378 protein-coding genes, 2 pseudogenes and 2 riboswitches (2 of these 382 cut by a window edge) are annotated in these 461,373 nt (G+C 62.1%); of the genes and pseudogenes, 184 read left to right on the top strand and 196 right to left on the bottom strand.

Annotated elements, in window-relative coordinates:
* On the bottom strand, window positions 1-513 hold the 5' portion of the coding sequence (locus C4J94_RS13000) for an ABC transporter ATP-binding protein (protein ID WP_124388972.1). Its footprint begins 1,296 nt before the window's first position; 513 of the gene's 1,809 nt are visible here — the first part of the coding sequence; it begins with the start codon at window positions 511-513; its stop codon lies beyond the left edge, outside the window.
* 268 nt (window positions 514-781) lie between these two features.
* Between C4J94_RS13000 and C4J94_RS12995 the strand changes: the two genes are divergently transcribed.
* Genes C4J94_RS12995 through C4J94_RS12975 form a run of 5 tightly spaced genes read left to right on the top strand, consistent with a single transcriptional unit; the run spans window position 782 to window position 8,306 of the window.
* Window positions 782-3,202 carry a TonB-dependent siderophore receptor gene (locus C4J94_RS12995; RefSeq protein ID WP_124386535.1) on the top strand — a complete coding sequence of 807 codons (2,421 nt, stop codon included), beginning with the start codon at window positions 782-784 and terminating at the stop codon, window positions 3,200-3,202.
* A 45-nt stretch (window positions 3,203-3,247) separates the two neighbouring features.
* The gene (locus C4J94_RS12990; protein WP_124388971.1) at window positions 3,248-4,861 is read left to right on the top strand and encodes an ABC transporter substrate-binding protein; all 1,614 of its coding nucleotides are present in this window, start codon (window positions 3,248-3,250) and stop codon (window positions 4,859-4,861) included.
* Window positions 4,858-5,808 (top strand): ABC transporter permease, encoded by a 951-nt coding sequence (locus C4J94_RS12985; RefSeq protein ID WP_124386534.1) that lies wholly within the window; start codon window positions 4,858-4,860, stop codon window positions 5,806-5,808. Before C4J94_RS12990 ends, C4J94_RS12985 begins: the two co-directional genes overlap by 4 nt.
* Before the next feature lie 3 nt (window positions 5,809-5,811).
* Entirely contained in the window at window positions 5,812-6,696 is an 885-nt protein-coding gene (locus tag C4J94_RS12980) for an ABC transporter permease (RefSeq protein ID WP_124386533.1), read from the top strand.
* Window positions 6,693-8,306 carry an ABC transporter ATP-binding protein gene (locus C4J94_RS12975; RefSeq protein WP_124386532.1) on the top strand — a complete coding sequence of 538 codons (1,614 nt, stop codon included), beginning with the start codon at window positions 6,693-6,695 and terminating at the stop codon, window positions 8,304-8,306. Before C4J94_RS12980 ends, C4J94_RS12975 begins: the two co-directional genes overlap by 4 nt.
* A gap of 63 nt (window positions 8,307-8,369) precedes the next feature.
* Here the strand turns inward: C4J94_RS12975 and C4J94_RS12970 are convergent, their stop codons facing one another.
* The 6 genes from C4J94_RS12970 to C4J94_RS12945 all read right to left on the bottom strand — a co-directional run bounded on the left by C4J94_RS12970 (window position 8,370) and on the right by C4J94_RS12945 (window position 14,088).
* Window positions 8,370-8,933 carry a TetR/AcrR family transcriptional regulator gene (locus tag C4J94_RS12970; RefSeq protein ID WP_124386531.1) on the bottom strand — a complete coding sequence of 188 codons (564 nt, stop codon included), beginning with the start codon at window positions 8,931-8,933 and terminating at the stop codon, window positions 8,370-8,372.
* Window positions 8,934-9,094: 161 nt separating this feature from the next.
* Window positions 9,095-9,796 (bottom strand): glutathione S-transferase family protein, encoded by a 702-nt coding sequence (locus tag C4J94_RS12965; protein ID WP_124386530.1) that lies wholly within the window; start codon window positions 9,794-9,796, stop codon window positions 9,095-9,097.
* Between the two features lie 222 nt (window positions 9,797-10,018).
* A complete protein-coding gene (locus C4J94_RS12960; RefSeq protein ID WP_124386529.1) occupies window positions 10,019-10,918 on the bottom strand; it encodes a LysR family transcriptional regulator in 900 nt (299 codons plus the stop codon).
* Window positions 10,919-11,046: 128 nt separating this feature from the next.
* Complete coding sequence (locus C4J94_RS12955) at window positions 11,047-12,189, bottom strand: FAD binding domain-containing protein (RefSeq protein ID WP_124386528.1); 1,143 nt, start codon at window positions 12,187-12,189, stop codon at window positions 11,047-11,049.
* A 51-nt stretch (window positions 12,190-12,240) separates the two neighbouring features.
* Window positions 12,241-13,353 carry an alkene reductase gene (locus tag C4J94_RS12950; protein WP_124386527.1) on the bottom strand — a complete coding sequence of 371 codons (1,113 nt, stop codon included), beginning with the start codon at window positions 13,351-13,353 and terminating at the stop codon, window positions 12,241-12,243.
* A gap of 36 nt (window positions 13,354-13,389) precedes the next feature.
* A complete protein-coding gene (locus C4J94_RS12945) occupies window positions 13,390-14,088 on the bottom strand; it encodes a DsbA family oxidoreductase (RefSeq protein ID WP_256657696.1) in 699 nt (232 codons plus the stop codon).
* 226 nt (window positions 14,089-14,314) lie between these two features.
* Here C4J94_RS12945 and C4J94_RS12940 point away from each other — a divergent pair, with 226 nt between their 5' ends.
* From C4J94_RS12940 to C4J94_RS12925, 4 genes and pseudogenes are all read left to right on the top strand, one after another.
* Window positions 14,315-15,589 (top strand): cytochrome c, encoded by a 1,275-nt coding sequence (locus tag C4J94_RS12940; RefSeq protein ID WP_124386526.1) that lies wholly within the window; start codon window positions 14,315-14,317, stop codon window positions 15,587-15,589.
* A complete protein-coding gene (locus C4J94_RS12935; RefSeq protein WP_177413452.1) occupies window positions 15,532-16,050 on the top strand; it encodes a (2Fe-2S)-binding protein in 519 nt (172 codons plus the stop codon). The genes C4J94_RS12940 and C4J94_RS12935 overlap by 58 nt, the downstream gene beginning before the upstream one ends.
* Window positions 16,047-18,302 (top strand): molybdopterin cofactor-binding domain-containing protein, encoded by a 2,256-nt coding sequence (locus tag C4J94_RS12930; RefSeq protein WP_124386524.1) that lies wholly within the window; start codon window positions 16,047-16,049, stop codon window positions 18,300-18,302. Before C4J94_RS12935 ends, C4J94_RS12930 begins: the two co-directional genes overlap by 4 nt.
* Window positions 18,303-18,461: 159 nt before the next feature.
* A pseudogene (locus tag C4J94_RS12925) lies at window positions 18,462-18,885 on the top strand (cupin domain-containing protein); the annotation flags it as partial.
* A 42-nt stretch (window positions 18,886-18,927) separates the two neighbouring features.
* On the opposite strand, the gene C4J94_RS12920 reads toward C4J94_RS12925, so the two are convergent.
* The 3 genes from C4J94_RS12920 to C4J94_RS27615 form a co-directional block, all read right to left on the bottom strand.
* A complete protein-coding gene (locus tag C4J94_RS12920) occupies window positions 18,928-19,755 on the bottom strand; it encodes a DMT family transporter (RefSeq protein ID WP_124386523.1) in 828 nt (275 codons plus the stop codon).
* A 74-nt stretch (window positions 19,756-19,829) separates the two neighbouring features.
* Complete coding sequence (gene gcvA / locus C4J94_RS12915; RefSeq protein WP_124386522.1) at window positions 19,830-20,735, bottom strand: transcriptional regulator GcvA; 906 nt, start codon at window positions 20,733-20,735, stop codon at window positions 19,830-19,832.
* 50 nt (window positions 20,736-20,785) lie between these two features.
* A complete protein-coding gene (locus C4J94_RS27615) occupies window positions 20,786-20,947 on the bottom strand; it encodes a hypothetical protein (protein ID WP_164485575.1) in 162 nt (53 codons plus the stop codon).
* A 21-nt stretch (window positions 20,948-20,968) separates the two neighbouring features.
* On the opposite strand from C4J94_RS27615, the gene C4J94_RS12910 reads away from it, so the two are divergent.
* Window positions 20,969-21,604: a LysE family translocator gene (locus C4J94_RS12910; protein ID WP_124386521.1), complete on the top strand. Its 636-nt coding sequence runs from the start codon at window positions 20,969-20,971 to the stop codon at window positions 21,602-21,604.
* A 171-nt stretch (window positions 21,605-21,775) separates the two neighbouring features.
* Here C4J94_RS12910 and C4J94_RS12905 read toward each other — a convergent pair whose 3' ends face one another.
* Complete coding sequence (locus tag C4J94_RS12905) at window positions 21,776-22,318, bottom strand: DUF2867 domain-containing protein (protein ID WP_124386520.1); 543 nt, start codon at window positions 22,316-22,318, stop codon at window positions 21,776-21,778.
* A 105-nt stretch (window positions 22,319-22,423) separates the two neighbouring features.
* Window positions 22,424-23,029, bottom strand: a complete 606-nt coding sequence (locus C4J94_RS12900) for a DJ-1/PfpI family protein (protein WP_124386519.1) — start codon at window positions 23,027-23,029, stop codon at window positions 22,424-22,426.
* Window positions 23,030-23,154: 125 nt separating this feature from the next.
* Here C4J94_RS12900 and C4J94_RS12895 point away from each other — a divergent pair, with 125 nt between their 5' ends.
* Window positions 23,155-23,715, top strand: coding sequence for a TetR/AcrR family transcriptional regulator (locus tag C4J94_RS12895; RefSeq protein WP_124386518.1), 561 nt, complete (start codon window positions 23,155-23,157; stop codon window positions 23,713-23,715).
* A gap of 44 nt (window positions 23,716-23,759) precedes the next feature.
* Here C4J94_RS12895 and C4J94_RS12890 read toward each other — a convergent pair whose 3' ends face one another.
* The gene (locus tag C4J94_RS12890; protein ID WP_124386517.1) at window positions 23,760-24,299 is read right to left on the bottom strand and encodes a hypothetical protein; all 540 of its coding nucleotides are present in this window, start codon (window positions 24,297-24,299) and stop codon (window positions 23,760-23,762) included.
* Window positions 24,300-24,998: 699 nt separating this feature from the next.
* Here C4J94_RS12890 and C4J94_RS12880 point away from each other — a divergent pair.
* The 4 genes from C4J94_RS12880 to C4J94_RS12865 all read left to right on the top strand — a co-directional run bounded on the left by C4J94_RS12880 (window position 24,999) and on the right by C4J94_RS12865 (window position 32,377).
* Window positions 24,999-26,318 (top strand): SDR family oxidoreductase, encoded by a 1,320-nt coding sequence (locus C4J94_RS12880; protein WP_124386515.1) that lies wholly within the window; start codon window positions 24,999-25,001, stop codon window positions 26,316-26,318.
* A gap of 213 nt (window positions 26,319-26,531) precedes the next feature.
* Window positions 26,532-27,770, top strand: a complete 1,239-nt coding sequence (gene mexE / locus C4J94_RS12875) for a multidrug efflux RND transporter periplasmic adaptor subunit MexE (RefSeq protein ID WP_124386514.1) — start codon at window positions 26,532-26,534, stop codon at window positions 27,768-27,770.
* Between the two features lie 15 nt (window positions 27,771-27,785).
* A complete protein-coding gene (locus tag C4J94_RS12870; protein ID WP_124386513.1) occupies window positions 27,786-30,965 on the top strand; it encodes an efflux RND transporter permease subunit in 3,180 nt (1,059 codons plus the stop codon).
* Window positions 30,962-32,377: an efflux transporter outer membrane subunit gene (locus C4J94_RS12865; RefSeq protein ID WP_124386512.1), complete on the top strand. Its 1,416-nt coding sequence runs from the start codon at window positions 30,962-30,964 to the stop codon at window positions 32,375-32,377. The genes C4J94_RS12870 and C4J94_RS12865 overlap by 4 nt, the downstream gene beginning before the upstream one ends.
* Before the next feature lie 93 nt (window positions 32,378-32,470).
* Here C4J94_RS12865 and C4J94_RS12860 read toward each other — a convergent pair whose 3' ends face one another.
* Window positions 32,471-33,496: an AraC family transcriptional regulator gene (locus tag C4J94_RS12860; RefSeq protein WP_124386511.1), complete on the bottom strand. Its 1,026-nt coding sequence runs from the start codon at window positions 33,494-33,496 to the stop codon at window positions 32,471-32,473.
* A gap of 166 nt (window positions 33,497-33,662) precedes the next feature.
* On the opposite strand from C4J94_RS12860, the gene efeU reads away from it, so the two are divergent.
* The 4 genes from efeU to efeO (C4J94_RS12840) are packed head-to-tail and all read left to right on the top strand — an operon-like array spanning window position 33,663 to window position 37,884.
* Entirely contained in the window at window positions 33,663-34,508 is an 846-nt protein-coding gene (efeU, locus tag C4J94_RS12855) for an iron uptake transporter permease EfeU (RefSeq protein ID WP_124386510.1), read from the top strand.
* A gap of 10 nt (window positions 34,509-34,518) precedes the next feature.
* Window positions 34,519-35,721: an iron uptake system protein EfeO gene (gene efeO, locus C4J94_RS12850; protein WP_124386509.1), complete on the top strand. Its 1,203-nt coding sequence runs from the start codon at window positions 34,519-34,521 to the stop codon at window positions 35,719-35,721.
* 13 nt (window positions 35,722-35,734) lie between these two features.
* Complete coding sequence (efeB, locus tag C4J94_RS12845) at window positions 35,735-37,039, top strand: iron uptake transporter deferrochelatase/peroxidase subunit (protein WP_124386508.1); 1,305 nt, start codon at window positions 35,735-35,737, stop codon at window positions 37,037-37,039.
* A 26-nt stretch (window positions 37,040-37,065) separates the two neighbouring features.
* The gene (gene efeO / locus C4J94_RS12840; protein ID WP_124386507.1) at window positions 37,066-37,884 is read left to right on the top strand and encodes an iron uptake system protein EfeO; all 819 of its coding nucleotides are present in this window, start codon (window positions 37,066-37,068) and stop codon (window positions 37,882-37,884) included.
* Window positions 37,885-38,068: 184 nt separating this feature from the next.
* Here the strand turns inward: efeO (C4J94_RS12840) and pssA are convergent, their stop codons facing one another.
* Window positions 38,069-39,412, bottom strand: coding sequence for a CDP-diacylglycerol--serine O-phosphatidyltransferase (gene pssA, locus C4J94_RS12835; protein ID WP_124386506.1), 1,344 nt, complete (start codon window positions 39,410-39,412; stop codon window positions 38,069-38,071).
* 125 nt (window positions 39,413-39,537) lie between these two features.
* On the opposite strand from pssA, the gene C4J94_RS12830 reads away from it, so the two are divergent.
* Window positions 39,538-40,101 (top strand): TetR/AcrR family transcriptional regulator, encoded by a 564-nt coding sequence (locus C4J94_RS12830; protein WP_124386505.1) that lies wholly within the window; start codon window positions 39,538-39,540, stop codon window positions 40,099-40,101.
* Window positions 40,102-40,143: 42 nt separating this feature from the next.
* Window positions 40,144-40,623, top strand: a complete 480-nt coding sequence (locus C4J94_RS12825) for a nuclear transport factor 2 family protein (RefSeq protein WP_124386504.1) — start codon at window positions 40,144-40,146, stop codon at window positions 40,621-40,623.
* A gap of 43 nt (window positions 40,624-40,666) precedes the next feature.
* Here C4J94_RS12825 and C4J94_RS12820 read toward each other — a convergent pair whose 3' ends face one another.
* Window positions 40,667-41,824, bottom strand: coding sequence for a PQQ-dependent sugar dehydrogenase (locus C4J94_RS12820; RefSeq protein ID WP_124386503.1), 1,158 nt, complete (start codon window positions 41,822-41,824; stop codon window positions 40,667-40,669).
* Window positions 41,825-41,835: 11 nt separating this feature from the next.
* Entirely contained in the window at window positions 41,836-42,150 is a 315-nt protein-coding gene (locus tag C4J94_RS12815; protein ID WP_124386502.1) for a hypothetical protein, read from the bottom strand.
* Between the two features lie 184 nt (window positions 42,151-42,334).
* On the opposite strand from C4J94_RS12815, the gene C4J94_RS12810 reads away from it, so the two are divergent.
* Both C4J94_RS12810 and ligD read left to right on the top strand, forming a co-directional pair.
* Window positions 42,335-43,174 carry a Ku protein gene (locus tag C4J94_RS12810; RefSeq protein ID WP_124386501.1) on the top strand — a complete coding sequence of 280 codons (840 nt, stop codon included), beginning with the start codon at window positions 42,335-42,337 and terminating at the stop codon, window positions 43,172-43,174.
* Window positions 43,175-43,198: 24 nt separating this feature from the next.
* A complete protein-coding gene (ligD, locus tag C4J94_RS12805) occupies window positions 43,199-45,724 on the top strand; it encodes a DNA ligase D (protein ID WP_124386500.1) in 2,526 nt (841 codons plus the stop codon).
* A gap of 19 nt (window positions 45,725-45,743) precedes the next feature.
* On the opposite strand, the gene lpxO is transcribed toward ligD, so the two are convergent.
* Both lpxO and C4J94_RS12795 read right to left on the bottom strand, forming a co-directional pair.
* Window positions 45,744-46,643, bottom strand: coding sequence for a lipid A hydroxylase LpxO (gene lpxO, locus C4J94_RS12800; protein WP_124386499.1), 900 nt, complete (start codon window positions 46,641-46,643; stop codon window positions 45,744-45,746).
* Window positions 46,644-46,908: 265 nt separating this feature from the next.
* A complete protein-coding gene (locus C4J94_RS12795) occupies window positions 46,909-48,246 on the bottom strand; it encodes a Wzz/FepE/Etk N-terminal domain-containing protein (RefSeq protein WP_124386498.1) in 1,338 nt (445 codons plus the stop codon).
* Window positions 48,247-48,583: 337 nt separating this feature from the next.
* Here C4J94_RS12795 and C4J94_RS12790 point away from each other — a divergent pair, with 337 nt between their 5' ends.
* The 4 genes from C4J94_RS12790 to C4J94_RS12775 all read left to right on the top strand — a co-directional run bounded on the left by C4J94_RS12790 (window position 48,584) and on the right by C4J94_RS12775 (window position 53,509).
* On the top strand, window positions 48,584-48,970 hold the full coding sequence (locus tag C4J94_RS12790; protein ID WP_124386497.1) for a TIGR03067 domain-containing protein: 387 nt from the start codon (window positions 48,584-48,586) through the stop codon (window positions 48,968-48,970).
* A gap of 233 nt (window positions 48,971-49,203) precedes the next feature.
* Complete coding sequence (locus C4J94_RS12785) at window positions 49,204-50,442, top strand: MFS transporter (protein ID WP_124386496.1); 1,239 nt, start codon at window positions 49,204-49,206, stop codon at window positions 50,440-50,442.
* Window positions 50,443-50,583: 141 nt separating this feature from the next.
* The gene (locus C4J94_RS12780) at window positions 50,584-52,170 is read left to right on the top strand and encodes an ABC-F family ATPase (RefSeq protein ID WP_124386495.1); all 1,587 of its coding nucleotides are present in this window, start codon (window positions 50,584-50,586) and stop codon (window positions 52,168-52,170) included.
* Between the two features lie 166 nt (window positions 52,171-52,336).
* A complete protein-coding gene (locus C4J94_RS12775; RefSeq protein WP_124386494.1) occupies window positions 52,337-53,509 on the top strand; it encodes an MFS transporter in 1,173 nt (390 codons plus the stop codon).
* Here C4J94_RS12775 and C4J94_RS12770 read toward each other — a convergent pair.
* A complete protein-coding gene (locus tag C4J94_RS12770) occupies window positions 53,503-54,540 on the bottom strand; it encodes a dienelactone hydrolase (protein WP_124386493.1) in 1,038 nt (345 codons plus the stop codon). The genes C4J94_RS12775 and C4J94_RS12770 overlap by 7 nt on opposite strands.
* Before the next feature lie 192 nt (window positions 54,541-54,732).
* Window positions 54,733-55,344 carry an FMN-dependent NADH-azoreductase gene (locus C4J94_RS12765; RefSeq protein WP_124386492.1) on the bottom strand — a complete coding sequence of 204 codons (612 nt, stop codon included), beginning with the start codon at window positions 55,342-55,344 and terminating at the stop codon, window positions 54,733-54,735.
* Between the two features lie 125 nt (window positions 55,345-55,469).
* Between C4J94_RS12765 and C4J94_RS12760 the strand changes: the two genes are divergently transcribed.
* Complete coding sequence (locus C4J94_RS12760; RefSeq protein ID WP_124386491.1) at window positions 55,470-56,378, top strand: LysR substrate-binding domain-containing protein; 909 nt, start codon at window positions 55,470-55,472, stop codon at window positions 56,376-56,378.
* The gene (locus tag C4J94_RS12755; protein WP_124386490.1) at window positions 56,375-56,731 is read left to right on the top strand and encodes an MmcQ/YjbR family DNA-binding protein; all 357 of its coding nucleotides are present in this window, start codon (window positions 56,375-56,377) and stop codon (window positions 56,729-56,731) included. Before C4J94_RS12760 ends, C4J94_RS12755 begins: the two co-directional genes overlap by 4 nt.
* Here the strand turns inward: C4J94_RS12755 and C4J94_RS12750 are convergent.
* Window positions 56,720-57,103, bottom strand: coding sequence for a DUF1294 domain-containing protein (locus C4J94_RS12750; RefSeq protein WP_124386489.1), 384 nt, complete (start codon window positions 57,101-57,103; stop codon window positions 56,720-56,722). The genes C4J94_RS12755 and C4J94_RS12750 overlap by 12 nt on opposite strands.
* On the bottom strand, window positions 57,100-57,930 hold the full coding sequence (locus C4J94_RS12745) for an undecaprenyl-diphosphate phosphatase (RefSeq protein WP_124386488.1): 831 nt from the start codon (window positions 57,928-57,930) through the stop codon (window positions 57,100-57,102). The genes C4J94_RS12750 and C4J94_RS12745 overlap by 4 nt, the downstream gene beginning before the upstream one ends.
* Before the next feature lie 228 nt (window positions 57,931-58,158).
* On the opposite strand from C4J94_RS12745, the gene C4J94_RS12740 reads away from it, so the two are divergent.
* From C4J94_RS12740 to C4J94_RS12730, 3 genes are all read left to right on the top strand, one after another.
* Window positions 58,159-59,793 (top strand): methyl-accepting chemotaxis protein, encoded by a 1,635-nt coding sequence (locus C4J94_RS12740; RefSeq protein ID WP_124386487.1) that lies wholly within the window; start codon window positions 58,159-58,161, stop codon window positions 59,791-59,793.
* A gap of 283 nt (window positions 59,794-60,076) precedes the next feature.
* Complete coding sequence (pnuC, locus tag C4J94_RS12735) at window positions 60,077-60,640, top strand: nicotinamide riboside transporter PnuC (protein ID WP_124386486.1); 564 nt, start codon at window positions 60,077-60,079, stop codon at window positions 60,638-60,640.
* Complete coding sequence (locus tag C4J94_RS12730; RefSeq protein ID WP_124388969.1) at window positions 60,637-61,173, top strand: AAA family ATPase; 537 nt, start codon at window positions 60,637-60,639, stop codon at window positions 61,171-61,173. The genes pnuC and C4J94_RS12730 overlap by 4 nt, the downstream gene beginning before the upstream one ends.
* Here C4J94_RS12730 and xth read toward each other — a convergent pair.
* From xth to uvsE, 4 genes are all read right to left on the bottom strand, one after another.
* Window positions 61,170-61,964: an exodeoxyribonuclease III gene (gene xth, locus C4J94_RS12725; protein WP_124386485.1), complete on the bottom strand. Its 795-nt coding sequence runs from the start codon at window positions 61,962-61,964 to the stop codon at window positions 61,170-61,172. The two genes, C4J94_RS12730 and xth, sit on opposite strands and share 4 nt — an antisense overlap.
* Window positions 61,965-62,190: 226 nt before the next feature.
* The gene (locus C4J94_RS12720) at window positions 62,191-62,967 is read right to left on the bottom strand and encodes a nucleotidyltransferase domain-containing protein (protein ID WP_124386484.1); all 777 of its coding nucleotides are present in this window, start codon (window positions 62,965-62,967) and stop codon (window positions 62,191-62,193) included.
* The gene (locus C4J94_RS12715) at window positions 62,964-63,443 is read right to left on the bottom strand and encodes an ATP-binding protein (protein ID WP_124386483.1); all 480 of its coding nucleotides are present in this window, start codon (window positions 63,441-63,443) and stop codon (window positions 62,964-62,966) included. Before C4J94_RS12715 ends, C4J94_RS12720 begins: the two co-directional genes overlap by 4 nt.
* Window positions 63,444-63,482: 39 nt before the next feature.
* Window positions 63,483-64,511, bottom strand: coding sequence for a UV DNA damage repair endonuclease UvsE (gene uvsE / locus C4J94_RS12710; protein ID WP_124386482.1), 1,029 nt, complete (start codon window positions 64,509-64,511; stop codon window positions 63,483-63,485).
* 212 nt (window positions 64,512-64,723) lie between these two features.
* On the opposite strand from uvsE, the gene C4J94_RS12705 reads away from it, so the two are divergent.
* Both C4J94_RS12705 and C4J94_RS12700 read left to right on the top strand, forming a co-directional pair.
* Entirely contained in the window at window positions 64,724-65,146 is a 423-nt protein-coding gene (locus tag C4J94_RS12705) for a DUF2231 domain-containing protein (RefSeq protein WP_124386481.1), read from the top strand.
* A complete protein-coding gene (locus C4J94_RS12700; RefSeq protein ID WP_124386480.1) occupies window positions 65,143-66,435 on the top strand; it encodes a sorbosone dehydrogenase family protein in 1,293 nt (430 codons plus the stop codon). Before C4J94_RS12705 ends, C4J94_RS12700 begins: the two co-directional genes overlap by 4 nt.
* Before the next feature lie 42 nt (window positions 66,436-66,477).
* Here the strand turns inward: C4J94_RS12700 and C4J94_RS12695 are convergent, their stop codons facing one another.
* Both C4J94_RS12695 and C4J94_RS12690 read right to left on the bottom strand, forming a co-directional pair.
* Window positions 66,478-67,881 (bottom strand): MFS transporter, encoded by a 1,404-nt coding sequence (locus tag C4J94_RS12695; protein ID WP_124386479.1) that lies wholly within the window; start codon window positions 67,879-67,881, stop codon window positions 66,478-66,480.
* Between the two features lie 142 nt (window positions 67,882-68,023).
* Window positions 68,024-68,554: a GNAT family N-acetyltransferase gene (locus C4J94_RS12690; RefSeq protein WP_124386478.1), complete on the bottom strand. Its 531-nt coding sequence runs from the start codon at window positions 68,552-68,554 to the stop codon at window positions 68,024-68,026.
* 301 nt (window positions 68,555-68,855) lie between these two features.
* Here C4J94_RS12690 and proP point away from each other — a divergent pair, with 301 nt between their 5' ends.
* Together proP and C4J94_RS12680 are read left to right on the top strand one after the other, a co-directional pair.
* The gene (gene proP, locus C4J94_RS12685) at window positions 68,856-70,358 is read left to right on the top strand and encodes a glycine betaine/L-proline transporter ProP (protein ID WP_124386477.1); all 1,503 of its coding nucleotides are present in this window, start codon (window positions 68,856-68,858) and stop codon (window positions 70,356-70,358) included.
* A gap of 50 nt (window positions 70,359-70,408) precedes the next feature.
* Window positions 70,409-70,915, top strand: coding sequence for a GAF domain-containing protein (locus C4J94_RS12680; protein ID WP_124386476.1), 507 nt, complete (start codon window positions 70,409-70,411; stop codon window positions 70,913-70,915).
* 126 nt (window positions 70,916-71,041) lie between these two features.
* Here the strand turns inward: C4J94_RS12680 and C4J94_RS12675 are convergent, their stop codons facing one another.
* The gene (locus tag C4J94_RS12675) at window positions 71,042-71,938 is read right to left on the bottom strand and encodes an AraC family transcriptional regulator (RefSeq protein ID WP_124386475.1); all 897 of its coding nucleotides are present in this window, start codon (window positions 71,936-71,938) and stop codon (window positions 71,042-71,044) included.
* 178 nt (window positions 71,939-72,116) lie between these two features.
* Between C4J94_RS12675 and C4J94_RS12670 the strand changes: the two genes are divergently transcribed.
* Together C4J94_RS12670 and C4J94_RS12665 are read left to right on the top strand one after the other, a co-directional pair.
* Window positions 72,117-73,139, top strand: coding sequence for an alpha/beta hydrolase (locus C4J94_RS12670; protein WP_124386474.1), 1,023 nt, complete (start codon window positions 72,117-72,119; stop codon window positions 73,137-73,139).
* Window positions 73,139-74,326, top strand: a complete 1,188-nt coding sequence (locus tag C4J94_RS12665) for an MFS transporter (protein WP_124386473.1) — start codon at window positions 73,139-73,141, stop codon at window positions 74,324-74,326. Before C4J94_RS12670 ends, C4J94_RS12665 begins: the two co-directional genes overlap by 1 nt.
* Here the strand turns inward: C4J94_RS12665 and C4J94_RS12660 are convergent.
* Entirely contained in the window at window positions 74,319-75,140 is an 822-nt protein-coding gene (locus C4J94_RS12660) for a helix-turn-helix domain-containing protein (RefSeq protein WP_124386472.1), read from the bottom strand. The genes C4J94_RS12665 and C4J94_RS12660 overlap by 8 nt on opposite strands.
* A 97-nt stretch (window positions 75,141-75,237) precedes the next feature.
* Here C4J94_RS12660 and C4J94_RS12655 point away from each other — a divergent pair, with 97 nt between their 5' ends.
* A complete protein-coding gene (locus C4J94_RS12655) occupies window positions 75,238-76,449 on the top strand; it encodes an MFS transporter (RefSeq protein ID WP_124386471.1) in 1,212 nt (403 codons plus the stop codon).
* Between the two features lie 43 nt (window positions 76,450-76,492).
* On the opposite strand, the gene iolG is transcribed toward C4J94_RS12655, so the two are convergent.
* Entirely contained in the window at window positions 76,493-77,497 is a 1,005-nt protein-coding gene (gene iolG, locus C4J94_RS12650; protein ID WP_124386470.1) for an inositol 2-dehydrogenase, read from the bottom strand.
* A gap of 31 nt (window positions 77,498-77,528) precedes the next feature.
* Window positions 77,529-78,554, bottom strand: coding sequence for a LacI family DNA-binding transcriptional regulator (locus C4J94_RS12645; RefSeq protein ID WP_124386469.1), 1,026 nt, complete (start codon window positions 78,552-78,554; stop codon window positions 77,529-77,531).
* 123 nt (window positions 78,555-78,677) lie between these two features.
* Between C4J94_RS12645 and C4J94_RS12640 the strand changes: the two genes are divergently transcribed.
* From C4J94_RS12640 to C4J94_RS12630, 3 genes are read left to right on the top strand one after another with little or no spacing between them, the layout of a single operon-like run.
* Window positions 78,678-79,523 (top strand): SDR family oxidoreductase, encoded by an 846-nt coding sequence (locus C4J94_RS12640; RefSeq protein WP_124386468.1) that lies wholly within the window; start codon window positions 78,678-78,680, stop codon window positions 79,521-79,523.
* Entirely contained in the window at window positions 79,523-80,647 is a 1,125-nt protein-coding gene (locus C4J94_RS12635) for a phytanoyl-CoA dioxygenase family protein (RefSeq protein WP_124386467.1), read from the top strand. Before C4J94_RS12640 ends, C4J94_RS12635 begins: the two co-directional genes overlap by 1 nt.
* Window positions 80,648-80,684: 37 nt before the next feature.
* Window positions 80,685-81,608: a sugar ABC transporter substrate-binding protein gene (locus tag C4J94_RS12630; protein WP_124386466.1), complete on the top strand. Its 924-nt coding sequence runs from the start codon at window positions 80,685-80,687 to the stop codon at window positions 81,606-81,608.
* A gap of 59 nt (window positions 81,609-81,667) precedes the next feature.
* On the opposite strand, the gene C4J94_RS12625 is transcribed toward C4J94_RS12630, so the two are convergent.
* Window positions 81,668-81,988: a DUF2834 domain-containing protein gene (locus C4J94_RS12625; RefSeq protein ID WP_124386465.1), complete on the bottom strand. Its 321-nt coding sequence runs from the start codon at window positions 81,986-81,988 to the stop codon at window positions 81,668-81,670.
* A 121-nt stretch (window positions 81,989-82,109) separates the two neighbouring features.
* Between C4J94_RS12625 and C4J94_RS12620 the strand changes: the two genes are divergently transcribed.
* On the top strand, window positions 82,110-83,819 hold the full coding sequence (locus C4J94_RS12620) for an amidase (protein WP_124386464.1): 1,710 nt from the start codon (window positions 82,110-82,112) through the stop codon (window positions 83,817-83,819).
* Between the two features lie 264 nt (window positions 83,820-84,083).
* The gene (locus C4J94_RS12615; protein ID WP_124386463.1) at window positions 84,084-84,515 is read left to right on the top strand and encodes a nuclear transport factor 2 family protein; all 432 of its coding nucleotides are present in this window, start codon (window positions 84,084-84,086) and stop codon (window positions 84,513-84,515) included.
* Between the two features lie 28 nt (window positions 84,516-84,543).
* Here C4J94_RS12615 and C4J94_RS12610 read toward each other — a convergent pair whose 3' ends face one another.
* On the bottom strand, window positions 84,544-85,869 hold the full coding sequence (locus C4J94_RS12610) for a PLP-dependent aminotransferase family protein (protein ID WP_124388968.1): 1,326 nt from the start codon (window positions 85,867-85,869) through the stop codon (window positions 84,544-84,546).
* Window positions 85,870-85,958: 89 nt separating this feature from the next.
* Between C4J94_RS12610 and C4J94_RS12605 the strand changes: the two genes are divergently transcribed.
* From C4J94_RS12605 to yghX, 3 genes are read left to right on the top strand one after another with little or no spacing between them, the layout of a single operon-like run.
* Complete coding sequence (locus C4J94_RS12605) at window positions 85,959-86,849, top strand: DMT family transporter (RefSeq protein ID WP_124386462.1); 891 nt, start codon at window positions 85,959-85,961, stop codon at window positions 86,847-86,849.
* Window positions 86,850-86,908: 59 nt separating this feature from the next.
* Window positions 86,909-87,403, top strand: coding sequence for a PaaI family thioesterase (locus C4J94_RS12600; RefSeq protein ID WP_124386461.1), 495 nt, complete (start codon window positions 86,909-86,911; stop codon window positions 87,401-87,403).
* Window positions 87,404-87,446: 43 nt separating this feature from the next.
* The gene (gene yghX, locus C4J94_RS12595; protein WP_124386460.1) at window positions 87,447-88,334 is read left to right on the top strand and encodes a YghX family hydrolase; all 888 of its coding nucleotides are present in this window, start codon (window positions 87,447-87,449) and stop codon (window positions 88,332-88,334) included.
* Between the two features lie 193 nt (window positions 88,335-88,527).
* On the opposite strand, the gene C4J94_RS12590 is transcribed toward yghX, so the two are convergent.
* The gene (locus C4J94_RS12590; RefSeq protein WP_124386459.1) at window positions 88,528-89,394 is read right to left on the bottom strand and encodes a LysR family transcriptional regulator; all 867 of its coding nucleotides are present in this window, start codon (window positions 89,392-89,394) and stop codon (window positions 88,528-88,530) included.
* A 132-nt stretch (window positions 89,395-89,526) separates the two neighbouring features.
* Between C4J94_RS12590 and ampC the strand changes: the two genes are divergently transcribed.
* From ampC to C4J94_RS12575, 3 genes are all read left to right on the top strand, one after another.
* Window positions 89,527-90,681 (top strand): class C beta-lactamase, encoded by a 1,155-nt coding sequence (gene ampC, locus C4J94_RS12585; RefSeq protein ID WP_124386458.1) that lies wholly within the window; start codon window positions 89,527-89,529, stop codon window positions 90,679-90,681.
* A gap of 130 nt (window positions 90,682-90,811) precedes the next feature.
* Complete coding sequence (locus tag C4J94_RS12580; RefSeq protein WP_124386457.1) at window positions 90,812-92,635, top strand: serine hydrolase; 1,824 nt, start codon at window positions 90,812-90,814, stop codon at window positions 92,633-92,635.
* A gap of 17 nt (window positions 92,636-92,652) precedes the next feature.
* Window positions 92,653-93,444: a MipA/OmpV family protein gene (locus C4J94_RS12575; RefSeq protein WP_124386456.1), complete on the top strand. Its 792-nt coding sequence runs from the start codon at window positions 92,653-92,655 to the stop codon at window positions 93,442-93,444.
* Between the two features lie 157 nt (window positions 93,445-93,601).
* Here C4J94_RS12575 and C4J94_RS12565 read toward each other — a convergent pair whose 3' ends face one another.
* Together C4J94_RS12565 and C4J94_RS12560 are read right to left on the bottom strand one after the other, a co-directional pair.
* Window positions 93,602-94,879, bottom strand: a complete 1,278-nt coding sequence (locus C4J94_RS12565) for an ATP-binding protein (protein ID WP_124386455.1) — start codon at window positions 94,877-94,879, stop codon at window positions 93,602-93,604.
* Window positions 94,880-95,587, bottom strand: coding sequence for a response regulator (locus C4J94_RS12560; protein WP_124386454.1), 708 nt, complete (start codon window positions 95,585-95,587; stop codon window positions 94,880-94,882).
* A 157-nt stretch (window positions 95,588-95,744) separates the two neighbouring features.
* Between C4J94_RS12560 and C4J94_RS12555 the strand changes: the two genes are divergently transcribed.
* A complete protein-coding gene (locus C4J94_RS12555; protein ID WP_124386453.1) occupies window positions 95,745-96,947 on the top strand; it encodes an MFS transporter in 1,203 nt (400 codons plus the stop codon).
* On the opposite strand, the gene C4J94_RS12550 is transcribed toward C4J94_RS12555, so the two are convergent.
* On the bottom strand, window positions 96,903-97,505 hold the full coding sequence (locus C4J94_RS12550; RefSeq protein ID WP_124386452.1) for a tRNA-(ms[2]io[6]A)-hydroxylase: 603 nt from the start codon (window positions 97,503-97,505) through the stop codon (window positions 96,903-96,905). The two genes, C4J94_RS12555 and C4J94_RS12550, sit on opposite strands and share 45 nt — an antisense overlap.
* Before the next feature lie 147 nt (window positions 97,506-97,652).
* Here C4J94_RS12550 and C4J94_RS12545 point away from each other — a divergent pair, with 147 nt between their 5' ends.
* Window positions 97,653-98,516 (top strand): universal stress protein, encoded by an 864-nt coding sequence (locus C4J94_RS12545; RefSeq protein WP_124386451.1) that lies wholly within the window; start codon window positions 97,653-97,655, stop codon window positions 98,514-98,516.
* Between the two features lie 159 nt (window positions 98,517-98,675).
* Here C4J94_RS12545 and C4J94_RS12540 read toward each other — a convergent pair whose 3' ends face one another.
* The gene (locus C4J94_RS12540; RefSeq protein ID WP_124386450.1) at window positions 98,676-99,146 is read right to left on the bottom strand and encodes a DUF1289 domain-containing protein; all 471 of its coding nucleotides are present in this window, start codon (window positions 99,144-99,146) and stop codon (window positions 98,676-98,678) included.
* A 396-nt stretch (window positions 99,147-99,542) separates the two neighbouring features.
* Here C4J94_RS12540 and acnB point away from each other — a divergent pair, with 396 nt between their 5' ends.
* On the top strand, window positions 99,543-102,152 hold the full coding sequence (gene acnB, locus C4J94_RS12535; protein ID WP_124388967.1) for a bifunctional aconitate hydratase 2/2-methylisocitrate dehydratase: 2,610 nt from the start codon (window positions 99,543-99,545) through the stop codon (window positions 102,150-102,152).
* Between the two features lie 422 nt (window positions 102,153-102,574).
* Here the strand turns inward: acnB and C4J94_RS12530 are convergent, their stop codons facing one another.
* The gene (locus tag C4J94_RS12530; protein WP_124386449.1) at window positions 102,575-103,852 is read right to left on the bottom strand and encodes a serine/threonine transporter; all 1,278 of its coding nucleotides are present in this window, start codon (window positions 103,850-103,852) and stop codon (window positions 102,575-102,577) included.
* A 269-nt stretch (window positions 103,853-104,121) separates the two neighbouring features.
* Between C4J94_RS12530 and C4J94_RS12525 the strand changes: the two genes are divergently transcribed.
* From C4J94_RS12525 to C4J94_RS12500, 6 genes are all read left to right on the top strand, one after another.
* A complete protein-coding gene (locus C4J94_RS12525; RefSeq protein ID WP_124386448.1) occupies window positions 104,122-105,075 on the top strand; it encodes a 2-hydroxyacid dehydrogenase in 954 nt (317 codons plus the stop codon).
* 85 nt (window positions 105,076-105,160) lie between these two features.
* Window positions 105,161-107,017, top strand: coding sequence for a pilus assembly protein TadG-related protein (locus tag C4J94_RS12520; protein ID WP_124386447.1), 1,857 nt, complete (start codon window positions 105,161-105,163; stop codon window positions 107,015-107,017).
* Between the two features lie 130 nt (window positions 107,018-107,147).
* Window positions 107,148-108,215, top strand: a complete 1,068-nt coding sequence (locus C4J94_RS12515; RefSeq protein WP_124386446.1) for a phosphotransferase family protein — start codon at window positions 107,148-107,150, stop codon at window positions 108,213-108,215.
* Between the two features lie 22 nt (window positions 108,216-108,237).
* On the top strand, window positions 108,238-109,005 hold the full coding sequence (locus C4J94_RS12510) for an SDR family oxidoreductase (RefSeq protein WP_124386445.1): 768 nt from the start codon (window positions 108,238-108,240) through the stop codon (window positions 109,003-109,005).
* Window positions 109,006-109,074: 69 nt separating this feature from the next.
* Window positions 109,075-110,508: a PLP-dependent aminotransferase family protein gene (locus C4J94_RS12505; RefSeq protein ID WP_124386444.1), complete on the top strand. Its 1,434-nt coding sequence runs from the start codon at window positions 109,075-109,077 to the stop codon at window positions 110,506-110,508.
* 83 nt (window positions 110,509-110,591) lie between these two features.
* Window positions 110,592-110,993 carry a cupin domain-containing protein gene (locus tag C4J94_RS12500; protein WP_124386443.1) on the top strand — a complete coding sequence of 134 codons (402 nt, stop codon included), beginning with the start codon at window positions 110,592-110,594 and terminating at the stop codon, window positions 110,991-110,993.
* Window positions 110,994-111,128: 135 nt separating this feature from the next.
* Here the strand turns inward: C4J94_RS12500 and pepN are convergent, their stop codons facing one another.
* From pepN to C4J94_RS12470, 6 genes are read right to left on the bottom strand one after another with little or no spacing between them, the layout of a single operon-like run.
* A complete protein-coding gene (pepN, locus tag C4J94_RS12495; protein WP_124386442.1) occupies window positions 111,129-113,786 on the bottom strand; it encodes an aminopeptidase N in 2,658 nt (885 codons plus the stop codon).
* A 13-nt stretch (window positions 113,787-113,799) separates the two neighbouring features.
* Window positions 113,800-114,630 (bottom strand): DUF2797 domain-containing protein, encoded by an 831-nt coding sequence (locus C4J94_RS12490; protein WP_164485574.1) that lies wholly within the window; start codon window positions 114,628-114,630, stop codon window positions 113,800-113,802.
* Window positions 114,627-114,887 carry a YeaC family protein gene (locus C4J94_RS12485; protein ID WP_016972751.1) on the bottom strand — a complete coding sequence of 87 codons (261 nt, stop codon included), beginning with the start codon at window positions 114,885-114,887 and terminating at the stop codon, window positions 114,627-114,629. Before C4J94_RS12485 ends, C4J94_RS12490 begins: the two co-directional genes overlap by 4 nt.
* 14 nt (window positions 114,888-114,901) lie before the next feature.
* Window positions 114,902-115,771: a rhomboid family intramembrane serine protease gene (locus C4J94_RS12480; protein WP_124386440.1), complete on the bottom strand. Its 870-nt coding sequence runs from the start codon at window positions 115,769-115,771 to the stop codon at window positions 114,902-114,904.
* Window positions 115,768-116,739: a metallophosphoesterase gene (locus C4J94_RS12475; RefSeq protein WP_124386439.1), complete on the bottom strand. Its 972-nt coding sequence runs from the start codon at window positions 116,737-116,739 to the stop codon at window positions 115,768-115,770. The genes C4J94_RS12480 and C4J94_RS12475 overlap by 4 nt, the downstream gene beginning before the upstream one ends.
* Complete coding sequence (locus C4J94_RS12470) at window positions 116,739-117,629, bottom strand: NAD(+) kinase (protein ID WP_057725186.1); 891 nt, start codon at window positions 117,627-117,629, stop codon at window positions 116,739-116,741. Before C4J94_RS12470 ends, C4J94_RS12475 begins: the two co-directional genes overlap by 1 nt.
* Before the next feature lie 156 nt (window positions 117,630-117,785).
* On the opposite strand from C4J94_RS12470, the gene C4J94_RS12465 reads away from it, so the two are divergent.
* Window positions 117,786-118,733, top strand: coding sequence for a DUF1853 family protein (locus C4J94_RS12465; RefSeq protein WP_124386438.1), 948 nt, complete (start codon window positions 117,786-117,788; stop codon window positions 118,731-118,733).
* A gap of 80 nt (window positions 118,734-118,813) precedes the next feature.
* Here the strand turns inward: C4J94_RS12465 and C4J94_RS12460 are convergent, their stop codons facing one another.
* The 6 genes from C4J94_RS12460 to C4J94_RS12435 form a co-directional block, all read right to left on the bottom strand.
* Complete coding sequence (locus tag C4J94_RS12460) at window positions 118,814-119,962, bottom strand: integrase core domain-containing protein (protein ID WP_124384542.1); 1,149 nt, start codon at window positions 119,960-119,962, stop codon at window positions 118,814-118,816.
* Window positions 119,963-120,121: 159 nt separating this feature from the next.
* A complete protein-coding gene (locus C4J94_RS12455; RefSeq protein ID WP_124386437.1) occupies window positions 120,122-120,724 on the bottom strand; it encodes a VWA domain-containing protein in 603 nt (200 codons plus the stop codon).
* A gap of 53 nt (window positions 120,725-120,777) precedes the next feature.
* A complete protein-coding gene (locus tag C4J94_RS12450; RefSeq protein WP_124386436.1) occupies window positions 120,778-121,776 on the bottom strand; it encodes an ATP-binding protein in 999 nt (332 codons plus the stop codon).
* Window positions 121,776-125,537 (bottom strand): cobaltochelatase subunit CobN, encoded by a 3,762-nt coding sequence (cobN, locus tag C4J94_RS12445; protein ID WP_124386435.1) that lies wholly within the window; start codon window positions 125,535-125,537, stop codon window positions 121,776-121,778. The genes C4J94_RS12450 and cobN overlap by 1 nt, the downstream gene beginning before the upstream one ends.
* Window positions 125,538-125,540: 3 nt before the next feature.
* Entirely contained in the window at window positions 125,541-126,602 is a 1,062-nt protein-coding gene (gene cobW / locus C4J94_RS12440; RefSeq protein ID WP_124386434.1) for a cobalamin biosynthesis protein CobW, read from the bottom strand.
* Window positions 126,603-126,694: 92 nt separating this feature from the next.
* Window positions 126,695-126,895: riboswitch (cobalamin riboswitch) on the bottom strand.
* Between the two features lie 46 nt (window positions 126,896-126,941).
* Window positions 126,942-128,369 carry a M10 family metallopeptidase C-terminal domain-containing protein gene (locus C4J94_RS12435; protein ID WP_164485573.1) on the bottom strand — a complete coding sequence of 476 codons (1,428 nt, stop codon included), beginning with the start codon at window positions 128,367-128,369 and terminating at the stop codon, window positions 126,942-126,944.
* 184 nt (window positions 128,370-128,553) lie between these two features.
* Window positions 128,554-128,769, top strand: a riboswitch (cobalamin riboswitch).
* Between the two features lie 97 nt (window positions 128,770-128,866).
* On the opposite strand from C4J94_RS12435, the gene C4J94_RS12430 reads away from it, so the two are divergent.
* The 6 genes from C4J94_RS12430 to C4J94_RS12405 all read left to right on the top strand — a co-directional run bounded on the left by C4J94_RS12430 (window position 128,867) and on the right by C4J94_RS12405 (window position 135,056).
* Entirely contained in the window at window positions 128,867-129,055 is a 189-nt protein-coding gene (locus C4J94_RS12430) for a CbtB-domain containing protein (protein ID WP_124386433.1), read from the top strand.
* An 11-nt stretch (window positions 129,056-129,066) separates the two neighbouring features.
* The gene (locus C4J94_RS12425) at window positions 129,067-129,771 is read left to right on the top strand and encodes a CbtA family protein (protein WP_124386432.1); all 705 of its coding nucleotides are present in this window, start codon (window positions 129,067-129,069) and stop codon (window positions 129,769-129,771) included.
* Window positions 129,768-130,160, top strand: a complete 393-nt coding sequence (locus C4J94_RS12420; RefSeq protein ID WP_124386431.1) for a cobalamin biosynthesis protein — start codon at window positions 129,768-129,770, stop codon at window positions 130,158-130,160. The genes C4J94_RS12425 and C4J94_RS12420 overlap by 4 nt, the downstream gene beginning before the upstream one ends.
* 68 nt (window positions 130,161-130,228) lie before the next feature.
* A complete protein-coding gene (gene cobM, locus C4J94_RS12415) occupies window positions 130,229-130,975 on the top strand; it encodes a precorrin-4 C(11)-methyltransferase (RefSeq protein ID WP_124386430.1) in 747 nt (248 codons plus the stop codon).
* A 92-nt stretch (window positions 130,976-131,067) separates the two neighbouring features.
* The gene (locus tag C4J94_RS12410; protein ID WP_124386429.1) at window positions 131,068-134,358 is read left to right on the top strand and encodes a dermonecrotic toxin domain-containing protein; all 3,291 of its coding nucleotides are present in this window, start codon (window positions 131,068-131,070) and stop codon (window positions 134,356-134,358) included.
* 26 nt (window positions 134,359-134,384) lie between these two features.
* Window positions 134,385-135,056: a hypothetical protein gene (locus tag C4J94_RS12405; protein ID WP_124386428.1), complete on the top strand. Its 672-nt coding sequence runs from the start codon at window positions 134,385-134,387 to the stop codon at window positions 135,054-135,056.
* A 109-nt stretch (window positions 135,057-135,165) separates the two neighbouring features.
* Here the strand turns inward: C4J94_RS12405 and nfuA are convergent, their stop codons facing one another.
* Both nfuA and C4J94_RS12395 read right to left on the bottom strand, forming a co-directional pair.
* On the bottom strand, window positions 135,166-135,750 hold the full coding sequence (gene nfuA / locus C4J94_RS12400; protein WP_003173594.1) for a Fe-S biogenesis protein NfuA: 585 nt from the start codon (window positions 135,748-135,750) through the stop codon (window positions 135,166-135,168).
* 94 nt (window positions 135,751-135,844) lie between these two features.
* Window positions 135,845-138,151 (bottom strand): fatty acid cis/trans isomerase, encoded by a 2,307-nt coding sequence (locus C4J94_RS12395; RefSeq protein ID WP_124386427.1) that lies wholly within the window; start codon window positions 138,149-138,151, stop codon window positions 135,845-135,847.
* Window positions 138,152-138,316: 165 nt separating this feature from the next.
* Between C4J94_RS12395 and metH the strand changes: the two genes are divergently transcribed.
* The 4 genes from metH to C4J94_RS12375 all read left to right on the top strand — a co-directional run bounded on the left by metH (window position 138,317) and on the right by C4J94_RS12375 (window position 144,901).
* Window positions 138,317-142,027, top strand: coding sequence for a methionine synthase (metH, locus tag C4J94_RS12390; RefSeq protein WP_124386426.1), 3,711 nt, complete (start codon window positions 138,317-138,319; stop codon window positions 142,025-142,027).
* A gap of 133 nt (window positions 142,028-142,160) precedes the next feature.
* Window positions 142,161-142,376 carry a DUF2970 domain-containing protein gene (locus C4J94_RS12385; protein WP_124386425.1) on the top strand — a complete coding sequence of 72 codons (216 nt, stop codon included), beginning with the start codon at window positions 142,161-142,163 and terminating at the stop codon, window positions 142,374-142,376.
* Between the two features lie 388 nt (window positions 142,377-142,764).
* Entirely contained in the window at window positions 142,765-144,423 is a 1,659-nt protein-coding gene (locus C4J94_RS12380; protein ID WP_124386424.1) for a nitrite/sulfite reductase, read from the top strand.
* A complete protein-coding gene (locus tag C4J94_RS12375) occupies window positions 144,407-144,901 on the top strand; it encodes a DUF934 domain-containing protein (RefSeq protein ID WP_124386423.1) in 495 nt (164 codons plus the stop codon). Before C4J94_RS12380 ends, C4J94_RS12375 begins: the two co-directional genes overlap by 17 nt.
* 113 nt (window positions 144,902-145,014) lie before the next feature.
* Here C4J94_RS12375 and C4J94_RS12370 read toward each other — a convergent pair whose 3' ends face one another.
* Window positions 145,015-145,419, bottom strand: coding sequence for a MerR family transcriptional regulator (locus C4J94_RS12370; RefSeq protein WP_124386422.1), 405 nt, complete (start codon window positions 145,417-145,419; stop codon window positions 145,015-145,017).
* Window positions 145,420-145,490: 71 nt separating this feature from the next.
* On the opposite strand from C4J94_RS12370, the gene C4J94_RS12365 reads away from it, so the two are divergent.
* On the top strand, window positions 145,491-146,723 hold the full coding sequence (locus C4J94_RS12365; protein WP_124386421.1) for an NADH:flavin oxidoreductase/NADH oxidase family protein: 1,233 nt from the start codon (window positions 145,491-145,493) through the stop codon (window positions 146,721-146,723).
* A gap of 76 nt (window positions 146,724-146,799) precedes the next feature.
* Entirely contained in the window at window positions 146,800-148,524 is a 1,725-nt protein-coding gene (poxB, locus tag C4J94_RS12360; RefSeq protein ID WP_124386420.1) for a ubiquinone-dependent pyruvate dehydrogenase, read from the top strand.
* A 50-nt stretch (window positions 148,525-148,574) separates the two neighbouring features.
* On the opposite strand, the gene C4J94_RS12355 is transcribed toward poxB, so the two are convergent.
* The gene (locus C4J94_RS12355; protein ID WP_124386419.1) at window positions 148,575-149,132 is read right to left on the bottom strand and encodes an NADPH-dependent FMN reductase; all 558 of its coding nucleotides are present in this window, start codon (window positions 149,130-149,132) and stop codon (window positions 148,575-148,577) included.
* A gap of 215 nt (window positions 149,133-149,347) precedes the next feature.
* Between C4J94_RS12355 and C4J94_RS12350 the strand changes: the two genes are divergently transcribed.
* The gene (locus C4J94_RS12350; protein ID WP_124386418.1) at window positions 149,348-149,584 is read left to right on the top strand and encodes a hypothetical protein; all 237 of its coding nucleotides are present in this window, start codon (window positions 149,348-149,350) and stop codon (window positions 149,582-149,584) included.
* A gap of 49 nt (window positions 149,585-149,633) precedes the next feature.
* Here the strand turns inward: C4J94_RS12350 and C4J94_RS12345 are convergent, their stop codons facing one another.
* The gene (locus C4J94_RS12345) at window positions 149,634-149,969 is read right to left on the bottom strand and encodes a hypothetical protein (RefSeq protein WP_124386417.1); all 336 of its coding nucleotides are present in this window, start codon (window positions 149,967-149,969) and stop codon (window positions 149,634-149,636) included.
* Between the two features lie 182 nt (window positions 149,970-150,151).
* On the opposite strand from C4J94_RS12345, the gene C4J94_RS12340 reads away from it, so the two are divergent.
* Window positions 150,152-151,060: a LysR substrate-binding domain-containing protein gene (locus tag C4J94_RS12340; RefSeq protein ID WP_124386416.1), complete on the top strand. Its 909-nt coding sequence runs from the start codon at window positions 150,152-150,154 to the stop codon at window positions 151,058-151,060.
* 79 nt (window positions 151,061-151,139) lie between these two features.
* Here the strand turns inward: C4J94_RS12340 and C4J94_RS12335 are convergent, their stop codons facing one another.
* The 5 genes from C4J94_RS12335 to C4J94_RS12315 form a co-directional block, all read right to left on the bottom strand.
* A complete protein-coding gene (locus C4J94_RS12335; RefSeq protein ID WP_124386415.1) occupies window positions 151,140-151,721 on the bottom strand; it encodes a GNAT family N-acetyltransferase in 582 nt (193 codons plus the stop codon).
* Window positions 151,722-151,729: 8 nt separating this feature from the next.
* Complete coding sequence (locus C4J94_RS12330; protein WP_124386414.1) at window positions 151,730-153,985, bottom strand: Orn/Lys/Arg decarboxylase N-terminal domain-containing protein; 2,256 nt, start codon at window positions 153,983-153,985, stop codon at window positions 151,730-151,732.
* A gap of 201 nt (window positions 153,986-154,186) precedes the next feature.
* Window positions 154,187-154,927, bottom strand: coding sequence for a DNA polymerase III subunit epsilon (gene dnaQ / locus C4J94_RS12325; protein ID WP_164485614.1), 741 nt, complete (start codon window positions 154,925-154,927; stop codon window positions 154,187-154,189).
* Between the two features lie 82 nt (window positions 154,928-155,009).
* Window positions 155,010-155,462: a ribonuclease HI gene (gene rnhA, locus C4J94_RS12320; RefSeq protein WP_057725161.1), complete on the bottom strand. Its 453-nt coding sequence runs from the start codon at window positions 155,460-155,462 to the stop codon at window positions 155,010-155,012.
* Window positions 155,463-155,491: 29 nt separating this feature from the next.
* On the bottom strand, window positions 155,492-156,250 hold the full coding sequence (locus C4J94_RS12315) for a class I SAM-dependent methyltransferase (RefSeq protein ID WP_124386412.1): 759 nt from the start codon (window positions 156,248-156,250) through the stop codon (window positions 155,492-155,494).
* 65 nt (window positions 156,251-156,315) lie between these two features.
* Between C4J94_RS12315 and gloB the strand changes: the two genes are divergently transcribed.
* From gloB to C4J94_RS12275, 8 genes are all read left to right on the top strand, one after another.
* Window positions 156,316-157,083 (top strand): hydroxyacylglutathione hydrolase, encoded by a 768-nt coding sequence (gloB, locus tag C4J94_RS12310; protein ID WP_124386411.1) that lies wholly within the window; start codon window positions 156,316-156,318, stop codon window positions 157,081-157,083.
* A gap of 98 nt (window positions 157,084-157,181) precedes the next feature.
* On the top strand, window positions 157,182-158,579 hold the full coding sequence (locus C4J94_RS12305) for a transglycosylase SLT domain-containing protein (RefSeq protein WP_124386410.1): 1,398 nt from the start codon (window positions 157,182-157,184) through the stop codon (window positions 158,577-158,579).
* Window positions 158,580-158,790: 211 nt separating this feature from the next.
* Window positions 158,791-160,620: an extracellular solute-binding protein gene (locus C4J94_RS12300; protein WP_124386409.1), complete on the top strand. Its 1,830-nt coding sequence runs from the start codon at window positions 158,791-158,793 to the stop codon at window positions 160,618-160,620.
* Window positions 160,617-162,455 (top strand): extracellular solute-binding protein, encoded by a 1,839-nt coding sequence (locus C4J94_RS12295; RefSeq protein ID WP_124386408.1) that lies wholly within the window; start codon window positions 160,617-160,619, stop codon window positions 162,453-162,455. Before C4J94_RS12300 ends, C4J94_RS12295 begins: the two co-directional genes overlap by 4 nt.
* Complete coding sequence (locus C4J94_RS12290) at window positions 162,456-163,529, top strand: microcin C ABC transporter permease YejB (RefSeq protein WP_124386407.1); 1,074 nt, start codon at window positions 162,456-162,458, stop codon at window positions 163,527-163,529. It abuts the gene before it with no gap.
* A 1-nt stretch (window position 163,530) separates the two neighbouring features.
* Window positions 163,531-164,550: an ABC transporter permease gene (locus tag C4J94_RS12285; RefSeq protein ID WP_017738565.1), complete on the top strand. Its 1,020-nt coding sequence runs from the start codon at window positions 163,531-163,533 to the stop codon at window positions 164,548-164,550.
* A gap of 1 nt (window position 164,551) precedes the next feature.
* The gene (locus C4J94_RS12280) at window positions 164,552-166,153 is read left to right on the top strand and encodes an ABC transporter ATP-binding protein (RefSeq protein ID WP_124386406.1); all 1,602 of its coding nucleotides are present in this window, start codon (window positions 164,552-164,554) and stop codon (window positions 166,151-166,153) included.
* A 17-nt stretch (window positions 166,154-166,170) separates the two neighbouring features.
* The gene (locus C4J94_RS12275; protein ID WP_124386405.1) at window positions 166,171-167,064 is read left to right on the top strand and encodes an AraC family transcriptional regulator; all 894 of its coding nucleotides are present in this window, start codon (window positions 166,171-166,173) and stop codon (window positions 167,062-167,064) included.
* On the opposite strand, the gene C4J94_RS12270 is transcribed toward C4J94_RS12275, so the two are convergent.
* The 3 genes from C4J94_RS12270 to C4J94_RS12260 all read right to left on the bottom strand — a co-directional run bounded on the left by C4J94_RS12270 (window position 167,006) and on the right by C4J94_RS12260 (window position 169,344).
* Window positions 167,006-167,593, bottom strand: coding sequence for a LysE family translocator (locus tag C4J94_RS12270; protein ID WP_124386404.1), 588 nt, complete (start codon window positions 167,591-167,593; stop codon window positions 167,006-167,008). The genes C4J94_RS12275 and C4J94_RS12270 overlap by 59 nt on opposite strands.
* A gap of 97 nt (window positions 167,594-167,690) precedes the next feature.
* Complete coding sequence (locus C4J94_RS12265; protein WP_124386403.1) at window positions 167,691-168,320, bottom strand: ribonuclease T2; 630 nt, start codon at window positions 168,318-168,320, stop codon at window positions 167,691-167,693.
* A gap of 46 nt (window positions 168,321-168,366) precedes the next feature.
* Complete coding sequence (locus C4J94_RS12260) at window positions 168,367-169,344, bottom strand: Gfo/Idh/MocA family protein (RefSeq protein WP_124386402.1); 978 nt, start codon at window positions 169,342-169,344, stop codon at window positions 168,367-168,369.
* Window positions 169,345-169,469: 125 nt separating this feature from the next.
* On the opposite strand from C4J94_RS12260, the gene C4J94_RS12255 reads away from it, so the two are divergent.
* Complete coding sequence (locus tag C4J94_RS12255; protein ID WP_124386401.1) at window positions 169,470-169,832, top strand: NUDIX hydrolase; 363 nt, start codon at window positions 169,470-169,472, stop codon at window positions 169,830-169,832.
* A 17-nt stretch (window positions 169,833-169,849) separates the two neighbouring features.
* Here C4J94_RS12255 and C4J94_RS12250 read toward each other — a convergent pair whose 3' ends face one another.
* The 4 genes from C4J94_RS12250 to C4J94_RS12235 all read right to left on the bottom strand — a co-directional run bounded on the left by C4J94_RS12250 (window position 169,850) and on the right by C4J94_RS12235 (window position 171,846).
* The gene (locus C4J94_RS12250) at window positions 169,850-170,095 is read right to left on the bottom strand and encodes a DUF1652 domain-containing protein (protein ID WP_124386400.1); all 246 of its coding nucleotides are present in this window, start codon (window positions 170,093-170,095) and stop codon (window positions 169,850-169,852) included.
* 434 nt (window positions 170,096-170,529) lie between these two features.
* On the bottom strand, window positions 170,530-170,790 hold the full coding sequence (locus C4J94_RS12245) for a hypothetical protein (protein ID WP_124386399.1): 261 nt from the start codon (window positions 170,788-170,790) through the stop codon (window positions 170,530-170,532).
* Between the two features lie 205 nt (window positions 170,791-170,995).
* Window positions 170,996-171,325: a hypothetical protein gene (locus C4J94_RS12240; RefSeq protein WP_124386398.1), complete on the bottom strand. Its 330-nt coding sequence runs from the start codon at window positions 171,323-171,325 to the stop codon at window positions 170,996-170,998.
* An 83-nt stretch (window positions 171,326-171,408) separates the two neighbouring features.
* On the bottom strand, window positions 171,409-171,846 hold the full coding sequence (locus tag C4J94_RS12235) for a DUF3995 domain-containing protein (RefSeq protein WP_124386397.1): 438 nt from the start codon (window positions 171,844-171,846) through the stop codon (window positions 171,409-171,411).
* A 93-nt stretch (window positions 171,847-171,939) separates the two neighbouring features.
* On the opposite strand from C4J94_RS12235, the gene C4J94_RS12230 reads away from it, so the two are divergent.
* Both C4J94_RS12230 and C4J94_RS12225 read left to right on the top strand, forming a co-directional pair.
* Complete coding sequence (locus C4J94_RS12230; RefSeq protein WP_124386396.1) at window positions 171,940-172,329, top strand: DUF2946 domain-containing protein; 390 nt, start codon at window positions 171,940-171,942, stop codon at window positions 172,327-172,329.
* 94 nt (window positions 172,330-172,423) lie between these two features.
* On the top strand, window positions 172,424-174,550 hold the full coding sequence (locus C4J94_RS12225; protein ID WP_124386395.1) for a TonB-dependent siderophore receptor: 2,127 nt from the start codon (window positions 172,424-172,426) through the stop codon (window positions 174,548-174,550).
* Window positions 174,551-174,621: 71 nt separating this feature from the next.
* On the opposite strand, the gene C4J94_RS12220 is transcribed toward C4J94_RS12225, so the two are convergent.
* Both C4J94_RS12220 and C4J94_RS12215 read right to left on the bottom strand, forming a co-directional pair.
* On the bottom strand, window positions 174,622-175,638 hold the full coding sequence (locus C4J94_RS12220; RefSeq protein ID WP_124386394.1) for an ABC transporter substrate-binding protein: 1,017 nt from the start codon (window positions 175,636-175,638) through the stop codon (window positions 174,622-174,624).
* A gap of 125 nt (window positions 175,639-175,763) precedes the next feature.
* A complete protein-coding gene (locus tag C4J94_RS12215; RefSeq protein WP_124386393.1) occupies window positions 175,764-176,240 on the bottom strand; it encodes a hypothetical protein in 477 nt (158 codons plus the stop codon).
* Window positions 176,241-176,618: 378 nt separating this feature from the next.
* Between C4J94_RS12215 and C4J94_RS12210 the strand changes: the two genes are divergently transcribed.
* From C4J94_RS12210 to C4J94_RS12200, 3 genes are all read left to right on the top strand, one after another.
* A complete protein-coding gene (locus C4J94_RS12210) occupies window positions 176,619-176,894 on the top strand; it encodes a hypothetical protein (RefSeq protein ID WP_124386392.1) in 276 nt (91 codons plus the stop codon).
* Between the two features lie 110 nt (window positions 176,895-177,004).
* Window positions 177,005-177,235 (top strand): hypothetical protein, encoded by a 231-nt coding sequence (locus tag C4J94_RS12205; protein ID WP_124386391.1) that lies wholly within the window; start codon window positions 177,005-177,007, stop codon window positions 177,233-177,235.
* 71 nt (window positions 177,236-177,306) lie between these two features.
* On the top strand, window positions 177,307-177,549 hold the full coding sequence (locus C4J94_RS12200) for a DUF2789 domain-containing protein (RefSeq protein ID WP_124386390.1): 243 nt from the start codon (window positions 177,307-177,309) through the stop codon (window positions 177,547-177,549).
* On the opposite strand, the gene C4J94_RS12195 is transcribed toward C4J94_RS12200, so the two are convergent.
* The 14 genes from C4J94_RS12195 to iolC form a co-directional block, all read right to left on the bottom strand.
* Entirely contained in the window at window positions 177,550-177,753 is a 204-nt protein-coding gene (locus C4J94_RS12195; protein WP_124386389.1) for a hypothetical protein, read from the bottom strand.
* Window positions 177,754-177,868: 115 nt separating this feature from the next.
* Window positions 177,869-179,101, bottom strand: a complete 1,233-nt coding sequence (locus C4J94_RS12190; protein WP_372240896.1) for a methyl-accepting chemotaxis protein — start codon at window positions 179,099-179,101, stop codon at window positions 177,869-177,871.
* A 544-nt stretch (window positions 179,102-179,645) separates the two neighbouring features.
* Entirely contained in the window at window positions 179,646-180,050 is a 405-nt protein-coding gene (locus C4J94_RS12185; RefSeq protein ID WP_003191666.1) for a TraR/DksA C4-type zinc finger protein, read from the bottom strand.
* A 423-nt stretch (window positions 180,051-180,473) separates the two neighbouring features.
* A complete protein-coding gene (locus C4J94_RS12180) occupies window positions 180,474-181,496 on the bottom strand; it encodes an ABC transporter permease (RefSeq protein ID WP_124386388.1) in 1,023 nt (340 codons plus the stop codon).
* A 25-nt stretch (window positions 181,497-181,521) separates the two neighbouring features.
* On the bottom strand, window positions 181,522-183,075 hold the full coding sequence (locus tag C4J94_RS12175) for a sugar ABC transporter ATP-binding protein (RefSeq protein ID WP_124386387.1): 1,554 nt from the start codon (window positions 183,073-183,075) through the stop codon (window positions 181,522-181,524).
* A gap of 65 nt (window positions 183,076-183,140) precedes the next feature.
* Window positions 183,141-184,076, bottom strand: a complete 936-nt coding sequence (locus C4J94_RS12170) for a sugar ABC transporter substrate-binding protein (protein WP_124362704.1) — start codon at window positions 184,074-184,076, stop codon at window positions 183,141-183,143.
* Between the two features lie 48 nt (window positions 184,077-184,124).
* Entirely contained in the window at window positions 184,125-184,301 is a 177-nt protein-coding gene (locus C4J94_RS27610; RefSeq protein WP_164485572.1) for a hypothetical protein, read from the bottom strand.
* A gap of 127 nt (window positions 184,302-184,428) precedes the next feature.
* Window positions 184,429-185,457 carry a Gfo/Idh/MocA family oxidoreductase gene (locus tag C4J94_RS12165; RefSeq protein ID WP_124386386.1) on the bottom strand — a complete coding sequence of 343 codons (1,029 nt, stop codon included), beginning with the start codon at window positions 185,455-185,457 and terminating at the stop codon, window positions 184,429-184,431.
* 136 nt (window positions 185,458-185,593) lie between these two features.
* Window positions 185,594-186,604, bottom strand: a complete 1,011-nt coding sequence (locus tag C4J94_RS12160) for a Gfo/Idh/MocA family protein (protein ID WP_124386385.1) — start codon at window positions 186,602-186,604, stop codon at window positions 185,594-185,596.
* A 19-nt stretch (window positions 186,605-186,623) separates the two neighbouring features.
* Window positions 186,624-188,555 (bottom strand): 3D-(3,5/4)-trihydroxycyclohexane-1,2-dione acylhydrolase (decyclizing), encoded by a 1,932-nt coding sequence (gene iolD, locus C4J94_RS12155; RefSeq protein ID WP_124386384.1) that lies wholly within the window; start codon window positions 188,553-188,555, stop codon window positions 186,624-186,626.
* A gap of 10 nt (window positions 188,556-188,565) precedes the next feature.
* Window positions 188,566-189,381 carry a TIM barrel protein gene (locus C4J94_RS12150; protein WP_124386383.1) on the bottom strand — a complete coding sequence of 272 codons (816 nt, stop codon included), beginning with the start codon at window positions 189,379-189,381 and terminating at the stop codon, window positions 188,566-188,568.
* 27 nt (window positions 189,382-189,408) lie between these two features.
* Entirely contained in the window at window positions 189,409-190,197 is a 789-nt protein-coding gene (iolB, locus tag C4J94_RS12145) for a 5-deoxy-glucuronate isomerase (protein ID WP_124386382.1), read from the bottom strand.
* A 2-nt stretch (window positions 190,198-190,199) separates the two neighbouring features.
* Window positions 190,200-191,087, bottom strand: a complete 888-nt coding sequence (iolE, locus tag C4J94_RS12140) for a myo-inosose-2 dehydratase (RefSeq protein ID WP_124386381.1) — start codon at window positions 191,085-191,087, stop codon at window positions 190,200-190,202.
* A gap of 83 nt (window positions 191,088-191,170) precedes the next feature.
* Window positions 191,171-193,108: a 5-dehydro-2-deoxygluconokinase gene (gene iolC / locus C4J94_RS12135; RefSeq protein WP_124386380.1), complete on the bottom strand. Its 1,938-nt coding sequence runs from the start codon at window positions 193,106-193,108 to the stop codon at window positions 191,171-191,173.
* On the opposite strand from iolC, the gene C4J94_RS12130 reads away from it, so the two are divergent.
* On the top strand, window positions 193,107-193,310 hold the full coding sequence (locus tag C4J94_RS12130) for a hypothetical protein (RefSeq protein ID WP_124386379.1): 204 nt from the start codon (window positions 193,107-193,109) through the stop codon (window positions 193,308-193,310). The two genes, iolC and C4J94_RS12130, sit on opposite strands and share 2 nt — an antisense overlap.
* Window positions 193,311-193,392: 82 nt before the next feature.
* Window positions 193,393-194,301 carry a MurR/RpiR family transcriptional regulator gene (locus tag C4J94_RS12125; RefSeq protein ID WP_124386378.1) on the top strand — a complete coding sequence of 303 codons (909 nt, stop codon included), beginning with the start codon at window positions 193,393-193,395 and terminating at the stop codon, window positions 194,299-194,301.
* A 145-nt stretch (window positions 194,302-194,446) separates the two neighbouring features.
* On the opposite strand, the gene C4J94_RS12120 is transcribed toward C4J94_RS12125, so the two are convergent.
* On the bottom strand, window positions 194,447-195,352 hold the full coding sequence (locus C4J94_RS12120; RefSeq protein ID WP_124386377.1) for a hypothetical protein: 906 nt from the start codon (window positions 195,350-195,352) through the stop codon (window positions 194,447-194,449).
* Between the two features lie 390 nt (window positions 195,353-195,742).
* On the opposite strand from C4J94_RS12120, the gene C4J94_RS12115 reads away from it, so the two are divergent.
* Together C4J94_RS12115 and C4J94_RS12110 are read left to right on the top strand one after the other, a co-directional pair.
* Window positions 195,743-196,426, top strand: a complete 684-nt coding sequence (locus tag C4J94_RS12115; RefSeq protein ID WP_003219726.1) for a response regulator transcription factor — start codon at window positions 195,743-195,745, stop codon at window positions 196,424-196,426.
* The gene (locus C4J94_RS12110; RefSeq protein ID WP_124386376.1) at window positions 196,404-197,795 is read left to right on the top strand and encodes a HAMP domain-containing sensor histidine kinase; all 1,392 of its coding nucleotides are present in this window, start codon (window positions 196,404-196,406) and stop codon (window positions 197,793-197,795) included. Before C4J94_RS12115 ends, C4J94_RS12110 begins: the two co-directional genes overlap by 23 nt.
* 308 nt (window positions 197,796-198,103) lie before the next feature.
* Here the strand turns inward: C4J94_RS12110 and C4J94_RS12105 are convergent, their stop codons facing one another.
* A complete protein-coding gene (locus C4J94_RS12105) occupies window positions 198,104-199,705 on the bottom strand; it encodes a murein L,D-transpeptidase (RefSeq protein WP_124386375.1) in 1,602 nt (533 codons plus the stop codon).
* Window positions 199,706-199,744: 39 nt separating this feature from the next.
* On the opposite strand from C4J94_RS12105, the gene C4J94_RS12100 reads away from it, so the two are divergent.
* Together C4J94_RS12100 and C4J94_RS12095 are read left to right on the top strand one after the other, a co-directional pair.
* Window positions 199,745-200,473 (top strand): murein L,D-transpeptidase catalytic domain family protein, encoded by a 729-nt coding sequence (locus C4J94_RS12100; RefSeq protein WP_124386374.1) that lies wholly within the window; start codon window positions 199,745-199,747, stop codon window positions 200,471-200,473.
* Window positions 200,474-200,503: 30 nt separating this feature from the next.
* Window positions 200,504-201,250 (top strand): creatininase family protein, encoded by a 747-nt coding sequence (locus C4J94_RS12095; RefSeq protein WP_124386373.1) that lies wholly within the window; start codon window positions 200,504-200,506, stop codon window positions 201,248-201,250.
* Window positions 201,251-201,378: 128 nt separating this feature from the next.
* Here C4J94_RS12095 and C4J94_RS12090 read toward each other — a convergent pair whose 3' ends face one another.
* A complete protein-coding gene (locus C4J94_RS12090) occupies window positions 201,379-201,720 on the bottom strand; it encodes a hypothetical protein (protein ID WP_124386372.1) in 342 nt (113 codons plus the stop codon).
* A gap of 44 nt (window positions 201,721-201,764) precedes the next feature.
* Window positions 201,765-202,409: an ATPase gene (locus C4J94_RS12085; RefSeq protein ID WP_124386371.1), complete on the bottom strand. Its 645-nt coding sequence runs from the start codon at window positions 202,407-202,409 to the stop codon at window positions 201,765-201,767.
* Window positions 202,410-202,551: 142 nt separating this feature from the next.
* On the opposite strand from C4J94_RS12085, the gene C4J94_RS12080 reads away from it, so the two are divergent.
* The gene (locus C4J94_RS12080) at window positions 202,552-202,824 is read left to right on the top strand and encodes a hypothetical protein (RefSeq protein ID WP_124386370.1); all 273 of its coding nucleotides are present in this window, start codon (window positions 202,552-202,554) and stop codon (window positions 202,822-202,824) included.
* On the opposite strand, the gene yfcF is transcribed toward C4J94_RS12080, so the two are convergent.
* Both yfcF and C4J94_RS12070 read right to left on the bottom strand, forming a co-directional pair.
* Entirely contained in the window at window positions 202,799-203,431 is a 633-nt protein-coding gene (gene yfcF / locus C4J94_RS12075; protein ID WP_124386369.1) for a glutathione transferase, read from the bottom strand. The genes C4J94_RS12080 and yfcF overlap by 26 nt on opposite strands.
* A gap of 99 nt (window positions 203,432-203,530) precedes the next feature.
* A complete protein-coding gene (locus C4J94_RS12070) occupies window positions 203,531-204,082 on the bottom strand; it encodes a DUF924 family protein (protein WP_124386368.1) in 552 nt (183 codons plus the stop codon).
* A 97-nt stretch (window positions 204,083-204,179) separates the two neighbouring features.
* Between C4J94_RS12070 and C4J94_RS12065 the strand changes: the two genes are divergently transcribed.
* Window positions 204,180-205,334 (top strand): DUF1624 domain-containing protein, encoded by a 1,155-nt coding sequence (locus C4J94_RS12065; RefSeq protein WP_124386367.1) that lies wholly within the window; start codon window positions 204,180-204,182, stop codon window positions 205,332-205,334.
* A 23-nt stretch (window positions 205,335-205,357) separates the two neighbouring features.
* Here the strand turns inward: C4J94_RS12065 and C4J94_RS12060 are convergent, their stop codons facing one another.
* The gene (locus tag C4J94_RS12060) at window positions 205,358-205,987 is read right to left on the bottom strand and encodes a DNA-3-methyladenine glycosylase I (protein ID WP_124386366.1); all 630 of its coding nucleotides are present in this window, start codon (window positions 205,985-205,987) and stop codon (window positions 205,358-205,360) included.
* A gap of 233 nt (window positions 205,988-206,220) precedes the next feature.
* On the opposite strand from C4J94_RS12060, the gene C4J94_RS12055 reads away from it, so the two are divergent.
* The 3 genes from C4J94_RS12055 (at window position 206,221) to C4J94_RS12045 (ending at window position 209,112) form a co-directional block, all read left to right on the top strand.
* Window positions 206,221-207,531 (top strand): C4-dicarboxylate transporter DctA, encoded by a 1,311-nt coding sequence (locus C4J94_RS12055; protein WP_124386365.1) that lies wholly within the window; start codon window positions 206,221-206,223, stop codon window positions 207,529-207,531.
* A gap of 159 nt (window positions 207,532-207,690) precedes the next feature.
* Window positions 207,691-208,392, top strand: a complete 702-nt coding sequence (locus tag C4J94_RS12050; RefSeq protein ID WP_124386364.1) for a FadR/GntR family transcriptional regulator — start codon at window positions 207,691-207,693, stop codon at window positions 208,390-208,392.
* Window positions 208,393-208,410: 18 nt separating this feature from the next.
* Complete coding sequence (locus C4J94_RS12045; RefSeq protein WP_124386363.1) at window positions 208,411-209,112, top strand: GntR family transcriptional regulator; 702 nt, start codon at window positions 208,411-208,413, stop codon at window positions 209,110-209,112.
* A gap of 115 nt (window positions 209,113-209,227) precedes the next feature.
* Here the strand turns inward: C4J94_RS12045 and C4J94_RS12040 are convergent, their stop codons facing one another.
* The gene (locus C4J94_RS12040; protein ID WP_124386362.1) at window positions 209,228-214,096 is read right to left on the bottom strand and encodes an NAD-glutamate dehydrogenase; all 4,869 of its coding nucleotides are present in this window, start codon (window positions 214,094-214,096) and stop codon (window positions 209,228-209,230) included.
* Window positions 214,097-214,590: 494 nt separating this feature from the next.
* Here C4J94_RS12040 and C4J94_RS12035 point away from each other — a divergent pair, with 494 nt between their 5' ends.
* The 10 genes from C4J94_RS12035 to C4J94_RS11990 all read left to right on the top strand — a co-directional run bounded on the left by C4J94_RS12035 (window position 214,591) and on the right by C4J94_RS11990 (window position 227,820).
* A complete protein-coding gene (locus C4J94_RS12035) occupies window positions 214,591-214,944 on the top strand; it encodes a hypothetical protein (protein ID WP_124386361.1) in 354 nt (117 codons plus the stop codon).
* A gap of 293 nt (window positions 214,945-215,237) precedes the next feature.
* Complete coding sequence (locus tag C4J94_RS12030; protein WP_020301524.1) at window positions 215,238-216,197, top strand: MoxR family ATPase; 960 nt, start codon at window positions 215,238-215,240, stop codon at window positions 216,195-216,197.
* Window positions 216,198-216,202: 5 nt separating this feature from the next.
* On the top strand, window positions 216,203-217,135 hold the full coding sequence (locus C4J94_RS12025; protein WP_124386360.1) for a DUF58 domain-containing protein: 933 nt from the start codon (window positions 216,203-216,205) through the stop codon (window positions 217,133-217,135).
* The gene (locus C4J94_RS12020; protein ID WP_124386359.1) at window positions 217,132-217,626 is read left to right on the top strand and encodes a DUF4381 domain-containing protein; all 495 of its coding nucleotides are present in this window, start codon (window positions 217,132-217,134) and stop codon (window positions 217,624-217,626) included. The genes C4J94_RS12025 and C4J94_RS12020 overlap by 4 nt, the downstream gene beginning before the upstream one ends.
* On the top strand, window positions 217,619-218,707 hold the full coding sequence (locus C4J94_RS12015; RefSeq protein WP_124386358.1) for a VWA domain-containing protein: 1,089 nt from the start codon (window positions 217,619-217,621) through the stop codon (window positions 218,705-218,707). The genes C4J94_RS12020 and C4J94_RS12015 overlap by 8 nt, the downstream gene beginning before the upstream one ends.
* Complete coding sequence (locus C4J94_RS12010) at window positions 218,704-220,443, top strand: VWA domain-containing protein (protein ID WP_124386357.1); 1,740 nt, start codon at window positions 218,704-218,706, stop codon at window positions 220,441-220,443. Before C4J94_RS12015 ends, C4J94_RS12010 begins: the two co-directional genes overlap by 4 nt.
* Window positions 220,440-222,080, top strand: coding sequence for a BatD family protein (locus C4J94_RS12005; RefSeq protein WP_124386356.1), 1,641 nt, complete (start codon window positions 220,440-220,442; stop codon window positions 222,078-222,080). The genes C4J94_RS12010 and C4J94_RS12005 overlap by 4 nt, the downstream gene beginning before the upstream one ends.
* A gap of 273 nt (window positions 222,081-222,353) precedes the next feature.
* Window positions 222,354-223,595 carry an exonuclease SbcCD subunit D C-terminal domain-containing protein gene (locus C4J94_RS12000; protein WP_124386355.1) on the top strand — a complete coding sequence of 414 codons (1,242 nt, stop codon included), beginning with the start codon at window positions 222,354-222,356 and terminating at the stop codon, window positions 223,593-223,595.
* Entirely contained in the window at window positions 223,592-227,230 is a 3,639-nt protein-coding gene (locus C4J94_RS11995) for an AAA family ATPase (RefSeq protein ID WP_124386354.1), read from the top strand. Before C4J94_RS12000 ends, C4J94_RS11995 begins: the two co-directional genes overlap by 4 nt.
* Window positions 227,227-227,820, top strand: coding sequence for a glutathione S-transferase (locus tag C4J94_RS11990; RefSeq protein WP_124386353.1), 594 nt, complete (start codon window positions 227,227-227,229; stop codon window positions 227,818-227,820). Before C4J94_RS11995 ends, C4J94_RS11990 begins: the two co-directional genes overlap by 4 nt.
* Window positions 227,821-227,948: 128 nt before the next feature.
* Here the strand turns inward: C4J94_RS11990 and C4J94_RS11985 are convergent, their stop codons facing one another.
* The 3 genes from C4J94_RS11985 to C4J94_RS11975 form a co-directional block, all read right to left on the bottom strand.
* Entirely contained in the window at window positions 227,949-228,128 is a 180-nt protein-coding gene (locus tag C4J94_RS11985) for a hypothetical protein (RefSeq protein WP_124386352.1), read from the bottom strand.
* 156 nt (window positions 228,129-228,284) lie between these two features.
* Window positions 228,285-229,460: a lactonase family protein gene (locus C4J94_RS11980; protein WP_124386351.1), complete on the bottom strand. Its 1,176-nt coding sequence runs from the start codon at window positions 229,458-229,460 to the stop codon at window positions 228,285-228,287.
* Window positions 229,447-229,734, bottom strand: coding sequence for a DUF5629 family protein (locus C4J94_RS11975; RefSeq protein WP_124386350.1), 288 nt, complete (start codon window positions 229,732-229,734; stop codon window positions 229,447-229,449). Before C4J94_RS11975 ends, C4J94_RS11980 begins: the two co-directional genes overlap by 14 nt.
* A 157-nt stretch (window positions 229,735-229,891) precedes the next feature.
* Between C4J94_RS11975 and C4J94_RS11970 the strand changes: the two genes are divergently transcribed.
* The gene (locus C4J94_RS11970; protein WP_124386349.1) at window positions 229,892-234,805 is read left to right on the top strand and encodes a dermonecrotic toxin domain-containing protein; all 4,914 of its coding nucleotides are present in this window, start codon (window positions 229,892-229,894) and stop codon (window positions 234,803-234,805) included.
* A gap of 64 nt (window positions 234,806-234,869) precedes the next feature.
* On the opposite strand, the gene C4J94_RS11965 is transcribed toward C4J94_RS11970, so the two are convergent.
* Together C4J94_RS11965 and C4J94_RS11960 are read right to left on the bottom strand one after the other, a co-directional pair.
* The gene (locus tag C4J94_RS11965; RefSeq protein ID WP_124386348.1) at window positions 234,870-237,245 is read right to left on the bottom strand and encodes an RND family transporter; all 2,376 of its coding nucleotides are present in this window, start codon (window positions 237,243-237,245) and stop codon (window positions 234,870-234,872) included.
* Window positions 237,246-237,260: 15 nt separating this feature from the next.
* The gene (locus C4J94_RS11960; protein WP_124388964.1) at window positions 237,261-238,301 is read right to left on the bottom strand and encodes a YCF48-related protein; all 1,041 of its coding nucleotides are present in this window, start codon (window positions 238,299-238,301) and stop codon (window positions 237,261-237,263) included.
* Between the two features lie 375 nt (window positions 238,302-238,676).
* On the opposite strand from C4J94_RS11960, the gene C4J94_RS11955 reads away from it, so the two are divergent.
* Window positions 238,677-239,792 carry a Gfo/Idh/MocA family protein gene (locus C4J94_RS11955; RefSeq protein ID WP_124386347.1) on the top strand — a complete coding sequence of 372 codons (1,116 nt, stop codon included), beginning with the start codon at window positions 238,677-238,679 and terminating at the stop codon, window positions 239,790-239,792.
* Between the two features lie 114 nt (window positions 239,793-239,906).
* Here the strand turns inward: C4J94_RS11955 and C4J94_RS11950 are convergent, their stop codons facing one another.
* From C4J94_RS11950 to C4J94_RS11905, 10 genes are all read right to left on the bottom strand, one after another.
* The gene (locus C4J94_RS11950; protein WP_124386346.1) at window positions 239,907-241,610 is read right to left on the bottom strand and encodes an AMP-binding protein; all 1,704 of its coding nucleotides are present in this window, start codon (window positions 241,608-241,610) and stop codon (window positions 239,907-239,909) included.
* A 31-nt stretch (window positions 241,611-241,641) separates the two neighbouring features.
* Complete coding sequence (locus C4J94_RS11945) at window positions 241,642-242,940, bottom strand: acetyl-CoA C-acetyltransferase (RefSeq protein WP_124386345.1); 1,299 nt, start codon at window positions 242,938-242,940, stop codon at window positions 241,642-241,644.
* Entirely contained in the window at window positions 242,933-243,841 is a 909-nt protein-coding gene (locus C4J94_RS11940) for a MaoC/PaaZ C-terminal domain-containing protein (protein ID WP_124386344.1), read from the bottom strand. The genes C4J94_RS11945 and C4J94_RS11940 overlap by 8 nt, the downstream gene beginning before the upstream one ends.
* Before the next feature lie 3 nt (window positions 243,842-243,844).
* The gene (locus C4J94_RS11935) at window positions 243,845-245,188 is read right to left on the bottom strand and encodes a 3-oxoacyl-ACP reductase (protein ID WP_124386343.1); all 1,344 of its coding nucleotides are present in this window, start codon (window positions 245,186-245,188) and stop codon (window positions 243,845-243,847) included.
* A 137-nt stretch (window positions 245,189-245,325) separates the two neighbouring features.
* On the bottom strand, window positions 245,326-247,851 hold the full coding sequence (locus tag C4J94_RS11930; protein ID WP_124386342.1) for an acyl-CoA dehydrogenase: 2,526 nt from the start codon (window positions 247,849-247,851) through the stop codon (window positions 245,326-245,328).
* Window positions 247,852-248,127: 276 nt separating this feature from the next.
* Complete coding sequence (locus tag C4J94_RS11925) at window positions 248,128-249,573, bottom strand: outer membrane protein transport protein (protein ID WP_124386341.1); 1,446 nt, start codon at window positions 249,571-249,573, stop codon at window positions 248,128-248,130.
* Window positions 249,574-249,760: 187 nt separating this feature from the next.
* Window positions 249,761-250,246 (bottom strand): alkane oxidation protein activator PraB, encoded by a 486-nt coding sequence (gene praB / locus C4J94_RS11920; protein ID WP_124386340.1) that lies wholly within the window; start codon window positions 250,244-250,246, stop codon window positions 249,761-249,763.
* 123 nt (window positions 250,247-250,369) lie between these two features.
* Window positions 250,370-250,864, bottom strand: a complete 495-nt coding sequence (gene praA, locus C4J94_RS11915) for an alkane oxidation protein activator PraA (RefSeq protein WP_124386339.1) — start codon at window positions 250,862-250,864, stop codon at window positions 250,370-250,372.
* Window positions 250,865-250,987: 123 nt separating this feature from the next.
* A complete protein-coding gene (locus C4J94_RS11910) occupies window positions 250,988-252,268 on the bottom strand; it encodes an alkane 1-monooxygenase (RefSeq protein ID WP_124386338.1) in 1,281 nt (426 codons plus the stop codon).
* A 300-nt stretch (window positions 252,269-252,568) separates the two neighbouring features.
* Window positions 252,569-253,567, bottom strand: a complete 999-nt coding sequence (locus C4J94_RS11905) for an alpha/beta fold hydrolase (RefSeq protein ID WP_124386337.1) — start codon at window positions 253,565-253,567, stop codon at window positions 252,569-252,571.
* Between the two features lie 267 nt (window positions 253,568-253,834).
* Here C4J94_RS11905 and C4J94_RS11900 point away from each other — a divergent pair, with 267 nt between their 5' ends.
* From C4J94_RS11900 to C4J94_RS11890, 3 genes are read left to right on the top strand one after another with little or no spacing between them, the layout of a single operon-like run.
* Window positions 253,835-255,373: an NAD(P)/FAD-dependent oxidoreductase gene (locus C4J94_RS11900; RefSeq protein ID WP_124386336.1), complete on the top strand. Its 1,539-nt coding sequence runs from the start codon at window positions 253,835-253,837 to the stop codon at window positions 255,371-255,373.
* A complete protein-coding gene (locus C4J94_RS11895) occupies window positions 255,370-256,260 on the top strand; it encodes an SDR family oxidoreductase (protein WP_124386335.1) in 891 nt (296 codons plus the stop codon). The genes C4J94_RS11900 and C4J94_RS11895 overlap by 4 nt, the downstream gene beginning before the upstream one ends.
* 15 nt (window positions 256,261-256,275) lie before the next feature.
* On the top strand, window positions 256,276-257,118 hold the full coding sequence (locus C4J94_RS11890; protein ID WP_124386334.1) for a metal-dependent hydrolase: 843 nt from the start codon (window positions 256,276-256,278) through the stop codon (window positions 257,116-257,118).
* Window positions 257,119-257,182: 64 nt separating this feature from the next.
* Here C4J94_RS11890 and C4J94_RS11885 read toward each other — a convergent pair whose 3' ends face one another.
* Entirely contained in the window at window positions 257,183-259,252 is a 2,070-nt protein-coding gene (locus C4J94_RS11885) for a PTS sugar transporter subunit IIC/EAL domain-containing protein (protein WP_124386333.1), read from the bottom strand.
* Window positions 259,253-259,571: 319 nt separating this feature from the next.
* On the opposite strand from C4J94_RS11885, the gene C4J94_RS11880 reads away from it, so the two are divergent.
* Together C4J94_RS11880 and C4J94_RS11875 are read left to right on the top strand one after the other, a co-directional pair.
* A complete protein-coding gene (locus C4J94_RS11880; protein ID WP_124386332.1) occupies window positions 259,572-259,850 on the top strand; it encodes a hypothetical protein in 279 nt (92 codons plus the stop codon).
* Window positions 259,851-259,861: 11 nt separating this feature from the next.
* Window positions 259,862-260,191, top strand: a complete 330-nt coding sequence (locus C4J94_RS11875; RefSeq protein WP_124386331.1) for a DUF6388 family protein — start codon at window positions 259,862-259,864, stop codon at window positions 260,189-260,191.
* An 8-nt stretch (window positions 260,192-260,199) separates the two neighbouring features.
* On the opposite strand, the gene C4J94_RS11870 is transcribed toward C4J94_RS11875, so the two are convergent.
* The 16 genes from C4J94_RS11870 to tssA all read right to left on the bottom strand — a co-directional run bounded on the left by C4J94_RS11870 (window position 260,200) and on the right by tssA (window position 279,575).
* On the bottom strand, window positions 260,200-261,042 hold the full coding sequence (locus C4J94_RS11870; protein WP_124386330.1) for a serine/threonine-protein kinase: 843 nt from the start codon (window positions 261,040-261,042) through the stop codon (window positions 260,200-260,202).
* Window positions 261,039-261,761 carry a PP2C family serine/threonine-protein phosphatase gene (locus C4J94_RS11865; protein WP_124388963.1) on the bottom strand — a complete coding sequence of 241 codons (723 nt, stop codon included), beginning with the start codon at window positions 261,759-261,761 and terminating at the stop codon, window positions 261,039-261,041. The genes C4J94_RS11870 and C4J94_RS11865 overlap by 4 nt, the downstream gene beginning before the upstream one ends.
* Window positions 261,762-261,766: 5 nt before the next feature.
* Complete coding sequence (gene tssM, locus C4J94_RS11860) at window positions 261,767-265,123, bottom strand: type VI secretion system membrane subunit TssM (RefSeq protein ID WP_124386329.1); 3,357 nt, start codon at window positions 265,121-265,123, stop codon at window positions 261,767-261,769.
* A 16-nt stretch (window positions 265,124-265,139) separates the two neighbouring features.
* A complete protein-coding gene (gene icmH, locus C4J94_RS11855; RefSeq protein WP_124386328.1) occupies window positions 265,140-266,000 on the bottom strand; it encodes a type IVB secretion system protein IcmH/DotU in 861 nt (286 codons plus the stop codon).
* A gap of 5 nt (window positions 266,001-266,005) precedes the next feature.
* The gene (gene tssK / locus C4J94_RS11850; protein ID WP_124386327.1) at window positions 266,006-267,334 is read right to left on the bottom strand and encodes a type VI secretion system baseplate subunit TssK; all 1,329 of its coding nucleotides are present in this window, start codon (window positions 267,332-267,334) and stop codon (window positions 266,006-266,008) included.
* Window position 267,335: 1 nt separating this feature from the next.
* Window positions 267,336-267,821, bottom strand: a complete 486-nt coding sequence (gene tssJ, locus C4J94_RS11845) for a type VI secretion system lipoprotein TssJ (protein ID WP_124386326.1) — start codon at window positions 267,819-267,821, stop codon at window positions 267,336-267,338.
* A 5-nt stretch (window positions 267,822-267,826) separates the two neighbouring features.
* Entirely contained in the window at window positions 267,827-268,615 is a 789-nt protein-coding gene (gene tagH / locus C4J94_RS11840; RefSeq protein WP_124386325.1) for a type VI secretion system-associated FHA domain protein TagH, read from the bottom strand.
* A gap of 18 nt (window positions 268,616-268,633) precedes the next feature.
* Window positions 268,634-268,765: a type VI secretion protein gene (locus tag C4J94_RS11835; RefSeq protein ID WP_124386324.1), complete on the bottom strand. Its 132-nt coding sequence runs from the start codon at window positions 268,763-268,765 to the stop codon at window positions 268,634-268,636.
* 81 nt (window positions 268,766-268,846) lie between these two features.
* The gene (locus C4J94_RS11830; RefSeq protein ID WP_124386323.1) at window positions 268,847-270,379 is read right to left on the bottom strand and encodes a sigma-54-dependent Fis family transcriptional regulator; all 1,533 of its coding nucleotides are present in this window, start codon (window positions 270,377-270,379) and stop codon (window positions 268,847-268,849) included.
* Window positions 270,376-272,820 carry an AAA family ATPase gene (locus tag C4J94_RS11825; RefSeq protein WP_256657689.1) on the bottom strand — a complete coding sequence of 815 codons (2,445 nt, stop codon included), beginning with the start codon at window positions 272,818-272,820 and terminating at the stop codon, window positions 270,376-270,378. The genes C4J94_RS11830 and C4J94_RS11825 overlap by 4 nt, the downstream gene beginning before the upstream one ends.
* 6 nt (window positions 272,821-272,826) lie before the next feature.
* On the bottom strand, window positions 272,827-273,834 hold the full coding sequence (tssG, locus tag C4J94_RS11820; RefSeq protein WP_124386322.1) for a type VI secretion system baseplate subunit TssG: 1,008 nt from the start codon (window positions 273,832-273,834) through the stop codon (window positions 272,827-272,829).
* Window positions 273,798-275,585, bottom strand: coding sequence for a type VI secretion system baseplate subunit TssF (tssF, locus tag C4J94_RS11815; RefSeq protein WP_124386321.1), 1,788 nt, complete (start codon window positions 275,583-275,585; stop codon window positions 273,798-273,800). The genes tssG and tssF overlap by 37 nt, the downstream gene beginning before the upstream one ends.
* Window positions 275,575-275,976, bottom strand: coding sequence for a type VI secretion system baseplate subunit TssE (tssE, locus tag C4J94_RS11810; protein ID WP_124386320.1), 402 nt, complete (start codon window positions 275,974-275,976; stop codon window positions 275,575-275,577). The genes tssF and tssE overlap by 11 nt, the downstream gene beginning before the upstream one ends.
* A gap of 14 nt (window positions 275,977-275,990) precedes the next feature.
* Window positions 275,991-277,472, bottom strand: coding sequence for a type VI secretion system contractile sheath large subunit (gene tssC / locus C4J94_RS11805; RefSeq protein ID WP_124386319.1), 1,482 nt, complete (start codon window positions 277,470-277,472; stop codon window positions 275,991-275,993).
* 15 nt (window positions 277,473-277,487) lie between these two features.
* Complete coding sequence (gene tssB / locus C4J94_RS11800; RefSeq protein ID WP_124386318.1) at window positions 277,488-277,997, bottom strand: type VI secretion system contractile sheath small subunit; 510 nt, start codon at window positions 277,995-277,997, stop codon at window positions 277,488-277,490.
* Window positions 277,998-278,021: 24 nt separating this feature from the next.
* The gene (tssA, locus tag C4J94_RS11795) at window positions 278,022-279,575 is read right to left on the bottom strand and encodes a type VI secretion system protein TssA (RefSeq protein WP_124386317.1); all 1,554 of its coding nucleotides are present in this window, start codon (window positions 279,573-279,575) and stop codon (window positions 278,022-278,024) included.
* A 478-nt stretch (window positions 279,576-280,053) separates the two neighbouring features.
* Here tssA and C4J94_RS11790 point away from each other — a divergent pair, with 478 nt between their 5' ends.
* Window positions 280,054-280,569, top strand: coding sequence for an Hcp family type VI secretion system effector (locus tag C4J94_RS11790; RefSeq protein WP_124386316.1), 516 nt, complete (start codon window positions 280,054-280,056; stop codon window positions 280,567-280,569).
* A gap of 49 nt (window positions 280,570-280,618) precedes the next feature.
* On the opposite strand, the gene C4J94_RS11785 is transcribed toward C4J94_RS11790, so the two are convergent.
* Entirely contained in the window at window positions 280,619-281,440 is an 822-nt protein-coding gene (locus tag C4J94_RS11785; protein ID WP_124386315.1) for an aldo/keto reductase, read from the bottom strand.
* A gap of 106 nt (window positions 281,441-281,546) precedes the next feature.
* Between C4J94_RS11785 and C4J94_RS11780 the strand changes: the two genes are divergently transcribed.
* From C4J94_RS11780 to C4J94_RS11725, 12 genes are all read left to right on the top strand, one after another.
* Window positions 281,547-282,041, top strand: coding sequence for a DUF1543 domain-containing protein (locus C4J94_RS11780; protein ID WP_124386314.1), 495 nt, complete (start codon window positions 281,547-281,549; stop codon window positions 282,039-282,041).
* Window positions 282,042-282,155: 114 nt separating this feature from the next.
* Window positions 282,156-282,437 (top strand): peptidylprolyl isomerase, encoded by a 282-nt coding sequence (locus C4J94_RS11775; RefSeq protein ID WP_005788801.1) that lies wholly within the window; start codon window positions 282,156-282,158, stop codon window positions 282,435-282,437.
* Window positions 282,438-282,566: 129 nt separating this feature from the next.
* The gene (locus C4J94_RS11770) at window positions 282,567-284,426 is read left to right on the top strand and encodes an extracellular solute-binding protein (protein WP_124386313.1); all 1,860 of its coding nucleotides are present in this window, start codon (window positions 282,567-282,569) and stop codon (window positions 284,424-284,426) included.
* Window positions 284,426-285,484, top strand: a complete 1,059-nt coding sequence (locus C4J94_RS11765; protein ID WP_124386312.1) for a microcin C ABC transporter permease YejB — start codon at window positions 284,426-284,428, stop codon at window positions 285,482-285,484. Before C4J94_RS11770 ends, C4J94_RS11765 begins: the two co-directional genes overlap by 1 nt.
* A complete protein-coding gene (locus C4J94_RS11760; protein ID WP_164485570.1) occupies window positions 285,484-286,506 on the top strand; it encodes an ABC transporter permease in 1,023 nt (340 codons plus the stop codon). The genes C4J94_RS11765 and C4J94_RS11760 overlap by 1 nt, the downstream gene beginning before the upstream one ends.
* A 10-nt stretch (window positions 286,507-286,516) precedes the next feature.
* On the top strand, window positions 286,517-288,088 hold the full coding sequence (locus tag C4J94_RS11755; RefSeq protein ID WP_124386311.1) for an ABC transporter ATP-binding protein: 1,572 nt from the start codon (window positions 286,517-286,519) through the stop codon (window positions 288,086-288,088).
* A 124-nt stretch (window positions 288,089-288,212) separates the two neighbouring features.
* On the top strand, window positions 288,213-289,604 hold the full coding sequence (locus tag C4J94_RS11750) for a sigma-54-dependent Fis family transcriptional regulator (protein WP_124386310.1): 1,392 nt from the start codon (window positions 288,213-288,215) through the stop codon (window positions 289,602-289,604).
* Between the two features lie 293 nt (window positions 289,605-289,897).
* Window positions 289,898-291,289: a GntP family permease gene (locus C4J94_RS11745; protein ID WP_124386309.1), complete on the top strand. Its 1,392-nt coding sequence runs from the start codon at window positions 289,898-289,900 to the stop codon at window positions 291,287-291,289.
* 7 nt (window positions 291,290-291,296) lie between these two features.
* The gene (locus tag C4J94_RS11740; RefSeq protein ID WP_124386308.1) at window positions 291,297-292,070 is read left to right on the top strand and encodes a 3-hydroxybutyrate dehydrogenase; all 774 of its coding nucleotides are present in this window, start codon (window positions 291,297-291,299) and stop codon (window positions 292,068-292,070) included.
* Between the two features lie 164 nt (window positions 292,071-292,234).
* Window positions 292,235-294,187, top strand: a complete 1,953-nt coding sequence (locus C4J94_RS11735; RefSeq protein ID WP_124386307.1) for an acetoacetate--CoA ligase — start codon at window positions 292,235-292,237, stop codon at window positions 294,185-294,187.
* Window positions 294,188-294,329: 142 nt separating this feature from the next.
* Entirely contained in the window at window positions 294,330-296,867 is a 2,538-nt protein-coding gene (locus C4J94_RS11730) for a PAS domain-containing sensor histidine kinase (protein WP_124386306.1), read from the top strand.
* Between the two features lie 43 nt (window positions 296,868-296,910).
* Entirely contained in the window at window positions 296,911-297,186 is a 276-nt protein-coding gene (locus C4J94_RS11725; protein WP_106580121.1) for a peptidylprolyl isomerase, read from the top strand.
* A 120-nt stretch (window positions 297,187-297,306) separates the two neighbouring features.
* Here C4J94_RS11725 and C4J94_RS11720 read toward each other — a convergent pair whose 3' ends face one another.
* The 8 genes from C4J94_RS11720 to C4J94_RS11685 form a co-directional block, all read right to left on the bottom strand.
* On the bottom strand, window positions 297,307-298,215 hold the full coding sequence (locus C4J94_RS11720; RefSeq protein ID WP_124386305.1) for a sugar kinase: 909 nt from the start codon (window positions 298,213-298,215) through the stop codon (window positions 297,307-297,309).
* A 106-nt stretch (window positions 298,216-298,321) separates the two neighbouring features.
* Window positions 298,322-299,530: an amino acid deaminase gene (locus C4J94_RS11715; protein WP_124386304.1), complete on the bottom strand. Its 1,209-nt coding sequence runs from the start codon at window positions 299,528-299,530 to the stop codon at window positions 298,322-298,324.
* Between the two features lie 9 nt (window positions 299,531-299,539).
* The gene (locus C4J94_RS11710; RefSeq protein WP_124386303.1) at window positions 299,540-300,304 is read right to left on the bottom strand and encodes an IclR family transcriptional regulator; all 765 of its coding nucleotides are present in this window, start codon (window positions 300,302-300,304) and stop codon (window positions 299,540-299,542) included.
* A 169-nt stretch (window positions 300,305-300,473) separates the two neighbouring features.
* A complete protein-coding gene (locus tag C4J94_RS11705) occupies window positions 300,474-300,863 on the bottom strand; it encodes a RidA family protein (RefSeq protein WP_122541444.1) in 390 nt (129 codons plus the stop codon).
* A gap of 15 nt (window positions 300,864-300,878) precedes the next feature.
* The gene (locus C4J94_RS11700; protein ID WP_124386302.1) at window positions 300,879-301,661 is read right to left on the bottom strand and encodes an amino acid ABC transporter ATP-binding protein; all 783 of its coding nucleotides are present in this window, start codon (window positions 301,659-301,661) and stop codon (window positions 300,879-300,881) included.
* Entirely contained in the window at window positions 301,658-302,320 is a 663-nt protein-coding gene (locus C4J94_RS11695; RefSeq protein WP_124386301.1) for an amino acid ABC transporter permease, read from the bottom strand. The genes C4J94_RS11700 and C4J94_RS11695 overlap by 4 nt, the downstream gene beginning before the upstream one ends.
* Before the next feature lie 12 nt (window positions 302,321-302,332).
* The gene (locus C4J94_RS11690; RefSeq protein ID WP_124386300.1) at window positions 302,333-302,995 is read right to left on the bottom strand and encodes an amino acid ABC transporter permease; all 663 of its coding nucleotides are present in this window, start codon (window positions 302,993-302,995) and stop codon (window positions 302,333-302,335) included.
* Between the two features lie 52 nt (window positions 302,996-303,047).
* A complete protein-coding gene (locus C4J94_RS11685) occupies window positions 303,048-303,896 on the bottom strand; it encodes a transporter substrate-binding domain-containing protein (protein ID WP_124386299.1) in 849 nt (282 codons plus the stop codon).
* A 385-nt stretch (window positions 303,897-304,281) separates the two neighbouring features.
* Between C4J94_RS11685 and C4J94_RS11680 the strand changes: the two genes are divergently transcribed.
* Window positions 304,282-304,530, top strand: a complete 249-nt coding sequence (locus C4J94_RS11680) for a hypothetical protein (protein WP_124386298.1) — start codon at window positions 304,282-304,284, stop codon at window positions 304,528-304,530.
* Window positions 304,531-304,599: 69 nt separating this feature from the next.
* Window positions 304,600-304,869: pseudogene (locus tag C4J94_RS28140) on the top strand (thioredoxin family protein); the annotation flags it as partial.
* A 40-nt stretch (window positions 304,870-304,909) separates the two neighbouring features.
* Here the strand turns inward: C4J94_RS28140 and C4J94_RS11670 are convergent.
* The 3 genes from C4J94_RS11670 to rpiB all read right to left on the bottom strand — a co-directional run bounded on the left by C4J94_RS11670 (window position 304,910) and on the right by rpiB (window position 308,353).
* A complete protein-coding gene (locus C4J94_RS11670; protein WP_124386296.1) occupies window positions 304,910-306,478 on the bottom strand; it encodes a TerC family protein in 1,569 nt (522 codons plus the stop codon).
* Window positions 306,479-306,847: 369 nt separating this feature from the next.
* Window positions 306,848-307,828, bottom strand: a complete 981-nt coding sequence (locus tag C4J94_RS11665) for a sugar-binding transcriptional regulator (RefSeq protein ID WP_124386295.1) — start codon at window positions 307,826-307,828, stop codon at window positions 306,848-306,850.
* Between the two features lie 63 nt (window positions 307,829-307,891).
* Window positions 307,892-308,353, bottom strand: a complete 462-nt coding sequence (gene rpiB / locus C4J94_RS11660) for a ribose 5-phosphate isomerase B (protein WP_124386294.1) — start codon at window positions 308,351-308,353, stop codon at window positions 307,892-307,894.
* Between the two features lie 283 nt (window positions 308,354-308,636).
* On the opposite strand from rpiB, the gene C4J94_RS11655 reads away from it, so the two are divergent.
* The 7 genes from C4J94_RS11655 to dhaL all read left to right on the top strand — a co-directional run bounded on the left by C4J94_RS11655 (window position 308,637) and on the right by dhaL (window position 315,921).
* The gene (locus C4J94_RS11655) at window positions 308,637-310,124 is read left to right on the top strand and encodes a sugar ABC transporter ATP-binding protein (protein WP_124386293.1); all 1,488 of its coding nucleotides are present in this window, start codon (window positions 308,637-308,639) and stop codon (window positions 310,122-310,124) included.
* Entirely contained in the window at window positions 310,121-311,098 is a 978-nt protein-coding gene (locus C4J94_RS11650) for an ABC transporter permease (protein ID WP_124386292.1), read from the top strand. Before C4J94_RS11655 ends, C4J94_RS11650 begins: the two co-directional genes overlap by 4 nt.
* Window positions 311,099-311,132: 34 nt before the next feature.
* Window positions 311,133-312,140: a substrate-binding domain-containing protein gene (locus C4J94_RS11645; protein WP_124386291.1), complete on the top strand. Its 1,008-nt coding sequence runs from the start codon at window positions 311,133-311,135 to the stop codon at window positions 312,138-312,140.
* Between the two features lie 87 nt (window positions 312,141-312,227).
* Window positions 312,228-312,983 carry an SDR family oxidoreductase gene (locus C4J94_RS11640; protein ID WP_124386290.1) on the top strand — a complete coding sequence of 252 codons (756 nt, stop codon included), beginning with the start codon at window positions 312,228-312,230 and terminating at the stop codon, window positions 312,981-312,983.
* A 27-nt stretch (window positions 312,984-313,010) separates the two neighbouring features.
* Window positions 313,011-314,126 carry an alcohol dehydrogenase catalytic domain-containing protein gene (locus tag C4J94_RS11635; RefSeq protein ID WP_124386289.1) on the top strand — a complete coding sequence of 372 codons (1,116 nt, stop codon included), beginning with the start codon at window positions 313,011-313,013 and terminating at the stop codon, window positions 314,124-314,126.
* Between the two features lie 145 nt (window positions 314,127-314,271).
* Window positions 314,272-315,273 carry a dihydroxyacetone kinase subunit DhaK gene (locus tag C4J94_RS11630; RefSeq protein WP_124386288.1) on the top strand — a complete coding sequence of 334 codons (1,002 nt, stop codon included), beginning with the start codon at window positions 314,272-314,274 and terminating at the stop codon, window positions 315,271-315,273.
* Between the two features lie 3 nt (window positions 315,274-315,276).
* On the top strand, window positions 315,277-315,921 hold the full coding sequence (dhaL, locus tag C4J94_RS11625; protein ID WP_124386287.1) for a dihydroxyacetone kinase subunit DhaL: 645 nt from the start codon (window positions 315,277-315,279) through the stop codon (window positions 315,919-315,921).
* A 106-nt stretch (window positions 315,922-316,027) separates the two neighbouring features.
* Here dhaL and sohB read toward each other — a convergent pair whose 3' ends face one another.
* Entirely contained in the window at window positions 316,028-317,053 is a 1,026-nt protein-coding gene (gene sohB / locus C4J94_RS11620; protein ID WP_124386286.1) for a protease SohB, read from the bottom strand.
* A gap of 192 nt (window positions 317,054-317,245) precedes the next feature.
* On the opposite strand from sohB, the gene C4J94_RS11615 reads away from it, so the two are divergent.
* Together C4J94_RS11615 and C4J94_RS11610 are read left to right on the top strand one after the other, a co-directional pair.
* Entirely contained in the window at window positions 317,246-317,956 is a 711-nt protein-coding gene (locus C4J94_RS11615; RefSeq protein WP_124386285.1) for a histidine phosphatase family protein, read from the top strand.
* A gap of 56 nt (window positions 317,957-318,012) precedes the next feature.
* Complete coding sequence (locus C4J94_RS11610; RefSeq protein ID WP_005788868.1) at window positions 318,013-318,327, top strand: SCP2 sterol-binding domain-containing protein; 315 nt, start codon at window positions 318,013-318,015, stop codon at window positions 318,325-318,327.
* A gap of 124 nt (window positions 318,328-318,451) precedes the next feature.
* Here the strand turns inward: C4J94_RS11610 and C4J94_RS11605 are convergent, their stop codons facing one another.
* Both C4J94_RS11605 and C4J94_RS11600 read right to left on the bottom strand, forming a co-directional pair.
* Window positions 318,452-321,088 carry a glucosidase gene (locus C4J94_RS11605; protein WP_124386284.1) on the bottom strand — a complete coding sequence of 879 codons (2,637 nt, stop codon included), beginning with the start codon at window positions 321,086-321,088 and terminating at the stop codon, window positions 318,452-318,454.
* Window positions 321,089-321,157: 69 nt separating this feature from the next.
* Window positions 321,158-322,567: an OprD family outer membrane porin gene (locus C4J94_RS11600; protein ID WP_124386283.1), complete on the bottom strand. Its 1,410-nt coding sequence runs from the start codon at window positions 322,565-322,567 to the stop codon at window positions 321,158-321,160.
* 288 nt (window positions 322,568-322,855) lie between these two features.
* On the opposite strand from C4J94_RS11600, the gene C4J94_RS11595 reads away from it, so the two are divergent.
* Window positions 322,856-324,232 carry a VOC family protein gene (locus C4J94_RS11595; protein WP_124386282.1) on the top strand — a complete coding sequence of 459 codons (1,377 nt, stop codon included), beginning with the start codon at window positions 322,856-322,858 and terminating at the stop codon, window positions 324,230-324,232.
* Window positions 324,233-324,492: 260 nt separating this feature from the next.
* Here the strand turns inward: C4J94_RS11595 and C4J94_RS11590 are convergent, their stop codons facing one another.
* Window positions 324,493-324,717: a YdcH family protein gene (locus C4J94_RS11590; RefSeq protein ID WP_124386281.1), complete on the bottom strand. Its 225-nt coding sequence runs from the start codon at window positions 324,715-324,717 to the stop codon at window positions 324,493-324,495.
* Between the two features lie 174 nt (window positions 324,718-324,891).
* Here C4J94_RS11590 and tkt point away from each other — a divergent pair, with 174 nt between their 5' ends.
* Window positions 324,892-326,949: a transketolase gene (gene tkt, locus C4J94_RS11585; protein ID WP_124386280.1), complete on the top strand. Its 2,058-nt coding sequence runs from the start codon at window positions 324,892-324,894 to the stop codon at window positions 326,947-326,949.
* Between the two features lie 54 nt (window positions 326,950-327,003).
* On the opposite strand, the gene C4J94_RS11580 is transcribed toward tkt, so the two are convergent.
* Together C4J94_RS11580 and C4J94_RS11575 are read right to left on the bottom strand one after the other, a co-directional pair.
* Entirely contained in the window at window positions 327,004-327,798 is a 795-nt protein-coding gene (locus C4J94_RS11580) for a class II aldolase/adducin family protein (protein WP_124386279.1), read from the bottom strand.
* Window positions 327,799-328,108: 310 nt separating this feature from the next.
* A complete protein-coding gene (locus C4J94_RS11575) occupies window positions 328,109-329,014 on the bottom strand; it encodes a LysR family transcriptional regulator (RefSeq protein ID WP_124386278.1) in 906 nt (301 codons plus the stop codon).
* Window positions 329,015-329,226: 212 nt separating this feature from the next.
* Between C4J94_RS11575 and C4J94_RS11570 the strand changes: the two genes are divergently transcribed.
* The 6 genes from C4J94_RS11570 to C4J94_RS11545 all read left to right on the top strand — a co-directional run bounded on the left by C4J94_RS11570 (window position 329,227) and on the right by C4J94_RS11545 (window position 336,075).
* Window positions 329,227-329,838 carry a cysteine dioxygenase gene (locus C4J94_RS11570; RefSeq protein ID WP_124386277.1) on the top strand — a complete coding sequence of 204 codons (612 nt, stop codon included), beginning with the start codon at window positions 329,227-329,229 and terminating at the stop codon, window positions 329,836-329,838.
* Window positions 329,835-331,418: a rhodanese homology domain-containing protein gene (locus C4J94_RS11565; RefSeq protein WP_124386276.1), complete on the top strand. Its 1,584-nt coding sequence runs from the start codon at window positions 329,835-329,837 to the stop codon at window positions 331,416-331,418. The genes C4J94_RS11570 and C4J94_RS11565 overlap by 4 nt, the downstream gene beginning before the upstream one ends.
* 83 nt (window positions 331,419-331,501) lie before the next feature.
* Window positions 331,502-332,476: an ABC transporter substrate-binding protein gene (locus tag C4J94_RS11560; RefSeq protein ID WP_124386275.1), complete on the top strand. Its 975-nt coding sequence runs from the start codon at window positions 331,502-331,504 to the stop codon at window positions 332,474-332,476.
* A 10-nt stretch (window positions 332,477-332,486) separates the two neighbouring features.
* Window positions 332,487-333,827: an LLM class flavin-dependent oxidoreductase gene (locus C4J94_RS11555; protein WP_124386274.1), complete on the top strand. Its 1,341-nt coding sequence runs from the start codon at window positions 332,487-332,489 to the stop codon at window positions 333,825-333,827.
* 137 nt (window positions 333,828-333,964) lie between these two features.
* Window positions 333,965-335,134 carry an acyl-CoA dehydrogenase family protein gene (locus C4J94_RS11550; RefSeq protein ID WP_124386273.1) on the top strand — a complete coding sequence of 390 codons (1,170 nt, stop codon included), beginning with the start codon at window positions 333,965-333,967 and terminating at the stop codon, window positions 335,132-335,134.
* Window positions 335,131-336,075, top strand: coding sequence for a D-isomer specific 2-hydroxyacid dehydrogenase family protein (locus tag C4J94_RS11545; protein WP_124386272.1), 945 nt, complete (start codon window positions 335,131-335,133; stop codon window positions 336,073-336,075). The genes C4J94_RS11550 and C4J94_RS11545 overlap by 4 nt, the downstream gene beginning before the upstream one ends.
* A gap of 118 nt (window positions 336,076-336,193) precedes the next feature.
* Here the strand turns inward: C4J94_RS11545 and C4J94_RS11540 are convergent, their stop codons facing one another.
* From C4J94_RS11540 to C4J94_RS11520, 5 genes are all read right to left on the bottom strand, one after another.
* Window positions 336,194-336,943, bottom strand: a complete 750-nt coding sequence (locus C4J94_RS11540; protein ID WP_124386271.1) for an energy transducer TonB — start codon at window positions 336,941-336,943, stop codon at window positions 336,194-336,196.
* Window positions 336,940-337,386, bottom strand: coding sequence for a protein TolR (tolR, locus tag C4J94_RS11535; protein ID WP_124386270.1), 447 nt, complete (start codon window positions 337,384-337,386; stop codon window positions 336,940-336,942). The genes C4J94_RS11540 and tolR overlap by 4 nt, the downstream gene beginning before the upstream one ends.
* 15 nt (window positions 337,387-337,401) lie before the next feature.
* Window positions 337,402-338,094, bottom strand: coding sequence for a protein TolQ (gene tolQ, locus C4J94_RS11530; protein WP_124386269.1), 693 nt, complete (start codon window positions 338,092-338,094; stop codon window positions 337,402-337,404).
* Between the two features lie 47 nt (window positions 338,095-338,141).
* The gene (locus C4J94_RS11525) at window positions 338,142-340,001 is read right to left on the bottom strand and encodes a phytase (protein ID WP_124386268.1); all 1,860 of its coding nucleotides are present in this window, start codon (window positions 339,999-340,001) and stop codon (window positions 338,142-338,144) included.
* 142 nt (window positions 340,002-340,143) lie between these two features.
* Entirely contained in the window at window positions 340,144-342,657 is a 2,514-nt protein-coding gene (locus tag C4J94_RS11520) for a TonB-dependent receptor (protein WP_124386267.1), read from the bottom strand.
* A gap of 380 nt (window positions 342,658-343,037) precedes the next feature.
* On the opposite strand from C4J94_RS11520, the gene C4J94_RS11515 reads away from it, so the two are divergent.
* Window positions 343,038-343,952 carry a GGDEF domain-containing protein gene (locus C4J94_RS11515; protein WP_124386266.1) on the top strand — a complete coding sequence of 305 codons (915 nt, stop codon included), beginning with the start codon at window positions 343,038-343,040 and terminating at the stop codon, window positions 343,950-343,952.
* Window position 343,953: 1 nt separating this feature from the next.
* A complete protein-coding gene (locus C4J94_RS11510) occupies window positions 343,954-344,991 on the top strand; it encodes an AraC family transcriptional regulator (protein ID WP_124386265.1) in 1,038 nt (345 codons plus the stop codon).
* On the opposite strand, the gene C4J94_RS11505 is transcribed toward C4J94_RS11510, so the two are convergent.
* The 5 genes from C4J94_RS11505 to C4J94_RS11485 all read right to left on the bottom strand — a co-directional run bounded on the left by C4J94_RS11505 (window position 344,978) and on the right by C4J94_RS11485 (window position 350,236).
* Window positions 344,978-345,859: a LysR family transcriptional regulator gene (locus C4J94_RS11505; RefSeq protein ID WP_124386264.1), complete on the bottom strand. Its 882-nt coding sequence runs from the start codon at window positions 345,857-345,859 to the stop codon at window positions 344,978-344,980. The genes C4J94_RS11510 and C4J94_RS11505 overlap by 14 nt on opposite strands.
* 186 nt (window positions 345,860-346,045) lie before the next feature.
* Window positions 346,046-346,663, bottom strand: a complete 618-nt coding sequence (ycaC, locus tag C4J94_RS11500) for an isochorismate family cysteine hydrolase YcaC (RefSeq protein WP_124386263.1) — start codon at window positions 346,661-346,663, stop codon at window positions 346,046-346,048.
* Between the two features lie 26 nt (window positions 346,664-346,689).
* On the bottom strand, window positions 346,690-348,528 hold the full coding sequence (locus tag C4J94_RS11495) for an amidohydrolase (RefSeq protein ID WP_124386262.1): 1,839 nt from the start codon (window positions 348,526-348,528) through the stop codon (window positions 346,690-346,692).
* The gene (locus C4J94_RS11490) at window positions 348,525-349,115 is read right to left on the bottom strand and encodes an antibiotic biosynthesis monooxygenase (protein ID WP_124386261.1); all 591 of its coding nucleotides are present in this window, start codon (window positions 349,113-349,115) and stop codon (window positions 348,525-348,527) included. Before C4J94_RS11490 ends, C4J94_RS11495 begins: the two co-directional genes overlap by 4 nt.
* 212 nt (window positions 349,116-349,327) lie before the next feature.
* Window positions 349,328-350,236 (bottom strand): LysR family transcriptional regulator, encoded by a 909-nt coding sequence (locus C4J94_RS11485; protein WP_124386260.1) that lies wholly within the window; start codon window positions 350,234-350,236, stop codon window positions 349,328-349,330.
* A gap of 204 nt (window positions 350,237-350,440) precedes the next feature.
* Between C4J94_RS11485 and C4J94_RS11480 the strand changes: the two genes are divergently transcribed.
* Window positions 350,441-350,839, top strand: a complete 399-nt coding sequence (locus C4J94_RS11480; protein ID WP_124386259.1) for a helix-turn-helix domain-containing protein — start codon at window positions 350,441-350,443, stop codon at window positions 350,837-350,839.
* A 58-nt stretch (window positions 350,840-350,897) separates the two neighbouring features.
* The gene (locus tag C4J94_RS11475; protein WP_124386258.1) at window positions 350,898-353,669 is read left to right on the top strand and encodes a winged helix-turn-helix domain-containing protein; all 2,772 of its coding nucleotides are present in this window, start codon (window positions 350,898-350,900) and stop codon (window positions 353,667-353,669) included.
* On the opposite strand, the gene C4J94_RS11470 is transcribed toward C4J94_RS11475, so the two are convergent.
* Both C4J94_RS11470 and C4J94_RS11465 read right to left on the bottom strand, forming a co-directional pair.
* Entirely contained in the window at window positions 353,616-355,067 is a 1,452-nt protein-coding gene (locus C4J94_RS11470; RefSeq protein WP_124386257.1) for a winged helix-turn-helix domain-containing protein, read from the bottom strand. The genes C4J94_RS11475 and C4J94_RS11470 overlap by 54 nt on opposite strands.
* A 148-nt stretch (window positions 355,068-355,215) precedes the next feature.
* Entirely contained in the window at window positions 355,216-356,166 is a 951-nt protein-coding gene (locus C4J94_RS11465; RefSeq protein WP_124388960.1) for a GlxA family transcriptional regulator, read from the bottom strand.
* A 181-nt stretch (window positions 356,167-356,347) separates the two neighbouring features.
* Here C4J94_RS11465 and C4J94_RS11460 point away from each other — a divergent pair, with 181 nt between their 5' ends.
* Both C4J94_RS11460 and C4J94_RS11455 read left to right on the top strand, forming a co-directional pair.
* Complete coding sequence (locus C4J94_RS11460) at window positions 356,348-357,070, top strand: pirin family protein (protein ID WP_124386256.1); 723 nt, start codon at window positions 356,348-356,350, stop codon at window positions 357,068-357,070.
* 142 nt (window positions 357,071-357,212) lie between these two features.
* The gene (locus tag C4J94_RS11455; RefSeq protein WP_124386255.1) at window positions 357,213-357,521 is read left to right on the top strand and encodes a hypothetical protein; all 309 of its coding nucleotides are present in this window, start codon (window positions 357,213-357,215) and stop codon (window positions 357,519-357,521) included.
* Between the two features lie 71 nt (window positions 357,522-357,592).
* Here the strand turns inward: C4J94_RS11455 and C4J94_RS11450 are convergent, their stop codons facing one another.
* The gene (locus tag C4J94_RS11450) at window positions 357,593-358,552 is read right to left on the bottom strand and encodes a GlxA family transcriptional regulator (RefSeq protein ID WP_124386254.1); all 960 of its coding nucleotides are present in this window, start codon (window positions 358,550-358,552) and stop codon (window positions 357,593-357,595) included.
* Between the two features lie 108 nt (window positions 358,553-358,660).
* Between C4J94_RS11450 and C4J94_RS11445 the strand changes: the two genes are divergently transcribed.
* On the top strand, window positions 358,661-359,203 hold the full coding sequence (locus tag C4J94_RS11445) for a thioesterase family protein (protein ID WP_124386253.1): 543 nt from the start codon (window positions 358,661-358,663) through the stop codon (window positions 359,201-359,203).
* Between the two features lie 138 nt (window positions 359,204-359,341).
* On the opposite strand, the gene C4J94_RS11440 is transcribed toward C4J94_RS11445, so the two are convergent.
* On the bottom strand, window positions 359,342-360,970 hold the full coding sequence (locus C4J94_RS11440) for a PvdJ/PvdD/PvdP-like protein (protein ID WP_124386252.1): 1,629 nt from the start codon (window positions 360,968-360,970) through the stop codon (window positions 359,342-359,344).
* 142 nt (window positions 360,971-361,112) lie between these two features.
* On the opposite strand from C4J94_RS11440, the gene pvdM reads away from it, so the two are divergent.
* The 3 genes from pvdM to C4J94_RS11425 are packed head-to-tail and all read left to right on the top strand — an operon-like array spanning window position 361,113 to window position 364,641.
* A complete protein-coding gene (gene pvdM / locus C4J94_RS11435) occupies window positions 361,113-362,474 on the top strand; it encodes a pyoverdine-tailoring dipeptidase-like protein PvdM (protein WP_124386251.1) in 1,362 nt (453 codons plus the stop codon).
* Complete coding sequence (locus tag C4J94_RS11430; protein WP_124386250.1) at window positions 362,471-363,739, top strand: aminotransferase class V-fold PLP-dependent enzyme; 1,269 nt, start codon at window positions 362,471-362,473, stop codon at window positions 363,737-363,739. The genes pvdM and C4J94_RS11430 overlap by 4 nt, the downstream gene beginning before the upstream one ends.
* A gap of 29 nt (window positions 363,740-363,768) precedes the next feature.
* Entirely contained in the window at window positions 363,769-364,641 is an 873-nt protein-coding gene (locus C4J94_RS11425) for a formylglycine-generating enzyme family protein (protein ID WP_124386249.1), read from the top strand.
* Between the two features lie 119 nt (window positions 364,642-364,760).
* Here C4J94_RS11425 and C4J94_RS11420 read toward each other — a convergent pair whose 3' ends face one another.
* Window positions 364,761-365,588: a N(5)-hydroxyornithine transformylase PvdF gene (locus C4J94_RS11420; RefSeq protein WP_124386248.1), complete on the bottom strand. Its 828-nt coding sequence runs from the start codon at window positions 365,586-365,588 to the stop codon at window positions 364,761-364,763.
* 198 nt (window positions 365,589-365,786) lie between these two features.
* On the opposite strand from C4J94_RS11420, the gene C4J94_RS11415 reads away from it, so the two are divergent.
* Window positions 365,787-367,439 (top strand): cyclic peptide export ABC transporter, encoded by a 1,653-nt coding sequence (locus tag C4J94_RS11415; RefSeq protein WP_124386247.1) that lies wholly within the window; start codon window positions 365,787-365,789, stop codon window positions 367,437-367,439.
* 154 nt (window positions 367,440-367,593) lie between these two features.
* Complete coding sequence (locus C4J94_RS11410) at window positions 367,594-369,981, top strand: TonB-dependent siderophore receptor (RefSeq protein ID WP_124388959.1); 2,388 nt, start codon at window positions 367,594-367,596, stop codon at window positions 369,979-369,981.
* A gap of 170 nt (window positions 369,982-370,151) precedes the next feature.
* Here C4J94_RS11410 and C4J94_RS11405 read toward each other — a convergent pair whose 3' ends face one another.
* Window positions 370,152-380,639: an amino acid adenylation domain-containing protein gene (locus C4J94_RS11405; protein WP_124386246.1), complete on the bottom strand. Its 10,488-nt coding sequence runs from the start codon at window positions 380,637-380,639 to the stop codon at window positions 370,152-370,154.
* Between the two features lie 3 nt (window positions 380,640-380,642).
* Window positions 380,643-394,676 (bottom strand): non-ribosomal peptide synthase/polyketide synthase, encoded by a 14,034-nt coding sequence (locus tag C4J94_RS11400; protein ID WP_124386245.1) that lies wholly within the window; start codon window positions 394,674-394,676, stop codon window positions 380,643-380,645.
* Between the two features lie 209 nt (window positions 394,677-394,885).
* On the opposite strand from C4J94_RS11400, the gene C4J94_RS11395 reads away from it, so the two are divergent.
* A complete protein-coding gene (locus tag C4J94_RS11395) occupies window positions 394,886-395,137 on the top strand; it encodes a type II toxin-antitoxin system HicA family toxin (protein WP_116665433.1) in 252 nt (83 codons plus the stop codon).
* On the top strand, window positions 395,134-395,499 hold the full coding sequence (locus C4J94_RS11390) for a type II toxin-antitoxin system HicB family antitoxin (RefSeq protein WP_124386244.1): 366 nt from the start codon (window positions 395,134-395,136) through the stop codon (window positions 395,497-395,499). The genes C4J94_RS11395 and C4J94_RS11390 overlap by 4 nt, the downstream gene beginning before the upstream one ends.
* Here C4J94_RS11390 and C4J94_RS11385 read toward each other — a convergent pair whose 3' ends face one another.
* The 4 genes from C4J94_RS11385 to C4J94_RS11370 form a co-directional block, all read right to left on the bottom strand.
* Window positions 395,500-396,672, bottom strand: a complete 1,173-nt coding sequence (locus C4J94_RS11385; protein WP_124386243.1) for an MFS transporter — start codon at window positions 396,670-396,672, stop codon at window positions 395,500-395,502.
* 39 nt (window positions 396,673-396,711) lie between these two features.
* The gene (locus C4J94_RS11380) at window positions 396,712-398,067 is read right to left on the bottom strand and encodes an MATE family efflux transporter (protein WP_124386242.1); all 1,356 of its coding nucleotides are present in this window, start codon (window positions 398,065-398,067) and stop codon (window positions 396,712-396,714) included.
* A 162-nt stretch (window positions 398,068-398,229) separates the two neighbouring features.
* Window positions 398,230-399,516 (bottom strand): hypothetical protein, encoded by a 1,287-nt coding sequence (locus tag C4J94_RS27685; RefSeq protein ID WP_177413450.1) that lies wholly within the window; start codon window positions 399,514-399,516, stop codon window positions 398,230-398,232.
* Between the two features lie 203 nt (window positions 399,517-399,719).
* A complete protein-coding gene (locus C4J94_RS11370) occupies window positions 399,720-400,553 on the bottom strand; it encodes an IclR family transcriptional regulator (RefSeq protein WP_177413449.1) in 834 nt (277 codons plus the stop codon).
* A gap of 239 nt (window positions 400,554-400,792) precedes the next feature.
* Here C4J94_RS11370 and C4J94_RS11365 point away from each other — a divergent pair, with 239 nt between their 5' ends.
* The 7 genes from C4J94_RS11365 to C4J94_RS11335 are packed head-to-tail and all read left to right on the top strand — an operon-like array spanning window position 400,793 to window position 407,231.
* Window positions 400,793-401,821, top strand: coding sequence for an ABC transporter ATP-binding protein (locus C4J94_RS11365; RefSeq protein WP_124386241.1), 1,029 nt, complete (start codon window positions 400,793-400,795; stop codon window positions 401,819-401,821).
* Window positions 401,818-402,663 (top strand): ABC transporter permease, encoded by an 846-nt coding sequence (locus tag C4J94_RS11360; protein ID WP_124386240.1) that lies wholly within the window; start codon window positions 401,818-401,820, stop codon window positions 402,661-402,663. Before C4J94_RS11365 ends, C4J94_RS11360 begins: the two co-directional genes overlap by 4 nt.
* A gap of 4 nt (window positions 402,664-402,667) precedes the next feature.
* Complete coding sequence (locus tag C4J94_RS11355; RefSeq protein WP_124386239.1) at window positions 402,668-403,462, top strand: ABC transporter permease; 795 nt, start codon at window positions 402,668-402,670, stop codon at window positions 403,460-403,462.
* Complete coding sequence (locus tag C4J94_RS11350; protein ID WP_124386238.1) at window positions 403,462-403,752, top strand: (2Fe-2S)-binding protein; 291 nt, start codon at window positions 403,462-403,464, stop codon at window positions 403,750-403,752. The genes C4J94_RS11355 and C4J94_RS11350 overlap by 1 nt, the downstream gene beginning before the upstream one ends.
* Entirely contained in the window at window positions 403,749-405,092 is a 1,344-nt protein-coding gene (locus C4J94_RS11345) for an NAD(P)/FAD-dependent oxidoreductase (protein WP_124386237.1), read from the top strand. Before C4J94_RS11350 ends, C4J94_RS11345 begins: the two co-directional genes overlap by 4 nt.
* A complete protein-coding gene (locus C4J94_RS11340; protein WP_124386236.1) occupies window positions 405,089-406,186 on the top strand; it encodes an FAD-binding oxidoreductase in 1,098 nt (365 codons plus the stop codon). The genes C4J94_RS11345 and C4J94_RS11340 overlap by 4 nt, the downstream gene beginning before the upstream one ends.
* Window positions 406,187-406,199: 13 nt before the next feature.
* A complete protein-coding gene (locus C4J94_RS11335; protein WP_124386235.1) occupies window positions 406,200-407,231 on the top strand; it encodes an ABC transporter substrate-binding protein in 1,032 nt (343 codons plus the stop codon).
* Here the strand turns inward: C4J94_RS11335 and nadE are convergent, their stop codons facing one another.
* Genes nadE through C4J94_RS11320 form a run of 3 tightly spaced genes read right to left on the bottom strand, consistent with a single transcriptional unit; the run spans window position 407,232 to window position 409,925 of the window.
* On the bottom strand, window positions 407,232-408,047 hold the full coding sequence (nadE, locus tag C4J94_RS11330; protein WP_124386234.1) for an ammonia-dependent NAD(+) synthetase: 816 nt from the start codon (window positions 408,045-408,047) through the stop codon (window positions 407,232-407,234). It abuts the gene before it with no gap.
* A gap of 1 nt (window position 408,048) precedes the next feature.
* Window positions 408,049-409,266 carry a nicotinate phosphoribosyltransferase gene (gene pncB, locus C4J94_RS11325; protein ID WP_124386233.1) on the bottom strand — a complete coding sequence of 406 codons (1,218 nt, stop codon included), beginning with the start codon at window positions 409,264-409,266 and terminating at the stop codon, window positions 408,049-408,051.
* 11 nt (window positions 409,267-409,277) lie between these two features.
* The gene (locus C4J94_RS11320; protein ID WP_124386232.1) at window positions 409,278-409,925 is read right to left on the bottom strand and encodes a nicotinamidase; all 648 of its coding nucleotides are present in this window, start codon (window positions 409,923-409,925) and stop codon (window positions 409,278-409,280) included.
* A 144-nt stretch (window positions 409,926-410,069) separates the two neighbouring features.
* On the opposite strand from C4J94_RS11320, the gene C4J94_RS11315 reads away from it, so the two are divergent.
* On the top strand, window positions 410,070-410,762 hold the full coding sequence (locus tag C4J94_RS11315) for an NUDIX hydrolase (protein WP_124386231.1): 693 nt from the start codon (window positions 410,070-410,072) through the stop codon (window positions 410,760-410,762).
* Between the two features lie 113 nt (window positions 410,763-410,875).
* Here C4J94_RS11315 and C4J94_RS11310 read toward each other — a convergent pair whose 3' ends face one another.
* A complete protein-coding gene (locus C4J94_RS11310) occupies window positions 410,876-411,649 on the bottom strand; it encodes an L-iditol 2-dehydrogenase (RefSeq protein ID WP_124386230.1) in 774 nt (257 codons plus the stop codon).
* Window positions 411,650-411,666: 17 nt separating this feature from the next.
* Window positions 411,667-412,989, bottom strand: coding sequence for a sugar ABC transporter substrate-binding protein (locus C4J94_RS11305; protein WP_124386229.1), 1,323 nt, complete (start codon window positions 412,987-412,989; stop codon window positions 411,667-411,669).
* Window positions 412,990-413,198: 209 nt separating this feature from the next.
* On the opposite strand from C4J94_RS11305, the gene C4J94_RS11300 reads away from it, so the two are divergent.
* The 3 genes from C4J94_RS11300 to C4J94_RS11290 all read left to right on the top strand — a co-directional run bounded on the left by C4J94_RS11300 (window position 413,199) and on the right by C4J94_RS11290 (window position 416,270).
* Window positions 413,199-414,122, top strand: a complete 924-nt coding sequence (locus C4J94_RS11300) for an AraC family transcriptional regulator (RefSeq protein ID WP_124386228.1) — start codon at window positions 413,199-413,201, stop codon at window positions 414,120-414,122.
* Between the two features lie 154 nt (window positions 414,123-414,276).
* The gene (locus tag C4J94_RS11295) at window positions 414,277-415,227 is read left to right on the top strand and encodes a nucleoside-specific channel-forming protein Tsx (protein WP_124386227.1); all 951 of its coding nucleotides are present in this window, start codon (window positions 414,277-414,279) and stop codon (window positions 415,225-415,227) included.
* Between the two features lie 14 nt (window positions 415,228-415,241).
* Complete coding sequence (locus tag C4J94_RS11290; protein ID WP_124386226.1) at window positions 415,242-416,270, top strand: purine nucleoside permease; 1,029 nt, start codon at window positions 415,242-415,244, stop codon at window positions 416,268-416,270.
* Between the two features lie 520 nt (window positions 416,271-416,790).
* On the opposite strand, the gene C4J94_RS11280 is transcribed toward C4J94_RS11290, so the two are convergent.
* From C4J94_RS11280 to C4J94_RS11270, 3 genes are all read right to left on the bottom strand, one after another.
* On the bottom strand, window positions 416,791-416,967 hold the full coding sequence (locus C4J94_RS11280) for a metallothionein (RefSeq protein ID WP_124386225.1): 177 nt from the start codon (window positions 416,965-416,967) through the stop codon (window positions 416,791-416,793).
* 89 nt (window positions 416,968-417,056) lie between these two features.
* Complete coding sequence (locus C4J94_RS11275; protein ID WP_124386224.1) at window positions 417,057-417,512, bottom strand: DMT family transporter; 456 nt, start codon at window positions 417,510-417,512, stop codon at window positions 417,057-417,059.
* A gap of 4 nt (window positions 417,513-417,516) precedes the next feature.
* Window positions 417,517-418,005 carry a DMT family transporter gene (locus tag C4J94_RS11270; RefSeq protein WP_124386223.1) on the bottom strand — a complete coding sequence of 163 codons (489 nt, stop codon included), beginning with the start codon at window positions 418,003-418,005 and terminating at the stop codon, window positions 417,517-417,519.
* A gap of 115 nt (window positions 418,006-418,120) precedes the next feature.
* Here C4J94_RS11270 and C4J94_RS11265 point away from each other — a divergent pair, with 115 nt between their 5' ends.
* Window positions 418,121-419,053, top strand: a complete 933-nt coding sequence (locus C4J94_RS11265; RefSeq protein WP_124386222.1) for a LysR family transcriptional regulator — start codon at window positions 418,121-418,123, stop codon at window positions 419,051-419,053.
* Window position 419,054: 1 nt separating this feature from the next.
* Here C4J94_RS11265 and C4J94_RS11260 read toward each other — a convergent pair whose 3' ends face one another.
* The 3 genes from C4J94_RS11260 to C4J94_RS11250 form a co-directional block, all read right to left on the bottom strand.
* Window positions 419,055-420,374, bottom strand: a complete 1,320-nt coding sequence (locus C4J94_RS11260) for an Nramp family divalent metal transporter (RefSeq protein WP_124386221.1) — start codon at window positions 420,372-420,374, stop codon at window positions 419,055-419,057.
* Between the two features lie 38 nt (window positions 420,375-420,412).
* Window positions 420,413-421,969, bottom strand: a complete 1,557-nt coding sequence (locus tag C4J94_RS11255) for a DUF726 domain-containing protein (RefSeq protein ID WP_124386220.1) — start codon at window positions 421,967-421,969, stop codon at window positions 420,413-420,415.
* Between the two features lie 203 nt (window positions 421,970-422,172).
* Window positions 422,173-432,690, bottom strand: coding sequence for an autotransporter-associated beta strand repeat-containing protein (locus C4J94_RS11250; protein WP_372240873.1), 10,518 nt, complete (start codon window positions 432,688-432,690; stop codon window positions 422,173-422,175).
* Between the two features lie 443 nt (window positions 432,691-433,133).
* Here C4J94_RS11250 and C4J94_RS11240 point away from each other — a divergent pair, with 443 nt between their 5' ends.
* Window positions 433,134-434,942, top strand: coding sequence for a monovalent cation:proton antiporter-2 (CPA2) family protein (locus tag C4J94_RS11240; RefSeq protein WP_124386218.1), 1,809 nt, complete (start codon window positions 433,134-433,136; stop codon window positions 434,940-434,942).
* 72 nt (window positions 434,943-435,014) lie between these two features.
* Window positions 435,015-435,569 (top strand): hypothetical protein, encoded by a 555-nt coding sequence (locus C4J94_RS11235; RefSeq protein WP_124386217.1) that lies wholly within the window; start codon window positions 435,015-435,017, stop codon window positions 435,567-435,569.
* Between the two features lie 131 nt (window positions 435,570-435,700).
* On the opposite strand, the gene C4J94_RS11230 is transcribed toward C4J94_RS11235, so the two are convergent.
* The 6 genes from C4J94_RS11230 to C4J94_RS11205 all read right to left on the bottom strand — a co-directional run bounded on the left by C4J94_RS11230 (window position 435,701) and on the right by C4J94_RS11205 (window position 441,923).
* Window positions 435,701-436,420, bottom strand: a complete 720-nt coding sequence (locus tag C4J94_RS11230; protein WP_124386216.1) for an alpha/beta hydrolase — start codon at window positions 436,418-436,420, stop codon at window positions 435,701-435,703.
* 12 nt (window positions 436,421-436,432) lie between these two features.
* Window positions 436,433-437,188: a precorrin-6A synthase (deacetylating) gene (cobF, locus tag C4J94_RS11225; protein WP_124386215.1), complete on the bottom strand. Its 756-nt coding sequence runs from the start codon at window positions 437,186-437,188 to the stop codon at window positions 436,433-436,435.
* 9 nt (window positions 437,189-437,197) lie between these two features.
* Window positions 437,198-437,788 (bottom strand): histidine phosphatase family protein, encoded by a 591-nt coding sequence (locus tag C4J94_RS11220; RefSeq protein ID WP_124386214.1) that lies wholly within the window; start codon window positions 437,786-437,788, stop codon window positions 437,198-437,200.
* A gap of 70 nt (window positions 437,789-437,858) precedes the next feature.
* The gene (locus tag C4J94_RS11215; protein ID WP_124386213.1) at window positions 437,859-439,178 is read right to left on the bottom strand and encodes an MFS transporter; all 1,320 of its coding nucleotides are present in this window, start codon (window positions 439,176-439,178) and stop codon (window positions 437,859-437,861) included.
* 33 nt (window positions 439,179-439,211) lie between these two features.
* Window positions 439,212-440,741 (bottom strand): class I adenylate-forming enzyme family protein, encoded by a 1,530-nt coding sequence (locus C4J94_RS11210; protein ID WP_124386212.1) that lies wholly within the window; start codon window positions 440,739-440,741, stop codon window positions 439,212-439,214.
* A 3-nt stretch (window positions 440,742-440,744) separates the two neighbouring features.
* Window positions 440,745-441,923, bottom strand: a complete 1,179-nt coding sequence (locus C4J94_RS11205) for an acetyl-CoA acetyltransferase (protein ID WP_124386211.1) — start codon at window positions 441,921-441,923, stop codon at window positions 440,745-440,747.
* Between the two features lie 130 nt (window positions 441,924-442,053).
* Here C4J94_RS11205 and C4J94_RS11200 point away from each other — a divergent pair, with 130 nt between their 5' ends.
* Entirely contained in the window at window positions 442,054-442,626 is a 573-nt protein-coding gene (locus C4J94_RS11200; RefSeq protein ID WP_124386210.1) for a LuxR C-terminal-related transcriptional regulator, read from the top strand.
* Window positions 442,627-443,448: 822 nt separating this feature from the next.
* Here C4J94_RS11200 and C4J94_RS11185 read toward each other — a convergent pair.
* Complete coding sequence (locus C4J94_RS11185) at window positions 443,449-444,516, bottom strand: NAD(P)-dependent alcohol dehydrogenase (RefSeq protein ID WP_124386209.1); 1,068 nt, start codon at window positions 444,514-444,516, stop codon at window positions 443,449-443,451.
* Window positions 444,517-444,663: 147 nt separating this feature from the next.
* Here C4J94_RS11185 and C4J94_RS11180 point away from each other — a divergent pair, with 147 nt between their 5' ends.
* The 3 genes from C4J94_RS11180 (at window position 444,664) to C4J94_RS11170 (ending at window position 447,882) form a co-directional block, all read left to right on the top strand.
* Entirely contained in the window at window positions 444,664-445,560 is an 897-nt protein-coding gene (locus C4J94_RS11180) for a VOC family protein (protein ID WP_124386208.1), read from the top strand.
* Window positions 445,557-446,948 carry an alginate export family protein gene (locus tag C4J94_RS11175; RefSeq protein WP_124386207.1) on the top strand — a complete coding sequence of 464 codons (1,392 nt, stop codon included), beginning with the start codon at window positions 445,557-445,559 and terminating at the stop codon, window positions 446,946-446,948. Before C4J94_RS11180 ends, C4J94_RS11175 begins: the two co-directional genes overlap by 4 nt.
* A gap of 115 nt (window positions 446,949-447,063) precedes the next feature.
* Window positions 447,064-447,882 carry an alpha/beta fold hydrolase gene (locus C4J94_RS11170; RefSeq protein WP_124386206.1) on the top strand — a complete coding sequence of 273 codons (819 nt, stop codon included), beginning with the start codon at window positions 447,064-447,066 and terminating at the stop codon, window positions 447,880-447,882.
* A gap of 129 nt (window positions 447,883-448,011) precedes the next feature.
* Here C4J94_RS11170 and C4J94_RS11165 read toward each other — a convergent pair whose 3' ends face one another.
* Complete coding sequence (locus C4J94_RS11165; RefSeq protein ID WP_124386205.1) at window positions 448,012-448,398, bottom strand: DoxX family protein; 387 nt, start codon at window positions 448,396-448,398, stop codon at window positions 448,012-448,014.
* A 76-nt stretch (window positions 448,399-448,474) separates the two neighbouring features.
* Window positions 448,475-449,350: a LysR family transcriptional regulator gene (locus tag C4J94_RS11160; RefSeq protein WP_124386204.1), complete on the bottom strand. Its 876-nt coding sequence runs from the start codon at window positions 449,348-449,350 to the stop codon at window positions 448,475-448,477.
* Between the two features lie 108 nt (window positions 449,351-449,458).
* On the opposite strand from C4J94_RS11160, the gene C4J94_RS11155 reads away from it, so the two are divergent.
* The gene (locus C4J94_RS11155) at window positions 449,459-450,688 is read left to right on the top strand and encodes a YbfB/YjiJ family MFS transporter (protein WP_124386203.1); all 1,230 of its coding nucleotides are present in this window, start codon (window positions 449,459-449,461) and stop codon (window positions 450,686-450,688) included.
* Complete coding sequence (locus C4J94_RS11150) at window positions 450,685-451,683, top strand: NAD(P)H-quinone oxidoreductase (RefSeq protein ID WP_124386202.1); 999 nt, start codon at window positions 450,685-450,687, stop codon at window positions 451,681-451,683. Before C4J94_RS11155 ends, C4J94_RS11150 begins: the two co-directional genes overlap by 4 nt.
* A gap of 4 nt (window positions 451,684-451,687) precedes the next feature.
* Here C4J94_RS11150 and C4J94_RS11145 read toward each other — a convergent pair whose 3' ends face one another.
* The 5 genes from C4J94_RS11145 to C4J94_RS11125 all read right to left on the bottom strand — a co-directional run bounded on the left by C4J94_RS11145 (window position 451,688) and on the right by C4J94_RS11125 (window position 454,852).
* The gene (locus tag C4J94_RS11145) at window positions 451,688-451,942 is read right to left on the bottom strand and encodes a type II toxin-antitoxin system RelE/ParE family toxin (RefSeq protein WP_256657722.1); all 255 of its coding nucleotides are present in this window, start codon (window positions 451,940-451,942) and stop codon (window positions 451,688-451,690) included.
* Between the two features lie 26 nt (window positions 451,943-451,968).
* Window positions 451,969-452,241, bottom strand: coding sequence for a CopG family ribbon-helix-helix protein (locus C4J94_RS11140; RefSeq protein WP_124386200.1), 273 nt, complete (start codon window positions 452,239-452,241; stop codon window positions 451,969-451,971).
* Between the two features lie 104 nt (window positions 452,242-452,345).
* Complete coding sequence (locus tag C4J94_RS11135; protein ID WP_124386199.1) at window positions 452,346-453,470, bottom strand: alkene reductase; 1,125 nt, start codon at window positions 453,468-453,470, stop codon at window positions 452,346-452,348.
* Window positions 453,471-453,548: 78 nt separating this feature from the next.
* Window positions 453,549-454,226 carry a type 1 glutamine amidotransferase domain-containing protein gene (locus C4J94_RS11130; protein WP_124386198.1) on the bottom strand — a complete coding sequence of 226 codons (678 nt, stop codon included), beginning with the start codon at window positions 454,224-454,226 and terminating at the stop codon, window positions 453,549-453,551.
* The gene (locus C4J94_RS11125) at window positions 454,223-454,852 is read right to left on the bottom strand and encodes a TetR/AcrR family transcriptional regulator (RefSeq protein ID WP_124386197.1); all 630 of its coding nucleotides are present in this window, start codon (window positions 454,850-454,852) and stop codon (window positions 454,223-454,225) included. The genes C4J94_RS11130 and C4J94_RS11125 overlap by 4 nt, the downstream gene beginning before the upstream one ends.
* Before the next feature lie 173 nt (window positions 454,853-455,025).
* Between C4J94_RS11125 and C4J94_RS11120 the strand changes: the two genes are divergently transcribed.
* On the top strand, window positions 455,026-455,985 hold the full coding sequence (locus C4J94_RS11120) for a GlxA family transcriptional regulator (protein ID WP_124386196.1): 960 nt from the start codon (window positions 455,026-455,028) through the stop codon (window positions 455,983-455,985).
* Here the strand turns inward: C4J94_RS11120 and C4J94_RS11115 are convergent.
* Complete coding sequence (locus tag C4J94_RS11115) at window positions 455,974-456,480, bottom strand: GNAT family N-acetyltransferase (protein ID WP_124386195.1); 507 nt, start codon at window positions 456,478-456,480, stop codon at window positions 455,974-455,976. The genes C4J94_RS11120 and C4J94_RS11115 overlap by 12 nt on opposite strands.
* A gap of 178 nt (window positions 456,481-456,658) precedes the next feature.
* Between C4J94_RS11115 and C4J94_RS11110 the strand changes: the two genes are divergently transcribed.
* Window positions 456,659-457,531, top strand: a complete 873-nt coding sequence (locus C4J94_RS11110) for an undecaprenyl-diphosphate phosphatase (RefSeq protein ID WP_124386194.1) — start codon at window positions 456,659-456,661, stop codon at window positions 457,529-457,531.
* A 12-nt stretch (window positions 457,532-457,543) separates the two neighbouring features.
* Here the strand turns inward: C4J94_RS11110 and C4J94_RS11105 are convergent, their stop codons facing one another.
* From C4J94_RS11105 to C4J94_RS11085, 5 genes are all read right to left on the bottom strand, one after another.
* Complete coding sequence (locus C4J94_RS11105) at window positions 457,544-458,497, bottom strand: Dyp-type peroxidase (RefSeq protein WP_124386193.1); 954 nt, start codon at window positions 458,495-458,497, stop codon at window positions 457,544-457,546.
* 50 nt (window positions 458,498-458,547) lie between these two features.
* On the bottom strand, window positions 458,548-459,366 hold the full coding sequence (locus C4J94_RS11100) for a sugar phosphate isomerase/epimerase (RefSeq protein ID WP_124386192.1): 819 nt from the start codon (window positions 459,364-459,366) through the stop codon (window positions 458,548-458,550).
* A gap of 1 nt (window position 459,367) precedes the next feature.
* Window positions 459,368-460,567 carry an NAD(P)/FAD-dependent oxidoreductase gene (locus tag C4J94_RS11095; RefSeq protein ID WP_124386191.1) on the bottom strand — a complete coding sequence of 400 codons (1,200 nt, stop codon included), beginning with the start codon at window positions 460,565-460,567 and terminating at the stop codon, window positions 459,368-459,370.
* A gap of 2 nt (window positions 460,568-460,569) precedes the next feature.
* A complete protein-coding gene (locus tag C4J94_RS11090) occupies window positions 460,570-460,890 on the bottom strand; it encodes a MocE family 2Fe-2S type ferredoxin (protein ID WP_124386190.1) in 321 nt (106 codons plus the stop codon).
* A 111-nt stretch (window positions 460,891-461,001) separates the two neighbouring features.
* Window positions 461,002-461,373, bottom strand: the 3' end of a protein-coding gene (locus tag C4J94_RS11085; RefSeq protein WP_124386189.1) for a fatty acid desaturase family protein. The gene runs 714 nt beyond the window's last position; the window shows 372 of its 1,086 coding nt (coding positions 715-1,086); its start codon lies off the right edge, out of view; the stop codon is at window positions 461,002-461,004.

Below are 461,373 nucleotides of genomic sequence, written 5' to 3'. Positions count from 1 at the left end.
TAACAGCACGGCAAAGCTGATCAGCGAGATCAGGTTCTGCACCAGCCCCAGGCCCTTGGTGATCAGGCTCAGCGGCCGCGTCGACGCGCCCTGGCGCACGCGCACCAGCTTGTCGTGAAACTCGGCGTCTTCAAATTGCAGGAGCGAAAGGGTCTGGGCTTTCTCCAGAATCATCAGGTTGACCTTCACCCCCAACTGCACCCGCAGCAACGATTGCTGCATGGACAACGCGCGCTGGGCGGCGGCCAGCAGCGCCAACACGCCCGCCTCGGCCAGCACGTACTGCATCACTGGCCACACGGGCGCCTGGCTGCCGGCGGCATGAATCTGCATCGCGTGCACCACGCCATCGACAATGCGCTGGCCGATCCAAGCCGCCAGAGCGGGCAACAGACCGGCAACGATGGTGGCCAGCAGCAGGCCTATGAATAAGGGACGCGACGTCCCCCAAACCAGCTTCAGTGCCCTGCGCGCCTGGATGGAAAACGCGCTCAATCGATTCAACAGCACCATGAATGGCATGGACTCCGTGTGGGGGCTGGGGTGAGACGGGGGGATTATGACAGGCGATGACGTTGTGCACATCCGACGGCGAGGCGCCACGCCGCATCCGCCAGATAATAAAAATAGATGATCTTATTAATCTGAAAGATGATTTTATCTAATAATTAGCTTATTCCAAAAAAGACTTTCCCCGCAATTTTTTATAGAGATATCTTCACTTCACAGACCGACCCCATGCCTGGCGGAGGACGTACTCCCGACATGGATCTCTCTTGATATGCCAGATATTTCTTTCCCCGCCCCGCTGAGAAAATTCCACCTGTCGCTGTTGACCAGCTCGCTGCTGCTGGCGGCGGTGCCCGCCTGCGCCGAGGACGCCAAGCTCGGCACGGTAACGGTGATTTCCACCGGTTTGCGCGGCCAGGAGCGCACCGTCGCCGACAGCCCGGCCCCCATTGATGTGATCAACAGCGAGCAGTTGCTCAAGACCGGCCGCGCCGAGTTGTCCGAGGCGATTGCCAAGCTGCTGCCCTCCTTCAACTTCGGCACCAATATCGCTGGCTACAACTCGGTAACCCGCCCGCTGAGCAACCGCAGCCTCGGCCCGGCCTACACCCTGGTGCTGGTCAACGGCAAACGGCGCCACAACGGCGCCACCGGCCAGCGCGGCTCGATCGACAACAGCGGCGCGAATGCCGTGGACATCGACCTGATCCCGGTCAGCTCGGTCGACCATATCGAAGTACTCAAGGACAGCGCCGCCGCCCAGTATGGCTCGGATGCGGTGGCTGGGGTGATCAATATCATCCTCAAGTCCGCCAACAACGGCGGGCACCTGGAGACCAGCTATGGCCAGTTGTATTCCGGCCAGGGCGAAACCATCAAGGTCGCCGGCGACCAGGGGTTCAAGCTTGGCGATGGCGGCTTCTTCCACTTCTCGGCCGATGCGCGCAAACGCGGCGAAGCCTCCTGGAACGACAAGGCCGACAGCAGCGTACGCGCCTTCAACGATCCGGCCAAGGAAGCGGCCTGGGACCGGGTGGCCATCAAGAACGGCGACCCCGACCTCAAGGCCTTCAACCTGGCCTACAACGCCGAGCTGCCGCTGGAAGACCTGACCCTTTATTCGTTCTCCACCTACGGCGAGCGCGACGCCGAAGCGGCCAACTATTTCCGTCTGCCCACCGGCCGCGCGGCGGTGCCCGAGGTGTTCCCCGACGGCTACTACCCGCTGAACAACATCAAGGACCGCGACTACCAGTTGCTGTTTGGCGGCAAGGGCCAAGTGGCCGAGTGGAACTGGGACCTGAGCACCACCTACGGGCGCAACAATGTTCACCACTCAAGCGACCTGAATATCAACCCGTCGCTGGGCACCGCCTCGCCGACCCATTTCGACAACCTGGCGACCTTCCGCTTCGAGCAATGGGTCAACAACCTCGACTTCACCCGCCGTTACGAGAGCCTGTTCAACCTCACGTCGCCGGTGCAGGTGTCGGCCGGCCTGGAGCATCGCTGGGAGCATTTCAGCACCTTCGCCGGCGACCCCGAGGCCTACCTCACCGGCACCTACCCGGCGGCATCGGGCGCACAGGCGGCAGTGACCATTCGCCCCGAAGATGAGGTCAGCCTGATCCGCAACAACTACGCCGGCTACCTGGACCTGGGCTTTGACCTCACCGAGCGCTGGTTCCTCGACGTGGCCGGGCGGGTCGAGCATTACGACGATGACTCGGGCAACACCTTCGGCCTCAAGGTGAACTCGCGCTACGAGCTGACCGACAGCGTGGCGGTGCGCGGCACCGTCGGCACTGGTTTCCGTGCGCCGTCGCTGACCCAGATCGGCTACACCGTGGCGGACAACCGCGTGGCCACCGACGTCAACGGCAACGTTGTTCCGGCCGTCACCCGCCTGACCCCGTCGGGCAGCAACCTGGCCAAGGCGCTGGGTGGCGATGACCTGAAACCGGAGAAGTCGCGCAACCTCGGCCTGGGCCTCACCTGGCAACCGGCGCCGCGCACCAGCATCACCGCCGACGCCTACCTGATCGACATCGACGACCGCATCGCCCTGACCAGCAATATCTATGACCAGGGCAATGGCGCAGTCAACGCGATCCTCGCCGCCCAAGGCGTGCCCACCGGCACCTGGGTCAACTATTACACCAACGCCTTCGACACCCGCACCCGTGGCCTGGATGTGGTCGCCGACCACACCACGCCGCTGGATGCCTGGGGCGACGTGCGCTGGAGCCTGGGGTTCAACTGGAACAAAACCACTATCGAAGGCACCCGCGGCACCCCGGCCGCACTGAACGGTTCCGGCGTGACCCTGGTGGGCCGCGACCGCGAGGGTGACCTCACGCAGGCGTCGCCCAAGACCAAGTGGATCCTCGGCGCGAACTGGAAGGTCCGGGACCTTGCAGTCAACCTGCAAACCGCCCGCTACGGCGCGGTCAAGACCCTGGCGGTCAACCCCACCGGGGATCGCAGCTTCGGCGCCAAATGGATCACCGACCTCGACGTCAGCTACACCTTCGTCGACAGCATCACCGTCAGCATCGGCGGCACCAACATCTTCGACGTGCGCCCCGACCGGCACGCCGTCTACAGCAACCTGGGCCTGGCGCCTTACGGCAACCCGCCGTTCTATCCGGGCGGCGGCTACTGGTACACCAAGCTGGCCTACGACTTCTGATTCACATCGCCAAACGAGGGCACCCCATTGAACACCTCCAACTTGATGAGCCGTCTGCTGGCCCCCTGCGCCCTGGCAATCAGCCTGGCCGCCTGCTCCCCTTCGGGTGACCAGGCGCAAGCGAACAAAACCCTGAACATTGCATTTTTTGGCGACAACACCACCCTCGTCAGCGTCGACCCGTTCCAGGTCTACTGGCTGGAACACCGCGTGCTGCTGCGCAATGTCGCCGAGTCGCTCACCGACCAGGACCCGGCCACCGGCAAGATCATCCCCTGGCTGGCCAAGCGCTGGGAGATCAGTGACGACGCGCTGACCTACACCTTTCACCTGCGCGACAACGTGACGTTCAGCAACGGCGAGCGCTTCGACGCGAAAGCGGTGAAAACCGCGTTCGACAGCGACAAGGCCCTGGCCACCGAGCTGCCGGCGACCTTCGGCGCCACCTACCTGGCCGGTTATGACCACGCCGAAGTGGTCGACGACTTCACCGTCAAGCTGGTACTGGCCAAACCCAACGCGGGCTTTTTACAAGCCACCTCGACCACCAACCTGGCAATCCTCGCGCCCGCGTCCTATGCACTCACGGTCAAGGAGCGCTCTCTGGGCAAGATCATCGGCACCGGGCCGTTCGTGCTGGCCAGCTATACCCCGGAAGTCGGCGCGCACCTGACCAAACGCAAGGGTTACGCGTGGCCCTCGGCGAATATGAAGAACCCGGGTGAGGCACACCTGGACGCCGTCGACATCAGCTACATCCCCGAAGAGAGCGTGCGCAACGGCCTGTTCCTGCAGGGCAAGGCCGACATCCTGTGGCCCCGCAACCCGTTTTCGGAAGTCGACCTGAAGCTGTTCCAGTCCAAGGGCGCGACCATCCAGAGCCGCTCGCTGCCGGGCCCGGCGCTGAACCTGTACCCCAACACCCGTGGCGAACGCATCCTCGCCGATCAAAAAGTGCGCCTGGCCGTGCAGAAGTCCATCGACCGCAAGAGCTACGCCAGCACCGTGTATAACGCCGAGTTCCCGGTGGTGGACGGCATCTTCGACGTGACCACGCCGTACTTCAAAAGCCAGGGCGGCAAGCTCGGCTACGACCCGGCAGCTGCCGAAACACTGTTGGATCAAGCCGGCTGGGCCAAGGGCGCGGACGGTTACCGCAGCAAAAACGGCAAGCGCCTGAGCCTGAGCTACAACATCAGCCCGGCTGAAACCGCGGGTGACGTGCTGATCCAGGACCAACTGCGCAAGGTCGGCATCGAGTTGAAACTCAGCGTGGTGACCCGCGCCGAATGGGTGGCCAACAACTCCGCCGGCAACTACGACCTGACCATCAACTACATGACCCGCGCCGACCCGATCATCCTGCAAACCATCCTCGACCCGCGCAGCGCCAACAGCTCCACCGTGGCCACCAATACCTACGAACCGGCCACCCTGGAAAAAGCCAAGGGCTTGTTCGATGCCGGCATTACGGCCACCCAAGGCGCACAACGTGCCGCCGCCTATGGCGACCTGCAGGACCTGCTGATCGACGAAAGCTCGGCGTTCCCGGTGTACGAGCGCGTGTGGCAGGCGGCAACGTCGCCCAAGGTGAAGAACTTTCGCTGGACCGCCGAGGGCTTCGCGCTGCTGGGCGATATCGAGATCGGCACACCATGAGCCGCTACCTGATCGGCCGCATCGGCCAGGCCCTGTTGGTGCTGTGGGGGGCCTATAGCATCACCTACTTCATCCTCTATCTGCTGCCGGGCGACACGCTGTCGATCATGCTCAGCGCCTCGGGCATGGAGGCCGATTCATTGTCGGTGGCCGACCTGGCCAAGGCGCGGGCCTATTACGGCCTGGACAAGGGTCTCTTCGAGCAATATGTCGACCTGTTGCTGGGCGCCTTGCACGGCGACTTCGGCCAGTCGCTGTCGCTGAATCGCCCGGTCGCCGAGCTGCTCGCCGAGCGCCTGCCGCAAACCCTGTCCCTGGCCGGCCTGGCGATTGTGTTGTCGCTGGTCGGTGGTGTCGGCCTGGCCTACCTGACCGCTTATATCCGCTGGCAACCGCTGAAAAAAGCCCTGGCGCGCCTGCCTTCCCTGGGGTTTTCGGTGCCTGTGTTCTGGATGGGCCTGTTGCTGATCCAGGTGTTTGCCTTCGGCCTCGGCTGGTTTCCCGCCACCGGCAGCCGGGGCTTTGAAAGCCTGGTATTGCCGGCGATCACCCTGGCGATTCCCAGTGCGGCGGTGTATGCCCAAGTGCTGCAGCGCAGCTTCCAGGGCGTGTGGCAGGAGTCGTATATCGTCACCGCCTACGCCAAGGGCTTGAGCCGCGCCCAGGTGCAGGCGCGCCATGGGTTTCGCAACGCGGCGCTGCCGATTCTCACGTTGATCGGCCTGCAGGTGGGCAACACGGTGTCCGGTGCGGTGCTGGTGGAAACCATCTTCGCCCGCTCCGGCATCGGCCGCCTGGCCCAGGAGGCCGTGCTGCGCCAGGACATCCCGGTGGTGCTGGCGATTGTCGCGGTGTCGGCTGCAGCCTTTGTGCTGGTCAACCTGCTGGTGGACTTGCTGTACCCGTGGCTCGACCCGCGCATCTCCCACACGCCAAAGGTGTCCTAGACCATGACTATCCTTGAGCAAAACCTCGGCCTTACGACCCCACTCTGGCAACGCCGCACCCGCCGACAACGTGCCACGGCAGCGGTCATGCCCTTGCTGCGGCGACCGGGCTTCAGCCTGGCGGTGTTGATCGTGTTGTTTTCATTGCTGGCCGCCGTGGCGCCGCCGTGGTTGACCAGCTTCGACCCCTATGCCACCGCACCTGCGGTCAAGCTCACGGCGCCGAACCTGACCCACTGGTTCGGCACCGACGAGCTGGGCCGCGACCTGTACACCCGGGTGGTCTACGGCTCCAGGCTGTCGGTGCTGGCGGCCTTTCTGGCGGTGGGGATCGCGTTGTTGGGCGGGCTCGGGCTGGGCATTCTGTCCGGCTTTGCCGGTGGGCGTATCGATGCGGTGATCATGCGGTTTGTCGACGTGTTGCTCGCCCTGCCCGGCTTGCTGCTGGCCCTGGCGATTGTCACCGCCATCGGCTTCGGCACGGTGCCGGTAGCGATCGCCGTGGGCGTCGGGATCATCCCCGGATTCGCCCGCACCACCCGCGCCGAAGTGCTGCGGGTCAAGACCCTGCCGTACGTGGAAGCCGCACGCCTGGGTGGCGCCAGCTGGGGCCGCACCTTGCTGCGGCACATCCTGCCCAACGCCTGGGGCCCGGTTGCGGTACTGGCGACCCTGGATTTCGGTGCAGCCATCCTCGCCACCGCCGGCCTGAGTTTTCTCGGTTTCGGCGCCGCGCCTCCGGCCGCCGAATGGGGCACGTTGATCGCCAACGGCCGGCACTTTCTGATCACCGCCCCCTGGGTGTCGTTGTTGCCCGGCCTGTTCCTGGTCGCGGTGGTGTTCAGCCTCAACCACATTGCCCGCACGTTCGAGGAGGTTCAGCGATGAATGCTTTAGTGGATGTTCGCCAGCTGAGTGTCAGCTACCGGCACTGCAACCTGGCGGTAAACCAGCTGTCACTGACCATCGCCCAAGGCGAGACGCTGGCGATTGTCGGCGAGTCCGGCTCGGGTAAATCCACCCTGGCCAACGCGATTCTCGGCCTGTTGCCGGACAGCGCAACCATCAGCGCCGGCGAGCTGTGGGTGGACGGCAACAACCTTACCCACGCCGGCGAACGCCAGAGACGCGGCCTGCGCGGGCGCACCATCGGCCTGGTGCCCCAGGACCCGATGGTCAGCCTCAACCCGACCCTGCGCATTGGCCAGCAGATTGCCGAGGCGCTGATCCTGGCCAAGGGCAAGCGCTACCCCGGCGTCGATGCGGATATCGTCGAGCTGCTGCAACAGGTCGGTATCGACAAGCCGGTACTGCGCGCGCGCCAGTACCCGCATGAACTCTCCGGGGGCATGCGCCAGCGCGTGCTGATCGCCATCGCCCTGGCCGGCAACCCACGCTTGATCATCGCCGACGAGCCGACCAGCGCCCTCGACGTCACCGTGCAGCGCAAGATCCTCGACCACCTGCAACGGCTGGTCAGTGAGCGCGGGATTTCGTTGCTGATCATCACCCACGACCTTGGCGTGGCGCTGGATCGCGCCGACCGCGTCCTGGTGATGCAACAGGGGCAAGTGGTGGAGCAAGGGGCACCCCGGCAGATTCTCGGCGCGCCGCAGCATGACTACACCCGCGCCTTGATCGCCGCCGCGCCGGCGTTCGCCAAGCCCCGCCAGCCACTGGCCCGACCGGACCCGACGCAGCCGCCGATCCTGCAACTGCAAAACGTTGGCAAGACGTTCGCGCTGCCCAAGGTCAAGGGCGAAGACGCGACCTTTGTGGCGCTGGAGGACCTGAGCTTGCAGGTCTACCCCGGGCAGACCCTGGCGATTGTCGGCGAGTCCGGCTCAGGCAAAAGCACCGCGCTGCGCATCGCCCTCGGCCTGGAAAAACCCAGCCGCGGGCGGGTGTGGTTCGAGCAACGGGACGTCACCGACCTCAGCTGGCGCGACTTCCGCCCGCTGCGCCAGCGCTTGCAACTGGTGCAACAAAACCCGTTTGCGGCGCTGGACCCACGCTTCACCGTGTTCGACAGCATCGTCGAACCGCTGGTGTCGTTCGGCTTGCTCAAGGGCGCGGCCCTGGAACAGGCCGCGCGCGAGCTGATCAGTCGCGTGCATTTGCCGGTGAGTTTCCTCGATCGCCTGCCGCGCGAGCTTTCCGGCGGCCAGTGCCAACGGGTCGCCATCGCCCGCGCCCTGGCGCTGAAACCGGATCTATTGCTACTGGATGAACCGGTCAGCGCCCTCGACGTGTCCGTGCAGGCGCACATCCTTGAACTGCTGCAAGAGCTGCAACGGGACATGGGCATCGCCTACGTGCTGGTGTCCCACGACTTGTCGGTGGTCGCCAACTTCGCCCATGAGGTGCTGGTGTTGCGCAATGGCCGGGTGATCGAACAGGGCTCGGTGGAGCGCATCTTCAACCGCCCGACCAGCGATTACACCCGTGAGCTGATTGGCGCCATCCCTGGCCAGCACGCTACCGCGAGCGCCGCCTGAGCGGCGCTTTTATTCGGCAGATGTCCTTCTGCTGGGCATACGACCTGGGCAGCGGACAAGCCCTTAGGCAATCAGGGGCCCGGACACGCGGTAGGCGTCTATCAAGGTATCGAAAAGCGCGATGTCCGACCGGCTTCTGGCGATGAGTTGAGCGCCGGCGACGGCTGCAAAAATGGCGCGTGCCCGCGCTTGAGCGTCTTGCGGTTTGCACACCTCGGCGGCCGTAAGAAGCTTGGTTATCCAGGCGATGTTCACGTCAGCGAACGTCTGGATTTCCGTGGTCATTTCGCTTGGCAGGTTGTCAGTTTCGGCGCCCACGAAGCTGGCCAGGCAAAGGCGATTATCGGCTTCAAGGGATCGACGAAAAATCTCGGGAAAGCGGCGCAGGGCGTCTAGCGGGTTCGGGTCTTCTTCGCAGATCGTTTCGAGCGCGGCCGCGCCATCTTGCCAATAGCGCTTGGCGACCGCCACACCCAGATCGGCTTTGCTGGGGAAGTGATAGTAGATGCTCGCTGCTTTGATCCCGACAGCCTGGGCAAGGTCGCGAAAATTCAGGCCATTGTAGCCCTGTGACTGGGCAATTTTGGTGGCAGCCAACAGGATGGCTTCTCGGGCATTGGTGTTCATTGTGATGCCTTTCGCCCTGAGGACGATGTCTCGGAAAATGTGCCGCCATGCTATCTCAAAAGCCTACCTTTGGTTAGGTAGATATCAACGTTTAACGGGGTGTCCGTCAGGAGCGCCATGTGGCAGCGACCCCGACGGTTGCCCAACAACCCACCCAACCGTTATTCGGCCGGCGAATCCAGTTCAGGAATGCCACTGTTGCGATCGGCGTAGGCAGCCTGGAAGCTAGGGCGTTTCTGCCAGCGCTTCCAATAGGCGTCCAGAAACTCGAAACGCTCGTCCAGCGGGGTGGCGTTGACCGGGAACTTGGAAAACGCGATGGCGGTGGCCAGGGTTATGTCGGAAAAGGTCGGAGCATCCCCGCCCAGCAGCCATTCGCGGCCGTCAGACAGATGACGGTTGACCAGCGCCGCATGGGCCAAGGCTTCCTTGCGGCAGTGCTCGCCCCAGGCCTCGTTCTTGGTCAGTTCGAGCTTGAACCCGAGCCCGGTGTGCAGCACGTGAAACGCGGTGACGATGCGGTACAGGATGTGCACCCAGACCCGGTTGTCCCACATGTTATCGAGCCCTTGCTCCAGGGCGCTCTCGCCCATGATCTTGCGACCGGGGTAGGTTTGGTCGAGATAGCGAACGATGGCGGCCGTCTCGGAAATGAAGCTTCCATCCTCAAGTTGCAGCGTGGGCGTCTCGCCCCACGGATTCATATTCAGGTGACGCCAACCACGCTGCTCGCCGCCCGGGGTCATGTCATAAACGGTCTCGTCGAACAGATTAGCGATGCCCTTTTCGTGCATGAACAGGCGCAGGCGCTGTGGGTTAGGGAAGGCCGAAGGAGAAGTGAAGAGCTGGAGTTTAGTGGTCATGGTCGATCCTGAGTGGGGCTGGCTGAATACCTAACTAACGTTAGGTAACCGAACAATAGCGAGCGGACTGGCTCGCGTCAAGCCCCTGCCTAACATTTGTTAGGCTTCTTAATTGACAGGGTTTCCATTGAAGCGCTGAGGCTTTCTCGCTAGTGCTTGATGCGCTGCGCAATCGCGCAGCAGCACTGGGCGGGCTCACCTGGCCACGCAAGACCCATCGATTCAAGACGCAAGTATTTCCTGAAGAAACGCGATAAATACATTGATCCGACTGGAGCCACGGTGGTTGGGCAGGTACAACGCATTGATGCAGGTGCTTGCACTGCCAGGATTGACCTCGTAGTGCTCCAACATCCGCGTCAACCGACCTGCGCTGACATCCTCTCGCACCAGCCAATCGGCCAATAGCGTCACGCCGCCCCCGGCCAAGGCGGCCTCGCGCAGGATATCGGCATTGTTGCTTTGCAGCCGTCCCTGCACATTCAGGCGGATAACCTCCTCATCGCCCTGGAATGTCCAGTTCTGGTGTCCCGTGCGGTAATCAAAACGCAAGCATTGATGCTCCAGCAGCTCGCGAGGGTGTCGAGGTAAACCGGCGCGTGCCAGATAGTCGGGACTCGCCACGACCCAGCGCTGGAAGTCACCCAGACGCTTGCTCACGATGTCATCATTGACGACCGACGAACCGAGCCGCACTGACACATCGATTTGCTCGCTGAGCAGGTCACAGACTTCGTCGCTCAGCGCGAGGCTGATTTCCAGGCCAGGGTGGCGCTCAAGCAGGCGCCCCAAGTGCGGAGCGATAATACGCCGGCCGAACTCCACCGGCACGCTGACCCGCAAACGCCCCTGGGCCTCGCTGCCACGGTCGGCAACGACGGCATCGGCTTCATCGATGGCCTCAAGGATCGTTACGGCTTTATCGAAATAGTGCTGCCCCGCCACCGTGACGCTCGTATGACGCGTGGTGCGGTTAAGCAGGCTGGCGCCCAACTCACTTTCCAGCCCCGCTACCTGGCGCGTCACTGACGACGTGGAAATGCCAAGCTTGCGCGCCGCAGACGAGTACCCCCCACAGCGCACCGTTTCGACAAACATTTTCAGGGCCAGCAACTTATCCATGAACAGGTTCCGGGACGAGGGGAAAAGTAAAGACTTTGCACGAGCAGACAGGGGGAATCTTGCATGGCTGTGCTCAATGGACTGGTTGATTCCAATCCCGCCTGGCAAACAACCAAGCCCGGTTCAGTTCAGTCTGGGGCAATGCCCATGATCCGATTGCCCATGGGCATTCCCCAATCTCCCATGCGCTTGCCCTCTGCAAGTTGTTGCTGCTGCCAGGCCAGCAGGGCTTTCTCCAGGTCGCCGATGTCGTCGATTGCCTGTGCCAGGGACAGTGCATTGCGGGCTGCCTTGGCGGTGCTGCCGGCGGTATGAGGGCGCGGCACAAAAGCGGCGTCGCCAGTCAACAGCACACGACCAAACACCATCTGCGGCACTTCGAGATCGAGGATCGCCTGCACGAAAATATCCCTGGTCTGGCGGATCAACTCTCGAAAAGCCGGGTTTGCCTGGCGCTCGCCCATTTCCCGTATGTAAGCCTGCGGCCCGGTGGCCAGGGCTCCGGGTGGAATCGAGTGGCTACGCCGATGGCCATCGCTGTCAGTGAGTACTGCATCGAGTTCCGGCCCTTGTGCAGCTTTCAGGTACCACAGCCAATTGAACCGACGCTCGCCAGGATCAACGGAGCCACTCGCGCTTGGCACCATGTATTCCAGCATCAGCGATTCAGGGTCTTGTTGAAAAACGAAGTGCTCATAAAGCTGTGTTTTGGCGAAGTCTGGAAGTTGCGCTTCATCAACAAGCCCACGCCACACCACATAGCCCGAATAGCTAGGTGCCACCCCAGGCAACACCACGCTTCGCACGGTTGAGCCCGCGCCATCAGCGCCAATCAGCAAATCGGCCTCGGCAGTGCTGCCATCGGCAAAAATCGCAGTCACTCGCTGCTCATTCTGCGTCAGGCCCACCAGCGTCTTGCCACGGTGATAATGCTCGGCAGGGAATGCAGAAAATAATGAGCTGTACAGTGTGTTCCAGGACGTCTGGGTTTGCGGCATCGGCTCTTTATGCACGACGCTGCCGGCTCGATCCAGATAGAGCCGATCATGGGAGCGAACGCCGAGCGCACCTGCCGGGTGAATACCCGCATAGCGGAAATGGTGCAGGACATCCGCCTGCAGCACGATGCCACCGCCACGGCTGTCCATTGCCGCGGGGGATCGCTCGAAAATATCCACCTGCCAACCAATCGCGCGTAACGCCGTGGCGGCGAACAGCCCTCCCAGGGAGCCACCAATGACCAACGCCTTCGGAACGTCTGAACGCTTCATGACCTTTCTCCTCGTTGCAGAGTGCTTTGCACACTGCGGTTTAGCCCTGCGCTATGCCAACACCGGATAGTCGATGTAGCCCTCGGCGCCGCCGCCAAAAAAGCTGTCGCCGTGCGCCACGTTGAGTTCGTTGCGGCCGCGCAGGCGAGCCGGTAAGTCGGGGTTGGCAATGAACGGGCGACCAAAAGCGATGAGGTCCGCGCGGCCCTGCGCAATGGCCTGTTCGGCTGTTTCGCGGCAGTAGCCACCCGCCAACATCAGAACACCGCGGAAGTCAGTACGCAGTTGCGCGATGATCGCGTCCCAACGTGGATCGTTGCCTTCATCGAGCACTGTGCCGACCATCATCGGCTCTACCAGGTGCAGGTAAGCGAGATTCCAATGATTGAGCCGGGATGCAATGTAGCCAAAGGTTTGCTCCGGGGTGTCATCGCCCATCCCCATGAAGCGTCCCATGGGTGTCAGGCGAACAGCAACGCGTTCGGCACCTACTTCTGCGGTCACGGCCTGCACGATTTCAAGCAGTAAGCGCGCACGGTTCTCGATACTCCCACCGTAGCGATCATGGCGTCGATTGCTGGCGCTGTTGATGAACTGGTCGAGCAGGTAGCCATTGCCCGCGTGAATTTCCACACCGTCCATGCCGGCCAGCATCGCGTTGCGAGCAGCCTGGCGGAAGTCGGCTATGATCGCTTCGATCCCTGGAATATCCAGCGCTTGAGGCACAGGTACATCACCCCAGACGCCCTCGCCCGCCTCATTCAGGATGAACGTCTTGCCTGGCACCGGCTGCGCGGTCGGAGCCACCGGCAAGCCGCCGTTGGGCTGGAACACCGGGTGCGACACACGCCCCACATGCCAGAGCTGCAGGAAGATGCGCCCGCCTTCGGCGTGCACGGCCTCGCTGACCGCCTTCCAGCCCTGAATCTGCTCGTCGCTATGGATACCGGGCGTCCAGGCGTAGCCCTGGCCCTGCTGCGAAATCTGCGTCGCCTCGGTAATGATCAAGGCGGCACTGGCACGCTGACGGTAGTACTCGACGTTCAGCGATGTCGGTACGTTGCCCGGCTGCCCTGCCCGAGAGCGCGTCAGAGGCGCCATGGCGACGCGGTGCTTGAGGGTCAGTTGGCCGAGTTTGATCGGGCTGAAAAGATGCTCAGTCATGATGATTTCCTGGGTGAATAGGGTTGAAAAAGCGCCTCAGGCGGCTTGGCTTCTTGTCAATATCTCAATCATTATTTCGATGGGCTGGGCGCCACTGATCACGTCGTCCGCGATCTGAATACTCGGCACTGAGCGCACACCGCACGCCCTGGTTCGGGCTTCGAGCGTCAAGACTTCGGCCGTGCCTTCGTCGGCCTTGAGAAAGTTCACAACGGCCTCTCGGTCCTGCCCGGTCTGGACGGCGATGTCGGCCAATACCCTGAGGTCGCCGATATCGCGCCCCTCGCCGAAGTACGCTTTGAAAATGGCCTTGACCAACTGAGATGCGTCTTTACCCGCCTGTTGCTCGCGCCATACCAGGCGGTGCGCGGCCATCGTGTTGGGGGTTTTTTCGACTCGGTCATAATCGAACTCAAGGCCGACCGCCTTCCCGGCCTGGGTGACCTGCGCGTCCATGGCCTGGCTACGCGCCCAGCTGCCGAACTTGGCACAGCGATAAGCTTTGCGATCCATGCCTCGAACGGGCATGTCCGGGTTCAACTGATAAGGCAGGAAACGAATGGGAGGGTCCGCTGAGAAGCCCGAAGCGGCCAGCGCGCGTTCAAGATTTTCCCCTGCGATCCAGCACCATGGGCAGATGAAGTCGTAAGTCACTTGAATGATGGATGAGTGCATTTTCATGACGATCTCCGTGGTGAATGTTTTCACATCCCCAAGGTAGGCGTCCGGGCTCAATCAGAGAATCCATCGACTGCACAACAGTGCTTTTCGCAAGACGCAAAGATGAGCCGGTTGTTGACGCCCGCCGCCGTTGCGCCTGGCGCAACGTAGCGTTGCGCCTTGTCAGGGTACTCAATCACAACCGCCCTCTCTAAGCTCACGCCATGGAATTTCGCCGTACGCCAATCGCTCGCGGCGGCTTGAACACATCTGTCGTTCATTCGGCTCGAGAGGTAAGGCGATGAAGCGAAAGACGATCATCGGTGCCGTTCTGGCGGCCGGCATCGTGGGGCTGGGGTTTGCGTTCTGGATGATGTGGAGGCCGCAGATCGCCCCGGTCAGCCCACCTCCGACTGCGGGTCGCGAAACCCTGGACAGAGGCCGCCGCGTCGTTGAAGCGGGAGACTGCGCGGTCTGCCACACACGGCCAGGCGGCGCCTACATGGCCGGGGGGTTGCCTCTGGTAACGCCCTTCGGAACCCTCTTCACCACCAACATCACCCCTGACCCGGCATCCGGTATCGGCCAGTGGTCACTGCAAGCCTTTGAGCGAGCCATGCGCGAAGGCATTGCGCGGGACGGCCATTTTCTCTATCCGGCGTTCCCCTACGTGCATTACCGGAAGATGAGCGACGCCGATATTGCCGACGCCTATGCCTTCCTGATGAGCGTGGACCCGGTCAAATACACCGCGCCGCAAAACCAGATGATCTTCCCAATGAATTTCCGTGCGCTGGTGTCCTTCTGGAACCTGCTGTTCCTGCATGGGGATCCGCTGGAACCACTTCCCGACCGGTCAGCACAATGGAACCGCGGGCGCTACTTGGTCGAGGGCGCGGGACACTGCTCATCCTGCCATTCGCCCCTGAATCTGATAGGCGGGGAGAAAGGCAGCGAACTGTTCAACGGTGGTGTCGTCGACGGCTGGACAGCCCCTGCCCTGCGCGCAATGAGCGAGGCGCAACACCCCTGGAATGAGGCCCAATTGGTCGACTATCTGACGGGCAAGGTCGCCGAGGGGCACGGTGCAGCGGCGGGCCCGATGTTGCCGGTCAGCCTGAGCATCGCGCAATTGCCGACACAAGACGCCCATGCCATCGCGCAGTACATTCTCGATCTCAAGAAAACCTCATCGGATGTCCCGTCGCCGCCTTGCACGTCTGGAGCCAAGCCCAGCGCCCGGGCACTTATGGGCGCTGCGTTGTTCGACGGGGCCTGCGCGAGTTGCCACGGCGACGCGGCACCGATGCGCACGATTGAATCGCGCCCGGCGCTGGCAAACACCTCGGCGGTGACGGCGGACTCACCACGCAATTTGATCCAGACCATCCTGCAGGGCATCCCGATGTCCAGCGCCGCTTCCAGCCACTACATGCCGGCCTTCGCCAATAGCCTGGACGACACCCATGTGGCTGCACTTGCCGAATTCCTGCGCAACCAAAGCTGTGGAAACCGGCCATGGACAGATCTCGACAAGACGCTCAACCACATTCGGGCTCAGGAGCAGCAACCGTGATCACACTCGACATCAACGGCCGGACTCACGAACTGGACATCGCGCCCGACATGCCCCTGCTGTATGCCTTGCGCAACCAGGTAGGGCTCAATGGCGCCAAATACGGCTGCGGCCTGGGCCAGTGCGGCGCCTGTACGGTGTTAGTGAACGACAAACCGGTGTTTTCATGCCTTATGCCATGCGGCGCACTGGCAGGCAAATCGGTGCGCACCGTGGAGAGCCTGGGCAGCGAAGACCAGCCGGGGCCGTTGCAGAAAGCCTTTATCGACGAACAGGCCGCCCAGTGTGGCTATTGCATCGCGGGCATGATCGTAAGGGCGCAGGCCCTGTTGGAGGCCAACCCGCATCCGGACGATGAAACGATCCGCCGCCATATGGCGCCCAACTTGTGCCGCTGCGGCACCCACGTGCGAATCCTCGCGGCAATCAAATCGGTTGTCGCCCAAGGAGGCAAGGTATGAGAAGTCCCGCGCAAAACGTCAACCTGAGCCGCCGCACCTTTATGATAAACGGAGCCCTGGTGATGGGGTTCGCGATGCTTCCGGGCATTCCCCGCGCCTTCGCCGATACCGAAGTGGACACCTTGGGTACGGTCATCCTGGCGCCTGATCTGCCCGGCAGCCTGCGGGCCACGCCCTATCTGGACGCCTGGATCCGCATCGATGCGAAAGATGGTATCAGCGTCTATACCGGCAAAGTGGAACTGGGTACTGGCGTCAAAACCGCGCTGCTGCAGATCGCCGCCGAACGCCTGGAAGTGTCACCTGGGCTCATCCGCTTCCTGACTGCCGACACCGCGCTCACACCCAATGAGGGCTATACCGCCGGCAGCCATACCATCGTCGACAGCGGCACTGCGCTGTTCAACGCCGCGGCCCAGGTGCGTCAGTTGCTACTCGAGTCCGCGGCACGCCAATGGCAGCACGGCATCGAGAGCCTGACCACGCGAGACGCGGTGATCTACGATGCACAAGGCCGCAGCATGACCTACGCACAAGCGGTAGTTGGGGTTCAACTGCATCGCTTCGCCTCGACAAGCTCCCCGTTCAAGCCAGCCAGCAGCTTTACCCTGATCGGCAAATCACTGCCTCGGCTGGACATCCCGGCCAAAGTCAGCGGCGGCGCGGCCTATGTGCAGGACATGCGCCTGCCCGATATGCTGCACGCCCGTGTGATACGCCCTCCCCGGCGCGGCAGTCAGCTCTTGGAGATTGACGAGGCCGCCCTCAAGAACCTCCCTGGTGACGTCAAACTGATCCGCAACGGCAGCTACCTCGCTGTGGTCGCCACCGATGAATGGCTGGCCATCAAAGCGATGCGCGAGGGCTACGCCACGGCCCGCTGGACCGCAGGCAATGCACTGCCGGACTCGACACACATCCATCAACTGCTCACCCAATTGCCGTCGCGGCACTATCCGGTGGCGGCCAAGGGAGCCCCCCCACAACCGGGGCCGCCCGCGTATAAGGCCCGAGTGACCAAGCAATACCTGATGCACGGCTCCATCGGCCCTTCCTGCGCAGTGGCCTGGTTCAAGGATGGAACACTGACGGTCTGGACCCATACCCAAGGTGTCTACCCGCTGCGCATGGGTATCGCCGAAATGGTCGGCCTGCCGGTCGCTCAGGTGCGTTGCATCCACGCCGAGGGCTCCGGTTGCTATGGCCACAACGGCGCCGATGACGCCGCCGCCGATGCCGCACTGATTGCCATGGCCATTCCCGGCAAGCCGATACGGGTGCAATGGATGCGCGAACAGGAAAATCTCTGGGAGCCCTACAGTTCGGCCATGCTAGCCGAAGTGGAAGCGGGACTGGACGACAGCGGACGTCTTCGCGACTGGAAATACGAACTCTGGAGTACGCCGCACAACGAGCGCATCGTCAATGCCGGACGCCTGTTGCCGGCGTGGCTGTTGGCCAAGCCCTTCACGCCCGCACCGTCAGTCCCGATTGCCCAACCCGAAGGTGACGGCGACCGTAACGCTGTGCCGTTGTATGAGATCCCCAACCTGAAAGTCGATCTGAACTTTGTGCTGACCATGCCATTCAGGACCTCGGCCATGCGTTCGCTCGGTGCCCATATCAACGTGTTCGCCATCGAGAGCAGCGTCGATGAACTGGCGGCCAGGGGCACCATCGACCCGGTGCAATTTCGCCTGAATCACTTGAGCGATCCGCGAGCACGGGCGGTGGTTGAGCGCGTCGCCGCTGAGTTCCGCTGGCCGCACAAAGCAACGGGGCCCGGCAGCGGCATCGGCTTCGCTTTTGCCCGCTATAAAAACATCATGGGTTACTGCGCAATCGCCGTGCAGTTGCATGTGCAGCGCCAGACCGGGCAAGTAACGATTGATCGCGTAGTCGCCGCCGTCGACGTGGGGCAAATTGTCAGCCCCGACGGGCTGCTCAATCAGATTCAGGGCGGCATCGTACAGTCCGCCAGTTGGACGCTTTACGAACGAATCCTCTATGACGCCAATGGCATGTACAGTTTCGACTGGAGCGGCTATCCGATCATGCGCTTTGTGGATGTGCCGCAACAGGTCGAAGTCCACATGATTGATCAGCCGGATCAGCCGTTTCTCGGGGCTGCGGAAATCGTGCAGGGCCCCATGGCCGCGGCACTGGGCAACGCCATCAACGATGCCACCGGCAAGCGCTTGCTCGATCTGCCACTGGCGCGACGTGGCTGGCAGGATGCGTTAGGGGCATGATCGCATGCAGTGTCCTGATAGGCGCAATCAGACGGCGAACATACGAGCATGACGCAACGTCGTGTTGCGTGTTGCGCAAGGCGCCAAGGCCGTCGGCGTTTGCGAACACGCCCCTGAAACCGAGGACTGCCGACTCGCGCGTCCAGTCGCGCGGATGCAGAGGACGGCACCACCTGCGCGCTGTCTGCCGGCAACGCCGTGTTTATCGCACGTGGCGCGGCCCATCAGCTGTTTTCCCACGCCGGCATGCCGGTTCAAGACATCGACCATCTAGAGAGCGCCCCCCCCTCGGTGACAGCGTCAGCGCGGTGGATACCGGAGCCAAAGCCTCCCCACGCCGAACACTATTTTGTTCAGTGGCGGCATGGAATTTGAACTGGGCAGTATCCACGGCCCTGGTCGGCTGATGCCGGGCATGATTCTGATTGATGCGGGCGGCCAGCGTTACCCCGGACTGGTGCCGATCCTGACCAGCATGGAACGCGAGGTCAGCGCTGCTCGTGTCGGCTTTGCCGGTATCCTCGCGCGGTTGGCCGACGTGGTGGCCGCCATGGTCGTTCGCGGCTGTGTGGAGTGCGCCTGCGAGACGTTGACCGTTGACATAGCTCCTGAATCGTCGGCTGTATCAGCCGATGATGAAGGTACCGCTGGCGATCACTACGCATGCGAGTATCCGGCGGGCGGTGAGTGTCTCGCCGAGGAACACATAACCGATCAACGCCGCAAACAGCACGCTGGTTTCGCGCAAAGCCGATACCGCGCCCAGGGGCGCCTGGTTCATGGCGTAGATGACCATTGCATACGCGAGCAAAGAGACCAGCCCGCCAATCAAGGCAGTCACTGTTCCGGGCCGGAGGGAGACCAGGCTGCGGGTGTCGCGTAGGCTGATGTAGAGCACAGGCATCAGCATGCCCCACAGGGCACACATCCAAACCGTGTAGGCAAGCGGCGCATTGGATAACCTGGCGCCGATGCCATCGACCACGCTATAGGCCGCGATAAAACAGCCCGTCCCCAGCGCATAGGGCAGGCCTGGAACTGACAAACTGCGCCCTTTGAAGGCCAGCGAAATGATCCCGCCTGACACCAGCACAATACCGAGCAACGTACCCGGCGTGATGCTTTCCCCGGCAAACACAGCGGCGCCCAGGGTAATCAGCACAGGCGACGATCCGCGTGAAATTGGATAGATCTGCCCCAGGTCTGCGACCCGGTAACTGCGCACCAGAAACAGGTTGTAGCCCACATGCAGCAACCCCGACAGCACTGCGTAGCCCCAACTTTCAATCGCCGGGGGCACCATGAACGCTGCGGCGACGACACAGGTGATGGCGATTGCAATGCTCATCACTGTCATGGACCACAGCCGATCGGCACCGCTGCGCAGCAACGCATTCCAGCTGGCATGCAGGAGCGCGGCGAAAAGCACGAGGAGGATGAGATGAATAGGCATGCGCCACTTTAGGCACTGCGAAGCCCTGACTGAAGCAAATTCTCCTCATTGCAGCATGAGTGAATGCTCAAGCATCACTGTTCTACTCGTTGTACCTTGCTCGCCTCACTGGCTAACCATTGACGAAAACTGACGATATGCGGCTGCGATTCGATGCCCTTTGGGCACACGAAGTAGTAGGCAAGTGGCGATGGAAGCGGCACGTCGAACAGCCGAACCAAACGGCCATCGCTGATTTCGTTCTCCACATGCCCGCTGCGCACCAGCGCGACGCCTTGACCGAGTAAAGCCGCCTCGACTGTCATATTGGTATCGCCAAATCTGAAGCTTTCCCTGAGTGGTAAATAGACCAGCCCGACGGCTTGAAACCACACCTCCCACTTTGGCACCAACTCGGCACCGTCCCGAATCAGCAGAGGGAAATGCAACAATTCGGCAGGGCTCTGCGGTGTCCCGACGCGCCGCAGCAATTCGGGGCTGGCCACAGGAAATACTTGCTCCCCAAACAAGAACTCCGAATGCAGGCCTGGGTAATTGCCCTTCCCGAGCCTGATCGCAACATCAGCCTGGGCGTGAGAGAAGTGGATTAGGCTATCCGTGGTGTCCAGCGAGACCAGCAGCTCGGGGTGCTGACGGGATAGACTCGGCAAGCGCGGCAGCAGCCATTTGAGGGCGAAGGAATAGGTGGTGCTGACGGTGAGTCGAACCCTGTCTTTTTGCTCGCGCAAATCACCCAACGTCGCCTCCAGGCTGATAAAAAACTCCCGCACGATGGGCGCCAGCGCAGCCCCCGCTGCCGTGAGGCGCAGCGCCTTGCCACGTTCAAACAACTGCACTCCCCACAGCGCCTCAAGGTGCTTGAGCTGGTGGCTGACCGCGCTTTGAGTAACGTGCAGCTCCTGTGCGGCCGACGTAAAGGTCAGGTGCCGGGTGGCAACTTCAAATGCGCGCAAGGTCGCGGTGGGCGGCAGGTCTCTCATAAGGGCAGTATCCAGCGAGTTATCAGGAAAGTGCATGCATGAACGCTAGCTCATGATAGAGCTAAACTCAGCGTCTTTGTTCTGACCTCATCGTGACGCTCGATGTGCACCGAACAAAAACCACGGCGAAAAAAACCGAGTGAAAATGACTCACTTTTGACGACTGCCAGAATGACTTGAACCGTGGAACCACTTAAGCTGCTGGCTGCCATGCATTCTTCCAGGGACTGAAAATGTCATTTGATCTGCACCACCTGCTGCTGGTATTCACAGCCTATAGTGTAGGAGCGGCCAGCCCAGGGCCCAGCAATATGCGGATCATGGGCGTTGCAATGCACCAAGGTAGAAAACCTGCGCTGATGCTGGCAGCAGGCGTTATCAGCGGGTCTTTTTTCTGGGGGGCAATGGCCGCTACCGGTGTATCAGCCATTCTGCTCCAATTCGCACAGGCACTCTTGCTACTCAAGCTAGTCGGAGGGGCATACTTGCTGTTCCTAGCGCTGAAAGCGGGACGTTCTGCTCTGACATCTGACGAGAAAAACGAGAAAGCGCTGGCCGCAGCACCAACCGTCTCGGGCGTTGCTCTCTATCGGCGGGGCTTGCTTATGCACCTTACCAACCCAAAGGCTTTACTCGGCTGGATCGCAACGATGACACTCGGGCTGGGGCCACAAGCCACGCCTGAAACGGTTGTGACCATATTGGCTGGCTGTGCCGTGTTGAGCGTTTCCATTTTCTGCGGCTATGCGATTGCTTTCTCCACGGCGCCGATGATTCTGGGCTATCGCAGGGCGCGCCGATGGATTGAAGGCACCCTTGCGTTGGTCTTTGGCGCCGCAGGTTTTAAGCTTCTATGCTCCCGCAGCTGATTCAACGCCTCCCCTTGCCTAAATGATCTGAGTTCAAAAGCCATCCACCAACTGCTTGGAGTCGTGTGGCTTGTCGTTCAAATCGCGGCATCGAGTGCCAACAGGTGGGTCTGTTCGGATGGGTACCGTAACTTTTGTGTAGCCTTCAACCGTGTCCGTGACGGAGATGCATCACTGGATAGCCGGCGGACGGGTAGCCAGAGGCCAACCGACGCGAGCCGCACGAACGAGGCTCGCCTTGACGACCAAGCGGTGAAACGGGGCGATGACGAAGATGTAGGCCCTTCCCAAGCGATTGTGGCAGTGGACCACGGTTGAAAACACCAGTTGGCGACTGCCTTCTGGCTCTGCCTCATCAGCACAGAGAATCGATATCCGGAAATCAAGGTGCTTGTCATCCTCTCCCAATACGATTTCGGTCCGGTTTGTGCTGTAGACCCTGAAGATTCCAACCCGATGAGCCAGTGATGCCAAATATCGGGCTGTCTTGAGGCCAAAGCAGGCAGCGATAGTGTCTCGGACTTGCATGAGCCATCCGATCCAGGAGGGCTGGTGAGAAAGGATGAATCGAGCCAGCACATCTGGATCGCGGGATGCGCCCGCAGGCAGCCGAATCGCAAAAGCGTCCGCCAGGTGCATCGATTTATAAAGATGGGTGATGCCGGACCTTGAGGGCACTGGCACGGGCATGACGAGTTCGAATTCTCGGGGCATCGGGGAGTCTCTTCTGAGTTCTGCTGCTAATTAGACGATCTTGGCGATGCCATCCGGATAACGCCCGGGGCCTCGCTGATTGAGCATGGATTAACTGGAGGGTGTTCAGCCACCCAGGTCTCCCTGGCGGATACTCAGCCCGATCACGGCATCATAGAGCTGCTGCTGCCCTGCTGGCAGAACGGGAAGCAACGTTGCGCGGCGCTTGTCGACATCGAACCAGGACTCAACCAGCCATCCCACCAGATAAAGCGCAGCAAGGCATCCGCCAGCGGTTGCAACATTCCCCTGGAATACGAGAGGCCGGTCAATGGGCTCGATTCCCAATGCTTGCAGGTTCGATCGTGCATCCGGGTGTGTCGTTGCCACGCCGTTGAGCAGCCCAAGCCGTTCGAGAATGAACGCGCCGGCGCAGATGGAGCCGATTCGCTGGCGCCTGGGGTCAAGTTCAAACGAGGACAGGAAGTCCGGGGCGGCAAGTGCAGCGGGTATCCCCTGCTTACCGCTGACGAACAATACCGCGTCAGCGCTATTGGCCTCGCAAAGAGGGCCATGCACCGAAACAGGCAGGCCGTGCGCTGAACGCACGATCGCGCTGGAGCCTACTATTCGGACGTGCCAGTCTTCAGTATTGCGGCCTAGAATGTCCCACATCAGGAACAGGTCGATATCGGTGAATTGGTCGAACGTAACCAGAACGATTTTCTTCAAGATGAACTCCATGAAAGTGCTGGCATGCGCAACGCAATGGCCGTCTTTGCTGGTGTTCGCAGCGTATCAATCGGTTGCGCGCCATACACAGTCTGTATGGCGCTAAACAGGGAGCGAAATAAGCGGTGAGCAAACTAACGCGTAACCATTGGATCGCTGCAGGTTTCGAGGCGCTCGACCAAATCGGGCATATTGGTGTTTCCGCCGAGAGTTTATCGCGACGATTGAACGTGACCCGTGGATCGTTCTACCACCACTTTCGCAATCGCGAAGACTATGTCCGCACCCTGCTGGCCGCGTGGGAGGAAGACTACACGCAGCGCATGCTCGCTTATGCGGCGCAGGGTCGTAGCGCGGGCGAAACCTTGAAACGCTACTTGAGCATTGCCGCTGAAAAACACCCTGGGCGGGAAGTGTCCATCCGGGCCTGGGCGTTGCACGATCCGTTGGTTGGCGAGTTTCAGCAGCGGGTTGATACAACAAGACTGGAGTTCGCGATACGGACATGCCGCAGCGTGGTGCGTTTGCCAGGCGAAGCAGAAGTGATCGGGCAGATGGCCCATCTGTGCCTGATTGGTGGTCAACAGGCCGGGCTGCGGCGCGATGCCGCGCGCTTCAACCGTTTCCTGCACCGAGCTGTTTCACTTTTCGAAGGGGCTCTTTCGCCCTGGAGGCCGAAGTCATGAGCTGAACTTCCTCCAGCCAGGTGGTCACGATCCGGGCTTTGCTCTCACCCGCATGATGACCACCCAAGCCTGGTAATGATCTCTTTTCGGTAAAGCGTATCGATCTGCGCGGGCACGTTTTTAACGTAGTCGCGGGCATGGTTGAGCGCCTCTCCCCTCAAGCCCGCCAAGTACGCAACCGCATCGTCGGCAGACGGCACCAGGCCCTCAACATCGTTGATCCTTGGCGGCAGAGCAGTCCAAATCACGGCATCCAGTTGGCGAGCCACTACCCACTCGGCCAGCACTCCCACCGCAGAAGTGCTGCGCATAAAAACACCTATGCCATCCTGCCGGTGTTCAGCGATCTGCTCTCGCCTACGCAACGCCTGACACGCCTCATCGAGCGACTGCGTTCGCAGCACGGCCCAAAGGACCTGGCAGGGAGGCGCGTTGGCGCAAAGCACCGTAGCCAGTTCTGCCCCGTCACTGACTCGAGCGAATTCAATAGGAAGACTGGGCCCGTCCTGAAACCATTGCGTAGCCAACGGCAATGTGTCCGGTTTCCAGATCAACGATCCCCATCCCAGGCATGCTATTTCCATGATTTTATCCTAAGGGTTTGCTGCGCTGTCTCGGCGTTGGAAGACTGCCATTCGTCGAAGCTTTGGCAGATGTTTAAAACTTAAATTCCCGGCGTGGCCTCCCATTTTGTATGGCACGACACATTCGATATCCAGGCAAACGCTCCATTGTGTCGCGCCTAAAGCACCCATAGACCACGTTCAACACACTTTACAGGCGAGGAAGTCTCCATGAAATCTCCACTGGTAAAAGCGTTGATGATAGCCGGCATGCTGTGCGCGTCCGGCACACCGGCATTCGCCGCCAACTCCGGCAGCACCACCGGAACCGGCGGCACGTCGTCCTCTTCCGGCGCAAGCGATGCTGGCTCTGCCCTACCTCCTGGAACTGGCCCGACTGCGCCTCAGGGCGGCAGTGGCACAGGCGCCAGCGGCAATGACACCGCGCCCGACAGTGGAAGCGGTGGCGGGAGCAGCAGCAGCGGCGGTAGCGATGGCGGGAACAGCGGCGGTAGCGGGAGTGCCGGCTCGGGCTCAAGCTCAGGTGGCTCAGGTGGCTCAGGCGGCTCAGGCGGATAAAACAGTCTTCAAGCGCGACGCCCAAGCAGCGCATGGGGGCTCTCAAGGACCCATGCGCTGCACGTTTCTCTCGGCCATTTGGACTGAACAATCCTATGCGCCGACGCTTTTATCGCAAAACACATGACGGAGGATGTGGTGATGATCGACTCAGCAACCGGAATGAAGCCCGGCGAACGCTATGCCGTGCACAACTTGGAGCGAACGCACAATTTTGGCGGTTTTTTCCTCGACGGAAAATACTACCTGAGCCCGGAATTGATGACGGCGGTCGGGTGGCTGGACGGCCAGACATTTTTCTACGACGAACTCGATGCCGCGGGCGAGCCGGTTTTTCCAGAGCGGGTTGCCGGCATCGTCGATGATCTGACCCTGGTATTGAACGATGGCGCGCGCCTGAAGCTGTACGAGCAGCCCGTGCAGGTTCAGGCGGCAGATGACCGGCCCGAGGCCCCGCCTGCGAAGAGCAACGTCAGCGGTCAGTTGCACGGCAAAACGGTAGTGATCACCGGTGCCTCCAGCGGAATTGGTCGCGCCGCCGCGCATGCCTTCGCCAAACAGGGCACACGCCTGGTCCTGGCAGCCCGAGACGAGCACGCCCTGGCCGACGTCGTCGAAGAATGCGCTGTGCGCGGTGCCGAGGCGATTGCCGTCAAGACCGATGTCACTCAGGGCGACCAGATGAGGGCTCTGGCGGCTGAAGCGGTAGCGTTTGGCCACGGCCGCATCGACATCTGGATCAACAACGCCGGCGTGGGTGCCGTGGGCAGATTCGAAGACACCCCGCTGGAAGCCCACGAGCAAGTGCTGCAGACTGACTTGTTGGGTTATTTGCGCGGCGCGTACGTGGTATGGCCGTATTTCAAGGCAAAAAAGGCCGGCATCCTGATCAACACGCTGTCGCTTGGCAGCTGGGTTGCCCAGCCCTATGCCGTCGCTTATTCCGCGAGCAAATATGGCCTGCGCGGCTTCAGCGAAGCGTTGCGCGCGGAGTTGACCGGGCTGCCGGATATTCACGTGTGCGACATCTACCCGGCCGTGATGGACACACCCGGCTTTCGGGACGGCGGCAACTTCACCGGCCACGCGCTGAAGCCACCGCCACCGGTCTATGACCCTCATCTTGTGGCTGAAGCGATGGTTGCCTGTGCGCTACAGCCGCGCAAAAGCACCACGGTGGGCCGTGCCGCGACCGCCGCACGGGTTGCGCACTCGCTGCTGCCAGGCTTTGCACAGCTGTCCGGTTGGCTGACCCGCTTCGCGCTCGGTCGCAGCCCCCAGGCGGACACCTCGCCAGGCAACCTGTTTACCCCTTCGACGGGGCAGCGCAGCGTCGAAGGCGGATGGCGCCAGAACAAACCACCCGCTCGCTATCTGCTCGTCGCAGTCGGTGCTGCGCTCCTGTTGGCTGGCGTTGCAGTTGCCCGCAACTATCAACCGTCCAACAAACGTCAACACTAACTGGGCCCGTAGGGGAGTCGTTCGAAACGCTCCCCTGTCCCAACGCCAACATTACTCAAATTGATAGCACCCTAACTAAACCCCCCATCTCGCAGGGCTTTGCGCCCGCTTATATCATTCCGAATGATAGTTACCTTTGCTTCATTCGATTCGTGACATACCGCCTCCCCGCGCATGATCCGCCCATCTCAAATACATTGGCGGATGCACCTCATGGAACAGTCACTCAAACATTTGCGCTTCCCCCTGGCGATCCTTGCCGTGGTGGTGATGAGCGCATGCGGCAAGACCCCGGACCAAGCGGCCGCCATGCCTGCTGCCAAAGTCAGCGTGGCCAAGGTGCTCGAGCAACCGGTCAACGAGTGGGATGAATTCACCGGGCGTCTGGAAGCGCCGGAAACCGTACAGATTCGTCCACGCGTGTCGGGCCAGATTGACCAGGTCGCTTTCACCGAAGGCGCTTTGGTCAAGAAAGGCGACCTGCTGTTCCAGATCGACCCACGCCCGTTCCAGGCCGAAGTTCGCCGCCTCGAAGCCCAGCTGGCTCAAACCAAAGCCGCCGCCACCCGCAGCGATAACGAAGCGCAACGCGGCGACCGCCTGCGCCAGAGCAATGCGATCTCTGCCGAGCTGGCCGACTCGCGCACCACCGCTGCCCAGGAAGCCCGCGCCGCGGTCGCCGGGATTCAGGCGCAGTTGGACCTGGCCAAGTTGAACCTGAGCTTTACCCGCGTCACGTCGCCCATCAGCGGCCGCGTCAGCCGTGCCGAGATCACCGCCGGCAACCTGGTGACCGCCGACACCACCGCGCTGACCAGCGTGGTCTCCACCGACAAGGTCTACGCCTACTTCGACGCCGATGAGCGCGTGTTCCTCAAGTACACCGAGCTGGCCCGCCAAGGTCGTCGCGGTGCGACCACCCCGGTGTACCTGGGCCTGTCGAATGAAACCGGCAACCCGCACCTGGGCCAGATGAACTTCGTCGACAACCAGGTCAACCCGGCCACCGGCACCATTCGCGGCCGCGCCGTGTTCGATAACAGCAAGGGCGAATACACCCCTGGCCTGTACGCACGCCTGAAGCTGGTGGGCAGCGGCACCTACTCCGCCGTGCTGATCAACGATGAAGCCGTGGGCACCGACCTTGGCAAGAAGTTCGTGCTGGTGATGGAAGGCGACAAGCCGGCCTATCGCGCCGTGGAACTGGGCCCGAAAATCGAAGGTTTGCGCATCGTGCGTAGCGGCCTGAACAAGGACGACACCATTATCGTCAAGGGCCTGCAGCGTGTGCGCCCTGGCTCGCCGGTCGCGCCGGAAACCATTCCGATGGCCAGCCAGGAAACCCTCGCCGCCTTGGCCCAACAACGACAAGCGCTTGAAGCCAGCAACCTGGAGCAAGTAGCGCCGGAAAAACCCGCGCCCAAGCTCGCCAGCGCGACTCCACGCGGTTAAGGGATACGACTCAAGATGAATTTTTCCAAGTTCTTCATTTCGCGGCCGATCTTCGCAGCGGTGCTGTCGCTGCTGATCCTGATCGCCGGTGCGATCTCGCTGTTCCAGCTGCCCATCAGCGAATACCCGGAAGTGGTACCGCCGACCGTGGTGGTACGCGCCAACTTCCCCGGCGCCAACCCTAAAGTCATCGGCGAAACCGTGGCGGCGCCGCTGGAGCAAGCCATCACCGGCGTCGAAAACATGTTGTACATGTCTTCGCAGTCGACCGCCGACGGCAAGCTCACCCTGACCATCACCTTCGCCCTGGGCACCGACCTGGACAACGCGCAGGTGCAGGTGCAAAACCGCGTGACACGCACTCAGCCAAAACTGCCTGAGGAAGTGACGCGCATCGGTATCACCGTGGACAAGGCCTCTCCCGACCTGACCATGGTGGTGCACTTGACCTCCCCGGATCAGCGTTACGACATGCTGTATCTGTCCAACTACGCGATCCTCAACATCAAGGACGAACTGGCCCGCCTGGGCGGGGTCGGCGACGTGCAGTTGTTCGGCATGGGCGACTACTCGCTGCGCGTCTGGCTGGATCCGAACAAGACCGCTTCGCGCAACCTGACCGCCACCGATGTGGTCACGGCGATTCGTGAGCAGAACCGTCAGGTGGCCGCCGGTGCCCTGGGCGCACAGCCTGCGCCAAGTGACACCAGCTTCCAGTTGTCGGTCAATACCCAAGGGCGCCTGGTCACCGAGGAAGAGTTCGAGAACATTGTGATTCGCGCCGGTGCCAATGGTGAAATCACGCGCCTCAAGGACATTGCCCGGGTCGAGCTGGGGTCCAGCCAATACGCGCTGCGCTCGTTGATCGATAACCAGCCCGCCGTTGCGATCCCGATTTTCCAGCGTCCAGGCTCCAACGCCATCGACATCTCCAACGATGTACGCGCCAAGATGGCCGAGCTGAAAAAGAGCTTCCCGGCGGGCATGGATTACCGCATCGCCTATGACCCGACCATCTTCGTTCGCGGCTCCATCGAAGCGGTGGTGCACACCCTGTTCGAAGCACTGATCCTCGTGGTGCTGGTGGTGATTCTGTTCCTGCAGACCTGGCGCGCCTCGATCATCCCATTGGTGGCGGTGCCGGTATCGCTGATCGGTACGTTTGCGGTGATGCACCTGTTCGGGTTCTCACTCAATGCCTTGTCTTTGTTCGGTTTGGTACTGGCCATCGGCATCGTGGTCGACGACGCCATCGTGGTGGTGGAGAACGTCGAACGGAACATCGAGCTGGGCCTGGAGCCGTTCCCGGCCACTGAAAAAGCCATGCGTGAAGTCACCGGCCCGATTGTCGCCACGGCGCTGGTGCTGTGTGCGGTGTTCATTCCGGCCGCCTTTATCAGTGGCTTGACCGGGCAGTTCTACAAACAGTTCGCCTTGACCATTGCCATATCGACGGTGATCTCGGCATTCAACTCACTGACGCTGTCCCCTGCCCTGGCCGCCGTGTTGCTGCGCGCCCACGACGCACCGAAGGATCGTTTCTCCCGGTTCCTCGACAAGATCTTCGGCGGCTGGCTGTTCCGTCCCTTCAACCGCTTTTTCGAAAAGGCCAGCCATGGCTATGTCGGTACCGTACGCCGAGTGATTCGCGGCACGGGTATCGCGCTGTTCGTGTACGCCGGCCTGATGGTGCTGACGTTCTTCGGGTTTGCCCACACGCCGACCGGTTTCGTACCGGCCCAGGACAAGCAATACCTGGTGGCCTTCGCCCAACTGCCCGACGCCGCGAGCCTGGACCGCACCGAAAGCGTGATGAAGCGCATGTCGGAGATTGCCCTGAAGCAACCCGGCGTGGAAGCCGCGATTGCCTTCCCTGGCCTGTCGATCAACGGGTTCACCAACAGCCCGAACAGCGGCATCGTGTTCGTGACCTTGAAGCCCTTTGACGAGCGCAAAGACCCGAGCATGTCCGCCGGGGCGATTGCCGGCGCACTGAACGGCCAATACAGCAACATCGAAGAAGCCTACATGGCGATCTTCCCGCCGCCGCCGGTACAGGGTCTGGGCACCATCGGCGGGTTCCGCCTGCAGATCGAAGACCGTGGCAACCTCGGCTATGACGAGCTGTATAAAGAAGTGCAGAACGTCATTGCCAAGAGCCACAACGTGCCTGAGCTGTTCGGCCTGTTCACCAGCTACACAGTCAACGTGCCACAAGTCGACGCTGCCATTGACCGTGAAAAGGCCAAGACCCACGGCGTGGCGATCAGCGACATCTTCGACACCCTGCAGGTCTACCTGGGTTCGTTGTATGCCAACGACTTCAACCGCTTCGGCCGTACTTATCAGGTCAACGTGCAGGCCGAACAACAGTTCCGCCAGGACTCCGATCAGATCGGCCAGTTGAAAGTGCGCAACAACAAAGGCGAGATGATCCCGCTGGCGACCTTTATCAAGGTCAGCGACACCTCGGGCCCGGACCGCGTGATGCACTACAACGGCTTCATCACCGCTGAAATCAACGGCAACGCCGCACCGGGCTACAGTTCCGGCCAGGCCCAGGCCGCGATTGAAAAGCTGCTCAAGGACGAACTGCCCAACGGCATGACCTACGAGTGGACCGACCTGACCTATCAGCAGATCCTCTCGGGCAACACCGCGCTGTTCGTGTTCCCGCTCTGCGTACTGCTGGCGTTCCTGGTACTGGCCGCCCAATACGAAAGCTGGAGCCTGCCATTGGCAGTGATTCTGATCGTACCGATGACGCTGCTGTCAGCCATCACCGGGGTGATCATCTCCGGCGGCGACAACAACATCTTTACCCAGATCGGCCTGATCGTACTGGTGGGCCTGGCGTGCAAGAACGCGATTCTGATCGTCGAGTTCGCCAAGGATAAACAGCAGGAAGGCCTCGATCCGCTCGCCGCAGTACTGGAAGCCTGCCGCTTGCGTCTGCGGCCGATCCTGATGACCTCGTTCGCGTTCATCATGGGCGTGGTGCCTTTGGTGCTGTCGAGCGGTGCCGGTGCCGAGATGCGTCATGCCATGGGCGTGGCGGTGTTCTCCGGGATGATCGGGGTGACCTTCTTCGGTCTGTTGCTGACACCGGTGTTCTACGTACTGATCCGTCGCTATGTGGAGCGCAGCGAAGCACGCAAAGCGGCCAAGGCCTTGAAGCTGGAGACACAGCAATGAGCGTGAAAGTATTCCTGCCGAGCTTGCTGGTACTGGCGCTGAGCGCCTGTGCCGTAGGCCCGGACTACAAAACCCAGACGCCAGAGGCGGCCAATATCACGGCCGCTGCCGATGCCAAAAAATATGACCATGCCAAGTTCGAAGGCATCTGGTGGCAGCAGTTCGACGACCCGACCCTCAACCAGTTGGTCACCCAGTCGTTGCAGGGTAACCGTGATCTGCGCGTCGCCTTTGCCCGTCTGCGGGCAGCACGAGCGATCCGTGATGACGCCAGCAACGACGCCATGCCGACGATTACCAGCAGGGTCAGCAGTGATCAGGGCAAAGGCCAGATTCCGGGCCAGACCACTAGCCGGGTCAAGACCGAGCGTTACGACCTTGGCCTGGACATGGCCTGGGAACTGGACCTGTTCGGTCGCATCCAGCGCAATCTGGAAGCTACCGACGCCGACCAGCAGGCCGCCGAGGCTGACTTGTACCAGCTGCAAGTCACCATGATCGCCGAACTGGTGGACGCCTACGGTCAACTGCGTGGTGCGCAGCTGCGTGAACGCATCGCCCTGGACAACCTGAAGAACCAGCAGGAATCGCGCGCCATCACCGTCAGCCTGCGCGACGCCGGCGTGGGTGACCAGCTCGATGTGGAACGGGCCGACGCACGCCTGGCGTCGGTGGAAGCCAGCGTGCCGCAACTGCAGGCCGAACAAGTGCGCGAGCGTAACCGCATCGCCACCCTCCTCGGCCAGCGTCCCGACAAACTCAGCGTGGACCTGAGCCCGAAAGACCTGCCGGCGATTGCCAAGGCGCTGCCGATTGGCGACCCTGGGCAACTGTTGCAACGGCGCCCGGACATCCTCAGCGCCGAACGCAAACTGGCCGCCGCCACCGCACGCATCGGCGTGGCCAAGGCCGATCTGTTCCCACGGGTCAGCCTCAGTGGCTTCCTCGGCTTCACCGCCGGGCGTGGCTCGCAGATCGGCTCGTCCGCCGCCAACGCCTGGGCCCTTGGCCCGAGCATTACCTGGGCCGCCTTCGACCTGGGCAGCGTGCGCGCCCGTTTGCGCGGCGCGGATGCCGAGGCCGACGGTGCCCTGGCGAGCTACGAGCAGCAAGTGCTACTGGCCCTGGAAGAATCCGAAAACGCCTTCAGCGACTACGGCAAGCGTCAGCAACGCCTGGTCTCGCTGATCCGCCAAAGCGAATCCAGCCGCGCCGCCGCCGACCTGGCCGCGATCCGCTACCGCGAAGGCACCGTGGACTTCCTGGTCCTGCTCGATGCCCAGCGTGAGCGTTTGGCCGCCGAAGATTCCCAAGCCCAGGCGGAAGTGGACCTTTATCGCGGGATAGTCGCGATCTACAAAGCGCTGGGCGGTGGCTGGCAGCCGGATACGGTGGTCGCTAGCGCCAAGTGATGTGAAGAGCTCCTTTGGTTGGTCGCATCCAGCCAATTTTTAGCCCCGCGGGTCATCGGCTCGCGGGGCTTTTTTTTGTCGATCACATCTGCGCTACGCGTCGGGGGTTAGCTCGTTCAAAATCAAACTCCGATAATGCCCCGGATTCGACCCGCTCCACTTGCGAAACGCCTTATAAAACGAACTCGTATCGGCAAACCCCAACCGCTCGGCAATCTGGGCAAAGCTGATCTGCGGCTCGGCCAGCCACACAACCGCCAGTTCCTTGCGCACGCTGTCTTTGAGGCCCTGATAAGTCTGACCCTCTTCCGCCAAACGGCGGCGCAAGGTGGATGCCGAGATACACAGCGTGGTCGCAAGGCCTTCGGTCTCCGGCCATGTGTGCGCAGGCATTTGGCGCAGGTCATGTTTGATACGGCTGGCAAGGCTTTGCGGGTCGCGGTATTTGACCAGGATATTGGCCGGCGCCTGGCTGAGAAACCGCTGCAGCTCCTGCGCGGTTCGCTTGATTGGCTGGTCCAGGCATTCGGCGGAAAAGATCATGCGGGTGCGTGGCCGATCGAAGCGCAGGTTGTCTGAAAACATCACTTGGTAATCATCACAAAAGTCCGGCCGTGCGCAGCGCATTTCGATGGCCAGGATGGGGATGCGCCGCCCCGCGAGCCAACAGGCAACGCCGTGGACGATCATCCAATAGGTGAAATAGGTGAACGCGCGCTTGGGCTCGGGCTCCGATTCGAGCAGTACGATTTCTGCCAGGCTTTGCTGGCGCACCAACTGGGCCGGCATGCGCTCGAGCATCAGCGACAGGAAATCCAGGCCGGTTTCCAGGCCGGCCACCAGGCTGGGTTGTGCCATGGAGGCACGACACAGGAACGCCAGGCTGCCGGATTTGAGCTTGCGTGGGTCCATGCCGAAGAACTCATCGTCCCGACGTCGCGCCAGCAAACGCCACAACCGTGCATAAGCGGTGGCCGGTACGCGCGCAGACGGCTGCTCCAGCAGGGCCGGATCAATCCCGACCTTATTCAACGCTTCAGCCGTTGCCTCCCCAGGAGCGCAGCTCTGCAACAGGGCTTCGCGCACGAGGTGAATGGAGATGGTGTCTTTTTCCGACATGGGGCGTGGCTCGATCCGACTGCGGTTTATGGCCTGCATGATAAGGGCGGTTGCCCTTCGCCACCACCGTTCAGCCTAGGTTCAGCAAAGGTCAATGTTTCTTGTTTAGCAATGAGTATCATTATGTTACAACTTAGCTTCCTATCTAGTTACGCCCTGGTGCCCGATGCTTGTTCCTTTCTTAATCATGCTGCGCGAAGGCATTGAAGCGGCGTTGATCGTCGGCATCATCGCCAGCTACCTGCAACAGACCGGGCGCGGCCAGTGGATGCCTGCGGTGTGGATCGGCGTGTTTCTCGCCGCTGCCCTGGCCCTGCTAGTGGGCGGTGGCCTGGAACTGGTCAGCGCCGAGTTCCCACAAAAGCAGCAGGAATTGTTCGAAGGCATTGTCGGACTGGTCGCAGTGGGCATCCTCAGTTCCATGGTGTTCTGGATGCGCAAGGTGGCGCGGTCGATCAAGCACTCCCTGCATCAATCCCTCGACCACGCACTGGCCGGTTCCAGGCATCAGGTCACCGCGCTGATCCTCATGGTGTTTTTCGCCGTGGCCCGTGAAGGCCTGGAAACCGTATTCTTCCTGCTAGCGGTGTTCCAGCAGAGCGAAGGCGCGGGCGCACCGATTGGCGCCCTGCTCGGCCTGATTCTGGCGATCATCGTCGGCTTCCTCATTTACACCGGCAGCATGCGCCTGAACCTCGCCGCGTTTTTCCGCTGGACTGGCCTGTTTATCCTGGTGGTGGCCGCCGGCATCCTCGCCAACTCGGTGCAAGCTCTGCACGAAGCGGGCGTGTGGAATCACCTGCAAACCGTGCTGTTCGACTTCAGCGCCGCGCTGCCCATGGACAGCCCGCTGGGCTCGGTACTCGCCGGCATGTTCGGCTATCAGGAAGCGCCCACCATCAGCACCCTCGGCGCCTACCTGATCTACCTGGTGGTGGCCTTGGTGTTGTTCTTTCTGCCTGCCGCGCCATCCAGGCCGGCCGCCTCACCTTCTTCCGTTTCCAGCCAGTAAGGACCGTACCTTGTCCAACCCTACCCCTCAACCGGCTTCGCCACCCCGCGCCCTGCGCTGGGCCGTGGCGGGCTCGGTGGTCGTGATGATCGCCGCCGGTGGCCTGTTCTATTACGCCTCGCAACTGGCGGCCAGCAAGCGCCAGACCAATCACGATGAAATCGCGGTGACCATTCATGGCCACGCCTGTGAACCGAACGAACTGACGGTACCCGCCGGCCGTGCAAGCTTTCGCATCATCAACCGCTCCGACCGCGCGGTGGAATGGGAAATCCTCGACGGCGTTCTGGTCGTCGAAGAGCGCGAAAATATCGCGCCGGGCCTGAGCCAGGTGATCGACGCCAATCTGCTGCCCGGCGACTATGCGATCACCTGCGGACTGCTGAGCAACCCACGTGGCACCTTGCATGTAACGCCCACTGCGCAGTCCGACGCCCAGGCCAAGGCCAAGCCGTCGATGGTGGCGTTTATCGGCCCGCTGTCGGAGTTCCGGGTTTACCTGAGCAGCCAAGGCAGTGCACTGGTCAAGGCAGTCACCGCGCTGCAACAGGCAATCGATGCCGACGACCTCACCCAGGCCCAGGCTCTGTATGTGCCGGCTCGAGAGGCCTACCAGCGCCTGGCGCCGGCAGCGCAACGCCTGGCCGAGCTGGACAACGCGATCAATGCGCGCGCCGACTACTTCGAAAAGCGCGAGCAGGACCCGGCCTTCAGCGGCTTCCACCGCCTTGAATACAGCCTGTTCCAGCAACGCAGCCTCGACGGCCTGGCGCCGATTGCCCAGCGCTTGCTGAGCGACGTCACCATCCTCAAGCAACAATTGCTCGCCCAATCCCTGCCACCGGAGCAACTGGTGAGCATCGTGGTGCGCAACCTCAACAGCCTGGCGGATGGTCGCGCCGTTAGCGGTGAAGAGGAACGCTACAGCCACATCGACCTTAACGGTTTCGCCGCCAACCTGGAGGTTGCACACAAGGTCGTCGAGCTGATGCGGCCGCTGATGACCAAGTCCGCTGCCGACCTGCTGCCTAAAGTCGACAGCGCCCTCGCCGCCTTCGATGCCGACCTCAAGGGTTTGAAGGCCGACCAGGGCTACGCCACCTATGACAGCGTGACCGCCGATCAGCGCAAGCAGATCAGCGACAAGGCCAAGGCACTGGCCGCCGCACTCGATGGAATCGACCCCGCCCTTGGCCTTTCCGGCCTGCAGTGAGACGAACGCATACATGAGTGATTCAGCACAATTTGACCTCCAACGCCGTCGTGTCCTGCTGGGCATGGCCGCCACCGGTGCCGCGATTGCCGGCAGCACCCTGACCTGCCCGGCCATGGCGGCCGCCGCGGAACAAGTCACCACCGCGCCGCGCAGTGACAAGACCCAGGACCACCAGGCATTCTTCGGCCAACACCAAAGCGGCATCGTCACACCGCGTCCGGCCTGCGGCATGCTCGTGGCCTTCGATGTGCTGGCCAGCGACCGTGACGACCTGGAACGCCTGTTTCGCACCTTGAACGAACGCATCGCGTTCCTGATGACCGGCGGCACCGTGCCGCAAGTCGACCCGAAACTGCCGCCCACCGACTCCGGCATCCTCGGCCCGGTGGTCACACCGGATAACCTGACCATCACCGTCTCCGTGGGTGAGTCACTGTTCGATGAGCGCTTCGGCCTCGGCGCAGCCAAACCCAAGCGGTTGATCCGCATGGTCGGCTTCCCCAACGATGCGCTGGAACCGGCGCAGTGCCACGGTGACCTGAGCCTGCAATTCAGCTCCAACACCCCGGACACCAATATCCACGCCCTGCGCGACATCGTGAAGAACCTGCCCGACCTGCTGCTGGTGCGCTGGAAACAGGAAGGCAGCGTTCCGCCCCAGGCGCCGGCCAAACCCGGTGAACCGGCGCAAAGTGCGCGCAACTTCCTGGGTTTTCGCGACGGGTCGGCCAACCCCGATTCCAACGACGCCACGGCCATGGACCGGATCGTGTGGGTCCAGACCGGCAGCGACGAACCCGCCTGGGCCGCCCATGGTAGCTACCAGGCGGTGCGCATCATCCGCAACTTTGTCGAGCGTTGGGACCGTACCCCGCTGCAAGAACAGGAAAGCATCATTGGCCGCGTCAAACCCACCGGCGCGCCGATGGATGGCACCAAGGAATCCCAGGTCCCGGACTACAGCAAGGACCCGGAAGGCAAGTTGACCAAGCTCGATGCCCATATCCGCCTGGCCAACCCACGCACCCCGCAGACCCAGGCCAACCTGATCCTGCGGCGGCCGTTCAACTACTCCAACGGCGTCAACAAGAACGGTCAGCTGGACATGGGGCTGTTGTTCATCTGCTATCAGGCTGACCTGGAGAAAGGCTTTATCAGCGTGCAGACCCGGCTCAACGGCGAGCCCCTGGAGGAATACCTCAAGCCCGTCGGCGGTGGCTATTTCTTCACCTTGCCAGGGGTCACGGGGCCCGACGACTTCCTCGGGCGCACGCTGCTTGCGGCAACGCACCCCCACACCACTGCCCATACCTAAAACAAACTCAGAGCGGATACCGTCCCATGAAAAAGTCGACCCTCGCGTTGTCGTTGCTGATGACCCTTTCGCCGCTGGCCGCCTTTGCTGCCACGGCCCCCCTGGACCTGGTAGGCCCGGTGTCGGACTACAAGATCTATGTCACCGAAGAGATTGGTGAATTGGTCACCCAGACCCAGGCCTTCACCGCCGCGGTGAAAAAAGGCGACCTGGCCACCGCCAAGAAGCTCTACGCGCCGACCCGTGTGCACTATGAGTCCATCGAGCCGATCGCCGAGCTGTTCAGCGACCTCGACGCCTCCATCGATTCGCGCGTCGACGATCACGAAAAAGGCGTGAAGGCCGAAGACTTCACCGGCTTTCACCGCATCGAGTACAGCCTGTTCGCGGAAAACACCACCCAGGGCCTGGATGCCCTCGCCGACAAGCTCAACAGCGACGTGCTGGATTTGAAAACCCGGGTGGACGGCCTGACCTTCCCACCGGAAAAAGTCGTGGGCGGTGCCGCAGCGCTGCTTGAAGAAGTTGCCGCGACCAAGATTTCCGGCGAAGAGGACCGCTACAGCCACACCGACTTGTATGACTTCCAGGGCAACATCGACGGCGCGAAGAAAATCGTCGATCTGTTCCGTGGGCAGATCGGTCAGCAAGACAAAGGGTTCCTGGCCAAGGTCGACAAGAACTTTGCCACCGTGAACAAGATCCTGGCCAAGTACAAGACCGCGGACGGAGGCTTTGAGACCTACGACAAGGTCAAGGATAACGACCGCAAGGCCCTGGTGGGCCCGGTCAATACCCTGGCTGAAGACCTGTCGATGCTGCGCGGCAAGCTGGGCCTGAACTAGGCCCGAACACCCAGGCCCTAATGCCAGTCAGTTAATGCCTTTTGTAGGAGCGAGCTTGCTCGCGAAGAACTCAGGCCCCCGCGCTTATCCAGAATGAACGCGTTGCCTGGGTGTTTTTCGCGAGCAAGCTCGCTCCTACAATGAATCCCTTTCGGCGCTTGGGTGTTTTTTTGGCCAGGTGGTTTTACAAAATCCGGTACAGCAACCGTTCGATGCGGACCCGGCTGACCCTGCGCAGGAATTTGCCCACCGCCGCCGGGTAATCCGCCAGGGTCTGCAAGTGCTGATAGCCGGCGATGCGCGTGGTGTGCTGGAAAATATGCGCAAGCTCTTGCGCACGCGGCGCCAACCATTCGCCCTTGGGGTCATCGATCAGCAAGGCGTTTTCCAGGTCGAGGCGGAACGCCCTGGGGTTGAGGTTGTTGCCGGTCAGCAAGGTGTAGCGCTCGTCGACCCACATGCCTTTAAGGTGATAGCTGTTGTCGCCGTCATGCCACAGGTGCAGGTTCAACTGGCCACTGTCGATCATCGGCTGATGGCGCTTGGCAAACCGGCGCAGGCTGATTTCGTACAGATACGGCAACGCGGCGATCACCTTGAAGGGTTCGCTGGGCGGAATGTAGAAATCGTTGGCGGTCTTGTCGCCGACGATGATGTCGATCTTCACCCCCCGTGCCAGAGCCCGGTTGATCTCCCGAGTCACCGGCAGCGGCAGGTTGAAGTACGGCGTACAGATGGTCAGTTGCTGCTGGGCGCTGGCGATCAGTTCCAGAATGACCCGGCTGAGCGGGTTGTTCTTGCCCACACCGAGCAGCGGGCTGACCTGCAAGTGCCCATTGGGCAATTGCCCGGCGCTGGTGTCATACGCCGCATGCTTGAGGCGGCTGCGCAGGTCGCCGATGTCGTTGCGCAGGCTGCGGGTGGTGGGCGGGTTGGGCAGGTCAAGGCGATGTACTGCCTTGGACGCTATCAGGCCATGCTCCACCAGGTGCTGCATGGAGTCGGCCAGCGCCTGGCTGTGGATCAGGTGATAACGGTCGAAGCGGTATTTGTCGAATTTGTGCAGGTATACGTTGTTCAGGCTGGCGCCGCTGTACACCACCGTGTCGTCGATCACAAAACCCTTGAGGTGCAACACGCCGAACAGCTCGCGGGTTTGCACCGGTACGCCATACACCGGCACTTCACTGGCGTGGCTCTGGGTCATGGCCTGGTACCAGGCGCTGTTGCCCGGCTGTTTGCCGGCACCGATCAACCCACGCTGGGCGCGCAACCAGTCGACCATCACCACGATCTCCAACGCCGGCCGCGCGGCCTTGGCGGCGTGCAGCGCGTCGTAAATCTCCTGCCCCGCTTCGTCCTGCTGCAAATACAACGCAACGATGTAGATGCGCCGCGTGGCCTGAGAAATTTTCTCCAGCAGGCAGCGGCGATAGGCATCGGCGCTGGGCAATACCTCGATGGCATCGGCAGACAGTGGGAAACCGCGCAATTTGGGCAACAGGGAGCGTTTGAAGAACGACGGCATAAGGCTCGCAATGGGTCGAATCCGAAGAGGCCCAGAGCTTACACCATGGGGGCACTCAGGTCTCGTCACCGTGTATGGAAAATTCCCTATTGACCAAGAAGAATGATCGTTCTACTGTGCTGACCATGAACGATATGACAAATAACGAAACCCGTGACATTATCCTCGACGTGACCGAGAAGCTGATTTATCGGCACGGTATCGCTGCCACCGGCATGGACTTGCTGGTGAAAACCGCAGGTGTCTCGCGCAAAAGCATCTATCGGTATTTCACCAACAAGGATGAGCTGGTGATCGCCGCCCTGCAGCGCCGCGACGAACGCTGGATGCGCTGGCTGCGTACGGAAGTGGAGCGCAGTGAAGGCAGTGGCGAGCGCCTGCTGGCGCTGTTCAGCGCCCTGAAAAGCTGGTTCGGCTCGGCGGATTTTCGTGGCTGCGCCTTTATCAATACCAGCGGCGAAACCGGCGATGCGCACTCCCCGGTACGCCTGCTAGCCAAGGCGCACAAACAGAAACTGTTCGAGTACGCACTCGAACTGTGTCACGCACATGGCACCCCCGACCCGCAGCGGCAGGCCGCGCAACTGCTGATCCTGATTGATGGCGCCATTACCGTTGCCTTGGTGATGGGCGATTCAACGGCCGCCGATAATGCGCAAACGATGGCGCGAACGCTATTGGGGATTTGAACTACTTTCGATCCACTTACATGGTTTTCAAGGAGCTGCTCAATGTCTTCTAACGCAGAACTACGCCCGCCACTGCCGCCCTTTACTCGTGAGTCGGCCATTGAAAAAGTGCGTCTGGCCGAAGACGGCTGGAATTCCCGCGACCCACATCGGGTTTCACTGGCCTATACGCTGGACACGCAATGGCGCAATCGCGCCGAGTTTGCCCATAACCGCGAAGAAGCCAAGGGCTTCCTCACACGTAAATGGGCCAAAGAACTGGACTATCGGCTGATCAAGGAATTGTGGGCCTTCACCGGCAACCGCATTGCCGTGCGCTATGCCTACGAATGGCACGATGACTCCGGCAACTGGTTTCGTTCGTACGGTAATGAAAACTGGGAATTCGATGAGAACGGTTTGATGGCCAACCGTTTTGCATGCATCAACGACCTGCCGATCAAGGACAGTGAACGCAAGTTCCACTGGCCGCTGGGGCGGCGCCCGGATGATCATCCGGGGTTGTCCGAGCTAGGGCTTTAGTCGCAAGCCGCAAGCCTGAAGCTTCAGGCTTGCGGCTGACCGCTCAGTCCTGATTCAACCCGACTCGATACAGCACCCCATCATCCTCATCCGTCAGCACATACAGATAGCCATCAGGCCCCTGCCGCACATCACGAATTCGCGCTTTCAAGTCACCCAGCAAGCGCTCTTCATGGACGACTTTGTCGCCATCGAACTGCAACCGAATCAGCTCCTTGCTGGCCAGCGCGCCGATAAACAGGTTGTGCTGCCAGGCCTTGAAACGGTCGGCGTCGTAGAACGCCATGCCGCTGATCGCCGGTGACTTTTCCCACACATGGTGCGGCGCCACTGTGCCTTCGGCGGTCTTGCCCTTGGCCTCGGGAATCGGCGTGAGGGAATAGTTGATGCCATGGGTCGCCAGTGGCCAGCCGTAGTTCTTGCCGCGTTCGATGATGTTGATTTCATCACCGCCACGTGGCCCATGCTCGTTTTCCCAGATCGTGCCGCTCCACGGGTTCAGCGCCAGCCCCTGCGGGTTACGTTGGCCGTAGGACCAGATTTCGGGGCGTACCCCTGGCTGGCCGACAAAGGGGTTGTCGTCGGGCACGCGGCCATCCGGATAAATACGCACGACTTTACCCTGCAGTTTGTCCAGGTCCTGAGCGGTGGGCCGCACATTGTTTTCGCCCAGGGTCACGAACAGGTAGCCGTCACGGTCAAACGCCAGGCGCGAGCCGAAGTGATTGCCGGTGGACAGCTTGGGTTCCTGGCGCAGGATGACCTTGAAGTCCTTCAGGCCGCTCAAGTCATCAGCCAAGCGCCCTCGCCCAACGGCGGTTCCGGCCTTGCCGTCCTCGCCGCCGCCTTCGGCGTACGACAGGTACACCATGCGGTCCTGCTTGAAGTCGGGTGACAGCACCACGTCAAGCAAACCGCCCTGCCCCTTGGCCCACACCTGCGGCACGCCCGTCAAAGGCGCGGAGAGCTTGCCTTCAGGGCTGACAAAGCGCAGCTGGCCGGGCAATTCGGTCACCAGAAAGCCTTGCCTGTCCGGCAGGAACGCTACCGCCCAGGGGTGATTCAAGCCCTTGGCAATCGGCGTGGCCGTGATGCTGCCTTGCTCACTGGGAAACTGTCGGGCATCGGCGGCGTGAACCGCCGCCAATGGCAGCAGCGTGGTTGCACAAATAGCGGCTAGCAGGGTTTTGCGTAGAAACATAAGACGGATCCTTACCGGCGATTGCCGTTGGCATCATAGGTGGGAGCTTTGGTTTCGGTGTTCGGGCGGCTGGGCGCGGCGTCGCGCTTGGGATAGCTGTTGCCGATGCCGCGGTTTTCCACGGTAGGCCGGGGGTTGGTCGGCGCGGTCTGAATACCGCGAACGGCCGGCGCATTCGGCTGGGTGCCCTGCATGCTGTTGGGGTTGGCTCGGTGAATAGGGCTGTTATTGGTGTCGTAACGCCCCGGCAGGTTTTGCGCCTGGGCCAGGGGAACCAGGGTCAGGCCCAATGCCAGCGCTGCAAGATGACGCACATAACGGTTCATGACGATGCCTCTCGTTGCGAGTACACGTGCTTTCGATAACACGCTACCCCAGGGGTTCGTATGGCGACATTAAATACTTTCTCACCAGGTGTAACACGATCTGTCCGAGCATCCGTTCGCCGAAACTTTTGCCCAGGCCCGCGAGTCACCAGAACACAGGCTAATTTTTGCAGGAGAGGTACTTATGCCCCGGGCAATCTGGAAAGGCGCCATCAGTTTCGGCTTGGTTCACATCCCGGTGTCGCTGGTGTCGGCGACGTCTTCCCAAGGCGTTGATTTTGACTGGCTGGACAAACGCAGCATGGACCCGGTGGGCTACAAGCGCATCAACAAGACCACGGGCAAGGAAATCACCAAGGAAAATATCGTCAAGGGCGTCGCCTTTGAAAAAGGCCGCTACGTGGTGCTCAGCGAGGACGAAATCCGTTCAGCTCACCCCAAATCGACCCAGACTGTCGAAATCATCGCCTTCGTCGATAGCGACCAGATCCCCCTGCAAAACATCGACACGCCCTACTTCCTGGCGCCCGATAAACGCGGCGGCAAAGTCTATGCGCTACTGCGCGAGGCCCTGAAAAAAACCGGCAAGGTCGCCCTGGCCAATGTGGTGCTGCACACCAAGCAGCACCTCGCCGCACTGATGCCGCTGGAGTCGGCGCTGGTGCTGGTCATGCTGCGCTGGCCCGCCGAGGTGCGCAGCCTGGATGAACTGGAGCTGGGTGCGGATGTGGTCAAACCCACCCTCGCCAAGGGTGAGCTGGACATGGCCAAGCGTCTGGTGGAAGACATGAGCGCCGACTGGCAACCCGAGGAATACCGCGACACCTTCCAGGAAAAGATCATGGCGCTGGTGGAGAAAAAGGCCAAGGAAGGCAAGATCGAAGACGTGGAATCGGTCGAAGGCAGCGAAGAGCGCAAGTCCGCCGATGTGATCGACCTGACGGAACTGCTCAAGCGCAGCCTGGCGGGCAAACCGGCGGCCAAGAAACCCGCCGCGAAAAAATCCAACAAAAAGGCTTCTTGAGTCTGCCATTGGCTGGAGAACGACATGGCAAAGCCCCTGAGCGAGTACAACCGCAAACGCGACTTCGGCATCACCGCCGAGCCCGCCGGCGACTCACCGGCGTCCAAACGCAAAGCCTCGGCCTTGAGCTTTGTGATCCAGAAACACGATGCGCGCAACCTGCACTACGACTTCCGCCTGGAACTGGACGGTGTGCTGTTGAGCTGGGCAGTGCCCAAGGGCCCGAGCCTGGACCCGAGCCAGAAGCGCCTGGCGGTTCACGTTGAAGACCATCCCCTGAGTTACGGTGGCTTCGAGGGCAGTATCCCCGCCGGCCAATACGGCGCGGGGGATGTCATCGTGTGGGACCGTGGCATCTGGCAACCCCATGATGACCCGCATAAGGCCTATGCAGCCGGCAAGCTCAAGTTCAGCCTGGTCGGTGAAAAACTCTCCGGCGACTGGACCCTGGTGCGCACCCGGCTCAGGGGCAGCGGCGACAAGGAGCAATGGCTGTTGATCAAGGAAAAGGACCAGCAGGCGCGGCCCAGCGCTGAATACGATATTGTCCAGGCCGAACCCGCCAGCGTGCTCAGCGACGCCGTGGTCGGCAAACCCAAGGCCAAGGCTAAAACGCCAGCGAAAACCAAAGCGAAACCCAAGGTGGCCCCGCGCAAGCAGGCAACCGCCGTGCCCGAGCAGTTTGCCCCGCAACTGGCGACCCTGGTCGACCGGGCACCCGAAGGTGACTGGCACTACGAGATCAAGTTTGACGGCTATCGCATTCTGGCGCGCATTCGCGACGGTGAGGTGCGTCTGTTCACTCGCAACGGCCATGACTGGACCGAGCGCCTGCCGCGCCAGGCCAAAGCCTTGGAAGCGCTCAAGCTCAAGGACAGCTGGCTGGACGGCGAAGTGGTCAGCCTCAACGGCGATGGGTTGCCGGATTTCCAGGCATTGCAGAATGCCTTCGACATCGGGCGCAGCCTAGACATCGTGTACTACCTGTTCGACGCGCCCTTCCTGAATGGCCGCGATCAGCGCGAAGACCCGGTCGAAGATCGTCGCGCCGCGCTTAAATCCGCGCTGTCCGCCAGCAAGAGCAAGCTGCTGCGTTTCTCCGAAGCGTTTGCAGCCAACCACCACGATATCTTCGAAAGCGCCTGCGACCTGGCCCTGGAAGGCGTGATCGGCAAGCGCGCCGGCAGCCCCTACGTGACCCGTCGCAGCGCCGATTGGATCAAGCTCAAATGCCGCTTGCGCCAGGAGTTCGTGATTGTCGGCTATACCCACCCCCAAGGTTCGCGTAGCGGGTTTGGCGCGCTGCTACTGGCGGTCAACGATGATGCCGGGCTGGTATATGCCGGGCGCGTGGGAACCGGCTTCGACCAGGCCTCGCTCAAAGCTATCTATGCCAAGCTCACTGTGCTCGAGCGCAAAGACTCGCCCCTGCAAAAACCGTTGACCAGCGCCCAGGCCCGTGGCGTGCACTGGGTCGAGCCGAGCCTGGTGGGTGAAGTGCAATTTGCCGAGTGGACCCGCGAAGGCGTGGTGCGCCAGGCTGCATTTGTGGGCATGCGCACCGACAAGCCGGCGGCACAGATCATTCATGAACAGCCGCGCACAGCCAAATCGGTCAAGGCGCCAACGGCGAAAAAAACCGAGAAGGACGTTAAAACCGTGAAGGACCTGAAAATTACCCACCCCGATCGTGTTATCGACAAGCAGAGCGGCACGCAAAAGCAGCAATTGGCGCAGTTCTACGCCGACATCAGCGACTGGATCCTGCCCTTTCTGCGCAACCGGCCCGTCTCGCTGCTCAGGGCGCCGGAAGGCGTCGAAGGCGAACAGTTCTTCCAGAAGCACGTCGAGCGCATGACGATTCCCCACATCAAGCAATTGGACCAGGCGCTGGACCCCAGTCATGCCCGCCTGATGGAAATCGATACCGTGGACGCCCTGGTCGGCGCCGTGCAAATGGGCACGGTCGAGTTGCACACCTGGGGCGCCACCACCGACAAGATCGAAACCCCCGATCTGTTCGTGCTCGACCTCGACCCGGACCCGGCCCTACCGTGGAAATCCATGCTGGAAGCCGCGCAACTGACCCTGTCGGTGCTGGACGAGTTGGGCTTGCAAGCCTTCGTCAAAACCAGCGGTGGCAAAGGCCTGCACCTGGTCGTACCGCTGGCGCGGCGAGATAACTGGGACAGCGTGAAAGCCTTCGCCAAGGCCATCGCCGAATTCATGACCCGCCAGCTGCCCGAGCGCTTTACCGCCACCAGCGGCCCGAAAAACCGCGTGGGTAAAATCTTCATCGACTACCTGCGCAACAGCCGGGGTGCCAGTACGGTTGCCGCCTACTCCGTACGCGCGCGACCAGGCCTGCCGGTTTCGGTACCGGTCAGTCGGGACGAATTGAGCGGCTTGCGCGGCGCCCAGCAATGGACCGTGGCCAACCTGCACGAACGTTTGCAGGATCTAAAGGACGACCCCTGGGCCGGTTACGCCAATCGGCAAAAGATCAGCAAGCGGATGTGGGACAAGCTGGGCGCGAAGCCACCGAAGTGATTCGCGCCCTGGGCGGGGTTCAGATGAGGATGAAAATCAACGCCAAGCCAGCGAAGATCGCCCACTTTTCCAGGTAATAGCGCGTGCGATTGCGTTTTTTGAGCTCCTTGCCGCGCAGCCTGATCTTGTACAAGCGGGTAAAGGCGCGGTTGAGGCCGCCGGTCTTGTCGCCCTCATCATTGGGCGAGCCTGCGGCGGCCATTACATTGCGGCTGAACCAGCGGTTGAAGGCGGCTGCCCAGCGGTATTTCATCGGCCGCTCGATGTCGCAGAACAGAATGATGCGGTTGTGGGGCGTGGTGTTTTCCGCGTAATGAATGTAGGTCTCGTCGAACATCACCGGTTCGCCGTCGCGCCAGTAGTAGCTCTCGCCGTCCACATTGATATAGCAACCCGGATCGTTAGGGGTATCCAGCCCCAAATGATAACGGTAGGAGCCCGCGTACGGGTCACGGTGACGCACCAGTTTGGAACCCGGTGGCAGCTCGGCAAACATTGCGGCCTTGATCGAGCCGATGCTTTGCACCAGCTCGGTGGTGCGTGGGCACAGCTTCATCGCCGAGGGGTGACTGTCGCCGTACCACTTCAGATAGAAGCGTTTCCAGCCGGATTTGAAAAACGAGTTGAAACCCACGTCGTTGTACTGCTCCGAACGCTTGATCTCCCCGGCGCGCATCAGGTTCTGGCCTTCCTGGCGAATCTCTTGCCAGTGCTCCTGCAACGGACTCAGGTCCGGAAAGTCGCTGGGTGACAGGAAAGGACGGCTCGGTTGTTTGGAGAACAGGTAAAGGAAGCAGTTGATCGGCGCAAGGAACGTCGAGTGATCGCTAAGCTGGCGGCCCAGCTTGTGTCGCACCCGGCCACGCAAATGTACATACGCGATGGAGGCAACGTAGAGAGCAACAATGATGAGTTTCAAGGGATTCGTCACACGTCAGGGAGAGAACAGGCTGCTCCTGCGTGCCCACAACGGCCGAGGATGGATAAGCAGCACCTGAAATCACAATTCACATACAGACCACACGAGCGGCTGGAAGCCAGTGATGTGTGACCATTGGCCGTTATTTAGCCATACTTTGTAACCAAAGGTTAACTAAGAATTGTGAAAAGCTGTCTACTGAGTGTGTTGGAGGGGATGAGCAGGCGGGCCCCAAGACCCGCCTGCCAGAGGGCATTGCCAGGGCTTAGAGCTGATCGTCCTTGCGCTCACGCCGGGAAAAACTGCCGTCTTCCAAGGCTGAATAAGGTACGGCACGACGCTGGGTAAGCACCAAATGGCGGATCAGCGCGATCATCAGTCCGAGCAGCAATCCACCCACCAGGCTCAACGCAATGACCAGGGATTTTTTTGGTTTAATCGGCGACAAAGGCTCTTGGGCGCGGCGGTCAATCGTCACCAGTTTCAGGTTGCTCATGTCGATATTCAAACCGCGCAACCGGGCGACTTCGGCGCGAAGCGGCTCAACGTCCTGCAGGAAGATGTCTTCATTACCGCGCTTGCGCAGTACTTCAACTTCGCGGTTGGCGTCCAACAGCTGGAGTTCCTTGCCAATTTCGGCAATACGCGGGTTGGTGAAGTCATCGCTGGTGCGCTTTTGCAGCGCAGCGCGCTCGGCCTCCAGCGCCTCGGTACCCAGGAAGTACAGCGGAATCTTCTGATTGTTGACCTCGGTGCGCATTACCTGGCTGGAGCCGGTTCGCGCGGAGTCAGCCATGGAGGATGGCGTGGTCGGCGTCTTGATCCCCATGGACTGAGCGATGCTGATGGCTTCGGCCAATTCTGCCAGGCGGTTGGTGCGCTCCATTTTCATCTGCAACCGCAGGGCGCTGAGCTCATCCTGCAATTGGGCGCGCTTGAGCCGGTCCGCCTCAAGCAGTTTGGCGATCTTCGATTCCTTGTCGGTGTCGTAGTTGGCGCGGGCGGCGTCGATCTTGCCCTTGAGTTCGGCCAGGCGGTTATTCACGATCACCTTGAGGTCGGCGCCGACCTGCTGACGCTCTGCGGCAATGGCGTAGTCGACAAACCCGTTGAGAATCTTCACCCCGTCAACATCGGTCGGGTACTGCAATTCCAGGCGAATATAGTTGCTCAAGGAGTCGGACTTCTTCGGGTCCGGCAGGATCAGATTCACCGAGTTGCGGTTAAAGGCTTCAAAGCTCTGCTCCAGAGTTTGCCCAGGCTTCTGAAACGCCTTGAACAATTCCTCGTGATCCTTGAAGAAGCCCAGGCGCGCCTCGTAGGAGTCCAACTGCGCACCCACTTTAAGCAACGCATCGGCGGGCGGCAATTTATACACTTCGGAACGGTTCAACGCGTCCAGTTCGTTGATCGCCGCAGGCCGCAGCACGCTGCTGACCTCGTAGGTCTTGGGTGCCAGAAAGGCATAGCCCGCGCCCAGAACTCCGGCCAGAACCGTACAACCCACGATCAGCTTTTTTTGCCGCCAGATGGCATTAAACAATTCAAACAGATCAATTTCATCAGACGCGGCAGCAGGCGCAGGCGGGGAAGTTCGATTCAAAATAGAAACACCTTAAATTAATATTAAAAGGCCATCACTTAGAAGAAGCCAAACGGCTTCAAAACCAGGGACAACGCCCTGAGCACGGCTGAACAATGGCAATCTGACCACTCAGTCTGACGAAAAATCCCACCAATTAAAGGATTATTTCTGATTTATGTCGACGCGTAGTCTCAAAGACATCTTGTTGTGGGACTAATCACGCTTCAAGCGTAGTCAATACAACATGAAAAAGCTGTCAAATAGCTGTCTTTTAAAGAAAAAAATCCCTCCCTCGTAAGCACCGTTACAGTGCAGGTACAATCGCCCGCCTCGTCCCTCAGCAAAAGGAAATTGCATGCCCTCGCCTTCAGTCACCGATTACCAAGCCCTGCAAGGCGCCTGGGAACAAACCGCCCTCGAGGACAGTGGCGTCTTCAACCCGGCCGATGCACATAGCGCGCCAGGTGCGATTACCACGATCAGCGGGGATACGTTTGAAGTGGTCACAGTCGAGGGTGAGCTTTTGCTGGCTGGGCGTTTTGTCTTGGATGCCACCACCACGCCCAAGAGCATTATCTGGGTAGACGCCATCGGCGAAGACGCCGGCAAGTCGTTACCGGCCAGCTACCGGCTCGAAGGCGATCATTTTGTATTTATCGCGGCCGATGAAGGCATGCCTCGGCCAACCGTATTCAGCACAGGCCCGGGGCAAACCATGCGCACCTTCGTGCGTCGGGCATGAATGCTTCCCTTATCCGCTTTGATCACCGCATTTTCACAAGGCCTTCACGTTGCGACCTATAGGGTGAGCCTACCTACTCCAGTGAATTCCCTTGGCCCGCGATGACTCGCGGGCTTTTTTTGCGTGCAAAACCCGGCAGCAAACCTTAAGCAACCGCGAACTTATCGCGAGAAGCGCCGGTCACTAACCCAACGCGTGTTCAGCCCCTGGACTGCGCTTTCGAAGGTTGCCACGTGGCCCATCACTCAAACCTGCGCACTGCACTGTCCCTGGACGGCCTGAATTTCTTTCTTGCGGATGTGCGCGACGGGCTGGGCCCGTACCTGGCGATCTATTTGCTGGCGGTCCACCAATGGGACCCGGCCAGTATTGGCGTGGTCATGACCCTGGCGGGCATTTGCGGGCTGGTCACCCAAGGGCCGGCGGGGGCGCTTATCGACCGTACCCGCAGCAAACGCACGGTGATCGCGCTTGCGGCGCTGCTGGTCACGCTCAGTTGCCTGATGCTGCCCTTCGTCAGTTCGTTTGGCTGGGTGGCGCTGACCCAGGCCGCCAGCGCCATCGCCGCGTCGGTGTTTGCCCCGGCAATTTCCGCGATTTCCCTGGGAATCACCGGGCCGCGCGCATTTACCCGACGTACCGGGCGCAACGAAACCTTCAATCATGCCGGCAACGCCGTGGCGGCACTGCTGGCCGGAGGCCTGGCGTATCTGTTCGGGCCGGTGGTGGTGTTTTACCTGATGGCATTCATGGCTGTGGCCAGTGTCATCGCAGTCGGTTGCGTACCCGCCAAGGCGATCGACCATGAGGTGGCCCGCGGCTTCGACCCGGCGCATCAGACTGACCATGAACAGCCCTCGGGCCTGACGGTGTTGCTGGCCAACCGCCCGTTGCTGCTGTTCGCCATTTGCTGCGCGCTGTTTCACCTGGCCAATGCGGCGATGCTGCCGCTGGTCAGCCAGAAGCTGTCGCAGATCAACCTGCAGATGGCCACACCGTTGACGTCGGCCTGCATCGTCGCCGCGCAACTGGTAATGGTGCCGACGGCGATGCTCGTGGGGGCCAAGGCTGACGTGTGGGGGCGCAAGCCGCTGCTAGTGGCCGGCTTCATGATTCTGCCGCTGCGCGGCGTGCTCTATACCTTGTCCAGCGACCCGTACTGGCTGGTTGCCGTGCAGATGCTCGATGGCATTGGCGCAGGCATTTTTGGCGCGCTGTTCCCCGTGATCGTCAAGGACCTGACCCAAGGCAGCGGTCGCTTTAATGTCAGCCTCGGCGTGCTGTCCACCGTATTTGGCCTGGGCGCGGCACTGAGCAGCAGCCTGGCCGGTTTCGTGGTGCAACTGGCCGGCTACAACGCCGCCTTCCTGACCCTCGCCGGGGTCGCAGCCATGGCGTTGCTGCTGGTTTTGCTGGCCATGCCGGAGACATTGGCAAAACCATCCTTCGCTCGCCATACAACTGTCGCCTGACATATGCGACAATGCGCGCCAAATTCCAACACACATCCCAATTTTGTGCTCAGCGACCGGGTTTCGCGCCTTGATGTCGCTGTTGACGCATGCCTGAAGGCGTCTGCCGTCACGCTCGCAACCCATTGATAGGTAAAGTAATTGATCTCCACAGCTAACATCACCATGCAGTTCGGCGCCAAGCCGCTCTTCGAGAACGTCTCGGTCAAGTTCGGCGCCGGCAACCGCTATGGTTTGATCGGTGCCAACGGTTGCGGCAAGTCGACCTTCATGAAAATCCTGGGTGGCGACCTCGACCCGTCCGGCGGCCAGGTCATGCTGGAACCGAACGTGCGTCTGGGCAAGCTGCGCCAGGACCAGTTCGCCTACGAAGAATTCACCGTGCTCGACACCGTGATCATGGGCCACGAAGAGCTGTGGAAGGTCAAGGCCGAGCGCGACCGCATCTATTCGCTGCCGGAAATGAGCGAAGAAGACGGCATGGCCGTGGCCGAGCTGGAAACCGAGTTCGCCGAGATGGACGGCTATACCGCCGAATCTCGCGCTGGCGAGCTGTTGCTGGGCCTGGGTATCGGCATCGAGCAACACTTCGGCCCGATGAGCGAAGTTTCGCCAGGCTGGAAACTGCGCGTGTTGCTGGCGCAGGCACTGTTCTCCGATCCGGAAGTGCTGTTGCTCGACGAACCGACCAACCACCTGGACATCAACACCATCCGCTGGCTGGAAAACATCCTGACCCAGCGTAACAGCCTGATGATCATCATCTCTCACGACCGTCACTTTCTGAACAGCGTGTGCACCCACATGGCTGACCTGGACTACGGCGAGCTGCGCCTGTTCCCGGGCAACTACGACGAGTACATGACCGTGGCGACCCAGTCCCGCGAGCAGCTGCTGTCGGACAACGCCAAGAAGAAGGCGCAGATCTCGGAACTGCAATCGTTTGTCAGCCGCTTCTCGGCCAACGCCTCGAAAGCCAAGCAGGCCACGTCCCGCGCCAAGGCGATCGACAAGATCCAGCTGGCCGAGGTCAAGCCTTCGAGCCGTGTGAGCCCGTTCATCCGTTTCGATCAGAACAAGAAGCTGCACCGTCAGGCTGTCATGGTCGAAAAAATGGCCAAAGGTTTCGACGGCAAGCCGTTGTTCAAGGATTTCAGCTTTCAGGTTGAAGCCGGCGAACGCGTGGCGATCATCGGCCCGAACGGTATTGGCAAGACCACCCTGCTGCGCACCCTGGTCAACGAACTGACGCCGGATGCCGGTAGCATCAAGTGGACCGACGCCGCAGAACTGGGCTACTACGCTCAGGACCACGCCCATGACTTCGAAGACGACGTCACCCTGTTCGACTGGATGGGCCAGTGGACCCAGGGCGAGCAAATGATCCGTGGCACCCTGGGCCGCATGCTGTTTTCCAACGACGAAATCCAGAAGTCGGTGAAGGTGATCTCCGGTGGTGAACAAGGTCGCATGCTGTTCGGCAAGCTGATCCTGCAAAAGCCGAACGTGCTGATCATGGACGAACCGACCAACCACTTGGACATGGAATCCATCGAAGCGCTGAACCTGGCGCTGGAGAACTACCCAGGCACGCTGATTTTCGTCAGCCATGACCGTGAGTTCGTATCGTCCCTGGCCACCCGCATCATCGAATTGAGCGCAGACGGCGTAATCGACTTCAGCGGCACCTACGACGACTACCTGCGCAGCCAGGGTGTGGTGTTTTAAGCACTGCTATTAGCGGTTAACTGTGGGAGGGGGCTTGCCCCCGATGGCAGTGCCTCAGTCAATACATCCATTGACTGACACTCCGCTATCGGGAGCAAGCCCCCTCCCACATTTGCTACCGGGGTATGCCATCATGGCCATACCGCCCGCCAGCGAATGAGTTCACATGCCTGCCGCCCCCTCCTCCCTGTCGATCACCCTGCAGATCGTCTCCATCGTCTTCTACACGTTCATCGCCTTTATCTGCATCGGCCTGCCGATTGCGGTGATTCCAGGCTATGTGCACGAACATCTTGGCTACAGCGCCGTGGTGGCCGGCGTCACCATCGGTTCGCAGTATCTGGCTACCTTGCTCAGTCGGCCGATGGCCGGGCGCATGTCGGATAACGTCGGCACCAAGCGCGCGATTGTGCTGGGCCTGGCCGGAATCCTGATCAGTGGCGTGCTGACGTTTATCGCGGTGCTCCTTGAGGGCATACCGACGGTGAGCCTGGCGGTGCTGATCGTCGGCCGGTTGCTGCTGGGCGTGGCCCAGAGCCTGATTGGCGTGGGCACCATCAGTTGGTGCATGGGTGCGGTCGGCACCGAGCACACCGCCCGTTCGATCTCCTGGAATGGCATCGCCTCCTACGGCGCTATCGCCATCGGCGCGCCGCTGGGGGTGGTGATGGTGGCCGACTATGGCTTTGCCAGCCTGGGCCTGGCGCTGACCGGGCTGGCCGCATTGGGCCTGGTGCTGATCCGCAACAAACCCTCGGTGCCGGTGGTGCGCGGCGAGCGCCTGCCGTTCTGGGCGGTGTTTGGACGTATCGCCCCGTTCGGCGCCAGCCTGTGCCTGGCCTCGATCGGCTACGGCACGCTGACTACTTTCATCACTTTGTACTACCTCAACCGCGGCTGGACTGGCGCGGCGTATTGCCTGACGGTGTTTGGCGTGTGTTTTATCGCGTCGCGCCTGCTGTTCATTTCGGCCATCAGCCGCGTGGGCGGTTTCACCGCCGCCATCGCCTGCATGCTCATCGAGACCCTGGGCCTTACACTGCTGTGGCTGGCGCCGTCGACCGGCGTGGCGCTGATCGGCGCGGGATTGACCGGTTTCGGCTTGTCACTGGTCTACCCGGCGCTCGGGGTGGAGGCCATCAAGCGCGTGCCGGACAGCAGCCGTGGCGCCGGGCTGAGTGCGTACGCGGTATTTTTCGACCTGGCCCTGGCGATTGCCGGACCGTTGATGGGCGCGGTGGCACTGAACCTCGGCTACGGCTGGATCTTCTTCTGCGCGGCGCTGCTGTCCGTCACCGCACTGACGTTGACCGTGCTGCTCAAGCGTCGCGCTTACTGATCAGCCGTTTGTAACCCGGCGCGGGTGGCCTCGCCGAGGGTGTGACTGAAAAAACGCCCCGCCTCGGAAATCAGATCGCGATGGATACCTTCGCGGTCCACACCGTCGGCGTCGGTGCAGATGGCCGGCATGGTTGCCAATTGGTCACTGTCGCACGGCGCCATGAACACGAAGTGCCCTGCCCCGGCCAGCAGTTTGAAGTCCGGCGGCTCCGGCAGCTTGCGCGCCAGGGCGGCGGCATTCTTGTCCACAGCCACCAATTTGTCACCGTCGCCGCTGTAGAGCAGCACCGGTACGTGCACGTCAGCCAGAGTATGGCGACCAAACATCAGGCTCAGCGGCGCCATCAGCATCAGCGCGTGGATGCGCGGGTCGGCTTGGGGCTGCAGGTCGTCACGGTCGACCACCAGTTCACCTTTGGTGGTACAGGCGTCACGGTCCTCCGGGCGCTGCTGGCAATAGCGGCGCAGGCGTTCGAAGTCAGGCTTGGCACCCGCCAGGATCAACGCGGTTTCGCCGCCGGCCGAATAGCCGATGACTCCCACTTGGTCGATGTCGACGAAGGGCGACAGCATCGGATCATCCAGGGTCGCGGTGATCGCCTGGGAAATCTGAATCGGTCGGCCATACAAATTGCTCACCGTGCCCAGGCGGCTGTGATCCTTGTAGTTGTCGCCGGGGTGCAGCACCGCCACCACCACAAAGCCCTTGCGCGCCAGCGAAGTGGCCAGGTCATGCAGGGCCAGCGGTGTACCGGTATTGCCGTGGGACAACATCAGCATCGGGAAACGGCCGATAGCGACTTTGGCATCTTCGCCGGCCGCCACATGATAGGCGCCCAATACCGTAGTGTGCTCGGCGTCGGTGGAGGGATAAAACGCAATGGCCTTCATCGGCTGCGCATCCAGCGGGTCGAGCACGCTCATGCGATGAAAGCCCACGCTCCAATGCGGGTGCGGCGCAGGCGCGGCGTGCACTGAAAGCAGGCCGCCGCAGAGGGTAAGAACCAGAACAGCACAGAGTCGCATCATGGGATGTCCACCTTTGCTGCATGAGAGCCGGTAGGTCGTATAAAAATTCCGGGGTAATGAACCCAAGCCTGCATAACCTGGGCCATAAAACAAAAAAACTCCGTACTCCGCTCGCGCTCAGGCGACCAGAATACAGAGTTTAGGCGCCCGGCTTCAGATTGAAACCGGGCGAGGCGCAAATTTACATAAGCCTTACGCAGCGGCGAACAATTGTTCGTTAATAAGCACGTTGGCGTCGCTCAACGCTTTGCTGCGCACTTCGTCGCCGTAGGCCAGGCCTTCAGCGCGCACGATTTCGATATCGGTGATGCCGAGGAAACCGAACAGCAACTTCAGGTAACCTTCATGGGCGGCGCCCGACGCCTGGCCGGAGTGCAGGCCACCGGCGGTAGAGACAATGATGACCTTCTTGTTGCCGCACAGGCCTTCAGGGCCGGCTTCGGTGTAGCGGAAGGTCTGGCCGGCGACGGCGATGCGGTCGATCCAGGCCTTGAGCTGGGTCGGGATGGTGAAGTTGTACATCGGTGCACCCACCACCACGGCATCGGCGGCGAGGAATTCAGCCAGCGACGACGCGCTCAGTTCGGCTTCATGCTTTTGCGCGGCATCGCGTAGTTCGGCGGCGGTGCCCAAGGCACCCAGGGTGGCGCCGGAGAAATGGTTGATCCCTTCGCTGGCCAGGTCACGGTAAGTCACTTCAACGCCCGCTTCGGCGGCCTGCCAGGCCTTGACCACACCGGCGCTGAGCTGACGGGAAGCCGAGTTGTCGCCGAGGATGCTGGAATCGATATGCAACAGTTTCATGGTGAGTCTCCGAGGTGGGATCGTCAGGGGCGATCAGATGGTGTTGATGCTACGCACCCAACCAATGGTCGATAAGCCACCTGCAATGCGATAGATTGTCCTACTGACGGGACAATAGGCTGACCATGCAAGACCTCAATGACCTCTACTATTTTGCCAAAGTCGTCGAAGCCGGCGGATTCGCCGCTGCCGGCCGCCTGTTGGGGATCCCCAAATCGCGACTGTCGCGGCGCATTGCCGAGCTCGAAGAACGCCTTGGCGCACGCCTGCTGCAACGCACCACCCGGCAACTGACCCTGACCGCCGTCGGCGAACGCTACCTGCGCCATTGCCAGGCGATGCTGCTGGAAGCGGAGATGGCCGATGAGGCGGTGGCCAGCATGTCCAGCGAGCCCCGTGGGCGTCTGCGGGTCACGTGCCCGGTAGGCCTGGCCCAACAGATCCTGCCGGAATTGGTTGCAGGATTCCTCGCTGCACACCCGCTGGTGCAACTGGACATGACCTTGGTCAACCGGCGCGTCGACCTGGTGGCCGAAGGCATCGACGTCGCGCTGCGCGTGCGCGAACTGGGCGACGAAGACCCGTTGCTGGTCACTAAGCGCTTGCGCCAGGCGCACACCGTGCTGGTGGCCAGCCCGGCGTTCATGCGTGATCGGCGGGTCGAAACACTGGAAGACCTCAAGCAGTTGCCGATAATGGGCGCGCTTGAGGCAGACCGCATGGTGCACCAACGCATCATCGACCCACAGGGTAACGCCCACGAGCTGGTCATGGAGGCTCGCCTGGGAATCGAAGATTTCATCGTACGCAAGACCAGCGCCCTCATGGGCGTGGGCTTCACGGTGCTACCGATGATGTATTGCGAGGAGGAATTGGCCAGCGGCCGGCTGGTGCAACTGCTGCCGCAATGGTCGCTGCCCGGCGGCTGGTTGCAGGCGGTGTACCCGCACCGGCGCGGCGTGCAGCCGGCTATCCGCGCCTGGATCGATTACCTGGAAGAAGGCTTCAAGGGCTGTGGAGATCGCCTGTTATGAGCATGACCGAAGCACAAGTCGCGCAATTCTGCCTGAGCCTGCCGGGCGCGCGTGAAGACTACAAATGGGGCGGCGTGCGGGTGTTCTCGATCGCCGGCAACAAGATGTTCGCGCTGCAGAACCTGCGCGGCGACTCACTGGCGTTCAAGGTCGACAAGGAACTGTTCCTCGGCCATGTCGACCGCCCGGGCATCCACCCGGCGCCCTACCTGGCACGCGCGCAGTGGATCATCATGAACACGCCCTACCCGCTGGGGCCCGAGGAACTGCGTGGCTTGTTGCAGCGCTCCCACCAGTTGGTGGTGAGCAAGCTGCCCAAGCGCACACAGGTCGGGTTGCTGCTAGAGGATTGAAAGCAGCGTACCGCCGAGAAACAGCTGGTCCAGCCAGAACACCTGATGCAGCAGCACGATCACCCAGAACAGCACCTGGTAGGACACTTTGCGCGTCTTGTGCCGGAACACCTGCTGTGCGATCAGCGCACCCGGCCAACCGCCCGCCAGCTCGACCGCGTGCAGGATGTTTTCCGGGATGCGCCGGGCCTCGGTCTGCGCCTTGCGCTTGTCGCTCCAGTACAGAAAGAACGCCATCACGCTGACCACGCCGTAAGCCGCCAGCGGGATGACAGTGTCGCCACGATGCCAAAGCAGCGCCGAACCCAGCAGTGGCGCGGCGCACAGCAGTACAAAGATCACTGCTTTCAGGCGCGGATGCTGCATATTCATGGCTTGACCGCTGTCCAGTCGATCCAGCCGAATTGCCAGGTCGCCAGGATCACCAGACCGAACGCGATGCGGTACCAGGCAAAGGCTGCGTAGCTGTGGTTGGCGATAAACTTGAGCAGGCCCTTGACCGCGATCATCGCGAAGATGAACGAGGTGACAAAACCAATGGCGAACACCGGCAGGTCCGCCGGCTGGAACAGGTCGCGGTATTTGTAGCCCGAGTACAGCGCAGCACCGACCATGGTCGGCATGGCCAGGAAGAACGAAAACTCGGTGGCGGTCTTGCGCGACAGGCCGAACAACAGGCCGCCGATAATCGTGGCCCCGGAGCGCGAAGTACCGGGGATCATGGCCAGGCACTGGGCCACGCCGACCTTGAGCGCGTCTTTCCAGGTGATCTCGTCGACGGTTTCGGCATGAACGGCATGTTGACGACGTTCCGCCCACAACATGATCACGCCACCCACCACCAGTGCCGTGGCCACGGTGATTGGGTTGAACAGGTAATGCTTGATCAGGTCAGCGAAAATCACCCCCAGGACCACTGCCGGCAATACGGCGATGATCAGGTTTACGGTAAACCGCTGGGCATTGCGCTGGGTAGGCAAGCCGACGACCACATCGAGGATCTTGCGGCGAAACTCCCAGACCACTGCGAGGATCGCGCCCAGCTGGATAATGATATTGAAGGCCTCGAAACGCTCGCCGCCGAAGTTGATCAGGTCAGCGACAATGATCTGGTGGCCGGTGCTGGAGATCGGCAGGAACTCTGTCAGCCCCTCGACTACGCCAAGAATCAATGCCTGTATGGCGGTCCAAAAATCCATGCTTTCTCCAAAGGTCACGCGCCTGGCGTGCCTCTCAGTATTTTTTAAAGTTCACTGACAACGAGCACGCAGCAGCGCCCGGCGTTGATTCTCAATGCCGGACTGCAAAAATTGCGTGAAAAATCAGGCAGTACTCAGGTTTTTCGATTACGGGCCGAAAGCCTATCAGACAAGCCGTAAAAGTCGATGCAACACCCACAATTATAAAAGGCACGGAGTGACAGGACGATGAACAGTTTGCGCAATATGTCGATCAGCCGACGCCTCTGGCTGATCCTGGTAGTCGCCGTGCTGATGCTGTTGACCTTGGGCGCGTTGATGCTCAAACAGATCCATGACGACCTTTACCAGGCCAAGCGCCTGCAGACCCAGCACGTGGTGCAAACCGCCAGCGGTGTGTTGAGCTATTACCAGAACCTGGAGAAAACCGGGGTGCTCACCCGCGAAGTGGCGCAACAGCAAGCCCTGAGCGCGGTGCGTGGCCTGCGTTACGACCACGACGATTACTTCTGGATCAACGACCTCACCCCCGTGATGATCATGCACGCGGCCAACCCCAAGCTGGACGGCCAGAACCTCTCGGCGATCCGCGACCCGGACGGGTTTGCCGTGTTCAATGAATTCGTGATCCTGGCCAAGGCCAAGGGTGCCGGCGTCATCAATTACCGCTGGCCCAAGCCGGGAGCCGATGCGCCGGTGCAGAAAACCTCCTATATCCAACTGTTTGAACCCTGGGGCTGGATCATCGGCTCGGGCGTCTACGTGGACGACGTACAGGCCGAATTCACCGGCCAGGTATGGAAAGCCTCGGCGATCGGCGTGGGCATCGCGCTGATCATGACCCTGCTGGTGCTGTTGATCGCGCGCAGCATCGTGCAGCCGTTGCAGGCCGCGGTGAACGCCATGGGCAATATCGCCAGCGGCGAAAGTGACCTGACCCGTAGCCTGGATACTCACGGGCGCGACGAGGTCACCCTGCTGTCCCAGCACTTCAACACCTTCACCGCCAAGCTGCGCCAGGTGGTCGGCCAATTGCAGGTGTGCGCCAACGCCCTGGGAGAGTCGTCGACCGAGCTGGGCCACAACGCCAGCCAGGCCCACGACCGCAGCCAGCAGCAGTCGCAGCAGATGGAACTGGTGGCCACCGCCGTCAACGAAGTCACCTACGGCGTGCAGGACGTGGCCAAGAACGCAGAGCACGCCGCCAGCGAAATGCGCGATGCCCAGGCTCAGGCGCAACAAGGCCAGGTCAACATCGACAGCAGTCTGCAGCAGATCGACCAGCTTTCCAGCACCATCAGCCAGGCCGTTGAGGTGATCCGTACCCTGTCCAGTGAAAGCACACAGATCGGCGGCGTACTGGAAGTGATTCGTTCCATTGCCGACCAGACCAACTTGCTTGCCCTCAACGCGGCCATCGAGGCCGCCCGCGCCGGCGAGCAGGGGCGTGGCTTTGCCGTGGTGGCCGACGAAGTGCGCTTGCTGGCCCAGCGCACGCAGAAGTCCACCGCTGAAATCCAGACGATGATCGAGCGCCTGCAGGGCCATTCGGAAGCGGCGGTGAAGGTGATCAGCGACAGCCACAGCGCTTCGCAACTGACCATCGAACAAGCCGGCCTGGCCGGCGCCAGCCTCAATGCCATCGGCCAGGCGCTGCAAAACCTCAACGGCCTGAACGCCTCGATTGCCAGTGCCACCCTGCAACAGGCCCATGTGGTGGAAGACATCAACCAGAACGTCACCCAGGCGGCGGGTTTGTCCCACAGCACCGCGCTGGCGGCCGAGCAGTCGAGTGTGGCGAGCGCACAATTGCGCGGCTTGAGTGAGCAGCTTGATGGGCTACTGCGCCAATTCAAAGTCTGACGTTGGGATGGACTTGCGATAGCGGTGGGTCAGTAGAGATTGCAGATGACTGAACCACCGCCATCGGGGGCAAGCCCCCTCCCACATGTTGATTCGGTTTCGTGTGCAAGCAGCCACTTCATGAACAATGAAGATCCCCTGTGGGAGGGGGCTTGCCCCCGATAGCAATGGGTCAATCACCGCCGATAGCGACTGATCCCCAGCCTTCGGGAACGCTGCTGTTTGAGGATGGATGACCTGTAGGTACAATCAGCGCCCTCTTCCACTCTCCCAAGGAACCGCCATGTCCGGGCTTGAATTGTTCGCCGCCGCCTTGGGGGTGATCGCTGTCTGGCTGACGGTCAAGCAAAACCCCTGGTGCTGGCCCATCGGCCTGGTGATGGTGTTGCTCTACACCTGGGTGTTCTACGACGTGAAACTCTATTCCGACATGCTGCTGCAGGTGGTCTACGCCGTGCTGCAACTCTACGGCTGGTGGCAATGGACCCGCGCCGGCGCGGTCAAGCAAGGCCGCCAGGTCAGCAGCCTGGGCTGGCCGGCAATCATGATCGGCCTGGCCATCGGCGCGGTATTCAGCCTGTTGCTCGGCGCCGCCATGGCCCACTGGACCGACGCCGCCCAGCCCTGGCTCGATGCAGCCCTCACCGGCTTCAGCCTGGTGGCGCAGGTGTGGATGGCGCAAAAACGCGTGCAGTGCTGGCCGTTGTGGATCGTGGTGGATGTGATTTTCGTCGGGCTGTTCCTCTACAAGGGCCTCTACCTCACCGCCGCGCTCTATGGGCTGTTCACCGTGATTGCCGTACAAGGCTGGCGTGAATGGCGCGCCGACCCGGCGTTGCGCGCATGAAGGTGGTGGTACTGGCAGGCCCTGAATCCAGCGGCAAAAGCTGGCTGGCGGCCGAACTTCACGCACACTTCGGCGGGTTGATGGTGGGTGAATACGTGCGCTATTTCATCGACCATCATCAGCGCGACACCTGCCTGGCGGACATCCCGGCCATCGCCCAGGGCCAGTTGGCCTGGGAAGACGCCGCTCGCGCCGCGCAGCCTGAATTGCTGATCCTCGACACGCACCTGCTGACCAACCAGCTCTGGAGCCAGACCCTGTTTGGCGACTGCCCCGGCTGGCTCGACCGCGAACTGCTGGCGCGTCACTACGACCTGCACCTGCTGCTGTCGCCGGAAGACGTGGAATGGAGCGCCGACGGCCAGCGCTGCCAACCGCAACTGGCGGATCGCCGCGCATTCTTCCAGGCCAGCCTGGACTGGATGCATGCGCATCGCCAGCCTGTGGTGGTGATCCGGGGCGACTGGCAGGCGCGCCGGGATGCCGCGTTTGCGGCCGTCGAGCGCCTGCTCGCGACTACGCCGGCCAGTTAACGCTTCTTGCGCGTACCGAGCTGAATCCACGTCGGCGCATGGTCGCTGGCATGCGCCTCGTTGCGCACCCAGGCGTCGACGCCCGCGTCCTTCAGATACGGCTTGAGCGCAGGGTTGAGCAACAAGTGATCGATGCGCAGGCCGGAATTCTTCTGCCAGTGCTGACGGAAATAATCCCAGAACGTATACACCCGCTCTTCGGGGTACAGATGGCGCACTGAGTCGGTCCAGCCCTGTTCGAGCAGGCGCTGATAGCAGGCGCGGCTTTCGGGTTGCAGCAACGCATCCTTGAGCCAGGAGCGCGGGTTATAGATGTCCAGGTCGGTGGGCACCACATTGAAATCCCCCGCCAGCACTATCGGATGATCACTGGCTTGCAACGCCTGGGCATAGTCGATCAGGCGTTCGAACCAGGCCAGTTTGTAGTCGAATTTCGGCCCCGGTTGCGGGTTGCCATTGGGCAGGTACAGGCAGCCGACCAACACGCCATGCACGGCCGCTTCGATATAACGGCTTTGCTCGTCGCTGTCATCACCGGGCAAGCCGCGCCGGCTTTCCAGCGGTTGCGCATCTTTGGCGAGAATCGCCACGCCGTTCCACGAGGCCTGGCCCAGGCAGATCGCGCCGTAGCCGGCCGCTTCGAAATCAGCAAAGGGAAACAGGCTTTCCGGCGCCTTGAGTTCTTGCAGGCAGACGATATCCGGCTGCTCGCGCGCCAGCCAATGCAGCAGGTTGGGCAGCCGGGCACGCAGGCCGTTGATGTTGAAGGTAGCGATTTTCAGCGCTTTCATGGGATGGGGTCCTTTCGGGGCTCTTGGGGTAGAGCCTGAAAGGCGTGCAGATGTTCCATCCAGACACAGGCCGCGGCCCTGATAACCGTCAGCCAAGGCGTACACCGTACCTGTGGCGAGGGAGCTTGCTCCCGCGGGACTGCGCAGCAGGCCCATTCTTTAGAGCTAAGAGCGGGGCCGCTTCGCGCCCCAGCGGGAGCAAGCTCCCTCGCCACAGGTTGTGGGTTTATTGCGGTTGTGACGTCATCCAGTCAATGAATGCATCAAGACGCAGCAGGAACGCCTCGCGCTCGGCGCTGGGATTTCTGGCTTCGAACAGGAAGTATGCGATTTGGGTGATCATTGTCGGGTAATGCTGCCGGAACATTGCCACATGCTCTTCCAGCGTTTGCGGCCACATCGATGCCTCTGGTGAGCGCAGCGTATGAGTGGAGCGAATCAATTTGCGTGCGGCTTCGCGCTGTAAGCGCAGACGCTGCTCCACTGCCTCGGCTTGAACAATAGCTGCACGATAACTGCCCAGCGCCTCGGCAAAATCACCATTAAGCGCCAGGGCGATGTCACGGGAGGGCCTGAATGGCTCGAACCGCACCGCGAGGTCATCGCCCCACAGGCATCGGCAATGATGCTTGAGCCAAAACCCCCAACGGTTGTGGTTCTCCGGCGCCAATGCCTGTTCGTGGTGACCCATATCGAAATCGACCTTGGTTACACAGGTATGCCGCTGCTCCAGCGCCAGCCGCGCCAGCTCAAGCTGCTCGAGCATGCGCGCGTCGGGGGCATCACGCAGGATCAGGGTGAGATCAAGGTCGGACGCTTCGGCATTGGCATCACCCCGGGCGACACTGCCATAAAGGTAAATGCCATCCATTCCGAATGCGGGCTGTGAAAGCGTCGCCACCACATCCGCCAGCAAGGGCTCGAACTCAGGCTGCACGGGCACCGCACCAACGGTGACAACATAGCCGTTGGCGTCAATACCGATAGGTCGTTCAGCACTCACGGTCGATGCACCTCGATCACCAACCCCTCCTCTTCACTGGGCACACAAAAGTGGCGGGTGATCAGGTCGAATTCGGCGTCGGTGGCGGCGAAATCATGCTCGCCGCTGGCGTTGCGTGCGTGCAGTCGAGCACGGCAGGCGGCGTCGTCCAGTTCCAGGTAATGCAGGCAATGCGTTACCTGGGCGGCCTGCGCCAGGCCAAGCAGCCATTCGCGATTGGCCAGGGTATTGGCCGGAAAATCCAGCACCACATTGGCGCCCGACTTGAGCAGCTCGATCACCAGCGGCTCCACCACACCGCGGATCTGCCGGGCACAGGCCAGGTAATCGGCGATGGTCTTGATCTGCCCGGGATACAGCGTGGCCAGCCAGTGGTCTTCGCTGAGCAGGATGGCAGCGTGATCAGTGGCCAGGCTGCTGGCGAGGGTAGACTTGCCGGATGCGATCTTGCCGCAGAGCAGGTGCAGGGTAGCCATGGAACGCTTCCTTTGTCGGGCGGTAAAGCATGCCATGTTTCAAGCCGCGCGTTGCTGCCAATACCGGTAGAACGCCAGGGCGGCCACGTTCTTGTCCTTGGCTTCGAGCATGATGTCGAAGCGGTCGAGAAACTGCAGCGCATAGTCGTTGGTCCAGCGGTTCCACATTTGCGCGCTGTGGGCGTAGAGGTCGCGCTTGGACACCACGTTCAACAAGGCTGCCATTTCCAGCTTGTGCTCGGCGTCAAACCCCAGCGCCTGCAGGCTTTCCTGGGGCTGGGAGTAATGCATGGTGGGCCGGACGCCACGCCAGCTGTCGATCACCTGGGCGACACGTGGCGAGTCGGGGTCGATGTAGTGGTCTTCGTTGATCCAGCAATGGTGAATGTCCAGCACCACCGGCGCCAGGTCGGCGACTTGCAGGCAATGGTCCAGGCCGTAGGTCTTTTCGTCATTCTCAAAGGTGATGCAGTTGCGCGCCACTTCGGACAGGCGCGACCACACCGCCCGCGTGCCCTCCACGCCCAGGCGCCCGGCGATGTGCACGTTGCACTTGAGGTCCTGGAAGCGGCGGCCGTAGCCCATCATGCGGATCATGTCGGCGTGGTATTCGAACTCGGCCAGGCTGTTCTCCACCACGCCGGGGTTTTCCGAGCCCAGCACACAGTACTGGCCAGGATGGAACGACAGGCGGATATCCGATGCCCGCGCCAGCTCACCGATGGCGGCAAAGCCTTCCTGCAATTGGCGCGCGATGGCTGGGTCCTGATACACGGCGGCCACTTTCGGGTGGCTGTAGAACGGCAGCAGATCACTGCTCAGGCGCAGCATACGCAAGGTCGGCGGCAGTTCGGCGACATAGGCCAGCAGGCGCAATTGCGCGGCCAGGTTGTGGGTGACCACCTCGACCAGTTTATCCCGCGCCACCTGCGGCTCGACGCTGTCCATCCAGCGCAGTGTGGTGGTGCGCGGGTTGAACGGGCCTTCGATCAGCTTCAGGGCGCTGGCGGACGGTAGCCGCTCGGGATGCTTGTACTGGCATGCAAAGCCGATGCGAGGATGGGTCATGGGAACGCCTGTCATAAGCAATCAGGGAAAGGGTTACAGGCTTAGGTGAGTCCTGTGGCCAAGGGTTCGAAAAACATCCCGATACGAACCCTGGGTGAACTTTCTCACAAATAGCGCGCTCCTTTCCTATGCAAAGTCTCTATGCAAAGTCTCTATGCAAAGTCATCGCACGTCTAACCAGGCGTGCCGAACGATAAGGAGCTGCCCCACTCATGACTACCCTCACCGCCTATCGCCGCACGCCGGGCCCGCTGCATGCGACCTTGCTCGCTGGCAGCGTGCCGCTGTTCCTGGGCGCCCTGCTCAGCGACATTGCCTACGGCCAGACCTACCAAATTCAATGGGCCAACTTCGCCTCCTGGCTGATCGCCGGCGCGCTGGTGTTCAGTGGGTTCGCCCTGTTGTTCGCCCTGGTCAATCTGGTGCGCGCCGAACGCAAGGCCGGGCGCCCTGCCGCCTACTTCCTGTTGTTGCTGGCCGCCTGGGTGTTGGGGCTGATCAACGCTTTCCAACATGCCAAGGATGCCTACGCCATGATGCCGACCGGGCTGGTGCTGTCGGTGGTCGTCACGCTGCTGGCGGTGGTGGCCACGTGGATCGGCCTGACTAACCTGCGTTCGGGAGCTACCCAATGAAAACCCTCCCCGCATTGACCCTGCTGAGCACAGCGCTGTTACTCACCGCGTGTGGCGGCGAAGGCGACAAGACCCAAGTCCATGGCCCCGACCCCAAGTTGCCAGCTCAACAAAGCAGCCTGCTGCCGAGCATGAAGATCGCCGAACCCGCAGCCTGGGGCGACCAGAAACCCAAGGTGCCGGAAGGCTATAGCATCACCGCCATCGCCACCGACCTGGCGATCCCGCGCCAAACCCTGGTGCTGCCCAACGGCGACATCCTCGTCGCTGAAGGCCGTGGCGGCAGTGCGGCCAAGCTCAAGCCCAAGGACGTGATCGCCAGCCTGATCAAGGCCGAGGGCAACACCAAGGTCAAAAGTGGTAACCGCATCACCCTGCTGCGTGACGCCGACGGTGACGGCACTTACGAACTGAAGACCGTGTTCGCCGAAAACCTCAACGCGCCCTATGGCCTGGCTTACGCCGACGGCAAAATCTACGTGGCCAACCAGGACGCGCTGGTGCGCTTGGACTACACCGACGGCCAGACCAAAGCCAGCGGCGCCCCGAGCAAACTCACTGACCTGCCGGCGCAGATCAATCACCACTGGACCAAGTCCTTGGCGGTGAGCGAGGACGGACGCCAGTTGTATGTAGGCATCGGCTCCAACAGCAACATCACCGAGCGCGGCATGGAAGTGGAAATCGACCGGGCGATGGTCTGGCAGATCGACGCCGCGACCGGCGCGCACAAGCCTTACGCCACCGGCCTGCGCAACCCCACCGCGCTGAGCATCCAGCCGGGCACGGGGCAATTGTGGACCGTGGTCAACGAGCGCGATGAACTGGGCCCGGACCTGGTGCCGGACTACCTCAGTTCGGTGCGCGAAGGCGCCTTCTACGGCTGGCCCTACAGCTACTGGGGCCAGAACGTCGACCCACGCGCGCAGCCGCAAAACCCGGCCAAGGTGGCCGCAGCGATCAAGCCCGATTACAGCCTGGGCTCGCACGTAGCGGCACTCGGTGTGGATTTTTCCATCCCGGCCATGGGCGAAAAATTCGCCGACGGCGTATTCATTGGCGAACACGGCAGTTGGAACCGCGACAACCCGGTGGGCTACAAGGTGATCTTCGTGCCGTTCAGCAACGGCAAGCCGGCCGGTGAGCCGGTGGACTTCGCCACGGGCTTTCGCGGCGAGGATGGCAAGACCCGTGGTCGTCCGGTGGGTGTGACGGTGGACCCCAAAGGCGCGCTGATCATCGCCGACGACCTGGCCAACACGGTCTGGCGGGTCACGCGCAATCAGTAAACCGACACGGCCGGAGCGGCTTGCCCGCTCCGGCACAGTGACTCAGAGGTCAGTAATTTCCTTGTGGCGCGGCACCAGCGTCTTCATCACGCTCCACGCTACCAAGTACGCCACGGCACAGATCGCAAACATGATCATGTAGCCGGTGTGGATGTCATTGATGGACTTGTAGTAATCGAATACCCAACCGCCAATCTTGGTCATCACCACTCCGCCCAAGCCCCCGGCCATGCCGCCGATACCCACCACCGAGGCGACGGTTTTCTGCGGGAACATGTCGGACACCGTGGTGAAGATATTGCACGACCACGCCTGGTGCGCCGAGGCGCCCACGCCGATCAGCAATACCGGCACCCAGAAGCTGATGTAGCCCAGCGGCTGCGCCAGCAACACCACCAGCGGGAACAGCGCGATCACCAGCATGGCTTTCATACGGCCATCATAGGGCGCATCGCCCCGTGCCATGAAGTAGCTGGGAAACCAGCCGCCACCGATACTGCCGACCATGGTCATGCTGTACAGCACGGCCAGCGGCATCACGATATCGGCGCCCTTCATGCCGTACTGCGCCGACAGGTAAGTGGGCAGCCAGAACAGAAAGAACCACCACACGCCGTCTGTCATGAACTTGCCGAAGGCAAAGGCCCAGGTCTGGCGATAGGTCAGCAACTTGAACCACGAGACTTTTTTCGCGGGGGCGTCCGCAGTGGTTGGGGTGAACGGCTGCACCGTCTGGTCACTGCGAATGTAGGCCAGCTCCTCGGCCGACAGGCGCTTTTGCTGCTCCGGCTTTTCGTACACCGCAGCCCACACCGCCACCCAGATGAAGCCCAGCATGCCGATAACCATGAAGGCTGCTTCCCAGCCCCACATGCCGGCGATCAACGGCACACAGATGGGCGCCAGGATCGCGCCGACGTTGGCGCCCGAGTTGAAGATCCCGGTGGCAAAGGAGCGTTCTTTCTTGGGGAAGTACTCGGCCGTGGCTTTGATCGCGATGGGAAAGTTGCCCGCCTCGCCAATCGCCAGCACCGCGCGTGACAACATGAAACCGGCAATCGACACCGGAATCACCGCCAGGCCGATGGCACTGCTGACCGCCGCGATGCCCTCACCCATCTGCACCGAGAACGCATGCATGATCGCGCCGGTAGACCAGATGCCGATGGCCACCACGTAGGCTGCCTTGGTGCCGATCTTGTCGACGAACCGCCCGGCAAACAGCATGGAAATCGCATAGACGAACTGGAAAACCGCCGCAATGTTGGCGTAATCGGTGTTGCTCCAGCCAAATTGCGTGGAGAGTTGCGGGGCCAACAGGCTGAGCACCTGGCGGTCGAGGTAGTTGACGGTGGTGGCGAAAAACAGCATCGCGCAGATCGTCCAGCGATAGCTGCCGACCGCCTGGCCAACACGATGGGCACTGATGGGCTCGTTCAGATTCATGGCATCACTTTTTATTTTTGTTAGGTAGGACATATGTAACGTCATATGTCGTCGTACAACTGTGGCTTTTATATCGAGGTGTTTGAACAGTGTCAATCTGAAAGATTGCTGTCAGCGAGGATTTGCGAGGGTGTAGAAAGTGTCAGGCCGAAGCAGTTGTAGGATGACAAGCGCGCATCACCAGGCTTGGCGCTTTACCGGGCACATCATCCAGCACCCCGAATGGCTGCATGCCGATCTTCTCCAGTACTCGGATAGAGGCGGCATGGTCCGGTCGAACCAGCCCGAAGACCTCCGGCAAACCCAGTGTGTCAAACGCCAGCACCAAGGCGTCGCGCCCCACCTCGGTGGCATAGCCCTGCCCCCAGGCCTCGACCGCGAAGCGATAACCGAGGTTGATGCGCGGCACTGTCAGGTAGTTGAGCGGTGCAATGCCGCCAAAACCGATGATGTGCTCGGGCGCCTCGCGCCGCGCAATCGCCCACCATCCATAGCCCAAGGCAGACCATTGATCCAGCCAACGCTCCAGCAGGCGCTGGGCGTCATCGATACTGACCATAGGGCCGGAAGGATTGAATAGATTGGTCTGCGGGTCGCCGAAGATGGCGAATAAGCGCCCGACGTCAGCAGGCTGTGGTTGGCGGTAGATGAGGCGTGAGTGGTTGTTTGGCATCAGATGACCTCCCTATTGGCCGCATAAGTCTAACCAGTAAGTCCCCGCCTCTGCAGGCACACAGCTGGACAATGTGGGAGGGGGCTTGCCCCCGATAGTGGTGGGTCAGCTTCAAATAGGCTGACTGGTACACCGCCATCGGGGGCAAGCCCCCTCCCACATTTGAATTAAGGACATTTTGGTTAATTCGAGAAAAAATAGCCCAGTGGGTGAATTATTTCGTGTCCGCTTGTATCTGAAGTGACAGAGCGGTGCCATCGCGGCGATGGCACCTCCCCGTTCAGCTTCTAGAGTGGCCCGCATGAAATTACGTAAGAAACGCGTCAAACCCATCGGTTTGAACGACATCACCATTGTCGACGACAACAAGATGCGCAAGGCGATCACCGCCGCCGCATTGGGCAATGCCATGGAATGGTTCGACTTTGGCGTCTATGGGTTTGTCGCCTATGTGCTGGGCAAGGTGTTCTTCCCCGACGCGTCCCCCAGCGTACAAATGATCGCTGCACTGGCCACCTTTTCCGTACCCTTCCTGATTCGTCCACTGGGCGGCCTGTTCTTCGGCGCACTGGGTGACAAGTACGGGCGGCAGAAAGTCCTGGCCGCCACTATCGTGATCATGTCCCTGAGCACCTTCGCCATCGGCCTGATTCCCGGCTATGCATCCATCGGCATCTGGGCACCGATCCTGTTGCTGCTGTGCAAAATGGCCCAGGGTTTCTCGGTGGGCGGCGAGTACACCGGCGCGTCGATTTTCGTCGCCGAATACGCTCCGGACCGCAAGCGCGGCTTCCTCGGCAGTTGGCTGGACTTCGGCTCGATTGCCGGCTTCGTCCTGGGTGCCGGCGTGGTGGTGTTGATTTCCACCGTGCTCGGCGAGGCGGACTTCGAAGCCTGGGGCTGGCGCCTGCCGTTTTTCCTGGCACTGCCGTTGGGCATGATCGGGCTGTACCTGCGCCATGCGCTGGAAGAGACCCCGGCATTCCAGCAACACGTGGACAAGCTCGAACAGGGCGACCGCGAAGGTCTGAGCCATGGCCCCAAGGTGTCATTCAAAGAGATCGCCACCAAGCACTGGCGCAGCCTGCTGACCTGCATTGGTATCGTCGCGGCCACCAACGTGACCTACTACATGCTGCTCACGTATATGCCCAGCTACCTGTCGCACAACCTGCACTACGCCGAAAACAGCGGTGTGCTGATCATCATCGCGATCATGGTCGGCATGCTGTTCGTGCAGCCGTTCATTGGTTTTGTCAGCGATAAGGTTGGCCGCAAACCCTTCATCATCGCCGGCAGCATCGGCCTGCTGTTCCTGTCCATCCCGGCGTTCATGCTGATTACCAGCGGCAAGACCGGGCTGATCTTCAGCGGCCTGCTTATCCTGGCGATTGTGCTTAACTTCTTTATCGGCGTGATGGCCTCCACGCTGCCGGCGATGTTCCCGACTCACCTGCGCTACAGCGCCCTGGCCAGCGCCTTCAACGTCTCGGTGCTGATTGCCGGTATCACCCCAACCGCAGTGGCCTGGCTGGTGGAAAGCACCAACGACCTGTACATGCCCGCTTACTACCTGATGGTGTTCGCCGTGGTTGGCCTGGTCACTGGCCTGACCATGAAGGAAACTGCGAACAAACCGCTGCGCGGCGCGGCTCCGGCGGCTTCCGACATGGAGGAAGCCAAGGAACTGCTGCAAGAGCACCACGACAATATCGAGCAGAAGATCGAAGACATCGACGCCGAAATTGCCGCGCTCCAGGCCAAGCGCGAGAACCTGGTGCAACAGCACCCACGGATTAACTAAGCCTGACTGTGCGTGGTCGCTGCCTGCGGCCACGCCATTGGAGTGTTCACATGGTTTCAAGCGTCACCCCTGCCCAATCGTTACTGAGCGCCGAAGAACGCGCCGCCATCGCAGAAATCGAAGCAACCACCAACATCCTTAAACTGGTCACCCGCCTGACCGGGATGCGTTTTGCCGGCATCGCCAAATTCACCGACCTGGAATGGGTGGTCTGCTCCGCCTACGACCCGATGCAAATGGGTATCCACGTCGATGACGTACTCGACCTGGAAACCACCTTGTGCAGTGAGTTCTGCATCGACCCGCAAGCCTTGTTCGTGCCGCAGATCAGCCATGACGGCCGCTTTGCCTCACGCCCGGTGGTCAAGCAGTACGCCATCGAGAGTTATGCCGGCGCGCCGATCTTCCTGCCCGACGGGCGCCTGTTCGGTGCGCTGTGCGCGCTGGATTCGCGTGCGATGCTGTTCGACGACCCCAACCTGCCGGAAACCCTGAGCCTGTTCGCGCGGCTGATCGGCTGCATCTTCTACGCTAACCTGGCCCCGGCAGACCACTGACACCCGCCCAGTCATGTAGGAGCGAGCTTGCTCGCGAAAAACGTCCAGGCAACGCGTTCATTCTGAATAAAAGCGGGAGGGCTGAGTTCTTCGCGAGCACGCTCGCTCCTACAAAAAACCTTGGTATTACACCCTGCCCCGCAGCGCGGCCATGTCGCGCTTGGGTGGCACGCCAAACAGCCGACTGTACTCGCGGCTGAACTGCGACGGGCTTTCATAGCCGACCTTGAACGCAGCACTGGACACGTCCTGGTGCTCGTTCAACATCAAGCGTCGTGCCTCGTTCAAGCGCAGCCACTTCTGATATTGCAACGGGCTCATCGAGGTCAGTTGCCGGAAGTGATGATGAAAGGTTGCCGCGCTCATCTGCACGCGTGCGGCCAGTTCTTCCACGCGCAGTGCGCTATCGAAATTCAATTTCAGCCAATCGATGGCCTTGGCGATCCGGTAGCCCTGCCCGTCCACCGAGCAGATCTGGCGCAGCCGGCCGGCCTGGTCGCTCTTCAACAAGCGGTAATGAATTTCACGCTGGATCAACGGCGCCAGCACCGGTATCGCTTCAGGCTCATCGAGCAGCGCCACCAGGCGGGCGAACGCCGCCAGCATGCCGTCGGTCACCGTGCCGATGCCCACCCCCTTCATCATGGCGCGCTCGCGGGTCGGCGGCAGGTCGCCCTGGGCGATCAGCTCGGCGAGCATGCGCAGGTCCAGCTTGAACATCAGCCCCAGGCACGGTTGCTCGGGGCTGGCGACCAGCACTTCGGAGTTGGCCGGGATATCCAGCGAAGTCACCAAAAATCGCGACGTGTCATAGGTATAGCCCTCGCCGCCCACCCACAACTGCTTCTCGCCCTGTACCACCAGTACGATGCTCGGCTCGACCATGCACACCACCGGTGCGGCCGGCTGTTCGCGGCGATAGAAGCCGAGGCCGGGAATCGGCATCGGGAAGTCGCCGGGCGACGGGACGCGAGCAGCGATGCACTGGGTCAGCGCGTTCAGCGGCGTTTGATGGGTCGTCATAGCGGGCCCTTCCGTTTTTTCACTCAACTGTTCTTGAGCAGACTTTACCCGCGCCAGCTCCACGCGTCGTCACCCATCCCTGAAACTCAGAGGATCAGGCAAGTAATCCGGTCAAATGTCCTACAGAAGCACCGTCGCCACCGGGAAAATGCTCGAACACTTCGCAAGGAACATCCCTATGAAACGCCTCCTGCTCGCGCTGGGTTTGCTGGTGACTTCCCTTTACTCATTAGGAGCCGATATGTCCAACGGTGCCGATAACTTCTACAAAAGCGACAAGGTGACGGCCGAGAACGTCACCTTCAACAACCAATACGGCCTGCAGGTTGCAGGCACGTTGTTCACGCCTAAAAATCTCGCCACCGGCTCGAAGAACGCCGCCATTGTGGTCGGCCATCCGATGGGTGCCGTACGCCAACAAAGCGCCAACCTCTACGCCACCAAAATGGCCGAACAGGGCTTCGTCACGCTGTCCCTGGACTTGTCCTTCTGGGGCGAAAGCGCCGGCACGCCGCGCAACGCTGTGCTCCCAGACATGTACACCGAAGACTTCAGCGCCGCCGTCGACTTCCTCGGCACCCGCCCGCTGGTCGACCGTGAACGCATCGGCGCCATCGGCGTGTGTGGCAGCGGCAGCTTCGTGATCAGCGCGGCGAAGATCGACCCGCGCATCAAGGCCATCGCCACCGTCAGCATGTATGACATGGGCGCGGCCAACCGCAACGGCCTCAAGCACGGCGTGACCCTGCAACAGCGCCAGCAGATCCTGCGCGAGGCGGCCAACCAACGTTACGTCGAGTTCCAGGGCGGCGACACCGTCTACACCGGCGGCACGCCGCAGACCCTCACCGGCAACGCCGTGGGCGATGAGTTCTACGACTTCTACCGCACCCCGCGTGGCGAAGTCACCCCGGCGGGCGCTTCGAAGCTGAGCACCACCCGGCCGACGCTGACCAGCAACGTGAAGTTCATGAACTTCTACCCGTTCAACGACATCGAGACGATTTCACCGCGCCCACTGCTGCTGATTGCCGGGGCTGACGCACACTCCCGCGAATTCAGCGAAGACGCCTACCAGCGCGCCGCCGAGCCCAAGCAATTGCTGATCATCCCGAACGCGGGGCATGTCGATCTCTACGACCGGGTCGGCCTGATCCCGTTCGCCAAGCTCACCACCTTCTTCCAGAGCCATTTGAAGTAATGTCCAAGACTCCTCAAACCCCACACTGGGGCGCCGTGCTGGCCATGTCGCTGGCGGCCTTCGCCCTGGTCGCCTCCGAGTTCATGCCGGTGAGCCTGCTGACGCCGCTGGCCGCCGACCTGCACATCACCGAAGGCCAGGCCGGCCAAGGCATCTCGGTGTCCGGGGTATTTGCCCTGCTCACCAGCCTGGTGATCGCCGCGGTTGCCGCGCGGGTGGACCGCAAACGCCTGTTGATGGCGCTGACGCTGCTGATGATTGTTTCAGGCAGCGTGGTGGCGTTCGCGCCCAACTACCTGGTGTTCATGCTCGGGCGTGCGTTGATCGGCGTGGCGATTGGCGGCTTCTGGTCGCTGTCGGCGGCCACGGCGATGCGCCTGGTGCCAGAAGCCCAGGTGCCGCGTGCGTTGGCCATCGTCAACGGCGGCAACGCCCTGGCGACGGTGATTGCGGCGCCGCTGGGCAGTTTTCTCGGTGGGATCATCGGCTGGCGCGGGGCGTTTTTCTGCGTGGTGCCGGTGGCCGTGATCGCACTGGTATGGCTGCTGGTGAGCCTGCCTGCGCTGAAGAACCGCGCCGAGGCCAAATCCGCCAACGTGCTGCGCTTGATGAAAAACCCGGCGGTGGCCCTGGGGATGGTGGCCGTGAGCGTGTTCTTCATGGGCCAGTTCATGCTGTTCACCTACCTGCGGCCGTTCCTGGAAAGCGTCACGCGGGTCGACGTGACCACGCTGTCGTTGATACTGCTGGTGCTTGGCCTGGCCGGCCTGGCGGGTACCGTCCTGATTGAGCGTTTCCTCAAGCACACCCTGTACCCGACGCTGATAGCCATCCCGCTGATCATGGCGGGCATCGCGCTGGCGCTGGTGGAGTTCGGCGGTTCGACAGTCATGACCACCGTGTTGCTGGGCAGCTGGGGCCTGGTGGCCACCGCCGCGCCGGTGGGCTGGTGGACCTGGTTGTCGCGCACCTTGCCGGACGACGCCGAGGCCGGCGGTGGGCTGATGGTCGCCATCATCCAATTGGCGATTGCCGCAGGCGCCACGGTCGGCGGCGTGGCCTTCGACCTGCGCGGCTACCAGGCGACGTTCGAGCTGAGTGCGGCATTGCTGGTGGTCGCCACCTTGCTGGCGTACCTGGCGTCACGCCGCCCCCAGCGTGCCGGTGTGACCCGCGGCGCTACTTGAAAAAATGACTCGGCGTCTTGCCAAACTGTTTCTTGAACATGCTGGTAAAGGCGCTGGGGCTTTCATAGCCCAACTCGAGCGCCACATCGATAATCTTCTCGCCCACCGCGATGCGCTCCAACGCCAACAACAAGCGTGCCTGCTGGCGCCACTGGCCGAAGGTCATGCCGGTTTCGCGGCGGAACAGGCGCTGGATGGTTTTTTGATCGAGGTCCAGGCGCTCACTCCAATCCGCCACGGTTGAAGCGTCGCCGGGGTCTTGCTGCAGGGTCAGGCAGATCTGGTGGATACGCGGGTCGGCGGGCTGCGGAAGGGATAAGGGCAGCGCCGGCAGGATGGCCAGCTCATCCAGGATCAGGCGCATGATCCTGGCGTCACGCGAATCCTCGGCGTAAGGCGGCTTCAAGCTGACGGAAGCCTTGATCAGTTCACTCAGCAGCGGTGAAACCGTCACCGTCTTCGGCTCGGTCGGCAGGTTCGGAAAGCTGTCCGGGCGCACGAATACGCTACGCATTTTCAAGGTGCCCACGCAGCGCAGCGCATGCACCTGCCCGCAGGGCATCCAGAAGCCACGGTTGGGCGGCACCGTCCACTGGTTCAGCGCCGAGTACACCACCATCACACCGCCGATGGCGTAGAGCAGTTGATGCTTGTTGTGGCTGTGCTCGGGAATCACCCAGTTTTCCGGGTAATCGGTGGCCGAGCTGATGACGGCCCAATCGCCTTCATCGATCTCATGCAGGAATTGGTCGAGGGATTTGATGATTTCGCCCTTTTTGCAATGGTTTGCGCCCGAATTTCGCGAGACAGGCATTTTCGACGAATCTAGCATAGCTCCCGAAACAATTAGAAATGGGCTGACCGCTCACGTAGTGTCTAGCCCTGTTCGCTGCCTTGTATGGAATGCCTGCATGTCGACCCTCACCGCGACACCCACCGCTGCAACCACTGCGCCCCAGATAAGCCCGCTGGTCATGCGTGTGCTTGGCGCCTGCGCCCTGGCGCACCTGATCAACGACTTGATCCAGGCCGTGCTGCCATCGATCTACCCGATGCTCAAGGCCAACTATGGCCTGACATTCACCCAGGTCGGCCTGATCACCCTGACTTTCCAACTGACCGCATCGCTGCTGCAACCCTGGATCGGTTACCACACCGATCGTCATCCCAAGCCCTGGCTGTTGCCCGCCGGCATGGTGTGTACCTTGATCGGCATTCTGATGCTGGCGTTTGTCGGCAGCTTCCCGGCCATTCTGCTGGCGGCGGGTCTGGTGGGGGTCGGCTCGTCGACGTTTCACCCGGAAACCTCCCGCGTGGCACGCCTGGCCTCGGGCGGGCGCTACGGCCTGGCGCAATCGACGTTCCAGGTCGGCGGCAACACCGGCAGTGCGTTCGGCCCGTTGCTGGCGGCGGCGATCATCATTCCCTACGGCCAGTCTCATATCGCCTGGTTCGGCCTGTTTGCGGTGTTCGCGATCCTGGTGCTGTACGGCTTGAGTCGCTGGTACCGCCACCACCTCAACCTGTTCAAGCTCAAGCAAGGCAGCAAGCCGACCCACGGGTTGTCCAAGGGACGCGTGACCTTTGCCCTGGTGGTGCTGGCACTGCTGGTGTTCTCCAAATACTGGTACATGACCAGCCTGACCAGCTACTTCACGTTCTACCTGATCGAAAAATTCCAGCTGTCGGTCGCCAGTTCCCAGATGTACCTGTTCCTGTTCCTCGGCGCAGTGGCCGTGGGCACCTTCGCCGGCGGGCCGATTGGCGACCGGATCGGCCGCAAGACAGTCATCTGGTTCTCGATCCTCGGCGCCGCACCGTTCACCCTTGTCCTGCCCTACGTCGACCTGTTCTGGACCGCCGTGCTCAGCGTGGTCATCGGTTTCATCATCGCCTCGGCGTTTTCGGCCATCGTGGTGTTCGCCCAGGAACTGGTGCCGGGCAATGTCGGCATGATCGCCGGGATATTCTTCGGCCTGATGTTCGGTTTCAGCGGGATCGGTGCGGCACTGCTGGGTTTGCTCGCGGATAACCACGGCATCGAATACGTGTACAAGATCTGCTCGTTCCTGCCGTTGGCGGGCATTTTGACGATATTCCTGCCATCGACCAAAGGCATCTGATCGGTTGGGGGGCGGGCCAACCCGCCCCCCAACGCGTTCCGTGCTAAAGGCCGTAATTGACCGCCACACTCCTCCCCGTCCTCACCGACTCCAACGCGCAATCCGCCAGATGTAACGCATACAACCCGTCACGCACGCCGGTAGGCAGCTCACTGCCGTTGTTCAGCGCGTCGATAAACTGCGTCAGTTCATTGCGATAGGCATCCGCATAGCGCTCCAGGAAAAAGTGCTGCAGCGGCTCCAGCGCCTCTGTGTGGTCGGCGCTCCAATGGCGAAGGGTGCTTGGGCGATGATTGTCGGTGAGCAACACGCCGTTGGCACCCGAAACCTCCACACGCTGGTCATAGCCGTACACCGCCTCACGGCAACAGTTGATGTGGCATTGCTTGCCCGAGGCGGTGCGCAGCAACACCATCACGCTGTCGTAGTCGTCGATCTGCTCCAGGCTGGGGTCCACCAAGCGGCTAGCGAAGGCGCTGACCTGCACCGGTTCCTCGCCGAGTAAATGCCGGGCGGTGTCCAAGTCGTGGATGGTCATATCCCGCAGAATGCCGCCGGAATGCTTCAGGTAGTCACGGGGCGCCAGGCCGGGGTCGCGGCTGGTGATGATCACCTGACGCACGGCGCCGATCCGCCCGTTATCCAGGGCCTCGCGCAGGCGCAGCATGTCGGGGTCGAAGCGCCGATTGAAACCGAGCATAACCCTGCCGCCCTGGCGCTCAACCGTTTGGGCGGCGCTGCGGGCCTTGGCGATGTCGAGGTCGATGGGTTTTTCGCAGAGCACCGCCTTTCCCTCGGCGACGGCGGCCAGCAGCAGGTCGATATGGGTATCGGTGGGTGTGCCAATCACTACGGCATCGATGTCTGTGCGAGTCAGTACGGCGGCGCAGTCGTACGCCGCCTCGCAACCCAGTTGCGTGCTGAGCGCATTGACGCCTTCGCGCCAGGGATCGGCCACCAGCACCAGCGTGGCGTTGGGATGGGCGGCGACATTGGCCGCGTGGATCTTGGCGATGCGCCCGGCACCTAAAACAGCGATACGTAGCATGGTCGAACTCCTGATGTTGTTGTGGGCGTACTTAGTCCGGCAGGTTGAACGGTGTCACGATCTGTACCTGTGACGGCGCAATCGGCCCGGCCTTCCAGAGCCGGTGGTATTGCAGGATGTGCAGGAATACATGACGCGCATCGATCTGCAGGTTGTGATCGATGATCGCGGCGACTTTTTCCTCAAGCAGCAATTGGCGGTTCTCCTGGTCCAGGTCGTGGCCGATGAACACTTCCAATGGGCGGCCGAGCGCGGCGAACGCGTCGACAATCGCACGGTTGCCACCGCCGACGCTGTAGACCGCCCTGAGCTCGGGATGCTGTTTCAGCGCAAGAGTGACGCGCTCGAAGGTGCGGTCATACACGCCATAGCCGCCGCTGATATCCAGCACTCGCAAGTGCGCGGCACGCCCGCGCAGCCAGGCGCGAAAGCCCATCTCGCGCTCTTCCTCGCCACGAAACAATTGGCTGCCAATGACCACCGCCACCTCCTGGGGCTGCGCCGACAGCCAGCGCGACATCAGGTACGCGGCGGTCTGGCCGGCGGTGCGGTTGTCCATGCCGACATAACCAATGCGCTCGCTTTGCGGCAGGTCCGTGACCAGCGTCACCACCGGAATCCCCGCTGCAATCAGTTGCTTGACCGCCTGGTTCACCGCCGGCTCATCGGCGGCCTTGAGCACGACTCCCTGGCTACCGGTGCTGAGGCAGCGCAGCAATTGATCGTGCATGGCCTGCGGTTCGATCTCTTCGAAGAGGTGAAAACGCGGCGCGATGCGAAACGGCGCCAGGCTGGCCAACTGAGCGGTGATTGCCGCCTGCACCGCTGCGCTGAACCGTTGCGGGGTGTGCATGATCACGTCGACATGGAAGGTACGCCCCACCGCCAGGCCGTTCTTCTCCTGCGACTCCAATTCATCCAGCGCCTGTTCGATGCGCCGCGTGGTTTGCGCATGCACGCTGCCGCGTTGGTGCAATACACGGTCGACCGTGGCCTTGCTGACGCCGGCCTGGGTCGCCAGTTGCTTGAGGGAGAAATGTTTGGCGCGTTCAAGCATGCGGGTTACCTGAGGTTTTTTTGAGGTGTTTTTTAGGCGTTACTGAGGTTTTGCAATGCTAGTCTCAGTTTTGCCCGGCGTCGAGCCGGGCGATGAATAACAACAAAACATCAGGAGTTCCCCATGCCTTACACCGATCTCGCCACCTCGTTCAGCGGCCAGTTCTTTGTTGTCACCGGCAGCACCCAAGGCCTCGGCGCGGCGGTGGCCCACACCCTGGCACGCCGGGGTGCGGCCGGGCTGATCATCTGCGGGCGTCGTCGCTCCCAGGGCGAAGAACAGGTGCGGCAGTTGGCGCAGCTCGATTGCCGGGCTTTTTTTGTCGAAGCCGATCTGGAGAACGTCGAGGATTGCCGCGCGATCATCGACGCGGCGCGCATGCAGTTCGGCACCTTGCATGGCCTGGTCAATTGCGCCGGAATGTCGGATCGCGGCACCATTCTCGACACTTCGCCGCAACTGTTTGAGCGTTTGTTCGCGGTGAACGTGCGCGCACCGTTTTTTTTGATGCAGGAAGCGCTGAAACTGATGATCAGCCAGGGCGTGGAAGGCGCCGTGGTGAATATCCAGAGCATCACCGGGCATGGCGGCCAGTCGTTCCTGAGCGCCTACGCCGCGTCCAAGGGCGCGTTGGCGATCTTGACCAAGAACGTCGCGTTCAGCGCCTTACGCAACCGCATTCGCGTGAATGGCTTGAACATCGGCTGGATGGATACGCCGCACGAGGATGAAATCCAGCGCCGGTATCACGGCGCACAAGAGGGTTGGTTGGCGCAGGCAGAAGCCACGCAACCGTTTGGACGGCTGCTCAAACCGGAGGAGGTGGCGCAGAGCGTGGCATTTTTACTGTCCCGCGAGTCGGGAATGATGACCGGCTCGGTGATCGACCTGGAGCAAGGCGTGGTCGGTTGCACCGACAGCAGCACTCCACAACCGCATCAGGCCCTGAGCCTGCCGGGAGGTGCCTGATGCCTGCCTTCGCACGCGGCGACGCCGTGAGCCTGGCGGATTTCAACCGGGTTTGCGCACAGCGGGCTAGCGCTGATCAATATCCGCTGTGCACCGAAGTCGTGCACAACGTGCCCATTTATCAAGCCCAGACCTTGCGCAACAGCGACCGGCTCGGCGTGATGAATGAACTGCACCGGGTATTTGGCGAGGGGCCTGGGGTGATGGTCGTCCGTGGGGGCTACGAGGATTTGGAGGTGGTGGACCGTCACAGCCAGGTATTCGCGGCGATATTCGCCAACGAGGCCGCGCAAGGCGTAGCGGCGGATCACTTCGCCAAGGCCGGCAGCAATGGGCGTATCTGGAATGCCTTGCAGAAAGCCGCGTTGCAGTCCCCCGAATCGTTTGCCGAGTACTACGCCAACCCCTTGCTCGGATTGATTGCCGAATCCTGGTTGGGTCCGGGCTTCCAGGTGACCGCCCAGGTCAACGTGGTGCACCCGGGTGGCCAGGCGCAGCAGCCGCACCGCGATTACCACCTGGGTTTTCAGATAGACGATGAGGTCGAGCGTTTTCCATTGCCGCTGCATGTGCTGTCCCAGCACCTGACCCTGCAAGGCGCCATTGCCCATTCGGACATGCCGCTGGAGACCGGCCCTACCCAGCTGCTGCCGTTCTCCCAGCACTATGCACTGGGTTACCTGGCCTGGCGCCGCGCTGATTTTATCGATTACTTCCAGCAGCATGCCGTGCAGTTGCCGTTGAATAAGGGTGACCTGTTGTTTTTCAACCCGGCGCTGTTTCATGCCGCCGGCACCAACCGTACGCCAGACCGTCAGCGTATGGCCAATCTGCTGCAGATTTCCTCGGCGTTCGGCAAACCGATGGAAGCCATCGATCGCGACCGCATGATGCTGGCGGTCTACCCGGTGCTGCTGGCCAACCCATCCCTGGATGCCCAGGTCGTGATCGGCTGTACCGCCGACGGCTACTCCTTCCCCACCAACCTCGACACCGACCCACCCTTGCACGGCCTGGCCCCACAAACAGGGCAACAACTGATGCTGCAAGCCCTCGACGAACGCTGGTCGTACTCCGACTTTGCCGCCGCCGTGGCGCAGATGCGGGCCAAGCGCCAGGCATGAATCGCTTTAACAACAACAAAAACAGCGGAGCAACATCATGAGAAAACAACTTTTCGCGGCATTCTTTACCCTCGTAATGACGCCTTGGGCCTTCGCCGATGTGCGTATCGGCGTGAGCATCGCTCAGGTCGACGACGTTTTCCTGGCACAGATGCGCGACTACATGGCGGCCCACGCCAAGGAACTCCCCGGCGTCACGCTGCAATTCGAAGACGCCCAAGGCGACGTGGTGCGCCAGCTCAATCAAGTACAGAACTTCACCGCCCAGGGCATGGACGCAATCATCGTCAACGCGGTGGACACGGCGGCGACGCAAAAAATGACGCTCAACGCCCAGCAAGCCAAGATCCCGCTGGTGTACGTCAACCGCCGCCCCGAGTTCAAGGAGGTGCCGCCGGGAGTGGGGTATGTCGGCTCGGATGAGATCAGGGCCGGCGAAATCCAGATGCGTTATCTGGCGGAGAAAATGGGCGGCAAAGGCAATTTGGCAATCATGCTGGGTCTGTTGTCCAACAACGCCACCCACAACCGCACTCTGGGCGTGAAGACCGTGCTCAAGGACTACCCCGACATCAAGATCGTTGAGGAGCAAAGCGCTGAGTGGCAACGGAGCAAGGCGATTGACCTGATGAATAACTGGATTGTGTCCGGGCGCAGGATCGACGCGGTGGCCGCTAACGCCGATGAGATGGCCATCGGCGCGGCCATGGCGATCAGCCAGGCGGGCATGCAACCGGGCAAGGACATTCTGGTAGCAGGCAGCGACGGCGGTGCGGCAGGGCTGGATGCAGTGAAAAAGGGCCAACTGCTGGTCACGGTGTATCAAGACAACAAGGGCCAGGCGGTAGGCTCCATCGACCTGGCGCTGAAGATGGTCAGGCAGGAGCCGTACACGGCTGAGCTGACGATTCCTTATCAGCAGATCACCAAAGACAACTACCAGGCATTCCTCAATCCTTGATCATGCCGCCGCCGCTGTGGCGAGTGAGCCTGCTCATTCGCTCGCCACAGGAGCACGCGTCAACCCTGGTTCGGTGGGGGGCGGGAAAAACCTTTGACGACGATATACAGCAGCGGCCCCACCGACACGAACACCGCCGTCAGCACGAAATAGGGAATCAACGACGCCACGGAGCGCCCCCGCGCACGCGCATCCCGGTACATCCACATACACGCCAGTATTGCCATCAGGTACAGGTCGATCACCACCTGCGCGGTGTCCGGCCGCGACATCAGCTCCTGCCCAAACGCGATCAGCGATTGCTCGGCCGTCAACATCGTGGCGGCGGTGTACAACGAAAACCCGAGCAATCCGGCCAGGGCGATATAGGGTCTGGGCATGTTCTCCTCCTTGGAGCGCAATAGGGATGATCAAACCGCTTACCTTAGCAGTAAGCTGGCACTCGCAAATATCTGTACGTAGACTGCCGCCATACCCCCACCTGAAGGCGGCGAAAAAAAAGTGATGCACGTTACCGAAGTCTCCATTGCCCAATTGCGCGCTGCGCTTGAAACCGGCCAGACCACTGCCGTTGAACTGGTCCAGGCTTACCTCGCGCGGATCGAGGCCTATGACGGCCCGCACACCGCCACCGCGTTGAATGCCGTGGTGGTACGCAATCCCGACGCGTTGAAGGAAGCCGAAGCGTCCGATGCACGCCGGGCAAACGGCCAGACGTTGGGGCCACTGGATGGCATTCCCTACACCGCCAAGGACAGTTACCTGGTCAAGGGCCTCACCGCAGCGTCGGGTAGCCCGGCGTTCGCCAAGCTGATCGCCTATCGTGATGCCTTCACCATCGAGCGCTTGCGGGCCGGCGGCGCCATCTGCCTGGGCAAGACCAATATGCCGCCCATGGCCAACGGCGGCATGCAACGTGGCGTGTATGGCCGCGCCGAAAGCCCCTACAACGCTAACTACCTTACCGCGCCGTTCGCCTCCGGCTCGTCCAACGGCGCCGGCACGGCGACTGCGGCCAGCTTCGCCGCGTTTGGCCTGGCCGAAGAAACCTGGTCGAGCGGTCGCGGCCCGGCCTCCAATAACGGTTTGTGTGCGTACACGCCTTCCCGTGGGGTGATTTCGGTACGCGGCAACTGGCCGCTGACCCCGACCATGGACGTGGTGGTGCCCTTTGCGCGCACCATGGCCGACCTGCTGGAAGTGCTCGAGGTGGTGGTGGCCGAAGACCCGGATACCCGTGGCGACCTGTGGCGCCTGCAGCCCTGGGTGCCGATCCCCAGCGTCAGCTCGGTACGCCCGGCGTCTTACGCCGAACTGGCCGCAGGCAGCGCGGCTCTGGCCGGCAAACGCTTCGGCGTACCGCGCATGTACATCAACGCCGACCCCGAGGCCGGCACCAGTGAACACCCCGGCATCGGCGGGCCGACCGGGCAGAAAATCCACACCCGTGCCTCCGTGATCGAGCTGTGGCAAGCCGCGCGCAAGGCGCTGGAAGCCGCCGGAGCCGAAGTCATCGAAGTGGACTTCCCCTTGGTGTCCAATTGCGAGGGCGACCGCCCCGGCGTGCCCACGGTGTTCAACCGTGGCCTGGTGTCCAAGCAGTTCCTGCACGATGAGCTGTGGGAACTGTCGGCCTGGGCGTTCGATGACTTCCTGCGCGCCAACGGCGACCCGGCGTTGAACCGCCTGGCGGATGTCGACGGCCCGAAAATCTTCCCCCACGACCCCGGCACCCTGCCCAACCGCGAAGACGACCTGGCCGCCGGCATGGACGAATACGTGCGCATGGCCCAGCGCGGTATCACGCCGTGGAACGAGATCAGCACCCTGCCCGACGGCTTGCGCGGCCTTGAGCAAACCCGCCGACTGGACCTGGAAGACTGGATGAACGAGCTGGGGCTCGACGCGGTGCTGTTCCCGACCGTGGCCGATGTCGGTCCGGCCGATGCCGACGTCAACGAAGCCAGCGCCGATATCGCCTGGAGCAACGGCGTTTGGGTGGCCAACGGCAACCTTGCCATTCGCCACCTCGGCGTGCCCACCGTCACCGTGCCGATGGGCGTTATGGCGGATATCGGCATGCCGGTCGGGCTGACGTTTGCCGGGCGGGCCTACGACGATTCGGCGCTGCTGCGCTTCGCTTCGGCGTTTGAAGCCACCGGCAGCAAACGCCTGATCCCACCGCGCACGCCGCCGTTGTCAGCCAGCTGATCACGATCCCATGTAGGAGCGGGCTTGCCCGCGAAAGCGGTGGACCAGCCAACAGATGTTTAGCTGATCCACCGCATTCGGGGGCAAGCCCCCTCCCACAGGTTTGACCGAACTCCCATTCGATAAGCGCATGCTCACTGTTCTCACAGACGAGTAATTTCAGAATATTTCCAGCTCCCCCTTTTCTTTGCCTGCTTATTTAATGCATGGTTGTACGACGACAGACCTCATCATGTCGTTCCCCACAACAATAAGGAATTACCCATGCAAAACGTCAAAGCGCTGATCGGTTTTCTGTGCCTGTTCTCCGGCTACGTCGTAGCCGCTCCGGCCCCCGCCGAAAAGGAGGTGGCCCAGGCGGTCGACCAACTGACCCAGGCCATGCTGCACCTGGACCTCAAGCAACTGCACGCGCTGACTGCGGACACCCTCACCTACGGCCACTCCAGCGGCAAGGTGCAGAACAAGGCGCAGTTCATCGAAGACCTGGAAACCCACAAGAGCGCGTTCAAGACGCTGGAAATGCAGAACCAGAGCATCACCCTGAACGGCGATACCGCACTGGTGCGCAACCACTTTCACGCCCTGGCGGTGAACAGTGGCGTCGAAGTGCCAACCGATATCGATAACTTCCAGGTCTGGCAGAAGCAGCAAGGCACATGGCTGCTGATCGGCCGCCAGGCTTACAAATACTGATCCTGCCGGAGAGCCGTTCGGCGAAGGCTCACCATTGCACCACCTTGCGCACCTTGATCAACGCCTCGCGCAACGCCGTCATCGACACTGACCCCAACGCCAGTCGCAACGCATGGGGCACATGGGCCGAGACAGCAAAGGGTTCGGCGGTGGATACGCAAACGCCTTCGCGCTGCAGGGCCATGGCGACCTGATCGGCGCGGGCGTCTTCCCCCAGCGGCAGCCACAAAAAATACGACGAAGGATGGCTGATATAGCTCAGCCCGGTCAGTACCTGCGCAGCCAAAGCCTGCCGCGCCTGGGCATCTTCGCGCTTTTGCACCTCCAGCTGCGCGACGGTGCCATCTTCGAGCCAAGCCACGGCCAGCGCACTCATCACCCCCGCCACGTTCCAGGTGGTGGCCATGACGGTGCGCTCCAACCCCTTGACCCAAGCCCGTGGCGCCGCGATAAAGCCCACGCGCAAACCCGTGGCGACACTCTTGGAAAACCCACCGACGTACACCGTGCGCTCCGGCGCCAGCGTCGCCAACGGCGGCGGTGCCTGTTCGGCGAGAAAGGCATAGGCGGCGTCCTCGATGATCATCAGTTGATGCTGCCGGGCAATTGTCACCAGTTGCTCGCGCTGCGCCAGGCTCATCACCCAGCCCAGCGGGTTGTGCAGGGTCGGCATGCAGTACACCGCACGCACCGGGCGCCTGCGGCACAAGGCCTGCAAGTGATCCAGGTCCGGGCCGGTAGCGCTGGCCGGGATGGCGACAATTTCCAGGTGCAGGGTCTCGGCCAGCACCTTGAAGCCCGAATAGGTCAACGCGTCGACGGCAATTATGTCGCCGGGTTTGAGCCGCGCCATCAGGGTTACCGCCAGGCCATGCTGGGCACCGCTGGTCAACAAGACCTGCTCAGCCTGCACCGCCAGCCCGCGATGCAACAGGTGCCGCGCCACCGCCGCGCGCTCGTGCGGGCGGCCGGCATGGGGCTGGTAGCGCAGCAGCGCCTCCAGGTCCCCAGACAACGCCAATTGGCGCAGCGCGCTACGCAAAAGCTCTGCCTGGCCGGGGAGTGACGGGTAGTTGAAGTTCAGGTCGAGCAGGCCCGCCGCAACCGGCATCTGCCCACCGCCCTGCCCCGGTGGCAAGGCGATTTCGCGCACAAAGGTGCCACGTCCGGTTTCACCACTGACCAGCCCCATCGCTTCCAGCTCGGTGTACACGCGGCTTGCCGTGACCAGCGCCAGGCCATGCTCGGCGGCGAGTTGGCGGTGCGTGGGCAGGCGTGTGCCGGGCGCAAGCTTGCCCGAGCGGATGTCCTCGGCGAAGGTATCGACCAGCGACTTGTAGCGGGCGCGCGGCATCGTGGATGTATCCATGACAATTTTTTGATTGTCACAATCTTCAACCCTAGGATGGCCTTCACGCAACTTCCCTTTTTCGGACGCCCCCCATGGAACGCTCCTCCCCGCTCGGCACCTTGGACAGCAGCACCCAGGGCTGGATCAACGGCTTTATCGGCGTGCTCATTTTCAGCGGTTCGTTGCCGGCCACGCGCGTGGCGGTGATGGAGTTCGACCCGGTATTTCTCACCATGCTTCGCGCCACGCTGGCGGCCATCCTGGGCCTGTGCCTGTTGCGATTGTTCAAGGAAAAACGCCCCACCCGCCCGCAATGGGCGCCTTTGGTCATCGTTGCACTCGGCGTGGTGATCGGCTTTCCGTTGCTGACTGCGCTGGCGCTGCAATACGTGACCTCCGCGCACTCCATTGTGTTTATCGGCCTGCTGCCGCTGGCGACGGCAATCTTCGGTGTGCTGCGCGGCGGCGAGCGCCCGCGTGCGGTGTTCTGGTTGTTCTCGCTGGCGGGCAGTGCCCTGGTGATGGGTTACGCCTTCGCCCAGGGCCTGAGCGCCGCGCCCGCCGGCGACGTGCTGATGCTGTTGGCAGTGCTGGTGTGCGGCCTGGGCTATGCCGAAGGCGCCAAGCTGTCACGCAGCCTGGGCGGCTGGCAGGTGATTTGCTGGGCCTTGGTGGTGTCGCTGCCGATCGTCGCGCCGTTGAGCCTGCTGCTGGCGCCCACGTCGTTCAGTGGCATCAGCCTGCCGGCCTGGCTGAGCCTGGGCTATGTCGCGCTGTTCAGCATGTTGATCGGCTTTGTGTTCTGGTATCGCGGCCTGGCCCAGGGTGGCATCGCCGCGGTCGGCCAGTTGCAGTTGCTGCAACCGTTCTTCGGGCTGGCACTGGCAGCGGGCCTGCTGCATGAGCAGGTCAGCCTCGGCATGCTGCTGGTCACGGTGGCGGTGATCGGCTGCGTGGCCGGTGCGAAGCGGTTCGCGCGCTAGCGTCACAGCCCAAGGCCTGCTAAACAGAAATGTCGCCCCTGCTCCCACAAGGACTTTGCATGCACAGCGCTTCGCTTCAGGAAATCACCGCACCCGAAGGCATCTGTTACGGCTGCGGCGCCAGCAACCCCGACGGCCTGCATATCCACAGCCGCTGGCACGACGATGGCGTGCACGTCGTCGCCGAACATCTGCCGCAGTCCAAATACAGCGGCTGGCCGGACCTGGTCTACGGCGGCCTGATCGCCATGCTGGTGGACTGCCATTCCAACTGGACAGCCATGGCCTACCACTACCGTGCCGCACAGCGTGAACCCGGCAGCCTGCCGCGCATCGACTGCGTGACCGGTAATCTGGGCATCAAGTTCATCAAGCCGACCCCCATGGGCGTCACGCTGACCCTGCGCGCCCGGGTCGAGGGCGAGGTGGCGCGCAAGACGCGGGTGATCTGCGAGGTCTATGCCGGCGAGGTGCTCACGGCTGTCGGCGACTCGGTGTTCGTGCGGGTCGACACCGGCCAACTGGCCGCCGCCGCCCATGGCCGCACGGACTGACCCTTAACTCCATTGACGCAACCGCTGATCGAGGACTGCACCGATGACTCGTCTCACCGCCAAAGACTTTGCCCCCGAACTGCTGGAACTCTACGACGGCTACGCCCACGGCAAGCTCAACCGCCGCGAATTTCTCGACCGCGCTGCGCTATTCACCTTCGGCGGCCTGACCGCCTCGGCGCTGCTCGCCGCCCTGAGCCCCAACTACGCGCTCGCCGAACAGGTGAAATTCACCGATCCCGATATCGTCGCCGACTACATCACCTACCCGTCGCCCAAGGGCAACGGCACGGTGCGCGGCTACCTGGTGCGTCCGGCCAAGGCCGCCGGCAAATTACCCGCGGTGATGGTGGTGCACGAAAACCGTGGCCTCAACCCGTATATCGAAGACGTTGCGCGGCGCCTGGCCAAGGCTGGCTTTATTGCCCTGGCACCGGACGGCCTGACCTCGGTGGGCGGCTACCCCGGCAACGATGAAAAAGGCGTGGCCCTGCAACAGACCGTCGACCCGACCAAGCTGATGAACGACTTCTTCGCCGCCATCGAGTGGCTGATGCACCACGACAGCAGCACCGGCAAAGTCGGCATCACCGGTTTCTGCTATGGCGGCGGCGTGACCAATGCGGCGGCAGTGGCCTACCCCGAATTGGGCGCGGCCGTGTCGTTCTATGGGCGCCAGCCCGAGGCCAAGGATGTGCCGCGTATCAAGGCGCCGATCATGCTGCATTACGGTGAACTGGACACGCGCATCAATGAAGGCTGGCCGGCGTATGAGCAGGCGCTGAAGGCTGCGGGTACGACCTACGAGGCGTTTATCTACAAGGGTGCCAACCACGGCTTTCACAACGATTCAACGCCACGCTACGACGAAGCGGCGGCGAACCTGGCCTGGGAGCGAACCCTGGGATGGTTTCGCAAGTACCTCGCCTAGACACAATCAAACGGTGGAGGGGGCATGCCCCGATGCCAGTCAGTCAAGGCGAACATCGTACCCGTGGCGAGGGAGCTTGCTCCCGCTGGGCCGCGAAGCGGCCCCAAACAATGGGACTGCTGCGCAGTCAAGCGGGAGCACGCTCCCTCGCCACAGGTTACCTCTGCTGCTTCTTAGCTAGGCTTGCCCCACATCAACTGGCTTGCAACCACGCCTTGAACGCCAGCATCGCCGGCGTCTCGGCCCGTGACTGCAAGCGCGTCAGCCAGTAGCTGCCGGTGGTAATCCCCACCTCGAACGGCTGGCGGATCACATCACTCTCCAGTTGCCGCGAAAACATCATCGCCGGCGCCAGCGCCACGCCGATGCCTTGCAGCGCCGCTTCCATCATCGCCAACGACGAATCGAACACAATGCTGCGCGGCACCAGGGTGTCTGCCGGCAGCCCAGCGGCCTGGAACCACAGGCTCCATTCATCGGCGCGGTAAGAGCGCAGCAACGTGTGTTTCAACAGATCGGCCGGCGTGTGCAACTGCGCGGCAAGGTGCGGCACGCAGAGCACGCTGAGCGGTGCTTCCAGCAATTGGCAGGCCTCGGTGCCATGCCAGGCGCCGGCACCAAAGCGGATTGCGTAATCCAGGCCTTCGGCGGCGACATCGACGCGGTTGTTATGAGTGGACAGGCGCAGGTCGATAAACGGGTAGCGGTTCTGGAAGTCCGCCAGGCGCGGCAGCAGCCAGCCCACGGCAAAGGTACCGACAACGCCGACCGCCAGCACTTCGCGGTAGTGCCCGGCCTCGAACTGGCCCAGGGTATGCGCTATGCGGTCGAACGATTCGCGCAGCACCGGCAACAGGGTTTCGCCTTCACGGGTGAGCATCAACCCGCGTGGCAGACGTTTGAAAAGTGTGACATTGAGTTGCGCCTCCAGGCTTTTGACCTGATGACTGACCGCCGCCTGGGTCACACATAACTCAATGGCAGCCCGGGTGAAGCTCAGGTGCCGGGCGGAGGCCTCGAAGGCGCGCAGGGCATTGAGAGGCAGATGGGAGCGCAACATGCTTGACCCTAGCTTTTCTAATGGCTCGCGCAAGATATCATCGTTTGTACCTCTCCCGGTTAACGCTTAGATTGGCGGCGCCCGCGCAGGCTCTCAGTCTCAGTCAACCCGTTAGATGGAAGCGAAAATAATATGCAGGAAGAATCCTATCCAAACCTAAGAAACGTCCTGATTGGCGCCTTATTACTGGTTTCGGGCCCGTGCCTGGCCGCCGCCGACCTGCACAAGATCGTCGACGGCCGCGTCGGACCTCTGATGCAGCAACAGGGCATCGCGGGGCTGTCGGTGGCCGTGGTCAAGAACGGACAGGCGCAATACTTTAACTACGGCATCGCGTCCAAAGAGAGCAAACAGCCCGTCACTGAAGACACCCTGTTCGAAGTCGGCTCAGTGACCAAGACCTTCACCTCGACGCTCGGCGGCTATGCCTTGGCCAGCGGCAAGCTGAAGCTGTCGGACAGTGCCAGCCAGCACTGGCCCGAACTGGGCGGTAGCGCATTCGATCACATCAGCCTGTTGCAACTGGCGACCTACACCCCGGGCGGTCTGCCGCTGCAATTTCCCGAAGCGGCCGACAGCCCCGCGACCATGCTCGATTACTACAAGCACTGGCAACCCACCGATGCCCCCGGCACGCGACGCCTCTACTCCAACCCGAGCATCGGCCTGTTCGGCTACCTCGCGGCCAAAAGCCTGGGCCAGCCGTTCAACTTCGCCATGGAGCAAACCCTGCTACCGGCGCTGGGCTTGAAGGACACCCACCTCAACGTACCCACAGGCAAGCTCAGCCGCTATGCACAGGGCTACGACAAGCAGGAAAAACCCGTGCGCGTGGGCGCAGGCGCACTCGACAGCGAAGCCTATGGCATCAAGACCAGCACCCAGGACCTGGCGCGCTACGTGATGCTGAACATGCACCCCGAAACCCTGAGCCAACCGCTGCAGCAGGCGATCGCCACCACCCACACCGGCTACTACACCGTTGACGGCATGACCCAGGGCCTGGGCTGGGAACGCTACCCCTACCCCATCTCCCTGCAAGCGTTGCTCGACGGCAACTCAACGCCGATGGCGATGGAGCCGCACACGGTCAGCTGGCTGAAACCGGCCCAGGCGCAGCCGGCCAATGTGCTTTATAACAAGACCGGTTCCACCACGGGTTTCGGCGCCTACGTGGCGTATGTACCGAGCAGGGACATCGGCGTGGTGATCCTGGCCAACAAGAACTACCCGAACGCCGAACGGGTGAAGCTCGCCCACGCGATCCTCAGTGCCATGGATAAATAACGACGATTGCCTGGCACCCGCACTCGCCAGCGTTAACAGTCTTTGACAGTTTCCCGACAAAGCACTCAAAGATTGTGCGCCGCCACGGCCTTAGCATTCGAGCCTCCAAGCCACCCTCCGAGTGCTCGTCATGTTTCGCACGCTACGCGGTATACCGCTGCTGGGTTGCCTGTTGGGCACGATCGGTTGCCAGGGGCAATCGCCCGCCCCGCCATCGATCGAGAAAGGCGATTACGCCGCGATCGTCCGCTACCTGCAAAGCCGTATTCCGCGTGAAATGGCCCGCGATGAGGTGGCGGGCTTGTCGATTGCCCTGGTCAATGGTCAGGAGCTGATCTGGGCCAGTGGCTTCGGCCTGGCTGACAAGGCGCGGGGCGTGCCGGTGACGCCCAACACGGCCTTCCGCGCCGGCGGCATCTCCACGCTGCTCACCGCCACGGCGACATTGCAACTGGTGGAGCAACAGCGCCTGGCCCTGGATGCGCCGCTTCAGCACACCTTGCGCGAGTTCCATGTGCGTTCGCGGTTTCATCGCGACCAGGACGAGGCAGATCGGGCGATTACCTTGCGCCGTTTGCTCAGCCATCAATCCGGCTTGCCCAGCGAGCATTTGCGTGACCTGCACAGCACTTACGCCATGGGCCAGATGCCGCAGCGCGTCTCGGGCGTGTGGCTGAGCAGCCCGCCGGGTTCCCAGGTGGCGTACTCCAATCTGGGCTACGCCCTGGTGGGGGCAGCCATCGAGCGCAGCAGCGGCAAAAGCTTCGAGGCACACCTGCAGAGCAGCCTGCTCAAGCCGCTGGAAATGAACCAGTCGAGCTTCGTCGGCACCGGTGCGCAAATGAACTACCGCGCCCGGGGCTACGAAGCGGGCAAGGCCAGCAACGACGCGCAGGTACGTGACCTCGCCGCCGGGAGCCTTTGGGCCAGCCCCAAAGACCTCAGCCACTACGTACGCATGCTGTTCGCCAACGGCGTCTACAAAGGCAACCGGGTAATGGACAGCGCTTCGATCGAGCAAATGTTCACCCAGCAGAACACCGGCAATGCGCTGGATTTCGACTGCCAGATGGGCTTGGGCTGGTTTCTGGCGCCGTGCGGTGATGAGCCGGTGGGTCCGGGCATACGTGCCTATCAGCACAGCGGTGGCGGTGATGACTTCGCCGCGCAGTTGAGCGTCCTGCCGGATGAGCAACTGGCCGTGATCATCATGGCCAACGACAGCAATGCCGAAGACATGGTGGTGACGTTGTCCACCGACGTCCTGCGCCTGATGCTCCAGGCGCAGACCGGCAAGTCGGCCTGTGGCGGCGATTGCCAGGCGCCGAGCCACGGCCTCAAGCTGCGCCAGGTGCCAGCCGCCGTCGACCGCAAGCGCCTGGCCGGATTTTACGCAACCTCCTGGGGCGTGTTCCGGATCAAGGATGATCACGGGCGCCTGTCCGGCGAACTGGCCGGGTGCGACTTCGAATTGCTGCGCGACGATCAAGGCTGGCTGCGCGCGCAAAAGAGAATGCTCGGCTTCTGGTTCAAAGACCTTGGCGAACTGGGTCGCGTGCAACTGGACGTGGTCAGGGTTCAGGGCCGCCAGATACTCACCGCCCGCAGCCACGGCCAACGCCTTGCCGTTGGCGAACGCATCGAGCCGCCGCCTTTGCCACTGGCGTGGGCGGACACCGTCGGCACTTACCAGATGGTCAACACCCCTGATCCCGGTGCGCCGCTGAGCGGCATCAGCGTGCGCGTGGAGGAAGGCTTCCTGGTGGTGCGCGGCCACTTGCACGATGAACCGCTGACCGACTACATCCTGCTGCCCGTCGATAACGCCCATGCGGTCGTAGCCGGCAGCGGCTATGGCCTGGGCGACACCGTCAGCCGCCAGATCAATGGCCTGAGCGCTTCGGGCTACGCCTTCAAACGTATGCAATCGCCCCTCAACCGCTTGAATTTCTAAACTGGAAGAACCGCCTGATGCGCTCAAAAAACCTGTGCCTGTCACTCACCTCCCTGTGCCTGCTCGCCGCCGCCGACACGGCCATCGCCGAAGACTGGCAATACAGCGTCAAGGCCGGCGTGGGCAACGCGCCGCGCTACAGCGGCAGCGACGAACGCATGACCGCGCCGGTGGTGGGCGGCAAGGTCATCAGCCCCTGGGGCATTTTTCTCGACACTGACACCGGCCTGGGCTGGGGCTATGAAGGCAACGCCTTGAGCTTCAGCACGTATGTGGGCGCAAGCGACTCACGCAAGGATAAAAACCAGAGCATGGGCGCCGGTTCCAAACGCCTCAAAGGCATGGGCGAGATCAAAACACGCCCGCAAGTGGGCATAAGTGCCGCCTACACCCTGGGCGGCGTGATTGTCGGCGCCACTCTGGAGCACGCACTTGAGGAAGATGAACACAAGGACACCGGCAAAGCCTATACCCACCTGGAACTGAGCCTGGGCACCCACCTGTATGAAGGCCGCTACGGCAGCGTCGATGCCGCCCTCAGCAGCCACTTCGGCGACCGTGATTACCTGCAAACCTGGTACGGCGTCACCGCCGGCCAGGCCACCCGAAGCCGCTTCAAGGCATACAACGCCGCCGGCGGCAATGTCAGCAATGGCATGAGCCTGGCGTGGAGCGTGCCGATCAACGAAAACACGCGCTTTTCGACGTTACTGGATGTGCAGTATCTGGCGGACAAGGCAGGCAAGAGCCCGATTGTGGAGCAGCGGTTGCAGGCGTCGGTGATGGGTGCGCTGGAGTATTCGTTCTAGCTAGGAAGCAGCAAAAGCGAGAACTAACCTGTGGCGAGGGAGCAAGCTCGCGCTGGACTGCGCAGCAGGCCTATTGTTTGGGGCCGCTGCGCGGCCCAGCGGGAGCAAGCTCCCTCGCCACAGGTAGGGTGTTCGCATTGGGCTTGCCCCTCCCACATTACTCGGCGTACGCCCAGGTCATCCGAAACGACGCCCCGCCCCACTCCGAATCCAGCACTTGCACTTGCCCGCCATGCCACTGGCTGACGCGCTGGACCAACGCCAGGCCCAGGCCGAAGCCTCCGGTACGGCGGTCGCGGCTGGCATCCAGACGCATGAAGGGCTCGAAGATCTTGCCGCGGCCTTCCAATGGAATGCCAGGGCCATCATCGTTAACCCGCAGTTCATAACCGCTGCCAAACTTGATCAACGACACTTCAACCCGACGCTCGGCATAACGAATGGCATTGCGCAGCAGGTTGATCACCGCGCGCGCCATGAAGCGCGGCTCGATGCGGATGATATCGACCTCACAGGTGCGCAACGACAACTGCACCCCCGCAGCCTCGGCCTCCAGCGCCACGCTGCCGATCACACTGTCCAGCCAACTGTGGGCCTCGATACTTTCACGGGTGACCTGGGTCGCGCCGCGTTCCAGGCTGGCGTAGGTCAGCAGTTCGGAGACCATTTCCTCCAGCTCGCCAAGGTCAGCGTACATATCAGCGATCAGTGCGCGGCTTTCACGCGGGTCGGCCTGCTGCTTGAGTTGGTCAAGCTCGAAGGACAAGCGCGCAATGGGCGTGCGCAGTTCGTGGGACACCGCGTTGGTCAGTTCGCGCTGGTTGGCGATCAGGCTTTCGATGCGCTCGGCCATCTGGTTGAAATGCCCGGCCAGCGCACGCACGGTGGAGCGACGCGGCAACAGGATGCGCGAGCCGAGGTCGTTGTCGCCAAAGCGCTGCGCCGCCAGGCGGATGTGCTCCAGGTCGCGCCAGTGTGGGCGCACCCAAAAATACAGCACGATGGCCAGGCTCACGCCGAGGAAGCCATAGGCCCACAGGTACAGCCATTTCGGCTCTTCCGGCAATTGGATCTGGAGCAATTGCGGGCCATCGTCGATGGGCGCGAGGAACTTCATGAAGTCCTCGCGCACCACCACTTGGCCGCTTGCCAGGAGTGCCTGTTCGCGCTCGCTCAAGTGCTGGCTGTCGCGCTGCACCAACTGCAAGCGCAGCCCGTAATGCGGTTGCAGCTCATCCAGGCGCGCCTGGCGCGCCTCTCCCTGCACCGGCCGCAATTGCTCCACCAACGCCCACGCCGGGCCACGCAGGGCCTCGCGGTTATAGGTTTCGTTGGACTCGGGCATATACGCGTCCAGGCCATAGTTGACCAGCCAGATCGCACCGGCCAGGCCAAGCGCGAGGATCAGATACAAGCGCAGATACAGTCGCAGCATTCAGACCTCCCACGCGAACGGATTGAACAGGTAGCCCTTGCCCCAGATCGTCTTGATGCACACCGGTTCGCGCGGGTTGTCATTGAGCTTGCCGCGCAGTTTGCTGATGTACACATCGACGCTGCGGTTCAAGCCATCGAAAGCAATGCCGCGCATGCGGTTGAGGATGTCGTCGCGCGAAAGAATGGTGCCCGAGCTGCTCGCCAGCAGCCACAGCAGCTCGAACTCCATGGTGGTGAGGTCGATCTTCTCATCGCCCAGGCGAACCACCCGGCAACTGCGATCGATCGACAACCGGCCGAACTCCAGGTAATCGCGCACCGTCGGCTCAGGTACCTGCCGCCGCTGCAGCGCACGCAGGCGCGCCAGCAACACCGGCGGCTTGATGGGCTTGATCACATAATCATCGGCACCGGACTCAAGGCCCAGGATATGGTCCAGGTCATCTTCCTTGGCGGTGAGGATCACGATGGGTGTGTCGGACACCGTGCGAATCTCGCGACACACATGCAAGCCGCTCTGGCCCGGCAGCATCAAGTCGAGCACGACCATTTTCGGCTTGAATTCCAGAAAGGCCGCCAGGGCAAGATCGCCCCGGTGCACCACCCGCACCTCGAAACCATGCTGCGACAGGAAATGCGCGATCAGCCCTGCCAGCTTTTCATCGTCCTCGACGATCAGCACCTTGCCCAGACCCAGGTTTTCCATAAGTTCTCAGTGTAGAAATGCAGATTGAAAGGCCGGCATTATAGGTGGCAAGCTGGCCGACCGGAGCAGCGGCCGCGTGCGGTGCCGGGAAGCTTCATGCTTTTAAGAGTTTTTAACAAATAGCCTGCACTCTTTTACGCCATTGACAGGGAGCTTCATGCGCAAGGATTACCTGGCGTTCTTCATTTCACTGTTCCTGTCACGGCTGGCGGACCAGATCCTGCTGTTCATCGTGCCGCTGATCGTGTTCCAGACCACTGGCAGCGTGTCTTGGGCTGGCCTGGCGTTCTTCGTCGAATCACTGCCGCGCTACCTGGCATTCCCCGTGTGCGGGGCGTTGTGCGACAGGTTTTCGCCCGTACGCATCCTGCATGTCAGCCAAGTGTATCGGGCCCTGGCCTGCGTGGTGGCGGTGGCACTGCACGGGTTGTTCGACGGTATCCATTGGCTGGTGATCCTGTCCGCGCTGTGCGGGGTGCTGACCACCCAGGGCATCATGGCGCGGGAAGTGCTGATGCCGCATATCTTCCAGCACTACACCTATGCCAAGACCTTGTCCTATTCCCAGATCGCCGACCAGAGCGGCCTGGTACTCGGGCCGTTGGTGGCCGCTTTGATGCTGCAGGTTTGGGCATGGCCCTGGGTAGTGCTGGGGGTCGCCGCGCTGTTTGTGCTGGCTGACCTGGCGATGCGGGTCTGGCAGCGCACCACCACGGTCAACCTGCAGCCCCATGCGCAGCAGCACACGGGGGTCTGGTTCCAACCCCTTCGCATCGCCTTCGGTCACATCGGCAACCTGGTGGAGTTGAAGCGCATCATCACCTTGGCCATCGGTGTGAACCTGATCATCGGCGTAACGCTGGCCACGTCGGCGGCTATGGTCACCGGACTCTATGCAGGGGACAACAACGCCTACGCCCTGCTGCAAGCAGCGGGCGCGCTGGTCACCGTGGTGATTCTGTTCTACCTGGCACGTTCGACCCTGGCGCTGAAGGTGCTCGGCGGCCTGTCGTATTCGATGATTGCCGTCGGCGCGTTGATTACCGCCATCAGCCCCGGCGTGTGGGCGTACGCGGTGGGCTTTTTGCTGGTGAGCGGCTTCGACAAGATGTTCAACGTCTACATGCGCAGCATCCGTCAGCAGGTGATTCCGGTGCAGGATTTCGGCAAGACGGTGGGAGTGATCACCTTGCTCAACAACCTCGCCCAACCCTTGGCGGGCTTGATGATCGCCGTGCTGGCTGCACCGTTTGGCACACAGACGGTGATCCTGTTGCTGACCGCAATCACCGTCCTGATCGGCGTGGCCGTGGCCTCAGGCTGGCACGCCACTGTGAAAGCGGAACTCGACGTCGGCTGACTCGATCAAGTCCTGCTCGGCCGCCCTCACCCGCTCGATCACCTGGGCGATGTCCTTGGCGTCTCCATACTGGTACGCCAATTTCAAGTAACCCTGGAAGTGCCGCGCTTCGCTTTTGAGCAAACCGAAGTAGAACTTGCCGAGTTCTTCGTCCAAATGCGGCACCAACGCTTCGAAACGCTCGCAACTGCGCGCTTCGATAAAGGCCCCGACCACCAGGGTGTCCACCAGTTTGACCGGTTCATGGTTGCGCACGACCTTGCGCAAGCCCGAGGCGTAACGCCCGGCGGACAGTTGCCGCAGTTCAACCTTGCGCTTTTTCATCAGCCGCATCACCTGCTCGTGGTGCACCAGTTCTTCACGAGCCAGGCGCGACATCATGTTGATCAGGTCGACGTGGCCGTGGTACTTGGCGATCAGGCTCAGGGCGGTGCTGGCGGCCTTGAATTCGCAGTTTTTGTGGTCGATCAGCAGGGTGTCCTGATCGGCCAGCGCGGCCTGGACCCAGGCGTCGGGGGTGCGGCAGCCGAGGAATTCGTGGATTTCGGGCAGGATCATCGGGCTCACGGGCAAAGGGTGACGAAAAGGCCGCCGATTATACCGACCCCGCCGCAGACCACCAGCCATGGCCCTTGATGTGCATCAACATGACGCCGTGCGTGCAGCAACTATAGTTGTTGCAGGCCCCTTCCTGGAGAACCGACCATGCAAGCCATCCGCAGCATCCTGGTGGTCATCGAGCCCGAGCATTCCGAAAGCCTGGCCCTCAAGCGCGCCAAACTGATCGCCGGGGTGACCGACGCGCACCTGCATTTGCTGGTGTGTGACAAGAAGCACGAGCATTCGGCGCTGCTGAGCGTGCTCAAGACCGGCCTGCAGGAGGACGGGTATAGCGTCACCACCGAACAAGCGTGGAACGACAGCCTGCACGAGACCATCGTCGATGTGCAGCAGGCCGAGGGCTGCGGCCTGGTGATCAAGCAGCACTTTCCCGACAGCCCGCTGAAAAAAGCCCTGCTGACCCCGGCCGACTGGAAACTGTTGCGCTATTGCCCCACGCCCGTGCTGCTGGTCAAGACCGCTACGCCCTGGGCCGGCGGGGTAATTCTGGCGGCCATCGACGTGGGCAATACCGACAGCGAACACCGCTCGCTGCATCACTCCATCATTGACCACGGCTTTGATATCGCCAGCCTGGCCAAGGCGCAGTTGCACGTGATCAGCGCACACCCGTCGCCGATGCTGTCGGCGGCAGACCCGACGTTTCAACTCAGCGAGACCATCGAGGCGCGTTATCGCGAGCAGTGCCGGGCCTTCCAGGCCGAGTTCGACGTGGATGATGCACACCTGCACATCAAGGAAGGTCCGGCGGATGTGCTGATTCCCCATGTCGCCCAGCAGTTGCAGGCGGCACTGACCATTATCGGCACCGTGGCCCGCACCGGGATTTCCGGGGCGTTGATCGGCAATACGGCGGAGGTGGTGCTGGATGCGGTGCAAAGCGATGTGCTGGTGCTCAAGCCGCAGTCGCTGATGGACCATCTGGAAGAACTGGCCACCCAACCCTGAACCAATGAAGATCAAATGTGGGAGGGGGCTTGCCTCAAGGCTTTTCTGTAGGAGCGAGCTTGCTCGCGAAGAACTCAGCCCCCCGCGTTTATTCAGAATGAACGCGCTGCCTGGGCGTTTTTCGCGAGCAAGCTCGCTCCTACAGGGGCCCCTGTACCGTCAGGTAGAGAGGGCATCGTTCAGAAATCCCGGAGCGATATAGCGCTGGTAATGCGCCTCGGACAAGATAAAGAACTCTCGGTCAATCGCATCGCGCAGGTCCGGCAGGGGCCAGTCGCGAAACTCCGGCAGCAGCACCATGCCGTAGGCCTCCAGGTTATTGATCACCCGCGCGCCACGCGCAATCAGTTGATAGGCCCAGCAATATTCCGATTGGTGCGGCACGAAGCGAATCTTGCGTTGCTCCAACTGCCCGCGCAGGGTCTTGGGGTCGAAAACCTGTACCTTGCCGGCCATCACCTGCACCAGCAATTGCTCGAGCCTGAGCCAGACCGCGCGTTTTTCTTCTTCGTTATAGCCATTCCACAGGATCACTTCGTGGTGAAAGCGCTTGCAGCCACGGCACACGAGATCGCCGTAGACCGTGGAGCACAGGCCGACGCAGGGGGTCTTGATGGTTTGGTTGGGCATGGGCGAAACACACAGATCAGCGAAACAGTGCGCCATGTTAGCCCTTTGTCTAAGGTTGATCACCCTGCAAACTTGGTGACGCAACTTACCTTTAGATTTTTTTTGCCGTAGAATCACCCGGCCTTGTAAGGCGCCAATAATCCGCTGGAAGCTGTTTTCAAAGCGTCACGAGCACAGTCGTTCCTTCAGAACGGTGTTGGCGATGGTGAATGACTCGGTAGGTCAACGCCCTCGCCAACCCTCATCAGCTCCGTTCTGCAGGCGTAAAACTTTGAAAGCAGCTTCTGTAAGGAATGCCGGCAGCGCTGGCTTTGCGGCCCAAAAAGCCCCCGAGCGCATGCGTGCCGGCCGTTCCTGGATGAGCGTCCCGTGGGACCACTGATGAGGGTAATAACTGTGCTTGAAGCCTACCGCAAACATATCGAAGAGCGTGCAGCCCTGGGTATCGTTCCCCAGCCGCTTAACGCCGAACAAACCGCAGGCCTGGTCGAGCTGCTGAAAAATCCCCCGGCTGGCGAAGAAGAATTCCTCGTTGACCTGATCACCAACCGCATTCCACCGGGCGTTGACGAAGCTGCCTACGTCAAGGCCGGCTTCCTGTCCGCCCTGGCCAAGGGCGAAGCCACTTCCCCCTTGATCGACAAGAAACGCGCCGTTGAACTGCTGGGCACCATGCAAGGCGGCTACAACATCGTGACCCTGGTCGAGCTGCTGGACGACGCCACGCTTGCGCCTGTCGCGGCTGCCCAGCTCAAGCACACCCTGCTGATGTTCGATGCGTTCCACGACGTGGCGGAAAAAGCCCGCAACGGTAACGAACATGCCAAAGGCGTGATCCAGTCCTGGGCTGACGGCGAATGGTTCCGCAACCGTCCGACCCTGGCCGACAAGATCAGCCTGCGCGTGTTCAAGGTCACCGGCGAAACCAACACCGACGACCTGTCCCCTGCCCCGGACGCCTGGTCCCGCCCTGACATCCCGCTGCACGCCCTGGCCATGCTGAAAATGGCCCGCGAAGGCATCGTACCGGACGAGCAAGGCAAGACCGGCCCGATGAAGCAGATCGAAGAAATGCGCGGCCAAGGTTTCCCGATCGCCTACGTCGGTGATGTGGTCGGTACCGGTTCGTCGCGTAAATCGGCGACCAACTCCGTGCTGTGGTTCTTCGGCGACGACGTTCCCTTTGTACCGAACAAGCGCGCCGGCGGCTTCTGCTTTGGCAGCAAGATCGCTCCGATCTTCTACAACACCATGGAAGATGCGGGCGCACTGCCGATCGAATTCGACGTTACCAACATGAACATGGGCGACGTGATCGACCTGTACCCGCATGCTGGCAAAGTCTGCAAACATGGCACCGACGAAGTCATCACCACCTTCGAAATGAAGACCCCGGTGCTGTTGGACGAGGTCCGCGCAGGCGGCCGTATCCCGCTGATCATCGGTCGCGGCCTGACCGACAAGGCGCGTGCCGAACTGGGCCTGGGCCCTACCGACCTGTTCAAGCTGCCTGAAGCGCCTGTCGACACCGGCAAGGGCTTCACCCTGGCACAGAAAATGGTCGGCAAGGCGTGCGGCCTGCCAGAAGGCAAAGGCGTTCGCCCTGGCACCTACTGCGAGCCGAAGATGACCACCGTGGGGTCCCAGGACACCACCGGTCCGATGACTCGCGACGAACTCAAGGACCTGGCATGCCTGGGCTTCTCGACCGATCTGGTGATGCAGTCCTTCTGCCACACCGCGGCCTATCCAAAGCCGATCGACGTGACCACCCACCACACCCTGCCTGACTTCATCATGACCCGTGGCGGTGTATCGCTGCGTCCAGGCGACGGCATTATCCACAGCTGGCTGAACCGCATGCTGCTGCCGGACACCGTCGGTACCGGTGGTGACTCCCACACCCGTTTCCCGATGGGCATCTCGTTCCCGGCCGGCTCCGGCCTGGTCGCGTTCGCCGCAGCCACCGGCGTGATGCCGCTGGACATGCCGGAATCGATCCTGGTGCGCTTCAAAGGCAAGATGAAGCCTGGCATCACCCTGCGTGACCTGGTGCACGCCATTCCTTACTACGCGATCCAGGCTGGCCTGCTGACCGTAGAGAAGAAAGGCAAGAAGAACGCCTTCTCCGGCCGCATCCTGGAAATCGAAGGCCTGAACGACCTGACCCTGGAACAGGCGTTCGAGCTGTCCGACGCCTCGGCTGAACGTTCGGCTGCCGGTTGCACCATCAAGCTGTCCAAAGACTCCGTCACCGAGTACCTGAACTCCAACATCACCCTGCTGCGCTGGATGATCGGCGAAGGCTACGGCGATGCACGCACCCTGGAACGTCGCGCCCAAGCGATGGAAGCCTGGGTTGCCAACCCGGAGTTGATGGAAGCCGATGCCGACGCCGAATACGCCGAAATCATCGAGATCGACCTGTCGCAAATCAACGAGCCGATCCTCTGCGCACCGAACGACCCGGACGACGCCCGTCTGTTGTCCAGCGTTGCCGGTGAGAAGATCGACGAAGTGTTCATCGGTTCGTGCATGACCAACATCGGTCACTTCCGCGCGGCCGGTAAGCTGCTGGAGCAGGTCAAGGGCCAGCTGCCGACCCGTCTGTGGCTGTCGCCGCCGACCAAGATGGACGCTCACCAGCTGACCGAAGAAGGCTACTACGGCATCTACGGCAAGGCTGGCGCGCGCATGGAAATGCCGGGCTGCTCGCTGTGCATGGGTAACCAGGCACGTGTAGAGCCGAATTCGACCGTTGTGTCGACCTCGACCCGTAACTTCCCGAACCGTCTGGGCGATGGCGCCAACGTCTACCTGGCCTCGGCCGAGCTGGCGGCAGTGGCCTCGACCCTGGGTCGCCTGCCGACCGTTGAAGAGTACATGGGCTACGCAGCGAAACTGGACACCATGGCCAGTGACGTCTACCGCTACCTGAACTTCGACCAGATCGCCGAGTTCCGCAAGATCGCGGCAAGCGCCAACATCCCGGTGATTCAAGCCTAACGGTGTGTTGATGTGAAAAACGCCGCGTATCGCAAGGTACGCGGCGTTTTTTTATGCTTGGAATACAAACAAATGTGGGAGGGGGCTTGCCCCCGATAGCAGTGGTCCAGTCAATTCATAGTTGACTGATACACCGCCATCGGGGGCAAGCCCCCTCCCACGTTTGGATCTCCGTAGTCGCTGGAGGCTGTGTCAGGCCTTAAGCAATCAGACCAAGCCCGCCGCAGCGAACCGCAAGCTGGAGATACGCGGCGTTCTATCCCTGGAATACAGCCTCAGCAGCACCACCAAACAAATGTGGGAGGGGGCTTGCCCCCGATAGCAGTGGTCCAGTCAATTCATAGTTGACTGATACGCCGCCATCGGGGGCAAGCCCCCTCCCACGTTTGGATCTCTGTAGTCGCTGGAGGCTGTGTCAGGCCTTAAGCAATCAGCGAGTAAACCAGCGCCGTAATCGCCACCAACCCCACCGCGGTGACAAACACATTCGACGCCTGCCCACGGTACTTGGCCATGGCCGGCACCTTGCGGATGGCGTACATCGGCATCAGGAACAGGATCGAGGCAATCACCGGCCCGCCCAGCGTCTCGATCATGCCGAGGATGCTCGGGTTAAGCGTGGCGACGACCCAGCACACCACCAGCATGAAAGCGGCGGTCATGCGGTCCAGCGTCTTGGCTGCCGGACGGCGACCGGTCTTCAGTACCAGCCCCTTGAGGCCCTCGCTGGCGCCGATGTAGTGGCCCAGGAACGACTTGGCAATTGCCACGAACGCAATCAACGGCGCGGCGAAGGCGATGGTCGGGTTGTCGAAGTGGTTGGCCAGGTACGACAGGATCGACAGGTTCTGCGCTTTCGCCTCGGCCAATTGCGCCGGCGACAGGGTCAGCACGCAACTGAACACGAAGAACAGCACCATGACCACCATCAACAGGTGCGCGCGGGACAGGATCTGCGAGCTGCGCTCGTCGGCGTGCGCGCCATACTGGCGCTTCTGGTCCACGGCGAAGGCCGAAATGATCGGTGAATGGTTGAACGAGAACACCATCACCGGGATCGCCAGCCATAGGGTGTTGAGCAAGGCCGACGGTGCCGGAACCTCACTGGCAGTGCTGAGAATCCCGCCCGTCCAGTGCGGCACCAGGTACACGGCAAGGAACAATAACGCGACAATGAACGGGTACACCATCAGGCTCATGGCCTTGACGATCACCTGTTCACCGCAACGCACCACTGCCAGCAGGCCCAGGATCAACACAAACGCCAGGATGGCCCGAGGCGGCGGCATGATGTGCAGTTGGTGTTCCATGAAACTGCTGACAGTGTTGGTCAGCGCCACGCTGTAGATCAGCAGGATCGGGAAGATCGCAAAGAAGTACAGCAAGGTGATCAGCGCGCCGGCCTTGAGGCCGAAATGCTCTTCGACCACGTCAGTGATGTCGGAGCCTTCACGGCCGGACAGTACGAAACGGGTCAGCCCACGGTGGGCAAAGAACGTCATCGGGAAGGCCAACAGCGCCAGGACCACCAGCGGCCAGAAGCCCCCCAGGCCCGCGTTGATCGGCAAGAACAAGGTACCGGCGCCGATGGCGGTGCCGAACAGCCCAAGCATCCAGGTGGTGTCCTGGCGGCTCCAGCTTGTGAGCGTTGCAGGTGTCGTTGCATAGCGTTGGTCGACGCTATTGGCCTGATCATTCATCCGGTCGGATCTCCGCATTCACACGGCCGGGACGAGTCAGAAAAACCTGACAGGCAGCGCCCCGACCTCAACAGGGGCGCGATTGTCCGGGATTCTCTCGAATAAGCAAAGACTTAGCTGAGCAACGGTTAGGCGGTGCAGCCGGCTGCACGCTAGTACGCGGCGCTATCAACTTCGTTCGAGAGCTAGCTCGCCCCTGCAGCAACCTACGATCCTTCTTACAAATCCCGCATACTCATGCACTCAAGCATTTCAGGAAGAACCTTGCGATGACTACCACTGTTCTGGTCCTGGTTGAGACCATCAATGAATACCTGCAGATCATCGAGAGCAATGATTTCCATGTGATCCTGGCGCCCACGCCTGCCGAGCGCGCCCAGGCGATCAAGGCTCACGGGGGCCAGATCAAGGCCGTGCTCACCCGTGGCCCGCTGGGGCTGTATGCCGATGAAATCGCCGCGCTGCCGCTGCTGGAAATCATCTGTGTGATCGGTGCCGGCTACGAACATGTCGACCTGCAGGCAGCCGCCAACCGTGGGATCGTGGTGACGAACGGCGCCGGGGTGAATGCGCCGTCGGTGGCCGACCATGCCATGGCGCTGCTGCTGTCGCTGGTGCGTGGCATTCCCCAGACTGACACCGCCGTGCGCCGTGGCGAATGGCCGAAGGTGATGCGCCCTTCCCTGGGCGGCAAGCAATTGGGGATTCTCGGCCTGGGCGCCGTAGGCCTGGAGATCGCCAGGCGCGCGTCCCTGGGGTTTGGCATGGAGGTGAGCTACCACAACCGCCAACCTCGCGATGATGTGGATTACACCTACTGTTCAACCGCCGTGGAACTGGCGCGCGCCTCGGATTTCCTGATCCTGGCCACGCCCGGAGGCGCCAGCACGCGCCACCTGATCGATCGTCACGCGCTCGACGCCCTGGGGCCCAATGGCTATCTGGTCAACATCGGCCGGGGCAGCGTGGTGGTGACCGCCGACCTGGTGGCTGCGCTGGAACAGCGGCGTATCGGCGGCGCCGCGCTCGACGTATTCGACGACGAGCCCAAGGTGCCTGATGCGCTCAAGCGCCTGAGCAATACCGTGCTGACGTCCCATGTGGCTGGCCTGTCGCCGGAAGCGACCCACGATACCGTGCAACGGGTCGCCGACAACCTGATGGAATACTTTGCCGGTCGACCCGTACTGACACCCGTGGCATTGCCGTCGCGCAACCAATAGCGAATAGCCAGCACCCAGGTAAAACCTGACTACACTGCTTGCAGGATGTTCAGGACGCCGGTGTATGACCGCGAAGGAACGCACAATGTTTGGCCAAGGATACGGCCCGGCCCGCCAACGCGGCGCCATCGGCCTGGTGGGTGCATTGACCCTCGGGATCGCGTTGCTGTTTCTGTTATTGGTGGTCGATAGCGGCCGCTTGTACCTGGAAAAGCGCAAGCTGCAACGTGTCGCCGACACGGCTGCGCTGGAAGCGGTGAGCCGCGGCGGCAAATGCTCAGCCCCCAATAACAACGCCGCGCAATTGGCCACGCAAAGTGCGCTGCGCAATAACTTCAGCGTCGACGCCAATCGCATCCTGGTCGTGGCCTGCGGCACCTTGAGCACCGGCGCTGACTTCATGCGTGTATTCAACGCCGACCCGGCCAAGGCCGACGCCATTCAGGTGGTGGCCACCCATCGGGTGGCCACCAGCATTGCCCATGCCCTGCTGAGCCTGTTCTCGGCGCAACCCATCAACCTGACCACCCTGCTGAGCGCCACCGCCGTCGCCGCCGCTCCGGCGCCGCCCGTGGCCAGCCTGACGGTGCGCAGCACCTTGCTGACGGTGGACAGCACCCAGTCGGCAGCGCTCAACGGCCTGATCGGCGGGCTGCTCGGCGGCAAGTTGCAAATCGATGCCCTGGGCTGGAAAGGCCTGCTTAACACCGATATCAGCTTGCTCAGTTACCTGGATGCACTGGCCGTGCGCCTCAACGTCAGCGCCGGCAACTACGAGCAGTTGCTCAAGACCGACGCTACCGTGGGCCAGTTGATCCAGGCCGCGATCGATGTGCTCAAGCTCGGCGGCGACGCGGTCAAGGTGGTGATCAATAATTTGGAAAGCATCAAGCTGATTGCACCGGGTACGCAAATCCTGCACCTGGGTGACTTGATCAAGGTTCAAAATGGCACGGACAAGAGCGCACTGGACGTGAACCTGCAGCTGTTCAACCTGATCCAGGGCTTCGTGCAGCTGTCGAACAAGGCCAGTGCTGTCGCAGTGGAATTGCCGGTGGACGTGCTCGGCCTGCTGAACATTACGGTCAAGACCCGGGTCATCGAGCCCGCGCAGATTTCTGCCATCGGTAACCCGCAGTTGATCGATACCCAGCCGATTTCGGTCAGGACGGCCCAGGTCAGGACCTGGATTTCCGTGAAGCTGCCGGTCATCGACGGGCTCAACAAAGTCATCGATGTGGTCACCGGCCTGGTTGGCTTGCTCCTGGGCAGTTCCCTGGACCCGAATGTCGGCACCCACATCGATATCGCCCTCGAAGCGGCCAGCGGCAGCAGTTACGTGACCGGCTTTCGCTGCAACGGCCCCGCTGACAAATCCCTGAGCGTCTCCGGCACCACCTCGGCGGTGCGGCTGATGGTCGGCCAGATTGACCCGTCGAATCTGTTTTCTTCCACCCAGGCACTGAAAGTCGACGATTTCCCCCTGCTCGACCTTGGCGTGAAAGCCTGCAGCAAAGGCGTGTGCGATCCACGCCAGCCCTATGCGGTCGGTGGCCTGAGCCTGAGGGTCGACAGCAGCGTCGCCAAGACCACGCGCGCGCATGTGTATGTGGCGCCGCCCGAGGTGAAGCAAGCGCCGAGCTACTTCAGTTTCAGTGCCAATAACGTGGTCGGCAGCCTGAGCGACACCCTCAAGGGCATTCAACTGGTCAGCCATACGCCGACCCTCAGCGGGCTGCTGGGGTTGGTGCTGGGCCTGGTGGTGGATGTATTGACCGGCGTGTTGAACCTGCTCAGCGACGTGATTTCCGGCCTGCTGAGCCCGCTGCTCGACCCGCTGGTCAATAATCTGCTCGCGGGGTTGGGAATCGACCTGGCAAAAGTCGAGATCGGTGCCAACCTGTCCTGCAACCCAGGGGGACGCGCCGCGCTGGTGATTTGAGTGGATCAAGCCAACTGATCATTCCCCAACACGCTAACCTATTAAGCCGCCCCGACCTTGTCGCTGGGCGGCGGCGCGCATTAGATTAGCCAATAGTCCAAGGCCTTTAAAATAAGCAGAAGGGATAAGCATGGCGCTTAACGACCAATCGACCCAGATTCGCCCCGGCGAAGAACTTGATGCCAGCCTGATCGATCCCTACCTCAAGGCCCATATTCCCGGCCTGCACGGCGCGGTCAAGATCAGTCAGTTCCCCGGCGGCGCCTCCAACCTGACGTATCTGCTGGAATACCCGGACCAGGAGTTCGTGTTGCGTCGCCCACCGTTCGGCCACAAGGCCAAGTCCGCCCACGACATGGGCCGTGAATACCGCATCCTCAACCAGCTCAAGGATGGCTTCCCGTACTGCCCAAAGGCCTATGTGCACTGCACCGATGAAGCGGTGATCGGTGCCGAATTCTATGTGATGGAGCGGGTCAACGGCATCATCCTGCGCTCCGACCTGCCGGCTGACCTGGGCCTGGACGCGAGCCGCACCCAAGCCTTGTGCAAAAGCTTTATCGACAAGTTCGTCGAGCTGCATCAGCTCGACTACAGCGCCTGCGGCCTGGCCGACCTGGGCAAGCCCCAGGGCTATGTGGAACGCCAGATCCGTGGCTGGAGCGAGCGCTACGAAAAAGCCCTGACCCCCGATGCGCCGCGCTGGGAAGCCGTGCGCGCCTGGCTCAACGACAAGATGCCGGCCGACCACCCGACCTCCAGCATCGTGCACAACGACTATCGCTTCGACAATGTCATCCTCGACCCGCACAACCCGATGCAGATCATCGGCGTGCTGGACTGGGAACTGACTACCCTGGGCGACCCGCTGATGGACCTGGGCAACACCCTCGCCTACTGGATCGAAGCCGCCGATCCCGCGCCCGTGCAACTGATGCGTCGCCAGCCAAGCAATGCGCCCGGCATGCTCACCCGCCGCCAGTTCGTCGACTACTACGCCGAACGCTCGGGCATCCAGATCGACAATTTCGACTTCTACTACACCTACGGTCTGTTCCGCCTGGCCGGCATTGTGCAGCAGATCTATTACCGCTTCTTCCACGGCCAGACCCAGGACAAACGCTTTGCCCAGTTCATCCACATGAACAAGCTGCTGGAGCAGATGAGCCTGACGGTCATTGGCAAATCCGACCTCTGATAACACTCACAAGGAACCCCTCATGTCCAAGACCCACCTGTTCGACCTCGACGGCAAGATTGCTTTCGTTTCCGGCGCCAGCCGTGGCATCGGCGAGGCCATCGCCAAGTTGCTGGCCCAGCAAGGCGCCCACGTGATTGTCTCCAGCCGCAAACTGGAAGGCTGCCAGCACGTCGCCGACGCGATCATCGCCAACGGCGGAAAAGCCACCGCGATTGCCTGCCATATCGGTGAAATGGAGCAGATCACCCAGGTGTTCGCCAGCATTCGTGAACAGTTCGGCCGCCTGGACATCCTGGTCAACAACGCCGCGACCAACCCACAGTTCTGCAACGTGCTGGACACCGACCTCGGTGCGTTCCAGAAGACCGTCGACGTGAACATACGCGGCTACTTCTTCATGTCGGTGGAAGCCGGCAAGCTGATGCGCGACAACGGCGGTGGCAGCATCATCAACGTCGCCTCGATCAACGGCATTTCCCCGGGGGTATTCCAGGGCATCTATTCGGTGACCAAGGCCGCCGTGATCAACATGACCAAGGTGTTCGCCAAGGAATGCGCCGCGTTCGGTATCCGCTGCAACGCGCTGCTGCCAGGGTTGACCGACACCAAGTTCGCCTCGGCGCTGGTCAAGAACGACGCGATCCTGAAGATGGCGCTGGCGCAGATCCCGCTCAAACGCGTGGCCGACCCCAGCGAAATGGCCGGTGCAGTGCTGTTCCTGGCCAGCGATGCGTCGAGCTACACCACCGGTGTGTCGTTGAACGTGGACGGTGGTTTCCTGTCCTGATAGCGCCTGGTTTCTTCGGATCGATTTGCGCGTAACCTTGGCGCAGATCGATCTGTCCCAGGATGAAACATGGAACTGCACCTCGTCATCAACGGCCGCAAGGACCTCGCCGCCCAGCTTTACCAGCAACTGCGCGAAGCCATCGCCACCGGGCGCCTGTCAGCTGGCGCGCAGTTGCCGCCCAGCCGATTGCTCGCCGAGCAATTGGGCGTATCGCGCAAAACGGTATCGGACACCTACGCCACCTTGACGTACGAGGGCCTGCTGGTCGGCCGAATTGGCCGGGGCACCTTCGTCAACGCGTGGGCGCCGCAGCCCGACCATGTACAGACCGCCACCGACCTGGCCTGCGCCGCCAACCTGGGCAAATGGGCGGCGCTGCCCTCGCCCATGCACCACCCCGCGCGCGACGACGTGCTGCGCTACGAATTCATCGGTGGGGCGACCACGCGCAATCAGTTCCCCCAGGAAGAATGGCGGCGCTGCACCCAGGATGCGCTGCGCCGTATCGCCCAGAACAGTGGGTTCTACAGCCAACCGGAAGGCTTGCCCGCACTGCGCGAGGCCATCGCCGGGCATGTCGCGTTTTCGCGCGGGGTGAAATGCCGCGCCGCTGACATCGTCGTGACCAATGGCGCGCAGCAGGCGCTGGACCTGATCGCCCGCGTGGTACTGGAACCCGGCAGCATCGTCGCCATGGAAGACCCTGGCTACAGCCCGGCGCGCCAGTTGTTCGTGGCGATGGGGGCCAGGGTCGCGAGCGTTCCGGTGGATGCACAAGGCATTCAGGTCGACCAGATCCCCAATGGCACTCGACTGGTGTACGTGACGCCGTCCCACCAATTTCCCCTCGGCATGCCCATGAGTTTGGCGCGGCGAAAGGCCCTGCTGGACCGTGCTATCGAACTTGGCGCGATCATCATCGAGGACGACTACGACAGTGAGTTCCGCTATCTGGGCCGCCCCACCGATTCCCTGCAAAGCATGGACACCCGAGGCGTAGTGACGTACGTCGGCACCTTTTCCAAGACCCTGCTGCCCGAGCTGCGCCTGGGCTACGCAGTGCTGCCGCCAGCGATCTATGGCGCCGTGCTCAAGGCCAAGCAATTGACCGACCAGCACAGCTCTACCCTGCCGCAATGGGCGCTGGCCAAGTTTATCAGCGAAGGTTACCTGCTCAAACATATCCGCCGTTGCCACAGCGTGTATGCGGGGCGCCGCGAACGGATTCTGCAGCGCCTGGCGGGCGACTTGTCACCCTGGTTCGAGGCGGTGCCGACGGTGGCCGGGTTCCATCTGGCGGCACTGTGCAAGGTGCCGGTGGATATACCGTTGCTGATGGAGTTGGCGCGCAAGGTGGAGGTGGGCCTGTATCCCCTGGATGTTTTTTTTCACGACACGCCGGTGCGCTCGGGGCTGATTCTCGGCTTCGGGGCCATCGAGACCCTCGATATCGACCCGGCACTGGACAGGGTGCGCGAGATTCTGCAGCAGATTGGCTAGCGGGTTTTCCGGGGGATTGGTCATTGGTCGGCAACGCCGGTGGGCGTAGGGTGAACAGGTCTCGAACTACGTGGAATTCCAACATGAAACGACTGCTCGCCGCCGCTGCGATACTCACTTCGCTCAGTGCCTACGCCCACGAACCGGTGTACCACCAGGAGACCCTTAAGGTGCTGCAAGAGCACGCCTTGACCAATGTCCCCGGCAAGAAAACCATCATGCTCACCGTCGACTATGCCCCCGGCCAGGCCACTGTGCCCCACAGCCATACCGGCACTGCCGTGGCTTATGTGCTGCAAGGCGAAATCATCTCACGAGTCAACGATGGCAAAGCCATCACCTACAAGGTCGGCGATTCATTCTACGAGCCCGCAGGTTCGCGGCACTTTGAGTCGAGCAACGCCAGCCAGACCCAGCCCGCCAAGTTGCTGGTGGTGATGGTGCTGGACGAAAAGGCCGAGGTGCTGACGCCGCTTGCCCGATAAGCTGCACCGGATAAAAAAATGTGGGAGGGGGCTTGCCCCCCGATGGCAGCGTGTCAGTCGCTGAATAAGCCAACTGATGCACCGCTATCGGGGGGGCAAGCCCCCTCCCACATTTTGAATGGTGAGATTTGCGTGTCAGGCAAGGCTCTTGCTGACCACCTCAAACACATCGCTGGACAGCTCGCCCGAGCCAAGAATGCGCTCCAGCTCAGCCTTCATCAGCGCTTGCCGCGCCGCGTCGTATTTACGCCAGCGCGTCAGGGGTGCCAATTGGCGCGAAGCAATCTGCGGGTTCAGCGTATTGAGCTGGATCACCAGGTCCGCCAGGAAGCGGTAGCCGGAGCCATCCGCGGCATGGAAGTTGATCAGGTTCTGCCCGGCAAACGCGCCAATGAGTGCGCGCACTTTGTTCGGGTTCTTGATGGTGAACGCCGGGTGCTCCATCAATGCCTTGACCCGCGCCAGCCCGCCCGGCAGGGTGCTGCCGGCCTGTACGCTGAACCACTGGTCCATGACCAGCGGGTTGTCCTTGAAGTTCTCGGCGAACACCGCCAGCGCCTGGGCTTTTTCCGTTTCGAACGGCGAGTTCACCAGCACGGCCAGGGCCGTCAGGCGCTCGGTCATGTTGTCGCTGGTGTCGAACTGGTCCAGCGTCGCCGCCAGCACTTCAGGCTTGGCGCTGAGCATCAGGTAAGACAGCGCAATGTTCTGCAGGGCGCGGCGGGCGAAGTGCTCGGCCTCGGCCACGTACGGCGTCTGGCGGGACAGGTCACGGTTGGCCTGATAGCGCAGCCACAGCCCTTCGAACAGGTGGTCGGCCAGCTGCTTGCGGGCAAATTCGCGGGCGGCGTGGATGGCATCGACGTCGGCCACCTCGCTGATCTCGGTCAGGTAGGCTTCGCTCGGCAACGAGAGCATTTCGGCGACCATGGCCTGGTCGAGGGTCTCGTCGCTTAAGACCGTGCGCAATGCATCGATCAGACGTTGATCCAGCTTCAGCGGTTGGCCTGCCTGATGTTGGCCGATCAGTTCCTGCAACACCTGAACCGACAGCTGCTGGCCGGCGTCCCAACGGTTGAAACCATCGCTGTCGTGCTGCATCAGGAACATCAGTTGGTCGCGGTTGTACGGGAAGCTCAGCTTCACCGGTGCCGAGAAGCCGCGCAGCAACGAAGGCAGCGGCTTTTGCGCGACGTCAACGAAGGTGAAGGTCTGCTCGGCTTCGGTCACCGAGATCACGCGGGAGGTACCGCCGGCCGTCGCTTCGCCGGCCAGGCGCAAGGCAATGCCGGCACCCTCGCCGTCCAGTAGGCCCAGCTCGACCGGGATCACGAAGGGCAGCTTTTCCACTTTATCCGGGGTCGGCGGGCAGCTCTGACGGAACGTCAGGCTGTAGGTCTTGGCCGCGGCGTCATAGGACTCGCTCACCGCCAGACGCGGCGTACCAGCCTGGCTGTACCAGCGCTTGAACTGGCTGAGGTCGACGCCGTTGGCGTCTTCCATGGCCTTGATGAAATCGTCGCAGGTCACGGCCTGGCCGTCGTGGCGCTCGAAATACAGGTCGCTGCCTTTGCGGAAACCTTCGGCGCCGAGCAAGGTGTGGATCATGCCGACCACTTCCGAGCCCTTTTCGTACACGGTCAGGGTGTAGAAGTTAGAGATTTCGATAAAGCTGTCCGGGCGTACCGCGTGGGCCATGGGGCCGGCGTCTTCGGCGAACTGGTGGGTGCGCAGGTACGCCACGTCCTGGATGCGCTTAACCGTGGCCGAGTTCATGTCGGCGGAGAAACCCGAGTCGCGGAACACGGTGAAGCCTTCCTTGAGCGACAGCTGGAACCAGTCGCGGCAGGTCACGCGGTTGCCCGACCAGTTGTGGAAGTACTCATGGGCGACGATGGCTTCGACGCGCTGGTGCGCGGCATCGGTAGCGGTTTCAGCGCGGGCCAGCACGGCGCTGGAGTTGAAGATATTGAGACCCTTATTCTCCATGGCGCCCATGTTGAAGTCGTTGACCGCCACGATCATGAAGATATCGAGGTCGTACTCACGGCCGTAGGTTTCTTCATCCCAGCGCATGGATTTTTTCAGGCTGGTCATGGCGTGCTGGCACTTGTCGATATTTTCCGGCTCGACGTAGATGCGCAGCGCCACTTCGCGCTGGGTCATGGTGGTGAAGCTGTCTTCGACGCACCACAGGTCACCGGCCACCAGGGCAAACAGGTAGGCTGGCTTCTTGAACGGGTCCTCCCAGGTTGCCCAGTGCCGCCCGTCTTCGCCGGGGCCGCTGGCAATCGGGTTGCCGTTGGACAGCAGCACCGGGTAGCGATGCTGCTCGGCGATCACCGTGGTGGTGAACACGCTCATAACGTCCGGACGGTCGAGGTAATAAGTGATCTTGCGGAAACCTTCGGCCTCGCACTGGGTGCAGAACATGCCGCTGGATTTGTACAGGCCTTCCAGGGCCGTGTTGGTTTCCGGGTGAATCTTGACCGTGGTGTCCAAGGTAAAGGTTTCACTGTTGGGCTGCAGCGTCAGGTGGCTGTCGGTCAACTGGTAATCGGCGGCCGTCAGCGCCTGGTCGGCAAGGTTGACGCTCAAAAGCTCCAGTTGCTGGCCATCGAGCACCAACGGTGGCAGCCCGGCGCCGCGCTCGGGGTTGCGGCGCATCACCAGCTGCGCGTGGACCAGGCTGTGGTCCTCGAACAACTCGAAGGTCAGGTGCGTCTCGTCGATCAGGTAGTCCGGCGCCTGATAGTCCTTCAGGTAAATCATCTTCGGTTGTTCGGTGCGCATGGGTGGCATCCTTCTACTGATGCACGGCGAGCTGGTAGGCCGTGTATTTACGAATATTGATCACGCCGGTGTCGAAGATCAGGTACTGGCCCTTGATCCCCAGCAGCGTGCCTTCGGCAATCGGATTCTTGTCCAGGTTGAAGCTGACGATCTTGGCCGGGTACTGCTGCACCGGGTAACGGATCTCGATCGGCTCAATGTCGGCAATGGTTTGGATGGCCTGCAAACCAAAGCGTTCCTGCAAACCGAGCAGGCCTTCGGCACAGGAGGCGAACAACGCATCGCGTACCTGCTTGAGGTCCACCGACTGTGCATCGCCCTTGAGCAGCGCGCGCCAGTTGGTTTTGTCGGCCACCTGGCTGCGAAACAGATCCTCGACAAAGCCCGATTGCTGGCGGGTGGCCACACGCATGATCGGCAGCGCCTGGCTGGCACCCTGGTCGAGCCAGCGGGTCGGCAACTGGGTGGCACGGGTGATGCCGACCTTGATCCCCGACGAATTGGCCAGGTAGACCACGTGGTCGGTCATGCAGAAGGTTTCACCCCAGCCCGGATCGCGGCAGGTGCCGGCGTCGTAATGGCAACGTTCGGGGCTCATGATGCACAAGTCACACTGGGCCAGCTTGGTCATGCATGGGTAGCAATAGCCCTGGCTGAAGCTGGTCTTGGTCTTGCGACCGCAATGGCTGCAGTGAATGGCACCAAGGAACTCCAGGCGAATATGCGTGCCGATCAACGGATTGACCGGTACCTCGGTATCGCCCAGACGAAACGCGTATTGAACGGTCGGCTCACCGAGTTGCGCCGACATTTTGCTGACTGCACCGCGACCAATTTCAATCAATGGATCGCATCCGACTTGAACAGAATGTTCGGCACCGGTGCCGATTTCGACGCGCATTCCTGCGGGCCCATGTAGCCGGTGCGCTGGTCTTCGGGCAGGTTCTGGATTTCCCAGGCAATCACCGCCTGCAGTGACAGCTCGCGCTGCTCGGCGGTGAGCTTGCGCCCATCGGACCACTTGCCGATTTCCACGGCGAGCTTGAGGCTCTCGTAGATGTCGGGGGTGATGTTTTCGATCATTTCAGCAAAAGAGGACATAAGGCTCTTCCTTATCAAATAGACGATTTGCGGCGGTTGTACAGCCCGCCCAGCAAACCGGTCAGGCAACCGATAACCAAGCCACCCACGTGGGCCGCGTTGGCGATTTCGCCGAAGCCGATCATCGAGACCAGCCCCGACAGGCAGAGCACCAGCCACACCAGCATCATCACCAGCACCCCACGGGGCAAGCGATACGCCGGGTTGGGCGAGAGTAATTGAAAAATCCAGCAGTGCCCGAGCAGGCCATACAGCACGCCGGACAAACCGCCGAACAGGCCCGGGCCGCCATAGGCATACTGCGCGTAATTGGACACCAGGCTGAACAACAGGGTCAGGCCCAGCAAGTTGATGCCGCCCTGGCGCGCTTCGATGCGGCGGCCCAGCTCCCAGTACCACATGCCGTTCATGGCCAGGTGCAGGATGCCGAAGTGAATCAGCATCGGCGTGACCAGGCGCCACCACTGCCCGGAGGCCAGGCTGTCGGCCAGTGGGGTGAACTGGATGTATTCGCCCAGCACCCGAAACGGCAGGAAGGTCAGCCAGGCCATGGTTTGCAGGTTTTCGCCGAGCAGGGTCACCGCACCCACGATCAGGCTGGCCAGCAGCACCAGCGCCGTGACCGGGCTGTGGCGTACCTGCTGGACAAACCCTGGCCGCGCAACGGGCGCCTGTTCGGGAATATCCAGTTGCTGGTCCGGATCACCGGCGGGAAAACGCTGGTACAACACACGCACGTCGTCGCTGATGGTCTCGGGCACCCACAGCACTTGTTCGCCCGCCTCTTCGCTGACGCGATGGGGCACCTGCATGCGTTGCAGCAACTTGACGAAACCGCCCAGGTCCACGTTCAGGGGCAGGCGCAATACAGCCACGGTACTCATTGGATAACCTCGGGTCGCTCAACGTCGACCCACACGAATTTACTTGGGTCCAGTTGGGTTTCCTGGTCCAGGCGATACGCCACCAACTTGCCGTACAGCACCGCGCTGTAGTCCAGGCAGGCCAGGTTCGGGCGGATCGGTGCCGGTTTGCCGCTGCGCCAGTAATGGCCGACGAACAACAGCGGCTGGTCGGTGCCATAGCGCAGCAGGCTGTTCTTTTCAGTGGACGACAACGGCGTGCGCGCCACCGGCTCGGGCAAGGCGTCGGGCTGGAATACGATGTCGCCGTAGGTTTTCGGGTCGTCTTCCCAGAATTTGGTGCGAAAGAACGAGCGCGTCAGGCCATCGCCACCGGTCAGGGTGAGGCCGTGCGGCAGGCGCATGTCGGTGCCGCGCAGCAGGCGATCGAACGCGTTGCAGGCAAAGCTGCCCGGCACGGCAGCGGCCTGCAGGAAATGTGGGTCGATGCAGCCATCCGGGAACGTGGCGCGCAGCGGCTGGATGAAGCTTTCGTCCCAGCAGGCATGCACCACGCGGAAACGTCCGGCGTCGACGAACAACGGCATGTCGTAGAACCAGCCGAGGAAGGCCTGCCAGTCGGCCGGGTGCTGTTCGAACTGGGTCAGGGTTTCCTGGATCAGCCGCCCATGGCGCGGGGTGTGCTCGCGCACGAATTGCTTGCCGCTGCCCGGCGGGGCCGGTGTGGTCCAGCCGAGTGCATTGAACTCATGGTTGCCCATGATGCACAGCGCCTGGCCGGCCTCGGCCATGTCGTGGACGATATGCAGCGCTTCGCGGATGCGGGGGCCACGGTCGATGATATCGCCGAGGAACACCGCCATGCGCGACGGGTGGCGCCAGGTGCCGCCCTGCTTGTGGTAACCCATCTGGTCGAGCAGGTGCTCCAGGGTATGGGCGCAACCATGCACGTCACCAATCAGGTCGTAGCTACGCGCGGGATCGAGCATCAGTCGCCTCCACCCCCCAAGCGGCTGCCCCAGCCCAGCTTGGTGCGGCACACTTCGTAGTAGTTGTGGTCCAGCGGGTGGATCAACCGCAACTTCTGTGCCTTCTTGCTCACGGTGATGGTGTCACCGGGGGCGCAGGTGAAATGGTTCTGCCCGTCGCAGGAAACTTGTGGGTAGATTTGCATATCCTTGGACACCACGATTTTCAGCTCACTGTTGCCATCGACCACAATCGGCCGACTCGACAACATATGGGGATACATCGGCACGATCACAATGGCATCCAGCTTGGGATGCATGATCGGGCCACCGGCCGACAGCGCATAGGCAGTGGAGCCGGTCGGCGTGGCGACGATCAGGCCGTCGGCTTTCTGGCTGCAGACGAACTGGCCGTCGATATACAACTCGAACTCGATCATGCGCGTGGATTTGCCGGGGTGCAGCACCACGTCATTGAGGGCATCACCCTGGCCGATGGCCTCGCCGTGGCGACGCACTTCGGCTTGCAGCAGGAAGCGGTTCTCCACCAGGTAATGGCCGTCGAGCACCTTGGCCACTTCGACTTCCAGCTCATCGGGCCGGATATCGGTCAGAAACCCCAGGCTGCCACGGTTGATCCCCAGCACCGGCACATTGTGCCGCGCCAGCGCCCGCGCCGCGCCGAGCAGGCTGCCATCGCCGCCGACCACAATGACCATGTCGCACACTTCGCCAAGCATTTTGCGCGAGGAAGTCTGCAGGCCGTGGCCCGGCAGGATTTCGCCGATGGTGTCTTCGAGGATCACATGCAGGTGGCGTTCCAGCAGGAATTTTTTCAGCCGGCGGACGGTGTCCAACACCTGGGTACTGCCCAGGCGACCGATAATGCCGATATTGCGAAATTGCTCCATGGGGCTCCTGCGGGCGTAGGGGTGTGGCAAAAAGAAACGATTATGGGCGAAAGGCCGCGTCAGGCAAAATCCTTTGTCGCCGCTGGACCTCGATGACAATGGTTCTCAGGGGTTTCTCAGACACCTGCACGCGATTTAAGAGGCTATGCTCGCACCATGACTCTGTTCCCTGACTTGCACGCCCTGCCCCGCCAACTGCGCCACCCCGAAGTGCGCGACCTGGCGTGGGTGATGCTGGCGCCACCCATGCTCGCACACACGCCCTGGCCGCAGCGCCATCCGCTGGCGGGCAGTGACTGGGTACGGGCGCCGCAGTTGCTCGAAGCCTGGCTACGCGCCCTCGATCAGGACAGCCGCGCGCTGCAACACTGGCTGAGCCTGGCGCGCACCCGGCGCCTGGGTCTCTATTATGAACGGCTGTGGCAGTTCGCCGTGCAGCATGCGCCGGGCGTGGAGTTGCTGGCGGCCAACCTGCCAATTCGCCGCGCCGGCCACACCCTGGGCGAGCTGGACATGCTGCTGCGCGACCGCGATGGCGTGCATCACCTGGAACTGGCAATCAAGCTCTATCTCGGGCCTCAAACGGGGAACGGCGAGGACACCGCGCAGTGGCTGGGCCCGGGTTGCCATGATCGGCTCGACCGCAAACTGGCGCACCTGGCCCAGCATCAATTGCCGATTTCGGCGCGCGCGGAAAGCCGTGAAGCCCTGGCGGCGCTGGATATCCAGCAGTTCGACGCGCACCTGTGGCTGGGCGGGTACCTGCTTTACCCGTGGCCGGGCCAGGCCGTCTCGCCCCTCGGCGCTCATCCGCAGCATTTGCGTGGGCGGTGGTTGCATCAGCGTGATTGGCCGGACTTTGTCAGCGCCAGCGCGGCAGGCCGCTGGCAACCCCTGCCCCGACATGCCTGGCTGGCGCCGGCGCATTACCTGACAAGCGAGGTGTGGAGCGAAGAACAGATGCAGGGCTGGCTGGCAGACCTGGACCCGATGGCGCCGGCGCAGTTATTGGTGCGGCTGGTGCGCAACGGTGAGGATTGGGAGGAAGCCGAGCGACTGTTTCTGGTTGCCGATCTTTGGCCGAATGTGCCGGGGGCTGGCTGATAGAGGTGTGTGTGTGAGTGAGTGCCTCATCGGGGTGTAGAACCGTAGACATCGTTTACATCTGAAACCGGGGACATCGTTTACACATTTGAGGCCTGGACGCGGGTCATACCTCGCCCAAGCCTCCCCAGGGGATAATCACACAGGTACAAATCCCAAACATCATCTTCAACTTCTTTGAGTCCTATCCTTTCCCCAGATAGTGCCTCGCTGACAAATAACAACTTGCCGTTCCATTTGATCGATCCGTCCTGTCTGACGCTGCGAACCCTCATTTCTGCGGGATACTCCACATCGGGCAAACAGCCTGGGTAAAGTCGGGTAGACGGCACATATAGGTCTCCCGGACGTTTCATGCCGAGGGCTTCATGAGGGCGTACGTAATTGAACTCATGCCTGAAATGCTCCAGCAAAAGCTGCTGCTCGACTAAGTTTTTCCCTATGGGCAGCTCAAGTTTCAAACTACGGTGCATTCGCTCATGGCGACCATTCTGGGCGGGTCTTCCTGGCATGGTGCGCTCCGGATAGATGCCCAGACGAATCCACCAAACTGCCAATGTGGACATTCTTGCCAGACCCGGAGAGGCGAACGGAACCCCGTTGTCCGAACGGATAACTTCCGGCATGCCGTACTCCTGAAAAAGCCTTTCAAATGCTTGTTTTACTGGCTGGGTCTTGATCTGGGGATGGGCCCTGCACGCCAGAATCATCCGGGACGCGTGGTCTGTAACGGTCAAAGGGAAGCACATCTGCGCGTCAAGCATCTTGAATTGCCCTTTGTAATCAGCGCACCAAGTCTTGTTAGGTTCGTTGGCCTCTCGCATTTCTGCCTGGGAAATACTGTGCCGGCGCTTGAAACGTCGTTTGTTGACGAGCCCAAGTCGTTCAAGCCACTGGCCCGCTGTACTTGGAGAAGGCCAGGCGACGGAAGGATCTTCAAGCCGTAATAGTTCGAGAAGCTTCTTAGGCCCCCATTTATCGTGGGCCTCCTTCATCGCCACCACACGAGCCAAGATCTCGTCGTCGGTTTTATTTGGGCTGTTGTGAGGTCGTCGGGACAGCTCGGATAAGGACTTTAAATCGCCGTTGTGCCGGGCAATCCATTTGTCGACCGTAGGCCGACTAACGTCAAAGCGACGTGCCAACTGGCTTTTGGTGTAGTTGCCAGAAAGCCAGTCGGCAACCAGTCTGATTCGTTGATTCATCGGAGACTCTTGGTTCCAGGGCATGATCAGTTACCTCCTGATCATGCGTATTAACCTGTAAACCATGTCCCCGGTTAGAAATGTAAACGATGTCCCCGGTTTGTACCGGGGCAAGCCCCTCCCACAGGGGAATGCATTCCAAATGTGGGAGGGGGCTTGCCCCCGATAGCGGCGGGACTGGCACTACACCTTATCGATATGCCGATAATCCAGCTGCAACCCCCTCGCCAGCGCTTGCGCCCGCCCCAGCCTGATCGGCCCGCGCTCGATGTCCACCAGCAACCCCGGACACGCCAGCAGCGGCAACCCTTCGATCACCTTGAGCCGCCCATCGGTGATTACCAGCAACCGCTGCTGCTCCGCCGGATAACGCTTACGCCGCGCCACCAGCCAATCGGCCGCCTCGGTCAAGGCTGCCAGCAACGGCGTACCGCCACCGGCGCCCAGTTGTTCCAGCCAACCCGTCAGGCCTTTGGCCGCTTTCAAGCCCTGTACCTGCCACCTCGGCGACTGCCCGCTTGCGGTCAACAACGCCATGCGCGCCCGCTGCCGATACGCGTCATCAAACAACTGCGCCAGCAGGCCCTTGGCATCGCTCAACGCCTGGTGCTTCCGAGTGGAAGCCGAGGCGTCGACGATCACCAGCCACAGTTCATGGGCCGACCGGCTGCGCAGGTGCCACAGCAAATCCTCACGGCGCTGCGGCCTGCCACCGAGCAAGGTGCCCGGCCAGTTGATCTGGCCCGATTGCGCACTGCGCGCCTTGCCTTGCCTGCCGCTGTCCAAGCGCCCCGCCTGGGGCCGAGCATCCGCCCCCGCGTCAGGTCGGGGGCGAATGCCTAGGGCTTTTTTGGCCAGGCAGGCACATCGCGACGAGCACCGGTGGGCAGCGCCGGTGCCGGCATATCGCCCCATTGGCCCTGGCCGGGCGAGGTATCCGAGGGTTTGGGCGCCTGCCCCTGATCGGGCGCGCTGGTCGCAGGGGGCTGCTCCTGGCGGCGGTGACGCAGGGCAAATTCGGCGACCGCGTCGATATCTTCCTCGGCGATGGCGCTGGCACCGCGCCAGGCCGCATGGGCCCTGGCGCCGCGCAGCCACACCAGGTCGGCGCGCATGCCGTCCACGCCTGCGGCAAAGCAACGCTGGGTGATCTGCGCCAAGGCGGCGTCATCCAACTCGATACTGCCCAGCCGCGCACGGGCCTGGGTGCAGCGTTCGCGCAACGCCGCTTGGGGCTCGGCCCACTGCTGGCAAAAAGCGGCGGGGTTTGTGTCGAAGTCCAGGCGACGGCGGATGATCTGCCCGCGCTCGGTCGGCAACGTCTGCCCGCTCAGCGCCACGTTGAACCCAAAGCGGTCGAGCAACTGCGGACGCAACTCACCCTCCTCCGGGTTCATCGTGCCGATCAGCACAAACCGCGCCGAATGCCGATGGGAGATGCCGTCACGCTCGATCAGGTTGGTGCCGCTGGCGGCCACGTCCAGCAACAAATCGACCAGATGGTCGGGCAGCAGATTGACTTCATCAACATACAACACGCCGCCATCGGCCTTGGCCAGCACGCCAGGGGAAAACTGCGCGCGGCCCTCGCCGAGCGCGGCGTCCAGGTCCAGGGTGCCGACCAATCGCTCCTCGGTAGCGCCCAGGGGCAAGGTGACGAACTGCCCACTGGCGAGCAGGTCCGCCAGGCCACGGGCCAGGGTCGACTTGGCCATGCCACGCGGCCCTTCGATCAATACGCCGCCGATTCTGGGATCGATTGCGGTCAGGCACAGCGCCAGTTTCAGCTCGTCGGCACCGACCACAGCGGCCAGCGGGAAATGAGGAATATCGGTCATCAGCTGTCTTCTTCTATATCCAGCAACAGGTTTTCCAACGCTTCGCGGTAGGCACCCGGCTCTTGCCACATGCCGCGCTGCTGGGCTTCGAGCATGCGCTCGGTCATGTCGCGCAGGGCATCGGGGTTGTGCTGCTGCACAAAGGCGCGGGTGTCCGGGTCGAGCAGGTAGGCGTCGGCGAGCAAAGCGTACTGGTGATCATCGATCAGCGCGGTGGTGGCATCGAAAGCGAACAGGTTGTCCACGGTCGCGGCCATCTCAAACGCGCCTTTGTAGCCGTGACGCTTCACGCCTTCGATCCACTTCGGGTTGGCCGCACGGGAACGGATCACCCGATTGAGCTCTTCCTTCAAGGTGCGGATTTTCGGCAGGTCCGGCTGGCTGTGATCGCCATGGTAACTGGCGGCCTTGGCGCCGCTCAGGGTTTCCACGGCGGCGAGCATGCCGCCCTGGAATTGGTAGTAATCATTGGAGTCGAGCACATCGTGTTCGCGGTTGTCCTGGTTCTGCAGCACCGCCTGCACCTGGCTCAGCCGCTGGGCGAACTGCTCGCGGGCAGCGGTGCCTTCATCAGCGCCGCCATAGGCGTAGCCGCCCCAGTTCAGATAGACCTCGGCCAGGTCCTCGCGGCTTTGCCACAGGCGACCGTCAATCGCACCCTGCACGCCCGCGCCATAGGCTCCCGGCTTGGCCCCGAAAATACGCCAACCGGCTTGTTTCGCCGCGGCCTCTTCGTCCAGGCCCGATGCGCACAACGCTTCGCGCTCACTGCGCACCTTGGCGGCCAGCGGGTTCATGTCATCCGGCTCGTCCAACGCCGCCACTGCCTGCACCGCCGCATCGAACAGGCGGATCAGGTTGGCGAACGCATCGCGGAAGAAGCCGGACACGCGCAAGGTTACGTCTACGCGTGGACGATCCAGCAGGCTGATCGGCAGAATCTCGAAGTCATCCACGCGCTGGCTGCCCGTGGCCCACACCGGGCGCACGCCCATCAGCGCCATGGCCTGGGCGATATCGTCGCCCCCGGTGCGCATGGTGGCCGTGCCCCACACCGATAGGCCCAACTGGCGCAAGTGGTCGCCGTGGTCCTGCAGATGCCGCTCAAGTATCAGGTTGGCCGACTGGAAACCGATGCGCCAGGCGGTGGTGGTGGGCAGGTTACGCACGTCCACCGTGAAAAAGTTGCGCCCCGTGGGCAGCACATCCAGGCGACCGCGACTCGGCGCACCGCTGGGGCCGGCCGGCACAAAGCGCCCGCTCAAGGCATCCAGCAGGCCGTGCATTTCGGCCGGGCCGCAGGCATCCAGACGCGGCGCCACGACCATGCGCAGGCTTTCGACCACGGCCTTCACGTCCTCCCAGCCGGGTTCTTCCAACTGTTCCAGCGGCCCTTCCAGGGCCTGCTCGATCAAACGCGCCGCGTAGAGCTCCAGGCGCTCGCGGGTGTCCCCGGCGGTGCGCCACGACTGCGCATCGAGGTTGCGCAACACTTCGGGCCGACGCCCGGTCCACGGTTCGGCGAGCGCGCAGTCCAGGGGGTCGAAACCCAGCTCGAACGCCTTGGCCAATACCCGCAACAGGCTCGATTGCGCGCCACGGCCATCGCCACGGGGGATGCGCAGCAAGGCCAGCAAGGTGTCGATACGCAAGCGCCCCGCCGGCGACTCGCCAAAAATGTGCAGGCCGTCGCGGATTTGGGATTCCTTCAGGTCACACAGGTAAGTGTCCAGGCGCGGCAACCAGATGTCGGCATCGGCATCGCCGTCCAGCTCAAGCTCCTGGTCGATCTGCGTTTCGCGCACCAGTTTGAGAATGTCTTTCTGCAGTTCGAGCGCGCGGCGCGGGTCGAGCAATTGCGCTTCGTAGTATTCGTCGGCCAGCAGCTCCAGGTTGCGCAGCGGGCCATAGGTTTCGGCGCGGGTCAGGGGCGGCATCAAGTGGTCGATGATCACCGCCTGGGTGCGACGCTTGGCCTGGGCGCCCTCGCCCGGGTCGTTGACGATAAAGGGGTAGATATTCGGCAGCGGCCCGAGCAGCGCATCCGGCCAGCAGTTTTCCGACAGGCCCACGCCCTTGCCCGGCAGCCATTCGAGGTTGCCGTGCTTGCCCACGTGGATCAGCGCATGGGCGCCGTAGGTATGCCGCAGCCAGAAGTAGAACGCCAGATAGCCATGGGGCGGCACCAGGTCGGGGTCGTGATACACCGCACTCGGGTCGACCTGATAGCCGCGCGCAGGCTGGATACCGATGAAGGTCTCGCCCAGGCGCAGGCCGGCGATCATCAGGCGGCCGTCGCGGCACATGGGGTCCTGCTGCGGCGTGCCCCAACGCTCGAGCACCGCCTGGCGATTGGTTTCAGGCAGGCGCTGGAAGATGGCGTGATAGTCGTCCAGGCCCAGGCTCTGATGGCAGGGGCGCTGGTCGAGGCTGTCCAGGTCATTGGTGACGCCGCCCAGCAATGCGTGGATCAAGGCCGTGCCGCTGTCCGGCAAGGTGGCGGGCACGGGATACCCTTCAGCCTGCAACGCGCGCAGGATATTCAGCGCCGCCGCCGGCGTGTCCAGGCCCACGCCATTGCCGATACGGCCATCGCGGGTGGGGTAATTGGCCAGGATCAAGCCAACGCGTTTGTGCGCATTCGGCACCCGCGCCAGCTCGACCCAGCGGCGCGCCAGTTCGGCGACAAAATCCATGCGCTCGGGCACGGCGCGGTAGCACACTACGTCCGACTGGCTGCGCTCACTGCGCCAGGCCAGGTCCTTGAAGCTGATCGGCCGGCTGATGATGCGCCCGTCCAGTTCCGGCAAGGCAATGTGCATCGCCAGGTCGCGGGGGCCCAGGCCTTGTGCGCTGGCCTCCCAGCCGGGCTGGTTGTCTTGGGCGCAGATCGCCTGGATCACCGGGATGTTGCGGCGAAACGGGCGCAGATGCGGCGCTTCGGGGCTGGACTGGGCAAAGCCGGTGGTGTTGAGGATCACCGCTGCCTGCACTTGATCCAACAGGTCCTCGACCACCGTCAGGCAGCCTGGCTCCTTCAAACTGGCCACCGCTATCGGCAACGGGTTGAGGCCGGCCGCCTGCAAGCGCTGGCAGAATACGTCGATAAACCCGGTATTGGCCGCCTGCAAATGCGAGCGGTAGAACAGCACTGCCGCCACCGGGCAATCGGCGCGCCAATCGGCCTGCCAATCTGCAAGATGGGCGTTGGCGGTATGCGGGTGATAGATCGAGGTGCGCGGCAGACTTTGCGGCTCAGCCCAGGCATAGTCGCGCCCCAGATAGCCGCTGGCCAGGCAGCGATAGAAATCCAGCGCATTACCCAGGCCACCTTGGCGCAGGAACTGCCACAGCCGGTCACGCTCGGGCGCCGCCACGGTGCTCAAGCCGCTGAGTTCCGGGTCCGGGCGATCATCCCCAGGCACGAGGATGAGCGTCACGCCACGCTCGGCCAATGCCTGCAGGCGCTCGATGCCGTAGCGCCAGTAGCCGATGCCGCCATGCAGCGAAATCAGGATTACCTTGGCATGGCGCAGCACCTCGTCGACGTACAGGTCGACTGAAGCATGGTTCTGCACTTGCATCGGGTTGGCCAGGCGAAAACTGGGGTAATCCTCGGGCAACTGCCGCGCGGCCTCGGCAAGCAGCGCCAGGCTGGAGTCACCGCTGCACAGGACCACCAGCTCGGCCGGGGTTTGTCCAAGGTCGGCGATGTTGTCGTCCGCGACGAAGCCGCCGGGCTGGGTCCTGAGCAGGTGCATGAATCAGGCGCTGAGGGCGGCGCGCAGCTGCGCTTCAAGGCCTGCCGCGTCAAGCGCCTGGCCGATCAGCACCAGGCGCGTGGTGCGAGCCTCATCGGCGCCCCAGGCGCGGTCGAAATGCTTGTCGAAACGCGTGCCCACGCCCTGGATCAGCAGGCGCATCGGTTTGCCCGCAATGGCGGCGAAGCCTTTGATACGCAGGATGCCGTGCTGCACCACCAGTTGCGTCAGGGCGTCGAGCAGCAGGGCTTCGTCGGCTTGAGGCAGGTCGATGGAGATGGAGTCGAACGCGTCGTGGTCGTGATCGTCCTCCCCGTCGTGGTGGTGATCGTGATGGCTGTGGCGGGCGTCGATATGCTCCTCGGAGCCGGCGCCCAAACCGATCAGCACATCCAGTGGCACACGGCCGCTGCTGGCTTCGATGACTTTCACCGCGGGCGGCAACTCCTCGGCCACTTCCAGGCGCACGCGGGCCAGGTCTTCGGCGCTGATCAGGTCCGCCTTGTTGAGGATCACCAGGTCGGCGCTGGCCAGTTGGTCGGCGAACAGCTCGTGCAGCGGCGATTCATGGTCCAGGTTCGGGTCGAGCTTGCGCTGGGCGTCGACCTGGTCCGGGAACGCGGCGAAGGTGCCGGCGGCCACGGCCGGGCTGTCGACCACGGTAATCACCGCGTCGACGGTGCAAGCATTGCGGATTTCCGGCCATTGAAAGGCCTGGACCAGCGGCTTGGGCAGGGCCAGGCCCGAGGTTTCGATGAGGATGTGGTCAAGGTCGCCACGGCGGGCCACCAGTTCGCGCATCACCGGGAAAAACTCTTCCTGCACGGTGCAGCACAGGCAGCCGTTGGCCAACTCATACACGCGACCATTGGCTTCTTCTTCGGTACAGCCGATGGAGCACTGCTTGAGGATTTCACCGTCGATGCCCAGCTCGCCGAATTCATTGACGATCACCGCAATGCGACGGCCCTGGGCGTTGTCGAGCATATGGCGCAGCAACGTGGTTTTGCCCGAGCCGAGGAAACCGGTAACGATGGTGACAGGGAGTTTGGCCAGTGTTTTCATCGGATGCCCTTTGGGGCGGGCATACGGGACGATAGGCCCTGCGACGGCGCGCAGCAGCAGGTTTCGTCACCGGATCACCCCGCCCGGTTGAATTGAAAAAACGTTTGCGAGGCAGGTCTCCTGGCTTGGGGCTTGCGGGTCTTGCGACCGGCGCTGGCTGCGCCTTCCCGCCGTATCGGCAGTGGCGTGGCAGTCAGTTGAACCCTTCACAGTTGCGGGGGCAGCCGCGGCTTGAACCGCGTTCCCTTCTTAGCTTCGACCTGGGCCGAAGAACCTCGAGCGAGCAAGGCTACGCAGTGCATGGCCGGCGGTCAATGTCCCATCCCTGGGATGAAGGCGTCACGTGAAGTGATAGCTGACAGGCACATCGCCAATTATGTCGCCAAAGCCTATCGGCCCGCGGCTTTCGAGGAAAAAATCAATCTCGCCATTGCCGGTCAGGTCGAGTACTACCCATGACTCGTCCTTTTGCGGGTCGTAGCCCACGCCCACCTCGCCTGCGCGCCCAGTGAACTGGTTGATGAATATCAGCGAGCGGATGTCATGTTTGCGCAGCAACGGGGAAATATCGATTTTGTCCTGGCCACTGACAAAATCCATCAGTTGGTCCGGGGCGTATAACGTCGCGTCAGCGGCATCGTCATATACGAACGTATCGCTGCCCGCGCCACCTCGCATGTGGTCCGCACCGGCGCCGCCTTTGAGGCGGTTGTCGGCGTCATTTCCGATCAGTACGTCATGGCCTGAACCACCGATGGCATTTTCCAGGGTGACGCCGTTGGCGATGGAAACGTTGCCCTTCAGCCCTCCGACGTCGGAAAAGGATCCGGCGCGCAGGTTGATCACCTGGTTTTGATGATATCCGGAGAAGTCCAACGTATCGTTGCCGCCACCATCCCAGACGCAGAATACGGCGCCGTCGCGAGACGAATTCAAGGACAGATCGTCTCGCTGGGTATTGGAATTGAACCCGTAGGTGGTGTCGGTGTTACGGGTCTGGTGGTTGGCGCCATAGACCCGCTGAGACCAGGCGATATCGGCCATCAATGGCGAGGAGGCATATTGCCCCTTGAAGTCCTGATGAGTATGGCTCTCGTCAAAATAGCTCATGACCGAATAAGCCCGACTGTCTTGTGCATAAGTGGCATGCTCGGGGTAGGTGACAGGCCCACGAGTCGTATCATAATCACCTGTATGTGCGGCCCCCAGGGTGTGCCCGATCTCGTGAGTGAGCGTGTGCCGACCGAAGCCGTTGACCGTCGGCACGCGGTTATCCGCATAGCTAGGGTTTACACGTACCCGCCCTTGACGATGTGAGAACAGCCCATCCGCGACTGCCGGCGTCTTGTCATTGACAAACCGTAACCGGCCTTCGGACTCAACGGCCTCCTCTTCGAAAGTGACCCTCGCAACATCCGCCCAAGCCTGCATTGAGCGGCGTGCCTGGTCTTTTTGTGTTTCATTGAACTTGCTTTCATTTCTTGCGATTTCATTAAACGTATAAGAGAGCCGCACCTTGTGATCGCCATTATGGTCCTCCAACCGGCGCCCCCGACGATCAATCTGGCGAGCCATATCGGCCAGCGACCAAGAGGGCTTGTGAAAGCTTGCGCGGGCATGGGGATCGTCGACACGCAGGGTTTCGTCCAAATGTGCCGGGGCGTTGACGCCTGGCGATTGTTGCTGGGAACCGGACACTGTTTGCAATTGATTAACAGGGTCATAAACATGACTCGAATTAAAAGCGGCGCGAGATACATTGGCCATTAACAAACCCTTATAAACTGAATGACACTTCAATGTTCAAGAGCCCAGCTTCCAACACCAAACCATTAAAATAAAGCGCGGCAGCTGCACAAACCAATTGAAGATATTACCCACTGACTGCTCATGCCCAATCAACTCAACATGCGCCCCCGGCTTAATTGACGCCCGGTCTCGCCCGTGTTTTCCTATGCATCTTGTTTCGGGTGCCCTTCACAGGGTGAAACGGGAAACCGGTGACGCATGCCTTGGTTGATCAAGGGCATGCACAGTCCGGTGCTGCCCCCGCAACGGTAAGCGAGCGAAGCGTCAAATCCACTGTGCCAGTGCATGGGAAGGAGACGCTTGACAGGCCAGGCGCCCCTCGCGAGCCCGGAGACCGGCCCGAAAAATTCAGATAACAAACCCGCGGTGGGCGGGCGCTGTTTAGAACCCTGCGGGCTTGGCTCGCGGGGTTTTCATGCGCTCGTTCCACGCAAGACACCTGAAAGGGACGCGCCATGTCGATCATCAGCAGCACCTCGCCCGCAACCAGCAGCACCGCCACCCTGAGCCAACGCCTGACCGCCGCCATCGGCGCGTCGATCCTGGGCGCGTGCCTGGTATATTTCGCCGGGTTTTCGCATATCGAGGCCGTGCACAACGCCGCCCACGATACGCGCCACAGCGCCGCGTTCCCGTGCCACTGAGGGCTGGCGAGATGATCAAGCGTATTGCGCAAACTGCGGGTTTCACCGGCTTGCTGGCCGCCCTGCTGCTGACCCTGTTGCAAAGTTTTTGGGTCGCCCCGCTGATCCTGCAGGCGGAAACCTTTGAAAGCGCCCCGGCTGCGGCCGAAGTGGCCCATGAGCACGGCGCCGGGGCCGGCGCCCATACCCATGACGCCGAGGCCTGGCAGCCGGCGGACGGTTGGCAGCGCGTGCTGTCGACCACTGGCGGCAACCTGGTGGTTGCCGTCGGCTTTGCCTTGATGCTGGCCGGCCTCTACACCCTGCGCGCGCCGACTCGCACGGCCCAGGGCCTGCTTTGGGGATTGGCGGGCTACGCGACATTCGTGCTGGCGCCGACCCTGGGCCTGCCACCGGAACTGCCCGGCACCGCCGCTGCCGATCTGGCACAGCGCCAAGTCTGGTGGATCGGTACTGCGGCCTCCACCGCCGCAGGGATCGCACTGCTGGTATTTGGTCGCAGCGGGCTGCTCAAGGTACTCGGCGTGGCGATCCTGGCCGTGCCTCATGTTATCGGTGCGCCACAACCGCACGTGCATTCGATGCTGGCCCCGCAAGCCCTGGACGCGCAATTCAAGGTTGCATCGCAATTGACCAATGCCGCCTTCTGGCTGGCCCTTGGCCTGATCAGCGCCTGGCTGTTCCGTCGCCATCATGACGATCAAGCCCCGGCATGATTCTGGTGGTCGGCCTGGGTTGTCGGCGTGGGTGCGATGTTCAAGCGCTGCTGGCGCTGTTCGACAGCGCCCTGGCCGAAGGTGGCCTCGAGCGCGAACGGGTTGACGCCCTGGCCAGTATCGACCTGAAGCAGGCCGAACCGGGCCTGCTCGCCCTGGCCCAGTTGCTGAACCTGCCGTTGCAGTGTCTCAGCGCTCAACAGCTGGCAGTGTACGAGGACCGGCTCAGTCACAAGTCAGCACTCGCCTTCGCCCATACTGGCTGCCAAGGTGTCGCCGAAAGTGCCGCCCTGGCCCTGGCTGAACACCTGGCCCACGCCCCTGCCCGCCTGCTGATCACCCGCAAACAATCCGCCCAGGCCACCTTTGCGCTGGCCTGCGCCGGCTGAACTTCCGATAATCGGCCCTTTCGATCATGAATGCGGTTCATGCTCGCCCGTTTTGAACAGGAACTCCCATGACCGTCTACTTCATCGGCGCAGGCCCCGGCGACCCGGAATTGATTACCGTCAAAGGCCAGCGGCTGATCCGCAGCTGTCCGGTGATCATCTACGCCGGCTCATTGGTGCCGGAAGCGGTGCTGGAAGGCCATCAGGCGCACCAGGTGGTCAACAGCGCCGAGTTGCATCTGGGAGAGATCATCGACCTGATCCAGGTCGCCCATGCCAACGGCCAGGACGTGGCGCGCGTGCACTCCGGCGACCCGAGCTTGTATGGCGCGATTGGCGAGCAGATCCGCCACCTGCGCGAGCACGGCATCCCGTTCCAGATCATCCCCGGCGTCACCGCGGTGGCCGCCTGCGCGGCGCTGCTGGAGACCGAGCTGACCCTGCCGGACATCGCCCAAAGCGTAATCCTGACCCGCTATGCCGATAAAACCAGCATGCCTCCGGGCGAGGCCTTCGACAGCCTGGCACGTCACGGCACCACCATGGCGATTCATCTGGGGGTCAACCACTTGGAGAAAATCGTCGCCGAGCTGCTGCCCCACTACGGCGCGGACTGCCCAATTGCGGTGGTGCACCGTGCGACCTGGCCGGACCAGGACTGGGCGCTGGGCACGCTGACGGACATTGCGGCGAAGGTGGCGGCAAAGGGGTTTCGGCGTACGGCATTGATCATCGTCGGCCGCGTGCTGGCCAGTGACAGCTTCAGCGAGTCCTCGCTGTACCGCGCGGGGCATACCCATCTCTATCGCCCCTGAGCTTCGGACGAGCGCATAACTAACTACAACCTCATGATTCTGGGGGGCCTTAAGGTCGTGGCATCGTTTATCGCTGCCATTTGAGACCTCCCATGCAAGACACCCGTCAAGCCTTTTACCTGGAACAAATCGCCAACACCCAGCAACAGATGCAGGCGCTGCTTGAACAACAGCCGGGCGCAGCCAGCCTCAAGGCATTGCTGATTGCCAAAGGCCAGGATGCTTTCACCGCACACCAGCCTCCCGTCGCCGAACGGGACATCCACTACGAAAAAAACCTGTGGATGATGACGGTGCCGCTGCGCAGGGTGTTCGCGCCCTCTGGGCCGAGTTTCAGCGGCTTCAGCCGGTTATTTGCGCAAAAGCCCTGGGCCGCGGGCACGCTGGACGAGCCCGACGTTTTTTATCGGGCCCGCCTCGATGCGACCTACTCCAGCGCATCCTATGAATCGCTGATCGCCTCGATGATTCACACCCCCGACCGCCTCTATGCGCAACAACTCGAGGCTTTTTGGCAGGGTCCTTATTCAGCGTCCAACGCTATCCAGCGCTGGCGCTGGATGGCTGATGCATTGCGTACGCTCCTCATTTATCAGGCCGCCTTGCGCTTTCAGGACGAAACGCTGGAGGCGGTGTTCATGACCCTGTTCAACCGGCTCGACCGCGACCCGAGCCCGAGGCAGTTTCAACAGCAGCCTGATGAGCCCTCACCCGCCACCCTCAAGCTCAGCGTACACGGCACCCACGCCGACTCTGCGAGCGAGCTGGCGAATGTGTTTATCCTCACCAGCAAAACGCCGGTTTCGCCGGTACAACCCTCTACCGACTGCGGCCCCGTCGCCCTGTGCTCCAACCTTGAAGGCATCGAAACCTTTACCTCGCTTCAACAGCTGCACCAGGCACTGAAAACCCGGATGGCAACGCCCTTGGGGCGCGAATCGCTGCTGCGCTGCGTTCCCTGGCAAGACCATGCCGCCCTTGAACGCCCGACCGAACATGGCTTGAGCTACACAGTGGTCAGCGGGAATGTTTTTGAACATTCGATCAAGGCCCTGCTGGATCAACAGAAGAAAGACCTGCTGTGGTGCTGGAAAACCCTACCCAAAGCCGACACGGACTTTGCCCGACTTGAGGATGCCTTCGACCGTGCGGCCGATATCGGCCCCCTCCTGGACCCGGAAAACGCGCTGCAACATCGTGCCCGGCTGTTGATGCAGAAAAACCTCCCCGCCTGGTACGCCAGCGCGAGTGCAGATCAGCAGCAGGAGCTCAAACTGTTATTCGACGACGAGCTCAAGCACAACCAGGCCCTGGCCCAGCTGTTTGCGCGCAAAAAGATACCGTCCTTGCAGGCTTTTGCACGGCAACGGGTGCAAAACCACCTGACGCCGGGGTTTACCGACCTCGACCCGGACAAGGTTACGGTGCGCATCGTCACGACATCGAGTTCGATCAATATCAGCGGCAGCTCAACCCCGACCATCGGCGGCCCTGATGCCAATTTACCGAAAAAAGCCGACGTCCAGCACCTTACCCTGACCCAGTTCGTACTCAGAAATATCAACCCGTGGGATTTCACCTACATGGGGCTGCTGACACGCACCCATACCGAACTTCTTGCGTACCACACCCATCAGGAGCCGTCCGACGTGCTGTTCAGCGAGGCCCAGTTGCGCGAGCTGGCCACGGCGCTGGACGTAGGAGCTGAATACGACCAATTACTGCAACGGGAGCTGATAGACCAAGGTATGGAACTGAAGGCCGCCTGGCAGCAAGCCAGTTTGTCTACCCTCAAGACCCATGCACTCATCGCCCATCTGGATGCGCAAAGCTTTTTACCCGACCGTTTGAACCGCGGCTACGAATGGGTCAAGGCATTGATCGACTATCCTTTGCCGGCATTGCGCAAGGTGGAGAATCACGCAATTGTGGCCAACTGCCTGTTGATTGGCAGTACGTCAGGCGCCCGCAACGGCTATGAGGTGAACAATGTGTTGGTGATCAGCGCCAACAGCCCTTTGCCGCTGCCGAATCTGGTGCTCTATACCCCTGGCGCGCCTGATGAACAGGCCTTCAAGGAGTTCGTCGACAAAGCCGCGTTGCAGTGTTTTCTAAAGGAAAAATGGGCCTCCTCCGAGCCTTGGAAACAATATTTCCAACAACGGCTCTCCACCGAAGGCAAGCGCACGCTGGAGGAGAAGAAGCTTGCGCAAGGCGCGCTTACGGTGTTTTTCAGCGCGGCAATACGGCGCGCCAGCAATCCTTTCGATATCGTGCACCTGACCCCCATCGACGGGCCGCTACACCAAGCGTTGTACGAGCAGTTCGTGCACACCTGGCGCAACAGCGCCAACAGCGAATCGACAACCAACGCTGAAGTGCGCAAACAGTCGCTGCTCAACAAAATCATGTTCGGTGTCGAGCTCACCCTGGAAGTCGCCGGCTTTCTGCCCATCTCCTCCCTGTTCAACCAGACCCGGCATGTCGGCCGAATATTTCTGTTACTCGCACAGTTGAGAAAATCCCGGTCCGCCAGTTTGATGATCTGGACCCTGACGGGCGGGGGGCGGATCATTACGGTCACCCCGGCAGCGAAGACTCCACGTGCGCTGAGCAGCCTTTCCCTGGTACCGCCTGCCCCCTTGGTTCCTCATCCGACGCCGGATCGGGTGTGGGTATCTGGAAACCTTTTTAGAAACCGTTCCGGCTCGGAGTATTTTCTGAAAACGGGTGATCATTACCACCCCTCGCTTGAGATCCAGGGGCGACGCTACCTTTATGACCCCGCGAGCCCGGCCATTCGTTACCCGGTAGAGCGCAATGAGCTGACCGACATCTGGTCCCCGGTGCCCCGGGAACGGCAATTGCATCTGGCGGGAGGCGCGCACGACGCCCCCGGGCCCACCCTGCGTGATCCAAAGCAAACGGCGTTGAGCAGCTATCAATTGAGTTCCGCCCAGCATAAGGCGCTGGTGTCCTTCGCCACGGAGCGCTTTGGCATCCTCAACCTGGCCGACCCGCAACTGTACACGTCCGCCCACCGCCCTGTGCATACCTCCATCCGCGAGATACGTGAGTTGCTGGATCATGACGCCCTGCGCTATTTCAGCGGGTTTCGCGCCCTCGCCAGCCCGCAGCCGCTATTGTCCTACCACGCGCAACCCAGCGCCTGGATGACGCAGATCCTTGGGCAATCCAAAGGCATGGTGATCGGAGAATGGCACCATCGCTCGATCACTCGCCAACTGCTGATCGAAAACATGGCTCATTTGAAACAGCAAGGTGTGCAGACGCTTTACCTGGAAAGTTTTCTGGCCGATATCCATCAGGCTGATCTGGATCTTTTTTTGCCTCGTCTACCGGTGAGAAATCTTCCGCATTGAAAACTGCGCTGCAGCAGTTGGATTTCATGACGAACGCCAATGACACCTTCACTTTTGGCAAACTGATCGATGCCGCACACGCTCAACGCATACGCCCGCGGGCCCTCGACTGCCTGGGTTCCACCAGCGGCCAGGTTGTCAACCCGGTCAATTTGAACAGCGTCCAGACACGTCTGCGCAGCATGAATTTCCACGCAGCTCGGCTGATACAGGCCGACCAGGGAACCGGTCGCTGGGTCGCGCTGGTCGGCGAAAGCCACGTCAGCCAGTGCCTCGGCGTTCCAGGTCTTGCCGAGGCAACCGGGGCGGTCGGAGTGCGTATCAACACCCTCGATACCGCGCTGTCGCCCCACGCCATCCGCGACCCTGGGGTTGGTATGTATATCCAGACAGCCGCATACGCGCCAAGAATCCAGTGTGACTGGCTGATCAACCTACCCGGCACGCCGGATACTCTTGCGCCAGCGCTCAAGCTACACGGCAAAGGCATGTTCACCCTCGAACGCAATGTCGACGGTACACCCACTCTGCGCTACCGCAATAACAGCGATCAATTGGCAACGTCGCCGATAACCCGGGATTCCTCGCAGTATATGGTCGATATCGCAGACTTCCCCACTGTGCGCCAGCAGCGTTTCAACACGCTGCAGAGTCTGTGCGATACGCTGGTGCAACAACACCAGATGATTCATGTGTAAAACCCCAAAACCAAAACACCCTGCGAAGAGCTAGCCCTCGCAGGGTGTTGGGGTGAACGTCAACAGCGCTCACGGGGCGCCGTTATCTGTTCGCAGTGAACGACTTACATCAGTAGTAGGCGTTTTCTTTCTGCGTGTGGTCGGTCACGTCACGCACACCTTTAAGCTCCGGAATGCGCTCGAGCAGGGTGCGCTCGATGCCTTCGCGCAAGGTCACGTCCGCCTGGCCGCAGCCCTGGCAGCCGCCACCGAACTTAAGCACGGCGATACCGTCTTCAACCACATCGATCAGGCTGACCTGGCCGCCGTGGCTGGCCAGCCCCGGGTTGATCTCGGTTTGCAGGTAGTAGTTGATGCGCTCGTTGACCGGGCTGTCGGCGTTGACGTTCGGCACCTTGGCGTTTGGCGCCTTGATGGTCAACTGACCGCCCATGCGGTCGGTGGCATAGTCGACCACGGCGTCGTCAAGGAAGGCTTCGCTGAAGGCATCGATGTACGCGGTGAAGCTTTTCAGCCCCAGGGCGGTGTCTTCAGGCTTCTCTTCCCCAGGCTTGCAGTAGGCAATGCAAGTCTCGGCGTACTGGGTGCCGGGCTGGGTGATAAAGACGCGGATGCCGATACCTGGGGTGTTCTGCTTGGACAGCAGGTCAGCCAGGTAATCGTGGGCGGCGTCGGTAATGGTTATGGCAGTCATGGAAACTCCTCACAGGCTTGTCCGCAGTTTACGCCAAATTATTACGCAGGTACAAAGTCCTAGTGTTTTTGTCGGAAAAGCCCAACTGACGCTGTCAGAGGTTTTCATAACGGTTCATATCCAGCACACCCTCTTCTACCGGCGTCGTTTCGTGGATGTAACGCGAAAGGTCGTGAAAGTACTGCCAGAACAGCAGATGGCTGCGGCGCACCCCCCAACGATCCACGATGTTCTCGAAACCCTTGGCATCCTTGGTCTCTTCCATTGCTGCCACAAACGCCGGCACTTGCTGCGCGGGAATATTGAAGATGAAATTCGGGTAGCTGCTGAGCACCCCCGGATAGATCGTCAACGTATCCAGCCCCGGCTGATAGCGATACGCCTCACCTAGCAGGAACGCCACGTTACTGTGGGCGCGGTTGCGCAACAGGCTGTAGACCACCCGCTTGCCACCGCTGGTCTCGATGCGCAGCATGGTGGCTTCGGGTAATTGGTCGATCACTTTGAGCCCTGCTGCCGGGCGCGAAGTCAGTCGGCTCAGCGCTTGCTCGGCGTCTTGCAGTGCCGGGTCGATGCCGTCACGGGAGCAGAACGCGCCGGTGCAGCGGTTGATCGGGTCGGGGCTGGCATTCAGATGGCCGTAGCGGGTCAGCAATTGGTTGGCGAAGTCGCGCTTGGGGTCCTTCTCGCTCAGGTGCAGGCCGCTGGGCTTGTTGTCGTCAATCGCCTCGTAATCCAGCCACAGTTTGAGCTTGCCGCTGTTCTGGTACCAGTCGTCCATGAAGTCTTCGCGGGTGTCGGCGGGCATCAGGCGCAGGAAATTCTGCTCGGCACCGTTACGGATCAAGTCGAAATACAAACGGGTCTGGGCCTGGTGGGACACATTGCCGAACACGTCGAAGTTCACCGCCAACTGGTAATAGGTGCGCTCCAAGAGGGGATAGTCGAACAGCCACATCGTCTGCGGGACTTCACCGATCAAGCCCTTGTTCACCGAGGCGCTGTCGAAATGCCGGAAGATGCTCAGCAAGGCGTTGTCGTTACCCGCCCACAGCGTGGACCAACTCGGTGGCGGCAGGTCGGCATAATTGTCACGGCGCAGCGCTTCGTACTGGTTGCGCTTGTCCCGATACGCCAGCCACAGGTTCAGCACGCTGCCCACGTCGTCATTCTGCCCGGGCATCGCCAGCAACGGCGTGGCCTGGCCGCGATACCGCGCATCGGTGATGTACAGGTCGTGGTCAGGGTCCTGGAACAAGGTCCAGAAATTATCGCGAATCACATCCGTAGCAATCTGCCCACGGCACACCGGCCCGCGGATAAAGGTGCGCACGAAGTACTCGGCGTTATCCAGCATGAACTGGTAACGCGCCTTGGCCGGAATGGCTTCGAAGGTGGCGAACGGGTTGGCACGACTGCCGGGGCCGTAGCCCGGCAAGGCGGTCACTTGCCAGTCACCGGTGTAGAACAGCGCCTTGATGCGTGCCATTTTCTCGGCGCTGAACGGATAAGTGATATGAGTTTTATGCACGATCACGCCCTGCACCGGCCACAATCGGTAGTACACCTGGGTGCCGGGGTCGTCGTTGGGGCGGCGCGTGGCGATCAGGTCGATGGGCTGTCCGCTCGGCGTGCGCGAGCGAACCCACTGGAAGTAATGCCCCGGTTCACCGTTCTCGAAATAGATGTGGGCGAGGAACAGATGTTCGAACAGCCAGCGCGCCACCAGGCTTTCGCGAGCGCCCGGCTGATTCAACAGGGTTTCCCACTGCTGTACCTGCAGGGCTTCGTTGGCGCTGGGTGCCAGGCTCTGTTCGTCGAGCGGCGCACCGGAGGCCAGCCAACGTTGCAGCGTCTGGTATTGCGGGTCGGTCAGGCCGGTGACGGCCAGCGGCATGCCCTCCTTGGGGTGGCTGCCCGCGTAAGCATTGAATTCGCCAGGGGCCGCGCACAGGTTGGCGCGGTTCAAGCCCAGCACGATCTCGTCGGGCAGCTTGGCATTGGGTTGCAATGGCGCGTTATGGCCCAGTTCCAGCATGCGTGCCATCAAGGCCGCCTGCCTGCCCTGGGCATCCAGCACTGAATAGAAGCCCTTCTGCTGCCAGGCCTGCTTGCCGAACGCGTCGTAAAACAAACGGGTGGTGGGCGTGGCCTTGCTGCGCTCGCCGTCATACACCGGCATTTTGCTTGCACCCCGCGCGGCGCCCTCGGCGCTGCCCAGGTTGAGCTGGCAGGCCGAGTCGTAGCAGGCGTGGCAGGCTACGCACTTCTCGGTGAAGATCGGCTGAATGTCGCGTGTATAGGAAATCGCCGAAGCGGGATGGTTTACCGGCAGGACATCCGCCTGCGCAGTACTGGCTATCAAGGCCAGGACGGCGCTGACGATCAAACGAAGTGACATGTATCCGGTCCCGATTCAAGGTATGCGGTGCTGAAAGTGGCGGTGATTCTACCGGGCCATGACGGCCGGCAACATGAGCGATATTCATGCAGAATGCCGCATGCTCAAAATCGGCACAGGTTTGTTATGATTCATGCCTCCGTAATGCCTGACCAGAGTAGTCCCATGTCCGATCGTAGCGTTCGTCTGCAAGCCCTCCACCACGCCCTCAAGGAACGTATCCTGATCCTCGACGGCGGCATGGGCACGATGATCCAGAGCTATAAGCTCGAGGAACAGGACTACCGTGGCAAACGCTTCGCCGACTGGCCAAGTGACGTCAAGGGCAACAACGACCTGCTGGTGCTCACCCGCCCTGACGTGATCGGCGGCATCGAAAAGGCTTACCTGGATGCCGGTGCCGACATCCTGGAAACCAATACCTTCAACGCCACGCGCATCTCCATGGCCGACTACGGCATGGAAGAGTTGGCCTACGAACTGAACGTCGAAGGCGCGCGCCTGGCGCGTAAGGTGGCCGACGCCAAGACCCTCGAAAATCCGGCCAAGCCGCGCTTCGTCGCGGGCGTGCTCGGCCCCACCAGCCGTACCTGCTCGCTGTCACCGGACGTGAACAACCCCGGCTACCGCAACGTGACCTTCGATGAACTGGTGGAAAACTACACCGAGGCCACGAAGGGCCTGATCGAAGGCGGCGCCGACCTGATCCTGATCGAGACGATCTTCGACACCCTTAACGCCAAGGCCGCGATCTTCGCGGTGCAAGGCGTGTTCGAGGCGCTGAACATCGAACTGCCGATCATGATTTCCGGCACGATTACCGATGCCTCCGGGCGCACCTTGTCCGGCCAGACCACCGAAGCCTTCTGGAACTCCGTGGCCCACGCCAAGCCTATCTCGGTCGGTTTGAACTGCGCCCTCGGCGCCAGCGAACTGCGCCCTTACCTGGAAGAGCTGTCGAACAAGGCCAACACCCACGTTTCCGCGCACCCCAACGCCGGCCTGCCCAACGAATTCGGCGAATACGACGAACTGCCCGCGGAAACGGCCAAGGTCATCGAAGAGTTCGCCCAGAGCGGCTTCCTGAATATCGTCGGCGGCTGCTGCGGCACCACGCCCGGCCATATCGAAGCCATCGCCAAGGCCGTGGCCGGTTACGCACCGCGCGCCATCCCGGACATTCCCAAGGCCTGCCGCCTGTCTGGCCTGGAGCCGTTCACGATTGACCGCAGCTCGTTGTTCGTCAACGTCGGCGAGCGCACCAACATCACCGGTTCCGCCAAGTTCGCCCGCCTGATCCGTGAAGACAACTACACCGAAGCCCTGGAAGTCGCCCTGCAGCAGGTGGAAGCCGGCGCCCAGGTGATCGATATCAACATGGACGAGGGCATGCTCGATTCGAAGAAGGCCATGGTGACCTTCCTCAATCTGATTGCCGGCGAGCCGGACATTTCCCGCGTGCCGATCATGATCGACTCCTCCAAGTGGGAAGTGATCGAAGCCGGCCTCAAGTGCATCCAGGGCAAGGGCATCGTCAACTCCATCAGCATGAAGGAAGGCGTGGAGCAGTTCATTCACCATGCCAGGCTGTGCAAGCGCTACGGCGCGGCGGTGGTGGTGATGGCGTTCGACGAAGCCGGCCAGGCCGACACCGAGGCGCGCAAGAAGGAAATCTGCAAACGCTCCTACGACATCCTGGTCAATGAAGTGGGCTTCCCGCCGGAAGACATCATCTTCGACCCGAACATCTTCGCGGTGGCCACCGGCATCGAAGAGCACAACAACTATGCCGTCGACTTCATCAACGCCTGTGCCTATATCCGCGACGAGCTGCCCTACGCGCTGACCTCCGGTGGCGTGTCCAACGTGTCGTTTTCGTTCCGTGGCAACAACCCGGTGCGCGAGGCGATCCACTCGGTGTTCCTGCTGCATGCGATCCGCGCGGGCCTGACCATGGGTATCGTCAACGCCGGCCAGCTGGAGATCTACGACCAGATCCCGGCCGAGCTGCGCGATGCGGTGGAAGATGTGGTGCTCAACCGCACCCCGGAAGGCACCGACGCCCTGCTCGCCATCGCCGACAAGTACAAGGGCGACGGCAGCGTCAAGGAAGCCGAGACCGAAGAGTGGCGCGGCTGGCCGGTGAACAAGCGCCTGGAACACGCGCTGGTCAAGGGCATCACCACGCATATCGTCGAAGACACTGAAGAGTCGCGGCTGTCGTTCGCGCGCCCGATCGAGGTGATCGAAGGCCCCTTGATGTCCGGTATGAACATCGTTGGCGACCTGTTCGGCGCCGGCAAGATGTTCCTGCCCCAGGTGGTCAAGTCTGCCCGCGTGATGAAACAGGCCGTGGCTCACCTGATTCCGTTCATCGAGCTGGAAAAAGGCGACAAGCCGGAGGCCAAGGGCAAGATCCTGATGGCCACGGTCAAAGGCGACGTGCACGACATCGGCAAGAATATCGTCGGCGTGGTGCTCGGCTGCAACGGCTATGACATCGTCGATCTGGGCGTGATGGTCCCGGCGGAGAAGATCCTGCAGGTGGCCAAGGAGCAGAAGTGCGACATCATCGGTTTGTCCGGCCTGATCACCCCGTCCCTGGATGAAATGGTGCACGTGGCCCGCGAGATGCAGCGCCAGGATTTCCACCTGCCCCTGATGATCGGCGGTGCGACCACCTCCAAGGCACACACGGCGGTGAAGATCGAGCCCAAGTACAGCAATGACGCGGTGATCTACGTCACCGACGCCTCCCGTGCGGTGGGCGTGGCCACGCAGTTACTGTCCAAGGAACTGAAAGCCGGTTTCGTCGAGAAGACCCGCCTGGAATACATCGATGTGCGTGAGCGCACCGCCAACCGCAGCGCCCGCACCGAGCGCCTGAGCTACCCGGCAGCGATTGCCAAGAAGCCACAGTTCGACTGGAGCAGCTATACCCCGGTCAAACCGACCTTCACCGGCGCCAAGGTGCTGGACAATATCGACCTCAACGTTCTGGCCGAGTACATCGACTGGACGCCGTTCTTCATTTCCTGGGACTTGGCCGGCAAATTCCCGCGCATCCTCAGCGATGAAGTCGTCGGAGAAGCGGCGACCGCGCTGTACGCTGATGCCCAGGAAATGCTCAGGAAGCTGATCGACGAAAAACTCATCAGCGCCCGTGCGGTGTTCGGCTTCTGGCCAGCCAACCAGGTGCAGGACGATGACCTGGAAGTCTACGGTGACGATGGCCAACCGATTGCCAAGCTGCATCACCTGCGCCAGCAGATCATCAAGACCGACGGCAAGCCGAACTTCTCCCTGGCCGACTTCGTCGCGCCCAAGGACAGCGGCGTGACCGACTACATCGGCGGTTTCATCACCACCGCCGGCATCGGCGCCGAGGAAGTCGCCAAGGCCTATCAGGACGCGGGCGACGACTACAATTCGATCATGGTCAAGGCCCTCGCCGACCGCCTGGCCGAAGCCTGCGCCGAGTGGCTGCACCAGCAGGTGCGCAAGGAACACTGGGGCTACGCCAAGGATGAACAGCTGGATAACGAAGCACTGATCAAGGAGCAATACAGCGGCATCCGCCCTGCCCCGGGCTACCCGGCGTGCCCGGATCACACCGAGAAAGCCCAGCTGTTCCAACTGCTCGACCCCCAGGCGCGTGAAATGCAGGCGGGCCGCAGCGGCGTGTTCCTCACCGAACACTATGCGATGTTCCCGGCGGCCGCAGTCAGCGGCTGGTACTTCGCCCACCCGCAGGCGCAATACTTTGCCGTGGGCAAGGTCGACAAGGACCAGGTGCTGAGCTACACCGCGCGCAAGGGCCAGGACCTGAGCATCACCGAGCGCTGGCTGGCGCCGAACCTGGGTTACGACAGCTGATAACCTGCCCGCCATGCCGGGGGTCGCCTGACCCCTGCATGGTCGGCCCGTTAGCTATTTCGACCGCCGCAGCGCCGGGGCTCGGCTATGCTTTGTCCTACCTCACTCGGTTGCACCTCATGGCGAGGATTCCATGGACGACCCACAGAACAAGCCCCCCAGCTTCTGGCAAATGCTCCATAGCGTCATGGCCGCGGCCTTTGGCGTGCAAAGCGGCAAGAACCGCGCCCGCGACTTCACCCACGGCAAGCCCAGCCATTTCGTGGTCATGGGTATTGTGTTCACGGCGGTGTTTGCCCTGACGCTGTTTGGCATCGTCAAGCTGGTGCTGCACCTGGCCGGTGTTTGAAGCCGGCCAAGGTGGCAAGATCCACAAGCTGAAGGGATTATCTACTGGTGGCTGACCCAGAACACGGCGGTGCCCACCACCAGGATGATCAGGAACAGAATCGCCCAGGCATCCACGGTGCTGTCGGGTTTACGCATTTTTGTCGAATTGCTCATCGCATCGCCTCTTGTCGGTTTTATAGGTGATTGCACTAAGACTCGACACCAGTAAAGACCACACTTGCCCCTATGACAAATGTGGATATGGCGATAACTCTTCTCATTAGTCATTTTGGTTATTTGCATATACTCAAACATCACTTTTGCGCATAAACGCAAACTGGTATCGTGCGCCGGCTCCGTTGGGAGTGCGCGGCCGTGCGCGCAGATTTGCCGAGAACAGGACCTATATGTACGTATACGACGAATACGATCAGCGCATCATCGAGGACCGCGTCAAGCAGTTCCGTGATCAGACCCGACGCTACTTAGCAGGTGAACTGAGCGAAGAAGAGTTCCGCCCTCTGCGCCTGCAAAATGGCCTTTATGTTCAGCGCTTTGCGCCGATGCTGCGGGTGGCTGTGCCCTATGGCCAGCTGACGTCGCGCCAGACGCGGATGATGGCCAAGATCGCCCGCGACTTCGACAAAGGCTACGCCCACATCAGTACCCGCCAGAACGTGCAGTTCAACTGGCCGGCCCTGGAGGACGTGCCGGACATCCTGGCGGAACTGGCGACCGTGCAGATGCACGCCATTCAGACCAGCGGTAACTGCCTGCGCAACGTGACCACCGACCAATTTGCCGGCGTCGCTGCCGACGAGCTGATCGACCCGCGGCCCTGGTGCGAAATCGTGCGCCAGTGGACCACCTTCCACCCTGAATTCGCCTACCTGCCGCGTAAGTTCAAGATCGCCATCAATGGCTCGACCTCGGACCGTGCGGCCATCGAAGTGCACGATATCGGCCTGGAGCCGGTGCACAACGCCGCCGGCGAGCTGGGTTTCCGCGTGCTGGTGGGTGGCGGCCTGGGCCGTACGCCGGTGGTCGGGGCGTTCATCAACGAATTCCTGCCGTGGCAGGACTTGTTGAGCTACCTCGATGCCATCCTGCGGGTCTATAACCGCTACGGCCGTCGTGACAACAAGTACAAGGCCCGGATCAAGATCCTGGTCAAGGCGCTGACCCCCGAGGTGTTCGCGCAGAAAGTCGACGCCGAGATGAAACACCTGCGCGGCGGCCAGACCACCCTGACCGAAGCCGAAGTGCACCGCGTCGCCAAACATTTCGTCGACCCAGAGTACAAGACCCTGAGCAATCAGGACGCTGAATTGGCAGCCTTGGACCAACAACACCCTGGCTTCGCCCGCTGGCGTACGCGCAACACCCTGGCGCACAAACAGCCGGGTTATGTGGCGGTGACCCTGTCGCTCAAACCCACCGGTGTTGCACCGGGTGATATCACCGACAAGCAACTGGACGCCGTCGCCGACCTGGCCGAGCGCTACAGCTTCGGCCAACTGCGCACCTCCCATGAACAGAACATCATTCTCGCGGATGTCGAGCAGAGCCAGCTGTTCACCCTGTGGGGCGAGCTGCGCGAAGGCGGTTTCGCCACGCCGAACATCGGCCTGTTGACCGATATCATCTGCTGCCCGGGCGGTGACTTCTGCTCCCTGGCCAACGCCAAGTCGATTCCGATCGCCGAATCGATCCAGCGCCGTTTCGACGACCTGGATTACCTGTTCGACATCGGCGAGCTGGACCTGAACATTTCCGGGTGCATGAACGCCTGTGGCCACCACCACGTCGGCCATATCGGCATCCTGGGCGTGGACAAGAAAGGCGAAGAATTCTACCAAGTGTCCCTGGGTGGCAGCGCCAGCCGCGATGCGAGCCTGGGCAAGATCCTCGGCCCGTCCTTCGCCCAGGAAGCCATGCCTGATGTGATCGGCAAGTTGATCGACGTGTACATCGAACAGCGCACCGAAGATGAGCGTTTCATCGACACCTACCAGCGCATTGGCATCGACCTGTTCAAGGAGCGCGTCTATGCAGCGAATCATTAAGAACAACGAAGTCGTCGACGAAACCTGGCACCTGCTGCCCAAGGACGCGAGCTTCGACGGCATCTCCAACTGCGACGACCTGATCGTCCCGCTGGTACTGTGGCGCGAGCATGGCCACGCCCTCAAGGCCCGCGACGGCGGCCTGGGCGTGTGGCTGGACGCCGATGAAGAAGCCGAAGAGATTGGTGATGATGTGCAGCACTTCCAGGTCATCGCCCTGAACTTCCCGGCCTTCACCGACGGGCGCAACTACTCCAACGCCCGCCTGCTGCGTGACCGTTATGGTTACAAAGGCGAGCTGCGGGCGATTGGCGACGTGCTGCGCGACCAGTTGTTCTACCTGCGCCGCTGCGGCTTCGATGCCTTCGCCTTGCGCGCCGACAAAGACCCGTATGAAGCGCTGGAAAGCCTCAAGGACTTTTCGGTGACGTATCAGGCTGCAACGGACGAGCCACTACCGCTCTTCCGCCGCCGCTGAGTAAACAATGTGGGAGGGGGCTTGCTCCCGATTGCGGTGGGTCAGTCATATGAATGTTGACTGACACTCCGTCATCGGGGGCAAGCCCCTTCCCACACTGATATTCAGCGCCTTCAAGGTTGCCGATTAATCGACGCCAGCACCTGCTCCTGCCCCATGCTGCACGGCACGCCTTCCGGCTGCGCTCGCACCGTATTGATCACGCCCAACAACTGCGCCTTGCTGTGAGCCAACTGCGCCTGCATCACCTCGATTTGTGCCACCTTGCGCTCCAACGCCTCGATCAACTCATCGCGCTTGTGCTCCCCCGGCGCGGGCATCAACGCCTTGAGTTCCTGCAGGGTAAACCCGGCCTGTTGCGCGCTCTGGATCAGTTGCAGCGTCTGCAGCGCCTCTGGCGCATAGCGCCGATAGCCATTGGCCTGGCGCCCGACCTGGCTGATCAAGCCTTCAGCTTCGTAAAACCGGATGCGCGAGGCCGCCAACCCGCTCTGTTTTGCCAGCTCACCAATATTCATCGAAACGCCCGCTTGACATTAAAGTTAACTTTAAGCTTAGCCTGAGGCCTCCCCCGCTCAGGAGTCAACCCATGTCACCCTTTGAAGCCTTGCAACTGCCCAACGGCCAAGTCATTCCCAACCGCATCGCCAAGGCGGCGATGGAAGAAAATATGGCCGACCTCGATCAGGCGCCCTCCCGCGAGTTGAAGCAGTTGTACAAGACCTGGGCCGAAGGTGAGCCCGGCCTGCTGCTCACCGGCAACGTGATGATCGACCGCCGTGCCATGACCGGCCCCGGTGGCGTGGCACTGGAAAACGAGCAGCACCTGGACAGCTTCCGTGAATGGGCCGATGTGGCCCGGGCCAAGGGCGTGCATTTCTGGGTGCAGCTCAGCCATCCAGGGCGTCAGACCATGGCCAACCTGGGCCAGCAGGCATTGGCGCCGTCTGCCATCGCCCTTGACCTGGGTAGCTTTTCCAAAATGTTCGCCACCCCGAGGGCCATGACCGAAGACGACATTCAGGACGTGATCGCACGCTTCGCCACCAGCGCCCGCCTGGCTGAAAAAGCCGGGTTTACAGGGGTGCAGATCCACGGCGCCCACGGCTACCTGTTGAGCCAGTTTCTGTCACCCTTGAGCAACCATCGCACCGATCGTTGGGGCGGCTCATTGGAAAACCGTGCGCGCCTGCTGCTGGAAGTGATCAATGCCGTGCGCGCCAGTGTCAGCCCTTCATTTTGCGTGGCAGTAAAGCTCAATTCCGCAGATTTCCAGCGCGGTGGCTTCGATGCAGCCGACGCGCGTGCGGTGGTTGAAATGCTCAACCCGTTGCCCATCGACCTGCTGGAATTGTCCGGCGGCAGCTACGAAGCACCGGCCATGCAAGGCGAAGCACGGGACGGGCGCACATTGGCCCGCGAAGCCTACTTCCTGGAATTCGCCAAGGAACTTGCCACTGTTGCCAGGATGCCGTTGATGGTGACTGGCGGTATCCGCCGCCTGCCCGTGGTGCAACACGTACTCGACAGCGGCATTGCCATGGCCGGCATCGCCACCGCGCTGACCCTGGAGCCGCAATTGATCAAACAGTGGCGCGAGGGGCGCGACCTCAACCCGCAGCTCAAGCCCATCAGCTGGAAACGCAAACCCCTGGCCGCCCTCGCCACCCTGGCCGTGGTACGTGACCAGATGCGCCGCCTGAGCCGCGGACAGCTGCCCAACCCCAAGGTCGCGCCGTGGCTGGCGCTGGCGTGTGACCAATGGTTTACCGCCCGGCGCGCGCGGCAATACCGTGCAAGCATGACGCAATCTTCACGTTAGAAGCGGAGCATTCGCCCTGATTGAGCTGTCCCCTACTGATCAGCAGTTTTAACCTCACTGACGATTGGAGTTCTTCATGGCGAAAATCAACCTGGCCCAGCAGTTGGCTACCACCCTTGAACAGGCGGGTATCAAGCGCATCTGGGGCCTGACCGGCGACAGCCTCAACGGCCTCACCGACGCCCTGCGCAGCATGGACAGCATCGAGTGGATGCACGTGCGCCACGAAGAAGTGGCCGCGTTTGCCGCCGGGGCCGAGGCCGCCGCCACCGGTGAGCTGACCGTGTGTGCGGGCAGTTGCGGGCCGGGCAACCTGCACTTGATCAATGGGTTGTTCGACTGCCATCGCAACCATGTGCCAGTGCTGGCGATTGCCGCGCAAATCCCGTCTTCGGAGATCGGGCTGAACTACTTCCAGGAAACCCACCCCCAGGAGCTGTTCAAGGAATGTAGCCACTTTATCGAGCTGGTGAGCAACCCCGCGCAGATGCCGCAGGTGCTGCACCGCGCCATGCGTTCGGCGATCCTCAATCGCGGCGTGGCGGTGGTGGTGATCCCGGGGGATGTCTCGCTGCTGGAGGTGGAGGACAAGCTCAAGCCCTGGCCGGCCCTGCACGCACCGCGCACATTGCCTGCAGAGGCGGATCTGCAGCGGCTGAGTGAGATTTTGCACAGCAGTGAAAAAGTCACCCTGTTGTGCGGCAGCGGTTGTGCCGGCGCCCATGACCAGGTGGTGGCGTTGGCCGATGCCCTCGGCGCGCCGGTGGTGCACGCGTTGCGTGGCAAGGAGCATGTGGAGTGGGACAACCCGTTCGACGTCGGCATGACCGGCCTGATCGGTTTCAGCTCCGGTTACCACGCCATGCTCGATTGCGACACCTTGATCATGCTCGGCACCGACTTCCCCTATCGACAGTTCTACCCCACCGACGCCAGGATCATTCAGGTCGACCGCGACCCCCAGGCTTTGGGACGACGTGCGACGCTGGACCTGGGCATCGCCGCCGATGTCGGTGAAACCCTCGACGCGCTGCTGCCGCGCCTGACCCGCAAGACCGATCGCAGCTTCCTCGAGACCTCGTTGAAGCACTACGAAAAAGCCCGCCAAGGCCTGGATGACCTGGCCCAAGCGTCCAAGGCGGATCGGCCGATCCATCCGCAGTACGTGGCACGCTTGCTCAGTGAGCTGGCCGATGATGATGCGATCTTCACCGCCGATGTTGGCTCACCGACGGTATGGGCCGCGCGCTATCTGAAGATGAACGGCAAGCGCCGGCTGATCGGCTCGTTCAACCACGGCTCGATGGCCAACGCCATGCCCCAGGCTATCGGCGCCCAGGCTGCATTCCCTGGGCGACAGGTGATCTCGATGTCGGGCGACGGTGGGTTCACCATGCTGATGGGGGACTTCATTTCTCTGGCGCAGTTGAACCTTCCAGTGAAAATTATCGTGTTCAATAACGCGTCACTGGGTTTTGTCGCGATGGAAATGAAAGCCGCAGGCTACCTGGACACGGGTACCGAGCTAAAAAACCCGGATTTCGCGGCCATGTCCAACGCCATGGGCATCCTGGGGATTCGTGTGGAGCACTCCGAAGACCTCGAGCCGGCCTTGCGCCGCGCCCTGACCCACGATGGTCCGGTGCTGGTGGACGTGGTGACCGCGACTCAGGAGCTGGTGATGCCACCGAGCATCAAGCTGGAACAGGCCAAGGGCTTCAGCCTGTATATGCTCAAGGCCGTGATGAGCGGGCGTGGCGATGAAGTGATCGAACTGGCACGTACCAACTGGCTGCGGTGATCGTCTGTGGGAGGGGGCTTGCCCCCTCCCACATCAGCACTCATTGCCCATCAGGCCTTTTGCTTTTCGACCCACTTGCCGTACGCATCGATAAAAGCCTGCAGGAACGGCCTGGTCTTCTCGGACAGCTTCCCCGCGTCATCAAACACACTGCCCGCTCCGCCCAGGTAGGCTTCCGGTTGCTGCATGCACCACACGTCCAGAAATACCAGCGACTGGCGCAGGTGATGGTTGGCGCCAAAGCCACCAATGGCGCCCGGCGACACGCTGATGATCGCCCCTGGCTTGCCGCCCCAGACACTCTGTCCATAAGGGCGAGACCCCACATCAATCGCATTCTTCAACGGCGCAGGCACGGAACGGTTGTATTCCGGGGTCACGAACAGCACCGCGTCGGATGAACTCACCTGATGGCGGAAAGTGCTGTAGGCTGCAGGTGCTGTCGCACCTTCGTTATCCTCGTTGTAGAGCGGCAAATCGCCAATTTCGACAATGTTCAATTTGAGGTTGGCGGGGGCCAGTTCGGCCAATGCCAGGGCAACCTTGCGGTTGATCGACTCTTTTCTCAGGCTGCCAACCAGGACGGCAATCGTGTAGACCTTGCTCATTGAGGTTTCCCCACGTGTGAATAAAGGAGCTGATAGTTATAGAGGCTTCGCGGAGCGTGCACCAGCGGGTTTTGTGGATGTCACCCTGCACTCATGTGCGTAGGAAACATCCAAAACTTTAAACGAATAGTATTTTTTTCTTATAGGTAAACTACCCCGCTCACTGACGGTCTACAGAACCGCAAATCGAGTGTTTATCTCCAGAGGTTCTACAGATGGCAGCAGTACTAGTCGGACAGTTTCATGCCAGAGACGCGGAAGGCCGCGTATATTCGGTGCATGAGTTCCAGGAATCCAACCCGGCGCACGGCGACCTGGCTGGCTCGGCGCCTACCACCACCTACAAGCTGGCCATTGGCGACCGTGTAGAAAAGCTGGAAGGTGATGAGTTCAAATTGATCCAGTCGGGCACGATTCTCGTACGCGAATCCCAAACCATCCTCGCGTCATAAGACTTCGCCCTGTCCACCTGCTCAGTCCTGGCGACTGGGCTGGGGATGGCTACGGGGTGCGAATTTCGGTCATCTCAATGCCCTGCTCGCCTTGCTTGAGCGTCACCACCAACTGCCCTCTCTCTCCTTGCACCGCATACATCGAGCGCTGGTAGCCCGATCTGTCGTACGCGGGATAGGCCTGTACCTGCCTGATCAATGTCATACCGAGCACAGCCCCCACTTGCTCGGCGACCTGTTCCTGGGAACGGATAAAGGCTTCAAGGGCGAGGTTTTCCGACGGGTGTTCGTCGTCATTGAAGAAGTAAGCCGCCATGCACCCCACGGTCACCAGGACCAGGAGTTGCTTGGCCGTTACCCCGAAGAGCGTCGAGGGTAGAGGCATTTGAGACCAGACCTGTTTTTGTTGTAAGTACCGTTTAGCCGGCATTGGTCGTTGCTGATCAGACGCTTCATTCTAGTGAGGTCCTGGCTTAACGCCATAGGCAGGCGCGACCCGTGCAGTCTTTTTTGCGCACGGGGGCTTGCACCATTGAATCCCCAGGGCGCTGCACATAGACTCCGGCCATGCGTTTACGTCATATCGAAGTGATTCAGGCCATCTTGCAGACCGGACACCTCGGCACGGCCGCCGAGTGGCTGCAACTTCCCGTGGGCGAAGTTGACGCGACGCTCAAGGATGCCGAGCTGCAACTGGGCTTCATGCTGTTCGCCAGTGTGCGCGGGCGCTTGCAAGCCACCCGTGAAACCCTGGAACTGCAGGCACAAATCGCCCACCTGTACGAAGCGCTGGAGCCGATACAGCGCCTGGCCAGCCGCTTGAAACACCACCATGCGCCGACCTTGCGTGTGCTTTGCACCCCGCCGCTCGCCAACCAGTTACTGCCCCATGGCATCGCCATGCTGCGCCGACGTTTCCAGGATACGCCGTGTAATCTGTCGAGCCAGCCGACTCGGGAGATTGTCAGGCAGCTGTTGCTGCATGAAGCCGATGTGGGGCTGAGCCTGCATGACCCGGAACACCCGCACATTCAGGCTACCGTACTGGCCCAGGGCAAACTCCAACTGCTCGCGCCCCATGGCTGGCTGAAACCCAAGCAGAAGTACATTGCGCTGCAGGACCTGGCTGGGCAGTCGATGATTGGCCTGGAAGGCCAGGACCCGTTGAGCCGCCTGCTGGACGCGAAGCTGCAAGCCTTGCGCCCGCTGCCGGTGGTGCAAACGCGGGTACAGACGTACCAGATGATGCGCAGCATGGTGGAGGCCGGGGAAGGCCTGGCGGTAGTCGACCCGTTCACCGCCTTCGGCGCACGGGACGCGGGGATGGACGTGTGCCCCATTTCACCGCCGATCAGCGTTAGCCTGTATGCACTCACCCTCCAAAACAGCGCCCGGTCGCCGGCCTTGAATGCGCTGCTGGAGATCATTACGCAAAAGGCCGAAAGCCTGCTCTGCAACGACACCAGGCCCCTGTAGACACACATAATGTGGCGAGCAAGCTTGCTTGCGCTGGAGCGCGCAGCGCTCCCAAAAAACCTGCGAACGCTGCACAGTCTCAGACCGATTCGACTTCGGTCTTGAACAACCGATACCAGAAAATTGCCACTTCGCGGGTTTGCGGGTCGATCCCGCGATATCGCAATTGATCGATCCCCCCCAGGACGTAACCGCTACGTTCATAAAGGCGACAGGCACCCAGGTTGTTGTTCTGGGTTTCCAGCATCATCCCCGGCAGGTTTTTCTTGCGTGCCCAGAATTGCGCCACATCCAGTAGCGCCTTGGCCACACCATGACGCCGCGCCGGCAGCGCCACCGCCAACTCGTCAACGTGGGCAAAGCCGTTCCAGTTGGTACTGATCACCACGTGTCCGACCGCACGGTCATCCAGATAGGCCATGAAGATCGCGCTGTCGGGCGCATCGCGAAAGCTGGCGAACTCTTCCGGGTCGATGCCGTAACACTTGCGGTACGGCAGGATGCGCTCCACCGGCCACTGATCGACCCGCTTATCCATCTGCGGCACACCATAGGCGCTGACCTCAAAACTGAAGTCATTGCCCCATACATAAGCGTCGAAGCCTTCATCGGCGACTCGCACACTGAGCCCTGGATACTTCGGGTTCATGACAGCTTGCATAACGTTCCTTAACCTTTGATGCAATCGACAGTGTAACAACGACCACTGCCATCATCTTCGTGTTGCAACCCATGAACATCGGCGACAAAACCGGGGAAACTGCTATCGAACGTCCGGGCGAAGGCCAGGTAGTCGATGATCGAACGCGTTGACTCGGTAAAGCGCTCGCCCGGCATGATCAATGGAATGCCCGGCGGATAAGGCACCAGCATCACGGCTGCGACGCGTCCTGGCAAGGCATCGATGGAAACCGCTTCCACTTCGCCCTTGACCAACTGGTCGTAGGCGTCGGCCGGTTTCATCGCGATCTCCGGCAACACCGTGTACATACGCTTGAGGTGCCTGGCCGTCGCGTTGCTGCGGTAGCAGCTGTGCAACTGGTCGCACAGGTCGCGCAACCCCAGGCCCTGATAACGTATCGGCCCCTGGGCGTAGACCGAAGGCAGGCAACTGGCCAGGCTCACATTCCCATCATAGCTGCGTTTGAATTCCAGCAGCTCGGTGAGCAAGGTACTCCATTTGCCTTTGGTGATGCCCATGGAAAACAGCACGAGGAAAGAATACAACCCGGTTTTCTCCACAACCAGGCCGCGCTCCCAGAGAAACTTGCTGACCACTGCCGCCGGAATCCCGCAATCGCTCAGGGCACCGCCTGCATTGAGGCCGGGCATCACCAGCGTCACTTTGATCGGGTCCAGCAGCACATAGTCTTGCGCCACATCGCCGAACCCATGCCAGTCATCCTGAGGCTGCAGCAGCCAGTCCGCCGTGGCGACGCGGTCGATACCGGCCACTGAGGGTGGCTGCCAGATCGAAAACCACCAGTCCTGGGCGGCGATATGCTGACGCAGGTTGGCCAGCGCACGACGGAAACTCAGGGCCGCGTCGAACATCTCCTGCAGCAGCGAGCGCCCCGCCGGGCCTTCCATCATGGCCGACGCCACGTCCAGGGAGGCGATGATGCTGTACTGCGGCGACGTGGAGATATGCATCATGAACGCTTCGTTGAAGCGGTCGCGGTCCAACTGCCGCGCACCGCCGTCCTGCACGTGAATCATCGACGCCTGGCTGAAGGCCGCCAGCAGTTTGTGGGTGGAATGGGTGGTGAACACCAACGGGCTGTCCGGGGTGCGCGAGGTGCCCATGCCATAGCGTCCGGCGAAAAACTCGTGGAACGCCGCGTAGGCATACCAGGCTTCATCGAAGTGCAGTACTTCTACGCTGTTACCCAATTGTTGCTTGATCAGTTCGGCGTTGTAGCAAAGGCCGTCATAGGTGGAGTTTGTCACCACCGCCAGCTTGACCTTCGCCGGACGGCCTCGGGTCAGCGGGCTGGCGTCGATCTTGGCGCGGATCGATTCGGCGCTGAATTCGCTGAGCGGGATCGGGCCGATGATCCCCAGCTCGTTGCGCTCCGGGCACAGGTACAACGGGATCGCGCCCGTCATGATGATCGAATGCAGCACCGACTTGTGGCAGTTGCGGTCAACCAGTACCAGATCATCGCGACCCACCATGGAGTGCCACACGATCTTGTTCGCGGTGGAGGTGCCGTTGATTACGAAAAACGTGTGGTCGGCGCCGAAATTGCGCGCAGCGCGGGCTTCGGCTTCCGCCAGCGGGCCGGTGTGATCGAGCAGCGAGCCCAGCTCAGGGACTGACACGGACAAGTCCGAACGCAAGGTATTTTCCCCGAAGAACTGATGAAACGCCTGCCCCACCGGGCTTTTGCGATACGCCACGCCACCGCCATGGCCGGGGGTATGCCAGGAGTAATTGGAGTCCGCCGTGTGTTGCACCAGGGCCTTGAAGAACGGTGGCAGCAAGCCATCGAGGTAGGCGCGTGCAGCACGGGCGACCTGACGCGCGAGAAACGGTACGGTGTCTTCAAACAGATACAGGATGCCGCGCAGCTGGTTGAGTTCGCTCATGGCGTCAGCCGGGGCGTTTTCCAGGGTGACTTGCTCGCCCAGGGCGAAGATCGGCAGGTTGGGCGCCCTCACCCGCGCGAGGCGGATCAGCTCCACCATGTTTTGCAGCAGGTGGGTATTCTCCCCGGCGCCTTCAGCGGCGATCAGCATGCACGCCAGGCCATGGTGAGTGGACGCCACCAAGCGCCCTTCGGCGTAGTCCACGGCAGAAAAAATGCTGAAACCCTCCTGTTCCAACTCCCTGGCGATGCCTCGAACCCGGTCACCGGCAACGGTGTCGGCCTTGATGTCGCGGTGCACGATAAGGACGGGGAACTTCAGGTCTTTGTACATGAGCGCTCTGACTCCTGAGGGCTTGCACTCAGGGTAGAAGCTGGAAGCCAATGTGGCGAATGAAGATTTCACAGACGATGAAGATCAATTGTGGGAGGGGGCTTGCCCCCGATTGCGGTGGATCAGTTACCAGCGTGTTAACTGACATACAGCTATCGGGAGCAAGCCCCCTCCCACATTTTTTACTGCATCAAGCCAGGATTATGGTTGGGTCAACTGCGTCCACAACGCCGGCGCACCGGCCGCCTTGGCGATCGCGTCCAGACGCGCGGCATGCTCGGCCAGGTCCTGCTCGCTGGCGCGGATGACGGGTAAAGGCTTGCGATCGGCCGGCAGGCGCCGGATCTCCGAAGGGCGATTGCCCGAGCCTTCCGCCGAACCGCTGCCATCGGAGGCATTACCGGCCAACGACAGGCTGGTCTGCCCACCGGTCATGGTCAGGTAAACGTCAGCCAGAATCTCGGAGTCGAGCAAGGCGCCGTGCAGCTCACGGCCGGAGTTGTCGACGCCATAACGTTTGCACAAGGCATCGAGGCTGTTGCGCTGGCCCGGGTGCCGCTCGCGGGCCATCATCAAGGTGTCGAGGATCGAGCAATGCTTGGAAATATCCGCGCGATCCGCCTGCCCCATCAGGGCAAATTCGTTATTGATGAAGCCGACGTCGAACGCCGCGTTATGGATGATCAGCTGGGCACCGTTGATGAACTCGAAAAACTCATCGGCCACTTCGGCAAAGCGCGGCTTGCCCTTGAGAAATTCATCGGTAATGCCGTGGACGCCGATCGCGCCTTCGTCACTGTCACGGTCCGGTTGCAGGTAGACGTGGAAGTGACGCCCGGTCAGACGGCGGCCCATCAGTTCGACACAGCCGATTTCGATGATCCGGTGACCATCGGTCACTGGCATGCCGGTGGTTTCGGTATCGAGTACAACGGATCGGATGGCCATCAGGGTTCAGCTCTCAACAAGGTGGTGTGCAGTGTGGTGCGGGGCAAAGGGCGCGATGTTAACACGTCAGCCGGCCTCAGCTCTGCTTGTAGCCGCGCACTTCATCCACGCCACGGTTGGCGAGCTGGTCAGCCCGCTCGTTGCCGGGATGGCCGATGTGCCCACGCACCCATTTCCAGGTGATGTCATGCCGGTTGCATTGCTCATCGAGCAATTGCCACAGGTCGGCATTCTTGACCGGTTCCTTGGAGGCGGTTTTCCAACCGCGCTTCTTCCAGTTGACCATCCATTCGTTGATGCCCTTCATCACATATTGCGAGTCGGTCACCAGCAGGACGTTACAGCGCCGCTTGAGTTCTTCCAGGCCGCGAATGGCGCCCATCAGCTCCATGCGGTTGTTGGTGGTGTTGGCTTCGCCGCCCCACAACTCCTTCTCCACGCCCTTGCACACCAGCAATGCGCCCCAGCCGCCGGGGCCGGGGTTGCCCTTGCAGGCGCCATCGGTGAAGAGTTCTACGCTATCGGTCATCGGTTATCGGGCCTGAATCAAAAGAGGTTTTACGGTTTGTGTTGTTCGCGGTTGACCTTGGCCAGCGGCATCGGCACCAGCTTGCCCAGCGGTTCGCGGCGCACCTGCTGCACCGGCCGCAGCCCGACCGCGATCTTGCGCGCCACTAATAGATAGAAGCCCCCACCGGACAGTTGCCAGGCCCCCGCGCGACGTTCCCAGCCGGCGAGGCGCCCCTGCCACTTGGCGGACGCAAGCGGCGGACGATAGCACCCGAAGCGGCGTTTCTCCAGCGCGAAGCCCAGCAGGTTGAGCCAGTCACCCACCCGGGAAGGCGCGATGCAGCGCGCCTGGCGCAGACCGTCGTGGGCAAACACGTGACGCAAGCCCCAACTGCTCCAGGGGTTGATGCCGACAATCAGCAAATGGCCACCTGGGCGCACGCTGCTCGCGGCTTCGCGCAACAAACCGTGGGGCGACAGGCAGAAATCCAGCCCGTGCTGCAACACCACCACATCGGCGGCGTGTTCGCTCAACGGCCAGGCCTGCTCCTCGCAGACGATTTCCACGCCCGGCAACGGCGCCCCCAGGCGCACATTGCGCTGTACCTGGGGTGCGCACGGCGGCGTTTCGGCCGACGGGCCGTAATGCACCAGGTAGCCACCAAAGAACCGGCCCAGCTCGTCTTCGAGCATGCGCCGCTCTTCATCCAGCAGAAATTGCCCAAGCGGCCCGGACAGCCATTCGCGGGCCGCGCCGATCAGAGCCAGCCACTCAGGATCGGCCTGGGCGAACGCTTTATCAGTCATTGCATTCTCCAACTCGCCTAGACGTTCTAAGATGCACCAATGTGTTCAGCTTGGCGAATCGAAGAATGATACAGATCAGTGCCCTGCCCGCCTTCACCGATAACTACATCTGGTTGTTACAGGATGAGCAAACCCAACGTTGCGCCGTGGTCGACCCCGGTGACGCCGCGCCGGTGCTTGCCTGGCTCAAGCAGAACCCGGCCTGGACCCTCAGCGATATCCTGGTCACCCACCATCACCATGATCACGTCGGCGGCGTCGAGCAACTCAAGGCGGTTACCGGCGCCACGGTGTATGGCCCCGCGAACGAGAAAATCCCGGCGCGGGACGTCGACTTGCAGGATAACGACCGCATCACCGTGCTCGGCTGGGACTTCGATGTGTATGCGGTGCCTGGCCACACCCTCGGCCACATTGCTTATTACCATCAGGGCGTGCTGCTGTGCGGCGATACCCTGTTTGCCGCCGGTTGCGGTCGCCTGTTCGAAGGCACGCCGCAACAGATGCACGCGTCCCTGCAGCGCCTGGCTGCCCTGCCTGCCGATACCTCGGTGTACTGCACCCACGAATACACACAAAGTAACCTCAAGTTTGCCCAGGCCGTGGAACCGCATAACGCCGATATTGCTGAACGAGTGGCAAACGTCGCCCAGTTGCGCGCCCGTGGCGAGATGACGCTGCCGTCCAACCTGGCCCTGGAAAAACGCACTAACCCTTTTCTACGCACCTCTGAAACATCCGTTAAACAAAAAGCGGACGAACGGAATGGTCGCGACAACTGCTCTGGGGCCGAGGTATTTGCTTGCTTGAGGGCGTGGAAAGATACGTTCTAAGCCGACGCAATCTGATACGTAATTTCTGAATGGTTGACCGGAACCGAAGCGCTTTCTAGAATCGCCCGACATTTTTGCCCGGAACTTACTTCCAGCCAATGTCGTCATCTATTCGTAAATCCATTTCTTCAGACGCATTGACCCGCCTGGCTCAAGCCGTGGCGGTGGCCGTTTCCGCAACTCTGGCGGGCTGCCAATCGACTCATTACGCTGCACAATCCACCGTGCAACCCAAACCCAATCTTGCTGCCAAGATCAAGCAAAAACCTATCTGGCTTTCAGAGAAGCCCAGCCCCGAAGTGCCCCAGGATGTCTGGGAACGCATGCGTCGGGGCTTTCAATTGCAGGACGGCCTGGGCGTCAACCCGCGCATCGAGCAACAACGCCTGTGGTTCGCCAGCAATCCGTCCTTCCTGGAGAATGCTGGTGAACGCGGCAGCCTCTACATTCATTACATCGTCGAGCGCCTTGAAGAACGCAACATGCCCCTGGAGCTGGCGCTGCTGCCAGTGATTGAAAGTGCCTACAACCCAATGGCCTATTCGCGCAGCGATGCGGTCGGCCTATGGCAATTCATTCCATCCACCGGGCGCTACTTCAACCTGCGCCAGACCCGCGCCTACGATGGCCGCCGCGATATCACCGCCTCCACCACCGCCGCCCTGGACTACCTGACCCGTCTGCATGACATGTTCAACGGCGACTGGCTGCTGGCCCTGGCGGCCTACAATGCGGGCGAAGGCACGGTGAGCCGGGCCATCGAACGCAACGAGAAGCTCGGCCTGCCGACCGATTACTGGAACCTGCCCCTGCCCCAGGAAACCAAGGACTACGTACCTAAATTCCTGGCGCTGTCCCAGGTGGTGCTGGCCCCCGAGGCCTATGGCGTCAACCTGAACCCGATCGCCAACACGCCGTATTTCGAAGTGGTTGAAGTCAAGCAAAGCATGGACCTGTCCCGGGTCGCCGCGCTGGCGGAAATCGATGAAGACGAGTTGTTCCAGCTCAACCCGGCCCTGAAACAACGCACCACCCTCGACGGCCCCCAGCATTTGCTGGTGCCGACCTCCAAGGCGCAACTGCTCACCAGCACCCTGTCGACGATGAAGCCGGAAGAGTTGCTGAGCATGCGTCCCAAAAAGCCGGTATTCGACGAAGTCGAGACCAAGGCAGTGGCTGGGCGTACCCGCAGCTACAAGGTGCGCACGGGCGACAACCTCACGCTGATCGCCAAGGCCAACAAGGTCGATGTGCATGACCTGCAGCGCTGGAACAAGCTCAACGGACAGGCGCTCAAGGTCGGCCAGACCCTGGTGATGCAGGACACGCGCAAAGCCGCGGCGAAGCCTGTGCAGTACAAGGTCAAGAAAGGCGACTCGCTGTACATGGTCGCCAAGCGCTTCAATGTCGAGATGCAACATCTCAAGCGTTGGAACCCGCGCACCGGCCAGGCGTTGAAGCCTGGGCAGATGCTGGTGGTTTCCGGGCCGCGCTGAGCCCTCAAGAACGCTGAAGAGCTAATTGTGGGAGGGGGCTTGCCCCCGATGGCAATGGGCCAGTCAACCTAGGTGGTGACTGACACACTGCCATCGGGGGCGAGCCCCCTCCCACATTGAGTCCTCAGTGCTCCGGCAGCCTTTTTCCATCCGGAACAAGCTGTTACTGTACCGATCATAAAGCCCAAGCCGCCTGGATCGGATCTCTGACTTGAAGCGTCCCCTCCTTCTACTAATAAGTCTGGCCTTGAGCTTTGCGGCGAACGCGACGATTACCGAGAGCCACGGTTACGCGCAGTTCGGCACGCTCAAGTACCCGGCCAAATTCACCCATTACGATTGGGTAAACCCTGCAGCGCCGAAAGGCGGGACACTGCGGGTGATGGCCTTTGGCACGTTCGACACCCTCAACCCCTATACCTTCAAGGGCACCAGCCCGGTGTCCACCGGCAACTTCCTGCAGTACGGCGTCAATGAGCTGAACGAACCGCTGATGGTCGGCACAGGCCAGTACGCCCCTTCCGGCGACGAGCCGACATCCAGCTACGGCCTGATCGCCCGGTCGGTGGAGTACAGCGAGGACCGCAGCTGGGTCGTATTCAACCTGCGCCGCGAAGCGCGTTTTCACGATGGCACGCCGATCACCGCCGAGGACGTAGCGTTTTCCTACCGCACCCTGCTGACCGAAGGCCATCCGCAGTACCGCACCAACCTGCAGGAAGTGGCGCGGGTAGATATCCTCAATCGCCATCGCATCCGTTTCGTGTTCAAGCGTGCCGGCAACCCGCTGTTGATCCTGCGGCTGGGCGAGCTGCCGGTGCTGCCCCAGCATTACTGGAAAAATCGCGATTTCAAGGCCACCACCTTCGAGCCGCCACTGGGCAGCGGGCCGTACCGCATCAGCAAGGTCAGCCCTGGCCGCCAACTGGTGTTCGAACGGGTCAAGGACTACTGGGGCAAGGACCTGCCGGTCAACCAGGGCCTGTACAACTACAACAAGGTCGAGGTGGAGTTCTACCGCGACAGCGACGTAGCCTTTGAAGCCTTCAAGGCGGGTGAATTCGACATCTATATCGAACACCAGGCCAAGAACTGGGTGACCGGCTACAACTTTCCGGCGGTCAATCGCGGCGAGGTCATCAAGGCGCAGATCGCCCACAAGATTCCCACCCAGAGCCAGGGCCTGTTCATCAACACCCGGCGACCGGCCTTCAGCCAGACCAAGGTGCGCGAAGCCCTGGGGCTGATGTTCGACTTCGAATGGACCAACCGCACCCTGTTCAGCAACGCCTACAAACGCGCCTTGAGCTACTACCCCAACAGCGAATTCTCGGCCACGGGCGTCCCGGTCGGTCACGAGTGGCTGATGCTCTCGCCTTACCGCGACCAACTGCCGGCCAATCTGTTTACCCAAGCCTTCAGCCTGCCGCAGACCGACGGGCGCGGCATCCCCCGCGAAACCCTGCGCCGCGCCCTGGCCCTGCTCGACGAGGCCGGCTGGAAACTGTCCGGCCAACGCCTGCTGAACAAGGACGGGCAACCGCTGCGCCTGGAGATCCTGCTGGTCAACCCGAACCTGGAGCGCATCCTGCAGCCCTATGTCGAGAACCTGATCAGCATCGGCATCGACGCGCACCTGCGCACCGTCGACCGCGCCCAGTACAAGCAACGCCTGGATCAATTCGATTTCGACATGATCCTGGTCACCCTCAACCAGACCCTCAGCCCCGGGCTGGAGCAGTGGCAGTACTTCCACTCCAGCCAGGCCGCGATCAAGGGCAGCAAGAATTACGCCGGCATCGCCAACCCCGTGGTCGACCATTTGCTCGAACAACTGCTCGCCGCCCAGACCCGCGAAGAACAACTGGCCGCCGGCCGCGCGCTGGACCGGGTGCTGCTGTGGCAGCACTACAGCATTCCCAACTGGTACCTCAACTATCATCGCCTGGCGTACCGCAACCGGTTCGCCTTTGTCACCACGCCGCCCTACAGCCTGGGCCTGAGCGCGTGGTGGCTGAAAGCTTCGGAGAAAGCCCAATGATGTTATTGCGCAGGACTTTACTCGCCAGCCTGTTGCTGTGCAGCGCGGCCCAGGCCGCCCCGCAACATGCGCTGACGCTTTACAACGAGCTGCCCAAGTACCCCGCCGACTTCAAGCATTTTGACTACGTGAACCCCGACGCCCCCAAGGGCGGCACCTTTCGCGAGTCGGCCATGGGTGGCTTCGACAGCCTCAACCCCTACATCAGCAAAGGCGTGCCGGCCGACAATCTGCCATTGATCTACGACACCCTGGCCATGCAGAGCCTCGACGAGCCCATCACCGAGTACGGCCTGGTGGCCGGCAAGATCGAAAAGGCCCCGGACAACAGTTGGGTGCGCTTCTACCTGCGCCCCGAAGCGCGCTTCCATGACGGCCACCCGATCCGCGCCGAAGACGTGGTGTTTACCTTCCAGACCCTGATCAAGGACGGCACCCCGCTCTACCGCACCTACTACGCCGACGTTGACGAAGTGGTCGCCGAAGACCCGCTGCGGGTGCTGTTCAAATTCAAGCGCACCAACAACCGCGAATTGCCGTTGATCCTCGGCCAATTGCCGGTACTGCCTAAACATTGGTGGGCCACTCGCGACTTCTCCAAGGGCAACCTGGAAATACCGTTGGGCAGTGGCCCGTACAAGGTGGCCGAGGTCAAGGCCGGACGCATGATCCGCTACGAGCGGGTCAAGGACTATTGGGCCAAGGACTTGCCGGTCGCCAAGGGGTTCTACAACTTCGACAACCGCATCACTGATTATTACCGCGACAGCACCGTGTCCCTGGAAGCCCTGAAGGCTGGCCAGTTCGACTACTGGCTGGAGTTCAGCGCAAAAAACTGGGCCAACGCCTACAACATTCCGGCAGTGGCCGAAGGCCGTCTGATCAAGGAGGAGATCCCCAACGGCAATCCCACCGGCATGCAGGGTTTCGTGTTCAACACGCGCAAACCGATGTTCCAGGATGTGCGGGTGCGCAAGGCCATCAGCCTGTTGCTGGATTTCGAATGGAGCAACAAGCAGCTGTTCAATGGCGCCTACACCCGCACCCGCAGTTACTTCGAAAACTCGGAAATGGCCGCCACCGGGTTACCCGGCCCGGATGAACTGGCCATTCTCGAGCCTCTGCGCGACAAGATCCCCGCCGAAGTCTTCACCCAGGCCTTCGAGCCGTCCAAGACCGACGGCAGCGGCATGATCCGTGCGCAGCAGCGCGAGGCCTACCAGCTGTTGCAGGAGGCCGGCTGGAAGATCGTCGACGACAAGATGGTCGACGCCACGGGCAAGCCGGTGACCATCGAGTTCCTGCTGGCCCAGACCGAATTCGAGCGCATTCTGCTGCCATTCAAGCGCAACCTGGCCGACCTGGGCATCGACCTGGTGATTCGCCGGGTCGACGTGTCGCAGTTCATCAACCGCCTGCGCTCGCGGGACTTCGACATGCTGGTGGGCAGCTTTCCGCAGTCCACCTCGCCGGGTAATGAGCAGCGTGAGTTCTGGAAGTCATCCAGCGCCGACAAACCGGGCAGCCGCAACTACATGGGCCTTAAGGACCCGGCGGTCGATCAATTGGTCGAGCAACTGATTGACGCCGACTCGCGCAAAAGCCTGATCGCCCACGCCAGGGCGCTGGATCGCGTACTGCAGTTTGGCTACTACGTGATCCCCAACTGGCACATCAAGACGTTCCGTGTGGCGTATTGGGACCACCTCGGCCATCCGAAAGTCTCGCCGCGCTATGACGTAGGCACCGCCACCTGGTGGGCCAAGCCCGACGTCAAACCCGCGGTCCCCCTGGACACCACACAAAGCGCCGAAGCGGCGAGCGGAGGCGATTGAATGCTGGCCTATATTGTTCGTCGCCTGTTACTGATCATCCCCACGCTGTTCGGCATCCTGCTGATCAACTTCGTGATCATCCAGGCGGCTCCCGGCGGCCCGGTGGAACAGATGATCGCCAAGCTCGAAGGCTTTGACGGCGCCACCAGCCGCATCGCCGGGGGCGGTGCCGAGGTCGCGGTGGCGGGTTCCAGCTACCGCGGCGCCCAGGGCCTGGACCCGGCGCTGATCAAGGAAATCGAGAAAATGTACGGCTTCGACAAATCGGCGCCGGAACGTTTGTGGATCATGGTCAAGAATTATGCGCGGCTGGATTTCGGCGACAGCTTTTTCCGTGACGCCAAGGTCATCGACCTGATCAAGGAAAAGATGCCGGTGTCCATTTCCCTCGGGTTATGGAGCACCTTGATCATGTACCTGGTGTCGATCCCCCTGGGCATCGCCAAAGCCACGCGTCACGGCAGCCATTTCGATGTGTGGACCAGTTCGGCCATCATCGTCGGCTATGCGATCCCGGCGTTCCTGTTCGCCATCCTGTTGATCGTGGTGTTTGCCGGAGGCAGTTACCTGGACTGGTTCCCCTTGCGCGGGCTTACGTCCAACAACTTCGACGAATTGAGCTGGGGCGGCAAGGTCCTCGATTATTTCTGGCACCTGGCCCTGCCCGTGACCGCCCTGGTGATCGGCAACTTCGCCACCATGACCCTGCTGACCAAGAACAGCTTTCTCGACGAGATCAACAAACAGTACGTGGTCACCGCCAAGGCCAAGGGCCTGACCAACCACCGCGTGCTGTACGGCCATGTGTTTCGTAACGCGATGCTGCTGGTGATCGCCGGTTTCCCTTCGGCCTTCATTGGCATCTTCTTTACCGGCTCCTTGCTGGTGGAAGTGATCTTCTCGCTCGACGGCCTCGGCCTGATGAGCTTCGAGGCGGCGATCAACCGCGACTACCCGGTGGTGTTTGGCACGCTGTTTATCTTCACCCTGCTGGGGCTGATCGTGAAGCTGATCGGCGACCTCACCTACACCCTGGTCGATCCGCGTATCGACTTTGCCAGCCGGGAGCATTGAGATGAACCTGTCCCCCCTCAATCGCCGCCGGTTCGAGCGGTTCAAGGCGAACAAGCGTGGCTGGTGGTCGTTGTGGCTGTTCCTGATTCTGTTCGTGCTCAGCCTGGGCGCCGAGCTGATCGCCAACGACAAGCCACTGGCCGTGCACTTCGATGGCGACTGGTATTTCCCGGCGCTCAAGCGCTACCCGGAGACCACCTTCGGCGGCGAGTTTCCCCTGGAAGCCAACTACAAGAGCCCGTATATCCAGGAGCTGCTCAAGGCCAAGGACGCCTGGACCTTGTGGGCACCGATCCCGTTCAGCTACCAGAGCATCAACTACGACCTGAAAGTGCCGGCCCCCGCGCCGCCATCCAGCGTCAACCTGCTGGGCACCGACGACCAGGGCCGCGATGTGCTGGCGCGGGTCATCTATGGGTTTCGCGTGTCGGTGCTGTTTGCGCTGACGCTGACCGTGCTCAGCTCGATCATCGGCGTGATCGCCGGCGCCCTGCAGGGTTTCTATGGCGGTTGGGTGGACCTGGCCGGGCAGCGCTTCCTGGAGATCTGGTCCGGGCTGCCGGTGCTGTACCTGCTGATCATCCTGGCCAGCTTCGTGCAGCCCAATTTCTGGTGGCTGCTGGGCATCATGCTGCTGTTCTCGTGGATGAGCCTGGTGGACGTGGTGCGCGCCGAGTTCCTGCGCGGGCGCAACCTGGAGTACGTGCGCGCGGCCCGGGCGCTGGGCATGCAGAACGGCGCGATCATGTTCCGCCATATCCTGCCCAACGCGATGGTCTCGACCATGACGTTCATGCCGTTCATCCTCACGGGCGCCATCGGCACCCTCACCGCCCTGGACTTCCTTGGCTTCGGCCTGCCGGCCGGCTCGCCGTCACTGGGCGAACTGGTGGCCCAGGGCAAATCCAACCTGCAGGCGCCGTGGCTGGGCATGAGTGCGTTTGCCGTGCTGGCGATCATGTTGAGCCTGCTGGTGTTTATCGGCGAGTCCGCTCGCGACGCCTTCGACCCGAGGAAATGAGATGAATCAGGACAATCTGATCGAAATCCGCGACCTCAGTGTCGAGTTCGTCACGGGCGAGCATCACCATCGCGTGGTCAATAACGTCAGCTTCGATATCAAGCGCGGCGAAACCCTGGCGCTGGTTGGCGAAAGCGGCTCCGGCAAATCGGTGACGGCGCATTCGATCCTGCGGTTGCTGCCCTACCCGTTGGCGCGGCACCCGTCCGGCACCATCAGCTACGCCGGGCAAGACCTGCTGACGCTCAAGGAAAAGACCCTGCGGCATATTCGCGGCAACCGCATCGCGATGATCTTCCAGGAGCCGATGACCTCGCTGAACCCGCTGCACTGCATCGAAAAGCAGATCAACGAAGTGCTCGGCCTGCACAAGGGCCTCACCGGCAAGGTCGCCACCCAGCGCACCCTGGAACTGCTGGAGTTGGTGGGCATCCCCGAGCCACACAAGCGTCTCAAGGCACTGCCCCACGAACTCTCCGGCGGCCAGCGCCAGCGCGTGATGATCGCCATGGCCCTGGCCAACGAGCCGGAACTGCTGATCGCCGATGAGCCGACCACGGCCCTCGACGTGACGGTGCAATTGAAGATCCTGGAACTGCTCAAGGAGCTGCAGGCGCGCCTGGGCATGGCGTTATTGCTGATCAGTCACGACCTGAACCTGGTACGCCGGATCGCTCACCGCGTGTGCGTGATGCAACAGGGCTGCATCGTCGAGCAGGCCGATTGCGAGACGCTGTTCCAGGCGCCGCAACACCCGTACACCCAGGAATTGCTGGCGGCCGAACCCAGCGGTGGGCCGGCCACCAATGAGGTCGGGCCACCCCTGCTGGAAGTGGACGACCTGAAGGTCTGGTTCCCGATCAAGAAAGGTTTTCTGCGCAACACCGTCGACTACGTCAAGGCGGTGGACGGCATCAACTTCAGCCTGCCCCAGGGGCAAACCCTGGGCATCGTCGGCGAAAGCGGCTCGGGCAAATCCACCCTGGGCCTGGCGATCCTGCGCCTGATCGGCAGCCAGGGCGGCATTCGCTTCGAAGGCCAGCAGCTGGACCGCCTCACCCAGCAGCAGGTGCGCCCGTTGCGCCGGGAAATGCAGGTGGTGTTTCAAGACCCGTTCGGCAGCCTGAGCCCGCGCATGTGTGTCAGCGAGATCGTCGGCGAAGGGTTACGCATCCACAACATGGGCACACCGACCGAGCAGGAGGCTGCGATCATTGCCGCGCTCAAGGAAGTCGGCCTGGACCCGGAGTCACGCCATCGCTACCCCCATGAGTTTTCCGGCGGCCAGCGCCAGCGCATCGCAATCGCCCGTGCCCTGGTGCTCAAGCCGCGCCTGATCCTGTTGGACGAGCCGACGTCGGCGCTGGACCGCACGGTGCAGCGCCAAGTGGTGGAATTGCTGCGCGGCTTGCAGGCCAAGTACAACCTGACCTACCTGTTTATCAGCCATGACCTGGCGGTGGTCAAGGCGCTCAGCCACCAGTTGATGGTGGTCAAGCAGGGTCAGGTGGTGGAACAAGGGGATGCCAGGCAGATTTTCGCCAGCCCCCAGCACCCCTATACTCGGCAATTGCTGGAAGCGGCCTTTCTGGTGCCCGCTTAAAGTCAGGAGCCAACACCATGTTGTCGAACACGCCCGCTCACCCTTCGCACGCGCCGCGCTTCTGGCGCGACGAGCGCTTGCCCTTCATCGAAGCGCGCACCATTGCCGATGGGCGCAAGGTCACTTACACCCGCCACGCCCATGAGCATTTTTCCATCGGTGCAATCACCCGCGGGCGCAGCTATTACCACTATGGCGACCAGACTTTCCAGATCAGCGCCGGCACCGTGGTGCTGATGAACCCCGGTGACGTGCACGCGTGCAATCCCATCGAAAACGAGCATTGGTCCTACCATATGCTCTACCTCGACACCCCCTGGCTGACTGACCTGCAGCATCAACTGGGCTTCAGTACCGACCAGGGTTACCGCCCGTTCAACACACCGCACACTCAGGACACGTCGCTGTACCACGGCTTGCTGGGCCTATACCGGCTTCTGGTGGACGAACGGGCCGAACTGCTGCACAAACAGAGCGCGCTGGTGAGCTATTTCAGCGAGGTGCAGCAGCGCCTGAACCCTTCGCTCGCGCCGGTACGGGAGGTCAATCACAAGCTGGAGCGAGCCGCCGAGTACATTCGTGAGCACTGCACCGAGGCCCTGAGGCTTGAAGACATTTGCCAGGCGGCCGAGCTGTCGCCGTCGTACCTGATCCGCGCGTTCAAACAGTATTACGGGCTGACGCCCCATGCGTTTGTGGTCAACAGCCGTATCCAGTTTGCCCGCACCCAACTGCGCAATGGTGCGCTGATCGCCGAGGTGGCGCTGGCTGCTGGGTTTGCCGACCAGGCGCATTTCCAACGTGCATTCAAACAGCATTTTGCCGCCACGCCGGGGCAATACCGCGAACGGCTCAAGCCATCAGCAAATAACCCACACTGGCCACCAGCAACGCGGCCATTGAACGGTTGAACACCCGGACACCCCGAGGATTGTGCAGGTAGCGGCGCAAGAACGTTCCGGCATAGGCCCAGCACGCCACCGACAGGTAGCAGATCACCAGGTAGAGGCTGGCGAACACCCAGACTTGCCCGGCATCACCGTCCGCCGCAAACAGCCCCATCCCCGCCACACACGCCAGCCAGGCCTTGGGGTTGAGCCACTGCATGATCGCGCCGTACAGCATCGAGGGCGCCGTGGCGGCGCCGTCGTCCTGCAACTGGCCGTTGTCCACGGCGAGCTTGCAGGCCATATACAGCAGGAACGCCACCCCGCCCCACTGGATCAGCTGGGTCAGGATCGGCCAGCGCAGCAGCACTTCGTGCAAACCCAGGCCAATCAACACCAGCAGCAAGGTGAAGCCAAGCGCCGCGCCGAACACATGCTTCTGGCTGGCAGCAAAGCCGAAGCGTGCGCCGCTGCTCAGGGCGACCACATTGACCGGCCCCGGCGTAATGGAGGTAGCGAGGGCGAATGCCGCCATGGAGATGATCACGCTCATTGCAGTTCCTTTTCGTGATGCCAGACAGGGATGGCATCACGGTAAAGGCTGGGGCGTGATGGGTATTGAACAAAATGCCCCTCAACGTGCATGAGGCTCAGCGCTGCGCAGGAATCCGGATATCACCACCACGGCACTGGCTTTTCACGCTACGCGGGCAACCGGCGAAGGTCAGGTCCTTGGTCAGGCATACGCGCACTTCAGACAGCACGTTGCCTTTGCAGATAACGGCCATGCCGTGGTTGCCCATGCGCGGGTTGCTTTCGCGAAACAGCGCCTCGATCTCCCTGGCGGGTAATGACGGCGGTGTATTGAGCGGCTGCAATTGTGGCGGAATCACAACCGCGCCCAGTGCCGTATCGGATTGCTCCAGGTAGTGCAGCGGTGCAAGCCCAGTGCAGGTGCCGTGCTTGGCCCATTCATGCTTGAGCAGCGCACGGCTGGGAAACAGCGTGGCGCCCTTGTCCATTTCTTCGGCGGTCAATCGCGAGCGCGGCGCACAGGATGCGGGCCACCCTCCTCGCGCGTATTGCGGCCACAAGCCATGCAGCACAAACCCGTAGCCCTTGCCCGAACACTGTTCGTTATCCGGGTGGGTCAAGCAGAACGTCGGCGACCACGAGAGCGACAACACATAAAAATCAAATTCCCCTGCCTGCCCTTGGCTGCGCGGCGCTGCCGTTGCGCCAGCGGCGATCAGCAGCCACAACACCATCCAGTATTTCATCGCGACATCCGTTTAAACAAAGTGAAGCACCGCGCTATCGCGACGACTAGGGATGTTGGGAGTAACGCTGCAGCACTTTGTCCAGAATTCGGTCCGTCTTCAACGCCTCGATCGCCAGCGAAGGGTGCTTGGCATCGCCACGAATATGGGCATTCATCGCCAGTACGTGGTGCCATTGGATATGGGTATGGCATGGGATTTCCAGCACCTCTTCGGTCTCGGCTTCAAGGCGCAGCGGCTGGTCTTCGAATACCGAGAAGGTGATGCGCCCCTGGCTGCCGATCAGCTCGACCCGGTCTTCGCGGCGGTCAGCGACGAAGTTCCAGCAGCCCATGCCCAGTGCACCGCTGGCGAAGGTCCAGCAGGCGCTCACCGCGTCCTCTGCGGCATAGCGTCCGGCCTGCCGAGCAGTGAACCCCGAGACCTCGACGATATCTCCGGCCAGGTACTGGAACAGGTCGAACCCGTGGCTGGCCAGGTCGGCAAAATAACCGCCGCCGGCAATCGCAGGGTCAGTGCGCCAATTGTCCGGATTGGTGTCTGCCACCGCTGCGGGCTTGCACAGGGTCCAATTGAGGTGGCGCAACTCGCCGATACGGCCGTCCTCCAGCCAGGTGCGCACTTGCTGGAAGCGCGGCAGTGAGCGCCGATAATAGGAGACGAACAGGTGCAGCCCGGCGCGCTCGAAGGTGCGCTGCATCAACGCGCTCTGTTCGGCGTTCAACGACATGGGTTTTTCGACGCAACAATGCTTGCCTGCCGCCGCCACCATCAAGCTGTAGTCGAGGTGGCTGTCAGGCGGAGTGGCGATGTAGACGGCATCCACCTCGGGGTCGTCGATCAGGGCCTGGGCATCCGTGTAGAAGCGGGCAATGCCATGGCGTGTCGCGTAATCGCGCACGGCTTCCTCGCGGCGCCCCATCACGGCCACCAGGGCCGAACCTGGCGCTTTGTAGAAAGCGGGTCCACTCTTCAATTCGGTGACACTGCCACAGCCGATCATGCCCCAACGTACGGTGCTCATCTGCTCTCCTCGTTCGTTTTCGTCAAACGCGCAGTATCCACATAGACACTCCGGCGCGCCATAACCACTTAGCATGACATTTGCATTACACTTTTATGACAACCAACCCGTAGCAGGCATAAACGATGAAAATACGGGCCACGGTCATCTGCGAACACGAGGGGCACATCCTCTTCGTGCGCAAGGCCAGATCCAAATGGGCGCTGCCGGGCGGCAAAGTAGAACGGGGTGAACGCCCGGTGGGCGCGGCGGAACGCGAGCTGGAAGAAGAAACGGGGTTAAACGTGGACGGCTTGCTGTACTTGCAGGAGCTGAGGGCCCGCGACACCGTGCATCACGTGTTTGAGGCCTCGGTGGTGAATATCGACGAGGCGCGGCCGTGCAACGAGATCGTCGACTGCCAGTGGTACGCCTACGGTGCTCTCGACGAGCTGGACACCACCGACGCCACACGACACATCGTCAAGTCCTTCCTGCGCCGCCTCTGACGCGGCGTATCGAGGTTCTAGCCGGCGGCAAACCCACGGCGCCCGGCCCTGAGTTCCGTGCGCAACTCCCCTATCAGGTTCGAGATGGAACGCACACTGTCCAGGCCCTCGGGGGACACGCGGGTGAGCAAGAGGTCGACGCGACCGGACGTCGGTTCGAAGATACTGATGCGCAGCGAACCATCCCTGTTCAGGCTGCAATCGCAGGCCAGCGGCAGGAATCCAGAGGCCATGATGCGGTTGAATTCGACGATCGAGATCATGACAGCACCCTTGCGTGGGCCTCAGCCTGTAGCGGTGATGCAAACAGCGTAGATGAGGTTTCTGCGGCGGGCTGGACGATTCGCTCAAAGTGTTGACCAGGCCTCATTTCGCTAGGTACCGCTGGCGTGGCAAAGGGCAAGTGCCAACGACTGGTTTATGCACCGGATCAAATCCAAGGCAAAAAAAATCCCAAGTAGCTGATGGAAACTTGGGATTTAAAAATGCATAAACCGTGGGAGGTGAACGCACGGCTATAGTAGCGATTGCCAAAACCGGTCACAAGATTATTTTATTCCTTTCGTCGGATTTGAACCGTCGTAAGTCATTCAATAACCACATGTTTTTTAAGGGAAGCAGGCTTTTAGCGCCTCTTTTTGGTGCAATACCCGACACTAAGCGCTTCATGTAACCGCTTATAAGTAAGGGACAATAATTATTGAACTTTCGTCCGTTTTACGCCCTGTTCATTCAACTGTCTGCACGCCTCGCCAAGTTCAACATTGGTTGAAGCGGCGGCTCCGGCAACCCGCTCCAAATGAAGGCACAGTGCCAACTGCTCGGCGGCTTCTTCACGCTGGCGATCTACCTTGGCGTTGAGTTGCACGAAATAGACCCCCAGCAGCACAGCAGCGCCCAGCACGGCCAGTACGAAGTTGCGCAGGCTCTTTGATGGTTGAGGGGCTGAGGCACTCATGAAATCAGTGCGCCCTGCTCCTGGGTGGGCACCCCAAACAGCGCGAAGACTTCACCTGCCTTTACATAGACCGTGGGACAGGCCGTCGCTCGAATAAGCACTTGCATACACGCCTCCTGATCAAGGACGCGATTGTATGCAAATACATACACAGCATTTGTCGTGGATTTGTAAACCGGCCGCGCTGGAAAGCTGGAGAAGGTGCTTACTTGCGCGCCACTTTGTAGCGCAGGCAATCCTGGTAGAACGTCTGGCGAATCGCCTCGGGCTTGAGCCGGGAACGGCTGTCGTAGGTCTGCTCGGTGATGCCCATGGCCATCATGCGCATCCACGATTTGTTGAACTTGATGGACTGGATCTTCTGCCGCGCAGCGTACAGCGACACTCCCGACAGCTTGAGTTCCTGAGCCCTTGCGGCCGTGCCTGCGCCCCAACTGCACATGTACTTGTCGCCCTCGCGCAACTCCCGAGCCTGCACGGCAGCGGCGCCGCCAGCCAATGAACAGGCAATCAGCATGATTCCAACAGTGCGCATTAGCTTCCTCACCTAACCACCTGAAATAAAAGTGATTCTGGCGAGAATTTTGTTACAAGGGGGCCATCAGATTGCCTTATCCCTCAACCCCATGCGACCACCAGCAACCCCGCTCCCAGCACCAGGCACAGTGGCGAATACAGATAGGTATCCAACCTGGCGAACCTTGAGCCAACCACCTTCTTGAAAAAACCCACCAGCTCCGAATCGCCAATCGCCCGGGCGAACATCAGCACGGCAATCGCACTGATCCCCCATTGCAGCGCTCCATGGGACACCGGCGAAAAGTACAGTCCGGCGCGCAGGCAGACGAGCAGTGCAATCGCCACCAGCCCCATGGCGACGAGAAAGGTGCCCAGCGCCGAGGGCTTGAACGCCGGCCTGGGCCCGCTGGCGAATTCGCCCGGCAATTGAGGAATGGCCGCCAGGCTGCCGAGTTTGCCGCCAGCGGCCCAGTACAAATGCACCATGCTGATGCAGGTAAAAATCCCGACGATCCAGCGCGCAATGACGAAGCTCATGGCGGGCTCCTCCCAGAAATGTGCGAATGAGGATAGACGCCCTGATATTTTCTGCAGGTATTTCGTCGGCGGCTGATGGTAAAGTGCCGCCCCATGAAATTCGCCCATACCGACCGCTCGCTCATTGCCTGGATGCTGTATTGCAGCGTCCTGTTCAATGTGTTCGCCTGCAGCATCGGGCATGGGCAGATGGTCGGGATGCAGCTCAACGGCATCAGCGGTCAGTTCTGTACGGTTGACCCGCGCACCCAGGCGCCCGTGCCCTCGAACTCGACCGATGACAGCCTGCCAACGCTGGCCAAGGCGTTCGGCTGCCCGCTGTGCTCCACGGGCGGCATGGGCCCCGCGCTCAGCAGTCACCTGAATGTGGCGGTGCTGCCACAGCCGCACGCACCGCCTCCGGCCGTGGTACTCGCCGCTGACATCCCTGCCCGCTTCACCTGGCCTACGGCTCACCCGCGCGCGCCGCCTGTTTCTGCCTGATCCCTGCGCTTTCCCCTCTGCACTGGCCCGCATTTCCCTGAGGAAACACGCGCGGCCGTGCGTTGTTTTCAAGCCACGTTTTCAGGATTCAACCATGAAACATATTCCCCTGCTGGCGGGCCTGTTCGGCTGCCTGCCTGTCTGCGCTCCAGCCCTTGAGCTGGCCCCGACCACCATTGAAGGCGAGCAAACTGCTGATCCCGGCCTGGCCCTGGATCAATCCAGCGGTGTGGCGTCGCGCCTGGGATTGAGCGTGCGCGAAACCCCGGCGTCAGTGGCCATCGCTTCACGCAACGACATCGAGCGCCGAGGCGCCAAGACCTTCCGCGACGCCGCCAATACCCTGCCCGGCGTCAACGCCAGCGCGCCTCCGGGCTTTGGAGGTTTTGTCTCATACCGCGGCTTCACCAGCAGCCAGATCACCCAGATGTTCAACGGCATCAACGTCGCCACCGGCCTGGCGCGGCCAGTGGATGCGTGGATCTACGACCGTGTCGAACTGGTGGGTGGCCCCTCCTCCCTGATCAATGGCGCAGGCTCCGTAGGCGGTTCGCTGAACTACGTGACCAAACTGGCCAGCCGTGACGAACAGGCCGCCGAAGGCCAACTGAGCTATGGCAGCCATGACACCGCCGGCATGGCTATTGGCCTTAACCATGCGCTGACGGAGCCCGGAGCCGATGTGCAGCATTACGCGCGCCTGGATGTGAGCCGCAACACGCAGCACAGCTACATCGACCGCGACCAGCGCGAAGCCTGGAGCCTGGCGTTTTCCTTGCTCAGCGACCTGACCCCGGACCTGTCCCATACCCTGGCCCTGGAATATCAGGACGAGCACGAAGACAGCCCCTACTGGGGCACTCCGGTGCTCAATCCCAAGGCCGGCGAGCTGAAGATCGACAAGCACAACCGCTTCAACAACTACAACGTCGCGGACGGGCGCTACGAGCAGCGCACATTATGGGCACGCTCGATCATCGACTACCGGATCAACGACAGCACCCGCCTGAAAAACACCCTCTACCACCTCGACAGCCAGCGCGACTACCGCAACCTGGAAACCTACCAATACAACGCCGACAACAGCGCGGTGAACCGCTCGACGGCCTATCAGGTGCGGCATCAGGGTGAGCAGCATGGCAACCAGTTCGAGCTGCGCCATGAGGACACTGTCTTCGGCTTGGCCACCACCTGGTCCGGTGGCTTCGAATACAAGGTCAACAGCACCACCAACAGCCCCCTGAACGTGCCGGGCAACAGCACGGTAGACCCGAACGGCTACAACCCGGGCCACTTCTACGACATTCCCGGCACCCGCCCCGGTTTTATCAAAGACAAGACCAATGCGGTGACCACCAAGGCGCTGTTCGTGGAAAACCGCCTGGGCTTGACCGACAAGTTGTCGCTGCTCACCGGCCTGCGCTATGACGCCATCGACCTTGACGTCACCAACCACCGAGCGGTAACCGCCTCCAACCCCCGGCATTTCAAGCGCAGTTGGGAACCGGTGACCGGGCGCGTGGGCTTGACTTACCAGTTCATTCCAACGGCCAACATCTACGTGCAATACAGCACCGCTGCCGAACAGCCGAGCACCACCACCCAGGTATTCGACGTATCGACCGGCAAGCAGTGGGAAATCGGCAGCAAGTTCGATTACCTCGACGGTCGTGGCGCCGCCACGCTTGCCGCTTACAGGATCGAACGAAAGGATTTCGCCGTGACCGATCCGCAGGACCCGACCAGCAGCATTCCGGTGGGAGCCCAGTCATCCAGGGGTATCGAACTGGCCAGTTCGCTGCGGATAACCCCCAGCCTGCTGGCTGAAGGCAACTTCGCCTGGGTGGATGCGCAATACGATGACTTCAACGAGAAAACCGCCAGCGGTGCCGTGGTGTCGCGCAAGGGCAATACGCCGACTAACGTACCCAAGCGTGTAGGCAACCTGTGGCTGACGTATGACTTTTCCGAGGACTGGCAAGGCGGTGTGGATGTGCGCTACGTCGACCAGGTGTATGCCGACAGTGCCAACACCCAGACGGTACCGGCCTACACCCTGTTTGGCACGTCCCTGCGCTATAAGTGGGATGCACAGACCTCGATAACCGGTCGAGTCCGTAACTTGACCAACGAGGTGTACGCCGAGTTTGCCCACGTATCGCCAGCGTATTATCTGGGCTCCCCGCGGACCTTTGAGTTAGCGGTGCAGACGCGCTTCTAGCGTTGAGGCTCGCGTGATCGTTCCCACGCGGGAGTGGGAACGATCCGGGCTCCATCATTCGGCTGTGCGCGCTACTTGAGGCTCGCCTCGACCTTGCGGGCCACATCGTCGGTCAACCACGCCTTCCACACCTCAGGATGCTGCTTGAGGAACGCCTGGGCGACTTCCCTGGGTGGCGTGTGATGCTCGCTCATCGTCGCCAATGCCGTGTTCAGTGGCTCGATGGGAAACTCGACCTTCTGGAAGAACTGCGCAATTTGCGGATGTTCCTTCTGGAACGGCGTGGACACACCAATGCTCAACTTGGACGCCAAAGACCGCGTCGGCTTGGGGTTCGGATTGTCCGCATCCGTCAGGGTCTTCCAGGCCTCGGCGTCGAACGGCGGTTCTTCGAGCTGAATCAATTTATAGCGGCCCATCAACGGTGTAGGCGACCAGTAGTAGAACAGCACTGGCTTGCCTCGGCGGATCGACGACGCAATCTCGGCATCCAGCGCCGCCCCCGAGCCGCTGCGGAAGTTCACATAGCTGTCGTCCAGGCCGTACGCCTTGAGCTTTTGCTTGTTGACCACTTCGGAGGTCCAGCCGATGGGGCTGTTGAGAAAGCGCCCTTTGCCTGGGGATTCCGGGTCTTTGAACACGTCCTTGTAGCGCGCCAGGTCATTTACGCTTTTCAGGTCAGGGGCCAGCGGCTTGATATTCTTGCTCGCATCACCCTTGACCACGTATTCCGGCACCCACCAGCCTTCGGTGGCACCCTTTACCGTATCGCCCAGGCCCACCACCTTGCCTTCAGCCTCCGCCTTGACCCACACCGGGCTGCGGCCCGCCCACTCTTCACCAATCACCTGAATGTCGTTCTTGGCCAAGGCCGTTTCCAGGGTAATGGTGGTACCGGGCAAGGTGTCGGTGGGCAAGTCGAAGCCCTTCTCGACGATGAACCGCAGTACCTCGGTAATCAGGCTGCCACTTTCCCAGTTCAGGTCGGCAAAGTGCACGGGCGCCTGTGCTGCTGACGCGGGCAGTGACGCCATTGACAGCCCCACGGCCGTCAGCGATGCCGCCAGCAGTGTTCTCAATCCTTTCATCCCCAAGCACCTCGCGATAACGCAGCAATCAGCGAACGGCTTTGCTGCTATGCGCGAAGCCTCTGAGTAGTTAAGTCAACTCAACTGTAGTAGAGGTTCCGGGAGACGAAGGAAGTTCGCCGTATTTACGCTTGCTCGCTGGCCTTGAACGTCACCAGTTCGCCCTTGCGCCACTTGGCGGCTTTGCCTGTCACGGCTTTGAGAGTTTTGGTCAGGCCTTCCTGCAGTTGTTCGTGGGCGGCAAATACCAGCATGACGCTATGGCCTTCCTTGAACACAATGCCCTCGCCCTCGGCCGATGACACAAAGGCGTAGTCGCCCAAGCCATACACGGTCAACTTGATATCGCGGAACTTGAGTTCGAACTTGCCACCTTCGCGGCTGGGCAATACGGCCGCGCGAAAATGATCGCCAACCTTGAGTTCCAGGCGTTGCTTGTCGTCTACCACCAACGCTGCTTCGGTATCGATCTCAGCGATGTAGATACCTTCCGGCGTCTGTTCGGTAACGTAGACAAAACGAGATTGAAACTGCTTGACCAACTTTGCACGCAAATCACCCAGCACGAATAACGCGTGCATATCCAGATTACTGACTGCCAAGGAAACGCCCCCACATCGAAATAGCACTGACCGCTTGAGCGGGCAGCACAAAAAAACGGCCGTTACGGCACGATCACACACTCGTTAAAAATCTGAAGAAAAACCCATAAAACCCGTACAGAAAGGCGCGGTGGCCCTTTTGCAAGGTCATCCGGCAACACAGCAAATCACAGGTTCGACGACCCGAGAATACGAGTCGAGCAACTTCAGAGAATAACCTGATTAAAAACGCAGTTTTCCGACACGCATCACAAAAGAAAATACCCGGGCATGGAACCAGGCGCGGGCTGCCGACGACAATAGTAAAACAGCAACACAAGTCAAAACCACCGTAAAGATGGCGGCTATATCAACAAGGTCGATCGACAGGAGCTGAGCATGCAACGACGTCAACACGAGGACACGTCTTTCCACACTCGTTCATCATGTCCAGACGAACAGCAATACTACTGCTTACCCACGCCCAATGTGTACTCCAATTCCGTGCTTTATCGGGTCGTGCCCGCCGGAAAGAACTTTTTCCATATCCAGGAAGTGACCAGTGGCAGGATAAAAGGCTTTCGCAGCGATCACACCAAGGCCTGTGCACTGGCCAGGGCCCTGGAAGCCAACCTGCATAGCCTGCACGGCACGCACGCTTCGTCACCTGGCTGACTTTACTGCACAGCGGCCCTTCAACAACTGCCATACTGACCCGTCCATTGAAGTTTGCCCCCTGCGGGTCAGGTTTCATCAGTGCAGTTACCGCGAAGGGAAGGCTATACGTGACGGAATTTGATATTGGCGAATTTTATATCCATGGCGATGCCAGGGAAGTAGACGGTGAGTTTCAAGCGGTCATCATCATGCGGGCCAAACCACCGCTGACCACCGTCACAGCGCACCAAGTAGAGAAAGACCGCTGGTTCAAGACCGTTGACGCTGCCGCCGTTGCAGCAAAAGAAGCCGCCAAGGCCCTGAAAACCGCAGTGGATTCAGGCGCGCTCAATTCGTGACAATCCGATAGAACTCTCACGCGCCCTACCCCTCACATGCATGACGATAATCGGCTCGCATGGAGAATGTTATGGACACCACCACCCCGACACTGGAAACCCTGTTCGAGCAATTGGGCCTGGATTCGACTCAGGAAGGCATCGAACGCTTCACCGCCGAGCACCGCCTGCCGGATGAAGTAAAACTCGTCGACGCGCCGTTCTGGAGTGAACAGCAGGCCAATTTCCTGCGCGAACAATTGCACGTCGACGCCGAATGGGCGCCGGCAGTCGATGACCTCAACGCCCTGCTGCACGAATCGCCCAGCGCCTGATCAATGCAGGCTGTCTGACTGCTCCAGGCGCAACAGCGCTTGCCAGGCAGCCTTGCATTCCTGCGCTTCCTCGCGACTGGCAAAGGCAGTACCGCGCTGTTCGCCATTGAGCAAGACCACCCAGCAGGCGCGCTGTCCCAGCGCACGAAGGGTTTCGGGTACGCCGCTACCGATCATCACGGCCACATCGACTTTGTTTTGCATGACGCTTCTCCGCAGCATTAGTTAGCTGGCTAACAATGTTGGCAATACTACGGTTTTGTACCAGTCGGAAAAAGCTATCCCAGGAATAGCTTCGTTGCATAAACGGCAACAATCCCTAAGGTTTGGGCGTGGCGTCCTGCGGCTTGTAGCCCAGGCGCAAGCCACCCCAATGTCGCCCGTGCACCATGATCGGCACCGACAGGTCGTGCATCAGCTCGCCGGTATCGCGGGTGTAGGTCTGCAGCAACATGGCTTGTTGATGGCTACCGCAACGCAGGCCGGTACGGTCGTCAAACTTGCGCTTGGTGCGGTTTTGCACCGCGTCCACGCGCGCATCACCGGTCAAGGCGTGGGAAAACGCTTTGTTGTGGGTCGGCACATAGCCCTGCGGGGTACAGGCGATGGCAAACACCAGACCTTCATGGCGCGGCAACAGCGCCTCTTGAATGCCGGGCAATACCTGGTCGGTGTAGGCGTCGAAACGCGTTTGATATTTGCTCGGGCTTGTATTGGGGATCAGCGTGTAGCTGCGGTCAAACAGATCCTCCTGGCTGATCCGGCTGTGCTGCACGTCCGTCTCGAACTGTTCGCCAATGCGCCTCGCGCCTTCGCGAGCCAGGTCGTAGATACGCTGGTGATAGTCATCCAGGCCGACGTGCGCCAGGCGCTCGCTGATGGTTTCGGCCTGCCCTTCCATTTGCACCGCAGCGTCGGCCAGTTGGCGGGTTTGCTGATCGCTCACCGTGAGGTCGCTGCGCATCTGCTCCATGGCGTGGAACAGACTATCGAGTTGCGTGCGGTTGGTGTCGGTGCCCTGGGCGATTTCATTGACCTGCTGTTCCACATCCGCCGCCAGGCTGGCGATACTCGCCAAGTGTTCGCCGGCAGACTCCACCTGTTCGACACCGGTGTGCAGGTCCGCCGACAGCTGGCGAATCTGCTCCACCACCTGGGCCGTGCGCTGCTGGATATCGGCGACCATCACCCCAACTTCACCGGTGGCTGTGGCCGTACGCCCGGCGAGCCCGCGCACTTCATCGGCGACCACGGCAAACCCGCGTCCATGTTCACCGGCCCGCGCCGCCTCGATCGCCGCGTTCAGCGCCAACAGGTTGGTCTGGCTGGCGATAGACTGGATCACCAGCGTCACGCGCTGGATTTCCTCGCTGCGCTGGCTCAACGCCTCGATCAGCTCACGGCTGGCATCGGCACGCTGGCTGAGCTGATGCATGCGGGTGATGGACTGCACTAGCACTTCACGGCCTTCGCTGCTGCGCTGGTGGGCCTGGCTGGCCGCGCCCAGGGCCTGGCGGCTGAGTTGGGAAGTGACTTGTTCGGTGCCGATCATCACTTGCGCGCTGCTGACAATCTGTTGGGAGGCGCTTAGTTGCGATTGCAAGCGCGCAGCCAACTGCTTGACCGAATAAGCCACACCTGCGGCGGAGAGTGCGTTGTGGCTGGTGGTATGGGAGAGGTCGCGCGTCAGCTCGCCAATGGCATCGCTGGCTGCAGCGTGCGCCACCACAGGCTTGGAACTTTTCAGGCGAGGTAGCCAGATCACCAGCAAGGCCAGCGGCAGGCAGAGATAGAGCGGCAAGCGGGTAAATGCCAGACCCAGCAAGAGCAGCACCAGGGCGGTGCTCTGCACGAGCGGTGTCAGCCAACCGGGCAGCACGCGTGCCACCGTTTGCGGTGGTACTGCCGCGCCCATCAGCGATCCGTCTCCAGCCATTGTCGTTACCCCGCTGCTTGTCGTTATTGTGTCTGCATTAAACGCCAGTATCGGGCCATTATCCATGGGCCTTTAGTACGGGTGCTTGCAGTAGATCAATAACCAGGGCGTAACGAATAACTCTCTGGGGAGCCGAGCATGCGGCCCCCCGTACACCGCATCAGGCCTGACGCTGGTGCTTGTCGATCTGCTCGTGGCGCTCTTGGGCTTCGATGCAGTATTTGGTGGTGGGGCTGATCAGCAAGCGCTTGAGGCCGATAGGCTCGCCGCTGTCATCACACCAGCCAAAGGAATCTTCCTTGATGCGTTCCAGGGCACGCTCCAGCTGCGGCAGCATGCGCTGGTCGCGGTCGATGGCATTGACCAGCCAGGTGCGCTCTTCTTCCACGGAAGCGGCGTCGGCCGGGTCGGCCGGGGTGTCCAGGCTTTCAATGGCGATACGGTTCTGTTCGATGCGTTCGTGGTGTTCCACTTTCATGTCTTGCAGCAACTTCTCGAAAAAAGCGTGCTGTTCGGCATTCATGTAGTCATCCGCCGGCATGGCCAGCAACTTTTCCTTTGTCATTGATTTCTCTATAAAAAATACGTGCATTAAGGCGAATAAGGGAGCGTTCCGGTCGACCTCTGCAGGTCTCGGAAAGGCGCCATCCATTCCAAGCGCCACCCGGCACTCAATTTACGAGGGGCGGCAGTCTAAGGCCGACTGGAAGGCGCAGCAACTGAAATGACAGGCATTTTTTCCCGATCAACCCCCAAAAGCTCCAGGACGGGCTCGGCGAACGGTCATCGGAGTGCGTTTATAGCAAGAAATTCAGTCCAGTGGAGCTATATAGAAGACAAACGGTTAATACGGATGGCATAGAACTAAAAATGTGGGAGGGGGCTTGCCCCCGATAGCGGTCAGCCAGACATGGATGTGCAAGCTGACACAACGCCATCGGGGGCAAGCCCCCTCCCACACTTGACCGGTGCTGTCCTCAATATTGTCTCAACGCTTGAGCTTGCGCTTGTTGCGGTATTGGTCGATCACCACCGCCACCACGATGATCAGCCCCTTGATGATGTCCTGGATATACGCATCCACTCCGACAAAGGTAAACCCGCTGGCCATCACGCCGAGGATCAGCGCGCCGATCACGGTGCCGGTGATGCGCCCTACCCCGCCCGCCAGGCTGGTACCGCCGATCACCGCAGCGGCAATCGCGTCCAGCTCATAGGACATGCCCATGCCGGCCTGGCCGGTCGCCGCACGGGCCGAGGCCACCACGCCTGCCAGGCCTGCCAGCAACCCGGCGATGCTGTAGACGATGATCAGGTGCCGCTTGACGTTGATCCCCGAGGTGCGCGCCGCCTGCATGTTGCCGCCGATGGCGTAGGTGTACTTGCCGTACTTGGTGTAGCGCAGGGCGATATGGAAGATCACCGCCACCACCAGGAAAATGATCACCGGCATCGCGCCATGGCCGATGGCCGTGTACGAGTCCGAGAGCATGCTCACTGGCTGGCCTTCGGTGTAGTAGCGCGCCAGGCCACGGGCCGAGACCATCATGCCCAGGGTCGCGATGAAGGGCGGAATCCCGGTCACCGCAATAATGCTGCCGTTGATCGCCCCCGCCAGCAGCCCCACGCCCAGGCCCATGGCCACCGGGATCCACACCGGCAAGTCGGTCAGGGACGGAAACACCGCCCGGGAAAAGTCGGAAGTCTGCGCCAGGCTCGCAGCGATCATCGCTGACAAGGCCAGCACCGACCCGGAAGACAGGTCGATCCCGGTGGTGATGATCACCTGGGTCACGCCGATGGCCAGCAGGCCTATGATCGACACTTGCAGGATCATCAGCACCAGGCGCTGGGAGTTCATCAAAAAGCTCTGGTCGCGCACGATCCAGCCGAACAGTTCAAACACCAGGCCGATCCCGATCAGCACCAGGAAGATGCTCAGCTCGGTAGGCATGCGTCGACGGCTCTTGACCGGTGCCATTGCCGGCTTGTTGTCTGTTATTGCGTTCATAGCCAATTACCTTCTTATTCTGGAGTCAGTGGACCGCGGTCATACCGGAGGCCAGTTGCATGACTTTTTCCTGGGTGGCCTCAGCGCGATCCAGGGTGCCCATCAGTTCGCCTTCGTGCATCACCATCACCCGGTCGCTCATGCCAAGCACTTCGGGCAGTTCCGAAGAAATCATGATCACCGCCATGCCCTCGCTGGCGAGAAAGGCGATCAAGCGATAGATCTCGGCCTTGGCGCCCACGTCGATGCCGCGGGTCGGCTCATCGAGGATCAACAGACGCGGGTTGGTCATCAGCCAGCGCGCCAGCAGCGCCTTCTGCTGGTTACCGCCGGACAAGGTGTCAATGCACTGTTCCAGCGAGGGGGTTTTCACCCGCAGCTTCTTGCACATGTCTTCGCACAAGGCGCGCAAGGCCTTTTGCTGGATGAAACCGTTGCCCGAATAGTGCGGCAGCACCGCCATTTCCATGTTTTCCAGCACCGACAGGCACGGGAACAGGCCACTGAGCTTGCGGTCCTCGGTCAACAGCGCGAAGCCCTTTTCGATGGCCATGTGCGGATCGCTGATGCGCACCGGCTTGCCGTCGAGGGTGATCTGCCCGCTGCTGCTGGGGGTGATGCCGAAAATGGTTTCCGCCACGTTGGTGCGGCCCGAGCCCATCAGCCCGGCGATGCCGAGGATTTCACCGGCGTGCAGGTCAAACGAAACGTCCTTGAATACGCCGTCCAGGCTCAAGTCGCGCACCGACAGCAGCAAGTCACCGACCGGCGTCTCGCGCACCGGGAACAACTGGCTCAACTCGCGGCCAACCATCATCGAGATCAGGCTGTCGCTGTCCATGCTGTCGGCACGTTGCAGGCCGATGTACTGGCCGTCGCGAAACACCGCCACTTCATCGGCGATGGCAAACACTTCGTTCATCTTGTGCGTGATGTAGACGATGCCTTTGCCCTGAGACTTGAGGTCGGCAATGATCGAAAACAGGTGGGCGACTTCCTTTTCGGTAATCGCCGAGGTCGGTTCATCCATGATCAGGATGTCGGAGTCGTACGACACCGCCTTGGCGATCTCGACCATCTGCCGTTCGGCGATGCTCAGGTTGCCCACTTGCTCCTCCGGGTCGAGGTTGATGCGCAGGCGCGCCAGCAAATCGGCGGTGCAGCGGTGCATTTCACGGTGGTTGACCATGTGCAGGCTGTTGAGCTGCTCGCGGCCGATCCAGATATTTTCGGCGATGCTCATATGCGGCATCAGGTTGAGTTCCTGGTGGATCATCGCAATCCCGGCCTTCTGCGCCGCCAGCGGCGTCTCGAAGGTGATCGGCTTGCCCCGCAGGCGAATTTCGCCGGCATCGGGCTGATAGATGCCGGCGATGATTTTCATCAGCGTCGACTTGCCCGCACCGTTCTCGCCCATCAGCGCCAGCACGGTGCCGGGGCGCACTCGCAACTGCACATCGTCCAGGGCCACGACGCCGGGAAAGCCTTTGCTGATGTTGAGAATTTCCAGCAGGTAGGGTTCGTCCTGCGCCAGCGGCTGGGTACCCGGCGGCTGCGAGACAGTGGCATGAGCGAGCATAGGAAGGTACTCCATCTGCAGGGCGGCCGTGACCGCCCTGCCGGCTTAGGGTTGTGAGGTCAGGGCTACTTGAAGTCTTTGACGTTGTCCGGGGTGATCAGCTTGAACGGGATCACCACGTTCTGCTCCACCGGCTCGTTCCTGGCCATCTTGCGCGCCGCTTCCACCGAGCCCACGGCCTGGCCCTTGGCATCCTGGAACGCCGAGGCGGCCATCTCACCCTTGGTGATTGCGTTGAGGCCGTCCGGCGTGCCGTCGACCCCGGCGATCAACACGGTGCCAGGCTTGGTGCCTGCCGACTTCAGCGCCATCGAGGCGCCGATAGCCATCTCGTCGTTGTTGGCCAGCACGGCATTGAACTCGCGGCCCTGGGTCAGCCAGTCGTTGACCAGGGTCATGCCCCTGTCACGCAACCAGGTACCCGTCTGTTCCTGCTCGATCTTGATGCCCGGATAGTTAGCCAACACTTCCTTCACGCCCTTGGTACGGTTGGTGGTGGAGTTGTTCGCCAGGTCGCCGAGCAGGATCACGATCTTGCCTTTGCCGCCGAGTTTTTCGGCGATGTACTGCATTTGCAGCTTGCCGGCCTCAACGTCATCGGACGTCACCGCGACCACGTCCTTGGGCAAGTCTTTCTGGTCGGGACGGCGGTTGACGAACACCAGCGGAATCTTCGCCGCGGTGGCGGCCTTGATGATATTCGCGGTGGATGCGGTGTCCACCGGGTTGACGATGATGGCGTCGACTTTCTGGCTGATAAAGTTTTCGACCTGGCTCAGTTGCTTCACCACATCGGCGCGGGCGTCTTCGAACTGCAGTTGCACGCCGTCGCCCTTGGGATAGGACTTGGCCTGCTTGTCCATGTCTTCACGCAGGTAGGTCAGAAAGGTGTCATCGAAGGCGGACATGCTCACACCCACCTTGATGTCAGCGGCCGTGGCCACGCCGCTGGCGAGCAGCATTGACAAGGCCAGCGCGGTAAAACGGATCGGGGTCTTCATGAACGGTCTGTCTCCACTTTCTTGTTGGTTTTATGGACGTTACGTTTATCAGCGCTCAGCGGGCACCCGCACGACAGGCGCGCCTGGAATGCAGCAGACCAGCGCGCCCTGGTTTTCGACGCACAGCACATTGAGGAAGGAGAAGTAGAACGGCCGGGCGCGGGGCAGTCCGCGTGGCGTGTGGGCAGGGCGTAAAACTCGCAGTACAGCGTTGAAGATTTTCATCTGACGGTACCTGGTTGTTTTGATCTTGTTTTTGTTGAGTCGCCGGGGTCGAGCCCTAGGCGTACTTTATGCAACCTGGAAAAGACTTTATTGGAAAATAATTTCCATATCAACCTGTTTTAGAATTTTATTCTATTTTTGTCGAAACCACCTGTTGGCGCTCGGCGCTGAGGCGTGCGGCGTCCAATATACGGGTGGTTTCCAACGCCTCATAGGCGTTCACCGGCAGCGACCCCTGACCTTGCACGGCGCTTTGCAACTGCCGATAGAACTGCGTCCAGCAGCCTTTTTCCGACGGCACCCTCTCGCGCTCCGGCCCTTGCTCGAACCAGCCCCAGCGTCGATGCTCTTCGGCGCCCCAGTGCTCACCTTCGGTCTTCGGCGTCTTGCCGGCCATCAGCGCGGCTTCCTGCCCATCCAGCCCGTCCACGGTGTAACAACCCAGCGTGCCGCTGACGCGAAAGCGCGGTGCCTGGCTGTTCTGCAGCGCACTGCCCCACAGGTGCGAAACCACCCCGTTGGCGTGGGTCAGCGCGACGAAAAACCCGTGATCGAGGGTGGGATGCTCGGCGGTGAATTGCAATTGCGCGAATACCCGGTCCACCGGGCCGAACAGTTGCAGGGCCTGATCCACCAGATGGCTGCCGAGATCGCGCAACCAGCCACCGCCGCTGGCATTGCCGACTGCTTGCGGGGTGTAGCGTTCGACGCGGGATTCAAAGCGGGTGATTTCACCCAGGGCACCGGCATCGATGAGTTTGCGCAGGGTCAGGTAATCCGAGTCCCACCGCCGATTCTGGTAGACGCTGAGCAAGGTGCCTTGACGTTCAGCAGCAGTGATCAAGGCCTGGGCCTGCTCGGCGTTGGCGGCAAAGGGCTTGTCGCTGACCACCGCCACGCCGTGCTCGATGGCTTCAAGCACCAGCGCCGGGCGGCCTTTGAGGGTGGTGGAGATGACAAGGGCGTCGATGCCGGCCTCGACGATCTGGCCGATGCTGTCGAAGGCCTTTACCCCTGGAAGATCGGTATTCAGTTGCTGGCGCCGCTCGGGTGAACGGGTGACCACCCCCACAAACGTGGCGCCCGGCAATGTTGCAATCAGCGGCGCATGGAAAAAGCGCCCTCCATGGCCGTAGCCGACTAGTCCGATTCGCATGATTCACTCCTTCTTTGAAGTGCAAACCCAATCAAATGTGGGAGGGGGCTTGCCCCCGATGGCAGTGTGTCAGGTACAGATTTAGTGACTGACACTCAGCTATCGGGAGCAAGCCCCCTCCCACATTGACCGAGTGTTAGCCGTAGAAATGCGGGCGATCCGGCAGGCTGACCTTGACGATCTGCCCACTGCCCTGCGCTTCAATACAGGCATCCGCCGCCACCGCCGCCGCAAACCCGTCCCACGCCGACGGCCCGCCTACTTGCCCGGCGCGCACGCTGTCAATGAACGCCTGCAATTCCACGTCATAGGCGCCGATAAACCGGTCCTTCCAATCCATCAGAATCGCGTTCGACAGTTTCGCTTCACGGCGCAGCTGCACCTGGGAAGGCTCCGGCAACTTGGCGATGCCGCTCTCCCCCACCACTTCGCACTGGATGTCGTAGCCGTATTGGCAGTTGACGAACACCTCCACGTCGATGCGCGTGCCCTTGGCGGTCTCCAGCAGCACGATCTGCGGGTCGCGCAGGTGGGCCAGGGCCTTGCTGGTCTTGCGCGGGAACACCACCTGCACGGAGACATAGTCGTCGTTGAGCAACCAGCGCAGTACATCCAGCTCGTGGATCAGGGTGTCGGTAATCGCCATGTCGGTGTTGTAGTTCTCACCCACCGTCGGGTTGCGATGGGCGCAGTGCAGCATCAGCGGTTCGCCAATCTGGCCGCTGTCGATCACGGCCTTGAGTGCGCGATAACCTTCATCGTACGGGCGCATGAACCCGACTTGTACCAGGCGCTTGCCGTAGGCGACTTCGGCTTCGACGATTTTGCGGCAGCCTTCGGCGGTCACCGCCAGGGGTTTTTCGCAGAATACCGGTTTACCGGCCGCGATGGCGGCGAGCACGAACTCCTCGTGGCTCGGCCCCCACGAGGTCACCAGCACCGCTTGCACCTGCGGCGAGTTGATCAGCGCGTGGCCATCCGGGTACACCTCGGCGTCCAGCTTCAGGTCAGCCACCACCTTGGCTGCCTGCTCAAGGTTGATATCGGTGACCGCCACCACCTGGCTGTTGAGCAGGGTCTGGCTGCAACGACGAATATGGTCACGGCCAATGGCACCGGTTCCGATCACTCCAAGCTTCAACGACATACAAACACTCCTCTTGTTATTAGTACTGCCGGGCCTTGGCCAGGTGTTCATTGAGTTTTTTCGCGGCGGCATTGGTGCGTTCGCTGGTGGACACCTGTGCCACACCCACCCGCCACCACGACAGGTAACCGTGGACCATGGTTTTGGGCAGCACCTTGATATCGATCAGGGTCGACACGGTCTGGGTACGCGCATCCGCCAGTGCCGCTTGCAGTTGTTCCACGCTGCTGACCTTGTAGGTCTTGCACCCATAAGCCGCAGCGCTCATGGCGAAATCCACCGGCACCAGGCCGCCGTCGAGCTTGCCGCTCGCGGGGTTGCGGTAGCGGAACTCGGTGCCGAAGCTGTCCATGCCGTTGCCGATCTGCAGGTTGTTGATGCAGCCGAACGCCATGTTGTCGAGCAGCACCACGTTGATCTTGCGCCGCTCCTGGATCGAGGTGGCCAGCTCCGAATGCAGCATCATGTAGGAGCCATCGCCGACCAGCGCGTACACCTCTTTGCTCGGCTCGGCCAGCTTGACGCCGAGGGCGGCGTTGATCTCGTAGCCCATGCACGAATAGCCGTATTCGACGTGGTAGGTGTTGACGCCCTTGCTGCGCCAGGCGCGCTGCAGGTCGCCGGGCAGGCTGCCGGCGGCGGCGACAATGATTGCGTCGTCGGCGAGTGTCGCGTTGAGCACGCCCAGCACCCGGCTCTGGGTCAGGCACGAGCCGGTCAGCTCGATGAATTCGCGCAGTACCGCGCGGTCCAGGTGGTCGTCGACTTCAGGGACGAAATCATCGCCCAGGTACTCGACCTGGTGCACGCGGTCCACTTCAGCCTCCAGTTGCGCCTTGGCGTCGCGCACCTGCTCGCCCCAACCGGAGCGGTAATCGCCCAGGGCATCGGCCAGGGCTTCCAGGGCCGCCTTGGCGTCGGCCAGCACCTGCACACCGTCGAGTTTCAACGCATCGCCGGGGCAGATATTGAGGTTGAGGAACTTCACCTCGGCGTGTTTGAACAAGGATTTGGACGAGGTGGTGAAGTCGGTATAGCGGGTGCCGATACCGATGATCAGGTCCGCCTCGGGAGCCAGCAGGTTGGCCGCCAGGCAGCCGGTCTCGCCAATGCCACCGACGTTCAGCGCATGGCTGGACACCACCGCGCTCTTGCCCGCCTGGGTTTCGGCGAAGGGAATTTCGAAGCGCTCGGCAAAGGCCTGCAGCGCGGCGTTCGCGCCAGAGTATTTGACGCCGCCGCCGCAGATGATCAGCGGCTTGCGCTTGCCACTGAACGCCGCCAGCGCATCGCCGAGCATCGCGCTGGTCGGCGGACGCCGGTCAATACGGTGCACGCGCTTTTGCAGGAAATAATCCGGATAATCCCAGGCTTCGGCCTGCACGTCCTGGGGCAATGCCAGGGTCACCGCGCCGGTTTCAGCAGGGTCGGTGAGCACGCGCATGGCCTGAATCGCGGCCGTCATCAGTTGCTCGGGGCGGTTGATGCGGTCCCAGTATTTACTGACCGAGCGGAACGCATCGTTGGTGCTGATGCTCAAGTCGTGGAACTGTTCGACCTGTTGAAGCACCGGGTCCGGTTGGCGGCTGGCGTACACATCGCCAGGTAACAGCAGCAACGGAATACGGTTGGCGGTTGCGGTCGCCGCAGCGGTGAGCATATTCGCCGCGCCGGGCCCCACCGATGCGGTGCACGCGTAGATCTTGCGCCGCAGGTGCTGCTTGGCGAAACCGATGGCGGCGTGGGCCATGCCCTGTTCATTGCGGCCCTGATGCACCACCAGGTCGCCGCTGTCCTGCTCCAGCGCCTGGCCCAGGCCCAGCACATTGCCGTGGCCGAAAATCGTGAACACCCCGGCGACAAACTTGCTCTGCACGCCATCGACTTCGATGTATTGGTTATCCAGGAACTTCACCAGGGCCTGGGCCATGGTCAGTCGGGTTGTGGTCATGTTGCGCCCCTTAACGTTTTTGCAGGTGGGCGATGCTTGCCCCCAAGGCCTGCCGGATATCTGCCAACTCATGCACGCTGGTCGCAAACGGTTCGAACGACAGGTAGCCGCGGTAGCCGCTGCTGAGCAAGGTGTCGATCTGCGCGGCATTGCCGAGAATATCGCCCTCGCCCACCAGGACGCGGTGGCCGTCGCGGATCGAGTTGAGCGGCGCCTCGCTCTCTTCCACGCCGGAGATATGCACCAGCCCGGTCAGCTCAGGAAAGAACTCGTGCTCGCTGGCCAGGTGGTGATGGAAGGTGTCGTGCACCACGCGGAACACATCCAGGCCGCCGATGAACTGGATCGCGTCCACAGCCACGCGCTTGCGGCGCAGGGCGCTGACTTCGAAGCCCAGGGGTTCGACAAAACCAAGAATCCCGTACTCACGCAGGATCGGCGCCAGTTCGCTCAGGGCGGTGCGCAAGCCGGCGGCGCGCTGGGCCTCGTTGCGCGTATCGCCCGGCTCGTTGAACGGGCACATCACCAGGCCCTGGGCGCCACATTCGCGGGCATAGGTGGCCAGTGTGATCGCCTGGGCACGGCGTTCGTCGTTCCAGACGTCAAAGGGGTACAGCGCGTTGATCGACAGCACCGTGATGCCGTGCACCGCGCACAGCTCGCGCACGCGGCTGGCAGGTGTGCCGTATTCGATCTGGCGGTCCTTGAGGTCATTGCGGATCTCGATGGCGTCGCACTTGAGCGACGCGGCCAACTGGATAAAGTCCGGCAGGGACAGGTTGGGCGCGACCATGCGGTTAAGGGCGAAACGTAGCGGCGACTTCATTATTGTTGTTCTCCCGTGCAATACCGTTCAGAGGTCCAGCAGCCAACTGTGCTGCGGGTCGTTATGGAAATGCCAGGCGCGCTTGGGCCCGGCCATCACGTTCAGGTAATAAGACTCGTAGCCGTACGGTACGCTGACCGGGTGATAGCCCTTGGGCACCACCACGAGGTCACTGTTTTCCACGGCCATGGCCTGGTCGATACTGCGGTCGTCGGTGTACACCCGCTGGAACACGAAGCCCTGGGGCGGGTTGACCTGGTGGTAATAGGTCTCTTCCAGAAAGCTCTGGTGCGGCAAGTCATCAAGGTCGTGCTTGTGCGGCGGGTAGCTCGACGAATGCCCGGACGGCGTGCGCACCTCCACCACCAGCAGCGAATGCGCCGGCTCGCTGTCGGGCAGGATGTCGCACACGTAGCGGGTGTTGGCGCCTTTACCGCGCACGCTGCGCTTGCATTGTTCGGGGCGGATCAGGCGCGGTTCGTAACCCGGCGCACCGGGCGCGGCACACACCGCAATCTGCACGTCGCTCAAGGCCGTGACTTGCGCCGTGGTGCCGGGCGGCAGGTAGGCGGCAAACGGCGATTTGTCTTCGAACACCGACTGGCGATCCCCCAGGTTCTGCCAGTCGAAGCCCTCGCCTTCGATGTTCACCCGGCCACTGAGCAGCACCAGGCACAGTTCCTTGTCGCCGGCGCTGACCGGCAGGGTCTCGCCCAGGCTCAGGCGGTAAGCGGAAAAACCCACGTATTCCAGGCGCCCTGCTTCCAGGGCGACCATGGTTTGCCCGCGTGTATTGCTCTTGACCAGCAAGCTCATGGTTAAGTCCTCTCGTTGAGCAGCGCACGCAAGGTGTCATAGCCCTTCTTCGCATAAACATAACTGGGCGCCACGGCCGGGTCCTGCTCGGCCTCGACCACCAGCCAGCCCTCATAATTGGCGGCCACCAGCACATCGAGCAGCTCGGCAAAATCGATGTCGCCATCGCCGGGTACGGTGAAGGTGCCGTTGACGATGCAGTCAGGAAAGCTCCACATCTGGTTGCGCGCCAGTTGCACCACAGGCTTGCGCACGTCCTTGAAATGCACGTGGCAGATGCGCCCGATGTGTTTGCGCAGCACCTCAAGGGGTTCGCCGCCGCCCATGTAGCAGTGGCCCGAGTCGAACAACAGGCCGACTTCCGGGCCGGTGCGTTTCATCAGTTGGTCGATATCCTCGGGGGACTCGACATAGGCGCCCATGTGGTGGTGGTAGGCCAGGCGTACGCCCTGGGACAGGGTGAAACGCGCCAGCTCAGTGAGTTTGTCGGCATACGCCTGCCACGCCTGCTCGCTGTGAAAGCGTGGGCGTTCGATCAAACGGATGCGCGAACCCTGGATCGAATCGGCGACTTCGCCGTACACCAGCACGGTTGCGCCGTTCTGCTTGAGCAACTCGACGTGGCCGGCGATGGCGTCGATTTCTTCGGCCACCGAACGACGCGCCAGGCGGCTGGAATACCAGCCGGAGACCAGCGCCAGATCGTAGGGCCGCAGCACGTCGCCGACGCCTTTGGCGTCCTTGGGGAATTTGCCGTTGAGTTCAAAACCTTCGTAGCCGATCTCCTTGCCTTCGCTCAAGGCCGTACTCAGCGGCGTTTCACCGCCCAGGGCCGGCAGGTCGTCGTTGCTCCAGGAGATCGGGTTGATGCCAATTCGGATTGCGGGCATGGCTGCACCTTTATTGTTTTCAACTAACACTGAAAATCTGCTTTATGTGGGAGGGGCTTGCCCCCTCCCACATTTGATCTGATTTAATTTCGGGCGCTGCGCCAGGCGGTAATAAGCTGTTCGAAGGTGGCCTGGACGCGCTGGATTAGGGTCTCATCATCAATCTCCCCCGCCATCCACGCGCGGCTCGGTTCCTGGAAGATCGTGCGGCCTACGGCAAACCCTCGGCACGTCGTACTCTGGCTGGCTTGCTGGAAACCGTCCGCGAGGCATTCGGCCGACGCATTCAACCCCAACAGCACCACGCCGCGGCAGTACGGATCGCGCTCCTGGATCAGTTCGTCGAGCTTTTTCCAGTCCTCGGCCGATTGCGCCTCGATCTTCCACCAGGCCGGGTAGATGCCCAGGTTGTACAGGCGCTTGAGGCTGCGGTAGAGCACGTCCGGGTGGGTTGAGGGGTGATCCTTGGGCGGGATCACTTCCAGCAGCAGTTCGTGGCCGCTGACGATCGAGGCCTCGTACACCGCCTTGAGTTGCGCTTCCTGTTCCAGGCGCAGCAGCGGTTCGTCATCGGGATGAAATTGCACCAGGCACTTGATGATCTGTTCCTGAGGCCAAGCGATCAGGTTGCTGCCGATCGAGCGACCGTGTTCGAACGCCAACGGCCGCGCGTTCTGTACTTCCACCGGGCGGGCGATCCACCAGCCGCGGCCGCTGGCCGCATTGAGCGCGTCCTGACCGAAGCGCTGGTCGGCGAGCAGGCCGACGTCGGCTTCTACGCCTTGATCAGCCAGTTTCTTCTCGACGCGTTCGATGGCCTGGATAAACAATTGTTTGGCATCACTGATGCGCGCCAAGTCCTGGCCACCTTTCTGCGCCAGGTCCACCAATTGCCAGCGATGGTCGAAGGCGAACACGAACAGCTGCTTCCAGGTTTTGCGCGGCACGCTGACGCGGTGCAGGCGTTGCAGGGTTGCGTCCTGGTCCGGCCGGGTGATCGGTACCGGGCTGCTGAACAGGTACTCCAACTCGGCGGGTGTCGGCATGGCCGGTGCGCAGGCGTGACGCGACACCACCAGGCCGCCGCAGGCATTGGCCAACTGGCTGCAGCGTTCATCAGTGGCGTCATTGAGCCAACCACTGAGAAAGCCCGACATAAAGGCATCGCCGGCGCCCAGCACATTGAGCACTTCCACGAGCACGCCGGGGTAGATCGCACCGTCTTCCAGGCGCTGTGGAATGGCGCCGTGGATCACCGTGCAGCCTTGCGGGCCGAGCTTGACTACCAGGGTCGCCGGGGTCAGTTCGCGCACGGTACGCAACGCGCCGAGCAGGTCTTCACTGCCACCGGCGATCAAGAACTCTTCTTCGGTGCCGACGATCAGGTCGAAACGCGGCAGGATCTTCTGCACATGCTGGCTGACGTTCTGGTCGGCAACGAAGCGGGTTTCGCCGTCCGCCTTGCCGGCCAGGCCCCATAGTACGGGGCGGTAATCGATGTCGAGCACGCGTTTGACGTTGTGCCTGGCGGCGTAATCCAGCGCCTGGAGGCTGGCCTTGTACACGCCATCGGTGGAGAAATGGGTGCCGGTGATCAGCAGCGCTTTACTGGAAGCAATGAAAGCTTCGCTGATGTCCTCGGCGCGCAAGGCCATGTCGGCGCAGTTTTCGCGGTAGAACACCAGGGGGAAGGTTTCGCGGTCCTTGAGGCCGAGCAGCACCAGGGCGGTGAGGCGCTCCGAGTCAACCTTGATCGCGCTGACGTCGCAGCCTTCACGGGCCAGGGATTCCACGAGAAAGCGGCCCATGTGGTCGTCGCCCACACGGCTGAGCATCGCCGACTTGAGCCCCAGCCGCGCGGTGCCGAAGGCGATATTGGCGGAGGAACCGCCGAGGTATTTGGCAAAGCTGGACACGTCCTCAAGCCGCGCGCCTACTTGCTGCGCATAGAGGTCGACGCCCAGGCGCCCGAGGCAAATCAGATCCAATTGACGCCCACTGGCAAAACGAGTCTGGCCCATGCTGGCTCCTGTTATTTTTATCAGCCTGCGCTGTGCCGCCATGACGACGGCAAACGCTCTTGGTGGGAGCAGACTAGAACGTCCGGCGGCGGCAATCAATATTTATTCCATAATTATTTTTAGTGGAATATTTTTTCCAATAAGCCGTCATAATGTTGCGGCAGCCGGCGTGCATCGTTTCAGCAGCCCACGCGGGCCGTGATGCCGAGGTATTTTTTTGCGCCTACCCTGTAGACTTGCGCCACCCATCAGCGCACCAGACGAACACGCCAGAAGGATTGCCCATGTCCCGCACCGATCCCGAGACCAACCTGGAAGATACAATCGCCAGCCCTCCGATCAATGCCGAACGCCTGTTGCAGCTGATCACCGACGAATACGAAAGCCTGCCGCGCCAACTCAAGCGCATCGCCAGTTACATGAGCCAGCAGAGCGACCGCATCATGGTCGACCGTATCAGCGATATCGCCCGGGAATGCGAAGTGCACCCTTCGGCCATCGTGCGCTTCTCCCAGCGTTTCGGCTTCAGCGGGTTCAGTGAGATGCAGGCGCTGTTTCGCGAGGCGTATACCCACAAGACCACGCCGGTGCAGAACTACCAGCAGCGCATCCGCAGCATGATCGCCAATAAGTCGCAAAAGGCCAGCGGCGGCGACCTGGCGCGCGAGTGCGTCAACGCGACGTTGTCCGGCATTGAGCGCCTGGGCATGGAGCTCGACGACGTGGCCTTCGACAAGGCCGTGGACCTGGTAGTGAATGCCGACAATATCTACGTGGTCGGCGTACGCCGCTCGTTCGCGGTGGCCGACTACCTGGTGTACAACCTGCAGCACACCAACAAGCGCATTCACCTGATCTCCGGCCTGGGCGGCAGCTACCGCGAACAGATGCGCAGCGTGCGCGCCAATGACTTGGTGATCGCCATCAGCTTCACGCCCTACGGCAAAGAGACCCAACACTGCCTGCGCATCGCCCAGCATCACCAGGCTAAAACGCTGATCATCACCGACAGTAACTTGTCGCCGTTGGCCAAGCGGGCCAACGCGGTGTTGTTGGTCAATGAGGGGTCGTCGTTTGCCTTCCGCTCGTTGAGCGCGACCTTGTGCCTGTGCCAGGCGTTGTTCATTGCGGTGGCGTATCGGTTGGAGCTGAAGGTGGATGAGATTCACGAGCAGGTTGGGTTTGACGACTGAAACAAATGTGGGAGGGGGCTTGCCCCCTCCCACAAGAGACCGAGCTGGCTCGGGTTTAGTGCATGAAGATCGCGATCAGGATGATCACCGGAATCGGCACGCCGAGGAACCACAGCAGTAATGAGCGCATGATGTTCTCCTTGAATTAACGAACGTAGTTTTCGGTTTCGACGTACACCACGGCATCCCGGCGGCGACCGCCGAAGGTGGCGGCGAAGCTGGCGAAGAACGCACCGATCAGCAGCGCAACGAAGGTCCACAGCGAGGTGTAGGCAGCCACTTTTGCAGCCGTGTCAGCGGCTTGCTTGGCTTTGACTTTGGCGTCTTCGATGGCTTTGCGGGCATCGCCATACACCTTGTCGATACGTGCTTCGGCATCGGCCTGGCTGAGGTTGGTGCGCTGGCTGATCAACTGGGCCAGGTAGGTACGGTCTTCCGGCGCCAGTTGGCCATCATTGCTCAGGGTACGGGCAAAAATGCGGCCGACCACGGCATGGGCGGCGTCATCGCTGACGGCTGCCGGGCGGTCGTCGCGGAACAGGCTGTCGACGTAGTAACCGAAATCACCACTGTGAGCGCCCTTTGCTGCGCTGCCGGCAGCTTGGCTCATGCTGCTGGCGGCGCCCGAGGCAACGCTGGCGCCGGCTTTCACGCCGCCGCTGACCACGCTGCTGACCGAACCGACCACCAGCATCGCCGTGATCAGTGTCGCCACGGCCCAGGCCAGGAAGCCGTGGGCGGTATCGCGAAAGTACACCTCGTCGCCATGCATATTGGCCCACTTCACACGCAACCTGCCGGCGATGTAGCCGCCCAGGCCAGACGCGACGATTTGGGTAAAGGCCAGCCAGACAATCGTGGAAATGCCAAGCCCCTTGGCGCTCATGCCGCTGTCAGCCCAGGGCGACACCGCCGAAAAACCCAGGCCAAAGCCCAGCAGCACCAGGATCAGGGACAACGCCGCCGCCGCAGCGGCACCGGCAAAAATCGCCCCCCAGGAAACCCCGGAGAGCGCGCTCGACTCTTGCAGCGTGGATGAGGATGTGATCATTGTTGTTTTGCTCCAGGCATGAAAAATAGTGTTACAAGTCTCAAAAAGGACAGTGCAGGCAGCGTGCCAGCGCAGACTCAAAATAAAATTCTTATATTTCAGCAACTTAACTAAATTGAACTTCGTGAAGTCATGCAAGTTGCAAGAATTGCCTGTAGGGAGCGGGCGTTATGCATTCCTTGTGGGAGGGGGCTTGCCCCCGATAGCGGTGTATCAGGTAAGCATTCACAGAATGAGCCACCTATATCGGGAGCAAGCCCCCTCCCACACTGAATTGGGCAAGGCTTGGAAGTACCGGTTTTGCCAAATGAAGTTTTATTTAGGAAACATTCAGCAACTTCTTGGCAAAATGCCTCCCACTTCTAGTGTGAACGCTCACCAGGTAATCCTATGACCCGCATTTTGACCATCGAGGATGACGCCGTAACGGCTCGCGAGATCGTCGCCGAGCTGAGTAGCCATGGACTGGACGTAGACTGGGTGGACAATGGCCGCGAAGGCCTGGTCCGTGCCGTGAGTGGTGATTACGATCTGATCACCCTCGACCGCATGCTGCCCGAACTGGATGGCCTGGCCATCGTCACCACGCTGCGGACCATCGGGGTGTCGACGCCGATCCTGATGATCAGCGCCCTCTCCGACGTCGATGAACGTGTACGTGGCCTGCGCGCCGGCGGCGATGACTACCTGACCAAACCCTTCGCGTCCGACGAAATGGCCGCCCGCGTCGAAGTGCTGTTGCGGCGTAAAAGCACGGTCAAGGAATTCGAAACCGCGCTACGCGTGGCCGACCTCGAATTGAACCTGATCAGCCGCGAAGCCAGCCGCGCCGAGCAGCCGTTGAGCCTGCTGCCCACCGAGTACAAGCTGCTGGAATTCCTGATGCGCAACACCGGGCAGATCCTGTCGCGGATGATGATCTTCGAGGAAGTCTGGGGTTATCACTTCGACCCCGGCACCAACCTGATCGACGTGCACATCGGTCGCCTACGCAAGAAAATCGACCCGCCGGGCCTCACGCCGCTGATTCGCACGGTACGAGGCTCGGGATATGTCATTGCTGAACCCCTCTAAGGGCTGGCGCTCTTCCAGCAGCCGGTTGCTGGCGCTGTACAGTTCGCTGTTCGTGGCCTGGAGCTGCATCCTCATGGGGGTGCTGTATTACGAAGTGTCGGGCTATCTGAGCGACCTGTCGCGCCATTCGCTGATGCAGCGCCAGCATCTGTTCCAGCATTTCGACGGCGAAGAGCTGGTGGACGCGCTGACCACCAGCATGACCTTCGACATGAAGGGCGTGGATGCCTATGGCCTGTTCGATGAGCAATTCCGTCCCTTGAGCGGGCCGATCCGTGCGGTGCCGCCCGACCTGCCCCTGGATGGCAAGATCCACGCCCTGGCCAACTGCGTCGACTCCGACGACCCGAAACTGCCCAAGGACAGCTGCGACGCCGTGGCCACCCACACCGAAGACGGCCGCTGGCTGGTGCTGGTGCGCGCCAACGGTTCGCTGTTCGGCGTGACCCGGATCATCTGGCATGCCCTGCTGTGGGCACTGTCGCTGACCATCATCCCCGGCGCCGCTGGCTGGCACTTGCTGCGCCGGCGTCCGCTGCGACGCATTCGCAAGATCCAGGCGAGCGCCGAAGCCATCGTCGCCGGCGACCTGACCCACCGCCTGCCGCTGTCCGACCGGCGCGATGAACTGGACATGCTGGCGGCCATCGTCAACGCCATGCTCGACCGCATCGAGAAGCTGATGAACGAGGTCAAGGGCGTGTGCGACAACATCGCCCACGATCTGCGCACGCCACTGACGCGCCTGCGGGCGCAGCTTTACCGCATCAAGCAACAAGCGGAGGAGGACTCGGCGCACGCCGTGAAGCTGGATGACGCGATTGCCGAAACCGATACCCTGATGGCACGCTTTCGCGGTTTGCTGCGCATTTCCGAACTGGAAGACCACCAGCGTCGCTCGGGCTTTTTGTTGATGGACCCACTGCCGCTGCTGCGCGAACTGCACGACTTCTACCTGCCCCTGGCGGAAGAAGGCGAGCTGGAACTGCTGCTGCAGACGCCGGATTCACTGCCCTGGATTACCGGCGACCGCGCCCTGTTGTTCGAGGCCCTGGCCAACCTGCTCAGCAACTCGATCAAGTTCACCCCGCCCGAGGGCAAAGTGATCCTGCGCGCGGTCAATGACCTGGGAAGCACACGCATCGAAGTGCTCGACTCGGGGCCGGGCATTCCGGCAGCCGAACGCGCTTCGGTATTCCAGCGCTTTTATCGGGTCGATGAAAGTGATCAGCAAGGCGGGTTCGGCCTGGGCCTGTCGATTGTGGCGGCGATCATCAACCTGCACGGCTTCAGGCTGGACGTCGGCACCAGCGAACTGGGCGGCGCACGCCTGGCGCTGGAATGCCGCCAGCAATTGATGCCGGAATAAATCCAGTCAAGAGCACACCAATCCACTGTGGGAGGGGGCTTGCCCCCGATGAGGGTGTGTCAGCGGATACATGCTTGACTGACACTCCGCCATCGGGGGCAAGCCCCCTCCCATACTTGCCCGTGGGTGGGCCCCCGACCCTGCTTGCACAGCTGCAACTAGAGCCGGAAAAAACCCTGTGAAGACACGCCGATCCAATGTGGGAGGGGGCTTGCCCCCGATGAGGGGGGGTCAGCGGGTACATGCTTGACTGACACGCCGCCATCGGGGGCAAGCCCCCTCCCACATGGGTATCGGGCCATTCAGTTCTACAGCACAGTACCCATCGCCTTGATCAGTACCGGGTCGCGGGCATAGATATCCGGCGCATACACCAGGCTGCCCTGGCGATCCACTTCCACTGTCCAGTACCCCAGCAGCACCGGTACCGGCGTGGCCAGCCTGAACTCATGGGTCATACCGGTCGCCAGCAACTCATCGGTGCGCGTGCGTTCAGCCGGGCTCACCAGCAGGTCGCGCAACAGCAGCGGCTGTTCGACCCTCACGCATCCCGAACTGAACGCCCGCGGCCCCTTGGTAAACAGCGGCTGGCTCGGCGTGTCATGCAGGTACACCGAATACGGGTTGGGAAAGCGCATCACGATCTTGCCCAGCGGGTTACGCGGCCCCGCCTCCTGACGCAGCAGGATATTGCCGGGGCGCGCCCAGTCGACCTGATCCGGTGTCAGCGGGTGGCCTGCGGCGTCGAGCACTTGCAGGTTCTGCTGGCGCAGGTACTCGGGGTTGAGACGAATGGCCGGCAGCTTGTCCTCGCGCATGATGGTGGGCGGGATGGTCCAGGTCGGGTTGAGGGTCAACCGCGTGATACGCGACTTGAGCAGCGGCGTCTGGCGCTCGGCGCGGCCTACTTGCAGGCGGGTTTGCCATACCGGGATGCCGCTCTGATACACGCTCAGTTGCGCGGCCGCGACGTTGACCACCACGCCTTCGGGCTCCAGGTCCTGGGCCAGCCAGCGAAACCGCTCCAGGTTGATGCGCAACTGGTCGCGGCGCATCGCCGGGCTGATATTGAGTTCGGCCACGGTGCCGGTGCCGATCACACCGTCGGACTGCAACGAGTGGCTGAGCTGGAACGCCTTGACCGCAGCGACCAGTTCGGGGCGGTACTGCTTGCCGCTGCCCTTGGGTTCGACGGCGAGGTAACCGCCGCTGTGGAGCCGACGCGCCAATTGCGGCACCCGTGGGTCTTCCATGCCGGGACGCAACAGCGGCCCGTCACCGACCGCTTCCCATTGCGGCAGCGGCTGCTGGCGCACGCTGGAATAGGCATTACGCAGGCTGCGATACAAATCCGCGCTGGGGCGCGCCTGATCGAACGCCAGGGCCATGTCGCGCAAGCCGGTGGCGGCAAAGGCCAGCACGACCGTGTTGGGATCGACGGCAGGCGGCTGGGAGTGCCAGAGCGGTTCGAAGCGCGATTGCTGCAGGCGCCCGTAGTGCAAATCCTGCAGGGCTTGCAGGTACTGCTGACTGACCGCGATATCGCTGCACAGCACGTTGGCCCTGGCATCCAGCGAAGGCAAGCTATAGTGGGTGGGATCGAGACCGTCGTCGGCCAGCATCAGCAACTGGCTGTGCAAGGCTTGCCGACGCTCATCTTCCGACCACAACGGCGTGTCGCCCTGCTGCTGGTAAAAGGCTTGCAGACGCGCCTGTGCGGCCGCATCGATACGCGGCGCGAGTTGGGGACAGACGCTGGGCAACTGCGCCAGCGCCTGTTGCAGCGGCGCCAGATCCACCGGGGCTGGCGTTGTGACCGGCAATGGCTCCACCGGCAGCGCTTCGGCTGTGGCGACCAATGGTGTAACGAGCAGGCAAATGCTCAAGTAACATGCGTGTTTTTTGAACAATTGACTTAGCTCCACTCCACAGCGGGGACTCGACTGTAGATGCTGACTTTTATGCGCCGGCTCGGCCTGACCAAACTGGGCTTGATCACCGGGAGCCTGGCGTTACTGAGCAATGTTGCGCTCGCCGCCAACGGCCCCCTTCCTTCTTTGTATAGCAGCCTGGCGCGCTCGGCTCCAGAACTCAATCCCATCGTTCTCAAAAGTGCCCTGAGCGCGGTGCAGTGCGCCGTCAGTAATGGCGAGGAACGCTCCGATCGCCTGGCGGTGATTGACTACTCCCAGCCCTCGACCGCCCGTCGGCTGTGGATTTTCGATTTGCGCAAAAAGACCCTGGTCCTGCGCGACCTGGTGGCCCACGGCGCCAAGTCGGGCGAAAACTTCGCCACCCAGTTTTCCAATCTCGAGGGCAGCCACCAGTCCAGCCTGGGCCTGTTCCGCACCCAGGAAAGCTACCTCGGCACCCACGGCTACTCGCTGCGCATGGACGGCCTGGAGCCTGGCTTCAATGACCAGGCCCGCGACCGCGCCATCGTGATTCACGCCGCCGACTACGTCAGCCCGCTATGGAGCAAGCGCGAAGGCCGTATCGGCCGCAGCCAGGGCTGCCCGGCGGTGCGCCCGCAAGTCGCCCGCCAAGTGGTGGACAAGCTCAAGGATGGGCAGTTCATGTTCTCGTGGTACCCCGACCAGCGCTGGTTGAAGTCTTCGGCGTATCTGAACTGCAAACCCCAACAGGTGGCGAGTAGTCGTACAATCCGTGGCGGATAGCCTGTCCCCACCGATAAGAGAGAGCGTCGCATGCTTCTACACAAATCCACCTGGATCGAGATCGGACAGTTTCTGGAGCGCAGCCGCACGGTGGTGATCCCCATCGGCTCCAACGAGCAACACGGCCCCACCGGCTTGCTGGGCACTGACTGGATGTGCCCGGAGATCATCGCCGTCGAGGCGCAGAAGACTGCCGATATCCTGGTCGGCCCCACCTTCAACATCGGCATGGCCCAGCACCACCTGGGCTTTCCCGGCACCATCTCGCTGCGCCCTTCCACCTTTATCGCCGCCATTGGCGACTGGGTGCGCTCGCTGGCCGGGCATGGTTTCGACAAGATCCTGTTCCTCAACGGCCACGGCGGCAATATCGCCACCATCGAAGCGGCGTTTTCCGAACTCTATGCCGAGGCCAGCTATGCCCGCCGCCCGGCCGGGTTCGCGCTGAAGCTGGTCAACTGGTGGGATCTGGAGGGCGTCACCGACCTGGCGCAGCGCCAGTTCCCGGTGGGCCATGGCAGTCACGCCACGCCGTCGGAGATTGCAGTGACGCAATGGGCCTATCCGGACTCGATCAAGTCCGCCGATTATTCGCCGAAAATCGCCAACACCGGCCCGATCCGCGAAGCGCTGGACTTCCGCGCACGCTTCCCCGACGGCCGCATGGGCTCGGACCCGGCGTTGGCGACGGTGGAAAAAGGCGGTGAATTGGTAGCGCTGGCGGCGCAGGGGCTGATCAAGACGGTGAACAGCTTCAGCAACGAAGCAAAACCCTAGATCACTGCGCATCTAATGTGGGAGGGAGCTAGCCCCCGATGGCAGCGTGTCAGTCAGTTATGTATGGCTGATACACCGCTATCGGGGGCAAGCCCCCTCCCACATTTTGTGTCAGTGTGATCCGGGGGTTACTTGCAGTCCTGCGCCGCCTGCTCGAGGCGCGATGGCTTGAGCGCCGAAGCCAGGGGCTTGCGCTCATACAGGAACACTTTGGTGCCGTCCTGGGACTTGTACGCTTCCAGCACATCATCGGCCGCGATCTTGCTGGTCAACAGCACCTTGGCGTGACGCGAGTTCTGGGTCACGGTGGAGGTGATGCCGTGCTTTTCAAGCTTGGGCAATACGCACTGCACATAGCCTTCAGGTGTCTTGGCGGTCTGCAAGGTCAGCGAGGGAGCGTTCGGAGCCGTGATACAGCCGGTCAACAGCAAGGAAGCAGAGGCCAGGGCCGGGGCGAAAAAAGAGCGCATAGACATTCCTGAAAATAACCAATAGATCCCTGTCGATCCGCGTATCAACCGGCGCGGACCAGGGCTTTAAGCGATGCATCGAACTGCTTCAAGGCATCTTGTTGTACATCTCGCTGCTGCTCGATCTGCGCGGCAACTTCCAGTGCTGACTTGTCATGCACCCATACCGACGGCACTTGCCTATCCACCGAGCCTTCGGCCTTGGCGATGTATTGCAGGTCGGCGTCATAGAACCGCGCGGTAAAGCGCGCCTCGACTACGTCATTGCGCTGGGTCAGCAACTGGTTATGGGTATCGAGCACCACCACCACGTCCGGATGCGCCTGCACCAGATCATCGAGGCTGGGGTAGACAGTTACCGAGACGAACGTGCCCTGCAGGGAGTTCATCAGCCAGTCGATGGCCAGTTCTGGATCGGAGCTGTTGACGAACGCCTGGCGAATACGCCCATCCAGGGCATCCTTCGCGCCATTCATGGCCATGGCATGGTAGCGCTCAAGGTAGTTCTGGTTGTCCCGCGTGTTTTCGCTGTACAACACCCCCACCGACTGCGCACGCTGCAGGGAGTTTACGCTACCGACGAGGGGCAGCAAATGGCCTGTACGCAGCTCATCGGCAATCGCCGGGTTGGCCAGCACTGCGCTGCCAAGCATCAGGGTCATCAAAGCAAACTGGATTATCGTCCTCATCGCGCATTTCCTTGAGCAGCGTTTCGATGAGCGGATTTTGCGCTTTTGCCATAAAAACAGAACTTGTGATCCTTGATGGTGACTATCATTTGAACCGATAGTGTCAGGCAGCCCAGCCCCATAAAACTATAAGGACCGTGCCATGAAGCCTCACCAGAAAACCTTCGACCGCATCCGCGAAGCTGTACTGCCAGAGTTTCGCGAGCGCGTCGCCGAGTACCTGGTCGACTATGAAAACGTCCTGCTGGACCCGACCCGTGACGCCGACGAGCAATCCGCCAGCGCCCAGCAACTGCGCGGTTACCTGCGTGGCTTGAACACCACCCGCGTGCTGGGCATGGCGGACTGGGAGGACCTGGACCGGCGTGTCGCGCAAATCAACGAACCCGTTACAACCCAGGGCGTGGCTGGTTGACCCATTCCTGCACCGACGGCCGTTGCCACTGGCGCCGGGCATAGGCCACCAGCTCGGCAGGCACGGCGTCGCCATTGAGAATCAGGCGATTGAGCATCACGGCCAGGTCCACGTCGACGATCGACCAGTTGCCGAACAAGTAATGCGGGTTACCCGCCAACAATTGCTGCGCCACACTGATCAACTTGCCGGCCGCCGCCTGCGCCACTGGCGACAAGGGCGGCATCTGTTGACCGCAGAACACCACCAGGGTCGAACGCTCCTGGCGAATCGGCAGCAGGTCGCTGCGCAGCCACGCCTGCACCTGTCGAGCCCTCGCCCGCTGCTGCCTGTCAGCCGGGTAAATGGGGGTGTCGGGGTAGGCCTCATCCAGGTATTCAGTGATTGCCGAAGATTCCGATAGGGAGAACTCGCCTTCCTCCAACGTCGGCACCCGCTGGGTCAGCGACAAGCGAGCGTATCCCGCGGCCTGATGCTGGCCGGCGTCCAGGTCCAACGGCACGGTTTCGAATGCCAAGCCCTTTTCGCGCAAGGCGACGAACACCGACATCGCGTAGGGGCTGGTGTACAGCGAATCAACGTAGAGGCGCAGCGGAAGGTGGCTCATGGGCGATCTCCTTGAATGAGGCCTAACGCTACGAGATCCGGGGAAATAAAGACAATGCGCTGTTTTTATGGGGGCATTCCTGATGGGAATAGCGCTGGCCTAACCCGCAAAGCCTCCAGCGCTGAGGAAGTCGTGTTCTTCATCCGTGGTTTCTCTTGCCAACACCGCATTGCGATGGGGAAACCGCCCAAACCGCTCGATGATTCGCGCGTGCTCCTTGGCCCAGCGGTAGGTGCTGGCATCCAGAGGCTGGTTAAGCACGACAGAGCGTTGCTGGTCCTTCGGGTCTTCCGAGTGTTCGAACGGCAGGTAACAAAACGCGCGCAGCCCGGGCTCGATCAAGGCGTCCAACCCGGCGTCCACCATCCGCCGTGCATACAGGCGCGCCAGTGGGTCGGTGGCGAACATATGCGCGGTACCGCGAAACGCGTTGCGCGGGTACTGGTCCAGCAGGATCAACAAGGCCAGTGCGCCGTGGGGCGATTCCAGCCAATCCTCCAGCTCGCGCCGCGCCGCTTGCAGGTGCGTGGCGTAGAAGGTGTCGCGAAACAGCGCGTCGAACCTGTCGTCCTTCGCAAACCAGCGCTTTGGGCCCGCCTGTTTCCAGAACTCGATGACGGCCTCGGCCGATTGTGTGTCTGAAGTGGTCATTCGTGCCTCCGATAAGTTCGCCTTCGCGGCGCGGCAATGTGCCGGTTAATGTTATAGGATAACGCCTCTTTTTCGCCCGGCCTTGTGAACCGTTCCCATGACTGATGCTGTTGCGCCACGCCCTCGCCTGCTTTCCATCGACGCCCTGCGCGGCCTGGTGATCCTGTTCATGCTGCTCGACCACGTACGCGAAACCTTCCTGCTGCACCGCCAAGTGGGCGACCCGATGAGCATCGACACCACCGAGCCGGCGCTGTTTTTCAGCCGCACCCTCGCCCATCTTTGCGCCCCGGTGTTTGTGCTGCTCACCGGTTTGTCGGCCTGGCTGTATGGTCAGAAATACCAAAGTCGGCGCGCGGTGTCGGCATTTTTATTCAAGCGCGGGCTGTTTCTGGTGGTGCTGGAGTTCACCCTGGTCAACTTCGCCTGGACCTTCCAGTTACCGCCCAGTGTGATTTACCTGCAGGTGATCTGGGCGATTGGGGTCAGCATGATCGCCCTCGCCGCGCTGGTATGGCTGTCGCGCCCGCTGCTGATCGCCTTGGCGCTGGCGACCATTGCCGGGCATAACCTGCTCGATGGCGTGCATTTCGCACACGGTTCGGCACTTCAGGTTGTGTGGTCGATCCTGCATGAGCGCAGTTGGATCGAGGTGTCAGACAGCCTGCGCCTGCGCGTGACTTACCCGGTGCTGCCATGGATCGGCGTGATCGCCCTGGGCTACGGCCTCGGCCCTTGGTTTGCGACGGCCGCGCTGCCCGCCGTGCGCCAGCGTTATTTGCTGCTGGCGGGTGCAGGCGCGTTGCTGGGTTTTGTACTGCTGCGGGTGGCCAACGGGTATGGCGAAAAACCCTGGCACGCCTATGAAAGCGCCGTGCAGACAGGCATGAGCTTCTTCAACATCACCAAATACCCACCTTCGCTGTTGTTCCTGGCGCTGACGCTGGGCATCGGCTTGCTATTGCTGCTGGCATTCGAACGGGCTGGGCAGAAACGCTGGATCAGCATCCTTGCGGTATTTGGCGCGGCGCCGATGTTCTTTTATCTGTTGCACCTGTATGTGCTGAAAATCCTGTATGTCACTGCTGTGGCGCTGTTTGGGCTTGATCACGGCGATTACTTCGGCTTCGACAGCATTGGCGCCGTGTGGCTGGCCGCGATGGCGCTGCCACTGGCGTTGTACCTGCCGGTACGCTGGTTTGCCGGGCTGAAGGCGCGGCGCAGGGATATCACCTGGCTCAAATACCTCTGACGCATCGGCGTGCGTTCAGTGACTCAGGGTCGTTGAAATTGGTCGCGCAGCGCATCGATGCGCTCACGGCAGACGCAACCGTGCAGGTGATCATTGACCATCCCCATCGCCTGCATCAGCGCATACATCGTGGTCGGGCCGACAAAGGTCCAGCCACGTTTCTTCAGGGCCCTGGATAACCGCTCCGACGCCGCCGACGTCGGGTTGGCCGTCCAGTACGCCAGGTCCACCACGGCCGGGCGCTCCTGTGGGCCGGGCTCGAACGACCACAGCCAACGCGCCAGCGAACCGGTCTCGCTCACCAGCTCGCAGGCCCGGCGTGCGTTGTTGATGGTGGAAACAATCTTCGCCCGGTTGCGCACGATACCGGGATCGTTCATCAAGCGTTCGATATCCGCCTCGCCATATTGCGCCACCTTGTGAAAATCAAAGCCGTCGAATGCCTGCCGAAACTGCTGGCGCTTGCGCAATATGGTGATCCACGCCATTCCCGCCTGAAAACCCTCCAGGCAGATCTTCTCGTACAACTGGACGTCGTCCGCCACGGGCACGCCCCATTCATGGTCGTGGTAATGGAGATATTGCGGCGCGGCGTTGCGCCAGGCGCAATGGGTGCGTCCGGCGTCGTCCGTTGTCAGTCCTGTTGGATCCATCTGTCACCTCTCGCCTACCGAGCACGGATGATACGCAAAAAAAATTCTGCCCCGCCAACCGCTCAAGCATCGCACTTGCCGACCAACTGGTCAGACCGCAGCCCATCAACCACCGAATATTTGCTTGTAGTTTGAAAAAAACCGAGCGTAGACTGGCCCCGCACTGGACTTACCGGTAAGACCACAACAATTAAGCCCTGGAACCACCAGGGCACCGAATAGAGATCCTTCCCATGCTCAGATGGTGCTCGCGTTCGATTTTCCTGCAAGTCGTGATTGGCCTGATGCTTGGCGTCATTTGCGGCCTGGCCCTTCCCGAATTCTCCTCGCAACTCAAACCCCTGGGTGACGGCTTTATCAAGCTGATCAAAATGCTGATCGGCCTGATCGTGTTTTGCGTGGTGGTCAGCGGCATATCCGGCGCCGGCGACTTGAAGAAAGTCGGACGCATTGGCTTGAAGTCAGTGATCTACTTTGAAGTGCTGACCACCGTGGCCCTGGTGCTCGGCCTGATCATGGCCTTCAGCACCGGCATCGGCAGCGGCGCCAATATTCATCTGGATCAGCTCTCCTCCGCCGGCCTGAATGAACTGGCCGACAAGGGCCAGCACATCCGCGGTACCAGCCAGTTCCTGATGGAGCTGATCCCCAACTCGGTGATCGGTGCCTTTGCCGACAACAACGTGCTGCAGGTGCTGTTGTTCTCCGTACTGTTCGGCAGCGCGCTGAACCTGGTGGGTGAAGCGGCCTCGGGCATCTCGCGGCTGATCAACGAACTGAGCCATGTGATCTTTCGCATTATGGGCATGATCGTGCGCCTGGCGCCGATCGGCGTGTTCGGCGCCATCGCGTTCACCACCAGCACCTACGGCCTGGACTCCCTGCAACACTTGGGCAGCCTGGTGGGCCTGTTCTACCTGACCTGCTTTGCCTTCGTCGGGCTGATCCTGGGCCTGGTGATGCGCCTGTCCGGCCTGCGCATGCTGCCGCTGCTCAAGTACCTGCGTGAAGAGCTGCTGATCGTGATGGGCACGGCTTCCTCCGACGCCGTGTTGCCGCAAATCATGCGCAAGCTCGAGCACCTGGGCATCGGCAGCTCCACCGTTGGCTTGGTGATCCCCACCGGCTACTCGTTCAACCTCGACGGCTTCTCCATCTACCTGACCCTGGCCATCGTCTTTATCGCCAATGCGACCGGTACCCCGCTGTCGATGACCGACTTGCTGACCATCCTGCTGGTATCGTTGATCACCTCCAAAGGTGCCCACGGTATTCCGGGCTCGGCGCTGGTGATTCTGGCGGCCACGCTCACGGCGATCCCGGCGATTCCGGTGGTCGGCCTGGTGCTGGTACTGGCGGTGGACTGGTTCATGGGGATTGGTCGAGCCCTGACCAACCTGATCGGCAACTGCGTCGCCACCGTGGCCATTGCCCGCTGGGAAAAAGACATCGATATCCAGCGCGCCAACAAGGTGCTGGACGGCCAGCAAGGCTATGCCTTCCAGGCCAAGAAACCGGTATTACCGGCGCATCAGGAATTCTGAAAATGACATAGACCAATGTGGGAGGGGGCTTGCCCCCGATGGCGGTGTTTCAGTTACAGAATCATCAACTGGTAAATCGCTATCGGGGGCAAGCCCCCTCCCACATTTTGTTCATCATCAACCTGGCAATCGCATTTGCAATTTAAAGGAGGCGTAGACGTGATCAGCACCTCGACCGTCGTCAATTCAGTGGTAGAAAAACTGCGCGCCGCCCTGGCGCGCGGCCAGTGGCGGCGTGGCGAAATGCTGCCCGGCCAGCGTGAACTGGCCGAACAGCTGGGCATCAGCCGGCCGAGCCTGCGCGAAGCGGTGATTGTGCTGGAGACCCTCGGCCTGGTGCGCTCCATGCCTGGCAAAGGCGTGGTAGTGCTGGAAACCAGCGTCAGCGAGCCGCAGTCGAGCGACGCCGTGGCGGATGCCAGCCTGGAAGACATCCTGCAACTGCGCTACACCCTCGAACCCTTCATCGTCGGCCTGGTCGCCCAGTCCATCAGCAGCAAGGAGATCGGCCAACTGCGCCTGACCCTGATGGACATGCGCGAAGCCCTCGAGGCCGAGGATGCCGAAGCCGGCATGAACGCCTATATCGACTTTCACGAAGAACTGTTCGCCCTGACCTCCAACCCGATCTTCCAGAACGTGGTGCAACAAACCAGCAACGCGCTCAAGCAAAGCGCCCAGGTGCTGCGCAATTCCCCCGAACATCTGGCCGAGCGCCTGCGCGAAAACGAGGCGGTGGTACGCGCCATCCGCAACAAAAACAGCGCCCTGGCCAGTGCCGAGATGCGTCGGCACATCCTGCAGGAAGGTCTGCGCATGGGTATTCGCTTGAACATCCCGGACGACCATCTGGGCAGTTGATATTTTTGGAGAACGGCCATGAACGCTCCCGCGCTGCAACGCAACCCCATCCTCCCCGCACTGCGCCTGGTGGCGGGCAAGAAGCCTTCGGTCGATGACATCTACCCTCGCCTGTTCGATGCGATCCTCGAACAGCGCATCGCCCCGGCCAGTCGCTTTACCGAAGAAAGCCTGGGTGAAACCTTTGGCGTAAGCCGCAGTGTGATTCGCCGGGTGCTGGCCAAGCTTTCCCACCAACAAGTGATCATCCTGCGCCCCAACCAACGCGCCCAAGTGGCGGCGCCGGATGCCCAACAGACGCGGCAGATCCTCGAAGCGCGGCGCATGACAGAGATCACCGTGGTGCAACTGGCCTGCGCCCAGGCTACCGGCGCACAGCGACGTCAGCTACGGGACCTGATCAGCCGCGAACGCGAATGCATCGAGCGCGACCAGCGCGGGCCGGCGATTCGTTTGTCGGGGGAGTTTCACCTGCTGCTGGCCACCATCGCCGGAAACGGCCCACTGGCACAGTTCCTCAACAGCCTGGTGCCGCTGACGTCCTTGGTCATTGCCCAATACGAAGCGAAAGCCTGCACGTATTGCGCGTGGCAGGAGCATGTGGCGATTGTGGATGCGATGGAGCAGCGGGACACGAGTACGGCGGTGGGGTTGATGACCCAGCACCTGGATCACCTGGAAAGCAAATTGCTCAAACACCGCTGGCCTTCAAATAAATGAAGAGCCAAATGTGGGAGGGGGCTTGCCCCCGATAGCAGAGTGTCAGTCACCACCTACGTGACTGACTCACCGCTATCGGGGGCAAGCCCCCTCCCACAGGTGTTTCACCAAGGCATCAAGCCGGTTGCAGCACCGACTGGCCGCTCAACGCCAGGTCCAGCAACTCCCGGTTGGCCACCGCATACATGGCGTAGTCGGTGCCAACCGCAGCACGGATTTCCACCATCATGGCGCGCCAGCGATCAGCCATGTCCTGGTGCTGCTCAAGCCACAGGGCCACGCGGGCTTCCATGTCTTGTGGCGCGTCAGCCATTTGCAGTACCGAAATGGTGATCGCCCGTTGCTGCCAGTCCACGTCGTCGCGGAAGGCTTCGCGGGCCTGAGCCTGCCAGTTGTTGGCCACCGGCAGGTCGCTGATCTGCTGCAGGTACCACGGCAGGTCCAGGGCGCTGCCGACGGCGAAGTAGGCCTTGGCCACCTCGGCGGCGTCATGCCCGGTCACGTCGGCGGCTTCGATGATCGGCAGCAGGGTGTACAGGTGTGTCGTACCTGCAACCATGCGCGCCAACAACTCCGGTACGCCGGCCTGGGTGTAGGCCTGGTAACGGTTCTGCCAGCCCTCACGCGTCGGGCCTTCGAGCAATTCGTCGAGCTTGAGGCCCAGCGCCGCCAGGTGCGGACCGAAGTGTGCAGTGTCACGCCCGGCGTCCTGCTCGTTGCGACGGCTGCGCAGGAACCAGCGCGTGGCGCGACGGCCCAGGCGCATCAGTTCATCCATCAACTCCAGTTGCACATCGGCGGACACCTGGTGGTCCAGGGCTTCGATCTGACGGAACCAGTGCGGGAGGTGGAAAATGTCGCGCACGATCACATAGGCGCCCGCCACGTTCGCCGGGCTCATGCCGGTCGACTCTTTGAGTCGTTGAACGAAGGTGATGCCCATGTGGTTGACCAGGTCGTTGGCAATCTGGGTGCTGACAATTTCGCGCTTGAGACGATGGCGACGCATGGCTTCGGAGAACTTGGCCACCAGGCTCGGCGGGAACGCGGTCTCCATGTCACGGGTCAGGTACTCGTCGTCCGGTACCAGCGACTTGAGCAGCGCTTCCTTGAGGTCGATCTTGCTGTAGGAAATCAGCACCGACAGCTCCGGACGCGTCAGGCCCTTGCCATTGGAGGCGCGCTCGATGAGCTGCTCTTCGGTCGGCAGGTACTCGATGGCGCGGTCCAGCTTGCCACGGCCTTCCAGGTCGCTCATCAGGCGCTTGTACTCGGCAGCACGCTCGTAAGCCTTGCGCGCCGCCAGGGACAGGGCCTGGGTCTGCTTGTAGTTGTTGCCCAACACCAGGTTGCCGACTTCGTCGGTCATGCTCGCCAGCAACTGGTTGCGTTGCTTGTCGGTCATGTCACCGGCCTGCACCACTTCGTTGAGCAGGATCTTGATGTTCACTTCGTGGTCGGAGCAGTCCACGCCACCGGCGTTGTCGATGAAGTCGGTGTTGGAGCCGCCGCCATTGAGGCCGAATTCCACACGACCCAGTTGGGTCATGCCCAGGTTACCGCCCTCGCCCACCACTTTGCAGCGCAGCTCGTTGCCATTGACGCGCAGCGCGTCGTTGGCCTTGTCGCCCACGTCGGCGTGGCTTTCGGTGCTGGCCTTGACGTAGGTACCGATACCGCCGTTCCACAACAGGTCCACCGGCGCCTTGAGCAAGGCGTTGAGCAGTTCGGTCGGGGTCAGCTTGTCGGCCTGGATGTCGAAGCGTTCTTTCATCTGCGGCGAGATGGCAATGCTCTTCGCGCTGCGCGAGAAGATACCGCCGCCTTCGGACATGATGCTGGTGTCGTAGTCGGTCCAGGCCGAACGCGGCAGTTCGAACATGCGCTGGCGCTCGACGAAGCTGGTCGCCGGGTTCGGGTTCGGGTCGATGAAGATGTGCAGGTGGTTGAAGGCCGCGACCAGTTGCAGCTTGTCGGACATGAGCAAGCCGTTACCGAACACGTCACCGGCCATATCGCCGACGCCGACCACAGTGATGCTGTCTTCCTGCACGTTGATGCCGCGTTCACGGAAGTGACGCTGCACACCCACCCACGCGCCCTTGGCGGTGATGCCCATTTTCTTGTGGTCGTAACCGGCCGAACCACCGGAGGCGAACGCGTCGCCCAGCCAGAAGCCGTAGTCGATGGCGATACCGTTGGCGATGTCGGAGAAGGTCGCAGTGCCCTTGTCCGCAGCCACGACCAGGTACGGGTCATCGTCGTCATGGCGCACAACGTTGGCCGGCGGTACCAGGGCACCGTCTTTCAGGTTGTCGGTAATGTCCAACAGGCCGGAAATGAAGATGCGGTAGCAGGCGATGCCTTCGGCCGCGATTTCGTCACGGCTGCCGCCCAATGGCAGGCGACGCGGCAGGAAGCCGCCCTTGGCGCCCACGGGCACGATCACCGAGTTCTTCACTTGCTGGGCTTTTACCAGGCCGAGCACTTCGGTACGGAAGTCTTCTTCACGGTCTGACCAGCGCAGGCCACCGCGAGCGACGTTGCCAAAGCGCAGGTGCACACCTTCAACCCGCGGCGAGTAGACGAAGATTTCAAACTTCGGCACCGGCTTGGGCAGTTCAGGGATGGCGCGCGGGTCGAACTTGAAGCTGAAGTACGACTTGTTCTGGCCGTTGGCGTCAGTCTGGTAGAAGTTGGTGCGCAGTGTGGCCTTGATCAGGTCCAGGTAGCGACGCAGGATGCGGTCTTCGTTGAGCACCTGAACGTCGTCCAGGGCGCTGAGGATCGCTTGTTCCAGACGCTGCTGCTTGTCTTCCAGGTCGTCGGCGGTGAGCTTGCGCGCCAGGTAGAAACGGGTCTTGAACAACCGCGTCAACTCGCGGGCGATGTCGGTGTGGTTGTTCAGGGTGCTGGCGATGTAGCCGAGGTCGAAGCCCAGGCGGATCTGCTTGAGGTAACGGGCGTAAGCGCGCAGCAGCGCCACGTCGCGCCACGGCAGGCCAGCGGTGAGTACCAGGCGGTTGAACGCATCGTTTTCGGCATCGCCGTGGACGATATGCACGAACGCGTCCTGCAGGGTGTCGTTGAGCTGCTGGATATCCAGGTTCACGCCTTCGGCGGCGATGAACGCGAAATCATGGATCCAGAACTCGCGGCCATTGGCGTGGCGCAGGCGGTACGGGAACTCGCCCAGCACGCGCAGGCCGAGGTTTTCCAGGATCGGCAGCACGTCGGACAGCGCCAGCGGCGTGTCGGCGTGGTAGAGCTTGCAATGCAGCTCACGCTGGCCGGAGACCTGGCCCAGCGGCTGGTAGAAGCTCATCACCAGCGGATTGGCTTCGGTCAGGCTGTTGAGGTGCTGCATGTCGACCACGGCCGAATGCGCGGCGAAACGCTCGCGGTAGCCAGCGGGGAAGCCTTTCGGGAAATCGGCCAGCACGTTGGTGCCTTGCGCTTCGCCGAAGCTTTCCACCACCAGGCTGGCGTAGTCGTCCTGCCAGCTGCGGCAGGCCTGCACCACTTCTTTTTCCAGTTGCAGCGGGTCGATGTCCAGGCGGTTCTTCGGGTCTACCCGCAGAATCAGTTGCACGCGGGCCAGCACGGATTCGGAGAAGAACGTCCAGAACTCGCAGTCCGAGGCTTTCAGGCGATCCATCAGCACTTGCTGGATCTTCTGGCGCACTTCGGTGGAATAGATGTCACGCGGCACGTAGGCCAGGCAGTAGCAGAAACGGCCATACGGATCTTTGCGCAGGAATACGCGGATCTTGTTGCGCTCCTGGATCTGCACGATCGACATCACTGTGCTGAACAGCTCATCGACCGGGGTCTGGAACAGGTCGTCACGCGGCAATACTTCAACCACTTGGGCAAGCTCTTTACCCAAGTGCGCCTTGGCCTGGAAGCCCGAACGGCGTTCGATTTCCGCGACCTTGCGGCGGATGTAAGGGATCACCCGTACGCTTTCGCCGTACACCGAGGAGGTGTACAGGCCCATGAAACGGTGTTCCTTGATGACCTTGCCGTCGGCGCTGATCTCGCGGATCGACACGTAGTCCGGATACGCCGGGCGGTGCACGCGGCTCGGGTGTGCCGCCTTGGCGAACGACAGCACGCTCGGCTCGCGCAGGTAGGCGACGGCGTAGTCTTCGATGCGCAGGTCTTCGGCGGTGAGGCCGGCGCGCAGCAGCTTGGTCAGACCGAGGAAAGAGCTGGCGTCATATTCGATATGACCGCCGTCCGCCTCGTCACGTACCACGAACTCTTCGTAGCCAAGGAAGGTGAAATGGTTGCCCACCAGCCATTCGAGGAAGTTCTTGATCTCGGCTTTTTCTTCGCCGTCGATCACGAACGCGCTGGCGTCGACACCGGCCAGCAGGTCCTGGACCTTGGCTTTCATCGGTTCGAAATCGGCCACGGCCACGCGCACTTCGCCCAGTACCTGCTCGAGCTCTTTGCTCAGCACATTCAGTTCGGCGGCGTTGGCGCAGCGGTCGATCTCCAGGTACATCAGCGATTCTTGCAGGATGCCTTCGCCCTGGGTGCCCTTGGGCAGGATTTCCAGCAACTCGCCCTTGCTGCCACGGCGCACGCTGAGCACGGTGGTCTGCAGGGTGTGGATGCTGTAGCCACGGCGGTTCAGCTCGGTACGTACCGAGTCCACCAGGAAGGGCAGGTCATGGTGCAGCACTTCGACCGCGGTGTGGGTCGACTGCCAGCCATGACGTTCATAATCGGGGTTGTAGACCCGCACTTGCGGTTGGGTGTGATCGAAGCGCTCAAGCAGGCGCCAGGCAGACAGGGTGCAACCGGCCAGGTCGGAAAGGCGACGCTGGGTCAGTTCGTCCAGGGAAATGATGCCGAAGAATTGCTCAGCGAACAGCGCCACTTGTGGCAGTGCCTGTTCACTGATGTGCTGCGCCAGTGCCGCTTGCAGTTGATGCTGGAAGTCGGCCTTGCTGGCTGCGGTGAAGAACGCCATCTGTGGTACTCCGCTTGGGCTTGTTATTGATGGAAGCGTCGCGTGTTATCCCCTTGCGGGGAGACCGTCAGCTCAGTTCGCTGGTATGGATGACAAGCACCATAAACCAATCAGAGTGACAGGTGGGTGAAGCTGGACAAGACAGTCAGGTCACATACAACTTCCACAAGATGCACACCTTGCCGGGTGACGGTACGACGGGCAGGTCAGGCGCCTGGCGCGGGGCACATCCGTTGCGCAGCTTAACGAGTGTAGGAAGCCCACTGCTTGCGGTGCTGCGACATATTCGGTCATCGGTAAGCAGGCGCTGGGTTGCGACTTGTGCAACCAGCCGTTTACGAGGAAAAAAACCAGCGACATTCGCGCTCGCCGGTATCGAAAATGACTGGTTTGGTCCGTCAGGTCATACAGCCGGTCTGACACACAATGCAGCACAAAATTCGCCGCAATGGCACAATTGCCTGCGTAACGCCCTACCCCAGACAGGATTCCCCATGCTGCAACTCAAAACCGACGCCCTGATGGCCACGCCGTGTGACGACGAAGAAGACAACATGGCCATGCTCTGCTGCCACGGCAAGAACGGCGAGATGTTCATGCTCAGCCGCTACCCGGATGAAGACGAGGTGGAACTGACCTGGGATTACGAGCCTTCGACCCTGGATGGGCTGAAAGTCACCTTGAGCGACTCCACTTTGCTGATCGAGCTGGCAGCCGGCGACACCGATGCACTGGGGGGCAAGGATCAACTGCAGATCACTCACGCCACTGCCGCCTCGGATATGGCCGAAGTGGAGCAAACCCTGCAGAACATCCTCAAAGGCACCGGCACCTATAGCCGAATTTAAGACCACCACAAATCCAATGTGGGAGGGGGCTTGCCCCCGATAGCGGTGTGCCAGCCAGCAGAAATATTGACTGACCCACCGTCATCGGGGGCAAGCCCCCTCCCACAGTGGTCCTCATCCACCTTGAGGGCGTTCACAGCAGAAAGCACACCCCCTACACAAAAATCCTACAAGTTTTGCCAAAAATACCCGTTACGCCGTTAGTCGCCACACCCCGCGATGCATTAAAGTAAGCGCCCCAGGCCGGTGTTTTTCCCTGACACCCGGGCTCATCTTTCCAGGAACCGTCATCGATGGAACATCGTGAAGCGCTGCTTGCGCTGCGAACCTTTCTTTCTACGCAGATTCTCGGCCAGGAAAAACTCATCGATCGCCTGCTGATCGCCCTGCTCGCCGATGGCCATATGCTGGTGGAAGGCGCGCCGGGCCTGGCCAAGACCAAGGCGATCAAAGAGCTGGCTGAAGGTATCGAAGCGCAGTTCCATCGCATCCAGTTCACCCCCGACCTGTTGCCCGCCGACATCACCGGCACCGAGATCTATCGTCCGGAAACCGGCAGTTTCGTGTTTCAGCAAGGGCCGATCTTTCATAACCTGGTGCTGGCGGATGAAATCAACCGCGCACCGGCCAAGGTCCAGTCGGCCTTGCTCGAAGCCATGGCCGAGCGCCAGGTCAGCGTGGGCCGCAGCACCTACGAGCTGTCGCCACTGTTTCTGGTGATGGCCACGCAAAACCCCATCGAGCAGGAAGGCACCTATCCGCTGCCGGAAGCCCAGCTCGACCGTTTCCTGATGCACGTCAAGATTGGCTTCCCGGACGCCGCCGTCGAACGGCGCATCCTGCAACAGGCGCGTGGCGAAGCGCTCAATGGCGAAACCAAGCCCGAGCGTCGCGTCAGCCAGCAGGCGATCTTCGCCGCACGCAAGGAAATCCTCGGCCTGTACATGGCCGATGCGGTGGAGGAATACCTGGTGCAACTGGTCATGGCCACACGCACTCCGGCCAAGTTCGACCCGGAAATGGCCGAGTGGATTGCCTATGGCGCCAGCCCGCGCGGCTCCATCGCCCTGGACCGCTGCGCCCGCGCCCATGCCTGGCTGGCCGGGCGCGACTTCGTAAGCCCCGAGGATATCCAGGCGGTGCTGTTCGACGTGTTGCGCCACCGCATCATTCTGTCGTTCGAAGCAGAAGCCGCAGGCGTTGACCAAGACCGCGTGGTGCAGCGCATTCTTGACGTTGTTGCCGTCGCTTGAAGCCGATGAACGCGAGCGCGGGTATCCACGTCACGCTCAGCGAGCTGATCGAGATGCGCCATCGCGTGCGCGAAGTGCAGTTGTTTTCCACCCCCGGCCAGCGCAGCCCGCTGATCGGCTTGCACCATTCCAAGCTGCGCGGGCGCGGTGTGGACTTCGACCAGGTGCGCGTGTACCAGGCCGGGGACGACGTACGCACCATCGACTGGCGCGTGACGGCGCGCACCCAGGAGCCGCACACCAAACTGTTCCACGAAGAGCGCGAGCGGCCGATTTTCATCATGGTCGAGCAAAGCTGCCGGCTGTTTTTCGGCTCGGGTCAGATGTTCAAGTCGGTGCTGGCCGCCCAAGCCGCCAGCCTGATCGGCTGGGCGGCGCTGGGGCATAACGACCGCGTGGGCGGCCTGGTGTTCGGCGACAGCGAGCACTACGAAATCAAACCCCGGCGCAGCAAGCAAAGCCTGCTGCAACTGCTGAACCGCCTGGTGCGGGTCAACCAGAGCCTGAACACCGAAAGCCGCCCGGAAGCCGACGCCTTGGGCATGGCCCTGCGCCGTGGCCGCGAAGTGCTGCGCCCCGGCAGCCTGGGCATTGTGATCTGCGATGAACGGGCACTCACTGAAGGCGCCGAGCAACAGTTGAGCCTGCTGTCACGCCATTGCGACCTGTTGCTGCTGCCCATCTCCGATCCGCTGGACCACGCCCTGCCCGCCGCCGGGTTGCTGCGTTTCGCGCAGCGCGGTGCGCAACTGGAACTGGACACGCTCAACTACGAATTGCGCCAGGCCTACAAGGCCCAGGCCGAAGCACGCATTGCCCGCTGGGAACTGCTCGCGCAAAAACTGCGCGTATTGTTGATGCCACTGAGCACCCAGAGCGAAATGGTCGAGCAACTGCGCGAATACCTCAACCCGCAACGCCCGGTCAAAAAACAATGAGCAGCCTCGACCAACTGCAACCGCTGATCGCGCCACCGCCCATCGGCTTCTGGCCGCCCGCGCCGGGCTGGTGGCTGCTGTTGCTGGTGATCCCGCTGCTTGGCTGGGGCCTGTGGTGGCTGCGCCGCTTCCTGCCCACGCGACGCCCCGTGGCCCGCGTCGAACAACCGCTGGACCCGCTGCGCATCGCGGCCCTGGCCGAGCTGGCGCTGATGCCCAAACCCTACGACGGCGCGCCCGCCGGCGCCTGGTTGCAACAGCTCAATGGCCTGCTCAAGCGCCTGTGCCGCAACGACTACCCCTACAGCCAGAGCCACACCCTCAACGGCCGCAAATGGCTGGCGTTTCTTGACAACCGCTGCCCCGCCGCCGGCCTCACGCGCTGGATGGTGCTGGTGGAAGGCGCCTACAAGCCTGAATGCAAACTCGACGACAAGGCCATCGCCGGCCTGACCCAAGCCGTCGACACCTGGATCCGCAAACATGTTTGAGTTCGCCTGGCCGTGGATTTTCGTCCTGCTGCCGTTGCCATGGCTGATGCGCCTTATCCTGCCGGTGGCCGACAGTGGCGAACCCGCCTTGAAGGTCAGCTACCTCAACGACCTCGAAAGCCTGGCCCGGCGCCGCGCCCGAGTGAACCTGCCGGGCTGGCGCCAGCAGGCACCGTTCGTGGTGCTGTGGCTGCTGCTGTTGACCGCCGCCGCGCGCCCCGAATGGCTGGGCGAGCCGTTGCCGATTGCCGCCAGTGGCCGCGACTTGCTGGTGGCGGTGGATGTGTCCGGCTCCATGGATTTTCCCGACATGCACTGGCAGGACGAGGACGTCAGTCGTCTGGCCCTGGTCAAGCACCTGCTCGGGGATTTTCTTGAAAGCCGTGAAGGCGACCGCGTGGGCCTGATCCTGTTTGGCAGCCAAGCCTATCTGCAGGCGCCGCTGACCTTCGACCGGCGCACCGTGCGCACCTGGCTGGACGAAGCGCGCATCGGCATTGCCGGCAAGAACACGGCAATCGGCGACGCCATCGGCCTGGCCTTGAAGCGCCTGCGCCAGCGCCCGGCGCAAAGCCGCGTGTTGATTCTGGTGACCGACGGCGCCAATAACGCCGGGCAGATCGACCCGCTCACCGCCGCGCGCCTGGCCGCCGAAGAAGGCGTGAAAATCTACCCGATCGGCATCGGCGCCGACCCCGAGCAAACCGGTTCGCTGGGCATTCTCGGCGTGAACCCGAGCCTGGACCTCGACGAACCGGCGCTCAGGGCAATCGCCGAGGCGACTGGCGGGCAGTATTTCCGCGCTCGAGATGGCAAGGAGCTGGAGCAGATCAAGGCAACCCTCGACACGCTGGAGCCGGTCGAACAGCAACCCACTCAGGCCCGCCCCGCCCACGCCTTATACAGCGGCCCTCTGGCCCTGGCATTGATCCTCAGCCTGTTGCTGGTGGTGCAGGAGCGCTGGCCGAACAACGCCTTGCAGCGGCTGTATAACAAACTGTCGAGCAAGGGCATGTTCCTGCCCCAGAGCCCTGAATGGCGCCAGCGCCTCAAGCGCCTGCGCTTGCGGAGGCGTCGATGATCGCCTTGTGGCCACATTGGTTGCGCCCCTGGTGGCTGTTGCTGCTGCCGCTGCTCGGCTGGTTGCTGTGGCAGCTGTGGCACCGGCAAAAGCGCGCCGGGCGCTGGCAGATCATCCTGCCGCCGGCGTTCCATGCCGTGCTGCTGAGTGGCGGCAACGGCCGCGAAAGCAAATCCCCCTGGGTGGTGCTGGGCATCGCCTGGCTGCTGGCGTTGCTCGCGCTGCTGGGGCCCAGTTGGCAACGGGTTGAACAACTCAGCCAGAAGCCTTCCGACCCGTTGGTGGTGCTGCTGGAACTCACCCCGCAAATGCTCGCCACCGACAGCCCGCCCAACCGCCTCGAACAGGCGCGGCGCAAGCTGTATGACTTGCTGCAAGCGCGCACCGATGCGCAAACCGCCATCGTCGTGTATGCCGGCAGCGCCCACACCCTGGTGCCGCTATCGGATGACCTGGCCACCAGCCGCAACCTGCTCGAAGCGCTGCGCCCCTCGATCATGCCCGAGCCCGGCCACCGCGCCGACCTGGCGGTGGAAAAGGCCCTGGCGCTGCTCAAGCACGGCGGCCTCGGCCAGGGGCGCCTGCTGCTGATCGGCTCGTCGCTGTCCAAGCAGGAGCGCCAGGGTATCCGGCTGCTGTTGCAAGGCAGCCAGGCGCCGAGCTTGTCGATCCTCGGCATCGGCAGCCGTGAAGGCACGCCGGTGACCCAGGAAAGCGGCGAATTCTTGAAAGATGAACAGGGCGCGATCCTGATCCCACGCCTCGACAGCCCGACCTTGAAGGCCTTTGCCAGCGAAATGGGCGGCCGCTACCGGGCCGCACGCCTGGACGAGAAAGACCTGCGGCAACTCGGCGTGCTCGACCCGCCGCAAGCCCTGCGCGACGACGGCCAGCTACTGCGCCTGGACACCTGGGCCGATCAGGGCTACTGGCTGCTCCTGCCGCTGCTGCTGTTGGCCGCCTGTGCCGGGCGCCGCGGCTGGCTGTTTTGCCTGCCGCTGCTGTTGATGGCCGCACCGCAGCCCAGCTACGCCTTCGAATTCCAGGACCTGTGGCTGCGCCCCGACCAGCAAGGCCAGTACCTGCTCAAGAAAAAGCGCCCCGCCGAGGCCGCCGAACGCTTCCAGGACCGCCAATGGCAAGGCGTGGCCCTGTACCAGGCCGGTAACTATGCCGAGGCCATCAAGCGCTTTGCCGAAGGTGACGACGCCTATGCCCACTACAATCGGGGGAATGCCCTGGCCAGGTCCGGCGCGCTGGAAGCGGCGATCGATGCCTACGAACAGGCCCTGGAAGCCCAGCCCGACCTGCAACCGGCCCTGAAAAACAAGGCGCTGGTTGAACGTCTGCTCCAGGAGCAAGCGCAATCGGAGCCCGACGAACCGGAAAAAAACCAGGATGACGAAACCACCCAACCCGGCCAAACTGCGCAACCGGGCGCTGACGGGCAAAACGCCAAGGGCGGCGAGCAATCCTCCCAGGGCCAGGGCGAGGCCGGCAACGGCACGACCGACACCGCCGCCACGCCACCAACCGGCAGTAACGAAGTGCCCGGCAGCGAACTGGGCGACGAACAAACCACCACGCCGCCGCTACGCCCTGCCGATACCAGCCTCGAAGGCGAGCAACGCCAGGCGCTGGAGCAATGGCTGCAGCAGATCCCGGACAACCCCGGTGAACTGCTGCGACGTAAATTCTGGTACGAACAGCAACAACATCAGGACAAGACTCGATGAGCCGCCGCACCACCCTTCTGCTCATGCTCGCATTGTCGGCAGGCCACGCCCAGGCGGCGAACCTGGTCGCCAGCGTCGACCGCAGCCGGCTCAACTCCGGGGAAACGGTGGAACTGACGGTGGAATCCAGCGATGTGACCCAGTTCGGCAAGCCCGACCTGTCACCCCTGGATGCGCAGTTCGAAGTCAGCGGCACGCGCCAGATCAACCAGCTCACCACCCTGGGCGGCGATAACCACGCCACCACGCGCTGGATCATCACCCTGCTGCCCCGGGAAAACGGCACCGTGGTGATCCCGCCGCTGCAAGTGGGCGAACTTACGACCCAGCCGATCACCCTGCAGGTTGTAGAGACCGCCAGCCAGAACACCAGCGCCGAGCTGGCGCCGGTGTTTGTCGAAGCCAGCCTCGACCAGACCAGCGTCTATGTGCAGGCCCAGGCCCTGTTGACCGTGCGCGTGTACCACTCGGTGTCGCTGTATGACGACAGCAGCCTTACGCCACTGCAAATCCCCGACGCGCGCGTGGAGCAACTGGGCGAGTCGCGCACTTATGAAAAAGTCATCAACAGTATTCGCCATGGCGTGATCGAAACCCGCTATGCCATTTACCCGCAGCACAGCGGCGCGTTGACGATTGCGGCGCAGACGTTCAGCGCCACTTTGGTGGAATCACGACCGCCTCAGGAGAACACGCTGCAAGGCACCAAACCGGGCAAGCTGATCCACGCAAGTTCGGCGCCGCTTGCGTTGACGGTCAAGCCCAAGCCCGAGTTCTACCCCGCCGACACGCCATGGCTGCCGGCGCGCAGCCTGAGCCTGGACGAAGCCTGGAACCCCACGCCCGAGCATGTGCAGGTCGGGGACTCGCTGACGCGCAGCCTCACGGTCAAGGTCGAGGGCCTGTCCAGCGCGCAACTGCCGGCGCTGCCCAGCACTGAGGTCAACGGCCTGCGGCGCTACCCGGATCAGCCGGTACTGGGCAACCAGACCAGCGACCGCGGCCTGATCGGCAGCCGCGAGGACCGCGAGGCCCTGGTGCCAACCCGTGCCGGTGCGCTGGAACTGCCCGCGGTGGAAGTGGTGTGGTGGAACACCCACGAAGACCACCTTGAACGCACCACCCTGCCCGCTCGCACCTTGCAGGTGGCGATCAACCCGAGCCTGGTGGTGGACACGCCCGCCACGCCGACCGTCATCACCGCGCCGGATGACGAGCGCCTGTGGCTCTGGCAGCTCAGCACCTTGCTGCTGGCCTGCACCACCTTGCTGGGCTTCGGCCTGTGGTGGCGCGCCCGCCGCCAACCCGCCGTGCAGCGCGCCGCGCAAACCGGCCCGAGCCCACGCACTCTGCTCGACGACCTCAAGCGCGCCACCCAGGCCAACGACCCCCAGGCCACCCGCCAGGCCCTGGATGCCTGGGCCCGGCAGCAACCGGAAACCCTGGCCGACATGGCGGCGCGGTTCGTGCCATTGTCGGATGCACTCGACGGCTTGAACGGCGCGTTATACAGCGAAAGCGGCCAGTACTGGCTGGGTGAAGACCTGTGGCGGGCGATCAAGGCCATCCCCGTGGCCGAGCGCCAACAAGACCCGGCCACCGACACCACCAGCTTGCCGCCGCTCTACCCCAAGTAATCTCCTGACGCCACAGTTGACCCGCATCGCCTGCTGGAAATGGCCCGCACTTTGGCGGACCGGGCCTTCGAGTGCCTGCAGCCCCAGGCATAACGCAAAATCCTTGTGGGAGGGGGCTTGCCCCCGATGGCAATCGATCACTGACAGGTGTATTGACTGACACACCGCCATCGGGAGCAACCCCCCTCCCACACTTGACCTGCGCCGCCTGAAGCAGCGTGTTCGCATAACAGGTAAACTCCCCTCCTTTTCATCTTCTCCACGGAGTTCGCCTTGCGTCTGTTTCATACCTCCGACTGGCACCTTGGGCAAAACCTGCACGGCCAGGAACGCGACTTCGAACACGCCTGTTTCCTTGAATGGCTGCTCGGCCAGTTGAAGGCCGAGCGCCCGGATGCGCTGCTGATCGCCGGCGATATCTTCGACACGGTCAACCCGCCGCTCAAGGCGCAGGAGCGGCTGTATGACTTCATCATCGGCGCCCACGAACAAAACCCGAACCTGACGATTGTGATGATTGCCGGCAATCATGACTCCGGTTCGCGCATCGAACTGCCCGCCCCGCTGATGCGCCGTCTGCGCACCCATGCGTTGGGCCGCGTGCTGTGGCTGGATGACGGCCAATTGGATGCCGAACGCCTGCTGATCCCTCTGCCGAACGCCAAAGGCAAGATCGCCGCCTGGTGCCTGGCGCTGCCCTTCCTGCGGCCGGCGGAAGTCACCGGCGCACACCTGGGCGATGACTACCTGCGCGGTATCGGCCAGGTGCATGAATGGCTGATTGCCGCCGCCAACGCCAAGCGCAACAAAGGCCAGGCGCTGATTGCCATCAGCCATGCGCACATGGCCGGGGGTTCGGTGTCGGAAGACTCCGAGCGCAGCCTGATCATCGGTAATGCCGAGGCGCTGCCGGCCAGCCTGTTCGATAGAAGTGTCGGCTACGTTGCCCTGGGCCATCTGCACAAGCCGCAAAAGGTGAATGGCGAAGAGCGCATTCGCTACAGCGGCTCGCCAATTCCGCTGTCGTTTTCCGAAATCGGCTACAAGCACCAAATTCTCGACGTGCTGTTTCAGGGCGAAAGGCTGGTCAGCGTCGAACCGCTGCTGATTCCGCGCTCGGTCAACCTGCAGCGCCTGGAGGCGGCGCCGCTGGCGGATATTCTCAAGGCCCTGGCCGAGCTGCCCGACATCGACCTGCTCGCTGAAACCCAGCGTCACCCCTGGCTGGAAGTGCGGGTGCTGCTCGACGAACCGCAGCCAGACCTGCGCCAGCAGATCGAAACCGCGCTGCAAGGCAAGGCCGTGCGCCTGGTGCGCATCGCCGCCGAATACGCAGGCATTGGCCCGCGCGAAGACGGCGACGAAGGCCGCCTGGTCGAACTCGACCAGCTCACGCCCCAGGAGCTGTTCAGCCGCGCCTGGCAGGACAGCTACGGCAGCGAAGTGGACGAACAGACCTTGAAGGACTTCGCCGTGCTGCTCCAGGAAGTGCAACAGGAGGGCGAACAGCCATGAAGATCCTCGCGATCCGCCTGAAAAACCTCGCCTCCCTGGCCGGGCCGTTCGAAATCGACTTCACCGCCGAACCGCTGGCCAGCGCCGGTCTGTTCGCCATCACCGGGCCCACCGGCGCCGGTAAAAGCACCTTGCTCGATGCCTTGTGCCTGGCGTTGTTTGGTGCGGTGCCGCGCCTGGGCGATACCGGCCAGGCGAAGATGCCGGACGCCGACAGCGATATTTCCATCGGCGATGCCCGCACCCTGCTGCGTCGCGGTACCGGCGGCGGCTATGCCGAGGTGGATTTCGTCGGTGTCAGCGGCCGCCGTTACCGCGCGCGCTGGGAAGCCAACCGCGCCCGCGACAAGGCCAGCGGCAAGTTGCAGGCCAGCCGCCAAAGCCTGATCGACCTGGACAGCGAGCAACTGCTGGCCAGCCAGAAAACCGAATACAAGACCCAGCTGGAACTGGCCCTGGGCCTGAACTTCGAGCAGTTCACCCGCGCCGTGCTGCTGGCGCAGAGCGAGTTCAGCGCCTTTCTCAAGGCCAACGACAACGAGCGCAGCGAACTGCTGGAAAAACTCACCGACACCGCGCTCTACACCCAGCTTGGGCGCCACGCCTTCGACAAGGCCAGGGACGCCAGGGACGCCCACAAGCAGTTGCAGGACCAGGCCACCGGCGTGGTGCCGCTGGCGCCCGAAGCCCGCGCCGAACTCGACCAGCAACTGGCCCAGGCGCAACAACAGCTCAAGAGCCAGCAGGCCCAACTCAAGCAGCTGGAGCTGCAACACACCTGGCTCAAGGAACTGGGCGAATGGCAGGAGCGCCAGCAAAGCGCCGCCGAGCAGTTGCAACACGCCCAACAACACTGGGACAGCCAAGGCCAGCAACGCCAGGATTTAACGCGCCTGGAACAGCTCGCCCCGCAGCGCCACTACTTCGTACGCCGCGCGGAACTCGACGCATTGCTGGCCCCGCTCGCCGAGCAGATTCAACAGCACCTTGACCAGCAAACCGCGCTGCACAGCCGCCAGGAACAGGCGCAACAGCAGCAGGCCAGCGCCCGATCGGCACTTGCCCAAGCCCAGCACCACCAGACGAACGCCGCGCCCTTGTTGCGCCAAGCCTTCGACGCACAGACCACCCTCGCCCACCTGACCCGAGAGCTGACCAAGCGCACCGAGGACAAGCAGCAGCACGAAAGCGCCTGCAGCGAAGGCCAGGCCTTGCTCACGGGCCTGCAAGCCAGACAGGCCGAGGTCGCCGAGCGCCTGCAACGCCTGGCCGCCGAGCTTGAGCGCAGCGCCGACCTTGCCCCGTTGAGCGATGCCTGGAGCGCCTACCGCGACCGCCTGCAGCAGTTGGTGCTGGTCGGCAATCGCCTGAACAAGGGCCAGGCCGAGCTGGCGCAGCTTGAGGCGCGCGCCACCGCCGCCGCCGAACAGTTCGCCCAGCAACGCGACGCGCTGAACCTGCTGTATCAGGAAGCCGGCGCCGAACCGCAGGCCGTCGCCGAGCAGATCCAGCTGCTCGCCAGCCTGTTGCAAGACAATCGCAAGCAGCAACGCGCCTTCGAAGACCTCACGCGCCTATGGGACAGCCAGCAGCAGCTGGATCAACAGGCGGCCACCCTCACGCAAAAACTGGCCCACGCGCAGCAGCAACGCGAACAACTGAACCAGACCGGCCTGCACACCAAGGCCGAACTGGCCGTGGCCGAGCAGACCCTGACGGTGACCAAGCAGTTGCTGGAACGCCAGCGCCTGGCCCGCAGTGCCAGCGTCGAGGAGTTGCGCGAGCAGTTGCAGGATGACCAGCCGTGCCCGGTGTGCGGCAGCCATGAACACCCGTATCACCAGCCTGAAGCGCTGCTGCAGAGCCTCGGCCGGCATGACGAGAACGAAGAAGCCACGGCGCAGAAAGCCGTGGACAGCCTCAAGGAAAGGCTCACCGAACTGCGTGGCGAAGTGGGCGGTTTGATCGCCCAGCAAAAGGAGTTTCTGCAACAGCAGGAGCAACTGGCGACGCAACAGCAAGGCCTCACGCCGAGCCTGCACGCGCATCCGCTCGCCGCCGCCCTGCTCAACCAGGATGCCGCCAAACGCAGCGCCTGGCTGGCCCAGCAACTCGATCAGCTCACACAAAGCATCAGCCAGGATGAACAGCGCCAAGGCGCCCTGCTCAACCTGCAGCAAAACGCCGGGCGTTTGCAGCAACAGTTGCAAGCTGCGCAGGACGCCAGCCAGCAAGCCCGCCAGTTGCTGGTGGACCAGCAGCGCGAACTGGCCAGCGACCACGAACGCCTCGAGGCCGAACTCAACGCCTTTGCCGGCCTGTTGCCGGCCGAGACGCTGGAGGGATTACGCAGCGAACCGGCGGCGACCTTCATGCAATTGGACCAGCAGGTCAGCCAGCGCCTCGACCAATTGAGCCACCAGCGCGATGAGTTGGCTGAGCAGCACGAGCGCCAGCAGGCCATCGAGAAGGAACAGACCCATCAGCAGCATCGCCAGCAGCAACTGGATGCGGCGCAGCAGCAGGTGGCTGATCTGGCCCGGCAGCAACAGGCCGCGCAGGAAACACTCAGTGGCCTGCTGGGCGACCACGCCAGTGCCGAACAATGGCAACTGCAACTGGACCAGGCGCTGGACCAGGCACGCCAAAGTGAAGTCGACGCCAACCAGCAGCTGCAAGCGCTGCACGATGCCCTCATCCAGCTGACCGCCGACCTTAAAGCCCAACAGGAACGCCAGCAGGCATTGGCCGCCGAACAGCTAAGCCTCGACGTGCGCCTGGGCGAATGGCGCGCCCAGCACCCGGAACTGGACGACGACGGCCTGGCCCACCTGCTGGCCTTTGATGAGGCGCAGGTCAATCAACTGCGCCAACAGGTGCAACACAGCGAAAAGGCCGTGGAACAGGCCAAGGTCCTGCTGCACGAGCGCGAGGAACGCCTCGCCGGGCACCAGGCCCAGCACAATGGCAACCTCGACGCCGAGCAGTTGGACGCCGCCCTCGCCGCGCTCAATCAGCAGCTGGCCGACAGCGAGAAACACTGCGCCGAATTGCGCGCGCGCCAGGCCGAAGACCAGCGGCGCCAGGACGCCAACCACGCCCTCGCCGAGCAGATCGCCAGGGCCTATGACGAGTGGCAGCGCTGGGCGCGCCTGAGTGCGCTGATCGGTTCGGCCACCGGCGACACCTTCCGCAAGATCGCCCAGGCCTACAACCTCGACCTGTTGGTGCACCACGCCAACGTGCAATTGCACCAACTGGTGCGCCGCTATCGCCTCAAACGCGGCGGCAGCATGCTCGGGTTGCTGGTGATGGACACGGAAATGGGCGATGAATTGCGCTCGGTACATTCGTTGTCCGGTGGCGAGACGTTCCTGGTCTCGCTGGCCCTGGCCCTGGGCCTGGCGTCGATGGCGTCGAGCACACTGAAGATCGAGTCGCTGTTTATCGACGAAGGTTTCGGCAGCCTGGACCCCGAGTCGCTGCAACTGGCCATGGACGCCCTCGACGGCCTGCAGGCCCAGGGCCGCAAGGTGGCGGTGATTTCCCATGTGCAGGAAATGCACGAGCGCATCCCGGTGCAGATCCAGGTCAAACGCCAGGGCAACGGCTTGAGCACCCTGGAGGTCAAATGAGCGAAGTGCTGCTGTATTCGTTCCGGCGCTGCCCCTATGCAATGCGCGCACGGTTGGCGTTGCGCTATGCAGGCGTAGCGGTAGACATCGTCGAAGTGAGCCTCAAGGCCAAGCCGGCCGAAATGCTGGCGTTGTCGCCCAAGGGCACGGTACCGGTGTTGAGTGTGGAGGGTCGGGTGATCGAGGAAAGCCTGGACATCATGCAGTGGGCGTTGGCGCAAAACGATCCCGACGATTGGCTGCTGCAAGGCGACCCTGCGGTGCTGGCGTTGATCGCCGAGAATGATCAGGGGTTCAAACATCACTTGAATCGATACAAGTACGCCGAGCGCTACCCGGAACAGCCGATGGTGCATTATCGGGCCGAGGGCGAGGTGTTCTTGCAGCGTCTGGAGGATTTGCTGGCGGACCGTGACTATTTGCTCGCCGCGCACCTGAGCCTGGCGGACGCGGCCGTCGCACCGTTCGTGCGCCAGTTTGCCCATGTCGATCGCGAGTGGTTTGCAGGCACGCCATATCCACGGCTACAGGCGTGGTTGCAGCGGTTTCTGGAGTCGCCATTGTTTACATCGATCATGGCAAAAGCATAAATCGCGACTCGGTCCTATGTGGGAGGGGGCTTGCTCCCGATAGCGGTACATCAGTCACACCTGCAGTGCCTGACAAACTGCTATCGGGAGCAAGCCCCCTCCCACATAGGGCTTCTGTAGCGTGATGCTCAGTGCTGGATTTTGTGATCCAGTGCTGCGTAGAAATTGGCGCTTTGCTGCAGGTATTTCTGGGTGTAGGCGCTGGTGCTGGATTTTTTGCCGGTGACTTCAACGCTGGCGGCGGCAGGCAGTGCAACGGTCGCGGAAACAGCGGAAGCGGCGATGATCGAGAAAAGATTGAAGTTCATGATGGTAACCCTCGTGTTCGTTTGGTTGGGTAGCCGTTGGAGGCCTTGGAACCCAACTTACGCCCGAGGGTTGAACCTTTGAAATGCTTTGAAACAGTAGCCGCTATCAATACAATTAATACAACGGCTCAGGCCCCGCCGAGCGGGGCCTGTGGCTTATTGACGCACCAGGAACTTGAGGTCGCTGGGCGCATCGATCGGCTGTTTCTGCACGGTTTTACCCAGCAGGCCGGTCTTGGGGTCGCGCTCGATCACCACGATTTCGTTGCTTTTCTGGTTGGCCACCAGCAGGAACTTGCCGCTGGGGTCCAGGCTGAATTCACGCGGGTGATCGCCTTCGACGGAACGGCGTTGCAGTTCCTTCAGGTGCGCGGTGGCCGGGTCAATGCTGAATACCAGCAACTGGTTGGTGGTGCCACGGTTGCTGACATACAGGAACTTTCCGTCGCTTGACGCATGCAGGGCCGCTCCCGCCTTGTCGGACACCGGCTGGCCGGCGGCAAAATCCACCAACTGGGTTTGGCTCAGCTTGCCGTCGTGGTAATCGAACACCGCCACTTGCGCGCTCATTTCAGTGGTCAGCCAGGCGTGCTTGCCGTCGGCACTGAACAGCAGGTGACGCGGGCCGCTGCCAGGTGGCAACTGCACGGCGGCCGGGTCGGCCGGGGTCAGCGGCAGCTCGTGATTGGCCTTGGGGTCGTAGCGGTAGGCGAAAATCTTGTCGGCCCCCAGGTCCTGAACGAACACGTACTTGCCGTCCGGTGACGAGACCACCGAATGCACATGGTTGGACGCCTGGCGCTCGGGGTTGACGCCGCTGGCCGGGTGCCCGCTCAACTGCACCGGCGCCGACAGCTTGCCCTGGGCGTCGACGGGCAGGATCGCCAGGCTGCCGCCCGGATCCTGCAGCACCGAATAGTTGGCCACGAACAGGTAACGGCCATCACCGGCCACGCTCGAATGGGTCGGCTCATTGCCCAGGCTCTGCACTTGGTTGATCAAGGTCAGCTGGAAGGTCTGGGGGTCGATGCTGTAGCTGCTGACGCGGCCGACCGGGTCCTTCTGGCCCGGGCCGTTTTCATTGACCACGAACAAGTGCTTCTGGTCCTTGGAGACCGTCAGCCAGGACGGGTTCGCCGCCTTTGCCGCCAGCACCGGCTTGCCTTGGAACTGCCCGGCGCGGCTGTCGAACTGCAACCGGTAGATGCCTTCGCTGGTACCGGCGGTGTAGCTGCCTACCAGCAGTTCATAGGTGTCGGCGGGCGCGGCTTGCACCGACATGGCGCCGACACTGCCCGCCATCAGCAGGGGCCAGAATTTACGCATGTTCATCCGTTTCGTCCTCGTCGTTATTGTTGCCGGTGATCGCGCTCATGCACACAAGGCGGTGTTCGCCCGAGTCATCCGCGATGATCCAGCTGTGCAAGGTTTCATCGAACGTCGCGGCCCGTACCTGATCCAGGCTGAAACGCCAGTTTTTGTTTTCGCGGCCGTCCATGGCAGTGATCAGAAGCTGCGCCTCATCAAGGGTGAAATCGAAGGCGTGCAGGCCGTCGACCTCAAGCATGTCGCTGCCAGCCAGGACGGTCATCAGATTATTAGTCATCACAGTCTTTCATCAGGTTCAAAGGGCCAATCATAGGTCAGTTTACCGCTCAAGCCTAAACACATGGCGATCTCAGGCCATAGCGGGCTACCACACCGCACGCGGCGCCTGCCTTTACCGTGGAGGAAACCTTATTCACCTGCAAAGGAACCTGCACATGCCTGACCCGACTCAAGCCCCCACCGCCAACCCCATCCAGCAATCGGTTGCCGCGCAGTTTCGCACGCGCCCGACCTTACGCTCGGTCACCGCCAAGATGCTGGCCGATAACCTGCGCGAAAAATACCCACCGCTGACACAACCACTCGACAGCCTGCGCCTGGCACAACCGCGGTCCGGTGGCGGCCGCGCACTCGTTCCGCTGCTCGATATTGCGCTGGACCACCTCGCAGAAGGGAGCTTCCCCGACCTTTCAGCACGCGACGGGCTGGACTGCTACCTCAGCGACGCCAGCGGTACCCGGCTCACCTACACCACCGATCAGCCACGCGACTATGACCTGCAGGTGATCGCGCAACTGATCGGGGAACTGCCGCGTATTATTTTCGTCGGTTTCCAGGACGCCCTGGCCGCGTACTGGGGGCAATCGAGCAACGCCGGCAACAGCCGCTGGAGATGGCTGGCGCAGGTGCTACAGGGCCGTATGCGTCGTGCGGCCGTGCAAGACGTGGGCGCCGATAGCCAACACTTGCAGATGCTGAGCGTGCTGACCCGCTATCCCGACCGGGAAAACCGCGCCCGCCAACCAGAGCCGGGCAACCGGATCCACGCCTATACCCTGGAAACGCGGCTGGAACGCGCCGGCAGCGACCTGACCGTGCAGTCCAGCGACATTCTGTTGGTCAGTGGCACACAGGTGCTGCTGTGCGGGCTGGCGGGGCGGATTGAATCCTTCGCCAGCCTGGATGCCTTCGGCCTGGCCTGGGGTACGCGCATGAACGAGCGGTTCATCGCCGATAAAATCACCTGGCGGCAATACGAGCCCGATGGCGATATCTTCGAGGTGCAAGCCGCGTTGATCCTCAACCAGCACCTGGAGGATCTTGCCGCCCTGCCCTTGCCGGGCAACTCGAGTGTGGCGGCGCTGGAGCAGGTCTTCACCGACCTTACGGATCCGGCGCGCGATTTGGTCGACGTGCCGGTCATGTCCCGTGCCGTCACCGAAGACGCCTTGCCCGACTGGCTAAAGCAAGCCACCCCGCAAGATCGCTTTGCCTACCACCAATGCCTGCTTGAGCAAGCGGTGATCAAGCGCCAGATCCTCGGCGATCACGACCTCGACCCGCTGGATACCATTGAGACCTATGCGGCCAACCATCTGGAACACCAAATGTGCCTGGACCGCAATGAGCACCTCTACGGCAAACGCAGCTGCAGCGAGGAAGCGCTGGCTGGCGGTTACAAGGCCGCCGACCTGAAGCTGACGTTCCATGTTCCCGTCGGCTCCCTGGAAGGAGGCTACATCGAACAGGTGCACATGAGCCTGGTCGAGCTGGCGCTGAAAAACCTTTCCGGCGCGCCCAAGGGTCGCCTGGAACTGGGCCACACCGGTGACCGTGAGCTCGAAGACTGGCTGACCGCCGATTACATCCTGCAACTGGTGCAACGGGTCAATGTCGGCCACAACTACCCTGAATACCTTCGCCAGCAACTGCAGGGCGACAACCCAGTCGCGCAAAAACGCCGGCGCCTGTTCCGTGAGCAGCGCCCTGTGCAACTGAAGACCCAGGCGCTGGAACTGGCAATCAAGGGCGAAGCCGGGCTGACCCACAGTGGATTTCGCTGCGTGAGCGCGGTGCTCAATGCCGACCGCGCAGACCGCTGGGTCGGCAGCGACGAAATCGTCATGCGACCACTGGCACTCTTGCGTAAACCAGGGGCCGACGCCGATGTCGTGCAGAACATGTTCATCATCGAGCCGCTGAACCTGGACCACGGGCCACACCTGCTGTTTCGCCCGGCCTATCCGGACCCACTGCACGAATATGCCAGCCGCGCAGACCTGCTGGCCGCCATCGCCACCCCTGGCGCGCTGCAAGACAGCGTGCTGACCTGGCTGAAAGACAGTGTTCAATCGATTTACAACGACGGAGGATTCAAAGAGCCACGCTACCTGCGCTTTGGCACAGGCTCGGACTTCGACGCTCTGCCCCAAGTGCCAACGCCAGCCACACTGACGGGCGCCGATGATGTAAGCGGCATCGAAATACGCAACGCACAAAACAGCGGCAAGCTGCTGGACTATCTCTTCGGGTGCGATGCCCAGCAATTGCTGGACCGGGCTGACAATGCGTCCACGTCCAATGATGAAAGCCGCTGGGCGCGGCTCCTCGAAGGCCTGCAACTGGGCTTCAACACGCTGTTGATGGCGGTACGCGGACCGATAGCCGCCGTGGGCTGGCTGTTGCAGCTGGTGCTAAGCCTCAAGCACGACCTGCCGGCGCTTGAAAGCAAAGACCCGACGGCCCGAGAACTGGCCTGGATCGATTTGCTGATGAACATCAGCATGTTGCTGATGCACCACCAATCATTGGGCGAACCACCCGCGCGGCAACCGACTGAAAGCATCGATACCGAACCGGCGCTCGCCAAGTTGCCGTTCAGGCGCCCGTCGCACGACCCGATGCCGGCGACGACTACGGTGATCGAGCGCGGCGCGGTAGGCCTGCCGTCCGAACCTCCGGGGTCGGGCAAGACCTTGCTGGACTTCGATCGCTCGCTGGCCGGCGACAACGCCTCGGCGCGCCTGTTGGAGAAGCTGCTGGGCTATAACGTGCCGTGGCCCAACCCGGTACCGGCGCCCATCGAGATCGGCGCCTATAAAGGCCTGTATCGCATCGACGGGCAGCTGCATGCATCAGTAGGCAGCCTACTGTTCCGGATCAGCATCGTGCCGGGATTTGGCGAGGTGTTTATCATTCACCCGGTGAAAATCGACCATCCGGGAATCCCGATCAAAACCGACGGCAGCGGCCACTGGAGCCTGGACCGGGGCTTGAAACTGCTGGGCGGTGGCCCGAAGCGACTGGCCGACCTGCGCCAGAAAAACAGAGAGCAGATGCAAGAGTTGCTCACGCGTGTCCAAGCCAGCGATATTCTCACCCGCGATGAGCTCGAACCGCCGGTCAAGCAATCCATCGAACAAATGACCATTGCCAGCCAGAACCTTACTGAGCAGCGCAGGAAACTCACGATAGTGTGGAAGCTCGTGGAAGCGGCCACCCCCGCGCAAAAAGCTGCGCTGGATTCGCGGCACCAGACTGAGATACAGAATTATGAGCGACGGTCCACCCAGTATCGGATTCTGCTGGATACCTTGAGTGAGCGCGCCACGAAGTTGCTGGCCGCCCGCAAGGAGAAATTCAAGCTAGGCGAGGAACTGACCAAAGTCGCAGGTGCGGGCACCCACATTCAGAAAATGGAAGAGGTACTCGAGAGCAGCTTGGGGGATGCCCTTCGCCTCTACGAATATGAACGCGAGTGGCTCAATGGTCTCCAGGTGTCCAGAACCGGTGAACCTATGCGCCAGATGGTACATAGGGCCATTATCGAAGCAGCCCTGGGTGACCGCAGCAACTATGAAGAGTACACCGCTAAATCCTTGGAGAGGGCTGACACATGGGACCGCATGGCCCGCTCCACCTCCTCGATGGAAGACTTGCTCGACCAGCTAGGGAAATTTTCACCCGCCGGGCGAACCAAACGTGATCAATGGCTGAACAAGTTCAGCGCGCCCCAGATGTTTTTCTCCGCGAACCTCAAACTCTACGCTCTGGTGCCGCTGGCGCATGCGAGCATTGATATGTCTCAGGTTATCCTTTCGCCGCAGGAACGCCTGTACGCAGACCGGCTGCAAGACCTCGACCTCGACCAAACCTCGCTCTCCCATATCGAGGTACGCAGCAGCAACGACTACCCGCTCAACGAGCAACGGGATCTCTACGAGTCACTCCTCGAAAAGTATCGGCGCTATGAAACGACGTTCCAGGCCCTCAAGGGCCTTGATTCCACACGCGTGGACTCTGCGGCGTCAACGCGACTTCTGGAACGCCTGCAATACGCCCAGGCCCTGGCCGAGAACGAATTGGAAACCGTGGTGCGCAAGCAGGAGGAACTGGAGGTAGAACTGCCGGTGTCGAAAACCCTGCGCCCCAAGGCAGCGACAAAGCGGCTGTTCAAGACCCGCAAAAAAGAATACTTCATTGGCGATGTGAAACCTGCCAGCGGACGCGTTCCCAACGAACAAATACAAATAGCCGACCCGTTGACCGGTGAGGTGCTTGCCGCCTTTGAAGAGCATGAGGATGGCTGGGTCGACACGACCGAGAAAGAAGCCGAGCCGCCACCGGCCGTGACGGGGTTGTCACTGGCGGCCCTTCGAAGCAAGGGCCAGGAACTGATCAGCGAGCGCCGCGGCATTGAGGCCGAGATAAACACCCAGCGTGAGAAAGTCGAAGATCCCGCCACGCGGCAAAAGGTCAACCCGGCCGACTGGGATGCCCTGCTCACCAAGCACGCTGCAAAGTTCACCGCCCTCGCCGATGAGCTGGCCGGCGCCCATTCGGACAAGCCCTCGGCGCAAGGCCTGATCGATGAGTACCGGGCCCAGGCCAGGGACTTGACGCGCCTGGGACAACAGCTGTGCAGCAAAGCCTACAAACTGCAATGGCCGACCCAGGAAAGCGTCACGTACCTCTGGGAGCACGGTGAAATCGACATCAACCTGACCAGCGCCGCCGACCCGGATCGGCCCACCCTCAGTGGGGATTTCTTCGTCGAATACGCGGTGTATGACAAGCGCACCAAACCCCCGCAGGTGCTGTGGTACGCACACTTTCACTACCCAACGGCCAAAACACCGCCGGCCGGCTACAGCCGCGCGCACTTGAAGCTACGAGACCAACGTAAATTCACCCAGAAGGATCTGCTGAAAAAACACGTGCAGGAATATTTGAACAACCTGAAGGAGCCCGGCAGTAGCCCGGTGACCAAAATCATCTACATGCTGATCGAAGCCCCCCTGGACGCGGTGTTCCTGAAGATCGCCCCGACGCCATCCAAGCGGTCATGACAACCGCTTGAATCCAGGCCTTGCCGGGCAGCAGCGCCCGGCAAGGCCCGTGACAGCGTTCCATTCAATGGGCAAACAATGAATTACCCTTCTGCCCCGCCAGCTTCTCGGGCTTGATCAGGAATCGCGCCAGCGCCGGCAGCAGCCATAGCGCACCGAACATGTTCCACAGCAGCATGAAGGTGAGCATCAGGCCCATGTCGGCCTGGAACTTGATCGCAGAGAAGATCCAGGTGCACACGCCGATGGCCAGGCACAGGCCGGTGAACAGCACGGCTTTACCGGTGGACTTCAGCGTCTGGTAATAGGCTTCCTGCAACGGCAAGCCCGCACGCAGGAAGCTTTCAAGGCGGCTGTAGATGTAGATGCCGTAGTCCACGCCGATGCCCACGCCCAACGCCACCACCGGCAAGGTCGCGACCTTGACGCCGATGCCCATGAACGCCATCAGCGCGTTGCCCAGCACCGAGGTCAGCACCAGGGGCAGCACGATGCACAGGGTCGCCGCCCACGAGCGGAAGGTGATCATGCACATGGTGGCCACGCACAGGTACACCAGGATCAGGATAATCAGCTCCGATTCCTTGATCACCTCGTTGGTGGCCGCCTCGATCCCGGCGTTACCGGCGGCGAGGATAAATTCCAGGCCTTCCTTGTTGTTTTCCCTGGCGAAGTCCTGCACCGCATGCACCGCACGGTCGAGGGTCTCGGCCTTGTGGTCGTTGAGGAACACCAGCACCGGGGCCAGGGAGCAGTTGTTGTTGTACAGGCCATCGGCGCGGGCAATGGAGTTGTTCAGCACGTCGGGGTTGCGCGACAGGGTTTCCCATTTCAGGTTGCCCTCGTTCATGCCCTTGATCATCTGCTTGGACACGGTCACCAGCGAGATCGCCGACTGCACGCCCTCGGTGTTCTGCATTTTCCACATCAACTGGTCGATCGGCGCCATGGCTTCATAGCGCGAGCAGCCTTCGGCTTTCGTCTTGACCATCACCACCAGCACGTCGGAGCTGGTGGAATAGTTGCTGATGATGAAGTTGTTGTCCTTGTTGTAGCGCGAATCCGGGCGCAGCTCCGGCGCGCCCTGGTCCAGGTCGCCGATCTTGAGGTTCTGGCTGTACCAGAGCCCGCCGCCAAACGCCACCAGCGCCAGCGCGATGGAAACCGGCGCGACTTTCGGGCTGGCGAAATTCGACAGCAGGCGCCAGAACGGGTGTTCGCGGTTCGCGTCTTTCTTGCTCTTGGCGATGGCGCGCGGGCTGATGCCCACATAGGAAATCGCCACCGGCAGCAGGATCAGGTTGGTGAACACAATCACCGCCACGCCGATGGACGCACCGATGGCCAGCTCGCGGATCACGCCGATGTCGATGATCAGCAAAGTGATAAAGCCGACCGCGTCGGCGAGGATCGCGATCATGCCCGGCAGGAACAGTTGTCGGAAGGTGCGCCGCGCGGCGGTCAGGGCGTTGTCCGCCTCGCTCGACTGCAGGGCGATACCGTTGATCTTCTGTACCCCGTGGGAAATACCAATGGCGAAGATCAGGAACGGCACCAGCATCGAATACGGGTCGAGCCCGAAGCCGAAGAAGTGCATCAGGCCGAGCTGCCAGACCACCGCCACCAGCGTGGTACTCAGCACCGCAATGGTGCTGCGCAGGCAGTTGGTGAACCACAGCAGCAGGATCAGGGTGATGACGAAGGCGATGCCGAAAAACATGACCACCATCACCAGGCCGTCGATCAGGTCGCCAACCTTTTTGGCGAAGCCGACGATATGAATCTTGACGTTGGGGTTCTGCGCTTCGAACTTGTCGCGGATTTTTTCTTCAAGCTCATGGGAGAACTTGCGGTAGTCCAGGGCCAGCAACTTGCCCTGGTCCTGCGGATCCGGGTAGGACTCCAGCAACGGGATATCGACGATGCTCGACTTGAAGTCGTTGGACACCAGCCGCCCGACCTGGCCGGACTTGAGCACATTGTTGCGCAACTGGTCGAGGCTTTGCGGCGAGCCGTTGTAGCTCTGCGGGATCACTTCACCGCCGGCAAAGCCTTCCTCGGTCACTTCGGTCCAGCGCACGCTGGGGCTCCACAGCGACTTTAGCCCCGAACGGTCGACGCCGGAGATGTAAAACACCTCGTCGTTGATCTGCCTCAGGGTCTCCATGTACGCCTGGGTAAAGATGTCACCGTCCCTGGCTTCCACCGAAATACGCACGGTGTTGCCCAGGTTGGCCAGGTCGTTGCGGTGCTCCATCATCTTTTCGATGAAGGGGTGCTTGAGGGGGATCATCTTTTCAAAGCTGGTGGACGGGCGAATCAAGGTCGCCTGCCAGAACAGGAAAATGCTCACCAGCAGGCAGATGACGATCACTGCCGGGCGGTTGTTGAAGATCAGGCGCTCAAGAAAGGTCGCTTTATCGTTGTGATGACTGCTCATGCTTGCCCCGCCTTCTTATTGTTTTATCGGTTCTGCGCCAGTGGGCATGGCGACGCGAACACCACCCTGTCCGGCCAGAATCAGATTTCCATTGCCTGCCGCCGTCACCGCCGACAGCGAAATACGGTCCGGGCGGTTGAATACGCTGAAGCTCTGGCCGTCGTCATGGCTGACCACCACGCTGCCGCCATTGCCCACCACGACGATGGAACCGTCCTCCAGCAGGGTCGCGCCCGACAGGCCGAATTCGAGGGCGCCACGGGCCGCATTCAACTGCACCTGCTCCCAGGTGCTGCCAAAATCGGTGGAGCGGTAAAGGTTGCCGCGCAGGCCGTAGGCCAACAGGGTGTTCGGCTGAGCGGTGCCAATCACGCCAAACAACGAGCCCTCGTAGGGACCTTCGAGTTTTTCCCAGGTCTGGCCGTCATCGCTGGAGCGGAACATGCTGCCCTGCTCGCCGACGATAAACAGGCCGGCGTCCTTGACGGAGGCGATGGCGTTGAGGTGGAACTGGTCTTCGTTGTCGAGGCGCTCGCTGACGTCTTCCCAGGTCTTGCCGCCGTCGTTGGTCTCGATCAGCGCACCGTAGGCGCCCACGGCCAGACCGTGATTGGCGTCGTTGAACCACAGGTCGAGCAAGGGCGCTTCGCGCTTGAGGTCCTGGTACTGCTGGGTCCAGTTGGCGCCACCGTCGCTGCTGGCCAGGATCTGCGCATCATGGCCGACTGCCCAACCGTGCTTGGCATCGACGAAAAACACCGCCGTGAGCAGTTGCCGGGTGGGCACTTTGGCTTGGGTCCAGGTGCTGCCCTGGTCATCGGAATAGAGGATGTGACCGCGATCACCCACCGCCACCAGGCGCTGGCCGGCGTGGACCACGTCGATCATCAGGCCTCTGGCGGCCTTGGGGGATTGGATTGCAAACACCGCCGCGGCGGGGGTATCGCTGGCGGCCTGGGCGACGCCGGGTAACGCGACGCCTCCAAGCAGCGAGAGCGCTGTGGCCAGCAACGCAAGCGTGCGTGCGGCGCGTGGGCGGCAAACAACCCAACCCATGACAGGCTCACTCATAGACCTTTCTCCCATTTATTATTGTTAGGTCGCGGTGCTTTGCGCGGGGCTCTGAAACCTGCAATCTAGAGCGCCTGAGGCAAGCACGGGCCATCCTATCGGGCTTTGGAATCGTCTGACAATCAGCGCTACGTTATCTTTTGTTAACTGGCGGCGTTTGGCCACAGGCTGAATATAGCTGCATCAGCTGAAATGATGGTGGTAGGTGACGCGGAGCGTCCCTGACGGCATTACCACGCGGAGCGTGGGAACGATCGGGTCGTCGCACGCAGGGTGAATTTTTATTCTATCTATTGAATTTTGCGAATATTTATTCCATTAATACGCCTCCTGAAAACAATAATCCAAAGGACCACGGCGATGCGTGAACTCGGAATCGGCTTGATCGGCACAGGCTTCATGGGGCGCGCCCACGCGCTGGCGTTCAACAATGCCAGGGCGGTGTTCGAACTGCCTGTCACGCTCAAGCTGGCGGCGCTGGCCGATGCGGACACCGAGCGCGCGCAACGTTGTGCCAGCGCCTGGGGGTTTGCCCAGGCCCATGCCGACTGGCAGGCATTGATCGAGGATCCCACGGTCGATGTCGTGGCCATCACCACCCCCAACCACCTGCACTACCCCATGGCCATGGCGGCGATTGCGGCCGGCAAGGCGGTGTATTGCGAGAAGCCGCTGGCCGTCAGCCTGGAACAGGCCGATGCCATGCGTCGCGCCGCCAGTGCAGCCGGGGTAGTCACACGCGTGGGCTACAACTACCAGCACAACCCGATGATCGTGCTGGCGCGGCAGATGATTGCCAGTGGCGAGCTTGGCCAGATCATCAGTTTCCAGGGCGAGTTCAGCGAAGACTTCATGGCCGATCCGGCCTCGCCCTGGTCGTGGCGTTGCGAGGTGGAACACGCTGGCGGCGCGCTGGCCGACCTGGGCAGCCATTTGCTGTCGATGGCCCATTACCTGATGGGCGACGTGGTGAGCGTGTGTGCCGACACCCAGACCGTCCACGCGCAACGGCCGGCCCTGAAAAGCAGCCAAGAACTGAAGGCCATCGCCGTGGATGATCAGGTCCACGCCCTGTTGCGTTTTGCCAATGGCGCGCGCGGCACGGTGAGCAGCAGTTGGCTCAAGCATGGCTACAAGAACCACCTGAGTTTTGAAATCAGCGGCACCCTGGGCACCCTGGCGTTCGATCAGGAGCGCTTGAACGAACTGCGCCTGTGCCGCGTCGGCCAGGACGGCTTCCAGCGCCTGCTCGCCGGCCCTGCCCTGCCCGGTTACGCCGCGTTCAGCCCGGCGGCGGGCCATCAGTTGGGGTACAACGAGTTGAAGACGCTGGAGGTTCAGGAATTGATCATGGCGCTGGCGGGGCAAGGTGCGCATGGCACTGATTTCGAGGCGGCGTGGGCGGTAGAGCGGCTGGCGACGGCGATTCGCCACGCCGCTCAGCAAGATCGCTGGGTCAATGTGAACTCAGTCTAAATGTGGGAGGGGGCTTGCCCCCGATGGCGGTGTGTCAGTCAGCACATGCAGTGAATGACACACCGCTATCGGGGGCAAGCCCCCTCCCACACTTGGATCACCAGTGGCCTCACGTTAGCGCAAGGCGCGGCGCAGCACTTTGCCTACCGTGGTTTTGGGCAACTCAGTGGTGCGGAACTCCACGTATCGCGGCACCTTGTAGCCGGTCAGATACTCCCGGCAATGGGCGAGAATCTGCGCCTGGGTCAGGCTCGGGTCCTTGCGCACCACGATGATCTTGACCCTCTCGCCGGTCACGCCATCTTCCACGCCAATCGCCGCCACTTCCGCCACACCGGGATGCATCGCCACCACATCCTCGATTTCATTCGGGTACACGTTGAAGCCCGAGACCAGGATCATGTCCTTCTTGCGGTCCACCAGCCGGATATACCCACGCTCATCCATCACCCCGATATCACCGGTCGACAGCCAGCCCTCGGCGTCCAGCACTTCGGCGGTTTCCCTGGGGCGTTTCCAGTAGCCCTGCATCACTTGCGGACCGCGCACTTGCAGCTCGCCCTGCTCGCCGACCTCGGCCATTTCGCCGTCTTCACGCACGAAGCGCACCCAGGTCGACGGCAACGGCACGCCGATGCTGCCGGTGAATTCCATCTCGCGCATCCGGCTGATGTCGATGGGGCTGATGCTCACCACCGGTGAACACTCGGTCAGCCCGTAACCCTCGATGATCGGCAACCCGGTGACTTCCTTCCAGCGCTTGGCCACCGCCGTGTGCGTGGCCATGCCGCCGGCGATCACCATGCGCAGGTCGGAAAAGTCCCGCGCGCAGAATTCCTTGTTCTCCAGCAAACCGTTGAACAGCGTGTTGACCCCGGCAATGCCGTTGAAGCGCTCCTTGCGCAGGATCATCTGCACCCGCTTCACGTCCCGTGGGTTGGCGATCAGGATATTGCGTCCGCCCAGGCACATGAACATCAGGCAGTTCACCGTGAGGGAAAAGATGTGGTACAGCGGCAGCAAGGTGACGTTGGTCTCCTGCTGGTCCTGGTCCAGTTGGTCACCGACCCAGGCCTTGGCTTGCAACAGGTTGGCAATGATATTGCGATGGCTGAGCATCACGCCCTTGGCATCGCCGGTGGTACCGCCGGTGTATTGCAGGAAGGCCAGTTCATCGCGGTTCAGGCTGACCGGCAGATAAGTGAGCGCCCGCCCCTGCCTGAGCACCTGGTTGAAGCGTACCGCGCCGGGCAGCCTGAAGGCCGGCACCTGCTTCTGCACGCTGCGCAGGATGAAGTTCATCGCCGCGCCCTTGAAGGTGCCGAGCAAGTCGCCGATGGCCGCCACCACCACGCGCTTGACGCTGCTGCCAACGATGACTTTTTCCAAGGTGTGGGCGAAGTTTTCGAAGATCACCACGGTCTCGGCGCCGCTGTCCTTGAGCAGGTGCTTGAGTTCATGGGCGGTGTACAGCGGGTTGACATTGACCACCACCGCGCCGGCCAGGATCGTGCCCAACAGGCAGATGGGGTACTGCAAGCAATTAGGCATCATCAGCGCGACGCGGTCGCCCTTCTTCACGCCCTGGCCCTGCAGCCAGGCGGCAAAGGCGTTGCCCTGAACCTGCCAGTCTGCGTAGGTCATGGATGTGCCGATGCTGACATACGCCACCCGCTCGCGAAATTTCTCCAGGTGCTCCAGGAACACTTCGCGCAACGAAGGGTAATCTTCGATAGCGGCATCGATGTCCGCCGGCACGCCGGGCAGGTAGGCGTTCAACCAGATGCGTTCGCTGTGTTCCAGGCTGATGGCGTTCATGGCAGTGTCCTTATTGTTGTTGTGGTTTGGGCTACTTTTCGACGATGGCGGTAATACCCAGCCCGCCCGCCGCACAGATGGAGATCAAGCCGCGACCGCCGCCACGCTCATGGATCGCCTTGGCCAATGCCGCCAGTTGCCGGCCGCCCGTGGCGGCAAACGGATGACCGCAGCCGAGCGAGCCGCCGTTGACGTTCATTTTCGTGCGGTCGATGGCGCCCAACGGTGCGTCCAGGCCAAGCCGCTCGCGGCAGTAGTCCGGGTCTTCCCAGGCCTTGAGTGTGCACAGCACCTGGGCGGCGAAGGCTTCGTGGATCTCGAAGAAATCAAAGTCGGCCAGGCCCAGGCCTTCGCGCTTGAGCATGCGCGGTACGGCGTAGGCCGGCGCCATCAACAGGCCTTCGGTGCCGTCGACAAAATTCACCGCCGCCGTTTCGCCGGTGCGCAGGTAGGCCAGCACTGGCCAGCCACTGGCGGCGGCCCAGGCTTCGCTGGCCAGCAGCACCACCGAGGCGCCGTCGGTCAGGGGCGTTGAGTTGCCGGCGGTGAGCGTGCCGTTCTGGCGGTCGAACGCCGGCGCCAGGCTGGCGAGTTTTTCCAGGCTGATATCGCTGCGCAGGTTGTTATCACGGGCCAGGCCGCGATGGGGGCTGATCAGGTCGTCGAAGAAGCCGCGCTGGTAAGCCGCGTCGAGGCGTTGATGACTGCACAGGGTCAGCTCATCCTGGGCCAGGCGCTTGATGTGCCAGCGCTTGGCCATTTCTTCACAGTGCTCGCCCATCGACAGGCCGGTGCGGGGTTCGCCGTTGCGCGGCAGCAGCGGCTTGAAGAACATCGACGGGCGCACCTTCAGCAAGCTTTTCAGCTTGTCGCCCATGCCCTTGGCCCGATTGGCCGCGAGCAAGGTGTGACGCAACGATTCATTGATGCCAATCGGCGCGTCGGAAGTGGTGTCCGCGCCACCCGCGATGCCTACCTCGATCTGGCCGAGGGCGATTTTATTGGCCACCAGCAACGCCGCTTCCAGGCCCGTGCCGCAAGCTTGCTGCACATCGTAGGCCGGCGTCTGCGCGGACAATGTGGTCGACAGCAGTGATTCACGGGCCAGGTTGAAATCGCGCGAATGCTTGATCACCGCGCCGGCGACGAATTCACCCAGGCACTGACCGTGCAGGTTGTAGCGATCCACCAGCCCTTGGAGTGCGGCCACCAGTAAGTCCTGATTGCTGTCGTGCGCATAGGCGGTGTTGGATCGCGCAAACGGCAGACGGTTGCCGCCGATGATCGCCACGCGTCGAGTCGGCGGCGGATTGAAGTTGTATTCACTCATAGAGGGCGCTCATTCCAGGCGTTTGATCCCATAGCAGCAATCCACGCATATGCGGTTTGTCGCCAGCGGCATTGCGCACTTCGAACTCACGTAGCGGGCCCGTCACAGGGCGGCTCCACAGGGCCACCTGGCCGGGCAGAAAAATCGGCAATTTGAAGTCGCAATGGGCCTCGGCGCGGTCCAGGCCGCCCGGCGGCTGCTGAGCGGCGAGCGCACGGCCCAGGGTCCACATGCCGTGGGCAATGGCGCGGCGAAAGCCGAAGAGCTTCGCGCCCACCAGCGAGGTATGGATCGGATTGAAGTCCCCCGAGACCTTGGCAAACCGGCGCCCCAGATCGGCGGGCAACACCCAGCGCTGGGTGCGTAGCAAGCCGTCTTCCTGTAAGGGCAATGCATTCACCCACTGCTCGCCGACGGGATTTTTCACATCGCGGCGCAGGTACAGGCTGTCGCTTTCCCACACCAGGGCCTCGGCGCCGTAGGCACGGGTCGCGATGCTCAACGCCTGCCCCTTGGGATGGGCGACCCAGCGCTCGCAGAACACTTCCAGACGCAGCGCCTGGCCTTCGTGCAAGCGTTGGTGCTGGCGAATACGATTGGCCAAATGCACCATGCCGCTGGCCGGGTACGGGAAGCTGGGGTGGGTCAGCAGCATCAAGTGCAACGGGAACGCCAGCACATGAGGATAGGACAGCGGCACGCCCTGCTCCGGACGAAAGCCACAGGCACGGCCATAGGCGGTGATAGCGCCGCCCGAGAGCTCCACTGCCGGGCGTACCAGGCGCTCCCTGGGCAATAACGGCGCGGTGTCAGGCTTGGGTTTGCGCAAGCCACGCACACCGTCGAGCAACAGTTGGGCGCGCGAGGGCGGCGGGTCGATGATCTGCGTCACATAGTCCATGGTTCAGGCCCCCAGCAGGCTTTGGCCGCACACCCGCACCACTTGACCGTTGACCCCACCGGACGCCGGATGCGCCAGCCAGGCGATGGTTTCGGCCACGTCGACCGGTCGACCGCCTTGGGACAGGGAGTTCATACGCCGCCCGGCCTCGCGGATCAACAGCGGGACTTTCGCCGTCATCTGCGTCTCGATAAACCCCGGCGCCACGGCATTCACCGTCACCTGCTGCGCCGCCGCACGTGGGGCCAGGCCCTGCACCAGGCCGATCACCCCGGCCTTGGACGTGGCGTAGTTGCTTTGCCCCAGGTTGCCGGCGATACCGGAAATCGACGAGACGCACACAATGCGCCCGCCCGGGTTCAGGCCCTGATGGTCCAGCAACGCCTGGCTGAGCTGCAACGGCGCTTCAAGGTTGACCGCCAGCACACTGCGCCAAGCCGCTTCGGTCATCTTGGCGATGGTCTTGTCGCGGGTAATGCCGGCGTTGTGTACCACCACGTCGAAGGCGCCGTACTGGCTGACGTGCGCCTGCAGTAACGCGGCGGCATCCGGCGCCGTGATGTCCAGGGGCAACGCCGAGCCGTTCACGCTATCGGCGGCCTCTTGCAGTGCCTGCTGGGCCTGGGGCACGTCGATGCACACCACGTGGGCACCGTCGCGCGCCAACACCTGGGCGATGGCCAGGCCAATGCCACGGGAGGCTCCGGTCACCAGCGCGCGACGGCCGGCGAGCGGCGTGTCCCAAAGGATCGCGGGAGTGCTGTCTACGCGCTTTTGCAGGCGTATCACTTGCCCCGACACGTAAGCCGACCGACGCGACAGAAAGAAGCGCAGGCTGCTGTCCAACGCGCCTTCGGCTCCAGGCGCCACGTAGATCAATTGCACGGTGATCGCCCGGCGCAGCTCCTTGGCCAGTGAGCGCACCAGGCCTTCTAGCGCACGCTGGGCGACGGCCTGGGGGATGTCCTGGCAGTGTTCCGGCGCGGTGCCGAGTACTACCACGCGAGCGTGTTGGCGCAGGCGCTTGGCGTTGCAGTGAAAGAAGGTATAGAGCTCGTCCAGGTGCTGCAGGTCGGTCACGCTCGTGGCATCGAACACCGCGCCCTGCACCTTCACCGTGGACGGCGCCCTTGAGGTTGCCGGGGTGGCAACCACGGTCTCAGTGGCGCTGAAAAGGCGTTGCACTTGCTCCGCCACGCGCCCTGCCCCAGCGAGAATGACCGGGTTGACCAAACCGGGTTGACCGCTGCGATGGCGTTGCAGCGCCAAGGGTTGCGGCAAGCCGACGGCCTGGGCCAGACGGCGCCCCCAGGGGGAATTGACGAAAGTAAGGTAGCTGTCACTCATATCACCATCCTGCCTTGAAAACCCAATCACATGTGGGAGGGGGCTTGCCCCCGATGGCGGTCTATCAGGCACATCTGCTTGGGCTGACACACCGCTATCGGGGGCAGGCCCCCTCCCACACTGCCCCGTGTATCCCTTTAGTTCACCGAGGCGTTTTCGCTTTGGCTGTTGCGACGCTTCGGGGCGGGTTCCAACGCCTGCTTGCGCTGTTGCAGGGCCTCCAGCAAACCGAAGTCCTGGGGGAAATCGTCGACCTGAATGCCGTGATCGGCGTATTCCACATAGCGTGCAAGCAACGCGTCTTCGTCGTCGCTGATCAGGTCCAGCGCCCGTGCCTTGACGCGCCAGCCGGTAAAGGCCGCAGACGAGATCGGCATCGGCGCGAGCAGGCCTTGCTTGATGGCGGGCTTGAGCCGGGCCTCGATCAGCTCCACTTGGGGTAGCAAGCGAAAACCCAGTTCGCCATAGGCCAGCTTGTCGATTTCCGGGCGGGGGATGTAGGAATTGGCCAGCAGACGGTCGCGGGTTTCGCCGGGGGTTTGCACCACGTCGGCAACCTGCGCCAACAGACGATCCGACGGTTTGCGCAAAGGAATGCCGAATGGAAAACTCAAGGTGCGCAGCACCGCTGCCGCAGCTTTGGACGGGTAATTGTCGAGCACCTCGGCCAGTGCTTCATGGGCGCGCAGCAAGGCATCCTGGGCCGCCCAATGCACCAGCGGCAAATCGGCCTGGGGTCGGCCATCGTCCTCAAAGCGCTTGAGCACGCAGGAGAGGATGTACAACTGCGACAGCACATCACCCAGGCGCCCGGTGATACTTTCCTTGCGCTTGAGCGTCCCTCCCAGCACGCCCATGGACACGTCCGAGACCAACGCCAGCACCACCGACAGACGATTGGCCTGGCGGTAGTAGGACGCCAGCGCCGGGTCGGTCTTGGCCGGGGCAGCCAGCAGTCGGCCACCGGTCAGCGCATGCACCGCCGCGCGCACGGTATTGGCCAGCACGAAACTCACATGGCCGAACATCGCGCTGTCGAACGCCTCCAGGGCCTTGCGCCGATCCGGGTTGCGCGCCGCTTCCATTTCGCGGAACACATAGGGATGGCAGCGGATCAGGCCCTGGCCGTAGATGATCAGGCAGCGGGTCATGATGTTCGCGCCCTCCACCGTGATCGCGATGGGGCTTTGCTGATAGGCACGGGCCAGGAAATTGTTGGGCCCCATGCAGATGCCCTTGCCGGCGACAATGTCCATCCCATCGTTGACGATCATGCGCGCACGCTCGGTGACGTGGTACTTGGCGATGGCGGAGATGACCGAAGGTTTCTCGCCGGCATCCAGGGACGCCACCGACACCTTGCGCACCGCATCACAGGCATACAGATGCCCGGCCATGCGCGCCAACGGCGCCTGCACGCCTTCGAACTTGCCGATGGGCAGGCCGAACTGTTTACGCATCGCGGCGTAGGCCGTGGTGCCACGTACCGCCACCTTGCCCAGGCCGACGTTGGCCGACGGCAGCGAAATCGCCCGGCCCGCCGCCAGGCATTCCATCAGCATGCGCCAGCCGTTGCCGACTTGTTCGCGGCCGCCGATCACCCACTCCAGCGGAATGAACACATCCTTGCCGGTGGTGGGGCCGTTCTGGAATACCGCGTTCAGCGGCCAATGACGACGGCCGCTGTTCACCCCCGGATGGGCGGTGGGAATCAGCGCGCACGTAATACCCAGTGAGCCCGCAACGCCGAGCAAACCGTCCGGGTCTTCGGCACGAAACGCCAGGCCCAGCACCGTGGCAATCGGGCCGAGGGTGATGTAGCGCTTGTCCCAGGTCACCCTGAAGCCCAGCACCTCCTCGCCTTCATGCAGGCCCTTGCACACAATGCCTACGTCGGGGATGGCCCCGGCATCGGAGCCGGCGTACGGGCTGGTCAGTGCAAAGCACGGGATATCCTCACCCCGCGCCAGACGCGGCAGGTAGTAATCGCGCTGGGCGTCAGTGCCGTAATGCAGCAACAGTTCGGCCGGGCCCAGGGAGTTGGGCACCATCACCGAAATGGCCGCCGCCGAGCAGCGCGTCGACAGCTTCATCACCACCTGGGAGTGTGCGTAGTGGGAGAAGCCCTTGCCGCCGTACTGCTTGGGAATGATCATGCCGAGAAAGCCGGCGTCCTTGGTGTACTGCCAGCCCTCGGGGGACATGTCTTGCCATACTTGAGTGGTTTCCCAGTCATTGGCGATGTCGCACAGGGTTTCGACTTCATTGTCGAGAAAGGCCTGCTCTTCGGCGCTCAGGCTGGCCGGTGCGGCTCGCAGCAGGCGCTGCCAGTTGGGCGTGCCGCTGAACAGCTCGGCGTCCCACCACACGGTGCCGGACTCGATGGCCGCCCGCTCGGTGTCGGACATCGCCGGCATGATCGTCCGAAACAGCCCCAGGGCCTTGCTAGTCAACAGCGCACGGCGCAGGGGCTTGATCGCCAGCAGCAAGGCCGGTAGCACCACCACCACCGCCGCGACGCTGACGCCGAATGCACCGACTACGTTGAGCAGATAACCAGCCGCCAGCCATACCAGACCAACGCCCAGCCACGCTGTGGCAACGGCTTGTCGATACGCCAGGACTATCGCTGCGGCGAAACCCACCAATAACCAGATAACCATGGGATACCTCTACTTGATTCGTGACACCCGCGTGGGTCGCTCGGATTGAGCGACGGCGTAGAGCCACACTACAAACTCGGAAAGACAAATTCAAATTTTGTTTTGAAATTTTTATTTAATGCTTGGGCCAAAAATTTCTGGCCTGAACGAGTCAGCCCAATTGCAGCCGTCGCGTGGCTCCGATCAGGTTCTGCAGATTGTTCTGTAACAGCGCATCAGTGGGCACCGGGTATCAAGATGCGCTAAATACCCGGCTTACCACGCACAGGCGCGTTACTAGAACTTATAGGTCGCCGACAAGCTCACGACGTCGCCTGAGGACTCAGCCTTACCGTCCAGTTGAGCGGCGCCGAGCCGATCGACGTTCTTGGTTTTCAGATTGACCTTTTCGACGAACTGGTGCGAGTACGCGGCATCCACTGACAGGCCTGGCACTGCCTTGATGTCGTAACCGGCACCAAACGCCAGGAAATAACGATCGCCGTCAGGGATCCGCGGGTCACGGGTGGAGTTCCGGGTAGGCGTCTGGTCATAAGCCACCCCCGCACGCAGGGTGAGCTCGTCGGTGGCTTTGTAGTCGCCGCCGATCGAGGTCATCCACGCGTTTCTGTAGTTGTAGGGGATGGCAACAATGGTCGAGCCCTGAGACTTGAGTGTGAGGTCCTTGAACGAGGACCACTCCGTCCACTGGGCACTCACACCCAGCGTCCAGCGGTCATTGAACTGATGGACCCAGTCAATCGCGGCAGTCGCCGGGATATCCAGCTGCGCACTGGCATGCGCGCCATCCGGGAACAGCTTGAGGCCAGGATAGGCCATTTCAACCAGCGTCTCTCCGTTCGGACCAATCGGGTTGGTCATTGTGTTACGGCCGATGGCGTCGGTATAAACGTCGTACTTGCCGGTCATTTTGTTTTTGATCTTGGCGTGATAATTCAAGCCCAGCGTGTCTTGCTGCGTCGGTTTCCACACAACGCCACCAAACCAGCCCACCGAGATGTTGTCGACTTTAACGCGTATCAAGGAATGCCCGACACCGGTCGGAAAACCGGTGCCGCCAAGCCCGGGAGAGACATCTGCGGCAGCCAACACATCAACGTTCTGGCTGACGTTTCCCTGGCTGCGCTGAACGATGGCGCCCCCACCGACCGAAAATTGATCATTGACCTTGAACGACAGGGAGCCTGTGAGGCCAATGGTCTCGATTTTGGTGTCGACGGCGAAGTCGCGCAGCTTTGAGTTTTCGTTCCACGTACTTTTCATGCCTTGAGGTACGACCTGGCTCAGGCCAAAAGCGAAGCGGTCGCCGATGGGCATGACCATGAAGCCGGTGGGTAGCCATGCGGTGAAACCGCCCTGGCCGCCATTATTGGTATTGAGGGTCGGATCACCCAGGTTGCCCTGGTCATCGAGCACTGGCGTATTGGTCACCGGGTTGCCGTTATGGTCATACGCCTGGCCGGAGTATTTGATCTTGATCCGGGCGTAATCGACGGTCTGCTGCACAATGGTTGAATCGATGAACGCCATGGCCGCCGGGTTGTTGTACGCGGCGCTGGGATCATTCTTGAACAAAGAACCGCCACCGAATGCACGCCCCCAACCGGGAGCGCCATACGTGGGCGTGGAGAACCCGCCCGCCTCCACAGGTCCCGCAGTGACCAGGCCTCCCAGCAGGGCCAGCCCCAGTAACGTGTAAGCGTGTTGTTTCTTATTATTCATGCGGTACTCCCTATTATTATGTGCGCCCGGCCCCTGCCGGTGGGTCGTGTAGCCATGGAACGTTGTTCAAAAGCGCCTGTACTGGAACGGTGTATGACAATCAGGGATGGGTGATAAGCGACCTTGACCGGCGCCTCCCGTGGCGCCGGCGTTCAACGGGTGATCAGCCCTTTACGGAGTCACGCGCTTACGGGTTTACCGTCAGCGTCGGGGCCACAACGTTGAGCGAAACCACGGTGCAGTTTCCGCTCAGCGACTGATTGGCGGCCGAAAGGGTTTTGGTCCCTGCAGCCCAAGTGACGGCGATCGGGGTTGGTCCGCAGTTGGTGGCTGGAATCGAGCTGATCTTGTAGCCGACATTGGTCACGGTGCCGGTGGTGCCCGTCGAAGCAGTCAGTACCCAAGGCAGGTTAGTCAGCGTTGGCAAGGCGCACAGACCGCCGCCGGTCAGCGTCGCGCCGTTGATCGAGGCCACGCCACCGCTAACGTTGCCGGTAAAAGTGATGCCGCAGGTCACTGCCGCGCCAAAAGACGAAGGCGACTTCACCACGATGGTGCCGGCGTTGGTCGAGAACGGACCGTCCGGAGAGACGGAAGCCGCACTGGCCATCGAAGCGACGCCGAAGCACATTGCAAACGAGGTTGCACAAACGAGGGTTTTCAAGCTTTTCATTGTTTTTCCTCACATATTAAGGCGATTTATTTCGCCAGGGGTAATGGCCACGAACGAGAGGTCACGGTGAAACTGCAGAACTTCCCTTTCCAGCCAAACTTGAATGCATTTATCGCTCTTGCATTATTCAACAACTTTAAAGTTGGGCGGCATCTTGATCGACACCGTCTTTATCCTACAGTCATCGCCAATCGGTACATCCATGGCTTCTAACTTTCCGGTTGCGTTGTCCCAAGTACCTTCCGCCGTTGAAGGGCCACACTTACCGCCCAGGCCGAAGGCATGCACATCCACACTGATCTTCGACATCGAGCCGCTTTTGGTATCCTTGGCGATCAATACCCAGGGCAAGTTGATGGCTTCTACCCGGCTGCATTTAAGCCCGCCGTCGAATTCAACCTTGTCGACATTCGCCGATGCCCCATCCGCCGCCACCTTGCCGGCCACCTTGATGGTGCAGTCGGCACTGATCAGCTTGCCTTTGGAAAAGCTGATGGGGCCCTGGGCGGTAAAGGTGCTTCCGGCAGGTTCAATACGCGCCGCCTGAGCCTGCTGATAGACCATCAAGCCCAATGCGATCAAAACGATGTGGGTGGTAACCTTGGCAGTTAATTGCATGCGTACGCCCTTCCCTTGAAATTATTGTTGTTCGGGTAACAACTTTATTGCAACTAAACTAGCAAACTTCGGATGACGAAATCTCGCTCGAACTACAATCGATAAGATGCTTTTTATTTCAAATTAAAACGTTTTAGCGTTGCCGCTGTATTTCTGCAGATACTTCAAGCGCTGTGACGGCTGGAGATTAGCCAGGGTTATATCACCGGCATAATGATTCAACACACGGTGATCCATACGTCGCCGCCACAAGTACGGAACATACGCCCATACAATCATACTTGCGTAACCATAGGGAAGTTGTGGCGACTCATCGAAATGGCGCAGCGACTGATAACTACGCGTGGGATTGGCGTGGTGATCGGAATGCCGTTGCAATTGAAACAGGAAGATATTGGTCACAATTCGATTACTGTTCCAGGAGTGCCGTGGCGAACACCGTTCATAACGGCCGTTGGGCAGTTTCTGGCGCTTGAGGCCGTAATGCTCAACGTAGTTCACCACTTCCAGCAACGAGAAACCGTAGATGCCCTGGATGATCAGGAACGGGATCACGGCCACACCCAGCCAGGCAATCATCGCGCCCCACAGCAGTACGCTGTACATCCAGGCGCTGAGCACGGCGTTCTTCCAGTGCCAGGCCGGCAGGCCAAGTTTGCGCAGGCGTTCGCGTTCCAGGTTCCAGGCCGAGCGCGCGCTGAACCATACCGAACGCGGCAGGAACGCCCAGAAGCTCTCACCCAGGCGTGAGCTGGCAGGATCTTCCGGTGTGGCCACACGCACGTGATGGCCACGATTGTGTTCCGTGTAGAAGTGCCCGTAGAACGTTGGCGCCAGGGTGACTTTGGCCAGGAACACTTCCAGTGGCTTGGGTTTGTGTCCCAGCTCATGGGCGGTGTTGATCGCGATGCCAGTAGCGGCCCCCGTGGACATCGCCATGCCCAGATAGGTAAACACACTGACTTCGCCGTGCAACTCGGTGCGCGCGGTGATGAAAGCAGCGGCTCTTGCCGTCCAGCTCGAAGGATCGAACGAGGCGGTGGCATGCAATAGCCCGCCGCCGATGATCCAGTCGATGCCGCCGGCGGCCAACCAACCGGTGATCACTACAGAGGCGATCACAAACAGCACGCCGGTGTAGACGATCCAACGGTAGTAGCTTTGGGATTCAAGGTGGCTGACGGCGGATTCAGGCGGGTTGCTGACATCTTCACCCAACAGGCCGTCGATCAAGGGGATGAGGCCGAAAATGACCAGAACACCGACCCACCACAGTTGCTGAACACCGGTGCCGATAGCCAGGGCGCCGCAGAGCAGCGGGGTTGCCAGGGGCATGATGCCCAGCCACCACAGGTGACGCTTGCCGTCGGCCCAGACGCTTGGAGCTGCCAGGGTCTGGTTCATGGCAACCTCCGAACGCATGCGAAGGCAGCCAAGTGGGTTGCGCAGCGCTGAGTGCTGCGAGAAATCAACCATGCGATAAAAGGCGTTTTTTTCATTATTTTATTCGCTCTTAGGCATTTCAAAAACTGTTTCAAATTAGAAATTGAAATAATTTTTTTAAATAAATAGCGCGGAATCGTTAGGTCGTCAACTAGTTTATCCACGCCTTTTTTCGGTGACCGGACAGTCTCTTTTCAAGACGTTTGGTCAGGTGTCTAGGGCAGGCGTTGGCGTGCTGGAACCGCGTATCGAACGGCATGTTTATTTGCTCGCCATGGCAAACGACGGCTGCAACACCGTGGTGCTTTGCGCAGGTCGGACCCGTTTGGCGATCTGCTCAACCAACGCCGCCACTCGTTCCGGCGCGGTGATGGGCAACATGTGCCCACGATCTTCCACCACCTGCAGCTTCAGCCCGGGAACCTTGCTGGCCAGGCCCTGACCGTGTTTCTGAAAGTCGAGCACGCTATCGCGCGCGCCGTAGATGAGGCCGATTGGCAGTGTCAGTTGCGGGTAGCGCTTGAGCATATCCGGCAAGTGATCATTGACCCGGTTGATCTCGGTAGACGCTGCGTAGAAATTGTCGGGACGCATGCCCAGCAAGCCACCGCCGCGAGTGGCAAAGTCTGGCGGGGCGGCGTCGGGGGCGAACACACCCTTGACCACCGAGCCTTGCGTCAACAGGCCGACGGGCACCGTCAAGGTGCGCGACATCCAGCGTCGCAGCCAGGCGGGGCGTACCGCCAATGACAGGAAGACCAGCGGCAGCATGCGCTGGGGATGGGTCAAGGGCGCCACCAGGATCAAGCCCGATGCCGCATGGGGATGGTCGAGGGCCAATGCCAGCGCAATCGCACCGCCCAGGGAATGCCCAAGCACCAGCGGCTTATCCAGATCGAGGGTCTTGATAAAAGCGGCAATCTGGCGCGCCTGGGCTGGCAGGTCTGCCGCCGTGCCACTCTGACGGCTGGAATAGCCCGACCCCGGGCGATCCACGCTGATGACGCGAAAATGCTCACGTAACTGGCCGGACAAGGCGTAGGTCAGGTTTCGACTGCTGCCCATCAGCCCGTGAATCATCACCAGCGCAGGGCCCTGGCCTTCTTCTACATAATGAAAGCGCTCGCCATCCACCTCGACGAAGCGCCCATTGATCGGAACGGCGGTTTCAATCCGCCGCGTCATCCAGGCGCTGAAAGCCCATAACACAGCGCTCGCGCCTATCACCACACCCGCAGCGACAATCCACTCGACAGCCATAGCTCGGTCCTCTGCTTCCCTGCTGCTGGCGACCTGATCGGGATTGATCAAGGCCTCAACCTTCGTCCGTACCTTGGACCCCAGCTCCATGCTCGTCTGTCGGACAAGTCGCATAGATCGAACAAGGTCCTAGCGTAGGCGAAATTTTCAGGTAGATTATTTAAAATCTTTTTTAAAATAATTAATTCAATTTTCCTTTGCAATGGTGTTCTATCTAAAACACAAAACAAAAACAGGAGCGCATCCGATGCCCACCAAGGACAGCCTATGAACGCCCACAGCGACACCATCGATATCGCCATCATCGGCTCAGGCTTCGCCGGCCTGTGCATGGCGATCAAACTCAAGCAGGCAGGGTTTACCGATTTCTTCGTTGCCGAGCAGGCCGATACGCTCGGCGGTACGTGGCGGGACAACCACTACCCTGGCTGTGCCTGTGACGTGCAGTCCCATGTCTATTCCTTTTCCTTCGCACCCAACCCCGACTGGACCCGCCAATTCGCGCCACAAGCGGAGATCCGCGCTTACCTCGAGCAATGCGCAAAGCGTTTCGAGCTGGCGCCGTACCTGCGTTTCGGCATGGGCCTGCAACGGGCGGTGTTCGATGATCAGCAGCAGCGCTGGCGGCTGGCGTTCAGCGACGGCCGCGAGGTCAGTGCGCGAGTATTGGTGTCGGGCATGGGCGGCTTGTCGCGCCCGGCACTGCCGGATATCCCAGGGTTGGAGAGTTTCAAGGGCAAGCGTTTCCACTCGCAGCAGTGGGACCATGGCTACAGTCTGAAGGGCAAGCGCGTAGCGGTGATCGGCACCGGCGCCAGTGCCATTCAGTTCGTGCCGCAGATTGCGCCGCAGGTGGCGCATCTGGATCTGTTCCAGCGCACGCCGCCCTGGATCATGCCCAAGCCTGACCGGCCGATCTCACGGGTCGAGCGCTGGCTGTTCAAGCATCTTCCGTTTACCCAAAGGCTGGTGCGCGGCGCTTTTTATTGGGCGCTGGAAGGCCGCGTGGTGGGCTTTGCGCTGCACCCACGCCTGATGAAGATGGTGCAGAAAATCGCCCTTCGCCATTTGCACAAACAGGTGGCCCGCCCTTCCCTGCGCAAGGTCCTGACCCCGGACTACACCATCGGCTGCAAGCGCGTGCTGATCTCCAACGACTACTACCCCGCGCTGTCACGCAGTAATGTCGAAGTAGTGACCGACGCCGTGCTGCGCATCGAAGCCGATGGCGTGATCACCAGCGACGGCATCAAGCACCCCGCCGACTGTTTGATCTTCGGCACCGGGTTCCAGGCCGCCGATCCCCTGCCCCGTGATTGCATCATCGGGCGCAACGGCGTCGACCTGATGGACACCTGGCACGACGGCGCCCATGCCTACAAAGGCACGACGGTGCCCGGCTATCCCAACCTGTTCCTGATCGTCGGGCCCAACACCGGCCTGGGGCACAACTCGATGATCCTGATGATCGAGGCCCAGGTCACTTACATCCTTGATGCGTTGCAACAGATGCAGCACCAGCGCATCGCCACGGTGGAGGTCAAACCCGCCGCGGAGCAGGCCTACAACGCGCAACTGCAAGGCAAGCTCAAGCGCACCATCTGGAACACCGGCGGTTGCCAGAGCTGGTACCTCGACCCGCGCACCGGCAAGAACACCACACTGTGGCCCGGCTCGACGTGGCGCTTCAAGCAGATCACCCGGCATTTTGCACTCAGGGACTATGAGGTCAGCCGGGCGCCGGTTGCGTCCATGCCGCGTTCGATGCCGACCCCTCACTCCGCTACAGAAGGCAGCCTGTCATGAAGTCATTCAACGGCCGCGTCGCGGCGATCACGGGAGCGGCCTCCGGCATGGGCCGCGCACTGGCCCTGGCGCTGGCACGAGAAGGTTGCCACCTGGCCCTGGCCGACAAGAACAGCCAGGGGTTGGAGCAAACACGGGACCTGATCGGCACGTCGACCCTGTCGCCGGTGACCGTTACCACTCAGGTACTGGATGTCGCCGACCGCCAAGCCATGCTCGACTGGGCGGCGCGTTGCGCGGCCGAGCATGGCCAGGTCAACCTGGTCTTCAATAATGCCGGAGTGGCGCTGTCGAGCACCGTGGAAGGCGTGGACTATGCCGACCTGGAGTGGATCGTCGGCATCAACTTCTGGGGGGTAGTGCATGGTACCAAGGCGTTCCTGCCTTACCTGAAGGCCAGTGGCGACGGGCATATCGTCAACACCTCCAGCGTGTTCGGCCTGTTCGCCCAGCCTGGCATGAGTGGCTACAACGCCAGCAAGTTCGCGGTGCGTGGCTTTACCGAAGCACTGCGCCAGGAGCTGGACCTGCAACGCTGCGGCGTCTCCGCCACCTGCGTGCATCCCGGTGGGATTCGTACCGATATCTGCCGCAGCAGCCGTATCGACGCAAACATGACCGGCTTCCTTATCCATAGCGAACAGCAAGCGCGCGCCGATTTCGAAAAACTGTTTATCACCGATGCCGATCAGGCCGCCAAGGTGATCCTGCAAGGCGTGCGCAAAAACAAACGCCGCGTGCTGATCGGCCGCGATGCGTATTTCCTCGACCTGCTCGCCCGTTGCCTGCCGGCGGCCTATCAAGCGCTGGTGGTGTTTGCCAGCAAGCGCATGGCCCCCAAACCGCGCACGCCCGTGTTTGAAACCAACGACGAGCCTCGCCTCTGAACAGGAGCACACACCATGTTGCCGATTCGCCGCGATATCCGCTTCGCCCTGCCCGCCGAGCGCATTACCAACTGGCATGAACAAGGCCCGTTCATCACGCACTTTTTCAATGCCCTGTCGCTGCTGTTTCCCCAGGGCGAGCTGTTCTTCATGGACAGCGTGCGCCACTACCGTTCGTGCATCGACGATCCCACTCTCAAGAAGGAGATCCAGGGTTTTATCGGTCAGGAGGCGATGCACAGCCGAGAACATGTGGCGTACAACAACCTGCTGCAAGCAGCGGGCCTGCCGGCGCACAGCCTCGACCGTCGCTTGAAGTTCTTTCTCGACCTGCAAAAGAAACACCTGCCGCCCTCCTTCAACCTCGCGGTGACCATCGCCCTTGAACATTACACCGCAATGCTCGCGGAAATCCTGCTGAGCGACCCCTCGCGTTTTGGCGACTCGCTCAAGGGTTATCGGCAGATGTGGTACTGGCACGCCCTTGAAGAAACCGAACATAAAGCAGTGGCCTTCGATGTGTGGAACACCGTGATCAAGCCTGGGCCCAGGCGCTACTTGCTGCGCACCGGCACCATGCTGTTTACCACGCTGCTGTTCTGGCTGGTGGTGTTCGACTTCCACGTACGCCTGTTGATTGCCGACCGCAAGTCCGGTGGGTATCTCAAAGGCTTCTGGCGCATGCTCAAGTTTCTGTATGGGCCCAGGGGGGTCTTTCCACGCATGCTGCGGCCGTGGCTGGATTATTTCAAACCGAGCTTTCATCCCTGGGAACATGACAATCGGGCACGGTTGAACGCCATAGACGGACTGGTTGAGGAAATTGAGCGGACCAATCGCAGCTACGAGGCGGTCTAGCAAGCTGGCTTGATGAAGTTGAACGGGGTCGACTGCCAGACCGGTCGGCCCCAGGGCTGCCAGATCACGCCAGCGCCGCGCGCTTGCGCACAAACTGCGGCATCTCATCCCCCGGCAGCGCCTTGCTGAAATACCAGCCCTGAATGAACAGCTCAGCCCCCGTATTCAAAAACGCCAGTTGCTCAGCGGTTTCCACCCCTTCCACCACCACGCCCAGTTTCAATGCCTCACAGAAACGCAGCATGCCCGTCAGCACCTGGGCGCCTTTGGGATCCTGTTGGGCAACCACAAAGCTGCGATCGATCTTGATGAAGTCGACCGGAAACTGATGCAGATAACTCAACGCCGAAAACCCGGTGCCAAAGTCATCGATATACACCTTCGCCCCCATTGCCTGCAGTTTCTGGATGGTCTGGCGGGTTGCCTGGATATCGCTGACCAGCGCATCTTCGGTGATTTCCACCGACACCCAACCCCGGGCCTGGGCGAGAATCTCCACCAGGCGGTCACCATAAGCCGCGTCCTTGAGCGTGACGCTGGAGACATTGATGGTCATGGGCAACTCAAAACCGGCCTTCTTCCACTTGTGATACTGGCGTACGGCCTGGGACGCTACCCACACGTCCACATCCGGCATCAACCGTGCCTGTGCCAACCACTGCAGGAACTCCCAGGGCGAGTGCACCGTGCCCTGGCTGTCCCTGGCGCGCATCAAGGCTTCGCAGCCGGTGCACAGGCCAGTGCGGGTGGAGACTTGAGGCTGAAACTCAAGATAGAACTCGTAGTCGCTGATCTGCTGGATCCGGCTCAACTCAGTGGCTTGCCGGGCCAAGGTGCGATGCGAAGCCAGAACCGGGTCGAACTCCAGTAACCGGCCTTTTTCCTCAAGGCCGCGAAAGGTCATGTCCAGCGACTTGAGGTACACCGTGCCGCCTTCGCTGGACTGGCGATGGATCGCCCGTACGTAGGGCGCATACACCAGTGTCCCCAAGACCATCAGCATAACTTGCAGCACCACCGCCGCCACGTCACCCTGGGTGCTGAGGTAAGCATTGAGCAACACCGGCGCGGTAAACGGTACGCTGGCCACTGCCGGTGACACCCAACCCAACTGCACCGCCGCCAATGCCACCGTCATGTTCAACGCCGGCACCAACAGAAACGGTATGAACAACCGCGGGTTGAGGATGATTGGCAAACCGAACAACAGTACTTCGCTGACGTTGAATAACGACAGCGGCAAGCTGGCCATCGCCAGCAATCGCATAGACGAGCTTTTGGAAAACAGCAGGATCGCCAGAAGCAGGCACAACGCGCCGCCCGACCCACCGATAAACGCGAAGCTGCCCAACAGGCCACTGTTGAGCAGGTACTGGACCGACTCTCCCGCCGCCAGCGCCGCGCCATTGAGCACCACGGCCTGGTCCAGCACATCGAACAGCGGTTGCATGGCGTACACGCCGTGAACCCCAAAAAACCACAACAGCGAGTTCATCAAGGTCACGAACAAACCGCTGCCATAAGGCGTCTGCAACACATTGAGTACCTGCGGTCCCTGCAGTTGCGCCACGTAGGGGATCTGCAACAGCAGCGACAACACCATCACCAGCACCAGCGCGGTGATCGCGCCGGGCACTACCATGTTGATCGTGCCCTTGAGGTTGTGCCCGACCAAGTCTTCGTGGACCAGGCGTGTCCAACGCCAACGGTGCAGCCAGGCAATGGCGGGCACGTTGATCAGCGGCGATGCAATGGCGATGAACAGCAGGAAGGTGGCCGAAGCCCGGGGATAGTCGCGCAACAGATACGTGGCCACCACGACATGGGCAAGGCACAGAAAAGCGATCGGCAACTGCGGCAAGCGGTGCTGGATAGCCAGCATATAACCAATGGAAGCAGCGACCAGCAGCGGAATCACCGAGCTGATGCGGTCATGCAGGCCCGCCAGGAAGCTCACTGTCTCTGGGTTGAAACCCAGCACCTTGGCGCATTCAGACAGGATCAGAAAACCGGCAGACACCAACAGGCAGGGCAGGATCCACAGCAATCCCTCCCGAATCGCACGCAACGACTCGATACTGGCTAGCGCCGCCAGGCGCTGGGTAAGGAAAAGTTTGAACAGCCTTTGCGCCATGAGCCGCCCTCTGCCCGTATCCATGGCGTCTGGAGATCAGCGCCCGAGTACGCGTCAACGCTACACGCCCTGATACGGGGAGCGAAAGCTTTTCGCCATGTCCACGGGCGTTTTCGGTAAAAACCCTTGGGCTCGATACAAATTCCTTGGTGAAAAATCGAACTTTCCTACGTGATCCGCCCCCTAAACACGTCTGAGTCGGTATTATCCGCGGCGTTACCGCGTGTTAAAGGATGTTACAACCTGGATAACACCGTGTGTCCACTCAGGGAACATTGCCTGGACAACCCCAGGCACAAAGGAGAGAGAGAGTCTTACCATGCACGATAAGCGGTCCAGCACCATGCGTCCCTTGTTTGTCACCATCCTGTTGTGGCTGTGCAGCGTAGCGCTGCTATTTGTAATCAAGAATGTCATCGAGCTTTACACCGGGCCTGTCGCGGAGACCTGGATAGACCTGACGCTGGTGCTCGTCGCCTACCTGATGTTCTTTTTACTGGCGCCTTTGCAACGCTGGATCCAGCGCAGGTCTCGCAAGCGCGCTCGGCGTCATCTGGGCCGCCACGCCCCCGACGTCGACTCCCACCCCTCTCATTGAGGCGCTAGCCGTTGTCAGCACCTGGCGATAACTATCAACGTGCACTGGACCGGTTCCTGGGCGAACACCCGGACGTGGCCGATGAGCTGAATAACCTCAACCCGTTGGCCGCCCAAGCCAGGGGGGAAACCGTGGCGCAGTACCGTACCGAGCGCCTGTATGAAGCGTTCGAGGCCCAGGCCGAGCGCCAAGGCCTGTTCGCCTGGGAGCTGACCCTCAAGCTGACTGCCGAGTCCAGCGAAGCCTTCGAAGCCCAGCGCCTTGAGGTGCATAAGGAAGTCGCACAGATGGCCGGCATGAGTTGGGCTGACTATTGCCAACTGCATGACTTGACTGGCTGACACTCTGGCTAGCGGTACCAGCGAGGCCGCTGGCAACCGATGGCCTCGCGCAACTCGGCAACCGTCAGGGCCCGGCGTTGTGGGTCCTGCGCCAAGGCGGCGTGCAGCGCAGGCCAGCACCGTCGGGGCAACTGCCTGGGCCGGGACAGTCTGTGGCCCGGCTGGCGTTCCCCCAGGCGATTGCCTTGGGCCAGCTCATACAGGACGCACGCTACGCCATAGAGGTCAGCGGCGGGCGTCAGCGCACCACCTGCCAGTAATTCAGGCGCCGCGTAGGCGCGAGTCCAGGCATTCAACCGGTCGCGACTCACACTCGCCAAGTCCTTCGTAGTCTGCGCAACTGACCGACCTAGGCCGAAATCGAATAGGCGCACGCCCTCTGCACCCACCATGACATTGGTCGGTTTGATATCGCCATGCAGAACGTTGTGTCGATGGGTATAAACCAACGCATCCAGCAACTGCAGGGCAATTGGCTGCAGTTCTGCCCAAGGCAACCCAGCGGGGCACTCCACAAGCAGCCGGTCCAGCGTCATGCCGTGTAGCAGCTCCATGGTAAAAAAGGCAGTCTGGCTGCCCGCATCCACCTCAAACGAATACATCCTCACCACGTGCTCATGCCGCAGGCGACGCGACAATGCAAACTCGCTGTACAGCAACACATGAGCATCGGGGCATGCTGATAAAGACTCGTCCAACAGCTTTAGCGCCACACCGGGGCAAGGCTCGCCGAACTGCTCATGTAACAGGTCGCGCGCACGGTACACCACGCCCATTCCGCCGCGGCCCAATACATGCTCAAGGTGGTAACGCCCGGCGAGCAAAACCGGAAGGGTTGATGCTACGCTCATGACTGCACCACGACGGCGGTCAGATCATCGCGCGTCGGGGCTTGCAGCGCGCTGGCAAACAATCGTTCCACGACATGCTGCGGCCCGCCTGCACTCAACGCCAGGCCCAGTTCGACATGGCTGAGTGCCTGATAGAGACCATCGCTGCATAACAAAAATACGTCGCCAGGGCGGGTACTGAGTTCCAGCACCTCAAGTCGCAAGGGCGAGTGTGCGCCAACGGCTCTCGTCAAGGCTCTGGCATCGGGATAGGCCCGCGCTTGCGTGGCACTCAGCTGACCCTCGTCCATTAGGCGCTGCAACAGCGAGTGATCTTTCGACAACTGGTACAAGCTCTGTTCGCGCCACAAATAACAGCGGCTATCCCCCGCCCACACACACGCCGCACGCCCGTTCTCCAACAATAGCGCGACCACCGTGCTGCCCATCACAGCATCATCGACGGCTCCAGGCCCTCGACGTGCATTCGCCAGCCGATGGTTGACATTCTGCAAGCCCTGCCGAACCGCTTCGACTCGCTGATCAAGGCTTCCCTGCGCCGACAGCGACGCGAGGCTGCTGATCACCCACTGGCTGGCGACATCGCCGTGCCGGTGACCGCCCATGCCGTCCGCCACAGCCCAACACCCTCGCTGCGGGCAATCGAGCAAGGCATCCTCATTGCGCAACCGTGACTGCCCGCGTTGGGTACGCCCGGCACTGCGCCATGTGGGGAGCATCAGGTTCACAGTTGCTCCGGCAGACGGAAGGTGCGCCACGTGTCCATTTCAAATGGGCTGGGTGTGCGTTGGCTGGTCAGCAGGTAATTGGCGCGCAACCCGGCCAGGTCGGCCTTGACGATTTGCGCGTTGCGGTCACTCGCAGGCTCTCGATGCAGCAAATCGAAAAACCGAAACAATGACCAGGCGCCAGTGTTCTTCTCGATACCCAGGGGACGCAGTTCGACGCCCCTCTCCAGTACGAGGCTGGTGCGACCGTTGTCTGCTTCAATGGGCCACTGGAACGTCATGGGTATGACCGGGCCGTGCCGGTATTCCAACTGCTTTTCACCCAAGCGCAAGGTCGCCCGGTTCACCGCCTGATCCAGACTGTAGGGCGCCAAAGTAAAGCCCACGGTCAACTCCGCCTGGTCTTCGCCGAAAAAGCCGCGTCGGATAACCTGGGCTTTCGTCAATTGATCCAGCAGCGAGCGTGAGATGGGCAAACTATGTCCGTCCACCCCACGTAACCGGTAGCGAGTACCCTCTGCGCTGACAAAAGCGCGCAGATACCCCTCGTAAAAACGCGCCAAGACGCCTTGGGGTTTAAAGAACTCACGAAAATCGTCAAGGGCCACATCACTCGTTGCATGGGCATTGAACGGATAGCGCTGACGAATCGCCCTCGCGTAAAGCCCTTGCACCTCGCTCTGATAGCGTAGATTCACATGAACATAGGCCTGGTCCAATAAATGGCGCCACGTCTGCTCGGCAATCCCTTCAAACCAAGCGGCCAGCGGAAGCGGCAAACGGGAGGCCGTTTCACGCAGGCTGCCCAACACGTCCTGCTGGCCGTCCATCCGCCGCTTCGCCCGCAAGAAAGCCGCCTGCTCCGGCGAACCCTCGCGGTTGAGCGCCGCCAATTGCAGATGCAATTGGTCAAGCAGGTGCAGCCCCTGGGTCAGCTCAGCGCTTGGGTTCTGCAGCTCATCCAGCAATTGGTGCAAGGGTTCGAAACGCCGCTGCAAGGCCCGGCGAGCCGAGTCGCCCGAGGCCGTTTGCCCCTGCGCCACCGCAGTCTTGGCGATCACGCCCAACGCGCCTGTCGGCTCGATCCCCGCGGCAGGCAACTCAAGGGCCGGCAGTAAACGGGTATTCTCACGGAGCTGCTGCAGCAGCAAAATGACTGGCGATTGGGCCGACGTCAACCCGGCAAGCCGTTCGGCGTCCTCGCGCAGGTTATCGGTTTGCAGCAGCCTGACGCGACCGAGGGCGTCGCTCCAGGCCTCGGCGTATTCGCTGAAGTAGCGCTGTTGCAGTTCGGTCATCAAGCGCTGCAGATCCTGACCGCTCAAGTCAGTGCCTTCCCCTAGAACCCAGTTATCCTGGGCGATGGTATTCACCAGCCGTGGGCCTTGCGCTTGGAAGTACTGCACATAACGTTTGGTGTAGAAACCCGGCACAGAGGGATCGATGGCGGCGAAAGCCTTGCCCTCGGCCAGGCGCAACGGCGCCAGATCGCGCGATTGTTCGCGCAGTACCCGGTACACCACATCGGCCAGTGATTCGCCGCGCAGTGCAGCACGCGCCTGAGCCACCAGCTCGTCATTGAGGGAGGCTGCAAACGGCTGCTCGAGCAGTCGCGCCCAATGTTCATTCAGGCGTCTCTGTACCGACATATCACCGGAAAACCGCAGCGACCAGTAGCTCGCCATATGCTGCGCCAGCCACGTGGTATCACGGCGCTCCCGCAGATTGAGCATCAGGTAGGCCCGCAAGCTGTCGAGGAGGCGCTCCCGATCGCCGAGGCTGGCGCGCACCTGGTCTTCCAGCAGGGTAACCGTGCGACCCAGCAGTTGCTGCTGCAACGCCTGTTCATAGGCGCGGGCCACCCAAGGGCGGCTGACCTCGCCCTGATACAGGCCGGCTCGCTCGATCAGCGGGGTGTCGTCTGGTGCGGGAAACACCTGGGTCGCGGCCCAGCGAGCGTCCAGCAGCGCCAGAAGTGTCAAGGTTTCATCGCTGGCCTGCATCACGGGTGCGCTGAGTGCAGCGATGTGCGCCAAACGTTGCTGGTTGACCGTATAACTGTGCATCCACAGCCCGCAGGCAGACGCCAGAACCAGCGCAGCGGCCATCCCCAGCAACCCATTGCGCTGCCGGATGCGCTGTTGCTCGCGGGTCTGCAAAGCTGCCAAATCCGCCTCGGCAAAGATCACCCGACTGAACAGCCCCGGCACGAAATGGCTGCGCCTGTCGCTGGCACAGGTCAGGTAGAACCCACGCAAACCGTTGATGCGCTGGCAGCGATGGGTGGAAAACGCCCACTCGATGAACAGGCACAAACGCTCGCCTATGCGCGCCATATGCTGGGGAAAATCAAGCATCTGGCCCCGGCGCTCGACATCACGTTCCTGGTGCAGTCGTTCAATCAATTCACTGTGCAAGCGTTGCAGTAACTGTTCGAACACCTGGCGAACCTGGGTGATGTCATTGCCCGCCGCATCAGCATCCAGAGGCTGCCCCAGCACCGTATCGGCATCGTCCCCTGACGGTGAGTCGAAGTACTCGATGAACCCCGGCAGTCGGTCAGCCTGGGTTAACACCAGATACAGGGGCACATCCACATGCAGCACCTGCGTAATGTCCTGCAAGCGCGAACGGACATGGCGCGCCAGTTGTTCCAGGTCGTGCTCGTTACCGCTCAAGAGCCTGTCCAGCGACACCGTCACCACCACGCCATTGAGCGGACGGACGCGATGCCGCCGCCTCAGCCTGGTCAACAAGGTGGTCCAGCCGGCGGCATCCACCGAACGGTCGGGTTGAATCAGATAGCGCCCTGGCGTATCGATGAGTACACCGTCCTCGGCGAAGTACCAGTCACACTGCGCGCCGCCGCGCTCGGGCCGCGTGTCAGCCTGGTCGAGCGGTGACTGCAAGCCAGCGGCGGCCAAGAGTTGGGTCTTGCCACTGCCCGGTTCACCGATCAACAGGTACCAGGGCAACTCATGGCGCCAGCGCGCGTTGCGCTCCCCGTAGCGGGGCGACGTCTTCAACCGCTGCAGGGCGTCATTGAAACGACCACGAACGTGCTTCTGTTCGTCCTCCACCGCGCTCTCTGGCGGGTGAGCCGTGGGCGGAACGGACCTTTCGAGCCCAGCGGCACGGCGCCCACCCACCAGGACCATTGCCAATCCCCACAGCAGAAACAAAGCGCAAAGGGTGGCCAGGCGGGCAGTCGCGCTTTGCCAGAACCGGTGGTCGTCCACGGCCAACAGCGGCCCGACATACCACACCAGTGCCGTGCAGCAAAACACCAGCACCAGGCTCCAAACCCAAACTCTGCCCAGCACGGCACCCACGCCCTTGAAGAATGCGTTCATTCATTGCTCCCTGCGTTTACACGGGCGTCTGGGTAAGATCCGACGCCGAAAATGAAAGGTGTTGCAGAGCGCTCGCCCTTTCGCGTTCCAACATCCAGGCAAACCCTGCGTACATCGCGAGCAAACAACACACAGTGAAGGCAACAACCCAGCGGGCAGGAATGATGCGTATGCGCCTGCGTCGCGCACGCCCCTGCCCGGCCGGCAGAACAGACACCGACGGCGCGTTGCCACGCACGTGCCTGATCTGTCGATACAGGCCATCGCGAACGGCCTCGAGTTGCAAGCCTCCCCGCGCCATCACCCGATATTTACCTTCGAACCCCAGGGACAGGCACAGATACAGCAGCTCCAGCATCGCCAAGTGTTTTAGCGGGTCACGCGCCAGGCGTTCCAGCAGCTGGAATACCTTCTCGCCGCCGAACGTCTCGTGGTGAAAGCGGCTTAACAGGCTCATCTTCGGCCAGTCGCTTCGAGCCCCCCACGCCGTGGTCACCACAGCTTCGTCGATCACGCTGCACAATACGTAGCGCGCCGACATGACTTGGGTGTTTTCAATGCCTGCCTGCAAGGCACGGGTTTCGAATTGGGTCACCGCCGATGACAATCGGTCGTTGATCGCGATGAGGTTTTCCCGGCCGGAGCAGCCCTTGAGCTGGACCACTTCCGACAATATCCCCCAAGCCGCAACCATCAGGGGATTGAGCGCTGTCGTAAAGCTGTGTGCGCCCAACGCTTGGCTCGCGTAGATCATCCGGTCTTGCAACTGCTCATAGCGCGGCGGCGATGGAAACTCCGTGAGCGGCCCCTGTACGGGTCCATGACCGTCGCGGTCGAGCAGGACGGTTTTCTCATCCTGCGAATATTCACTGTCCATAGCATTCAATTCCTGATGGCCCAGAAGGTAAGCTCAAGCCCGGAGAATTCACCCCCTACATGGAAGGCGAACCCACCCGACTGTTCCAATTGCGCGATATCGCGGGCGCTCATATCCAGCATGAAATAGGTCTTGGCGGCATGAAACGGGATCTGGCGCGGCGCCACAGGCAGTGGTTTGACCTTGATACCCGCCAAGTGCAGATTGACCAACTCGCGTATGCGCTCCACGGGGCCGACTTTCAAATGCGCCGGCAGGCGCTGGCGTAATTCTTCCGAATCACACTGCCCGGTGGCCGCCAGGATAAACGTCGCGCTACCCAGCAATTTCAGGTCGCTGACCGGACAAACCAATACACCGTACTGACGTGGTTGCAGGGTCAACTCGATGGAGTGTTGTTCCAGTACAACCGACAGCACGGCGCGGACAGCTTCCATCAGCCCACGAAAACTGGCCCCCTGGTTGGCGTGCCGGTACTGCACATCCAGCACTGCGCGCTTGCTGTCGCTGGCGAAGGTCGATAACTCACCGAGCAGCGCCAACAGTGCGCGGAACACCGCTTCAGGGCGAACCTGGGCCTGACTCAAGCAGTGCCGCAACTCCAACTCGGTACGATTGATCACTTGCAGCATCAGAAAATCGCCAACCTGCGTACCACCAGCAGTGCTCTCGCCGCGGATGCGCGTCGCGATGGCGTCGCCTCGCGACGCGAGCAAGCCGATCACCTCCTTGAGGCAAGACGCTACATAGCCGCGGTCCTGCATGAAAATGAACGTAGGCACGAACCCCGCATCCAGGCGCACGCCGCCCCCGTCGGTAGACTCCAGCACCTGAGCAATCTTGAGGCGGACAAAGCCCTGTTCCCGGTGCTGCTCACCCAACAGCAGGCGCACGTCAGGCCGGGCGCACTGAATGAGGCAACGAGAGTCGGTCCTGGCGTTGGAATCTCCGACCTCAACCTCACAGCTAAGGTAGCGCGCCAGCACGTCGTCCTGCTCCGGTTGGCGGGTTTCGGTCTGATTGCCTGTCGCCAGCAGCAGCCCCAGGTAAACTGCCTGTTCCCCTGAGTTGGCTGGCACCTGCAATACCAACGGTTCCATGGCGGTGCCGTGATCGAACAGGCTACCGTCCGGCAACACCCCACTGGCTTGAGTGACCACCAATTTACCGAGGTTGAGGTACTGCACATCGAGTTCCAGCGTGAGGAACCCCCAAGCGTCAGGGCTCAACAAACGCGTCTGGTTGAGCTGTTGCTGGTAATGACGGTCGTTGTGCTGCAGGTGCTGTGGCCGCAACAGCATGCCTTCCTGCCAAATGACTTTATGGGCGTGCATATCACTGCACCTCTTTGTCAGAGCGCGGGTCGGCAAGCCGGATACCGTCCTGATCCAGCACCAGCTCGGCACGGTTCAATTGTCGCGCGGCGAGCGGAACGAGCAGCCGCCATTGAACGTGCGGCAAGTCCCGATACGCCGCCAGCACGCCCACAAAACGACTTGTTGGCCCGACGCTCAGCTTGAGCGCCAGTCGATCCCCTGGGCGCAGTTCAATTTCTTCGCTGCTCACCCAATCTTTTGGCAATACTTGCTCGGCGTGGTCATACAGGCTGAAGAAGTCGGCATTCTCAAAGGCTACGCCATGACGCAGTTCAATCAGCTGCAGCACGACTGGGGAGGGTCTGCCATGAAGGTCTGGGTTGACCTGCTCACTGGCGGTCAGCAGCAGGTCGAGTTTGGTCAATGTCGAGAAAGGCGATACGGCACTGCAGCCAGCCAACAGGCCGAGCGTGAGCAACAGGGGCGTGAGGGTGACTCGATACATGAACATCATCCTGGATAATCGCTGTGCAGGGTTGAGATCAGGCGCACCTGTTCTTCATAGGCCCGGTTGTGTTGCAGCCGTTCAACCTCCAGCCGAAACAGGCGCGCCACCTTGATGGCCAGCGCCTTTCGAGCAACGTGATCAAGCTTGCCCAGGTCAAGCCCCAGCGCCGCGGCAAACTCCATCCAGAAGACATCATCTGACGGCGACGCCAGGGCACCAGAATCGACCCTGGGAAGCTCGTTGGCGGGTTCAACCCGGCGCGGCATCGCCACCTGTTCGCGATCGGCGGCATGACGATCCGCCCAAGCCCCAGGCTCGCCAACGCCAGCACTCAATGCCTCAAGCTCATCCGAGGTGCTCTGCCGCTGGTGTTCGAGATCCAGCGCCTGCAGCGGGTCCAGCGCCAGGAAAGCATCATCGGGAATCGGCACTCCCGTGATGACCGGCTGCTCACCGAAAGGTTGAACGGGCTCCATCAACCGCGCGCGTATCGACAGCGCTCCCAGTTCGAATACGTCGCCATCCTCGATCAAGCGCGCCTGTCCTTTGCGCAGACGTTCGCAACTACCTGCCATGCCGATACCGTTGCTGCTGATATCGGTGAGAAAGTAACGGCCTTCCCGGCAACCCACCAAACCGTGGTGACTGGAAAGCAAGCGGCTGGGATCGTGGATTACCCAGTCACAACCGGAGCCACGGCCAATCACGCCGCCCACGCCGTCAAAGACTTTGCGTACCGTGGACACAGGGTTACCGTCTGCCACCTCACATACCTCAAACACAAGCTGCATGGTCAGGCTTCCTCCTTTTCATCGGCCATGGGTCACCGCCTGAGACTCACCCAACGGGCGGTATTGGGCATCATCGAATACATAGTTGGCGTTACAGCCGCCGAGCAAACACAACATAAGCAGGACGAAGCGCCATGGACGATCAGGCATCAGGTTTCTCCAGGGTTAAAAGTTCCGCCGTCTGCTATTGGTGGCGGCAGCAACGATGGGGACAAACCTGCGGCGCACGGCTCAACGCTCCGCACTGGCATCACCGCAGGGAATGTTCAAGCGGGCAAGCCGATACAGCAGCGTGCGCCGTGCGACGCCCAGCTCACGCGCCGTACGGGTTCGGTTACCGCGATTTTTCTGCAGGCAGTCGAGCAGGAATACGCGCTCTACCCGCTCCATGCGCTGGCGTAGCGTTATGTCATCAGCGGTGGTTGGGACCTGTGCCTGGGGTAGCGGCAGGTGCTCCGGCAGAATCACGTTGTCGTCACACAGCAGAACGGCACGCTCCACCAGGCACTTGAGTTCACGTACGTTGCCGGGAAAGGCATGGCTCGACAGTTGATCAAGGGCAATATTCGACCACTCCACAGGTGCCCTTCCCAGGCTGGCGCACGCCTTGTCGGCAAAATGACGTGCCAGTTGCAGCACATCCCCGTCTCGTTCACGCAAGGCAGGCAATTGGATGGGGAACTGGGCAAGCCGGTAATAAAGGTCTTCGCGAAAGCTGCCTTCGGCGACCATGGCGGCCAGGTCACGGTGGGTCGCCGCGATGATACGTACATCAACCTTGTGGGCGGCGCTGGCGCCCAATGGGCGAACCTCCCCTTCCTGCAATACCCGCAACAACTTGGCTTGCAGGGACAGTGGCATATCGCCAATTTCGTCGAGCAGCAACGTGCCGCCGTCTGCGGCGTCGAATAGCCCTGCATAGTTGCGCTCGGCGCCGGTGAACGCGCCTTTTCGGTAGCCGAACAGCTCGCTCTCCAACAAGCCTTCAGGGAACGCAGCGCAGTTCTGCACCACGAAAGCCCTGGCCGCGCGCGGCCCTGCCATATGGATCGCTCGGGCCACCACCTCTTTACCGGTGCCGGTTTCTCCCCGCAGCAGAACGGTATACGGGGTATGCAGCACCTTGCTGATCAATTGGCAGGTTTGCGCCATTGCCGTGCTGCTGCCGATCAGGCCATACGTGTTTGTCAGCGATACTCCGCGCGCTGGCGGTGCGACAGCCGGCACCCACCGCAGGCTGCGCAACAGGGCCAATTGGTGCAAGGCGAAGCTGCCGAACTGGCCAAGCGAGGACGCATAACCCAGCAACGGTGCCGGGTGTTGAGCAGCGCATAGCAGCACGCCCGTGACCGTATTGAGGCGGTTGAACAACGGCACGCTCAAGAGCGCATGCCAAGGTGACGCGAGTTCCGGCAGAAAAGCCGTGTCGTAGGTACTGTTCTGCACATCACTCACGCTGACGACAACGCCTTGGTCGACCGTGTCACGCAGCAAAGACACGTGTCGCCGATCGATCCTGGAAGCTGCATCCGCCAGCGAGGGCGTCGCGCTCGGGTGCTGGGCGATCAGATCAAGCCGCCCAGTCACTTCATCAAGCCGGTACAACTGGCAGAGTTCGCAGTGACTCAGCTGGGCCGCTGCCGAGACGCACGCACCAGGCAGTGAAGCGCTGTCATTGTCCAGGCCTATACAGGTGAAACAGCCAATCAAGGCGCTGGCATGGGCAAGCGGGTCAGGCAGTTGGGTCAGGTTGTTTTCGCTCATTGGCTGAACTCGCAGACAGGCAGGCCGTTGCCATCCAATCGGGCATGAACCAGGGAGACCGGCGCATCCACGGCCATGGCGTCGAGCAGACCGTCCACCATCTGCGGCAATAACTGTCGCTCGAGCCACTGGTCGATGTACCGCGCGCCGCTGTCGTCGTCAGCACAACGTTCGGTTATGTGTGCAACCAATTCAGGTGTGTAGGTGAATGCCAGCTTGCGTGGATGCAACCGTTGGCCAAGGCTGGCAAGTTTGAGTTCCACCACATCGCGCAGCACGTTCTCCTCAATCGGGTAATACGGTACGACACGCATACGGGCGAGCAATGCGGGCTTGAAGTGCGCACGCAGCACCGGGTAGATAGCGTCTTGCAGCACCTGGGGCTCTGGTCGTTGACCGCCGGTGCAAAGCGCGTTGATACAGTCGCTTGCGAGGTTGGAAGTCATCAGCAGCACGGTGTTGCGAAAGTCGATTTCCCGCCCTTCCCCATCATTCGCTCGCCCTTTGTCAAAGACCTGGTAAAACAGGTTCAACACCTGCGGATCGGCTTTTTCCACTTCGTCGAGCAGCACGACTGAATAGGGTCGCTGGCGTACGGCTTCGGTCAGTACCCCACCCTCGCCGTAACCGACATAACCCGGTGGCGCACCGATCAATCGGGAAAGCGCGTGCTTCTCCTGGTATTCCGACATATTGATCGTTGTTACAAACCGTTCACCGCCATACAAAAGATCAGCCAGGGCCAGGGCCGTTTCTGTCTTGCCGACACCACTTGGCCCCACCAGCAGAAACACCCCGACCGGGGCATCGGCCTTGCTAAGTCCGGCGGCGACCGCACGCAAGGCGCGATCCAGGGCCTGCACCGCGTGTTCCTGCCCAAGCACGCGTGCACGCATGGCCTCGGCAAAACCCAGCACTTTTTCGTTCGGTTCAAGGGCCAATTGCGCGACGGGAATACCGGTCCAGGCGCTGATGACCTGGGCTACGCCGCGCGGGCATACTTCAGGTTTTAGCAATGGTTGCCCGCCGTGCTCAAGCCACTGTTGCTCAAGTATCTGGCGCTCAGGTTCGAGGGTTTCCAGTTGCAGTTTCAATGCCTGCAAGGCCTGCGCATCTACCGGCAACCCGACCTCGGCGTCCCGACTCAACGCCCGCGCCTGCCGTTGACCTTCGATCAGCTCTACGCGTAGCGCCTGCAATGCCTCGGGCGGCATTGCCTGACGTGTGCGAGCACTGGCACAAGCAGTGTCCAGCACGTCCACGGCCTTGTCCGGCAGCTGTCGACCGACAAGATAGCGTGCGCTCATGTGAGCAGCCGCCGCCACGGCATCATCACGGATATACACGCCATGACTCGCTTCATAAACAGGCACCAGTCCACGCAGAATCGACACGGCCTGCTCGACATTTGGCTCCTCGACCAGTACCGGCTGGAACCGCCGTGCCAATGCCGGGTCCTTTTCGATGTACTGCTTGTATTCCGACCAAGTGGTGGCGGCGATCGTACGCAATGAGCCGCGAGCCAGCGCTGGCTTGAGCAGGTTGGCCGCGTCCAGGCCTCCCGGCTGGCCACCAGCGCCAACCAAGGTATGGGCTTCGTCGATAAACAGGATCACCGGTTGCGGCGATGCGTTCACTTCATCGATCACGCCCTTGAGACGCCGCTCGAATTCCCCCTTGATGCCAGCGCCCGCTTGCAACAAGCCCATATCCAGGGTCAGCACGCGAACCGCCTTAAGGACTTCAGGCACCTGTAAAGCGGCGATCTGCAACGCCAGCCCTTCAACGATCGCCGTTTTTCCTACCCCGGCCTCCCCCACCAGAATCGGGTTGTTCTTTCGCCGCCGCACCAGAATATCGATCAGTTGGCGGACTTCACGCTCACGGCACAGCACCGGGTCTATCCGGCCTTCACGGGCCTGCTGGGTGAGGTCCTGGGTGAAGCGCTGCAACAGCGACTCAACGGCAATCGGCTGTCTCTCAACTGGCTGGCTCATCAGAAAATCACGCAGCCTGCCAGTGTCCAGGCGGCTGAGCAGCGCATGATAGCCACTGCCCGCGTGCTCCTGCGGGTGCTGTAAAAGTGCCAACAACAGCGCACCGTGGTCGACAAAACGTTGGCCCAACTCTACGTGCGCAACCATCAAGGCTTGTTGTAGCCACCGCACCAAAGCCTGGGCAAACACCGGGTTGCGTGTAGCGCTCTGCTCACTCCTGGGCTGCAAGGCGGCTTGCAGTTCGCCCATGGAAACACTGGCATCCTCCAGGACCTTGGCCATCAGCCCCGTGGGATGCTCAAGCAAGGCCAGAAGCAGGTCTTCCACCAACACTTCACGACCACCACGCGCCATGCAGCGTTCGGCCGAGTGCGTCAGATCCTGACGGGTCTGGGCCGTCAATGTACGGATTAGTTGTTGCAGGTCCACATTAATCATACTCATCGATCCTTAATGAAAATGGCTGGCAAGCGTGATCGCACCATCCGCTCGCTCGTGTTCCAACCAACTGGTCCAACCCAGGCGGCACACATTGCTCTTGCCGATGTGCAATGCCCTGATCTCGCCGGGTGCCAGCACCAGGCGCAGGTCAAATTGCAATGCGTCCGGCGCGGTTAGGCGCACAAGTGAACAGGCAGGCACATAGGCCGTTCCTGTTGGCAAAAAATCGTGAAAGTGCTCCCAGGCCAACCCTGTGATATGCACCCTGAACTTGCCGCTGCGGTCAGCGATCCGATGCCCCAACACCAGATCCTCACCCAGCGCGCAGTTGGCCTGGCCCAGGTCATTGCGCTGCGAATGCACAACGTCCACCGTGCGTTCGACCCATTGCTCGATGAACACCGACGCATGCTTGAAGTAATACCGCAGCACGGTCTCTATCAGCGCAGCCGAGTGCGCTCGCAGGCTCAGCAGCCCGAGGTAAGGCAGCAAGCGCTTGCAATCGAGCCGCGAGACGCCTCGTATCGCGTGACTGCCGAGGCCGATCAGCGCAAACATGTGCTGCGAAAACGCATCACTGGCGCCCTGTTGAAAACAAGTCCGGTAACGGTATTTGCGCCAGATCGGTAGCAACAGACGGTGCAGGCGATGGTGGAACATATCGAGGAAGTCCCGCGTAGGGTTGCCTCCTGCTCGCTCTGCAAACGCCTGTTCAGCATAAAACGCAGGCAAGGGTGAGCCCGCACCGAACAACCCCAGCACATTGATGCGCAGGCGCGCCCGCAAGCCCCTCTGGTCCATGAAAAACTCCAGGCGGTCAATATCGTGCCCCGCAAACCCCAGGCCGGGATTGGCCTGGAATTCCAGCAGGTCGTACAGCGCTTCCTCATCCAGCAGTGGATGAGCTTCACGCAAGCGTGCGATCACCTGTATCACCGCCTGGAACAGGGTGTATTCACGGATAGCACGGCGAAGCTGAGTCAAAGCAGGGGTTGCTGCCCCATCCGGAACGGCCATCGATACACGTCTCCTTGTGTGCTGATCACGCGCAACTCGTGATACGAATTGAGGCTGGCATAGAGCGCAAAGAACTGGTTGAGGACCGAAGCAAACACAAACAGATCGCCTTGGCCTGCAAACCCCTGGGGATCCACCGTCAGGTCCACCCGCAACCCACGAATCGGCAGGCCACGGTGTAACCGGTCAACCGCTTCGTGCTGGATGGAGCGCAGCGCGCCCAACTTTTTCTGGCTGATTTTCAGCGCCTGCCGATCGTGAAAGCGCGGCAGGTCGTAGGTCTCGAGAATCACTTTCAATGCGTTGATATCGGTCAGCGATAGATAGTTGAGCGACATGTTGCTGATTAGCTTCCAGAGATAATCCTGGTCCAGTGGCGGCGCGAAACTCGCGGTTGGCGCGGTGATGTTGCTAAACGTCAATGACTCAGGCGTGCGCTCGCTGGGCTGGTTGATCTCACCTGCCCGTAATTGTCGCGGCAAGCCAGCATTGGTACAGGTCAGCTCAAGGGAAAGGGTTTCCGGGCCCTGTTCGCGCCTATCGCCAACCCCTATCCAGGTATCAAGCCCGTCATGGTGTGCCGAAGGCCGTTGACGGATGCTGAAGCTGGCGCGCGGGCCCGATGCCTTCACATCAATGTCATGCTCGAATGACTCAAAGGGCACGTACGTTTGATGCCCCAAGCCACCGGGGCGCCATCCGGTGACGCGGTCAACCGAAAACACTGCGGCATTTGCGCGAGCATATTCTCCCGGCAACAGCAGGTATTCATCCTGTTTTCCGTCCAGCCGAATGGGTATCGCATCGTGATTGAACAGGTTGACGATCGGCGTGCAGTACAGCTTGACGTTGTCCAGGGTGGGGCGTTGGAGCGCATGGCCCTGGGTGCGCAGCTCAAAGCGCAACCTCATGCCGTGTGCCTGCTTGAGCACATCCTGGGGCAAACGATGCAGTGCATCCAACCCTTGTACATCCACAAACAGGTACTTCTCGGGAAACGTGAAGTACTCCTGCAGGAAGCGATAACCACCGAAGGTATTTCGCGGGTATGGAATAAGCGCGTGTTCCTCTGCAAAGCCCACCGGCTGAACCTGACTGGCGCTAAGCCGTACTGCCGCAGGTTGACCATCAATGCCGTCGAGCGGCAAACCGTTCTGGTCCAACAGCTGCAGATGGATGCCGTTCAGATGTCGCAATAACCCGAGATAGAGGCCTTGGCTCACATAGTGGTCGCCGGCCAGGTGCAGTCGCAACGAACCGAAAGTCAGCGCACTGAAATTGCCCTCTGCGCTCAGGGTCAGGCGAAGGTCTAACCACTCCACTTTGCCCTGGCAGGTGTAATCCAGGCTGCGAAGTTGCAAAGGCATGACATCGGTGGCATAGCACGTTCTGAATCGGCAACGATCACCTTGGATCGGCACGCTTTCCACGGCGGTATCCCGCGCCACTCGAATGCTGGGGCCGGCGCATTTCAGCGGGTCGAATTGCAGGATGCTCAAAGCAGGCATGGGCCGCATGTAATTGGGCCATAACAGATGCATCAGGGAATGCGTCAACTCAGGCAGCTCGTCATCCAGCTTCTGGCGCAGGCGCGCGGTCAGAAACGCAAAGCCCTCAAGCAAACGTTCGACATCCGGGTCCTGTCCGGTCTCGGCGAGAAACGGTGCCAGCGCCGGGTTGCGCTCGGAAAAGCGCCGACCGAGTTGGCGCAGGGCACTGAGTTCGCTTTGAAAGTAGCGGTTAAAGGCCATCTGCGCAGACCTCTACCTGCCCAGCATCAGCCAGGCGCGCATGGAACACGATCGGCTGCGTGCCACCGTCAACGAGCAGCCAGGCATCAATGGCAAATGCCAATGCCAGAGTGTCCTGAACACGCGGAAGCACCCTGACGCGCACATTCACCAGTCGTGGCTCATAATCCTGAATGAAGCGCTCGATCCGCAGGCGCGACTGGGTCAGGGATTCATGCAGGCTGAGCCGCATATCGTTGAGATCGGGCAAGCCGTAATCCGGCAGCGCCAGGACACTGCCGGCGCGGGTGCTGAGCATTTTCGTCAGATGCGCGGCGACGGACATCGCGCGGCACGCGCTGGCGGACGCATCGGTCTCGAGGCGCTCGAAAAGGCTATTGGGATGGCGCATGCCCTGGCCTCGCCTCATTCTTTGTCGAGCTTGCCGACGAGAGACAAGGTGAAGTCCGCCCCCATGTACTTGAAATGCGGCCGTACGCTCAAACTGACGCGGTACCAGCCCGGCTCACCCTCGACATCACTGACGACAATGCGCGCTGCACGCAATGGCCGGCGACCGCGCACTTCGGCGCTGGGGTTTTCCTGGTCCGCCACGTATTGGCGAATCCACTTGTTGAGTTCCAGCTCCAGGTCGGTGCGCTCCTTCCACGAGCCTAATTGTTCACGCTGCAGCACTTTGAGGTAATGGGCCAGGCGGTTGACCACCATCATGTACGGCAACTGGGTACCGAGCCGGTAGTTCAGCTCGGCTGCCCTGCCCTCTTCGCTGATGCCGAACGTCTTGGGCTTCTGCACCGAACTGGCGGAAAAGAAAGCCGCGTTGTCACTGCCCTTGCGCATCGTCAGGGCGATGAACCCTTCCTGTGCCAGCTCGTATTCGCGACGGTCTGAAACCAGTACTTCGGTCGGAATCTTGGTTTCTATCTCACCCATGCTCTGGAAGTGATGCAACGGCAGGTCCTCGACCGCCCCGCCACTCTGGGGGCCGATGATGTTCGGACACCAGCGAAAGCGCGCGAAACTGTCGGTCAGCCGAGTGGCGAAGGCGTAGGCCGTATTGCCCCACAGATAGTGCTCGTGGCTGTTGACCACGTTTTCCTGATAGGCAAAGGTCTTGACCGGGCACTCAAGGGGGTCGTACGGCGTGCGCAGCAGAAAACGCGGTACGGTGAGGCCGATGTAGCGCGCATCTTCGCTTTGGCGAAAGCTCTGCCACTTGGCAAACTGCGGGCCTTCAAAATGATCCTTAAGATCCTTGAGGTCAGGTAGACCGGTAAAGCTCTCCAGACCAAAGAAAGCGGGCCCGGCGGCAGCGATGAACGGTGCGTGGGCCATACCGGCGACACTGGACACGTATTGCATGAGTTTCACGTCAGGCGCGCTGGGTGAAAGGAAGTAGTTGGCGATGATCGCGCCGACAGGCTGGCCGCCAAACTGGCCGTATTCCGCACTGTAGATATGCTTGTAAAGCCCCGACTGGGTAACTTCGGGGGAATCCTCGAAATCGTCCAGCAGGTCCTGTCGCGAGACATTCAGCAGCTCTATCTTGATGTTCTCGCGAAAATCGGTGCGTTCGACCAGCAGTTGCAGCCCTCGCCACGCCGACTCCAGTGCCTGGAAGTCCGGGTGGTGCAGAATCTCGTCCATCTGCTGGCTGAGCTTGGCATCGATCTCGGCGATCATCCGGTCGACCAGACGTTTCTTGACCGGTTCTTCGCGGTTGTGGGGCTTAACCAGTTCTTCGATAAACGCCGATACGCCCCGCTTGGCAATGCTGTAGGCCTCGTCATCGGCACTCAGCAATGTCTGGGCGATGATGTTGTCAAGAATGCTGTGCTCATCGGCGGTTTCGGGCAGGTGCTGCGAGTTGTGCTGGGTAGCTGTCATGGTGTCAGTGTCCTTTTACTGAAGAGGTTCGGCATCGGCGCCGCCGAGCCCCAACTCGGCCAGTACCCGCGCACGGGAGTCGTCATCGGCCAGTGCCTGTTCGATGGCTTTACGAAAGCTCGGGGTGTTGCCCAGTGGCCCCTTGAGCGCCACCAATGCCTCGCGCAGCACCATCAGCTTTTGCAATTGCGGTATTTGCTCGACCAGATTGGCGGGGTTGAAGTCCTTCATCGAGTTGATCCGAACCTGGATCGCCAGCTCTTCAACGTCAGCTTCTTCCTGAAGGCGGTTGGGCACGCTCAATGTCAGGTTAAGGGCCTGTTTGGCCAACACTTCATCTAGGCTGTTCTTGTCGATCCCGATAGGCTTGCGGTCCTCAAGCTTGCGCGGATCCTCACGCTGTGAGAAATCTCCCAGCACCAGCAGTTTCAACGGCAGCTCGACTTCCTCCTGTGCACCGCCGACGGCGGGTTTGAAGGTGATATTGATACGTTCCTTGGGCGCCACCGAACCGTCTTTGGCCATGGTGTTTCTCCTTTTTGATGATGGTTAATCGAGTACTGCTTGCAGATCGAAATGGCACAACCGACGGTGTGTGGCGCTCCTGCTTTCGCGCACGGCGTGGCTTTGTGGCAACAGGTCATAGCAGCGATACAGAAGCCGAGCCACGTGCAGGGCCAGGTCCGGTTCCCAGCGGTCCAGGCCCGCATGCTGTAGTTCGAGGTCCAGTTGTTCCAGCTGGATCCTGCCCAGTTCAGGCTTGCCCGCCCGCATGCACAACCTGGCCAGTGCCAGCCGCCAATGAAAGCGCGCGCGTTCACTGCACGCGCTATGCAAACCCTGCTTGAGCACGCCGACTGCTGCCTTGAGGCCCTCCTTGCGCAAGTTGGGCATGACGGCCTGCAGCGCGGCTTCCCAGGGCTCGCTGCCGACATCGGCGGCCGCATTGAAAGGTTCGGCTTTGTGCAGGTGGCGGGTCACGTGGTGCGCGATCCACTCACGGGTTTGCGGGGCCGCAAATGGCGTACCGTCGGCGAAGCGCAGTTCAGGCAGGTTCGGCAAACGTTGCAATAACAGGGCGAAGCTGGTTTCCAGTTCGGTCATGGCCAGGTTTGCATGCAAAGCTTCAAGGCATTCCCAGACCATGCGCAGCCCATCGAACCAGAACAATGCGCCCGCCAGGCTGCCCTCGAGTTCAAGCAACAGTTCGGCGTGATGACCTTGTCCAAGACGATCCTGATAGCGTTTAAGCTTGTCGGGAGCCAGCGGGCGAAGTGCCGTTACCCCTTCACTGTCGGTATCCGGATAATTGACCAGGCTCAACCAGGCCAGGGTGCGCCCCAAACGCAGGGCCCGCAGGTCGGTGGCATTCTGGCGCAACCACCAGGCGCATAACGGACGGGCCTGCTCCTGTAAGGCGCGCAGCACCTTTTGGGCGTCTCTTTCGTTGTTGATTGGCGCCTCAGGCTTGAGCAACTGCGTGGTCGCCTGCTTGACCTGGGCAATAGCGCCCGCAATGCCCGCTGGCTCAGCCGCACCTTGCGTGGCACGCGCCACCCGCTCCGCCAGTTGTCGCCGGATCGGCAACAACACTGGGGCGTCACTACCAAAACGCTCGCTCAATAGTTCATCAAGGCGCACCAGATTTGCCTCTAGCGCCTGGAACAAGGGCAACGGGTCTACAACAGACAGGTTTTGCGAGAAGAGCGGGTCGAGGCGCGTCACCAGCCAGGCGAACGCGGCGACGCGGGTGCGCAGCTTGGTGGGATAGACCACCTCCCAGTGATGCTCACAGAGGTAAACCAGCAGCACGAGACCGGCCTGTAACCCCTCAAATGAATCGCGCTGGTGCAGTGCCCAGGTGAGCCACACAGCGACGCGCAGATCCTTGGATTGCTCACGCAGCATTCGCTCGCTGAGTTCGCACACCTGCTGCCAATCCGGCAAGCTTGCGCCATGTATGGATTGTGTCTTGGCGACCTCGGCTTCCACGGTTTCAAACTCATTTGAAAAACGCACGTCATTACCGGCGAAACTGCCTGACGAACAAGGTGTTCGTGCAAGTTCCTGGTAATAAACAGAGAGATTTTTCGAATGAACCATTTTTGGGCCGCACACAACTATGAAGGCTGAACAGGCAAACTCGATACCGTGAAGTACGGACAAGAGCTCCGCTTAATGTTCGTTCAACACGCAACGAAGTGAACGAACCTTAGCCATCAAGAAAACAATCAGCAAGCCGTAGATCGGGACTTAAGGAATTTCCTACAGCCCTTTAAAAACAGTGGCTTGCGCAGAGTTTTGCGCACTCAATCAAGTTCTACAACCCAGAATCAACCGCCACCTGCGCCTAACCACTCACTTATCGAAGTGAGCAATTAACTGCGCACTTATGCGCAACTTAAAACACTAAAAACCGAGATAAACCCCACAACTTCCCCCCCTATGAAACTTTGTAAAGCCCCCCAGCTTGATTTCATTGACCCACACAATTTCGGGCACGCTTTTTGTTATAGGTATTTGCCCGACCGGCAATCTCGCCGTTCGGCAGCACCTACTCAATCAGACAAGGAAACCCGTCATGCCAACACCCGCGTACCTCTCCGTCACCGGTGTCAAACAAGGCTTGATCACCGCAGGTACATTCACCCAGGACTCAGTAGGAAACATTTATCAGGAAGGCCATGAGGATCAGATTCTGGTGCAGGCGTTTGCGCATCAGGTGATCATTCCCCGCGATCCGCAATCGGGCCAGCCCACCGGCCAGCGCGTGCACAAACCGCTGATGATCAGCAAGGTGTTCGACAAATCCTCGCCCCTGCTCTTCAGCGCACTGACGTCCGGGGAAGAAGTGGCGTGCCGGCTGGAATGGTTTCGCACCTCTTCGGCAGGCACCCAGGAGCACTACTTCACCATTGAACTGGAAGGCGCAACGATTGTGGACATCCAGTCACGCATGCCCAATTGCCAGGACCCGGACAATGCCCATTTCACCCATCTGGAGGACGTGTATTTCACCTATCGCAAAATCGTCTGGACACATGAAGTAGCCGGCACTTCCGGCTCGGACGACTGGCGCAGTCCAGTGACTGGCTAACCGCGGTTGATGCGGGAACGGTCCAGGGAAGGTACCGTTCCTGCCAGCGCTATACCATGGCCAGCGGGTGCTTGCGCTTGGGCGCGCCAAACACGCGGTCGATCGCGTCCAGGTCATGCTCGTCCAACACCAGCTTCGCAGCAGCGGCATTTTGCCGTATGTGGTCGGGCGTTACTGCCTTCGGGATGGCGATCACGCCTTCTTGACGCAAGACCCAGGCAAGGGAGACTTGCGCGGTGGTGGCCTCATGACGATGGGCGATCTGCTTGAGTGTCGGGCTGTCCAACAGCTCGCCGCCTTGGGCGATAGGGCAGTAAGCCATCAATGGCAAATGGTGCTGTTGCCACCATGGCAGCAGGTCGAATTCAATACCCCGCTCTTCAATGTTGTAAAGCACCTGGTTGGTCGCACAGACGGGGGACGCCAGCTCCTGCAGGTCTGCCACATCAAAGTTGGAGACACCCCAACGGCCGATCTTGCCGGCTTCGCGCAAACGCTCGAACGCTTCGACGGTTTCTGCAAGGGGGTACTGGCCACGCCAATGCAGCAGGTACAGATCAATGTAGTCGGTACCCAGGCGCTGAAGGCTCGAATCGCAAGCGCGGGGCACGCCCTGGCTGCTGGCATTGTGCGGGTAGACCTTGCTCACCAGGAACACCCGGTCGCGCCTACCCTTGATGGCCTCACCGACCACCTCCTCTGCGCCGCCCTCGCCATACATCTCGGCGGTGTCGATCAGGGTCAGGCCCTCGTCGATACCCAGTTGCAATGCGGTAACTTCGGCGCGGCGCTGGTTCGGGTTTTCGCCCATGCGCCAGGTTCCCTGGCCGATGACAGGGACGGGAACGCCCGCCAGATCGATAGTACGCATGACAACCTCCTGATGAGTTGGCGAATTAACAGTGTGGCATTGACCGGACAAAAGGGTTCAATCGCAGTATGGTTGGCCTCTGATCAATCGCCAGGAATCATCCGCAATGCTGTTCGTTGTCATGCTCGGGGGCAAGCACCCCAGGGCCCGGATCGAAGTACACGATGTCGTGTTTGCCGTTGCGGACACGCTTCAAGCCACCTACCCGCAATTGCGCGAAGCCTGGTTCGGCAGCCCCAAGGGCGTGCACATCGATTCGTGGATGGCGGTCGATGGGGTCGATGGCTGGAAGGTCGAACTCAGCCCGTTGGCACCGCACGGCGATGCGCCTCACTTGTATTTCATCAACCTCGGCGGCTACCAGGCCAACCGCTTCGGCGAGGACCATCACTATCTGTTGCTGGTCGCGCGCGACAAACGGGAGGCGATGAGCAAGGGCAAGCAGCAGCTGTTGCGCCATTGGTCCCAGGGGCATTCCGATGCGGTAATGGATATTGACGACTGCCTGCCTATCGACTTGGTGGGCGGCCGTTATATCCATCTTGTGCATGGCCCACACGCCCCCATTGTCCAGCGTAACGACTACATCGTTTTGGCTTGAACCCTACGCGCCAAGCCGTTCGTGAACCGCCCAGGCAAGTGGTGGGAACTTTGCCAGGAAATAACCGCCTGAATCCGGTAGGCTCACCGTCTTTCACTCAAGGAGTTATTCCCCATGGCCAAAGCCACCGCCCGCCACATCCTCGTTTCCACTGAAGACAAGTGCAACGAACTCAAGGCCCAGATCGAAGGCGGCGCTGATTTCGCAGAAATCGCCAAAGCCAACTCCAGCTGCCCGTCCAGCCGTCAAGGTGGTGACCTGGGTTCGTTTGGTCCAGGCCAGATGGTCAAGGAATTCGACACCGTCGTTTTCAGCGCCCCGGTCAATACCGTACAAGGCCCGGTGAAAACCCAGTTCGGTTATCACCTGCTGGAAGTTACCAGCCGCCAGGACTGATCCGGTCTGTGCTGATGCTGTAGACAACGGCCCGCCATTTGGCGGGCCGTTGTGCATGTGATGACTGACGACGCTTAAGCCGTTAACGTACAGCTCTCTATTCTTGTTCATCCGCGCTCAAGGCTGATAATGCGATTGGCTTTTCCAAAACTGTTCAGCATCACCCTGGTCGTGTTCCTGACCAGCAACGCCGTGATCGCGGCGCCCCAAGCATCCCTCACGGTGTACGGCGAGCCGGCCAAGTACGCCGACGGTTTCAGCCATTTCGACTATGCCAACCCCAATGCCCCCAAAGGCGGCAGCCTGCGCCGCTCCGCCCTGGAAATCGGGCGCTTCGACCATGTATTGCCGTATGTCGATAAAGGCATCGGTGTGTCCCAGGTCGATGGCTGGCTCTATGCACCGCTGGCCCAGCGCTCCCTGGACGAGCCCTATACGGTCTACGGCCTGGTCGCGCAGAAGATGGAACGCGCCGACGACGGGCTGTCGCTGCGTTTTTACCTCAACCCCAAGGCGCGGTTTGCCGATGGCAAACCCATCACCGCCGAAGACGTGCGTTACAGCTTCGACCTGTTGATGACCCAAGGCAGTCTGCGCTTTCGTACGCTGTTCGCCGACGTCAAGCACGTCGAAGTGGAAAGCGAGCGCCAGGTGCGTTTCGACTTTTCCAGCAATGAAAACCGCACCCTGCCCCTGGATATCGCCACCCTGCCGGTGTTCCCCGAACATTGGTGGAAGACCCGCGACTTCGCCAACGGAGGCGGCTATGAAGCCCCGCTGGGCAGCGGCCCGTACAAGGTCAGCAAGATCGACGCCGGCAACACCATTACCTTTACCCGCGACCCCGATTGGTGGGGCAAGGATCTGCCGGTCAGCCGTGGCCTGTACAACTTCGATCACCTGAGCCTTGAGTATTTCGGCGACACCGAAGTGGCGCGCCAGGTGCTGCGCGGCGGCGCGTACGATTTCAATCGGGAGTTTTCCGCCACGGGCTATTCCATCGGCTATAACGGCCCGGCCCTCGACGATGGCCGCCTGCAACGCGCCCATCTGGCCAAGGAGATGCCGCAACCGGCCCAGGGCTATGTGTTCAATGTGCAAAAGCCGATGTTCAAGGACCGCAGGGTGCGCCAGGCCCTGGCCATGCTGTGGGATTTCGAATGGGCCAACCGGCAGATGATGCGCAACCTGTACATCCGCCAGCAGAGCTTTTTCTCCAACAGCCCGCTTGCCGCCACCCAGTTACCGACCCAGGAAGAACTGGCGATCCTGGAACCCCTGCGCGGGCAGATCCCCGATGAAGTGTTTACCCAGGTGTTCAAGGCGCCCGTCACCGATGGCAGCGGCATGATCCGCGACAAGCAGCTGCAGGCCCTGGCCCTGCTGGAGGAAGCCGGCTGGAAGCCTGAAGGCGACCAACTGGTCAACGCCGAGGGCGAGCCGCTGGCGTTCACCTTCCTCAATGCCCAGGCGGGCCTGGAACGTCTATTGCTGCCGTACAAACGCAACCTGGCGCAAATCGGCATCACCTTGAATATCCGCCGCATCGACTCCTCCCAGTACGTCAACCGCTTGATGGCACGGGATTACGACATGATCGTCACCGGGTTTCCAGTCACCACCTCGCCGGGCATGGAGCTGTACAATTTCTTCGGCTCCACCGCGGCGTTCGATCCGGGTGCCAACAATTACATGGCGCTCAAGGACCCGGCCGTCGACCGCCTGATCAAGGGCCTGGTCAAGGCCGACACCCAGGCACAGATGCTCACCTACGCCCATGCGCTGGATCGGGTTCTGCAATGGAACTACCTGTGGATTCCCAACTATTACCCGCCCGGCACCTCCGCCGCATGGTGGAACCGCTTCGGCCGCCCGGCCATCGAGGCGAAAAACGATGAAGCCCTGGAAACCTGGTGGGAAGTCAGCCCGACGCCACTGACCAACGAGCAGATGCGCGCCGAGCTTGAAAAACGCGGGGAGGCTCGCTGATGTTTGCCTATATCGTGCGGCGCCTGCTGCTGATAATCCCGACCCTGGTCATCATCCTGCTGGTGAATTTCGTGATCGTACAGGCCGCACCAGGTGGCCCGGTCGAACAAGCCATTGCCCACCTGCAAGGCATCGGCGGCGGCGCTGTCGGCGGTGGTTCAGGCGAAGGCATCAGCGGCTCGCGGGCCAGTCGCGGCCTGGACCCGAAACTGATCAAGGACATCGAAAAGCAATACGGTTTCGACAAGCCTGCGCCGGAACGTCTGTGGCTGATGCTCAAGAGCTACGCCCAACTGGACTTCGGCAACAGCTTCTTTCGCGGCTCGACGGTGATCGACCTGATCCTGGAGAAGATGCCGGTCACCATTTCCCTTGGCCTGTGGGCCACTCTGATTACTTACCTGGTGTCGATCCCCCTGGGCATCCGCAAAGCCGTACGCCATGGCAGCAGCTTTGACGTGTGGAGCAGCACCGCCATCGTGATCGGCTATGCCATGCCGGCATTCCTGTTCGCGATGTTTTTGATCGTGGTGTTTGCCGGCGGCACGTCCCTGAACTGGTTCCCGGTGCGCGGATTGGTGTCGGAAAACTTCGAAGAACTGAGCACCGTCGGCAAGATCGCCGACTACTTCTGGCACCTGGTATTGCCGGTCACGTCGCTGGTGATCGGTGGTTTCGCCACCCTGACCATCCTCACCAAAAACTCGTTCCTCAACGAAATCACCCGGCAGTACGTGGTCACCGCGCGCGCCAAGGGTTTGAGCGAGCGCCGCGTGCTCTACGGCCATGTGTTTCGCAATGCGATGCTGCTGGTGATTTCCGGAATTCCCCAGGCGTTCATCAGCGTGTTCTTCGCCGGTTCCCTGCTGATCGAAGTGATCTTTTCCCTCGATGGCCTGGGCCGCATGAGCTATGAGGCGGCGGTGTCGCGGGACTACCCGGTGGTGTTTGGTTCGCTGTTCATCTTCACCCTGTTCGGGCTCTTGATAAAACTCATCGGTGACCTGTGTTACACCCTGGTGGACCCGCGTATCGACTTCGCCGCGAGGAACGCCTGATGCTCAACCTGTCTCCCGTGGCCCGTCGGCGTTTCGAGCGTTTCAAGAAGAATCGCCGGGGCTGGTGGTCTCTCTGGCTGTTTATCGGCTTGTTTATCCTGACCCTGGATGGCGAATTGATCGCCAATGACAAGCCCCTGGTGCTCAGCTTCAAGAACGAGCTGTATTTCCCGGTGTTCAAGCGCTACACCGAGCAGCAGTTCGGCGGGCAATTGCCGTTCCAGGCCGACTACCGCAGCGACTACGTGCAACGGCTGATCAAGCAGGACGGCGGCTGGATGCTGTTCCCACCGATCCCGTTCAGCGACGACACGCCCAATTACGAGCTGACCCGCCCTGCCCCCAGCCCACCATCGACGGTGAACTGGCTGGGCACCGATGACCAGTCGCGGGATGTGTTGGCGCGGGTGATCTTCGGCGCGCGGGTGTCGATCCTGTTTGCCCTGGCGCTGACCGCGATCAGCGCCGCCATCGGCATCGCCGCCGGGGCGTTGCAGGGTTACTACGGCGGCTGGGTGGACTTGCTGGGGCAACGCATCCTGGAGGTGTGGTCCGGGCTGCCGGTGCTGTACCTGCTGATTATCCTGTCGGGCTTTGTCGAACCCAATTTCTGGTGGTTGCTGGGCATCATGGCGCTGTTTTCCTGGCTGGCGCTGGTGGATGTGGTGCGCGCCGAGTTCCTGCGCGGGCGCAACCTGGAGTATGTCAAGGCCGCACGCGCACTGGGCCTTGGCGACGGCAAGATCATTGGCCGGCATATCCTGCCCAATGCGATGACTGCCACCCTGAGCTATTTGCCGTTCATCCTGACCGGGGCGATTTCGACCTTGAGCGCCCTGGATTTCCTCGGCTTCGGCATGCCGGCCGGCAGTGCGTCGCTGGGCGAGTTGATCGCCCAGGGCAAACAGAACCTGCAAGCGCCCTGGCTGGGCCTGACGGCGTTTTTCACCCTGGCGCTGATTCTGTCGCTGCTGGTGTTTATCGGCGAGGCGTTGCGTGATGCCTTCGACCCTCGCTCATGAGTGACTGCGTATGAACCTGATCGAAATCCGTGACCTCAGCGTGGCCTTCAGCGGCCACACCGTGGTGCGCAATGTGAGCCTGGACGTGCGCCCCGGCGAATGCCTGGCGCTGGTAGGCGAGTCAGGCTCGGGCAAGTCGGTGACCGCCCACTCGATCCTGCAACTGCTGCCCGAAGCCGGCACCCACAGCACCGGCTCGGTGAAGTATCGCGGCCAGGAACTGATGGGCGCCTCGCCTGCGGCCCTGCAAAAGCTGCGCGGCAACCGCATCGCCATGATCTTCCAGGAGCCGATGACCTCGCTGAACCCGCTGCACACAATCGAAAAACAGATCGGCGAAACCCTGCTGCTGCACAAGGGCCTGGGCGGCAAGGCGGCGCAGGCAAGGATCCTCGAGCTGCTCGACCTGGTGGGTATTCAGAAACCCCAGGAGCGGCTCAAGGCCTATCCGCACCAACTCTCCGGTGGCCAGCGCCAGCGGGTGATGATCGCCATGGCCCTGGCCTGCGAGCCGGAGCTGCTGATCGCTGACGAGCCCACCACCGCGCTGGACGTGACTGTGCAGCGCAAGATCCTGCTGCTGCTCAAGTCTTTGCAGCAACGCCTGGGCATGTCACTGCTGCTGATCAGCCACGACCTCAATCTTGTGCGCAGCATTGCCCAGCGGGTGTGCGTGATGCGCGCCGGCGAGATCGTCGAGCAGGCCGACTGCAAGACCTTGTTCACCGCGCCGCAGCATCCCTACAGCCGCCTGCTGCTGGACGCCGAGCCCTCGGCCGAAGTGTTGTGCGGCGACGAGCGCGAGACGGTGTTGCAGGTTAACGACCTGAGCGTGCAGTTTGCCCTTGGCGGCGGGCTGTTGCGGCGCAAGCGCTACCTGCAGGCGGTGGACGGTATCAGCCTCAGCGTGCAACGTGGCAAGACCCTGGGGATTGTGGGCGAGTCCGGCTCGGGCAAGTCGACCCTGGGCCAGGCGATCCTGCGCTTGCTCGACTCCACCGGCAGCATCCGCTTCCAGGGTGAAGCCCTAGACCCGCTCAACCACCGGCAAATGCGCCCATGGCGCAAGCAGATGCAGGTGGTGTTCCAGGACCCCTATGGCAGCCTGAGCCCGCGCATGTCGGTGCAGCAGATCATCAGCGAGGGCCTGGAAGTCCACGCGCCGTGCAGCCTCGATGCGCGCGAAGCCCAGGTGATCCAGGTGCTCAAGGACGTCGGCCTTGACCCTGCCAGCCGGCACCGTTACCCGCACGAATTTTCCGGCGGCCAGCGCCAGCGCATTGCGATTGCGCGGGCGCTGGTGCTCAAGCCGGCATTGATGCTACTGGATGAACCGACCTCCGCGCTGGACCGTACAGTGCAAAAACAAGTGGTGGCTTTGTTGCGCGAATTGCAGGAAAAATACGGCCTGACTTACCTGTTCATCAGCCATGACCTGGCGGTGGTGCGGGCGATGGCCCACGATATGATTGTGGTCAAGGACGGCAAAGTGGTGGAGCGCGGCCCCAGCCACAGCGTGTTCGAGGCGCCGCAGCATCCCTACACCAAGGAGCTTCTGGCAGCGGCGCATATCCCCTTGTAGGAGCGAGGCGGGCGGCTAGCCCTTGCTCGCGAAAAAACTCAAGTACGCCACGTTTTTTCCAGATATACCGCATTACTGCTGACGACCTTCGCGAGCAAGCTCGCGCCTACAGGATTCTGCACGCATGAGTACCAGCCTCAAGGACTACCCACACGTTCGCGGCCTGGCCATTCAGTCGCTGTTCGAGATCATCGAGCAGTCCAGCGAAGGCACGGTAATTGTCGACCGTGATGCCAATATCGTCTGGATGAACGAGCGCTACGCCAAGCGTTTCGGCCTCAAGAGCGCCGAGCAGGCCATCGGCCAACCCTGCGAGCAGGTGATTTCCAACAGCCTGTTGCGCCAGGTGGTGCGCAACGACCGGCCGATTCTGCTGGACATCCAGGACACGCCCAAGGGCCCGTTGGTGGTGATGCGCCTGCCGATCCACGACGATGCCGGCGCGGTGATTGGTGCGATCGGGTTTGCGCTGTTCGATGAGCTGCGCAACCTGTCGCCGCTGATCGAGCGCTACCTGAGCCTGCAGCAGGAACTGGCGTCGACCCGCTCGTTGCTGCGCTCACGCCAGAGCAAATACAACTTCGCGCATTTTATCGGCACCAGCGCCGCCAGCCTTGAAGTCAAGCGCCGTGCGCGGCGCAGCGCCAGCGCCGAATCGCCGGTGCTGCTTCTGGGCGAAACCGGCACCGGCAAGGAATTGCTCGCCCAGGCCATTCACGGCGCGTCGCCGCGTGCGCACAAAGCCTTTGTCAGCATCAACAGCGCGGCGATTCCCCACGACCTGCTCGAAGCCGAATTCTTCGGCACCGCGCCAGGCGCCTTTACCGGCGCGGATCGCAAGGGCCGTCCGGGCAAGTTCCAGATTGCCCAGGGCGGCACGCTGTTCCTTGATGAAATCGGCGATATGCCGCTGCCGCTGCAGAGCAAGCTGCTGCGGGTGTTGCAGGAAAAGGAATTCGAGCCGGTGGGCTCCAACGAAATGCTGCACAGCGATGTGCGGGTCATCGCGGCGACCTCCATGGACCTGGAAGCGGCGATCAAGCGCGGCGAGTTCCGGGCGGACTTGTACTACCGCCTGAACGTGTTGCCGATCCAGGTGCCGCCGCTGCGGGAACGGCTGGAGGATATTCCGGCGCTGAGCGAAGCCATCCTTGAAGAACTGCGCAGCCAACATGAACTGGACCGCGAAGCCCTGGCGCTGTTGGCGCAGCATGCGTGGCCGGGGAATATCCGTGAGCTGCGCAATGTGCTTGAGCGGGCAGCGTTGCTGAGTGATGACCTGGTGTTGAACGCCGGGGAGATTCGGGCGGCGATTGGCACTTTTACACCGGTTGAGCGCAACACGGTGATGTCGATAGAGGCAGAAACGTTCAGCGCCGCCAGGGAGCGCTTTGATCGGCAGGTGATTGGTGCGGCGCTGCAAGCCTGCGGGGGCAATGTGGTGGAAGCGGCGCAGCGGCTGGGGCTCGGGCGGTCGACGTTGTACAAGAAGATGGTGGCGTTGGGGATCGCCTAGTCTCATTAATGAGACTCAAATCCCACTATCAAGACAGACTCCTGTGGGAGGGGGCTTGCCCCGATAGCAATGGTCCAGTCCATGTTTGTACCGGCTGATCCACCGCCATCGGGGGCAAGCCCCCTCCCACATTTGTTCAGCGCTGGTCTCAAAATTGAGACAAAATCGGAAATTCACTGAACCAAAAGGATAAAAATCGTTTAATTTCAATAAGTTAAGCAACTGGCATATATCTCGCTATAGCACCGCTTAACTGCTACCCCACAAAAATAACAATTCGATGGAGACACACCATGAGTGTGATCATTGCCCTGGCAGCCCTGGCGCTGCTGATGCTGGCTGCCTACCGTGGCTACAGCGTTATCCTGTTTGCCCCTATCGCCGCCCTCGGCGCTGTTCTGTTGACCGACCCGTCCGCTGTCGCACCGGCCTTTACCGGGGTGTTCATGGAGAAAATGGTTGGTTTCATCAAGCTGTATTTCCCGGTGTTCCTGCTCGGTGCGGTGTTCGGCAAGCTGATCGAGCTGTCGGGATTTTCGCGCTCGATTGTCGCCGCCGCGATCCGTTTGCTCGGTACGCGCCAGGCGATGCTGGTGATCGTGCTGGTCTGCGCCCTGCTCACCTATGGCGGCGTGTCGCTGTTTGTGGTGGTGTTTGCGGTGTACCCGTTTGCCGCGGAGATGTTTCGCCAGAGCAATATTCCCAAGCGCCTGATCCCGGCGACCATCGCCCTCGGTGCGTTCTCGTTCACCATGGACGCCCTGCCCGGCACGCCGCAGATCCAGAACATCATCCCCAGCACCTTCTTCAACACCACCGCCTGGGCGGCGCCGTGGTTGGGGCTGATCGGTACGATCTTTGTGTTCTGTGCCGGCATGCTCTACCTGTCGCGCCAGCGCAACAAGGCCCAGCGTGCGGGTGAAGGCTATGGCACAGAGCTGCGCAACGAGCCGGAGACGGCCGACAACCTGAGCCTGCCCAACCCATGGGTCGCGCTGTCACCGCTGATTCTGGTGGGGGTGATGAACCTGCTGTTCACCCACTGGATCCCGCAGTGGTACGGCAAGACCCACAGCCTCAGCCTGCCGGGCATGAGCACCCCGGTGACCACCGACATTGCCAAGCTCACCGCGATCTGGGCGGTGCAGGCGGCGTTGCTGGTGGGGATCATCGTGGTGCTGGTGTGCGGTTTTTCGGCGATTAAAAGCAAGCTGGCCGAAGGCAGCAAGAGTGCGGTCAGCGGCGCGCTGCTGGCGGCAATGAACACCGCCTCCGAATACGGTTTTGGTGCTGTGATCGCCTCGCTGCCGGGGTTCCTGGTATTGGCGGACTGGCTCAAGGGCATCCCCAACCCGCTGGTCAACGAAGCCATTACCGTGACCTTGCTGGCGGGCATCACCGGCTCCGCGTCGGGCGGCATGAGCATCGCCCTGGCCGCGATGTCCGAGAGCTTTATTTCAGCGGCCCATGCGGCCAATATCCCCCTTGAAGTGCTGCACCGGGTGGCGGCCATGGCCAGCGGCGGCATGGACACCCTGCCCCACAACGGCGCGGTGATCACGCTGCTGGCGGTGACCGGGTTGACCCACCGCGAAGCCTACAAGGACATTTTCGGCATCACGATCATCAAGACCCTCGCGGTGTTCGTGGTGATCGGTACTTTCTACGCCACCGGCATCGTGTGAGGTTTTCATGACGACATTGAACGGCAAGACCGCCCTGGTCACCGGTTCCACCAGCGGCATCGGCCTGGGCATTGCCCTGAGCCTGGCCAAGGCCGGCGCCAACCTGATCCTCAACGGCTTCGGCGATGCCAGCGCGGTGATCGCCCAGGTGCAGGCGTTTGGTGGCAAGGTCGGGCACCACCCGGCAGACGTCAGCGACCCGGCGCAGATCGCCGAGATGCTGGCCTATGCCGAGCGCGACTTCGGCGGCGTGGACATTCTGGTCAATAACGCCGGCATCCAGCACGTGGCGGCGGTGGAAGACTTTCCAGTAGAGCGCTGGGACTCGATCATCGCCATCAACCTGTCGTCGGTGTTCCACAGCACGCGCTTGAGCCTGCCGGGCATGAAGGCCAGGGGCTGGGGGCGCATCGTCAATATCGCCTCGGTGCACGGCCAGGTGGGTTCGGTGGGCAAGGCGGCCTATGTAGCGGCCAAGCACGGGGTGATCGGCCTGACCAAAGTGGTGGGCCTGGAAACCGCGACCAGCAACGTGACGTGCAATGCCATTTGCCCCGGCTGGGTGCTGACGCCGCTGGTGCAGAAGCAGATCGATGATCGCGCGGCCAGCGGGGTGGACCCGCAACAGGCGCAGCATGATCTGCTGGCGGAGAAACAGCCGTCGCTGGAATTCGTCACGCCGCCGCAACTGGGCGAGCTGGTGCTGTTTTTATGCAGCGAGGCCGGCAGCCAGGTACGGGGCGCGGCGTGGAATATCGATGGTGGCTGGCTGGCGCAATAACCCCCAAACACTGGAGATCAAAAATGTGGGAGGGGGCTTGCCCCCGATAGCGGTGGGTCAGTCAATGAATGTGCAAACTGAAACACCGCCATCGGGGGCAAGCCCCCTCCCACATTGGAACTCTACTGTTTGGAAGACCTATATAAGAAGAAGAGACCTTGCTCATGTCCGACATTCTCTGGCAACCCTCCCCCGAACGCATCGCCAACACGCGCATGGACCAGTTCCGCCGCTACATCAATGCCCGCCACCACCTGCAGCTGCGCGACTACCCTGCCCTGCACCAGTGGAGCATCGACCAGCGCGCGGACTTCTGGCAGGCCATTGTGGCGTTCTTCGACGTGCAATTTCGCAGCCCGCCCAGCGCCACGTTGCTCGAAACCGGTGAGATGCCCAGCGCCCAGTGGTTTCCCGGCGCTACCCTGAACTTCGCCGAACACTTGCTGCGCCGTCGCGACGATCACCCAGCGGTGGTTGCCATCAGCGAAGACGGCCAGCGTGAGCAACTGAGCTACGCACAACTGGCCGAGCACGTCGCCGGCCTGCAGCAAAGCCTGCGCGCGGCCGGCGTCGGCAAGGGTGACCGGGTGGCGGCGTGCATGCCCAACACCTGGCAAACCCTGGTCGGCATGCTCGCCACCACCAGCCTCGGTGCGATCTGGTCGTGTTCTTCACCCGACTTCGGCACTCAGGGCGTGATCGACCGTTTCGGCCAGATCGAACCCAAGGTGCTGATCACCTGCGCCGGCTATCGCTACGCCGGCAAGACCCTCGACCAGAGCGCCAAACTCAATGAAATCCTCGAGCGGCTGCCGTCCCTGGAACACTTGATCATCGTGCCCTACGCCCGCCCTCAGGCGCAGGTCGAGGATTATCGAACCCAGGCACGGGTAGCACTGTGGAACGACTTCTACCAACCCGGCGGCACGCCCGAATTCGTCGCGGTGCCGTTCGATCACCCGCTGTATATCCTCTATTCCAGCGGCACCACCGGCGTGCCCAAGTGCATCATTCACGGCACCGGCGGCGTACTGCTCACCCATCTCAAGGAACACGGCCTGCATGCCGACCTGTCCCGTGAGGATTGCCTGTTCTACTACACCACCTGCGGCTGGATGATGTGGAACTGGCTGGTGTCGGTGCTGGCCCTGGGCGCCACGGCGGTGCTGTATGACGGGTCGCCGTTTCATCCCGGGCCGCAGCGTTTGATCGACCTGATCGACGCCGAACGCATCAGCGTGTTCGGCACCAGCCCCAAGTTCCTGGCCACCCTGGAGAAGGCCGGGATCCAACCGCGCCTCACCCATGATCTGCGCAGCCTCAAAGGCTTGATCTCTACCGGGTCGCCGCTGTCGCCCCAGAGCTACGACTACGTGTACCGCGAGATCAAGGCCGAGCTGTGCCTGTCGTCGATGTCCGGCGGTACCGATATCGTCTCCTGCTTCGTGATCGGCAACCCGGTACTGCCGGTGCGCCGTGGCGAAATGCAGTGCAAGAGCCTGGCGATGGCCATCGAAGTGTGGGACGACCAGGGCCGCCCACTGGTCGGCGAAAAAGGCGAACTGGTGTGCACCCGGCATTTTCCCGCCATGCCCATCGGGCTGTGGAACGACCCACAGCAACAGAAGTTGCGCGCCTCCTACTTTAGCCAGTTTCCCGGCGTGTGGGCCCAGGGCGACTATGCCGAGCAGCGTCCCAACGGCAGCCTGCTGATCCATGGCCGTTCCGATGCGGTACTCAACCCTGGCGGCGTGCGCATCGGCACCGCCGAGATCTATCGTCAAGTGGAAAAAGTCCCGCAGGTGCTGGAAAGCCTCGCCATCGGCCAGCGCTGGCAGGACGATGTGCGGGTGGTGCTGTTTGTGCGCCTTGAGGACGGTGTCGAGCTGGATGAGGCGCTGCGACAGCAGATTTGCCAGGTGATCCGCGCCAACACCACGCCGCGCCATGTGCCGGCGAAGATCCTTGCGGTCAGCGATATCCCGCGCACCATCAGCGGCAAGATCGTCGAATTGGCGGTGCGCAACGTAGTGCATGGGGAACCGGTGAAAAACACCGACGCACTGGCCAATCCCCAGGCCCTCGAACAGTTTCGCGACCGCCCCGAGCTGGCGTGACAGATGAAAGGTTTCAGCACTGACGCGGCGTTTTGCAGAAAAAACGGCAATGCATGCTATTTTTCCAGGTAGCCACCCGTCGCTGTCTCTTGGGATAATGGGTGTTGTCATTTTTTCAAAGCGTGATGCGCAGGGCCTTTTCATGAATGGAACATCCACCGGTAGCGAAGCCGCTGCAATGATCGAGCGGCTGGACTGGGCGCAAAGCCCCCTCGGTGAGGCCAATGATTGGCCGCAAAGTCTGCGCACCGCCGTGGATATCGTGGTGCATTCGCCCATGCCGATGCTGCTGCTCTGGGGCGAGCAGCTTACCCAGCTCTATAACGATGGTTTCGCCGTGCTGGCCGGCAACAAGCACCCCGATGCGCTGGGCCAGCCGGTCCACGCGACCTGGCCGGAACTGCACAGCTTCGCCGCGCCGGTCTACGACGCGGTACTCAGCGGCCAGGTGCGCACCTTCAGCGAGCAACGTTTCGTACTGCAACGCAACCACCGCGACACTGAAATCTGGCTCGACCTGACCTACAGCCCGGTGCGCGATGAGAGTGGCCACGTGGCCGGCATTCTGGTCACGGCCATCGAAACCAACGAGCGGCGCAGCAAAGCCCTCGAACTGCAACAGCGCTCCGAAGACAGCCTCAAGGCCCAGCACAGCACCGAGCAGCGTCTGCAGCTTGCCCTGGCGGCGACCGACGCGGTGGGCACCTGGGACTGGGACATTGGCGAAGACCGATTTATCGCCGACGCGCATTTCGCTTACTTGCATGGCGTCGACCCGAGTCAAGCCAGCCTGCTGCCCATCAGCGCTTACCTGCTTGGCGTGCACCCCGAAGACCGCGGCATGGTCACGCGCAGCATCAAGCATTGCATCACCTTCGGCACCGAATACGCCGAGGAATACCGCCTGCTGCAGGCCGACGGCCAGGTGCGCTGGGTGTTTGCCCGTGGCCGCTGCTACAAGGATGCGCAAGGCCGCCCGGCCCGCTTCCTCGGCGCCGCGCTGGACCTCACCGAACGCAAGCACACCGAGCAGGCGTTGCGTCAAAGCCAGACCGAGCTGCAGCTGATCATCAACGCGATGCCGGTACTGATCGGCTACGTCGACCACGAGCAGCGTTTTCGCCTGAACAACAGCGCCTACCTCGACTGGTACGGCAAAACGCCCCAGGAGCTGTACGGCAAGACCATCCGAGAAGTCATTGGTGATGAGGTGTACGCCGGGCGCGAAGACAAGATTAACGCTGCGCTCAACGGCAAGGCGTGCAGCTTCATGACTGTCACGCCCCATCGCGACGGGCGAGCGCGCCATGCGTTGATGAAGTACCTGCCGCGCTTCAGCAACGACGGTTCGGTGAATGGTTTCTACATTTTTGTGATCGACGAGACCGAACGCAAACTCACCGAAGAAGCCCTGCGCCATCTCAACGAGAACCTCGAAGAACGCGTGGCCCAGCGCACCCAGGCGCTGGCCGAGGCGAACCAGCGCCTGCAGAACGAAATGTTCGAGCGCGAGCGCGCCGAAGACGCCCTGCGCCACGCGCAGAAAATGGAAGCGGTGGGCCAGCTCACGGGCGGTATCGCCCACGACTTCAACAATATGCTTACCGGTATCATCGGTAGCCTCGACCTGATGCAACGCTACATTGCCGACGGCCGCAGCGAGGACATTGGCCGCTTTGCCGATGCCGCCGTGGCGTCCGCCCACCGCGCCGCTGCCCTCACCCATCGGCTACTGGCGTTCTCGCGGCGCCAGTCGCTGGACCGTCGCCCCACCGACCCCAACCAGTTGGTGGCGTCCCTGGAAGATCTGTTCCGCCGCACCAAGGGCGCGCACATCGCCCTCAAAGTGCAGCTGGGCAAGGATATCTGGCCGGTGAACACCGACGCCAGCCAGTTGGAAAACGCCCTGCTCAACCTGGTGATCAATGCTCGCGACGCCATGCCCGATGGCGGCGAACTGCTGATCGAAACCGCTAACAGTTACCTGGACGGCACCGACATTACGACCCTGGAGCCGGTCACCGCCGGCGATTACGTGATGCTCGGCGTGCACGACAACGGCAGCGGCATGGCGCCGAAAATCCTCGCCAAGGCCTTCGACCCATTCTTCACCACCAAGCCCATCGGCCAAGGCACCGGCCTGGGCTTGTCGATGATCTACGGCTTTGCCCAGCAATCCGGTGGCCATGTGACCATCCAGAGCGAACCGGGCCAGGGCACCTGCGTGCGCCTGTACCTGCCGCGCCTGCATGGCACCGCGCTGGAAAGCAGCCAGCCCGTCAGCTTGACCGAGGCGCCGGTGGCCCTGGCCGGCGAAGCGGTGGTGGTGGTCGAAGACGACCCGGCGGTGCGCATGCTGGTGGTCAATGTGCTCGGCGAGCTGGGCTACACCGCGCACCAGGCTGCGGACGCGCGCACGGCGCTGCCGTTGCTGGAATCGGACTTGCGCGTCGACCTGTTGGTCACCGACGTCGGCCTGCCGGGCATGAACGGCCGGCAGCTGGCGGAAATCGCTCGCCAGCATCGGCCGGGATTGCGCGTGCTGTTCATGACCGGTTACGCCGAAAAAGCCGCCGAGCGCCAGGGCTTTCTGGAGCACGGCATGGACATGGTGGCCAAGCCGTTTTCGATTGACCTGCTGGCGACCAAAATCCGCAGCATGATCGGCGTCGATGCCTGAGTTCAGGCATAATCGCGCGCCGTCGCACACCTGGTAGAGATGAATGAAAGCCCAAGCCCGCCATATCCTGGTGAAAACCAGTGAAGAAGCCGAACAACTCAAACAGCGCATTGCCAAGGGCGAAGCCTTTGATGTGCTGGCCAAGAAGTACTCCACCTGCCCGTCCGGCAAGCGCGGTGGAGACTTGGGTGAAGTGCGGCCGGGGCAGATGGTGGGCGCTATTGATGCGGTGATTTTCAAGAAACCGCTGAAGGTGGTGCACGGGCCGATCAAGAGCAAGTTTGGGTATCACCTGGTGCAGGTGTTTTACCGCGACTGAGGGGTTGTCTCCAGGCCGCCATCGGGGGCAAGCCCCCTCCCACAGTTAACCGCGTTTCAACTGAAAGAATGCGGTCGAATGTGGGAGGGGGCTTGCCCCCGATCCGCCGCAGGCGGCCATTCACCTCTTGGGGATCAAGGCCCCAGGCACCTGGATGACCTGGCTCGCCAACCGATGCCCAGCCAATGCTGCCTGCTCAGGCGACTCGCCCTGAAGCCGACTGGCCAAATACGCCGCACTGAACGAATCCCCGGCCGCCGTGGTGTCCACCACCTTTTCCACCTTCAACGCCGGTACGGCGAAGCGTTCACCTGCGCAGCGAATCAGGCATGCATCCGCCCCGCGCTTGAGCACCACTTCTTCGATCTGCGGATACGCCGCAAACACCTGTTCATCGTCTTCATAGCCAAACAGTGCGCGCTCGTCGTCTTCAGTCAGCAGCGCGATGTCCACTGCTGCCAACACCTTGCGATACGCCACCCGCGTCGCCTCGACATTGCCCCACAAACGCGGCCGGTAATTATTGTCAAACACCACCTTGCCACCGCGACGACGTGTTTCGATCAAGGCCTGCAGCAAACGCGCCCGCCCGACTTCGCCCAGCACCGCCAGGGTGATACCGCTGAAATACACCAGGTCATAGGCCGGCAGGGCCGCCAGAATCGGCTCGGCGGCCGGCGTAGTGAAGCAATCGCGTACCGCAGCTTCGTTGCGCCAATACAGAAATTTGCGCTCGCCGTGGGCGTCGGTCTGGATGCAGTACAAACCCGGCAGGCGCCCGGCCAGGCGTTGCACCATGCCCAGTCCCAGGCCTTCGCCGGCCCACTGTTGGCACATGGCATCGCTGAAGCTGTCATCGCCCAGGGCCGTGACGTAATCGACGGTGCCAATCTCGCCCAGCTCGCGGCGCAAGTACACGGCCGTGTTGAGGGTGTCGCCGCCGAAGCTCTGGTGCAGGCTGCCATCGGCGCGGTGTTGCAGTTCGATCATGCATTCGCCGATCAGGGCGATGCGGGGTTTAGTGGTCATGGCGGCTGTCTCGGTGGAGCTGATGGACTCATCGGGGCAAGCCCCCCCACAGGGGAATGCATTCCAACTGTGGGAGGGGCCTTGCCCCCGATAGGCGCGACTCGGTCTAGAAGCAGGTATGCAAGCTTTCGATCACCCGCAGTTGCTCATCCACCAGGCAACCCACCTGCCACTTGTCGAAGGTCAGGCATGGATGGGAAGTACCAAACGAAATGATGTCGCCAATACGCAGTTCAACCCCCGGCGCCACGCTCATGAACGCATGCTGGTCCATTACCGCAGTGACCTTGCACGCGCTGACATCATCGCCTTCGGCCGGCACCACGCCGGCCCTGTAGCGCTTGAGTGGCACCGGCAAGCCGGCGTCGTAGGCCACGTCGCGCTTGCCCAGGGCGATCACCGCAAAGCCCGGTTCCGGCATCGATTGCACATGGGCCCAGACTTCCAGCGCTGGGCGCAAGCCTTCTTGGAGGTCGCTGCGACGGTCGAGTACGCAACATTGCGCTTCCTTGTAGATGCCATGGTCGTGGGCCACGTAGCTGCCGGGGCGCAACACGCTGAGGAAGCGGCCGGCGGCATTTTGCGCCTCGAACGATTCGGCGATCAGGTCATACCAGGCCGAACCCGAAGCGGTCACGATCGGCTTGGGCAGGTCGAAATAAGCCTGGTCTTGCAGGTCCACCGCCAGGCGCACCAGGCTGGCCGCGAACGCGCGAATGCCGCTGATCGCCTGATCGCCGTGGATCACGCCTTCATAGCCTTCGATACCGGTAAGGGCCAGGGCCGGCTGGGCCTTGATCGCCTCCGCCAGTTCGCGCACTTGCTGCTCGCTGCGGCAACCGCAACGGCCGCCGACCACGCCGTACTCGATCATCACGTTCAGGCGCAGGCCACGGGCAGCGAAGAACAGCCCCAGGTCGGCGACGTTGTCCGGGTGGTCGACCATGCAGTGAAAATCGAAATCCGGGTCGGCCAGCAAATCGGCGATCAGCGCCATGTTCGGCGCGCCGACCAGTTGGTTGGCCATCAGCACACGGCGCACCCCACCGGCGTAGGCGGCGCGGGTCTGCACCGCAGTGGCCAGGGTGATGCCCCAGGCGCCCTGGGTGAGCTGACGCTGGAACAACGCCGGCATCATGCTGGTCTTGCCATGGGGCGCCAACTGCGCGCCGCTGTCACTGACGAATTTTTGCATCCAGCGGATGTTGTGTTCCAGGGCCTCGCGGTGCAGCACCAGGGCCGGCAGGCTGACGTCGCGGACCAGATGAGCGCCAACCGCAGCGGCACCTTTTTCAACGGCATTGAAGGCAGACATGGAAAATTCCTATTCGTTGATACGCCGGGCGAGGTTGTTGGCGCTGTCGATCAGCACCCGGCGATAGTCGTTATAGTTTTTGCTCGCATCGGCCCGCGGGGCGACGATGCACAGCGTTGCAATGCTGATGCCCTGCGCGTCGCGCACCGGGGCGGCAAAGCAATGGGTAAAGGTGTCGGCCACGCTGTCGAAGGAGAAAAAGCCATCGAGGGTGGCCTGGCGGATCTGCGCCAGAAAGGTTTCCAGTGGCAGGCGCTGGCCGTCGGGCAGGATGAAATCGTCGGGGTCGATCAGGTCGATGATCTGCCGGTCGCTCAAATGCCCGAGCAACAGGCGCCCGGAGGCGGTCCAGGGGATTGGCGCGTTTTCACCGATGTCCGAGGAAATACGGAAATGCCGCTCGCCTTCGCGCATCAGCGCCACGGTGTATTTGCGCCCATTGAGCAGGCACATCTGCGCGGTTTCGTGGGTTTTACTGACGATTTCCTGCAAGGCGTGATCAGCCTCGCGGGTCAGGTCGAAGTGACGCAGGTGCGCCTGGCCGAGGAAATAAAGCTGGCGCCCCAGGTAGACGTGGCCGTCCTTGCCCACGGTTTCCAGGATACGACGCTCGAGCAGCGAGGCGACCAGTTCGTAGACCGTGGACTTGGGGCTGCCGATGCCGCTGGCGATATCATTCGGGCGCAGTGGCTGGCCGATTTCCTTGAGAAAATCGAGGATATCGAACGCACGGTCCAGGCCTTTGGCGCGGCGTTTGATGGTGTCTTCGGTCATGGCAGTGTCAAGTCCCGTCAAAGTGCTAGGGTGTGGCAGAGATCCCTTGTGGGAGGGGGCTTGCCCCCGATGGCGGTGTGCCAGTGGACACATTTGTTACTGATCCACCGCTATCGGGGGCAAGCCCCCTCCCACATTTGATCTACAGCGTGCTCAATATCCGGGCAATTTAGCCCTTTTTCTTGTAGGCCACGCAATCGATCTCAACCTTGCAATCGACCATCATGTTGGCCTGCACACACGCACGCGCCGGGGCGTGTTCCGGGGTGAAGTATTCGCCAAACACTTTATTGAAGCTCCAGAAGTCCCGTGGGTCTTCCAGCCACACGCCCACGCGCACCACGTCTTTCAATTCGTAGCCGGCCTCTTCAAGAATCGCCACCACATTACGCAGGGTCTGGCGGGTTTGCTCGACGATGCCGCCATTGATGATCTCACCGTCCACCGCCGGCACCTGGCCCGACACATACAGCCAGCCATCGGCCTCTACGGCGCGCGCGAAGGGCCGTGGCTGGCCGCCGCCGGCGGTGCTGCCGGTACCGTAACGAGTAATGCTCATAAAAATAGCTCCTGATTAAAAACGAATGTTCTTGAGAAATTCCGCCAGACGCGGCGACTGCGGCCGCTCGAAGATGTCCTTCGACGAGCCCTGCTCTTCGATGCGACCCTGGTTCATGAACACGATCTGGTCCGAGACCTCATAGGCAAAGCGCATTTCGTGGGTGACCAGCAACATGGTCATGCCCTCCTCCGCCAGCCCCTTGATGACGCTGAGCACTTCACCAACCAGCTCGGGGTCGAGGGCCGAGGTGACTTCGTCAAAGAGCATCAGGCTGGGGTTCATCGCAATCGCCCGCGCAATCGCCACCCGCTGTTGCTGGCCGCCGGATAACTGACCGGGAAAATGATTGCGACGTTCCAGAAGTCCCACACGGTCGAGCCATTTTTCCGCAAGCGACACGGCCTCGTCCTTAGGCATTTTCTTAACTTTCAGCAACCCCAGGGTCACGTTCTGCAAGGCCGTCAAATGCGGGAACAGGTTGAACTGCTGGAATGCCATGCCGGTCATGGCGCGGTGCTGGGCGATCACCCGCTCGGGGTGCCGCACGCGCTTGCCGTCCACGTCGCTGTAGCCGATGGACTCGCCATCGAGGGTAATTTGCCCGCCCTGGAATTCTTCCAGCAGGTTGACGCAACGCAACAGGGTGGTCTTGCCCGAGCCGCTGGAGCCGATCAAGGTCACCACGTTGCCGCGCTGCATGCTCAGGTCCACGCCCTTGAGTACTTCCACGTCGCCGTATTGCTTGCGCAGGCCACGAATGTTCAGCAGCGGTTGGATTGTTTGAGGTTGATTCATGGCAAGGCCACCCGCTTTTCAATGTAGCGCCCGAATAACTCGATGGCGTAGTTGATGACAAAGAACATAAAGCCTGCGAACAGGTAGAACTCCAGGGTCATGAAGGTGCGCGCAATGACTTGCTGGGTGCTCAGCAGCAACTCGGCCACGCCGATCACCGAGAGCAAGGTCGAGGCCTTGACGATTTCCGTGGAAGAATTGACCCAGGTCGGCAGGATCTGCCGCAGCGCCTGGGGCAGCAGCACGTAGCCCAGGGACTGGTAGAACGTCAGGCCAATCGCCTTGCCCGCTTCCAGTTGCCCGCGGGGAATGGCCTGCAGCGCACCGCGCACGATTTCCGCGACGTGGGAGCCACAGAACAGCGTGAGCCCGACCGCGCCGGCCTGGAACGCGCTGATCTGCCAACCGAGTGCCGGCAGCATGTAGAAACAGGCCAACACCAGCACGAATACCGGCGTGCCACGAATCAGGTCGACATACAGACGAAACGGCGCGCGCATCCAGAACTTGCCGTACGTCAGCACCAACCCGGCGAAGATGCCGATCAGGGTGCCGAAGATAATGGCCAGCGCCGAGCAATAGATACTGGTCTGAAACCCCGCCCATAGCGTTTCTCGGGCGACCCACAATTCATGCAGCCAGCTAGGCGATTCGTACATGGGGAACCCTCCTTAACGACGGATCGCCAGACGCTGTTCCAGGTAACGGAGCAGCATGGCAATCAGGTAACAGGCGGCCACGTAGAGCGCGGTCGTCACCAGCCAGGTTTCAATCACCCGGTAGCTTTCGACGTTGATCTTGCGGGCGTAATAAGTCAGCTCCGGCACCGCAATCGCAGCGGCCAGGGAGGTGTCCTTGAACAACGAGATAAAGTTGTTCGACAGCGCCGGTAGCACGTTGCGCAGCATCACCGGCACGGTGATGTAAGCGCGGATACGCCACTCACCCAGGCCAATCGCCAACCCGGCTTCGCGCAAGCCCTTGGGAATATTCAACAGCCCGGCGCGGAACACTTCGGTCAGATAAGCCCCGGCGTACAGCGACAAGGTGATGATGAACGAAGGGATTTTATCCAGGCGGATGCCCAGCGATGGCAAGGCAAAGTAGATCAACAGGATCAGCACCAGGATCGGCGTATTGCGGATCACCGTCACATACACCGAAGCGAACACACGCAACGCGCGGTGCCTGGACAGCATGGCAAACGCCATCAGCAGGCCGATCACGCAGCCGATGGCAATCGACAGCAAGGCCAACTGCAGGCCCAGGCCAAGCCCGGCGAGCAAGGTGTCGAAATCACGCCACACGGCGGCAAAGTTCAACTGATAGTTCATGGTCGGCAGTACCTGAATGGGGCGCCGTCAAGCGCGCCCCGGTTGGTGCGGGTCACTTGAATTCCACAGGAAAACCAATCGCCGGTTCTGGCAGGTCAACGCCGAACCATTGCTTGAACGACGCCTTGTAGGTGGGGAATTCGACGCCGGTCATGGCTTCATGCAGGGCGGTATTGACGAAGTTCAGCCAGTCCTGATCGCCACGCTTGACCGCGCACGCGTAGGTCTGCGGGCTCCAGGCGTAGGTCGGGCTGCGGTAGCGGCCGGGGTTCTGCACCATCAGGTATTTGACCGAAGACTGATCGGTGGCGGCAGCATCGGCGCGACCGGAGTTCACGGCCTGGTACATCAGGTCGACGCTGTCGTACTGGTCAACCTTGGCCTTGGGCAGCGCCTGGTGCACCAGTTCTTCGGCATACACGTTCTGCAGCACGGCAACGGTGACGCCATCACCGGCCGCCTGCAGGTCTTCGATTTCCTTGTATTTGCTGTTATTCGGCAGCAGCAGGCCCACGCCTTCGCGGTAGTACGGCAGGGTGAATGCCACTTGCTGCGCACGGCTGGCGGTAACGGTGATGAACTGACAACTCATATCGACCTTGTCGGTCAGCAGGTTGGGAATACGTGCGTCGGACGACTGCACCACAAACTCGACCTTGCTCGGGTCGTTGAACAAACCCTTGGCCACGATGCGGCCGATGTCGATATCAAACCCCTGCAACTTGCCATCCGCTCCCTGGAAGTGCCACGGCGCATTGGTACTGCCTGTACCCACGATGAGGTGCCCACGCTTGAGCACACCATCGAGCTTGCTATCCGCTGCCTGCGCGAGGCTGGCAACGGTAGCCGATGCGGCGAAGAGAAAAACACACGCTTTGAACACGGAAGGTCGGTGATGCATGACAAGCACTCCAGAAGTTGTGTATTCCGCTATACCGGAATTTAGTATGTAACAACGGAATAGACAGCAGAAAGTGTGCCATAGGTGTCGAGAGAAAAATATGTTGTAGGAAAATGCTTTGGGTATCAGTGAGATAGTCACCGGTTCAGCCAAGGCGTTGCGCCATCACTGATCGGTAGACTGCTACGCAAGGCCTCAAACGGTGTTACTGCGCACCAACACCGAGCGGATGGAAGATTCAATGCGATGGGCTAGCCTGTAGAAGCGGGCTTGCTCGCGAAGAACGCCCAGCCACCCGGTTACAACAGGCTGTCCGCGTTATCGTTGACGTTTTTCGCGAGCAAGGGCTAGCCGCCCGCCTCGCTCCTACAAGGACCCTGCACTGATGAAGCTTAGCCTTAGCCTGTTGATCATCGGCACGCTGATTGCCGGTAATGCGTTAGCCAGCAACGACCGCCGAGACTGCAAGGACGAACTGCAAAAACTCAAGGAAGCCTTCGACACCAACTACACCAGCCAGAACCACCATGACTACCGTGAAGTCAAAGCTTCCCGCGACAATGAGGAATACCGAAAGTGCGCAAGCCAGGCGCGCAAGGCTCGGGAGCGGCTGGAGCGCCAGCCGGACCTGTGAAGGTTGACAGTAGACGCCGGTAAACCACCGGCCTAGCGTTAGCAAAAACGCTGGCCGAGGGAAGCCACTATGGGTATCGCAAAGGACGCTATTGCAACCAACGAGCAGTATCAGGCGATCGTCAGATCCGCTCCAATCGTATTCATACTGTTTGTTTCAGAGACCTGCCCTGGATGCGGCCCTGCAGCCGAGCGCTTTGAAGCGGTTGCAACGCATTACAAAACGGTGAAATGCCTGGTGGTCGATATCGCAACAACCCCCAGACTGCCAGGAGTGAGAGCGACACCCACCCTGGTCCCTCACGTGAATGGCGAGATCAAGGAATTCATCGAAGGGTTCGGCCCCCAGGCAACCCAGGAGCAAACCCTTGACGGCATATTCAGGCGCTATGTCCTGAAAGAGGCTCAAGGCATACCTGCGTCACCCGGCGCTCACGCACCGCAGCCACCGTCAATCGCCAACCTTCATGTTCCAGGTGATCGCCCACCACGGGCAGACGATCGAGCAGGCTCATGACCAGCCCGGCCAAGGTCTGGTAATCCTCGGTAGCGGCCGCCTTGAAGCCGGTGCGCCGACGGACCTGATCGAGGCTCAACGCGCCATCGGCACGAAACCCCGCGCCGTCCTCGACGATATCCGGCCCCTCGATTTCGCTGGCGTCCGGCAATTCACCGGCAATGGATTCAAGGATGTCAGTCATGCTCAACACCCCCATGAAGTCGCCGAATTCGTTGATCACAAAAGCGATGTGCGTGGATTCCTGGCGCATCTGCTCCAGGGCATTGAGGATCGAAAAGCTCTCCAGCAGGTTGATCGCACGGCGAGCCAGGTGTTCCAGATTCGGCTCGTTGCCGGCCAGGTATTCCTTGAGCAATTCCTTTTTGTGCACAAAGCCCAAGGGCTCATCGACCGCGCCATTACGGATCAACGGCAGCCGCGAGTAGGACGAATGCATCAACTTCAGGCGAATAGTGTCGGGGTCGTCCGCCAGGTCGATGCAGTCGACCTTGGCCCGTGGCGTCATCAAGGTGCGAATCGGTCGTTCAGCCAGTTGCAGCACACCGCTGATCATCACGCGCTCGCGTCGGTCGAACAACGGCCCCTGCGCAGCATCCGACTCGCCCAGCAGGTCGGCCACTTCTTCACCCACCTCCTCCACCGCCAGGCTGCGACCGCCGAGAAGGCGCATCACCGCGTGAGCAGTACGCTCACGCACCGGCAATACGCCTTGCGCCGACTTCTTGCGCCGCGAGCGAGCGATCTGGTTGAACACCTCGATCAGAATCGAGAAGCCGATCGCCGCGTACAGGTAGCCTTTTGGAATATGAAAGCCCAGGCCTTCGGCCGTCAGCGCGAAGCCGATCATCATCAAAAAGCCCAGGCACAGCATGATCACCGTCGGGTGCGCGTTGACGAAGCGGGTCAGCGGCTTGCTCGCCACAATCATCAGGCCGATGGACACGATCACCGCGATCATCATCACCGCCAGCTCGTCGACCATGCCCACCGCGGTAATCACTGCATCGAGGGAGAACACCGCATCGAGCACCACGATCTGCGCCACGATCGGCCAGAACATCGCGTACGCCACGCTGCCCTTGTGCTGGGCAACATGCCCTTCGAGGCGCTCGTGCAATTCCATGGTGGCCTTGAACAGCAGGAACACACCGCCGAACAGCATGATCAGGTCACGGCCGGAGAAGCTCTTGTCGAACACCTCGAACAGCGGCTGGGTCAGCGTCACCAACCAAGAGATACTCGCCAGCAGGCCCAGGCGCATCAGCAAGGCCAGGGACAAACCGATCAAGCGCGCACGGTCGCGCTGCTCCGGCGGCAACTTGTCCGCGAGGATCGCGATAAACACCAGGTTGTCGATACCCAGTACCAGTTCCAGCACAATCAAGGTCGCAAGGCCGAGCCAGGCCGTTGGATCCGCTAACCATTCCATTTATAGAGTCTCTGTATTCAAGAATGCCGGGCACGACGAAGCACGGTCATTGGACCGGGACAAGGTTAGTCGATGCAACAAGGGGGGTTGGGGCGAAGACAGTGACAGCAGGTGTCTTGGGGAAAGACGACTGGGAGGCTCCGAGAGGGTGTTCATGCACGTCCTGAGGTAACGAAAGGACTTGAATCCTACAGCCCAAATACGATTTACCTACAACGCAAAACTATTACAAAACCTGTCCTCAAAACCTACACCAACCCCATGTGGGAGGGGGCTTGCCCCCGATGGCGGTCTTCCAGCTATAAACATGCAAGTTGATACACCGCTATCGGGGGCAAGCCCCCTTCCACATTTTGACCCGGCGGCGTGTCAGGATTTTCGGGTGGCGTCGTCCAATGCCAAGATGGTGTGGGCGTTCGTCACTGTCGTCGCCAGGGTATTGATCACCCCGGAGCGCAACGCGCCCAGGGTCGCCGCCGCCTTGGTGTTCTCACTGGCAATCGCCACCACGTCCGGAATGCGAAACAGCTCCTGCACCGTCAGCCCGATGACCCGCCCCTGAATGGCGTTGACCGCCGGCTGGCCGTGAATATCGATAAAGTCATAGCCCATCATGTCGCCCACCGTGCCGGACAAGCGTGCCTGGGCGATTTCCTGCGGCGAGAACCAGCCCATGCGCACCATGTTGCTGTTTTCGCTCATGTCGCCGATGCCGATCAGCGCAATATCGGCGCGGCGCGCGCGGTCCAGGGTGGAGCGCACTGTGTCGTTATTGATCAGCACCCCGCGCAGTTCCGGGTTGGCCACCAGCGCCGGGGCGTACAGGCTTTCGCTTTCGCCGCCAAAGCGCAGGGCCAGGCGCCGGCAGATATGGTCGGGGTTCATGTATTCCCCCGCCTTGAGCGAACCGCCGATGGCGCAGACAAATGTGCAGTTGCGCGTCACCGGCAGAAACACGTTATCTGCCACCGCGCCGACATTACGGCCCATGCCCACCGCGACGATCATGCCGTCACCCAGGGTTTTATTCAGGTAGTTGGCTACCAGGCTGGCGACGGCCGAGCGCTGGGTGTCCGGATCGCTGTGGTCAACCGCAATCAAGGCGCGATCCAGCTTGAAGCGCTCGACCAGCGCCCGCTCCAGCTCGTTGTTCATCGCCGGATGTTGCAGCACGCGCACCTCGACGATGCCTTCATCGCGCGCACGCTTGAGCAAACGGCTGACCTTGGCCCGCGACAGGTCGAAGCGCTTGGCGATGACCTCCTGAGTGACGTTCTCAAGGTAATAGAGCATCGCCACTTCGGTCATCTGATCGATATCGCTGGCCATGCGCTGGGTACTGTCACTCATGGGGACGGGCTTCCGTTTCGGCGTCAAAGGCGCATTCTCCCGACTCTTGCCCCGTGCCGTCCACTACTGATGCCCATCACGCTCGATCGCATTGATGCGCTCGACCTTGGCCCCTGAACGCGCAGCCTCGAACTCCGACGCCAGGAACGCGGTGACGATGCTCTTGGCCAGTTCGGCGCCGATGACGCGCGCACCGATGGACAGGATCTGCGCATCGTTGCTCTTGCGCGCGCGCTCCGCCGAGTAGGTGTCGTGGGCCTGGGCTGCGCGAATACCCAGCACTTTATTGGCCGAGATCGCCATACCGATCCCGGTGCCGCACACCAGCACGCCGAGGCGCTGTTGCCCGGCGGTGATGGCGTTGGCCACGGCCAGGGCAATGTCCGGGTAAAGCACCGGTGCGGTGGAATGCGTACCGAAGTCGGTCACCGGGTAGCCCAGCGCCTCGATATGCCGTTTCAACAACTCCTTGAGCTCAAAACCCGCTTCATCGCATCCGATAGCCACCGGGAAAGGTGTGTTCATGGCGTCTGGCTCCGCTGCCGTGAGTTTGCATTTGACTGATCATATGATCATTCGGTGAAATTTCTATCAGTCATTTCGCGTGCAGATAGCCCTTTCTGTCAAGCTTGTTTTTACTGACCCTGCAGTCAACAGCGCTTTAAAAGCTGAATGCAGCGCAAAATATGAGAATCAGCACTTTTAAGTGAAAGGCATTGACTGATCAGAATTTCATTTGATACACATATGTTCACAGCAAACCATGACTGTGCGACCTAATAAGAATTCACAGCACGAGGACACGCCGATGGCCACGCCATTACTGCTCCAGGCTGAACATGTCGCCAAGGCTTACGCCGGGGTACCTGCCCTGCGTGACGGACGCCTTTGCTTGCGGGCCGGCAGCGTACACGCCCTGTGCGGCGGCAATGGCGCAGGCAAGTCGACCTTCCTGAGCATCCTGATGGGCATTACCCCGCGCGACGCCGGCAGCATTCTGCTCAACGGGGCCCCCGTGCAGTTCAACCGCCCGAGCGAAGCCTTGGCGGCGGGGATCGCGATGATCACCCAGGAGCTGGAACCCATTCCCTACATGACCGTCGCCGAAAACATCTGGCTGGGCCGCGAACCGCGCCGCGCCGGTTGTATTGTCGACAGCAAAGCCCTCAACCGCCGCACCCGCGAGCTGCTCGAAGGCCTGGAGTTCGACGTCGACCCCACCCGCCCCATGCACCGCTTGAGCGTGGCGCAGATCCAGCTGGTGGAAATCGCCAAGGCGTTCAGCCATGACTGCCAGGTGATGATCATGGACGAACCCACCTCGGCCATCGGTGAGCACGAGGCGCAAACCCTGTTCAAGGCCATTCGCCGCCTCACCGCGCGCGGCGCGGGCATCGTGTATGTGTCCCACCGGTTGAGCGAACTGGCGCAGATCGCCGACGACTACAGCATCTTCCGCGATGGCGCCTTTGTGGAAAGCGGGCGCATGGCCGATATCGACCGCAACCACCTGGTGCGCGGCATCGTCGGCCAGGAGCTGACCCGCATCGACCACAAGGTCGGCCGTGAGTGCGCCGCCACCACCTGCCTGCAGGTCGACAACCTCAGCCGCCACGGCGAGTTTCACGATATCAGCCTGCAACTGCGCCAGGGCGAAATCCTGGGCATCTATGGCCTGATGGGCTCGGGGCGCAGCGAATTTCTCAACTGCATCTATGGCCTGACCACGCCGGACGCCGGCAGCGTCACGCTGCAAGGCAAGCCCATGCCCATCGGGCTGCCCAAGGCGACGATCAATGCCGGCATGTCGCTGGTCACCGAAGACCGCAAGGACAGTGGACTGGTCCTGACCGGCAGCATTTTGTCCAACATTGCGCTGTCGGCCTACAAGCGCTTGTCGAGCTGGTCGCTGATCAACGCACGCAAGGAAGCCCAACTGGCCAAGGACATGGTCAAGCGCCTGCAGATCAAGACCAGCTCGCTGGACTTGCCGGTGGCCTCCATGAGCGGCGGCAACCAGCAAAAAGTGGTACTCGCCAAGTGCCTGTCCACCGAGCCGGTGTGCCTGCTCTGCGATGAACCGACCCGGGGCATCGACGAAGGCGCCAAGCAGGAGATCTACCACCTGCTGGACCAGTTCGTGCGCGCCGGTGGCGCCGCCATCGTGGTGTCGTCGGAAGCCCCGGAGCTGCTGCATTTGAGCGATCGCATCGCCGTATTCAAGGGCGGACGCCTGGTGACCATCAGCAGCGACACCGCCCTTTCCCAGGAAGCCTTGTTGAGTCTTGCCTCATGAATGCCAAAACTGACGTTGCGCCCGTTTCCGCCGCACCGCGCAACACCTTGCGCCTGTCCCTCGACCGCTTCGGCCTGCCACTGGTGTTTATCCTGCTGTGCGTGGTGATGGCGTTTTCCAGCGAATACTTCATGACCTGGCGCAACTGGATGGACATCCTGCGCCAGACCTCCATCAACGGCATCCTTGCCGTAGGCATGACCTACGTGATCCTGACCAAGGGCATCGACCTCTCGGTGGGCTCGATCCTGGCGTTTGCCGGCCTGTGCAGCGCCATGGTCGCGACCCAGGGCTACGGCCTGCTGGCGGCGGTCAGCGCGGGGATGTTCGCCGGGGCGATGCTCGGCGTGGTCAACGGTTTCATGGTGGCCAACCTTTCGATCCCGCCCTTCGTGGCCACCCTCGGCATGCTCAGCATTGCGCGCGGCATGACCTTCATCCTCAACGACGGTAGCCCGATCACCGACCTGCCCGACGCCTACCTGGCGCTGGGCATCGGCAAGATCGGCCCGATTGGCGTGCCGATCATCATCTTCGCGGTAGTCGCACTGATCTTCTGGATGGTGCTGCGCTACACCACCTATGGGCGCTATGTGTACGCGGTGGGCGGCAATGAAAAGAGCGCGCGCACCTCAGGGATAGGCGTACGCAAGGTAATGTTCTCGGTGTATGTGGTGTCGGGCCTGCTGGCCGGACTCGCCGGCGTGGTGCTGTCGGCGCGCACCACCTCCGCCCTGCCCCAGGCCGGGGTTTCCTATGAGCTTGATGCGATTGCCGCGGTGGTGATCGGCGGCACCAGTTTGTCCGGCGGCACCGGCAGCATCGTCGGCACCCTGTTTGGCGCGCTGTTGATTGGCGTGATCAACAACGGGCTGAACCTGCTTGGTGTTTCTTCCTATTACCAGCAGGTCGCCAAGGGCCTGATCATCGTGTTCGCAGTACTGATCGACGTGTGGCGCAAGAAAAAACGCTAGAGAACGACCCACAACAATAACCGGAGTTCTACTTATGAAACTGGGTACCACCTTGGCCGCTGCGGCGACCTTAACCCTGCTGGCCAGCAGTATCGCCCTGGCCGCCGATGGCAAGACCTACAAGATCGGCGCCGCCGTGTACGGACTCAAGGGCCAGTTCATGCAGAACTGGGTCCGCGAGCTCAAGGAACACCCTGCGGTCAAGGACGGCACCGTGCAATTGACCGTGTTCGACGGCAACTACGACGCGCTGACGCAGAACAACCAGATCGAAAACATGGTGACCCAGCGCTACGACGCCATCCTGTTCGTGCCCATCGATACCAAGGCCGGCGTCGGCACGGTAAAAGCCGCCATGAGTAACGACGTGGTGGTCATCGCCTCCAATACGAAAGTAGCCGATGCCAACGTGCCGTATGTGGGTAACGACGATGTGGAGGGCGGCCGCCTGCAGGCCCAGGCCATGGTCGACAAGCTCAACGGCAAGGGCAACGTGGTGATCATCCAGGGCCCGATTGGCCAGTCGGCGCAGATCGACCGGGAAAAAGGCGAGCTGGAAGTGCTGGGCAAGCACCCGGACATCAAGATCATCGAAAAGAAAACCGCCAACTGGGACCGCGCCCAGGCGCTGACCCTCACTGAAGACTGGCTGAACGCTCACCCCAAAGGCATCAACGGCGTGATCGCCCAGAACGACGACATGGCCCTCGGCGCGGTGCAGGCGCTGAAGTCTCATGGGCTGACCTCCAAGGACGTACCGGTCACCTCGATTGACGGCATGCCGGACGCGATCCAGGCGGCGAAAAAAGACGAAGTCACCACCTTCCTCCAGGACGCCCAGGCCCAGTCCCAGGGCGCGCTGGACGTGGCGTTGCGCGCATTGGCCGGCAAGGACTACAAGCCGCAGTCAGTGATCTGGGAGCGTTATGGCAAGGACGTGAAATGGGGCGATGGCACGGCCAAGAACTACATCCTGCCCTGGGTTCCGGTGACCAATGCGAATGCGGATGCGCTGTACAAGCAGGTCAGCGGCGGCAAGTAGTCATTGACCTGAAATGCAGTCAACTGTGGGAGGGGGCTTGCCCCCTCCCACATTGGATCTGCAGTGTGATTGAAAGAGGAGTCATACATGTCTGGTTTCTGGAACCAAGCCTTCGACCTCAGCGGCCGCTGCGCCGTGATCACCGGTGGCGCCGCCGGCATCGGCCTGGCCTGCGCCACCTTGCTGGCAGAGCGCGGCGCACGCGTGGCGCTGCTCGACCGCGACCCGGCAGTGGTTGAAATAGCCGCCAGCCTGGGCGACGGGCACCTGGGCATTGCCGTCGACCTCGGCCGGATCGGCCAGATACACACCACCATCGATCAGGTATTCGAGCAGTTCCAGCGCCTGGATTACCTGATCAACAGCGCCGGCGTGGTGTTGTTGGACAAGGCCGTCGAGGTCAGCGAAAGCGCCTGGGACACCACCCTGGACATCAACCTCAAGGCCAGCTTCTTCGTGGCCCAGGCCTGCGCCCGTCACATGCTGGCCCAGGGCAGCGGGCGCATCGTCAACCTCGCCTCCCAGGCTGCCGTGATCGGCCTGGACCGCCATGTCGCCTACTGCGCGAGCAAGGCCGCGATTGTCGGCATGACCAAGGTACTGGCCATGGAATGGGCGCCGCAGATCAACGTCAACGCCATCTCCCCGACCATCGTCGAGACCGCCCTGGGCAAGAAAGCCTGGGCCGGAGACGTGGGCGAGCGGGCCAAGTTGCAGATCCCGGCGGGGCGTTTTGCCCAACCCGAGGAAATCGCCGGGCTGGCGTTGTACCTGCTCAGCGATGCCGCACAGATGATCACCGGCGCGAACATGGTGATCGACGGCGGCTACAGCATTCAGTAATCCATCTTTATGTCGTGAGGTTTTGTCATGTCCACCGTTACCGAACGCAGCGCTGAACAACTGGCCCCTGTCATTCCGAAAACCATGCAGGCCGTGGTGTGCCATGGCCCGGAAGACTATCGCCTGGAAACCGTCGACGTTCCCACACCGGGCCCGGATGAAATCCTCACCAAGGTCGAGCTGTGCGGCATCTGCATGGGCGACATCAAGACCTATCGCGGCGCGCCGTCGTTCTGGGGCGATGCCGAACAACCGCGCTATGTGAAACCGCCGATGATCCCCGGCCATGAGTTCGTGTGCCGCGTGGTTGCCCTTGGCCCTGGCGCGGAAAAACGCGGCGTGGCGGTGGGTGACCGGGTGATTTCCGAGCAGATCGTGCCGTGCTGGGGCTGCCGGTTCTGCAACCACGGCCAATACTGGATGTGCCAGAAGCACGACCTCTATGGCTTCCAGAACAACGTGCAGGGCGCCATGGCCCAGTACATGATTTTCACCAAGGAAGGCATCATCCATAAAGTGCCGGAATCCATCGCCCCGGATGAAGCGATCCTGATCGAACCGCTCGCCTGCTCGCTGCACGCGGCAGAACGCGCCAATGTCGACCACGACGACATTGTGGTGGTCGCCGGCGCCGGCACCCTGGGTCTGGGCATCATCGGCGCGGTGCGGTTGCGCAACCCGAAAAGACTCATCGTGCTGGACATGAAGCCCGAGCGCGCCGCCCTGGCCCTGCGCATGGGCGCCGACGAAGTATGGAACCCGGCCCAGGTCGACGTGCTGGCGAAAATCCGCGAGATCACCGACGGCTACGGCTGCGACATCTATATCGAAGCCACCGGGCACCACAAGGCGGTGAATCAGGGTCTGGCGATGCTGCGCAAACTGGGGCGCTTCGTTGAATTCAGCGTGTTCAATGATGAGGCCACGGTGGATTGGTCGATCATCGGCGACCGCAAGGAACTCGACATCCTCGGCTCGCACCTGGGGCCATACATGTACCCGCGCGCCATCGACTTTATCGGCAACCGCAAGATCGATATGCGCGATGTGGTGACCCACACGTTTGCGTTGGCGGATTTCAAGGAAGCGTTCGCGGTAATGGAGCGAGGCGACAAGTCGCTGAAGGTTGTACTCAAGCCATAAGCACACCACAGCTTCCCAATGTGGGAGGGGGCTTGCCCCCGATGGCGCTGCGCCAGTGCTGAATCAGCTAGCTGACACACCACTATCGGGAGCAAGCCCCCCCACACTGGATAGCGGTGAACCAATAAAAACAGGAACCCGCGTTATGAATCGAGTCATCAACGATCCGGACCAAGTGGTCGAAGACATGCTGCGCGGCATCCTGGTCGCGCACCCTGAACTGCGCCAGTACGAAACCAACCCACGGGTTATCGTCAAGGCCAAACCTTCGGCCAAGGGCCGTGTCGGCATCGTCACCGGCGGTGGTTCCGGGCACGAGCCGGCGTTTCTCGGCTACGTCGGCCCCGGCTTGGTGGACGCGGTGGCAGTCGGCGAGATTTTCTCCTCGCCCACCGCCAAAAGCTTTTTCGATGCCTTTCGCGCCGCCGACCAAGGCGCGGGCGTGGCCTGCCTGTACGGCAACTACGCCGGTGACAACATGAATGTGAAGCTGGCGATGAAAATGGCCGCCAGCAAAGACATGCGTATCCGCACCGTGGTCGCCAATGATGACGTCGCCTCCGCCCCCAAGGCGGAGATCGCCAAGCGTCGCGGGGTGGCCGGGGAAATATTCATGTGGAAGATCGGCGGCGCCGCTGCTGCCCAGCATTACGACCTGGACGGGGTGATTCGCGTCGCGCAGAAAGCCGTCGACAACTGTCGTTCGATTGGTATTGGTCTTACGCCCTGCACCATCGCCGCCGTGGGCAAGCCAAACTTCCAGATCCCCGACGGCCAGATGGAACTGGGCATCGGCCACCATGGCGAACCGGGCATCGAAGTGGTGCCTATCGAGTCCGCCGCGGCGATGGCCGAGCGCATGCTCTCGCCTATCCTTGCAGACCGCGATTTCAGCCAGGATGACAGCGTGGTAGTGCTGGTCTCCGGCCTCGGCGCCACGCCGGTGATGGAGCTGTACGTGTTCTATGCCGAGGTAGAAAGCCAGCTCAAGGCCAAGGGTTTGAAAATCCACCGTTGCTACGTCGGCAACTACTTCACCTCCCTGGAAATGATGGGGGTGACCCTGACCCTGCTCGGCCTGGACGCGGAACTGAAAACACTGATCGACCAACCCTGCCGTTCCATCGGCATGACCCAGGCGGAGTGAACCATGAGCGAGCATTTTTCTACCCACGACGGCAGCACCATCGTCGCCGACCTGGTCAGCGTAATCGTGGCCAACCGTGACTATCTCAGCGAAATCGACGGCGCAATTGGCGACGGTGACCACGGCATCAACATGGCCAAGGGCTTCGCCCATTGCGGGCGCGCGCTCGAAGGCCGCCAACTGAGCCTGGCCCAAGCCCTGGATGAACTGACCCTGAGCCTGATGGAAGGCATCGGCGGCTCAATGGGCCCGTTGTATGGCAGCCTGTTTATCGGCATGGCCGATGAAGTACGCGGCAGCGAAGACATCGACGCCGCCACCTTCGCGCGCTTGCTGCGCGGCGGCCTGACCTCGTTGCAGGACATCACCGAGGCGGGTGTAGGCGATAAGTGTCTGATGGACACGTTGATTCCAGCGGTGGAGGCCTTTGAGCGGGCGCATGCCGATGGGGCTTCGTTCAACGATGCGCTGGAGGCGATGAAAAGCGCTGCTTCCCGGGGGCGTGATTCGACCAAAGACCTGGTGGCAAAGATTGGCCGGGCCAGTCGTTTGGGTGAGCGCTCGCTCGGGGTGTTGGATGCGGGAGCGGTGTCATGCTGCCTGATCCTCACACGGCTGGCAGACTCCATCCAGCCGCGATTGACCTGACCGGGTTTCCACTTGTGGGAGGGGGCTTGCCCCCGATAGCGGTGTTTCAGCCAACATTTATGTAGCTGACCGATTGCTATCGGGGGCAAGCCCCCTCCCACATGGGTTACCAGAAACGCTGCTGAGTCAAACGGCTCCACCAGGTCAGCAACACCCGATCCACCGAACCACTGGCTGCCAGCCCCACGCGCTCCTGCAGGCTCTTACGCTCGGCATAGTGCAGGTGGAACACTTCGGCGGTCTTGGCCTTGGTCGCCAGGTATTCATCGCTGGTCTGCAGTTCGTCGACCAATTGCTTGTCGAGGGCGGCAACACCCAGCCACACTTCTCCGGTGGCGACCTCGTCGATCGCCAACTGCGGGCGATAACGCGAGACGAAGTTTTTGAACAGCTGGTGAGTGATGTCCAGGTCTTCCTGGAACTTCTCGCGACCCTTCTCGGTGTTTTCGCCAAACACCGTCAGTGTGCGTTTGTACTCGCCGGCGGTCAGTACTTCGAAGTCGATATCGTGCTTTTTCAGCAGGCGGTTGACGTTGGGCAACTGCGCAACCACGCCAATGGAACCGAGGATGGCGAATGGAGCGCTGATGATCTTCTCGCCGATGCACGCCATCATGTAGCCGCCGCTGGCGGCAACCTTGTCGATGCACACGGTCAACGGCACGCCCGCCTGGCGAATACGCGCCAGCTGCGATGAGGCCAGCCCGTAGCTATGCACCATGCCGCCGCCGCTTTCCAGGCGCAGTACCACTTCGTCCTTGGGCGTGGCCAGGCTCAGCAGTGCGGTGATTTCATGGCGCAGGCTTTCGGTGGCCGAGGCCTTGATGTCACCGTCGAAGTCCAGCACGAATACCCGTGGCTTAGCCTCGGGCTTTTTCTTGCCCTGCTTCTTTTCGGCCTTGCTTTCGGATTTGCGCAGGGCCTTGAGCTGGTCCTTGTCGAGCAGGCTCGATTCCAGGCGCTCGCGCAAGCCTTTGTAGAAGTCGTTCAGCTTGCTGACCTGCAACTGGCCGGCGGACTTGCGACGCCCTTTGCTGCGCAGGGCCGCGAAGCTGATCAGCACCACCAGAATAGCGACCACCAGGGTGACGGTCTTCGCCAGAAAGCTCGCATATTCGGCCAAAAAATCCATATGTCTCCTTAAGAATGCACTGCGCCAGGCGCGGATGGCCCAGCATACCGGCGCCACTGGCTGCGGACCAGTGCCCAAACCGCCAGCAGTGCACCTCTAACGGGCTTTTAAAACAAGCGTATGTTTTTTCATTGACAGCTCGCAGGCATCCTCATAACCTCGCCAGACTTTCAACGTACCGGGAAAACGGACGTGGGCAGCATCTATCTGATTCGACATGGCCAGGCCTCCTTCGGTGCAGACGACTATGACGTCCTGTCGCCCGTTGGTGTGGAACAAGCCCAGGTACTCGGTCGCCACCTGGCAGACCTTGGGCTTAAGTTCGATCGTTGCCTGTCGGGTGATCTCCGCCGCCAGCAGCACACCGCCACCGCCGCGTTCGATCAATACAGCGCCCTCGGCCTGCCGGTTCCTCCCTTGGAAATTGACAGCGCGTTCAACGAATTCGACGGCGAGGCAATCATCCGGGGCTTGCTTCCCGATCTGCTCGGCGCCGAACCCGATGCCGTGCATATCCTGCGCAATGGCGCGCAGAACCGCAGCGAATTCCAGCGCATCTTTGCCCTGATCATCGAGCGTTGGCTCGCCGGCACCTACGACCCACCGGGGCTGGAAAGCTGGCTGGGGTTTGTCGAGCGCGTCAACGGCGGCTTGCAGCGCATCCTTGAGGCCGCCGACAACGGGCACAAGATTGCGGTATTTACCTCCGGCGGCACCATCACCGCCCTGCTCCACCTGATTACCCGAATGCCGGTGGCCCAGGCGTTCGAACTGAACTGGCAAATTGTTAACACCTCGCTCAACCAGTTGAAATTCCGTGGTCGCGAGGTGGCGCTGGCTTCCTTCAACACTCATACCCACTTGCAGCTGTTGAAGGCGCCGCAGTTCATCACCTTCCGATGAAGTGCGGCCAACCGTGACCCCAAGGTCACTGGACTCTACCCTAAAGGATCGAAACCATGACTGACGTAGCTAAAGCCGTAGAAGCAATGAAAGCCAAATTCAACCCAAGCGCTGCTGAAGGCCTGGACCTGGTATTCGGTTTCCGCATCGACGACACCAAGAACTTCTCGCTGGTGGTCAAAGACAAGACCTGCGAACTGCAGGAAGGCGAAAACCCGGACGCCCAAGTGACCCTGGTCATGGACAGCGAGACCCTGGAAGGCATCGTCGACGGTTCCACCGACGGCATGCAGGCCTTCATGGGCGGCAAGCTGCGCACCGAAGGCGACATGATGCTGGCGATGAAGCTGAGCGAGCTGTTCCCTTCCTGATTCAAGGGCAATCCTGAGTCAGATAAATATCCAGTGTGGGAGGGGGCTTGCCCCCGATAGCGGTGTATCAGTGACAGGTGAGCTGGCTGACACACCGCCATCGGGAGCAAGCCCCCTCCCACATTTAGTTTTTAGGTTGCAGCAACAACGCCACCAACGCACTCCACCCCGTCTGGTGCGACGCCCCCAACCCCCTCCCGGTTTCTCCATGGAAATACTCATGGAACAGCACCAGGTCGCGGCTGAGCGGGTCCGCCTCCAACTGCGCATACGCCGCCATCGACGGGCGCAAGCCGTTCTCGTCCCTCAGAAACAGCCGGGTCAGGCGCTGGCTGAGGCTGTCGGCCACTTCCTCCAGGGAGGACAGGTAACCACTGCCCTTGGGGTACTCCACCGAAAAGTTATCCGCGTAATAGCGATGAAATTCGCGCAGCGACTCGATCAGCATGTAGTTGACCGGCATCCACAACGGCCCGCGCCAATTCGAGTTGCCGCCGTACAAACGCGAATCTGATTCGCCGGGCTGGTAACTGGCGCACAAGGTGTTGCCATTCATTTTGAGCGCCAGGGGCCGCTCGGCGAACGCCTTGGACAGGGAGCGCACGCCAAACGCCGACAGGAATTCATCCTCGTCGAGCATGCGCCGCAGCAAGTCCTTGGTACGCTCGCCGCGCAGCAACGCCAGCAACAGTCGATTACCCTGCCCCGGTTCGTTCCAGCGCGATACCAGCCTGGCCAGGTCCGGCCGGTGATGCATGAAGCCCAACAGCCGCTCGCGCAAGCCTTCCAGGCCTTCATGTTCACGCTGCTCCAGCACCAGCACCGCAAACAGCGGCATCAGCCCGACGATGGAACGCAGGCGCACCGGCTCGCTGTCGCCATCGGGGCGATGCAGCACGTCGTAAAAGAACAGATCCTGCTCGTCCCAAAGGCCTTCGGCGCTGTCGTCGACGCGGTTGATGGCGCCGGCGATATACAGGAAGTGCTCGAAGAACTTCACCGCGATATCCACGTAGACGCCATTGCGCTTGGCCAGCTCCAGGGCGATGCGCATCAGGTCCAGCGCATAGGCGGCCACCCAGGCGGTACCGTCGGCCTGGTCCAGCTGATAGCCCGGCGGCAGCGGCGCCGAGCGGTCGAACAAGGCAATATTGTCCAGCCCTAGAAAACCGCCCTGGAACAGGTTGCGGCCCTCGGCGTCCTTGCGGTTGACCCACCAGGAAAAATTCAGCAGCAGCTTGTGGAAAATCCGCTCCAGGAAGTCCATGTCACCCACGCCCGTCAGCGCCTTGTCCTGCTGATACACGCGCCAGCTGGCCCAGGCATGCACGGGCGGGTTGGCATCGTCGAAGCGCCATTCATAGGCCGGCAGCTGCCCGTTGGGGTGCATGAAGCGGTCCTTCACCAGCAACAGCAACTGTTGCTTGGCGTAGCCCGGATCGATCAGCGCCAGCGCCACCGCCTGGAAGCCCTGGTCCCACGAGGCGTACCAGGGGTACTCCCAGGTGTCGGGCATGGACAGGATGTCGAAATTGGACAGGTGCCGCCAATGGCTATTGCGGATGTGCAGACGCTCGGGCGGCGGCGCGGGCTGGGCCGGGTCGCCGTCCAGCCACTGGTTGACGTCGAAATAATACAACTGCTTGGACCACAACAACCCGGCCAGGGCCTGGCGCTGGACGTTGCGTGCATCTTCGTCGGTGATTCCTTGTTGCAGGGCCGCATAGAAATCGTCGGCCTCCTGACGGCGTTGGTCGAACAACTTGCGCGCGTTGACCTCGGGCGCGTCCACAGGGGCAAAGCGCAGGTACAGGATTTTGCGTTCATCACCCGCCAGTTCCAGGCAGAACCGCGCGGCAACCTTGGTTCCCGCGTCCCGGCGAATAGCGCCTTGAATGCCATTCACCACGTAATCGTTAATACCGTCCTTGAACGGCCCCGGCGCCGATGGCCCACCCAGCTTGGGAAAGTTGGTCTGGTTTTCGCAAAACAGCCATTCCACGCCGTCCTGGCCCCAGGCGCTGAGATACCGATCCTCCAGCTCATGATGACGGGCCCGCACGCGGTCAGCGTCCAGCGTCAAATCAGGCTTGGGTGCGTCGAACGTCCAGCTCCAGTCATTACGCGCCCACAGCTGGGGCAACACCTGCAGGCGCGTGGGTTGCTCGGAACGGTTGTGCACGGTGATGCGCATGAAGATATCGTCGGGTTGATGCTTGGCGTACTCGACGCTGACGTCACAGTAGCGGCTGTCGTCAAACACACCGGTATCAAGGATTTCATATTCGGTGTCAGCCAGTCCGCGACGGGCGTTCTCAGCGATCAAGTCGGTGTAGGGAAACGCCGCATGGGGATATTTGTAGAGCATGCGCATGTAGGCATGGCTCGGCACGCCATCGACGAAAAAGTACAGTTCCTTGACGTCCTCGCCATGGTTGCCCTCGGCGTTATCGAGGCCGAACAGGCGCTCCTTGAGGATCGCGTCGCGCTCGTTCCACAGCGCCAGGCCCAGGCACCAGCGTTGCGCCTTGTCGCTGAAACCGGCCAGGCCATCCTCGCCCCAACGGTAGGCGCGGCTGCGGGCATGTTCATGTGGGAAATAGGCCCAGGCATCGCCGTCGGCGCTGTAGTCCTCGCGCACGGTGCCCCATTGGCGTTCACTCAGGTACGGCCCCCACTCGCGCCAGCACTCTGCATCCTGTGCCGTCAGGCGCTGACCTTCGAGGGTGTCGAGCATTGGGTGTGTGGGTGTGGCCGTCATTGAGTCCTCCATCGCCTGCCGGGTGAGCAGCAGTGTAGAACCCAATGACGCCCGGGTGCACATGAAGACTTAGAACAGCGCGTAGGTGTAGTTGAAGATCAGGCGGGTTTGGTCCTGGTCGGCGGTGCCGGTGTTTTTACCGTGATAGGTCCCGGTGCGAAAGGTGGTACCGAAGCCTTTCAGAGGGCCGGCCTGCACCACGTAGTCCAGGCGAAAATCGGTTTCGTTTTCTTTCTGGTCAGGGCCACCGGCCACCTTGGCCTTGATATCGCTGCCGTTGAGGTAGGCCACGGAGGCTTTCAGGCCCGGCACGTAAGCCTTGAAGTCATACGCATACTGGCCGAAGTTGACCTGCTCACCCGCGCGGGAAAACTGGCCCACCACCGCATCGGTAAACAGGTAGAAGTCGCTGCCACCGGCGCCCTGGGCGTGGGGATCGGCCAAGCTACCCTGGTTGACCCACACAAAGCCGCCGTCGTCACCCACGCCGATATGGCCGAGCATCAGGCTGCTGCCGCCCAGTTGGTAGGTGAAGGCAGCACTGTAGGTTTTGTTGTCCACTTCATTGGCGTGCCTGGCGTAGCCACCGTTGTTATTGAACTGGTAACCGCTCTCACCATTCTTGCCATCGCTGCTGCTGTCGAAATAGCGCAGGTCGGTCTTGAACGACTGGTCGTTGCCCAGCGGCAGCACATGCACCAGGCCGAAGTAGTTCTGTTTGTAGAAGTCCTGCAATTGGGCGTAGTAGTACTGCAACGTCAGGTTTTTCGCGACGGCGTTGTCGGAAGAGCCGAAGGGTTTGTAGTCCACCCCACCAAACTTGAAGCTGTCGCTGTCCCGCGTGCCGCCGGCCACGCTCAAGCCTGTCGAGTTGCTTGAAGCGCGGCCTTCGGCGCGGTTCAGTTCACCGCCCGTGAAGGTAACGTTGGGAATGTCGCTGGACGTGAGGATGCCACCATCGAAGGTCTGCGGCGCCACGCGGCTGTCGTTCGAGACCAGGATCGGCAGTACCGGAGCCAGACCGCCGCCAACGTGCAACTCGGTCTGGGAAATACGGAATTTGACATTACCCGCAGCGCGGCCGAAAGAATCGGCGGGCTCGGTGCCGTTGTTCTTGGTCGGGAAAAAACTGTTGCCGTTGCCGGACAGGCCGGGGCCTGCGGTATGACCGTCGCCGCCATCCAGGCGCAAGGCGCCGAAGGCCATTACGTCAAACCCCACGCCAAGGGTGCCCTGGGTATAGCCGGATTTGTAATCCAGGCGCAGCGCTGTCGCGGCTTCGCGCAGATCGTTGTTGCTGCCCGAACGGTTGTCTGCGCTGTAGTACATGCTGCGCGAGCTGACGGACGCATGGCTGTCTTCAACAAAGCCGCTGTGACCGTTGCCCGTGCCCAGGGCGCCGAGCCCGAAGTCATCAGCGCACGCCTGTTGTGCAAGCACCGCGGCGGTGATGGATAACGCCAGTGTAGAAATTTTCATTAACGATGGCCCCTGAACATTTTTTTATGAGTGTTGTGTGCAAAACGGCGTTTCATCCCTACAAACGTGACGATTGTTTCATGCCGCCCCCGACGAACTCCGTGAAGAATTAGTTAGGAAAACCGCTGGAAAATGAAATTTCGCCGAGGCTGAGCGTTGTCATATTTTCGTCACCTCATTCGTTTGCAGAATGAAGTCCAGAGGAAACTTCGTTTGCACCCACCGCTGTCGCCCAACAAAATCCGCAGAAAGCCACACCCCCTCGCCCACGCCTTCAGGAATTTTTCTATGCCAGGTACCGCACATGTCAGCCCCGACGAGATCCGTAAGGGCTTTTCCCGGGCGATGTCCGATATGTATAGGGATGAAGTGCCGTTGTACGGCGCGCTGATGGCGCTGGTGGCCCAGACCAATGCACGGGTGCTGGAGAGCAACCAAGGCCTGGCCGAGCACCTGCAACGTACCGGCGAAATCCAGCGCCTGGACATGGAACGCCACGGCGCGATTCGCCTGGGCACCGCTGCAGAGCTGGCGACCATCTGCCGCCTGTTCGCGGTGATGGGCATGCAACCGGTGGGCTATTACGACCTGACACCGGCCGGCGTGCCGGTGCATTCCACCGCCTTTCGCGCCGTCCACGAACAGTCCCTGCAAACCAGCCCGTTTCGCGTGTTCACTTCGCTGTTGCGCCTGGAACTGATCGAAAGCCCCGCGCTGCGCAGCTTCGCTGAAACCGCCCTGGCCAAGCGCTCGATCTTCACCCCCGGCGCCCTGGCACTGATCGAACAGGCCGAACAAGACGGCGGCCTCGACGCCGAAGACGCCGAAGCATTTATCCGACAGGCCCTGGAGACCTTTCGCTGGCACCACACCGCCACCGTGACGGCGGCGCAGTATCGGCAACTCAGCGACCAACATCGCCTGATCGCCGACGTGGTGGCCTTCAAGGGCCCGCACATCAACCACCTCACCCCGCGCACCCTGGACATCGACCAGGTGCAGGCTGCCATGCCCGCCAACGGCATCACCCCCAAGGCCGTGATCGAAGGCCCGCCTCGGCGTAACTGCCCGATCCTGCTGCGCCAGACCAGCTTCAAGGCCCTCGACGAGCCCATTGCGTTCACCGATGCCCAGGGCAGCCACAGCGCACGCTTCGGCGAAATCGAACAGCGCGGGGTCGCGCTCACGCCCAAGGGACGCGCCCTGTACGACCAATTGCTGAATGCCGCCCGCGATGAACTCGGCGCCTTCCCCAACGAATCCAACGCCGCACGTTATGAGCAATTGATGGCGCAACACTTCCAGGCATTCCCGGATAACCATGCGCAAATGCGTGAGCAAGGCTTGGCGTACTTCCGCTACTTCCCCAGCGAGATAGGCCTGGCGGCCCGCGGCAAGGCCGACCAACCGCGCACACTGGAAGCACTGATCAGCGCGGGGCACGTGCAGGTGGAACCGCTGGTGTACGAGGACTTCCTGCCCGTGAGCGCGGCGGGGATCTTTCAGTCGAACCTGGGCGATGCCGCGCAGAGTCACTACGCGGCCAATTCGAACCGTGCCGAATTCGAGCAGGCACTGGGCCGGGGAACAATCGATGAGTTGCAGCTGTATGGCGAGACGCAACAACGTTCCATGGACGAGTGCATGAAGACGTTGCTGGTTTAAAAAAGGATGTCCGCCCGGCTCAACAACGCAATCCTTGCGCCGCAAAAAGCCCCAGAGCCGGGTGGACGGGGCGCATCATAAGGAGTGAGGCTGAGCTTGTCCCTCAAACAATTCTGAACAAATGTGCACATTCGACTGAAACACACCGGTTGTGGCGAGGGAGCTTGCTCCCGCTCGGCTGCGCAGCAGTCGCACTGCCCTGGGGGCGCTCCGCACCCCTGCGGGAGCAAGCTCCCTCGCCACGGGTTGGAGTTTTTTGTTTAAGCCAACTTCGCAACAATGTCATCTTTGATCAACAACCGTTTCTTCTTCAGCCTTTCCACCTCGTCATCGCTGGCACTGGCCGACTCCGCCTTCAGCACCTCTCCATCGGCGGCGTCGTATTGAGTGAGCAACGAGTCCAGACGCTTGTCACTCGCCCTGCGTTCGTGAACAACTTCCTTGCTCATCCCCAAGTCCTGATACAGGTCGTGTTTCACTGGCATGGCGTACCTCCACTAGTTGATCAATGGGCCTACCCCTTGAAACTAGCCCATTCCCGAGGGTCTTGTCATGTCCGAGGTCAATACGCCCCGTTCGTCGCAACCCCGGCGATGGGATCAAACCTTTGCGCTGCCCTGCCCTCCACTGTAGATCGCCACTCGAGGGAGACCGGTTTCATGAATCACACCGCCACCGCCGCCGACACCCAATGCATCAACACTATCCGCACGCTGGCCATGGATGCCGTGCAGAAGGCCAATTCGGGCCATCCGGGCACGCCCATGGGCCTGGCGCCGGTGGGCTATACGCTGTGGAGTCGCTTTCTGCGCTACTATCCGGAGCATCCAGATTGGCCCAACCGTGACCGCTTCGTGTTGTCGGTGGGGCATGCGTCGATGCTGCTGTATTCGCTGCTGCACCTGGCCGGTGTGGTGGAGATCGACGCCCACGGCAAGCGTTCCGGGCAGCCGGCGGTCAGCCTGGACGACATCAAGCAGTTCCGCCAGATGAGTTCCAAAACCCCAGGGCACCCCGAATACCGCATGACCACCGGCGTGGAAACCACCACCGGTCCTCTGGGCCAGGGCTGCGCCAACAGCGTGGGCATGGCCATGGCCGGGCAGTGGCTGGGCCAGCGTTTCAATCGCGACGGCCAGGTGCTGTTCGACTATGACGTCTACACCCTGTGCGGTGACGGCGACATGATGGAAGGCATCAGCAGTGAAGCGGCGTCGATGGCCGGGCATCTGCGCCTGGATAACCTGTGCTGGATCTACGACAACAACACCATCAGCATCGAGGGCCACACCGAGCTGGCCTTCAGTGAAAATGTAATCAAGCGCTTCCAGGCCTACGGCTGGCACACCGTGCATGTCACCGATGCCAATGACCTGCAGGCCATTTGCGTGGCGCTGGAAACCTTCAAGGCCAATACCGGCGCACCGACCCTGATTGTGGTCGACAGCGTGATCGGCTATGGCTCGCCGCACAAACACAACACCGCCGCCGCCCATGGCGAGCCGTTGGGCGACGAAGAAATTCGCCTGACCAAAGCCGCGTACGGCTGGCCGCAGGACGCAAGCTTCCTGGTGCCCGACGAGGCGCGCACGGCATTGCGCGACGCCCTGCACGAGCGCGCCGAGCCGCTGTTTGCGCAGTGGAACCAGACCTTGTCGTCCCTCGACCCGCAACGCGCCGATGAACTGCAACGCATGCGCGCCGGGGAAATGCCCGAACACTGGCAGGCTGACTTGCCCGATTTTGCGGCCGATGCCAAGGGTGTCGCCAGCCGCGCATCGGGCGGCCAGGTGCTGAACGCCTTCGCCCAACAGATCCCCTGGTTGCTGGGTGGGTCGGCGGATTTGTCGCCCTCGACCAAGACCAACCTCACCTTCGACGGCGCCGGCCGTTTCAGTGCCGACGACTACAGCGGGCGCAACCTGCACTTCGGTATTCGTGAGCACGCCATGGGCGCGATTGCCAACGGCATGGCGCTGTCCTACCTGCGGCCGTACACCTCGACGTTCCTGGTGTTCAGCGACTACATGAAACCGCCGATCCGCCTGGCGGCGATCATGGAGTTGCCGGTGATCTTCGTGTTTACCCATGACTCCATCGGTGTGGGCGAAGACGGCCCGACGCATCAGCCCATCGAGCACCTGACCCAACTGCGTGCCACCCCAGGCCTGTTGACCCTGCGCCCAGGCGACGCAAATGAAACGGCGCACTTGTGGAAGGTGGCGCTGGCGCAAACCCATCGGCCAAGCTGTGTGGTGCTGTCGCGCCAGCCACTGCCGACGCTGGACCGGAGCCGCTATGCGCCCGCCTCCGGTGCAGCCAAAGGTGCGTACATACTGGCCGGCGCGGATAAACCTGAGGTCATCCTGATCGCCACGGGCAGTGAAGTCGGCCTGGCGGTCGAGGCCTATGAACAACTGGTCGGCGAAGGGGTTGCCGCGCAAGTGGTGTCGATGCCTAGCTGGGAGCTGTTTGAAGACCAGGACCAGGCCTACCGCGACAGCGTGTTGCCGCCAGCGGTGAAGGCGCGCGTGGTGGTGGAACAGGCTGGCCCCCTCGGCTGGGACCGCTACGTCGGGCAGAGCGGCGCCAAAGTGGTGATGAACAGCTTTGGCGCGTCGGCGCCGCTGGCGAAGTTGCAGGAAAAGTTCGGGTTCACCGTGGACAACGTGGTGACCTTGGCCAAGCAGCAAATCCAGCACAACCTGGCCCAATAACCGGCTTCGATGCGCAGGGGGCTTGCTCCCTGCTGCATCGGAACCTGCGACGACTCAGTTCTTGTAGTCGGTGTCGGTACGCTCCAGCTGCCGAATCAACGCATTCCAATGCCGCGCCACACCAGGCCCGTCGCCGCTGCTGAATACCTTGGCCTGCTCCTCGACCCTGGCCACCACTTCAGCCGGCGGAAACACCAACTCCGCGTTCCCTGCCGCCTGCGCCGCAATCTGGATATTGCACGCGCGCTCCAGGCCCTGCAGTTGCTGGAATGCATGCTCCACACTAATTCCTGCGGTCAGCAGCCCATGGTTGCGCAAGATCATCACACTCTTGTCGCCCAGGTCCGCCACCAGCCGCTGGCGTTCGTCCAGGTCCAGCGCCACGCCTTCATAGCCGTGGTACGCCACGCGACCGGAGAATGCGATGGAATGTTGGGAAATCGGCAACAACCCGTCCTTCTGCGCGGACACCGCAATACCGTCGCGGGTGTGGGTGTGCAGCACCGCTTGCAAGTCGTGGCGCGCGCCGTGGATGGCGCTGTGGATCACGTAGCCGGCGTAGTTGATACCGAGGCCAGTGGGGTCATCGACCAGGGTGCCGTCGAGGTCCACCTTGACCAGGTTGGAGGCGTTGATTTCATCGAACAACAGGCCGAACGCGTTGATCAGGAAATGCTCCTCCGGGCCGGGTACACGGGCGGAGAAGTGCGTATAGATATGATCGGTCCACTTGTACAACGCCGCCAGCCGATAGGCGGCGGCCAGTTTGACGCGCACTTCCCACTCCTCTGGCGTGACGCGTTGGCGGACGGTACTGGAAACGCTCGGTAGCGAGGTGACGCTGCTCATGGCAAAACTTCCTGGATGGCCTTAATAGCTTGCAGGCCAGCCTAGGGGATGCCCAGAAATAATAAAAATCACATTTTAATCTAAGCTAATTATTATTAATTTTTATAAAGCCCTGGGAGGGGGGCAAGCCCTAATGCCAGTCAGTAAGGCTTTTTTGTAGGAGCGAGCTTGCTCGCGAAGAACTCAGGGCCCCCTCGTTTATCCAGAATGAACGCGTTGCCTGGGCGTTTTTCGCGAGCAAGCTCGCTCCTACAGTGAACCACTTTCGCTTAACTGGCCGGCATTGGAGCAAGCCCCCTCCCACAAGGACTCAGGCAGCGTTGCGGATCTTGTGCAGGGAGTTCGCCACCCACCGGCCAAACGCATCCACCGGCCCTTGCAGGTTGCCAAGGAAATGCGGATAGATCAGCCACAGATCCATCACCGGCTTGAAGTCTTTCAGCGGCATCACCGCCAGTTGCTCTCGATGGGCACTGCGCTCGAGCAGCGGGCGCGGCACCAGGCCAAGGCCCAGCCCATCGGCGACCAACCCCAATTGCAACTCGGTGCCGAAGGTTTCCAGGTTGACCCGCAAGGCCAGGCCCTGGTCGGACAAGGTGCGCTGCAAACCGGCCCGGAAGCCACACCCGTCCGGGTTGAGAATCCAGCCGCCCTGGTACACGTCGGCCAGCTTGCACGGCTTTTTCGGCAGTTGCGCCTTGGCGCACACCACCACCAGCTCCATCTTGCCGATGGACTCACCGACGATATTGTCCGGAAAAATCTTGCCCGCCGGAAACAACGCCACCGCCGCATCCAGCTCGCCGCGCTCGATCTTGCCCACCAGTTGGCTGCCCCAGCCAGTGGCGACCTGGGCGCGCAGGTCGGCGTAGTCGGTGCGCAACTGCTTGAGCGCATCCAGCAGCACCACATCGCCAATGGTCTGCGGCACGCCCAGGCGCAGCACGCCGGTGGGCGGTGCGTCGGTGGCGACCAATTCGCGCAGCGCGTCCATCTCCCGCAGGATCAGCCGGCATTGCTCATACACCCGGGTGCCGATCAGTGTCGGCTTGAGGGGTTTGGTGTTGCGGTCGAACAGCTCCACCCCCAGCGCCTGCTCGAAGTTCTGCACGCGGCGGGTGATGGCCGGCTGGGTCAGTTGCAACGACTCGGCGGCATGGCTGATGGACTGGCAACGAATCACTTCGACAAAGGCATCGATATCGTCAATTTTCATTTGGGCCGCACATAGAGATCAGTCATTAAGATGTGCGCGAAGCATAGTTCGCGCAACACGGTCTGGATAGCCCGCGCTGTGATCGATAACGTCTAACGCTATACAGGCCGGTTCTAAATTACCTTGAGCTATAAGCTAATCATTAAAAAATAGCATATTAACCATTAACATTATGCTTAGATAAGCCTATCAAAACCGCTAATGGAATGTTCATGAGCCAGGCCCGACACCCCGAGAGACTGCGCGCCTTCATCGGCGCCTTGGCTGAGCTGATCGACGGCAACCCGCGTGAGGGCGACCTGCTGCACCGTGGCGGCAAGCTGCTGGCGCAACTGGTCAGCCATGATGACTGGCTCCCCGACGACTTCGCCCAACCCGACCCCGAGCGTTACCAGCAATTTCTGCTGCATGCCGATTCGCGCCAGCGTTTCAGCATCGTCAGCTTTGTGTGGGGGCCGGGGCAACGCACGCCAATTCATGACCATCGCGTGTGGGGCCTGATCGGCATGTTGCGCGGTGCAGAGTTTTCCCAAGGCTTTGCCCGGGCGCCCGATGGCACGCTGGTTGCCGAGGGCAAGCCGGTGCAACTGTTGCCGGGCCAGGTCGAAGCGGTGTCGCCGAAGATCGGTGATATCCATCAGGTGAGCAATGCCCACGCCGATCAGGTGTCCATCAGCATTCACGTGTACGGCGCCAACATCGGCGCGGTGCGCCGAGCGGTGTATCAGCCCGATGGCAGCGAGAAACTGTTTATCTCCGGTTATTCCAACGCCTACCTCCCCAATATCTGGGACCTGTCCAAAGAAAAGAGCCCTGCCTTATGAGCACCGTATCGACCCGCAGCTACGCCCAGATTCGCCAGGCCCTGTTGGACCATGAAGAAGTCGCCCTGGTAGACGTGCGTGAGGAAGCGCCGTTTGCCGAAGGCCACCCGCTGTTTGCCGCGAACATTGCCCTGTCCAAGCTGGAACTGGAGGTGTATTCGCGCATTCCACGCCGCGACACTCAGGTCACGCTGTACGACAACGGTGAAGGGTTGGCCGAGCGCGCCGCCGATCGCCTGCTTGCGCTGGGCTACACCCAAGTCAGCCTGCTGGAAGGCGGGCTTGAGGGCTGGCGCCAGGCCGGTGGCGAGCTGTTTATCGACGTCAACGTGCCGAGCAAGGCCTTTGGCGAATTGGTGGAAAGCCAGCGCCACACGCCGTCCCTGGCCGCCGAAGAGGTCCAGGCGCTGCTCGACAATCAGGCCGATGTGGTGGTGCTCGACGCCCGGCGCTTCGATGAATACCAGACCATGAGCATCCCCACCGGCATCAGCGTGCCGGGTGCCGAACTGGTGCTGCGCGCCCGTGAACTGGCCCCGGACCCGGCCACGCGCATTATCGTCAACTGCGCCGGGCGCACCCGCAGCATTATCGGCACCCAGTCGCTGATCAACGCTGGCGTGGCCAACCCGGTGTCGGCGCTGCGTAACGGCACCATCGGCTGGACCCTGGCCGGGCAAAAACTAGCCCATGGCCAGGCGCGCCGCTTTGCACCGACCAGCGAGGAACACCGCCTAACCGCCGCCCAGGCCGCACGCGGCGTGGCCGACAAGGCCCGCGTCGGCCGTGCCAGCCTGGCTGATCTGCAACGCTGGCAGCAGGACGCGGCCCGCACCACCTACCTGTTCGACGTGCGCACCCCGGAAGAATTCGAGGCCGGCCACCTGCCCGGCGCCCGTTCCACACCGGGCGGGCAGCTGGTGCAGGAAACCGACCACGTCGCCAGCGTGCGCGGTGCGCGCCTGGTGCTGGTGGACGATGACGGCGTGCGCGCAAACATGTCGGCGTCCTGGCTTGCCCAACTGGGTTGGGAAGTCTATGTGCTCGACGAGCTGCAAGCCGCGCACTTCAGTGAACAGGGTGCCTGGGGCGCGCCGGTGCCCCCGCCGCCCCAGGCCGAACTGATCAGCCCGCACACCCTGGCCGACTGGCTCGAGCATGGCGACACGGTGGTGCTGGACTTCACCGCCAGCGCCAATTACGTCAAGCGCCATATCCCCGGTGCCTGGTGGGTGTTGCGCGCGCAACTGCCCGAGGCGCTGGCCAAGGTGCCCCGCGAGCAGCGCTACGTATTGACCTGCGGCAGCAGCCAATTGGCGCGCCTGGCGGTGGCCGAAGTCGAAGCCCTGACCGGCAGCCAAGTGTTCCTGCTGCAGGGTGGTACCGCCGCCTGGATCGCCGCGCAACTGCCGCTCGAAGAAGGTGAAACTCACTTGGCCTCACCGCGCATCGACCGCTATCGCCGCCCCTATGAAGGCACCGATAACCCACGGGAAGCCATGCAGGCCTACCTGGACTGGGAATTCGGCCTGGTCGAGCAACTGGCGCGCGACGCCACCCACGGTTTCTACGTCATCTGATCCACCGCAACACCGTTCCCGGAAATCCGACCCCTTCTCCAGGCGGAGGTACCTTCCTTTATCCAACGCCTGGAGTCTGTCCCATGCTGTTCACTACCCCCTTCAAGCGCTTGCTGCTGGGCGGCGCCCTCGCCCTCGGCCTGCTCGGCAACGCCCACGCCGCCGACCTGCAACCCCTGCGCGTGGCCAACCAGAAGTCGACGATCAAAGCGCTGCTGGAAGCCTCTGGCGAAACCCAAAACGTGCCATACGAGATCAAATGGTCGGAATTCCCCTCGGCCTCGCCCCTGGGCGAAGCCCTGAATGCCGGCGCGGTGGACGTCGGCGCGCTGGGCGATGCGCCCTATGTGTTCGCGCTCGGCGCCGGGGCGTCGCTCAAGGTGATCAGCATCATCCACGCCGAAGGGCGTAACACCACCGCGCTGCTGGTGCCCCAGGATTCGCCGATCAAGACCGCAGCCGACCTCAAGGGCAAGAAAATCGTCACCGGGCGTGGCTCCATCGGGCATTACCTGGCGATCAAGGCACTGGCCAGTGCGGGCCTGACCTCGCAGGACGTGCAATTCATCTTCCTGCTGCCCGCCGAATCCCGACTGGTACTGGACAATGGCACCGCCGATGCCTGGGCGACCTGGGACCCGTACACCACCGTGGTCACCTCCCAAAGCAACGCCCGTGTGCTGGTCAGCGGCAAAAACCTGCTGAGCAATCACCTGTACTTCGCCGCCACCAGCCAGGCCATCGCCGACAAGCGCGTGCAACTGGACGACTTTGTCGCCCGCGTGGACCGCGCCTACGCCTGGGCCAACGCGCATCCCGAGGAATATGCCGCCGCCCAGGCCAAAATCACCGGCCTGCCGTTGGCCGTGCACATCGAAGTGGCCAAGGACACTCGCCTGTCCCCGGTGCTGATTGACGACGCGGTGATCAGCGGCCTCCAGGCCACCGCCGACACTTACCAGAAGGAAGGCCTGTTGAGCCGGCACATCGATGTGTCGCAAGGCTTCGACAAGCGCTTCAACGCCCAACGTGCCCCCAATTCCCAAGCATCGCGCTAAGGAGCAGAACATGAGCAAGCCACGTCAATTGAAACTCGGTGCCATGGTTCACGGTGTCGGCCACGGCTGGGGCGAATGGCGCCACCCAAAGGCGCAGCCCGACGCCAGCACGAATTTCGGCTTTTACAAACAGCAGACCGAACTGGCCGAAGCCGCGCGGTTCGACTTCGTGTTCATCGCCGACAGCCTGCATATCCATGCCAAGTCCAGCCCGCACTACCTCAACCGTTTCGAACCGCTGACGATTCTTTCGGCGCTGGCCGCGCTGACTACGCACATCGGCCTGGTCGCCACCGTGACCGTCAGTTACACCGAGCCCTACCAGGTGGCGCGCCAGTTCGCTTCGCTGGACCATATCAGCGGTGGGCGCGCCGGCTGGAACGTGGTCACCTCGTGGCTGAGCGGCACCGCCGATAATTTCGGCAAAGCCGAACACCCGCCTCACGCCGTGCGTTACCGCATCGCCAAGGAACACCTGGATGTGGTCAAGGGCCTGTGGGACTCCTGGGAGGACGATGCCTTTGCCTACAACAAGCACAGCGGCGAGTTCTTCACCCCGCACAAGCTGCATGCGCTCAACCACAAGGGCGAGTTCTTCTCGGTCAAGGGCCCGCTGAATATCGCGCGTTCGCGCCAGGGCCAGCCAGTGATCTTCCAGGCCGGAACCTCGGAAGACGGGCGCAACTTTGCCGCGCAACATGCCGACGCCATCTTTGTGCACGTGGAGACGATCGAGGAAGGCAAAGCCTATACGGCCGACTTGAAACGCCGTGCCAAGGGCTTTGGGCGTGACCCCGGCAACCTGTCGATCCTGCCGGGTATCCGGCCGATTGTCGGGCGCGACGCCGCCGAGGTGGAAAGCCGTTACCAGCAGGCGGTGGAGCTGGTCACCGTGGAAGATGCGATTGTCGCCCTGGGCCGTCCGTTCAATGACCATGATTTCAGCCAGTACCCGCTTGATGCGCCGTTCCCGGAACTGGGCGATCTGGGCGCCAACAGCCAGAGAGGCGGCTCCGAGCGCATCAAGCAATTGGCCCGGGACGAAGGCCTGAGCTTGCGCGAAGTGGCGCTGCGGTTCTCGCGGCCCAAGCGCGATTTCGTCGGCACGCCGGAGCAGGTCGCCGATGCCATCCAGCGCTGGTTCGAAGCAGGCGCCAGTGATGGTTTCATCATCAACTCGGTGCTGCCCGATGGCTTGCAGTACTTCACTGAGCTGGTGGTGCCGGTGCTGCAGCAGCGGGGCTTGTTCCGTACCGAGTACAGCGGACAGACGTTGCGCGACAACCTCGGACTGGAGGTGCCGGCCAACCGCTACAGCCTGATCGAAACCACAGAAAAGGCCCTGGCCTGACCACCATCCCCTGTGGGAGGGGGCTTGCCCCCGATAGCGGTGGTTCAGCCAATAAATCTGCTTCCTGACACACCGCCATCGGGGGCAAGTCGAATCGTCGCACCGCCCCTCCCACATTTTTGACCGAGTACATCCTCATGACTCAATTGTCCTTACGTGCTGTGGAAGCGGTCAATTTCGACACGACGCTCGAACGCCTCAGCGCCGAGCTGGCCAGTACCGCTCACCTTTATGATGAAAGCGGCGCCTTTCCCCACGATAATTTCAAGCGGCTGCAAGCCCACGGTCTGGTCGCCCTCACCGTGCCCAGGGCTCTCGGCGGCGGCGGTGCCAGCCTGCCCCTGGCGCGCAAAGCCATCAGCGCAGTTGCCAAGGGCGAGCCCTCCACCGCACTGATCCTGGTGATGCAGTACCTGCAACACACTCGTTTGCAAGACAGTAAAACCTGGCCCCAGCACCTGCGCGTGCAAGTGGCCGAGGACGCGGTGCGCCATGGCGCGCTGATCAATGCCCTGCGCGTCGAGCCGGATCTGGGCACCCCGGCCCGTGGTGGCTTGCCGGCGACCACCGCGGTACGCACCGCCGAAGGCTGGCGCATCAGCGGGCGCAAGATCTACTCCACCGGCAGCCACGGCCTGAGCTGGTTCAGCGTATGGGCGCGCAGTGACGACGCCGACCCGCTGGTGGGCGCCTGGCTGGTGCCCAGGCACAGCCCCGGCGTGAGCATCATCGACACCTGGGATCACCTGGGCATGCGCGCCACCTGCAGCCATGAAGTGGTGCTCGACAATGTGCTGGTGCCGCTGGACCACGCCGTCAGCGTCAGCCCCTGGAGCGCGCCGCAGCCGGAGTTGGATGGCGAGGGCTTTTTGTGGATGTCGGTGCTGCTGTCCTCGGTGTACGACGCCGTGGCCCAGGCCGCACGGGACTGGCTGGTAAACTGGCTGGAGGAGCGCCAGCCGTCGAATCTCGGTGCGGCGCTGTCGACCTTGCCGCGTTTCCAGGAGACCGTCGGCCATATCGACACCCTGCTGTTTGCCAACCGCAGCCTGCTCGATGCCGCCGCCGAAGGCCACACCCCAGCGGCCAACGCTGCGCAATTGAAGTATCTGGTGACCGGCAACGCCATTCGCGCGGTCGAGCTGGCCATCGAAGCCTCGGGCAACCCTGGCCTGTCACGGCACAGCCCACTGCAACGGCATTACCGCGACGTGCTGTGCAGCCGCGTGCATACCCCCCAGAACGATGCCGTGCTGCAGGGCGTCGGTAAAGCGGCGTTCGCCCAACGCCAGAAGGCACGCACATGAGTCAGGTGATCATTGCCAGCCAGCTGGACGAAGACTACAACGACGTGATCCGCGCACGTCTCGCCACGCAGCACCCTCACGCCCAGGTGATCGGCGTGCCCGCCGGCGTACCGAGCGACCTGCCGCCCCAGGCGAACATCCTGCTGCTGCGCCCCATCAACGTGCGCGGCTACACCGCACCCGATACACCGCCACCCGGCTGGCCCTACGGTGCGCAATGGGTGCACCTGGTGTCATCGGGCATCGACTTTTACCCGCGCTGGCTGTTCAACGGCCCGCCCGTCACTACGTCACGGGGCAGCGCGGCCGACAACCTCGCCGAGTTCGCCCTGGCGGCGATCTTTGCCGCGGCCAAGCATTTGCCGGACATCTGGGTGCAGGATTCGCAGTGGCAGTTCACCGCGTTGCGCCCGCTCAAGGGCACCACCCTGGGCATCCTCGGCTTCGGCGCGATTGGTCAAAGCCTGGCGCAAAAAGCCCTGGCCCTGGGTATCAATGTACTCGCACTGCGTCAGAGCCAGGCACCGTTTGACGTGGGTGTAGAAGCCGCCAAGGACATTCACGACTTGTTCGCCCGGGCCGACCACCTGGTGGTGGCGGCACCGCTGACCGAAGCCACGCGGCACATCATCAACCGTGACGTGCTGGGCAGCGCCAAGCCGGGGCTGCACCTGATCAACATCGCGCGCGGTGGGTTGCTGGATCAGGAGGCATTGCTGGAGGCACTGGACAATGGCCAGATCGGCCTGGCGTCACTGGACGTGACCGAGCCGGAGCCGTTGCCGGACGGGCATCCGTTGTACAGCCATCCACGGGTGCGGTTGTCGCCGCATACCTCGGCGATTTCGACCAACAGCAAGGAGGAGATTGCCGATACGTTCCTGGCCAATCTGGAGCGCTATGTTTCGGGTATCGAACTGGCGAATCCCGCTAACGCCTGATGCGGTTCAAATGTGGGAGGGGGCTTGCCCCCGACAGCGGTGGATCAGCCATGGATGTAGAGACTGACACACTGCTATCGGGGGCAAGCCCCCTCCCACACTGGTTCGGTGTTAACCATTATTTGATGCGGTAGTGGAAGGTGTTGCGCACCGCCGGTACCGCCACGGCCTGGCCGTCGACCATCCTCGGTTGGTAGCGAAAGGTATTCGCCGCCGCCAATGAAGGCCGAATGAACAACGGGTGACAGCCGTCCAACACCTTGGGGTTTTCCACGCGGCCCTGGGTATTGACGGTGTATTCCACCGAGCAGTCGCCTTCGATGTTCTTGTCCAGCGCGCGCTCAGGGTAGTCCGGTGCTTCCTTGCTCAACGGCTGGTATTGACGACTGTCGAACGCCGGAGCGGGTGCCGGCACGGCGGCTTGGGCTTTCTCGGAAGCCACACGCTGCTGGTTCTGACGTTGCTGCTCCAGCTCTCGATTACGCTGCTCGGTGGCCAGGCGCTGCTGTTGCTGCTCGGCTTTTTTCTCTTCGACCCGCTTGCGCGCCAGGGCGGCTTTCTCGAGTTTTTGCGCCTGGATTTGTGGGTCAACCGTCGGTTTGACTGGCACCGATACCGGGACCGCAACAGGCTCTGGCAATGCGGGCGCTACCGGCGCAGGCGCAGGCGTCGGCGCGGGCATCACCACCAGTTGCGTGTGCATCACCCGTGGCGCGTCCACCTGCGGTTTCTCGGTGGACCAGCCCAGCATCAATGCCGCCACCACCCCCACATGCAGCGCCACGGCCAGGCTGGCGGCCAGGCCGTGGCGCCACATCGCGTCGCTGTCTGGCGCCCGCGTCGGGCCGTGCATGATCATCGCGGTCATTGCGGGGCCTCGGTCACCAGCCCCAGGTTGCTGACCCCGCCCTTTTGCAACACCGCCATGGCCGCCACCACGCGGCCGTACCCGGCGTTGTCGTCAGCGCGGATATACACCTGGGTGTCGCTGCGCGCCGCCACCACTTGCGTCACCTTGGCGCCCATTTCCTCCAGGCTCACCGCGCTGTCGGTCTGGTTGCGGGTGTCGAGCTCGCCGCCCAGGTTCCAGTAGTAGCCGCCGTCCGCCTTCACCGACAAGGTCAGGATCTGCTGGCGGGTGTCGCTGGCCAGCGCCTCGGCGGCGACCTTGGGCAACTCGATCTTCACGCCCTGGGTGAGCATGGGCGCGGTGACCATGAAGATCACCAGCAGCACCAGCATCACGTCGATGTAGGGCACCACGTTCATTTCGGCCTTGGGCCCGTGCTTGCGTTGCGGCCTGGTCAACATCGGTTCGCTCCTTGTTCAGGCGGCCACGGCCAGGTTGATCGGGGTGCCCCGCAGGGCACGGTGCAAGCGCACTTGCAGTTCGTTGCCGAAGGCGTAGTAGCGAGTGAGCAGGGTCTGGCTACGCGCGGCGAAGCGGTTGTAGGCAATCACCGCCGGGATCGCCGCAAACAGGCCGATGGCCGTGGCAATCAGGGCCTCGGCGATGCCCGGCGCCACCGTCGACAGCGTGGCCTGCTGCACCTGGGACAAGCCGAGGAAGGAATTCATGATGCCCCACACCGTGCCGAACAGACCGATATAGGGGCTGACCGAGCCCACCGTCGCGAGAAATTGCAGGCCCTTTTCCAGTTCCATCTCCTGCTCGGTGATCGCCACCTGCAAGGCGCGCTCTACGCCTTCGAGCACGGCGGGGTCATGGTTGTGCAGGTGCTGGTATTCCTGCAGGCCGGCGATAAAGATCGGCGCCACCCCGCCCTCGCCCGCCTGCACGGCCTGGCGGTACAAGGGTTGCAAATCCGTGGCGGCGCGAAAGCGCACCAGAAAATCGTGCAACTGCCGCTCCAGGCGCCGCAGCACGCTGCCGCGCCGGATGATCAAGTACCAACTGGTCAAGGAGGCCAGCAACAACGTGACCATCACCGCCTTGACCAACAGGCTGGCGTCGCTGATCAAACTCCAGATCGTCATATGTTCCATCGTCGCGTGCATGGTGAAGCTCCTATTCGATTAAAAACGGATGACCGGGTGATGACAGCTCAGGGCAATTCCAAGGCGCGGGTCACCTCGGCCCAGGGCACGAACTTGAAGTTCTGGGTTTGCTCGGGCATGCGCTTGCGCCCGTCCTGCACCACCAGCATGCCCTGGCTCCAAGGCCCTCCGAGGTTGATGGCGGTGACTTCGAGGCCATCGGTTTCCGAGGCGCCATCGATGCCGGCGGCAGCGTTCAAGCCGACGCGAAAGGCCCCGCGCACGGCGAACGGCGGTTCGGCGTCGAGCACCAGGTAGCTGTCATTGCCCTGGCTTGAGACCACCAGGTAATCCCGCGCCGGGCTCTGGTACAGCGCCAGGCCCTCGACGTCGGCATGCAACTGGGCGCCGACCTTGATCACACTGGTCAGCGTGGCCGGTTGGTCGGCGCGGGCATCCACGGTCCACACACCGACGTCTTCCTCACCCAGAAACAAGCGCTGGCGCTGATCGTCGGCCACGCAGCCTTCCGGCTGGCTGTCGACCTTGAACTGGCGCACCAGCTCGCCCTGCACACGCCCGCCTGGCGCACTCAAGCGGTATTGCAGGAAGGTGCCGTCCTTGCCATTGGCGATTGCATAGATTTCCCCGCTGGCGGGCTGGAACAGGCACATACCGTAGATTTCCTTGAGCGGCGTCGGCACTTCGCCGGCTTCCTGCAGCTCGCCGCTCTGGCGGTCGATGCTGAACAGGCTCAGGCTGTTGCGGTCGCGATTGCTGGCGACGGCGAGGTCGACGGTCTGCGTTCCAAGCTTGAAGTTGGGGCGTATGTCGACGTTGTTCAGGCGCCCCACGGCCAGTTCCTGCAGCAGCTTGCCGTCGAGGTCGTAGGCCAGCAGGCCCTGTTTCTTGTTGGTGCCCAGCACCCGGCTTTTCGCGGGTGTGTGCGGGTGAACCCAGATCGCAGGATCATCCGCCGCATCGCCCTGGCGACTCACCGGTTCGGTCTGGCGCAGCGCGGCGACCTGGGGCAGCACCGGAGCCGGCGGCACCGGCGTGGGCTGCCAGTCGAGTTGGCCCTGATAGAGCTGGCCGCTGTCGTCATCGCGCACCAGCAGCTGCCGACCGTTGATCGCCAGTTGCTCAGGCTCCTTGAGGCCCGGCAAGCTCAGGCTTGATTGCTCGGCCCAACGTTCGCCGGTGTGCTGGAACAGATGCAACTGTGCGGTTTTCGGGTCCAGCGCCAGCATCCCGCCCGGCATCAGCGCGATGGCGCCGGCTTCGCGCCTGGGGCTGTCGAACAGCGCCACGGGTGTGCGTTTCACCTCGGCTTCCGGGTGCGCCGGGTAGGCCCACCAGCCAACGTTCTCTTCGTTGACCACCAGGCGCTCGGCCGCATCGTCCACCTGGCAGAACTGCGCCGAAGGCGGCAGCGGCAGGCCGCGTACGCGCTGCGCCTGGGCCAGCAGCGTCGCGCCGTTGCCCACCAGCCACTGCTCGCCCTTGCCCTCCTCGCCCACCAGGAACACAAACAGGTTGGCCGCCGAATCGCGGTACAGGCACACACCGTTTACCGGGTAATCGCGGGCAGGCAGGTACAGCGGCGTGCCCCAGGTTTTGCTGGCGACCTCGAGGTTGATCAGCGCCACCTGCTGGCGGTCGTTGTCGAGGCTGGCGACCAGCACCCCGGTATCTGTAGCGCGGATATCGAGGCTGCTGAAGCTGCCTTTGAAGCGGGCCAGTTCGGTGCCTTTATCGTCAAGCAGCAACAGGCCATCGCGGACACTGGCGGCCAGGCGCTGGGTGGCGTTGGGCAGGAAGGCGACCGCTTCGACCTTCAGGCCGGGTGCCCACGGGGTCAAGGCCAGGTCAACTGCGAACACCTGGCCTGAAAGAGCCATCAACAGCAACAGCTTACAAATTCTCATGGACAAACAAATCCTTTAGATACGATGAAGATCCAATGTGGGAGGGGGCTTGCCCCCGATAGCAGTGGGTCAGTCATAGATGCATCACTGACACCCCCTAATCGGGGGCAAGCCCCCTCCCACAGTTGGAGCCAGGTGTGGGTTAGAAATGAGTGAAAGTCAGGCCCAGCTTGTAAGTAGGCCCGTACTCCTCGTACTGGCCGTTGTAGCTGCGGTGGCCGGTGTAGACGAAGTACGACTCGTCCGTGAGGTTCTGCGCTTCGAAGCTGACTTGCAGTTGCTTGGTCAGCGAGTAGCGCGCGCTGAAATCGACGAAGGTTTGCGCGTCCACGTGCAGGTCATGGGCCTTGTCGTTGATCGAGGCCAGCTCGTACAGGTAGGCCGACTTGTAGTTGGCCGAAAGGCGCAGGCTGAGCTTGTCGTCTTCCCAGCCCAGCATCAGGTTGCCGACGGTGTCCGACTGGTTGGGCAGGCTGATATTGCGCTTGCGGTTGCGGCCGCTGGCGTTGTCAAAGCCTTCGATATCCGCGCTTGAGCGGCTGAAGGTGCTGTTGGCACCGATCAGCAGGCCGTTCCACGGCGCCGGCAGCCAGTCGAATTTTTGCGAATAGGCCAGCTCCAGCCCATACAGCTTGGCGCTGTCGCCGTTGGCGAAGGTGTGCGCCTCGGCGAAGTTGGCCCACGCGCCGGTGCCGGCGACGTCGGTGTTGTAGACGAAGTTCTGAATGTCCTTGTAGAACACGAACGCCGACACGGTGCCGGCACGGCCCATGAAGTGTTCGATGCCCAGGTCCAGGTTGCTCGACTCCAGGGGCTTGAGGTCCGGGTTGCCGAAGGTGGCTTCGTCATCGTCGATCACGAAACCGGGCGCCAGCTGGCCGAAGGTCGGGCGCACCACGGATTTGGTCCAGGCCGCGCGCACTTGGGTGTTCTTGTCGATCTGGTAGCGCGCATGCAGGCCCGGCAGCCAGTGGTGATAGCGGCGCTTGGTCTCGGTGGCGCTGAACTGGCCGTCCGTGGCGCCGGTGCCCTTGGCTTCGAACTCGGTGCCCTCGTAGCGCATCCCGGCAATGAAGCGCCAGTCGTCGATATCGAGGGTGTTCATCAGGTAACCGGCGTTGATGTCTTCGCGGATGGTGAAGTCGTTGACCCGGGATTCGGTCGGGTCATAGAAGTCGTCGCGGTTCAGGCCGCCAATCAGTTGGCGAATATTGCCCGCGCTGATGCCCGGCCCGAAGCGGCCAAGGCGGTAGTCGAGGTTGCCTTTCTGAAACTGGGTGAGGTTGAGCTGTTCGTCAGTGAAGCCCTGCTCATCCAGGTCCTTGTAGGCCCAGGCTTCCAGGTCGTTGTCCTTGTGACGTCGGCTGACCTTGCCGCCGAACTTGAACTGGGACGCGTAGCCACCCAGGTCGTAGTCGCGGGCCAGGTCCAGGCGCAGGTTTTTCTCGGTGTCCTGGGTGTGCTGTTTCTCCCAGTCGACTTTATCGAGGGTGAAGTTGCTGGCGTCGTAGAAGCCGTTACCGATGATCGGGCGTGGCTTGGCCGTGTCGTAGAAGCCGCTGTCGGCGAAATCCCCGCCGTCGAAGGTGGCGCCGGCGATATGCGCCGGGCTGTCTTCACTGGAGCGGCTGTAGCCGGCCTGGCCGCTCAAGGTCCACAGGCCAAGCATGCGTTCGCCGCCGAACACGTAGGACTGGATCTGCTGGGTTTCCTCGCGGTTCTTGAGCTTGCGCTTGCCCTCGGCCTCGCCCAACTCGCCGGGCGCCTGGGGATCGGCAAACTCGAGGCTGGCAGCGTTGCGGGTTTCGGTGTCCTTGTAACGGCTGTAGAGGGTGCGCAGATAGTAGCTGCTCAGGTCATCGGGCTTGTAGTCGAAGTTCAGGCCGCCACCGGCGCGTTCGCGGCTGATGTCGTAGTCGCGCTGTTCGAACTCATTGAGCCGGGCGCCGTTGTTGAAATCCCAGGCGCCGCCGGTTTCGACGTTGTCCGAGCCAAAATCACGCTTCTGCCAACTGAGGGCGGCAGCTACGCCGAAGTTGTCGATACCGTCGCCCAGGCTGAAACGGTTGCTGGCGGCACCGGAGAATTTCGGGCTGGTCTGGCGCGTGTTCTTGTCGTAGCTGGCCTCGGTGCTGCCGGTGTAGAACAAGCCCTTGTGGTCGAACGCCGACAGGCTTTTCACGTCGACGGTACCGCCGAGGGAGTTGGCGTCCATGTCCGGCGTGAGCGTCTTGATCACCGACAGCGACTGCACCAGTTCCGAAGGCAGTACGTCGAGGGCCACGGCGCGGCGTTCGCTCTCGGGCGACGGTACCAGGGTGCCGTTGATGGTCACGCTGTTGAGGTCCGGGCCCAGGCCGCGCACGCTGACAAAGCGGCCTTCGCCCTGGTCACGCTCGACGCTGATCCCCGGCAGGCGCTGCACCGCCTCGGCGACGTTTTCATCGGGCAACTGCGCCACGCCGTCGGCATGCACCACGCTCTTGATGCTGTCGGAGCTGCGCTGCTCCTTGAGGGCACTGCCGATGGCGGCAGCCTGCCCCACCACGTCGACGTGCTCGGTGGTCGCCGCTTCGGCGGCGTCGAGCCGTTCGCAGATGATCGCCAGGGCCAAGGCGCTAAGCGTGAAGCTGACGAGCCCGGTGCGCTTGTACATGAAACCCTCCCCAAATCCGTTGGCGCCAGGCAAGAGGCCCGGCAACTGGGAGGGCAAGCTAGGGATGGGGGATGACGGTTCTGTGACAGCCAGGGCTGCAAAGCCAGGAAAACCGGGGTTTAGAGCGGTGCTGCTGATGAAAATGAGCTGATATGACCGCTGAAGATCCCCTGTGGGAGGGGGCTTGCCCCCGATGGTGTTGGGTCAGCTGCATATCCATTGACTGATGCACCGCTATCGGGGGCAAGCCCCCTCCCACATTTTTTGACCTCCCGTGTGTTTGGCATGAGCTAATCCGACCCTCCCCCCGCTGTCACGCAACCGTCATATTCATCTGCTGTGCTGGCGCCCACGATTGAATCATCCAAGGACGCGCAGCCATGTTTTCCGTGCTCACACCCCATCGCTGGAAACTCGCCGCGCTGCTGGTCGCCGCCAACCTCGGGTTGATCCTGCACCTGGCTTGCGGCGAGCTTAAAAGCATCAGCGAATGGGAGTGGCTGGACATCGTCGGCGAAGGCGGTTCGGCGCTGCTCGCGTTGATCTGGCTGGGCCTGGTACTGAAAAGCCGACCCGCCGGACGGGTCACCAACTACCTGGCACTGGGCCTGTCGTGCATATTTTTTTCCTGGTGGATCGACAGCCTCGACGAGTTCATCCGCCTGCCCGACAGCATCACCTGGGACCATTGGCTGGAGTCGGGGCCGATGCCGGTGGGCATGATCCTGCTGACGATCGGCATCTACCACTGGCACCGCGAGCAACTGGCAATCAGCGCGCAGATGGAAAAGCGCGAGCGCCTGTTCCGCGAGCATCGGCTGTTCGACAAACTCACGCCCCTGGCCGGTGCCGATTACCTCAAGCGCCAACTCGAAGGCAGCTTGCACGACAGCCGCAACCAGCAGCAACCGCTGTCGCTGCTGGCCGTGGACCTGGACAACTTTGCCGCCATCAACCAGGCCTACGGGCATGCCGAGGGCGATGCGGTGCTGCAGGCGGTCAGCCATGTGCTGCTGCTCAACCTGCGCCGCCAGGACCTGCTATGCCGACTGGCCGGTGACCGTTTTGTGGTGCTGCTGCCCAACACCGGCGAGCGCCAGGCCAAGGAGCTGGCGCTGGAGTTGCAGCAGGCGGTGCAGAGCCTGTCGCACAAAACCCGGCTGCAAGGGGAGCGCCTGCAACTGGCGGCGACCACGGCGGTGGTAATGGCCCTGGACGAGGCGCCCCAGGAGCTGCTCAAGCGCCTGAACCTGGCGCTGGCGCGGGCCAAGCAACCCCTTGCGAAAAGCGCCTGAGGTGGCCGTGAAAACCAGCGGGTATGAAAACGACAGCCGCTTCATCCCCGGCCATTACCAACCCGCCACACTGATCGACCTGGCCTTGTCCCGGGACATCGACAGCCATCGCCTGCTGCGCGGCACCGGGCTGTTCCACGAAGACATCCTGGCCGGCAACGCACGCTTGAGCCCGCAGCAGTTCCTCGGCTTGATCGGCAACAGCCGCAAGCTGCTGGACGCCGACGACAGCAGCTTCCTGTTTGGCCAACGCCTGCTGCCCGGCTACTACGGCGCGGCCAGCCATGCCCTGGGGCATGCACAGAATCTGCATCAGGCCCTGGAGATTGTTATCCAGCAACAGGTGCTGCTCAGCCCGCTGGCCACGCTGCGCCTGGAGTTGGATGAGCAGCACGCTTACCTGTACTGGCGGGACAGCTGCGGCGCCGGCGAGCACTGGCGCTTTCTGCTGGAAGCGAGCATGACCTCGCTGGTTGCCATGAGCCAATGGCTCAGCGGCGAACGCCTGCCCTGGGTGTGCAGTTTCAGCCATGCCGAGCCGCGCTATGTCGAACAGTACTGGGTGCACCTGGGCGAGCAAACACGCTTCGAACGCCCGCTGGACATGATGTGCCTCCCCCGCCAATACCTCACCCGCGCCTGGCCTGGTGCCTCGGCCACGGCGGGGCAAGTGGCGCGCCAGCAAGCCCGCGAACAGATCGACCAGTTGGGCTTTGCCGCGAGCTTTCTGGACGGCCTCTACGACTACCTGCGCGACCACGTGCGCCAGCCACCGAGCCTGGAACAGGCCGCGCAGGCCTTCGCCATGAGCCCGGCCACCCTCAAGCGCAAGCTGCACAAGCACGACACCGGTTTTCAGCAACAGGTGGACCGGGTGCGCAAGCACATGGCATTGCACCTGTACCAGGCCAAAGGGTTCAGTAACGAAGAAGTAGCCGCTTACCTGAACTTCAGCGACGCCGCGAACTTTCGGCGCGCGTTCAAGCGCTGGACCGGCAGCACCCCCAGCCTGATCCGGCAGTTGTTCAGCAGCCGCTAGCCAGGCGTTCGCGCAGGAACTCGACCAGCGCCTGCACCGGCCGCGAACTCTGCCGATGCTGGGGGTACACCGCCGAGAGCGTCAGGGCTTCGGGGGCGAATTCGTCGAGTACGCTGACCAGGCGGCCGTCCTTCAACGCCTCGCCGACGATAAAGGTCGGCAGGTAGGTCACGCCCAGGCCGGCAATCGCGGTGTCACGCAGCAGGTCGCCGTTATTGACGCGCATGCGCCCGCTCACGTTCAACGCTTGCAGCTTGCCCTTGAAGCGCCATTGCACGTGGCGCCCGTGGCCGTACGGCAGGCAATCGTGCCCGGCGAGGTCATCGGGTTTTTGCGGCGTGCCGCGCAGGGCCAGGTAGCCGGGGCTGGCGCAGTACACCCTCGGGATGCTGGCAATACGCCGGGCGATCAGGGTGGAATCTTCCAGGGTGCCGATCCGCAGCACCAGGTCATAGCCTTCGCCGATCAGGTCCACCGGGCGGTCGCTGAGGTCGACTTCCACCGCCACCTCGGGATAGCGCTGCAGAAACAGCGGCAACAGGCAACCCAGATGCGCCATGGCAAACGACAATGGCGCGCTGAGACGAATGGTGCCGCGCGGTTCGCTGTTCTGCCCGGCGATGCCCTGCTCCACTTGCTCCACATCACCGAGCAGGCGCAAGGCCGATTCGTAGTAGCTCTGGCCCAGCGGCGTGACATCCAGGCGGCGCGTGGAGCGGTTGAGCAGGCGCACGCCGAGGCGCTCTTCCAGCTGGATCAGGCGGCGGCTGACGAACTGTTTGGACAGGCCCAGTTGCTCGGCGGCGGCAGTGAAGCTGCCGGATTCCATGACCTGACAGAACAGGCGCATGTCTTCGAAGGGGTTCATTGTCACTTCTCGGTGGACATTAGGCTGTTTTATAACTGGATAGTCGCAACACCACAAACCCAATGTGAACACAGCCAAATGTGGGAGGGGGCTTGCCCCCGATGGCGGTGGGTCAGTTCTGAATAAGCTGACTGATACACCGCTATCGGGGGCAAGCCCCCTCCCACAGGGGATTACCTATACCTTTTACTTGGCGGTGAACGCCGAGTAGCTGTTCATCAGGTTGCGGTAGTTGGGGATGCGCGGCGACAGCAGGTTGGCCAGGCCTTCCATGTCATTGCGCCAGTCCACCTGCAGCTCGCAGGCCACGGCGAACCAGTTCACCAGTTGCGCACCCGCAGCGGTCATACGCGCCCACGCGGCTTGCTGTACGGTCTCGTTGAAGGTACCGGAGGCGTCGGTGACCACGAACACCTCGAAGCCTTCGGCCAGGGCGCACAGCGTTGGGAAGGCCACGCACACATCCGTCACCACACCGGCAATGATGATCTGCTTGCGACCGGTCGCCTTGACGGCCTTGACGAAGTCTTCGTTGTCCCAGGCGTTGATCTGGCCAGGGCGGGCAATGTACGGCGCGTCCGGGAACAGGGCCTTGAGTTCCGGAACCAGAGGGCCGTTGGGGCCGGCTTCAAAACTGGTGGTCAGGATGGTCGGCAGGTTGAAGAACTTGGCCACGTCGGCCAGGGCCAGCACGTTGTTCTTGAATTCGTTGGGGGAGAAATCCTGCACCAGCGAGATCAGGCCGGTCTGGTGATCGACCATCAGTACAACAGCATCATCTTTGTTCAAACGCGAGTAAGTCATGGGTTAACTCCTTGGTGGGTGTTGAATCAGAAGGCAAAGCAAGAGCAGCCAAACGCACCCCAGAACCCCTGGAAGTCGCTGACCGGCGCACTGGAAAGACGCGCTTTTTCATGGCTGTGGGAGTGCACGCCGCACGGGCCGCTGCACTGGTGAACCTGGGCTTGCAGGGGCGAGTTCGGACGCCAGTGCCCCGGCACCTTGACCACCGGCGACCAGTCCGGCAGTACCGGCACACGCGGCGGTGCGAAATCTTCGAAATCGCCGGCGCCGTAGACCACCTTGCCGCCGACCACGGTGAGCACCGATTCGATCCACTTGATGGCTTCTTCATCGACACTGAAAAAGTCCGCCGAGAGTGCCGCGACGTCCGCCAATTGGCCGACCTTGATCTGGCCCTTTTTGCCCTGTTCGGACGAGAACCAGGCGCTGCCGTGGGTGAACAGTTCCAGCGCGGTGAGGCGCGGCAGGCCCTCGGCGTGCAATTCCAGGCCACCGACGGTGCGGCCGCTGACCATCCAGTACAGCGACGTCCACGGGTTGTAGCTCGAGACCCGCGTGGCATCGGTGCCCGCGCCGACCGGTACGCCTTCGGCGAGCATGCGCTTGATCGGCGGCGTGGCTTCGGCGGCCTTGGCACCGTAGCGCTCGACGAAGTATTCGCCCTGGAACGCCATGCGGTCCTGGATCGCGATACCGCCGCCGAGGGCGCGCACGCGTTCGATGTTTTTCGGGGTGATGGTTTCGGCATGGTCGAAGAACCATGGAAGGCCATTGAACGGGATGTCGCGGTTGACCTTCTCGAACACATCCAGCATGCGCGAGATCGACTCGTCATAGGTGGCGTGCAGGCGGAACGGCCAGCGCTGCTCCACCAGGTGGCGTACCACCGGTTCCAGCTCCTGCTCCATGGTCAGCGGCAGGTCGGGACGCGGCTCGAGGAAGTCTTCGAAGTCGGCGGCCGAAAACACCAGCATCTCGCCGGCGCCGTTGTGGCGCAGGTAGTCATCGCCCTGATGCAGGGTGACGCTGCCGGTCCAGTTCTTGAAGTCGCTGAGCTCTTCCTTGGGCTTCTGGGTGAACAGGTTGTAGGCAATGCGCACCGTCAACTGCTGGTCCTTGGCCAGTTGCTCGATCACCGCGTAGTCGTCGGGATAGTTCTGGAAACCGCCGCCGGCATCGATAGCGCTGGTCAGGCCCAGGCGATTGAGTTCACGCATGAACTGGCGTGTGGAGTTGACTTGGTATTCAAGCGGCAGTTTGGGGCCTTTGGCCAGGGTCGAGTACAGGATCATCGCGTTAGGCCGCGCCACCAGCATGCCGGTGGGGTTGCCGTTGCTGTCACGCACGATCTCGCCACCCGGTGGGTTCGGTGTGTCCTTGGTGTAGCCGGCCACGCGCAACGCCGCACGGTTGAGCAAGGCGCGGTCGTACAGGTGCAGCACGAACACCGGAGTATCCGGCGCGGCCTGGTTGAGTTCTTCCAGGGTGGGCATGCGTTTTTCGGCAAACTGGAATTCGTTCCAGCCGCCCACCACCCGCACCCATTGCGGCGTAGGGGTACGGTCGGCCTGGTCCTTGAGCATGCGCAAGGCATCGGCCAGGGACGGCACGCCTTCCCAGCGCAACTCAAGGTTGTAGTTCAGCCCGCCGCGGATCAGGTGCAGGTGCGAGTCGTTGAGGCCGGGGATCACCGTACGGCCCTTGAGGTCGATGACCTGGGTGCCGCTGCCGCGCAGGGCCATGGCCTCACCGTCAGTGCCTACCGCGACGAAACGCCCGTCACGGATGGCGACGGCGCTGGCGCGTGGGTTTTCCCGGTCCACGGTGTGGAACTGGCCATTGAACAGAATCAGGTCGGCGTTCATAGGGTTTCCTTTACAGAGGCTTCAAGCCAGGGAGCGAACAGGCGGGTGGCGGCCGGCATCAGCACGTACACCACCAGCAGCACGATGGTCAGGGTGACCAGGAAGGTGGAGACCACGTAGTTGGACAGAAACGGGTGCAACCGCAGGATCGGCCCCCAGATGAACGGTAGGAGCAGGGTTTGCGGCAGGATCACGAACAGGCTGACCACTGCCTGCTTCCAGCGCGGCGGCTTGGCGGCGCCGTCAGCCTGGGGCGCGAACCAGAACTCATTGGCGCCGCCGACTTCCGTCTGGTCGCCGTCCGCCAGCATCGGTGCAGCTTCGTCGATCAGCGTTTGGCGTTGCGGCGATTCAAGCCACAACTCCAGGGCTGCGGTGGAGCGGTAGCGCAAGACGCAGGTGAACAGCGCCATGCCGCCCTGCTGGCTGCGCACCACGTCGACCCCAAGGTGGCCGGGGCGCTCGCCCGCGATGCGCACGATGCGCCGTAGCCAGGCTTCGTACTCGGTTTCTCGGCCGGGCTTGACCCGGTGTTTGACGACCAGGGTGACGACTTCGTCCGGGCTGGTGGTGGCTGTTGGGTCCATGTTGGGTGTCTCCCCCGGGGCATTGAGCGATAGGAGGAGTTTGGCGGGTTGGGGCTGGGCGAAATTGGATGTATGTGCTGTTTGGCTTTTATGTGCTGTTTGGCTTTATGTGGGAGGGGGCTCGCCCCCGATAGCGGTGGATCAGTCAAGGACATGGACACTGGCACACCGCAATCGGGGGCAAGCCCCCTCCCACATTTTTTGATCTGCAGTCAGCCCCCCGCCGCCATATGCTCCGCAATCCGCCCGCGCAGCCAGCGCTCGGCCGGGTCGTTGTCATGCACCCCGCTCCACACCATCGACAGTTCGGCTGCGTCAATTGCAAACGGCGGGTCTTCGGCGCGCAGGCGGGTGCCCTCGGTCAATGCGCACGCGGCGTAATCGGGCACGGTCGCGATGATCTGCGTGCCGGCCAGCAATGCGCGCAAGCCGCTGAACTGTGGCACCGCCAGCACCACCCGCCGCGAGCGGCCGATGCGCGCCAGGTCCAGGTCGATATTGCCGCTCAGGTCGCCGGAGAACGACACCATCGCATGGGGCCTGGCGCAATAATCGTCAAGCGTTAATGGCGCCTCGCCATCATCACCGCGCAGCACCTTGCAGGGAATATCGCGCAGCTTCTTGCGCTTGGCATTGGCCGGCAGTTCGGTGGTGTAGCTCACCCCCACCGAGATTTCGCCACTGGCCAGCAGCGACGACATCAACAGGAAGTTGGCCCGGCGCACCACCACGATAATGCCTGGCGCTTCTTCGCGCAGGCGGCTGAGGAGCGGCGGGAACAGGCCGAACTCCGCATCGTCGGACAGCCCGATGCGAAACACCGCGCAACTGGTGGAGGGGTCGAAATCCTTGGCGCGGCTGACGGCGCCTGAAATGGTGTCCATGGCCGGTTGCAACTCGTTGAGTATCGCCAGCGCCCGTGGCGTGGGTTCCATGCCGCGCCCATTGCGCAGCAGCAGCGGATCGTCGAACAGGTCGCGCAGGCGGCCCAGTGCCGCACTCACCGCCGGCTGGCCCATGAAGAGTTTCTCGGCGACCCGGGTCAGGTTTTTCTCGAACATCAGGGCTTCGAAAATCACCAGCAGGTTCATGTCGACGCGGCGCAGGTCGTTGCGGTTCATGGCGGTATCCAAACGGTATGCAGGGGGTCAGGGAAGCATGCCCGCAACGCAGGGGATTGCATACCTGTGCTGTCTTTTCCGCGCCCTCACCTGGCGAAATTAACAACGATTAACTCGTCAGCCAGGCGGCCCGGCAACAAGATAAGCGGCGTCTACACTGCATCCATTCACCGGGAACGCTCCCATCGACTGCGGATATTTGTCATGGCCCGACTCGAGCAATATGCCCCTCGTTTATCCGCCACCGGAGGCCTATGCCCCCGGCGCGAGCGTATCGCCAAGCAGCTGATCCTGGCCAACCTCGGCGAAAGCCTGAGCATCGCCGAGCTGGCCCAGGCCTGCGCCTTGTCGCGCAGCCATTTTTCCCGAGCCTTCAAGTGTTCCACCGGAGCCTCGCCCCAGGAATGGATTCGCCAGCAGCGCATCCTGCGCGCCAAGGAACTGATCACCAGCTCGTCCCTGAGCCTTACGCAGATCAGTCTGGAGTGCGGTTTTTGCGACCAGGCGCACTTCTGTCACATGTTCACCCGCAGCGAGGGGGTGAACCCGATGACCTGGCGAAACCACCACTCGCGCTCCAAACCCGAGGTGATCGCAGCCTAGTGGTCTGGACGCACCTGGAATATGCTGGCCCACTCTTTATTCCTGAACCTGGGCAGCCATGAATGATTTGAGCGACCAGGCCGTGCACTTCGGCCCCTACCGCATCCATCCGCGCGAGCGCCTGGTGCTGGAGGCCGGTCGCCCGCTGCGCCTGGGGCGACGCGCGGTGGACATTCTGCTGATCCTGCTCGAGCACGCCGGCAATGTGGTGAGCAAGCAGGAACTGATCGCGCGGGTGTGGCCCAAAAGCGTAGTGGAAGACGGCAACTTGCGGGTGCACATGGCCGCGTTGCGCAAGGCCCTGGGCGACGGCCAGGCCGGGCAGCGCTATATCGTCACGGTCGCCCAGCGCGGCTACAGTTTTGTCGCGCCACTGAGCATCGAACCGATGACGCTACCCACCGACGGCGCTCCACAACGGCCGAGCCATAACCTGCCCCTGCGGCGCACACGAATGATCGGCCGCCAGGCACTGATCGACGCCCTGGTGCAACAACTGCCGCAGCAACGCTTCATCACCCTGACCGGTGCCGGTGGCATCGGCAAGACCACCGTCGCCCTGCGCGTGGCCGAGCTGCTGATCGGGCACTACCGCGACGGCATTCACCTGCTGGACCTGGCGCCGCTCAGTGCCGCCTCGATGATCCTGCCCAACCTCGCCACCCTGCTTGGCGTGGCCCCTGGCGAGAACGCGCCCCTGGTCAGCTTCGCCCGCAGCTTGCAGGCACGCCAGCTGCTGCTGGTGATCGACAACTGCGAGCACCTGCTCGACGACATCGCCCTGATCAGCGAAACCCTGCTGCGCCATGCGCCGCAGCTGCACATCCTCACCACCAGCCGCGAAGCGCTGCGCGCCGAAGGCGAATCGGTGCAACGCCTGGAGCCGCTGAGCTGCCCGCCCGCCACCGGCAACCGCGCCCAGGCCCTGGGCTACCCGGCCATGCAATTGCTGATCGAGCGAGCCATGTCCCACCAGGACAGCTTTGCCCTCAACGACGCCGAACTGCCGCTGGCGATCGATATCTGCCAGCGCCTGGACGGCATTCCCCTGGCGATCGAGCTGGTGGCCGCGCAGATCGAACGCTTTGGCTTGTCCGGGCTGCTGGTGCAAATGGAAGATAACTTCCGCCTGCTGACCCGCGGCCGGCGCAGCGCCCTGCCCCGCCAGCAAACCCTGCGGGCCACGCTGGACTGGAGTTTTGACCTGCTTACCGAATGCGAAAAGATCTGCCTGCGCAGGTTGGCGGTGTTTCGTGGCGGCTTCAGCCTGGTCAGCGCGGCGGCCGTGATCGCCGGCGAGCACATCGCCCCGGCCGAAGTGCTCGGCTCGATCACGCAACTGGTGGCCAAGTCGCTGCTGAATGTGGATGCCAGCGATGACGAGATGGTCTATCGCCTGCACGACATCACCCGTACCTACGCCCTGGAAAAGCTCAGCCTTGCGGGCGAGCTGCAGGTCACGCGCGAACGGCACGCGGCACGCTGCCTGGCCCTGATGGAACAGGCCGAGGACGATTGGGAACTGATCGCCACGCTGCCCTGGATCGAGCGCTACGCACCGCTGCGCGAAGATGTGCGCGCGGCCCTCGACTGGGGGTTTGCCGACGCCACGGGGCACTTGTTGGCGATTCGCCTGACGGTCAGTGCGATGCCCCTGTGGCAAGAACTGTCGTTGCTGCGCGAGCACGGCGGCTATGTGGACAAGGCGCTGGCGCTGATCGACCAGGTCGAAGCGCCCTGCGCGCAATTGACCCTGCAACTGCAATTGGCCCTGGGCAGCCTCTCTTACCACGCCCTGGGCCCTGCGCCCCAAACCATTGCCGCATTCGTCGGTGCCGCACGCCTGGCCGAAGAGCGCCAGGACCTGGCCGGCCAGTTGCGTGCGGTCTCCGGGCATATGGCGGTGAACCTGTGTGCCGGGCGCTATGGCCAAGCGCTGGAACAGAGCCTGCAGTTCGATCGCCTCGACCCACGCACCGAGCCGCTGCTGGACCTGAGCGCCCAACGCTTGCGCGCCCTGGTGCAGCATTACACCGGCAATCAGGCCCTGGCCCGACAGCAGGCCGAGCAGGTGCTGCAGCGCATGAGTCACAGCGGCCACGTGAACCGCTTCGCCCATGGCGTCGGCGTGCAATACGACCAGAGCGTGGCGTCCTTGACCGTGCTGGCGCGCATCCTCTGGCTGCAGGGTTTTCCTGAACGCGCCTGGCGCACCGCCAGCCAGGCGCTGGAACTGGCGCTGCAGATCAACCACGGCACATCGATCTGCTACACCCTGGCCCTGGCCGGTGCGGTGATCGCCCGCTACAACGGTGCCGAAGACGACGCACAGGCCATGCAACGCCTGCTGCTGGAGCAATCGCACAAGCACTCGGTGCAACTGTTCCAGACCTGGGCCGGGCACTACGCCGGCATCATGGACGACAAGGATCTACAGGGCCTGGGACTGATCGAGGACACCCTGGTCACCTTCGGCATGAAGCAAGTCGATGCACCGGGTATCGAACGGGCACGCAGTGGCGCGGCGGGCTGGTGCGCGCCGGAAATCCTGCGGGTGTACGCCGGGCAAGCGATGCTCCAGGGTGATGCTCACGGCGCTGAAACGCTGCTGCTCGAAGCCCTTGACCTGGCGCGCCGGCAAGGTGCGCTGGCCTGGGAGCTGCGCTGTGCGGGCGACCTGGCGCAATTGTGGCAGCAGCGCGGGCACCCGCAGGCGGCCAGGGAGTTGCTCGGCGCAGTCTACGCGCAGTTCACCGAAGGCTTCGCCACCCGTGATCTATTGCGCGCACGCTGCCTGCTCGACGAGCTGCAGGACAAACGGCCGGCCTGAAGAACCCCCCACGCAATCCTCGTAGCCCTGCTGCAAACGTTCGACTTGAAGCGGGTCACGCAATTGCCCCAGGGCGTAGCTGCGCACGCAATTGAGCAGGCGATAGCGCACCGGGCCCAGGCCGGGCTCGATGGCGAGCAGCGAGGTGTTGACCAGGCGCGCCAGCAGGTAAGACAGGTCGGCGTGTTCCAGCTCGGTACCCGCTACCATTTCGCTCAAGGTGGGCAAGGTCACCGCCGTTTTGAACAAGCTCAACTGCAGAAACAGCCAGCACTCCGGCAGGCTCAGGCGTGTGTAGCTGAAGTCCAGCGCGGCGATCAGCGAGCGGTGACGTTCCACCGCCGTGCGCCGGCCACGGGTAAGCCCTTGCAAGCCGGTGCGCAGTTGCTTGTGCACACCGCCGATGCCCAGCGCGTCGACCTGGGCGGCCGCCAGTTCAAGGGCCAAGGGGATACCGTCCAGGCGCCGACAGATATCGCGCAATGGCGCCAGGTCCTGGGGCCGCAACGCAAACCCTTGCTGGCTGGCGCGCACCCTTGCCACGAACAGTTGCACCGCGGGACAGGCCATGGCCTGCTGGATATCGACCAATGCCGACGGTGACGGCACCCCCAGCCGGGGCACGCGTACCAGCCATTCGCCAGGGGTCAGCAAGGCCTCGCGACTGCTGATCAACACGCTGATCTCGGGCGCTCGTTCACCCAGGACGCGCAGCAGCTTGCGGCAGGCACCGAGCAGCAGATCGGCCCCGTCCAGTACCAGCAGCAACTGGCGCGAGGCCAATCGGCGGCACAGCGCATCGAGGCTGTCGACGGGGTCCAGTTGCAACAGCGTGGCCAGATGGCCGAGCAGTTCGCTCAAGCCTTGCAGACCGGTCATGTCGACCCACCAGACCCCGTCGCGATAGCGTGGCAACAGGCGCTCGGCCAGGGCCAGGGCCAGGGTACTCTTGCCGATGCCGGCCACACCGGTAAGGGTCAGCAGCCGCTGCCCGGCCATGCGCCGCACCAGCACGCCGACCAGCTCTTCGCGACCGAGCACCGGGCTGAGCCGCGCAGCCAGGTTGTGCGCTGGCAGCAACGTCGGCAACGTGTCTTGCTCGGGCGCGGCGAAGCAGTAGCCACGCTGCGGGTGATTGAGGATAAAGCGTTGCCCGTCCAGGGCACGACGCAGGGCGGCAATGTGCACGCGCAGGTTATTATCTTCGACAATGCTGTTGGGCCAGACCCGCTCGATCAAAGTCGCCTTGCTGATGAATTGGCCCGGTGCTTCCAGCAGCACCGCGAGAATATCCAGCGCACGCCCCCCCAGCGGCACCGGCCAGCCTGACTTGCTGACCAGTCGCTGGTGCCGATGAAAGGTGTAGGGGCCAAAGCTCACCGCCGCAGAATCATTCATGTCCGTAACCGCGCTGAAACACCCGTGCTTGAGTGCCTGCGCTCCTTTTCCGTGGGCTCGACGTTATCTTGCCAGCTCGCAATGACAGGACAATACCGGCACGGGGAGCGATACGGACAATCGGGTGCCTCAGACGGACATTGTGTCGTTAACTGAACTGTTGTCGGTATTGGGTAGGGTTCAGGCCGAGCTTTTCACTGAACAGAAAGCGCATATGCCGCACGCTGCCAAAGCCTGCGTGAAAGGCCACGGTCTTGAGCGGCAGGTCGGTGGTTTCCAGCAACTGCCGGGCCCGGTCGATGCGCGCGCCTTGCAGGAACGCCATGGGCGTCATCTGCACCTCCTTGGCGAACAATCGCGCAAAGTGGCGCGCACTCATGCCGGCCAGCTCGGCCATGGACTCGATGGTAAAGGGTTGATCCAGATGGGCCAGCACATGGTGCTGCACCCGCGTGATCGCGGTTTCCTGGGGCGCCACGGCGGCGGTCATCGGGCTGAACTGGGCCTGGCCACCCTGGCGTTTCATCACCACCAACAGCACCTTGGCGACGTCCACCGCCACTTGCTTGCCATGGTCCTGGGCAACAACCGACAGGGCCAGGTCGATACCGGCCGTGACGCCACCCGAGGTAATCAGGCGCCGGTCCTGCAAGTAAATGCGATCGGTCTCGACGATGGCGTTGGGGAACGCCTTGATCAGACGCTCGGTGTAATGCCAATGGGTGGTCACGCGGTGACCATCCAGCAAGCCGGCATGCCCGAGCACAAAGGCGCCGGTGCAGATGGAGCCGAAACGCCGGGCCAGTGGCGCCGTTGCATTGAGCCACGGCAACAGCGCGGGATGGCATTCGTTATAGGCACCCGGCCCGCCGGGCACCAGTAGCAAGTCGTACGCCGTGTGGGCCTGGTCCAGCAGCAGGTCGGTCTGGACCATCACACCATTGGACGCACGCAACGGCCCGGGCTCAGTGCCGAGGGTCAGGATGCGGTAGTGGTCGGCCGCCGGCAGGTAGCGGTTGGCAATCGAAAACACTTCGAGCGGCCCGGCCATGTCGAGCAGCAGGAAGTCCGGAAACAGCGCCATGGCCACGGTTTTCATAGGCGGGAAACGTCCATCGGGAAGGAATGCGTCGGGCATTATGGCATGCCTGCTACTGTCAACCTACAGGTGACAGTTATTCAAATTTGATCTTCTTAATGAATTATCGGTTAACCATTAACCTTCTTCTCAACGCAAGCGCTCTGCATTTCGCAGCCCGCGCTCACTTGAGGACTGGACCATGCTGACCCTTCGCAAAGCTTCCGAACGCGGCGCCGCCAATCACGGTTGGTTGAAGTCATTCCATACCTTTTCCTTCGCCAACTACTGGAACCCCAAGGAGCAGGGTTTTTCCGACCTGCTGGTGATCAACGATGACCGCGTCGCCGCCGGTAAAGGCTTCGGCCAGCACCCGCACCGCGACATGGAAATCTTCTCGTATGTACTCGAGGGTGCCCTGGAACACAAGGACACCCTGGGCACCGGCTCGGTGATCCGCCCCGGCGATGTACAACTGATGAGCGCCGGCAGCGGCGTGGCCCACAGCGAGTTCAACCACAGCCAACGCCTTGGCGTGCACTTCCTGCAAATCTGGATCGTGCCCAACGAAGCCGGGGCCAAGCCGCGCTATCAGCAGGAGCACTTCAGCGAGGCCCAGAAACGCGGGCGCTTGCAGTTGATCATCTCGCCGGACGGAGCCAATGGTTCGTTGAATGTGCGCCAGGATGCGCGGGTGTATGCCGGACTGTTCGACGGCGACGAAAGCGCGCAACTGGACTTGCCGCCGAATCGCTACGCCTACGTCCATGTGGCGCGTGGCAGCGTTGAACTCAATGGCCAGCGCTTGCAGGAAGGCGACGGCGTACGGGTACGGGACGAGCGCCAGCTTCGCCTGAGCCAGGGCGAGGATGCCGAGGTGCTGGTGTTTGACCTGCGCCCCAATGATCTGCCGCAGATGCCATGACGCTCGCAGTGATGGTCCGCACAGGATCATCGCTGGCATCGATAGTCACCATCAGCGCAATGAAGTTCTCTTAAAAAATGCGGCGCGTAACATCAAACCCATGCCAAACGGCACCCAACCAAGACACTCGGAGCACACTCTCATGAAACGCCAACTCTTGCTTAGCCTTGCTTTCTCGGTACTCGCTGCAAACGCTTTCGCTCACCCGGTAGTCGCTGAAGGCGGTGCCGACCGTTTGATTGAAACCCGCGTTGCCGAAGGCGGTGCGGATCGCCTGCAGGAACGCGGCCTGGCTGAAGGCGGTGCGGATCGCTTGCAGGAACGTGGCCTGGCTGAAGGCGGTGCGGATCGTCTGCAGGAACGTGGCCTGGCTGAAGGTGGTGCGGATCGCCTGCAGGAACGTGGCCTGGCTGAAGGTGGTTCGGATCGTCTGCTGAGCAACCACGTATAACCCCTGCTGTTGAAGGGGCACCCCAAACCGGCCTGATCAGCCGGTTTTTTTTCGTCTTCGATTTAGGTCGCTCAAGGCAGCGCACTCAAAAATCTCTTTCGATACGCCGCGGGCAACATGCCCACACGTTGCTGGAACAGGCGCCGAAACGAGTTGCTGTCTTCATAACCGACAGCGTAGGTGATGCTGTCGAGGGTCATACGGGTCGACTCAAGCATCTGCTTGGCCCGCTCAAGGCGCAGGGTTTGCAGATAACCGATAGGCGTATAGCCGGTGGCTTCCTTGAACCTTCGCTTGAAATTGCGCACGCCAAAGCCGAAGCGCTGCGCCACGTCATCGATCAATACCGGCTGGGCGAAGTGCTGCTCCAGCCAATGCTGCACCCGCAGTATTTCGCCGTCGCCGTGACTCTTGGGTAGCGACCACAGGGCATACACCGATTGCTCGGTGCGCACGTTATCAATCAGCAAGTATTTGCTGCAGGTATGCGCCAGCTCCGGTGAGCCGAAACGGCGGATCAGGTGCAGCATCAGGTCCATCGCCGCCGTCGCGCCGCCGCAGGTGATCAAGCGGTTTTCTTCACAGAGAATCTGTGCGTCATCCAGGCTGACCTGGGCATAGCGGCGCCGGAACAACGCGGCAAATGCCCAATGGGTGGTGGCGCGCGCACCGTGCAACAGACCCGACTCGGCCAGCAAAAACGCAGCCGTGCACATCGAGGCCAGCACCGCGCCTTGCCCGTGTTGCTCGCGCAGCCACGGGCCGTAAGCAGCAAACGTCGGCAGGGCTTGTTTCAACGTAAACAGAAAACCGGGGATCAGCACCAGGTCGGTGCGCACGACCTGCGCCAGGGAATACTGCACCTGCAGGCGCTGCCCGCCCCAAGTCGCGACCGCCTGGCCGTCCAGGGAAGCCAGCACCACCTCGAAGGCCGGTTTGTCGGCGAACAGGTTGGCTGCGCTGAGCATTTCCACGGCCAGTGTGGCGTTGGCCGCGGAGCATTGGTCAGCCAGAAGCAAGGTAATGTGCATTTAAGAAGCCTGCTTGCGCTTTTCGCATGAAATAAGTCATTTGCGCACCTACCTTAGTCGATTTCACCTCCGTACAGTGCCGCCATCGACCAACTGATTGGCGTTCTTATGAATTTATGGTTTCGACTGTTACGCATGCTGCTGCGTCGCCCCTGGCGCACACCGGCCCATGGCCTGGCCACCACCGTGGTGCGCATGCGCGTGTGGCCGCTGGACCTGGACCTCAACCGACATGTTACCAATGGCCGGTATTTCTCCCTGGCGGATGTGGCACGCATGGATTTCGTCCTGCGCACGGGCGCCTTTCGCGTGGCCTTGCGCCACAAAGCCGTGCCGATCGTGGGCGACACCTGGGGCAAGTTTCGCCGCGAGCTGAAGCTGTTTGAGGTATTCGAAGTGCACACCCGCATGCTCGGCTGGGACCACAAGTGGAGCCTGATGGAGCACCGGTTTTTCAGCAATGGCCGGGTTATCGGTGTGGTGGTGATACGCGGGCTGTTTCGCTCCACCAAGGGCACCCTGCCCCCAGCGGAGTTCGTGCGAGCGCTGGGCCTGGATGAGACTTCGCCACCGATGCCGCAATGGATGAGCGACTGGGCGCGCAGTTGTGATGCGATGAGCGCACAGTTGCGGGACGACGAACAGACCTGAAAGCGTCCACTCTGTGGCGAGGAAGCTTGCTCCCGTTGGACTGCGCAGCAGTCCTGAAGCTGCCCCACTCTATATTTTGTGGCGATTGGCAGGCCGTCGCGGGAGCAAGCTCCCTCGCCACAGGTAATGCGCCGTTCCTTATGCTTTGCCGTTGACCTTGAGGTGCCGCGCATACCAGGGTCGCTGCGGCACGCGCTTGAACAGGCCCTTGAGCCGTTCTTCATCGTCGTTGAAGGTGATGCGCAGGGCCAGCTTCATGATTTCCGGGTCCATTTCCAGTGAGCGCCCCTGCTGCAACCCCGGCGTGGTGCTGCAGCCGTGGGTGTCCGGGCCCAACCAGGGGTCGCTGATTTCAACCCAGCGCCCCGGCGCGAACCAGGCCACGCCATTGACCTCGAGCCGGGTCACCTCGCCGGGATTGAACCGTTCGTGGGCGCGAAACCAGTCTTCGATACGGTCGTCGATCCAGCCATGAAAGTGCCAGAACACCGGATTGACATGGGATGAAAATGGATCACCGAGAAAGTCATTCTCCGGTGCGTACCAGCGCGCCGCAAAGTCCGCAGGGTCGCGGGCAAACGGCACCGGGGCGCCGTTGGACGGGTCGCGCGGCACCGAGGCCCAGCGCATGTGCAGCCAGTCATGCAGGCCCAGTTCCATCTCCGAGCCCAACTGGCCCAGGGTCAATCGGGCCAGGTAGCGCGGGTCGCGGTATTGGGATTCCCACACCTGGAAATTGCTGTGGTAGGTCTCGGCGGCCTTGATGTCGCTCACCCACTGAGTGTAGTCGGTGTCATCCGGGGCCGACCAGCACGGCGGCAGCGCAAAGCCGTCATGGTTATCGAAGTAACGCACAAAGCCCAGGCGATCACGCTCCAGCGCCGGTTGCGGCTCGGGAAAATGCGGCCATGACGGCAAGTCCTGCATGGAACGGGCTGTGCCGAGCATATGGCGGTGCATGAAGAAGAAGTCGATGCCCGAGCCGTTACGGTCCTTGCGCTTGCCCCGCGCATCACGCTCCTGGCCACGCGGCCCGGGTTGCCAGCCAATCCCGCGCAGGGCCTCGCGTTTTTCCTCGGACAGTTTGTGCCATTGGTCACGGGTGGCGTGCCACAGTTGGTGAAACAGGCGGTGCTCGGGGGAAATCAGCCACGCCAGCAGGGCCGGGTTGAGGCCGATACGCTGGCGGGCCTCGGGGAACAGCTGTTTGTGCGCGATAAAACGGTTGTCGCGCTCGGTCAATGCCAGGGGCCGCTCGAGGTCGAGGATCTGCCCGCTGAAGGTGCCGCTGCCGGCATTGCCGAAGTCGGCCCAGACTTCATCCAGGCTCATCTTGAATTCATAGGCCGGTATGCCCGCCGCCGAATCGCGGTCGATCAGCCGCCAATAGAGCAAGGCGCCCTCGCCCGTCAACAGGTCGCCCAATACGCGGTAGCGCGGCTCGCCGTCGGCACGCAGGTGCTCGGCGGTGTCCAGGTAACCGCGCAAGCCACGCCCTCGGGGAGCGATATCCAGCAGCAGCTCAAGGCCTTGCAACGGCAGGCCCTTGAGGCCGGCATCGCGGCCTTCCAGGCGCAGGCTCCACACGCCGCGCAAGGTATTGGCCAGGTGCTGGCCCTGGGTGTCGGCCAGGTCGACCGTGGCTTCGCCGGGGGTGATCGGGAATTCTTCTTCCCGCGTCAGCTCGCGATGGGCATAAAAGGCCGCGGGCACAGCAGCGCCGGTCAGCGCCAGGCCTGCGATGAACCCACGTCGAGAGATCGTCATTGTCTACCTTGGGAAACGGCTTAATCAGAGCTAGAACGTTTGCCGCCTGGGGAAATTTAACCGCCCTGCGCCGCCCGCTAAATTTCTCCGGCCATCGCTCGTTCTTCCCTGATAGCACGGGCCTCAACTGACTGAGATGGCAATGACAAAACCACGTTCGAAAAAGGCGCTGTATCTGGGCCTGCCGCTGGCACTGGCCGTCGCTGCCGGGGCCGGTTTCCTGGCCTGGGATCACTGGTTCAAGGGCAACGCCGGCTACCCGCTGGAGGTGATCAAGCAAGCCAATGACATGCAGGAACGCCTGTTGTCCTTCGACAGCCATATCACCGTGCCCATGGATTTCGGCACCGCCGGCAATGAAGCCGACAAGGATGGCAACGGCCAGTTCGACCTGGCCAAAGCGTCGCGTGGCCGCTTGTCCGCTGCGGCTTTGACTATCTTCGGCTGGCCGGAAATCTGGAACGGCGCCAACGCCCCGCACAAACCCACCGACGGTTTCGTCGAAGAGGCCCGCCACGAGCAAGAGGTGCGCTACAAAATCATCTCCGGCATGGTCCGCGACTTTCCCAACCAAGTGGGCATCGCCTATACCCCGGACGACATGCGCCGCCTGCACGGCGAAGGCAAGTTCGCGATTTTCATCAGCATGCTCAACGCCTACCCGCTGGGCAACGACCTGAACCAGCTGGACCTGTGGGCGGCACGCGGCATGCGCATGTTCGGCTTCAGCTACATCGGCAACAACGCCTGGGCGGATTCATCGCGCCCGCTGCCGTTCTTCAATGACACTGCCGACGCCCTCGAGGGCCTGTCGCCCATCGGCCAGCAAGCGGTTGCGCGCCTCAATGACCTCGGAGTGATCATCGATGTGTCGCAGATGTCGACCAAGGCGCTGGAACAGGTCGCGCAATTGAGCCGTACGCCCATGGTGGCCTCCCACTCGGCACCACGGGCGTCAGTGGACATCCCGCGCAACCTCAGTGACAAGGAACTGCAACTGATCAAGCGCAGTGGCGGCGTGGTGCAGGTGGTGGGCTTCCCTGCCTACCTGCGCCCGCTGAGCCAGCCGACCCAGGACAAGCTCAACGCCCTGCGCGCGCGCTTCGACTTGCCGCCGCTGCCGAACCTGGCGATGGCCTTGATGCCGGGCGACGCGATCATCGCCGCGTGGTCCGAACAGCGCTTCGGCCAGTACGCCAGCGAGTTGTACGCGATTCTCGAGGAAGAACCCAAGGCGACCCTCAAGGACTGGGGCGATGCCATCGACTACACCGTGCGCAAGATCGGCATCGACCACGTCGGCATCGCCTCGGACTTCAATGACGGCGGCGGTCTCCAGGGTTGGGAGAACGTCGGTGAGGTGCGCAATGTCACCGCCGAACTGATCCAGCGCGGCTACTCCGAAGCCGATATCGCCAAGCTATGGGGCGGTAACTTTCTGCGGGTGTGGGACCAGGTGCAGAAAGCAGCCAAACCCTCGGCCAACCATGAGGTAGCGCCATGAGCGACCGCCGCACATTCCTCAAGCTGGCCGGGGTCTTTGCCGCCAGCCTGCCGCTGGGCACGGCGCTGATGCCCCAGGTGCTGGCAGCCAACCCGAACGACCCATGGGCAGGACTGAAACAGCTGTTCAACCAGGACCCGGATTACCTGCACTTCTCCAACTTCCTGGTGGCCTCGCACCCAAGGCCGGTGCGCGAGGCCATCGAACGCTACCGCGCGCAGATCGACCGCAACCCCGGCCTGGCGATGGACTGGGACCTGCAGGAAACCTGGAAACGCGAGGGCCAGGTGCGCGAGTGGGCCGGGCGCTACCTGAACGCCACGCCGCCACAGATCGCCCTCACCGGCAGCACCTCCGAGGGACTGGCGATGATCTACGGCGGGATCAAGGTGCGCGCCGACCAGGAAATCCTCACCACCGAGCACGAGCATTACGCGACCCAGAACGTGCTGGATTTTCGCGTGCGCAGGGAAGGCACCCAGGTGCGCCGCATCCGCCTGTTCGACAGCGCAAGCCGCGTGTCGGCCGATGAAATTATCGGCAACATCCAGCGCACTATCCGCCCCAACACGCGGGTGCTGGGCATGACCTGGGTGCAGTCGGGCAGTGGCGTCAAATTGCCCATCGGCGAGATCGGCCGACTGGTGGATGAACACAATCGCCACCGCGACGACAACGACCGCATCCTCTACGTGGTCGACGGTGTGCACGGCTTCGGCGTGGAAAACCTCGACTTTCCGGGCATGCACTGCGACTTCTTTATCGCCGGCACCCACAAGTGGATGTTCGGGCCGCGCGGCACCGGCCTGGTGTGCGCGCGCGATGCCGAAAACAGGTACGTCACGCCAATGGTGCCGACCTTTTCCGAAGACACGAATTTCGCCACCACCATGACCCCCGGCGGCTACCACGCCTTCGAACATCGCTGGGCCGCCGACGAAGCCTTCAAGTTGCACCTGCAATTGGGCAAGGCCGCGGTGCAGGCGCGTATCCATGCGCTCAATACCGAACTTAAAGAGCAACTGCTGGCGCATCCGCAGGTAGAACTGGTCACCCCGCGCAGCCCTGAACTGTCGGCGGGCTTCACCTTCTTCCGGGTCAAGGGCCAGGACAGCGACGCGATTGCGGCGCACATGCTGCAAAACCGCGTGGTCATCGACGCGGTGGACCGCGATGTCGGCCCGGTAATCCGTACCTCCCCCGGCCTGCTCAACAATTCGGATGAAATCCAGCGCTTCATGGCGCTGCTGAGCCCGCGGTTGTGAACCCTTTTTTCTTTGAACGAGACGCTCGCATGACGCCATTTCGACTCAACCCCCTGCCCGCCCTGGCGCTGACCGCGCTGTGCAGCGCCCTGCTCCCCGGCCTGGCCCAGGCGGCCGCGACGCAACCGGGCAAAGTCTTCAAGGACTGCAAGGATTGCCCGGAAATGGTGGTGCTGCCCGCCGGTACGTTCACCATGGGCACCCCGGAAGACGAAGTCGGCCGCGAGCCCGACGAAGGCCCGATGCATGAAGTCACCTTTGCCAAGCCCTTCGCCATGAGCCGCTTCCAGATCACCGCCGGCGAGTGGGACAGCTACGTGCGCCAGACCGGCGTCACCATCGCCAACGGCGATGACCGCCCCGGCCGCGAATGCATCGCCAGCAAGCCACGCTACCCCCAGGGGCCACGCCAGCCAGCCGTGTGCATGGACATGGACGACATCAAGCGCTACGTGAGCTGGCTGTCGAAGAAGACCGGGCAGAACTACCACATGGTCAGCGAGGCCCAACGTGAATACGCGGCCCGCGCCGGCACCCGCGGGCCGTTCCCCTTCCCGTTCGACGAAGGCAAGGGCTACAGCATTGCCGAACACGCCAACACCTACGGCCCGGCGGACGGCTACAGCTATTCGTCGCCGGTGGGCAGCTACCCGCCGAACGCCTTTGGCTTGTATGACATGCATGGCAACGTGTACGAGCGGGTTGCCGATTGCGAGCACCCGAACTACATCGGCGCGCCGACCGAAGGCAGCGCCTGGGTGGAGCCCAACTGTGAGGCCTACCAGATTCGTGGCAATGACTGGGGCGAGGCGCCGGTATTTTCCCGCTCAGGCAACCGCAACAACATCTACCCGCAGACGCGGGGTGACTGGATTGGCTTCCGGGTAGTGCGCGATCTCTGATAGCGCAATAGATCCAAATGTGGGAGGGGGCTTGCTCCCGATGGCGGTGTGTCAGACAACGATGCATGCACTGACACGCCCTCATCGGGGGCAAGCCCCCTCCCACATTTGAACTGCATTCAGTTCTTCTGAGCCAACAGTTCCAGGCCTTCATGCAACGCCGGGAACAGGCTGTTGTTGAAGTTGTTCCAGCGCAGTTCGAGGATTGTGTCCTGCGGTGAAATCTCGGTCCTCAACACGTCGTGGAACACTTCGCCGGAGTCGATACCGTTGTCCACGTAGTGGAACGACGCGCCGGTAAGGTACAGCGGCGCCGAAGGCTTGGTGGCCTTGGTTGCCCAATCCACCACTGTCTGCCCACGCGCACCGTAGAGCGCGTTCCAGGTGGCATAGGCACCACGGCGTTCGTAAGGCGATTCGATGCGTGTGATACCCGGATGGATGTTCATGATGCGCCGCGCAAACGGCGCGCCTGGGCGCACCAGTTCATCGAGGATCACCAGCAAGCCATCGAGCACCACGATGTCGGCTTTCAACTCCACCAGGGTGTCGTGCAGGCGCCGTTCGAAATCCTGTTTGCCGGCGACATGTTCGGCGCTGCCCCGTGGCAGGCGGCGATAGGTCGACGGCACGCTCAGCAACAGGTCATTGACCAGCGTGCCCTGTACGCGCAAATCGGCCGGGTACAGCCATTGGCGGCCAGGCGCGTAAGCGAAACCGTAATCGGCGACCAGCGCCTGATCCCGTGGGTTTTGCTCATCGTCGTCATACACCACCCCGACCAGGTTGTAGGCATCGCCCAGCGAAGTGTCGTTGAGCGAGCCCACCAGAAATTCCAGTACCGACTTCATGTAGCGCTCATGGTCCTTGTAGGCCACCGGCTGCCCGGCCTTGTCGGCGGCGGCATTTCTCAGGGACCACACATACACCAGGTTCTTTTTCGTCATTGGTTCGCTCTCGCACAAGGAATACGCACGGCGTGAATACCCGTGCGCCTACACAACAAGAACGAACCAGCCCTCGCGCGATTTATCCCGCGTCGGCGCCGCCGGGCGCACCGCGCTAAATAGTCGCGCCGATGCTTCGTTTGTCATGGGTAAGGGTCTGCGTGCCCAGCCCCTCTTTTCACTCTCCGGGATGTATTTATGACCGACCCCAAACGCGGCGCCTTCAAAGGCTTGCTCGCCCTGCTCCGGCCGTTTCGCACCATCGTGACGGTCTCCGTCGCCCTCGGCATGGTGGGCGGCCTGGCCATTACCTTGCTGCTGGCCACGATCAATAATGCGCTGCATTCGGCCAACGGCATGACCCAGGGCGTGGTGCTGACCTTTGCCGCGTTATGCGTGGTGGCGCTGCTCAGTTCGATCATTTCCGACATCGGCACCAACTACGTCGGGCAACGAATCATCGCCGCGCTGCGCAAGGACCTGGGCGAGAAGGTGCTGTCGGCGCCCATCGGGCAGATCGAACGGTATCGCTCCCACCGCCTGATCCCGGTGCTGACCCACGACGTCGACACCATCAGCGACTTCTCCTTCGCGTTCACCCCCCTGGCCATCGCGGCCACGGTCACCCTCGGTTGCCTGGGCTACCTGGCCTACCTGTCGGTGCCGATGTTCCTGATGATGGTGGTGGCGATCATTATCGGCAGCGCCGTGCAATTCATCGCCGGCGGCAAAGGCATTCAAGGCTTCGACCTGGCGCGCAGCCATGAGGATGAGTTGCAGCGTTACTACAACGCGATCGCGTCCGGCGCCAAGGAGCTGCGCATGCACCGGCCGCGACGGTTTCGCATGAACACCCATCGCATCCAGGAAACCGCCGACCGCATCAGCGATATCCAGGTGCGCTCGGTCAACATCTACATCCTCGCCAAGACGTTTGGCTCGATGCTGTTCTTTGTAGTCATTGGCCTGGCCCTGGCGATGCAGGCGTATAACCCCAACCCGGACCCCACCGTGATCACCGGCTTCGTGCTGGTGCTGCTGTACATGAAAGGCCCGCTGGAGCACCTGCTGGGCTACCTGCCGGTGGTGGGCAAGGCGAAGATTGCCTTTGGCCGCATCAGCGAGCTGTCGGAACGCTTTTCATCGCCCGAACCGCACCTGTTGATGGACGACAGCGAAGCGCCGAAACCGGTGGTCACAAGCCTCGAACTGCGCGGCGTGAGCTACAGCCCGCCCGCGGTCGAGGGCAGCGAGCCGTTCCATCTGGGGCCGATCAACCTGAGCATCAAGCAAGGCGACATCGTGTTCATCGTCGGGGAGAACGGCAGCGGCAAGACCACCCTGATCAAACTGCTGCTGGGCCTGTACTCGCCCCAGGCCGGCGAGATTCGCCTGAACGGCGAAGCGGTCACCGACCCTGAGCGCGACGACTATCGCCAGCTGTTCACCACGGTGTTTTCCGACTACTACCTGTTCGACGACCTGGTGCAAGGCAGCGCCACCCAGTCCCTGGACAGCGCCACTCAATACCTGGAACGCCTGGAGATCGCGCACAAGGTCAGCGTCAAGGACGGCGTGTTCAGCACCACCGACCTTTCTACCGGCCAGCGCAAGCGCCTGGCACTGGTCAACGCCTGGCTCGAAGAACGCCCAGTGCTGGTGTTCGACGAATGGGCCGCCGACCAGGACCCGGCCTTCCGCCGGATTTTCTACACCGAGCTACTGCCGGACCTCAAGCGCCTGGGCAAGACCATCATCGTGATCAGCCACGACGACCGTTATTTCGACATTGCCGACCAGCTGGTGCGGCTGCGCGCCGGCCAGGTGGTGCACGAAATGGAGCCGGCGTGAAATTTATTTTCCGGTTTTGCGGAGTAAGAACGTCTCACTAGTGGTAATGAGAATTAACCTCAATAGATACTAATAACTGCCCACTTAACACCTAGAAGAGAAAGCATCCATGCCAGCACGACTCGGTCTCAGCCCCCTGAGCAAAGCGTTATCCATGCGCAGGGCCCTGAACATGAACCTTCTCCCGAGTGCCCTGGCACTGGCGGTGTCACTGCCGATTGCAGGCTACGTGCAGGCCCAGGAGATCGAGTTGAACATTCCTGCGCAGCCGCTGGGGAGCGCGCTGCAGGAATTTGGCCGCCAGGCCAACGTGCAAGTGCTGTACAGCCCGGGCGATGTGCAGGGCAAGAACAGTCGTGCCGTCAACGGCAAGATGCAGCCGCAGCAAGCCATCGATGCATTGCTCAACGGCAGCCAGACCACCTACAGCCTCAACGGCAATACCCTGACCGTGGCCGCTGCCGGTACTGGTGGCGGGCTGGAGCTGAGTCCGACTCAGGTAACCGGCAACATGCTGGGTAACGTGACCGAAAATACCGGTTCCTATACGCCGGGCTCCATCGCCACCGCAACGCGCCTGGTTCTGACACCTAAGGAAACCCCGCAGTCGGTGACCGTCGTCACGCGCCAACATATGGACGATTTCGGCTTGAACAGTGTGGACGACGTGATGCGCCACACCCCGGGCATCACCGTTTCCGCGTTCGATACCGAGCGCAGCAATTACTACGCCCGTGGCTTCTCCATCAACAACTTCCAGTATGACGGCATCCCGTCCACCGCACGCAACGTGGCCTACTCCGCGGGCAATACCCTGAGCGACATGGCGATCTACGACCGTGTCGAAGTGCTCAAGGGCGCGACCGGCCTGCTGACCGGTGCAGGTTCGCTGGGCGCAACCATCAACCTCGTACGCAAGAAACCGACCGCCGAGTTCCAGGGTCATGCCACGCTGGGTGCTGGCTCTTGGGACAATTACCGCAGCGAGCTGGATGTGAGCGGCCCCCTGACTGAAACCGGCAATATCCGTGGCCGGGCCGTCGCCGCCTACCAGGACAAGCACTCGTTCATGGACCGCTACGAGCGCAAAAGCCCGACCTACTACGGCATCATGGAGTTCGACCTGTCCCCCGACACCATGCTGACTGTGGGCGGTGATTATCAGGACAGCCTGCCGAAAGGTTCGTCGTGGTCGGGCAGCTTCCCACTGATCGATGCCCAGGGTAATCGCAACAACGTCAAGCGCTCGTTCAACAACGCCGCCGACTGGAGCAGCTGGGAGCAGTACACCCGCACCGTCTTCGCCATGGTGGAGCACGACCTGGGGGATGGCTGGATCACCAAGCTGCAACTGGACCACAAGATCAACGGTTACCACGCGTTGATGGGGTCAATTCAGGGCGATACGCCAGCATTGGATGGCACGTCACAGCTCACTTCGGGTAAATACACCGGAGAGACCGTCAGCGATTCCGCCGATCTGTATGTGAGCGGCCCTTTCAGCCTGGGTGGCCGCGAGCATGAGCTGGTTCTCGGTGGCTCTATCAGCTCGTCGGAATGGAATGGCAACGGTTACTGGAACCTCGCCCCTAACCTGGTGGACTTCCACAACTGGCACGGCAACGCCCCGCAACCGGATTGGGGCACGCCGCAATCGAAAATCGACGACACCGTGCGCCAGACCGGCATGTACATGACGACCCGCCTGAGCCTTGCCGACGACCTCAAGCTGCTGCTGGGTGGCCGGGTAGTCAACTACACGGTCACCGGCAACAACCCGAGCTATCGCGAGTCGGGGCGCTTCGTACCCTATGTGGGTGCGGTGTACGACCTGAACGATACCTACTCGGTCTACGCCAGTTACACCGATATCTTCATGCCGCAGGAAAGCTACAACCGCGACAGGGATAACAAGCTGCTTGAACCGGACGAAGGCCAGAACTGGGAGCTGGGCCTGAAGGCAGATTTCCTGGACGGTCGTGTAAATGCCAGCGCAGCCTACTTTGAGATCCATGAAGACAACCGTTCCGTTTCGGACGACGATTACAACAACCTCAAGCCCACCCCTTCGAACTATGCGTTCAAAGGTACCAAGGCGGTGACCAAGGGTTATGAAGTGGAGATGTCCGGCGAACTGGCTCCGGGATGGCAGCTCCAGGCCGGCTATACCCACAAGATCGTGCGCGACGACAAAGACGTGAAAATTTCCACCTTCGAACCCGAAGATCAGGTCAGCCTCTACACCACCTACAAACTCAAGGGCAACCTCGACAAGTTGACCGTCGGCGGCGGTGCTCGCTGGCAGAGCGTGGCCTGGCAGGACATCTACAACTCTCCCCGTGGCGGCTACGAAGAATTCTCCCAGGAGTCGTACTGGCTGGTAGACGCGATGGCCCGCTACCAATTCACTAAAAACGTGTCGACTACGCTGAACATCAACAACATTTTCGACAAGTCCTACTACACCAACATCGGCTTCTACAACTCTGCTGCCTATGGCGAACCGCGCAACTTCATGCTCAGCACGCGCTGGGACTTTTAAGTCGCGTTATCAGCCGTCCCGTCGCGGCTGACGGTTGCACGCCAAACGCCCCGGGGCATCCACTGCCCGGGGCGTTTTAGTGTGTGAAGATCATTCCCACTCTCCGGCGTGGGAACGATCGGCCCCCAGTCACGCGAGGTGACCGGGGGCTCCTTCGCGCAGGCCTGGACTCAGGCCATCGCTGCGGCGAAGCTGCGGATGAATTGCGCGTTATCGATCAACCGGTCATGGCTGGTCTCGATCAGCACTGAACGCTCGACCTGCGATTGTCCAGCCACCTCCAGCATGCTTGCCTCGATCAACTGATGATGCACCCCGGTACGGCTCAAGGTTGCCCACCAGCAACTGATCGGTGCCTTGATTGCCTTGAAGTCGGCATCGCGCAGGCGCTCGCCCAAAAGGCGGTCGACCTCCCAGGAAATCTGCGCCTCCTCACCATTGAGCAACTCCTCCTTGAGCTCGAGAAAGCGCTCGCCCAGGGTCTGTTCGGCCCAGCGGCTGAAGGCGGCCCACCGCTCGCCGTCCTCCGCCTCTGAACGTTGCAGCCCCGACCAGTGGGCGTGAATCTGCTCGGAAAAATCCGCGAACATTACCCCCAGCAGCTCCACACGTCGCTCATTGGCAGATATGTCCCGCTCATCGACCATCACCGCGCTATCCCAGAATGGCTTGACCCACTGGGGCGGTGATGCATCGATCCAGCCGACACACTCAACCTGCCGGCCCGCCTGCTCCAGGCCATAGGCAACTTCCATCGCCAGGTTGCCCCCCAGGGACCAGCCGGCCAGACGGAACGGCCCTTCAGGCTGTGCCTTCAATAATTGCGACGTGTAGTCTTCGACCATTTCAGACCAGGCGGGAACCTCACTGCCCTGCTCGGCCAGCGCGCGACACATCACCCCCATCACCGGCCGCTGCTCGCGCAACGCCAGGGCAATTGCCTTGTAGCAATGCACCGAGCCATAGCTGGGATGGAAGAGGTACAAAGGTGTGCCTCGGATTTGACTATTGAGCCTCACGATCAACGACGTCTCGGCGCGTCCCTCCAGGCACAGCGCCTGCCCGGCCACGGTCGGATTGAGCATCAACTGACTCACCGACAACTCCACGCCGACGGCCTTGCGGATGCGCTCCTTGAGCATCAGCACCAGCAACGAATGCCCACCCAACTCGAAGAAGTTGTCTTCGACGCCCACCTGCTCAAGCTCCAGAACCTCACTCCAGACCGCCACGAGCGTGTGCTCCAGTGGGCTGCGCGCTGCAACGAATTTGCGCTCATACACGCCGACGTCGGGCGCGGGCAAGGCCTTGCGGTCCAGCTTGCCATTCGGGCTCAGCGGCATCCGGTCCAGCAGTACCCACTGCGCAGGCACCATGTAATCGGGCACATGCGCCAACAAGTGAAGGCTCAAGGCATCACGCCACGCTTGCGTCGAGTCCTGCAGCACCAGGTAGCCGACCAGGTACTTTCCTTCATGCACTTGCACCGAGGCCTCGCGCACCTGCGGATGCTCCAGCAACCGTGCCTCAATTTCGCCCAGTTCTATGCGTAAGCCGCGCAGCTTTACCTGATGGTCCAGGCGACCGATGTATTCGATCACGCCATCCATACGCTGGCGCACCCGATCCCCGGTGCGATACAACCGCGAGCCCGGCTGGAACGGACAGGGTACGAACCGCTCTGCGGTAAGGCCGGGGCGCCGATGGTAACTGCGTGCCAGCCCCACGCCGCCCAGGTACAGCTCGCCGGCAACACCCGGTGCGACTGGCTGCAATTGCCCATCCAGCACATGCGTGCGCAAGTTGGCAATCGGTCGACCAATCGGCACGCTGTCGCGCTGTTCATCGACGCATGTCCAGTGGGTCACATCAATGGCAGCCTCAGTGGGTCCATACAGGTTGAACAAGCCCGCGTTTGGCAGCTTGGCGAACACTTGCTGCTGCGCGTCCACCGGCAGGGCTTCGCCACTGCACATGATGCGTTGCAGCCCCTGACAACTGGCCGCCTTCGGGTCCTGGAGGAACGCTTGCAGCATCGAGGGCACGAAATGCAGGGTGGTCACCTGCTGGCGATTGATCAATTCCACCAACCGTGATGGGTCCCGATGATCCCCAGGCGCCGCCACCACCAGTCGAGCCCCCGTCATCAAGGGCCAGAAAAACTCCCATACGGACACGTCGAAACTGAACGGTGTTTTCTGCAGCACCGTATCTTCGGCGTCCAGCGCATAAGCCTGTTGCATCCAGAGCAATCGGTTGGTCAACGCGCAGTGGCGGTTACCTGCGCCCTTCGGCTGCCCGGTAGAGCCGGAGGTGTAAATCACGTAAGCCAGGTTTTCTGCGTCCACCGCAACATCAGGATCGGTATCGGCGTATTCGCTCAGCCACAGATCACCGGGCTCGACCACCAGGCAGTGCGAGGGATCACTGACGGGCAGCGCCTGCAACAGGTGCGCCTGGGTCAACAGCAGCGGTGCGTTGCTGTCCTGCAGCATGTAGGCCAGGCGTTCACGCGGGTAGTCCGGGTCCAGCGGCACATAGGCACCACCCGCCTTGAGCACCGCCAGCAGCGCGACGACCATTTCGATTGAACGCTCCATCGCCACACCCACCAGCATGTCCGGCGCGACACCGGCCTGGATCAGGCGGTGCGCCAGGCGATTGGCTCGAGCATTGAGCTGCGAATAACTGAGCGCCTGCGCGGCAAACAGCACTGCCTGGGCATCCGGCGTGCGCCGCACTTGCGCTTCGAACATCTGCTGCACGGTGCAGTGCAACGGATAAGCCTGCGCCGTGTCGTTCCACTGCTCCACCATGACCTGCTGCTCCAGCGGTTCCAGCAGCGGTAACTGAGTGACCCGTTGATCCGGGTCACTCAACATGGCCTGCAACAGGTTCTGCCAATGACGCGCCATGCGCCTGGCCGTAGCGGCGTCGAACAGGTCGGTGGCATAGGTCAACGTAGCCGACAGCCCATCGACGGTTTCCTGGGTATCCAGACTCAGATCGAACTGCGCGGTCTGCGTGCCCCAATCCAGCCCCTCGACTTTCAGGTCGGGCAGTTGCTGGCCGCTACTGGCCAGGCGGGCTTCGCTCTGGTGATTGAACATCACCTGGAACAATGGGTTATGGCTCAAGCTGCGCTCAGGCTGCAGGGCGTCGACCAACTGCTCGAACGGCAGGTCCTGGTGGCTCTGGGCGTCGAGCGCGCGATGCCTGGCCTGCTGCAGCAATTGGCTGACCGTCAGTTGAGGATCGATATCACCCTTGAGCACTTGCGTGTTGACGAAAAAACCCACCAGGCGTTCGGTTTCGACCCGGCTGCGATTGGCGATGGGCACTCCGACGCGAATGTCCTGTTGCCCGGTATAACGGTGCAGCAGCGTCTGGAACGAGGCCAGCAGCACCGTGAACAGCGTGACATTTTCACGCTGTGCCAGCCCCTTGAGCCCTGCCAGCAACGCCGGGGCAAGGCTGAGCGCCAGGCTCGCGCCACAAAAGCTCTGCACCGACGGCCGCGGCCGGTCGAGCGGTAGCTCCAGCAACGGTTGCTCGCCGCCCAGCAGCGCCTGCCAATAAGCGAGTTGCCGCGCCCGCTCCCCCGCTTCCATCCAGTCACGCTGCCACTGGGCGTAATCGGCGTATTGAATCGGCAATGCTGGCAGTTGCAGATCCTGGCCTTGGCTGTAAGCGGCGTATAACTGCACCAGCTCATCGACCATGACCTGCATCGACCAGCCATCGGAAACGATGTGGTGCTGCACCAGCACCAATACATGGTCGTCTTCGGCGATCCGCAACAAGGTTACGCGCAGCAGCGGCCCTTGTTGCAGGTCGAACGGGCGTGCAATTTCCGCCTCTACCAGACGCTGTAAATCGCTTTCATTGGCCGGCGCCTGCACGATGTCCACTGCACCGACTTCGCGGATCACTTGAAAGGCGCGCCCGGCCTCCTGATACACCTGAGTGCGCAGGCTTTCATGGCGGGCAACCAGACGCTCGAAGGCCCGCTGCAAAGCCGTTCGGTCCAGCCAGCCGCGCAGACGCAACGTGCTGGGTAGGTGGTAGGCCGCACTGCTCGGGTCCAATTGCCAGAGAAACCACTGCCGCTCCTGGGCATAGGACAGCGCCAATGGCTGCTCACGGCTGACCGGCAGGATGGGCGGTGCGCTCGCCGCAGACGCTTGCAAGTGGGTCAGCACCTCGACAAAACCCTGCAGCCGCGGTTGTTCAAACAATGTCCTCAGAGGGACTTCCCGATCCAACAGCTGACGCAAGCGGGAAATCACCTGCATCGCCAACAACGAGTGGCCTCCAGATTCGAAGAAATGGTCGGCCAGGCCTACCCGCTCCACACCCAGGATTTCGGCCCAGATGGTTGCCACTTGCTGCTCCAGCTCGCTCTGCGGCGCCACATACACCTGCTGCATCAGGCTCACATCCGGCAGCGGTAGGCCCTTGCGGTCGAGCTTGCCGTTGGGGGTCAGTGGCATGCGTTCCAGAAACATCAGGTGCGTGGGCACCATGTAGTCCGGCAAGCGGGTTTTCAGGGCGCGGCGCAGGGCTTCGCGGCCGTCGGCTTGGGCGGCGGCATCGTTGAGCAGGGCCGGGTCCAGCGGTACCACGTAGGCCACCAGCTGCTTGCCGGTCGGGCCGTCCTGGGCCACCACCACGGTTTCACCGACGCTGGCCTGCTCGCGCAGGCGCGCTTCGATTTCGCCCAGTTCGATACGGAAACCGCGGATTTTCACCTGATGGTCGACGCGGCCGAGGTAGTCCACCACCCCATCCGGGCGCCCACGGGTCAGGTCGCCGCTGCGATACACGCGGCTGCCGGGCTTGCCGAATGGGTCCGGCACAAAACGTTCGGCGGTCAGGGCAGGACGCTCCAGGTAACCCCGCGCCACGCCCTCGCCGCCCAGGTACAACTCGCCGGCCACGCCGATGGGTTGCAGGTTCAGTTGGGCATCGAGCACATAGCCGCTGCGGTTGCCGAGCAAGGTGCCGATGGGTGCGTACACCGCGCCGCACGGGTCGCCCTGGCGTGCTTTCCACAACAGCGGCGTGACCACGGTTTCGGTGGGGCCGTAGCCATTGAACAGGTAGGTCGGCTTGAGTGCGCGCCAGGCCAGGTCATAGCTGGCCTGGGCCACGGCATCGCCGCCGAAGCAGTACACGCGCACCGCGGGTGGGTTGCCGTCGCGTTCGGCGTGTTCGGCCAGTTGCTGCAGGTACACCGGCGGGAACACCGCCATGGTCACCTGGTGACGGTGCATCTGTTCATAGGTGTATTCCGGCAGCCACAGGCTGTCGTCACGGATCAGCACGCTGGCGCCGTTGATCAGCGGGTGCATCCAGCCTTCGTGGGCACCGTCGAAGGCGAACGACATGAAGTGCAGTTCGCAATCGGCCGGGCGGGTTTCATAGCGCTCGCCGGTGGCGATGATGTGCGCCACCAACGGCCCGTGGGATACAGCCACGCCCTTGGGCATGCCGGTGGAACCGGAGGTGTAGATCACGTAGGCGAGGTTGTCGCCGTCCAATGCAACATTCGGCGCCGCGTCGTGCTCGTCGGACCAAGCTTGTAGCTGGTCTACCGCCAGGGCTTGCAGGCCGTCCGGGATCGGCAAGCGTTGTTGGACGGACGAGTGAGTCAGCAGTAACCGTGAGCGACTGTCCTGCATCATGTACAGCAGGCGATCACGCGGGTACTCAATATCCAGCGGCACGTACACGCCACCGGCTTTGAGTACCGCGAGGAAGGCCACCATGATCTCGGCGCTGCGCGGCATGGCGATGGCCACGCGCACTTCCGGGCCGACGCCACGGGCGATCAGCGCGTGGGCCAGGCGGTTGGCCTGACGTTCCAGTTCGCCATAAGTGAGCTGTTGGTCGGCGAACTTCACCGCCACCGCCTCCGGGGTTTCCCGCGCACGGTCGGCCACCAACTCATGCACCAGGCGCTGGGCCGAGAAGCCGGATGCGCTGCAGTCCCACAGCGCCAGGATCTGTTGCTGCTCGGCGGCGTCCAGCAGGCTCAACTGGCCGAGCTGCTGCCGAGGGTCGACGACCATGCCCTGCAGCAGGTTCTGCCAGTGGCGCGCCATGCGTTGCACGGTGCTGGCTTCGAACAGGTCCTGGGCATAACCGAGGGTGGCCCAGATGCCTTCGGTGGATTCCTGGATATCCAGGTCCAGGTCGAAATGCGCGGTCTTGCTTTGCCACTCCAGCCCTTCGACCAGCAGGTGCGGCAGTTGCTGCTGGACCTGGGCCTGGCCGACGTCGGTCTGGTGGTTGAACATCACTTGGAACAACGGGTTGTGGCTCAGGCTGCGCTCCGGTTGCAGGGCTTCCACCAATTGTTCGAACGGCAGGTCCTGGTGGGCCTGGGCTTCCAACGCGCGTTGGCGGGTGTGTTGCAGCAACTGCTCGACGCTCATCTGCCCATGCAGATCGGCCTTGAGCACCTGGGTGTTGACGAAGAAACCGATGAGACGCTCGGTTTCACTGCGGTTGCGGTTGGCGATGGGCACGCCGACGCGCACTTCCTCCTGGCCGCTGTAGCGATGCAGCAAGGTCTGGAACGACGCGAGCAGCAACATGAACAGGGTCACGCCCTGTTGCCGAGCCAGGGCCTTGAGGTCTTGAGTCAGCTCGGGGGCCAGCTCGAAGGCCAGGCGTGCGCCACGATGGCTTTGCACGGCCGGGCGCGGGTGGTCGAACGGCAGCTCCAGTACGCTTTGCTCGCCGCCCAGCCGCTCGCGCCAGTACGCCAACTGGCGTTCCTTCTCACCCGCTTCCATCCAGTTGCGCTGCCACACCGCGTAGTCGGCGTACTGGATCGGCAGCGCCGGCAGGTTCGGCGTGTGGCCCTGGCTGAACGCGGCGTACAGCTGCACCAGTTCCTCGACCATCAACTGCATCGACCAGCCATCGGAGACGATGTGATGCTGCACCAACACCAGCACATGTTCATCAGCGGCCAGGCGCAGCAGCGACACGCGCAGTAACGGACCACGCTCCAGGTCGAACGGCTGCGCGATCAGCGCCTCGACCTGTGCCTGGAGTTCAGCTTCGTCGACCTCGGCGTGAGCGATCTGCAACGACGCCTGCGGCTCGATCACTTGCACCGTGCGTGCGTGGTCTTGACGCAAATAGGTGCGCAGACTTTCATGCCGGGCCAGCAAAGCGTCGAAACTGCGTTGCAACGCAACCGGGTCCAACTGCCCTTTCAGGCGCAGCGCACTGGGGATGTGGTACGCGGCGCTGTGCGGCTCCAGCTGCCAGAGGAACCACTGGCGCTCCTGGGCGTAGGACAGCGGCAAAGGTTGCTCGCGCCCTGTCGGCAATAACGCCGGGGCGGCCGGCGACTGGCTGTCCTGGGACTGCAATGCGGCGACGAATGCATCCAGGCGCGGATGCTCGAACAGCGCCTTGAGCGGCACCTCACGCTGCAGCGTGTGGCGAATGCGCGACACCACTTGCATCGCCAGCAGCGAATGCCCGCCCAGTTCGAAAAAGTGCTGGTTCAAACCGACGTGTTCGACGCCGAGAATATCCGCCCAGATCGCGGCGACCTGCTGCTGCAACGGCGTGACCGGCGCCAGCCAGTCCGGCTGTGTCGCGCCCGCGCCTGGCTTGGGCAGAGCCTGGCGGTCCAGCTTGCCGTTGGGGTTGAGCGGCATGCGGTCGAGGAAGATCAGGTGCGCCGGCACCATGTAATCCGGCAGATGTTCGCGCAAGGTGACCAGCAATTGCTCGCAGGCGCGCTCGCGCTCGGCGTCGCTCAACGCATGCGCGGGCACCAGATAGGCCAGCAGCTGCTGGTCAGCGGCCAGCAATAGCGCTTCACGCACGCTGTCCTGGGCCAGCAGCAAGGTTTCGATCTCGCCCAGTTCGATGCGGAAACCGCGGATCTTCACCTGATGGTCGACCCGCCCGACGTACTCCACCACCCCATCGGCGCGATAACGCGCCAGGTCGCCAGTGCGATAAAGCCGCTCGCCGCACACGCCGAATGGGTTGGCGACAAAGCGCTCGGCGGTCAGGCCCGGGCGCTGCAGATACGCGCTGGCCAGACCACTGGCGCTGGCAATGTAGAGCTCGCCGACGGCCCCGACGGGCAACAGGTTCAGATCGCGGTCAAGCACGAACAAGCCACGCCCAGGTACCGCGCGGCCAATCGGGCTGGCAGTCACGCCGCTGATCACATTGGGGTCGGTGCAGTCCAGCACACTGGAGACCACGGTGGCCTCGGTCGGCCCGTAGGTGTTAAGCAGGCGCACATGGCCCAGGCCCGCGCGTTGCCACAGCAGCGGGCCGTCCAGGGGCATGGCTTCGCCGCCGATATGGACCTGGCGCAAGGCGCCGTAAGGCCGCGAACCCGCCGCCAGGCAGTCCTGCAAAAACAGCTTCCAGTAGGCGGTCGGCAAATCGGCCAGGGTGATGCCCTGCTCGATGATCTGCCGGTACAACTCGGCGCCGTCCCACAGCTGCGGGCCGCGCAGCACCACCGTGGCGCCGAGGGTCAGGGCCGGGTACAACTGCTCGACGAAGCCGTCGAAGTTCAGGGTCGCAAACTGCAACACGCGATCCTGCGCGACCAGTTGCGAATACTCGGCGGCGATTCCGGCGAACTCACTCAACGCAGCGTGGCTGATGGCAACGCCCTTGGGCTTGCCGGTGGAGCCGGAGGTGTAGATCACATAGGCCAGGCTTTGCGGCTCGAACGCGCCATCTGGCGTGTGTTCGGCACACAGGGCCAACTGCGCCTGAGCGAGGTCGATCTCCACCGCCTGCACCTGCGCAGGCAATGGCAGGCGATCGCGCAGGTGCGACTGGGTCAACACCAGGCGCACGCCGCTGTCCTCGAGCATGTGCACCAGACGCTCGCGAGGATACTCGGGGTCCAGCGGCACATAGGCGGCGCCGGTCTTGAGCACCGCCAGCAAACTGACCACCATGGCAAAGGAGCGCTCCACGGCGATACCGACCAATGCCTGCGGGCCGACGCCCTGGGCCATCAGGTAGTGCGCCAGGCGGTTGGCCTGGCGGTTCAGCTCGCCGTAGCTGAGGCTTTGTTCACCCAGCGCCAGGGCCTGGCGCTCGGGCTGCCTGGCGGCCTGGGCCTCGAACAGTCGGTGCACACCTTGCAGTTCACGGGTGCACGCCGGGGCGTTCCAGTGCTGGAGCATGCACTGCTGCTCGGCGCCACCGAGCATCGGCAGCTCATCCAGACGGCTGCGCGGTGCGCTGACGACCGCCTGCAGCAGTTGCTGCCAGTGTTGCGCCAAGCGCTCGATGGTTGGCGCGTCGAACAGATCGGTGGCGTAGTTAAACGCCGCCCACAGCCCCTCGGCCGATTCGTGGGTATCCAGGCTCAGGTCGAAGTGCGTGGTCTGGCTGTCCCATTCCAGCTCCACCACGCGCAGGCCCGGCAATTGCTGACCGCCGCGCCCGCCCTGGGCGTCGGTCTGATGGTTGAACATCACCTGGAACAGTGGGTTGTGGCTCAGGCTGCGCTCGGGTTGCAGCGCCACCACCAATTGCTCGAACGGCAGGTCCTGGTGGGCCTGGGCTTCGAGCGAGCGCTGCCGGGTCTGTTGCAGCAGCTCGACAAAACTCATCTGCCCGTCCAGGTCAGCCTTGAGCACCTGAGTGTTGACGAAAAAGCCGATCAGCCGCTCGGTCTCGACGCGGTTACGGTTGGCAATCGGCACGCCGATGCGGATGTCCGACTGCCCGCTGTAGCGATACAACAAGGTCTGGAACGACGCGAGCAACAACATGAACGGGGTGACACCCTCCTGCTGCGCCAGGCGCTTGAGGCCGGCGACCAGTTCGGGTGGCAGCTGCACCTGCAAGCTTGCGCCGCGATGGCTTTGCTGCGCGGGACGCGGACGGTCCAGCGGCAATTCCAGCACCGGTTGCTCGCCGCCCAGTAGCGCCTGCCAATAGGCCAGTTGCCGCGCCCGTTCCCCTGCCTCCATCCAGCCGCGCTGCCACAGGGCGTAGTCGGCGTACTGGATTGGCAGCTGCGGCAGTTGCAGGTCCTGTCCCTGACTGTACGCCGCGTACAACTGCACCAGCTCCTCGACCATCACCTGCATCGACCAACCATCTGACACGATATGGTGCTGCACCATCACCAGCACATGGTCATCCTCAGCCAGTTGCAACAGGGTCACACGCAGCAGCGGCGCCTGGTGCAGATCGAAAGGCCGCGCCACTTCGGCTTCCACTCGCGCCAGCAACTGCGTCTCGTCGATCTGCCCTTGCTGAATCTGCACGCTCGCCTGGGGCAGCACGACCTGACACACCTGCTCACCCTCCTCGACCAACTGCGTGCGCAGGCTTTCGTGGCGGGCCAACAGGCTGTCGAAGCTGCGCTGCAGGGCGGCCAGGTCCAGGCGCCCGTGCAAGCGCAAGGCGCCGGGGATGTGGTAAGTGGCACTGCCTGGGTCCAGTTGCCACAGAAACCACTGGCGCTCCTGGGCGTAGGACAGCGGCAGGCGTTGGCCGTCTTCACGGATCGAGGCAATCGGCAGTTGCGCGAAACTCATGCCCCGGCCCTGCAGACGCTGATAGAACTGCTGACGTTGTTCCAGAGGCAGGCGAAGAAAGCGCGACACCAGGTCGATATTAGGGTTGGAAAGCATGGTTCAAATCGCCTCTAGTTCGCTCAAAAAGTCACGAAGGTCATCAAAGTCTTCCACGCTGCCGGCGCGGAAAGTGGCTGCGGCCTGCACATAGGCACGCAGTGATTCGGTCTGGAACAGTTCCATCAGCGGTACGTCCAGGCCCAGCTCGGCCTGGACCCGCGAGGTGATCTGGATGGCCAGCAAGGAATGCCCGCCGACTTCGAAGAAGTTGTCGTCCAGGCCCACTTGCGGCAGGTGCAGGATGTCGGCCCAGATCGCGGCGATGTGCTGCTCCAGCTCGGTTTGCGGCGCCACGTACTGTTGCTGCATCTGGCTGGCATCGGGTAACGGCAGGCCCTTGCGGTCGAGCTTGCCGTTGGGGGTCAGCGGCATCTGCGCGAGGAACACGAAGTGCGCCGGCACCATGTAATCCGGCAGGCCGGCCTTCAGGGCGCGGCGCAGGGTGTCGCGGAACTCGGCCGGGTCGGCCAGGGCATCGGCCGGGACCACATACGCCACCAATTGCTTGCCGGTCGGGCCATCCTGAGCCACCACCACGGTTTCGCCGACGCTGTTCTGCTCGCGCAAGCGCGCTTCGACTTCGCCCAGTTCGATACGGAAACCGCGGATTTTCACCTGATGGTCGACGCGGCCGAGGTAGTCCACCACGCCGTCCGGGCGTCCGCGGGTCAGGTCGCCGCTGCGATACACGCGGCTGCCGGGCTTGCCGAACGGGTCCGGCACGAAACGTTCGGCAGTCAGGGCCGGACGCTCCAGGTAACCCCGCGCCACGCCCTCGCCGCCCAGGTACAACTCGCCGGCCACGCCGATGGGTTGCAGGTTGAGTTGGGCATCGAGCACGTAACCGCTGCGGTTGCCGAGCAAGGTGCCGATGGGCGCGTACACCGCGCCGCACGGGTCGCCTTTACGCGCCTTCCACAGCAGCGGTGTGACCACGGTTTCAGTGGGGCCGTAGCCGTTGAACAGGTAGGTCGGCTTGAGTGCGCGCCAGGCCAGGTCATAGCTGGCCTGCGCCACGGCATCGCCGCCGAAGCAGTACACGCGCACCGCGGGTGGGTTGCCGTCGCGATCGGCGTGTTCGGCCAGTTGCTGCAGGTACACCGGTGGGAACACCGCCATGGTCACCTGGTGACGGTGCATCTGTTCATAGGTGTATTCCGGCAGCCACAGGCTGTCGTCGCGGATCAGCACACTGGCGCCGTTGATCAGCGGGTGCATCCAGCCTTCGTGGGCACCGTCGAAGGCGAACGACATGAAGTGCAGTTCGCAATCGGCCGGGCGGGTTTCATAGCGCTCGCCAGTGGCGATGATGTGCGCCACCAACGGCCCGTGGGGCACCGCCACGCCCTTGGGCATGCCGGTGGAGCCGGAGGTGTAGATCACGTAGGCGAGGTTGTCGCCGTCCAGCGCCACATTCGGCGCGCTGTCGCTCAAATGCGCCCATTGCTCGGTGCAGTCGATGGCCAGGGTTTCCAGCCCCTCAGGAAGCGGCAATTGCGCCAAGGCCTGGGTGTGGCTGAGCAGCAGTTGCGCACAGCTGTCCTGCATCATGTACAGCAGGCGGTCACGCGGGTATTCGATGTCCAATGGCACGTACACGCCACCGGCCTTGAGCACGGCGAGGAAGGCCACCATGATCTCGGCGCTGCGCGGCATGGCGATGGCCACGCGCACTTCCGGGCCGACGCCACGGGCGATCAGCGCGTGGGCCAGACGGTTGGCCTGAGCGTCGAGTTCAGCGTAACTGAGGGTTTGCGCATCGAACTTCACCGCCACCGCATCCGGGGTTTCCTGCGCACGGTCAGCCACTAATTCATGCACCAGACGTTGGGCCGAGTAGCCGGAATCCGTGCGATTCCATAGCTGCAGGATGTGCTGCTGCTCGTGCTGATCCAGCAGGCGCAGCTGGCCGATGGGTTGCTGCTGATCGGCAATCATCGCCTGCAACAGGTTCTGCCAATGCGCCGCCATGCGCGCGACGGTGGCCGGCGCGAACAGGTCGGTGGCATAGCTCAGGGAGGCATGCAGCGCCGTCGGGCTTTCTTCCACATCCAGCGCTAGGTCGAACTGGGCCACGCCTTCATCCCAGCTCAGCACTTCGATGTGCAGGTCGGTCAGCTGCTGCAGACGGCTTTCGGCGGACGTTACGCGATGGTTGAACAGCACCTGGAACAACGGGCTCAGGCTCAGGCTGCGCTCCGGTTGCAGGGCTTGCACCAGTTGCTCGAACGGCAGGTCCTGATGGGCCTGGGCCTCCAGGGAGCGCTGGCGCACCTGGCGCAGCAACTGCTCGACGCTCATCTGCCCGTGCAGGTCGGCCTTGAGCACTTGGGTGTTGACGAAGAAACCAATCAAACCCTCGGTTTCCAGGCGGTTACGGTTGGCAACCGGTACGCCGACGCGCACGTCTTCCTGGCCGCTGTAGCGATGCAACAGCGCCTGATAGGACGCCAGCAGCACCATCGGCAGCGTGACGCCAGCGTTGCGCGCCAAGGCTCGCAAGCCTTCCAGCAACCCCGGCGCCAGCTCGATGCCCAGGCGTGCGCCACGATGGCTTGGCAGCGCCGGGCGCGGGTAGTCGAACGGCAGCGCCAGCACCGGCTGTTCGCCGCCCAATTGCTCACGCCAGTACGTCAATTGACGCGCCTGCTCGCCGGCCTCCATCCAGTGGCGTTGCCACACCGCGTAGTCAGCGTACTGGATCGGCAATGCCGGCAGGTTCGGCGTGTGCCCCTGGCTGAACGCGGCGTACAGCTGTACCAGCTCCTCGACCATCAATTGCATCGACCAGCCATCGGAGACGATGTGGTGCTGCACCAGCACCAGCACATGGTCATCCTGCGCCAGGCGCAACAACTTGACCCGCAGCAGCGGCCCGCGCCGTAAATCGAACGGGCGGGCGACCTCGGCCGCGACCGTGGCCTTCAGGTCCGCGTAGTCGCAGGCGCCCAAATCGATTTCGATCAGGCCCAGCGCTTCGATGACCTGCACCGCGCCGGCGGCCTCCTGGCGCACATGGGTGCGCAGGCTTTCGTGGCGCGCGAGCAAGGTGTCGAAACTGCGTTGCAGCGCGGCCGGGTCCAACGGGCCGTGCAGACGCAAGGCACTGGGGATGTGGTACGCGGTGCTGTGCGGGTCCAGTTGCCACAGGATCCATTGACGCTCCTGGGCGTAAGACAACGGCAAGGGTTGCGTGCGGTCGGCCTTGAGCAGCGCAGGCGCGGTAACGCCCTCCTCGCCCAATGCGCGCACAAAATCCCCCAGCAGCGGCTGTTCGAACAGGCTCTTGAGCGCGACTTCCAGGACCAATGCCTGGCGCACCCGTGACACCACTCGCGTGGCCAACAGAGAATGCCCGCCCAGTTCGAAGAAGTGATCGTCAAGACCGACTTGCGGCAGCTCCAGCACCTCGGCCCAGATCGCCGCGACCTGTTGTTCGCGCGGGGTGACGGGCATCCGATGGCCTGTGTGCAGCTGGCTCGCGTCCAGCTGGGGCAAGGCGTTGCGGTCGAGCTTGCCGTTGGGGGTCAGCGGCAGACGGTCGAGGAACAGCAGGTGCGCCGGCACCATGTAGTCCGGCAGGCGCTCGCGCAAGGCGGTTTTGTAGGCCTGTTGCTGCGCCGGCTCGGAGGTCACCAGATAGGCGATCAAACGGTCGTTGTCAGCCACTACCACGGCTTCGTGCACGCCTGGGTACTCGCGCAGGCAGGCTTCGATTTCACCCAGTTCGATGCGGAAACCGCGCACCTTGACCTGATGATCGACCCGGCCGATGTACTCGACCACGCCGCCAGCGCGGTAGCGCGCCAGGTCGCCGGTGCGGTACAGGCGTGCGCCGGGCGCGCCAAACGGGTCCGGCACAAACCGCTCGGCGGTGAGCGCCGGACGGGCGTGATAACCCCGCGCCAGGCCGACCCCACCGATCAGCAGCTCGCCGACCGCGCCTTGCGGGCTGGGGGTGAGCCCGGCACTGAGGATGAACAGCGAGGTATTGGCGATGGGCCGCCCGACCAGAGGCTGCGCCTCGTGCAGTCGATGAGCCGCCGACCAGATGGTGGTTTCCGTCGGCCCGTAGAGGTTCCACACCGGGCCTTGCAGATCGAGTAGGCGCTGGGCCAGGTCAGCCGGCAGCGCTTCACCGCCGCACAGGCACTGGATACCTTGCAACAGGTGCGCACGCGGGCTGTCGAGCAACATGCGCCAGGTCGACGGGGTAGCCTGCAACACGCTGGCCGTCTGGCTGTGGGCCAGGTCGATAATGGCTTCCGGGTCCAGCGCCATGGCCTGCTCGCTCAACAGTACCGTCGCGCCGACCGTCAGCGGCACGTAGAGCTCCAGGGCGAAGATATCGAACGAGAACGTGGTCAACGACAACAGGCGCGCATCGGCGCCGATGGACAACGTGCCGGCCATGGCGCAAGTGAAACTGCACAACGCCTGGTGTCGCACCATCACGCCTTTGGGCTTGCCGGTGGAGCCGGAGGTGTAGATCACGTAGGCCAGATGTTCTGGCGAGACCGCGACCTGCGGGTTGTGCTCTTGACCCTGTTGATCTTCCACCAGCAGCACGTGCAGACCTTCGGGCTGTGCCAGGCGGCCGTCCAACCGCGCCTGGGTCAGCAGCACCCGGGCGCCGCTGTCTTGGAGCATGAACGCCAGGCGCTCCGCCGGGAATTGCGGGTCGAGCGGCACGTACGCGGCACCGGCCTTGAGGGTTGCGAGCAGGCTGACCACCATGTCCAGCGAACGCTCCACGTGCACCGCCACCAGCACATCGGGCCCCACGCCCGCCGCGATCAAGCGGTGCGCCAGGCGATTGGCCCGGCGATTGAGCTCGGCGTAGCTCAGGCTGTCGCCATTGAAATGCAGTGCGACGGCGTGCGGCTGGGCCAGGGCTTGCGCTTCGAACAGCTGGTGTACGCAGCGCTCGCGTGGATAGTCGAATGGCGTGTGGTTCCAGTCGTGTACCATCTGCTGCCATTGCGGCGCGCTGAGCATCGACAGTTCATCGAGCGCCTGCGAGGCATCGCGCACCACGGCGCGCAGCAGGTTTTGCCAATGCCCGGCCAGGCATTCCAGGGTCGCCGCTTCGAACAGGTCGGTGGCGTAAGTCAGTGACGCCCAAAGGCCGTCGGCGGATTCTTCGGTTTCCAGGCTCAGGTCGAACTGGGTGGTGTGGCCGGCCCAGTCCAGCGCCTGCAACGCCAGGCCCGGCAAGTTAACAGGGCCGGCGCGCAGGTTGTCCTGGTGGTTGAACATCACTTGGAACAGCGGGTTGTGGCTCAGGCTGCGCTCGGGCTGCAGCACGTGCACCAGTTGCTCGAACGGCAGGTCCTGATGCGCCTGCGCCTCCAGGGCGCGTTGCTTGACCTGGGCGAGTAACTGCGCAAACGGCATTTGCCCGTGCAGCTGCGCCTGCAGCACCTGGGTGTTGACGAAGAAGCCCACCAGCCGCTCGGTTTCCAGGCGGGTGCGGTTGGCAATCGGCACGCCGACACGGATCTCGCACTGGCCGCTGTAGCGATGCAGCAAGGTCTGGAACGAGGCCAGCAGGAGCATGAACAGGGTCACTCCCTCACGCTGGGCCAATGCCTTGAGTTCGGCCACCAGCGCGCTGTCCAGATGGATCTGCCGACGCGCGCCCCGATGGCTTTGCACCGCTGGGCGTGGGTGGTCCAGTGGCAGCTCTAGCACCGGGTGCTCAGTACCCAGGTGCGCGCACCAGTAATCGAGCTGGCGCTGTGTTTCCCCGGCCGCCATCCAGTCGCGCTGCCACTGGGCATAGTCGGCGTACTGGATCGGCAGCGCCGGTAACGCGCTTTCGCCCTGGTACAGCGCCACCAGCTCATCGACCATCACCTGCATCGACCAGCCGTCGGAGATGATGTGGTGCTGGGTGATTACCAGCACATGATGCTGCGGCGCAACGTCGAGCAATTTGACCCGCATCAGCGGGCCGCTGCGCAGGTCGAACGGGCGCTGGATTTCCTCGGCCACCGCCTGTTCGATAGCCGACGCATCGACGGGCTGGCGCTCGATGGTCAGCGCCAGGCGTGGATGGATGACTTGCAGGGTCTGCTCGCCCTGCTCCACAAAGCGGGTGCGCAGCGGCTCATGGCGCTGCACCAGAGCCTGGAACGCCTGTTCCAGGGCGGCGACATTGAGCTGACCGCGCAGGTGCAGGGCGGTCGGCACGTGGTAGGCCGCGCTGGTCGGGTCCAGTTGCCAGAGGAACCATTGACGCTCCTGGGCGAAGGACAGCGCCACTGGCTGGTCGCGCTCGATCGCCCGCAGCGGCTGCGCCGTGTTCACCTGCAACGCTGCGCAAGCATCGGCGAATGCGTGCAGGGTCGGCTGTTCGAACAGCGTGCGCAGCGGCACTTCCAGGTTGAGCGCATGCCGCACACGGGAAATGACCTGGGTGGCCAGCAACGAGTGGCCCCCCCGTTCGAAAAAGTGATCGTCCAGGCCGACCTGCTTAACCTGCAACACCGCTTGCCAGATCGCCGCCAGCTGGATCTGCAGCGGGCTATGGGGGGTCACGTAGGCTTGGGCGTGCAGGTTCAGGTCCGGCGCCGGCAGCGCACGGCGATCGAGCTTGCCGTTGTTGTTCAGTGGCAACGCATCGAGCACCAGCCACTGCCCAGGCACCATGTAGTCCGGCAGCGATTGGCGCAACCGGGCCGCCAGGGCTTGGGTTTCCAGCGTGTGGCCCTCGGCGGGGACCACGTACGCGACCAATTGCATGCCATTGGCGCCCGGCACGGCCAGTACTGCGGCTTCGCGCACCCACGGCAAGGCTTGCAGGCTGGCCTCGATTTCGCCCATTTCGATGCGCAAGCCGCGAATCTTCACCTGATGGTCGATACGCCCGACGTATTCCAGCGCGCCTGCCTCGTTGTAACGAGCCAGGTCACCGCTGCGATAGAGCCGTGCACCGGGTACGGCGGAAAACGGGTCGGGCAGAAAGCGCTCGGCGGTGAGCGCTGGGCGGTCGAAATAGCCTTGGGCCAGGCCGGCCTGCGCGCCAATGCACAATTCGCCCACGCCCTCGTTGGCCAGCGGCTCGAAAGCGCTGTCGAGCACGTAGAGCGAGCGCCCTGCAATGGCGCGCCCAATCGGCACACCGAACGCGTCGCTGGCATCAACCAGTTGGCAATCATGCACGCTGGACACCACCGTCGCCTCGGTCGGCCCGTACGTGTTGACCAGCCGCACACCGCCCAGCCCGGCCGCATGCCAAGCGCGCAGGCCTTCCACCGACATCGCCTCACCGCCCACATGCACCTGGCGCAGCGTGCCCAGGGCGCGGCGGTCCATGGCGCATTCCTTGGCCAGCAGGTACCAGTAAGCCGCAGGCAAGTCGGCCAGGGTCACGCCCTGCTCAACGATCTCGCGCGCCAGTTGCCCGGCGTCCCACAATTCATCGCCGCGCATGATCAGCGCCGCGCCCACGCACAGCGGCGGGAAGCACTGCTCGACAAAGCCGTCGAAGCTGAAGGTCGCAAATTGCAGCACGCGGTCCTGGGCGCTCAGTTGGCTGTACACCACGGCGCTGTCGCAGAACTGGCCAAGGGCGGCATGGTCGATGGCCACGCCTTTGGGTTGGCCGGTGGAGCCGGAGGTGTAGATCACATAGGCCAGGTCTGCCGCTGCCGCGTGGTTGGGCGGATTGGTCGCGGGGTAGCCGGCCAATTCGTCACCGGCGGCGCTGAAGTCGACACGGCTCAGCCCCGCCGACAACGGCAACTCGGTGAGCAAGCCGGTTTCGCTGAGCAGAAGGTCCAGACGACTGTCCGCGAGCATATAGGCCAGGCGCTCGGCCGGGTATTTCGGGTCCAGCGGCACATAGGCCGCGCCGCTTTTGAGCACCGCCAGCAGGCTGACGATCAGTTGCGGGCCACGACGGGACGCCAGGCCCACGCGCTGGCCGGGGCCGATGCCCAGTTCCAGCAGGCGATGGGCCAGACGGTTGGCGCGTGCGTTGAGCTGGACATAGCTCAAGCGTTCACTGCCGGCCTGCACCGCCAGCGCGTCCGGCGTGGCCTGTGCCTGGGCAGCGATGCGCTGGTGGGCGTGTTCCTGACGCACAGCCGCCATGGGCAACTGGCTGAGGGCAAGCACATCGCGCTGGGCGCAGGCGTCGAGCAGACGCAGGTTGCCCAGGGGGCTTTGCGCGTCGGCGAGAAATTGTTCAAGCAAGTACTGCAGGTTGTCGCTCAGGCGGACGACCTGGGATTGGCTGAAATGCGCGCGGTCGTAGCTGAACTCCAGGCGCAGGCTGGCACCCAGTTCGATGCCCAGGGTCAGCGGGTAATGGGTGCGCTCATGGTTGTGCAACCGGCCGAAGGTCAGGCCGGCCGGCGCCCCTTGTTTGAGGGCTTCGGCCACGGGGAAGTTTTCGAACACCAGCAGGGTGTCGAACAGCGCGGCGCCTTGCTGGCCAGCCCAGCTCTGGATGTTGTAGAGCGGCACGTGCTCGTGATCACGCAGGCTGAGGTTCAACGCTTGCAACTGGCTGAGCCAACTGACGGCCGATTGCGCCGGCGAGGCGGCGCTGATGATCGGCAGCGTGTTGATGAACAGGCCCAACTGTTGCTCGATCCCCGGTAATGGCGCGGAACGCCCCGCCACGGTGGCGCCGAAGGCCACGCACGGTTGGCCAGTGTAGCGTTGCAGCAGCAGGCCCCAGGCCCCTTGCAACAGGGTATTGAGGGTTAACTTGTGCTGGCGGGCGAACTCGCCGAGACGATGGCTGAAGTCTCCGCCCAGCACGACGTGATGCTCTGCGGTACCGGCCCCCGCGACCGGTGCGCGCAGCGCTTGGGCGAGCAAAGTTGGTGCTTGCAAGGGCGCCAGCTCGGCTTTCCAGAAGGCTTCGCCGTTGCCTTGTCGTTGCAGCCAGCCCAGGTAATCGCGGAACTGCCCGAGCGGCGCAGGCACCGCCTGGCCGGCGTAATGGGCAAGCACTTCGCCGAGCAACTGAGCGTTGCTCCAGCCATCCATGAGGATGTGGTGGCTGGTGAAGATCAAGTGCCAGGCCGCCCCCGCACCGCGCACCAGCATCAGGCGAAACAGCGGCGCGGCATTAAGTTCAAAGCCGCGTTCACGCTCGGTGCAAGCCAGGGCCTCGAGATCGGCACTCGGGTCTTCGATCACTTGCAACTGCAGGTCGACCTGGCGCTGGATCACTTGATGCGCGCTGTCCAGGCCCAGCCAATGAAAGCTGCTGCGCAGGATGTCGTGACGGTCCAGCGCGGCTTGCCAGGCGCGCCCGAATGCCAGCAGGTCGAGGCCGTCGATGTCCAGGCGCAACTGGTTGATATAGGCCTGGGCCTCGGGCTCCAGCAGGGTGTGGAACAGCATGCCCTGCTGCATCGGCGACAGCGGGTAAAGGTCGGCGATGGCCGGCCCAGCGAGCGGCAATCCATCGAGCTGCGCCTGGCTGAGACGGGCCAGGGGGAAGTCCGATGGCGTGACCTGCCCGGCCGGCGTGGCACAGCAATGCTCGATCAGGGCCTTGAGCTCAACGGCGTACTCATCGGCCAGGCGCTGGATGGTCGAAGCCTCGAACATCTCGCAACTGAAGCCCCACTGCAACGCCAGCTCACCGCCATACACCTGCCCTTCCACCGTCAGCCAGTTGGCCAGCGGCGCCTCAGGGTCCTGGGCCTGGCCGCTGCCCTCGGTGGCCGGCACGAACAGCGCGGACTCATCGAACTGGCGGTCGAACTGGCCCAGGTAGTTGAACGTAACGCGCGGCGCGGCCAGGCCGGCCAGGGATTCGCGGGCTTCAGGCGCGCCGAGATAGCGCAGCACGCCATAGCCCAGGCCCTTGTCGGGCACGGCGCGCAGTTGCTCCTTGACTGCCTTGATCGCGTCGGACAGTTCGCCGTCGGCTTGCAGGCGTACCGGAAACAGGCTGGTGAACCAGCCGACGGTGCGGGTCAGGTCGATGCCGTCGAACAGGTCTTCTCGGCCATGCCCTTCCAGCTGGATCAGCGCGGCGGGCTGCCCGCTCCAACGGCTGACCACACGTGCCAGGGCGGTGAGCAGCAGGTCGTTGACCTGGGTGCGATAGGCGGCAGGCGCCTCCTGCAGCAGTTGGCGCGTGCGCTCGGCATCGAGGCGTGTTTCAAGCTTGGCGCCGAGGCGGTTTTGTTGGCCGCCTTCAGGGTGATCACACGGCAGCTCGTCATCGACCGATTGCGCCTGCCAGTACGCCAGTTGAGGTTCAAGGGCCTGCGCGTGATCTTGCAGTTGCTGCGCCCAGTGCTGGTAAGCGCTGGTCTTGGCCGGCAGCGTCTGCCCGCGATACGCCTGCTGCAGGTCTTCCAGCAGGATGCGCCAGGACACGCCATCTACCACCAAATGGTGTACCACCAGCAGCAAGCGCTGGGTGCCGTCGGCCATGCCAATCAGGGCGGCACGCAGCAGCGGGCCTTGCGCCAGGTCGAGGCTGCGCTGGGCCTCATCGCACAGCGCGGCCAATTCGGCGTCGGTGTTGGCACGGGTCTGCCACAGTACCGGGGCGTCGCCCGGCGCGGCGTGGTGCTGTTGCCACCCCTCGGCCTGCGCCACGAAGCGCAGGCGCAGGGCATCGTGATGCCGGATCAACTGCATCAGCGCCGCGTCAAGCCGAGCAGGGTCCAGTACTTCACGCGGGGTCAGCAGCAATGACTGGTTCCAATGCTGGCGCGCCGGAATAGCCTGGGCGAAAAACCATTGCTGCACCGGAGTCAGCACGACTTCACCGCTGACCGGCCCTTGATCGACCAGGTTCAACGCGTAGAAGCCCGCCACCAGCGCCAGGCTGCGCACGCTTTGGTACTGGAACAAGTCGCGCGGGCTCAGGCGGATCCCGGCCTGCCGAGCGCGGCTGACCACCTGGATGGAGATGATCGAATCGCCGCCCAGCTCGAAAAAGTTATCGTCCAGGCCAACGGCCTCGATACCCAACACGTCACTCCAGATCGCGGCCAAGGCTGTTTGCAGGGCGTTTTCCGGGGCGGCAAAGGCCTGCTGCGGCGTGGCGTCCGGCAACGGCAGCGCCTTGCGGTCGAGCTTGCCGTTGGCGGTCACCGGGAGCTTGGCTAGCGTGATGAAGTGGGTGGGCACCATGTATTCCGGCAGGCTGCCCAGCAGCCATGCCTTGAGGTCGGCCGGTGCATCGCTTTCAAGCACCAGGTAAGCCACCAGCTGCTTGCCACCGTGTACCAGCACGACGGCTTCGCGCACTGCCGGATGCTGCATCAGGCGCGTTTCGATCTCGCCCAACTCGATGCGCAAGCCGCGCAGCTTGACCTGATGATCAAGGCGCCCGAGGTATTCGATCACCCCATCGGCGCGCTGGCGCACCCGGTCACCGGTGCGATACAGGCGCTCGCCGGCCACGAAGGGGCTTGGCACAAAACGCTCGGCGGTCAGCGCCGGGCGCCGGTGGTAGCTGCGCGCCAGGCCGGTGCCGCCCAGGTACAGCTCGCCCGAGATGCCCGCGGCAACTGGATTGAGCTGGGCATCGAGCACGTAGGTGGCGAGGTTGGCGATCGGACGGCCGATGGGCACGCTGTCGGCGCCTTCGTCGAGGCAGGTCCAGTGGGTCACGTCGATCGCGGCTTCGGTTGGGCCGTAGAGGTTGTACAGCGCTGCATTCGCCAGCTTGGCGAACACCTGATGTTGCGCGTCCAGTGGCAAGGCTTCGCCACTGCAGACAATCCGCTTGAGGCTGGCGCAGGCTTCTACGCCGGGCTCATGGATAAACGCCTGCAGCATCGACGGCACGAAATGCAGGGTGGTGATGGCGTACTGGTTGATGGTCTCGATCAGGCGTGCCGGCTCACGGTGCTCGCCAGGCGCGGCGACCACCAGGCGTGCGCCGGTGATCAGCGGCCAGAAAAACTCCCACACCGAAACGTCGAAGCTGAACGGGGTTTTCTGCAGCACCGCATCGCCGGCATCGAGTGCGTAGGCCTGTTGCATCCAGCACAGGCGGTTGACCAGCGCACGGTGGCTGTTTCCGGCGCCCTTGGGTTTACCGGTGGAGCCGGAGGTGTAGATCACGTAGGCCAGGTTCAGCCCATGGAGGGTGACGTTCGGAGCCGCGGTGCTGTAGCCGTCGAGCCAACTCGCCGGCTGATCCAGGGCAATCACCTGGATCCCTTCGGTGGGCAATTGCGCCATACGGCTTTGCTGGCTGAGCAGCAGCGTGATGCCGCTGTCTTCGATCATGTACGCCAGGCGTTCCTCGGGGTATTCCGGGTCCAGCGGGACGTAGGCACCGCCCGCCTTGAGGATGGCCAGCAGGCCCACGACCATCTCGATGGAACGCTCGACACAGATACCCACCAGCACGTCCGGGCCGACGCCTTGCTCACGCAACGCATGGGCCAGCCGGTTGGTGCGCGCGTCCAGCTGGGCATAGCTCAGGGTCAGCTCACCGAAGACCAGCGCGGGGGCGTCGGGCGTGCGTTGTGCCTGGTCTTCAATCAAATGGTGGATGGCACGTTCGGTCGGGTATGGCTCAGCCGTGTGGTTCCAGGCCTTGACCAGTACCTGTTGCTCGTCCGCACCCAGCATCGGCAACTCGCCGATGCGCTGCTCACCGTCGGCCACCATGGCTTGCAATAAGCTGACCCAATGGCACGCCATGCGCTGGATGGAGGGCGCGTCGAACAGGTCATTGGCGTAGGTCAGGGCGGCATGCAGGGTGCCCGATTTTTCATAGGTGTCGAGGGTCAAGTCGAACTGAGTGGTACGGCCTTGCCACTCCACCAGGGCCAGCTCCAGGCCAGAGGCGGTACTCACGGAGGCGATATCCGCCACCACCGGTTGATGGTTGTACATCACCTGGAACAGCGGCGTATGGCTCAAGCTACGCTCGACTTTCAAGGCTTCCACCAAGCGCTCAAAAGGCAATTCCTGATGAGCCTGGGCGCCCAGGGCGTGTTCCTTGATGCCTTGCAGCAGTTCGCTAATGCGGGTCTGGCCAGTCAGCTCGGTGCGCAGTACCTGAGTGTTGACGAAGAAACCGATCAAGCCTTCGACTTCAGTGCGGTTGCGGTTGGCAATGGGCACGCCAACGCGGATATCGCCCTGCCCCGTGTAGCGATGCAGCAGCACGTTGAAGGCGCCGAGCAGCAACATGAACAGCGTGACATTGTGCTTTTGCGCACACAGGCGCAGTTGCGTGGCGAGCGCCGGGTCGATCTCGAAGGTATGGCGCGTGCCCTGGAAACTCGGCATGGCCGGCCGTGGACGGTCGGTCGGCAGCTCCAACACTGGATGCTCATCGCCCAGGCGCGCCTGCCAATACGCCAACTGCCGCGCCTGCTCGCCGGCCTCCAGCCAACGGCGCTGCCACAGCGCGTAGTCGCTGTACTGGATCGCCAGGGCCGGTAACTGCGGCGCCTCGTTGCGCTCGTGGGCGTCATAGAAGCGGATGAATTCGTCGATCAATACATTCATCGACCAACCGTCGGAGACGATGTGGTGCAGGGTCAGCAGCAGCACGTGCTCATGTTCGTCGAGCTTGAGCAGTTGCACGCGCAACAGCGGGCCTTGTTCCAGGTCGAAGGGCAATAGCGACTGACGCGTCGCCGCCGCGTTGACCGCCTGCTCACGGTCAACCGGCGCCAGGCCGCTCAAGTCTAGGTGTTCGACGGCCAGCGACGGCTCGGTTGGAACCTGCGCGAGACGCTCATCCGCTTGACGCTGAAACACCGTGCGCAAGGTTTCGTGGCGCGCCACCAGGCTGGCGAACGCCTGCTCCAGCGCGCCCAGGCTGAGCGCGCCTTTCAAGCGCACGGCGCCGGGCAGGTTGTAGGCACCGCTGGCCGGATCCAGCTGCCAGAGAAACCACATGCGCTGCTGCGCGTAGGACAGCGCCTGGCGATCCTGCGCCTCCACCCCCGCCGGAATCGGAAACCGGGAAAAATCCACGCCTTCTTTCTGCAAGGCCTGCAGGAACAATTGGCGCTTTTCCAGGGGCAACCCGATAAACCGGCGAGCAAGTTTCAAGGAGTCTTCAGCATTCATGTGTTGGAGTCCGGAGCAATAGGCAGGAAGCACAAAGGCACGTCGTCCCTATAAAACGAACCGTGAAGGGAAAAATTAGCGAGGAATGGGGGGCTGCAAGCGAGGTGTCATCAGGGGTTACATCAATATCGAGAAAGCCAGCGCAAGCCGAGCTAGCATTGACGCATACCACTTTTTGCAACTACATTTAGTTACACGCAGGGAACGCCGTGTCCAAAAATGAAAAGCTGCTCGCCAAACTGCTCAATGAGCACATGGCATTCACCTGGTCCGAACTCGTAACGCTGTTGCGTCGACTGGGTTACACACAGATTGAAGGGGCTGGAAGCCGGGTCAAATTCGATATCGGCGATCCAAGTGCAATGATCACCCTGCACAAGCCTCACCCCGGCAACGAGTTGAAACACTACATTCGGCGCCAAATCATCGAACAATTGAAATCAGGAGAACTGATTCAGTGAACAACCAACTGAAACACAAAGGCTACATCGGCTCTATCGAAGCCAGCCTCGAGGACAACTGCCTGTTCGGCAAAATCCTGTTCATCAAGGCCCTCGTGAGCTACGAAGGCAAAACCGTCGCAGAGTTGGACGCGGCCTTCCAAGAGGCGGTGGACGACTACCTCGCCACCTGCCAATCGCTCGGGCAGATGCCTGAAAAGCCCTGCAAGGGTTCTTTCAACGTACGCGTCGGCCATGACCTGCATTTGGCGGCAGCGTTGGCGGCGACCCGCAAGAAAGTGACGTTGAACGACCTGACACGCCAGGCGCTGGATGAGTTTCTACAGCATCATTTCCCAGAGCCCTGCGCGGCGATTGGCTGACTAGCCCAACCGCCGGTACCCCAGCACAGCGGAACCCAACACGACCGCCCCCGCCACCAGTGCCACCCAGAACCCGCTGGTGGCGCCAAAGTGGTCAATCATCCAGCCGGAGCTGGCGGCGCCGATGGCCACGCCAATGCTCAGGCCGGTGATCAGCCAGGTCATGCCTTCGGTGAGGCGGCTCGGTGGGACGACCCGCTCCACCAGCGCCATGGACACGATCAGGGTCGGGGCAAAGAACAGGCCGGAGATGAAGATCGCCACGGCCAGCCCCGGAATATTGGTCACCAGCAGCAACGGCAAGGTCGTCACCGCCGTGGCCACGCCGCAGAACAGAAACTGGCGCGGCAATGGCGCCTTGAGCTTGAGCATTCCGAAGGCCAGGCCTGCCAGGCAGGAACCAATGGCGTAGACCGACAGCACGATACTCGCCGCCGTTGGATGGCCCTCGTGCTGGGCGAACGCTACGCTGACCACGTCCACCACACCGACGATCACGCCCATGGCCAGCAGCAGGATCATCAGGATTTGCACCGCAGGCGAGGCGATCAGCCAGCGTTCGTGGTGGTCGTGACGGGCATGCACCGGCGGTTCAGTGGAGCGTTGCAGCACGAACGTGGTCACGCCGACCGCCAGCAACACCGCCGCCACCAGGGGGCCGGCTTCGGGAAACAGCACCACGCTGAGGCCGACCGAAACGGGCGGGCCGACGATGAAGCACACCTCATCGAGCACCGACTCCAGGGCAAACGCGGTTTGCAGCTTGGGTTGGCCGCGGTACAGTTCGGTCCAGCGCGCCCGCACCATCGCCGACATATTGGGCATGCAACCGGCCAGTGCGGCAAACAGGAACAGCGTCCAGCCTGGCGCCTGCAGACGCGTACACAGCAGCACCATCAACAACGCGCCGCCACCGATCAGCGCGGCGATGGGCAGCACCCTGCCCTGGCCGTAACGGTCCACCAGGCGCGACACCTGCGGTGCGCAAAACGCAGTGGCCAGCGCGAATACCGCCGCCACCGAGCCCGCCAGCCCATAGCCGCCATGCACCTGCGAGAGCATGGTGATCAGGCCAATCCCGGTCATGGATATGGGCATACGTGCCAGCATGCCAGCCAACACAAAAGCGCGAGCGCCAGGCACCTGGAACAACTCGGCGTAAGGGTTTGCCATGGATGAAGCGCCTTCTCTCCTTAAGTGGGCAACCTTTTATCACACCAGCCGCTTGATCTGCTTGTGCCGCCATACCAAGCGGTAATACGCAGTCTGCAACACCAGCATCGCCAGGTAAGTCACTGGAAACGCCATCCACACGCCTTCGAGACCAAAGTGCGCGTTAAAGAGGTAAGCCACCGGTAATTCCACGCACAGCACACAGAAGATCGAGATAGCCACCGGCACCAACACCACACCGCTGGCGCGCATGATTCCGCCAATCACGGCCTGGAAGCCGAACACCAGAATGCTCCACAGCATGATATGCAACAGGTGCTCAGCGTTGACCCGCGCAGTGACGTCAGTGATAAACAACCCCAGCAGCCAATGCGACAGCCCATAGCCGAGCATGATCAGGCCGCCGGTGAGGGCAGTGTTGATCAGCAGCCCGGTGCGCAGGATCGGCCCGATGCGTTCCAGGCGCCCGGCGCCAATCGCCTGGGCTCCCAGGATCGAGGCCGTGATGGCAATCGACAGTGCCGGAAACTGCACATAGTTGACGATCTGCGTCACCGCACCATATGCCGCCGTCGCCTGGGAACCGTGGCCGTTTACCAGCGCCAGGATGACCAGTTCCGACAACGACAGCACCACCATCTGTAGGCCTGTCGGCAGGCCGATGCGCAAGACCTTGCCCAGGATCACCCGGTCCAGGCGCAGGGCAGCGAGCATGGCGCGATCCGGCGCCATCACATGGTTCTTGCGGCGCAGGCGCAGGATAAGAAACAGCATCGCCAAGGCATTACCCGTCAGCCCCGCGTACGCCGCACTCTGGATGCCCATGGGCGGCAGGCCAAGCCAGCCGCCAATCAACGCAGGTGTCAGCAACAAGCCCACCGAGGTCGAAACCATCAAGGCCAAGAGCGGCGAAACGGTATCGCTGACACTGCGCAGCACCTGGGTGTACAGAATGAATACCAGCAACAGCGGCATGATCAGCATCATCACCCGGGCGTAGCCCACCGCATCGTCAAGTACATCGACGGGGGTTCCCAACGCCTGTAAGGCGGGGCGCGCAAACAGACTGCCGAGTACGGCGGCGACTAGGCCCACCAGCGCGCCGAGGGTCAGCGTGGCGCCGGTGATCACCTTGACCATTTCCGTCTCGCGGGCGCCCCAGGCCTGGCCGATCAACACCGACGCGCCAGCGCCCAGGCCAATCACCAAGGCAATGAAGAAAAACACGATGGGGAACATGCCCGACACTGCCGCCAGCGCGTGGGTGCCCAGCATTTGCCCGACGTAGATGCCGTTGAGCGTGCCGGAAAAGCTTTGCAGAAAGTTGGAAAGCACCATGGGTGCCAGAAAGAACAGGTAGATCTGCCACAACGGCCGTTGTTGGGTGACTTCCATGATGGTTCGGGGCCCTGGGTGTCGGTGGTGTCGTCAAGGGCTTGAGTCTATTGGCGCTGAACCGCGAATGCTACGCCCGAGATGACGATCCCGCTGCAAAGCTTCGAGCACCGACGGCTGCAACCTGAGTCACCGGAAGCAGCCATCGGCGATCAGTTGAGGCTACCCACCTGCGGACACGGAAAAATGACCGACAGATGCGCTTGCATAAGGTTTGATTCGCTCATTGGACGATTCTTTGCTGATCATATGGTCAATGTTCACCATATCGAAGCGCTGGTCCTCAACGCCTGGCTTGCCCTCCTCCCGAACACCGATATCCAACTCGCGCAACAAGCCCGGACGATTGAGCAGCTCCAAGGCCACTTCACGCGCTTGCGGGCTGAACGTACGATCGGACGGGATAAGGCCCGCCGCCTCTTTCAGCTCATTGACATTGACATAATTGTCATTCGAACCGGCGGTAAACTGCCTGAAATTATCTTTCACCGCCGCAAGCAGCCCGGTGTCGCTCATGGTACGGAACTCACTCGCGGCATCCGCCAGGTCCTGACGGGAAATACTGCCGTCAAGCGTACCGCTGCGGCCTTGATCAAGGCTTTTGAACAATTGACCTCGCTCCATCAGTTCCTGCGCAACAGCGACATCCGCCGGACTGATGGGCCGACCATCCAGGGAGTATCCCGAAGCGGCAGCGCTCAGTGAGGCGTCCGTGATCCTGCCCAGCAATGGGTCTTGCAGGTTGCTGAAATGGGAAAGCACTTTGGCCGAGAAGGATTCGTTACTGTCATTGGCGTACGGTCGCCCTCCAGCCATCATCGGGCTCCATTGCTGATTGCCTGGCATGCCCGCATAGGACGGCTGCAGCGACGCGTGCGCTCGCGCCCCGGGCGGCAACGCCTCCCAGCCTTCCATGCCCCGCGGCCCCCCGAATGAAGGCTGTGCGCTGAACCGGGTAGAAGGCTGCAGACTTACCCGCTGCTGTTGCATCGCGCCGTTGTAGCGCCCTGCAAAGTCATTCCCAAACCGGGATTGATAGCCACGTGCGTCTTGCTGATCCATCTGGTGGATGGCCAGTTGCAGATCCTCCCGATTGATCAAACCATCTTCAAGGCCGCCGTTCTGAACACCATCGAGCAGACTCGCGAGGCCGGGCCGGCCCAATATATCTCGGGCAAGCAACGTCATCTGATCATCGTAACCGCCGCCTCCCAACGGACGATTGGCCACGTCAGCAAGCGAGTCTCGCGAAACGAAAAAACTCCCAGGCGATCTGAAATAGTCGAAGTCGCGCAGCAGGAGCTCTGCAACAGCAGAGTTGGAATAATTACTGATCATATTGCTCGGCATGTTCGCCACAGCATTGCGCCCATAATCGGCTGACGAATATCCGAAGCTCTGTGCGGATGGAAACGAATACAGCGGTTGATTTAAGTAAGGGTTCATCATTGCGACACCTCAGGTCTTGGACGTAACGACTGCTCAGCTCAGCGAGTAAGCCGTCGGTTCAGCTCCCTTTTGGTGGCACTCGAAAACACTGCGGTTCCACATAAACATGCGATTGTGCGCAAGGATTTCACCGTCGCACGCGAAGCCAAAGCCTCTACAACGATGCGCAAGCGCCCCCACGCTCCCTTGCACGTCACAAAAGGCTACCCACCAAACGCCTGCGAGGGCCGACGCAACGTCGGATCAAACGGATTGATCCGCGGCCCGATCGTCGCCGCCTCGCGCTTCAACAACTCCACCACCATCGGCAAACGGCTCGGCCCCAGGCGATCACTGATGGTCGCCACACTCAATGCCGCTACCGCATGCCCGTCGCGGTTCAGGATCGGCACCGCCAGCCCGGCCATGCCTTCCAGCACGCCCGTGTTGCGCGCGGCGTATCCGAGGCTGCGCACGTTCTCTACCTCCGAACGCAACAACACCTCATCGTACAGGTGAAAATCCTTGAGCCGCGGCAGGTTGTAGCGAATCACCGTTTCGCGCTCGTCCTCCGGAAGGAACGCCAGGATCGCCAGGCTGCCCTGCCCTACGCCCAACGCCACGCGCCCACCGATATCGCCGGTAAAGGTGCGAATCGGGTACGGGCCTTCGCTGCGGTCCAGGCAGATCGCGTCGAAGCCACTGCGGGCCAGCAGGAACAGCGAATCGCCCAGTGAGGCACTCAGACGCAACAGGCTTGGCCGCACCAGATCGCGCAGGTTGCCGGTCTTGCCGGCATTCGCCGCCAGGGCAAACAGCTCCAGGCTCAGTCGGTAGCGTTTAGTGCGCGCGTCCTGCTCGACCATGCCTTCGTCCATCAGGCTGCGCAGCAGGCGGTGGGTGGTGGGTTGGGAGAGGCCGACCTGTTGCGCGAGCTGGGTCACGCGTTCACCGCCTTCGGGTGCTTCGCCCAGAGTACGCAACAGTGCGAACAGCCGAGAGACACCGCCGGCCCCGACTTCCTTGACGTCTCTATTCCGCTCAATGGAATTTTCCACGCTTTATCTCCGGCTAAATTCTATTGACTGAATAAAACTGAAAATAGTTATCCATTCAGTGAAATACCATCTTCCGCCCACTCTAGTCTTCGTCCTAATCTGCGTCCACAGGGGCGACATGAACAACAACCGGCAGCCGACTTGAGATCGAGCGCCAGCGCACCCGCAAGTGTTCTTTCGCATCTGCCCAAAACAAAAAAGCGCGTTTTCGACGCGACTCAACAAGGTGGAACGCAGACATGGCATTTCTCCAACTCCGCGCCTTGAGCAAACGCTATGGCGCTGTCGATGCGGTGGTCGCCACCGACCTTGCAGTAGAACAAGGCGAGTTCGTTTCCCTGCTCGGCCCTTCGGGTTGCGGCAAGACCACGACCCTGCAGATGATCGCCGGTTTCGTTGACGTGAGCGCCGGGCAGATCCTGCTCGACGGCCGCGACATCACCCATGCCAAGCCCGCCAGCCGGGGCCTGGGCGTGGTGTTCCAGAGCTACGCGCTGTTCCCGCACATGACGGTGCGCGACAACGTCGCCTTCGGCCTGAAGATGCGCAAGGTACCCGCCAGCGAGATCGCCGCCAAAGTCAAAACCGTGCTGGAACTGGTGCGCCTGGCCCCGCATGCCGAGCGCTACCCACGAGAGCTGTCCGGGGGCCAGCGCCAGCGCGTAGCCCTGGCTCGGGCGCTGGTGATCGAGCCGCCGGTACTGCTGCTCGATGAACCGCTGTCCAACCTCGACGCCAACCTGCGCGAAGAAATGCAGTTTGAAATCCGCCGCATCCAATGCGCGGTCGGCATCACCACCCTGATGGTCACCCACGACCAGGCCGAGGCGCTATCGATCAGTGACCGCGTGGTGGTGATGCAGGCCGGGCGCGTGACCCAGATCGATGCGCCTTACACGCTCTACGAGCATCCGCGCACACGGTTTATCTCGGATTTTGTCGGCAAGGCCAATCTGCTCGCCGGCGACTACGATGCCCTGGGCATCCCGCAAGTGCGCCAGGCAGGCGGCGATGGCGAGCTGACCCTGAGCCTGCGCCCGGAGAAAATCCAGTTACTGGGCGCAGGCGCCGGCCGCTTGCAGGGCAAGGTGCTGGACCGCTACTTCTTCGGCAGCCAGTGGCTGTACCGCGTGCATACCGACCTTGGCGAACTCACTGTGGTGCGCAGCAACGACGGCAGCGCACCACTGGGCAACGGCGCGCCAGTGGGCCTGGATTGGCAAGCGGACCTGTTGCGCGTATTGGCGGCGGACGAGGTGCGCCCATGAGTCGCGGCTATTGGCTCTCGCTGCCGGCCCTGGTGCTGTTTGCCGGGCTTTTGATCCTGCCGCTGGGCCTCACCCTGGTGCTGTCGTTCAACGTATTCGACTACCAAGTGGGCGTGAAGGCCGATGAGTGGACCCTGGCCCATTACCTGTCGTTGTTCAGCGACAGTTACTTCTACGAAATTTTCTGGCGCACCTTCTGGATCAGTGCGCTGGTGACCCTGCTGTGCGTGGTGATCGGCGTGCCGGAGGCCTATATCCTCAGCCGCATGGACACGCCGTGGCGCTCGATCTTTCTGATTCTGATCCTCACGCCGTTGCTGATTTCGGTGGTAGTGCGCGCTTTTGGCTGGAGCCTGTTACTGGGCGCCGACGGGCTGGTCAACCAGACCCTCCAATGGCTCGGTGGTCGTCCGGTAAAGCTGCTGTATACGCCCTTCGCGGTGATCATCGCGCTGGTGCACGTGATGCTGCCGTTCATGATCATCCCGGTATGGACGTCCTTGCAGAAGCTCGACCCCTCGGCTGAGCAGGCCGCGTTGTCGCTGGGGGCCAGCCAGGCCACGGTGATGCGCAAGATCGTCTTGCCCCAAGTGATGCCCGGCGTCTTGTCCGGCACTCTGATCGTGTTCGGCCTTGCGGCCAGCTCGTTTGCGATCCCCGGCCTGCTCGGCGGACGCCGTCTGAAAATGGTCGCCACGGTGGTGTATGACCAATACCTCTCGGAACTCAACTGGCCCATGGGCGCGACCATCGCCGTGGTGCTGCTGTTGGTCAATCTGCTGATCATGCTGAGCTGGAACCGCATGCTCGAAAGCCGCTACAAAAAGTCCCTGGGGGTTTAAGCGCATGTCCAGAAACGGTCCTTTGGCCCTCGGCTTCCACGCCCTGGTGGTGGTGTTCATGATGGCGCCGCTGGTGGTGGTATGCCTGGTGGCCTTCACCCCGGAAAATACCCTGAGCCTGCCGACGTCGGGCTTCTCCCTGCGCTGGTTTCGCGCGGTGTTCGAGCGCGCCGATTTTATCCAGGCGTTCTATAACAGCCTGGTCCTGGCATTCACCGCCGCGACGCTGGCCACGCTGGTCGCGGTGCCGGCGGCGTTGGCGATCAGCCGTTATGCGTTCCCGGGGCGCCATTTTTTCAGTGCGTTGTTCCTGTCACCGATCATCATTCCGCACCTGGTGCTGGGCGTCGCCCTGTTGCGCCTGTTTGCGCTGATGGGGGTGAATGGCAGTTTCACCTGGCTGATGCTGGCGCACGTGGTGATCATCACACCTTACGTGCTGCGCCTGGTGCTGGCGGCCGCCATCGGGATTGATCGCAGCGCCGAACAGGCCGCCGAATCCCTCGGCGCCAGCCGCTTCACGCTGTTTCGCCAGATCACGCTGCCGATGATTCTGCCGGGCGTAGCCGGTGGCTGGCTGCTGGCGTTTATCAACAGTTTCGATGAAGTGACCCTGTCGATTTTCGTCAGCTCACCGGCCACGCAAACCCTGCCGGTGCGCATGTACGTGTACGCCACCGAATCCATCGACCCGATGATGGCGGCGGTCTCGGCGCTGGTGATCGCGCTGACCGCGGCGACCATGATTCTGCTCGACCGGGTTTACGGCCTGGACCGCGTGCTGGTGGGGAAACACTGATGGCCCTGTTCAAGCGACTGGCTGAAACCCGGCGCCCTGCCCTGGCGTTTACCCTGGATGGCCAACCGGCGCAAGGCCTGCTCGGCGACACCCTGCTCACAGCGATCCTGACCTGCGCCGAACACCTGCGCGGCAGCGATTTCAGCGCCGAGCGCCGTGCCGGCTTCTGCCTGATGGGCGCCTGCCAGGACTGCTGGGTGCGCCTTGAAGACGGACGACGGGTGCGCGCCTGTTCGACGCTGCTGGAAGAAGGCCAGGCGATCAGCCGTGAACCGGGGCGCCACATATGAAACCTATTGTGATCGTGGGCGCGGGGCCGGCGGGCGTCACGGCGGCGCGAACGCTGCTCGAACACGGCATCAAGCCTTGCCTGATCGACGAAAGCCTGCGCGGCGGCGGGCAGATCTATCGGCGTCAACCGGTGAATTTTCAACGCTCGGCCAAACAGCTTTACGGCTTTGAAGCGGGCAAGGCGCAGGCCGTGCACCGCAGCCTGGACGAACTGGCACCGGTGATCGATTACCGCCCCGACACCCTGGTGTGGAATGCCGAAGATGCACGCCTGGACACGCTCACCGATGGCCGCGTCGAGAGCGTCGAGTACTCAAGGGTCATTGTCGCCACCGGCGCCACCGACCGGATCCTGCCGGTGCCCGGCTGGACCCTGCCCGGCGTCTACAGCCTGGGTGCCGCGCAGATTGCGCTGAAATACCAGGGCTGCGCGATCGGTGAGCGCGTCGCGTTGTGTGGTTCGGGGCCACTGCTGTATCTGGTCGCCTACCAGTACGCCAAGGCCGGCGCCAAGGTCGTGGCGGTGCTCGACAGCGCGCCGTTCAGCGCCCAATGCCGTGCACTGCCGGCATTGCTCGGGCAGCCGTTGACCCTGGCCAAGGGCCTGTACTACCGCGCCTGGCTGACAGCCCATGGAGTTGCCGTGCATCAGGGCGCAACGCTGCGGCAGATCGACGGTACACATCGGGTCAGCGGCATTCGCTGGGGCGAACAGGCCCTCGCGTGCGACGCGGTGGCCTTCGCCCACGCGCTGCGCAGCGAGACGCAACTGGCCGATCTGCTCGGTTGCAAGTTTGCCTGGAACGACCTCAACCGTGCCTGGCTGCCGCAGCGCGACAGCGCCGGGCGCAGCAGCGTCAAGCAGGTTTACCTGGCGGGCGATGGGGCCGGCATCATGGGCGCCGACGCGGCGCAATGGGCCGGTGAGCGGGCAGCGCTGGCCGTCTTGGAGGATATCGGCAGGGTGGTTGATCAACGTCGCATCACCCGGCTGGAACAACAGCTGGCGGGCATTCAGCGCTTTCGCCAGGGCCTGGAAACCGCGTTCCCCTTCCCCGAACAGTGGGCCGCCCAGGCGCCCGATGAGTTGACCCTGTGCCGCTGCGAAGAAATCAGTGTCGGCGAGGTGCGCACGGTGGTGGACGAAGGCCATTGGGAGATCAACCGGGTCAAGGCCCATTGCCGCGTTGGCATGGGCCGCTGCCAGGGGCGCATGTGCGGGCTGGCGGCGGCGGAGATCATTGCCGAGCGCAGCGGGCGAAGCATTGAACAGGTCGGGCGCCTGCGGGGCCAGGCGCCGATCAAGCCACTGCCGTTCGGCGTGCAGGTGCAGCCGTGATCGACGTGATTGTGGTGGGCGGCGGCATCGTCGGCGCGTCGGCGGCCTTGATGCTGGCGCGCCAGGGTCAGCGTGTGGCGCTGGTGGAGCGGGACTTCTGTGGCTCCCATTCCAGCGGCGTGAACTACGGCGGAGTGCGACGCCAGGGGCGGCCGCTGCATCAGTTACCGCTGTCACAGCGCGCCCATCAACTGTGGGCTGACCTGCCCGGGTTGATCGGCATCGACGGCGAATACCTTCGCTGCGGGCATCTGAAACTGGCGCGCAGTCATCAAGACTTTGTCGCGCTGCAAGCCTATGCCGCGCAAACCCGTGGCTTTGGCCTGAATCTGCAATTGCTCGATTACACCCACTTGCGCCAGCGATTCCAGTGGGTGGGCGATATCGCCGTGGGCGCTTCGCTCTGCCCCGAGGATGGCCACGCCAATCCACGCCTGGTATCGCCGGCCTTCGCCCGTGCGGCGCAGCGCAGTGGCGCCGCCGTTTATGAGCAGGCAGAAGTGAGCCGAATCGAACATGACGGCCAGCGGTTCCAGGTGCACTGCGCCAATGGCCTGCACCTGCAGGCGCCCTGGCTGCTCAACTGCGCCGGCGCGTGGGCCGGCAGTGTCGCCGCGCAATTTGGCGAGCCGGTGCCGATGGTCTCGGCCCACCCGGCGATGCTGGTGACCGAGCCGTTGCCGCTAGTGATGGACGTGAGCACCGGCGTCGAAGGCGGCGGAATCTATGCGCGGCAAGTGGCACGGGGCAATTGCATCCTCGGCGGCGGACGCGGCTTTGCCCTTGGGCCGCAGAAGGCCAGGCCCGGCCAGGCGGCGGTGCTGGAGATCCTGCGCAATGCCGGTGAACTGTACCCGTTCCTGCGCGGCGCACAGGCCATCCGTACCTGGAGCGGCACCGAAGGTTATCTACCCGATCATGAACCGGTGATCGGCCCCAGCAGTACCCAACCCGGCCTGCTCCACGGTTTCGGTTTTGCCGGTGCCGGGTTCCAGCTCGGCCCCGCGGTCGGTGAAGCCCTGGCAGAGATCGTCTGCACAGGCGCCAGCCGCCAGCCCATTGAAGCGTTTTCCATCCGTCGTTTCCAAGCCTGAGAGGAAAAACCCCATGAACCCACGTAGTGTGCTGTCCTGCTTGTCCTTAGCCTTGCTCGCCTCCAGTGCCCACGCCGCGCCCACGCTGTACCTGGGCATGAACGGCGGCACCATGGAACGGGTCTATGCCGATAAAGTGCTGCCCGCCTTCGAAAAGGCCAACAACGTCAAGGTGGTCATCGTGCCGGGCACCTCCTCGGACATCCTCGCCAAGGTCCAGGCCAACAAAGACAACCCGCAGATGCACGTGATGTTCCTCGACGACGGCATCATGTACCGCGCCATCTCCATGGGCCTGTGCGACACACTCGCGCCCAGCCCGCCTTTGGAGCAGATCCCGGCCAAGGCGAAAATCAAGGACCAGGCCGTAGCCGTAACGCTCGGCGTCACTGGCCTTGGCTACAACGCCAAGATGTTCAAGGAGCAAGGCTGGGCGGCGCCGACCTCGTGGATGGACCTGGCCGACCCGCGCTTCAAGGAAAAAGTGGTGTTCCAGTCGCTGGCCTCCTCCACCTTCGGTCTGCATGGCTTCCTGATGTTCAATCGCATCCAGGGCGGCGACGAGACCAACGTGGAGCCGGGCTTCAAGGCCTGGCCAAAAACCGTTGGCCCCAACGTGCTGGAATACATCGCCAGCTCGGCAAAAATCTCCGAAATGGTGCAAACCGACGAAGCCGCGATCTTCCCTCTTACCCCCACCCAAGTGGCTACCCAGAAGCTGCTGGGCGTGCCCATGGAATATGCCCAGCCCAAGGAAGGCGCGGTGGTGCTGAACGTGGCCGAATGTGTGATCGCGCGCAACGATCAGCCGGAACTGGCACAGAAACTCGCCGCGTTCCTGCTGACCGCCCAGGCCCAGGCGCCGGCGCTGGAGGAAGGCGACCAGATCCCGTCGAACCCGACCACCCCGACCACCGACAAAACCCGCGCCCGCGTGGAAGCGATGCAAGGTTATCTGCAGACGGCGATTTCAATCGACTGGGACCAGGTCAACCAGGCGCGGCCGGAGTGGAACGCGCGCTGGAGTCGGTCGATCGAGCGTTGATCACGCCGGCACAAAGGGCAGCGCGCGTTTGTGCGCTGTCTTGCGGTACGCCTCCTCGACGATCGCCCTCACCCGCTCACTGACCGGCTCGCCCATCAGGTAAGCATCGATCTCTGCATAGGTGCAGCCGTAGGCCAGCTCGTCAGCTTTGCCCGGTGCCAGCTCTTCCAGGTCGGCGGTGGGCAGTTTGCCGACCAGCCCAGCCGGTGCGCCGAGGCCCGCACCCAGCAGGCGCACCTGGGTCTTGGTCAGGCCGGACAGCGGTGCGAGGTCGCAGGCACCATCACCGAACTTGGTGAAAAACCCCATCAAGGCCTCGGCGCCCTGGTCAGTGCCCACCACCAGGCCGTTATGCAGATTGGCCACGGCGTACTGGGCGATCATCCGTGCCCGCGCCTTGACGTTGCCCTTGATGAAGTCCGCGCGCTCGGCGCTGACGTCCGCGACAGACAGGCTGGACATCAACCCGTCGACGCCGGCGGCGATGTTCAGGGTTTCGGTCTGGTCGGGGCGGATAAATTCCAGAGAGGCGGTCGCGTCGTGCTCATCCGCCTGGCTCTTGTAGGGCAGCCGCATGGCAATGAAACGCGCGGGGTAATCGTCATCGCGCAGTTGCTCCACCGCCAGCTGGCACAGGCGCCCGGCCACCAGAGAGTCGACGCCGCCACTGATGCCCAGCACCAGGGCCTTGCAGCCTGAATTGCGCAAGGTTGTCTTGATGAAATCGATGCGCCGTTGAATTTCCTGGGTCTCGCCGCCTTTGACCAGCGAGCGGTCGACGTTCAGCTCATGCGCGATCCGTTCTTGAGTGTGCATGTCATTCCTCCACGCTACCAACGTTGAATACCTGTGCCGCGTACTGCAAAAACGACGGGTCTTCGCAGACGTTCTTGACCGGGTCATCGGAGAATTTCACCACCGGCTCCCCGTGTACCCGCACCAGCTTCATCACAATGCTCAGCGGCTCGACACCGTCCACATCGCAGGCCAGGCTGGTGCCCATGCCGAAACCGAACCGGGCCTTGCCACGAATGTGGCGCAGGATCGGCAGGCATTTTTCGAAATTCAGACCATCGGAGAACATAAGGTCTTTGGTCATGGGGTCAATGCCGAGTTCCTTATATCTGGCCAGGACTTTGTCGGCCCAGGCGATAGGGTCACCGGAGTCCTGGCGCAGGCCGTCGTAGAGCTTGGCGAAGTACAGGTCGAAATCCTTGAGGAAAAAGTCGGTGCTGATGCAGTCGGTCAGGGCGACCCCCAGGCGGCCACGGTATTCACGCACCCAGTTTTCCAGAGCAGCATTCTGGCTTTCACGCAGACGGCCCAGTTGCTGGTGCACCATCAACCATTGGTGGGCCATGGTGCCGATGAGTGGCAAGTCGAATTCGTAGGCCAGGTGCGCGTTGCTGGTACCGAGGAACTGGCCGGGAAAGTCGCGGCGCATGATGTCTACCACTTCGCGCTGTGCCTTGAATGACAGGCGCCGGCGGGTGGAGAAGTCGGATACGCGCAGGTCGGCGAGCTCCTCACGGCTGAGGTTTTTCTCCAGCCAGTCGAACTTCTGATAGAGCTTGCGGGTGACGTCTTCAAGGGTCACGTCGGGGTATCTTTCGCGATTGCGCAGTTCACTGACCAGCGCCAATATCGGTTGCTCGAACATGATGCAGTGCAGCATCGGGCCGATTACGCGGATGTTCAGTTGACCGTCCACTTCACTCACGTGGATATAGCGCAGGTCGAAGCGAAACAGGCCGAGAAATCGCTCGTAATCCGGCGTGAGATATTCGCGAAAGCGCGGGTTGAACAGGAAGCGCAGCTCACCTTCACGCATCTGCAGGCCGGCAAGTTTTTCCAGCTCGGTTCGCAGCGCAGGAATCAGGTGGCCGAGTTTTTCCCTGGAGCGGACGATGAAGTTGTACTCCACGTCCACGTTGGGATGCTGGTGCAGCACCGCCTGCATCATGGTGAAGGTGTAGTAGTCGGTGTCGAGCAAGCCCTGGATTACCGGGGATTCGTCGTCATAGGCGCTTTCCATGGGGCATCTCCTTAACGCAGGGCCATCACGGCCAGTTCTTCGCGGGTACTGCTGATGACAGCACCGGCCTTGAGCAACTCATTGACGGCCTGAACAGCGCCCTCCTCGGTGATCGCTCGACACGCCGGCAGGTGCAGCACCACCTGCAACCCAGCGCTGAGCAGTTGCAAGGCGGTGGTCTTGACGCAGTAGTCCAGGGCCAGGCCACCGACGATGACGCGAACGATACCGTGGGCCTTGAGGTATTCGATGACGCCCGTCGATAACTTGTCATGCAGGTCGTGGTAGCAGGCGCCGTAGGGGTGCAGGTCGGGTTCGACACCCTTCCAGATGAAGTAGTCGTAGTCGTACGGGGTGGGCAGCTCATCCAACAAGGCGAAGCCCTCGGTACCGGGTACGCAGTGGCTGACCCAAGTGACATCGGCGTGGGCCAGGCCGGTGGGTTGCAGCATCTGGCTGTGCTGCGCGACCACCCAGGGCGCGTGCGGGGTGTGGGCGTCCTTGCTGCCGATGCGATGCCCGGCAAGGCTGGCCATGTAGTTGAGCTCGGCACCGATCAGATCACCGCCGGCTACGGGCAACTCGTCGGGGCACAGCGGCGTGAAACTTTTCTGGGCATCGACATCGAAGGAAGCGATGGCAGTTCTTGTGAGGGTCATGGTGATTCTCCAGTGGCCTGAAACAAAAGTACACGTCATGTACTTTTATTGCAACAGACTTTTATAAGATTGCGCCCAGGAAAGTACATGACATCGCCGCTCGTTTCGCTAGACTGTGCCGATAGCCGTTCAGAAGGACTTCACATGCCACTTAGTGCCTACCTCCACACCGTCGACCTGTGCGTGCTGTTTTACTGCCGCGCCTCGGGCGAACTCAAACTGTTGCTGAACAAACGCGAGGCCGAGCCCTTCGCCGGGCATTGGGCGCTGCCGGGCGTGGTGGTGAACGGGGATGTACCGGACTTGAGCCTCAAGGATGCCGTGGAACGGCTGCGCACCAGTGACAAAGTCGGCCTGGACCTGGCCTGGAGCGAGCAGGTTGGCACGGTGGGGGATGCGTTTCGTGACCCACGCTGCTGGTCGTCGTCCACTCACTACCTGGCAATTGTGGCGGATGAGGTGACACTGGCTGAGCATCAGGCCTGGTTTTCGCTGAACGCAGTGGCGGACGGCAGTATCAAGTTGCCCTTCGACCACAACCTGATCGTCGCGGCGGTGCAGGAACGGCTGCTGTCCAAGTCGCTGTACAGCAGCTTGCCGCTGATGTTCCTGGGCAAGGAATTCAGTGCGCCGCAAGCGACCACCATTTTTTCCCTGGTGCTGGCGCGGCCGGTGCTCAAGACCAGTATTCGCCAGCGATTGTTGAAGCTGACGGAGGCGGGATACTTACGTGAGACAGGGCGCAAGAAGCAGGGTGAAGGCGGCAGGCCACAGGCAACGCTGGAGATACTGAAGCCCGGAGAAATTTACTTCTTCGACCGCAGTTTTGCCGAATGACCGGGCATCCTGATCCAAGGAAGCCGACGCCTATCCAACTGATGCCCCCGATGGCGACCTGACAGCCCACTTCGCCTGTCAGCTCGCCATGGGAGCAAGCTCACCGACTGTCGCTAGCTCATCCAGTTGCCGCCATCGACGTTATAGGTCTGTGCAACCACATAATCCGCCTCTTTCGAAGCCAGAAAGATCGCCATACCGGTCAGGTCCTGCGCCGTGCCCATCCGCCCATAAGGCACCTCCTCCCCCACCCGCTTCTTCTTCTCCCCCGGCGCCAGCCCTTCATGCCTGGCGAACAGCGCATCCACCCCATCCCAGTGTTCACCGTCCACCACACCCGGAGCGATGGCATTGACGTTGATGCCCTGCTTGATCAGATTCAGCCCCGCCGATTGCGTCAGGCTGATCACCGCCGCCTTGGTCGCGCAATACACTGCCACCAGCGCCTCGCCGCGCCGTCCGGCCTGGCTGGCCATGTTGATGATCTTGCCGCCATGGCCCTGCGCGATCATCTGCCGCGCGGCGGCCTGCAAGGTAAACAGCGTACCGGCCACGTTGATCGAAAACAGCCGTTCATAGCTGTCGCGGGTGATGTCGACGATGGGCGCCAGGTCGAACAGTGCCGCGTTATTAACCAGGATATCCAGCTTGCCGGCATGGGCGACCACGGCGGCCATTGCCGCGTCAATCGAGGCCTGATCGGTGACGTCCATCGCCACCGCATACGCCTGGGGGCCCAATTCGGCGGCCGTCTGCTCGGCGCGCTGCAGGTTGATGTCGGCAATGGCGACGGTGGCGCCTTCCTGGATATAGGCCTGGGCAAACGCGCGGCCGATCCCGCGCGCCGATCCGGTGATCAGCGCGCTCTTTCCTTCAAGTCGTTTCATCGAGGTGTCCTGTGGCATTACTTGGGATAACCGGCACGCTTCATCTCGCGCTCAGTGGTGGACTGCGCCTGCTGCAACGCCTGGTCCACCGACATGCCGCCGGTGAGCGCCGCCGAAAACAGCTTGCCGACGGAGGTGCCGATGGCCTGGAACTCGGGAATCGTCACGTACTGGATGCCCACGTACGGCACCGGTTTGGCCGAGGGATGGGCCGGGTCGGCGTGCTTCATCATCTGCAGGGTGACTTGGGCAAACGGCGCTGCGTTCAGGTACGCCTCGCTGTAGGTCGATTGCCGCGTGCCAGGCGGTACGTTGGTGATGCCCTCTTTATCCGCGACCAGCTGGATGTAGTCCTTGGACGTCGCCCAACTGATAAAAGCCTTGGCCGCGTCCTTGTGCCTGGAGGTGGCCGGGATGGCCAGCGACCAGGCGTAGAGCCAGGAAGAGCCCTTGTCGGTGACCTCGGTGGGCGCGGCGGCGAAACCTACGCGGTCAGCGACTTTGCTCTGGCGGGTGTCGGTGGTGAAGGAGCCGGCGACGCTGGCATCGACCCAGATCGCACACTTGCCGCTGTTGAACAACGCCAGGGTTTCGTTGAAGCCGTTGCTCGACACGCCCGGCGGGCCATATTGCTTGAGGCTGTTGACGTAGAAATTGGCCGCGGCCGTCCACTCGGGGCTGGTCAGTTCAGGCTTCCACTGCTCATCGAACCAGCGCGCGCCGAACGCATTGGCCATGGTGCTCAGCAGCGCAATGTTCTCGCCCCAACCGGCCTTGCCGCGCAGGCACAGGCCATATTGGTCCTTGTCCTTGACCGTCAGCTTGGCGGCGAATTCGCCGAGCTGGGTCCAGGTGGGCTGCGCGGGCATGCTCAGGCCGGCCTGCTTGAACAGGTCGGTGCGGTAATAGGTCACGGTGCTTTCGCCGTAGAACGGCAAGGCGTAGAGCGTGCCGTTGACCGACAGGCCCTGGCGCACCGCGGGGAAGATATCTTCGGCATCGTAGTCGGCCGGCAGTTCGGTCAGCGGCTCCAACCAGTGCTTGGCGCCCCACAGCGGGGTTTCGTAGGTGCCAATGGTCAGCACGTCGAATTGCCCACCCTGGGTGGCGATATCGGTGGTGAGGCGCTGGCGCAGCACGTTTTCTTCAAGCACCACCCAGTTGAGACGGATGTCCGGATGCTGTGCTTCGAACACCTTGGACAGGCGCTGCATGCGGATCATGTCGCTGTTGTTGACCGTGGCGATGGTCACGGTGTCGGCGGCCTGGCTGGGCAGGGTCACGGCGAGGCCGGACAGCAGCAGCGCAGGGGCAAGTGCGGCTTTGCGGATTGAGAGCATGGCGGTTTCCACCGTTTTTCTTGTTGTTGAGCGCCGATTACAGCAGCTTGGGCCGGCGTCTCACAAACCCCTGGCGGATGCTCCACCGATACTTTTTTAACCGCTAAGCCAGGCGCAAAAAAGTATCAGCGCCGGGCGATGCCGGGGGTAGCGCCGCACGTGCCGAGGCGGGTATTTTGGCGCTTATCCAACGCACAAGAGGCAGCAGCATGCCCATCCGCGCCGCCCTGTTCGAGCATCGCCCCGCCGAACGTGAAGTGATCCTGCCCGAACCGGAGCACTGCTTTCGCTGGTTCGAACATGACTACCCGGTCGAGCGGGCGCGCTGGAATCATCACCCTGAGTTTGAAATCCACCTGATCCGCCACGGCAGCGGCAAGCTGGTGGCCGGCGACTACATTGGTGCGTTCAGTGCCGGGCATGTCGCCTTGATCGGCCCCGACCTGCCCCACGACTGGATTGGCGACCTGGCGCCCGGCGAGTGCCTGAGCGGTCGCGACGTGGTGCTGCAATTTGACGGCGCCGCACTCCTCGCCCTGCGCAATGCCCTGCCGGAACTGGGTGACCTGCAGCCATTGTTTGAAAACGCGCGACGCGGCCTTGAGTTCACTGGCGAAACCGCGTTGCAGGCGGCGCGGTTGATGGAAGCCATCGGCAGCGCCCAGGGCCTGCAACGCCTGATCCTGTTCCTGCAACTGCTCGACATCCTCAAGAACGCCCCGCCCCGACAGCTCAAGGTGCTGGCCAGCCCACCCTACGCGCCGACCCTGGACCCGCGCAGCGCCGAACGTATCAACAAGGCCTTCGACTACTTGATGCGTGAACTGAGCGGCGATGTGCGCCTGTCAGACATCGCCCGGCAACTGGACATGAGCGAACCGGGTTTCTCGCGCTTCTTCAAACGCAATACCGGCCATGGTTTCATCGAGCTGATGCGCAAATTCCGCGTGCAGCGTGCCTGCCGGCTATTGCTGCAAAGCGACATGTCGGTGGCGGATATCTGCTTCGAAGTCGGCTACGCCAACCTGTCCAATTTCAATCGTCACTTTCGCATCGAGATGAACCAGACGCCGAGCGAGTACCGGCGCGAGACCGGCAACCACCTCGAAAAAATGACACCCAGTCATTTCTGACCAATAGGACGACTAATCAGGCTTTTTTGCAGGCCTTTCAGATGATTGAGCAAAGTTGGTACAGCCTGTGCAAACGTTTGCGGAACGAACTTGGCAGCCAGGTTCACTCCACCCGAAGAATCGGGCCAAAACCGCGTACGAATAGGGACTTTCAATGCACCCCACCTCAACGCCTCGAGCTTGCTTTGGTGTTTCCTTGCTACTGGCCGCCGTTACGGGAGTACTCAGTGCACCCATTTTGGCGCAGGACAAACCCGCCGATGACTCAGCACAGGGCGAAACCTTGAGCCCGGAGGCGAGCCCGCCGGCAAAAAAAGGCGCTTACCTGTCGGAGTGGTTCAACCAGGACCTGACGCTGATCGGCAGCAAGGACATCAGCTTCGGCCCCAAGCCCCAGGATGACGTGTACCTGGAATACGAGTATTTCGGTCGCAAGGGCCCGTTCGAGCTGTACGGCTACATTGATGTGCCAAAGATCCTCGGCATCGGTAACAGCAATGACAAAGGCGCGTGGGACCATGGCTCACCCGTGTTCATGGAGCATGAACCACGTATTTCCATCGACTACCTCGCCGGCCGCAGCCTGGCGATCGGACCGTTCAAGGAGTGGTATGTGGCGTTCGACTGGATCTACGACCACGGCAGCAACAAGGCGAACCGCGCCAATACCCTGTACAGCGGCCTTGGCACCGATATCGACACCCACTCGCGGGTCAACCTGTCGGCGAACTTCTACGGGCGCTACCAGTGGGAAAACTACGGCGCCAGCAATGAGTATTCCTGGGACGGCTACCGCGCGCAGATGAAATACATCGTGCCCATCGGCAAATTCGACAACGGTGCCTCGCTGACCTACATCGGCTTCACCAACTATGATTTCGGCTCGGACCTGCACAAGGACAACCCGGCGCGCACCGCCAACTCCCTGGTGGCGACCAACGTGTTGCTGTACTCGTTCACCCACCTGCGCTTTACCCTGGTCGGCCGTTACTTTCATAACGGCGGCAACTGGGAGGATGGCAGCGAGTTGAATTTCGGCGACGGCAACTTCCGCGCCCGTTCCGACGGCTGGGGTTACTACGCCGGCGTGGGCTACCAATTCTGATCAAGGAGCTGCAGATGAATACCCTTACCCGTCTATCAATGGCCATTGGCCTGGCCCTGCTGCCCCACGTGGTACTGGCAGACAACGCCGCGCCGATCAAACCCAAGGTGATGCTGATCACCATGTTTGCCCCCGAGGCGCAGACCTGGATCGATCGCCTGCAACTCACCCAGCAGGTGCGCGTGCCGGGCCTGTCCGCCGAATACCCGGCGATTCGCTGCAACACCCAGGACGTATGCCTGCTGGTGACAGGCATGGGCCAGACCAACGCGGCCGCCTCGACCCTGGCGCTGGCCCTGTCGCCCAGGTTCGACTTGCGCCAGAGCTATTTCCTGATCGCAGGGATTGCCGGTATCAGCCCCAAGCACGGCACCATCGGCACCGCCGCCTGGGCGCATTACCTGGTGGAATTCGGTACACAGTGGGAATTGGATTCACGTGACGCGCCCAAGGATTGGCCAACAGGCTATATCGGCATCAACACCAAGGGTCCCAACGAAAAACCACCGCTGGACTACAAGACCGAAGTGTTCGAGCTCAACCCCAAGCTGCAAGCCAAGGCGTTTGCCCTGTCGCACAAGGTGGAGCTGACGGAAAGCAAGGAATCCGCCGCCTGGCGCAAGCACTACCCCGCCGCGCCGGCCAATCAGCCACCGCAAGTTACCCGCTGCGACACCCTGGCGGGCAACACCTGGTTCTCCGGTACGCGCCTGAGCGAGCGCGCCGAGGTATGGACCAAACTGCTCACCGACAACAAAGGCGAATACTGCACCACCCAGCAGGAAGACAACTCCACCTACGAAGCGCTACTGCGCGCCAGCCGCGAAGGCCTGGTGGATATCCAGCGCCTGGCCGTGGTGCGGGCGGGTTCGGACTTCGATCGCCCCTATCCGGGCTACAGCGAAGTGGACAACCTGCTCAAGTACGCTGACCAGGGCGGTTTCGTACCGGCGCTGGAGAACTTGTACCGTACGGGAAATCCGCTCGTGCAGGCGATCCTGAACAACTGGTCCGCATGGGAAAAAGGCGTCCCCGAGGCCTGACGCCTCTCAAAATGTGGGAGGGGGCTTGCCCCCGATGGCGGCCTGACAGTCGACAATGATGTTGGATCAGAGCGAGTACATATCCGTTGCTGCGGTAACGGCGGCTTAGGGTTCCGTCCTTACGGCGGGTCACTTTTGGAAAAGAGCCCCAAAAGTAACCAAAAGGGCTCCTGCCCCACCACTCGGCACCTCGCTCACGCTCGGTGTGCCCGTAATCCGACATTGATTTGGAGGGCCGCCGCCACGCGCCATCCATGGCGCGGGGCGGCTAAACCGGCATTCCTGCCGGTTTACCCTCCAAATCACTGTCGAATTCCGGCCAGCGTGGTTTAACGGGGCGCCTAAGATCAAGAGCAAGATCAAGAGCGGCTCGCTTCGCATCGTGGTTACCGTAGGCTGCTACAAAGTTGTGTAGATACCTGTGCTCCGATAGCGGTGTTTCAGGCACAGATACAGTGACTGATATTCCGCCATCGGGGGCAAGCCCCCTCCCACCAGGCCCTCTCCCATATTCCAGGGTTCAGCTCGCGTTGGCAGCCGACTTGGCGCATTCGCAGTCGTTTGCCGCAGCGCAGGGCTCACCGTGCGCATGATGTTCGGCGCAACCCTGGCAGCAATAGCCCTTACCCTCCTTCATGACCGCGTCGACGCCCAGTACGCATTTGCAATGTGGGCAGGCACAGGTTGGATCCGGCATGGTCAGACTCCTTCTTCATGGTCGTCAAGGCGCAGCGAACGCCACACCTTAAGCAGTGACTGCCAGCGCGGCGCCAAGGTTCAGCGCCGTCAGTCAGCCTGGCGTGTGTTGCTGCGATACATGAACACCAGCGCCAGAGCCAGGCACAGCATCGCCACGATCCGGCTGCCGGACAGTTCGATCGCCGGGTTGCCCAGCCAGCCGAAGTTGTCGATCAGCATGCCCATGCCCAACTGCCCCACGATCACCGCCACGGTGGCGACCGCCGTACCGACCACCGGCACCGCGCCAACCATCACTATCATGTACACCACGCCGAACAAGGCGCCAGTCAGTTGCCACTTCGGCACGTCCAGCAAACTGACCGCCTGGGCGGGCTCGAAGAAAAAGATCAGCAGCGCAGTGGTGAGCGCCCCCACCGCAAAGGTCAGCAGGCTGCTGCGCAACACCCCGACGGTCTGGCCCAGGCGACCGTTGATGGCCGCCTGCACGCTCAAGACCGCACCCGCGGCGACAACCACCACCAACAATAGAATCAGATTCATCGACTTACCCTCGTGCAATCAAAACAAGTGCCGCCACAATCAACGCCAGGGCTATCCAGCGCTCCACATTGACGCGCTTGCGCGCCGTGCCGAACCAGCCGAAATGGTCGATCAGTACACTCTTGCCCACCTGCCCGGAGAGGATCGCAATCATCGTCATCGCCACCCCGATATGGGGCGTGGCCAGGGTCAGCACCACCACGTACATCGGCCCCAAGAAACCGCCGATCAACTGCCAGCGCGGCAGTTGCGTGAGGGCTGGGCCCTTTTGCGGGCCGCTGAACAGCAACAGCAGAAACAGGATCGCCGAGCCAACGCCGAAGATGCTCAAGGTCGCCCATAAATGCCCGACCTGCACGCCCAAGGGCCCAAGCAGACCGGCTTCGACCGACAGCCCCATGCCCGCCAGAATGACCAGCGGCAGCAACAGCAGCCGAAGAATGTTGCGATTCGGCCTGGCCTGCGCCGTGCCCTCGATAGAACGTGCCTGCATACATCACCTGCAATTGAAGAAGAAACATGGCGCGCATTATCCAGTGGCCTGGCTGTGCGATAAATGGCAGCATGCCGACAACACCTTTGCGCAATATGCACAGCCAGGAGTCAGGATGCAGGGTTTCAATGAGCTGAGTTTCAAGGCGCTACACCTGTTCGTTGCGGTGCTGGACCATGGCAGTTTTTCCGAGGTGGCACGCCGCGAAGGTCTGGCGCCGTCGTCCATTTCCCGGCAGATCCAGCTGATGGAGCAGGCCCTCGGCCAGCAGTTGCTGTACCGCCATACCCGCGCGGTGAGCCCCACCGAAGCCGGACGCCTGCTCGGGCGCCACGCGCGCTTGATGCTGGAGCAACTGGAAACCGCCAGCCAAGCGCTGCAGGAACAGGACAGCGAACCCAGCGGATTGGTGCGCATCAATGCGCCGATGGTATTCGGCCAGCGTCACCTGGCGCCGTGGCTGGGGGAGTTGTGCCGGCGCTATCCGAAACTGCAACTGGATATCCAGCAAACCGATACCTTCGTCGATCCACTGCAGGACGGCACCGACCTGCTGTTTCGTATCGGCGTGCTCAATGATTCCAGCATGCAGGCGCGTATCTTCGCGCCACAACGCTTCCGCCTCGCCGCCAGCCCCGCCTACCTGGCGCGGCACGGTACGCCGTGCCATCCCGACGAACTGGCCAATCACCAATGCCTGGCCTACAAGGGCGTCAAAGGCCAGGAACGCTGGTTCTTCCGCCGCGACCAGGGCGACTGGAGCGCCTACAGCGTCAAGGGCCCGATCACCGGCAACCACGCCGACACCCTGACCCACGCCGCCGAACAGGGCCTGGGGCTGGTGGTGTTTCCGTCCTGGCTGATTGGCGAAGGCCTGCGCGCCGGCACCTTGCAGGCGGTGCTCACCGAATACGAAGTGGCGACCACCCTGGAGCCCCAGCAGATCGCGGCGTTATGGCCGGGTAGCCGCAGGCTGTCGCTGAAGGTGCGCACCGTGATCGATTATTTTGTGGAGTGCTTCGGGACGGTGCCGTATTGGGATCGGTGAGTCAGAACAACCACTGCCCGATCAACCACGCATTCGCCCCACTGATCACCGCAAACAAGAACCACGCCAGCATCCGCGTGGGCAGTCGGTTAACGAATGGCCCCATCAGGTGCTTGTCGCCGGTCATACGGATCAATGGGTATAACGCAAAGGGCAACTGCAGGCTCAGCACCACCTGACTGAGGATCAGCAGCTTGCCGATGGCGTCGTCGCCCATCAGCCACACCCCGAGGAACGCCGGGATCAGCGCCAGCCCACGGGTAATCAGGCGGCGCTGCCAGCAGGGTATGCGCAGGTTCAGGTAACCCTCCATAATCACCTGCCCGGCGATCGTGCCGGTAAAGGTCGAACTCTGGCCCGAGGCCAGCAAGGCGATACCGAACAGGATGCTGGCAAACGCGCCACCCACCAGCGGGTCGAGCAGGTGATAGGCGTCCTGGATTTCCACCACATCGGTATGGCCGGTCTTGTGGAACGCTGCGGCGGCCAGCACCAGGATTGCCGCGTTGACCAACAGGGCCAGGGCCAGGGAGCCAATGGTGTCGATGCGCGCAAGCTTGACCGCGTCCTGTTTGCTGGCCAGGTCCTTGCCGATCAGGCGGGTCTGCACAATCGAGCTGTGCAGGTAGAGGTTATGCGGCATCACGGTCGCACCGAGGATGCCGATGGCCAGGTACAGCGGCGCGGCGTCGCTGATGGCCGACAGGGATGGGGTGAAGCCACTGAACACGTCCGGCCAGTAGGGTTTGATCAGCACCAGTTCGATAAAGAAACACACGCCGATGGTCGCGACCAGCGCCAGCATTATCGCTTCCAGGCGACGGAAGCCTCGGTTCTGCAGGGCCAGGATCAACAGCGTGTCGAAGGCGGTGATGATAATACCGGTGGTCAGCGATACACCCAGCAGCAGGTGAAACGCCAGGGCACAGCCGAGCACTTCGGCAAGGTCGGTGGCGATGATGGAAATTTCCGCCAGCACCCATTGGGTACGCGCGGAGCGCTTGCTGTAGCGCTCGCGGCACAGTTGCGCCAAATCTTTACCGGTGGCGATCCCCAGCCGCGAGCACAGGCACTGCACCGCCATCCCCGCCAGGCTGGCCAGCAACACCACGAATAACAGGCTGTAGCCATAGCGCGAACCGGCTTCGATGGCGGTCGCCCAGTTGCCGGGATCCATGTAGCCGATGGAGATCAGCAGGCCGGGGCCGGCGAACATCAGCGCACGTTTGAAAAACGACGCCTTGGGATCGACGGCGACGGAGCCGGCCACTTCCGGCGGGCAGAAGGGGGCGGTAGCAATTTTCGGCAGGCTGAATTTCACGCGCGATTCCAGGCAAACACACAAATCAGGGCGCCAGCTTAGCAGTCGGACGCGACCGTGCGCATCACCGTCTCTCGGGGCAGATCGAACGCCTCGACCACTTGCACCACCAGGTCCAGTTCCTGGTTCAGCGCCTCTCGCTCCAGGCGCTGGCGAATCACGCCAACCACCAACACCGCCAAGGTGGTGATCGAATACGCCGGGCCGGAAAACGCCCGTACGCCGCTGACCAGCAACATCGCCGCCGCCAATGCCTGGCCCACCACCGGAATCGCCGTGGCGGCACCGCGGCGAAGCATGAACCCGGTGAGCCCGGCCAATGCCGTGCCGCTCAAGGCGGTGGTGGCCGAACGGCCAACGTCGAGACGCGTGAACATACCCTGCTCTTTGTGCATCGCGGCCTTGAGTTCGGCGTCGAACGCTTGTCGGTCGGCGCCGCTGAGTTTGTCCTGATACTGCTCGATGAGCTTTTCCGCGACCTGCCCTTCGATGTCCGCCAGGGCCACGCTGGCGATTGCGTCGTCGAACTTGATGCCCAGGCGTTGCGCCACCGCTTCGGCGATCTGGCGATAGGCCACGCCATGGCCACGGGCAAGGTTCATGAAACTGTCGCCGCCCATGCGTTGCAACTCGATGGCGAGCTTGAGCGGTTCGCGCACATCGGCATCAATGGCGGCGCTGCGCTTTTGGGCCATCAGCTCGGCGAGAAACTTCAGTTCATTCGGCCGCGCCTGCATCAGCATGGGAAGCAGATCCGCGTCCTCTTCGGCAAAGCGCGTTTCACTGCTGCGCAAGTCGGCGCGGATCAGGCCACGGCGCTCCTGCAGCAGGTCGGTGTACTGCACCACGGTTTTCAGCTGCGGCCAGTAGGCCGCGTGATCGAAGCTGGCCAGATGCACGTTGGATACCTTGGCCTTCAGTGCCGGCGTCACCGCGATGGGATAGCGGCCGATGCAACGCTCGGTGTCCGGCTTCATCGCCAGCGCCCAGTCCTTGCTGGAATGGCAATTGATCAGCCGCCCCTTGAGCGGCGCCGACACCGCTTCCCAAGGGCTCGAAGTACAAATAGCCCCACCCATCAGCAACAGATTGTTCAACGGCAGTTCATCGGCGACTTCAGGGCTGGCCAGCACACTCTTGACCAGGATACGGGCGCCAAGGGAGTGACCGATCAGATTGATTTGCCGCACCGGCAGCGATTCGGCGTGCAGGTAGCTCGCCAGCTCAGGCAACAAGGTCCTGGCCACTTCATCGACCCGCGCTTCGACGCTTTTGTAATGATCAAGAAAGTAGGCAATCGCCTTGCCCACGCCCACCGTCGCCGCGCCCAGGCCGCCTCCGCCGAGCATCGAGGCAATCACCTCCTTGAACGGTGCGAAGAGGTTTTCCAGGAAATGCCCCGCCGGCCAGAACAGCATCAGGTTGGTCGAGCCTTCGATGCCGGCCAGTTGTTCCTTGAAGCCCGCCAGCTGCTGCTGGCTGAAAAACGCCGAATAACCGTGAACGTAGAGATTGAGCACGTCCCCCTGAGGCTCGCCACACAGGACGAACGTAGGCTTGCGGGTGCGGTGCATTTCATCCCACTGCTGCTGCATGGGCCGGTGACTCCGGGGTGACGAGGGACGGCCATGGTAACAAAGAGCCAATCAAGCCGAGATGAAAACACTGAACATCGCCCTACTAGGGTTCTTCAGCGAGCGAAGTTGTCGATTTTTACCTGGCCATCGGGAAACGTCGCAATTCGTGCACATGCAAAAAAAAACCGCCCTTACGGGCGGCTCAAGGCACTCGGCTCTGATCAGAAACCGAGGGAGAAACTCACCGTCACCGCATGGTCCTTGTCGTTGCGCGAGAGTTGGCCCGAATAGCCCAGGCCCAGCCTGCCATTCTGACTGATCTGGTAGTCCAGGCCCGCTTCCACCACCGCGCTGTCTTTGGCAATCGGCACGCCCTGGGTGCTGAATGAGGCACCGCCATCGATAAAGCTCAGGTCGGCATCCGGCTTGGTATCGCCGAACGCGTGACGCCAGCCGATACTGCCGCGCGGGGTGATTTTGGAGCCGTTGCCCAGAGTGATGGTCTGGCCGATGCGAAGGCCCAGGGTCGAGTAGGTGATGTCTTGTTTGGCATCCCCGCGCAGGGCGGCCGAACCGCCTTTCTCCTTGAGCGTGTCGCTGTCGTAGTTGACATAGGCCAGGCCGGCGAAGGGCTCCAGGGCGACACTGCCGGTTTCAAGGGTGTAGCCGACTTCGCCAAACACCTGCGCACTGCGCGCTTTGTAGTCGGCCTTCAGGCGCTGACCTTCACCACCCACCGCCACGTTGCGTTTGCTTTCAATGTCGTGCCAGCTGTAGGCCACTCCCATGCGTGCGGCGAACGCCTCCTGCTGGTACGCGGTGTAGGCCATCAGGTGGTAGCTGTCGACGTCGGCGCTGGAATTGCGGCGCTTGGCATCCAGATCACTGCGGGTGTAGCCGGCGGCCACGCCGACGCGCCAGGCGTCATCCACCTGTTTGTCGGTGCCGAGCAGGAAGCCGCTGAGGTTGCGGTCCAACTTGGCGGTGTTGCTGTCGCCGCCCATATGGCCCCAGGTGCCGAGCACGCGCATCCAACCGACCATCTCGCCATGGCAACCGGCACTGCTCAGGCGGTTTTCGCTGGGTGCCAGGGCGTTGCGTGGGTCGTCCTCGCGGTAGCAGCCAGGCTGGCGCAGACGCTCGTTGACCGCGTCACGCACGTAACGCGAATCCTCAAGCATCGCGCTGGCGGTGCTGGCGTGGATCTCGCCTGACAAGCTGTCGAAGGCCGCACGCGCACTGGCTACGTCGCCATTGAGCAGCGCATTTTGCACCGCTGCGCCACCGACTGCCGCACCGCTGCCCAGTGCAGCCGCCACGCCACGCTGGTTACCGGTGGCAGCAACACTGGCGTAGCTCACATCGTTACGAGAGACCGCCAACGCCACTTGGGTCGGGCCGTAGTTCAACGCGGTGTCGAGGAACGCCAGATTCTCCAGGTTGGTGGTGTTGAATGTCCCGTTGACCGCACCGGCGGTCAGCAGCGTGTAGGTGGTCGGGCCGGCATACGGGGCCAGGTTGATCACGTTCAAGCTACCGCCCAGATTGGCCGTGCCGCCAACCGCCAGGGAGCTGGTGATCGAGGGTGTGATCACCAGGTTCAGCGCACCGTTGCTGGCGTTGGTGAAGTTACCAGCCACGCTCAGTTTGCCGCTGTCCGGGGTCACCGAACCGTTGTTGACCAGCGAACCGACACTGCCGTTACCGGTCAGGCCGGCGCCGCTGGCCACGGTGACCTGGCCACCCAGCACGGTGCCAGGGTTGGCCGCATTACCCACTTGCAGCACGCCCTCTTCCACCGCCACGGTACCGCTGAAGGGCTGGTTGCCAGTCAGCAACAGCGCACCGGCGCCTTGCTTGATGAGGCTGCCGGTGCCGCTCAAGGTGCCTTTGAAGGTGCCGGCCGTGTTTTGCACAAATAGCATGCGCGCAGTGTTGAAGAAACGGCCTTGCAGGCTAAGGGTGTTACCGGCCAGCGTACCGCCGCTGACCGTGGTACCGCCGGTGTAGGTATTGGCCCCCGTCAACAGCAAGGTACCGGCGTCGAGTTTATTGATCCCGCCGGCCCCCACCAGAGGCGCATCGATCTGGGTGGTTACGCCGGAGTTGATCCGTACAGCAGCCAGGCTGCCATCCGCCGCATTGGTTGGGCTCAAGCTGCCACCTGCGCCAGCCACCAGCGAGTACCCCGGGTCAAGCACTTGCAGGCCAGTGAAGCCCTGGTTGCCGACCACGGTCACAGTACCGCCCTGCCCGCCAAATACCGCGAACTGGTTAGTGGACACCTGCCCCTGGGTGCCGGTCGGGTCAGTCCAGTTGGTGCCCGGGCCCCAGGTGCCGCTGCCGCCGGTAATGCTGCCGTCCGGGTTGGTGGTGCCGCCGTTCCAGAACTGAATCTGGCCAGGCGTGGTTTGCACCACCAGGTTGAGCTGGTTGGCCAGCGCATTTTGCAGGCTCGTACTGCCCAGGCCCAGAGGCAAGCTGCCCAGGGTCAGGCCGTTGTCGGTCAACGTGCCGCCGTAGCGGAACAGTTGATAGACCCCGGTGCCGAAGCCGCCGGTGTCCGTCACGTTGAGCGTGCCATCCAGCACCAGGTTACCGGCGACGTTCACCGCCGTGGTGGAGGCGCCCGGTGCGCCGAGGGCGAAGTCCAGGGCGGTGCCCGAAGACAGCGCCAGCGAACCCACCGACAAAGGCGTTGCCGAACCGGCCTTGAGCACCGAACCGTCGGCCATGCTGACCGCACCGCCCAGCGTGCCGCTGCCGCCCAGTGTCGCGCCGCTGGCTACCTGCACCGTCGCACTGCTCAAGGTGCCGTTGACCAGCAGGCTGCCGGCGTTGACATCTGTTGTACCGGTGAAGGTGTTGTTGCCGCTGAGCAGCAACGCGCCGGCCCCGGTTTTGTTCAACACGCCGGCGCCGGTCAGGTTGCCAGTGTAGGTACCATCGCTGGCTTGCTCGAAGGTTAAGGTCGCGTTGTTGAGAATGGCACCTTGCAGGCTGCTGGCATTACCTGTGGTACTGCCCCCGTTGAGGGTGGTGCCACCGCTGTAGGTGTTGGCGCCGGTCAGCAGCAAAGCACCGCCGCCCTCTTTGATCAGGCTACCGGTGCCACTGACCACGCCGTTGAGCGCCAGGTCATGACTACCAGCCAGGGTCAGCGGGCCGCTCAGGTCGATGGCGTTGGTCAGTTGCAAGTCGGTGCTGCCATCGAGTTGCGCAGCGCCGCCGACGCTCAATGCACCGGTGCCAAGGGCAGCGTTATTGGCCAGCAGCAGTTCGCCGGCGTTCAGGCCGGTGCCGCCGCTGTAGGTGTTGATGCCATTGAGGGTCAGCCGGGCAAAGCCGGCTTTGCGCAGACTGCCGCTGCCGCTGACGGTGCCGTTGAGGGTCAGCGCATTACTGCCGCCGACCGCCAAGGCACCGTTGAGCACCGTGGCGTTGGCCAGGCTCACTGCGGTGTTGCTGTCCAGGCGGGTGCCATCGGCCGCCGTCAACGCGCCTGTGCCCAGGGCACTGTCGTTGCCGACCACCAGCGTGCCGCCATTCAATGCGGTGCCGCCGGTGTAGCCATTGCTGGCGTTCAACACCAGAGTGCCGCTGTCGAGTTTGGCCAGGGTGCCGGCGCCGTTGAGGGTTACGCCCAGGGTCGCGGTCGCGTTCGGATCGACGCGCACCCCCGTCGTGCCGGTGCCCCCATTGACCAGGTTAAGCACCCCGGCTGCGCCCGAGGCCAGGTTGTAGCCATCGCTGACGAACTGCAGGCCGGTAATGTTCTGTGTGCCGTCCACCACGACGTTACCCGCTGCGCCCTGGAACACCGCGAAGCTGCTGCCCCACGTTTGATTGAGCGTACCGTCCACGTTGGTCCAGTTGCTGTTGGCGGCATTCCATGTGCCGGTGCCCCCGTCAATGGCACCATTGCCGATCAGGTTGGCGCCGTCCCAGAACTGCACGGTGGTATTGGGCGCGGTGACCAGCAGGTTGACCTTGTTGCCGATCGCGGTCTGCACTTGCAGGTCGCCCGGCACCACACTGCCAGGCAGCAGGCCGAGGACCAGGCCGTTATCGGTCAAGGCGCCGGTGTAGTTGATCAGGTTGTAGACCCCGCTGCCAAAGCCACCGACATCGGTGACATTCAAATTGCCGTCCAGCGTCAGGTCGCCGCCGACATTCAGCAGCCCGGTGCCGCCGCCGATTACCGGCGTACCCAGCCCCACATCCAGGTTCGAATTGCCGCCCAGTACCAGCGAGCCCACCGACAGCATGCTACCGCTGCTCAGCGCAACATGCCCACCGTCAGCCACCGTCACCGCGCCCGCCAGTGAGCCGCTGCCGGCCAATGTTGCAGCGTTATTCACCGCGACTGTGGCGCTGGCCAGGGACCCGCTGACGTTCAAGGTGCCGCCGTTGACGTTGGCCGCGCCGCTGATGGCATTGATGCCGGTCAGATCGAGCAGGCCGCTGCCGTTCTTGTCCAGGTTACCGGCACCGCCCAGCGTACCGGCGAAGCTGTTGTCCAGGTTGCTGCCGCCCACCGCGAGGGTACTGCCGCCCGCGACCTGCACCGCACCGTTGCCGGCCAGGGTATTGAGGCTGGCACTGCCGCCCAGGTTCAGGTTGGCACCACTGCCCACGGTCACGCCGGACGCACCGCCCAGCGCGCCGTTGCCGACGGTGGTCAGGCTGCCGCCCGCCACATTCACGGGCCCGGTGAAGGTATTGGTGCCGGTGAGGGTGAGGTCTGCCGCACCGTTCTTGATCAGCGCGGCACTGCCCGCCAGCACGCCGGCCAGGGTCAGGTTCTGGGTGCCGGCCACCGTCAGGTCAGCATTGAGGTTCACCGCATTGGCCAACACCAGCGGTGCACTGTTGTCCAGCTTCGCTGCGCCGCCAATACTCAAGGCGCCGCCGCCCAGAGCGGTTGCCGTGCCCAGGGTCAACGTACCCGCATTCAAGGCAGTACCGCCCTGGAAGGTATTGGCGCCATTGACGATCAGATTGGCCGCGCCGTTCTTGACCAGGCCACCCGCGCCGCCGAGCACGCCCGTCAGTGTCAGGTCATTGTTGCCGGCGGTGGTCAGGTTGGCATTCAACACAACGTTATTGCCCACCGTCAGCGGTGTGCTGTTATCCAGGGTCGAAGCACCGCCCACGGTGAGGCCACCCAGGCCCAACGCGGATGCCGTGCCCAAGGTCAGCGTACCGGCATTCAACGTGGTGCCGCCCAGGTAGGCGTTGGCGCCGGTGAGGATCAGGTTGGCCGCGCCCTCCTTGGTCAGGCTGCCAGCACCGTTGATCGCGCCGCCCAGGGTCAGGTCGGCCGTACCGCCGATGCCCAGGTTGCCCGCCAGGTTGATGGCGTTGTTGGCGCTGAAGGCTGCCGTGGTGTCCAGCGTCGTGCCATTGGCGGCATTCAACGCACCGCTGCCCAGTGCCGAATTGGACGCCAGGAGCAGCCCGCCCGCATTCAGGGCCACCGGACCGAGGAAGGTGTTATTGCCGCCCAGGGTCAAACTGGCCGTGCCGTTCTTGATCAGGCCACCGACGCCGCTGATCGCACCATTGAGCGCCAGCGCATTGCTGCCCGCCACCGTCAGGTTGCCATTCAAGGCCACATCGTTGACCAGCGCCACCGGCGCATTGCTGTCCAGCGTCGTGCCGGCGGCGGCGGTCAACAGGCCGCTGCCCAGCGCCGTGTTGCTGCCCACCACCAGCGTGCCGCCATTGAGCAGGGTGCCGCCGGCGTAGGTGTTGGCGCCAGTGAGCACCAGGGTGCCGGCATCCAGTTTGTTCAGGGTGCCGCTGCCATCGATGGCCACGCCAATCGTTGCGCTCGCGCCCGGATCCACCCGCAGTGCGACGTTGCCGCCGGCGCCGTTGACAGCCGTCAGCTGCCCGGCGGCGCCAGCGACCAGGTTGTAGCCGTCTACCGCAAATTGCAGGCCGGTGAAGCTTTGCGGACCCTCCACGGTGACGGTGCCCGGCGTGCCCTGGAACACCGCGAAATCGCTGGCCCAGGTCTGGTTGAGCGTGCCATTGGCATTGGTCCAATTGGTGCCCACGCTGGTCCAGGTGCCGGTGCCTCCGTCGACGCTGGCGTTGGCAATCGTCTGGCTGCCATCCCAATAACGGATCACCGTGTTCGGTGCCGACACCTGCACGTTGATCTGGTTGGCCACGCCGGTCTGCACGATGAGATCGCCCAGGTTAAACCCGACTGGCACCGAGGCTACGTCCAGGCCGAGGTCAGTCAGCGTGCCGGTGTAGTTGACCAGGCGGTAGACGCCAACGCCGAAGCCGCCGGCGTCGGTCACGTTGAGGTTGCCGTCAAGCGTCAGGTTACCGCCGACATTGAGCAACGAGTTGGCGGATGGCGCGCCCAGGGCCAGGTTCAAGTTTGCGCCTGTACCCAGCGTCAGCGAGCCAGCCGACAAGGTGTTGCCGCTGCTCAAGGCAAGCGTGCCGCCGTTATTGACGTTCACGCCACCAAGCAACGAACCGGTGCCGGTCAGCGTGCCGCCATTGTTGACGTTGACGAGCCCACTGCCCAACGACCCGCTGAGGTTCAGGGTACCCGCGTCGATTGCGGTGTTACCGGTGAGGCCGTTGATACCGGTAAGGTTGAGGGCGCCGGTGCCGACCTTGATCAAACCACCTGCACCGTTGAGGTCACCGTCAAAGGTACTGGTGGTGGCAAGGCCGCCAACCGTGAAATTTAAGCCGCCGCCCACCGCCACGCCGCCACTGCCGCTCAAACCTGCCAGGCTGGCGTCGGCACCCAGGTTCAGCGAAGCACCGGCACTGACGTTGACGCCGGAACTGCTGGCCAGCGCATTGGCATTCAGTAACGTGACACTGCCAGAAAGCACATCCAGCGCGCCGGTGAAGGTGTTGCTGCCACTCAGGGACAGGTCAGACAGGCCATTCTTGACCAGGCCCCCGGCACCACTGACCACGCCAGTGAGGCTCAGGTCGTTGTTGCCGGCAATGCCGAGATTGGCGTTGAGTGCCAGGTTGTTGCCGACGCCAAATGCTGCGCTGTTATCCAAGGTGGCCGCGCCGCCGACAGTCAAGGCGCCGCTGCCCAGTGCCGCGGCATTGCCCAGGGTCAACGTACCGGCGTTGAGCGCGGTGCCGCCGCTGAAGGTGTTGGCGCCGTTGAGTGTCAGGTTCGCCAAGCCATCCTTGGTCAGCGAGCCCGCGCCACTGATAACGCCGCCCAGGGACAGGTCATTGGTGCCGCCTACCGTCAAACCGGCGTTGAGAGCGATGCTGTTACCCAGGCTGACCGCCCCGTTGCTGTCCAGGATCGACGCACCGCCAACGGTCAGATTGCCCAGGCCCAGGGCGAGGTTGGAACCGGCCGTCAGCGTACCGGCATTGAGCGTAGTGCCCCCCAGGAAATTGTTATTGCCGCTCAGTAGCAGGTTGGCCGCGCCGTCCTTGGTCAGGCTGCCTGCGCCATTGATCGTGCCGCTCAACGTCAGGTCGGCGGTGCCGCCGATACCGAGGTTGCCGGCCAGGTTGACCGCATTGGTCAAGAGGGCTGCGGTGGTGGCGTCCAGGGCTGTACCACCCGCTGCGTTCAAGGTGCCCGCACCCAGCGCGCCGCTCGCACCGACTACCAGTTTGCCGGTATTGAGCGCCGTGTTGCCCAGGTAGGTATTGACCTGGTTCAGCAGCAGGTCGCCCGTGCCGTTCTTGATCAGGCCGCCGATCCCGGCGACCGTGCCGCCCAGCGTCAGCGCATTGCTGCCGGCGATGGTCAGGTTGCCGCCCAGGTTCACAGTGTTGCCCAGGCTGACCGCCGCACCGCTCTGCAAGGTAGTGCCTCCCGCCGCGTTCAACGCACCGGCGCCGAGTGCCGTGTCGGTGCCGACAATGAGTGTCCCGGCGTTCAGCGCGGTGGTGCCGGTGTAGGTATTGGCGCCATTGAGCGTCAGGTCGGCCGCACCGCTTTTGATCAACCCGGCGGAGCCACTGATGATGCCGTCAAGGGTCAGGGCATTGGCACCGCCAGCGGTCAGGTTCGCATTGAGGGTAATCGCGTTAGCGGCGGTCAGCGCCGCGTTGCTGCTCAGGCTGCCTGCCCCGGCGACGGTCAAGGCACCGCTGCCCAATGCCGCTGCGTCGCCCAGCGTGAGCGTACCGGCATTCAGTGTGGTGCCGCCCTGGAAGGTATTGGCAGCGCTGAGCAGCACACTGGATGCGCCATTTTTGATCAGTGCCGAGGGACCGCTGACCACACCGCTCAATGTCAACGGGTTGGTGCCGATCAAGGCCAGGTCAGCCCCCAGGTCGATGGCATTGGCCAGGTTGACCCCGGCGCTGTTATCCAGCGACGCGCTACCGGTCACGCTCAAGGTGCCCGTGCCGAGGGCGCCGTCATTGCCGACACTCAAAGTGCCGCCCGCGAGCGTCGTGCCGGCGAGGAAGGTGTTGGCGCCACTGAGCAGCAACGACGCAGCGCCGTTCTTGGTCAGGCCGCCACTGCCGCTGATCACGCCGGTCAAGCCCAGGTCCTGGGTGCCGGCGATATTCAGGTTGCCGCCCAGGTTCAGTGCGTTGTTCACGGTCAGCGCGGCAGTGGTGTCCAGGGTGGTGTTATTCGCTGTGTTCAAGACGCCGCCCACGCCCAGGGCGGTGTTATTGCCAAGCGTCAGGCTACCGGCATTCAGGCTGGTGCCGCCGGTGAAGGTGTTGGCGCCGCTGAGCGTAAGCCCCGCGGGGCCAGTCTTGATCAGATTGCCGGTGCCGGAAATCACGCCGCCAAGCCCGAGGGCCTGGGTGCCGTTGAGCGTCAGGTCGCCGGTCAGGTTGATGGCGTTGGCGAGGGTGACGGCGGTGGTCGCATCCAGCGAGGTACCCGCCGCCGTATTCAACGCACCGCTGCCCAGCGCGGTGTTGGAGCCGAGCAACAACCCGCCGGCATTCAGCGATGTGGTGCCGGTGCGCGTGTTGTTGCCGGTCAGGGTCAATAAGCCCGCACCGCTTTTGATGAGACTGCCCGCGCCGCTCATGACCCCGCTCAGGGTCAACGGGTTGGTGCCAGTCAGTGTGAGCGCGCCGCCCAACACCACACCATTGCTCAGGAGCGATGCGCCATTGGCATTCAGGTTGGCGGCGCCCGTCACATTCAGGCTGCCGCTGCCCAACGCATCGTTATTGCCCAGCAGCAAGGTGCCGGCCGCCAGGTTGGTGGTGCCGCTGTAACCGGTGTTGGCGCCGTCGAGGGCCAGGCTGCCCGTGCCGCTCTTGGTGATCGAGCCGGTGCCAGACACTGCGCCGCCCAGGGTCAGGGCCCCGGTGATGCCAGTGGTCAGGGCGCCATTGAGGGTGATCAGGTTCGCCAGGTTGACCGTGCCGGGAGCCTGCAACGTCGTGGCGCCTGTGACATTGACCGTACCGGTGCCCAGTGCCAGGTCATTACCAAGCTGAACGCTGCCCGCCGCCAGGGTATTGGTGCCCGAGTAGGTATTGGCACCACTGAGGATCAACTGGCCGGCGCCTTGTTTGGTCAGCCCGCCGCTGCCCGACAGCACGCCAGCCAGGCTCAGGCTATTGGCACCGCTGACGGTCAAGCCGCCCGCGCCAAGGGTCAGCAAGTTGGCAATCGTAAGGCCTGAGTTGCTGGCTTGCAGCGTACCGCCATTGCTCGTCAGAACCCCGCTGCCGAACGCCGTATTATTGTTGAACAGCGAAACACCGCCATTGAGCGTGGTGCTGCCACTCACCAACGGGCCCTGCAAAGTCCAGGTGCCGCTGTTGATGGCCAGGTTGTTGAAGTTGATATAGGTGGCGCTGGACGCCGTCCCGGTGCCAGTGGTGCCACCGCCAGCACCGAGGGCATTCTGCAGTACCAGCGTGTTGCTGCCCCCTGCCCCGCCATCAACCGTGCCGGTGGGGCCAAAGGTCAGGTTGATCCCTATCAGCCCGCCCAGTCCCACGCCGATTTGCACGCCATCGCCCACACTCACGGACGAACCGGTGATGGCATTGAACGTGTTGGTACTCGCCGCGCCCATCGAGACGCCACCGGTGATGGCGCCTGCGTTGGTAAAGGTATTCCCCGCTGCGGAGGTTTCGAAGGCGACCCGACCATTGATGATCCCGGTGCTACTGTTGGTCATCGTCACCTGGGAGCCACCGTACACGCCGATGACCGGCGTGTCGGCCAGGGTGATACCACCCACCGACAGGCCTGTTGAGGTAATGGTGCCGTTGTTGGTGATGTTGGTGGTACCGGTGGCGGCGTTATTGATACCCAGCGCCAAGCCGTCGATGCTGGAGAGGTTGAGCCCGAGCAGCATCCCGGTGCCGCGCATGATGCCGGAGGCGGTGTTGAGCACGTTGACCGTACTTGATGCGCCCGTGCCGATGAATGCACCGCCGCTCAACACGGAGACCAGACCCAGCAGCGCCGGATCCAGGGTACCCGCGTTGTTAAGGGTGATATTGACCCCCGTAAGGTTCAGCACATGGCCACCGAGCGTCGCATTCATCTGCGCGCCGGCGTTGACGTTGACGGTCAAGCCGCTGGTGGCGCTGCTGAAGTTGTTCAAGAACAGGGGCAGGGTTGGCACCCCGGTACAGGTCACCGTGGACCCCGACGTCGAACAAGTTGCAGCGGCCTCGGGGCTGGCCAGACTGACCATCAACCCCACAATACCGAGTCGAACAGCCAAATTGAGCGGGTTGATACGGGATACACCGGCAGCAGCAAGTCTTCTTTCCACGTCAAACTCCTTCGTGGTCCAAGCCCTTCATCCATGAATGCGCAGAAGCCCAAACTTGTTGATCCACACGCATCGAATCGAGACACCTGACCGTGGCGACAACTGATCTAGTTTGTCGAAACGGTAGTAGAGCCACGCAAAAGTCATTGAATTAAATGGTATTAATACTTTAGTGAACGCCCCGTAAGCGCTGGATAACGGCCAATATCCATTGGCCCTTGCATCAAAAATACAAGTTTCAAAATGTGAAAACGCGCTCTAATAGCGCCCTTTCCCTGAGCTGCGAGAGGACCGTGGCGAGGGAGCTTGCTCCCGTTCGGGCGCGCAGCGTCCGCACGCTTTTTGGGGGCTGTTGCGCAACCCAGCGGGAGCACGCTCCCTCGCCACACAACCTCGACCTTGAAAGCGTCAGCATCTGATTCAAGCAAACAATGGAGTTCGCAATGCCCCATGAAGGCAACCTGTTACAAGCAGCCGTGGTGTTCCTCTTCGCCGCCGTGCTCACCGTGCCTCTGGCCAAGCGCCTGCAACTGGGTGCGGTGTTGGGCTATCTGTTCGCGGGCGTGATCATCGGCCCCTCGGTGTTGGGCCTGGTTGGCAACCCGCAAAGCGTGGCGCAGTTTTCTGAATTGGGCGTGGTGCTGTTGCTGTTCATCATCGGCCTAGAGCTTTCGCCCAAACGGCTATGGGTAATGCGCAAGGCGGTATTTGGTGTCGGCCTGGCTCAGGTGCTGCTCACTGGGCTGGTGATGGGCGCGGTGGCGCTGTGGCTGTTTGGCCAGTCATGGAACAGCGCGATTGTGCTGGGCCTGGGCCTGGCGCTGTCCTCCACTGCGTTTGGCCTGCAAAGCCTGGCCGAGCGCAAGGAACTCAACCAACCCCACGGGCGCCTGGCCTTTGCGATCCTGTTGTTCCAGGACATCGCGGCCATCCCGTTGATCGCCATGGTGCCGCTGCTGGCCGGCAGCGACCATCCGACCACCGAAGCCCAGGGCGTCGAGCATGTGTTGCAGATCCTCGGCAGTATTGCCGTGGTGATCATCGGCGGGCGCTACCTGTTGCGCCCAGTGTTTCGTATCGTCGCCAAGACCGGCCTGCGCGAAGTGTCCACCGCCACCGCATTGCTGGTGGTGATCGGCACCGCCTGGCTGATGGAGCTGGTGGGCGTGTCCATGGCCCTCGGCGCCTTCCTGGCCGGGTTGCTGCTGGCGGACTCGGAATACCGCCACGAGCTGGAATCCCAGATCGAACCGTTCAAGGGCCTGCTGCTGGGGCTGTTTTTCATGAGCGTGGGCATGGGCGCCAACCTCAGCCTGCTGCTCAGCGCACCGCTGGTGGTGATCGGGCTGACCTTGCTGCTGATCGGTTTGAAACTGCCGCTGCTCTACGCCGTGGGCCGCATGGCGGGTGAACTCAACCGCGAAAGCGCCCTGCGCCTGGGCGTGGTACTGGCGGCAGGGGGTGAGTTTGCCTTCGTGGTGTTCAAGATCGGCCGCGACCAGGGCCTGTTCGAACCGCACCTCTACGATGTGCTGGTGCTGACCATCACCCTGTCCATGGCCGTGACGCCGCTGCTGCTGTTGGTGTGCCCGAAGCTGTTCAAGCCCAAGGTCAAGCCGGTGGACGTGCCCGAGGAATACCGCGCCATCGAAAGCGACGCACCGCGTGTGGTGATTGCCGGCATGGGCCGTATGGGCCAGATCGTCGCGCGAATCCTGCGTGCGCAGAACATCTCGTTCATCGCCCTGGACACCTCGGTGGAAACCATCGAACTGACCCGCAGCTTTGGCGGTATGCCGGTGTTCTACGGTGACCCGCAACGCCCGGAAATCCTGCATGCGGCCAAGGTCGACCAGGCGGAATTCTTCGTGATCGCCATGGATGACCCGGAGATCAACATCAAGACCGCAGAGCTGGTGCGTAACCTCTACCCGCACATGAAGATCATCGCCCGTGCGCGTAACCGCCAGCACGTACACCGCCTGGTGGACCTGGACGCCTCACCGGTGCGCGAAACCTTTTACTCCAGCCTGGAGATGAGCCGTCGCACCCTGGTCGGTCTCGGTTTGAGCCAGGCCCAGGCCGATGCGCGCATCGACCGCTTCAAAACCCACGACCAGCAAGTCCTCGCCGCGCAGCACGCGGTGTACGACGATGCGGCCAAACTCATGCAGAGCGCCCAGGAAGCCCGTACGGAACTGGCGCGGTTGTTTGAGATGGATCGGCTTCAGGAAGAGTCCGACAAGGTGTGAGGTAGCGGATGAACGATATTGCGAATTTTCTGACAGAATACGCCGCAATTTCGTTCATCTCTGGAGCGCTTCATGGCCACTTTCACCAAGACTGCAGCGCTGCTGGCCCTCGCGCTGACCGCCGGCAGCGTATTCGCCGCCGCCAAACCAGCCACGCAAACCCTCTCTACCCTGGGCGGCAAGTTCACCTTCAGCTTGCCCAAGGCCTACACCGCCGACGTCTTGCCTTCCGGCAAGGCTGAAGACGGCACCGCCGATACCCAAGGCACCCTGTACGCCAACGCGTCCACGAAAAGTGTGGTGATCGTCGCCGAAACCGTGCGTAACGACGGAGTCACGATCCAGGATAACGACGCGAAATTCCTGGATGGCGCGGTGAACGATTTCGTCAAGAACCAGAGCGCCGCCCTGCCCGACTTCAAGAAACTCAACGAGAAAAAACTGACCTTCAAGGGCCTTGGCCTGCGCCAGGTCGACAGCACCGCCACACAAGGCGGCGGCAAGACCCTGAACTCCACGTTCCTCGGCGGCTCGGGCAATCACCTGCTGGTGATCCAGGCGATTTCACGGGCGGACGATGTGAAGGGCCATGCGGCACTGGTGAAGCAGATCACCGGCGGCAAGTAAGCCAATCTTCCAAGCGACATAAAATCAATGTGGGAGGGGGCTTGCCCCCGATAGCGGTGAATCAGTCGATACATCTGTGACTGAAATACCGCCATCGGGGCAAGCCCCCTCCCACATTTTTCATACCGTGCTTATTTGAGGCTTTCTTCCAGCCAGGCCTTCAGGTCCTGGATTTCCGCCTCGCTGATCGTATGGTTCATCCCCGGATAACCATGAAACTGCGGCTTCAAGCCGATGCCTTCCAGCACCTCGTTGGCCCGCGTGCCAGACGCATACGGCAGCGCCTGGTCCAAGGTGCCGTGCCCGATGAAGATCGCCAGCTTCCCCAGCGCTTCATTCGGCTTGAGCTCAGCCTTGAGCACCGGCAACACGCTGCCGCTCAGCGCCGCAATCCCGCGCACCAGCTCGGGCCTGCGCAAGCCCACCTCATAGGACATGATCGCGCCCTGGCTGAACCCCACCAGGAACACCCGGTCAGGTTCGGTGTGGTATTTGGCGGTGGCTTTGCCGACAAAGTCTTCAATCAGCCTGGCGCTGCTTTGCAGATCGGCCGTTACCCCATCGTAATCACCGTCACCGGGGGTCTTGGTAAACCAGCGATAGCCACGCGGCTCCACCGGCATCGGCGCACGCACCGACAGGTAGGTCCAGGTCGAAGGCAGCGCATCCTTGATGCCAAACAGGTCTTGCTCGTTGCTGCCAAAACCATGCAGGAAAATCACCAGTGGTTGGTTGCGTGCATCGCCCTGGGTCTGCTCCAGGTACGACAGCGGCAAATCGGTATGCAGGTCGGAATCGGCGTGGGCGGCACCGGCCAGCAAGGTCAGCGTGAGAGCGAGCAGTTTGAGCATAGGAACCATCCCTCAGGGTTTGCGCAACAAATAGGTGTCCATGATCCAGCCATTGGCGAGCCGCGCAGCCGTGCGCACGCGTTGGATGTGTTCGGCGACCTCAGCCACCTTGCCGCTGATCAGGATTTCGTCCGGCGTGCCCAGGTAGGCGCCCCAATAGATATCCAGGTCCTGATCCGCCACGCTGCGGTAGGAGTCTTCGGCATCGAGCATTACCACCAGGGTGTCGGCATCACTCGCCTGCCCCGCCGCCAGGCGGCGCCCGGTGGTGATTTCAACGGACTTGCCGATACGGTTCAACGCCACCTTATGCTGCGCCGCCAGCGCCTGCACGCTGGTGATACCGGGAATCACCTCGAATTCGAATTCACAGCGGCCTTCGGCAAGGATCGCCTGCAAAATGCGGATGGTGCTGTCATACAACGCCGGGTCGCCCCAGGCCAGGAACGCCCCCACTTCTCCGTCGGCCATTTCCTCGTTGATCATGCGTTCGAAGGTCTGCTGCTTGTCGCGGTTCAAATCACGTACGGCGGTGGTGTAGTCGATATCACCGCGCACCCGCTCAGGGCACTGCGCCTCGACAAAGCGATAGCCGGGCTCGGTGATGTAGGTCTCGCAGATTTCGCGGCGCAGGTCGATCAGCTTGTCCTTGCTCTGGCCCTTGTCCATCAGGAAAAACACGTCGGTGCGGTTCAGCGCCTTCACGGCCTGCATCGTGATGTAGTCAGGGTTGCCGGCGCCGATGCCGATGATCAGGATGCGTTTCATGGGTTACTCTCATTGCGGGGCGTGGATTTTGCCATGATCAGGGCCCAAGACGTGAGTTTCCAGGCGCAGGCGCCACACCGCGTTGAAGCGCAGCTCGGTGCGCGACAGCGGTTCCACGTCGATCAGGTAGAACATCGAGATCGGGCACTGCATGACGTAGAGCAGCGCGGCGCGGATCACGAACGGGTGGGTCACCGCCAGTACATGACCAGGCTCGCTCTCAAGGGACTTCATCCAAAGCCCGACCCGCGTGCACAGCTGCTCCACCGACTCGCCGCCATGGGTCGCATGGGCGCTGTCGGTGAGCCAGGCGTTCAGTTCGCCGCTATCGAGGTCGCGCAGAGCCTGGCCTTTCCAACGCCCGAGGTCCACGTCGCGCAGGGCCGGTTCGATGCGCGGCTGTTCACCGAACAACCCCGCCGTCTGCCGGGTTCGCGCCTCCGGCCCGCACAACAGGCGCGCAGACGCTGGGTAACCGCTCGACAAAGACAGCGCCGCGCCTTGCCAGTCCATCACCAGCGACTCGTCATCGGCAAAGCGCGCGCGTTTTTGCGACGGCGTGGCCGCATGGCAGATCAGGGTCAAACGGGTAGCCTGCACGCAATTCATTCCGAAGGGATGAGGCTGCCAAGCCTGGCGCAGTTGCAGCGCCGATGCAACGCCCCACCCATCAGGCCAGTGCCGCCCCCGCAGGCGCTGCCACTGGATTGCCGCTGGCCACGAAGTCCTCCTTGCGCAGCAGCACCAAGGCGATCAGCGATACCACCCCGGTCGCCACATAGAAGTACCAGGGCGAGGTAATGTCGCCGGTCACCTTGATCAGCCAGGTGGAGATCAGCGGCGCGCTGCCGCCAAACACCGCAACCGGCACGTTGTACGCCACGGCAATCCCGGTGGAACGGATGCGCGTGGGCAGCAGTTCGCTCATCAGTGCATAGGTGGACGAGGCGTACAAGCCGAACAGGATCGCCACCGCCATCAGTGGCGCAAAGAACGTCACCGGCGTTGCAGTCGGGGCCATCTTGAACAGCCAGTACATCGCCAATGTCGCCAGCGTACCGACCACCATCAAAAACGGCTTGCGCCCGTATTTATCGGTGAACGCGCCGCCGAACGGCATGACAAAGGCAGCCGAAAAACTGGCGACGAAGACGTAGAGCAAGGTGGTGCCGCTGTCGAACTTGAGGATCTTGGCCATGTAGGTCGAGGCAAAGGTCAGCACCAGGTAGAAGATCGAGCTGTGCAAGGTGATGATGAAGAACACCAGGGCGATGGCGCGCTTCCACTGCCAGACTTCGCGCAGCGGTGCACGGGAAGTTTGCCCGGCGCGCTGCAAGGCGAGGAACTCAGGGCTGTCTTCGAGCTTGAGGCGGATGTACATGGAAATGAAGCCCAGGGGCGCGGCGATCAGGAACGGCACGCGCCAGGCCCACTCCTGCATGACCTCGGTACCCAACACCCAGGTCATGCCGTTGGCCACCGCGCCGCCCAGCAGCAGGCCGAGCACGGCGGTGACCATCAGCCAGCAGGTGGCAAAGCCGCGTCGGCCAGGGCCGGCGTATTCGGAAATGAAGCTGGTCACCGTACCGATCTCGCCGCCGGCCGAGAAGCCTTGCACGCAACGCACCAGGATCAGCAGGATCGGGGCGGCGATGCCCAGGGTGGCGTAGGTCGGCAGCAAGCCCAGCATCACTGTGGAGCCGGTCATCATCACCAGCGCCATGATCAGGGTTTTGCGCCGGCCGATCTTGTCCGCCAGTGGCCCGAAGAACAGCCCGCCCAACGGCCGGATGAAGAAGCTCAGGGCGAAGGCGGCAAAACTGGCCAGCAGGCTGGTGGTGGGATCGTCGGAGACGAAGAACGCCTGGCCGATGTACACGGCAAGAAAGCCGTAGACGCCGTAGTCATACCACTCGATCAAGTGGCCGGAGGTGGCACCGAGAAACGCGCGGCGGCGTTTGCGGACGGTGTCTTGCGCGTGATTGCCCATCGAGGGGACTCCTTGTCTGTTTGTCGATCCATGCTAAAGCGCGGCGATAGTCGCTGCTTTCAACCACTGCCGCAAGTCGGTCTTGAGGATCTTGCCGTAGCTGTTCTTGGGCAAGTCGCTGCGCCACACATATTTCTTTGGTTTCTTGAACGACGCCATGCGCGCCACGAACCATGCCGTGAGTTCGCCTTCGTCGAGGGGCTGGCCGCTGCGCGTCACCACGAACGCCACTACCGACTCGCCCCATTGCGCGTCCGGCTCGCCCACCACGCACACTTCGAACACCTCCGGATGCTGGGCCAGCACCTCCTCGACTTCACGCGGGTACACATTGCTGCCACCGCTGATGATCACGTCCTTGGAGCGATCCGTGAGGGTCAGGTAGCCGGCGGAGTCGAGAAATCCGATATCACCGGTGAGCAGCCAGCCATCGACCAGGGTTTGAGCGGTGGCCTGCGGATTGCGCCAGTAACCCTGCATCACCGTGGCGCCGCGCACCGCGATTTCACCGCGTTCGCCGGTCGGCAAGGGTTGGTGGGCGCTATCCAGAATGCGGATTTCAACGCAGGCTTGCGCATAGCCAACCGACGCCGCCAGGGCTGCCCAGTCGGGGCGCTGGCGGTCGGCGATCAGCCTGCGGGGCAGCACGCTGATGGTCATCGGGCTTTCGCCCTGACCATAAATCTGCACCAGGCGGGCGCCGAAGGTATCGACGGCGTCGCGCAAGTCGGCCAGGTACATCGGCCCGCCACCGTAGACGATGGTCTTGATACCTTCGCCGTCATAGCCCTGGCGCCGCGCCTGCTCGACCATGCGCTTGACCATGGTCGGCGCGGCAAACAGCGAAACACGGCCCAGTTCGGCCGCCAGGCCAAACAGCTCGGCGGCGTCGAAGCCGTTGGACGCCGGCACCACATGCCGCGCGCCGCAGCGTACGTGGATGAAGTTGTAGAGCCCGGCACCATGGGACATCGGCGCGGCGTACAGCGCAGCATCGTCGGCGCTCACCGGGTCGACATCGGTGGCGTAACACAACGACATCGCGATCAGGTTGCCATGGGACAGCATCACACCCTTGGAACGTCCGGTGGTGCCAGAGGTGTAGAACAGCCAGGCAAGATCGTGGTCCTCGCGCGGCACCGGTTGCTCCAGGGTGGGCCAGCCCCGGTTCGGCGGCAGCAGGTGACCATCGAGTTCGGTGCAGCGCACCGGCAGGTCCCGCGATGAGAATACCCGGCCGCCATCGGTAAAGATCAAGCGTGCTTGCGCGTTATCGGCGATCCATGCCGCTTCGGTCGGGTGCAGCTTGGCGTTGATCGGAACCGCCACCGCGCCCATCCACCAGATGGCATAGAGCAGCTCCAGGTAGTCGCAGCTGTTTTTCATCAGCACCGCCACCGCATCCCCTGGCTGCAAGCCGTGCTGGTCCACCAGGTGCGCGGCGCGCTGGCGCACATGGGCGGTGAAGGTGGCGTAGTCGGCCACTTGCCGGGAGCCTTCGAACAGTGCCGGGCGCTGCGGGTCACGACGCTGGGTGTCGTGCAACCAGTTGGCGATGTTCATGGCTCAGTACCGGCGCGCGTGCAGGACCGAGGCGTAGTTGGCCACCGCCATGCCGCCCATGTTGAACACCAGCCCGAACTCCGCGTTGGGCACCGCCAGGCCAATCGGCTCGCCGGTCAACTGTCGAAACGCCAGAGCATGCATCGACACACCGGTGGCGCCGACGGGATGGCCCTTGGCCTTGAGCCCACCGGACAGGTTCACCGGCAAGCGCCCGCCGGCGCGCACTACGCCACTGTCAAGCACACGGTGCCCCTCGCCTTTGGGCGCCAGGCCCATGGCTTCGTAGATCAGCAGTTCGGCGATGGTGAAGCAATCGTGCACCTCGGCGAAACTCAGGTCGGCCAGGGTCACATTAGCCCCGCGCAGCGCCGAATGAATCGCCCGCTGCGGGCCTTCAAACGCCAGGATATCGCGCTGGGCGATGGGCAAGGCGTCGTTGACCTGGGTCATCGCACGGATCTGTACATCGCGGCGAAACGCCCGTGCGCGCTTGGGCGACGCCAACACAATCGCCGCCGCGCCATCGCTGATCAGCGAGCAATCGGTGAGGCGCAGCGACTCGGCCACGAACGGATTGCTCTGGGAAACGTTATTGCAGTGTTCGAAATTCATCTCCCGGTGCATCTGCGCCAACGGGTTGGCCATGGCATTGGAATGGTTTTTGGCGGCAATCGCCGCCATCGAGCCCAGCGGGCAGTGGTAGCGCTCGGCGTATTGGCGAGCGGCGCGGCCGAACAACTGCGGGAAACTCAAGCCGGCTTCGGCCGCATCGTTCTGGTAACCGGCCCCGGCCAGCGCCTGGGTGACGGCGGCCGTTGAGGTGTGGGTCATTTTCTCGGCCCCCACCACCAGCACCAGCTCGGCGCTGCCGGACAAAATTGCATTGACCCCGGCCTGGATCGCCGCAGACCCGGATGCACAGGCGTTCTCACAGCGCGTGGCCGGCTTGAAGCGCAGCCCGGGGTCGGCCTGCAGCAGCAACGAAGCGGCAAACCCATCGGGCACCAGCCCGGAATTGAAATGGCCGAGGAACAGCGCGTCGATTTGCGCCGCATCGAGGGCGGCATCGCTGAGGGCCTCGCGCGTGACCTGGACAATCAGATCCTCCAGCGTAGTGCCTTCCAGGCGACCAAAACGCGAATGACCAGCGGCAACGATAGACACGCAATCAACAGGCATAATCAGTTTCTTCTGTGCTTGGACCGGATTTTCCCTACAATGACCCACCTCTGGTCGCGCGCCAATTCGTGTAACTACTTACATGGATAAGTAGTCCGCCAGTGAGTTGAACAACGAGGCAGGATGCCCCATGACCGTGTTTACCCAGCCACTTCAAGATCTCGAACGCCTGGCGTTCAAGCTATCCCCCGCCCCGCAGTTGGTCACCAGCAACCGGGTGATGCTCGACTGCAACGACGCGTTCCTCAATTTGTTCGGCTACACCCGCGAGACGCTGCTCAATCAGCTGACCCTGCTGATCTACCCGTCCCAGGCCGACTACCAGGCCATCGGCAAGCGCAGCCATGACTGGTTGCTCGACAGCGACAACGGGTTTTATTCCGACGAGCGTTTTATGCAGCATCGCAATGGCGAGGTGTTCTGGGCCAAGTCCCACGGCTACACGCTGACGCCCAGGGATCCGTTCAAGCTGATGATCTGGCATTTCGAGCGGCTGGACCGTACCCATCAGGGCACAGGCGACCTTACGCCGCGGGAGCGGGAAATTGCCATGCACATTGTCAATGGGCTCAAATCCAAGGAGATTGCGCTGCGGTTGGGGATTTCGCACCGGACGGTGGAGGTGCATCGGGCGCGGTTGATGAGGAAGTTGCAGGCCAAGACGGTGGTGGAGTTGGTGTCCAAGATCATCATGGTGGCTTGAGGTTGGATTGGAGTTGATCGGGTACATATCCGTTATTTGGGTAACGGCTGCTTAGGGTTCCGCTCTTACAGCGGGTCACTTTGGAAAAGCCCCAAAGTAACCAAAGGGCTCTTGCCCCACCACTCGGCACCTCGCTCACGCTCGGTGTGCCCGTAATCCGACAGTGATTTGGGGGGCCGCCGCCACGCGCCATCCATGGCGCGGGGCGGCTAAACCGGCGTCCTGCCGGTTTACCCCCCAAATCACTATCGGCTTCCGGCCAGCGTGGTTTAACGGGGCGCTTAAGATCAAAAGCAAAAGCAAAAGCAAAAGCAAAAACGAGGCGGCCTTAAAGCCGACCTGATCGGTGGAGGGTGCGCGATGGCTCAGCCAATCAATAACCTGTGGCGAGGGAGCTTGCTCCCGCTGGACTGCGTAGCAGTCCCAGTCTTGAAGAGCGAGGGCCGCTTCGCGCCCCAGCGGGAGCAAGCTCCCTCGCCACAGTACGGCGCTGATTCTTGCCTATCTACGATGCGCAGCGAGTCGCTCTTGATCTTGATCTCGGTCGCCCCGTTAAACCACGCTGGCCGAACGCGGGCTTGAATCCGTGGGTAACCCGGCAGGACGCCGGGTTAGCCGCCCTGCGCCATGGATGGCGCATGGCGGCGGCCCACGGATTCAAGCCTGCGTTCGGGCACACCGAGCCTGGGCGAGGTGCCGAGTGGTGGGGCGAGGACCTTTTGGTTACTTTTGGGTCCCTCCAAAAGTGACCCGCTGTAAGAGCGGAACCCTAAGTAGCCGTTACCGCAGCAACGGATATGTACTCAATCCAACCCAACTGGATCAAGCCACCTGACTCTCCTTCTTCAAACTCTCCATATCAATCACAAACCGATACTTCACATCCCCCTTCAACATCCGCTCATACGCCTCATTGATTCCCTGGATATCAATCATCTCAACATCCGAAACAATCCCATGCTGGGCACAAAAATCCAGCATTTCCTGAGTCTCCTGAACCCCACCAATCAGAGACCCCGCCAAACTGCGACGCTTGAAGATCAAATTAAACACCGCAGGCGAAGGATGCGGACTGTCCGGCGCCCCCACCAACGTCATCGTCCCATCCCGCTTGAGCAAACTGACAAACGCATCAAGATCATGCGGCGCAGCGACCGTGTTGAGAATAAAGTCCAGGCTGTTGACAACCTTGGCCATCTCATCCGCATTCTTCGACACCACCACCTGATCAGCGCCCAGGCGCAACCCATCCTCACGCTTGTTCGGCGACGTGGTAAACAACGTCACATGCGCCCCCATGGCATGAGCAATCTTCACCGCCATATGCCCAAGCCCGCCAAGCCCGACCACGCCGACCTTCTTGCCCGGCCCAACCTTCCAGTGGTGCAGAGGCGAATACGTGGTAATCCCGGCACACAGCAACGGCGCCACCGCCGCCAGGTTCGAATCATCGTGGGAAATGCGCAGCACGAACTGCTCCTTGACCACAATGTTGTCCGAATAGCCTCCGTACGTGTTCTCGCCACCGAACAAAGGCCCGTTATAGGTCCCGGTAAAGCCGTTCTCGCAATACTGCTCCTCACCCTCGGCACAGGATGCACACTGCTGGCAGCTGTCGACCATGCAGCCAACGCCCGCCAGGTCACCGACCTTGAATTTCGTCACATTGGCGCCGACCGCCGTCACACGGCCGACAATTTCATGGCCGGGCACCGACGGGTAAAGGGTGTTGTTCCACTCGTTACGGGCCGTGTGCAAGTCTGAATGGCACACGCCGCAATACAGAATGTCGATCTGTACGTCATCCGCGCCGGGGGCGCGGCGCTCGAAGGTAAAGGGTTTGAGCGAATCCTTGGAGTCCCGAGCGGCATAGCTGTAAGTCTTGGCCATTTCGTTCACCTGTGTGATCTGACGGAAGAGTTCGGTGGACACAACTGGCCGCTGAAACGTTCAACCGAGCACGTCCATACAATTCCCGCTGCGCCCTGCGCCCTAACCTCACGGCTTTCGAACCCGTAGAAGCGCTGGAGAGTGGGCATGCGTAACAAAGCAATCAAGATATCCGTGGCATTGACGCTGTTGGCAAGCGCAATGATGAACAGCGCTTTGGCGGCCACCCCAAGCGTAGCGGTCGCGCCGCAATACGACACCAGCCATGTGTATGTCGCGCCGGCCGATGTCGACCGTTTCGCCCAGAGCTTCCTGGCCACGTTCGGCGGCAAGAGCACGCCCCAGGTGGTGGTGAATGTGCTGCCGGTGCCGAGCAGCACCACCTCGCAATTGCTGCAGACCCCGGCGGGCACGGTTTCGCTGTTCGGCTTTACCACGCCCGTGCCACACCCGTTCGGCCAGGAGCGCAACGGCTATCTGGTCAAGGACATGGACGTGGCCCTCAAGGCGGCGCGGGACAATGGCGCCGATGTAATCGTCAGCGATTTTCCCGACCCCATCGGCCGTGACGCCGTGGTGCAGTGGCCGGGCGGTGTGAACATGCAGCTCTACTGGCACACCAAGACCCCGGATTACGCGGCGTTCGAGACCGTTCCGGAAAACCGCGTGTATGTGTCCAACGACAGCGCCGAGCGCTTTATCAAGGCGTTTCTCGGTTTCTCCCACGGCAAGGTGGTGAGCGACGACAAGCACGCCCCCGCGGCCGATGTGGGCCAGGCGAACGGCAATTATCGTCGCGTCGAGATCGAGTCAGCCTTCGGGCGCATGGCGGTGCTGGTCACCAACGGCCAACTGCCCTACCCGTTCGGCCACGACACCACCGGTTATCAGGTCAGCGACCTGGCCGCCACCCTCGGCAAGGCCGGCGCGTCCGGGGCCAAGGTGCTGGTGCCGGCGTTCGACAGCAAAGGCCGGCGCAGCGCACTGGTCGAATTCCCCGGCGGTTATGTCGCGGAAATCCACCAGCTCACCGCGAAAAAATGATTCGTCACACAGGCTGGAGCCTGGCCGTGCTGTGGCCGCTGCTCGTCGGCAGCGTCCACGCCGACGATCAACCGAGCCGACCGGCGATCAAGGCCAATCGCTGGCAGGAAGACTGGTCGGTGCTCAAGGATCCGGCGCTGCGCACGCAGCCGCTGGACAGCCTCAAGTACATCCCGCTGTCGGGCGCCAACCCGTTCAGCTACCTGTCCCTGGGCGCGACCTTGCGCGAGCGTTTCGAGATGAATGACGCCAGCGGTTTCGGCGTGAAGAACGTCGCCCGTGATCGCTACCTGATCCAGCGCTTCCAGGTCCACGCCGACCTGCACTTGAATGAGCACTGGCGCGTGTTCACCCAGCTGGAAGACGTGCGCGCCTATGACAAAACCACGATAGGCGGCGCCGACCAGAACCGCGTGGATTTGCGCCTGGCCTTTGCCGAATACGTGAACACCTTCAGCAGCGGCACGTTCAAGAGCCGTATCGGCCGCCAGGACTTTGCCTTCGACTTGCAGCGCTTCATTTCGTCACGGGACGGCCCGAATGTGCGGCAGTCGTTCGATGCGTTGTGGGCCGACTGGGAAACGTCGAGCTGGCGCTTTATCGGGATCGCCAGCCAACCGGTGCAGTACCAGGATGGCCGGCATTTCGATGACAAGTCCAACAGCGACGCGCGCTTTCACCTGCTGCGGGTCGAGCGCCTGGTGGGCGGTACGAATGAGCTGTCGGCCTATTACGGCGTGTATGAGCGCAGCGCGGCGCACTATCTGGACGCCGACGGCGACGAGACGCGCCAGTTCTTCGATGCACGCCTGGGTGGCGCCGCACAGGGCTTTGACTGGGACATCGAAGCCATGCTGCAAAATGGCTCGGTGGGCAACAAGGCGATCCGCGCCTGGGCCGGCGGCAGCCGCACCGGCTACACCTTCGACAGCCTGGCGTGGAAACCGCGCCTCGGCCTGCAACTGGACATCGCCTCCGGCGACCGCAAAACCGGTGACGGAACCGTGGGCACCTTCAACCCGCTGTTCCCCAACGGCTACTACTTTTCCCTGGCGGGCTATACCGGCTACAGCAACCTGATTCACGTCAAGCCGTCGATCACCGTCAAGCCCATCGCCAGGCTCAGCGTGCAAACCGCCGTCGGCCTGTTGTGGCGGCAAACCACTGCGGACGCGGTCTACACCCAACCCAACCTGCCAGTCGCCGGCACCGCGGGCCAGGGTGAACGCTGGACCGGCGCCTACGGTCAGCTGCGCACCGACTACGCTTTCACCTCGAACCTGACCGGTGCGGTCGAAGCCGTGCACTACGCGGTCGGCCAGACCCTGCGCGATGCCGGTGGGCATGACAGCAACTACCTGGGCGTGGAACTCAAGTTCAGTTGGTAACGCAGGCGAGCACACCGATACAAGCCGGGCGTCGGCTTTTGGCGCAGGCTTTTTCGCGATGCAGCAACGCGGATTTTTTCACCCACTCTTTTCATGCAGACAAAAGGAGTTTCAGATGAGCACATTCGTTGCCAAAGACGGTACCCAGATCTATTTCAAGGATTGGGGCAGCGGCAAGCCCGTGCTGTTCAGCCACGGCTGGCCGCTGGATGCCGACATGTGGGAATACCAGATGGAATACCTGAGCAGCCGCGGCTTTCGCACCATTGCGTTCGACCGCCGAGGCTTTGGCCGCTCGGACCAGCCGTGGACCGGCAACGACTACGACACCTTTGCCGACGATATCGCCCAGTTGATCGAACACCTGGACCTCAAGGACGTGACCCTGGTGGGCTTTTCCATGGGTGGCGGTGATGTGGCTCGCTACATCGCGCGCCATGGCAGCGCACGGGTCGCCGGGCTGGTACTGCTCGGTGCGGTGACGCCGATCTTCGGCCAGAAAGCCGATTACCCGCAGGGCGTGCCCAACGACGTATTCGATGGCATCAAGGCCGGCCTGCTGAAGGACCGCGCCCAATTCATCAGCGACTTCAACACGCCGTTCTTCGGTATCAACCAGGGCCAGAAAGTCTCGGAAGGCGTACTCACCCAGACCCTGCAAATCGCGCTGCAAGCCTCGCTCAAATCCACCGTGGATTGCGTGACCGCATTCTCCCAGACCGACTTCCGCCCGGACATGGCCAAGATCGACGTGCCGACCCTGGTCATCCACGGTGACGGCGACCAGATCGTGCCGTTCGAAACCACCGGCAAGGTTGCCGCCCAGATGATCAAGGGTGCCGAACTGAAGGTGTACAAGGACGCGCCGCACGGGTTTGCCGTGACCCACGCCCAAGCGCTCAATGAAGACCTGCTGGCGTTCCTGAACCGCTGAGTACTTCCTGTGGGAGGGGGCTTGCTCCCGGATAGCGGTGGGTCAGTTAGCAATACATTGACTGGCCCACCGCTATCGGGGGCAAGCCCCCTCCCACATTTGAATCAGGGTTCGCCCGACCCTTTTTGTTCAGGCCAATCGCCGTCCCAGCCGCAGACTCCCCGGCCCCGCGATCAGTATGCTGCTGAAGATAATCATCAACAGCCAGCCAAACTGCCCTTCGAACAGCGTCCACTCCGGATGCACCACCAGCAGCGCGATCACCAGCACCGCCAGGATCGGCAGGCAGGCCAGGCGCACCCACACCCCCGCGATGATCAACAGCGGGCACAGCACCTCGGCAAATATCGCCAGCAGCAAGGTAACCGACGCACCCAAGTGAAACGGGTCTTCAATCAGCTTTAGCTGCTCGCTGTAGTGCAGCAGTTTCGGCAACCCGTGCACCCACAGCAGAAACAGCGCCCCGCTGACCCGCAGAAACAACAGCCCGATATCTTGTTTTCTTGCTTCGCTCATACGCCACCTGTGTCCGTCGAAATGACTGCCAGTGTGGCCCTGGCCGCAACGACGGGCTTGCAGGGGTGTGCTGTCCTCACACCGAGGACGCTGAAAAACCCGCGACGATTTCATCGATCACCACCCGCACCCGCGCGGTATGGCGCAGGTCGGCATGGGTCACCAGCCAGACGTCATAGGGCAATGGTCGCGTGCGCTGCGGCCACAGGCGGACCAGGCCGTCGCGTTCCCCGGTGTACACCGGAATCTCGCCGACGCCAATGCCGGCGGCGATCGCGCGGCGCACCAGCAGGCTGGAGCTCAACGCCGCGACAATCCGCCCGCGTCCCAGGGGTTCGCTGGCCAACGTCAGGTCTTTCTGGTTTTGCAGGTAGGGTTGGTACACCACCAGGTCGTGGCCTTCGAACAGGCTGCCCGGTTCCGGCAGGCCGTGGCGGTCGATATAGGACTGCGCCGCGAACAGCCCCACCGGCCAGCGGGCGATGCGCCGGGCGATCAGGTCGGGGTTGTCCGGGCGGATGTTGCGCACGGCGATGTCGGTTTCACGCTTGGCCAGGCTGAGGAACTGAGTGGAGGCGTCCAGTTGCACGCGTACGTCCGGGTGTTGCTCATGCAGGCGCGCGATGGCCGGGATCAGGAAGTCAATGGCCAGGGAGTCGGTGGTGCTGACGCGCACAATGCCGGTGAGGCGCTCATCCAGGCCTTGTATCTGGCGCTGCAACTCCAGGGCCGAGCGCTCCATTTTCTCCACTGAAAGCAACGCGGCCTCCCCCACGGCAGTCAGTGCATAGCCCTCGGAAGTGCGCAGGAACAGGGTCGCGCCCAGGGATTTTTCCAGCGCGTTGACCCGCCGCCCGACCGTCGCCTGATCCACACCCAACACCCGCGCCGCGCCACGTAAGGTGGTTTCACGGCACACCGCCAGAAACACTCGTGCATCGTCCCAATTCATCGCCACCCCCGCAGCATAAACGCATCAATGCGTCGCAAATTCGCTGCATTATTGCATCATTAATCCTCGCTATGCTGGCCGCCTGAGAAAATACCCAGGACCGCCACCATGCAGCACACGCAGGCTTTATCCCGAAACGCCGTCTGGTTACCGATCTTCGCCGGGCTGTGCGCCAGCCTGGTCAGCATCGGCCTGGCACGCTTTGCCTATACGCCGCTGATTCCCTCACTCATCCAGGCCCACTGGTTCTCCGCCAGCGACGTGGTCTACCTCGGCGCCGCGAACCTGGTGGGTTACCTGGTCGGTGCGCTGATCGGCCGGCCCATCGCCCGAGCAACTTCCAACAAGACGGCTCTGCGCCTGATGATGGTGGCGGTGACCCTGGCGTTTTTCGCCTGTGGCTTTCCCTTGTCGGTGGTGTGGTTCTTCGCCTGGCGCCTGCTCTCGGGCATCGCCGGCGGCGCGATCATGGTGCTGGTGGCGGCGACCGTACTGCCGCATGTTCCGGCCGCACGCCGTGGCCTGGCCAGTGGCGCGATTTTCCTCGGCATCGGCCTGGGCATCGCCGGTTCCGGCACGATCGTACCGCCGTTGCTGAGCCTGGGCCTGCAGCAGACCTGGTTCGGCCTGGGCCTGCTGGCCCTGGTGCTGACCGCCGCCAGCTGGTTTGCCTGGCCCAACGGCACGGTGCACGAAGCAGCGCCAGCAACGGCTGCAACGCCGACGCCCGCGGCGGTGTACCTGCTGTTCGCGCAATACGCTTTTATGGCCGCAGGCCTGGTGCCGGCCATGGTGTTCCTGGTGGACTACGTGGCACGCGGCCTGGGTGCCGGGGCGCATGTCGGGGCGATGGTCTGGGTGATGTATGGCCTGGGCGCCATCGCCGGGCCGGTGACTTACGGATTCCTTGCCGACACGCTCGGCGCCCGCTTGAGTATTCGCGTCGTGCTGGTGATACAGGCGATTGCCCTGGGTTTGCTGGCGGTCTCAAGCTCCTTCACCGCCCTGGCCGTGTTGGCGCTGATCCTCGGTTCGTTCCCGCCAGGCATCGTGCCACTGGCACTGGCGCGGGTCCACGAACTGATCCCCCAGCATCACCTGCAGCAGATCGCCTGGAGCCGGGCGACGGTGTCCTTTGCCACCTTCCAGGCACTCGCAGGCTTTGCCTACTCGGCCCTCTTCAACGGCACTGGCGGCCAGCATCTGCTGTTGTTCCTGATCGCGGCGGGCGCCATTGTGGTTGCACTGCTGCTGGAAGTGGGCATGATCTGGCTGAACCGTCGACCGCTCGCCACGGTCCCAACCCATACGCTCATTGCCACAGGAACCCATTCATGACCTTGCCACAAGAAATGACCCTGATCGAAATCACCGCCCCTGGCGGCCCCGACGTGCTGCAACCGCGTCGCGCCGACGTACCGGTGGCCGGCCCGGGCGAGATCCTGATTCGCGTGCATGCGGCCGGGGTCAACCGCCCCGACGCCCTGCAGCGGGCCGGCAAGTACCCGATGAAACCCGGCATGAGCCCGATTCCAGGCCTGGAAGTGGCCGGTGAAGTGGTCGCACTGGGCGAAGGCGTGGATCAATACGCGCTCGGCGACAAGGTCTGCGCCCTGACCAATGGCGGCGGCTATGCACAATTCTGCGCAGTGCCGGCCAGCCAAGCGTTGCCGATTCCCGAAGGCATGGACTGGATTCAAGCCGCTGCCGTGCCGGAAACCTTTTTCACCGTCTGGGCCAACCTGTTTGGTCTCGGTGGCGCCTGTAACGGCGAGCGCGCCTTGATCCACGGCGGCACCAGTGGCATCGGTACCACCGCCTTGATGCTCTGCCAGGAGTTCGGTATCCAGGCCTTCGCCACCGCCGGCAGCGCCGAGAAATGCGCGGCGATTGCCAAGCTCGGCGCGCAACCGATCAACTATCGCGAGCAGGATTTTGCCGAGGTCATCGCCGAGCAGACCGCCGGCCAGGGCGTCGATGTGATCCTCGACATCATGGGTGCCTCCTACCTCAACAACAACCTCAAGGCCCTGGGCATGGACGGCCACCTGGTGATGCTGGGCTTCCTCGGTGGCGGCAAGGCCAACGACGTCGACCTGCTGACCATTCTTGGTAAACGCGCGGTGATCACCGGTTCGCTATTGCGCGCCCGCACCCGCGAAGAAAAGGCCGCGATTGCCGATCAATTGCGTGAACATGTATGGCCGGTGTTGAGCGAAGGGCGCTGCCTGCCGATCATCGACAAGGTGTATGAATACACCGACGCCGCTCAGGCGCACGCGCGGATGGAAGGTGGCGATCATATCGGCAAGATTGTGTTGCGGGTGGAGTGAAGGGTCAGTACCCGGCTTCCCGTTGGTGCCGAAAGGCCAAGACCATAACCGCTGAATCCGCAGGGATGAAGCGGTATAACGCAACATAACCGGCGTCCCCGAAGGCGATCACAAGCTCACGCAACTCGGGGGATGGCTCATAGGGCCGGCCGACATCAGGGTCGGACTCCAGACGCAACAGTTGCGTGTTGATCGTCTGGGCGGCCCTGCGGGCGACCTGCGGGTCTTTCTCCATCAGTAAATGCCGACAGCGCTCCAACCCTGTCAGCGCCGTTGCGGTGATGATCAGTCGTGGCACTTGGGCGGCTCCGAAGCGTGCTCCGTACCCCAGGTATCAAGCCAGGCTCGCGTCTCGGAGCCGCTCAAGTGCAACCCCGTTTCCTGATAGTTTTTCCAGGACGACAACGCTTCCTGCTTGAAGCTCTCACGCGCCTCCTCCCGCTCGACATACTGAGAGAGCGCTTCGCGCATGATCCAATGCGCGGTACGCTGCCGCGCACCCGCCAACAGCTGAATGCGCTGCTTCAACTCATCGTCAATTTTTATAGACGTGGCCATCGTGCGACCCCTCCGTTATTCAAAGGTATTACCTTTTGATACGGTAGCAAGTGCGACTTTACCTGTCTATTTCCATGACCCGCATCTGACGAGCTGCACGGGGTCTATGGCTGAATGTAAGTCGGGTAATCGACGTACCCCGCCTCCGTCCCGCCATACAGCCCATCAGCCTTCAACGCGTTCAACGGCCAGCCATTGAACAGCCGCTGCGGCAGGTCCGGGTTGGCAATGAACGGGCGCCCGAACGCAATCAGGTCCGCCAGCCCCGCTTGCACCAGCTGCCCGCCGCGTTCAGCGGTGTAGCGGCCAGCATAAATGATGCGCCCACTGAAGGTGCTGCGCACGGCCTGGCGGAAGCTGTCCGGCAGCACGGGGGCATTGTCCCAGTCGGCTTCGGCGATGGAGACATACGCGATGCCCGACTGCTCCAGCACTTTGATCGCTTCGATGTAGGTGTGGTGCGGGTCTTCTTCCACCAGGCCGATGTACACCCGCTCCTGATCGGTGCCGCTGAACAAAGGCGAAAAACGCACGCCCACACGCTCGGGGCCCACGACGCGGCATACCGCTTCGACAATTTCGCGCAAGAAGCGCAGGCGGTTTTCCAGGGACCCGCCGTATTCATCCTCACGCTGGTTGGAATGGGCTGAGATGAACTGGTTGACCAGATAGCCATTGGCCGAATGAATCTCCACCCCGTCGAAGCCTGCGTCCAACGCATTGCGCGCCGCTTGTGCGTAATGGCCGACCAGTTCCTCGATCTCCAGCACCGTCAGGGCGCGGGGTACCGGGGGTTGCTTAAGCTCACCGGCACCCGGCGCGGTTTCGATGAACGCCTTCGCCTGCAAGGCCTGGATGGCCGACGGTGCGACCGGCGCGGCGCCGTCGGGTTGCAAGGCGTTATGGGACACGCGGCCCACATGCCACAACTGGGCGAAGATCACACCGCCTTCGGCATGCACCGCCTCGGTGACCTTGCGCCAGCCGTTGATTTGCGCAGGCGTATAGATCCCCGGTGTCCACGCGTAACCCTGGCCACGGGGCTCGATCTGGGTGCCCTCGCTGACCATGAAACCGGCGCTCGCGCGTTGGCGGTAGTACTCAGCCATCAAGTCGGTGGCGATATCGCCGGGTTGGGCGCTGCGCTGGCGTGTCAGGGGCGGCAGCACAACGCGGTTGTTCAAGGTGTGATGCCCCAGTTTTACTGGAGTGTTCAAGGGATGAGCCATGGGGATATTCCAAATTCAGCACGAGCGAAAACACTGGCGGCTCTTGCGAGCCGCCAACGCATCAATCGTTTATTTAAGTTAAGCGGTGAGTTTGAGCAGGGCCTTGGCCACGTCGCTGGAACTGCCAGGGTTCTGCCCCGTCACCAGCAAGCCATCGACAATCACGAAAGACTGCCAGTCGGCGCCCTTCTCGTACGTACCACCCAGTTTCTTGAATTCATCTTCGATCAGGAAGGGCACCACGTCGGTCAATTCCACCGCCGCCTCTTCCGAGTTGGAGAACCCGGTGACGCGACGGCCTTTGACCAATGGCTCGCCGTTGACCGCCTTGACGTGACGCAGGGCGCCCGGTGCGTGGCAGACAAACCCGATAGGCTTGCCGGCGCGCTCGAACGATTCGATCAGCGCGATGGACACCGGCGACTCGGCCAGATCCCACAGCGGGCCGTGGCCCCCTGGGTAGAACACGGTGTCGAAGTCGTCGGCATTGACCGACTCCAGTTTCACCGTAGTGGCCAGGGCCTGCTGCGCGGCCGGGTCAGCGGCGAAGCGCCGAGTTTGTTCGGTCTGGAAGTCCGGCTGATCGCTGACCGGGTCCAGCGGCGGCTGGCCACCGGCCGGCGATGCCAGCACGATTTCGGCACCGGCGTCCTTGAACGCGTAATAGGGAGCGGCAAACTCTTCGAGCCAGAAGCCGGTCTTGCGGCCGGTATCGCCAAGCTGGTCGTGAGAGGTCAGTACCATTAATACTTTCATTTTCCAGTGCCTCGATCGTTGTGATTAACAGGGTTTTCAGGGTGGCCCAGCAACTGCCGGGTCAGCCCCAGCGCCTCATCGAACGGCGCGGTGGTACGGGTGATCTTGCCCATGACGCTGGTCCCCAGCCACAGCGCATACAGGCGTCGGGCCAGGCTTTGCGGGGTTTGCTCGATACTCAGCGAGCCGTCCTGCACGCCCTGGCGCAGGGCCATGGCGAGCAAATCGATGGTGCGTGACGTACCGCGCTGCAATGCCAGGCGCATCGGCTCTGAAAGGTCTGACACCTCGGCGCCGAGTTTGACGGCAAGGCATTTGCCGGCATCGGTGCAACCGGTGTGGTTGTCGATCCAGGCCTGCCAGTAGCGCATCAGCCGGGTGTAGCCGCACACATCCGCCTGGCTGAACAACTGCTCCATGCCGTGTACGTAGTTGTCGAAGTAGGTATCGAGCAACACCACACCGAAAGCGTCCTTGGAGGCGAAGTAGTGATAGAACGATCCCTTCGGCACTGCGGCGGCTTGAAGTATTTCGTTCAATCCCACCGCGGAAAATCCCTTGGCACCCACAATCGCTTGTGCGCTTTCAAGGATGGTATGCCGTGCACTTCGGGTTTCGCTGTTCATGTTTGGCCCCTGCCGATTAGACCAGTCGTCTAGTTCGTTAAGGGAATGTTAGGGCCGCGGTCGCAGGCTCACAATGTCATATGCGCAAGGATTCCGGCCATCGGCCAAAGGCAGTTGCCGTTTACCGGGCACGCGCCGACAATCCCCCCTCCCGCGCCCCTTGGAGAATGACAATGCACAGCGTTGCGCTGATGGTGTACCCGAACTTCCAGTCGTTGAGCCTCAGCCTGGGCTCGGTGTTCGAGTGCGCCAACCTGTTGCGGGGCGAGCCGGCCTATGAGTTTCACCTGGTGTCGGAAAGCGGCGGCGCGGTGATGACCTCCCAGGGCTTTTCGGTGAACACCTCGCCGATCCGGCCGCAGGGTTATGACACGCTGATCGTCAGCGGCTACCTGGAGTTTCGCCTGCCGGAAGCCAACCTGCTGGAGATGGTCAAGGCTGCCTCCGCGCAATCGCGCCGTGTGGCTTCGCTGTGCATGGGCATCTTCGTGCTGGCCGAAGCCGGCTTGCTGGACGGCAAGCGCACCACCACCCACTGGATCCACGCGCCGGCGTTTCGAAAGCGCTACCCGCATATCCATCTGGAGGAAGACAAGTTATTCGTGGTCGACGGCCAGGTGTGGACCGGCGCTGGCATGAGCGCCGGGGTCGACCTGGCGCTGGCCATGGTGGAGAACGACCTGGGCAGCGACCTGGCCCGGCGCATTGCCCGCAAGCTGGTGATCGCACAACGGCGCGGCAGCGAGCAATCGCAACTGTCGGCGTTGCTGGAACTGGACCCCAAGTCCGACCGCGTACAACTGGCCCTGGCCTACGCCCGTGAAAACCTCACCCATGACCTGTCGGTGGAAGCCCTCGCCGACGTCGCCCGCCTCAGCCCGCGCCAGTTCAGCCGGGTGTTTCGCGAAGAAACCGGGCAGACGCCGGCCAAGGCTATCGAGGCCCTGCGCGTGGAAGCGGCGCGCGCAATGATGGAAACCAGTCGCCACCCGGTCGAAGTGGTGGCCCGCGAGACCGGCTTTGGTGATCGCGAGCGCATGCGCCAGGCGTTTCTGCGGGCGTTCGGGCAACCGCCGCAGGCGATGCAGCAGGTGTTGTTCAGCCCGCCTCAGGCCAGCCGGTCAATGCAGTGAAGCACGGGTCACCAGATAGCTGATCAAGTGCGGCTCATCCTCAAGCTCCAGCATCTGCACCGGGCGCGGCAGGTTATCCAGCACCGTGCGCCAGAACGCCTGGGACACTTCATCCTGATCATAGAAACGCAGCAGCCAATTGGCCTCGCCGCTGCACAGCACCTGGGTCGCGATGGCGCGGCCGATGCCTTTGCGGCGGTAGCGCTTGAGGATGAACAGATCGGCCAGCTCCAGCGCATCGATGCCGGGCAGTTCGCTGCCTTCGATCAGCAGGAAGCCGGCGATATAGCCGTCCACCAGTAACAGGTTGGCGCTCCACTGCGGGTCTTGCCAGTAACGGGTCAGGTGTTCGTCGTGGATATAGAAACGGCCATCGGCCTCGACGTCTTCCTGCTCCCAGTCGGAAGATTCGTAGGCGTAATACTGGTAGAGATTGCGGATCAGCTCGGCGTGTTCAGGGCCGGTCTGGATCAATTCGACGGTGGTTTCAGGCATGGGGCTCTCGGTGAAAAAACGCAGGGCGCCATTGTTCACAAATCCACCGGCAAGGCCAATACATCGTCCAACCTTTCTATTGGCTGAACCGATTGCAGATAGCCGCAGCCCTGCCCAATTTCCTGAAACATTTAGAATAAACTTCGCCGGCTATCCCTTTTTTTCAAGGACACCTATCTTGACTAACGTCTGCTCCGCCGGCCTGGATGTGGGTTTTGCCTCCCTGGATTACCTGCAGATTTTTATCCTGGGCGTGATCCAGGGCATCACCGAGCTGCTGCCGGTCTCATCCACCGCCCACATGCGCGTGGTCCCTGCCCTGCTCGGCTGGCAGGATCCCGGCTCGGCGTTTTCCGCTGCCATGCAACTGGCGGCGCTGGCGGCGGTGGTGAGCTACTTCTGGCGCGACGTGCATCAAGTGACCACCGGCAGCATCCGTGCCGTGCGCCGGGGTGACTACAACGACCGCTGGTTCAAGCTGGCGGTGGCGATTGTGCTGGCGACCATTCCGATCTGCATTGCCGGCCTGGCGTTGTCTTCGACCTTGAATACCTGCAACTCGCCGCTGCGCGGGCTGATGGTGATCGGTATCGCCTGCGTGGTGATGGCCGTGTTACTGGCCGCGGCCGAATTGCGCGCCCGCCACACTCGCGAAGTGAGCGAAATGCGTTTGCGTGACGCGCTGATCGTGGGCATCGCGCAGATTGGCGCGTTGATTCCAGGGGTGTCGCGTTCGGGTTCGACCTTGACCGCCGCGCTGTTCCTCAACTTCAAGCGCGAAGAAGCGGCACGGTTTTCGTTCCTGCTGGGCCTGCCCGCCATCGCCCTCGCCGGCTTGAAAGAATTGTGGGTGCTGCTGCACGCCGACATGCCCGCCCATGCCTGGCCACACTTGATCTTCGGCCTGGTGGTGGCAAGCATTTCGGCGTTCTTCGCGATCTGGGGCCTGATGAAGTTTCTGGAACGCTTCTCCACCTGGCCGTTCGTGATCTACCGCGCCTTGCTCGGGGTGTTTTTGATTGGGGCGGTCAGCACCGGCTTGCTGAGCTGACGTTCCTGGCGCTTATTTGCGGTCAGCCAATGCTTCGAGCAGGTCGGCCGAGGGTACGAAGAACAAACCGCCAGTGACCGCCGTGCTGAAATCCAGCAAACGGTCATAGTTACCGACAGGACGGCCGACGAACATGTTTTCCAGCATCTGTTCCAGGGGCTGCGGCGAGCGCGCATAGCCGATGAAGTAGGTGCCGAACTCGCCGGCGCCCGGGCGCCCGAAGGGCATGTTGTCGCGCAGGATTTTCACTTCTTCGCCGTCCTCGTCGGTGATGACGGTCAAGGCGCTGTGGGAGTTGCTCGGCTTGGTCGCATCATCGAGTTCGATATCCGACAGCTTGGTGCGCCCGATCACCTTTTCCTGCGCTTCCACGCTCAGCTCGTTCCACGCGCTCATGTTATGCAGGTACTTCTGCACCAGCACGTAGCTACCGCCTTCGAATGACGGGTCCTCGTCACCCACGATAGTGAACCCCACCGCCTTGCGCCCCACGGGGTTTTCGGTGCCATCGACAAAACCGATGATGCTGCGCATATCGAAGTAGCGGAAACCCTGGACTTCATCCACCACCTTCACGCTATCGCCCAAGGCCGCCATCAGTTGGGTCGCCAGCTCGAAGCACAGGTCCATCTGTTCGGCGCGGATGTGCAGCAGGATATCGCCGGGGGTCGACGGCGCCTTGCGCCCTTGCACCCCGAACTCGCGAAAGGGGTGCAGCGACGCCGGGCGCGGTGCGCCGAACAGTCGGTCCCACGCCTGCGAGCCAAACCCGCACACACAGGTCAGGTTGCCTGACGGCACGCGCTTGCCTACCGAACGCACCAGGCCGGCGATATCAGCGCACCAGGCGCGCACGCTGTCCTCGCGACCGGGGGCAACAGTGGCGACCATGAAGATCGCGCTGCTGGTGATCGGATGGCACACCGACTGCGGTTCGAGGGGTGGCTGAACAGGGCAGGTTTTCATGAAGGAGATCCACTGGCTAAGGGCGGTTTTAACCCGCGCAGATTAGCAGATCATTTATGGCAACTGGCCCACACCTGGCGAATCAGGGCTTTCAGCTTCAGCGCCTCGCTCCAGCGGTCACTGAGTTCTCGGCCATCGGCGCCGGTGATCGCATAAGGCGGCGGGCCGAGTTCGCAGGTGAAGGGCAGGCTTCGCGGGGTGTGGGGACGGGCCAGCCAATCCTCGATCCCGTAGCGCCACCAACCGATAAAGCGCTCTACCCACGGTTGATGCTGCGCGAAATCCAGCGACACTTGCACCTGCTCGCTGCTCGCCACGCGACCATGAAAACCCCAGCTATGGCGCAGAATCGTGCGTATCTGCTCGTCATCCTCAGCGGCGCCGGGCTCGGGTAGTTCGCGTCCGACCACGTAGTGGGACAAGTCCGCCAACAGTTTCAGGTCGGGCATGTGCGCCAACAGGTCGAGGGTAAACAACAGGTCACTGGTCAGGCGATAACGGTGGGTTTCCAGCAGGATCGGGAAATCCACCTGTTCGGCCAGGCGTTGCCAGCCTTCGATCAAGCGGCCTGCCTCGGCCTGGGTACGCGGCCGCACATCGGCTTGCAGGGTGAGGTGATGGCAGCCATGGCGGCTGATCACGTCCAGTGCCCGCGCCAGGTCATCCACCGATTGCGGGAACAGTTGGCCTTCGATCTGCAAGCCACGCTCGGCGGTGGCCGTGTGCAGGCGGGCGACCTCGGCGGCCTTCCAGTAGTGATCGGTGACGCCATCGAAACCGGCGGCGACGATGCGATCCAGTTGCGCTTCGAGGGGGCCGGGTTCGGTTTGCATGGCCCATAGGGATTGGAATACCAGTAATTGGCGCATGTCAGCCTCGCAGCCAGTGTTTAAGGGAGACCGCCGGATCCGCCAAATCAGCCGTCGACAACGCAACACGTGCGCGTATGAGGCGTTCGCACAGCTTGATGTCCCTGGCCACGCTGTTGCCCGGCGCCCAGCCGCAGGCACCTTGCAAATACCCATCGGCATCGAGGTAGAACAGCAGCACGCCGCCCTGGGGCAAGGTGCGGCAGACCATCCTCGGCGTCATCACACCGACCGTCTGCAAGCCCCAGTCATACTGGTCGGACCAGAAGCCTGGCACGGTGTCGAAGGGCAACGCCCGGCCCAGCAGGTTCAACGCCGCGTGCCGCCCTTGGGCCTCGGCGTTGCGCCAGGTTTCCTGACGCTGATAGACGCCGCCCAGCCGGAACTCGCAGACGTCCCCCGCCGCGTAGATATTCGCCGCGCTGGTGCGCAAGTACGCGTCAACGCGAATGCCCTGCCCGACTTCCAGCCCGGCCGCTGCGGCCAGTTCGACGTTCGGCCGCATGCCAATGCCGACCACCACTAAGTCACAGGGCAGCGTCTGCCCATCCACCAGTTGCACGGCATCGGCATGGATGCATTCGATGGCGACGTTCAAGCGCACGTCCACGCCCTGCTCGCGGTGCACCTTCAGCAAGGCTTCGCTGATGATCGGCGGCAGTACCCTGCCCGCCAGGCGCGGCCCGGCTTCGAGCACCGTTACTGCGCAGCCCAGGCTGCGCGCGGTCGCCGCCACTTCCAGGCCGATAAACCCACCGCCGACCACCACCAGCCGGGTGCCGGGGCGCAACGTTGCGCGCAGGGCCAATGCTTCGTCGTGAGTGCGCAGGTACAGCACATTGGCCTGATCCTGCGGCAGACGCCGCGCCCGACCGCCCGTGGCCAATAGCAGGCCGGCATAGTCCAGCCAGCGACCATCAGCCAGTTGCAGCTGCTGGTGCTGCGGCACCAGCCGGCTGACCGCATTGCCGGCGATATGCTCGATCTGCAGCTCGGCCAGCCGCGCGCTGTCACACAGGCTGCACCCGGCCAGGTCCAGGCTGCCTTGCAACAGGCCCTTGGACAGCGGCGGACGTTCGTAGGGGACGTGTGGTTCGTCGCCGATCAGGATCAGCCGACCGTCGTAACCCTCTTCGCGCAGGGTCAACGCCGCACGGCCACCGGCATGACCGGCGCCGACGATAATCAGGGGTGCGCTCATCATCACGCCATGACAGCGAGCAGCACTCGCCCCGCTTCGACCCGTACCGGGTAGGTTTTCAGGTTGACGCAGACCGGCGCGCCCAGGGCCTTGCCGGAACGGTAATCGAAGCGCCCGTTGTGCTTGGGGCATTCGATGACATGGTCCATGACCAGGCCGTCGGCCAGGTGGATTTTTTCGTGGGTACACAGGCCCGCGGTGGCGAAAAACTCATTGTCGGCGGAGCGGAACACCGCATAGGTGTGTGCTCCGTGGTCGAAGCGCAGCACGTCTTCTTCGTCTATTTCGCCCACGGCGCAGACGTCGATCCATTGATCGTTCATGACTTTTCTCCAGGTGAATAACGTCCCTTGTGGCGAGCGAGCTTGCTCGCGCTGGGCTGCGCAGCGGCCCCAGGGTCGCGATTGAGGGTTATCTGAAAAGACCGCGTGAGGTTATTGGGGCTGCTGCGCAGCCCAGCGCGAGCAAGCTCGCTCGCCACTCTGGGTGGGGCGCTGGACGAAATAGGTCGGGTCGCTGCGCTGTTTCCACAGGGTTGGCAGGATTTCCTTGTAGGCCTCGAACAGATTGGCGTACGGCGGCGGGCAGTCGCCGCGGATTTCTTCGTGCAGCTGTTCAAGCGCGTGGTACGGCACCATCGGGTACATGTGGTGTTCGAGGTGGTAGTTCATGTCCATGTAGATAAAGCGCAGCACAGGGTTCATGTAAATGGTGCGGCAGTTGCTGCGGTGGTCGAGCACATCTTCGGCCAGGCCCACGTGCTGGGTAAGGCCGAACACGTAGCCGAGCCAGGCGCCATACACACT

This window comes from Pseudomonas sp. R5-89-07 (assembly GCF_003851685.1).
Classification (GTDB): domain Bacteria; phylum Pseudomonadota; class Gammaproteobacteria; order Pseudomonadales; family Pseudomonadaceae; genus Aquipseudomonas.
This window is presented reverse-complemented; position numbering and strand designations above follow the sequence as displayed.

Excerpts from the sequence above, each read along its gene's own strand:
- C4J94_RS12540 (WP_124386450.1), bottom strand. The coding sequence starts at position 99,146 with ATGCCCAACCAAACCATCAAGACCCCCTGCGTCGGCCTGTGCTCCACG.
- C4J94_RS12730 (WP_124388969.1), top strand. The coding sequence starts at position 60,637 with ATGAAGGTGGTGGTACTGGCAGGCCCTGAATCCAGCGGCAAAAGCTGG.
- C4J94_RS11685 (WP_124386299.1), bottom strand. The coding sequence starts at position 303,896 with ATGCATCACCGACCTTCCGTGTTCAAAGCGTGTGTTTTTCTCTTCGCC.
- C4J94_RS12090 (WP_124386372.1), bottom strand. The coding sequence starts at position 201,720 with ATGCGCTCTTTTTTCGCCCCGGCCCTGGCCTCTGCTTCCTTGCTGTTG.
- C4J94_RS11320 (WP_124386232.1), bottom strand. The coding sequence starts at position 409,925 with ATGACCCTCACAAGAACTGCCATCGCTTCCTTCGATGTCGATGCCCAG.
- C4J94_RS12665 (WP_124386473.1), top strand. The coding sequence starts at position 73,139 with ATGTCCAAGACTCCTCAAACCCCACACTGGGGCGCCGTGCTGGCCATG.
- C4J94_RS11890 (WP_124386334.1), top strand. The coding sequence starts at position 256,276 with ATGTTGCCGATTCGCCGCGATATCCGCTTCGCCCTGCCCGCCGAGCGC.
- C4J94_RS11905 (WP_124386337.1), bottom strand. The coding sequence starts at position 253,567 with ATGGCTGTCGAGTGGATTGTCGCTGCGGGTGTGGTGATAGGCGCGAGC.
- C4J94_RS11690 (WP_124386300.1), bottom strand. The coding sequence starts at position 302,995 with ATGAACTATCAGTTGAACTTTGCCGCCGTGTGGCGTGATTTCGACACC.
- C4J94_RS12930 (WP_124386524.1), top strand. The coding sequence starts at position 16,047 with ATGAGAAGTCCCGCGCAAAACGTCAACCTGAGCCGCCGCACCTTTATG.
- C4J94_RS12250 (WP_124386400.1), bottom strand. The coding sequence starts at position 170,095 with ATGATCTCGATCGTCGAATTCAACCGCATCATGGCCTCTGGATTCCTG.
- C4J94_RS12755 (WP_124386490.1), top strand. The coding sequence starts at position 56,375 with ATGAGCATGACCGAAGCACAAGTCGCGCAATTCTGCCTGAGCCTGCCG.
- icmH (WP_124386328.1), bottom strand. The coding sequence starts at position 266,000 with ATGGACAGTGAATATTCGCAGGATGAGAAAACCGTCCTGCTCGACCGC.
- C4J94_RS11880 (WP_124386332.1), top strand. The coding sequence starts at position 259,572 with ATGCACGATAAGCGGTCCAGCACCATGCGTCCCTTGTTTGTCACCATC.
- C4J94_RS12975 (WP_124386532.1), top strand. The coding sequence starts at position 6,693 with ATGAATGCTTTAGTGGATGTTCGCCAGCTGAGTGTCAGCTACCGGCAC.
- C4J94_RS12830 (WP_124386505.1), top strand. The coding sequence starts at position 39,538 with ATGAACGATATGACAAATAACGAAACCCGTGACATTATCCTCGACGTG.
- C4J94_RS12815 (WP_124386502.1), bottom strand. The coding sequence starts at position 42,150 with ATGAACCGTTATGTGCGTCATCTTGCAGCGCTGGCATTGGGCCTGACC.
- C4J94_RS12980 (WP_124386533.1), top strand. The coding sequence starts at position 5,812 with ATGACTATCCTTGAGCAAAACCTCGGCCTTACGACCCCACTCTGGCAA.
- C4J94_RS12330 (WP_124386414.1), bottom strand. The coding sequence starts at position 153,985 with ATGTACAAAGACCTGAAGTTCCCCGTCCTTATCGTGCACCGCGACATC.
- C4J94_RS11895 (WP_124386335.1), top strand. The coding sequence starts at position 255,370 with ATGAAGTCATTCAACGGCCGCGTCGCGGCGATCACGGGAGCGGCCTCC.
- C4J94_RS11255 (WP_124386220.1), bottom strand. The coding sequence starts at position 421,969 with ATGCAGCAGCAGTGGGATGAAATGCACCGCACCCGCAAGCCTACGTTC.
- C4J94_RS12265 (WP_124386403.1), bottom strand. The coding sequence starts at position 168,320 with ATGAAATACTGGATGGTGTTGTGGCTGCTGATCGCCGCTGGCGCAACG.
- C4J94_RS11465 (WP_124388960.1), bottom strand. The coding sequence starts at position 356,166 with ATGAAAACCGTGGCCATGGCGCTGTTTCCGGACTTCCTGCTGCTCGAC.
- C4J94_RS11830 (WP_124386323.1), bottom strand. The coding sequence starts at position 270,379 with ATGAGCGAAAACAACCTGACCCAACTGCCTGACCCGCTTGCCCATGCC.
- C4J94_RS12370 (WP_124386422.1), bottom strand. The coding sequence starts at position 145,419 with ATGAATATTGGTGAGCTGGCAAAACAGAGCGGGTTGGCGGCCTCGCGC.
- C4J94_RS12355 (WP_124386419.1), bottom strand. The coding sequence starts at position 149,132 with ATGAGCAAGGTCTACACGATTGCCGTCCTGGTTGGCAGCCTGAGAAAA.
- cobN (WP_124386435.1), bottom strand. The coding sequence starts at position 125,537 with ATGCACCTGCTCAGGACCCAGCCCGGCGGCTTCGTCGCGGACGACAAC.
- C4J94_RS12210 (WP_124386392.1), top strand. The coding sequence starts at position 176,619 with ATGCAACGACGTCAACACGAGGACACGTCTTTCCACACTCGTTCATCA.
- C4J94_RS12960 (WP_124386529.1), bottom strand. The coding sequence starts at position 10,918 with ATGGATAAGTTGCTGGCCCTGAAAATGTTTGTCGAAACGGTGCGCTGT.
- C4J94_RS12485 (WP_016972751.1), bottom strand. The coding sequence starts at position 114,887 with ATGTCCTCTTTTGCTGAAATGATCGAAAACATCACCCCCGACATCTAC.
- C4J94_RS12880 (WP_124386515.1), top strand. The coding sequence starts at position 24,999 with ATGATCGACTCAGCAACCGGAATGAAGCCCGGCGAACGCTATGCCGTG.
- C4J94_RS11455 (WP_124386255.1), top strand. The coding sequence starts at position 357,213 with ATGAAACGCCAACTCTTGCTTAGCCTTGCTTTCTCGGTACTCGCTGCA.
- C4J94_RS11305 (WP_124386229.1), bottom strand. The coding sequence starts at position 412,989 with ATGCTCTCAATCCGCAAAGCCGCACTTGCCCCTGCGCTGCTGCTGTCC.
- tssK (WP_124386327.1), bottom strand. The coding sequence starts at position 267,334 with ATGCACGCCCATAAAGTCATTTGGCAGGAAGGCATGCTGTTGCGGCCA.
- pncB (WP_124386233.1), bottom strand. The coding sequence starts at position 409,266 with ATGGAAAGCGCCTATGACGACGAATCCCCGGTAATCCAGGGCTTGCTC.
- C4J94_RS12695 (WP_124386479.1), bottom strand. The coding sequence starts at position 67,881 with ATGAATCTGAACGAGCCCATCAGTGCCCATCGTGTTGGCCAGGCGGTC.
- C4J94_RS12435 (WP_164485573.1), bottom strand. The coding sequence starts at position 128,369 with ATGGCCAATGTATCTCGCGCCGCTTTTAATTCGAGTCATGTTTATGAC.
- C4J94_RS11980 (WP_124386351.1), bottom strand. The coding sequence starts at position 229,460 with ATGAACATGCGTAAATTCTGGCCCCTGCTGATGGCGGGCAGTGTCGGC.
- C4J94_RS11450 (WP_124386254.1), bottom strand. The coding sequence starts at position 358,552 with ATGCACATTACCTTGCTTCTGGCTGACCAATGCTCCGCGGCCAACGCC.
- C4J94_RS11240 (WP_124386218.1), top strand. The coding sequence starts at position 433,134 with ATGCCCCATGAAGGCAACCTGTTACAAGCAGCCGTGGTGTTCCTCTTC.
- C4J94_RS12600 (WP_124386461.1), top strand. The coding sequence starts at position 86,909 with ATGCACAGCGCTTCGCTTCAGGAAATCACCGCACCCGAAGGCATCTGT.
- C4J94_RS12865 (WP_124386512.1), top strand. The coding sequence starts at position 30,962 with ATGAGCGTGAAAGTATTCCTGCCGAGCTTGCTGGTACTGGCGCTGAGC.
- C4J94_RS11645 (WP_124386291.1), top strand. The coding sequence starts at position 311,133 with ATGAAACTGGGTACCACCTTGGCCGCTGCGGCGACCTTAACCCTGCTG.
- C4J94_RS11140 (WP_124386200.1), bottom strand. The coding sequence starts at position 452,241 with ATGGCCACGTCTATAAAAATTGACGATGAGTTGAAGCAGCGCATTCAG.
- C4J94_RS11540 (WP_124386271.1), bottom strand. The coding sequence starts at position 336,943 with ATGACCGCGATGATCATGCACGGCCCGACGCGGGCGCCAGACAGCGAC.
- C4J94_RS11315 (WP_124386231.1), top strand. The coding sequence starts at position 410,070 with ATGCCACTTAGTGCCTACCTCCACACCGTCGACCTGTGCGTGCTGTTT.
- tssG (WP_124386322.1), bottom strand. The coding sequence starts at position 273,834 with ATGGCCGTTCCGGATGGGGCAGCAACCCCTGCTTTGACTCAGCTTCGC.
- C4J94_RS12500 (WP_124386443.1), top strand. The coding sequence starts at position 110,592 with ATGAAACGACTGCTCGCCGCCGCTGCGATACTCACTTCGCTCAGTGCC.
- C4J94_RS12615 (WP_124386463.1), top strand. The coding sequence starts at position 84,084 with ATGCAAAACGTCAAAGCGCTGATCGGTTTTCTGTGCCTGTTCTCCGGC.
- C4J94_RS12995 (WP_124386535.1), top strand. The coding sequence starts at position 782 with ATGCCAGATATTTCTTTCCCCGCCCCGCTGAGAAAATTCCACCTGTCG.
- C4J94_RS12280 (WP_124386406.1), top strand. The coding sequence starts at position 164,552 with ATGAATCAGGACAATCTGATCGAAATCCGCGACCTCAGTGTCGAGTTC.
- metH (WP_124386426.1), top strand. The coding sequence starts at position 138,317 with ATGTCCGATCGTAGCGTTCGTCTGCAAGCCCTCCACCACGCCCTCAAG.
- C4J94_RS11545 (WP_124386272.1), top strand. The coding sequence starts at position 335,131 with ATGAGTCAGGTGATCATTGCCAGCCAGCTGGACGAAGACTACAACGAC.
- C4J94_RS12810 (WP_124386501.1), top strand. The coding sequence starts at position 42,335 with ATGCCCCGGGCAATCTGGAAAGGCGCCATCAGTTTCGGCTTGGTTCAC.
- C4J94_RS11175 (WP_124386207.1), top strand. The coding sequence starts at position 445,557 with ATGATTCGTCACACAGGCTGGAGCCTGGCCGTGCTGTGGCCGCTGCTC.
- C4J94_RS11135 (WP_124386199.1), bottom strand. The coding sequence starts at position 453,470 with ATGGCTCATCCCTTGAACACTCCAGTAAAACTGGGGCATCACACCTTG.
- C4J94_RS11705 (WP_122541444.1), bottom strand. The coding sequence starts at position 300,863 with ATGAGCATTACTCGTTACGGTACCGGCAGCACCGCCGGCGGCGGCCAG.
- C4J94_RS11970 (WP_124386349.1), top strand. The coding sequence starts at position 229,892 with ATGCCTGACCCGACTCAAGCCCCCACCGCCAACCCCATCCAGCAATCG.
- C4J94_RS12065 (WP_124386367.1), top strand. The coding sequence starts at position 204,180 with ATGACTGATGCTGTTGCGCCACGCCCTCGCCTGCTTTCCATCGACGCC.
- C4J94_RS12565 (WP_124386455.1), bottom strand. The coding sequence starts at position 94,879 with ATGCTGCGACTGTATCTGCGCTTGTATCTGATCCTCGCGCTTGGCCTG.
- C4J94_RS11355 (WP_124386239.1), top strand. The coding sequence starts at position 402,668 with ATGTCCAGAAACGGTCCTTTGGCCCTCGGCTTCCACGCCCTGGTGGTG.
- C4J94_RS11480 (WP_124386259.1), top strand. The coding sequence starts at position 350,441 with ATGGCCCGACTCGAGCAATATGCCCCTCGTTTATCCGCCACCGGAGGC.
- C4J94_RS11740 (WP_124386308.1), top strand. The coding sequence starts at position 291,297 with ATGACGACATTGAACGGCAAGACCGCCCTGGTCACCGGTTCCACCAGC.
- C4J94_RS12580 (WP_124386457.1), top strand. The coding sequence starts at position 90,812 with ATGTTTCGCACGCTACGCGGTATACCGCTGCTGGGTTGCCTGTTGGGC.
- C4J94_RS12480 (WP_124386440.1), bottom strand. The coding sequence starts at position 115,771 with ATGAGTACCGTGGCTGTATTGCGCCTGCCCCTGAACGTGGACCTGGGC.
- C4J94_RS12530 (WP_124386449.1), bottom strand. The coding sequence starts at position 103,852 with ATGAATGATCAGGCCAATAGCGTCGACCAACGCTATGCAACGACACCT.
- C4J94_RS12645 (WP_124386469.1), bottom strand. The coding sequence starts at position 78,554 with ATGCTTGAACGCGCCAAACATTTCTCCCTCAAGCAACTGGCGACCCAG.
- C4J94_RS12060 (WP_124386366.1), bottom strand. The coding sequence starts at position 205,987 with ATGGATCCAACAGGACTGACAACGGACGACGCCGGACGCACCCATTGC.
- C4J94_RS12420 (WP_124386431.1), top strand. The coding sequence starts at position 129,768 with ATGATTCTGGTGGTCGGCCTGGGTTGTCGGCGTGGGTGCGATGTTCAA.
- tssF (WP_124386321.1), bottom strand. The coding sequence starts at position 275,585 with ATGGCCTTTAACCGCTACTTTCAAAGCGAACTCAGTGCCCTGCGCCAA.
- C4J94_RS12505 (WP_124386444.1), top strand. The coding sequence starts at position 109,075 with ATGGAACTGCACCTCGTCATCAACGGCCGCAAGGACCTCGCCGCCCAG.
- C4J94_RS11780 (WP_124386314.1), top strand. The coding sequence starts at position 281,547 with ATGCTGTTCGTTGTCATGCTCGGGGGCAAGCACCCCAGGGCCCGGATC.
- C4J94_RS11610 (WP_005788868.1), top strand. The coding sequence starts at position 318,013 with ATGACTGACGTAGCTAAAGCCGTAGAAGCAATGAAAGCCAAATTCAAC.
- C4J94_RS12395 (WP_124386427.1), bottom strand. The coding sequence starts at position 138,151 with ATGTCACTTCGTTTGATCGTCAGCGCCGTCCTGGCCTTGATAGCCAGT.
- C4J94_RS11265 (WP_124386222.1), top strand. The coding sequence starts at position 418,121 with ATGCAGGGTTTCAATGAGCTGAGTTTCAAGGCGCTACACCTGTTCGTT.
- C4J94_RS11120 (WP_124386196.1), top strand. The coding sequence starts at position 455,026 with ATGCACAGCGTTGCGCTGATGGTGTACCCGAACTTCCAGTCGTTGAGC.
- yfcF (WP_124386369.1), bottom strand. The coding sequence starts at position 203,431 with ATGAGCCACCTTCCGCTGCGCCTCTACGTTGATTCGCTGTACACCAGC.
- C4J94_RS11710 (WP_124386303.1), bottom strand. The coding sequence starts at position 300,304 with ATGACCGAAGACACCATCAAACGCCGCGCCAAAGGCCTGGACCGTGCG.
- C4J94_RS11380 (WP_124386242.1), bottom strand. The coding sequence starts at position 398,067 with ATGGAAGTCACCCAACAACGGCCGTTGTGGCAGATCTACCTGTTCTTT.
- C4J94_RS12860 (WP_124386511.1), bottom strand. The coding sequence starts at position 33,496 with ATGTCGGAAAAAGACACCATCTCCATTCACCTCGTGCGCGAAGCCCTG.
- C4J94_RS11525 (WP_124386268.1), bottom strand. The coding sequence starts at position 340,001 with ATGAGAATTTGTAAGCTGTTGCTGTTGATGGCTCTTTCAGGCCAGGTG.
- iolE (WP_124386381.1), bottom strand. The coding sequence starts at position 191,087 with ATGCCCGCAATCCGAATTGGCATCAACCCGATCTCCTGGAGCAACGAC.
- C4J94_RS12185 (WP_003191666.1), bottom strand. The coding sequence starts at position 180,050 with ATGACAAAGGAAAAGTTGCTGGCCATGCCGGCGGATGACTACATGAAT.
- C4J94_RS11835 (WP_124386324.1), bottom strand. The coding sequence starts at position 268,765 with ATGCCTGATCGTCCATGGCGCTTCGTCCTGCTTATGTTGTGTTTGCTC.
- C4J94_RS12080 (WP_124386370.1), top strand. The coding sequence starts at position 202,552 with ATGAAGCCTCACCAGAAAACCTTCGACCGCATCCGCGAAGCTGTACTG.
- rpiB (WP_124386294.1), bottom strand. The coding sequence starts at position 308,353 with ATGAACACACCTTTCCCGGTGGCTATCGGATGCGATGAAGCGGGTTTT.
- C4J94_RS11865 (WP_124388963.1), bottom strand. The coding sequence starts at position 261,761 with ATGCTCCCCACATGGCGCAGTGCCGGGCGTACCCAACGCGGGCAGTCA.
- C4J94_RS12070 (WP_124386368.1), bottom strand. The coding sequence starts at position 204,082 with ATGACCACTTCAGACACACAATCGGCCGAGGCCGTCATCGAGTTCTGG.
- C4J94_RS12225 (WP_124386395.1), top strand. The coding sequence starts at position 172,424 with ATGAAACATATTCCCCTGCTGGCGGGCCTGTTCGGCTGCCTGCCTGTC.
- C4J94_RS12315 (WP_124386412.1), bottom strand. The coding sequence starts at position 156,250 with ATGACTGATAAAGCGTTCGCCCAGGCCGATCCTGAGTGGCTGGCTCTG.
- C4J94_RS12010 (WP_124386357.1), top strand. The coding sequence starts at position 218,704 with ATGATCGCCTTGTGGCCACATTGGTTGCGCCCCTGGTGGCTGTTGCTG.
- C4J94_RS12605 (WP_124386462.1), top strand. The coding sequence starts at position 85,959 with ATGGAACGCTCCTCCCCGCTCGGCACCTTGGACAGCAGCACCCAGGGC.
- cobF (WP_124386215.1), bottom strand. The coding sequence starts at position 437,188 with ATGAAACGCATCCTGATCATCGGCATCGGCGCCGGCAACCCTGACTAC.
- C4J94_RS12255 (WP_124386401.1), top strand. The coding sequence starts at position 169,470 with ATGAAAATACGGGCCACGGTCATCTGCGAACACGAGGGGCACATCCTC.
- pssA (WP_124386506.1), bottom strand. The coding sequence starts at position 39,412 with ATGCCGTCGTTCTTCAAACGCTCCCTGTTGCCCAAATTGCGCGGTTTC.
- C4J94_RS11470 (WP_124386257.1), bottom strand. The coding sequence starts at position 355,067 with ATGAATGATTCTGCGGCGGTGAGCTTTGGCCCCTACACCTTTCATCGG.
- C4J94_RS12125 (WP_124386378.1), top strand. The coding sequence starts at position 193,393 with ATGTCCCGCACCGATCCCGAGACCAACCTGGAAGATACAATCGCCAGC.
- C4J94_RS12195 (WP_124386389.1), bottom strand. The coding sequence starts at position 177,753 with ATGCAAAACAAAGTCGATGTGGCCGTGATGATCGGTAGCGGCGTACCC.
- C4J94_RS11950 (WP_124386346.1), bottom strand. The coding sequence starts at position 241,610 with ATGAACGCCATCAGCCTGGAACACAGCGAACGCATCTGGTTGAACGCC.
- C4J94_RS11550 (WP_124386273.1), top strand. The coding sequence starts at position 333,965 with ATGACTCAATTGTCCTTACGTGCTGTGGAAGCGGTCAATTTCGACACG.
- C4J94_RS12385 (WP_124386425.1), top strand. The coding sequence starts at position 142,161 with ATGGACGACCCACAGAACAAGCCCCCCAGCTTCTGGCAAATGCTCCAT.
- C4J94_RS12085 (WP_124386371.1), bottom strand. The coding sequence starts at position 202,409 with ATGAGGACGATAATCCAGTTTGCTTTGATGACCCTGATGCTTGGCAGC.
- efeU (WP_124386510.1), top strand. The coding sequence starts at position 33,663 with ATGCTTGTTCCTTTCTTAATCATGCTGCGCGAAGGCATTGAAGCGGCG.
- C4J94_RS11635 (WP_124386289.1), top strand. The coding sequence starts at position 313,011 with ATGTCCACCGTTACCGAACGCAGCGCTGAACAACTGGCCCCTGTCATT.
- C4J94_RS12920 (WP_124386523.1), bottom strand. The coding sequence starts at position 19,755 with ATGCCTATTCATCTCATCCTCCTCGTGCTTTTCGCCGCGCTCCTGCAT.
- C4J94_RS11605 (WP_124386284.1), bottom strand. The coding sequence starts at position 321,088 with ATGACGGCCACACCCACACACCCAATGCTCGACACCCTCGAAGGTCAG.
- C4J94_RS11520 (WP_124386267.1), bottom strand. The coding sequence starts at position 342,657 with ATGTACAAGCGCACCGGGCTCGTCAGCTTCACGCTTAGCGCCTTGGCC.
- C4J94_RS11100 (WP_124386192.1), bottom strand. The coding sequence starts at position 459,366 with ATGCGCCAATTACTGGTATTCCAATCCCTATGGGCCATGCAAACCGAA.
- mexE (WP_124386514.1), top strand. The coding sequence starts at position 26,532 with ATGGAACAGTCACTCAAACATTTGCGCTTCCCCCTGGCGATCCTTGCC.
- C4J94_RS12635 (WP_124386467.1), top strand. The coding sequence starts at position 79,523 with ATGCCTGCCTTCGCACGCGGCGACGCCGTGAGCCTGGCGGATTTCAAC.
- C4J94_RS11770 (WP_124386313.1), top strand. The coding sequence starts at position 282,567 with ATGCGATTGGCTTTTCCAAAACTGTTCAGCATCACCCTGGTCGTGTTC.
- C4J94_RS12560 (WP_124386454.1), bottom strand. The coding sequence starts at position 95,587 with ATGGAAAACCTGGGTCTGGGCAAGGTGCTGATCGTCGAGGACGATGAA.
- C4J94_RS12180 (WP_124386388.1), bottom strand. The coding sequence starts at position 181,496 with ATGAACGCAATAACAGACAACAAGCCGGCAATGGCACCGGTCAAGAGC.
- rnhA (WP_057725161.1), bottom strand. The coding sequence starts at position 155,462 with ATGACCGATAGCGTAGAACTCTTCACCGATGGCGCCTGCAAGGGCAAC.
- C4J94_RS12025 (WP_124386360.1), top strand. The coding sequence starts at position 216,203 with ATGAACGCGAGCGCGGGTATCCACGTCACGCTCAGCGAGCTGATCGAG.
- C4J94_RS11475 (WP_124386258.1), top strand. The coding sequence starts at position 350,898 with ATGAATGATTTGAGCGACCAGGCCGTGCACTTCGGCCCCTACCGCATC.
- tolR (WP_124386270.1), bottom strand. The coding sequence starts at position 337,386 with ATGTTGACCAGGCCGCAACGCAAGCACGGGCCCAAGGCCGAAATGAAC.
- C4J94_RS11730 (WP_124386306.1), top strand. The coding sequence starts at position 294,330 with ATGAATGGAACATCCACCGGTAGCGAAGCCGCTGCAATGATCGAGCGG.
- poxB (WP_124386420.1), top strand. The coding sequence starts at position 146,800 with ATGGCGAAAATCAACCTGGCCCAGCAGTTGGCTACCACCCTTGAACAG.
- C4J94_RS11230 (WP_124386216.1), bottom strand. The coding sequence starts at position 436,420 with ATGCTCAAACTGCTCGCTCTCACGCTGACCTTGCTGGCCGGTGCCGCC.
- C4J94_RS12935 (WP_177413452.1), top strand. The coding sequence starts at position 15,532 with ATGGACAGATCTCGACAAGACGCTCAACCACATTCGGGCTCAGGAGCA.
- C4J94_RS27610 (WP_164485572.1), bottom strand. The coding sequence starts at position 184,301 with ATGAAAATCTTCAACGCTGTACTGCGAGTTTTACGCCCTGCCCACACG.
- C4J94_RS11210 (WP_124386212.1), bottom strand. The coding sequence starts at position 440,741 with ATGAACATCGCCAACTGGTTGCACGACACCCAGCGTCGTGACCCGCAG.
- C4J94_RS12295 (WP_124386408.1), top strand. The coding sequence starts at position 160,617 with ATGATGTTATTGCGCAGGACTTTACTCGCCAGCCTGTTGCTGTGCAGC.
- C4J94_RS11350 (WP_124386238.1), top strand. The coding sequence starts at position 403,462 with ATGGCCCTGTTCAAGCGACTGGCTGAAACCCGGCGCCCTGCCCTGGCG.
- C4J94_RS11155 (WP_124386203.1), top strand. The coding sequence starts at position 449,459 with ATGCAGCACACGCAGGCTTTATCCCGAAACGCCGTCTGGTTACCGATC.
- iolG (WP_124386470.1), bottom strand. The coding sequence starts at position 77,497 with ATGCTACGTATCGCTGTTTTAGGTGCCGGGCGCATCGCCAAGATCCAC.
- C4J94_RS11150 (WP_124386202.1), top strand. The coding sequence starts at position 450,685 with ATGACCTTGCCACAAGAAATGACCCTGATCGAAATCACCGCCCCTGGC.
- C4J94_RS12110 (WP_124386376.1), top strand. The coding sequence starts at position 196,404 with ATGTCATTGCTGAACCCCTCTAAGGGCTGGCGCTCTTCCAGCAGCCGG.
- C4J94_RS12750 (WP_124386489.1), bottom strand. The coding sequence starts at position 57,103 with ATGAATATGCAGCATCCGCGCCTGAAAGCAGTGATCTTTGTACTGCTG.
- C4J94_RS11495 (WP_124386262.1), bottom strand. The coding sequence starts at position 348,528 with ATGAACGCCGACCTGATTCTGTTCAATGGCCAGTTCCACACCGTGGAC.
- C4J94_RS12745 (WP_124386488.1), bottom strand. The coding sequence starts at position 57,930 with ATGGATTTTTGGACCGCCATACAGGCATTGATTCTTGGCGTAGTCGAG.
- C4J94_RS12550 (WP_124386452.1), bottom strand. The coding sequence starts at position 97,505 with ATGATCCTGCCCGAAATCCACGAATTCCTCGGCTGCCGCACCCCCGAC.
- C4J94_RS11590 (WP_124386281.1), bottom strand. The coding sequence starts at position 324,717 with ATGCCAGTGAAACACGACCTGTATCAGGACTTGGGGATGAGCAAGGAA.
- C4J94_RS11415 (WP_124386247.1), top strand. The coding sequence starts at position 365,787 with ATGACCGACCCCAAACGCGGCGCCTTCAAAGGCTTGCTCGCCCTGCTC.
- C4J94_RS11900 (WP_124386336.1), top strand. The coding sequence starts at position 253,835 with ATGAACGCCCACAGCGACACCATCGATATCGCCATCATCGGCTCAGGC.
- C4J94_RS12775 (WP_124386494.1), top strand. The coding sequence starts at position 52,337 with ATGCCTGCCGCCCCCTCCTCCCTGTCGATCACCCTGCAGATCGTCTCC.
- C4J94_RS12770 (WP_124386493.1), bottom strand. The coding sequence starts at position 54,540 with ATGATGCGACTCTGTGCTGTTCTGGTTCTTACCCTCTGCGGCGGCCTG.
- yghX (WP_124386460.1), top strand. The coding sequence starts at position 87,447 with ATGACTCGTCTCACCGCCAAAGACTTTGCCCCCGAACTGCTGGAACTC.
- C4J94_RS12680 (WP_124386476.1), top strand. The coding sequence starts at position 70,409 with ATGGTTTCAAGCGTCACCCCTGCCCAATCGTTACTGAGCGCCGAAGAA.
- C4J94_RS12630 (WP_124386466.1), top strand. The coding sequence starts at position 80,685 with ATGAGAAAACAACTTTTCGCGGCATTCTTTACCCTCGTAATGACGCCT.
- C4J94_RS12870 (WP_124386513.1), top strand. The coding sequence starts at position 27,786 with ATGAATTTTTCCAAGTTCTTCATTTCGCGGCCGATCTTCGCAGCGGTG.
- C4J94_RS12290 (WP_124386407.1), top strand. The coding sequence starts at position 162,456 with ATGCTGGCCTATATTGTTCGTCGCCTGTTACTGATCATCCCCACGCTG.
- C4J94_RS12115 (WP_003219726.1), top strand. The coding sequence starts at position 195,743 with ATGACCCGCATTTTGACCATCGAGGATGACGCCGTAACGGCTCGCGAG.
- dhaL (WP_124386287.1), top strand. The coding sequence starts at position 315,277 with ATGAGCGAGCATTTTTCTACCCACGACGGCAGCACCATCGTCGCCGAC.
- C4J94_RS11440 (WP_124386252.1), bottom strand. The coding sequence starts at position 360,970 with ATGACGATCTCTCGACGTGGGTTCATCGCAGGCCTGGCGCTGACCGGC.
- C4J94_RS12230 (WP_124386396.1), top strand. The coding sequence starts at position 171,940 with ATGAAATTCGCCCATACCGACCGCTCGCTCATTGCCTGGATGCTGTAT.
- C4J94_RS11300 (WP_124386228.1), top strand. The coding sequence starts at position 413,199 with ATGCCCATCCGCGCCGCCCTGTTCGAGCATCGCCCCGCCGAACGTGAA.
- C4J94_RS12990 (WP_124388971.1), top strand. The coding sequence starts at position 3,248 with ATGAGCCGTCTGCTGGCCCCCTGCGCCCTGGCAATCAGCCTGGCCGCC.
- C4J94_RS11655 (WP_124386293.1), top strand. The coding sequence starts at position 308,637 with ATGGCCACGCCATTACTGCTCCAGGCTGAACATGTCGCCAAGGCTTAC.
- C4J94_RS11555 (WP_124386274.1), top strand. The coding sequence starts at position 332,487 with ATGAGCAAGCCACGTCAATTGAAACTCGGTGCCATGGTTCACGGTGTC.
- C4J94_RS11430 (WP_124386250.1), top strand. The coding sequence starts at position 362,471 with ATGAGCGACCGCCGCACATTCCTCAAGCTGGCCGGGGTCTTTGCCGCC.
- C4J94_RS11885 (WP_124386333.1), bottom strand. The coding sequence starts at position 259,252 with ATGGCGCAAAGGCTGTTCAAACTTTTCCTTACCCAGCGCCTGGCGGCG.
- nadE (WP_124386234.1), bottom strand. The coding sequence starts at position 408,047 with ATGCACACTCAAGAACGGATCGCGCATGAGCTGAACGTCGACCGCTCG.
- tssA (WP_124386317.1), bottom strand. The coding sequence starts at position 279,575 with ATGGTTCATTCGAAAAATCTCTCTGTTTATTACCAGGAACTTGCACGA.
- C4J94_RS12625 (WP_124386465.1), bottom strand. The coding sequence starts at position 81,988 with ATGCCCAGACCCTATATCGCCCTGGCCGGATTGCTCGGGTTTTCGTTG.
- C4J94_RS11670 (WP_124386296.1), bottom strand. The coding sequence starts at position 306,478 with ATGGAATGGTTAGCGGATCCAACGGCCTGGCTCGGCCTTGCGACCTTG.
- C4J94_RS11205 (WP_124386211.1), bottom strand. The coding sequence starts at position 441,923 with ATGCCTGTTGATTGCGTGTCTATCGTTGCCGCTGGTCATTCGCGTTTT.
- tssC (WP_124386319.1), bottom strand. The coding sequence starts at position 277,472 with ATGACAGCTACCCAGCACAACTCGCAGCACCTGCCCGAAACCGCCGAT.
- C4J94_RS12410 (WP_124386429.1), top strand. The coding sequence starts at position 131,068 with ATGCAAGACACCCGTCAAGCCTTTTACCTGGAACAAATCGCCAACACC.
- C4J94_RS12715 (WP_124386483.1), bottom strand. The coding sequence starts at position 63,443 with ATGGCTACCCTGCACCTGCTCTGCGGCAAGATCGCATCCGGCAAGTCT.
- C4J94_RS11985 (WP_124386352.1), bottom strand. The coding sequence starts at position 228,128 with ATGAACTTCAATCTTTTCTCGATCATCGCCGCTTCCGCTGTTTCCGCG.
- C4J94_RS11720 (WP_124386305.1), bottom strand. The coding sequence starts at position 298,215 with ATGACCACTAAACCCCGCATCGCCCTGATCGGCGAATGCATGATCGAA.
- xth (WP_124386485.1), bottom strand. The coding sequence starts at position 61,964 with ATGAAAGCGCTGAAAATCGCTACCTTCAACATCAACGGCCTGCGTGCC.
- C4J94_RS12345 (WP_124386417.1), bottom strand. The coding sequence starts at position 149,969 with ATGCCTCTACCCTCGACGCTCTTCGGGGTAACGGCCAAGCAACTCCTG.
- C4J94_RS12890 (WP_124386517.1), bottom strand. The coding sequence starts at position 24,299 with ATGGAAATAGCATGCCTGGGATGGGGATCGTTGATCTGGAAACCGGAC.
- C4J94_RS11715 (WP_124386304.1), bottom strand. The coding sequence starts at position 299,530 with ATGTCTGCCTTCAATGCCGTTGAAAAAGGTGCCGCTGCGGTTGGCGCT.
- C4J94_RS12950 (WP_124386527.1), bottom strand. The coding sequence starts at position 13,353 with ATGACTGAGCATCTTTTCAGCCCGATCAAACTCGGCCAACTGACCCTC.
- C4J94_RS11410 (WP_124388959.1), top strand. The coding sequence starts at position 367,594 with ATGCGCAGGGCCCTGAACATGAACCTTCTCCCGAGTGCCCTGGCACTG.
- C4J94_RS11930 (WP_124386342.1), bottom strand. The coding sequence starts at position 247,851 with ATGGTTATCTGGTTATTGGTGGGTTTCGCCGCAGCGATAGTCCTGGCG.
- C4J94_RS11595 (WP_124386282.1), top strand. The coding sequence starts at position 322,856 with ATGCCAGGTACCGCACATGTCAGCCCCGACGAGATCCGTAAGGGCTTT.
- iolB (WP_124386382.1), bottom strand. The coding sequence starts at position 190,197 with ATGAGCTTGCTGGTCAAGAGCAATACACGCGGGCAAACCATGGTCGCC.
- C4J94_RS11275 (WP_124386224.1), bottom strand. The coding sequence starts at position 417,512 with ATGAATCTGATTCTATTGTTGGTGGTGGTTGTCGCCGCGGGTGCGGTC.
- C4J94_RS11385 (WP_124386243.1), bottom strand. The coding sequence starts at position 396,672 with ATGGCAAACCCTTACGCCGAGTTGTTCCAGGTGCCTGGCGCTCGCGCT.
- C4J94_RS12350 (WP_124386418.1), top strand. The coding sequence starts at position 149,348 with ATGGCAGCAGTACTAGTCGGACAGTTTCATGCCAGAGACGCGGAAGGC.
- C4J94_RS12475 (WP_124386439.1), bottom strand. The coding sequence starts at position 116,739 with ATGCTCGATCCCGCGCGTAGCTACGACCTGATTGGTGACGTGCATGGT.
- C4J94_RS12015 (WP_124386358.1), top strand. The coding sequence starts at position 217,619 with ATGTTTGAGTTCGCCTGGCCGTGGATTTTCGTCCTGCTGCCGTTGCCA.
- C4J94_RS11180 (WP_124386208.1), top strand. The coding sequence starts at position 444,664 with ATGCGTAACAAAGCAATCAAGATATCCGTGGCATTGACGCTGTTGGCA.
- praA (WP_124386339.1), bottom strand. The coding sequence starts at position 250,864 with ATGCAATTAACTGCCAAGGTTACCACCCACATCGTTTTGATCGCATTG.
- C4J94_RS12985 (WP_124386534.1), top strand. The coding sequence starts at position 4,858 with ATGAGCCGCTACCTGATCGGCCGCATCGGCCAGGCCCTGTTGGTGCTG.
- C4J94_RS12905 (WP_124386520.1), bottom strand. The coding sequence starts at position 22,318 with ATGCCCCGAGAATTCGAACTCGTCATGCCCGTGCCAGTGCCCTCAAGG.
- C4J94_RS27685 (WP_177413450.1), bottom strand. The coding sequence starts at position 399,516 with ATGATGAACCCTTACTTAAATCAACCGCTGTATTCGTTTCCATCCGCA.
- C4J94_RS11565 (WP_124386276.1), top strand. The coding sequence starts at position 329,835 with ATGAGCACCGTATCGACCCGCAGCTACGCCCAGATTCGCCAGGCCCTG.
- C4J94_RS12020 (WP_124386359.1), top strand. The coding sequence starts at position 217,132 with ATGAGCAGCCTCGACCAACTGCAACCGCTGATCGCGCCACCGCCCATC.
- C4J94_RS12965 (WP_124386530.1), bottom strand. The coding sequence starts at position 9,796 with ATGACCACTAAACTCCAGCTCTTCACTTCTCCTTCGGCCTTCCCTAAC.
- C4J94_RS12270 (WP_124386404.1), bottom strand. The coding sequence starts at position 167,593 with ATGAGCGTGATCATCTCCATGGCGGCATTCGCCCTCGCTACCTCCATT.
- C4J94_RS12175 (WP_124386387.1), bottom strand. The coding sequence starts at position 183,075 with ATGCTCGCTCATGCCACTGTCTCGCAGCCGCCGGGTACCCAGCCGCTG.
- ampC (WP_124386458.1), top strand. The coding sequence starts at position 89,527 with ATGCAGGAAGAATCCTATCCAAACCTAAGAAACGTCCTGATTGGCGCC.
- C4J94_RS12655 (WP_124386471.1), top strand. The coding sequence starts at position 75,238 with ATGTCGACCCTCACCGCGACACCCACCGCTGCAACCACTGCGCCCCAG.
- C4J94_RS11165 (WP_124386205.1), bottom strand. The coding sequence starts at position 448,398 with ATGAGCGAAGCAAGAAAACAAGATATCGGGCTGTTGTTTCTGCGGGTC.
- C4J94_RS12970 (WP_124386531.1), bottom strand. The coding sequence starts at position 8,933 with ATGAACACCAATGCCCGAGAAGCCATCCTGTTGGCTGCCACCAAAATT.
- C4J94_RS11365 (WP_124386241.1), top strand. The coding sequence starts at position 400,793 with ATGGCATTTCTCCAACTCCGCGCCTTGAGCAAACGCTATGGCGCTGTC.
- C4J94_RS11825 (WP_256657689.1), bottom strand. The coding sequence starts at position 272,820 with ATGAGTATGATTAATGTGGACCTGCAACAACTAATCCGTACATTGACG.
- cobM (WP_124386430.1), top strand. The coding sequence starts at position 130,229 with ATGACCGTCTACTTCATCGGCGCAGGCCCCGGCGACCCGGAATTGATT.
- C4J94_RS11650 (WP_124386292.1), top strand. The coding sequence starts at position 310,121 with ATGAATGCCAAAACTGACGTTGCGCCCGTTTCCGCCGCACCGCGCAAC.
- sohB (WP_124386286.1), bottom strand. The coding sequence starts at position 317,053 with ATGGATTTTTTGGCCGAATATGCGAGCTTTCTGGCGAAGACCGTCACC.
- C4J94_RS12520 (WP_124386447.1), top strand. The coding sequence starts at position 105,161 with ATGTTTGGCCAAGGATACGGCCCGGCCCGCCAACGCGGCGCCATCGGC.
- C4J94_RS12335 (WP_124386415.1), bottom strand. The coding sequence starts at position 151,721 with ATGCAAGCTGTCATGAACCCGAAGTATCCAGGGCTCAGTGTGCGAGTC.
- C4J94_RS12555 (WP_124386453.1), top strand. The coding sequence starts at position 95,745 with ATGCGCAAGGATTACCTGGCGTTCTTCATTTCACTGTTCCTGTCACGG.
- C4J94_RS12275 (WP_124386405.1), top strand. The coding sequence starts at position 166,171 with ATGTTGTCGAACACGCCCGCTCACCCTTCGCACGCGCCGCGCTTCTGG.
- C4J94_RS11405 (WP_124386246.1), bottom strand. The coding sequence starts at position 380,639 with ATGCTTTCCAACCCTAATATCGACCTGGTGTCGCGCTTTCTTCGCCTG.
- C4J94_RS12790 (WP_124386497.1), top strand. The coding sequence starts at position 48,584 with ATGCCCTCGCCTTCAGTCACCGATTACCAAGCCCTGCAAGGCGCCTGG.
- C4J94_RS11425 (WP_124386249.1), top strand. The coding sequence starts at position 363,769 with ATGACGCCATTTCGACTCAACCCCCTGCCCGCCCTGGCGCTGACCGCG.
- C4J94_RS12190 (WP_372240896.1), bottom strand. The coding sequence starts at position 179,101 with ATGATCGGCACCGAACAAGTCACTTCCCAACTCAGCCGCCAGGCCCTG.
- C4J94_RS11200 (WP_124386210.1), top strand. The coding sequence starts at position 442,054 with ATGACCGTGTTTACCCAGCCACTTCAAGATCTCGAACGCCTGGCGTTC.
- C4J94_RS12575 (WP_124386456.1), top strand. The coding sequence starts at position 92,653 with ATGCGCTCAAAAAACCTGTGCCTGTCACTCACCTCCCTGTGCCTGCTC.
- nfuA (WP_003173594.1), bottom strand. The coding sequence starts at position 135,750 with ATGACTGCCATAACCATTACCGACGCCGCCCACGATTACCTGGCTGAC.
- C4J94_RS11960 (WP_124388964.1), bottom strand. The coding sequence starts at position 238,301 with ATGGGTTGGGTTGTTTGCCGCCCACGCGCCGCACGCACGCTTGCGTTG.
- C4J94_RS12095 (WP_124386373.1), top strand. The coding sequence starts at position 200,504 with ATGCTTCTACACAAATCCACCTGGATCGAGATCGGACAGTTTCTGGAG.
- C4J94_RS11345 (WP_124386237.1), top strand. The coding sequence starts at position 403,749 with ATGAAACCTATTGTGATCGTGGGCGCGGGGCCGGCGGGCGTCACGGCG.
- C4J94_RS27615 (WP_164485575.1), bottom strand. The coding sequence starts at position 20,947 with ATGGCAGCCAGCAGCTTAAGTGGTTCCACGGTTCAAGTCATTCTGGCA.
- C4J94_RS12035 (WP_124386361.1), top strand. The coding sequence starts at position 214,591 with ATGCTGCAACTCAAAACCGACGCCCTGATGGCCACGCCGTGTGACGAC.
- C4J94_RS11725 (WP_106580121.1), top strand. The coding sequence starts at position 296,911 with ATGAAAGCCCAAGCCCGCCATATCCTGGTGAAAACCAGTGAAGAAGCC.
- C4J94_RS12160 (WP_124386385.1), bottom strand. The coding sequence starts at position 186,604 with ATGTCGTTGAAGCTTGGAGTGATCGGAACCGGTGCCATTGGCCGTGAC.
- C4J94_RS11460 (WP_124386256.1), top strand. The coding sequence starts at position 356,348 with ATGCTGACCCTTCGCAAAGCTTCCGAACGCGGCGCCGCCAATCACGGT.
- tkt (WP_124386280.1), top strand. The coding sequence starts at position 324,892 with ATGAATCACACCGCCACCGCCGCCGACACCCAATGCATCAACACTATC.
- C4J94_RS12170 (WP_124362704.1), bottom strand. The coding sequence starts at position 184,076 with ATGAAGACCCCGATCCGTTTTACCGCGCTGGCCTTGTCAATGCTGCTC.
- C4J94_RS12240 (WP_124386398.1), bottom strand. The coding sequence starts at position 171,325 with ATGCGCACTGTTGGAATCATGCTGATTGCCTGTTCATTGGCTGGCGGC.
- C4J94_RS12590 (WP_124386459.1), bottom strand. The coding sequence starts at position 89,394 with ATGTTGCGCTCCCATCTGCCTCTCAATGCCCTGCGCGCCTTCGAGGCC.
- tssE (WP_124386320.1), bottom strand. The coding sequence starts at position 275,976 with ATGCGCCATCCCAATAGCCTTTTCGAGCGCCTCGAGACCGATGCGTCC.
- C4J94_RS11170 (WP_124386206.1), top strand. The coding sequence starts at position 447,064 with ATGAGCACATTCGTTGCCAAAGACGGTACCCAGATCTATTTCAAGGAT.
- C4J94_RS11485 (WP_124386260.1), bottom strand. The coding sequence starts at position 350,236 with ATGAACCGCAACGACCTGCGCCGCGTCGACATGAACCTGCTGGTGATT.
- C4J94_RS11570 (WP_124386277.1), top strand. The coding sequence starts at position 329,227 with ATGAGCCAGGCCCGACACCCCGAGAGACTGCGCGCCTTCATCGGCGCC.
- C4J94_RS11955 (WP_124386347.1), top strand. The coding sequence starts at position 238,677 with ATGCGTGAACTCGGAATCGGCTTGATCGGCACAGGCTTCATGGGGCGC.
- C4J94_RS12365 (WP_124386421.1), top strand. The coding sequence starts at position 145,491 with ATGTCACCCTTTGAAGCCTTGCAACTGCCCAACGGCCAAGTCATTCCC.
- efeO (WP_124386507.1), top strand. The coding sequence starts at position 37,066 with ATGAAAAAGTCGACCCTCGCGTTGTCGTTGCTGATGACCCTTTCGCCG.
- C4J94_RS12375 (WP_124386423.1), top strand. The coding sequence starts at position 144,407 with ATGCAGCGAATCATTAAGAACAACGAAGTCGTCGACGAAACCTGGCAC.
- iolC (WP_124386380.1), bottom strand. The coding sequence starts at position 193,108 with ATGGGCCAGACTCGTTTTGCCAGTGGGCGTCAATTGGATCTGATTTGC.
- C4J94_RS12470 (WP_057725186.1), bottom strand. The coding sequence starts at position 117,629 with ATGGAGCAATTTCGCAATATCGGCATTATCGGTCGCCTGGGCAGTACC.
- gcvA (WP_124386522.1), bottom strand. The coding sequence starts at position 20,735 with ATGAGAGACCTGCCGCCCACCGCGACCTTGCGCGCATTTGAAGTTGCC.
- C4J94_RS11640 (WP_124386290.1), top strand. The coding sequence starts at position 312,228 with ATGTCTGGTTTCTGGAACCAAGCCTTCGACCTCAGCGGCCGCTGCGCC.
- ligD (WP_124386500.1), top strand. The coding sequence starts at position 43,199 with ATGGCAAAGCCCCTGAGCGAGTACAACCGCAAACGCGACTTCGGCATC.
- C4J94_RS12235 (WP_124386397.1), bottom strand. The coding sequence starts at position 171,846 with ATGAGCTTCGTCATTGCGCGCTGGATCGTCGGGATTTTTACCTGCATC.
- C4J94_RS12610 (WP_124388968.1), bottom strand. The coding sequence starts at position 85,869 with ATGCCGCGCGCCCGCTACAAGTCGCTGGTCGATACCTTCGCCGAGGAC.
- C4J94_RS11130 (WP_124386198.1), bottom strand. The coding sequence starts at position 454,226 with ATGAAAGTATTAATGGTACTGACCTCTCACGACCAGCTTGGCGATACC.
- C4J94_RS11870 (WP_124386330.1), bottom strand. The coding sequence starts at position 261,042 with ATGAGCGTAGCATCAACCCTTCCGGTTTTGCTCGCCGGGCGTTACCAC.
- C4J94_RS11775 (WP_005788801.1), top strand. The coding sequence starts at position 282,156 with ATGGCCAAAGCCACCGCCCGCCACATCCTCGTTTCCACTGAAGACAAG.
- cobW (WP_124386434.1), bottom strand. The coding sequence starts at position 126,602 with ATGAAAACACTGGCCAAACTCCCTGTCACCATCGTTACCGGTTTCCTC.
- C4J94_RS12940 (WP_124386526.1), top strand. The coding sequence starts at position 14,315 with ATGAAGCGAAAGACGATCATCGGTGCCGTTCTGGCGGCCGGCATCGTG.
- C4J94_RS11335 (WP_124386235.1), top strand. The coding sequence starts at position 406,200 with ATGAACCCACGTAGTGTGCTGTCCTGCTTGTCCTTAGCCTTGCTCGCC.
- C4J94_RS11270 (WP_124386223.1), bottom strand. The coding sequence starts at position 418,005 with ATGCAGGCACGTTCTATCGAGGGCACGGCGCAGGCCAGGCCGAATCGC.
- pepN (WP_124386442.1), bottom strand. The coding sequence starts at position 113,786 with ATGCGCACCGAACAACCGAAGATGATTTACCTGAAGGACTATCAGGCG.
- tssB (WP_124386318.1), bottom strand. The coding sequence starts at position 277,997 with ATGGCCAAAGACGGTTCGGTGGCGCCCAAGGAACGTATCAATATCACC.
- C4J94_RS12005 (WP_124386356.1), top strand. The coding sequence starts at position 220,440 with ATGAGCCGCCGCACCACCCTTCTGCTCATGCTCGCATTGTCGGCAGGC.
- C4J94_RS11750 (WP_124386310.1), top strand. The coding sequence starts at position 288,213 with ATGAGTACCAGCCTCAAGGACTACCCACACGTTCGCGGCCTGGCCATT.
- C4J94_RS11990 (WP_124386353.1), top strand. The coding sequence starts at position 227,227 with ATGAGCGAAGTGCTGCTGTATTCGTTCCGGCGCTGCCCCTATGCAATG.
- C4J94_RS11505 (WP_124386264.1), bottom strand. The coding sequence starts at position 345,859 with ATGAACCCCTTCGAAGACATGCGCCTGTTCTGTCAGGTCATGGAATCC.
- C4J94_RS11600 (WP_124386283.1), bottom strand. The coding sequence starts at position 322,567 with ATGAAAATTTCTACACTGGCGTTATCCATCACCGCCGCGGTGCTTGCA.
- C4J94_RS11095 (WP_124386191.1), bottom strand. The coding sequence starts at position 460,567 with ATGAGCGCACCCCTGATTATCGTCGGCGCCGGTCATGCCGGTGGCCGT.
- C4J94_RS11700 (WP_124386302.1), bottom strand. The coding sequence starts at position 301,661 with ATGAATCAACCTCAAACAATCCAACCGCTGCTGAACATTCGTGGCCTG.
- pvdM (WP_124386251.1), top strand. The coding sequence starts at position 361,113 with ATGACAAAACCACGTTCGAAAAAGGCGCTGTATCTGGGCCTGCCGCTG.
- C4J94_RS11630 (WP_124386288.1), top strand. The coding sequence starts at position 314,272 with ATGAATCGAGTCATCAACGATCCGGACCAAGTGGTCGAAGACATGCTG.
- iolD (WP_124386384.1), bottom strand. The coding sequence starts at position 188,555 with ATGACCACAACCCGACTGACCATGGCCCAGGCCCTGGTGAAGTTCCTG.
- C4J94_RS11910 (WP_124386338.1), bottom strand. The coding sequence starts at position 252,268 with ATGAACCAGACCCTGGCAGCTCCAAGCGTCTGGGCCGACGGCAAGCGT.
- efeB (WP_124386508.1), top strand. The coding sequence starts at position 35,735 with ATGAGTGATTCAGCACAATTTGACCTCCAACGCCGTCGTGTCCTGCTG.
- C4J94_RS12825 (WP_124386504.1), top strand. The coding sequence starts at position 40,144 with ATGTCTTCTAACGCAGAACTACGCCCGCCACTGCCGCCCTTTACTCGT.
- C4J94_RS11445 (WP_124386253.1), top strand. The coding sequence starts at position 358,661 with ATGAATTTATGGTTTCGACTGTTACGCATGCTGCTGCGTCGCCCCTGG.
- C4J94_RS12245 (WP_124386399.1), bottom strand. The coding sequence starts at position 170,790 with ATGAGTGCCTCAGCCCCTCAACCATCAAAGAGCCTGCGCAACTTCGTA.
- C4J94_RS12670 (WP_124386474.1), top strand. The coding sequence starts at position 72,117 with ATGAAACGCCTCCTGCTCGCGCTGGGTTTGCTGGTGACTTCCCTTTAC.
- C4J94_RS11665 (WP_124386295.1), bottom strand. The coding sequence starts at position 307,828 with ATGAGTGACAGTACCCAGCGCATGGCCAGCGATATCGATCAGATGACC.
- C4J94_RS11090 (WP_124386190.1), bottom strand. The coding sequence starts at position 460,890 with ATGAACGATCAATGGATCGACGTCTGCGCCGTGGGCGAAATAGACGAA.
- C4J94_RS11765 (WP_124386312.1), top strand. The coding sequence starts at position 284,426 with ATGTTTGCCTATATCGTGCGGCGCCTGCTGCTGATAATCCCGACCCTG.
- C4J94_RS12705 (WP_124386481.1), top strand. The coding sequence starts at position 64,724 with ATGACTACCCTCACCGCCTATCGCCGCACGCCGGGCCCGCTGCATGCG.
- C4J94_RS11185 (WP_124386209.1), bottom strand. The coding sequence starts at position 444,516 with ATGGCCAAGACTTACAGCTATGCCGCTCGGGACTCCAAGGATTCGCTC.
- C4J94_RS12450 (WP_124386436.1), bottom strand. The coding sequence starts at position 121,776 with ATGACCGATATTCCTCATTTCCCGCTGGCCGCTGTGGTCGGTGCCGAC.
- C4J94_RS12045 (WP_124386363.1), top strand. The coding sequence starts at position 208,411 with ATGAACGCTCCCGCGCTGCAACGCAACCCCATCCTCCCCGCACTGCGC.
- C4J94_RS12040 (WP_124386362.1), bottom strand. The coding sequence starts at position 214,096 with ATGGCGTTCTTCACCGCAGCCAGCAAGGCCGACTTCCAGCATCAACTG.
- C4J94_RS11575 (WP_124386278.1), bottom strand. The coding sequence starts at position 329,014 with ATGAAAATTGACGATATCGATGCCTTTGTCGAAGTGATTCGTTGCCAG.
- C4J94_RS11280 (WP_124386225.1), bottom strand. The coding sequence starts at position 416,967 with ATGCCGGATCCAACCTGTGCCTGCCCACATTGCAAATGCGTACTGGGC.
- C4J94_RS11680 (WP_124386298.1), top strand. The coding sequence starts at position 304,282 with ATGAAGCTTAGCCTTAGCCTGTTGATCATCGGCACGCTGATTGCCGGT.
- C4J94_RS11940 (WP_124386344.1), bottom strand. The coding sequence starts at position 243,841 with ATGGACTATGTGACGCAGATCATCGACCCGCCGCCCTCGCGCGCCCAA.
- C4J94_RS12100 (WP_124386374.1), top strand. The coding sequence starts at position 199,745 with ATGCTGACTTTTATGCGCCGGCTCGGCCTGACCAAACTGGGCTTGATC.
- C4J94_RS12760 (WP_124386491.1), top strand. The coding sequence starts at position 55,470 with ATGCAAGACCTCAATGACCTCTACTATTTTGCCAAAGTCGTCGAAGCC.
- C4J94_RS12150 (WP_124386383.1), bottom strand. The coding sequence starts at position 189,381 with ATGAAGTCGCCGCTACGTTTCGCCCTTAACCGCATGGTCGCGCCCAAC.
- C4J94_RS12765 (WP_124386492.1), bottom strand. The coding sequence starts at position 55,344 with ATGAAACTGTTGCATATCGATTCCAGCATCCTCGGCGACAACTCGGCT.
- C4J94_RS12515 (WP_124386446.1), top strand. The coding sequence starts at position 107,148 with ATGGCGCTTAACGACCAATCGACCCAGATTCGCCCCGGCGAAGAACTT.
- C4J94_RS11295 (WP_124386227.1), top strand. The coding sequence starts at position 414,277 with ATGCACCCCACCTCAACGCCTCGAGCTTGCTTTGGTGTTTCCTTGCTA.
- C4J94_RS11235 (WP_124386217.1), top strand. The coding sequence starts at position 435,015 with ATGGCCACTTTCACCAAGACTGCAGCGCTGCTGGCCCTCGCGCTGACC.
- C4J94_RS12130 (WP_124386379.1), top strand. The coding sequence starts at position 193,107 with ATGCTGGCTCCTGTTATTTTTATCAGCCTGCGCTGTGCCGCCATGACG.
- C4J94_RS12340 (WP_124386416.1), top strand. The coding sequence starts at position 150,152 with ATGCGTTTACGTCATATCGAAGTGATTCAGGCCATCTTGCAGACCGGA.
- C4J94_RS12690 (WP_124386478.1), bottom strand. The coding sequence starts at position 68,554 with ATGCCAAACAACCACTCACGCCTCATCTACCGCCAACCACAGCCTGCT.
- C4J94_RS11125 (WP_124386197.1), bottom strand. The coding sequence starts at position 454,852 with ATGAACAGCGAAACCCGAAGTGCACGGCATACCATCCTTGAAAGCGCA.
- C4J94_RS11925 (WP_124386341.1), bottom strand. The coding sequence starts at position 249,573 with ATGAATAATAAGAAACAACACGCTTACACGTTACTGGGGCTGGCCCTG.
- praB (WP_124386340.1), bottom strand. The coding sequence starts at position 250,246 with ATGAAAAGCTTGAAAACCCTCGTTTGTGCAACCTCGTTTGCAATGTGC.
- C4J94_RS11290 (WP_124386226.1), top strand. The coding sequence starts at position 415,242 with ATGAATACCCTTACCCGTCTATCAATGGCCATTGGCCTGGCCCTGCTG.
- C4J94_RS11515 (WP_124386266.1), top strand. The coding sequence starts at position 343,038 with ATGTTTTCCGTGCTCACACCCCATCGCTGGAAACTCGCCGCGCTGCTG.
- C4J94_RS12305 (WP_124386410.1), top strand. The coding sequence starts at position 157,182 with ATGTCGTCATCTATTCGTAAATCCATTTCTTCAGACGCATTGACCCGC.
- C4J94_RS12405 (WP_124386428.1), top strand. The coding sequence starts at position 134,385 with ATGACGAACGCCAATGACACCTTCACTTTTGGCAAACTGATCGATGCC.
- C4J94_RS12200 (WP_124386390.1), top strand. The coding sequence starts at position 177,307 with ATGGACACCACCACCCCGACACTGGAAACCCTGTTCGAGCAATTGGGC.
- C4J94_RS11785 (WP_124386315.1), bottom strand. The coding sequence starts at position 281,440 with ATGCGTACTATCGATCTGGCGGGCGTTCCCGTCCCTGTCATCGGCCAG.
- C4J94_RS11755 (WP_124386311.1), top strand. The coding sequence starts at position 286,517 with ATGAACCTGATCGAAATCCGTGACCTCAGCGTGGCCTTCAGCGGCCAC.
- C4J94_RS12030 (WP_020301524.1), top strand. The coding sequence starts at position 215,238 with ATGGAACATCGTGAAGCGCTGCTTGCGCTGCGAACCTTTCTTTCTACG.
- C4J94_RS12465 (WP_124386438.1), top strand. The coding sequence starts at position 117,786 with ATGACTCTGTTCCCTGACTTGCACGCCCTGCCCCGCCAACTGCGCCAC.
- pnuC (WP_124386486.1), top strand. The coding sequence starts at position 60,077 with ATGTCCGGGCTTGAATTGTTCGCCGCCGCCTTGGGGGTGATCGCTGTC.
- proP (WP_124386477.1), top strand. The coding sequence starts at position 68,856 with ATGAAATTACGTAAGAAACGCGTCAAACCCATCGGTTTGAACGACATC.
- C4J94_RS11695 (WP_124386301.1), bottom strand. The coding sequence starts at position 302,320 with ATGTACGAATCGCCTAGCTGGCTGCATGAATTGTGGGTCGCCCGAGAA.
- C4J94_RS12955 (WP_124386528.1), bottom strand. The coding sequence starts at position 12,189 with ATGAAGCGTTCAGACGTTCCGAAGGCGTTGGTCATTGGTGGCTCCCTG.
- tssM (WP_124386329.1), bottom strand. The coding sequence starts at position 265,123 with ATGAACGCATTCTTCAAGGGCGTGGGTGCCGTGCTGGGCAGAGTTTGG.
- C4J94_RS11115 (WP_124386195.1), bottom strand. The coding sequence starts at position 456,480 with ATGCCTGAAACCACCGTCGAATTGATCCAGACCGGCCCTGAACACGCC.
- C4J94_RS12220 (WP_124386394.1), bottom strand. The coding sequence starts at position 175,638 with ATGAAAGGATTGAGAACACTGCTGGCGGCATCGCTGACGGCCGTGGGG.
- C4J94_RS12430 (WP_124386433.1), top strand. The coding sequence starts at position 128,867 with ATGTCGATCATCAGCAGCACCTCGCCCGCAACCAGCAGCACCGCCACC.
- C4J94_RS11965 (WP_124386348.1), bottom strand. The coding sequence starts at position 237,245 with ATGAGCAGTCATCACAACGATAAAGCGACCTTTCTTGAGCGCCTGATC.
- C4J94_RS11580 (WP_124386279.1), bottom strand. The coding sequence starts at position 327,798 with ATGAGCAGCGTCACCTCGCTACCGAGCGTTTCCAGTACCGTCCGCCAA.
- C4J94_RS12640 (WP_124386468.1), top strand. The coding sequence starts at position 78,678 with ATGCCTTACACCGATCTCGCCACCTCGTTCAGCGGCCAGTTCTTTGTT.
- C4J94_RS12820 (WP_124386503.1), bottom strand. The coding sequence starts at position 41,824 with ATGTTTCTACGCAAAACCCTGCTAGCCGCTATTTGTGCAACCACGCTG.
- C4J94_RS11760 (WP_164485570.1), top strand. The coding sequence starts at position 285,484 with ATGCTCAACCTGTCTCCCGTGGCCCGTCGGCGTTTCGAGCGTTTCAAG.
- C4J94_RS11420 (WP_124386248.1), bottom strand. The coding sequence starts at position 365,588 with ATGACGAAAAAGAACCTGGTGTATGTGTGGTCCCTGAGAAATGCCGCC.
- C4J94_RS11995 (WP_124386354.1), top strand. The coding sequence starts at position 223,592 with ATGAAGATCCTCGCGATCCGCCTGAAAAACCTCGCCTCCCTGGCCGGG.
- C4J94_RS11790 (WP_124386316.1), top strand. The coding sequence starts at position 280,054 with ATGCCAACACCCGCGTACCTCTCCGTCACCGGTGTCAAACAAGGCTTG.
- C4J94_RS12165 (WP_124386386.1), bottom strand. The coding sequence starts at position 185,457 with ATGCGAATCGGACTAGTCGGCTACGGCCATGGAGGGCGCTTTTTCCAT.
- C4J94_RS11310 (WP_124386230.1), bottom strand. The coding sequence starts at position 411,649 with ATGAAACGACTTGAAGGAAAGAGCGCGCTGATCACCGGATCGGCGCGC.
- C4J94_RS11935 (WP_124386343.1), bottom strand. The coding sequence starts at position 245,188 with ATGAGTGACAGCTACCTTACTTTCGTCAATTCCCCCTGGGGGCGCCGT.
- C4J94_RS12380 (WP_124386424.1), top strand. The coding sequence starts at position 142,765 with ATGTACGTATACGACGAATACGATCAGCGCATCATCGAGGACCGCGTC.
- tssJ (WP_124386326.1), bottom strand. The coding sequence starts at position 267,821 with ATGTATCGAGTCACCCTCACGCCCCTGTTGCTCACGCTCGGCCTGTTG.
- tagH (WP_124386325.1), bottom strand. The coding sequence starts at position 268,615 with ATGCAGCTTGTGTTTGAGGTATGTGAGGTGGCAGACGGTAACCCTGTG.
- C4J94_RS11945 (WP_124386345.1), bottom strand. The coding sequence starts at position 242,940 with ATGAGTGAATACAACTTCAATCCGCCGCCGACTCGACGCGTGGCGATC.
- tolQ (WP_124386269.1), bottom strand. The coding sequence starts at position 338,094 with ATGCACGCGACGATGGAACATATGACGATCTGGAGTTTGATCAGCGAC.
- C4J94_RS11360 (WP_124386240.1), top strand. The coding sequence starts at position 401,818 with ATGAGTCGCGGCTATTGGCTCTCGCTGCCGGCCCTGGTGCTGTTTGCC.
- ycaC (WP_124386263.1), bottom strand. The coding sequence starts at position 346,663 with ATGACTTACTCGCGTTTGAACAAAGATGATGCTGTTGTACTGATGGTC.
- C4J94_RS12460 (WP_124384542.1), bottom strand. The coding sequence starts at position 119,962 with ATGCCCTGGAACCAAGAGTCTCCGATGAATCAACGAATCAGACTGGTT.
- C4J94_RS11560 (WP_124386275.1), top strand. The coding sequence starts at position 331,502 with ATGCTGTTCACTACCCCCTTCAAGCGCTTGCTGCTGGGCGGCGCCCTC.
- C4J94_RS12120 (WP_124386377.1), bottom strand. The coding sequence starts at position 195,352 with ATGATCACATCCTCATCCACGCTGCAAGAGTCGAGCGCGCTCTCCGGG.
- C4J94_RS12545 (WP_124386451.1), top strand. The coding sequence starts at position 97,653 with ATGCAAGCCATCCGCAGCATCCTGGTGGTCATCGAGCCCGAGCATTCC.
- C4J94_RS11735 (WP_124386307.1), top strand. The coding sequence starts at position 292,235 with ATGTCCGACATTCTCTGGCAACCCTCCCCCGAACGCATCGCCAACACG.
- C4J94_RS11490 (WP_124386261.1), bottom strand. The coding sequence starts at position 349,115 with ATGGACCCAACAGCCACCACCAGCCCGGACGAAGTCGTCACCCTGGTC.
- C4J94_RS12055 (WP_124386365.1), top strand. The coding sequence starts at position 206,221 with ATGCTCAGATGGTGCTCGCGTTCGATTTTCCTGCAAGTCGTGATTGGC.
- C4J94_RS11215 (WP_124386213.1), bottom strand. The coding sequence starts at position 439,178 with ATGGGCAATCACGCGCAAGACACCGTCCGCAAACGCCGCCGCGCGTTT.
- C4J94_RS12660 (WP_124386472.1), bottom strand. The coding sequence starts at position 75,140 with ATGCCTGTCTCGCGAAATTCGGGCGCAAACCATTGCAAAAAGGGCGAA.
- C4J94_RS12525 (WP_124386448.1), top strand. The coding sequence starts at position 104,122 with ATGACTACCACTGTTCTGGTCCTGGTTGAGACCATCAATGAATACCTG.
- C4J94_RS11105 (WP_124386193.1), bottom strand. The coding sequence starts at position 458,497 with ATGAAAACCTGCCCTGTTCAGCCACCCCTCGAACCGCAGTCGGTGTGC.
- C4J94_RS11975 (WP_124386350.1), bottom strand. The coding sequence starts at position 229,734 with ATGACTAATAATCTGATGACCGTCCTGGCTGGCAGCGACATGCTTGAG.
- C4J94_RS12285 (WP_017738565.1), top strand. The coding sequence starts at position 163,531 with ATGAACCTGTCCCCCCTCAATCGCCGCCGGTTCGAGCGGTTCAAGGCG.
- C4J94_RS12675 (WP_124386475.1), bottom strand. The coding sequence starts at position 71,938 with ATGACGACCCATCAAACGCCGCTGAACGCGCTGACCCAGTGCATCGCT.
- C4J94_RS12425 (WP_124386432.1), top strand. The coding sequence starts at position 129,067 with ATGATCAAGCGTATTGCGCAAACTGCGGGTTTCACCGGCTTGCTGGCC.
- C4J94_RS11160 (WP_124386204.1), bottom strand. The coding sequence starts at position 449,350 with ATGAATTGGGACGATGCACGAGTGTTTCTGGCGGTGTGCCGTGAAACC.
- C4J94_RS12510 (WP_124386445.1), top strand. The coding sequence starts at position 108,238 with ATGTCCAAGACCCACCTGTTCGACCTCGACGGCAAGATTGCTTTCGTT.
- C4J94_RS12910 (WP_124386521.1), top strand. The coding sequence starts at position 20,969 with ATGTCATTTGATCTGCACCACCTGCTGCTGGTATTCACAGCCTATAGT.
- C4J94_RS11745 (WP_124386309.1), top strand. The coding sequence starts at position 289,898 with ATGAGTGTGATCATTGCCCTGGCAGCCCTGGCGCTGCTGATGCTGGCT.
- C4J94_RS11400 (WP_124386245.1), bottom strand. The coding sequence starts at position 394,676 with ATGAATGCTGAAGACTCCTTGAAACTTGCTCGCCGGTTTATCGGGTTG.
- uvsE (WP_124386482.1), bottom strand. The coding sequence starts at position 64,511 with ATGACCCATCCTCGCATCGGCTTTGCATGCCAGTACAAGCATCCCGAG.
- C4J94_RS12260 (WP_124386402.1), bottom strand. The coding sequence starts at position 169,344 with ATGAGCACCGTACGTTGGGGCATGATCGGCTGTGGCAGTGTCACCGAA.
- C4J94_RS12740 (WP_124386487.1), top strand. The coding sequence starts at position 58,159 with ATGAACAGTTTGCGCAATATGTCGATCAGCCGACGCCTCTGGCTGATC.
- C4J94_RS12700 (WP_124386480.1), top strand. The coding sequence starts at position 65,143 with ATGAAAACCCTCCCCGCATTGACCCTGCTGAGCACAGCGCTGTTACTC.
- gloB (WP_124386411.1), top strand. The coding sequence starts at position 156,316 with ATGATACAGATCAGTGCCCTGCCCGCCTTCACCGATAACTACATCTGG.